Below are 461,373 nucleotides of genomic sequence, written 5' to 3' on the forward strand. Positions count from 1 at the left end.
TTCCGCTGTGGCCGACCTGCACTGTTGTCGCTGACATCGCCACCCGTCGGCGCACCGGTGTCGTCATTGCTGACGCACGATATCTCCAGCGAATGCCCTTTCGCGATCCGACGGACAAGCACTTCTGCTGAGGTTCGTACGGATCGCCGAGAAAGGTCACCAATGCCCAGAACCATCGCGCGCAGTGCCGCATTGGCGCTGGCAGCCGCCTTGGCCTTCACCACGCTCACCGGCTGTGGCGGCGGTCCCAGCGACGTGGTCGGCGGCGGCGGGCGGGCCGAGGCCCACACCACCTTGACCCTGGTGGCCTACGCGGTCCCTGAGCCCGGCTGGAGCAAGGTGATTCCGGCCTTCTACGCCACCGAACAGGGGGCTGACGTCCAGGTCGTCACCTCCTACGGCGCATCAGGGGACCAGTCGCGCGGCGTGGTCAGCGGCAAACCCGCGGACCTGGTGAACTTCTCGGTGGAACCCGACATCACCCGGCTGGTCAAAGCCGGCAAAGTCGCCGAGGACTGGAACGCCGACGTCACCGGGGGCATCCCGTTCGGGTCGGTGGTGACGCTGGTGGTGCGCCAGGGCAACCCCAAGCACATCAAGGACTGGGACGACCTGCTGCGCCCCGAGGTGGAGGTGATCAGCCCCAGTCCGCTGAGCTCCGGGTCGGCGAAGTGGAATCTGTTGGCCCCCTATGCGGTCAAGAGCGAAGGCGGCAAGAACCCGCAGGCCGGCCTCGACTTCGTCGATCAACTGGTCAGCAACCACGTCAAGCTGCGACCCGGCTCGGGGCGCGAGGCTACCGACGTCTTCCTGCAGGGCAGTGGGGACGTACTGATCAGCTACGAGAACGAGGCGATCGCCGTCGAGCGCAAGGGCAAGCCGGTGGAGCACGTCAACCCCCCGCAGACCTTCAAGATCGAGAATCCCCTGGCGGTGGTGAGTTCGAGCAGACATCTGGAAGCCGCCACCGCGTTCAAGAATTTCCAGTACACGCCCGCCGCGCAACGCCTGTGGGCCGAAGCCGGCTTCCGCCCGGCCGACCCGAGCGTCGCCGCGGAGTTCAGCGGCTCGTTCCCGGCTCCCGACAAACTTTGGACCGTCGCCGACCTGGGCGGCTGGAGCGTCGTCGACAGTGCACTGTTCGACAAGGAGAGCGGATCTATCACCAAGATCTACACCCAGGCCACCGGATGAGCGCGGCTGTGGTCGACGAAGAGGCGTCGCCGCCGGCGACGCGGGCGCCCTCGGGGTTGCGGCGCGAGGGCGTCTCCCTGCGGGTGGGCGCCGCGACGGTGTGGCTGTCACTGATCGTGCTGGCGCCGTTGGCGGCCATCACCTGGCAGTCGGCCGGCGGCGGCTGGCGGGCCTTTGAGCAGGCGGTGACCTCACATGCCGCACTGGAGTCGTTCCGGGTGACGTTGACGATCGCGGCCGGGGTCACGGCGGCCAACGTGGTCTTCGGGCTCCTGATCGCCTGGATGCTGGTGCGCGATGACTTCATCGGCAAACGCTTCATCGACGTGCTCATCGACCTGCCGTTCGCCCTGCCGACCATTGTCGCCAGCCTGGTGATGTTGGCACTGTACGGTCCGGCCAGCCCGGTACACGTGCACCTGCAGCACACCGCGGCCGGCGTCGGCCTGGCACTGGCGTTCGTCACGCTGCCGTTCGTGGTGCGGGCCGTGCAGCCGGTGTTGTTGGAGATCGATCGCGAAGTCGAGGAGGCGGCCGCATCCCTGGGGGCCTCCGGATTCACCATCTTCCGCCAGGTGGTGCTGCCGTCCCTGACACCGGCCTTGCTGACCGGGGCGGGACTGGCGTTCTCGCGGGCCATCGGTGAGTTCGGTTCGGTAGTGCTGATCGGTGGCGCGGTGCCCGGGAAGACCGAAGTGTCCTCGCAGTGGATCCGCACCCTGATCGAGAACGACGACCGGACCGGCGCGGCGGCCATTTCGTTGGTGTTGCTGGGGATTTCCTTCCTGGTGCTGCTCGCGCTGCGAGTGCTGGGAGCCCGGGTGACCAAGCGGCAGGAGCGGTCATGACGTCGTCGCCGAAAGTCCGCTATCTGATTCGATGGGTCTCGCTGGCCTATATCGGCCTGTTGTTGATCGTTCCGGTGTCGTTGATCCTGTGGCGCACTTTCGCCCCGGGTTTCGGGCAGTTCTTCGATTACATCTCCACGCCGGCCGCGATCTCGGCGCTGCAGCTGTCGCTGCTGGTGGTGGCGATCGTGGTTCCGCTGAACGTCATCTTCGGGATACCCACTGCGCTGGTATTGGCCCGCAACAAGTTCCGGGGCAAGGGCGTGCTGCAAGCGGTGATCGATCTGCCGTTCGCCGTGTCGCCGGTGATCGTCGGCGTGGCACTTGTCGTGCTGTGGGGATCGGCGGGGCTCCTGGGATTCGTTGAGAACGACTGGGGCTTCAAGATCATCTTCGGTCTGCCCGGCATAGTGTTGGCCAGCATCTTCGTCACGCTGCCGTTTGTGATCCGGGAAGTCGAACCGGTGTTGCACGAGCTGGGAACCGATATGGAAGAGGCCTCGGCGACGCTGGGTTCCAGCGGGTGGCAGACGTTCTGGCGTATCACGTTGCCCTCCATCCGGTGGGGCCTGACATACGGGATCGTGCTGACCGTTGCGCGCACTCTCGGCGAGTACGGCGCGGTGTTGATCGTGTCGTCGAACCTGCCCGGCAAATCCCAGACGCTCACGCTGCTGGTGTCCGACCGCTACAACCGGGGCGCCGAATACGGCGCCTACGCCCTGTCCACACTGCTGATGGCGGTGTCGGTGTTGGTGTTGATCGTTCAGGTGGTGCTCGATATGCGCCGGGCCGGAAAGGTAAACAAATGAGCAACGCAATCACGGTGCAGGGGGCGAACAAGCGCTACGGCGACTTCGTGGCACTGGACAACGTCGACTTCGCGGTTCCGGCCGGTTCGCTCACGGCACTGCTCGGCCCCAGCGGCTCGGGTAAGTCGACGCTGCTGCGGGCGATCGCCGGCCTGGACCACCCGGACAGCGGCACCATCACCATCAACGGAGCCGACGTCACCGGGGTCCCGCCGCAGCGCCGCGGCATCGGGTTCGTCTTTCAGCACTACGCGGCGTTCAAGCACATGACGGTCCGCGAGAATGTGGCGTTCGGGCTCAAGATTCGCAGGCGGCCCAAGGCCGAAGTCAAGAAGAAGGTGGACAACCTACTGGAAGTGGTGGGGCTCAGCGGTTTCCAGAATCGCTATCCCAACCAGCTCTCCGGCGGTCAGCGTCAGCGGATGGCTCTGGCCCGGGCCCTGGCGGTGGACCCGCAGGTGCTGCTGCTCGACGAGCCGTTCGGCGCGCTGGACGCCAAAGTCCGCGAGGACCTGCGGGCCTGGCTGCGCCGCCTGCACGACGAGGTGCACGTCACGACCGTGTTGGTCACCCACGACCAGGCCGAGGCGCTGGATGTCGCAGACCGGATCGCCGTTTTGAACCAGGGGCGCATCGAGCAGCTCGGCACCCCCACTGAAGTCTACGACGCCCCGGCGAACGCGTTCGTCATGTCGTTTCTGGGTGCGGTGTCCTCGCTCAACGGAGCCCTGGTCCGGCCGCACGACATTCGCGTCGGGCGTACTCCGGACATGGCGGTCCCGGCGGCGGGCGTCGACGGGACCGACGGTGTCGGGGTGGTGCGCGCCATCGTCGACCGCGTGGTGGTCCTGGGCTTCGAGGTCCGGGTGGAATTGACCAACGCGGCCACCAACATGCCGTTCACCGCGCAGATCACCCGCGGGGACGCCGAAGCGCTCGCGCTGGCCGAGGGAGACACCGTCTACGCCCGCGCCACCCGCGTGCCTCCGCTCAGTGATGTGGCGGCCGCCGACGCGGCTGTGACGGCAGCGGCGCGCTGAGGTATCCCGGCGGGAACTCGTTACGCAACCGGCTTTTCGGCCAGGTGCTCGCCGGATCAGGCGGCGCAGCGTGCGCTGAGCACACCTTCGACGCGGTCGAGGACGGTGGCGGCCACCAAGCGGTGCGCGCCCAGCGGCTCGGCCATCGGGATGCCGGCGTCGGCTGCATAGGCCGCGACCCGGTCGGTGATCTGGCCGTGGGCCAAGAACCAGGGCGCGATCATCACCGAGGTGGCGCCGCGCTCGCGCAGCCGTTCGACCGCTTCGGGCACCGACGGTTGCGGTCCGCTGGTCGCGAAGGCGACTTCGGCTCCCGCCCACCGTGTTCCGCGAGCCAGCCGGCCAGCGATCGTGGCGGTCTGGGCGTTGGCCGCGGCGTGCGAGGAGCCCACCGCGACCACCACCACACCCAGGCCGGGGTCGAACCGCGACGCGCCGGCGGCGGTGAGGCGTTCCCCGAGTACCTGGACCAGACGGCTGTCCTCGCCCAGTGTCGGCGCAACCCGAACGTCGGCACCGGACTGCGCGATCATCGCCGGAATATCGACGCGGGCATGGTAGGCGCTGGCCAGCAGCAGGGGCACCACGACGGTGTCGGCGCTCTCGGCGGGGCGCTCGCCCAGCACGTCCGGCAGACTCGGGGCGTTGTGCTCGCAGAACGCCACCCGCACGGCGTATTCGGGCGCCACCCGCCGCAAGTGTCCGGCGATCGCGTGGGTGTTGGCCGCCGAGCGCGGATCGCGGCTGCCGTGGGCGGTCAGCACCAGCGTGGTGGTCACGAGACGTGCAGCCCGCATTCGGTTTTGGCCAGGCCGGCCCAGCGCCCGCTGCGCGGGTCGGCGCCGGCTTCGGGCTTCCTGGTGCACGGTGCACAGCCGATCGAGGGATAGCCCTCCTCGATCAACGGGTTGACCAGCACGTTGTTGGCCACGATGTAGGCGTCCATCTCCGCGTCGGTCCACGCCGCCAAGGGGTTGACCTTCACCAGCCCGAACTGGTCGTCGAAACTGATCAGCGGTGCGTTGGCGCGGGTCGGGGCCTCCACCCGCCGCAGCCCGGTCACCCATGCCGAGTAGCCGCGCAGCGTGCGGGCCAGCGGCTCGACCTTGCGCAGCCGGCAACACGTCGCCGGATCGGACGCGAACAGGTCTTTGCCGTGGGCGCTGTCCTGCTCGGCGACGGTCTGCTCCGGGGTGACGTTGACCAGCGCGATGTCATACACCGACTCCACCGCATCGCGGGTGCCGATGGTCTCGGCGAAGTGGTAGCCGGTGTCGAGGAACAGCACCGGCACACCGGTGCGGACCTTGGCCGCCAAGTCCACCAGCACGGCGTCGGCCATGTTCGACGCCACGACGTAGTTGCAGTCGGCGGCCGAACCGCCGGGCCCGCCGAAGTGGGTATCGGTCCACTCCAGCAACTCCCGGGCCGAAGCGCCGTCGAGCTCGGCCGCCCCCTTGGCGGCCAGCTCGCGCAGCTCCGCGTCGCTGTGCGGCCTCACCGCAGCTCGTCTTCCTCGGCGCGCACCGCCCACTGCGCAAAGCGCTCGCCGGGGTTGCGCTGTTTGATGAAGTTGCGCACCACCCGGTCGATGTAGTCACCGAGTTCGTCGCTGTAGACCTTGTGCTGGCGCAGCTTGCGGCCGAACCCGCTGTCGGCGCCCAAGCTGCCGCCCAGGTGCACCTGGAAACCGGGGACCGAGTTGCCCTCGCCGTCGTCGATCATCTGGCCCTTGAACCCGATGTCGGCCACCTGAATCCGGGCACACGAGTTCGGGCACCCGTTGATGTTCACCGTCACCGGCACGTCCAGCAGGGCGTTGAGGTCGTCGAGGCGTTGCTCGAGTTCGGGGACCAGGCTCTGGGCACGCACGCGGGTCTCGACGAACGACAGCTTGCAGAATTCCAGTCCGGTGCACGCCATCAGATTGCGGCGCCACGGCGACGGGTTGGCCGGCAGACCCAGCGCATCCAGTCCGGCCAGCAGTCCGTCGAGCTTCTCGTCGGCGACGTCGAGGATGATCAGCTTCTGGTGTGTGGTGAACCGGGCCCGGTCCGTGCCGACCTGCTCCATCAACTCGGCGACCTTGACCAGTGTCTCGCCGCTGACCCGTCCGGAGATCGGGGCCACCCCGACCGCGTTGAGGCCGTTGCGGGTGCGCTGGACCCCGACGTGGTCGATGGGGGCGGTGGGCTTCGTCGGCGCCGGGCCGTCGATCAGCGGGCGCTTGAGGTACTCGGTTTCGAGAACTTCCCGGAACTTCTCGACGCCCCAGTCCTTGACCAGAAACTTCAGCCGAGCCTTGGAACGCAGCCGGCGGTAACCGTAGTCGCGGTACAGGCTGGTGACGGCTTCCCAGACATCCGGTACCTCATCCAGCGGCACCCAGGCGCCGAGCCGCTGTGCCAGCATCGGGTTGGTGGACAGGCCGCCGCCGACCCACAGGTCCAAGCCGGGGCCGTGTTCGGGGTGGTTGACCCCGATGAAGGAGATGTCGTTGACCTCGTGGGCGACGTCCTGCAGGCCGGAGACGGCGGTCTTGAACTTGCGCGGCAGGTTGGCGAACTCCGGGTTTCCGATGTAGCGCCGAATGATCTCGTCGAGAGCCGACGTGGGGTCGAGCACCTCGTCGAGGGATTCGCCGGCCAGCGGGGACCCCAGCATGGCGCGCGGGCAGTCGCCGCAGGCCTCGATGGTCTGCAGGCCGACTTCAGCCAGCCTGTCCCAGATCTCCGGTACGTTCTCGATCTCGATCCAGTGGTACTGCACGTTCTGGCGGTCGGAGATGTCGGCGGTGTTGCGAGCGAAGTCGACCGAGATCTGACCGAGGGTGCGCATTGCGGCGGCCGAGAGTGCCTTGCCGTCGCAGCGCACCCGCATCATGAAGTACTTGGCCTCGAGCAGATCGGCGTTCTCGTCGCCGGTGAAGGTGCCGTCGTAGCCCTGCTCACGCTGGGTGTAGAGGCCCATCCAGCGGAACCGGCCGCGCAGGTCGTCCTTGGTGATGCTGTCGAACCCCTCTTTGGAGTACACATCGATGATCCGGGCCTGGACGTTGAGCGCCGGGTCTTCCTGCTTGAACTGCTCGTTGTGGTTGACCGGTTCGGTCTCGCCGAGCGCCCACTGGGCCTCGCTGCGCTTCGGCTTGCTCGGCGGAGCGGACGGAGTGGCGGTCATGGTTCTCCTTCGGAAAAGGAGCCGGCGGGATTGAGCGCGGTGCACCGGCGACTGTCTCCGGCGGCGCAGATCCGGCGGCCAGCTGGGCAGTGCAGGTGGGCGGTTCTACGACATCAAGGCAGACAGCGACAGCTGCCTACACGCTTGAGGTCGATATGCCGCCGAGCCACCAGGGCAACTCCGGACGAAGTGCAGTAGGCGGCGGTCACACGGGCGATTATGCCATGGATGCCGAAAATCTTCCTTACCGGCGCAAAGTTGTGATCGGCGTGCGCGAAACTCTTCCTCGGGCTTCGACGCCCCAGGGTGCGGGCCGGGGGAATGGATCGGCACGGCTGACCGGGCGGCACACCGTCGGCGCCGGGCCGGCCGAGAACGCACAGCCGATCGGAAGGCGGGTGGGGCAGATGAGTGTGGACCTCGGGTGGGAGCCGGCGTGGGAGCCGCCTTCCCACGGCGCGGCACCGCGGGAAAGCGGCCACGCCAAGCTGCGGCGCTGGCTGGCGGTGGCCGTGCTGGCTGCCACGCTCGGCTGCGGGGGATGGCTCGCGGTGCTGCACTACCAGACCCACGTCGCCGGCGAGCAGGCGCTGCAGGCCGCGCAGGCCTATGTGTTGCGGCTGAGCAACATCGATGCCGGCAACATCGATCGCCAGTTCGCCGACATCACCGCCGGTTCCACCGGCGAGTTCGAGGTTCTGCAGACCCGCTCCGGGACCCGGCTCCGTCAAGACCTGATCGACAGCAATGCCACGGCCCGCGGCTACGTCGCCGAGGCGGTGCTCAAATCCGCCGACCGTAACCACGCCGTGGTCGTGCTGTTGGTCGATCAGGCGGTGCGCAACGCCGAATACCCCCAACCGGTGATCGAGCACAGCCGCATCCGCATGACGATGGACAGGGTGGACCGGCGCTGGCTGGCCAGCAGGGTGGAGTTGATATGAGGAAACTCACAGCGCTGGCCGCGGGCGTACTGCTGGTGAGTGCCGCGGAGATGCCCGGTGCCGCCAACGCCGAGCCCCTCGACTGGGAAGCCATCGCCCGCTGCGAGTCCGGGGGAGACTGGTCCGCCGACAACGGCCAGGGCGCTTACGGCGGACTGCGCATCAGCCTCGCGGACTGGGGCCGCAACGGCGGGGTGGGGCTGCCGTCGCAGGCGTCGCCCCAGCAACAGATCGCGGTCGCCCAGCGCATCATGGCCAGCCGGGGTCCCGGCGCCTGGGCCGGATGCCTGACGCCCGCAGGCAGTCCTGCCGCTGCCGCGACGGTCGGCTCGCTGACCCACTATCTGACGGCGCTGTCGGCGGGCGGGCCGGCGACCGCCGCGTCCGCCGACTGAGTCGCCGACGCACAGCGGCGCCGGGCACGCCGTGGGATGATCGGACGCCATGACACTGACCCCGACCGCAGTAGCGCTGCCCGAGGTGTCGCCGGCCCGGGGCGGGCCCGACGGGCCGTTCGGGGTCTATGTGCACGTGCCGTTCTGTTTCGCGCGGTGCGGTTACTGCGACTTCAACACCTACACACCGGCGGAGCTCGGCGGGGCGAATCCCGACGCCTGGGTGGCGGCGCTGGACCGCGAACTGGAATTGGCCGCCGAGCGGGCGGGCGGGCGGCCCGCCGACACGGTGTTCGTCGGCGGTGGCACACCGTCGCTGCTGGGCGCGGAGCGGTTGGGGCGCGTGCTCGACCGGGTGCGCGCGCACTTCGGGCTGGCCGCCGACGCCGAGGTCACCACCGAGGCCAACCCGGAGTCGACGTCGCCGCAGTTCTTCGAATCGATCCGGGCCGCCGGCTACACCCGGGTGTCGCTGGGGATGCAGTCGGTGTCTCCGCATGTGCTGGCCACCCTGGACCGGATTCATTCGCCGGGCCGGCCGGTGGCTGCCGCGCGCGAGGCACGCGCTGCGGGCTTTGCGCACCTCAACATCGACCTGATCTACGGCACGCCGGGAGAGACCGACGACGACCTGCTGCGGTCGGTGGACGCCGCGCTGGAGGCCGGCGCGGATCACGTCTCGGCCTACAGCCTGATCGTGGAGCAGGGCACCGCCCTGGCCCGCCGGGTACGGCGCGGTGAGCTGCCCGCGCCCGAGGACGATGTGCTGGCGCACCGCTACGAACTGGTCGACAGCCGCCTGCGGGCGGCCGGGATGGACTGGTACGAGGTGTCCAACTGGAGCCGGCCCGGCGCGGCCTGCCGGCACAACCTGGGTTACTGGGGCGGCGGCCGGTGGTGGGGCGCCGGTCCCGGCGCGCACAGTTACGACGGCGTGCTGCGCTGGTGGAACGTCAAGCATCCCGACGCCTACGCGCAACTGCTGGCGGACGGCGTCTTGCCGGTGGCGGGTTTCGAGGAGCTCTCCGACGCCGACCGGCACACCGAGGACGTGATGTTGCGCCTGCGGATGCGCGACGGGCTGGCGCTGGCGCTGCTCGACGCGCAGGAGCGCGAACGCGCCGCCACCGCGATCGGCGACGGGCTGGTGCTCAGCGACGGTGAGCGGCTGGTGCTGACCGATCGCGGCCGACTGCTGGCCGATGCCGTGGTGCGATCGCTGCTGGGATAGCTGTGCCGGTGGCGGCGGTCCGAGGGGCCGTGGCGCGCAGCCAGGTAGGTTAGGCTACATTTACTAACTGTGACCGAGGTCGGTGTCGAAGCAGTCTCCGAAGCCGCATTGACGGTGCCGTTGCCCCCCGGCGTGGCGCCGGCCGACCTCGCCGCCGCGTTGGCCGCGGCGTTGCCGGAACGCGACGGTCAGGAGTACCTGATCTACGAGCGGGGCGGCAGCTGGACCCTGGCCGCCGGGGTGCGTGCGGCCATCGAGCTCGACAGCGACGAGCTGCGGACGGTCCGCGACGGGGTGGTGCGGCGCGAGCACTGGCGGGGCCGGCCGGCCGCGGTGCTCGGCGAGGCGGTGGACCGGTTGCTGCTGGAGGCCGCCGAGGTGTTCGGCTGGGTCGCTTTTGAATTCGGGGCCTACCGCTTCGGGCTGGGCGAGCGCCTGGCGCCGGGCACTGCGCTGGCGCGGGTGTTCTGGCCGCAGACCCGGATCGTCGTCACCGCCGAGAAGGTCGAGCTGTTCGGCTACGACGACCGCACCGTCACGGCGCTGGAGCGGCTGCTGGCCGAGGGCGTGCCCGGGCTGGCCGAGCCGTCGTCGATCGCGGTGGACACTGGGGGCGCGGGGTATCGCGATCGCGTGGCGGCCGCCGTCGAGGAGATCCGCGGCGGCGATTACCGCAAGGTGATCCTGTCGCGCTGTGTCGACGTGCCGTTCGCGCTGGACTTCTGCTCCACCTATCGGTTGGGCCGGCGGCACAACACTCCGGCGCGGTCGTTCTTGTTGCGGCTGGGCGGCATTCGGGCGCTGGGCTTCAGCCCGGAGTTGGTGGCCGAAGTCCGTGGCGATGGCACGGTGGTCACCGAGCCGCTGGCCGGCACGCGTGCCCGCACCGGCGACCCCGTGATCGACGGGCCGGTTCGGGCCGAGCTGGAATCCGATCCCAAGGAGATCGTGGAGCACGCGATCTCGGTGCGCACGTCGGTGGAGGAGATCACCGAGATCGCCGAGCCCGGCAGCGTTCTCGTCGCCGACTTCATGACCGTGCGCGAACGCGGAAGCGTGCAGCATCTGGGCTCTACCGTGCGCGGACGCCTCGATGCGTCCCGGGACCGGATGGACGCCCTGGAGGCGTTGTTCCCGGCGGTCACCGCGTCGGGCATACCCAAGTCGGCCGGAATCGACGCCATCCTTCGGCTCGACGAGTGCCCGCGGGGTCTGTACTCGGGTGCGGTGGTGATGTTCTCGGCTGATGGCGGGCTGGATGCGGCGTTGACCCTGCGGGCGGCCTACGAGCAGGACGGGCGCTGCTGGCTGCGGGCCGGGGCCGGAGTCATCGCCGAGTCGCGGCCCGAGCGGGAGTTCGTGGAGACCTGCGAGAAGCTCGCCACGTTGGCCCCGTACCTGATCGCCCAGGGCTGAAGCTCGTCGGCACACCCTCCGGTGCGATACCCTGTAGGGTATTACGGACGGATGTGGAGGACCTCACGTGCTGGATGACGAAGACAGCGTCAAGTCGGTGTTGAACCGGCTGCGCCGCGCGCACGGCCAGCTCGCCGGGGTGATCGCCATGATCGAGAGCGGCCGCGACTGTAAAGACGTGGTCACCCAGCTCGCGGCGGTCTCCCGGGCGCTGGACCGGGCGGGCTTCAAGATTGTTGCCAGTGGGCTTCGCGAATGCCTGGCCGGCGAGTCCGCCGGCGGCAAAGCCCCGCTGACCGAAGATGAGCTCGAGAAGCTGTTCCTGGCGCTGGCCTAGCTGCTTCTGGTCGCCCCGGCAGCTCAGCGCAGCAACGACTCGGCCAGCAGGCTGCTGACCATCGACTCGATCGTCGACTCGATCGATGAGGCGAGCGTGGCGGTGATTGACGCGACGGCCTGCGTGCGAAACCGCACCAGCATGCCGATCAGCTCGGCGATCTCGGTGTCGGCCGGCAGGGGTGCGCCGGGCTGAATCCGGGTCAGGACGTGTTCGGCGCCGGCCCGCACCAGCATCTGGCTGATCGCGTCGATGTGCGGCAGGCTCTGCTCGTAGAGGTCGATCAGCTTGTCGATGCCGATCCCGTAGCCGCGGACCTCGTTGAACGCCTCGATCAGCTTCGGTCGGGTGATGGTGGCCTCGGCGCCTTCCAGACGGATCACCCCGAGTTGCACCAGGCGCCGCAGGGCCTGCGGGTCGGCGATCCGTCGCTCGGCCTCCTCGCGTGACATGGTCTCGGGCCGTTCGGTGGTCCAGGCGCCCACGATCGCGCTTTCCAGCCCCAGGATGTCGCCCAGGTCCTTGCCCTGCTCCCAGGCGCCGAGCATCTCCTTGACGTGCGCGATGGTGTAGCCACGGTCGAGCATCGAGGTGATCAGCCGCAGCCGGGTCAGGTGGGTGTCGTTGTACAACGCGATCCGGCCGACCCGGCGCGGCGGCGGCAGCAGATCCCGGTCCCGATACACCCGGACGTTGCGGCTGGTGGTTCCGGCCAGCCGGGCCAGGTCGTCGATTCGGTACTCCCGGGATGCCGCGTTGCCGCCGGGGTGGCGCACCACGATCTCGAAGAGCTGCGTCACCGCCGCCTCGATCACCTCGCGGGACTCGCGCCGGACCCGGCGGGGCACCCGGCGCAGGTTCCCCAGCACGGCGGCGATGGTGTCCGGCCGGCCGGGACGATCCGCCGCGGTCATGCCACCGCGTGGTAGTCGGCGATGCGGAAACTACGCATCTGCCGAAGATACTGCGTTGCGAAGCCGGGGTACATGGACGCGTTGAAGCCGTCCTCGGTCAGGTACCAGCTGCGGCAGCCCGACATCCAGGTGGTCTTGCGCAGCCGTTGCTGGATCTGTTCGTTGTGGCGGCGCTGCACGTCGTCGCGCACGTCGAGGTAGCGCAGCCGCTTGGCGCGGATCGCGCCGATCGCCCGCACCACGTAGTCGATCTGGCCTTCGACGTAGACCAGCAGAGAGTTGTGGCCCGGCCCCGAGTTGGGTCCGGTCATGAAGAACAGGTTGGGGTAACCGTGCGCCTGGATGCTTTTGAAGGCTTGAGCGCCCCCGCTCCAGTCCGCCGACAGCGACCTGCCGCCCATCCCGGTGACCGGAAACGGCGGGCCGGTCAGGTGCACGTCGTAGCCCGTTGCGAACACGATGGCGTCCAGCCGGTGTTCCACGCCGTCGCTGGTGCGGATGCCGTCCGGGCTGATGGTGGCGATCGGCCAGTCGATGAGTTTGCAGTTCTCGCGCTGCAGCGCGGGGTAGTAGTCGCTGGAGACCAGCATGCGTTTGCAGCCGGGCGTGAAATCCGGCGTGAGCTGGCGGCGCAGCCAGGGGTCTTTGACCGTCGCGCGAAGGTGGGCCTTGCCCAGTTGCGCGACCAGGTTGCTGAGCGGGGTGTTCCAGACCAGCGCGGTGGTGCTGGCTTCGTGGCCCCAGAACAGCGCCTGGCGGGCAAGCAGTTGGGCGGCGGGGACCTTGGCGAACAGTTCCTGGACTTTCGGCGGCATCTCCAGGTCCAGGCGGGGCAGCACCCAGCCCGCCGTGCGCTGAAAGACCTTGACGAATCCGGCTTGCTCGACCAGCTCCGGCACGATCTGCACCGCGCTGGCGCCGGTGCCGATGACCGCGACGCTCTTGCCGGTGAAGTCGTAGTCGTGGTCCCAGCGGGCACTGTGGATCTTGTGTCCGGTGTAGCTGTCCAGGCCCCGAATGGCCGGGAAGCTGCAGTCCGGTAGCGGCCCGGAGGCCAGGACCACGGTGCGGGCCCGAAACTGGGCGGCTCGCTTGCGCCCGGCCGCCACCGCGGTGACTGTCCATACCCCGGCGTCGGAGTCGAATTCCAGCCCGGTGACCTCGGTGCCGAACCGGATGTGGCGGCGCAGGTCGAACCTGTCGACCATGTCCTCGATGTGCCCGCAGATCTCGGCGGCCGACGGATACGCCCGTGACCAGCCGGGGTTGGTGACGAAGGAGAAGGAATACAGCAGCGACGGAATGTCGCACGCCGCACCGGGATAGCGGGTGTCGCGCCAGGTGCCGCCGACGCGGTCGCTGCGTTCCAGGATGACCATGTCGTCGGGGCCGGCGCGGCCGGCTTCGGCCAGCTTGATTGCCGTGCCGATACCGGTGAACCCGGCTCCCACGATCAGGGTCTGGTAGAGGCGTGCCGGCGCCATGTCAGGCGGCCGGCTCGTGGGTGAGCTCTTTGAACCAGCTGGGAATGGGCTTGAGCAGGCGCTTGGGGTAGAAGCCGGACAGCCACACCGCGGGGTTGGCCAGCAGGTGGTACGGACTGTCCGGGTTGGCCATCCAGCTCGAGTAGCGCTTGACCACCCGGTAGGCCGGCACCCGCCGGGTGTGTTCGCCACGCTCGCCGAGCTGCGTGAAGCGCATCAAGGCGGTGTAGAGCCGCTGGGGGTCCAATCCCATGCCGATCACCTCGTTGCGCACCCGGTTGAGCAGGGGGATCGAGATCAGCGCGCCGATGATCAGCGACGGCGAGGCCATGGTGCCGACGAACTCGATCGCCAGCCGACGCGCATCGGCGTGGCCGATCATGTCCAGCACCTCGAAATCGACTGCGATATGCCGGGATTCGTCGTTGTTGATCTTCTCGAACACCTGATGGCAGACGGGGTCGTCGACCTCGTCGAGCAGGAATTTGAGCAGGGCGCCGTCAAGGGCGACTTCCAGCATCGGGATCACGGTGCCCAGAACCGACAGCGGCAGGTCGTCGGAGTACTCGTCGAGCCATTGCATCGCCAACCGGATGTTGACGTTGGGTTCGGGCATCTCGCCGTCTTCGAGCATGCCCCAGCGCTTCATCAGTGCCAGTTCGGCGTTGGCGTGGCGTTGCTCCTCGGCGTGGAAGTACCGGTAGATCTCGGCCAGCGTGGCGGTCGGGGCCTTGCGGGCCAGGGCGGCGAACCCGCGGGCGCCGATGTTCTCGATCCAGCACAGGTCAGCCATGAACTTCTTGAGGTTGGGCACCATGTCGGGGCGGATCAGCTCGGCTCCCGGTGCGTCCCAGTCGATATCGGCCAGAGCCCACTGCCGATCCTTGATCTTGGCGAGCATCACGTCCATGTCGAGAGCCATGTGCTTCTCCTTCAGTCAGCCCTTCCCGGCAGTGCCGCACCGGCACGAAACGCCAACCCGATGCTTCGGGTGAAGGTCTGTGGGGCGAAACGTTTGACGTTCCAGCCGATCTTGGCGTCCAGCTGCGGCATGCAGTACAGACCGCCGCGGTCGTGGGTGTCGAGGCAGTCGCGGGCGACCCGCGCCGCCGAGATCCCGGTGAAGCGCATCAGCAGGTTGGCGGCCTCGCCGGACTGCGCCGTGACCCGGCCGGATTCGACGATGTTGGTCTTGACGAAGGTGGGGCACAGCACGGTCACGCCGATGCCGGTGCCGGACAACTCGGCCGCCAGGGTCTCCGACAAGGACAGCACACCGGCCTTGCTGACGTTGTAGGCCGCCATCTCCGGCGCGGCGCCGAAGGATGCGGCCGAGGCGACGTTGATGATGCCGCGGGGCCGGTCGGAACCCGCCGCTCGCAGCATCGGGGTGAACACATGGCAGCCGTGAATCGGGCCCCACAGGTTGACGTTGAGCGTCCAGGTCCAGTCGTCGAGCGCCATGTCGCCGATCTGGCGGCCGCCGGCGCCCACGCCGGCGTTGTTGATCACCAGGGTGGGGGAATGGCCGAACCAGGACTGTGCGGCATCGGCCAGGGCGCTGACCTCGTCGATCGCCGAGACGTCGCAGTGCACCGCGGTCGCTTCGCCGCCGGCGGCTGTGATGGCCTCGGCGGTGCGCCGGGCGCTGTCGTCGTCGATGTCACTGCAGACCACGGCGCTGCCGCGGCGGGCGAGTTCGAGGGCGAAGGCGGCACCGATGCCGCTGCCGGCGCCGGTGACGACGGCCGAAGCCCCATGGCTGCGTTTCGGCGAGCGGCCAAAGATCATGGACTGAGTCAACCGACAATGGTGCCATTAGTCAATGGCAATGTTGTGCGCCGTGCCCGGCCGCAGCGGACCGGGCACGGCTGTCGCACAACAGACGGGCTAGTTGAACAGCCCGGTCAACCAGTCCAGGTCGAACAGGTTGGCGTCCGCCACGGTGATACCCGGGTCGATGTCGACGTCGGCCACCGGAATGGTCGAGGTCAACGCGTTCCCGATCATCTCGGGCAGCTTGTCGAACAGGTAGGCGAAGGTGCCGTTCTCGGTGAGCAGGCCCTGCCACGGCGCCCGCGGCACGCCGCCGTCCTCGTCCCACACGACGTAGCCGTTGAGCAGCGCGTCGAACGGGTCCTGCGGCGGGTTGCCCGGGTTGATGGTCAGGTTCTCGGCCAGCGCGAACTGGAAGCCGAGGAAGGGCTCCCACACCGACTTGGCGGCGCTCTTCCAGAAGTCGAAGTCGTTGAACAGATCCTGCACGTTGGTCCAGACCTGGCTCAGATCGGTGCCGATGCCGAGGATTCCGGTGACCTCTTCGCCTCCGGACACGTGGTTGAACAGCGGCTGGAAGATGTACTGCGCGCCGAAGATCAGGTCCCAGTTGATCAGGTTCCAGGCGTGGGTGACGTCACCGACCTTGAGGAACTCGATGATCTCCGGGAGGGTGTTCTCCAGTCCGCGGATCGGGCCGATGCCTGACCACATGCCCTCGATGCCGTCCCACGAGCCCTGCAGGCTGTCGCGGGCGACGTCGCCGTAGTAGCTGCCGAGCTCCCCGATGGCCGAGAAAAGCGGGTTCGGCCCCGAGAGCAGGTCCGTGAGGTAGTCGAGGTTCTCCGCGGTGGTGGCGGTGAGCTCGACTGCGGGTTGGTGGTGGCCGACCGACACCAGCGGTGCGACCGGGTTCACCGCGATCACGCCGGCGCCGGCGAGCGCGATACCGGCGGCCAGGAGGCCCCCCGTGTGTACCGTGCCGCGTTCTGCGGCGGCAAAGGCGAGTTGCATTGCTATCTCCTAAGTTTCACCTCAGCTGAGGCGAGGCTTGTTCTGTGGGTACTGCGGCGCCAACGTAACCAGACACCTGAGGATTAGGCAAGGCTTCCCTAAGTGTGTTATCTATCACAAAGTAGGGCAAGGCTAACCTTACTTACCTCAATCGTGTAGCGTCGCTCGGCATGAGTTCGTCGCCTTCTGATGCCATCGGTGTCGCGCTGCGCGAGATCCTGCGTGACGACCTGAACGTCGACCTCAACCGGGTGACGCCGGAGTCGCGGCTGGTCGACGACGTCGGCCTGGATTCGGTGGCGTTCGCGATCGGCATGGTGGCCATCGAAGACCGGCTTGGCGTGGCCCTGTCCGAGGAAGACCTGTTGACCTGCGACACGGTCGGGGACCTCGAGGCCGCCATCCGGGCGAAAGCCCCCGCCGACGCGTGAGTGTGCTCGCGCAAGCCCTGACCCGGGCGATGACCGGGTCGGCGCATGACCTGGTGGTCTTCGACACCGACGCCGGCACATGGCAGCGGCACCCCTGGCAGCAGGTGCACGCCCGCGCGGAGAGCATCGCGGCCCAGATCCTCGACGGCGACGAGGACGGGGCGGTCGGGCTGGTCGGAGAACCGACCGCCGACCTGGTCGCCGCCATCCAGGGCGCGTGGCTGGCCGGCCGCAGCGTGTCGATCCTGCCCGGGCCGGTCCGCGGCGCCGACCCGGGGCAGTGGGCGCACGCGACACTGGATCGCTTCCAGGGTGTCGGTGTCCGGACGGTGCTCAGCCACGGCCAGGTGTTGGACCTGTTGCGGGCAGCCGAGTCCGTCCCTCTGGCGGTGGCTGACGTCGCCGTGGCTGCCGCAGCCGGCCGCACCGTCACGCCGGTCGCCGCGAACGCCGACACCCCCGCGGTGTTGCAGGGCACTGCCGGGTCCACCGGTACCCCGCGTACCGCCCAGCTCTCGCCGGCCGCCGTGCTGGCCAATGTCTCCGGGCTGAGCAGCCACGTCGCTGTCGATCCGGCGAACGACGTGGGTTGCAGTTGGCTGCCGCTCTATCACGACATGGGGCTGACCTTCCTGCTCAGCGCGGCGCTGACCGGCTCGGAACAGTGGTTGGCGCCCACCGCCGCGTTCGCCGCCTCGCCGTTTCGATGGTTGTCGTGGCTGCATGACAGCCGCGCCACCATGACCGCGGCCCCCAACTTCGCCTACAGCGTGATCGGTAAATACGCCCGACGCGTCCCGGAGGTGGATCTGGGCCGGCTGAGGGTCGCCATCAACGGCGGCGAACCGGTCGACTGCGAAGGGCTGCAGCGATTCGTCACCGAACTCGCCAAGTTCGGCCTGGACCCCGGTGCGCTCATGCCGTCCTATGGCCTGGCCGAGGCCACCTGCGCGGTGACGGCGCCGCGGCCCGGCACCGGTCTGCAGTACGACGAACTGACCGGCCCCCTCGGCGAGGGTGCAGCGAATGCCCGCCGGCATGCGGTGCTGGGAGAGCCGATCGCCGGGATGCAGGTCCGGATCCGCCCGGTGGCGCAGCACCACGAGGAAGTTTCGCAGCGCGACGTCGGCGAGGTCGAGATCCGCGGAACGTCGATGATGTCGGGCTACCTCGGCCAGGCCGCACTGGCCCCGGGTGAGTGGTTTCCCACCGGGGACCTCGGCTACCTCACCGACGCGGGTCTGGTGGTCTGCGGCCGGGCCAAGGAGATCATCTCGATCGCCGGGCGCAACGTGTTCCCGACCGAGATCGAGCGGGTGGCGGCGGAAGTGCGTGGGGTCCGTGAGGGTGCGGTGGTGGCGATCGGTACCGACGGAATCCGCCCGGGACTGGTGATCGCCGCGGAGTTCCGCGGCCGCGATGAAGCCGGTGCGCGTGCCGACCTGATCTCCCGGGTGGCATCGCAGTGCGGGGTGGTGCCCGCCGACGTGGTGTTCCTGGCGCCGGGATCGCTACCCCGGACGTCGTCGGGGAAGCTGCGGCGCCTGGACGTCAAAGCGAACCTGGAGGCGATGAAGTGACCGCTGCTGTCGACAGCTACCGCGCTCTGCTGGACGAGGTGTTCGACCAGCGGGTGGTTGACTGGACGGCGCAAGCCGAAGCCACCGAGCGTTTTCCGCGCGCGTTGATCGAGCACTTGGGACGTACCGGGGTGTTCGCGCAGAAGTGGAGCAACGGCCAGCATCCCGATGTCTCCAAGCTGGTGGCCCTGGCATTCAAACTGGGCCACCTGCGGTCGGCCGGCATCGGGGTCGGGGTGAGTCTGCACGACTCGGCCATCGCGATCCTGCGCCGATTCGGGCGATCGGAGTATCTGCAGAACATCTGCGCGCAGGCCATCGCCGGACAGGCGGTGCTCTGTATCGGCGCCTCGGAGGAGTCCGGCGGTTCGGACCTGCAGATCGTCGAGACCGAAGTGCGTTCCGTCCGTGACGGTTACGAGGTACGCGGCCGCAAGAAGTTCGTGTCTTTGTCGCCGATCGCCGACCACATCATCGTGGTGGCTCGCGGTGTGGACCACGACGAGAACAGCCGGCACGGCAATGTCCTGGTGATCGCGGTCCCGATTTCCCAAGTGCACGTCAACGAGCCCTATCGCAAGGTGGGGGCCGGGCCGCTGGACACCGCCGCGGTCGATATCGACACCTGGGTGCCCGCCGATGCCCTGATCGCCCGCCCGGGCACCGGTTTGGCCGCCATTTCCTGGGGCCTGGCGCATGAGCGCATGTCGATCGCGGGGCAGGTCGCGGCGTCGTGCCAGCTGGTGCTCGGTCTGACCCATGCGCGGATGATGCGCCGCCGGCAGTTCGGTGCAACCCTGTTCGAACATCAGGCGCTGCGGATGCGGGTGGCTGACCTGCAGGCCCGCGTGGACATGGTTCGCCACGCGCTCAACGGCATTGCCGCCGAAGGAAAGCTCGATCTGCGTGCCGCCGCGGCCATGAAAGTCACCGCGGCCCGCCTCGGCGAAGAGGTGTTCTCCGAATGCATGCACATCTTCGGGGGGTCGGGCTACCTGGTCGATGAGACACCGATCGGGCGCTGGTGGCGCGACATGAAGCTGGCCCGGGTGGGTGGCGGAACCGATGAGGTGCTCTGGGAACTGGTCGCGGCCGGAATGCGCCCCGACTACGACGGCTACGCCGAGTTGTTCGAGAGCGGGTCGTCGTCGGGGTAGCGCAGTACGGCGTAGAGCGCCATCCGGCGATAGCCCATGTCGTGTTCACCGAGGAAGGTGCCGCCGACATACTCGGCCAACCGGCGCATGGCCGTGTTGCGGTACTCGGGTTCGAACATCATTCGTCGGCACTGTGGTTCGAGGTCGAACACGCTTTTCATCACCCGCGGCAACAGGATCGCCGCGAATCCCCGATTGACCGCTGCGAGGTCGGCCACCGCCCCGTGCATGCCCAGATCGTAGGGGTGGGCGGAGTAGTATTTTGCGATGGAATCCTTTGACGCTCGGTACAATTCGATGTAGCCGCTGTCTTGTCCGTGCCGGCTGACGATCAAGGGGCGGGTGAAGCTGCCGGCGACGAGGGCGCTCAGGTAGGCGTGCCAGCGCTCCGGTGGCCAGGCGGACTCCCATGTCTGCGCCAGATGTGGCCGGTTCATCCACTCGGAGACCATCTCGGCGTCGGCGTCGGGGTCGGCTACCCGGATGGAGTAGGGGGCGGCCAGAACCGGAATCGGCGGTGCCGGAACGCGGCGAACCTCGTCGGGGATGTCCGTGAGTTCACGGGGCACAATGTTGGCGGCGTCAGTCATAACGAACGGTCAGCCTACCCCGAGCACCCGTCCGCAAAAGTGAGGCTAGGGTAACCTAGGTTCGAAGTGGCGGCGGGCGCTGCGCCCGGCTCCGCGGGGGTGGGCCACCGTTGGCGAAAGGACCGTGATGGCGCGCGGCGTACAGGGTGCGATTCTGCGGGGTTTCGGCGCCCGCGACCACACCGTAACGGTGCTCGAGACCAGCTGGATCGCCCCGCATTTCCTGCGGATCTGGATGCATTCGCCCACCCTGTTCACCGACGCCGTCGTCGAGCCCTGCGCCTGGCTGCGGTTCTGGTTCCCCGACCCGGACGGTTCGGCCACCGAGTTTCAACGCGCCTACACCATCGCCGAAGGCGACGCCGAGAGCGGACGCTTCGCGGTCGACATGGTGCTGCACGAACCGGACGGCCCGGCCACCCGGTGGGCGCGCACCGCCGAACCCGGGGCCACCCTCACGGCGATGTCGCTGATGGGCTCGACGCGCTTCGAGGTGCCCGACGCCGACACCGGACCCGCCGGCTACCTGCTGCTCGGCGACTCGGCGTCCATCCCGGGCATCAACGCGATCATCGGCACCGTTGGCCCCGACATTCCGATCGAGCTGTATCTCGAACAGCACGACGACAACGACGTCCTGATCCCGCTGCGGCAACACCCGCGGCTGCGGGTGCACTGGGTGCCGCGGCGCGGCCCGCACTCGCTGGCAGAGGCGATCGAGGCCCGGGACTGGTCGAACTGGTATGCCTGGGCCACCCCCGAGGCCGCGACGCTCAAGGCCCTGCGGACCCGGCTGCGCGACGAGTTCGGCTTTCCCAAATCCGAGATCCACGCCCAGGCCTACTGGACCGCCGGCCGCGCGATGGGCACCCAGCGCGACACCGCGGACACCGCGGACTCGGCGTTGACTCTGCCGCCACCAGACAAAAGTGCGAGTGAGGCCCCTGGTGAGCGCAGAGTCAACGGGAAAGGGAGCAAGGGGCAGTGGCGCGCCCAGGCCGCCGGCCGGCTGCTCGGTGCGGTGCGGGTGCCACTGATCGTCTCCGGTGTTCTGCAGGCCCTGATCACGCTGCTGCAGTTGGCTCCGTTTGTGCTGCTGGTGGAGCTGGCCCGGTTGCTGGTCGCCGGCGCCGACGAGTCCCGGCTGTGGACGGTCGGGGTCGCCGCGCTCACGGTGCTGGGGCTGGGCACCCTGCTGGGCGCGGGCCTGACGCTGTGGCTGCATGTGGTCGACGCCCGGTTCGCCAGCTCCCTGCGCACCCGGCTGCTGAGCAAGCTCTCCCGGCTGCCGCTGGGCTGGTTCACCGACCGGGGATCCGGGGCGATCAAACAGCTGGTCGCCGACGACACGTTATCCCTGCACTACCTGGTGACCCACGCCATTCCCGACGCCGTGGCCGCAGTGGTGGCACCGGTGGCGGTACTGGTCTACCTGTTCCTGGTGGACTGGCGGGTCGCGCTGGTGCTGTTCGTGCCCGTGCTGGTCTACCTGGTGCTGATGTCGGTGATGATGACCCAATCCGGTCCCAAGATCAGCCAGGCGCAGCGCTGGGCCGAGCGGATGAACGGCGAAGCCGGCACCTACCTGGAGGGCCAGCCGGTGATCCGGGTGTTCGGCGGCGCCGCCGCCTCCACCTTCCGCAGCCGCCTGGACGAGTACATCGATTTCCTGGTGTCCTGGCAGCGGCCGTTCGTCGGCAAGAAGACACTGATGGACCTGGTCACCCGGCCGTCGACGTTCCTGTGGCTGATCCTGCTGACCGGCACCCCGCTCGTGGTCGCCGGCCGGATGGACCCGGTGAATCTGCTGCCCTTCCTGTTGCTGGGCACCACATTCGGCGCCCGGCTGCTGGGCATCGGGTTGGGTGTCGGCGGTATCCGGGGCGGAATGCTGGCCGCCCGGCGGCTGCAGATCGCCCTGGACGAACCCGAACTCGCCGTCGAGCACGCGCCGCCGGGGCAGGCGGACGCCCCCGCCGGGGTGCGCTTCGATTCGGTCACCTTCGGCTACCGCCCCGGTGTGCCGGTGATCCGGGATGTGTCGCTGACCCTGCGGCCGGGCACGGTGACCGCGCTGGTGGGGCCGTCGGGATCGGGAAAATCCACCCTGGCTGCGCTGCTCGCCCGGTTCCACGACGTCGACTCCGGCTCGATATCGGTTGATGGACAGGACATCCGGACGCTGACCGCCGACGAACTGTATCGGCGGGTGGGATTCGTGCTGCAGGAGACCCAGCTGGTACACGGCAGCGTGCGGGACAATATCGCCTTGGCCGCACCGGAGGCCACCGACGAGCAGGTGCACGCGGCCGCCGTAGACGCCCAGATCCATGACCGGATCCTGCGGCTGCCGCAGGGCTACGACACGGTGCTCGGTGCCGCTTCGGCCCTCTCGGGCGGGGAACGGCAACGACTCACCATCGCCCGAGCCATCCTTGCCGACACACCGGTGTTGATCCTCGACGAGGCCACCGCGTTCGCCGATCCCGAATCGGAATACCTGGTGCAGCAGGCGTTGAACCGGTTGACCCGGGACCGCACCGTGCTGGTCATCGCGCACCGGCTGCACACGATCACCGCCGCCGACCAGATCGTGGTGCTCGACCACGGCGGCGTCGCCGAGCAGGGCCGGCACGAGGAGCTGCTGGCCGCGGGGGGACGTTATCGCCAGCTCTGGGACAGCGGTCGCGCCGCGGTCGCTGCGGAGGCGAGCCGATGATCCGCACCCTGATCCAGCTGATCCCGCAGGATCGCCGCCCCCGGCTACTGGGCTACGCCGTGCTGACCACCGTGTCGGTGGCGGTGCGCGCGGCCGCCACCGTCTTACTGGTCCCTCTCCTGAGCGCGCTGTTCTCCGACACCCCGGGTGCAGCGCTGCTGTGGCTGGGCTGGCTGACGGTGGCCACCGTCGTGGGCTGGCTGGTCGATTACTGGTGCGCCCGAATCGGTTTCGACCTGGGCTTCGCCGTCCTCGACCACACCCAACATGACGTCGCCGACCGCCTGCCTGGCGTACGCCTGGGCTGGTTCACCCAGGCCAACACGGCTACGGCACGCCAGGCGATCGCCAGCACCGGCCCCGAACTGGTCAGTCTGGTGGTCAACCTGGCGACGCCGCTGATCAGCGCGATCCTGCTGCCGCCGGCTATCGCCGTGGCGCTGTTCGGGGTCTCCTGGCAGCTGGGGCTGGCCGCCCTGGGCGGGGTACCGCTGCTGCTGGGCGCGCTGTGGGCGTCCAACCGGCTCAGCGCCCGCGCGGACGCCGCCGCCGGCGACGCCAACACCGCGCTCACCGAACGGATCATCGAATTCGCCCGCACCCAGCAGGCCCTGCGCGCGGCCCGGCGCGTCGAACCCGAACGCAGCACCGTCGGACTGGCCCTCAACGCCCAGCACGGCGCGGCCATGCGGCTGCTGCTCATGCAGATCCCGGGCCAGCTGCTGTTCAGCCTGGCCAGTCAGGGCGCGCTCATCCTGCTCGCCGGTACCACCACCGCGCTGACCGTGACCGGCACGCTGAGCGTCCCGCAGGCCATCGCCCTGATCGTCGTGGCGGCCCGCTACCTCGAACCGTTCACCGTCATCAGCGAGTTGGCGCCGGCGCTGGAGTCCACCCGGGCCTCCCTGGACCGGATCCGTGCGGTGCTCACCGCACCGGAGGTGGCGGTCGGCTGCCGTCGGGTGCCCGGCGACGCGCCCGCGCCCCGCATCGAGTTCGACAACGTCACCTTCGGCTACGACCCGGCGGGCCCTCCGGTGCTCGACGGGGTCAGCTTCGCGCTGGAGCCCGGCACCACCACGGCCATCGTCGGGCCGTCGGGATCGGGCAAGAGCACCATCTTGTCCCTGATCGCCGGCCTGCACGAACCGAGCCGTGGCCGGGTCCTGTTGGACGGGGTCGACGCCGCCGAGCTGGACGCGCCGTCCCGGCGGGCCCTGAGCAGCATGGTGTTCCAGCACCCCTACCTTCTTGACGGCACGGTCGAAGACAACGTGCTGGTGGGAGACCCCGATGCCGACCCGGCCGCGTTCCAGACGGCGACCGGGCTCGCCCGCGTCGATGAGCTGGTGGCCCGGCTGCCCGACGGCGCCGGCACCCGCGTGGGGGAGGCCGGAGCGGCGTTGTCCGGCGGTGAGCGGCAACGGGTCAGCATTGCCCGCGCCCTGCTCAAGCCCGCGCCGGTACTGCTGGTCGATGAGGCGACCAGTGCCCTGGACACCGAGAATGAGGCGGCCATCGTCGCCGCGCTCAGCTCTGAACTGCGCCCGCGCACCCGGGTGATCGTCGCGCACCGGCTGGCCAGCATCGCCCACGCCGACCGCGTGCTGTTCATCGACGGCGGCCGCATCGTCGAAGACGGAACCATCGGCCAATTACGGGCGGCTGGTGGGCGTTTCGACGAGTTCTGGCGACAGCAGCACGTAGCTGCCGGTTGGCAGATTTTCGCCGGTTAGCTGTGCGATCATCACAGGCGTGAGCGCCGACGATGACCCCGAGGCCCGGATCCGGGAGTTGGAGCGGCCACTTGCCGACCTCGCCCGCGCCAAGGAACTGACCGTCGCCTCGGCCGGCGCCGGGGGGTGGGCGCCGGCCCATGGTGGTGCAACCGGCGTGGGCAACCGCCGCAGAGGCGTCGGATTCGGTGCGGTGGGCGCGCTGTTCGTGGCGATCGCGGCGCTCGGGGTGTTCCTCCTCTCCCGCGACCCGGGCGGCACCACCGCGGGAACCCCCGCCATGCCCAGCAGCAGTGCCACCACCGCGCCGTCGTCACCCGAGCCGCTGGCGGCTGCGCCGTTGCCGGCCGTGCCACCGGCGGAAGTTCCGTCGCCGGTCCCCGCACCGGCCGGCACCCCGCTCGCCATCTCCGGGGCGGGGGAGACCAAGACACTGGACTGCGCCGGTCGCTACATCTCGGTGAGCGGGGTCAGCAACACCGTGACGCTCACCGGCCGGTGCGCGGGACTGACGGTGTCGGGAGTCGGCAACGTCATCACCGTCGATGAGTCGCCCACCATCACCGCATCGGGTCTCAACAATCGGGTGACCTACCGCTCCGGGGATCCCGACATCGCCACCTCGGGCTTCGACAACGTCATCCAACGCGGCTGAATCGCCGAAGCCGGTTCAGCCGAGCCGGCGGATCAGCTCTTTCTTGTCGATCTTGCCCACCGCGGTGGTCGGCAGCGCCGGCAGCACCGCCAGCTGGTCCACCCGGATGTGGGTGGCCACCCCGCACTCGCCGAGATGGCGGTTGAGCTCAACCACCGTCAACGAGCTGTCCTCGGAAACCACCGCCGCGCAGACCTTTTCGCCCAGATAGGCATCCGGCAGGCCCACCGCGGCGGCCGAGCGGACCGCGGGGTGGCGCAGCAGCTGCGCCTCGAGCTCGTCGGCGGCGATGTTCTCGCCGCCACGGACGATGACGTCCTTGATCCGCCCGGTCACCTCCAGATAGCCGTGCGCCAGCCGGCGAACCCGGTCCCCGCTGCGGTAGAAGCCGTCCGGGCTGAACGAGCGCGCGTTGGCCTCCGGCGCGTTGTAGTAGCCGTTGATCGTGTACGGCCCGCGCACCAGCAGTTCCCCGTCTGCGCCCACCGGCACTTCGGCGCCGTCCTCGTCGAGGATCCGCAGCTCGTCATCGGGGCACAGCGGCCGGCCCTGGGTGCAGTCGAGCAGCTGCGCGGAATCGCCGAGCCGGGTGTAGCACAGCAGCCCCTCGGCCATCCCGAACACCTGCTGGAGTCCCGGAGTCAGCACGTCCCGGATCTGCGCGGCGTCCTGCGACGCCAATTTGGCCCCGCCGACCTGCAGCAGCCGCAGAGTGGTCGGCTTCTGCGGCTCCCAGTCGCAGGCCTGCGCCCACAGGTTGGCCAGCGCCGGCACCAGCGCGGTGACCGTCACCCGGTGCCGGGCGATGGTGGCGAAAGCCGCCTCGGGGCTGGGGTCGGCGCAAAAGACCGTCGCGGCGCCCACCGACATGGCGCCCAGCAGACCCGGGCAGGCCAACGGGAAGTTGTGGGCCGCCGGCAACGCCACCAGATACACGTCGTCAGAGCGCAACTCGCACAACTGGGCACTGGCGGTGGCGTTGTAGACGTAGTCGTCATGGGTGCGGGGGATCAGCTTGGGCAGCCCGGTGGTCCCGCCGGAGACCAGCAACACCGCCGGCGTGGCCGGGTCGGGATTCGGTCGCGCGGGTGCGGCGCCATCCTGCGCGCACACCGAACTCCAGGCCACGAACGAAGCGCCGCGGCCGCCCACGTCGCCATCGACGACGACGTGCTGCACACCCGGAAGCTCGGCGAGCAGCCCGCGCGCCATGGCGGGGTAGTCGAATCCGGCGTGCACGGCCGGGATCACCAGCGCCCGGGCGGCACTGACCTGCGCCAGATGCCCGATCTCGGCAGCGCGGTGCCCGGGCAGGCACAGCACCGGCACGGCGCCGATCCGCAGCAGCGCGAACAGGGCGACTGGGAACGTGGAACTGTTGGGCAACTGCAGCAGCACTCGGTCACCGGCGCGCAGGCCCAGCCGGTGCAGACCCGCTGCCGCGCGCTCTGCTGCGGCGTCCAGTTGCGCGTACGACAGGGTGCCGGCCGCGTCGATGACCGCCGGCCGATCCGGCCAGCGCGCGGCGGCATCGTCGAGCAGCGTCGCCAGCGGTCGCCCGCGCCAGTACCCGGCCGCGCGGTAGGCCGCGGCACGCTCGGCCGGAAACGGTACGAACACTCTGACCCTCCTGGTCGTCGACGCTGCGGCCCCCGGCAGGGCCGGCATGGGCACCGCCCTCCTCGTGGAGTCAGCGGAGATCCTAGATAGGGTAGCGTCCAACGAGTTAGGGCAGCCTTTACTAATGAAGGGTGGCGCGGTGGGGCCGGACGACATTCGCGCGCAGGTCGCGGAGCTGCTCGGGGCCGACGCCGGCGCCCTCGACCCCGACGCCGACCTGGTCGGACAGGGGCTGGACTCGATCCGGATGATGAGCCTGGCCGGCCGCTGGCGCAAGCAGGGCATCGACGTCGATTTCGCCACGCTGGCCGCCGACCCGCGCATCGCGGCCTGGCAGGCGCTGGTGGGCGATCGCGGGGCACCGGTTGCCGTCGCCGCGCCGGCACCGGCCGAGGACGACGGCGCACCGTTTCCGCTGGCACCCATGCAGCACGCCATGTGGGTGGGCCGCGACGACGACGTGGCCCTCGGCGGAGTTGCCGGGCACCTGTATGTGGAATTCCAATCGGGCACCGGCATCGACCCCGAACGGCTGGCCGCCGCCGCGCAGGCGCTGGCCGCCCGGCATCCGATGCTGCGCGTGCAGTTCTCGCCCGACGGCACCCAGCACATCTCCGACGGCGCCGAACTGCCCGTGGCCGTGCAGGATCTGCGCGAGCTGGACGCCGCCGAAGCGGCCCGGCGGCTGGAGGCGACCCGCGCGGCGAAATCGCATCAGCAACTGCACGGCGCGGTCTTCGAGCTGACGGTCTCGCTCCTGCCGGACGGGACGGCGCGCCTGCACGTGGATCTGGACATGCAGGCCGCCGACGCGATGAGCTACCGCACGTTGATGGCCGACCTGGCCGCGGCCTACCGGGGCGAGGCGTTGCCGGAGCTGGGCTACACCTACCGGCAGTACCGCCAGGCCTTCGCCGACCGCGAACCCGACGACAACCACCGCCAGTGGTGGGCCCAGCGCATCCCGGACCTGCCCGACCCACCCAAGCTGCCGCCGCCGGCAGGCACCCCGGCGAACCCGCGCCGCAGCACCCGGCGCTGGCACTGGCTGGACCCCGCCACCCGCGACGCGCTGTTCGGCCAGGCCCGCGCGCACGGCGTCACCCCGGCCATGGCGCTGGCCGCCTCCTTCTCCCACACCCTGGCCAGCTGGTCAGACACCGCGCGTTTCCTGCTCAACGTGCCGCTGTTCGGACGCGAGCCGCTGCACGCCGACGTGGACCGGCTGGTCGGCGACTTCACCTCGTCGCTGCTGCTGGACGTGGATCTGACCCAGGCTCGCACCGGCGCCCAGCGGGCGCACGCGGTGCAGGACGCCATGCGCACCGCCGCCGCGCACGCCGACTACCCGGGCCTGGCGGTGCTGCGTGACCTGAGTCGGCACCGCGGCACCCAGGTGCTGGCGCCCGTGGTGTTCACCAGCGCCCTGGGCCTGGGGGAGTTGTTCTCCGATGAGGTCACCGCGGCGTTCGGCGGCCCGGTCTGGATCATCTCCCAGGGCCCGCAGGTGCTGCTCGATGCCCAGGTCACCGAGTTCGACGGCGGCGTCCTGGTGAACTGGGACGTGCGCGAGGAGATGTTCGCGCCCGGCGTGATCGACGCCATGTTCGCCCACCACGTCGCCGACCTGACCCGGCTGGCCGGCGGCGACGGCTGGGGGCAGCCGGCGCCGGCGGCATTGCCGGCCGAGCAGGCCCGGGTGCGCGAGCAGGCCAACGCGGGCACCGCCGAACCGAGCGGAGAAGCCCTGCAGGACGGTTTCTTCCGACAGGCGCAGCGCAATCCCGAGGCAGTCGCGGTGCTGCACGGTTCGGCCGAACTGCGCTACGGCCGGCTTCGCGATCAGGCACTGGCGGTGGCCGCCGCGTTGCGCGAGCGCGGGGTGCGGCGCGGCGACACCGTGGCACTGCTGGGGCCCAAGTGCGCCGAGCAGATCCCCGCGCTGCTGGGAATCCTGGCCGCCGGAGCGGTGTACCTGCCGATCGCCGCCGATCAGCCGCCCGAGCGGCGGCAGCGCATCCTGGCGCTGGGTGGCGCCGCACTGGCCCTGGTGGTCGGCGAGACGGTGCCGCAGCTGGAGATCCCGGCGGTGGCGGTGCGCGACGCGCTGGGGCATCCCGGCACCGCGGATCCGGTGCGCACCGACCCGGGCGAGCTGGCCTACGTGGTCTTCACCTCCGGCTCCACCGGCGAGCCCAAGGGCGTGGAGGTCACCCACGACGCCGCGATGAACACCATCGAAACCCTCAGCACGCGTTTCGAATTCGGCCCCCACGACCGCAGCCTGGCGCTGCTGACCCTGGACGCCGACATGTCAGTGCTCGATGTTTTCGCGATGCTGCGCGCCGGCGGGGCCACCGTGATGGTCGACGAAGCCGACCGGCGCAGCCCCGAGGTCTGGTCGCAGCTGGTCGGACAGCACCGGGTCAGCGTGCTCAACCTGATGCCGGGGGCCTGCGAGATGCTGGTGTCGGCCGGCGGCGAGCTCTCCTCGGTGCGCGCAGTGCTGACCGGTGGAGACTGGGTGCGTCCCGAACTGGCGCGGCGGTTTGCCGCGGCGGCACCCGGGGTGCGTTTCGCCGGGCTGGGTGGGGCCACCGAGACCGCGATTCATGCCACCGTCTGCGAGGTCGACGGCGAGCCCCCGGCGAACTGGGCGTCGGTGCCCTACGGCACGCCGCTGCCCAACATGGCCTGCCGGGTGGTCGGTCCCGACGGGGCTGATCGACCCGACTGGGTGGCCGGCGAACTGTGGATCGCCGGGCGCGGTCTCGCCTCGGGCTATCGCGGCCGGCCCGATCTGACCGCCGAGAAGTTCGTCGCCCACGACGGCCGAATCTGGTATCGCACCGGTGATCTGGCCCGTTACCGGCCCGACGGGACATTGGAGTTCGTCGGCCGCGCCGATCACCGGGTCAAGATCAGCGGATATCGCATCGAGCTCGGCGAGGTCGAAGCGGCACTGCGGCGGCTGCCGGGGGTCGCCGAAGCGGTGGTGGTGGCGCTGCCCGAGCCCGGTGGGCGCGAAGTGCTGGCGGCCGCCGTGCGCACCGATGACGCCACCCTGACCGAGGCAGGGGTGCGGGCCGCACTGGCCGAGTCGTTGCCCGAGCACATGGTTCCCCCGCTGGTGCAGGTGGTCTCGGGGATCGCCTACACCGTCTCGGGAAAGATCGACCGGCGGGCGGTGACGGCGCAACTGGCCGCGGCACTGGCCGCCGGCGACGGCTACCGCGAGCCGGCCGGTCCGCTGCAGCGCGCCCTGGCCGCGATCATCGCTGAGGTGCTCGGCGCCACCCGGGTCGGAGCCGACGACGATTTCTTCGCCCTGGGCGGGGATTCGGTGCTGGCCACCGCCGCCGTGTCGCGGATCCGCACCTGGCTCGACGCCCCCCGCGCGGTGGTCGCCGACGTCTTCGCCACCCGGACGGTGGCCAAGCTGGCCGAGCGCCTCCACGCCGCCGAGACCGATCCGGGCCGGTTGGAAGCGGTCGCCGAGATCTACCTGGAAGTGACCCGGCTGGATCCGGCAGAGGTGTCCGACGCGCTGGCCGGGGGACACCGGTCCTGAAAGCAGGTCTGGTGGACCGGGTGTCGATGTGCCAGCATCGATGTCATGAACACCCGCCGGTGGGTCGCCGGGCTCGGGGGTGCGGCGATGGTCCTGGGGGCGCTGCCCGTGATCGCCGGGCCCCCTGCCGCCGCGGCCGAATGCCCGGACGTCGAGGTGACCTTCGCCCGAGGCACCGGTGAGCCCCCGGGTGTCGGCGGGGTCGGGCAGCGGTTCGTCGACGCGCTGCGCTCGCAGACCGGCGGCCGCTCGCTCAGGGTCTATGCGGTCAACTACCCGGCCACCGACGATTGGCCGGCGTCGGCGTCCGCCGGTGCCGGCGATGCCAATGCCCACATCGCAGCGATGGTCGGATCCTGTCCGGCCACCAAGCTGGTGCTCGGGGGCTACTCGCAAGGCGCCATGGTCATCGACCTGGTCACCATCGCGCGGGCCTCGGTGGCCGGCTTCAACGCGGCGACCCTGTCGGCGGACGAGGCCGAACACGTGGCCGCGGTCGCGGTCTTCGGGAACCCGACCGACCGGTATCTGGGCGGGCGGGTCGACCAGCTCAGCGACTGGTACGGGGCCAAGGCGATCGATCTGTGTGCGGACGGCGATCCGATCTGCACCCCGGGTGCCCTGGCGCTGCCCACCACCGACGAGATGCACTCCGCGGCTCATCTGTCCTACGAGCAGTCGGGGATGCCGGCGCAGGCCGCGGCGTTTGTGGCAAGCCGCCTGGGCGCCTAGGGCAGCTCGGCCCGCGGAAAGCTCTGAACAGGGGCGAGTCCGCCGTGGCGTCGGCCGACCCCGCCCGAGTGCTCGGCCCGGCTCCGATGAGGTAACCTTGCCAGCAAAATTAGGGCAGCCTTTACTAATACTTGCGAGGGGACCGGATGGCCGTCGATGACGTCTCGACGCAGGTTCCGGCCTGGATGGGCCGCTTCCCCGGCCCCGGCCCCGCGACCCTGGTGTTCCCGCACGCCGGCGGCACGGCGGTGAACTATCGCCCCCTGGCGCTTGCCCTGGCCGCCGGTGCCGACACCTATGTCATGCAGTATCCGGCGCGCGCCGACCGGTTCCGGGAATCGGCCGCCGAAACCCTGCCGGAGCTGGCCCGCAGCATCTTCGACGCGGCGCCCTGGCACCGGCTCGGGCCGCTGCGCCTGTTCGGGCACAGCATGGGCTCGCTCGTCGCGTTCGAATTCGCCCGGATCGCCGAGGACCGCGGCATCGAGATCCAGCGATTGTGGGCCTCGGCCGCGCCCGCACCGGGCGTGGTGGCCGGGCTGCGCAAAGTGCCCACCGGCGACGCCGACCTGCGGGCCGAGTTGGCCCAGCTGGGTGGCACCGACCCGCGGATCCTGGCCGACGAGGAGTTCCTCACCCTGCTGTTGACCCCGGTCCGCGCGGACTACCTGGCATTCAACCGCTACGCCTGCCCGCCCGAAGCCACCATCGGCGCCGACATCGCCGTGCTGGGGGGCCGCTCCGACGACCGGGTCCGGCCCGATCTGCTGGAACGTTGGGCCCAGCACACCACCGGCACCTGCACGGTGTCGCTTTACGACGGCGGCCACTTCTACCACTACGAGCACATCGAGACCCTGGCGAAGCGGATCATCGCCGATGACTGATCGGCGCCAGGACCCGGTCGTGATCACCGGCCTCGGCGTCGAGGCTCCCGGCGGCATCGACACCGCCGAACAGTACTGGTCACTGCTGGCTGAGGGTCGCGAGGCGCTGAGCACCATCCCCGAGGACCGGGGCTGGGCGGTGCGCGAACTCATCGAGGAATCGCACCGCGACGGCTTCAAACCCATCTGCAACTCGGGCGGATTCCTTTCCGGGGCCGCAGAATTCGATCCCGGGTTCTTCGGAATCGCACCCCGCGAGGCCGTCGCGATGGACCCGCAGCAACGGGTCGCGCTGCGGGTGGCCTGGCGTGCGCTCGAAGACGCCGGCATCAATCCCGACGAACTGCACGGTCACGATGTCGGCGTCTACCTCGGAGCCTCGGTCACCGGCTACGGCCCGGACATGGCGCAGTTCAGCGCGCACAGCGGCCACCTGCTGCCCGGCACCGCGCTGTCGGTGATCTCCGGGCGCATCGCCTACACCCTCGGGCTGGCCGGCCCGGCCATCACCGTCGACACCTCATGCTCGTCGGCGCTGTCGGCGCTGCACCTGGCCGTGCGGGCGCTGCAGGCCGGAGACGCCGACATGGCGCTCGCCGGTGGCGTGTGCGTGATGGGTTCGCCCGGATTTTTCGTCGAGTTCTCCAAACAACACGCGCTGTCCGACGATGGACGCTGCCGGCCCTACTGTGCGGACGCCACCGGCACGGTATGGGCCGAAGGCGCCGCCATCTTTGTGCTGCAACGGAAATCGGCTGCGCTGCGCGACCGGCGGCACATCTACGGGGAGATCCTCGCCAGCCGGCTCAACCAGGACGGCCACACTACCGGCCTGCTGACCCCCAGCGAGCAGGCCCAGCAGCGGCTGTTCCGCGACACCCTGGCCGACGCCGGCCTGCAGCCGGATCAGGTCGGGATGATCGAGGGCCACGGCACCGGAACCCGGGTCGGCGATCCCGTCGAACTGCGCTCGCTGATCAGCGTCTACGGCGCCCAGAGCGCGGCCGGCGCCGGCCCGCGGCTCGGCTCGGTCAAATCCAACATCGGCCACACCCAGGCCGCGGCCGGGGCGCTCGGGTTGACCAAGGTGTTGCTGGCCGCCGAGCACCAGACGATCCCGGCCACCCTGCACGTCGGCGCGGGCCGCCACGACGGCGTCGACTGGGACGGCGGCATCACGCTCGCCGAGACGAGCACGGCCTGGCCTGCGCGCGACGGCCGCCGCATCGGCTCGGTCTCGGCGTTCGGGATGAGCGGCACCAACGCGCACCTGATCGTCGGGGTGGACCAGGCCTGCGAGGCCGCGCCGTGCTGACCAGCCACCCCACCGCGCTGCCCGACGGCCGGATCCCCGTGCTGATTTCGGCGCACGCCCGCGACCTGGTGTCCGCCGAGGCCGGCGCGCTGGCGCGCTGGCTCAACACCCACCCCGTCGGGGTCGCGGCCGTCGCCCAGACCCTGCGGGCCACCCGGCCGGTGCGTCGCTACCGGGCGGTGGTCCGGGCACGCGACGCAGCCGAGCTCATTGCCGGCCTCGACGCCGTCTACCGCGGCGAGGAACACCCGCTGGTGGCCCGGTCGCACCAGCCCGAGACCGCCCGCACCGCCTTCGTCTTCCCCGGCCAGGGAAACCAATGGCCCGGGATGGGAGCCGAACTGCTCGGCGTCGCGGCCTACCGCGCCGAGGCGGACCGCTGCCATGACGCCTTCGTGCGCGCCGGTCACGCCTCGCCGCTGAATTACCTGCGGGGCACCGATGACTCTGACCCGGTGGTTCAGCGAGGCTCGACGCAGGAGAGCCGAAGCTGGGACCGCCGTATGGACCCGGTGGTTCAGCGAGGCTCGACGCAGGAGAGCCGAAGCTGGGACCGCCGTATAGATCCGGTCGTGGTGCAGGCCGCCCAGTTCACCCATGCCGCGGCGCTGGCCGCCACCTGGCGCCATTTCGGGGTGCTGCCCGACATCACCGTGGGACACAGCCTGGGGGAGCTCGCCGCGGCCTACACCGCCGACGTGGTGGAGCTGGACGCCGCGGTGGCGGTGGTGGCCGCCCGGGCGCAGCTGACCGACCTGCTGGCCGCCGACGCGCCGGTCCGCTATGGCATGGCGATGCTCGCCCTGGACGCCGCGGCTGCCGCCGACATGATCGCGGCGACTCCCGGCTGGCTGGAGCTGTCGGTGGTCAACGGACCCGAATCGGTGGTCGTCTCCGGCGAATGGCCGGCGGTACAGCGGATTCTGGAGGTCGCCGCGGGGCGCGGGGTGTTCGCCCGCGAACTGCCGGTGCGCTACCCCGCGCACACCAGCGCGCTGGAGCCGCTTGCCGGCCGCATGGCCGGGCAGCTTCCCGACGCGCAGTTCCACAACACGCCCGTGGAATTCATCGGATCGGTGTACGGCGGCCCGATCCCGCCCGGCGCCACGTTCGGGCAGTACTGGTTCGACAACCTGCGCCGCCAGGTCCGATTCGACCTGGCCGCCGCCGCCGCGGTGGCGCGCGGTGTCACGACGTTCATCGAGATGTCGGCCCACCCGACCCTGCTGGTGGCGCTCGGCGACTCCGTCGGTGCGGCCCAGGTGCTCGGCAGCACCGACCGCGACCGGCCGGCCGGCGAGGCCCTGGCCGCAAACATCGCCGCGGCGGCGATCGCCGACCCCGGTTACCGCTGGCGGGACTTCACCCCGCCGGAACCGCCTGCGCTGCTGCGGAACTTTCCGCACGCACCGATGCACACCACCCGACTGTGGGCTGGTGTCGAAACGCCCTCGGCACGCCGTCGCGGCCCGGTGGTCATGGCCGAACGCTGGCTGCCCGCCGCCGAGCCGCAGCGGCGGCCCACCCCGGTGGCGGTCGTCGACTACACCGGGCGATCCCCGGAGCTGACCGCCCGGGTGGTGTCGGCGCTGGACGGCGTCGGCGCCGAACTGTGCAACCCGGCCGACGCCGAATTCCTGCTGCTGGTGGCCCCGCTCGCCGATGCGGCCGACATCGGCGGCGCCGCCGCCGGGTTCGCCGCAGACGCGGCGCGCCAGAGCGCGGTGCGGCCGGGACCGAACTGCCGCCGGGTGTGGCTGCTGACCCGCGGCGCCGAACACCTCGACGGTGATCCACCGACGCACCCGGGCAGCGCAGCGCTGGCCGCGCTGCACCGCAGCACCGGATTCGACTATCCCGACCACACCTTCGCGCATCTGGATCTGCCGGCGGCGCCCACCGCCGCCGATCTGCGGGCAGCCGCCGCCGCGCTGTGGCTGCCCGACACCGAGGTCGCGGTGCGCGCCGGAGATCTCGCCCGGCGCCGCTTCACCGAGTCGGAGACGCCGGCAACGCTTCCCGCGGTCGCGGAGCGCGTGGTGATCAGCGGCGGTACCGGCGCCATCGGAATGGCCTATGCGGCGTACTGCGCCGACCACGGCGCCCGCGAGATCGTACTGCTCAGCCGCAGCGGCGCCGGCGATGCCACCGCGGCGCAGCTGGAGTCGCTGCGCGCTCGCACCGGCGCGACCATCACCGCGATCCGTTGCGACATCACCGACGACGCCGCAGTGGCGGCGCTGATCGCGCAGTATCGGCCCGCGCCGGCCGGACTGCTGGTCCATACGGCATCGGCCGAAGCCGTCGCCACGTCGGAGGTCACCGAGCAGTCCGTACGGGATGCCCTCGGCGCCAAGGTGATCGGGTTGGACAACCTGGTGCGGCACTGGCCGCTGCGCCCCGACGCGCGGGTGCTGGTCTGCTCGTCGGTGCTGGCGCTGTGGGGCGGATCGGGGCACGGCCCCTACGCGGCTGCCAACCGGATGGCCGACGCCCTGGTGGGCCGGCTGCGCGCGCAGGGCCTGGGTGCCAGCTCCATCCGGTGGGGACTGTGGCGCAGCGTGGCCGTGGTGAGCGGCCAGGAGCGGGACCGGATCGCCAGGACCGGCCTGACCCCGATGGCACCGGAGGCCGCGATCATCGCGGGACTGCTGGCCACGCCCGCCGACCCGGTGATCCTGGCCGCCGACTTCGACCGCCTCGCAGTCTTTTTCGACAGTCAGGGCGTGCCCTGCCCGTTCGAGGCAACACTGATGCCCACCCCGGCCGATCCCGGCACCGAACGCCCGATCGGTGCGGTGGTGGCCGAGGAACTGGTGAGCGTGCTCGGCGTGGAAAGCCCGGACGACATCGACATGCACCGGGCGCTGGTCGACCTCGGCCTGGATTCACTGCTTGCGCTGGACCTGCGCAAACGCCTGGGCCGGGCCACCGGTCGACGGGTGGCACTCGGCCCACTGCTGGCCGGGATGACCGGAGCCCAGCTCACGGCGGCGCTGCGCGACGACGCGGCGCCCGCCGTGGCTACCGAAAGGACCGTATTCACCCATGACTGACGCCGTCGACCAGGCGACGACCGCGGACCTGCGGCTGGAACTGCTGCGGCGCCGGCTCGCCGAACGTGGGCTGGCCGCCCCCGCCCCGGAGTCCGCGCCGGCTTCCGGCCCGGACGGGGTGCCCGGGCCGCCGACGATGAGCGACGGACAGCGCCGGATGTGGTTCGTGCAGGCGCTGGACCCCGACGGCGCGGTGGCCAACATCTCGGTCTCCTACCGTCTCACCGGCCCGCTGGACCCCACCCGGCTCGAGGCCGCGCTGGCCGCCGTCGCCGAGCGCCACCCGGTGCTGCGCACCGTCTATGCCGTCGACGACGCCGGCGAACCGCGCGCGGTGCTCGCCGAGGTGACACCCGGCTTTGCCGCCCACGACCTGTCCGATCTCGCCGAACAGGCCCGCGCGCTACGGCTCGAAGTGCTGGCCCAGCGTGAGTTCGGCACCCCGTTCCGGCTGGAAAGCCAAGCGCCGCTTCGGCTCACCCTGGTCCGGGTGGCCCCGGAAGAGCACATCCTGCTGCTGGTGGCGCACCACATCGCCTGGGACGACGACTCCTGGGCGGTCTTCTTCACCGACCTCACCGCCGCCTACGACGACCCGGCGGGCTACGCCGCCCGACCGCCGGTGGCTGGACCGGTCGCACCGGCGAGCTCCGACCACGGTGCGGACCTGCAGTACTGGCGCAGCCTGCTGGCCGAGCCGCCGGACCCGCTGGAGCTGCCCGGCCCGCACGGCTCGGCGGTGCCCCGCACCCTGCGTGCCGGATTGTGCACCCGCGCACTGCCCCCCGAGCTGATGGCCGGGATCGCCGAGCTGGGCCGTAGCGCCGGAGCCACCCCCTACATGGTGATTGCGGCGGCGCTGTCGGCGCTCATCCACCGCTACACCGCCACCGATGACTTCCTGATCGCCTCCCCGGTGCTCAACCGCGCCGCCGGCACCGAGGGCGTCATCGGCTACTTCGGCAACACGGTGGTGCTGCGTGCCCGCATCAGCGCCGCCGACAGCTTCGCCGACCTGGTGACCCGCACCCGCGACGCCGCAATCGGGGCGTTCGCCCACCAGGGCATCAATCTCGACCGGGTGGTGCGGGAGCTCAACCCGGACCGCCGGCACGGGGGAGTGGAACGGCTCACCCGGCTCAGCTTCGGTTTCCGCACCAGCCATGGGGACGGCTTCACCCCCGACGGGATTGCCTGCACGCGTGCGGACTACCGGGGCAAAGTCGCGCAGCTGCCGCTGGGAATCATGGTGGAGGCCGGCGCCGACGGCGCACTGATCGAAGCCGAGTACCTGCAGGACGTACTCGACGAGGCGCTGGTCGACCAGATGCTGCGCCACCTGGTGCAGCTGTTGACCGCCGCGGTGGCGAGCCCGCAGACGGCGGTGGCCGAACTGGACATGCTCGGCGACCAGGATCGGGCGTGGCTGGACGCGATTTCACGCGGCCCGGATTTCGTTCCGTCCGCCGGCGCCCCGGCCACGCTGGGTTCGCTGGTGGCCGACCGCGCCGCCGCCAGCCCGCATGCCATCGCCGTCGTCGACGACCACGGCACGTACAGCTATGCCGAGATCAACGCGCGCGCCAACCGGGTCGCGCATCATCTGATCGCGGCCGGTGTCGGCACCGAGGACAAGGTCGCGGTGCTGTTCGGCCGCTCGGTGGACCTGGTGGTCACCGCCCTGGGCATCGCCAAATCCGGTGCCGCCTACGTTCCGGTGGATCCCGAATATCCGGCCGACCGCATCGAGTTCATCCTCAGCGACGCCAAGCCGTCGATAGTCCTGGCCGAACCGCTGAGCGCCGAGGAGGTGGCCGGGCGGCCCGACACCGACCCCACCGACGCCGACCGCGTGCGCCCGCTGGGTCCGGAGAACCTGGCCTACCTGATCTACACCTCCGGTTCGACCGGGCTGCCCAAGGGGGTCGAGGTATCCCACGCCCCGATCACCGAATACCTGCTCTGGTTCGGTCAGGAGTACGGCATCGACGACACCGACGTCCTGCTGCAGGTCGCCTCACCGAGCTTCGACGTATCGATCGGTGAACTGTTCGGAACCCTGGGAAACGGTGCCCGCCTGGTTATCCCGCGCCCCGACGGGCTGCGCGACATCGGCTACCTGACCGACCTGCTGCAGCGCGAAGGCGTCACCGCCATGCACTTCGTGCCGTCCCTGCTGGGCTTGTTCCTGTCGTTGCCCGGGGTCACCCAATGGCGCACGCTGCGCCGTATTCCGATCGGCGGCGAGCCGCTTCCCGGCGAACTCGCCGACAAGTTCCACGCCACATTCGATGCGCTGCTGCACAACTTCTACGGCCCCACCGAAACCGTGGTCAACTCCTCCCGCCACAAGGTCGAGGGCCCGCAGGGCAACCGGGTGGTGCCCATCGGCAAACCCAACATCAACACCACCATGTGGCTGCTCGACGACGCCCTGCAGCCGGTTCCGGTCGGGGTGATCGGCGAGATCTACATCGGTGGAACCCATGTGGCCCGCGGCTACTTCGATCGTCCGGGCCTGACCGCCGAGCGCTTCGTGGCCGACCCGTGGACCCCCGGGCAGCGGCTCTACCGCACCGGCGACCTGGCGCGCCGTAACGGCGACGGCGACCTGGAATTCATCGGCCGCGCCGACGACCAGGTCAAGGTCCGCGGCTTCCGGATCGAACTCGGCGAGGTGGCGGCGGCCGTCTCGGTCGATCCCAGCGTCGGCCAGTGCGTCGTGGTGGTGTCGGACCTGCCCGGCCTGGGCCGCAGCCTGGTCGCCTACGTGACCCCGGCGGGACCGGACGCGCAGGCCGACTCCGTCGAGATACCCCGGATCCGGGCGCGGGTGGCCGCGGCACTACCGGAATACATGGCGCCGGCGGCCTACGTGGTGGTCGACGACATCCCCATCACCGCGCACGGCAAGATCGACCGCGCCGCCCTGCCGGACCCGCAGCCGATCGAGAGCACGCCGTACCGGGAACCCCAGACCGCCACCGAATACCTGGTGGCGCAGCTGTTCGCCGAGTTGCTCTCTCGCGACAAGGTGGGCGCCGACGACTCGTTCTTCGACCTGGGCGGCCACTCGCTGCTGGCCACCAAACTGGTCGCGGCGATCCGCGCCCGCTGTGACGTGGAGATCGGCATCCGGGAGATCTTCGAAGCCGGTACCGTGGCCCGCCTGGCCGCCGTGATCGACGCGGCACCGGCCGGCCACGACGGCCAGACCGCCGCGCGGCGTCCGGCGCTGGTCGCCGTGCCGCGGCCCGACAACGTCCCGGTGTCGGCGGCGCAGCTGCGCACCTGGTTCGCCTACCGGCTGGACCCGAGCGCCGCCACCGACAACATCCCGCTGTCGGCCCGGCTCACCGGCCCGTGCGACACCGCTGCCCTGATCGCCGCGCTCGGGGACGTGGTGGCCCGACACGACAGCCTGCGCACCACGTTCCGCGAGATCGACGGCCTGCCGTATCAGGTCATCAATGCCGCCGCACCGGTTCCGGTGACCGAAATGCATTGCCCCCACACCGATCCCGATGCCGTCGCGGCGTGGACCGGCGCCCGGCTGGACGAGCAGCGCGGCGGCGCGTTCGTCCTGGAGCGGGACTGGCCGATCCGGGCGGCGCTGCTGCACCTGCCCGGCGACGAACGGGTGCTGTCGCTGGTGGTGCACCACATCGCCGCCGACCACTGGTCGGTCGAGGTGCTCTTCACCGACCTGCTGATCGCCTACCGGGCCCGGACCGCCGGCGCTGCACCGGACTGGGAGCCGCCGGCCCTGCAGTACGCGGATTTCGCGCACTGGCAGGGCGAACTGCTGCGCGATGAGTCCGGGCTGATCGACGAGCAACGCCGCTACTGGATCGAGCAACTGGCCGGCCTGGCCGACGACACCGGGCCCCGGCCGGACTTCCCCCGTCCCGCCACCGCCAGCGGCTCCGGGGACTCCGTGGCGTTCAGCGTCTCCCCGCAGGTGCGCGCGGGGCTGGCGGCCCTGGCCCGCGAGACGGGCGCCACCGAATTCATGGTGATGCAGGCCGCGGTCGCGGTCCTGCTGCAGCTGGCCGGCAGTGGCGACGACATCCCGCTGGGCGTGCCGCTGGCCGGGCGCACCGACAACGCGCTGGACAACCTGGTCGGGTTCTTCGTCAACATCGTGGTGCTGCGAAACCGGCTGTCGGGCAACCCGACGCTGCGCGAGGTGGTGACTCGCGCGCGGGAGGCCGCGCTGGGCGCCTACGCGCATGCCGACCTGCCGTTCGATCGGCTGGTGGAGGCGCTCAACCCGGTCCGGACGCTGTCGCGCAACCCGCTGTTCCAGGTGGTGGTCCACGTCCGCGAAGCCGCCGAGGTCAGCCACACCGTGGCCACCGGTCCCGATGGCGATCTGGTCTTCCGCACCGTCATGCCGACTTTCGACGTCGCGCACGCCGACCTGTCGGTGAACCTGTTCACCACCGCCGACGGCTATGACGGCCATCTGATCTACCGCACCGATCTCTACGAGCGCGCCACGGTGGTGCGGCTGGCCGACTGGCTGGGCCGGGTCCTGGCGGCGATGGCGGCCGACCCGCAGGCAACGCTGCGCGACATCAGCCTTCTCGACGACGAGCAACGCCGCGAGATCCTGGAACGCAGCCGCGGCGCCGAGGTTCCCGCAGACGACCCGCGCACCATCGCCGACGTGCTCGCCGCCAGTCGCGGGTTCGACGGTGTCGCGGTGCGCTGTGCCGGAGCCGAACTCAGCTACCCGCAGCTTCATCACCGCTCCGACCGGCTCGCTGAGTTGCTGATCGCCGCCGGTGTGCAGCCCGGCACCCTGGTGGGACTGTCGGTGCGCCGTGACGTGGATCTGCCCGTCGCACTGGTCGGCATCATGAAGGCCGGTGCCGGCTACTTCCCCCTGGACCCCAGCTACCCCGCCCAGCGCCTCGAGTTCATGATCGACGACGTCTTCGCCGACGGCGGAGCCAAGGTGATTCTGGTCAGCGCTGATACCCGGGCTGCGATCCCGGCGCCCGACGGCGTGACGCTGCTGTGCGTGGACGATCCGCATGTGCAGGACGAGCTGGCCGAAGGCCTTGCCGGACTGCCGCTTCCGGTGCCGCATCCCGACGACCCGATGTATCTGGTGTTCACCTCCGGCTCAACCGGCGTGCCCAAAGGCGTGCTGGGCACCCACCGTTCGATGAGTGCGCGGCTGAACTGGCAGATCGCCCACTACCCGGTGGCCGGCGACGACATCCGGCTGGCCCAGTCCTCGATGACGTTCCTGGAGGGCGGCATGGAGATGCTGGCCGGGCTGGCCGCCGGGGCAACCCTGATATTGGCCGACGACCACCAGTTCCGTGATCCCGAAGCGCTGGCCCGGCTGATCGTCGACGAGCGGGTTGCCCAGGTGACCGCGGTGGCAAGCCTGATCTCGGTGCTGGCCGATTCCGACGGCGGTTCAGCGAGGCTCGACGAAGGAGAGCCGAAGCTGGGACCGCCGCATCAACCAGGCACCCTGCGCGGCCTGCGGCGGCTGGTATGCAGCGGCGAGCCCGTCTCGGCAGACCTGCTGGCCCGGCTCGGCACGGCGCTCGACGGCAATGCCCAGCTGCTCAACAACTTCGGCGCCACCGAGACCTCCGGTGCGGCGGTGCGCGGCGCACTGGAGCCGCCCACTCCGAAACTGGGCCGTCCCACGCCGGGATCGCAGGCCTATGTGCTCGACGACGCACTGCAACCGGTGCCCCCCGGCGTGGTCGGCGAGGTCTACTACGCGGGACCGCAGATCGTCCGCGGGTACTGGAAGCGGCCGGGGCTGACCGCGACAAGGTTCGTCGCCAATCCCTTCTCCGCGGTGCCGGGCGATCGGCTCTACCGCAGCGGGGACCGCGCACGCTGGACCGCCGACGGAGTGCTCGAGTTCGTCGGCCGCACCGACCACCAGGTCAAGGTGCGCGGCTTCCGGGTGGAGCTGGCCGAGGTGGAGGCCGCCCTGCGCGGCGTGCCCGGGGTGGCGGCGGCTGCCGCCCGCACCTGGGAACAGCGCGGTGTCACCACACTGGCCGGTTATCTGGTGCCCGCCGGCCCGGTGGCCGACACGGCGGAGTTCATTGCCGCGGTGCGCGCGGCGGTGGCCGCGACACTGCCCGGCTACATGGTGCCGTCCTCGCTGACGGTGCTCGAAGCCATGCCGCTCACGGACTCCGGCAAGCTGAACCGACCCGCCCTGCCGCAGCCGGCGGTGGCCACCCGCGGGGAATCGGACCCACCGGTCACCGCCACCGAGAAGACGCTGGTCGGTATCTGCGTCGAGCTGCTCGGCGTCACCGCAATCGGGCGCAGCGACGGCTTCTTCGAACTCGGCGGCGACAGCATCCTTTCGGTGCAGCTGGCCGCCCGGGCCCGTGCGGCGGGACTGGACGTGGACCCGCGGATGATCTTCGAGCACCCGACGTTCGCCGCGCTGGCCGCCGCGATCGACGCTCAGGCCGCCGCCGGTGGCGCCGCCGACCCCGTCGACACGGCATTCGCGCCGATGAGCGTCTCGGGTCTGAGCGGCGACGCGCTGGCCGATCTGACTGCGGCCTGGGGTGATTCGCCGTGACCGAGTCGACCGCAGAGCGCGCCACCGCGCCCGCGGCGGCGGCCATCGAGGACGTGCTGGCACTGTCCCCGCTGCAGCAGGGACTGTTCTCGCTGGCCAAACTGGCCACCGACGACGGAGCCGGGACCGGCGGCGCGGGCGACGGGCTGGACATCTACACCGTGCAGTTCGTCATCGACATCGTCGGGCCCGTCGACGCCGCGCTGCTGCGCCGCAGCGCGCAGACCATGCTCGCCCGGCACGCCAACCTGCGGGCCTCGTTCTGGGATGTCGACCTGCCGCACCCGGTGCAGATCATACCGGCGAAGGTAGTCCTGCCGTGGCGCGAGATCGATTCTGCACCAAGTGAATTCGAAGAGATTGCCCGCGCCGAGCGGACCGCCAACTTCGACCTGGCCCGCGGCCCGCTGCTGCGCTTTGTGCTGGCCCGGTCCGCCCCCGGCCAATACCGGCTGATCCTCACCGTGCACCACCTGCTGCTCGACGGGTGGTCGATGGCGGTGTTCTTCGACGAAATGGTGGCCATCTACCGGGCCGGGGGCACCGATCCGCTGCCACCGCCGCGCCCCTACCGCGATTACATCGGCTGGCTGGCCGGCCAGGACACCGACGCCGCGGCGCAGCGCTGGCGCGAGTACCTGGCCCCGCTGAGCGCCCCGACCATGCTGGCCGGCGGGCGGGCCGCGGTGGGCGGCGCCGCCCCGCAGACCCATCAGGTCAGCCTGGACGACGATGCCACCGCCGGCCTGACCGAGTGGGCGCGGCGGCACGGACTGACCCTGAACACGGTGCTGCAGTTCGCCTGGGCGGTGGTGCTCGGCCGGCTCACCGACCGGACGGACGTGGCGTTCGGATCGGTGGTCTCGGGCCGCCCCCAGCAACTCACCGGCGTCGAGACCATGGTCGGCCTGTTCATCAACACCGTCCCGGTGGCCGTCTCGACGCCGCCACGCGCCCCGGTGATCGCCACCTGCCAAGCGCTGCAGCGCGATACCGCCGCCATGCGCGACCTCGGTTACCTGAGCCTGTCGACGGTGCAGCGGGCCAGCGCCAACGCGGTGTTCGACACGCTGCTGGTGTTCGAGAACGCGCCGATCGGCTCGGCGTCGGCCGGGGTCACCACACCCGACGGGGTGCGCTTCATCCCGGTCACCGTGGAAAGCCTCACCCACTATCCGCTGACCCTGGTCAGCTACCCGCCCCGCGACGGGCGGCTGACCGTGCTGCTCGAGGCCGTCCCCGAGGCGCTGGGGGAGCTGTCGATCCCCGACCTGGGCCAGCGCCTGCTGCAGGTGCTGCGCCAGCTGGCCGACCCGGCACGGTCCCGCGTCGCCGACCTGGATGTGCTGCTGCCCGCCGAACGGTCCCGCCTGGTCGATCCGGCGCCGGCGGAACAGTCCTCGGTGCCCGCATTGTTCGCCGCGGCGGCCGCCGCGCACCCGGACAACACCGCCCTCACCGGCGAGGATCGCAGCCTGACCTACGCCGAACTGGCGGCCGAATCCGGCGCGCTGTCGCGCGCGCTGGCCGGTCGCGGAATCGGCCCCGAGGACCGGGTGGCGATCGCGCTGCCCCGCTCGCTGGACTCGGTCATCGCGATCCTGGCGGTCTTGCGGGCCGGGGCGGCCTACGTTCCGGTGGACATCAGCCTGCCCCCGGCGCGCATCGAATCGATCCTCCGGCAGTCTGATCCGAGAATCGTGCTGACCGCCGACGAGCTGGCGCAGCTGCGTTCACCGGGAGTCGCGGAGCGCCCGGTGCCGGCGGCGATCCACCCCGACTCGGCGGCCTACGTGATCTTCACCTCCGGATCCACCGGGGAGCCCAAGGGTGTGGTCGGCACCCACCGCGCGCTGGCGTCCTACTTCGCCGACCACCAGCAGCGCATGTATGCGCCCGCGGTCGCGCGCCTGGGCCGGCCGCTGCGGGTGGCGCACGCCTGGTCGCTGAGCTTCGACGCGAGCTGGCAACCGCTGGTGGGCCTGCTGGGCGGCCAGAGCGTGCACCTGTTCTCCGCTGAGCAGATGCGTGACGCCGAGGCGATCATCGACGGCATCCGCACCCACCGGCTGGACATGATCGACACGTCGCCGTCGATGTTCACCCAACTGTTCGACGCCGGCCTGCTCGACGACGCATCCGACCACCGCCTCACCGTGCTGGCCCTCGGCGGCGAGGCGATCGCCCCGCACACCTGGGCGCGACTGCGCGCGGCGCCCTCGACGGCGGTGCACAACTGCTACGGGCCCACCGAGACCACGGTGGAAGCCGTGGTGGCCGACGTCGCCGACACCGAGGTGCCGGTGATCGGCGAAGCGGTGCGGGGCATGAGCGCCCACGTGCTGGACTCCGCGCTGCGAGAGGTCCCGGACGGCGTGGCCGGCGAGCTGTACCTGGCCGGCGCGCAGGTCACCCGGGGCTATCTGGGCCGCGCCGGGGCGACCGCGAGCCGCTATGTGGCCGACCCCTTCCGCAACGGCAGCCGGATGTACCGCACGGGCGACCTGGTCCGGCGCCGCCCCGACGGCCGCCTGGTCTACCTCGGGCGCGCTGACGACCAGGTCAAAGTGCGCGGCTACCGGGTCGAGATCGCCGAAGTCGAGGCGGCGCTGGCCGCGGCCACCGGCGTGACCGCCGCGGCGGTTCTGCCGGTGCGGGGGCCGGCCGGAACCCAGCTGGCCGGTTTCGTCACCGGGGCACAGGCCGACTCCGCGCGGATCCGCACCGAGATCGGTGCCCGGCTGCCGGCCTACCTGATTCCGGCCCGGATCACCGTCGTGGATTCGATGCCGTTGACCGCCAACGGCAAACTGGACACCGACACGCTGCTGGAGCTGCTGGCCCAAGCCGGCTTCGGGACCGGCGGCGCCGCGCAGGCGGCCACCGACACCGAACGGGTTTTGGCGGAGGTACTCGCCGAGGTGTTCGGCAGCGCCGGGGATGCGGCAGGTGTCGAGGCTGACCTGCGGGATCTGGGCTTGGACAGCATCGTCGCCCTGTCGTTGGTGCGGGCGGCCCGCCGGCGCGGACTGCCCCTGCGCCCTCGGACCGTGCTGAGCTGCCACACGATCCGCGACCTGGCCGCCGCGGTGGACAACGAGGTGGCCGAAGCCCAAGCAGCGGCGGACCAGCCCGGCGGCATCGCCGAGGACGCGCCGATTCCTTTGTTGCCGGCCGGCCGTTGGCTCTACCAGTACGGCAGCCCGCGCCGGCTGGGACAGGTCGAGGCGGTCCGACTGCCCGAGGGCACCGAGCCCGAGCGGCTGCGGGCGGCATTGGCCGCGATCATCGCCGCGCACCCGGTGTTGCACGCCCGCCTCGAGCCGGTCGAGCTGACGCTGTGCCCCGGCGAGCCCGCCGACGTCCTCACCGAGATCGCCGTCGAGGCCGCCGATCTGGCCGTGGTCACCGAGCACGGCGCCCGGCTGTTGGAACGCCTGGACCCCGAGGCCGGCGTCATGCTGGGTGCGGTGTGGCTGCGCCCGCCCGACGGGGCAGGCGTGCTGGTGCTGGCCGGACACGTGCTGGCCCTGGACCCGGTGTCGTGGCAGGTGGTGCTCGGCGAACTGCACGCCGCACTGGCCGGGGCGGAGCCGTTGCCCGAGCGCAGCGGCTACCGGCGCTGGGCGGCGGCGCTGGCGCAGCGCGCGCAGACATTGGACACGGTCGACTACTGGGCCGCCCAGCTGGCCGGCGACGATCCGGACCTGGGCGCCCGGCGGGTCGACCCGCGACGCGATCGCGCCGGTGACCTCACGGTGTCGGTGACCGTGGCCGATCCGGCGATCACCGCCGCGCTGCTGGCCGCCGCACCGATTCCGATGCATAACCTGCTGGTGGCGGCGACCGCGCGCGCGATCGGGGCCTGGCGGGCCCGCCGCGGGCAGGCCGGTGCGCCGCCGCTGCTGGCCGTGGAGACCCACGGGCGCGCCGAGGACGTGGTGACCGGGGTGGACACCAGCGACATCGCCGGTCTGCTGTCGGCGATCTATCCGCTGCGGATCGCCCAGCCCGACCCGGCTGGCGTGGCGTGCGCCCTGGCCGACATCCCGGGCGGGGGAATCGATTACGGGCTGCTGGCCTACCTGCGGGCCGACACGGCTGAGCGGCTGGCGGCCTACCCGGGGCCGCAGCTGTTGTTGAACTATCTGGGTCGCGTCGATTACGCCGGCGGCGGGCCGGCGGTGGCGCCGGATCTGATCGCCGGCCTGCCGTCGGTTCCCGAACCCGGCCAGGCCGTGCGGCACGAGCTGAGTATCTTCGCCGCGGTGGCCGATCTGGGGGCCGGGGAGGCGCTGATGACCCAGTGGCGCACGCTGCCCGATATCCTCGACGCCGCCGAGATCACACAACTGCAAGGGCTGTTCGCCGACAGTCTCGCCGAACTGGTGGAGGAACTGCGATGAGCACACTAGCGGTGGTAGGTGCGGGGGCCAAAGCCGTCGCGGTGGCCGCCAAGGCCGCGGTCCTGCGGGACATGGGAGTCGCCGCACCGGAGGTGATCGCCGTCGAGCGCACCGAAGTCGCCGCCAACTGGCGTGCCTCCGGCGGCTGGACTGACGGCGCGCACCGGCTGGGCACCAGCCCGGAGAAGGACGTCGGCTTCCCGTACCGCTCGGCACTGGTGGCGGGGCGCAACGCCGAACTCGACGAGCGGATGACCCGATACGGCTGGCAGACCTATCTGATCGCCACCGGGCAGTTCGCCGAATGGGTGGACCGGGGCCGGCCGGCCCCCACCCACCTGCGGTGGAGCCAGTACCTGCGCTGGGTGGCCGATGCGGTGCACCTGAAGGTCATCCCCGGCGAGGTGGAGCGGCTCGGGGTCCAGGGCGCCGGCTGGGTGCTGCGCACCCGCGAGGCCGAGGTCGCCGCCGATGCGGTGATGATCACCGGGCCCGGTCAGGCCGAGAGGTCGATTCTGCCCGGCAACCCGCTGGTGTTGTCCATCGCCCAGTTCTGGCACCGGGCCGCGGCGGACCGGATCAGCGCCGAGCGGGTGGCGGTGATCGGCGGCGGCGAGACAGCCGCGTCGATGCTCAACGAGCTGTTCCGCCATCGTGTCTCGACGATCACGGTGATCTCCCCGCAGGTGACCCTGTTCACCCGGGGCGAGGGCTTCTTCGAGAACACCTTGTTCTCCGATCCCATCGACTGGACTGCGCTGACGCTGGCCGAGCGGCGGGACGCGCTGGCGCGCACCGACCGCGGGGTGTTCTCCGCGCGGGTGCAGGAGGCGTTGCTGGCAGACGACCGCATCCGCCACCTCCGGGGCCGGGTGGCGCACGCGGTGGCCCGCGACGGCCGGATCCGGCTGACGCTGAGCACCAACCGCGGGGGAGAGAACTTCGAGACCGTGCACGGTTTCGATCTGGTCATCGACGGCAGCGGCGCCGACCCGCTGTGGTTCGTGTCGCTGTTCGGCCAAGACACCCTGGACCTGCTCGAATTGGGGCTGGGCGGGCCGCTTTCCGGTGACCGGCTGGCCGAGGCGATCGGGCACGACCTGGCTGTGCGCGACGTCACGCCCAAGCTCTTCCTGCCCAATCTGGCCGGCCTGACCCAGGGTCCCGGTTTTCCGAATTTGAGCTGCCTGGGGCTGCTCTCCGACCGGGTGCTCGGCGCCCATCTGGCCGTCGCGCCTGCCTGTTCCCCCGTCCCTATCGAGGAGATCCGATGAGCACCAATCCCTTTGACGACGAGAGCGGCAGCTTCTACGTGCTGGTCAACGACGAGCAGCAGTACAGTCTGTGGCCGGTTTTCGCCGATGTGCCCGCGGGGTGGCAGGTGGTCTACGGGGGTGAGCAGGGCGCAGCCCGGGCGGCCTGCCTGGACTACGTCGAACAGAACTGGACCGACCTGCGGCCCAAGAGCCTGCGCGACGCCATGGCGGCCGAACGGGGGTAGCGGGACCCGCCTGGTGGATCAGTTGAGGCGGCCGAACATGCCCTTCTGCGCCTTGTAGAGCTTGGGGAACTCCGCGAAAATCCGGTCGTAGACCTCGCGATTGCCGGCCTCGGGTTCGAACACGCCGTCGAGCGGAGTCAGGTGGCGTAGCTCGTCGCGATGCAGTTCGCCCAACCCGATCCCGGCGAACAACGCTGCGCCGCGGAGCTGGGCGTTCAACGGGTCAGCGACTCGTTCGTAGGTGCGGCCCGTCACGTCGGCCATGATCTGGCACCACAGGTCCGACCGCGCCCCTCCGCCGATGATCCGGATCGGCCCGGAGTTGGGTGCGAACCGATTCAGGTACTGCAGCAGCCACCGACTGTTGTAGGCCACCCCTTCGAGCACCGCGCGCACCAGATCGGCACGGGTGGTGGCCAGCGAAAGGTTGTGGAAACCGCCACGGGCCCGACGGTCGTCGACGGGGGAGCGTTCGCCCTTGAGCCACGGGGTGAAGATCACCCCGTTCGAGCCGACCGGAGCGCCGGCCGCCAGCTCCGTCATCCCGTCGTAGTCCAGGCCGTCGAAGACGTTGTCGCGCAACCACTCCAATGCGCGCCCGGCGGTGTCCTGCATGTCGACCAAGAGGTAGGAGGACGGGTCGAGGCCCGGAACCGTGGCCAGTTGATGAAACACATCGGTCTTCTTCGACGGCATCGGGCAACTGATCCACGAGGTGGTGGAGATGGTCAGGTGCAACTCGCCCGGCTGAACCGCACCGGATCCCACGGCGGCGCTGTGCATGTCCGTGCTGCCGGTGACCACCTTCGCCGCAGGCGAAATGCCGAGCTCGGCGGCGACCTCCGGTGCCACCGGGCCGATGATCGATCCAGTGGGCAGCAGCGGTGGCAGCTTCGCGCGGTCGACACCGGCCAGCCGCACCAGGACGTCGTCGTAGTCCAGCACTGCCGGATTTCGGTTGTCGGTGAGCCAGCTGCCTGTCATCGACGCCGGTGATGCGACTGCCCGCCCGGTGAAGCACATGCTCAGGTAGTCCACCGGCTCAAGCAGCCAGCGGGCTTTGGCGAACACCGCCGGGTCGCCGTGCTGCAGGTGCAGCATGTGCCCGACCGGGTCATCGCCGTTAGGGGACGGCACCCCGCCGTTGCGGCGCAGCCAGCTGAGCACCACACGTGGCCGGTAACCGGCCAGCCAGCCGCCGAACGCCTTGCGGCTGTAGGGCTCGCCGCGACTGTCCATCCACATCACGCAGGGCCCCACCGGGCGCCCTTGGGCATCGACGGGCACGGTGCTGGCCCACTGCCCGGTGATCGACACCCCGGTGACCCGCTCGCCGCTTACGCCTCCTTCGGCAAGGCCACGCCGGGTGGCGTCACAGATGATCTCCCACCACAGACCGGCATCCTGGGTGGCTGCTCCGCTCGGGCCGTACTCGGTCGCGACCGCGACATGGTCCGACCACAGCACGGTGCCGTCCAGCGAGACGAAACCCACTTTGGGGCCGCCGGTACCGAGATCGACGGCGAGCACGACACGCTCAGCACGGTTCATACGGCGCTACTCCTGGGCACCGCGGGCCTGTCCACCGGTCACAGGGGCGGCAACGACTGCTGGGTGTCGAGGATGTGCTCCATGAAGCCCTCGATGAATTGCGCTGCCTCAGCGGTCATCCCACCGGGCACTCCGCCGTAGACGGCCGCACTGACCGGCGTCTGCCCGGCAGCGGTCTGTGCCTTGGCGTATTCGACGGCTTCCGCGAGGTCGGCGGCGAACGCCGCGACCACGCCGGGCTGGGTCTGGGGGCGGGTGACGGCCATGTGGATGGCGTTGGGGTACTGCTGGCCGTTGAACCGCCAGCCCTTGGGCTTCATGGCGTCCGCGACGTGGTAGATGTCGAACTCCTCGGAGCGGAAGCTGAAGCAGAATGTGGGCGAACCGATGATCGTCAGTTCCGGATGGCTGCGCACCGCGTCCTGCATCGCCGACGCGGTCTCCAGGATCGCCTTGGCGTAGCGGAGGTACCCCTCGCGGCCCAGCTGCACCATGGACGCCCACGCGGCGGCGATCAGCCCGCCCGAGCGGGAACCCTCGATACCCGGCGACATGTACTTTCCGCCGGTCCAGTCCGGCAGAAAGAAGTACTGCGCGTTGCGGTAGGACTTGTCGCGGAACAGCAGGGTCGAGGCGCCCTTCAGGGCGTAGCCGTACTTGTGGTTGTCCGCCGAGATGCTGGTGACACCGGGAACCCGGAAGTCGAAAAGCGGTACGTCGTAGCCCAACTCGTTGGCGAACGGCAGCACGAAACCGCCCAGGCAGGCGTCGACGTGCAGGCCCACGCCGCGCTCGGCCGCCAGCTGCCCCAGTTCCGGGATCGGGTCGACGGTTCCGTAGCCGTAGTTGCAGGCCGAACCCATGATCGCGATGGTGTTCTCGTCGATGTTGTTCGCCACCCAGTCGATGTCGGCCTGGGCGGTCTGCGGGTCGATGGGCGCCTTGCGCAGTTCGATGCCGAACAGGTGGCAGCCCTTGTCGAAGGCGGGGTGGCCCGTCTCGGGCTTGATGAAGTTCGGCCGGGTGACGCCGCGGTGCTTGGCGGCGTGCTCGCGGTAGGCCAGCAGCGCGTGGATGATGCTGCCGGTCCCGCCGGTGGTGACCATCCCGGCCGGATCCCCGTCGGTGACCGCGTCGGCGTGCATCAGATCGAGCGCCATCGCGATGACCTCGCCCTCGAACTTGGTGGCCGACGGGCAGATGTCGCGCTGCAGCACGTTCACGTGGGCGAACAGGCCGAATGCCTCGTCCAGGAAGCCGTAGTGCTCATGGTCGCCGCAATACATCGTTCCCGACACCTTGCCGGTTTCCCAGGTGGGGTCCTCGGCCTGCGCCATCTCACGCAACTCCGCGAGCACTTCCTCGCGCGGCCGGCCCTGCTCGGGCAGCGTGCGGTTGACGGTGAAGCGGTCCGCATACGGGAAATCGGACATGGCTCTGGCAGACCCTCCATCTCGAGAACCCCCACCGGCCTGGTCAGCCCGGGATTCGTCGTGTCGTTGTGACGCGCGCAATAGCAGAGCTAACCATGGCTGATTCGCGCGGTGTCGCTACCCCACCCGCGCGGTAGCCGGTCCAGCGGCCGTGCCGCGGTGTTTTCCCTGTTCACCTGCGGCCGCGGCCGACGTCGTAGAGTTCGTTCACGTGGCCCGCCCGGTGCCGGACCGCGGCCGCGGCGTCGTCGACGGCATCGAGCACCGGCTGTCGGCGGCTTCACCGTAAAATCGAGGGTGGCCGTAACCGTTCAAGGTTGGAGGTGAGCACCCATGGGCGTGGCCGATGAGCGCCGCTTCGAGGTACTGCGTGCCATCGTCGCCGACTTCGTCGCCACCAAGGAGCCGATCGGCTCGAAAGCCTTGGTCGAAAGACACAACCTGGGAGTGTCCCCGGCCACGGTGCGCAACGACATGGCGGTGCTGGAAGCCGAAGGCTACATCGCCCAACCGCACACCAGCTCGGGACGCATTCCCACCGAGAAGGGCTACCGGGAGTTCGTCGACCGTCTCGACGACGTCAAACCGCTGTCGTCGGCCGAACGCCGGGCCATCCTGTCGTTCCTGGACTCCGGTGTCGACCTCGACGACGTGCTGCGGCGCGCCGTCCGCACCCTGGCGCAGCTGACCCGTCAGGTGGCCGTCGTGCAGTACCCCACGCTGTCGGTGTCGACGGTGCGGCACCTGGAGGTGGTCGCGCTGACCCCTGCGCGGCTGCTGCTGGTGGTCATCACCGACTCCGGCCGGGTCGATCAGCGCATCGTCGAACTCGGTGACCCCATCGACGACCACCAGCTCAGCCAGCTGCGGGAAATGCTCGGCGCGGCGTTGGAGGGCAAGCGGATCTCGGCGGCGTCCACGGCGGTCGCCGACCTCGCCGGCCATCTGGACGGCCGCAGCGGGCTGGCCCCCGGCCTGGCCAACGCGGTCGGGCGCTCGGCGACGGTGCTGCTGGAATCGCTGGTCGAGCACCGCGAGGAGCGGCTGCTGCTGGGCGGTACGGCCAACCTGACCCGCAGTGCCGCCGACTTCGGCAGCTCGCTGCGGTCGGTGCTGGAGGTGCTCGAGGAGCAGGTCGTGGTGTTGCGGCTGCTGGCTGCGCAGCAGGAGGCCGGTAAGGTCACGGTACGCATCGGACACGAGACCGAAGCGCAGGAGATGGCCGGCGCCTCGGTGGTGTCCACCGTTTACGGGTCACAGGGCACCGTGTACGGCGGTATGGGGGTCCTGGGGCCCACCCGGATGGACTATCCGGGAACCATCGCCAGTGTTGCGGCAGTTGCTAAGTACATCGGTGAAGTGCTCGGGGCTCGCTAGCCTCCGGCTGTCAGACGTTGGGAAGGGTCAGGCGTGGCACGCGACTATTACGGATTGCTGGGCGTCGACAGGGACGCCAGTGACACCGAACTCAAGCGCGCCTATCGCAAGCTGGCGCGCACCTACCACCCCGACGTCAACCCCGACGAGGAGGCGCAGGCCAAGTTCAAGGAGATCACCGCGGCCTACGAGGTGCTGTCCGACCCGGAGAAGCGCCGCATCGTCGACCTCGGCGGTGACCCCCTGGAGAGCGGCGCCGGCAACGGTTTCGGCGGCGGCTTCGGCGGTGGGTTCGGCGGCCTCGGGGACGTCTTCGAGGCGTTCTTCGGCGGGGGAGCGGCCTCCCGCGGCCCGACCGGCCGGGTCCGGCCGGGCTCGGACTCGTTGCTGCGCATGCGCCTGGATCTCACCGAGTGCGCGACGGGGGTGACCAAGAGCGTCACCGTCGACACCGCGGTGCTGTGTGACCGCTGCAAAGGCCGCGGCACCAACGGGGATTCGCGCCCGGTGACGTGCGACACCTGCCACGGTCGCGGCGAGGTGCAGAGCGTGCAGCGCTCCCTGCTGGGTCAGGTCATGACCTCGCGGCCGTGCCCCACCTGCCGCGGCGTCGGCGAGGTGATCCCCGACCCGTGCCACCAGTGCGGCGGCGACGGCCGGGTGCGGGCCCGCCGCGAGATCAGCGTGAAGATCCCCGCCGGAGTCGGCGACGGGATGCGCGTCCGGCTGGCCGCCCAAGGGGAGGTCGGTCCGGGCGGGGGCCCCGCCGGCGACCTCTATGTCGAGGTGCACGAGCAGCCCCACGACATCTTCACCCGCGACGGCGACGATCTGCACTGCCACATCAGGGTGCCGATGGTCGATGCGGCGCTGGGCACCACGGTCACCGTCGAGGCGATCCTCGACGGTGCCACCGAAATCACCATCCCGGCCGGCACCCAGCCGGGCGCCACCATCGTGCTGCGCGGCCACGGTATGCCGCAGGTCCGGACCGGGGTGCGCGGCGACCTGCACGCCCACATCGAGGTGGTGGTTCCCGAACGCCTCGACAACCACGACACCGAACTGCTGCGCCAGTTCAAAGAGCACCGCGACCGCGATACCGCCGAAGTCCGCTCGGCGCACGCGCCGCAGAGCGGCGGGCTGTTCAGCCGACTGCGCGAAACCTTCACCGGCCGCTGAGCCCGGAGTGGCCGGCCTGTTCTATGTCGACGCGCTGCCCGAGGTGGGGGCGTTGGCGGCGCTCGACGGCGACGCCGGCTTTCACGCCGCGTCGGTACGCCGGATCCGGCCCGGGGAAGCGCTGACACTGGGCGACGGCGCCGGTGCGCTGGCGCACTGCCAGGTCGAGGAGGCCGACCGCGGCGGGTTGCGGGCTCGAGTGCTCGACCGCCGGCAGGTCGCGCCGCCGGCGCCGCCGGTCACTGTGGTGCAGGCGCTGCCCAAGTCCGAACGCTCCGAACTGGCGATCGAACTGGCCACTGAGGCCGGCGCCGACGCCTTCCTGGCGTGGCAGGCACAGCGGTGCGTGGCCCGCTGGGACGGCCCGCGCGCCGACAAGGGGGTGCGGCGCTGGCAGGCGGTGGCCCGGGCGGCGGCCGGGCAATCCCGCCGCGCCCACGTCCCGCCGGTCCAGGGCGTACTCACCACCGGTGAGCTGGTGTCGTGGGTCGGCGAACAGGTGGCCGCCGGCACCACCGTCCTGGTGTTGCACGACGCCGCCGGAGCCGGGCTGCCCGAGGTGTCCCAGGCCGCGGCACTGGCCCTGGTGGTCGGACCCGAGGGCGGAATCACCGAGCCGGAGCTGGCGGCGCTGACCGGCGCCGGCGCCGTCGCCGCCCGGCTCGGGCCGACCGTGCTGCGCACCTCGACCGCGGCGGCCGTCGCGCTGGGGGCGCTGGGGGTGCTGACCCCACGCTGGGAGACCGGCTAGCGCCAGCCGGGCCGCTTGCCGACCCGGCCGGGCACGCCGCGGCGCGCGGCCCGCCGGCGAAACGCGCCTGGCGGGGTGAAGCGCTGGGAGCCGGCGATGCCCGACGGTAGAATCGCAACAGCCGTGTGACCCGCGGCTACCCGCGAAAACCAAGAAAGCAGGCATCGGACAACCCGTGACGCCCCGCGATACCCCCGCTGCCGGGCCGGCCTCGCAGGTTCGCAGCAGCGTCGAAATTCCATCCGACCTGGTCGTGGGCCTGCTGGGTTCTGCAGATGAGAACCTGCGCGCCATCGAACGACTGCTGACCGCCGACCTGCACGTGCGCGGCAACGCCGTCACCATCTCCGGAGCCCCGGCCGATGTCGCCCTGGCGGAGCGGGTGCTCTCGGAGCTGGTGGCGATCGTGGCCGGCGGCCAGGCCCTGAACCCGGAAGCGGTGCGGCACAGTGTCGGCATGCTGGTGGGCACCGGCAACGAGTCGCCCGCCGAAGTGCTCACGCTCGACATCCTGTCGCGGCGCGGCAAGACCATCCGGCCCAAGACGCTCAACCAGAAGCGCTACGTCGACGCCATCGACGCCCACACCATCGTCTTCGGGATCGGCCCGGCCGGCACCGGCAAGACCTACCTGGCGATGGCGAAGGCCGTCAGTGCGCTGCAGAGCAAGCAGGTGACCCGCATCATCCTGACCCGTCCGGCGGTCGAAGCCGGCGAGCGGCTCGGATTCCTGCCGGGCACCTTGAGCGAGAAGATCGACCCGTATCTGCGCCCGCTCTATGACGCGTTGCACGACATGATGGATCCCGAACTCATACCCAAGCTGATGAGTTCGGGTGTCATCGAGGTGGCGCCGCTGGCCTACATGCGCGGCCGGACCCTCAACGACGCGTTCATCATCCTCGACGAGGCGCAGAACACCACCGCCGAACAGATGAAGATGTTCCTCACCCGGCTGGGTTTCGGGGCCAAGATCGTCGTCACCGGCGACATCACCCAGATCGATCTGCCGGGCGGGGCGAGATCCGGGCTGCGGGCCGCGGTGGACATCCTCGACGACGTCGACGACATCTACGTCGCCGAGCTCACCAGTGTCGACGTAGTGCGCCACCGGCTGGTGTCGGAGATCGTCGACGCCTACGCACGCCACGAATCCGAACAGGTCCAGCCGGGGCTGGCCATGAACCGCGCGCAGCGGCGCGCACCGGGTAGGTCACGCCGATGAGCATCGAGGTCTCCAACGAGTCCGGCCTGGACGTCTCCGAGGTCGAGTTGATCAGCGTCGCCAAGTTCGTGCTGGCCAAGATGGACGTCAATCCCGGTGCCGAACTGTCGATGGTGCTGCTGGACAAAGCCGCGATGGCCGACCTGCACATGCGCTGGATGGACCTGCCCGGGCCCACCGACGTCATGAGCTTCCCGATGGACGAGCTGGAGCCCGGCGGCCGGCCGGATGCGCCCGAGCCCGGCCCGTCGATGCTCGGTGACATCGCGCTGTGCCCGGAGTTCGCCGCCGAGCAGGCCGCGGCGACCGGACATTCGCTCGGCCAGGAACTGGCCCTGCTCACCGTGCACGGCGTGCTGCATCTGCTGGGCTACGACCACGCCGAGCCGGACGAGGAAAAAGAGATGTTCGCGCTGCAGCGCCGCCTGCTCGAAGAGTGGGTCGCCGACCAGGTGGAGGCCTATCGGGCCGAGACCCAGAGCGAGAAGGACCGTCGCCTGCTCGACAAGACGCGGTACTTCGACGAACCGTGACCGAGACACCGCTGCTTTTCGGCGTGATCGCGCTGATCGGCCTGGGGAGTCTGTTCGCGGCGATCGATGCCGCGGTCAGCACCGTTTCCCAGGCGCGCGTCGAGGAGCTGGTGCGCGCGAAGCGGCCCGGTGCCGTCTGGCTGGTCAAGCTGATGGCCGAGCGCCCGCGCTACATCAACCTCGTGGTGTTGTTGCGCATCACCTGCGAGGTCACCGCCACCGCGCTTTTGGTGTTCCTGCTCAGCGCCGTGCTCGGACTGGACTGGGGACTGTTCGCCGCCGCGGCGATCATGGTGGTGGTGAGCTTCGTGGTCATCGGGGTGGGCCCGCGGACCCTGGGCCGCCAGAACGCCTACTCGATCGCGCTGGCCGCCGCGCTTCCCCTGCAGGTCCTGTCGGTGTTGCTCGCCCCCATCAGCCGCCTGCTGGTGGTGCTCGGCAACGCCCTGACGCCCGGGCGCGGGTTCCGCAATGGGCCGTTCGCCTCTGAGATCGAGCTGCGCGAAGTGGTCGACATGGCACAGCAGCGCGGGGTGGTGGCGGCCGACGAGCGGCGGATGATCCAGTCGGTCTTCGAACTCGCCGACACGCCGGCCCGCGAGGTGATGGTGCCGCGCACCGAGATGGTGTGGATCGAGCACGACAAAACCGCTGGTCAGGCCACCGCGCTGGCGGTGCGCAGCGGACATTCCCGCATTCCGGTGATCGGCGAGAACGTCGACGACATTCTCGGTGTGGTCTACCTGAAAGACCTTGTCCAACAAACCTATTACTCCACCAACGGGGGGCGCGACACCACGGTGGCGCAGGTGATGCGCCCGGCGGTCTTCATGCCCGACTCCAAGCCGCTCAATGCGCTGCTGGAAGACATGCAGCGCAGCCGCTATCACATGGCGCTGCTGGTCGACGAATACGGCGCGATCGCCGGACTGGTCACCATCGAGGACGTCTTGGAGGAGATCGTCGGCGAGATCGCCGACGAGTACGACCAGGGTGAAGTCGCCCCGGTGGAGGAGTTGGGCGACAACAGGTTCCGGGTTTCGGCGCGGTTGCCCATCGAAGACGTCGGGGAGCTCTACGGCGTCCAGTTCGATCCCGGCCTCGACGTCGACACGGTCGGCGGGCTGCTCGCCCTGGAGCTGGGGCGGGTTCCGCTGCCCGGCGCCGAGGTGATCTCGCACGGTCTGCGCCTGCGGGCCGAGGGCAGTCGCGACTCCCGCGGGCGGGTGCGGATCAGCACGGTTCTGGTCAGTCAGGTCCAGCCTGCCGGTGAAGAGGCCGCAGTTGAGCGGTGACCGGCCCGCCGTGTGCGCACCGAACGTGTACTCAGTGCGACAATGCACCCGAATTCTCGTGCTGAGAACACGTTCGGCGAAAGGCGGCTCGTGACCGAGTCTGATTCCGGGTTCCATTCGGGCTTCGTGTGTCTGGTCGGCCGGCCCAACACGGGCAAGTCGACGCTCACCAACGCCCTGGTGGGCGCGAAGGTGGCGATCACCTCGAACCGCCCGCAGACCACCCGGCACACCATTCGCGGCATCGTGCACCGCGACGACTTCCAGATCATCCTGGTCGACACGCCCGGCCTGCACCGGCCGCGGACCCTGCTGGGCAAACGGCTCAACGACCTGGTCCGCGACACCTACTCGCAGGTCGACGTGATCTGCCTGTGCATCCCGGCCGACGAACCGATCGGCCCCGGCGACCGCTGGATCGTCGAGCAGATCCGCGCCGTCGCACCCAAGACCACCCTGGTGGTGGTGGTCACCAAGATCGACAAAACCAGTCGCGACAAGGTCGCCGCACAACTGGTCGCGGTCGGCGAGCTGGCGCCCGAAGCCGAGATCGTCCCGGTGTCGGCGGTCAGCGGCGAGCAGGTTGACGTGCTCATTTCCGTGCTGGCAGCCGCGCTGCCCGTCGGTCCGGCCTTCTATCCGGACGGCGAGCTGACCGACGAGCCCGAAGAGACCCTGATGGCGGAGTTCATCCGGGAGGCGGCCCTGGAGGGCGTGCGCGACGAACTACCGCATTCGCTGGCGGTGGTGATCGAGGAAGTGCGCTCGCGGGAGGATCGCGAGGACCTGATCGAGGTCTATGCGGTTCTCTACGTCGAACGCAACAGCCAGAAGGGCATCGTGATCGGCCGGGGTGGATCCCGGCTGCGCGAGGTGGGCACCGCCGCGCGTACGCAGATCGAGAAGTTGTTGGGCACCAAGGTATTTCTCGATCTGCGGGTAAAGGTGGCCAAGAACTGGCAACGCGACCCCAAGCAGCTCGGACGGCTCGGTTTTTAGGCGGACGGGCCGGGGATGCCACCGCCCGCGCCCGCCGAAACGGCATTGGTAGATTCCAGGGATGTCCGTACGCAAGTCGTTGCTCGTGTCCTCGGTCGGCCTGCTGGTGTGTGCGCAAGCACTGGCCGGCTGCGGGGGCGCGCAGAAGCCGATCGATACCACCAAGCTGTTCAACGTCCAGTCGACGTTCGGCTCCGACTTCAAGACCCAGACCAAGGGTCCTAACGACATCGACCCCAAGATTCTCGGCCCGCAGAAGATGCCTCCCGGCGTGACGTTCGACCCCGCCGACTGCGCCGACTACGCCGCCAACACCGGCCGGCCGCCCAAGGGCATCCAGGGCAAGATGTCGATGGTGTCGATCGTCGGCGACGGCAACCAGCTGGTCGCGATCGCCATGCAGTCCGACCAGGACCTGCCCTACGACGACACCGACGCCGAGAAGTGCAGCCACGTCTCGTTCAACGCCGGCAAGCTCACCGGCTACCTCGACGAGGTCGACGCCCCGGAGATCGAGAACGCCAAGACGGTGGGATCGCACTCCGAGATCGAGATCACCGGCAAGGACGGCCAGCAGTCCCGCGAGTCCTACACCTTCACCGCCTACCTGGGCAAGGCACTGGTGCAGGTCACGGCCAACCCGCAGGCGGTCCGCGGCCAGGCCCCGGCGATGGTCGACGCCGACCGGGCGCGGCAGTTGTTGGTCGACGCGGTGGCAGCGCTGCGCGACTAGCGGTGCCGGGGGAGCCGCCACGTGACCGAGCGCGAGCCCCGCGTCCTGGTCGTCGGGGCGGGCATCGCCGGGATCACCACCGCGCACGTCCTGCGTGAACAGGGCTTCACCGACGTCACCGTGCTCGAGAAGGGCTCCGACGTCGGCGGGGTCTGGTACTGGAACCGCTATCCGGGCCTGCGATGCGACGTGCCGTCGCAGATCTACCAGTTCGGGTTCGCCCCCAAACCCGACTGGCAGCACGCCTGGGCGACCGGCGCGGCCATCCAGCGCTACCACCGCGACGTCGTCGACCGGCTGGGGCTGGCGCCGCTGATCCGGCTGGACACCGAGGTGAGCGAGGCGCGCTGGGACGAGCGTCGGCACTGGATCGTCACCACTGCCGCCGGGGAGGAGCTGGACGCCGATTTCCTGATCTGTGCGACCGGCGTCCTGCACCACCCGTTTGTCCCGGAGATCCCCGGACTCGCCGATTTCGCCGGACCGGTGGTCCACACCGCCCGCTGGGACGACGACCTGGACACCGAAGGCAAGCGGATCGCGGTGATCGGCACCGGATCCACCGGAGTGCAGGTGGTCTCCGCGCTGGCGCCGCGGGCCGCGTCGATCGACCACTACGTGCGGTCGGCGCAGTGGATTCTGTGGGCGCCCACGTCGCTGCGGCAGCTGCCCGGCGTCGCCGCGGTGCTGCGGCGGTTCCCGGCGTTGCACCGGGCGCTGCACCGGCTGCTGACGTTCGGCGGCTCCGGGCTGCTGACCGATGTCACCACCCGCCCGACGTGGCGCCGCCGGGCCGTGCAGGCCTACGCCCGGGCGTGCCTGCGGATTCAGGTGCGCGACAAGGCGCTGCGGGCCAAGCTTCGTCCGGACTACGAGCCGCTGTGCAAACGCCAGGTGGTGTCGGGAAGCTACTACCGGGCCATCCGGGCCGGCAATGTCGACGTGGTCACCGAGACCATCACCGAAGTCAACCCGACCGGCATCCGCACCGCTGACGGTACCCGCCGCGACACCGACGTCATCGTGCTGGCGACCGGCTTTCACGCCCACAACTACATGCGACCGATGGGTCTGTGCGGCCGCGACCGGATCAGCATCGACGATGCCTGGGCCAAGGGCCCGCGCGCCTACCGGATGACCGCCATCCCCGGTTTCCCCAACCTGTTCACGGTGTTGGGGCCCAATTCGCCCACCGGGTCGATCTCACTGCAGTACACCTCGGAGCTCACCGCCGGCTACATCGCGCAGTGGTTGACCAAGTTCCGGACCGGTGAGCTGACCACGGTGGAGGTCACCGAGCAGGCCACCACCCGGTTCAACGACGCCGTCGCGGCCGCGATGGTCCCGACGGTGTGGAACACCGGGTGCAACTCCTGGTACCTGACCGGCAGCGGCGCGATCGATCTGTGGCCGTTTGACCGCGCGACGCTGAAGAAGATGTTCGCCAGCCCCGATCCGGCGGATTTCCACCTCGGCTGAGGCGGCCTCAGTGCTCGCCGCGGGCCACCGGCCGGGACGCATCCGAGCTCCACTGTGACCACGATCCCGGGAACATCGCTGCCGAGCGGCCGACGGTGGCCAATGCCGCGACGACCACCGTGGCACTGATCCCCGAACCGCAGTAGGTCCCCACCGTGGCGTCGTCGCCGATGCCGCGCTCGGCCAGCAGTCCGATGATCTCCTCGTCGGGGAGCAGGGTTCCGTCGGCGGTCAGCAGCGCGGTGAACGGCAGGTTTTTCGCGCCGGGGATGTGACCGGCGGCGGCGTCGACGGGCTCCACCTCGGCGCGAAAGCGTTCGGGGGCGCGGGCGTCGAGCAGCGCCAGCGAACCGGTCCGGGCACCGTCGCCGGCCTCGTCGGCGGTCAGCGTGGGCCGCAGGCCCTCATACAGATCCTCCGGCAGCAGGGTGACGTTGCCCGGCTCGGGGCAGACCTCGCCGGTGTGCAACTCGCCACCGGCCTTCGTCCATGCCGCCAGCCCGCCGTCGAGGATGCGCACGTCGGCTACCCCCGAGGTGGTCAGCAACCACCACAATCGCCCCGAACCGGCCCGGTTCCAGTCGTCGTAGACCACCACCGGGACGTGGCGCCGCACCCCCCACCGGCGGGCGGCGGCTTCCAGATCACGGCCGGTCGGCAGCGGGTGCCGGCCCCGGTCGGACACGGTGCGGTCGGACAGCTCGTCCTCGAGCGAGACGTAGACCGCGCCCGGCAGGTGGCCGCCCAGATACGCCGGATGCCCGTCGGGTGCCTCCAGGCTCCAGCGGACGTCGAGGACGGTCACCGGTTCACCGGCACGCAGGAGCGCGATGAGCTCGCCGGCGGTGATCAGAACCTTACTGCGCGGACCCACCGCTTGAGCAGGCTCAGTAGTTGTTGCAGCTGTTGGCGACCTGGACGATCGTGCCCACGTACTGCTGTGCCTCGGGCATACCCTGAACCATGTTGGCCAGCTGCTGGCGCTTGGCGGGCGGAGCGTTCAGGAACATCTGCAGCATGCCCTGCCCGTTGGGGTTGGCATCGAACTCCGCTGCCGCGGCGGGGTTCTCCGCGACCAGCGCCGCGTGCACCTGCGAATAGGTGCAGGTGGTGTTGAGGATCGGGCCGAGGTCGGGGCTGGCGGACGCGATTCCGGACCCGGCGCAGAACGCCAAAGCCAGACTGCCGGCTGCGACAGAGATCCTGGTCAACGACAGAGAGGCCATTTTACGGACGCCTTTCACCAGTGCATCTTTACGGGGATTTGAAGACTTAACTCGAAGACTGGCCTAGCTTAACCGAACTGCGTGCGGCGCGCTGAAGTCGCAGCTGGGGCCGGTAGGCGCGGATCACGAGCCTTGACCGGGCTCGGTGCGCCACCACGGCGTGGGCTGGCGCGCCGCCCACCCGCTGACGCCTTCCAATTCGGCCGCCAGCGACACCAACAGGCCGTCGCTGTTGGCCGGCCCCATCAACTGCACCCCGATCGGGAGTCCGTCGGAGGTGAACCCGGCGGGGACATTGATCGACGGCCAGCCCAAGAGGTTCCACGGCCAGGTCACCGGGCAGGCTGCGATCATCGCGCGGTCGGTCTCCCAGCTGTTGAGGTCGTCGAAGGTGTTGACCAGCGGCGGCGGCTGAGCGGTGGTGGGCGCCAGCACCACGTCGACGATGCGGAAGATCGAGCCCACCCGCCGGTGATCCTTGGCCTCGTGGGCGCGGGCCTTGCGCAGCACGGCCTGCGACAACAGCCGGCCGGTGCGCATGTTGGCCAACGTCCGCGGGTCGAGGTTGACCCCGTTGCCCAGGGCGTTCGCCGCGGTCAGTACGCCGGCGGTGGATCGGGACAGGAAATTCCATGACAGCCGCAGCCCGTAATCGGGGTTTCCCGGGATCACGGTGTGCCCGAGCAACCGCAGTTGTTCGGCCGTGCGCTCCAGGGCGGCCCGGATCTCCGGGTGCAGCCGGGCCCCGAACCCCGTGTAGGGGAAGCGGGTCGACAGCGCGATACGCAGCTGCCCCGGTGCGGTCCGCACGTAGTCCGAGACCGTCATCGGTGGCGGTTTGTGCAGGTCGCCGTCAGCGTTGCCGGAGACCGCGTCGAGCACCAGCGCAGCGTCTTCGACGGTGCGGGCCAGCACCCCGTTGACGGTGAGCCCGTTGAAGGCCTCCGGCAGCGGCCATGTCGAGATGCGGCCGCGCTGTGGCTTGATGCCGACCAGATGCGTCCAGGCCGCAGGAATACGCACACTGCCGGCGCCGTCGGATCCGATGGCCGCGGTCACCAGACCGGCGGCCACCGCGGCGGCACTGCCACCCGAGGATCCGCCGGGGGTGTGCCGGCGCGACCAGGGATTGCGGGTGTGGCCGAAACCGGGGCCGCTGGTGAACGGCCACTGGCCCAATTCGCAGGTGTTGGTCTTGCCGACGATCACCGCGCCGGCGGCCCGCAGCCGGCGTACCACCTCGGAGTCGTGGCCGGCCGGTTCGACGTATCCGGAGGCGCCGAACGAGGTCGCCACGCCCGCGATGTCGGTGTCGTCTTTGACTGCGATCGGGACGCCCAGCAGCGGCGCGCGGTGCCCGGCCGCTCGGCGCCGGTCGGCTTCGGCGGCGCTGACCAGTGCCGACTCGGTGAAGACCACCCGGAAGGCGTTCAGGGTGGACTGACTGGCGTCGATGGCGTGCAGCGACCGGCGCACCAGGTCCACCGAGGTGGCCTCGCCGCTGGCCAGCTGGTAGAGCTGCTCGGTGAGGGTGGGGAAGCGGGTTGCAGAGGTCGCGGACGGGTGGCTCATCGGTGACGAGAGTATCGGCGTGCCACGCCGGTGGGGGTCCTCGAAACGCCCGCATCCGATGCGAAACTGGTCCGATGCGGCTGTACCGGGACCGGGCGGTGGTGCTGCGCCAGCACAAGCTCGGCGAGGCCGACCGGATCGTCACTTTGCTCACCCGCGACCACGGGCTGGTCCGCGCGGTGGCCAAAGGAGTGCGCCGTACCCGCAGCAAGTTCGGGGCCCGGCTGGAACCGTTCGCCCACATCGATGTGCAGCTGCATCCCGGCCGCAACCTCGACATCGTCACCCAGGTGGTGTCGGTCGACGCGTTCGCCACCGACATCGTCAGCGACTACGGCCGCTACACCTGCGCCTGCGTGATTTTGGAGACCGCGGAACGCCTGGCCGGTGCCGAGCGGGCCCCGGCGACGGCACTGCACCGGCTCACCGTCGGTGCGCTGCGCGCGGTGGCCGACGGCCGCCGCCCCCGCGAGCTGGTGCTGGACGCCTACCTGCTGCGGGCCATGTCGGTGGCGGGGTGGGCGCCGGCGCTGACCGAGTGCGCCCGGTGTGCCACCCCCGGCCCGCATCGGGCATTCCACGTCGCGGCCGGTGGCAGCGTCTGCGCGCACTGCCGCCCGGCGGGGGCGACCACCCCGCCGATGGGTGTGCTGGATCTGATGTCGGCGTTGCACGACGGTGACTGGGAAGCCGCTGAGCTGTCCACGACGGCGCATCGCAGCCACGCCAGCGGATTGGTGGCTGCGCACCTGCAGTGGCACCTGGAACGGCGCCTGCGGACCTTGCCCTTGGTGGAGCGGGTCCCCCAGCAGCCGGCGCAGCGCGGCGCCGACGACGCGGATGCGCAGGCCCGGGCTGCCGGCAGCTGACCCCTCGGGGTCCCCGAACCCGAAATCTGTCCGTTTCGGTGGACTGCACGGTGGTCGGCGGTAGGCTGATGCGACTTCACGATCCGCATGTTTCAACCAGGAAGGCAGGCCGAATGTTTCACGACACCGGGTGGGGGCGCTGGGCGCACAGAACGATGCCGGGATACGGAGCCGGTTTCGGTGCGGCGGCCGGAGCGCTACTCGTCGTGGGAATGATGCCGGCCGTGGCTTCCTGCGCGCGGGCCGCCGAGCCCGGCCCGGCCACCGGGATCACGGCACCGCTGCCGGTGAACGGCCCCGGCGCTGACGGGGCGGACGGCGCCGACGGCGCTCCCGGGGCGGACGGCGCTCCCGGAGCCGACGGGGCCCCCGGTGCCGGTGGCCTGGGCGGCCAGGGCGGCAAGGGCGGTCAAGGCGGCAAGGGCGGTGCCGGCGGCCAGGGCGGTAAGGGCGGCCAGGGTGGCCGCGGCGGCGACGGCGGTAACGGCGGTGCCGGTGGGGCCGGTGGCGCCGGTGGCGCTTCGGGATCCGGCGGCCAGCCCGGTGAGGGCGGTGCCGGTGGCCTGGGCGGTGCGCCCGGACCTGGTGGAACCCCGGGTCAGCCCGGCCAGCCCGGTGAGCCCGGGCGGGCCGGCTGACCCTGCCCCACTGACTCGTTCCGGTGCGTCGGACACTCCGTTTGGAGTCGCCTCCGGACGCGCCGGCCCAACAGGCCCCCGCTAAAGTCTGATCCGATCCGGCGGGGGGTTAATTCGACAAGGAGCCACAAAGAAGTGACCGAGAATCCACGTGCAGACGTCGTCTCCCGGCAGTACGAGCGGTGGACCTACCCGCCGCCCATCCATGACCTGCAGGCCTGGACGACCACAAACTGGGAGTGGTTCGACCCCAGCCACGCCTCCCGGGTGCTGTGGCCGGATCGGGAATACCGTCCCGACCTCGACATCCTGATCGCGGGCTGCGGTACCAACCAGGCGGCGGTCTTCGCCTACAACAACCCGCAGGCCAAGGTTGTGGCCGTCGACATCAGTGCATCGTCGTTGGGGCACCAGCAGTACCTCAAGGACAAGCACGGTCTGTGGAACCTGGAGCTGCACCAGCTGCCCATTGAGGAGCTTTCCACGCTCGACCGGGACTTCGACCTGGCGATCTCGACGGGCGTGCTGCACCACATGGCCGACCCCGAGGTGGGCATGAAGGCGATCGCCGAGCGGCTGCGGCCCGACGGCGTCGCCGGCATCATGCTCTACGCGCGCTACGGCCGCATCGGTATCGAAATCCTGGAGTCGGTCTTCCGGGACCTCGGGTTGGAGCAGAACGACGAGTCGATTCAGACCGTCCGCCAGGCCATCCGCGTGCTGTCGCCGGAGCACCCGGTGCAGCCGTACATCAAGATCGCCGGTGACCTGTTCGCGGATGCGGGCCTGGTGGACACGTTCTTGCACGGTCGGGCGAAGAGCTACGACGTCGACGGGTGCATCGAACTGGCCAAGTCGGCCGGCCTGGACTTCCAGGACTGGCTGCTCAAGGCGCCGTACTACGCGCACGATGTGGTGGTGCCATCGGCCGGCTTCTACGACAAGGTGAATGCCTTGCCGGAGGAGAAGATCTGGTCGGTCATGGAGCGCATCCACACCCTCAACGCGCGGCACTTCTTCATCGCCACTCGGCCCGATCGGCCCAAGAGCAGCTACAAGATCGACTTCTCCACGCCGGAGAGCCTCGACTACGTGCCGCTGTTCCGCTGGAAGTGTGGCTTGAACAACGACGAGATCTTCCGTTCGGGCTGGCGTATGCCGCTGAACCCGGCTCAGCTGCCGTTCGTTCAGAGCATCGACGGCCGTCGCAGCATTCGTCAGATCGCCGCGGACCTGGCGCAGGCCGGCGGCCCATCGCGCGGCAGCGCCGCGGACCTGGAGAAGTTCGGCCGCAAGCTGTTCCAGTCGCTGTGGCGGCTGGACTTCGTCGCGGTCGATCTGAGTGCCCGTTCCTGATCGTCGGCATGGTCGGTAAGCCGTCGCGGCGGCCGTATGGTCGCCGCGGGCGGCGCCGGCACGGTCGGGCAGGATAAGGCGCATGGTGTTGAACCGGGCAAATCGGAAGGCGGACTTCCCGCAGCTGCCCGCGGCGCCTGCGGATTATCCGGTGTTCCCGGACAAGTCCACCTGGCCGGTGGTCTTCCCGCAGTTGCCGTCGCCGCCCGGCGGGGGGCCGTGCCGCCCCCCGCAGCACACGTCCAAGGCCGTGGCGCCGCAGATTCCCGCCGAGGCGCTGCCGAACCACGTCGCGGTCGTGATGGACGGCAACGGCCGCTGGGCGACCCAGCGCGGGCTGGGCCGCACCGAGGGGCACAAGATGGGCGAGGCGGTGCTCATCGACATCACCTGCGGCGCCATCGAACTCGGTATCAAGTGGCTGACGGTGTATGCGTTCTCCACCGAGAACTGGAGGCGCTCCCCAGAGGAGGTGCGCTTCCTGATGGGGTTCAACCGCGAGGTGGTGCGCCGGCGGCGGGAGAACCTCAACGCGATGGGCGTGCGGATGCGCTGGGTGGGCTCTCGTCCGAAGATGTGGCGCAGCGTGATCAAGGAATTCGAGATCGCCGAGGCCATGACGGTCGACAACGACGTCATCACGATCAATTACTGCGTCAACTACGGCGGGCGCACCGAGATCGCCGAAGCCGCCAAGGCCATCGCCGAGGAGGCCGTGGCGGGCAAGCTGAACCCGAGCCGGATCAACGAGGCCACCATTGCGCGGCACCTGCACCGGCCGGACATGCCCGACGTCGACCTGCTGATCCGCACCTCCGGCGAGCAGCGGTCGTCCAACTTCATGCTGTGGCAGGCGGCCTACGCCGAATACATCTTCCAGGAGAAGCTGTGGCCGGACTACGACCGCCGCGATCTGTGGGAGGCCTGCGAGCAGTACGCCTCGCGGCAGCGCCGGTTCGGAACGGCCTGATGCCCACGCTGGCCGACCGGCTCGCCGCGGCACTCGCCGAGGTGCTGGCGGTCGACGCCGAACCCGACGGTGCGCTGACCGTCCGGCACGACGGAATGCTGGCGTCGTTGCGGGTCGTGCCGATCTCCGAGGACCTGGAGCTGGTGTCGCTCACCGCGATCCTGGCGTGGGATCTGCCGTTGACCGAGCACCTGCGCACCCGTGCCGCCGAACAGGCCGACCTCAGTCAGCTGGGCACCGTGTCCCTGGTCGGTAGGGACGCGTCCGCGGACGTGATTCTGCGGTACAACTTCCCCGGATCGGGGCTGAGCGATGGCGCGCTGCGCACCCTGGTTCTGATGGTGCTGGCCAAGGGCGTCGACATCCGGGACGCACTGACCGCCTGATGGCGGGCCGGGCTCAGTTCCGGCAGGCGGGGCAGGTGCCGAAGATCTCGATGGTGTGGCCGACGTCGGAGTAGTCGTGCTCGGCGGCGATGCGCGCCGCCCACTCCTCGACTTCGCGGTCGCCCACCTCGACGGTGGCCCCGCAGCCCCGGCACACCAGATGGTGGTGGTGGTGATCCGAGCATCGCCGGTACACCGATTCGCCGGTGTCCGAACGCAGCGTGTCGACCTGTCCGGCCGTGGCCATCGCCTGCAATGTGCGGTAGACGGTGGTCAGCCCGATGTTCTCGCCGCGCTCACGCAGCGCGTCGTGCAGTTCCTGGGCCGACCGGAAATCCTCGACGGTCTCCAACAGTGCCGCGATCGCTGCCCGCTGCCGGGTGGAGCGCACCCCGGGGGCGCTCAACGGTCCTCACCGGCGTGCGCCACCGCGTCAATGGCGATGTGCGCCAGGTGATGGTCGGCCAGTCGGTAGAGCACTTCGCGACCAGACCTTTCCCCGGCGACGACTCCGGCGGACTTGAGGATCTTCAGGTGCTGGCTGACCAGCGGCTGCGGCACGCCGAGCGCGTCGACGAGCTCGTGCACGCAGCGCTGTGACTCCTGCAGTTGCAACACGATCGCGATGCGAACCGGGGCGGCCAGCGCGCGTAGCAGCTCTCCGGCTGCGTCGAGGATCTCCCGCGGCGGTGTCGCGGGAAAGGCTGGGCCGGTGTGTCGGTGGCCCACCAGGCCCGATGCTGAGGAGGTCATGACACCACCTCCGGACACGTTGGAAATCATTTTCAGCTGGCACCCACTGTTCCATGCGTGATGACGCATGTCAAAGAACGCGGACGGTGTCGATACGATGACTGATGTTTTGCGCGTCGGCGTTGCCGGCGCGGTTCCGTCAAGACAGGAGAGCACCCCCTCGTGGCGTCCATCATCGACACTGTTGCCAACCTGGCCAAGCGACGTGGCCTGGTCTTCCAGTCGGGCGAAATCTACGGCGGCACAAAGTCGGCGTGGGACTACGGGCCACTCGGAGTGGAGCTCAAGGAGAACATCAAGCGGCAGTGGTGGCGCTCGGTCGTGACCTCCCGGGACGACGTCGTCGGCCTGGACAGCGCGATCATCCTGCCCCGTCAGGTGTGGGTGGCCTCCGGGCACGTCGCGGTGTTCAACGACCCGCTGGTGGAGTGCCTGAGCTGCCACAAGCGGCACCGGCAGGACCACATGCAGGAAGCGGTGGCACTGAAAAAGGGCGGCAACCCCGATGACGTGCCGATGAGCGAGATCGCCTGCCCGGACTGCGGCACCAAGGGGCAGTGGACCGAGCCCCGGGACTTCAACATGATGCTCAAGACCTACCTGGGTCCCATCGAGTCTGAAGAGGGTCTGCACTACCTGCGGCCCGAGACCGCGCAGGGCATCTTCGTCAACTTCGCCAACGTGGTGACCACGGCGCGCCGCAAGCCGCCGTTCGGGATCGGCCAGATCGGCAAGAGCTTCCGCAACGAGATCACCCCCGGCAACTTCATTTTCCGGACCCGCGAGTTCGAGCAGATGGAGATGGAGTTCTTCGTCGAGCCGTCCACGGCCAAGGAGTGGCACCAGTACTGGATCGACGCGCGCCTGCAGTGGTACGTCGACCTGGGCATCAACCGTGAGAACCTGCGCCTCTACGAACACCCGCTCGAGAAGCTGTCGCACTACTCCGCCGGCACCACCGACATCGAGTACAAGTTCGGTTTCACCGGCAACCCGTGGGGGGAGCTGGAGGGCATCGCCAACCGCACCAACTTCGACCTGACTACGCACTCGGAGCATTCCGGGGTGGACCTGTCGTTCTACGACCAGGCGACCGACACCCGCTACGTGCCGTATGTGATCGAACCGGCAGCCGGCCTGACCCGCTCGCTTATGGCCTTCCTGGTCGACGCCTACCACGAGGACGAGGCGCCCAACGCCAAGGGCGGCGTGGACAAGCGCACCGTGCTGCGGTTGGACCCGCGGCTGGCTCCGGTCAAGGCGGCCGTGCTGCCGCTGTCGCGCAACGCCGACCTATCGCCCAAGGCCCGCGACTTGGCGGCCGAGCTGCGCCAGTCCTGGAACGTGGAATTCGATGACGCCGGGGCGGTCGGCCGGCGGTACCGCCGCCAGGACGAAATCGGCACCCCGTACTGCATCACGGTCGACTTCGACTCCCTGGAAGACCACGCCGTCACCGTCCGCGAGCGCGACACGATGGCTCAGGAACGGGTGGCCATCGACGCGGTCTCCGACTACCTGGCGGTGCGCCTCAAGGGCTGCTGATCGAGGTCAGTCCTCGGCGGCTTCGTCGTCGGCGACATCGGCGGTGTTCGGTCTGGCCGGTGTGAACCAGTCCGCCCGGGTTTGCCACGACTGTGCGGCGGCGTAGGCGAAAGCCAGGCTGGCCGCCCCCGCACAGGTCCAGGTGGGCAGCGTGTAGGTACTTCCGGCGAGCACGCTGATCAGCTGGTAGGACATGGCCGCGGTCTTCAGGGCGATCCAGACCAGATACTGGTCGGCCGAAGCTGTGGAGCGCGGATCGTTGCGCAGGGTCAGCAACAACCGGCCGGTGAACGCGAACAGGTAGAGCGCAGAGACGCAGATCAGCGTCCAGTAGACCGTGAACCACGGGCCGCGGGTTGCGAAGACATCCTGATACTGCGCCTGCCCGCGGTCCGCGATGAAGTACACGACGATCGCCAGCGGCAGAACGAATGTCAGCGGAGTGGTGATGTAGCGGCGTGCCAGCTTCCTGGCTCCAGCCTGATCGCTCAGTCGCGTCACCAGATGCCTGGACATGGTGACCGCCGCGGCGAACATGCAGAGCGCAGCAAGCAGGCCGGAGACGTTCCACACTCCGAGCGCGCCGTGCAGGATCGGATCAAGAAGTCCCCATCCCGCCGGTGACATGAGCACACCCGCGCCAACGATGAAGACCAGGATGCGCGAGGGATTGCTGTCCCAGCGTGAGCCCCAAGTGTCGCGGCGGATCCACAGCGCGTAGCAGCACGCCGCCAGGGCCGCCATCACGGCGATGTTGATGAGTTCGAGCATGGGTTATCGGCGGTCTAGAACCGGCCGCCGCCGCCGAAGAAGCCGCCACCGGACGAGGAGCCGCCGAACGAGGTCGGACTCCACCCGCCCCCACCGCTGCCGCCCCCGCCGAAGCCGCCGCCACCCCCGCTGAGGATGTTGCCGATGATGATGCCGCCCAGCATGGCTCCGGTGTCGTTGCCACCGCCGGGACCGCCGCCGTAGCGCCCGTAGTAGGCGCGCTGGGCCTCCTGCACATCGGCCTTGGCCAGGGACTGCGCCGCGGCGGCCAGGGTGGCCGCGCCGTTGGCCTGGCTGATGGCTCCGGCCACGTCGGTGCCGCGCAGCGCCTCGGCCGCGTCGAGCCGGCGCCGGGCCTCGACCAACCGGGTACGGGCCTCCGGGCCGACGCTGCCGCGACGGGTGTCGATGTAATCCGACACGGCCCGAATCCGCGACGACGCGGTGAACAGCGCCTGCTCGAGGGTGCGGGCCAACCGTTCGGCGGCCGCGCGCTCTTGCGCGACGGTGTCCAGCAGCTGATCCAGGGCGGCGTCGGCTTTGATCAGCGCGCTGAACGCGCCCAGCGGATCTCCGGGGGTGCGGGCGCCGGCGACGGCTTTGACCACGGTGTCGCGCGCGGTGGTCAGTTCGGCCTGGTGCGCGCCCACCCCCCGCGCCAGCTGTGCGGCGGCCTGGGCGATGCCCGCCTCGGCGTCGCCGATGGTCTCCGGCAGCGCGGCGACGGCGTGGCGGATGTCGCTGGCGGCACTGTCCACCGCGTCGAGCAGTGCCCGGCCCTGGGCCAGCGCCGACTCGGCGGCCCGCACCACGTCCACCAGTTCGCTCTGACCCCCGGTCACCGGACGTTCGGCCAGGCTGCGCGCCCGGGTGATGTTGCGCTCGGCGAAGGCCGCCCGGTCCTGGGCGGTCTTGACATTGCCGGAAACCGAGCTGAGCGCGATGGCGTCGAACTCGGAGTGCAACTGCGTCAGATGCTGTTCGGAGGCCGGGATACGCCCGGTCAGCTCGACCAGTTGCTGGGTGAGGGCGTCGAGCCGGTCGGCGGAGTGCAGCACCAGATCGCGTAACTGCTCGAACGCGGCCCGCTGGGCCTCGAGTTCGCGGTCGGCCTTCGAAGCGGTGACGATCACACCGGTCAACAGGTCGCGCTGTTGGGCCGGGGTCTCGGGAATGTCGTCATCGAGCTGCTGGCGCACGGTGAAGGCCTGCTCCATGGCCGCCTTGGCCGAGGCGACGGCCTGCGCGAACGGCTGGGTGCGTTGCTCGCCGAACTCCTCGATGGCCAACTGCAACTCGTTGGCGCTGGTGCGCACCGCGTTGTCGACTTCGACGACCTTCTCCCGGGACAGGGCGTCCAGCGCGAACACCGGCACCTCGGACAGCGCGTTGGGGTCGGTGGAATCGAGCCGCCGGGCGGCCGCCAGCGCCGCCACCCGTCGCCGGCTTCGCAGCCGGCGCACCACCAGCGCCACCATCAGGCCGGCGAGTGCCAGGGCGCCCAGCGCGATCAGGATCGGCGCCCAGCTGACCTCGGCGGGTGCGGCGGCGGCATCGAGTCCGGTGGCGGCCGCGGTGGCCGCCCCCGACCAGTCGCCGCGGCGCAGCGCGGGCTCGATCTGGTTGCGCCGTAACGCGTCGACTTCGCCGCTGCTGATCTCGGGGATGCCCTCGGAGACCAGGAAGGCGTAACTGCGGTCCGCGATCGCGACGGCCAGCACGGCGTCGTTGCTGCCCAGTTCGCTCAGCCGCGCGGTGCTGCGGCCCCAGTTGTCAGCGGTCTGCCCGGAGAACACATCGACATAGACCACCCACAACCGGATGTGCCGGTCGGCGTAGAGCGTGTCGATCGCGCTCTGCACCCGGGCCCGCTCGGGTTGCGACAGCGCCCCGGCGTTGTCGGTGATCGAGCTGGGGAGACGCATCGGAGGTTGCGCCGCGGCGCCCGGAGACACCAGCAGCACTGCGATGAGAAACGCCAGGGCGGCGCTGGCCAGCCGGGTGATGCGCATGCTGGCCAATCTATATGCGATCGGCAGGTGATCCGCGCCGATCCTGCGACCGGGCCGGCCGGTTCCGCCGCACTCGGACGGGCCGCTTCGGCCCGCCGTGTCATCCGCGCGGGCGAGGTCAAAATAGACTGGCGGCGGTGGCCACAAACTTCCCTGACAGCTACGACGCGCACGACCGCGCCCGCATCGTGGCGGAGTCCCCGAAAACGGCCGGCCTGCCCGGAACCGACGGCCAGTACCGTACCGACTTCGCCCGCGACCGGGCCCGGGTGCTGCACTGCGCCGCGCTGCGCCGGCTGGCCGACAAGACTCAGGTGGTGGGCCCGCGCGACGGCGACACCCCGCGCACCCGGTTGACCCACTCGCTGGAGGTGGCGCAGATCGGTCGGGGGATGGCGATCGGTCTGGGCTGTGATCCTGACCTGGTCGACCTGGCCGGGCTGGCCCACGACATCGGCCACCCGCCCTACGGGCACAACGGGGAGATGGCGCTCGACGAAATCGCCTCGACCTGTGGCGGTTTCGAGGGCAATGCGCAGAACTTCCGCATCTTGACCAGCCTGGAGCCCAAGGTGATGGGCCCCGACGGTGCCAGCGCAGGACTGAATCTGAGCCGGGCGGCGCTGGATGCGGTCACCAAGTATCCGTGGTACCGGCGCACGTCAGACGGCGCGCTGCGCACCAAATTCGGTTTCTACGACGACGACCGGGCCGCCGCCGAATGGATGCGCCAGGGGGCGCCGGAAGGGCGGGTCTGTTTGGAGTCGCAGATCATGGACTGGGCCGATGACGTCGCCTACTCGGTACACGATGTGGAGGACGGCGTCATCTCGGGCCGGATCGACCTGCGGGTACTCGCCGATCCGTCCACGGTGGCCGAGCTGACCCGGCTGGGCGACCCCGACGGGGTGCACGATCTGGCCGGGGCGGCGCGCCGGCTCACCGAGCTGCCGGTGGTGGCCGCGGTGGGCGCCTACGGCAGCTTCCCGGGAACCCTGTCGGCGTCGGTGGCGCTCAAGCGGTTGACCAGTGAACTCGTCGGGCGTTTCGCCTCGGCGGCGATCACCGCCACCCAGGAGGCCGCCGGGCCCGGGCCGCTGCGGCGCTACCAAGCCGATCTCAAGGTCCCCGAACTGGTCCGCGCCGAGGTGGCCGTGCTGAAAACCCTTGCGGTCCAGTTCATCATTTCCTCCGAGCAGCACCGCAGGATTCAGGCCGCCCAGCGCGAGCGGGTGCACGAGGTCGCGCATCGGCTGTCGATCACCGCGCCGGAGAGCCTGGACCCCGTGTTCGCCCCGGCGTTCGCCGCCGCGGCCGACGACGGCGCGCGGCTGCGGGTGATCGTCGACCAGATCGCGTCGTGCACCGAGGGGCGGCTGGAGCGGTTGGTCGCAGGCTGAGCGGAACCGCCCGGCGGCGGCTCACCGGGGCAGCTCTGTCCGGTTCGCCGCGCATGAGCGCCGCGGGGGTCCAAGGCGCGCTCTAGACTGACCCGGTGCCCGGCCGTATCTCCGATCGCGACATCGCCGCCATCCGCGAACGTGTCCGCATCGAGGACGTGGTTGGGGACTACGTGCAGCTCAGGCGGGCCGGTGCGGACTCGCTCAAGGGGCTGTGCCCGTTTCACAACGAGAAGTCGCCGTCCTTTCACGTCCGGCCCAACCACGGTCTCTTCCACTGCTTCGGCTGTGGGGAGGGCGGCGACGTCTACGCGTTCGTGCAGAAGATCGAGCACGCCAGCTTCGTCGAGGCGGTGGAGATGCTCGCCGATCGGGTCGGTCACACGATCACCTACACCGGCGCATCGGCGACCAACATCCAGCGCGAGCGTGGCGGCCGCAGCCGGCTGATCGCGGCGAACGCGGCAGCAGCCGAGTTCTATGCCGCGGCGCTGGGCACCCCTGAGGCCGAACCGGCGCGACGCTACCTCACCGAGCGGAACTTCGACGCCGCGGCTGCCGAACGGTTCGGCTGCGGCTTCGCCCCGTCCGGCTGGGACACCTTGACCAAACACCTGCTGCGCAAGGGCTTCGAGTTCAAGGAGCTCGAGGCCGCGGGGCTGTCGCGGGAAGGGCGCCGCGGCCCGATGGACCGATTCCACCGCCGGCTGCTGTGGGCGATCCGTTCGTCGGCGGGGGAGGTGATCGGATTCGGCGCCCGCCGGTTGTTCGACGACGACCCCATGGAGGCCAAGTACGTCAACACCCCCGAGACCACGCTCTACAAGAAGTCCAACGTGCTGTTCGGCCTGGATCTGGCCAAGCGCGACATCGCCCGCGGGCATCAGGCGATCGTCGTGGAGGGCTACACCGACGTGATGGCGATGCATCTGGCCGGTGTGACCACCGCGGTCGCCTCCTGCGGCACCGCGTTCGGTGATGAGCACCTGGCGATGCTGCGGCGACTGATGATGGACGACAAGTTCTTTCGGGGCGAACTGATCTATGTCTTCGACGGCGACGCAGCGGGCCGCGCCGCCGCGGTCAAGGCGCTCGAAGGCGAACAGCACCTTGCCGGACAATCGTTTGTCGCGGTGGCCGCCGACGGCATGGATCCGTGCGATCTGCGCCTGGCGCACGGCGACGAGGCGCTGCGCGACCTGGTGGCACGCCGCACGCCGCTGTTCGAATTCGCGGTGCGCACGGCGCTGAGCGAGATGGACCTGGACACCGCCGAGGGCCGCGTTGCCGCGCTGCGCCGCTGCGTGCCGATGGTCGCCCAGATCAAGGACCCGACGCTGCGGGACGAGTACGCCCGCCAGCTGGCCGGATGGGTGGGCTGGGACGACGTCGCGCAGGTGATCGGCAGGGTGCGCGCCCAGGCCAAGGGTGGGGCCAAGGAGGTCGGTCCGCGCGGTCAGCGTCCGGCGTCCCGGGAGGCCGCCACATCCGCCGAACAACCGGCGGTGGCCCGGCCCAACCCGGCCGACCCGACCCTGTGGCCGCAGCGCGAGGCACTCAAGGCGGCACTGCAGTTCCCGGCGCTGACCGGTCCGGTGTTCGACACGTTGACCGTGGAGAGCTTCACCCACCCGGGCTACGCCGCGGTGCGGTCGGCGATCGACGCCGCCGGGGGAACCGCCGGGGTGGCCGGCGCCGGGGGAGCGCAATGGGTCGAGACGGTGCGTGCGCAGACGGCCTCGCCGCTGACCACGGCGTTGATCCAGGAGCTGAGCGTGGAGGCCGTCCGCGTCGACGACGACAAGCTGCCGCGCTACATCGGCGGGGTGCTGGCCCGGCTGCAAGAGGTGTGGGTGGGCCGCCAGATCGCCGAGGTCAAGTCCAAGCTGCAGCGCATGTCGCCGGTGGAGCACAGTGACGAATATCATGCGCTGTTCGGCGACCTGGTCGCCATGGAGGCCTACCGGCGCAGCCTGCTGGAGCAGGCCAGCGGCGACGACTTGACCGCCTGAAGCCTGATCGCAAGCCCGGCCGGAGGTCGGGTGCGGCGGGTCAGGTGCGGTGGGTGAGCCTGATCGCAAGCCCGGCCGGAGGTCGGGTGCGGCGGGTCAGGTGCGGTGGGTGAGCCTGATCGCAAGCCCGGCCGGAGGTCGGGTGCGGCGGGTCAGGTGCGGTGGGTGAGCCTGATCGCAAGCCCGGCCGGAGGTCGGGTGCGGCGGGTCAGGTGCGGTGGGTGAGCCTGATCGCAAGCCCGGCCGGAGGTCGGGCCGCAACCCCACCCTCACCGCTGCGCGTCGTCGCCCGGCTCCTCCGGGCGCACCACGGTGATGCCCTCTTCCAGCTCCGTCAGCGTCACCATCGTCGGGTCGGGGTGGATGCGGTCGGCGATGCTCCGCCGCGCCTTGTCGATCACCGCTTGGGCGACCGGACTGCTCGTCATCGCGTGATAGGTGCCGACAATCTGCTCGTAGCGGCGGCGGCCGGCCTTGGTGCCCAGCACGTAACCGACCCCCATCACCACGACATACCCGATCAATGTGGCCCCTTAGAACAGTTGATGCAGTAGTTCCATCCTGCCTCACGCGCCGGCACGGGGGCCGGGTGCGACCCCCGTTGCACGGCGGTGATTTCGGTATGCGCTAGAGTCTTGCAAGTCCACGCGGACAGCAGTCCCCTGTAGCTCAATTGGCAGAGCATTCGGCTGTTAACCGGAGGGTTGGTGGTTCGAGTCCACCCGGGGGAGCCACGTTTGGTACCGGCGTCAGTCCAGCCGGGGAATCATCGAAGGACCCGCCTGCGAAGGCGGCTGTTGCTGGGCGAACATCGCCGGCGCTGACTGCGACTGCTGCTGGGCGGCACGAGCCTGGGCCAATGCGCTGACCAGCGGGTTGTTGGCCATCATTTCGCGTCGCTCTTCCTCGGACAGCTCGTAGATGGCCCACGCACCCCAGGCTGCCGGGCGCACGTACACGGTGACCTGCTGGCGGCCGCTGTTGAAGACGGCGGGCACGGCGACAGCCCGGTCGGTGGCCGCGAAGGTGGCCAATTCCTCGGTGATCCGCTCGATGTCAGCGGTTTCGTGCAGCTCGTAGGTCGGTGCTTGCACACCCTTGGTGGGGGTGGCATTCAGGGCGAGGAACCACGCCATAGTGAGGTACTCCTTTGTTCGTCTGAGGTCCAGACAGCCTATAAAGGCGGCTACCTGGGGGGCGCACCGGCGGGCGGTACTGCCAAGTGTTCTGGATGCAGCATCTCGGCGTACCGCAATTGCTCGGGGATGCCGAACCCGTCGATCAGCGTCTGGGCATGCGGACGCAGCTTGCGGCACCGGTCATTGATGGCGCGGGTCACGGCCTTGGCCCGCTCGGTGGACAGATAGCGGTGCTCGATGTACCAGGCTTTGTCGTCCTCGATCACGCTGAGCGCATACAGGTCGCAGACCAGATCCAGCAGCTCGCGGGCGCCGGGATCGAGGCAGGTCGCGATTCCGGCGATGAACGCCTCCAGGATCACCCGGTCGATGTGGGCGGTGGCCGCGTGCAGCATGTGGTCCTGGACGGCGTTGAAGGCGTCGAAGTCGGCCATCTCCTGAGACTTGGCCCTGAGCCGGCGGGCCACCGAGGAAAGCAGGTACTGCTCGCGGTCTTCGAACATGTGCACGTGGGTGCCGCGGTTGAACAGGCTGCCCTCCTCCTCGCTGTCCTGCCGGGCGTCCACGATGGTCTGGATGATGGTCTCGGCCGCGGTACGTTTGAGCACCCGTTCGCCGACCGTCTCGGCGGCGAATCGCACCCATGCGGCCGGGCTCATATCGGCGATGTCATCGGCGTAGGCGGTCAGCAGCTGCTTGGCCACCAGTTGGGTCAGTACGTGGTTGTCGCCCTCGAAGGTGGTGAACACGTCGATGTCGGCCCGCAGGGCGATCAGCCGGTTCTCGGCCATGTACCCGGCGCCGCCGCAGGCCTCTCGGGCCTCCTGGATGGCCCGGGAGGCGTGCCAGGTGTTGGCCGCCTTGAGTCCGGCGGCCCGGGCCTCGAGCTCCCGCTGTTCCTCGGGGTCGGGATCGTCGGCGGTCTGCAGATCATGACAGCGGCCCACCAACTCGTTCTGGGCGAACTGCAGGGCATAGGAGCGGGCAATCAACGGGAGCAGCCGGCGCTGGTGGATCAGGTAATCCATGATCAGCACCTCCTCGCCGTCGCCGTCGCCGTCGTCGCTCGGCGCGCTGAACTGCCTGCGCTGCAGCGCGTATCGGGTGGCGATGTCCAGCGCCACCTGGGCGGCAGCACCCGCGCTCCCGCCGACGGAGACCCGGCCGCGGACCAGGGTGCCGATCATGGTGAAGAACCGGCGACCGTCGCTGTCGATCGCGGACCGATAGCTTCCGTCGGGTTCCACATCGGCGTAGCGGTTCAGCAGGTTCTCCCGGGGCACCCGGACGTGGTCGAAGACGATACGACCGTTGTCCACCCCCGGCAGCCCGCCCTTGTAGTGGCAGTCCGAGGTGGTGACACCGGGCAGATCATTGCCCTGCGCGTCGCGGATGGGCACCAGGAAGCAATGCACGCCGTGGCTGGTGGTCCCGGTGATGAGCTGGGCGAAAACCGCGGCTACCGTGGCTGTTTCGGCTGCGCCGCCGATGTAGTCCTTGCGCGCGGTCTCGGTGGCGGAGTCGATGACGAATTCCCGGGTCGACGGGTCGTAGGTGGCCGTGGTCTCCAGCGACTGCACGTCGCTGCCGTGACCGGTCTCGGTCATCGCAAAACAGCCGAGCAGGTCGAGGTCGATGATCTTCTCCACGTAGGCGCGGTGGTGGCGCTCGGTGCCGAGGTTTTCGACCGCCCCGCCGAACAGGCCCCACTGCACGCCGGCCTTGACCATCAGCGACAGGTCCGACATCGCCAGCATCTCGATCATGGTGACCGCCGCGCCGACGTCTCCGTTGCCGCCGTGTTCCTTGCGGAAACTGTCTGCGGCCGCCCCGGAGCCCGCGAGAATTCTGAGCTGCTCGGTGACCTTGGCCCGGGCGATCACGGTGTTGGGCGTGTAGTGCGGGCGAAACTTCTCGTCGCTCAAGGTGGCCCGGACCCGCTGCTTCACCGGCCGCCAGCGGCCGTCGAGGGTGTCGCGCAGGGCCTCAGAAGTGTCCATCTCGACCACGGTATCCGCGCGGAGCCGCTGCTGAACCGGGTTTACATTACGAAGGTGCGTGGGAAGCCGGGCCGGGCGCCGATGTTGTGCGGTGCACTGCTCGCCGGTGGGGTCGCGCTCTCGGGCTGCGCGCCCTGCGACACCGCACCGCCTGCCGCCGGGCTGCAGTATCTGGGCCAAGCCGTGCTGGCGCCGCACACCGTGGTCGAGGGCGCGGTGGTGGGCGGCCTGTCCGGGATCAGTTACGACGCCGGCCGCGACTGTTACTACGTGATCAGCGACGATCGTTCCGCCAGCGGCCCCGCCCGGTTCTACACGGCCCGGTTGTCGGTGTCCGATCGCGGCGTCACCGGCGCGACGATCAGCGCCGTGCACCCGCTGCTCGACGACGACGGCCGGCCGTTCGGTCCGCGGGACCTCGCCGCGACACCGCCGGTCATCCCACCCGACCCCGAGGGCATCGCCTTCGATGCCGGCCGCCAGCGGCTGTACTGGTCGTCGGAGGGGGAGCGCACCGAGGGCCCACACGGTGCGGTGCTGGCCGACCCGTGGGTCCGGATCGCCGGACTCGACGGCCGTTACCTGGGCCGGTTCTCGATGCCGCCGCAGCTGGCCATGTCGCAACAGCTCACCGGGCCGCGCCGCAACACCACCCTCGAGGGACTGACGGTGACCGGCGACGGGCGGATGCTGTTTGCCGCGATGGAGGGGCCGGGCTATGACGACGGACCCCTGCCGGATGCTGCCCACGGGGCCCTGACGCGCATCACCGCCTACGACCTGACCGGGTCCGCACCGCACGCGCCGGTCGCCCAGTACGCCTACCGGCTGGAGCCGGCTGACCCGGGCGCCGGGCGGGCCGGCACCAACGGGCTCACCGACCTGGCGGCGCTGTCGGACACCGAGTTCCTGGTGACCGAACGCGCCTACGGCGAACGCCCGACGGTGCGACTGTTTCGCGCCGAGATCGCCGACGCCACCGATGTGCTGGCTACCCCGGCGCTGGCCGGCTCCGACGTGACCCCGATGCGCAAGACCCTGTTGGCCGACCTGTCCATGACCCCGGGCCTGCACCCGCTGGACAACATCGAGGGCCTGACGTTGGGTCCGCGGCTGCCCGATGGCCGCCGGACGGTGATACTGGTCAGCGACGACAACTTCTCGGCGAGCCAGGTGACCCAGTTCGTCGCGTTCGCATTGCCCGCCGGGTAGCCGTGGCGTGTCCCCCGCGGGGCGAGCACCGCCGTGTGAGACGGGCGCGAGCAGACCGAATGCAATCCGGCACCGCCGAATTGGCGTTTTCAGAATGGCATCGGAGGTGAATGGCTATTCCAAGTATAGAAATGGGTCAACTTTGCCATCCGACTGATACCGTTATCCCGGTGTGGTACGACTGGGGGACTTCGATGAGGCTGAGCTCGGGCATTGGCTGATTCGACCGACCGGCGTGCCGATGCAACGCGCCAGCAGATCATCCGTGCCGCTGCGCATCAGTTCGCGCAGCGGCCCTTTCACGACGTCGGGCTCGACGATATTCTCGCTGAAGCGGAATTGACCAAGGGCGCGATGTATTTTCATTTTCGTTCTAAGCATGCGCTCGCGCTTGCCGTCATCGACGAACAACTCGCCAAGAGCGGAGCGGCCGTCCGGGCGTTGGTGGACCGCAAGCTTTCCGGCTTGGAAACTCTGTTGGACGTGGGCTACCTGATGGCGGTCGAAGACCTCACAAGTGACGGCGCCCGGGCTTTGCTGCATCTGCTGCCGGTGGTGGGCCGCGCCGAGGGGCTACAGGCATCGGTGCTCAACAACGTGATCGAGGGGCTCAGTGTGGTCGCCGAGCGGGCCATCGCCGAAGGCGATGTGCTTGAGCGTGATCCGCGCGACGTGGTCCGGATGATGGTCGCGCTGTACCTGGGCCTGCGTCAGGCGGGCAATCTCGATGATCCCGAACAGTTTCTACGTGAGCTGGAGCGGGTCTGGTCGATAGTGCTGCCCAGCGTGGTGCCCGCCGACCGCATCGACTATTTCGCTCAGTTCGTTCGGCGTCGCACCGTGCTGGCGATCAAGGCCGCGACCGAGCAACCCGAGCAGGAGCACAAGCCCACCGTGCTCGACGATGAGGCCGGCTGATGGCACGCCAGGTGCGGTCCGAGGCGACTCGGCGCAAGCTGCTGGACGCGGCCATCGACGTGTTCGGCGAGGTCGGTTATGTCGCGGCGGGAAGAACCGCGATCATCGAGCGGGCCGGGGTGACCAAAGGCGCGCTCTACCACCACTTCGACTCGATGGACTCGTTGGTGACGGCCATCATCGAGGGCGGGTTCACCACCGTCTTGACCACTTTCCGCAAGATGTGCCAGCCGTCTTCGCCTGCCCTGGAGGGAATGATCCACGGCATCTTCGCGGTCACGGAGGTGCTGTCGGTCGACAAGGAGGCGCGCGCCGCCGGTCACCTGGTCTTCGCGCTGGCGGAGGACAACGAGTTGGGGGCACGGGTCGGCGGCGAATGGGCTGCTGCGGTCACCGACCAGGTAACGCGCGCGATAGCCGAAGGCGACTTGCGCGAGGATCTCGATGCGCGCCCTGCTGCCGAATCGATCACCTCGGCCATGCTCGGGACGTGGCTGTTGACGCATGCCCCGCAGGACAGTGTCGGCCGCGTGACCCGGATGTGGGAGATGATGCTGCCGGCCATCGTGGCAGCCGATTCGCTGGCGTACTTCCAACAGTTTCTGGCGCGCGATGCCCTGCGGTATCAACGCGGCTAGCGGCGCGATCGCCGCGGCGGCAAGGCGCTAGCTAGCGCTCTTCGAGCCAGAGCTGCTCGGTGAGATCTTGGAAGGTGGCGAGTGCGACGCGGTCGTCGGCGCGTTCGAGTGCTGACTTGCTCATCAGTGCCCGGACCGTTGATCCGTCCCGATGTTCCAGGGAGACAACCAGATTGGCCAGCGAGTGCATGACCGACAGGGCTGACTCCTCGGCCGGGGGCACTTCCCCGAAGATCTGGCGGAATTCCAGGGATAGCACCTCTTCCTGGCTGTAGCCCAGCATGGCGGCGAACCCGCTGTTGGCGAACAAGATGGTGCCGTTGTCGGCGATCGCGAGCACCGGAACGGGGATCCGCTCGAGGGCGACCAGGGCCGGCAGCTGTCGCAGCGTCTCCATCGGTGCCAGGGGGGTTTGCGCGTTGCGCCGTCGCTCCATCGGCTGATTATGACGGGTGCCGAGCGTTTCGACGCGCGGTTCTGGCGCCGGGGCGGCCGGTGTCGGAAATGTGGGCCGCGGTGCCACCCGGGAAGGTGATGTGACACACAGTCTGTTTATGATTGGACACCATTCAAAAGGTATGTACTATTCCGAATTATGCGAGGAACTGGTCTGTACGGATCGGGGGCGCCCACGCGTGTGCCCCGGCCGGTGTCTTCCTCTTCCTCCCGCAGCAACGCCCGGGGCACCTCGAGGGGTCCGCATCGCCGATTGCCGCCGCACGCCGAGCCGCGTTGGTGCACCGCACCGATGGCTGCGCTCGCCGGCAGGCAGCCGGGGGTGCGGTTGCGTGCCGCTTTCCACCGGGCGAGTTACTTGGTCAGATCACCAGGGCCTGGCTGTCTGCCAGGAATGGCATCGCCATCCAGCGCGACGCCAGCATAGCTTCGGCGGCCGGACCCGGAACCGGACGTGAGAACAGGAAACCCTGCGCCCGGTGACAACCGTGCCGCATCAAGGTGAGCGCGGCCGCTGAGGTTTCCACGCCCTCGGCGACCACCTGCAGTCCGAACGCCTCGGCAAGGGCGATGATGGCCCGAACAATCGCGAGATCGCCAGGGTTGACGCCCAATTCACGCACGAACACCGTGTCGATCTTGAGGATGTCGACCGGCAGATCCTTCAGGTGCGACAACACGGCGTAGCCGGTGCCGAAGTCGTCGATGGCGATCTGAACACCCGCTTCGCGCAGTTCGGCCAGCGTGCGACGGGTCGTCTCGATGTTCTGCACCACCGCGCGCTCGGTGATCTCCAGGCACAGCGAGCCGGGCCGCAGACCGAACTCGCCGGCGGTGTCCACCACATTCTGGACAAATCCGCGGGCCGCCAACTGAACCGGCGAGACATTGATGCGCAGGGTGGCGTTGGTCCGAACGCCGTTGGCCTGCCACCGGCTGTACTCCGCGCACGCGCTGCGCATCACCCACCGGCCCAGATCGTCGGCGAGATTGGCCGACTCGGCGATGCCGATGAACGAACTCGGCAGCAGCAACCCGCGGGTTGGATGACGCCAGCGCACCAGCGCCTCCACCGCGACGATGGCGCCACTCCACAGATCGACCTCGGGCTGGTAGTACAGCAGCAGCGACTCGTCGTCGATCTTGCCCTGCATGTGCAGCTCGATGTCTTTGCGGAACAAGCTTTTCAGTGACATGTCGTCGGTGGAGCTGACCGTCTGGTTGCCGCCGCCGCGTTTCGCCGCAAGCACCGCTTCGTCGGCGCGGTGCAGCAGACCCGCGCTGGTGTCCTGGCCGGGCAGTCCCACCGTCACGCCCACACTGACGGTGCTGTTGACCGAGTGGCCCTGGATGTCCACCCGCGCGCGCAGGGCGCTCTGGAGCCGGTCGGCGAAGGTCTCCGCGCTGGCCATCGACATCGGCCAGTCCGGAATGACGACGAATTCGTCACCGCCGATCCGCGCGGCCACGGACCGGTTGCCGGCATAGGCGCGCAGGCGCCGGGCGAAGTCCTGGATGAACCAGTCACCGGCGGCGTGTCCGAGGTAGTCGTTGATCGGTTTGAGCCGGTCGAGGTCGATGTAGAACACGCCGACCGGTCCGGGCTCGCCCGCGACGAGCCGCTCGGACAGGTGCGCGACCAGGGCTCGCCGGTTGTACAGGCCGGTCAAGTCGTCGTGGTCGGCCAGATAGCGCAGCCGCTCCTCGGCGGCGACACGAGCCTGCAGCTGAGCGAACAGCGAAGCGATCGCCTCGATCGAGTTGAGTTCCTCGGTCCGCCACTTGGGCCGCCGGAACTTGACCAGACCCAGCATGCCGATGGTCACCGGGCCGGAGATCAGCGGCGCGGTGGCCACCGACAGCGACTCCACCGAATGCTCCCGCGCCATCTGGCGTACGTAGCCGGACTCCCCGGGGTCCGGGCGCATGACCGCGACCTGCTTGCCGTGGGCGCAGGAGGTGAAGACCGGGTCGGCGGTGGTGAACGAGACCACGGCGAGCGGATCCGGGTCCGGGGGATCGGTACGCGGCGGCCATTCGGCGACCAGTTTCGACGCGCGGATCTCATGATCGTTGTGGCGCAGGAATGCGGCGTCGACGTGCAGTTGCTCGACCAGCGTCTGCAGCACCCGTTCGCTGATCGCAGCTGCGGTCGAAGGCGTGGTGGCCATCAATTGGGCGGCGATCGAGGTGACCAGCGCCAATCTATCCGCCACGATGTCCTTCCCCCGAAGACCGGCCGCCCAGGGGCCCGCCGCAGGAAGCCTGGGATCGCTTCGGGCCGATGCCGCTGTGAGCATATTCCGAAAGGGGCCGGGCTGGAAACAGCTCAGCGGAAACGGTGCGAGGTGCGGCGGTTTGGCCGCGGGGAGTTCGGGGGCCGCGCTGCGGCCCGGGGCCGCAGCGCCGGTTAGCGGGCCGGCCGGCTCGGTGCGGTCTCGGCGAGGAATCGGTGCAACACCTCGACGGCGTCGGAGAGGGTCTGGCGATCCGCTGCCGAGAGCCGGTCGAGCTCGGGGTCGATCGCCGCGGCCCGGTCCTGGCGAACCCGTGCCATGGTCTGGACGCCCTTCTCGGTGATTCGGATCAGGACGGCGCGGGCGTCGAGCGGGTCGGGGGTACGGGTGGTCAGGCCCGCGTCCTCCAGGCGGCGCACCTGGGTGGTCATGGTCGGCTGGGAGCAGTGGTCCACCGCTGCCAAGTCGGAGATCCGGGCTACGTCCAAGTCCTCGATAGTGGACAACAGTCGAGCCTGCGCGCCGGGGATCGGAAGCGCGACGCGCTGGGTGGCAAGCCGGTTGAGGCGGGATACCACGCTGAGCAAATCGGCTCCAAGGCTGGCTTGGGCGGGGGCAACCATCGAGCAAGTATTTCACAACCGTGCACGAAAGTGGACGAGGCCGGTACATGCAGCGAGCGGGGGCCCGACGGCTGGCAGAATCGACGGGTGACGAAGACCGGCCAGGGCGATACCCGCGTCCGGGGGCGGTCGATGCGGCCCGTCGAGACCGCGCAGGCCGCCGTGATGGCGGCGCTGTGCGCGGCGACGGCGATCATCGCGGTGGTGGTTCCGTTCGCCGGCGGGCTGGCGCTGCTCGGGACGGTTCCGATGGGTCTGTTGGCCTACCGCTACCGGATCCGGGTGCTGATCGCCGCCACCGTCGCCGCCGCGACCATCGCGTTTCTGATCGCCGGAATGGGCGGCTTCATGACGGTGGTCAACAGTGCCTACATCGGCGGTCTGACCGGTGTCATCAAGCGTCACCGACGCGGTCTGCCCACCGTGATCGCGGCATCTGCGGTGGCCGGCGGAGTTTTCGGTATCGCCATGGTGCTGGCGCTGACGGTGCTGTCGCGGCTGCGCCGGTTGATCTTCGACACCATCACGGCCAATGTGAACGGTGTCGCGGCGGCCATGGCGCGCGTCCCGCTACCGGAGTTCCAGCGCGCCGCCGCGGACCTGAACGGATTCCTGGGCGTGCTGCTGCGCTACTGGCAGTGGCTCATTCTGGCGCAGATGACCATCAGCATCATGATCGTCTCGCTGCTGGGCTGGTGGGCGCTGTCGCGGGTGCTCGACCGGCTCCGCGGAGTTCCCGACGTGCACAAGCTTGACCTGCCGGACGAGTCCGGCCCGGTGGCGCCGGTCCCGGTCCGGCTGGATCGGGTGCGGTTCCGGTATCCGCAGTCCGACCACGACGCGCTGGGGCCGGTGAGCCTGGAGGTGCGTGCCGGCGAACACGTCGCCGTGACCGGCGCCAACGGTTCGGGCAAGACCACCCTCATGTTGCTGCTGGCCGGGCGGGCGCCGACCGCCGGCACCGTCGAGCGTCCCGGTGCGGTCGGACTCGGCGCGCCCGGTGGCACCGCGGTGGTGATGCAGCACCCGGAGAGCCAGGTGCTGGGCACCCGCGTCGCCGACGACGTGGTGTGGGGGCTGCCGCCGGGGACCACCCCCGACGTCGAGCGGCTGCTGGCGGAGGTCGGCCTGGCCGGATTCGCCGAGCGCGACACCGGTGGGCTGTCCGGCGGGGAACTGCAGCGGTTGGCGGTGGCCGCGGCGCTGGCCCGCGAACCCGCGCTGCTGATCGCCGACGAGGTCACCAGCATGGTCGACCCGCAGGGCCGGGAGGTGCTGTTGGGAGTGCTCTCGGAGCTGGCCGGGTGCTCCGGCCGGCGCTGCACGTCACTGGTGCACATCACCCACTACAACGACGAGGCCGGCAGTGCCGACCGGACCATCGACCTGTCCGGTTCCCGCGACAACACCGTGATGGTCGAGACCGCGCAGGTGCCCACCCCCGCCGGCGGCGCCGCACCGCACCGGTCCGGACCGCCGGTGCTCGAACTGCGCGGCGTGGGACACGAATACGCCAGCGGCACCCCGTGGGCCAAGACCGCGTTGCGCGACATCACCTTCAGCGTCGCCGAGGGCGACGGCCTGTTGATCCATGGCGGCAACGGTTCGGGCAAGTCCACCCTGGCGTGGATCATGGCCGGCCTGACGACCCCGACGACGGGCAGCTCTCTGCTGGGCGGCCGGCCCGCCGACCAGCAGGTGGGCGCGGTCGCGCTGTCCTTCCAGGCGGCGCGGCTGCAGTTGATGCGCGGCTATGTCGGCCTGGAAGTGGCGTCGGCGGCCGGATTCTCCCCCCGCGATCACGACAGGGTCAGCGCCGCACTGGCCGCCGTGGGCCTGGACGCGGCCCTGGCCGGCCGGCGCATCGACCAACTCAGCGGCGGACAGATGCGCCGCCTGGTGCTGGCGGGCCTGCTGGCCCGGTCGCCCCGGGCACTGATTCTCGACGAACCCCTGGCCGGGCTCGACGCCGCCAGCCGGGACGGCTTGCTGCGCCTGCTCGAGGACCTGCGGCGCGAGACCGGGCTGACGGTGGTGGTGATCTCGCACGACTTCGCCGGACTCGGCGATCTGTGCCCGCGAACCCTGCACCTGCGCAACGGCGTCCTGGTGCCGGCCCCGGCGGGTGCGGCGTGACGGGGCAGCCGCGCCCGGTGGTGCTGTTGCGGCCGGTGCCCGGCGACTCCGTGGTGCACCGCCTGTGGGCCGGGACCAAGCTGACGGTGGTCTTCGGTATCTCGGTCCTGCTTACCTTCTACCCCGGCTGGGCGACCATCGGGGCGGTGGCGCTGCTGGTGCTCGGCGCGGCCCGGCTCGCCCACATCCCCCGGGGTGCGATGCCCTCGGTACCGCGCTGGCTGTGGGTGCTGCTGCTGGTGGGCGGCGTGACCGCGGCCATGTCCGGCGGCGATCCGGCGGGCCTGGGCGGGCTGCTGTACTTCCTGCGGATCACGGCACTGTCGATCGTGCTGCTCGGTTTGGGGGCGATGGTGTCGTGGACGACCAATGTCGCCGAGATCGCCCCGGCGGTCGCCACCCTGGGCAAGCCGCTGCGGCTGCTGCGGATCCCCATCGACGACTGGGCGGTGACGCTGGCGCTGGCGTTGCGGGCGTTTCCGATGCTGATCGACGAGTTCCGGGTGCTCTACGCCGCCCGCCGGCTGCGGCCCCGAACGCGGCCGCGTACCCGGCGGCAACGGCGACGGCAGTGGGCGCGCGAGGCCATCGACTTGATCACGGCCGCCATCACCGTCACCTTGCGGCGGGCCGACGAGATGGGGGACGCGATCACCGCCCGCGGTGGTAGCGGCCAGATTTCGGCCGCGCCGGCGCGGCCGGGCGTCAACGACCTGGTTGCCGCGGCGATCGTGGTGCTGATGTGCGGTTCGGCCGTGGCGGTGGAACTGACGGTGCTTGCCACCTCCTGAGGCCCGCGCACAGTCCGTCCGCGTTACCGGCGGGCGGCGGCGTTGGCGGCGTCCTGGGCGTCATGCAGGGCAGTGCCCACGTCGGAGCGGCCGAGGAACATGTCGTCGAAATAGGGTTTGATGGCCTGGTTTCCGGCGGGAAACCCGGCCCCGCCACCGGGCGCGGCGATTCGGGGTCCGTCGAGTACCGCGAAGAACGGCGTGATGTCGACACCGCGCCGGCGCCAATAGTCGAAGTAGACCCGTTGGGCGCTGAGCACCGCCGGTATCGCCGCCCCCTGTCGCCCCAGGTACGCGTTGCCGGCACTGCTGCCGAGCCACGCCAGGACTTCCCGCACCGCTGCCGGGTGCCGGGTGGCGGCGTTGGCCACCGCCGCGATCCCGTTGGTGACGCTGACCCGGCCCACCGGCCCGGCCGGCAACATCGCCACCCCCCAGGGGAACCGGGCCCGCTCGGCGATCGCCGCCAGGCTGTAGGTGCCGGACTGAAACAGCGCCATCCGGCCGGCCAGGAACTGGTTGCGGGAGAAGTCCCCGTTGGTGTTGGTCTCCGATGCCGGCGGCGCCACGTGATCGGTGTTGATGAGGCGCACCAGATAGCTGAAGGCCGCGACGGCAGCCGGGTTGTCGAAGGCGAACGCGTCACCGCGCTGAAAGACTCCGCCGGCTGAGCCGAGGTAATTCAGGTAGATGCCCTGCGGATCGTTGGCGGCGTTGTATCCCCACTGCCGGATACGGCGCTCGTCGAAGCCCGGGGTACCGGCGCTGCGCCCGGCACTGTCCCGGGTGAGCCGGGCCAGCAGCGGGCGCAAGGTGTCGTGCGTGCCCTGCGGGTCCCAGCGCAGCCGCCCCAGCACAGCCGGGTCGACCCCGGCGGCGGCCAGCAGATCCGCGTTGTAGAACACCGCGATCCCGGCGTCGGTCAGTTGCGGAACCCCCCACAGCGTGCCGTCGCGGGTGAACTGCGCGACCACCGAGGGCTCCCAATCCGGGTCCGCCGCATCGATGCTCAGCAGCCGGCCGCTGTCGGCGTACCCGGCCAGATAGGCGTTGGAGAGCCAGAAGATGTCGTCGGCGCCGCCGCCGGCGACGTCGGTGCGCAGCGTGTCGAAGTAGGTCCGGTAGGCGACGACGTTGACGCGCACCTCGATGCCGGGGTGACTGCGGCTGAACGCGGCCAGCGACTGGCGGTAGGCGGCGGCCACCTGCTCGTCCCACAGTCGGACCGTCACCACCGTCGCCCCGGACGCTGCGGGGCTCGCTCCGCGGTCGAGCAGTACCGCCGCCGCGCCGAGCAGCGCCGCCAGTGCCACGATCGCCGCGGCGAACGCGGTGGAGTACCGCGGCCGGCTCACTTGATCCCCGTGACGACGATCGACGCCACGATGCGGCGCTGAAACACCATGAACAGCACGATCAGCGGGATCATGGCCACCGTGGTCGCCGCCATCACCAGCGTCCACTGGGCGTCGTAGCGGGACTGCAGCGCGGCGGTCGCCACGGTGAGCACCCGCCACTTGTCGCCGCTGGTGATCACCAACGGCCACATGAAGTTGTTCCACTGCGAGACCACGGTGATCAGGCCGAGGGTGACCAGAATCGGTCTGCTGGCCGGCATCATCACGTGCACGATCACGTCCAGCGTGTTCGCGCCGTCCAGGCGCGCGGCGTGGATCAGATCGTTGGGCACGGTACGGAAATGCTGGCGCAGCAGGAAGATCGCGTACGGAGAGCCGAATACGAAGGGCAGCACCAGCGCCCAGAAGGTGTTCCGCAGGCCGGTTTGCGCCATCATCAGATACAGCGGCACCACCGTGACGGTGGCGGGCACCATCAGGGTTGCCACATACACCCAGAACAGCTGATCGCGACCCGGAAACTCCAGGCGCGCGAACGCATAGGCGGCCAGCACCGAGCAGGTCAACTGGCCCAGCACGATCACCGCTGTCATCAGCGCCGTGACCGCGGCCGCCCGGCCGAAGCCGGCGCCGGCGAGGTCGGCGTAGTTGTCCAGTGTCGGCGGGTCGGGCCAGGACAGCGGGGTGCCGGTGGCGAACTGGCGGGCCGGAGTGAACGACGTCAGCACTCCCAGCCCGAAGGGCGCCAGGGTGATCAGCGCGCCCAGGGTGAGCAGCGCATACACGGCAGCGTTACGTGAGGTCATAGCTGACCCGCCGGCCGAAGGAGAGCTGCTGGAGCACCGTCACCCCGACCAGCGCGGCGAACAGCACCAGTGCCATCACCGCGGCCCGGCCGATGGTCGCGGACCCGAACGCCTCGTCATAGATGCGGTGCGCGATCAGGTCGGTGCGTCCGCCGGGTCCGCCCCCGGTCAGCGCGTAGACGGTGTCGAAGACCTGCGCTGCGCTGACCACGCCGGTGACCACGACGAAGAACATGGTGGGGCGCAGCATCGGCAACGTGACCCGCCAGAACCGCTGCCATGCGTTGGCCCCGTCGATCCGTGCCGCCGACAGCACCTGGGTGGGGATGGCCAGGATGCCGGCCAGGAAGAACAGCGCGACGTAGCCGACATTGGTCCACACCACCACCGCCGAGGTCACCGGCAGCGCCAGCCCGGGATCGGTCAGCCATTCGATGCGGTGACCCAGCACGGTGCTCACCGCGCCGTCGGTGGGGCTCAGAATCCAGCGCCACAGCACCGCGATCGCCAACGGTGCGCAGATCCAGGGCAGCACGTACACGGTGCGGTACACGCCGCTGCCCGGCAACCCGCGGGCCAGCAGCATCGCCACCGCGAGCCCCAGCACCGTCTGGACCGGCACGACGAACGCAACGAAGAGCACAGTCACCACAAGGGAGTTGCCGAACACCGGATCGGTCAGCACCGACCGCCAGTTGTCGGCCCCCACATAAGTGATCGGCCCCAGCAGATCCCAGCGGTGCAGACTCAGCCACACCACCACCAGCATCGGCAGCAGCAGGAAGGTGACCACGCCGAACAGGCTGGGGGCCAGCAGCGCATAACCCAGCGTCGGACTCATCGGAGCAGCGCGGCGCTGACGTGGACTCAAAAGCGGGCCTTCATCCGCTCAAGCACCCCCGGCACGTGATCGAAGGCGAAACACTCTCCGGCCAAGGATCGCACTGTTCCCCGGTAGGTTCCGCTGAGTTGCCAATAGTCGATGCCGGCGGCCACCAGGTTGGCCTTGACCGCTTTGCGGCCCGCCGGCGTGAACGTCACATCCAGACGATCGTCACGGTCGCGCACCTGCGCGCTCGACAGCGGCTCGTCGGATGCGAAGGCGAACTCGACTCCCGCGAGCGGCTCGACACCGCCGGGAACCCAGTTGCAGGACTCGTCGTCGTCGTCGCTGAGCTCCTGCCGCTCGACGAAGTTGGAACCGACCACACCACCGGCAATGTGCACGGCAAACGTGCCCCACGTCCACGTCGTCGAATACGGGAACTGCGAACGATGTTCATCGAGGATGGCGAAATCGCGGGCCGGGTCGAAGACGTAGCTGCGGTCACCGACCATGAGTGTCCCGCCGGCCGGAAAGGGCTGCTTGAACGTGTAGTAGTCCATCGCCGACGTGAGCCTGGCGCTGAGGCTGAGCGGCGGTGCGGCCCCGGCGAGGTAGAGGGTCAGCGCACCGGTGATCGCCGGCCCACGCCGGTCGGCCGCACAGTCCATCCGCACGGTGATCGTGCCGGCTGGAGCATCGAAGGCGTAGTCGAGTAGATAACGTCGGGTCTTGACCCGGCAGCGGCCGCCGTTCAGCAGGTCGTCGGGCAGGCCCAGGCTGGCGCCCCGGAAGCGAGCGCTTTTCTCCACCAGAACACCGGTGGCCTGATCACGGACGAACAGCTCCGACGACGCCAGGTACTTGACGTCCTGCATGATCATCGCGCCCGACATCTCGGGATGGATCAAGCCGAAACCGATCCACTCCTTGAGCCGAAACTCCCGCCACAGACGCGCGACACCGCGGTGCGCGTCGACGGGATTGACGTCGCGGACTCGCCCGTCGAAGCGGCCGTAGTGGCGAACACCGTCTTGAACCAGTCGCTGCGGCGCAGTCACGCCGTGATCATTATGGACACCTATTCCGAGGTCAACCTCCGGCACGTCGTTACGGTGGACGGGTGAGCGCGAACCGGGGGATCGACACCGAGTTTTTGGACCTGCCCCGCCACGAGTTGGCCGACGCCGCGTTGTCGGCGGCCAAAGCGGCGGGCGCCGAGCACGCCGACCTGCGTATTCACCGGATCGCCACCGAGGTCATCCGGCTGCGCGACGGTGCCCTGGAAACCGCCGTGCTCAACCGCGAACTGGGCTTCGCCGTGCGGGTGATCGTCGACGGCACCTGGGGCTTCGCCTCGCATGCCGAACTGGCGCCCGGCGTGGCCGCCGAGACCGCCCGGCGTGCGGTGCAGGTCGCCAAGACGCTGGCCGTCCTCAACGCCGAACGGGTCGAGCTGGCCGCCGAACCGGTGTACCGCGACGCCAGCTGGGTCTCGGACTACCGGATCGATCCGTTCGAGGTGCCGACGGCCGACAAGATCGCCGTGCTGCAGGACTACTCGGGCCGGTTGCTGGCCGCCGACGGCGTGCACCACGTGACGGCCGCGCTGACCGCGGTCAAGGAGCAGACCTTCTACGCCGACACGTTCGGCTCGTCGATCACCCAGCAGCGGGTGCGGCTGATGCCGGTGTGCGACGCGGTCACCGTCGGTCCGGACGGTTTCGACTCGATGCGCACATGCGCGCCGCCGACCGCACGCGGGTGGGAGGCGGTCGCCGGCGACGAGGTGTGGGACTGGTCGGGCGAGCTGGCGGAGATTCCGGTGCTGCTCGCCGAGAAGGTGAAGTCGCCCAGCGTGGCGGCCGGGCCGACGGACCTGGTGATCGACCCGACCAATTTGTGGCTGACCATCCACGAATCGATCGGCCACGCAACCGAATACGATCGAGCGATCGGCTACGAGGCGGCCTATGCCGGGACGTCGTTCGCCACCCCGGACAAGCTCGGCACGCTGCGCTACGGCTCGCCGGTGATGAACGTGACGGCCGACCGCACGGTGCCCTACGGGCTGGCCAGTGTCGGCTACGACGACGAAGGGGTGGCCGCTCAGAGCTGGGACCTGGTGCGCGACGGGCGGTTCGTGGGCTACCAGCTCGATCGGGTGTTCGCCCCCCGGCTGGGCCAAGCCCGGTCCAACGGCTGCTCCTACGCCGACTCCCCGCATCACGTTCCGATCCAGCGCATGGCCAACGTGTCGCTGCAGCCCGGAACCGATGGCCTGTCCACGGCCGATCTCATCAGTCGGGTGGACGACGGCATCTACATCGTCGGAGACCGGTCCTGGTCGATCGACATGCAGCGCTACAACTTCCAGTTCACCGGGCAGCGTTTCTTCCGGATTCGGGACGGCCGGCTCGACGGGCAGGTGCGCGACGTCGCCTACCAGGCGACCACCACGGAGTTCTGGAACGCGATGGAGGCTGTCGGTGGGCCGCAGACGTGGCGGCTCGGCGGGGCGTTCAACTGCGGAAAGGCTCAGCCCGGTCAAGTGGCCGCGGTCAGCCACGGCTGCCCGTCGGCGCTGTTCCGGGGGATCAACGTGCTCAACACGCGCAGCGAGGGGGGTCGGGAATGATCGGGCCGCAAGACGTCGTCGACACCGCGCTGGCAGCGGCCCGCAGCGACCGGGCCGAGACCATCGTGCTGGTCACCGACCGGACCGAGGCATCGTTGCGCTGGGCCGGCAACTCGATGACCACCAACGGGGTGTCGACCAGCCGGACCACGACGGTGATCTCGATCGTCACCGACGACGAGGGATCGCGCGTCGGTTCGCTGAGCTCGGCCGAGGTGGACCCCGCGCTGATCCCCGAACTGGTCGCGGCGTCGGCGGCGGCGGCCGCGCAGGCACCGCCGGCGCGTGACGCTGCGCCGCTGCTGGGCGGCACCGACGTGCCCCAGGACTGGGACGCGCCGGTGCCCCAGACCGGCGCGGAGGTGTTCACCGAGCTGGCAGCCGGACTGAGTCGCGGCTTCAAGGGCGCCGAGGCGCTCTACGGCTTTGCCCGCCACGAGGTGGCGACCACGTTCTTGGCGTCCTCGAGCGGACTGCGGCGGCGTTTCACCCAGCCCACCGGGACGGTGGAGATCAACGGCAAACGCGACGGCGCCAGTGCCTGGGCCGGGATCAGCACCCCGGACTTCGTCGACGTCCCGACCGATTCCCTCCTGGAGCAGCTGGGGACGCGGTTGGGCTGGGCGGCACGCACCGTCGAGCTGCCGGCCGGGCGCTACGAGACGCTGATGCCGCCTTCGACGGTGGCCGACATGATGATCTATCTCGGCTGGACGATGAGCGGCCGCGGAGCTCAGGAAGGCCGCACCGCGCTGTCGGCGCCCGGCGGCGGTACTCGGGTGGGGGAGCGGCTGACGGAACTGCCGCTGACGTTGTACTCCGACCCGCACGCGTACGGGCTGGAGTGCGCGCCGTTCGTTGCGACCGCCACGTCCTCGGAGACGGCGTCGGTGTTCGACAACGGCCTGGACATCGGGTGTGTGGACTGGATTCGCGGCGGGGTGATCAACGCGCTGGCCTATCCGCGGGCCGCGGCCGCCGAGTTCGGTGCCCCGGTGGCCCTGCCTGCCGACAACCTGTTGATGACGGGCGGTTCGGCCAGCATGGACGAGATGATCGCCTCGACCGAGCGCGGGCTGCTGCTGACCACGCTGTGGTACATCCGTGAGGTCGACCCGACCACGCTGCTGCTGACCGGGCTGACCCGCGACGGTGTCTATCTGGTCGAAGACGGCCAGGTGAGCGCGGCGGTGAACAACTTCCGGTTCAACGAGAGCCCCCTGGACCTGCTGCGCCGGGCCACCCAGGCCGGGATCGCCGAGCCGACGCTGCCGCGCGAGTGGGGTGACTGGGCGACCCGGGCGTCGATGCCGTCGCTGCGCATTCCCGACTTCCACATGTCGTCGGTGAGCCAGGCGCAGTGATGCTGGCCCTCAACTGAAGCTCGTCTTCGGCCCCCTCGGCATCGCGACGAATCCGTCGGTAAAATTCGGCTCTTATGAGCGAACGTGTGGAGCGGCTGGAGTTTCAGGCTGAGGCTCGTCAGCTGCTGGATTTGATGGTCCACTCGGTGTACTCCAACAAGGACGCGTTCTTGCGGGAGCTGATCTCCAACGCCTCCGACGCATTGGACAAGCTGCGGCTCGAGGCCTTCCGCAACAAGGACCTGGAGGTCGACACCTCCGATCTGCACATCGAGATCGACGTGGACAAGGCGGCGCGCACCCTGACGGTCCGCGACAACGGCATCGGCATGTCACGCGACGAGGTGGTGGATCTGATCGGCACCCTGGCCCGCTCCGGCACCGCCGAGCTGCGCCAGCAACTGCGGGAAGCCCGCGACGCCGAGGCGTCCGAGGAACTGATCGGCCAGTTCGGGGTGGGGTTCTACTCGGTGTTCATGGTCGCCGACCGGGTCGAGATGGTCACCCACAAGGCCGGTGAGAGCGAGGCGGTCCGGTGGGAGTCCAGTGGTGATGGCACCTACACCATCGAAGCGGTCGAGGACGCGCCGCAGGGGACGTCGATCACCTTGCATCTCAAGCCCGAAGACGCCGAAGACGCGCTGCACGACTACACCTCCGAGTGGACCATCCGCAGCCTGGTCAAGAAGTATTCCGACTTCATCGCCTGGCCGATCCGGATGCAGGTGGAGCGCCGGACGCCGCCGGCCGAGGAAGGCGGCGAAGAGACGGTCACCGTCGAGACCCAGACGCTGAACTCGATGCAGGCGCTGTGGGCGCGGCCCAAAGACGAAGTCTCCCAAGAGGAATACAACGAGTTCTACAAGCACATTTCGCACGCCTGGGACGATCCGCTCGAGGTCATCGTGATGAAGGCCGAAGGCACGTTCGAATACCAGGCCTTGTTGTTCATCCCGTCGCACGCGCCGGTGGACCTGTTCAACCGGGACGCTCACGTGGGCGTGCAGCTGTATGTCAAGCGCGTGTTCATCATGGGCGACTGCGATCAGCTGATGCCCGAGTACCTGCGCTTCGTCAAGGGTGTCGTCGACGCAGCGGACATGTCGCTGAACGTCTCCCGGGAGATCTTGCAGCAGGACCGGCAGATCAACGCGATCCGCCGGCGGCTGACCAAGAAGGTGCTCTCGACCATCAAGGAGCTGCAGTCGCAGCGGCCCGAGGACTACCGCACCTTCTGGACCGAGTTCGGTCGCGTGGTCAAGGAAGGACTGCTCTCCGACTTCGACAATCAGCAGACCCTGCTGGAGATCAGCTCCTTCGCCTCGACGCACAGCGACTCCGAGTCCACCACCCTGGCCGAATACGTCGAACGGATGAAAGACGGTCAGGAGCAGATCTTCTACGCCACCGGCGAGTCGCGTCAGCTACTGCTGAAGTCGCCGCATCTGGAGGCGTTCAAGGCCAAGGGCTACGAGGTGCTGCTGCTGACCGACCCGGTCGACGAGCTGTGGGTGAACACCGTCGCTGAGTTCGACGGCAAGCCGCTGCAGTCGACGGCCAAGGGCGAGGTGGACCTGGACTCCGAGGAGGACAAGGCCGCGCACGAAGCCGAGCGCAAGGAACAGCAGAAGGATTTCGCCGACCTGATCTCCTGGCTGGAGCAGACCCTGGCCGAGCACGTCAAAGAGGTTCGGCTGTCGACGCGGCTGACCGAGTCCCCGGCCTGCCTGATCACCGACACCTTCGGGATCACTCCGGCATTGGCGCGCATCTACCGCGCCAACGGTCAGGATGTGCCGGTCGGAAAACGCATCCTGGAGATCAACCCGGCCCACCCGCTGATCACCGGTCTACGGCAGGCGCACGCCGAGCGCAGCGAGGATCCCGGCCTGGCCGAGACCGCGGAGTTGCTCTACGGCACAGCGCTGTTGGCGGAGGGCGGCGCACTCGAGGACCCGGCGCGCTTCGCCGAGCTGCTGGCGCACCGGCTGGCGCGCACCGTCTGAGCCGGGCCGGTCAGGGCACCAGCACCACTTTGCCGACGTTTTCGCGGGCCGCCAGAATACGGTGGGCCTCCGGGGCGTCGGCGAACGGCACCGCCGCATGCACCACCGGGGCGGCGATCCCGTCGGCCAGCGCCGCGGTCAGCGGGGTGACCCACGGGCCCAGCGTGCCGCGGTCGTCCCACAGTCGCAGCATGTTCAGGCCGATGACGGTCTTCGACTGCTCCATCTGGGTGATCAGGCTGAATCCGCGCAGCATCGCCGCCGCCTGCGGCGCCGCGCGCAGCAGTGAGCGTTTCTCGCCCTGCTGCAGCGACGAGAGGCCGTAGGCGACAAGGCGTCCGCCGGGACGCAACAGCGCGAACGAGCGCCGCAGCGACGTGCCGCCGAGCCCGTCGAGCACGATGTCGTACGGCGGCAGGCCGCGCCACCAGCCTTTGCGGCGATAGTCGAGCGCCCGGTCGATGCCCAGCGCGGTGAGCTGGGCGTGCTTGCCCGGCGACGCGGTGCCGTGCACGACCGCGCCGGCGGCCTTGGCCAGCTGGATCGCCGCGATGCCGACCCCGCCGGCCGCGGCGTGCACCAGAACCCGCTCACCGGGCTGCAGTGATCCGTAACCGTGCAACGCGGCCCACGCCGTCGAGTAGTTGACCGGAATCGCTGCGCCCTCTTCGAAACTCATCGACGGCGGCAGCGTCACCGTGTCGGCGGCGTTGGCGTTGACGATCTCGGCATAGCCGCCGAAACGGGTGCCGGCCAGAACCCGCTCGCCGACGCGGGCCGGGTCCACACCCTCGCCGACGGCCTCGATGACCCCGGCGACCTCATAGCCGACCACGGCGGGCAACTTCGGCGCATCGGGATACAGCCCGACGCGGGCCAGGTGGTCGGCGAAGTTCACCCCTGCCGCGCGGACCGCGATGCGCACCTGGCCGGCCGCCGGCGGGGGCGGGTCGGGGCGATCCTGTACCTGCAGCACCGACGGGGGACCGTGCTTGGTGATGACGACGACGCGCATGGGCCTCAGCCTATTGCCGGCGGCGCCGGCACGGGGCCCTGAGCGTCTTTCGCGCCAGTGTCAGCCGGAACCGAAGCGGTTGCGCTCAGGAGCCGTGGCGGGCCAGGAACTCCAGGATGGCGTCGGCGAAGACGTCGTTGCGGTCCCCGGCGACCATGTGCCCGGCGCCGGCGACGTCGACGAACTCCACCTGCGGAAAGCGGGCCAAGAACTCCTCGGCGTTGGCGGCGCTGACCAGGTCGCTGAGTTGGCCCCGCACCAGCAGCATCGGAACACCGCCGTCGAGGATGGTGCGCACTGCGGCGTTGAGCCGGTCGACGTCGTGGATCTCCATCGGCCCTTGGTGCTCGGGGCCACGGATGAACTCCGGGTCCCAGTGCCAATACCAGCGGTCGCCGCGCCGACGCAGGTTGGTGGTGAGGCCCTGGAGGTCGGCGGGGCGGGGCCGGTGCGGGTTGTAGGCAGCGATCGCGTCGGCGACCTCGTCAAGGGAGTGGAAACCGGATTCCATGTTCTCGGCCATGAAGGCCTGCACGCGCTGGGCGCCGGAGGCGTCCATATTGGGCACGATGTCGACCAGCACCACCGCGCTGGCGGCCCCCGGCGCCAATTCGCCGGCGAGCAGCATTGCGGTGCACCCGCCCAGCGAGGCACCGACGAGCACCGGGTCTGGCGGCAGCGTGCGCAGCACCTCGTGGACGTCGGTGGCGAAGCTGACCAGGCGGTAATCGCCCTGGTTCGCCCAATCCGACTCGCCGTGGCCGCGCAGGTCGACGGTGACCGCTTGCCAGCCGCGTGCGGCCACCGCCGCGGCGGCCCGGCCCCAGGATCGGCGGGTCTGCCCACCGCCGTGCAGGAACACAACGGCGCGGGCGTCGGGGTCACCGTGGCGGTCGGAGATGATCCGGAGATCGCCGGGCGTGTGGGTGACGAACGTTTCCGCGGTCATCTTGGGATCGTAAGCCGAGGCCGGTCGGTGCCCATCAGACGGCCGGTGGAACCCCTATCGAGCTGCGGATATGCGAGCTAGACTGGCTCATTCCCTAGGAGCGCGCCATGGCCCGTCACCTCGCCCTCGTCTACGGGGTGCTCAACTACCTGGTCTTCCTCGCCGTCTTCGGCTATGCCGTCGGGTTCGTGGGTGATCTCGTGGTGCCGCGCACCGTCGACCACGGGCCGCAGGCGCGCCCGGTCGCGGCGCTGGTCATCGACGTGTTGCTGCTGAGCCTGTTCGCCGTGCAGCACAGCGTGATGGCCCGGCCGGCGTTCAAGCGATGGCTGACCCGAGTGGTGCCGGTGAGTATCGAGCGCAGCACCTACGTGCTGGCCTCGAACGTGGTTCTGGCCCTCTTGTTCTGGCAGTGGCGTCCGATCACGGCGGTGGTCTGGGAGGTGACGGCGCCGGCGGGCCGGACTGCGTTGTGGGTGCTGTTCTGGCTCGGCTGGGGGATAGCCCTGGTGTCGACCTTCCTGATCAGCCATGTCGACCTGTTCGGGCTGCGCCAGGTCTACCTTGCGTGGCGGGGCCAGCCCTACACCACCGCCGGGTTTCGGACGCCGATGCTGTATCGGCTGGTGCGGCATCCGCTGATGCTGGGCTTCCTGATCGCGTTCTGGTCCACGCCCCAGATGACCGCCGGCCACCTGCTGTTCGCCGCGGCGACCACCGGCTACATCGCGATCGCGGTGCGCTTGGAGGAGGGGGACCTGATCCGGTTGCTCGGCGACCAATACCGGCAGTACCGCGGCGAGGTCCCGATGTTCGTTCCGCGGCGGGTGCGCTGACTCCTGCATCAGTGGCAGCGGGAAGCGCCGCACCGCCGTGTCGTCTACGGCCCCGGCGGGCGCTAATGTCATGGTCGCCAGATAGACCAGGGGGCGGTAGCTCAGTCGGTTAGAGCCGCGGACTCATAATCCGTTGGTCGTGGGTTCGAGCCCCACCCGCCCTACCATGAATCGTCCGCGAGGCGTACTTGAGCCGAGTGTCGGGCGCAGTACCCTCATCGGTGCATCACACCGCAAAGAACGAGTTGAACAGCGCTTGGATCAGTTCACCGGTGTCGAGGGTGGGAATATCGTTGAACGTGGTCATCCCGTCGACAGTCGTGGTGGCTGAGTCGATCTGGTCTGCCGTCAAACCGAAGTAGACCTGATGAATCGCCAATCCGTACAGCAGGTCTTGCCAACTCGTGTTTCCCAACAGCAGGTCCCACCAACTTCTGCCCAAGTTGTCTGCGAAGACGTCGCCTTGGATGTTGAATACCTCGGTCGGGTACAGGTCGGTGGGGACAGCAGCGGGGTTGGCGCCGAGCATCACGAAACGTAAAGCGTCGGTGGGGACGCCGGCTTCGGAGAGTTGCTCCTGGGCGTAGGAAGCGATGAGGCTGCTCTGGGAGTAGGTGAAGATGGTCAGCGGGTCGGTGCAGACGCCCGAGACGTCGCAGCCCATCTCCCCGGCGTCGTAGTCGGCGAGGATCGCATCGACGAGGATCGCCTGACCCTGCGGAACGCTGTTCAAGAAGTCCCAGCTGTTGGGCATGGTCAGCGGCAACGTCGACGCCAGGGTGCCGTTGTAACCCAGCGGTTCGAGGTACAGGTCGATCCCGTTGCTGATGTAGTTGGCACTTGGTGTCGGGATTCCGGTCGGGCCCAGGACCAACGCGTCGGTTGAGCCGTAGAGGAATTCGTAATTGTCGTTGGCGGCGGTGGCTGCACCGGCCAGGCCCAGCGCGGCGCCACACAGTACGGCGCCGAAGATGATCTGCTTCATCGATCCCCCCTTGATCGCAAAAATCACTGACGATGTCGCCAAGCTGATTGGACGACAGGTGATCACGCCGTTCGACATGCCCCCGAAGATGTCGAATCGTGCGCTACGCCGTCCGTCGGCAACTGACAGAATTATTGCAAGCAGCGTCAATTTAGTGGGGCGAATCAAGATAGTCGCGGAAAAAAATTGACGAACGTCAGTGCCCTTGGCGTGTTGGGCTCGGGCGCCGCGGGCCCGTCGTACGGGCTCGCCCCTGCGGCGTCGGCGCCCGGTACCGCGGTCCGGCTCGCAGGCCGCATACCGAAAAATCCCCCTTCCCGCGGTTGACCAGCGCAGCAAGTCAGCGTAAGAACCCACCACGCCGGCTCACGCTGCGACGTCCACATTGACGGGGATCTGCTGCGGTTTTACATCGGCGCCGATTTGGTCAAGACCGCAGCGCGGACCAGTCGCGGCGAGGTTAGAAGCCGACGGGCCTTCCGCGCCCGCGAACAGGCCCAATCACTAACCTAGAGTGCCGAGGATCAACCGAAGAAGATCCATCAAGGATCAACCGACGTTGAACAGCCCTACCAGGAAAACTTCGCACGGCTAGGGCGTGTTCAGCACTCGCAGCCGAGGCCGTCGTTGTCGCGGTCCAGCTTCGATTGGTATTTGTCCGAGGTGGCCGGAATGTCGCAGTCACCGTTCTGCCGTGCTTCGGTGCAGTTGCGGTAGGGGACGACCTCCGCGGTGGCCACGGGAGTTACGGGCATGGAGACGATGCCCGCCCCAGCAGCGAGGGCCAGTAAGAGTGCGCGCATGATGCCAACCTCCCTCATAGCGTGATGTACCGGATTCCAGGCGGATCATATTTCGGCGCCGGCCAGGTCGGCAGGAGAACGGCGGGTTTGGTGCGGTCCGCAGTCCGCATGGAGGCGGCAGGCGACCTCCGCCCGGTTCTCGCCATGCAGATTGACCGCCACGCTGCAAAGCCCGGCGCGTTTCTCCTCGCTGACCTGCGTTCCTGGAGTTACCGTAGTGGCTCCAGTCATGAAATGAGTGTTGTGGGATCAGTCAGCCGCCACCCCCGTATCGCCGTCGGCATCGCAGCCCTGGCCGCCGGTGCCCTCGTCATGCCGCCGTCGGTGGCGCCGCCCCCGCCGGCTGTCCTGCGCGCAGTGGAGTTGGTGGCCAACCCGCTGGATCCCTACGTCGACCTGGTCACCAACACGTTCGACAATCTGGTCACCATCGGCGGGCACTGGCTCGAAGACCCGCTGCCCACGGTGGTGCAGCTGGTCACGAACTGGTTCGACTACGCACAGCGGACTTTCGAGGCATTCGGAGCCACCGCCCAGTCGTTTGTCGACGGCCTGATCAACCTGCCTGGCCAGCTCGAAACGCTCTTCGATGCCATCTCATCGAGCGATATCACGGCGGCGTTGGGCCAGGCGATCATCATCGTTATCAGCGCGTTTCCGGTGCTCGGGCTGGTGGACCGCCTGATGGCGATTCCTATCGAGATCGTGGGCAACATCGTCAGCGCGGCTATGGCCACGCTGCATGCGGTGCAGGTGCCGGTCGGGCTGGCGGCGCTGAGCTCGGTGCAGGCGGCGTTCACCGAGGTGGGAACGCTTGCCCGCGACTTCATCGACGATCTGTCCTCCGGGGATATCGCCGGTGCGCTGGTCGGGTTGATCGGTGCGCCGGCCCAACTTCTCGACGCGTTCCTCAACAGTGAAAGTCCCGGCCTGGCAGGGCTTCTCGCCCCGTTTGAAGATATGAACCAGTCGGGTTTCGTCGACGCACTGGTGAACTACCTGCCGCGGGCCGTCGCCGAATCGATCGGCGCCCCCTACTCGCCGCTCGCCGAACCGCTCATTCCGGATATCGCAGACGTAGCGCTCGCCGATCCGCTGCTGCCGGACGTCGCCGACGTCGCGCTCGCCGACCCGGGCGACCTGCTGCCCGAGTTCTGAATCTTCCGCGATGACGCCCGGCGGACCCCTGCTCGGGTAAATCGGAGCCAAGTTAACCCGAAGAACGCATTGCGCTTGTTCTGTGATCGTGTCGTGTTACGGGTGTGATTTTTGTTGCCCATTGTTACGGACGTTGCATGAGTGTTCTGAGAGCGAGTCGGTGTCGTAACCGAATAAGGAGCTTTGGTTCGTGGGTCAAGGGGCAGTTGAGCGATCTCGGCGCCACCTGGGGTGGGCCACCCCGGCGGGGACCATCAAACGCCGACTGCGCCAGATGGCCGTGATCGCCGTTCTCTCAGTGTTGTCCGGCGGAGCGGGCATCGCCTCGGGTGTGCCGGCGGTGCCGTTCGCGTCGAGCGCCCAGGTGCAGAACGTGATGGCCGTGACGACCACCTCCACCCCCGTGACGGCCGGACTGGTGGCCACCCCGGCCAACCCCGCCGCCCAGTTCACGATCGTCACCCCGCCTGCGCACGGCACCGTGACCGTCAGCGACGCCACCTTCACCTACACCCCGGCCACCGGCTATGTCGGCACCGACGCCTTCAGCTACACCACGGCCGATGACGCCTCGTTCTCGAACCCGGCCACCGTGGGCATCCAGGTGGTGTCCGAGTCGTCGGCGCCGCCGTCGCTGGCCACCGCCTGCACCGACCTGGGCCCGGCGTTCAATCCGGTGTGTACGGCGATCGGCGATGTCACCGATCCGCTGGTACAGGCTTGCAGCACAGTCGGTTCGGTTGCGGCCTGCAGCTGGTTCGGCGGCAACAAGCACGGGCTGATCAGCGCCTGCTTCGACGTCGCCACCGGCCAGCTCGCCACGACGTGCAAGGTCCTTGACGCCGCGGCGCAACTGGTGGCCAGCCAATGCCGGGTGATCAACGGCCCGATCAACTACTGCGCCCTGCGCGGCGGCAGCCCCATCGGCGACGCCAGCGTGCAGAAGTACCTTGCCGGGCCGGTGCACCGGGCGCTGGTTCAGCAGTACCGGCTGACCCTGGACCTACCCCTGCGGGAGGCCCAGCTGCCGTCCACCCACAACTCGTACAACTACACCAACGCCAACATCCCGCCGACGCTTTCTGGCATGGACCCCGACCAGCTGTACTCGGTGGTCAACCAGCTCGACATGGACATCCGGGCACTGGAGATCGACGTGCACTGGTTCACCAGCCTGGGCGCGCCCGGCGGTTACGCGCCCATCTTGTGTCACGGCTTCGACAATCACCTGGGCTGCACGTTCGAACGCACCGCGGCGTCGGGCTTCCAGGAGATCCGCCGCTGGCTGGACGCTCATCCCGACCAGGTGATCGTCCTCTACATCGAGAACCGCCTCGACGACCCGGTCGACGACGTCACCAAGTCGCTGCCCGCCGGTGCCGCGGTCATCGAAAGCACGCTGGGTAACACCTCGGCGCGCGACCTGCTGTTCCGGCCCGCTCAGGTCCAGGCCGGCGCCACCTGCGCCACCACCGGGATACCCCTGGACGTGAGCCTGGCCGATATCAAGGCCTCCGGAAAACAGGTCCTGCTCTACACCAGCGGATGCGGCCGCGACCCGGGCTGGGATGCGCTGGGCTTCAACGACAGCAACGTCGTGGAAAAGGGCCAGCCGGTCACCGTGCAGTACCCGGACTGTTACTTCTCCCGGGCGCAGTTCGACACCAACTGGACGCGCTTCTTCGACTCCAACACCCTGGTCGACGTGCTCGCCGGCGGTGGGGCCTTCCAGCCGATGTCGGGGGAGGCCATTCACGAGATGATGCGCTGCGGCACCAATGCACCCGGCCTGAACTTCGTGGACCCGCAGAGCGATCAGCTGGGTGGCTTCGTTTGGAGTTGGTCCTACGGCCAACCGCTCTCCAACGCCACTCAGCAATGCGCGGTGCACAACGGTTCCGGCCGCTTCCAGGCCGAGTCCTGCGGCCAGAACATGCCGTACGCCTGCCAGGGTCCCGACGGCTGGCACGTCAGCTCTGGGTCCGGCCAGTTCGGTGGCGGCACCGTTGGCTGCATCGGTCACGGCTCATTCGCCGTGCCGCGCAACGGGTATCAGAACGAACAACTCAAGGCGGCCAAGGCGCAGGCCGGCGTCGAGCGGGTCTGGCTGGCCTACACCGCCGGCAATGACGGCAACTGGACCGCGGGCACGGCCGCCCCGGCCGCACCGGCGTCCACGCCGGCGCCGACATCGCCGCTGACCCCGACATTGCCGCTGACCCCGATGACCCCGACGGAACTGCTGACCCCGATGTCGCCGGCGTCCCCGCTGACACCGTCGGCTCCGCTGGTACCGCCGGCCCCCGTCCCGCCGGCTCTGCCGCCGATGCTGATGACCCAGCCCGGAGCGCCGCTGACGGGACGGGTGTCGTGAGTACTGCCGGGCGGGGCTTGCCCACCCCGGCCCTCACAGGCCGACGAGGTCGAGCAGGCCGTCGCCCAGCAGTGCAGGGACTCCCAGGAACACCATCGCCGGCAGCATGACCAACAGGTCGTCGACGCCCGCGAATGTGCGATACAGGCTGTCGGCGATGTCGCCTGCGAAGAAACTCTGCACGGCTGCGCTGAGCTCGTAGACGCCCGCTTGGAACAACTCCGTCAGGCTGGGAACCAGCGTCGACCAGTCCGTGAGTGGCGGGTTGACGGCGAAGTCGCCGGCGAAGGTCAGGTAACTTCGGAAATTCTGGCCCAACACACCGCCCACCGCAGCCAGCAGGATGTTCTCCGGGATAGCGGGAAAGAGATTGGCGCCGGCTGAGGCGAAGTTTCCCGCGGCTCCCACAAGGTCGAGTTCGAAAAGGTCCGACAGGCCCTCTTGGACTTGGCTTCCCGCGAGGGCCAGATTGACTCCCAACGCCGGCAAGAGATCTGCGGCCGTCCCCCCGGGATAGGGGAGGATGGTGAAATCGGCTGCGCCGGCGGTCAGCTGGACCACGGCCTGGCTCACCTGCGGGGATGGGGGGCCGGCGGCGAGAAGGCTGGCGCCGGCCACGACAGCGGCTACTGCGGCATGTGCGCGAGGGGCGTGTTCCATGCGGTGGCCTCCTGGCGAAGTTAACGGATAAACTGCCCGCTTTCACGAACGTAGCGTTGGCGATTGCTTATCGCAACATGAAAGCCCCATCGGTTTCAGTTGAGATTCACCTGTGGGCGCTTCCGGCTGTGGGTGACGAAAAGTCATGCCCGGCGCCGGCGCCTGCGCCGGCGGTAGCGGTGGCATCCCAGGGTGAGAAAACCCGGCCTTGATTATCCGAGCGAGCGGGCCGGGATGCCGCGGCCTGGGCGGCGACGCAACAGATACCGGGCTAGAGCTTTCCGGCGACGAAGTCAGCAGCCTGGTTGACCATGCCCGACGAGATGTAGGCGCTGGCCAGGTGCTGCGGCCAGTTCTCCTGCCAGGTGTTGGGGTCGGCGGGATTGCAGACCGGGTCGGCTCCGTGGCACTGCTCGATGGTCCGGTCGTTGTAGATCGGGTTGAAGTTCGTGATGGGGCCGACCCATTGGCTGCCGTTGCCGAACAGTGCGACGGCGGCGATGTGCTCGTCGGCGCCCGGGGGCAGCGGATTGTTGAAGCCGAACGCGGAGAAGGGGACCGCGAGCACCACGTCGGTGACGGCGGCGCCCAGCGAGTATCCGCCCGGCACGATGCGGGTGTTGGGGCAGCCGTTGATCGTGTTCTGAATGTGGGCGCTCATGTCGTTGGCGCCCACGTCGATCTCATTGTCGGCGGGGTATTTCACCGCGTACATGCTGACGTTCTTCGACGTCTTGGCGCGCAGGGCGCTGACGAACGCGTTGCCCACCGCACCGGCTCCGGGCGATTCCAGGCGCCCGCGGGCGAACACCACCTCGACATCGGGGCAGGCCGCGGCGGCCGGGGCAGCCGCCCCGGGCATCCCGGCCGGAATCACGACGGGCGCGGTCAGCAGGGCAGCCGCCAGCACCGTTCCGGAGCCGGCGATTCGCAGTCGGCGGGCCGAGGTATCGCTCACGAAATGGATAGTAGTGCGTTGCATCGTCTCGTCGCCACCGCAGCAGAGCCCGGTCGGCGGGGGCCGTCGGCCGTCGTCGATGAGATCCAGCCGCTATTCGGCGTCGGCGGGTCCCAGCAGGCGCACCTCCTCCAGGTCCATCTCCGCCTGCACCTCGCGTAAGACGATGTCGTCGATCTGATTTCGGTCGCGCAGCTCGGTGACCACTCGGCGCTGGTGCTCGAGGACGCCCAGCTGGAGCTGCCGCATGACGTCGTCACGTTCGGCGACGGCGCTCGCCTGCTCGGACGCCGTCGCCAGCGCAGCCCGATCCTGGTACTCCTGGCGCAGTCCACTCACCAGGTCCGCGCCGGCCTGAAGGTCTTCGGCCACCCGCGGCAACGCATCCAGCGCCGCCTCGGCGGCGCGGGTGCGGGCCAGCCGCAACTCCTCGGCGTGGGCGGTGTCGGCGGGCATGCGGGCCCAGCGCACGACGGCGGGCAACGTGCTGCCCTGCACCAGCACCGTCACCAGGATCACAAACGACACCACATAGATGATCAGGTGGCGATCGGGGAACGGTGTGCCGGCATGGGTGGTCATCGGGACGGCCAGCGCCGCGGCCAGCGAGACCGCACCGCGGAACCCGGCCCAGCTCGACACCATGCGCTGACGCCAATTGACGCGACGGGCGCGCTGTACGGGGCGCCGGTCCACCATGCGGATGAGCATGGTGGTGATCTCCGTCCACGCGATCCGGGTGACGATGACGACAGCGGTGACGGCCAGGCCCAGGATGGTGGCGTGCCGAAGCCCGGCACCGACGTGGTGAATCCCATGGACCGCGCCCGGAATCTGCACCCCCACGAACACCCACAGCGAGCCGTTGATCAGAAACGTCGCCATGTCCCAGAACGCAAAGGCCTGCAGTCGCGAGCGCGCCCCGATCACCCGCGGCCCCACATAGGTGAGTACCAGTGCTGAGACCAGCACCGCCACCACGCCGCTGCAATCAAAGGTCTGGGCCAGCAGGAACGCCGCGAACGGCGTCAGCACGCTCAAGGCGCCTTCCTCCAGGGGCGCGTCGATACGGCGGCGCGCCAGCGTCACCGCCCCGGCCACCAGCAGGCCGGCCGCAATACCGCCGAGGTAGGAGCCCACGAAACGTTCCACCAGATGGAGCGGGCCGATGGCCGGGCTGCCGGTCGCGACGGCGACGGTCACGGCGAACAGCACCAGGGCCGTCCCGTCGTTGATGATGCTCTCGGCGCGCAGCACGGTCAGAGGACGGCGCGGCAGCTTCTTGGCCAGCCCGGCCACCGCGGCGGCGTCGGTGGGCGAGAGCACCGCGCCCAGGACGGAGGCCGCATGCGGCTCCATCCCCAGCGCGCGGGCGGTCCACGACACCGCCACCGCGGTGGCGATCACCAGGCCCACGCTGACCAGCACGATCATGCGCAGGTTTGCGCGGATCTCGCGAAAGCTGGTGTTCATGCTCTCCCAGTACAGGATCGCCGGCAGGAACAGCAGCAACACGATCTCCCCGTCGAGCTGCGCATCGCCGAAGCGGGGGATGAGACCCAGCGCGCCGCCGAGCAGGATCAGCAGTACCGGGGGACCGACCCGATACCGTTTGCCCAGGACCGTGCCCAGGACCACGGTGGCGACGAGGGTGACAACGACGACGAGGCCAAACACCTTCACATCCTCGCCTGGATGTCCGTTATTCGCAGCGGCTCAGCCGTTCCGTGAGGGCTCCAGATAGGCCGCCAGCGCACTGGTCAGCCCGCGGCGGGCCTCGTCGAGATCGGCGTAGGAGCCCAGCTGGCGTTCGGACACCAGGCCGCGCATCGCGCCCGGGATGAGGGCGGCCACTTCACGCACGCGTTGCGGGTCGACGCCCAGATCGGCGAAGGCGGCATGGCAAGTCGTCAGCCAGCTCTTGCCCCAGGAGAACAACTCTGCAGCGGTGCGCGGGTACAGCCGCTCCAGTTCGCGGTGGTCGCGGGGCAGGGCGGCCCGCAGGTTCTCGATCGCCCGGGAGTCCGGCGACGCCAGCCCTTCATAGAGCGTGTCGATGATCGCCGCGACCCGATCCCTCAGCGGCGCAACAGAATTCAGGGTTCCGAAGGCCGAGATGGCCGCGTCGCGCCGCTCGGCGGTGCGGTGCAGGACCGCAGCCCAGAAGCCGTCGACGTCACCGAACTGATACTGCACGGCGCCCCACGTGGCGCCGCACTCCCTGGCGATCCGGCTGGCCGAGACCGCGCCGGGATCACCGGTTGCCAGGGAGCGCACCGCAGCGTCCAGCATGGCCTCGCGGGTTGCCAGCCCCCGCTTGTTGCTGCGCCGCGCCTCCGATTGAGCCATCCCCGGAATCCTAACAAGATTTCCATAGTGCCCACTATGATTCTGTGACGGGGCGCACTATGCTGCGACGATCGGCCCGGTCCAGACCACAGAGAGGACACGTTGACATGGCCAAGCCGCCGTTGTCGATGAACCCGACAGGCTGGTTCCAAGTCGCCTGGTCTGACGAGATCGGCGTCGGCGATGTTCACACCATGAAGTACTTCGGCCGGGAGATGGTCGCCTGGCGGGCCGAGTCGGGCCAGCTCACCGTGATGAACGCCTACTGCGAACACCTGGGCGCCCATCTGGGCTACGGCGGCAAAGTCTGCGGCGAGGTGCTGCAGTGTCCGTTCCACGGTTGGCAGTGGAACTCCCAGGGCCGCAACGTCTGTATTCCCTACCAGGACAAGCCCAACCGCGGCCGGCGCATCTCCACCTACCCGGTCGTCGAACGCAACGAGTCGGTCTACATCTGGAACGACGCGCAGGGCCGGGCGCCCTACTTCGACGCGCCGGACGTGTTCGCCAGCTTCGACGATCGCACGGCCGCCGACTACTACCCGCAGCAGCGCCTGTTTCGGCCGCAACTGGAACTGCACCCGCAGTACGTGCTGGAGAACGGGGTGGACTTCGCCCACTTCAAATACGTGCACCAGACGCCGATCGTGCCGGTCTTCACCCGGCACGACTTCGCCGAACCGGTGTCCTACGTCGACTTCACCATCACCTTCGAGGGTGACGACGGCCAGTCGATCGACGACGTCAACAGCGGTGTCGAAGCCATCAACGGCGGCTTGGGAATCGCGGTGACCAAGAGCTGGGGGATGATCGACAACAGGACCATTTCGGCGATCACGCCGGTCGACGAGTCCACATCCGATGTCCGCTTCATGGTCTACATCGGCCGTACCCCGTCTCGTGACACGGCCAAAGCCGAGGCCAGGGCAGGCGAATTCGGGCGCGAAGTCATCCGCCAATTCGAGCAGGACATCCACATCTGGTCGCACCAGCGGTACTCGGACCCGCCCGCGCTGGCGACTGCCGAGTACGAGGGCTTCACCGCGATCCGCCAGTGGGCCAAACAGTTCTATCCCGACGGCATCGGCGGCAGCGCTGCTGAGGTCGCTGAAATGATTGCCCAGAAAGGTGTCACCGCATGAACGCAGCCGCCGCACCCGTCCGTGTGTTCCAGGTCGCCACCGGCAACGTCGGGACCGAGATGATTCGGCGGTTCGCCGCCCGCGATGACCTCGAACTCGTTGGAGTGCACTGTTATTCGCCGGACAAGGTCGGCAGGGATGCGGGCGAGCTGGCCGGCATCGCGCCCAACGGCGTGATCGCGACCGGCAGCGTCGAGGAGATCATCGCCGCCAAGCCCGACGTCCTGACGTTTCACGGCGTGTTCCCCGACGAGGATCTCTACGTCGCGATCCTGGAAGCGGGCATCAACATCGTGACCACCGCGGACTGGATCACCGGCTGGCACCGCGACACCGACCACCCGCACCCCTCAGGCAAACCGGTGACCCAGCTGCTGGCCGAGGCCTGCGAAAAAGGCGGCGCCACCTTCTACGGGACCGGCATGAACCCGGGGCTCAACCAGATTCTCGGCGTGGTGTGCTCGGCCGACGTCGCCGAGATCGAGAACGTCACCACCATCGAGTCGGTGGACGTGTCCTGCCACCATTCCAAGGACACCTGGATCGAGGTCGGCTACGGCCAGCCGGTGGACGACCCGGAGATCCCGGCCAAGCTGGAGAAGTTCACCAGGGTCTTCGCCGACAGTGTGCTGATGATGGCCGACTGCTTCGACCTGGCCCTCGACGAGGTCACCTTCGACTACGAGCTCGGCGCCTGCACCCGGGATGTCGACCTGGGCTGGTACACCCTGCCCAAGGGCTCCCTGGGCGGTAACTACATCAAGTACCAGGGCATGGTGAACGGCGTGCCGCGCGTTGAAACCCACCTGGAGTGGCAGATGACGCCCTACACCGAGCCGAACTGGAACATCAAGGGCTGCTACATCACCCGGATCACCGGTGACCCGTGCGTCTACAACAAGCACATGATCTTCCCCAAGCCCGGTGTGGACCTGTCCAACCCGGACAACTTCGCCTCGATCGGCATGACCGTGACCGGGCTGCCCGCCCTCAACGCGATCAAGTCCGTGGTGGCGGCACCGCCCGGCCTGCTGACCAGCGCCGACCTGCCGCTGCGCGGATTCGCCGGGCGATTCCGTCCGTGACGACGCGCGCGGGGATCGCCGGCTGACGCCGGCTCGGGGTCAGGACCCGGCGGGCAACGGCGTGCCGGAACTGCCCGCGGGCAGCGGCGTCCCGGCGCTGGCCGGCGGCGGAGACGCCGGGCCCGGGCGCGATGACGGCGGACGGGCCGGCGACGGCGCCTGCTGGCCCTCAGCGCCGGAGGACGCCGGAGCCTGCGGGGCGGCCGGTGCCTGCGGTTGCGGCGCCGGCATCACCCATCGGGCCAGGTCCGCGCCGGCGGTCTGGTAGACGATGCTGCTCGGGGCATCGCCGGTGACGTCGAAGTAGATCTTGCCGCTGGCCCGCTGGCCCTGGGTCAAGGCGGTCGGAACGATGCCATGCGTCGTCGGCACGGTGAACAGCGACTGATAGGACTGGCCGCTCGCCGTCCGGGCGCTGAAGTTGGCGACGATGGGGAAGACGGTGCCCTGGATCGCCTCGTCGGTGGCGGTGGCCTCCCACAGCGTCCCGCGCGGCTGGTAGGGGATGGCGTCCGAGCTGGGCCGCAGGTCGCTCACCGTCCAGCCGTGCACTCCGGGACCTTCGGGCACGGTGCCCTGGGTGCCGATCGGCTGGGTTGCCGGACCCTGCACCGCGACGACGGTGTCGGGCTCGGCGCCGGCGATCCCGGTGCTCAGCGCACCCGCGACAGCCAATGCTCCCGCGGCCACTGCGGTCGATATGGACTTCATGGGTCTCACTCCTCCAGTGCGGCGGCGTCCCGAAGATATTGGTAGTGCAAGTGCTCCGACCGTATCGGGCTCGCAGACAGGGTAGCCGGAGCCGGGCATGGCCCAGACGCGCAGGACGCGCGGGCCGAGCCCGACGGGTGATCGGCGGTGGTCAGCGCGCGGCGGACGAGCCGCTTGCGCGCCGGACGAGTCAGAGCCTCCGGCGGTGCCTTCGGAGCTTGCGGTGCCGGTGGCCTCCGTCGCCGAGGTGCCGGTGGTGTCGGTCAGTGACTCAGAAGCGAAAGTACTAACGGAACCAACGACTGCGTGGGCCCGCATCGAGGCCGATCCGCGATCAGGAATGCGAACTCCACCAGCTGTAGAACTGTTCCAGCGTTGGGGCGTTGCGCTCGGCCCGCAGCGAGCCGATCACCAGGTTGGCGTCGTTGGTCCAGACCAGTACCGCAGACCCGTTGCGCGTACCGCACAGCAGTGTTCCGGCGGTCTTGTCCGGGGTGGCGGTGCGGTGCCAGGCCCCCGGCGACTGAATGCGTCCCGGGCAGGTGACCACGTCGGTGGCCTGCACCGTGTCGTCGAAGCTCACGCGCAGCGCAACGACGTCGCGGAACAGCGTGTAGGTCGCCGTGGGCGGACCGTCGACGTCGACGTTGCGCCCGCACGTCACCTCCGCGATCGCCCCCTTCGACGGCGTGACCGCCTTACAGGTGCCCTGCGGGTAACCCGGCGGCAGCAGCTTGAAAAGGCGGTCCTGCGCCTCCGCCTGCGACGCCGTCGTGGGGGCTTGGCCCGCTGCGGTTGCCGAGCCGGACGTGCTGCCCGCAACGCCGCCGCCGTCGGAAGCCGGCCGGCTCGTCATCCACGTGGTCAACCCCACGACGGCTACGACCAGCGCCGCTGCGAACCACAGCACCAGCGGTCGTGTGGTCAGGCGGCCGGGCAGGCCCGGCCGGCGCGGTGAACGCAACCAATCGTCGCCGGACGCGGTTCGGGGCAGGGCTGTCGGCGCCGCGGCGGGTACCGGTTCGGGAACATCAGCGGCGGGAACATCGACGGCCGGGGCAGGTGGCTCGGCCGCCTCCGCGAGGTCCGGGGACGTGGACGGCTCGGCCGGCGCGGTGGACGACACCGACGATTCGCTCTCAACCGCTTCGCTCGTCGCCGCCACCGGTGTGCCCGGCTCGGGCTGATCGACCAGCGGTGGGGTGGCCTGCTGGCTGGACTCGTAGATCTGCACCGTCTGGTGCTGATCGGGCGTGCTGAGCGCCTGATAGGCGGCGGTCGCGAGCTCGGCGGCGCTGGCATACCGCGCCTGCGGTTCCTTGGCCATGCCTTTGGCTATCACGTCGTCCAAGGCTTCCGGGATCGCCGCCCCGGCCCGGCTCGGGCGCGGAATGGGCTTGGTTTGGTGCGCGTGGGCCAGTGCTGCCGGGTTGTCTGCCCGGTAGGGCGGCGTCCCGGTCAGGCACTGATAGAGCACGCACGTCAGCGCATAGACGTCGGCGGCCGGGCCGAACTCACTGCCGGAGAACAGCTCCGGCGCCGCATACTTCCAGCCGGCGGCGGCATGCTCGACAGCCTCGGCGCCGGGCGCCCCCGCCAGCGCGAAATCCACCAGATAGACGAAGTCGTCGCCGGTCACCAGGATGTTGCTTGGCCGCACGCCCCGGTGAAACACCCCGGCGCTGTGCGCGGCATCCAGCGCCGCGGCCGCCTGCCACACGACGTTGACCGCTCGCGGCAGGGAGAGCACGCCGGTCCGCTTCAACAACGCGGCCAGGTCGGCACCGGCAACCAGCGGCATGTCGAGGTAGACGCGGCCGTCGAGTTCGCCGTAATCACGGACCGGGACCACATGCGGCTCCTGCACCCGCCCGGCAACCAGGGCCTCGCGCTGCAACCACTCGCGCAGCGCGGGCCCGCACAGCGCCGGCGCGAGCAGTTTGAGCGCCGCGGTTCGGTCCCGGCGGGTGTCGAACGCTTCGTAGACCTCACCGGTGCTGCCGCGGCCCAGCAGCCGTTTGAGGAGGTAAGGCCCCAAACGTGACCCGGCCCGCGAACCCGACGCGGTCTCGTCCATCACCGACTCCTCACAGAAACCCACGCCCCCGGCCACCGAACTGTGTGCCTGACGGTATCGCCGCCCATGATTTCATCACCGGACCCGGCGACCGTCAGCCGGTGGCGCAGGTCAGCGGCCGGTGAGGTTGCTGATGGTCAGAATCTCCAGATTGCGATAGGCCCGGCCGGTGGGCTGCACCAGATCGTGGAACCAGACCTGCGGTTCTGCGCTGTAGGGACTGTCCCAGGAGTCCCACGGCAGGTAGGTCTGCGTGCGTCCCGCCACGAAGCCCCAGTTGTAGGCGCCCACGTTATGGCGCTTCATGATCGGCAGAATCCCGTCGATGGTGTTGCCACGGGTGCGGGCCAGATACTCCGTGCACATCAGCGGCCGCCCCAGGGGCGCCAGTTCGGCGATGCGGTCACTGAACGTGGCCGGCTTGTCGTAGGAGTGGAACGTGATGACGTCGGAGCTGTTGAGCTGGGTGTTGACGATCGTGCTGCCCTGGCGGGAGCCCTCCCATATTCCACTGGTCAGCGGCTGACGGGCGTCGACCGACCGTGCCCAGCTGAACACCTGCGGCAGGAGGTCACTGATGAGATCGAGCTTGTCCGATCGTTCGACGGCGCTGTATTCGCGGGCCATGTTGTCCGGCTCGTTCCACAGGTCCCAGGCAAGCACGCGTTCGTCGTAGCGGAACTGGCTCATCACGCCGGTGACGTAGTCATAAAGCGTGCGGTAGTAGTTGCGGTCCCCGAGCCGATCCGCGCCGGGACTTTGCACCCAGCGCGAGTTGTGGATGCCGACCCGCGGCGCCGGCTGGGGCCCGGCTTTGGGGTGCGGGTCCCAGCAGGAGTCGAACAGCACGAACATCGGCTTGATGCGATGGCGCGCGGAGACGGCGACGAACTGGCCCAGCCGGTATTGGAAACCCCGCTGGTCGGCGGCCCACAGTTGATCGTGCAGGAACACCCGCACGGTGTTGAAGCCCGCCGAGCGGGCCCAGCCCAGCTCTGCGTCGATCCGCCGCAGATCGAACGTGCCCGGCTGAAACATCTCGAGCTGATTGACCGCGGAGGAGGTGATGTAGTTGGAGCCCACCGGCCAGCCCTGAGCCTGGTACCAGCGATTAACCCGCTCGATCGACCACCGGCCGGGGTCCGCGCCGGCCCGCGGGAGCCGACTTAACGTGGGGCCGGCCGCCAGCAGCAGTGGCAGCCCCAATGCCGTGCGACGCTTCACGCAGTGACCATAACGTCCGCAGAAGTTAGCGGCCGTCCGGACGCACGGAAAGTCGCCGAGCAAATTGGGGGGCCGCGCCGGGGTCGACCGCGGCCCCCTACACTGCTCGGAACTATTCAGTCCGATTCGTGGTGCCGGAGGCCGACTATGTCGCAGTACCTGCAGGGCAAGGTCGTCGTCGTCACCGGTGCGGGCGGCGGATTCGGCAAACTGATCGCCGAGAAGTGCGCCGCCGCCGGGGCCCGCGTGGTCGGGCTGGACATCGGCGCCGAGGCCCTCGCGGAGGTCTTCGACGGCATCCGCCAGGCGGGACTGACCGGCAGCTACCAGGTCGCCGACGTCACCGACATCGAGCAGATGAAGGCCGCGGTGCAGCATGCGGTGCAGACCTTCGGCGCAGTGGACGTCATCGTCAACAACGCCGGGGTGATGCCGCTCGCCTACTTCGCCGACCACGAGAAGGCCTGGCAGCGCTGGCACCGGGCGATCGACATCAACGTCAAGGGCGTGGTGAACGGCATTTCGGCCGTCTACGACCAGATGATCGCCCAGGGCCGCGGCCACGTGGTCAACATCTCGTCGATCTACGGCAACGCCGGTGTGGCGGGCGCCGGCGTCTACAGCGCGACCAAGGCCGCTGTCACCGCGTTGTCCGACTCGCTGCGTATCGAGGCGAAGGGCAAGATCAAGGTCACCACGGTCAAACCGACCGGTGTCATGGGCACCAACCTCGGCCACGGGATGGTCAACGGCTCGGCGATCATGGAAATGGTCGGAGCCCGCCGCGAGAGCTACCAGCAGTCCGTCGCGGCGTACACCACGGGCACCCTGGCGCCCGAGCAGACCGACATCGACTCGGTGCAGTACTGGCTGATCACTCCCGAGGACCTGGCCGAGGCGGTGGTGCACGTCATCGATCAGCCGTGGGGCATCAGCATCAGCGACATCACGGTGCGGGCCAGCGGCGAGGACTATATCTACTGACGGCGGCCAGAGCCGTTGGATCGGAGGCGGCACGCGACGATGTCTACCGGCCCCGCATGGCGCTCTCCGGCCTACACCGCAGCCGAGATCGCCCACTATCACGCCGTGGGGTGGTGGTCGCCGACGACGCTGTCGGACGCGGTGCGCCGCAACGCCCGCCAGTTCCCGGCCCGCAACGCCTATGTGGACTTTTCCGGGTCCGGGTTGAGCTGGCAGGAGTTCGACACCGCGGCGGACGCGCTGGCGGCGCGGCTGGCGGGAGCCGGCGCGCGTCCCGGTGACCGGATCGCGGTCTGGCATGGCGATTCCGCCGCCATCCACGTGTTGTACGTGGCGATCGAGCGCTGCGGCGCGGTGGTGGTCGGCATCGGCGCACGGGCCGGAACCCGGGAGGTGGCCGCAATCCTGGGCGCCTCGCGGGCCCAGCTGCTGATCAGCGACGCGCAGCGGCGTGCCTCGGCGGCCGGCCTCGGCATCGAAACGTTGAGCATCGACGAGCTGAACTCGGTCGCCGGCAGTGCCGCCGGCCCGCAACTGGGTCCCGACGACGTCTTTCTGATCAATTCCACCTCCGGCACCACCGGGTTGCCCAAATGCGTGGTGCACACCCAGAACCGCTGGCATTACTTTCACCAGCTGGCGGTGTCCAACGGGCAACTGCGCCCCGACGACGTCTTCCTGCCCGTCATTCCGACTCCGTTCGGCTTCGGCATCTGGACCAGCCACACCACCCCGATCCGGCTCGGCGCCCAGACGATCCTGCTGGACCGCTTCAGCGTCGCCGCGGCGTTCGCGGCCATCGAGCGCTACCGGGTCACCGTATTGTGCTGTGTCAGCACCCAATTGACCATGATGATGGCCGATCGCCTCAGCGCTGAATTCGACCTGAGCTCGTTGCGGGTGGTGTTCACCGGCGGGGAGGCGTTGCCCCACCGGCCCGCCGCGCGGTTCGAGGAGGTCACCGGAGCCACCATCCTGCAGTTCTACGGGTCCAACGAGACCGGGGTGCTCAGCGCCACCACCCCCGACGATCCGCTGGAGCGGCGGTTGCGCACCGGTGGGCGCATCGTGCCCGAGATGGCGGTCCGGCTTTTCGGCGGCGAGGACGGCAACGCCGACGTGACTGGTACAGGGCGGGGCCAGCCCGCCTGCCGCGGCCCTGCCACCAGTTTGGGCTATCTGGATGGGGTCGATCACGACAAGCTGTTCACCGCCGACGGGTGGATGCGTATGGGCGATGTCTGCGAGATCGACGCCGACGGCTATCTGAGCGTCACCGGCCGGCTTTCCGATTTCATCCTGCGCGGCGGAAAGAACATCAGCGCTGCCCAGGTCGAAGACGCGGTGCTGACGCATCCGGCGATCGCGGTGGCCGCCGCGGTGCCGATGCGAGACGAGGTGTTCGGCGAAAAGGTCTGCGTCTACGTCGAACTCGCCGAGGAGGCACTCGGGGTGACCGGCACGCTGGAACTGGCCGAGCTCGTCGAGCACCTGCTGGCTCTGGGCGTGTCCAAGGAGCTGCTGCCCGAACGCCTGGTCGTCCTCGACGAGCTGCCGCGATCCTCTGGCGGCAAGATCGCCAAGGGACGGCTCCGCGAGATCAGCGGCCAAGCATAGCCGCCGCAACGCCCCACGGAGGTGTTGTCGCGCAGCGCTACCCGGGATCATCACCACGGTCCAGGAGCTCCATCGGGTGGTGCAGGTGGTTGATCCGCGGCTGGCCCGTTCGGTCGGTCCAGGCCAGGCGGCCACGCTCGGTGAGCTGCGTCTGAAGGTCGCCGCGGGTCGCAGCTCCGTGGTCCTGACCGCAGGCGAAGTAGAGCTGGTCGGCGTCGGTACGCCCGCCGTGAGCCCAGTCGTTCGCGTGGTGCACCTCGCAGTGGTAGCCGGGCTCGGAGCAGTTGGGCCGGGTGCAGCCGCGGTCTCGGGCGTGGCAGATGATCCGGTGATCCAGCGTGGCGATGCGCTTGCTGCGGCCCAGATACAACGGCCGTTCCGAGTGGTCGTCGAAGACTGCCAGATAGTGAATCGCATTGGCCGCCATGCGGATCAGATCGCGCATCGGCAGGCGGCCGCCGCCCCCGGTGCGGGCAGGACCGGGCATCGGGAGGCTCGGGTCGGCGATCGCGCGTCCGGCCTGCTCGAGGTCGGCGAGTGTGGTGGTGGCGATGACCGTGAGCGGAACACCGCGGTGGGTGCCCAGGGCACCGGATGCAATGCCGTGGCGCAGGGCGAGTTTGAGGGCGTCGTGGTTTCGTTGGCCGTTGGAGCGCAGGTCCGGACCGGTGGGTGCGTCGGGGCGCTCGGGCGGCTCGGTGGTGTCGGGTCGGCGGTGGCCGGGCCGCACCGCGGCCATTGCCGCCTCGAGGTAGGCGCGGGTCTCGGGGTCGACGCAGCCGGACAGCCGGCTCATGCCGTCGGGGCCCTGGCGGCCCAACACCAGGTTGCGCCGCCGCGCCCGGTCCGCATCGGTGAAGTTGCCGTCGGGGTTGAGGACGTCGGCGATGGCGTGGCCGAGGGCGGTCACAAAGGCGGCGTCCTGTTCGGTCGCGTGGCGCACCAGGGTGCGCTCGGCGGCTGCCCGATCGGCCGGTGCGACGTTCCCGGGCAGCTGGTCGAGGGCGGTGGTGACGGATTTGATGTGGTCGTCGCCGATTCGGCCGTCCTCGACCGCGGCGGCGAGCACGGGGAACTCCGGTGGGGCAGGGGGACCGGTCAGGTTGCGATGCGGCCGGATGCGGGCGGCGACCCGGAACCGGCGCCGCACCTCGGCGCGGGTGATGCGCAGGCGCGACCACAGCAGGTCGGTGAGCTTGGTGTCGGCGGGTATTCGGGGGTCGTCGGGGCCGTCGGGTGGGTCGGCCAGTTCGCCGAACACGCGGAAGGACAGGCCGCGGTTGACCCGATGCTGGGTTTCGAGGTGCTCGGCGATCTCGACGCGGAACGCATTGCCCACGATGTCGGTGTCGGCTGCCCGCAGCCGCGACTGGGCGTCATCGATCAAGGCCAGCTCCGCCCGGATGGCCGCGCGGGCTGCCGCGGCGGGCGGCAGGACCTGATCGGTGTTGGACACCCCTCCAACGTATCGAACATACGTTCGCATGTGTGCTGCGCCTGGCGCGATCTGTGGATGAACCGGCAATTGTGGATAACAGCTGTCGAGCGGGCTCAGGCAGCTGCTCAACAGCCCGCGTGGGGCGGCATCGTAGCCAGCCTGCGCGCGCCCGATAACCATGCCGTGCCGCACCCGGAACCTGTCCGCGGCGTTCGGTAGGGTCCGTCGGCGTGACAGCGAACGTAACCCTGAAACCGGTAAACGCCCGTCTCGCCGAGGAACTCGCGGTGGCCGAACGACAGGTCGCGGCCGCTGTGGCGCTGCTCGACGAGGGGGCCACGGTGCCGTTCATCGCGCGCTACCGAAAAGAGGCCACCGGCAGCCTCGACGACGGTCAGCTGCGCACCCTCGAAGAACGGCTGCGCTACCTGCGGGAGCTCGACGACCGCCGCGCCGCCGTGCTGTCCTCGATCGAGGAGCAGGGCAAGCTCACCGACGAGCTCAAAGCCGCGCTGCTGTCGGCCGAGACCAAGGCTCGGGTCGAAGACATCTACCTGCCCTACAAGCCCAAGCGCCGCACCAAGGCGCAGATCGCGCGTGAGGCAGGCCTGGAGCCGCTTGCCGACCGGCTGCTCGCCGACCCCACGCTGGACCCCCAGCAGGTTGCCTCGGAGTACACCGGCGAGGAGGTCGCCGACGCCGCGGCAGCACTGGAGGGCGCCCGCGCGATCCTGGTCGAGCGGGCCGCCGAGGACGCCGAGCTGGTGGGCGCGGTGCGGGAGAAGTTCTGGTCGGCGGGCTCGCTGCGAACCATGCCGCGCTCGGAGGATGCTGCGAAAAGTCCCTCGGCGCAGAAGTTTCGGGACTACTTCGAGTTCAGTGAAGCGCTGGAGACCATGCCGTCGCACCGGGTGCTGGCGGTGTTGCGCGGCGAGAAGGAGGACGCCCTGGCGCTGGCCTTCGACGGCGGCGACAACGAGTTCTACCACGCCATGATCGCCCGGTCGCTCGGCGTGGACATGGGCGCAGCCGGGCCGGCCACGCCCTGGCTGGCCGACACGGTGCGGTGGGCGTGGGACACCCGGCTGGCTTTCTCCGCGGCGGTCGATGCCCGGATGCGGCTGCGCCAACGTGCCGAGCAGGACGCGGTGGCGGTGTTCGCCAAGAACCTCAAGGACCTGCTGCTGGCGGCGCCGGCGGGCAACCGCACCACGCTGGGACTCGACCCGGGCTTTCGCACCGGGGTGAAGGTCGCCGTCGTCGACGGCACCGGCAAGGTCGTCGACACCTGCGCGATCTTCCCGCACCAGCCGCAGAAGCAGTGGGATCAGGCCAAGGCGGTGCTGGCCGCGCTGGTCGCCCGCCACGGCGTGGACCTGATTGCCGTCGGCAACGGCACCGCGTCACGCGAGACCGACGCCCTGGCCGCCGAACTGATCGCCGACCTCACCAGCGCCGGCGCCCCCACACCGGTCAAAGCGATGGTCAGCGAGGCCGGGGCGTCGGTGTACTCGGCGTCGGCGTATGCCGCACACGAACTTCCCGATCTGGACGTCACGCTGCGCGGCGCGGTGTCGATCGCGCGGCGCCTGCAGGATCCGCTGGCCGAGCTGGTCAAGATCGAGCCGAAGTCCATCGGTGTCGGCCAGTACCAGCACGACGTGACGCCGGGCATCTTGGCGCGCAGCCTCCACGCCGTGGTCGAAGATGCGGTGAACGCCGTGGGTGTCGACCTCAACACCGCCTCGGCACCGCTGTTGGCCAAGGTGTCGGGGGTGTCGGAATCGCTGGCCGAAGCCATCGTGGGGCACCGCGACCAGAACGGGCCGTTCCGCAGCCGGGCCGCCCTACTCGACGTGCCACGCCTGGGACCCAAGGCCTTCGAACAGTGCGCCGGGTTCCTGCGCATCCGCGACGGTGATGACCCGCTGGACTCCTCCGGCGTGCATCCCGAGGCCTACCCGGTGGTGCGGCGCATCCTGGACCGCTCCGGGGTCTCGCTGGCCGAGATCATCGGCGACGAGCGACTCCTGCGGTCGCTGCAGCCCGGCGATTTCGCCGACGACCGGTTCGGGGTGCCGACCGTCACCGACATCCTGGCCGAACTGGAGAAGCCGGGACGCGATCCGCGGCCGGCGTTCTCCACGGCGACGTTCGCCGCAGGCGTCGAGAAGGTGGCCGACCTCAAGGTGGGCATGATCCTGGAGGGCGTGGTGACCAATGTCGCCGCGTTCGGAGCATTCGTCGACGTCGGTGTGCACCAGGACGGCCTGGTGCACGTCTCGGCCATGGCGGACCGCTTCGTCTCCGATCCGCACGAGGTGGTCCGTTCCGGGCAGGTGGTGAAGGTCAAAGTCGTCGACGTCGATGTCGAACGGCAGCGCATCGGGCTGACCCTGCGGCTGGGGGACAAGGCCGGGGACAAGCCCGCGCGGGGTGGGGCGGCCAAACCGGCTGCGCGCGGCGGCAACGCCAAGCAGAATCGTGGGCGGGGTCCCGGCAACGGGACGGGGTCCCGGGACGCTGCACCGGCAGGCGGGTCGATGGCCCAGGCGCTACGGGACGCCGGATTCGGAAAGTGAGGGGCCGGCATGGGCACCACCCAGGGCGCACCGGACGACATAGCAGCACGCTTCCGCAGGATCGTGGGGGAGGCCGGGCTGCTGACCGGCGACCAGATCGGTCCCGACTACGGCCATGACGAGGCGCTGGTCGGCGCGCCGGTCACGCCGCGCTATGTGGCCCGCCCCGAGACCGCGGAGCACGTCGCCGCCCTGCTGGCCGCGGCGACCGAAGCCAAGGTCGCGGTGACCGCACGCGGGTCCGGCACCGGGTTGTCGGCGGCCGCGCGCCCGTGTCCCGACGGTCTGCTGATCTCCTTTGAGCGGATGAACGCGATTCTGGAGGTCGACACCGAGAATCAGGTCGCGGTGGTACAGCCCGGCGTCACGCTGAGCGATCTCGACGCCGCGACGGCCGATGCGGGTCTGATGTACACCGTCTTCCCCGGGGAGTTGTCCGCCAGTGTCGGGGGCAACGTCGGTACCAACGCCGGGGGCATGCGGGCGGTCAAGTACGGGGTGACCCGGCACAATGTGCTCGGACTGCAGGCCGCCCTGCCCACCGGTGAGCTGATCCGCACCGGTGGCCGAATCAGCAAGCTGTCCACCGGTTATGACCTGACGCAGCTGATCATCGGCTCGGAGGGCACCTGCGCCCTGGCCACCGAGGTCACCGTCCGGCTCTACCCGCGGCTGGGGCACTCCGCAACGTTGCTGGCGCCGTTCGCCGACCTGCCCGCGGTGATGCGCGCGGTGCCGGCGGTGGTGCGCAGCGGTGTGAACCCGGTGATTCTGGAGTACGTCGACAAGCTCACGCTGGCGGCGATCAGCTACTCGCAGAAGCTGAACCTGGGCATCCCCGACGCGGTGCGTGACTCCGCGGAGGCGTACCTGGTCGTGGGGGTGGAGGATCGCGACCGCGACCGCCTCGACGGTGACGTGGCCATGCTGGGCGAGCTGCTGGCCTCGCTCGGGGCCGTTGATGTCTATGTGCTGGAGGGTAATTCGGCGCATGCCCTGATCGAGGCCCGCGAGAAGGCGTTCTGGACAGCCAAGGCCGCCGGTGCCCACGATGTCATCGATACCGTGGTTCCTCGCGCGGCGATGGATCAATTCCTCACCAAAGCACACGAATTGGCCCAGGCGGTGGGTGCCGGCGTGGTGGGCTGCGGGCATGCCGGTGACGGCAACGTGCACCTGGCGGTGTTCTGCGCCGACGACGACGTCCGGCACCGGCTGCTGCACGACATCTTCGCGGCGGCGATGGCACTGGGCGGAGCCATCTCCGGGGAGCATGGTCTGGGACGGGTCAAGACCGAGCATTTCCTGGAACTCGAGGATCCGGTCAAGGTCGCGCTGATGCGCCGAATCAAGGACGCCTTCGACCCCGCCGGGATTCTCAATCCGGGCGTGCTTCTATAGGCAGCGGATCGCGCGCGACACCCATACCCCGGTGCCCGGCAAGAAAGGCAGCCACATGACCAACGGAGCACAGGCCCTGATCGCCACCCTGGTCGACAGCGGAGTTCAGGTCTGCTTCGCCAACCCCGGCACGTCCGAGATGCACTTCGTGGCCGCCCTGGACTCCGTGCCGCAGATGCGGGGGGTGCTGTGCCTGTTCGAAGGCGTGGTGACCGGTGCCGCCGACGGCTACGCCCGGGTGGCCGGCAAGCCGGCCGCCACCTTGCTGCACCTGGGGCCCGGGCTCGGCAACGGCCTGGCCAACCTGCACAACGCCCGCCGCGCGCACGTGCCCGTGGTCAACGTCATCGGGGATCACGCGACCTACCACAAGAAGTACGACGCCCCGCTGGAATCCGACATCGAGCCGCTGACCGACTGGACCCACGGCTGGGTGCGCCGCACCGGCGCCGGCCGTGACGTGGGCCGGGATGCCGCCGAAGCCGTCGCGGCGTCCATGGCCAGTCCGGCGGTAGTGGCCAATCTGATTCTGCCCGCCGACATCTCCTGGGAAGACGGCGCGCAGGCGGCCGGCCCGGTCGACCCCGTCCCGGCCGCCGCCCCCGACGCCCGGGCCGTCGCCGATATCGCCGCCATACTGGGCAGCGGCGAACCGGCGGCCCTGCTCGTCGGCGGCCCGGCCGCCGGCGCGGTGCGCGCCCTGGAGGCCACCGACCGGATCGCCGCCGCCACCGGCGCGCGCGCCCTGGTCGAGACGTTCCCGACCCGGCTCGTCCGTGGCGCCGGGGTCCCGGCGATCGATCGGCTCGGTTACCTGGCCGAGCAGGCCGCCTACCAACTCGACGGCATCAAGCACCTGGTGGTGGCGGGCACCCGGCCGCCGGTGTCGTTCTTCGCCTACCCCGGCAAGCCCAGCGACCTGGTTCCCGAAGGCTGCGTCGTGCACAACCTGGCCGGCCTCGAGACCGACGTGGTTGCCGCACTGGAACAACTGGCCGACGCGGTGGCCGCCGGCGTGCCGTCGCGGCCCGCACCGGCCGCCGTCCCGGACCTGCCGAGCGGACAGCTCACCCCGCAGAACTGGGTGCAGGTGATCGGGGCGCTGCTGCCGGAGAACGCGATCATCTCCGACGAGTCGAACACTTCGGGACTGATGCTGCCCGCGGCCACCGCCGGCTCTCCGCGCCACGACGTGCTCACGCTCACCGGCGGCGCCATCGGGCAGGGACTCCCGGTCGCCGTCGGTGCGGCCGTGGCCGCGCCGGACCGGCCGGTGATCGCGCTCGAAGCCGACGGCAGCGCGGCCTACACCATTTCCGCGTTGTGGACCATGGCGCGCGAGAACCTGAACGTGACCACGGTGCTGATCAACAACAGCGCCTACGCGATCCTGCGCCTGGAACTGGCCCGGGTGGGCGCCGAGGACGAGGGCGGCGGCCACGGTCCCAAGGCGGAGGCGCTGCTGGACCTGTCGCGGCCGAACATGGACTTCGCGAAGATCGCCGAGGGATTCGGGGTGCCGGCGACGGTCGCCACCACCTGCGAGGAACTTGCCGAACAATTCAGCAGGGCAGTGGCCGAACCGGGCCCCCACCTGATCGACGCGCGGGTTCCGACCCTGTTCTGAGGCGGCTGTCGGTGCCGGGACCGGCGGCGCCGCGGCGTCAGTTGACGCTCTGGCCGCCCGTCAACCGATTCGCCGCGAACGTCGCGGCCTCCACGGCCTTGCCGTCCTGGACGTACATCAAGTGCGGGATGACGCTTCCGCTGTCCTCGCAGTAGATGTCGCCGGCCAGGCAGAAGTCGATGGTCTTCGGCTGGTAGGACGAGGCCAGGACCGGCAGCGGACCGCCCCACAGCGACATGGAGTAGGGGCTCGACGGCGGGCCGAACAGCGCCACCGCAACCACCTGGTTGGCGGCCGAAGCAGGCAGGGCGTTGCTGGACATCGCGATGACGCTGGCTCCCTGGGAGTAGCCGCCGAGCACCAGCTTGGTCGTGGGGCAGTTGGCCATCGTGGCCTGAATGTGGGCGGTGGCGTCCGCCTCGCCGAGGGCTGCGCTGTTGCGGTAGTCGGTGCTCGCCGGGTAGTTCACCGGGTACACGTTGACATCCCTATCGGCCAGCTGGTCGCGGAGCGCCCCGACGAACGCGTCGCCGACGTCGCCCAGGCCCACGGGTTGGCCCGAGCCGCGGGCGAACACCACCTCGGTGTCCGGGCACGGCTCTGCGGCGGCCGACGGAATAGCCGCCGGCGCGGCCACAAGGGCTCCGGTCAGCATGGCCGCGGCGGCGAAGGTGCGAACAGCGTCACGCGAAGTCATCCCTAAATGCTGACACGTCTCGGTCGCGCCGGTGGCCCGCGGGTGGGGCACCGACGCCCCACCCGGCCGTCCGCGTGGGGTGAATGCCGTGCTCAGAGCCGGTTTGCGGCGTAGGCCGCGCCCTCGTCTGCGATGCCGTCGTAGGCGCCGGGTGCGTGCGCGGAGAAGTTCAGTCCTTCCGAACAGACCGGGTCTTCGGGCATGCACAGCTGGATCGTCTTAGCGGCATAACCGGGCCCGATGGTCAGGGGCGGCTGGCCCAGGAAACTCATGGCGCGGTCGTTCGGTGTTCCGAAGAGCACCACGGCGGCGACGTGGTCGGCCACCTCCGGGGGCATCGGCTGCGGGACCTCGTTGCCGTCCACCCCATCGGGGATTGCGTTGGCGGTGGCGAAGCCCATCACCGCGGCGCCCTGCGAGAAGCCGCTGAGCACCATCTTGGTCTTGGGGCAGTTCGCCGCAGTGCCCTCGATGTGGGCGGCAGCGTCGCGGATGCCCTGAATGCCTGTCGGCCAGTCATTGGTGGCCGGATAGTCGATCGCGTAGACATCCACCGGCCGATCCGGCAATCGGGTCCGCAGCGCGTTGACGAATGCGTCCCCGGTCGCGCCGAGTCCGGGTAGCTCGCCGGTGCCTCTAGCAAACAAAACTTGGACATCGGGGCACGGGTCGGCGAAGGCGGGTGCAGGGGTGGTGGCGGTGCTGTGCAGCAGCCAGGTGAGGGCCAGAACAACACCGAGGGAGCGAAGGATCCGACGTTGGTTCATCGCTACATGGTGGCATAAGAACCCGTATCTCGCGACGCAGACAGCCAGGCAGGGGCCATTTTCAACGGATGTTAACCGGCCTGCTGGCGGCACGCTGAGTAAGCCATGTTGAGCATCTGAACGGTGGCTGAGATGCGCGGGGAGCTGCTCTGTTACGCGGATATTTCCGAATTGTGTCAGCCAGATGGCCGGGCCAGATGGCTCCCAGAGCAAACTCGCAAGGGCTGGCCGAATGGTCCTGACGGGGCCACGGTCGGCGTCGCTGCGTCGCGCGCCGGCAACGCTGACCCAGCGATCACCCGGACACCCGGGGCGCGGTGCGCACGGTTGGACGCGGCCGGCACCAGTGGGCGCCGGATCATTCGAACCGCCGCCGGGGGCGTTCTCCGGCGCACCAACGGTGCTGCAATGCGAGGTATATCGGATGGTCCTCGATAAAATTGCGCGACCGGCGCGTTCTGATGGCCGGGCAACACCGGGGATGGGACACGATGGCGCAAGAGACAGGCCCAGCGTTGGGGATGTCCGTGGGAGCGACCACATTGGCGGCCGTTACCGCCGATCACGCGATCACCCGCCGGCCCGTGCTGACACTGTTTCGAGACCGCCCGTCCCAGGTCGGTATGCCGTCGGAGAACCCGTCGGCGAGTTCCGAACTTCGCGACCGCGGCCTGGTGGTCAGCGACTTCGTGGATCGCGTCGGCGGCGACGGCCCGGTGGTGGCGAGCGACGGCTCCACCCACCGCCCCGAGCAGTTGCTCGCCGACGCTCTGCACGCCCTGGCCTATGCCGTGACCGAGGGTCGTCCGATACCGCCCGCCGTGGCCGTCACCCACCCCGCGCACTGGTCGCCCGACGCGGTCGCGGCACTGCGCACCGCGCTGGGACGGGTTTCCCAGTTCGCGCAGCATCAGGTGACACTGATGTCGGATGCTGCAGCGGCTCTCATTGCGCTACAAGCGAATCCGGGCTTGCCGGAGCAGGGGATCATCGCGGTGTGCGACTTCGGGGGCAGTGGAACCAACCTCACCCTCGTCGACGCGGGCCGCGATTTCGCGCCGATCAGCGCCACTCGGCGCGTCACCGTCTTCTCCGGCGACGTGACCGATCAGGCACTGCTGGACCATGTGGTGGCCGACCTCGGTGGCAACGGCGACGGTCCACCGACGGTGGGGTCGCTGACCCGGCTGCGCAGTCAGTGTCGGGACGCCAAGGAGCAGCTGTCCGCAGAGACAGTGGCCGAGCTTGCCGGCTTTCACGGCGGCGTGTGGCTGACCCGCGTGGAACTCGACGAGGCCCTGCGTCAACCGCTGGAGGGCATGTTCACGGCGTTGCAGAGCGCCCTGGACGACAACGAGATCAGGCCGGATTCGCTGTCTGCCATCGTGTCGGTCGGCGGTGGGGCGAACATGCCCGCGGTCACGACCGGTCTGGCGCAACGCTTCGGGGTGCCCGTCATCAGCTCGCCGCGACCGCAGTTGACAGCGGCCATCGGCGCTGCGCTGAGCGTCGCCGGCAACGTTGGGGCCCTTCCGAAGAAGACGCCGCCGCCGCAGGCACCGCACCAGTTCCCCGAGCCGGTCCCGCCCCCGGCCCAGGAGCCGCCGCCGGTGGCAGTCGACACGGCCCCGGACCCCGGACCGCAGGCGTGGGCACCGCCACCGCAGCCGCCAACACCGCCGCCGCCTCCTGTGGCACCGGTCCACCCGGCTGCCGTTGCGCCGCGCCCACCTGTGGTGGCCGAGCCCGAGCTGCCGGGCCGGCCCGATGACGCGCAGTGGTATCGGCGGCCGGTCCCGGTGGTGATCCTGGCCGCGCTGGCCGCCATGGTGCTGGGCACGGTTGCGGTGCTGGTCCTGCGGCACGCCGCCGACACCGGACCCGCCCCCAGCGAGCTCAGCACCACGGTGTCGTCCACCGCCACCGCACCCCCGCCGGCATACGAGCCGCCGCCGGCATTCGCGCCCAGCCCCGAAGCCGTCGTGCCGCCCCTGCCGGAGCTACCGCCGCCGCCCGAATCCAGCGAAAGCCCGCTGGTTCCCTAACGCTGCTTGGCCAGGACCACCAGCGCCAACGGAATCTGCACCTGCTGAGGGCTGTTCGCGAGTCGAGCGGCAAGGCAGGCCTGGAGGTGCCGCAGCACATCGGCCGTCGCCGGGTCGCGGGCCCGCCCGGTCACCGCCGCGGCCAGTGCCGGCGCGATCGCAGCGCTGATGAGCGCGGCCCAGCGGGCGCCGAGCGCGGCGGCATTCCCGTCGAGGAGATACTGGTCCCAGAACCGGTCCTCGGCGTCGAAGATCTCCAGGCGCTCGATAGTCAGGGACTCGAACCGACCCGCGGGCGCAAACGGCGCGCGCAGTTCCTTCTCGGTGCGGCCGAGTGCCCGGATCGACACCCGGGCGATCTCGTCGGCAGTCAGCCGGCCCTCGGTCATGTGCTCATCGAGAACCGCGGCAACCGCATCGAGCAGCGGCCGGTATCCCGAGCGGCCCGCGGCGTCGACCGCCGGCGTCAACACCAGCAGCTTGCCGCCCGGACTCAGTTCCCGGCCCCGGAGCGCCACGAAGTCATGCCAATCCTGCGCCGCCTGCCGCACATAGGCGCGCCGCGCGGCGTCGTCGGTGACCTCGGAGAATGGGGGCAGCCCCGCGACAGGCCGGACCAGCCACATCGTCGCCCAGGACGACCAGCCCAGGGTGACGCTCTGCGAGGGCATGATCTGCGCGAAATATGACCGGCCGATCGCCGAGGGGAAGCTGGCGGTGTCCGTGCGGGCATAGCTGTCGGGATCCTCGGCCAGCGTGGTGAACAGTGCGCTGAAGTCGTTGTCCGGCAGGTCCGTATGGGCCACCAGCACGGCATGGTCGGACCGGGTGCGCCGGCGCAACGCCGCGATCGCGGCGCCGATCGGCAGCAGTGAATTGCCGCCGGTGGCAGCGCCGTAATCGGCGATGACGATCGGCCGGGGAGCGGCGGGCAGCGGCACGGTCGACGCGAGCTGCTCGAACACCCCGGTGGCATGGGCCAGCCCGGCCGCCTGCAACTTGCCCGAAGGTGTACCGCTGGGCTCGGGGCGGACGACGATGCGCGACTCTGGCATGGCCACCTCCGCCCCCAGCGAACTGTGTACCAATAACCGTAGCGGCAACCACAATTCGTGGCACACTTCCGACGTGAGCACGAGCGGACGGCTCCGGGCCGGCGCGGCGGCCGGGCTGATGACCATCGGGGTGATCGGTTTTGTGGTCACGCTGCTTCTCACCGTCTTCGTGCTGGACCGTTTCGACGCCTACGGCGAGGTCCCGATCCCAGGAACGGGCAGCCTGCACCTGCCGGCCGGCGAGGTGACGGTGAGCCTGCATACCCAGGTCATTTCCAGCCCCACCGGCGGAGGGCTACCGGTGCCCCCGATCAGCGTGTCGGTGACGCCGCCAGACGGTGTGGCCGATCCGGAGTTCGAGGAAAGCGTCGGGATGACCACCACCGTCAACAACGACACGCGACGCAGGCTGTGGCGGGTGCAGGTGGCCGAAGCCGGCGACTATCAGATCACCACGGACGGGCAGGTCGGCGCGTACATCGCGCCGAGGCTGGCCTTCGGCAAGCCCGCGGGACGCCCGGCGGCGCTCTGGGTGTTCCCGGTGATGTTCGTCCTCGGCCTGGCGAATCTGATCGCATCGCGGATGCTGGCGGGCCGCCGGCGCCGCCCGAAGGTGCAGACGGTCGGCACCGACGCAGACGTGGGCGACCAGCAGTTCGTGCCCGACGGGCAGGCGATCCGGATTCAGCAGCTCAAAACGATTACAGCACTGCGTGATTCCGGAGCGCTGACCGAGGCGGAGTTCGCCGAAGAGAAGCGAAGGATTCTGCGCGGGCACTGAGGGCGTCAGTGGCCGGGTTGTTGGGCCGCTTCCTCCTCACCGCTCGTTCCTCGCGGCGCATCGTCAGTGGCCGGGTTGTTGGGCCGCTTCCTCCTCGCCGCTCGTTCCTCGCGGCGCATCGTCAGTGGCCGCGGGCCACCCACTCGTCGTAATGGACCAGTTCGTCACCGATACGGGTGCTGTCGCCGTGCCCGGTGTAGACCACGGTGTCGGCGGGCAGCTTGCCGAGCCGTCCGGAGATCGATTCCAGAATCGTCGGGAAGTCCGAGAACGAACGGCCGGTCGCGCCCGGTCCGCCGCAGAACAGGGTGTCGCCGCTGAACACCGCACCGGCCTCCGGTGCGTGCCAGCACACCGAGCCCGGCGAGTGCCCGGGGGTGTGCAGGGCCCGCAGCTCCAGTCCTCCGACGGTGAGGGTGTCGCCGTCGGCCACGGGGCGAAATTCGCTGTCCGGGTGGGTCATCTGCCACAGCATGTCGTCGCCGGGGTGCAGCAGCACCGGGGCGTCGAGGAGCCGGCTCAGTTCGGGAGCCACCGTGATGTGGTCATTGTGGCCGTGCGTGCACACCACCGCCACCACGTTGCGCCCGGCGACGGCCTCGACGATCGGGGCCGCGTCGTGGGCGGCGTCAAAGACCACCACATCGGAATCGTCACCGACGATCCAGATGTTGTTGTCGACTTCCCAACTGCCGCCGTCGAGTTCGAAGGTGCCGTGGGTGACCACCCGCTGAATCGGGCTGCCGGCGGTCATAGCACCACGACCGACCGCAGCACCTCGCCGCCGTGCATGCGGTGGAAGGCGCTCTCGACGTCGGCGAGTCCGATGCGCTCCGAGACGAACTTCTCCAGCGGCAGCCGGCCCTGCAGATAGAGGCTGATCAGGGTGGGGAAGTCACGTTCCGGCAGGCAGTCGCCGTACCAGGAGGACTTCAGCGAACCGCCGCGGGAGAAGAAGTCGATCAGCGGCATCTCCAGGGTCATGTCCGGGGTGGGAACGCCTACCAGCACAACGGTTCCGGCCAGATCGCGGGCGTAGAAAGCCTGCTTCCAGGTCTCGGGCCGGCCGACGGCGTCGATCACCACGTCGGCGCCGAAGCCGTCGGTGAGTTCCTGAATGGTCTCGACCGGGTCCTGGGTGCGGGCGTTGATGGTGTGCGTCGCGCCGAACTCACGCGCCCAGGTGAGCTTGGTGTCGTCGGTGTCGACGGCGATGATGCGCCGGGCGCCCACCAGTGCCGCGCCGGCGATAGCCGCGTCGCCCACACCGCCGCAGCCGATCACCGCCACGGTGTCATCGCGGGTGACGCCGCCGGTGTTGACGGCGGCACCCAGGCCGGCCATCACGCCGCAGCCCAGCAGCCCCGCCACCGCGGGGTCGGCGCTGGGATCGACCTTGGTGCACTGCCCCTCGTGGACGAGGGTCTTGTCGGCGAATGCCCCGATGCCCAGCGCCGGCGTGAGCTCAGTGCCGTCGGTCAAGGTCATCGGACGCGAGGCGTTGAACGTGTCGAAGCAAAGATGCGGGCGGCCGCGCTTGCACGCCCGGCACTGTCCACACACCGCACGCCAGTTCAGGATCACGAAGTCGCCGGGGGCCACCGCGGTGACCTCCGATCCGACCGACTCGACGGTGCCGGAGGCCTCGTGGCCCAGCAGGAACGGGTAGCTGTCGTTGATGCCGCCGTCCCGGTAGGTCAGGTCGGTGTGGCACACCCCGCAGGCGGTGATCGCGACGACGACGTCGTGGGCGCCCGGCTCAGGGATGACGATGTCCGTCAGCTCGACCGGCTTGCCCTTTTCACGGGAGATCACCCCGCGCACTGTCTGACTCATGGGCTCAACCTTATGTTGCCGCTTGTGTGCCCGGTGCGCAGGCTTGCGCGGCCTGCGCGCCCGGGGCCGGAGTGCGGGTATCGGCCCGCAGGAAGCTTCCGGTGCGTTGCGTGCCGAGCACGCTGGTGGGCTGACCGTCGAGAACCACTGCGCGGCCGGACACCAGGACGGCGGTGACGGTTTCGTCGTTGCGGTTGACCATCCGCGACATCCCGCCATAGTGGGCGAAGGGCTCCTCGGCGTAGGCGTCGAGGGTGTCGTCCAAATGGGCGGGGTCGATCACCACGATGTCGGCGCGGTCGCCGATGCGCAGGTGGCCGGCGTCGATCCGGTACCAGTCGGCCAGTTCACCGGTCAGCCGGTGCACGGCCTGCTCGACCGACAGGAACGGCTGCCCGGCTTGCTGGGCGTCCAGCGCGTGGCGCAGCAACCGCAGGCCCATGTTGTAGAACGCCATATTGCGCAGGTGCGCGCCGGCATCCGAGAAACCCATCTGGATGCCGGGTTCGGCGGCGAGTTTCTTGAGCACCTCGGGGCGGTGGTTGGAGATCGTGGTGTGCCAGCGCAGCGCGGTTCCGTGCTCGAGCACCAGGTCGAGGAAGGCGTCGACCGGGTGCACGCCACCACGGTCGATGCCGACCTGCCCGAAGGACTTTCCGACCACCGAGGCATCGGGGCATTCGACGATCTCGGCGTCGAAGAAGTCGCGGTGCCAGACCCGCGGCCCGTACTTGCTTTCGTAGTCCTTGCGGAAGCGGCGCCGGTAGGACTCGTCGCGCATCAAGGTGTCCCGCTCGAGCGACTCCCGCAAGTGCAGCGCCTCGGCGCCCGCCCCGAACTCCTCGAAGATCACCAGATCGATGCCGTCGGCGTAGACCTCGAACGGCACCGGCAGGTGCTGCCAGCGGAAATCGGCGCCCAGCTTCTTCAGCATGCGCGATGTCTTGATGATGGTCGGAATTGCCAGGCGGTTGCTCTTGACGTCGGCCGCGGCCAGCAGAGTGGTCTTGAGCGGCCGGCGGAAGATCCCCAGGGACTGGGCCAGCTGCGACGCCACGTCGAACGGGTTCTTGACGTCCGGGCCGGCCTGCAGAATGCGCCCCGCGCGGCGCAGCTTCGCCTTGAGCCGGCGCAGTTCCTTGGGCTTGGCGTAGGTCGAGGGCAGCGTGCGCGAGCGGCAGACGTCGCCGTCCATCTTGTCGAAAAGCAACTGCTGGGAAGACATCCCGACGAATCCCGCCTGCAACGCCTCGTCGAGCATCTGTTCCATGCGGGCCTGCTCGGAGGCCGTAGGCCGAGCGTCCGAGCGGGTGGCGCGGTCCAGTCCCATGGTCGCGGCGCGCATGTCGGAATGTCCGATGAACGCCGTCACATTGGGGCCGAGCGGCAGCTTCTCGAGGCTGGCAATGTAGTCCTCACAACTCGACCAGGTCTTGTGCGCATCGATGGTGTCGACCACGTACTGGCGCGGGATGGCCTCCACCCGGCCGAACAGGTCCCCGGCGTCGGGGCCGTCGACATGGATGGTCGACAGCGAGCACGATCCGACCAGCACGGTGGTGACGCCGTGCCGTACCGACTCCGACAGCGAGGGGCTCAGCAGTAATTCGACGTCGTAGTGGGTGTGGATGTCGAGCAGCCCGGGCAGCACCCATTTGCCGGCCGCGTCGATCACCTGGTCGCAGCCCGCCTCGTCGAGTGGTTCGGCGGAGATGGCGGCGACGTGCCCGTCGCGGAGTCCGATATTGCGGATCGCCGACGGTGCGCCGGTGCCGTCGAACCACCGGCCTCCCCGGATCACGATGTCAAAACTCACAGGTGTTTCCTTTCCGACCGATACCGCTCCCAGCATGGCCTGCAACGCCGGCGAAGTCTCGACATCTGCCGACATTTCTGCGCCGGCCCGGCTGCGTCGCCGCCGCGGAGTCGCCCGGCCTCGCCGCTGTGCCTAGGCTGACTGCCGATGCCCGCCGCACACGATCCCCTCGCCGCCCTTGCCGACTGGCCGGTCGGCCATGCGGCCGCCGCCGTCATCGCCCCCTCGGGGGTGCTGGCCACCCACGGGGACATCGCCCGGCCGTTCTACCTCGCCTCGGTGACCAAGCCCCTGGTGGCGCGGGCGGTGCAGGTCGCAGTGGAGGAGGGGGCGGTGGAACTGGACACCCCGGCCGGGCCGCCGGGCGCCACCGTGCGGCATCTGCTGGCGCACGCCTCGGGGCTGGCGCCGGACTCCGACCGGGTCCTGGCCAAGCCCGGCGCCCGGCGGGTGTACTCCAATCACGGGTTCGCGGTGCTGGCCGGCGCCGTGGAGCGGGCGGCCGGAATCGAGTTCGGCCGCTATCTGAGCGAGGCGGTGTTCGAACCGCTGGGCATGACGGCCAGCCGGTTGGACGGGGGAGCGGCGGCCGCCGGCTACGGGGGCACGTCCACCGTCGCCGACCTGGCAGCCTTTGCCGGCGACCTGCTGAGGCCGATCACCGTGTCGCCGCAAATGCACGCCGAGGCCACCGGCGTGCAGTTCCCCGGCCTGGACGGCGTGCTGCCGGGCTACGGGCCGCAGCGGCCGAACGACTGGGGGTTGGGCTTCGAGATCCGCGACGGCAAGACACCGCACTGGACCGGGGTCGCCAACTCGCCGCGCACCTTCGGTCACTTCGGGCAGTCCGGCACCCTGATCTGGGTCGATCCGGCGATTGAGCGGGCGCTGGTGGTGCTCACCGACCGCGACTTCGGGGACTGGGTCACCGGGCGCTGGCCGGCGGTGTCCGACGCCGTGGTGGCCACCTACGGCCGGGACTAGCCAACAGGCGTCACACAAGGCACAATAGACACATACAACACTAAATACTCAGCTGCATCACCGCTCGGTTCGGTCCGCCAGGTCGTTGGGGAAGACGTCCCTCGTGGAGCCGAAGGAGCAATTGATGCGCGCGACGAATCAATTCGCCGACGTGACCAGCGGCGTGGTGTACATCCACGCCTCGCCCGCGGCGGTGTGCCCGCATGTCGAGTGGGCGTTGACCTCGGCGTTGGGTGCTCGCAACGGTCAGGCGAAGCTCAACTGGACGCCGCAGCCGGCCATGCCCGGACAACTGCGTGCCGTGGTCAACTGGGTCGGCCCGGTGGGCACCGGCGCTGCCCTGGCCAGCGCCCTGCGCTCCTGGTCGGTGTTGCGTTTCGAGGTCACCGAAGACCCCAGTGCCGGAGTGGACGGCCAGCGCTTCAGCCACACCCCGCAGCTTGGTCTGTGGAGCGGCACGATGAGCGCCAACGGTGACGTGATGGTCGGGGAGAACCGGCTGCGCGCACTGATGGCCGGCGGCGCCGACGCGCTGGCAGCGGATCTGGAAACGGTGCTGGGCACCGCCTGGGACGAGGCCCTGGAGCCCTACCGGCACGGCGGCGATGCCGCGGAGGTCTCCTGGCTCAGCCGCGGCGTCGGCTGAGCGAGGATCCTCGGCAGGCTAGGGGCCCGGGCGGCAGGTTAGGGGGGCCGGGCGCAGAATCGCCAACGCAGCCGGCACCGCCGACACCGTCACCGGCAGCGGGCCCACATAGTCGCCGTCGGCGTAGGCGTTGATACCGGGGCACTCCACGCGCACCGATGCCGCCCGCCGGGTGCTCACCTCATCGAGATCCACGTGGGTGCCCTTGAACACGGTGGGGAACAGCCGGATCAGCTTGGTCCGCGAGCCGGAGTGCACCATGGTGACGTCCAGCAGACCGTCGGCGTGGTCGGCGCCCGGGCAGATCAGCATCCCGCCGCCGTAGCTGCGCGTGTTGCCGAACGCCGCCAGGGTCAGCGCCACGTCCACGGGATCGTCGTCGTCGAACGTCAACCGGAACGGCAGCAGGCGCAGCTGCGAGATCTCCGCCACCATGGCGAGGTTGTAACGCATGCGCCCGTGCGGCCAGCGCATCCGGTTGACGCGGTCGCTCACCAGCGAGTCGAAACCGGCCGCCATCACCGTGCCGAACCAGGTCACCGAACCGTCGTCGTGGGCGACGCGGCCCAAGTCGACGGTGTCGGCCCAGCCCTGGGCCACCACGTCCGCGGCCGCCTCGGGATCGCCGGTGGGCAGGCGGTACTCGCGCGCGTGATCGTTGCCGGTGCCGGCGGGGATGATCCCCAACGGCACGTCGCCGCCGGCCAGCGCCTGCAGCGCCAGCGAGATCACGCCGTCACCGCCGGCAACCACCACGGCGTCGGTGCCGCCGGCCAGCGCATCGTCGAGCAACTGCCGCGCGTGGGCGGGGTCGGTCCCGACGAGGTGCGCCACGTCGATGCCGCGCCGCTGGAACTGCGCCAGCGCCCGCTCGGCGGCATGCCGGGCGTTGCCGTGTCCGGCTGCCGGGTTGGTCAGCAGCGTGATCCGGTGGATCTCGCGGTTCATCGGGCCCCGCACCTCCTCGTCGCTGCGCATCGCATCGTCGCGGCGCGCATCACGGAATGAGTTTGCCCGGGTTGAGGATTCCGGCCGGATCCAAGGTGGCCTTGACGGCCCGCAGCACCTGCACCCCCAGCTCGCCCACTTCGTCGCGCATCCACGGCCGATGATCGGCGCCGACGGCGTGGTGATGGGTGATGGTTCCTCCGGTACGCATGATCGCCTCTGCCGCAGTGGCTTTCGCGGCGCTCCACTGTTCGATGGGGTTGCCGCGCTGACCGGCGACCACCGTGAAGTACAGCGACGCGCCGGTCGGGTAGACGTGCGAGATGTGGCAGAGCACCAGCGCGGGTGTCCCGCTGTCGCCCAGTGCGGTGGTCAGCGCCTCGGTCACCGCTTCCTTGAGGGCGGGCACACCCGCCCAGTCGGTGGCGGTCTCCAGGGTTTCGCAGAGCGCGCCGGCGGCCAGCAGGGCGTCGCGCAGGTAGGGCGCGGAGAACCGCCCGTGCTCCCAGGCGCGTGCCGGTTCTTCGCCCAGTGACGTGCCACCGTGCGCGGCCAGCAGGGCCCGGGTTTCGGAGTGCCGGCTTTCGGTGTGCTCGGCGGTTCCCTCGAACAGCGTGATCGCCAGGCAGCCGCCGGTGATCTGCTGCCCGCCGATCTGCTCGGTGGTGGCCAGGTTCACCCCCGTCTCGGCTTCGTCGGACAACCGGATGACGGTCGGGCCGGTACCGGTCTGGGTGACCGCGCGCAGGGCCGCGGCACCGGTGGCGAAGTCCGGAAACGACCACGCCTCATAGCGGGTGGTCGCGGGCACCGGATGAACCCGCACCCGCACCCGGGTGATGAGCCCGAACGTGCCCTCGGATCCCAGCAGCAGTTGACGCAGGTCCGGGCCGGCGGCCGAGGCAGGGGCGCGGCCCAGGTCCAGCACTCCGGCCGGGGTGATCATGCGCAGCCCGCGCACCATGTCGTCGAAACGGCCGTACCCGGCCGAGTCCTGGCCCGAGGAACGGGTCGCGGCGAAACCGCCGAGGGTGGCGAACTGAAAGCTCTGGGGGAAGTGGCCCAGCGAGAATCCGCGTGCCCCGAGCAGTCGTTCGGCGTCCGGACCGGTGACGCCGGCGCCGAACTCCGCCTCGCCGGACACCTCGTCGAGGTGCAGCAGCTCATCGAAGCGGCGCAGGTCCACGCAGACCACGGCCGCGAAGTCGCCGCGAATGGGGTCCAGGCCCCCGACCACGCTGGTTCCGCCGCCGAAGGGGACGACGGCGATGCCGCGCCTGCTGCACAGGTCCAAGATGGCCGCGAGTTGGTCTTCGCCGTCGGGGCCGCCGGGCAGCAGCACCGCGTCGGGTGCATCTTGGGGTCCGGAACCGTTGCGCCGCAGCAGGTCCAGGGTGGACTTGCCGCCGGCGTGCAGCAGCCGGGCGGTGTGGTCGGTGCGGCAGAACTCGGCTCCGACGATCGCCGCCAGGTCCGCGTTGTCGGCGTCGGACAATGCCGACGGTGTCAGCGGCACCTGCGCGGGATCGGCTTCCGGTGCGCTGGTGCCCTCGACGCCGAGCGTCGCCTTGAGCAGGTTGCGGATGCCGTCGGACAGCGGTTTGGCCGCGCCGGGATCGCCCCAGGCGTTCCATTTCATCGGCGGGGTCAGGGCGTCCTGGGCATCGGCCGGCGTCATGCGTTACAGTATTACATATGCTGTCAACCAGTAATGACGAGCAGGGGGAAGTCGGGGAGCGGATCCTGCACGCCGCCGCGGACTGCCTCCTGGCGCTCGGTGTCGAGCGGGTCACGCTGGCGGCCATTGCGCGTCGGGCCGGGGTGAGCCGTCCCACCGTCTACCGGCGCTGGCCGGACAGCCGCTCGGTGATCGCCGCCCTGCTGACAACGCGGGTCACCGCGGCCTGGACGGAACTGGCCGCCGCGCAACCGGGAACCGGGCGCGAGGCGCTGGTCGGCCGGATCGTGGCGACCGCCGACCGGCTGCGCCACGACGAGGTGGTGATGCAGGTGCTGCACCACGCACCCGATCTGGCGATGGTCTACATCGCCCAGCGGATGGGGGCCAGCCAGCGGCGGCTGATCGACCTGGTGGCCGCAGAGCTGAGCGCCGCGCAGAGCGCCGGCAGCGTACGCGCCGGTGACCCGCGCCGGCTCGCCGCGATGTGTCTGCTGATCACCCAGTCGGCCATCCAGTCCGCGCAGCTCGTCGCGCCGATCCTGGACGAGGCCGCACTCTCCGCCGAACTGGCCTACACCCTGAACAGGTACCTCTCGTGATATTTTCCACCGCCGCACTCAACGCCGCCCGGCGCACCGCCGAACTCAACGCACTGGCCGACGGCCCGCCGGTCGACGTCGTCGTGATCGGCGGGGGCATCACCGGTGCCGGCATCGCCCTGGACGCAGCTGCCCGGGGACTGCGGGTGGTGTGCGTGGACAAGCACGACCTGGCGTTCGGCACCAGCAGGTGGAGCTCCAAGCTGGTGCACGGCGGACTGCGCTACCTGGCCACCGGCAACGTGGGCATCGCGCGGCGCAGTGCCATCGAACGCGGCATCCTGATGACCCGCATCGCGCCCCACCTGGTCCGGGCGATGCCGCAACTGGTGCCCCTGCTGGGAGCCATGCGCCCGCGCGACCGGGCCCTGGTCCGCACCGGGTTCCTCGCCGGGGACGCCCTGCGCCGCCTGGCCGGCACCCCGGCCACGGTGTTGCCCCGTTCGCGGCGGATCTCGCCGGCGCAGGTCGCCGAACTGGCGCCCACGGTGCGCCGCGACGGCCTCGACGGCGGCCTGCTGGCCTACGACGGACAACTGATCGACGACGCACGGCTGGTCGCGGCGGTGGCCCGCACCGCGGCCCAGCACGGCGCGGCCATCCTGACCTATGTGGCGGCGTCGCACGCCACCGGCGACACCGTCACGCTGACCGACCAGTTCTCCGGGGAGTCATTGCAGGTGTCCGCGCGGGCCGTCATCAACGCCACCGGAGTGTGGGCCGCCGACATCGACCCCGCCTTGCGGCTGCGGCCCAGTCGCGGCACCCACCTGGTGTTCGACGCGGCGGCGTTCGGCAACCCGGCTGCCGCGCTGACGGTACCGATCCCCGGGGAACTCAACCGGTTCGTGTTCGCCATGCCCGAGCAGCTCGGCCGGGTGTACCTCGGTCTCACCGACGAGGAAGCTCCCGGGCCCATCCCCGACGTCCCGCAGCCGACTGCGGCCGAAGTCGCTTTCCTGCTGGACACGGTCAACACCGCGCTGGGGACCGCCCTGGACGCCAGTGACGTGCGCGGCGCCTACGCCGGGCTGCGGCCGCTGATCGACACCGGATCAGGGCATACCGCCGACGTCTCGCGCAACCACGCCGTGGTGGAATCCGGCAGCGGGGTGTTCAGCGTGATCGGCGGCAAGCTCACCGAATACCGGCACATGGCGCAAGACGTGCTGGACCGCGCCGTGCGGCAGCGGGCATTGGCCGCCGCGCCGTGCCGCACGCGCGACCTGCCGTTGATCGGCGCGCCGCGCAACCCCGGATCGCCGGTGCCGCCGGCCGGCCTGCCCGCGTCGCTGGTCTTGCGTTACGGCGCCGAGGCGGCCAATGTGCTGGCAGCCGCCACCTGCCGGCGGCCGGACGAACCGGTGGCCGAGGGGATCGACGTGCTCCGTGCGGAATTCGAATACGCGGTCAGTCACGAGGGCGCGCTGACCGCGGCCGACATCGTGGACCGCCGCACCCGGATCGGGCTGGTGGCCCAAGACCGGGATCGGGTGCTCGACGTCGCCCGGGAATTCGTGAGCGACTAGAGCGGGATGTTCTTGTGGCGGCCGCGGCGGGCGGGCGCCTCGGCCAGCGCCTGAGTGATCTTGCCGCGGGTGTGGGACGGGTCGATCTTCTCGTCGACCACGCCGATGTCGATGGCGCTGTCCACTCCGCCGGCGATCCGCTCGTGCTCGGCGGCCAGCTCTTCGTGCAGCGCCTCGCGCTCGTCGTCGGGCGCGGCGGCCAGCTTCTTCTTGTGCAGGATGCCCACGGCGGCCTTGGCGCCCATCACCGCGACCTCGGCGTCCGGCCAGGCGAAGACCTTGGTGGCGCCCAACGACCGCGAGTTCATCGCGATGTAGGCCCCGCCGTAGGTCTTGCGGGTGACCAGCGTGACGCGGGGGACGGTGGCCTCGCCGAACGCGTGCAACAGCTTGGCGCCGCGGCGCACCACGCCGCCCCATTCCTGCCCGACCCCGGGCAGGTAGCCCGGCACGTCGACGATCACGATCAGCGGAATGCCGAACGCGTCGCACAGCCGCACGAAACGTGCCGCCTTCTCCGCGCTTTCGGAGTTCAGGCAGCCGCCCAGCCGCAGCGGGTTGTTGGCCAGCACGCCGACCGTGCGGCCCGAGAGCCGGCCCAACCCGACCACCATCGACGGCGCCCACTTGGCCTGGAACTCATCGAAGGGGGCGTCGGAGTCGAGCAGCCCGAGCACCAGCGGGTGCACGTCATAGGCGCGGCGCGCGGACTCCGGCAGCAGCGCGTGCAGGTCGATCTCGCCCGCCTCGGCCTTATTGCGGTCGAAATGACCCTGCTGGCAGAACAACCCGACCAGGCGGCGGCCACGCGCGTAGGCGTCCAGCTCGTCGTCGGCGACGATGTGGCACACCCCGGACTTCTTGTGGTGGGTGTCGGGGCCGCCGAGGGCGGCCATGTCGACGTCCTCACCGGTGACGCTGCGCACCACATCGGGGCCGGTGACGAACACCCGGCCCTCCGGCGCCATCACGATGACATCGGTCAGCGCCGGACCGTAGGCGGCGCCGCCGGCGGCGAAACCGACCACCACCGAGATCTGCGGGACGAACCCCGAGGCCCGGATCATGGCCTCGAAAACCCGCCCCACCGCGTGCAGGGCTCGCACGCCCTCGGCCAGCCGGGCGCCGCCGGAGTGCCACAGCCCCACGATGGGGCTCTGTTCGGCGATCGCGGTGTCGTAGGCGTTGACGATGTGGTCGCAGCCCTCGATGCCCATCGCACCGCCCATCACGGTGCCGTCGGTGCAGAACGCGATGGTGCGCACCCCGTTGACGGTGCCTCCGGCGGCCAGCACCCCGGAGCGGTCACGCTCGTGCAGCAACTCCACGGTGCCGTCGTCGAAGAACGTCGACAGACGCAACAGGGGATCGCGCGGGTCGAGCGATTCGCCCACCGTATCGGGAGCCATGGTCGTCATCGCGCCTCTCCTTGCATTATTTGATCGCGGGTGTGTCTGCGGCTGGTCAGTACCGGCCGAAGACGATTGCGACGTTGTGTCCGCCGAACCCGAACGAGTTGTTGATCGCGTACTCGTAGTTGCCCGGCCGCGGTTCCCCGGACACCACGTCCAGGTCGATCTCCGGGTCGAGATTCTCCAAGTTACGCGTCGGCGGGATGACCTGGTCACGCAAGGCCATCACCGTCAGGATGGATTCGACCGCGCCCACCGCGCCCACCGAGTGGCCCAGTGCCGCTTTGGGCGCGTACACCGCGGCGTTGCCGCCGTGCGGCCCCAAGGCGAGGTTGATGGCGTGGCCTTCTGCCACGTCGCCCGCCGTGGTTCCGGTGGCATGGGCGTTGACGTGGCTGATGTCGCCAGGAGTCAGGCCGCCGATCTGGATGGCCCGCGTCATCGCCCGGCCGGCGGACTGGCCGTCGGGGTCCGGCGCGACGATGTGGTAGCCGTCCGAGGTGATCGACGCACCCATGATCCGGGCGATGATATTGGCGCCGCGCGCCTTGGCGTGCTCCTCGGTCTCGATCACCATCAGCGCGCCGCCCTCGCCGAACACGAAACCGTTGCGGTCGCGGTCGAAGGGACGACAGGCCCCCTCCGGGTCGTCGTTGCTGGTGGACAGCACGATGCGCATCTGGGCGAACCCGGCGATCGGCACCGCTTCGATCCGGGTCTCCACGCCGCCGCAGATCGCCATGTCGGCTTCGCCGAGCACGATCTGCTGCCAGGCGTGCGCAATACCTTCGGAACCGGATGCACAGGCCGAGACCGGGGTGATCACCCCGGCCTTGGCCTGCCGGTCCAGTCCGACGGTCGCGGCCGCACCGTTGGGCATGTACTTCTGCACGACCAGCGGTGAGACCGCCTTGAGGCCGCGCTCACGCATCCCGTCATAGGACCAGACGAGTTCCTCGCTGGAGCCCATCCCGGTGCCGATCGACACCATGAGGCGCCGGGTGTCGACTTCGGGTGAGCCGGCGTGCTCCCAGGCACGCCGGCTCAGCGCCAAAGCCATCTTCTGCAGGTAGGAAAGCCGACGCAGCTCGGTCCGACTCAACCCTTCGTCGAAGGACTCCGGGGTCTCGATGAGATGCCCGCCGATACGAACCGGCAGGTCATACTCCTCGACGAACGAGTCGGTGAGCTTGCGAATGCCGCTCTGGCCGTCCAGCAGCTTCTTCCAGGTGTCCTCCCCGTCCGCGGCCAATGCCGTCGTCATGGCGAAGCCGGTGACGACGACGTTGGGGAGACCCTTTCCCGTTGCCAGCGTTGACATGGCTGTTGCGAACTTCCCTCTCTTGGTACTGCTCTAGTACCGCCCGAAGGCGAGCGCGACGTTGTGCCCACCGAAACCGAATGAGTTGTTGATGGCGTAGGAGTACTCGCCGTAACGAGGTGCTCCGGCCACGACGTCCAGGTTGATCTCCGGATCCGGCGTCTCGTAGTTCAGCGTCGGCGGGATGACCCCGTCACGCAGCGTGAGCACCGTGAGCACGGACTCCAGCGCACCGACCGCTCCGATGGAGTGGCCCAGCGCCGACTTGGGTGCGTAGACCGCGGCGTGCTCGCATCCGGCTACCCGGATGGCGTTCGCCTCGGCGGTGTCACCGATCGGGGTGGCTGTTCCGTGCGCGTTGATGTGGTCGACGTCCTTGGGGGACAGACCCGCCAACTCCAGCGCCCGGGTCATCGCACGGCCGGCCCGCTTGCCGTCGGGACCGGGAGCCACCATGTGGTAGGCGTCGGAGGTGATCCCGGCGCCCATCAGCCTGGCCAGCGGCTTGGCGCCACGTGCCTTGGCGTGCTCTTCGGTCTCGATGATCATCAGCGCACCGGCTTCACCGAACACGAAGCCGTCCCGGTCCTTGTCGAAGGGCCGCGACGCACCCTCGGGGTTGTCGTTACGGGTCGACATCGCGCGCATCATCGAGAACGTCGCGATCGGCAACGCCTCGATGCCGCCTTCGACACCGCCGCAGACCGCGAAGTCCGCGTCTCCCATGACGATCTGGCGCCACGCGTGCGCGATCGCCTCCGAACCCGAGGAGCAGGCCGACACCGGGGTGATGACCCCGGCGCGAGCGCCGAGCTGAAGGCCGACCACGGCCGCCGCACCGTTGGGCATGATCATCTGAACGGCCAGCGGCGACACCTTGCGGGGGCCGCCCTCGTTCATCAGGTCATAGGTCTCGACGATCTTCTCGCCGCCGCCCAGTCCGGTACCGACGACGACCGTGAATCGGTCGGGGTCGACCTCCGGGGATCCGGCGTTCTCCCACAACCGCCCGGAGAGCAGCTTGGCCATCCGCTGGACGTACGACATCCGTCGCAGGTCCAGCCGGCCCATGTGTTCGTCGACCGGGTCCTTGAGGTGTCCGCCGATCTTGACCGGCAAGTCCCACTTGGTGACGAAGTCGTCCTCAAGCACATGGATGCCGCTCTCACCGGCGAGCAGACCCTTCCACGTGCTCTCGATGTCCCCGCTGATTGAAGTGGTGGCCTCAACGGCGGTTACCACGACATTCGGGTAACCGCCGTTGGCCGTAGAAGGCTGCGAGGACACGATTAGCTCTCGGAACCGAACTTCTCGCGCAGCGCGGCGGCAGCCTCGGGGTTCTCGGCCTCGAGCTTCTGGATGTACGCCACCACGTCACCGACGGTGCGCAGACCGGCGAGGTCCTCGTCCGGGATCTTCACGCCGTACTTGTCTTCGGTCTGCACCGCGATCTCCACCATCGACAGCGAGTCGATGTCCAGGTCGTCGACGAAGGACTTCTCGACGGTGACCTCGCTCGGCTCGATACCGGTCACCTCTTCGATGATCTCGGCGAGACCGGCGATGATTTCATCCTGGCTGGCAGCCACTGTGATTCCCTTCGGTTGGATCCGCACGGGGGTGTGCGGGTTGATTTACTGCGTATCTGGTTGTGCAGCTTTTGGAGCGGGCGTCAGAACTCGGGCAGCCCGTCCAGATCTGCGGGGGCCTTGACAGCGTGCGTCGGCGTCCCCCGAAGTTCGCGCTTCGCGATACCGGCCAGCGTGCCGGCGGGCGGAAACTCCACGATTGCCGTGACCTCACGGGCGCGGAGCGTCTCGGTGCACAGGTCCCAGCGCACCGGGCGGGTCAACTGGGCGACCAGGTACTCCATCGCCTGGGCCGCGGACGTCACCGGTTGCCCGTCGCGGTTGGAGAGCAGGGTGGCGGTCGGCTCGGAGGTGCTCACCTGCTCGGCGGCGGCGGCGTAGGCCTCCAGGGCCGGCGCCATGTACTGGGTGTGGAACGCCCCCGCGGTGGCCAGCTTGCGGACCCGGGCCTTGGCGGGCGGGTCTTCGGCGAGCTTGTCCAGCGCGGTCAGCGGCCCGGCCGCCACGATCTGCCCGACGGCGTTGCGGTTGGCCGGGGTCAGGTCGAGTTGTTCGAGGCGGGTCAGCACCTCGGCCTCGTCGCCGCCGAGCACCGCGGCCATGCCGGTGGGCTCCAGGGCGCAGGCCTTGGCCATTTCGCGGCCGCGGGTGGCCGCCAGCATGACGGCATCGTCGGCGGAGATGACGCCGGCGATGGCGTAGGCGGCGATCTCACCGACCGAGTGGCCGGCCACGATGACATCGCTGCCGGCGGCCCGACTCTTGGTCAGCTCGGCGTAGGCCAGCAGCGTTGCCGCCACCACCAGCGGTTGGGTGACCGCCGTGTCGGTGATCTCCTCGGCGGTTGCGGTGGTGCCGAGTGCGACCAAGTCGAGGTCGCTGATCTGCGACCAGGCGGCCAACTGCTCGCGGGCAGCGTCAGCACCGGGCCCCTCGAGCCACGGCGACAGCATGCCGGGGGTCTGAGATCCCTGTCCGGGAGCGAGCAACGCAATCACATCTTTAAGAGAACATTGTGAAGCGCTGTTTGCAGGATGTCCTAGATTATGAACATTGTCTTATGTTTTTGTGGAGACCCTACAAAACTGCCGGTTGCTGCGATGTCATCGATACCGAAATGCGACAACGGTGCCCGCGATGGCGCCCCTGCCGGTGCCCTGGGCGACCGGATCACGCCTGCAGGCCGGTCTCGGCGGGGTCGGCGGGGACGGTGCCGGACGGCTGATCGGGGGAGTAAGGCGTGGCGGCGCTGCTGAAGCTGGCATGCTGCGCCTGATTGGCCAGCCGCCCGACGGTGGCGGCGACCCGCAGCACGTAGGCATCGCGCGGTACGGCCGGGTCGCGCCCGGTGAAGTCCGCGATTCGCTTGAGCCGGTAGCGGACCGTGTTTGGATGAACGAACAACTTGCGGGCGCAGGCCTCGACCGCGCCGCCACAGTCCAAAAAGGCGTCCAGCGTCTCGCTGAGCGTCGGTCCGGCCTCGGCCAGCGGCCGCATCACATCGGTGTGCAGCGCCGCGATCGCCGAGGCGTCGCCGATCAGGGCGCGCTCGGGAAGCAGTTCGCGCGCCAGCACCGGCCGGGGTGCCCCGGTCCAGCCCACGACGGCGTTCATCCCCGAAATCGCCTCACTGGCGCTGTGGTAGGCGGCGGTCAGGGACGGTGCGGTGGGTCCGATCACCACCGGGCCGTCGGAGAAGGCGCCCAGCAGGTCGGCGAAGAACTTCTGGGTGGGCGACAGCGGACCCGACACGATGGCCACCAGCCAGGTGCCGTGCACATCGGTCAGCGCGGCGCGGCCATGGCGGCCGGCGATGTCGCGGATGTCCTGGCTGGCCTTCTGTCCGGCGAACTCGTCTGGGCCGGGCGGTGCGGTGCCCACCACGACCGTGGCCGGAGCGGTGGTGTCCCAGTTCAGCGCGGCGGCGCGGCTCAACAACTCCGGGCCGGTGTCGCCGCGGACGACGGCGTCCACCACGCTGGCCTCCATCCGGGAATCCCAGGTGCCTCGGGCCTCGGCGGCGTCGGCGTAGGCGGAGGCCGCCGTGAAGGCCAGGTCGCGGCTGTACTTGAGGATGCCCACGGTCAGTGCGGTCACCTGTTCCTCGGAGCGGGCCAACAGCGGCACGACCTCTTCGAAGAACTCCATGGTGACCCGCACCATGTCCACGGTGTGCCGCAGGGCGATATGGCGGGTCAGGTCCTGGGGCACCAACTCGAACGCCTGCGCGGTATGGCTGACGTTGCCGTGCGGGTCGCGCATCCACTCGGCGAAGTTGACCACCGCGGTCTGCACCACCAGGGCCACACTGGCCCGCTGAGAGGCCTCCAGATCCGCGAAGAACGGCAGCCGCTCGCCCATCATCGACACCGCCTCGGTGGCCAGCCGGCCCGAGTAGTGCTTGAGGCGGCGCAGCAGCGTGTCCGGGACGGTGCTCAGCAGGCCCAGGGTGGAGCCCGGCAGGGCCGCAGCGCCCGGACTGGCCGCAGTGGCCGCAGTGGCGTTGTCAACCATCCCTAAAAGCTACGCCAGTTTTCTGGCTACTTTCGACAACACGTGTCAGGCGACCCCGGGATCCGACGTCTGCTCCGGGGCGGCCAGCACGTTGTCGATCTGATAGCGCGCGGCCGCGGTGACCGCAACGGAGGCGTCGATGGCGCCGTCGCGGGCCAGCGCAGCCAGCACCGCCACCACCACCGACTCAGCGTCGGTGTTGAAGTAGCGCCGTGCGGCCGGACGGGTGTCGGAGAACCCGAATCCGTCGGTGCCCAGGGTGACGTAGGTGCCCGGCACCCACGGCCGAATCTGTTCGGGCACCGCACGCATCCAGTCCGACACCGCCACCACCGGACCGGTGGCCTCGCCCAGGGCCTGCGTCACGTAGGCGACGCCGGCCGGGCGATCCGGGTGACGCAGCCGCTCGCGTTCGATCGCCACACCGTCGCGGTTGAGTTCGCCCCAGCTGGTCACCGACCAGACATCGGCGGCCACGTCCCAGTCGGCGGCCAGCATGTCGGCGGCGCGCAGCGCCTCGGGCACCGCCACCCCCGATGCCAGGATCTGCGCGGTGTTCGACCGCGGTTCGGCGGCCGCCCGGAAGCGGTAGATGCCGCGCAGCAGGCCTTCGGGGTCAAAACCCTCGGGCTCTGAGGGTTGCACGTAGGGCTCGTTGTAGAGCGTCACGTAGAAATACACGTTCTCCGGGTTCTCCCCGTACATCCGCTGCAGGCCGCTTTCGATGATGTGGGCGACCTCGTAGGCGAATGCCGGATCGTAGGAGACCACCGCCGGGTTTGTGCTGGCCAGCAACAGCGAATGGCCGTCGGCGTGCTGCAGTCCCTCGCCGGTCAGCGTGGTGCGCCCCGCGGTGGCCCCCAGGACGAAACCGCGCGCCATCTGGTCGGCCGCTGCCCACAGCCCGTCACCGGTGCGCTGGAAGCCGAACATCGAATAGAAGATGTAGATCGGCACCATCGGCTCGCCGTGGGTGGCGTAGGAGGTTCCGACCGCGGTGAACGACGCCGTCGAACCGGCCTCATTGATGCCCTCGTGCAGGATCTGGCCGATTTCGCTTTCCTTGTAGGCCAGCATCAGGTCGGCGTCCACCGAGGTGTACAGCTGGCCGTTGCGGTTGTAGATCTTCAGGCTGGGGAACCACGAGTCCATCCCGAACGTGCGCGCCTCGTCGGGGATGATCGGCACCAGCCGCGGGCCTAACTGCTTGTCCCGCAACAACTCTTTGAACACCCGCACCGCCGCCATGGTGGTGGCGACCTCCTGGTTGCCCGAGCCCTTCTTGACCGCGGCATAGGTCTTCGATTCCGGCAGCGGCAACGGCCGGGATTCGGTGCGGCGGTGCGGCAGGAAGCCGCCCAGCGCGCGCCGGCGCTCCACCATGTAGCGGATCTCGGGTGCCTGCTCGCCCGGGTTGTAGTACGGCGGCAGGTACGGGTCCGACTCCAGTTCGGAGTCCGGGATCGGAATCCGCATCTCGTCGCGGAAGTCCTTGAGGTCCTGGAGCCGGAACTTCTTCATCTGGTGGGTGGCATTACGGCCGGCGAAGTAGCTGCCCAGGCTGTAGCCCTTGATGGTCTTGGCCAGGATGACCGTCGGCTGACCCTTGTGTTCGATGGCCGCGCGGTAGGCGGCGTGCACTTTGCGGTAGTCGTGCCCGCCCCGCTTGAGATGCCAGATGTCCTGATCGGACAGGTTCTCGACCAGTGCCTTGGTCCGGGGGTCGCGGCCGAAGAAGTGTTCGCGCACATAGCCGCCGTCGTTGGCCTTGTAGGTCTGATAGTCGCCGTCGGGCGTGACATTCATCAGATTCACCAGGGCCCCGTCCCGGTCGGCGTGCAGCAGGGCATCCCATTCGCGGCCCCACACCACCTTGATGACGTTCCAGCCCGCGCCGCGGAAGAACGACTCCAGCTCCTGGATGATCTTGCCGTTGCCGCGCACCGGGCCGTCCAGGCGCTGCAGGTTGCAGTTCACCACGAACGTCAGGTTGTCCAGGCCTTCCAGGGCCCCGACGTGCAGCAGCCCACGGCTTTCCGGCTCGTCCATTTCGCCGTCGCCCAAAAAGCACCACACGTGCTGGTCGGAGGTGTCGCGGATCCCGCGGTCGTGAAGGTAGTGGTTGAACCGGGCCTGGTAGATGGCGTTCATCGGGCCCAGGCCCATCGACACCGTGGGGAACTCCCAGAAGTCCGGCATCAGCCGCGGGTGCGGGTAGGACGGCAGGCCGCCGCCCGGATGGCTGTGCTCCTGGCGGAAACCGTCGAGGTCATGCGTGCTCAGCCGGCCTTCCAGGAAGGCGCGTGCGTAGATGCCGGGGGAGGCGTGGCCCTGGATGAACACCTGATCGCCACCGCCGGGGTGGTTCTTGCCGCGGAAGAAGTGGTTGAACCCGACCTCATAGAGCGTCGAGGACGACGCGTACGTCGAGATATGCCCGCCGACTCCCACCCCGGGGCGCTGGGCGCGGTGCACCATCACCGCGGCGTTCCAGCGGATCCAGCTGCGGTAGCGGCGCTCGGTCTCCTCGTCGCCGGGGAACCAGGGTTCCAGCTCGGTCGGGATGGTGTTGACGTAGTCGGTGGAGGTGAGCGCAGGGATGGCCACCCGCTGCTCGCCGGCGCGTTCGAGCAACCGCAACATCAGGTAGCGGGCGCGGGCCGGGCCGGAGCGGGCCAGCAGCTCGTCGAAGGACTCCAGCCATTCGGAGGTCTCGTCGGGGTCGATGTCGGGAAGGTAGGAGGCCACCCCTTCGCGGATCACCCGGACCCGGTCGGATTCTCCTGTGTTGCTTGGCTTTTTGGCCAGATCCTGATGTTGGGCCTCAGTGGTCAACGCGTTGCTCCTTGGTTCGGAGGTCAAGATGTGCCTCCCGGCTTGTGGCCAGGACGGGCACCGACCGATCGAATTGCCGGTCCGGTCTTTTCTATCCTGCCCCACTTGGCGCGCGGGCGGCGGTGGGTGAGTGCCCGCTGGGTGGGCTGATCTCGGCTTGATTGCGGCTACGCGGTAACGTTTGAAGTTGTGCTTACCCGATGGCGGACTGCCTCGCGCGCCCAGGCGCGGCGACACGCTCGGATGGGCGCGTCCGTCGCCGGTTTCGCCGCCGCGTTGGCTATGGGCGTCGTGGGCTGTACCAACATCATCGGAGGCAGCCCGGAGGCGGACACCGCCGAGGCTCCGGCCTACCGCTCCTCGGTGTCGGCGTCGGTTTCGGCCTCGGAAGCCACCTCCAGCCTGCGGGAGACCCAGCGTCAGCAGTCGATGACCACCCAGGCGGTCCGCGGCGCATGCGGCCGGTTCGCCTCCAGCAGCACTGACGCTGTCGACGTGGTGAATAAGTACGTGGAGGCGTTCAACAAGGGCGGCGACATCTCCGGGACCGCCGGGCCGGCGGTGGAGGCCCTCAATCGCAGTGCCGACGAAGTCGCTGCGGCCATCAACGAGAAGCTGTCGAAGGAGCTGACCGACGCCTTCACCACTTATGCCCAGGCGGCTCGCGGAGTCGCCACCGCGATTTCGTCAAAGGCGCCGGTTGCGGTTTACAACGCCCGCAAAGATGAACTCAACCGGGCCCGGGACAGGGGTATGCAGCTGTGCAAAGCCTTCTGACTCATCCGGTCCCGGATAACCGGGGGATTCGCCCCCAATTAACCCACACAACTGTGCAACGATGATTCACAATTCATGGCGCGCTGACGATGGAAGGAGGTCGCACGGTGGTCGCGGCGGATAACGCCCCGAACTTCGCCCGCAAATTGGGCGTTGAGAGCGAGCAGTTGGTCCAGGAGTTCGGCTGGGATGAGGACGCCGACGACGACATCCGTGTCGACGTCGAAGAGGCCTGCGGTAGCGAACTGCTCGACGAAGACACCGACGAGGTGGTCGACGTGGTGCTGCTGTGGTGGCGCGACGGTGACGGCGATCTGGTGGACACCCTGATGGATGCCATCACGGCGCTGGCCGATGACGGCGTGATCTGGGTGCTGACACCCAAGACCGGCCGGTCAGGCCATGTGCAGCCCGCGGAGATCGCCGAAGCGGCGCCCACGGCCGGGCTGATGCCCACGTCGTCGGTCAATCTGGGGGACTGGAGCGCCAGTCGCCTGGTCCAGCCCAAGTCCCGCGCAGGCAAGCGCTGATGCTGTCCGTCGGTGCGCAGGCCCCGGACTTCACCCTCAAGGATCAGAATCAGCAGCAGGTGAGCCTGAGCGGATTCCGGGGCGAGAAGAACGTCCTGGTGGTGTTCTTCCCGCTGGCGTTCACCGGTATCTGCCAGGGCGAGCTCGATGAGCTGCGCGATCACCTGCCCAGCTATGTCAACGACGACAGCGTGGCGCTGGCGATCTCGGTCGGCCCGCCGCCCACCCACAAGATCTGGGCGACCCAGAGCGGGTTTCTGTTCCCGGTGCTGTCGGATTTCTGGCCGCACGGCGCCGTCAGCCAGGCCTACGGGGTGTTCAACGCCGACACCGGCTTTCCCAACCGCGGCACCTTCGTCATCGACAAGGCCGGCATCATCCGGTTCGCCGAGATGAAGCAGCCCGGGGAGGCGCGCGACCAGCAACTGTGGCTCGACGCCCTGGGGGCGCTCAAGTCCTAGCCCGCACCGCTCGTCGCCGGTCGGGGGGCGTTTTGGGTCTGCGGTACCGATCCGGGTAACCTGCCCGAGGCAGGGGCGCGTAGCTCAGTGGTAGAGCTCTGGTTTTACACACCAGCGGTCGGCGGTTCGATACCGTCCGCGCCCACCAAGAAACCACCGGTTCGGACTGGTGCGAATGCGTGCCGACGGTGCACAAGGCCGACGCGTTGGCTACCAAGCCTGCAAGCGCCAGACGCAAGAGCGGGATCGGATCAACGCCTAATCAGGGGCTGCAGCCGCCTTGACGCAAGCGGCGGCATCGCTACCTGCACGTCGCCCGCTGAATATGCAGTCAGAGATCGATAGGCCGCTGACGTAGCTGTTCGAACACACTCCGACTGCGTTGCGGCCGGCGGCGTAGAGGCCCGGCACGGTGCCGCCGTCGCGGTGCGCCACTCGCCCGGTCCCCTCGTCGACGACCAGACCGCCCAGGGTCAGGCCGGGGATCGGATAGAAGGGTGAGGAGTCGGCGGAGATGTTGATCGAATAGAACGGACCGTTGATCAAGGGCCGGCACAGCGCGGTGTCCTTGTGCGCGGGATCGCCTGTGCCACTGGCTAGGCCGGCGTTGTATTGATCGACAGTCTGGCGCAGCCCGTGGGGATCGATCCCGTTCTTGCGTGCGATCCCCTCAAGTGACGGGGCCTTCTTGTGTCCGAGGGTGAACAGATATATCAGTTGCAGGCGTTGGAAGAGCTGGGTCTGCTCCCGTATCTGCTCGCGGACCTTCTGCCAGGTCGCGGCGTCGTAGATGGCCCAGCCAACACCGTCGAACTCTCGCATCAGCACGTTGCCGTGTGTCGCGCCGTAGAGGTCTTCGTTCGCGATGCGCCGACCGTCCGCGCCGACGGTGAGACCTTCGAGGAATGCGCTTGGCGGTGCGAGGAAGCGCCACGCGGTGACGTTCCCCATTTTGTCCGTGGTTCCGCCCGCGTCCAGTCCGAGCGCGATGCCGCCGCCGTCGTCGCCGGGGGTGCCCAGCGGCGAGATCTTCAGGAACGCCGGTGCGTATTCGGCCATCCACGAACGGTTGTAGATGAAGCCGCCGGCGGTGAGGATCACTGCGCCAGCACGGGCCTCACCGCCGACCGCGCCCGCTGCCCAAATAGCCTCTGCCGCAGCTACGATGCCCTTGACAAGGCCTGGTATCCACGTGGCGACCTTTCCGGTCGACGTGGTCAACAGTGCGTACTTGCGTGCGTTGGGGTGGGTGAGCGCCAGTGCCCGGTAACGCACTCCGAGGACCCGTCCGCTCTCGTCCTTGATCAGGGACTGCACCCGCGCGAGGGGGAGGAAGACGACTCCTTTGGACAGCGCGGAGCGCTTGAGCTTTTCGAACAACACCTTTCCAGAGCTCATACCGGGTGCTACCACGCGGTGCCCGCGCGGTGCTGGCCGCGCATGTTCGAGGTAGGGGTGGGCCTTTTCGTTCCCGGAGTAATACAAGTAGTAGTCGTCGGTGGGGTAGGAGGTCTTGTAGGACGATACGGTGCCGCCCTTGAACTGGAGCCCCTGCGCTTTCAGCCACTCGATCATGTGCGGGCTCTCGCGGCAGAATCGATCGAGCGTATCGCTGCTGACCGCGTCGCCGACCTCTTGCTGCAGGTAGGCCCGCATGTTCTCGACACTGTCTTCGTACCCGCCGGCGTCTTGTTCGGCGGTTCCGCCTCCGGCGTAGACGATTCCGCCGGAGAGCGCCGTTGCTCCGCCCCCATACCCGCGGTCGAGAACAAGGACTCGAGCGCCGTTGTCGGCCGCCTCGATGGCCGCGGCAGCACCGGCGGCTCCAAAGCCGACCACGATGACGTCATAGTCAGATGTCGGTGACATATTCACTCCCGCAAGAGCATCGGTGGCAATCAAAGGACAGATTTGATCTGCTTGGCAACAAGCCGTGTAGTGCGTTTCGCTGATATGCGCGACAGGATGTCGAGGACTCGTGCGTCGGTGCCGATCAGGACTCGGAAACGATCGTTCGCTATGCCGTCGACGATCTTGGCCGCGGCGGCTTCCGGAGTGACCGAGCGGACTTTCCGCCCGCCGGCATCCAGCATCTCGACACCGGAGTTGCCGGTCAGATTCGTCGACACATTGCCGGGAAAGACGGTCACCACATGAACTTTGGTGTCACACAACTCGGCGTACAGTCCTTCGCTGAACTGCTTCACCGCGCCCTTGCTGGCGCTGTAGAGGGTCTGGCTGGCGAACGGCAGGAGGGCCGACAGACTCGACATATTGGTCACGTTGGCTTCAGGCCGGGCCAACAGGACCGGTAAGAATGTCCGGCACATGGTCACCATGCCGGTGAAGTTCACAGCCATGATTCGATCGAGATCCGTGACCGACAGATCGGTGAACGGCGCAAACCGGTGAATCACACCCGCGATGTTGACCAGCCCGTCGATGCTGTTGTGCACCTTCAACACGTCGGCGGGCAAGGCGGCAACTGCATCTGCGTTCGTGATGTCCACCGGGTGGGTGGACACCGAGGCTCGTGCACTGGTGATGAGATCAGCAGTGCGGACCAAGCCTGCTTCATCTACATCGACCGCAGCTATCCGTGCCCCGCGCTGGGCCAGCGCGAGCGCGACTTGCCGGCCCATCCCGTTGCCGGCACCGCTGACGACAAAGACCTTGTCGGATATCTGCACCAGGGCTCCTCGGGCGGTACGTGCGTTACGCGGCCGGTAAAAGGATTCGAGCGGCCTTCAGCGACGTAGTCTGCGACACCGGACTGCATACGCGAAGGCCGCTTCCCGGCCAGCGGTCAGCCCGGCGGCGGGCTGCACGGCCCGGGATGCGCGGGATGTCGGTATTGAACCCCGCAGCTGACACTTACCGGCCGCACCGGCAAGCCGACCGGTGTCCGTGCGGTGCTGTGGCTGAGCCTGCTGGTGCTGATCGGGGCCATCGCGCTGCTCATCGTGTTCGCCGCCTGAGGGCACCGTCTCGTCACGGCTTCGCGGGCGGGCGTGGCCCGACGGCGCGGCTCAGTGCGAATGCGCGTGACCGGCGTGTTCCAGGCCGGCCTGATGGGTGTGCGGATGGCTGTGCACGGTCCCGTCGTCGTGCGTGTGCTCGTGCGTGTGCTCGATGTGGGCGTGCTCGTGCGCGTCGTGCACGTGGGTGTGTGTCAGGTCGCCGTGGGTGTGCTCGTGCGCGTGCGGCGCGTCGTGGACGTGGTCTTGGTCGTGAGCATGGTGCGACATGGGGCTATCTCCCTTGTTCGATGGCGGGCTGCCGCAACTCCGGCAGTGTCTCTCCGGCAGCAGCCGGCAGCTTCTGCGCGGCACGGTGATGCGGAGGGACCCCTGGGCCGGCGTGCTCGGCGTTGAAGACCGCGTCGGTCACCAGTTGGCAGACGTGCTCGTTCTCCATGCTGTAGAAGATCGTGGTGCCCTCGCGGCGGGTGCGCACCAGCCGGGCCATCCGCAGTTTCGCCAGGTGTTGCGACACCGACGGCGCCGGCTTGCCGACGTGCTCGGCGAGTTCATTGACCGACATCTCCCGGCTGGTCAACGCCCACAGCACCTGCACGCGGGTGGCGTCGGCCAGCATCCGGAACACCTCCACGATCAGGCCCACCTGATCGTCGGGCAACCGGTCCGCTGGACCATTATCTGCATGCATACGCAAATAATAAGTCTTGGGACGTGACGGGTGTCAACCCTCGGCTCCCCCCAGGGGCATGTGGGGCGGTCGGTAGTGTCCTGCGGGCAAGCTGTCAGCGCTCTAGCGGAGGTAACTCGATGTCGACGCAGTCCATGCGCCAGCCCATTCACTCCGGACATCTCACCGTGGGAGCCCTCAAGCGCAACAGGGACCGCCCGGTGCTGTTCTTGGGCGACACCACGCTGACCGGTGGGCAGCTTGCCGAGCGCATCAGCCAGTACATCCAGGCCTTCGACGCGCTCGGAGCTGACGCAACCGGCCTGTTGTCGCTGAACCGCCCTGAGGTGCTGATGATCATCGGCGCCGGGCAGATCCGGGGCTACCGGCGTACCGCGCTGCACCCGCTGGGGTCACTCGACGACCACGCCTACGTGCTGGCCGACGCCGAGGTCGCCACGCTGATCATCGATCCCACCCCGGCGTTCGTGGAGCGCGCCCTGGGCCTGCTCGAGAAGGTGCCGACGCTGCGGCAGGTGCTGACCATCGGGCCGGTGCCCGCGGCGCTCGAGGGCAAGGCCGTGGACCTGGCTGCCGAGGCGGCCAAGTACGAGCCGCAGCCGCTGGTGCCCGCCGATCTGCCCGCCGACCACATCGGCGGCCTCACTTACACCGGCGGGACCACCGGCAAGCCCAAGGGCGTCATGGGCACCGTGTCTTCCATCACCGCGATGACTACCACGCAGCTCGCCGAGTGGGAGTGGCCGGAGCACCCCAAGTTCCTGATGTGCACCCCGCTGTCGCATGCCGGCGCAGCGTTCTTCGTGCCGACCATCGTCAAGGGCGGCGAGCTGGTGGTGCTGACCAAATTCGACCCCGCCGAGGTGCTGCGGGTGATCGAGGAGCAGAAGATCACCGCCACCATGCTGGTGCCGTCGATGATCTACGCGCTGCTGGATCACCCGGACTCGCACACCCGCGACCTGTCGTCGCTGGAGACGGTGTACTACGGCGCCTCGGCGATGAACCCGGTCCGGCTCCAGGAGGCCATCGACCGGTTCGGCCCGATCTTCGCCCAGTACTACGGCCAGTCCGAGGCGCCGATGGTGATCACCTACCTGGCCAAGGGCGACCACGACCAGAAGCGGCTGACCTCCTGCGGCCGCCCGACACTGTTCGCCCGGGTGGCGCTGCTGGGCGACGACGGAAAGCCGGTGAAACAGGGCGAGGTCGGCGAGATCTGCGTGTCCGGGCCGCTGCTGTCGGGTGGCTACTGGAAGCTTCCGGAGGCCACCGCCGAGACGTTCAAGGACGGCTGGATGCACACCGGTGACCTGGCCCGCGAAGACGAAGACGGCTTCTACTTCATCGTGGACCGCACCAAGGACATGATCGTGACCGGCGGCTTCAACGTCTTCCCCCGCGAGGTCGAGGACGTCATCGCCGAGCACCCGTCGGTGGCGCAGGTGTGCGTGATCGGAACACCCGACGAGAAGTGGGGCGAGGCGGTCACCGCTGTGGTGGTGCTGCGCCCCGGCGCCGACAGCGACGCCGAGGCGATCGCCACGATGACCGCCGAGATCCAGTCCGCGGTCAAAGAACGCAAGGGTTCGGTGCAGGCGCCCAAGCAGGTGATCGTCGCCGACTCCGTGCCGGTGACCGCGCTGGGCAAGCCGGACAAGAAAGCCGTACGCGCCCAGTTCTGGTCCGGCGCCGCACGTTCCGTCGGCTGAGGTCAGCCCAGCGCCGCGGCCAATGTCCGCCACTGCTCCCGCGGGAAGGCGCGCGGGTCGGCGTCGAGCAGCTGCACGCAGATGTGGTCCGCGCCGGCGGCCCGGTGCTCGGCGATCCGATCGGTCACCGCATCCACGCTGCCCCAGGCGATGATCGCGTCGAACAGCCGATCGCTCACTGAGGCGATGTCGTCGTCGGTGAATCCCGACCGCAGCAGGTTGTTGGCGTAGTTGGGCAGGGCCAGATACGACCTCAGCCACCCGACGCCGATTTCGCGGGCCTGCTCGCGGCTGTCGCACAGAATGGCGGTCTGCTCGGGCGCCAGCAGTGGGCCCTCGCCGAGCTGCTCGCGGGCGAACCGGGTGTGCTCGGGGGTGGTCAGGTAGGGGTGGGCGCCGCGACTGCGGGTGGCGGCCAGGTCCAGCATCTTCGGTCCCAGCGCGGCAAGGACACGGGCATCGGCCGGGACGGGTGTCTCGGCGGCGTCGAGACCGTCGAGGAACGTGGTCATGGCCCGCAACGGCCGGCGGTAGCGCCCCGGGTCGCGGGAATCGATCAGCGGGGCATGGCTGACACCGATACCGAGCAGGAACCGGTCACCATGTGCCGCCGTCAGCGACGTGTAGGACGCCGCCACGTCGGAGGGGGCGTGCATCCACAGGTTCAAGATGCCGGTGGCGATGACCGCACGGCTGGTGGCCGCGAGCAGGTTGGCCACCGAGTCGAACACCGGACCGCCGACGTCGGGGATCCACAGCACACCGAAACCCAGTTCTTCCAGTTCGGCGGCCGCTTCGGCGGCCTCGACCTGATCGCCGTAGCGCAGCGGCGCACTCCAGATACCGACACCCGAGATGTTCACCATCGCCCCAGGATGGCACAACCCGCCCGGCGGTCTACCGCCGCCGGCCGTACCGGTCGGCGAGCTTCTGTTCGACGGTCATCGGTGGCGCCGGCTCGTCGGCGCCGTCCTTCCCGGAAGGCTCGGACCGTTCGGCGCGCCGTGCCCGGATCTCGGCGAACGCGAAGTAACCCAGTCCCAGCGGAGCCAGGATGCCGAACGCGATCCACTGGATTCCGTAGGACAGGAACGGCCCGGCGTCCCGGCGGGGCAGGGCGATCAGCCCCAATCCGCCGGGCTGGCCGTCCACCAGCTGCAGATAGGAACCGGTCAGCGGAACTCCGGTCACCGCCGACACCTGCTCGGTGTTGATCGAGTACACCTGACGAAAACCGTTCTCGGTGACCGGGTTCTTGCCCGGAATGGCTGCCTGCGAATCACGCAACCGGGCGGTGATGGTGACCGTGTTCTGCGGCGGCGGCGGAATCGGCGGCAGCCGAGACCCACCGTCCTCGGTTCGCACGTAGCCGCGGTTCACCAGTACCGTCGGCCCGCCGTCGACCGCGAACGGCGTCAGCACCTCCACCGCCGGCACCCCGTCGATCACCCGGAGCCGCACCAGCACCTGGGCCTCGGCGCGGTAGTGGCCGGTGGCGGTCACCGGACGCCACTGCTCGTCCGGCACCGACGAATCCTGCTGCGGCAGCAGCGTTGTCACCGGTACCGGTTCGGCGGTCAGCGCACGTTCGAGCTGACTGTTCGCGCGCGACGTCGTGGTGTTCTTGCCCAGCTGCCAGGGCGCCAGCACGGTGAAACACAGGTAGGCGAAGCCCAGCACCACCGCCGCCAGAGCCAGCCAGCTCGGGCGCAGCAGGAAGGCCAGCCGGCGCATCAGCCGTTCTCACCCCACGCCAGCTGCCCGTCGACCCAGTCGTGCAGGCCCGGCAGCGACGCCGCGATGACGGTGAACGCCCGCACGAAGTCGTCATGGTCGCCGTAGTAGGGGTCGTCGACATCCGGCACGGCCGCCCCCGAACGCGGGTCGAAGGACCGCAGCATCCGGATCCGCTCGGCCGGAATGCCCAGGCCCTTCAACAGCCCGACGTGGTTGCGTCCCAGCGCCACCACCAGATCCGCCGCCTCATGCTCGGGTCCGACCTGGGCGGCGCAATGCTCCACCGGATAGCCGTTGTCGCGCAACACCCGGTTGGTGCGCTCGTCGGCGCCTTTGCCCACGTGCCAGCCTGCGGTTCCGGCGCTGCTCACCCGTACCGCATCGGCCAGTCCGCGCTGCGCCAGCTGGTGGGCGAACATCTTCTCGGCCATCGGGGAGCGGCAGATGTTGCCGGTGCAGACGAACGTGACATGCAGCAGTGCCTCAGACACCGAGCACCTCCCGCAGTTCGGCGACGGTCTGCACCCGGGCAACCGGTCCGCGACCGGCGTCCTCGGTGTCGCGGTAGTCCGACCGGCCGTAGCCCCAGCCGACCAACACTGTGTCGATGCCGTGCGCGGCCGCACCGTCGACATCGTGGCGCCGGTCGCCCACCATCAGCACCCGCTCCGGCAGCGGCGCCAACTGCGCCAGGGCGTGCGCCACCACGTCGGACTTCGCGGCCCGCAGCCCGTCCACACTGGCGCCGGCAACCACGTCGAAGTAACCGTCGAGCCCGAAATGCGCGAGGATCCTGCGCGCCGTCGGCTCCACCTTGGAGGTGGCCACCGCCAGCCGTACCCCGGCGTCGCGCAGGTCGCTCAGCAACTCCGCAACACCGTCGAACAGCGTGTTCATCTGCCACCCGCGACTGGTGTAGTCGGCGCGGTAGGCGGCCACCGCCGCCTCGGTCTGCTCGCCGAGCCCCATGGCGGCCAGCGTGTGATGCATCGGCGGGCCGACCAGCCGAGCAGCCAGGTCGCCCTCGGGCAGCGGCGCCCCGATCCGGTCCAGGGCGTGCCGGAAGCTGGCGACAATTCCGGCAGCGGAGTCGGTCAGGGTGCCGTCGAGGTCGAAGATCACCAATTCGGCGGTGGCGGTGGTCGTGCGCATCACGACCCCATTGTCCCCGACGTGCGCGGCGGGCTCGCCGGGTGGCGCACTACTGTCTTGCAGTGTGACCGCCCGGCTGGCTGACGTGATCGGTGTCCTGGATGCGGCCTACCCGCCCGGGCTGGCCCACTCCTGGGACTCGGTCGGTCTGGTCTGCGGTGACCCCGACGCCGCGGTGACCTCGGTGACGGTCGCGGTGGACGCCACCGCGGCGGTGGTCGAGCAGCTGCCCGACGGGGCCCTGCTGCTGGCCCACCATCCGCTGCTGCTGCGTGGGGTGGACACCGTGGCCGCCAGCACCCCCAAGGGCGCGCTGATTCACCGGCTGATCAGTCGTGGTTGCGCCCTGTTCACCGCCCACACCAACGCCGACGCGGCGTCGCCGGGCGTCTCCGATGCACTGGCCGCAGCGCTCGGGCTCACGGTGGAGTCCGTGCTGGAACCGGCCGCCGCCCGCGCGGAGACCGACAAATGGGTGATCTACACCCCGGCCGAGCACGCCGAGGCGGTGCGGGCCGCGGTGTTCGCGGCCGGGGCCGGCCGTATCGGCGACTACACCCAGTGCAGCTGGAGCGTCGGCGGCACCGGTCAGTTTCTGCCCGGCGACAGTGCGACGCCGGTGATCGGACAAGTCGGCGCGGTGGAGCACGTCGCGGAGGACCGCGTCGAGGTGGTGGCGCCGGCGCGGGCGCGGGGCACGATCCACGCCGCGCTGCGGGCCGCCCATCCCTACGAGGAGCCGGCGTTCGACGTCATCGCGCTGCAGCCGCTGCCGGCCGGGGTGGGAATCGGACGGGTCTGCAGCCTGGCCGCCCCGGAGCCGCTGCGTGACTTGGTCGCGCGCGCCGCCGCGGGCCTGCCGGCCACGACGTGGGGGGTCCGGGCCTCAGGCGACCCGGACCTTGAGGTCTCGAAGGTCGCGGTCTGCGGCGGCGCGGGAGATTCCCTGCTCGACGCCGCGGCGGCCGCCGACGCGCAGGTCTACCTCACCGCGGACCTGCGGCACCATCCGGCTGACGAGCATTCCCGCCGGTCGGCGATGGCGCTGGTCGACGTGGCCCATTGGGCCAGTGAATACCCATGGTGCGCGCAGGCCGCCGACATACTCCGCTCGCACTTCGGTGCGACGCTGCCGGTGCGTGTCAGCACGCTGCGCACCGACCCCTGGAATCTCGCGTTCGAAGGAGACCGGTCATGAAGGCCGCCGTAGCACAACAACGTTCGCTGCTGGAACTCTCGGAGCTCGATGCCGAGCTGGCCCGGATCTCCCACCGTGCCAAGAACCTGCCCGAGCAGGCCGACCGGGACCGCATCCAGACCGAGCACACCGCGTCGGCTGACCGGCTGGCTGCGCTGGAGCTGGCCTTGGAGGATCTGGACGCCCAAGCCGGCCGCTTCGAGTCGGAGATCGACGCGGTGCGCCAGCGCGAGGACCGCGACCGTGCCCTGCTGGACTCGGGGCAGACCAACGCCAAGCAGGTCGTGGATCTGCAGCACGAGCTGGAGACGCTGCAGAAGCGCCAGTCCAGCCTGGAGGACTCGCTGTTGGAGCTGCTGGAGCAGCGGGAGCAGCTGCAAGGTCAGGCCAACGCCGAAGCGGCGGTGCTCGAGGGCCTGGCCGCCGATCTGGCCGGGGTGCAGGAGGCGGTGGCCACCGCCCTGGCCGAGATCGAGGCCACCCGCGAGCAGCGAGCGGCCAGGCGCGCGGAGTTGGCGGCCACCATCGACGCCGAACTGCTGGCGCTCTATGAGCGCCAGCGCAGCTCCGCCGGGGTGGGTGCCGCACCGCTGCGCGGCGGCCAGTGCGGCGCCTGCCGGATCGAGATCGACCGCGGCCAGCTGGCGCGGATCTCCGCGGCTGCTCCCGAAGAGGTGCTGCGCTGCCCGGAATGCAGCGCCATCCTGTTGCGGGTCAAGGACTTCGGGTAAGCCCAACGCCGATGAAGGTGATCGTTGAAGCCGACGGCGGGTCGCGTGGCAACCCGGGGCCGGCCGGATATGGCGCGGTGGTGTGGTCGGCCGACCGCGGCGAGGTGCTCGCCGAGGCCAAAGAGGCCATCGGGGTGGCCACCAACAATGTCGCCGAATACCGCGGCCTGGTGGCCGCCCTGACCCAGGCGGCCGGGCTGGGAGCCGCCGAGGTGGCGGTTTTCATGGACTCCAAGCTGGTGGTCGAACAGATGGCCGGCCGCTGGAAGGTCAAGCATCCGGACCTGATCCCGCTGCACCGCAAGGCCCGTGAGCTGGCGGCGACCTTCGACCACGTTCGCTATTCGTGGATACCGCGGGCCAAGAACTCCTACGCCGACCGGCTGGCCAACGAGGCCATGGATGCCGCCCAGAAGGGTGTCGTGATCGAGGCGCCCGCACCCAAGCCGCCGGCCGCGGCTGCGCCCGCGGCTCCCGGCTGGACCGGTGCGACCGGCACCGCGACCCGGCTGCTGCTGCTGCGCCACGGGCAGACCGAGCTGTCGGTGCACCGGCGCTACTCCGGGCGCGGCAATCCGCCGCTGACCGAGACCGGCCGGCGCCAGGCCGGGGAAGCGGCGCGCTACCTGGCGGGCCGCGGCGGTATCTCGGCGGTCATCAGCTCGCCGTTGCAGCGCTGTCGTGAGACGGCCGAGGCGGCAGCCAGAATGCTGCGTCTGGATGTGGCCGTCGACGACGACCTGACCGAAACCGACTTCGGTGCCTGGGAGGGCCTGACTTTCGCAGAGGCCGCCGCGCGCGATCCCGAGTTGCACCGGCGCTGGCTCAACGACACATCCACCGAGCCCCCTGGCGGGGAGAGCTTCGACGCCGTGCAACAGCGGGTGCTGGCCGCGCGTGACCGGATCGTCGCCGAACACGGTGGCACCACCGTGCTGGTGGTGTCGCACGTGACGCCGATCAAGACCGTGCTGCGTCTGGCGCTGGACGCCGGACCGGGCATCTTGTACCGGCTGCACCTGGACCTGGCCTCGCTGAGCATCGCCGAGTTCTACGGCGACGGCCCGTCCTCGGTGCGTCTGGTCAATCAGACGGCTTACCCGTAGGCGACCGCCGGGTAACGAGCGCCACGCCGCGCGGGCTTCGCGGCCGGGGTGTTTGTGCCGACGGTGATTGCAACCCTGTCGTGGCCTGCCGGCAGTGTCATAGCGTTGCTCCCGACCAGCGCATGGGAGGCGGCAGATGAAGAGGTTGGGTACCGACGGGTGGGCGAACCTGGTGGTCGGTGTGCTCGTCGTGCTGGCGCTGGCCGATTCGCTTCCGAAGACTCCGTGGTGAGCATGACCACGACGCACCCGGATTCGGACCGGCCCGCCGCGGACGCGGTCTTCACCGGCCGCCGGCTGCTGGACTATCTGCCCGGCGTCGCTTTGCTGCTCACCGTGGGCCTGTTGGGTAAATACGCCCAGCGCTGGTGGCTGGCGCTGGGGCACCAGCTGCACGCGACGCTGCCCGACATCGAGTATGTGCTGTGGGCCATCGTCATCGGGCTGGTGATCAGGAATACCGGCGGGCTGCACCGGATCTTTGTGCCCGGCGTGCTGACCTACGAGTTCTGGCTCAAGGTCGGCATCGTTGCCCTGGGCTCTCGCTTCGTGCTCGGCGACATCGCCAAACTGGGCGGCGTCAGCTTGGTTCAGATCCTGCTGGACATGACCATCGCCGGAGCGATAATCCTGGGCGCAGCACGTGTTTTCGGCCTGTCGGGAAAGCTTGGATCTCTGCTGGCCATCGGAACCTCGATCTGCGGGGTTTCGGCCATCATCGCCTCCAAAGGGGCCATCCGCGCCAAGAACTCCGAAGTCAGCTATGCGATCGCGGCCATCCTCGCACTGGGGGCGGTGGCCCTGTTCGTGTTGCCGCCGCTGGGCCACCTGATCGGGCTCAGCGACCACGAGTTCGGACTGTGGGCCGGGCTGTCGGTCGACAACACCGCCGAGACGACCGCCACCGGCTACCTGTTCTCCGACGAGGCCGGCAAGATCGCGGTGCTGGTGAAATCCGTCCGCAACGCCCTGATCGGGTTCGTCGTCCTCGGTTTCGCCCTGTACTGGGCGGCCCGCGGACAGGCCGACCAGGTGGCGGGCGGCTACCGGGCCAAGGCCATGTTCATCTGGCGCCAGTTCCCGAAATTCGTTGTGGGGTTCCTGGTGGTGTCGGCCGTGGCGACGGCCGGTTGGCTGGACAAGGCGCAGCTGGCCAGCCTGGGCAACGTGTCGCGGTGGGCCTTCCTGCTCACTTTCGCCGGCGTCGGACTGTCCACGGACTTCCGGCAGATCGCCCGCGCGGGCTGGCGGCCCTTGCTGGTGGCCGTCATCGGCCTGGTGGCGGTGGCTACGGTGTCGTTAGGGCTGGTGTTGGTGACGTCCCGATGGCTGGGCTGGGGCGTGGCCGCCTCCTGAGGGCAGCGACGCCGGAGCGCGGCGTTGCCGCGCGGTACCCCGACCGAAAGGGAACAGGACCGATGACCGACGAAGCGCCCGACCCGCGCGAGTTCTGGGACGAGTTCTACGGCGACGACGACCCGGTGTGGAGCGGACGGGTCAACGCGCAGCTCGCCGAGATCGTCGCGGGTCTGCCGCCGGGCCGGGCGCTGGACCTCGGTTGCGGGGAGGGCGCCGACGCCATCTGGCTCGCCGCCCAGGGCTGGCAGGTGGTGGCGGTCGACATCTCGGAGAACGCGCTGCGTCGCGCCCGCGCAGCCGCACAGGCGCGGGATGTCGCGGACCATATCCGCTTCGAGCTTCACGACCTGTCCACCGGCTTCCCCCCGGGCCGATTCGACCTGGTCTCGGCGCAGTTCCTGCACTCGCCGGTGCCACTGGACCGGGTGTCGGTGCTGCGCAGGGCCGCCGAAGCCGTCGCAGCAGGCGGCACCCTGCTGATCGTCGACCATGCCGCCGCGCCGCCCTGGGCCGGTGAGCATGCGCGCGAGCACCACTTCCCGACCGCGCAGGAGGTGCTGGCCGGACTGGACCCTCAAGCTGCGCAATGGGAGTTGCTGCGGTGCGGCACCGCCGAGCGCGATGCGCTCGGACCCGACGGTCAGTCCGCGGTGCTCACCGACAACGTGATCGTGCTGCGCCGCATCGCGGGGTAGCGTTCACGCGGCGTCATGAAAGATCAGTCCCAGGGTGTAGCGCTCACCCGAACGGATCGGTGAAACGCCGTGGCGCACCGGCGCCCTCGACCAGCCGCGGGTAGAGCGCACCGGGCGCTCCCGGGTGGTGAACACATAGCCGTGGCCCTGCGGCAACTGCACGGCTGAGCCCCGCGACTGCGCGCGAGGACGCTGCTCGACAAGCAGAAACTCGCCACCGGTGTAATCGGTGGCCGGGTCGCTGAGGTTGATCACCACCTGCAGCGGAAACACCAACTCGCCGTAGAGGTCCCGATGCAGCGCATTCCAGTCGCCGGGGCCGTAGCGCAACATCAGCGCGGTCGGCTTGGTCTGGCCGGCCCGGTGACAGTGGCCCAGCCAGTCGTCGAAGTCGTCGGGCCACGGCGCCTCCCGGCCCAACCGATCGGCCCAGGCCCGGGCGATCGGCAACAGGCGCGGATACAGTGCCCGCTTGAGCGCATCCACGGGATCGGGCGCCGGTGCCGCGAAGTATCGGTACTGCCCGGACCCGTAGCGGTGACGCTGCATTTCGACGGTGGCCCGGAAGCGCTCGTCGTCGGGGTAGCAATCCCGCAGCCGCGCGGTCTCGGTGACGGTCAGCAGTGGCGGCAGCAGCGCACCGCCGTACTCGTCGAGTTCGGCGGCGACGGCATCCCAGTCGCCGGCGTCCACCCGCTGCTCCCAGCGCGTCGGGGCCATTGCGGGCTCCTTCCGATCGGGGTCTCACCGAGTGTGCGCCACCGCACCGAGATGCGGCTGCGGCATCACAGGAGTGTCGCCACTTCGGTCGGTCCGATTAAATCGCCGTGCGCCAAACATCCGGCCACTGGCAACCAGCAGGTTCCGTGAACACCGCGGTAGCAGGGCATTTTCTGGCGTTGACAGCTAACTGCGGCGCTCCTACTGTTCCGGCCTACTGAGGAGGGCAACGGTCGATGGGCGGGAGATCAGCAATGACATGCGGACCTGGCGGGGCGGCATCGCGGCCGTCGCCGGCGGGCCGGCTCGTTCGCGCGCGAACGGGCTGACGCGTTGCTGCGAACCAGAGGCAGGCAGCGATGAGCGGGCCCTCCTGGACCAAGCCCGCGATCGCGGTAGGCGATTTCGTCGTGCTTGCCGGCGAGACGTTCGCTGCTATGGCGCGACCCCCGTGGGCTTGGCGTGAGCTGATCAACCAGATCTGGTTTGTGGCCCGGGTCTCGATCGTCCCGACGATCATGCTGTCCATTCCCTACACCGTGCTCATCGTCTTCACGCTCAACATCGTGCTGCTGGAGATCGGCGCCGCTGACCTCTCCGGCGCCGGCGCGGCGCTGGCGGCGGTCACCCAGGTCGGCCCGGTGGTCACCGCCATCGTCGTGTCGGGGGCGGGCGCCACCGCCATGTGCGCTGATCTGGGTGCCCGCACCATCCGCGAGGAGATCGACGCGATGAAGGTGATCGGCGTCAATCCCGTCGAGGCACTCGTCGTTCCCCGCGTGATCGCGGCGACATTCGTTGCGGTGATGCTCTACTCGGTGGTCGCGGTGGTGGGCCTGACCGGAAGCTATGCCTTTGTGGTGTTCGTCCAACACGTCACGCCGGGCGCCTTCGTCGCCGGGATGACGCTGCTGACCGGACTGCCGCAGGTGGTGGTTTCGCTGGTCAAGGCGCTGCTGTTCGGCCTGTCGGCCGGGCTGATCGCCTGCTACAAGGGGCTGTCGGTGGGCGGCGGCCCGACCGCGGTGGGCAATGCGGTCAACGAGACCGTGGTGTTCGCGTTCATGGCGCTGTTTCTGATCAACATCCTGGCCACCGCCTTCGGCGTGAAGGTCGCGCCGTGACGGCCGCGGAGCGCACCGCGCCCGCCGGCGCGGGGCTGGCCGACGCCGCCCGGCGTATCGGCGAACAGACCGCCTTCTACGGTCGTGCGCTGGCGGCTGTCGGAGACGCCGTACGCCGCTACCCCGGCGAAGTGCTGCGGTTGATCGCGGTGATGGGAATGGGCTCCGGAGCGCTGGCGGTCATCGGTGGCACCGTGGTCATCGTCGGTTTCCTCACCTTGTCGACCGGCGCCCTGATCGCCGTGCAGGGCTACAACACCTTGTCCAACGTCGGGATCGAAGCACTGACCGGGTTCCTCGGTGCCTTCCTCAACGTCCGTTTCATCGCGCCCGCCACCGCGGGGGTGGCCCTGGCCGCCACGATCGGTGCCGGTGCCACCGCGCAGATCGGCTCGATGCGCATCAGCGAAGAGATCGATGCGCTTGAGGCGATGGGAATTCGGTCGATCACCTACCTGGCCGCCACCCGGATCGTGGCCGGCGTGCTGGTGGTGATACCGCTGTACACCGTCGCTGTCCTGATGGCGTTCTTGGCGACGCGCTTCGGCACCACCGTGATCTACGGGCAGTCACGAGGTGTCTATGACCACTACTTCTCCACCTTCTTAGAACCCACCGATCTGCTGTGGTCGTTTCTGGCCGCGCTGTCGATGGCTACCGCGGTCATGGTGGTGCATACCTACTACGGGTTCACGGCGACCGGTGGCCCGGCGGGGGTCGGCGAGGCCGTCGGCCGCGCCGTGCGAACCTCGGTCACCGCGACGGTGTTTGTGCTGCTGACCATCACACTGTCCGTCTACGGACAGTCCGGCAACTTCCACCTGTCGGGGTGAGTCGATGAGCGCCGGCACGCCTAACCGATCCCGCCCCGGCGGGATCGACCCGATTTGGTGGTCACCCGTCCTGGTGGCGGTGATCGTGGCCCTGTCCGCCATGACCGCCGTGCTGTTCTCCGGAACATTCCGGCGTTACGTCCCGCTGACGCTGGTGTCCGATCGAGCCGGTCTGGTCATGGAGGACGGCGCGAAGGTGAAACTGCGCGGCATCCAAATCGGTGAGGTGAAATCCATTGGCACCCAGCCGGGATCGGATCACTCCCGACTGTCCACCCTGAGCCTGAAGATGTATCCGCGGCCGTTCGAATACCTCCCGAGCAACGTCGAAGCCGAGATCAAGTCCAGCACCGCGTTCGGGGCCAAGTACGTCGACCTGGTCATTCCCTCCGACGGCCCCAGTGGCCAGCGGCTCAAGCCGGGTGCGGTGCTGCGTTCACGCAACGTGACGGTGGAAGTCAACACCATGTTCGAGAACCTGCAGGCGGTGGTGCACGCCATCGACCCGGCCAAGCTCAACTCGGTGCTCTCGGCAGTGGCCGAATCGGTTCGGGGCCGCGGAGACGCCATGGGGCGGGCGATCTCGGGCGCCAACACCATGCTGGCGGTGGTGAATCCACGCATGCCCACCGTGCAGCGCGACTGGCAACTGTTCGGACAGACCACCCAGGTGTATTCCAATGCGGCGCAGAACATTCTGAACATCCTGGACTCCGCCTCCACCACCAGCACCACCGTGACCGGCCAGGCCGGCGAACTCGACGCGCTGCTGCTCGCCGCGGTCGGCTTCTCCGCGACCGGGGTGGACACCATCGGGCCGAACCAGCCCGCACTGGTCCAAGCGCTGAACCTGATGGCACCGACCACCGATCTGCTCGAGGAGTACTCGCCCACCTATACCTGCCTGTTCCAGGGGGCGCAATGGTTCCTGGAGAACGGCGGACGAGACGCCATGGGCGGCAACGGTAGATCGGTCATCATGGACGCCGCGATGCTCGCCGGCGACGACCCGTATCGCTACCCGGACAACCTGCCGTTGATCAACGCCCGGGGCGGCCCGGGTGGCAGGCCCAGCTGTGGCTCGCTGCCCGACGTGAGCAAGAACTTCCCGGTGAAGTACTTGGTGACCGACACCGGATTCGGTACCGGACTCGACGTCCGGCCCAACCCGGGCATCGGTTTCCCCGGTTTCGCCAACTACTTCCCGGTCACCAAGGCCGAGCCGGAACCGCCACGAATCCGCTATTACGGACCGCCTGCACCCGGACCGGAGTCGCCATGAGAGGCAATATCGGCAGGACCCTCACCTGGGTCGTGCTGTTCACGGTGACCTGCCTGGTGTTCATCTTCATCCTGGTCACGGTGTTCGGCCAGTTCCGGTTCGATTCCCGGGTCGGCTATCGGGCCGAATTCACCAATGTGTCGGGTCTCAAGGGCGGCAACTTCGTTCGCATCGCCGGCGTCGAGATCGGCAAGGTCACCAAGATGGCGCTGCACCCCGACGGCACCGTCACGGTCGACTTCTCCATCGACCGCGGGCTGACCCTCACCGAGGGCACCCGCGCGGCGGTGCGCTACGAAAATCTCATCGGTGACCGCTACCTGTCCCTGGAGCAGGGGGCGGGGTCGGTCCGCACCCTGCAACCGGGTCAAGCCATTCCGCTGGCGCGGACCGAACCCGCCCTCGACGTGGATGCCCTCATCGGGGGCTTCCGGCCGCTGTTTCGTGCGTTGGACCCCGATCAGGTGAATGTGCTCAGCGGCGAACTGCTCAAGGTGTTCCAAGGCCAGGGCGGCACCATCGCCTCGGTGTTGTCGCAGACGTCGGCATTGACCACGACGCTGGCCGGCCGCGACGAGCTGATCGGCCAGGTGATCACCAACCTCAACACCGTGCTGGGCACCTTCAGCTCCCGTGATCGCGAGTTCGGCCACGGACTGGATTCACTGACCCAGATGGTCCAGGGACTCGCCGAGCGCCGAGACGACCTCACCAAGGGGGTGGCCTACATCAATGCCGCGGCCGGCTCCGTCGCCGACCTGCTGGCCGTGGCTCGCGAACCCATTCGCGATGTGGTGGTGCAGACCGATCGGGCCGCCGGCCAGGTGCTGGCCGACGGTGACTATGTCGACGATCTGGTCAAGACGCTGCCCGACGCCTACCAGGTTCTGGCGCGCAACGGGCTTTACGGCGACTACTTCGGCTTCTACATGTGTGACCTGGTGATCAAGGTGAACGGCAAAGGCGGCCAACCGCTCTACGGCAAGATCATGAACCAGACGACCGGACGGTGCGCGCCGAAATGACGAGACCGAAACTGCCGCGGATCACCGTCAAGCCGCTGGCCGAACGTAACCGGCCCGCGGTCGGCGTCGCCGGAATACTCTTCGTGGTCGCCCTGGTGGTCGCGGTCTTCAGCTACGACAGGCTGCCGTTCATCAAGGGCACGTCCGACTACGCCGCCTACTTCACCGAGGCCGGTGGCATCAAGTCCAACAGCGACGTACGCGTGTCAGGACTCGATGTCGGCCGGGTGGTCGGTCTACGGCTGGAGGGCGACCGAGTCCGGGTGACGTTCACCGTCCGCAGGGGAGTCGAGCTGGGCGAGCGGACCGAAGCCGCGATCAAGACCGAGACGGTGCTGGGCAACAAATTCCTGGAACTGACACCGCGCGGCGACGGCCGGCTCACGGGTCCGATACCGGTGGAACGCACGACTTCCCCCTACGACCTGCCGGATGCCTTGGGAGATCTGACCGCGGTCATCAGCGGCTTGGACACCACGCAGTTGTCCTCGGCGCTGACCACTTTGGCGGAGACCTTCAAAGACACGCCACCGGACCTCAGGATGGCGCTGCAGGGCGTGGCTCGCTTTTCGGACACCCTCGACAAACGCGACGCCACCCTGCGTCAGTTGCTGGCCGACGCCAACAAGGTCACCGGGGTGCTGGCGCAACGCAGTGAGCAGATCGCCGGCTTGGTCGCAAACAGCAATGCCCTGCTGAGCGAGCTGTTGTCACAACGCAATTCCGTCGACGCGTTGATGACCAACCTTACTGCGGTATCGCGACAGGTGTCGGCCGTGGTCGACGACAACCGACAGCAACTCAAACCCGCGGTGGACAAACTCAACGGCGTCCTGGAGGTTCTCGACAACCGCCGAGCCGAACTGCAACGCACCCTCTACCTGTTTCGCCGCTACGCCATGTCGTTCGGCGAGGTGCTGGGTTCGGGACCGTTCTTCAAGGCGTCAGTGGTGAACCTGATTCCGGGCCAGTTGGCCCAGCCGGCCATCGAAGCCGCCTTCTCCGACCTGGGCCTGGATCCCAACGTGCTGTTGCCCTCCCAGCTGAACGATCCGCCCGTCGGCCAGCCGGGCACGCCGCCACTGCCGATGCCGTTTCCCCGCACCGGGCAGGGCGGCGAGCCCAATCTGACGTTGCCGGACGCCATCACCGGCAATCCCGGAGACCCGCGCTATCCCTACCGGGAGCCGTTGCCGGCGCCGCCACCGGGCGGGCCACCCCCGGGCCCGCCGGCGCTCGGCCCGGCGGCGGACGGGGGGAGCTGACATGAGCACCCAATTCGTGGCCGGTGCGCACCTGCCGGCCAATCGCGTGCGACTGCTGCGGCTGGGCATCGCAACTGTGCTGGTGTCGAGCCTTGTCCTCGCGCTGTTCCTGGTGTTCGGGCCGCCCCGCAAACACGTCTACACCGCCTACTTCGCCAACACCAACGGGCTCTACACCGGAGACGAAGTCCGCATCCTGGGGGTTGCCGTCGGCACCGTCGAGCGCATCGAACCGCTCCCGGACACCGCCAAGGTGACCTTCTCCGTCGACGCCCAGTACCAGGTGCCCGCCGATGTCCAAGCGGCGATCCTGTCGCCGTCGCTGGTCAGCGCCAGGGCGATTCAGCTCGTCCCGGCTTACACCGGTGGTCCCGAGCTGGCCGACGGTGCCAGCATCGGACCGGATCGCACAGCGGTTCCGGTCGAGTGGGACGACCTGCGTGAGCAGTTGGAGAAGCTCACCGATTCCCTGCAGCCGTCCGACGCCGAGGGCCGCAGTGCCGTCGGCGCCTTCGTCAACACCGCGGCGGCCAACCTTCGGGGGCAGGGCGATACCGCGCGCGAGACGGTGATCAAACTGTCGCAGGCGATGTCGGCGCTGGGGGATCACAGCACCGACATCTTCAGCACGGTCCGCAACATGCAACTGCTGGTCTCGGCGCTGACCTCCAGCAGCGACCTGCTGGCGTCGTTCAACGTCAACCTCGCCGATATCACCAGCCTGCTGAGCAATTCGCCCCGCGAGTTCGCCGACGCCATGACGGGTCTCGACGGTGCGGTCAAAGACCTGCGCGGCTTCATCGGTGAGAACCGGGAGGGCTTCGGCGTGACGGTCGACCACCTGGCGGCGATCACCAGCGCCCTCGACGAAAGCCGCGGCGACCTCAAACAGGTTCTGCACATCGCGCCATCGGTGTTCCAGAACTTCGTGAACATCTATCAACCGGCCCAGAGCGCGATCACCGGTGTGATGGCGCTCGGGAACTTCGCCAACACCGTCCAATTCATCTGCAGCGGAATCGAAGCCCTGGCACGGGCCAACTCGCTGCAGGCATCGAAGCTGTGCGTGCAGTACCTGGCGCCGATCATCAAGAACCGCCAGTACAACTTTCTGCCGATCGGCGGAAACCCGTTCGTGGGCACCGCGGCCCGGCCCAACGAAATCACCTACAGCGAAGACCGGCTCCGGCCCGATGCTGCGCAACAGCCGGCCGAGCCACCCCGGCAACCCATCGACCCCGAGCTGGGTCTGCCCGGCCTGCTGCTGCCCGCGTCACCCGAGGGCACCCCGTGAAGCGGCTCGCGATCATCGCGCTGGGCGTCGCCGTTGCCTGTGGGGCAAGCGGCTGCGAGTGGCGGGGGCTGAACTCGCTGAGCCTGCCGGGCACCGCAGGCACCGACGGCACCTACACGATCTCGGCCGAATTGCCTGACGTCGTGGTGATTCAGCAGAACTCCCGGGTTCGAGTCGCCGACGTCAACGTGGGCAACGTGACCAAGATCGAGGTCCAGGACTGGCATGCGCTGGTGACCATGCGCATCGACAACAGCGTGCACCTGCCGGCGAACAGCACCGCCAAGGTAGGTCAGACCAGCCTGCTCGGCTCCATGCATATCGAGTTGGCACCGCCGACCGACGAGCCGCCACGCGGTGAACTGCACGACGGTGCAGTCATCCCACTGTCGAGGGCCGCCACCTATCCGAGCACCGAGCAGACCCTGGCGTCGGTCTCACTGCTGCTCAACGGCGGCGGACTGGCTCAGCTGCAGGAGATCAACCAAAGCTTCGCTCGCGCCCTGGCGGGGCGCGAGAACGACATGCGCAGCCTGCTCACGCAGTTGGACACCTTTATCGCCGCGCTCAACGACCAGACCGATGACATCATCTCGGCCACCGAGAAGCTCAACGGTCTGGTCGGCCAGTTCGCCCAGCAGAACCCCACCGTCGAGCGGGCACTGACGACGATCCCGCAGGCATTGGGGGTGCTGGCCGAGGAACGCGCGAAGATCGCCGATGCCGCCGACGCACTCGGAAAGTTCAGTGCCATCGCCGTCTCCACCGTCAACCAGAGCAGGGAGGCCCTGGTGGCCAACCTGCGCAACATCGCCCCGGTGTTGCGCTCGCTGGCCGACGCCGGTCCGGCGCTGACGCAGGGGCTCGACTTCCTGTCCACCTATCCCTGGGTCAAGAGCAACATCCCCAATTGGTTTCGCGGCGACTTCGCCAACATCAGTCTGGTCGTGGACCTGACGTTGAGCCGGATCGACAGCGGTCTGTTCACCGGCACCCGCTGGGAAGGCGACCTCACCGAGTTGGAAATGCAGTGGGGCAGAACCGTCGGTCAGATGCCCAGCCCGTACACCGCAGGCAACCCGCTGGTCGCCCCCTACCACTTCGGGGGGTACTGAGGTGTTTCGGCTGTCTCGCACCGTGTGGACCCAGCTGGCGATCCTGGCGGCGGTCACCGTGATCGCCGGCGGGGTGATGGCGTTCGGCTTTGTCAAAGTTCCGGCGCTGTTCGGTATCGGTCGCTACACGGTGACCGTCGAACTTCCGGCGTCCGGCGGGCTGTACCCGACGTCGGTGGTGACCTACCGTGGCACCGAGATCGGCCGGGTCAGCACCATCGACGTCGACGCCGACGGGGTACGTGCGGTACTGAAACTCAATTCCTCGATCAAAGTTCCGGCACTGGTGACCGCCGCGGTGCACAGCCGCTCCGCGATCGGTGAACAGTTCCTCGAACTCACCCCCACCGGCGACGCCGCCGAGCACCGGATGCTGCGCGCCGGTGATGTGATCCCGGCGGACAGGGTACGGATTCCGGCCGACATCGCCAACCTGCTCGATGCCACCAACCGTGCGCTGCTGGCGATCCCGCCCGACGATCTGCGCACCGTCATCGACGAGGCGGACAAAGCGGTGGGCGGTCTGGGCGCGGAACTGGCACGCATCGTCGCCGGATCGACCTCACTGGCCATCGAAGGCGGCGAGGCCGCCCAGGCCTTCGCCCAGTTGATCGACCAGACCCCACCGGTACTGGATTCCCAGGTGCGAACCGGAGATTCGATCGCGACGTGGGCTCAGCGGCTGGCCGCGATCACCGGCCAGCTCAGCGCCGAAGACCGAGCGTTCGCGGGCCTGATCGGTGTGGGCGCTCCAGCGCTGGATGAAGCCAATGCGCTGCTGAGCCGGGTGGGTCCGGCGCTGCCGGTGTTGCTGGCCAACATGGTCAGCCTCGGTCAGATCGCGGTGACGTTCCACCAGGGCATCGAGCAGCTGCTGGTGCTGTTTCCGCAGGGAACCGCGGTCATGTCGGCGATCACGCTGGCCGACTCGGGCCTCGACACGCCATATCGCGGCATCTACCTCGACTTCAACCTCAATATGAACTACCCGCCGCCGTGCAACACCGGATTCCTCCCGGCCCGGCAACAGCGGGCACCGAGCTTGGAGGACTACCCGGACCGGCCCGCCGGCGAGCTGTACTGCCGGGTTCCGCAGGACTCGGCCCTCAATGTGCGTGGCGCACGCAATATCCCGTGCGAGAACAATCCCGCCAAACGTGCGCCCACGGTCGAGATGTGCGAGAGCGACGAGTGGTATGTCCCGCTCAACGACGGCTACAACTGGAAGGGCGATCCCAACGCCACCCTGTCCGGTCAGGCTGTGCCGCAGGACCCGCCACGTCCCCCTGCGCAGCCACCACCGGTCGCCTACGTTCCCTACGATCCGCAGACCGGCAGTTTCATCGGCCCGGACGGCAAGCGGCAGACCCGAGCCGACCTGGCTCCCCAGCGGAAGGAGCAGACATGGCAGACCCTGCTGCTGCCCCCGAACGCGTAGGACGGCGCGTGACCGCAGCCGCGAGCCTGGCCGTGGCGGCGCTGACCGGTGCGGTCGGCTGGCTCGGCTACCGCGACCATCAGATCCACCAGGCGCAGGAGCAGCGTGAAAGCTACGTCCAGGTGGCGCGTCAGGCGGCGATCAACCTGACGACGATCAGCTACGCCCAAGCCGACGCCGACGTGCAGCGCATCATCGATTCGACGACCGGGGAGTTCCGGGAAGACTTCACACAGCGCTCACGGCCCTTCCTCGACGTGGTCAGGCAGGCTCAGTCGGAGTCGGAGGGCACCGTCACCGAGGCCGGCCTGGAATCGGTGGACGGCGACCGGGCCGACGTGTTGCTGGCGGTCTCGGTGCGCACCACGATCGCCGGCACAGTCCAGCCAGAGCCGCGGCATTGGCGGATGCGAATCAGCCTGCAACGCACCGACGACGGCCCCAAGGTGTCCAACATCGGGTTCGTCCAGTGAGCGGGGGTGCAGCCGTGACAGCGACTCCCAGCAGCGATGCGCCCGAGGGCGATGCGCCCGAGAGCGCAGCCGCCGAGGTCGCCGACAACACCGATTCACCGAGCCCGGCCCGGGGGCCGGGGTTGCGGCGTCTGCTGCTGGTCGCCCTGCTGCCCGCGCTGGCAACGGTTCTGACGTTGGCGGCCGGATACCTCCGCTGGCAGGACGCCTCGGCGCGGGTCGCGCAGGAAGCGGCCGCACAGTCGGTACAGACCGCGACCGAGGCCACCATCGCGATGCTGTCGTACCGCCCCGAGACCGTCGACAGTGCCTCGGCGGCCGCCGCCGACGGCATGACCGGAGCCTTTCGCGACGAGTACACCCAACTGATCAAGGAGGTCGTGGCCCCCGGCGCCAAACAGCAGCACATTTCGACCGTGGTCACGGTGCCCGCGGCGGCGTCGGTGACCGCCAGCGCTCGCCATGCGGTGGTCCTGCTCTTTGTCGATCAGGCGACCACGATCGGAAACGGTCCGCCCACCATGAGCGCATCGAGCGTGCGGGTCACTTTGGACAAAGTCGGCGGCCGGTGGCTGGTCTCGCAGTTCGACCCGGTGTAGGGCGGTTGGCAGATGGGCATTGATGCACGTCGCGCGGCGGTGCTGGCGATCCTGATCGTCGGTGCTGGGACGTCCCCGTGCGCCGCCGCCGACAACTCGCGCCTCAACGACGGTGTCGTGACCAACGTCTACACCATTCACCACCAGGCCGGCTGCGCCGAGAAGGTGATGGTCGACCCCCGGCTGGTCCTTGCTGCTGAATGGCATGCCAAAGACCTTCTCGGACATCGCGACCTGGACGGCAATCTCGGTTCCGACGGGTCCACGCCACAGACCCGCGCACAGGCTGCGGGCTTTCCGGGCACGGTGGCCGAAACCGTCGCGATCAACCCCGCTTTGGCCATCAGCGGCATCGAGATCCTCAACCGCTGGTACTACAACCCGGTGGATTTCGCCATCATGTCCGACTGCGCCAACACCGCGATCGGCGTGTGGTCGGAGAACAGCCCGGACCGATCCGTGGTGGTCGCCGTTTACGGTGCGGCGTCAGCGGGTCCGGCGTAGTACGGTGATCAGCGCGGACGAGTTGGCCGGGCGGCCGCGGCTCGCGTAAAGCGGGTCGAGGAAAGTCCGGACTTCACAGAGCAGGGTGATTGCTAACAGCAATCCGAGGTGACTCGCGGGACAGTGCCACAGAAAACAGACCGCCACCGACAGGTGGTAAGGGTGAAACGGTGCGGTAAGAGCGCACCAGCGTTCCGGGTGACCGGGACGGCTTGGTAAACCCCACCCGAAGCAAGGCCAAGAAGGCCGCATTCCGGTGCGGCTGCGCAGGTGTTTGAGGGCTGCTCGCCCGAGCCTGCGGGTGGGCCGCTTGAGGTACCCGGCGACGGTGTGCCCAGATGGATGGTCGCCGCCGCACCGCTTCGGCGGTGCGGGACAGAATCCGGCTTACAGGCCAACTCGTCCGCCCTGCCCATTTACCAGGCAATTTATCGTATAAGGCCCTGTCGCTACGCAGAGCAGCGGTCGACCCGGCTATGAAACGCTACGGTTGTTCGACGTTCCGTATGGGCTGGCGTAGAAAATCAATGGCACCGAGCGCCCTGGACGACGGAGACGGGGATACGAGCCGCCGCAGGTCAGGTCGACATCTCGCCCCATTTCGGGCAGCAGACCCATCTATCGCAGCGCACCAGCAATGTCAGTGCCGGTCGATACCATGCCGCACATGGCCCCGGTCCTCGTCGCCCTGATAATCGCCTACGTCATGGTGAAGCGGTGGGCAGACAAGCCCACACCGGTTGGGACACCCGAACAAGAACAGGCCAGAGCCAACCTCAAGAAGTTGGGCGATGAACTCAACTCCGTCTTATTGGCCTGGTTAACCCTCCTAACGGGGTTCGTAATTCTCGGCTTGGCGTTAAACGGCGCGCTTGTGCCGCTACTTGTCTACGGTGTTCTTCCTATGGTCGCCGCAGTGTGCGCAGTGAGGCTGGGCCTACGTGCGGCCCACGAGCGCGCAACAGAGCGGAACAGGCTAATCGCCGACGCCACCAAGCAGCACAATCAAGTGATGGCTGGTGATGACTCAGGTATCTACGGCCGCTACCCGCCAGCCGCCTGCTAGCTCCATAAGACCCGTTAGCTGCATCGCAAAGTGGGGCATTTTCAACTGGGATACCGAACTAGTCAGTTCCGGAAATCAAGCATTCCGTAATTACGCGGGAACCGTCGGCCCTCAGGCGACATTCCGGCAGGGGTGCCCAGCGCGGCGGACGACCTGCGCAGACAGTCCGCAGCAGATTAGGCGGCAGCAGTCATTGGCCGTCATGGTTACGGCGCAGCACCTGAAAACGTGGCCCGCCTGGTGTGATCACCGCCGCGCCGCGGCGCACTCGCGGCAAACGGGGGTTAATTTAGCGTCCATGACGAACGAAGAACGCCTCCGGCAGATCGCCAGGGACGTGTTCCCTGACTGGTCGCGCCCGCCCCGGATCGTGGTGGAGCAGATCGGCCAGCTGGTGCGGCGATGGCCGGTTGACGGCTTCGCCCGCGAGAACCTGCCGGATCAGCAGTGCCGTCTGGTGTGGATCGACAAGCACGCGATCGGGCAACTGGACTACATCGCAGACGCCGCCGAGGAGCAGGATCTGGCCGCGGTGATCCGGCCGCTGAGCCAGGTCACCGCGGTACAGGTCAACGCCTATGGTTCGGCGGACGCTTTCGGGGAGCGGACCTACCGTCGTGCCGTGGTGGTGTGCTTCGCATCGGGGAATCCGATCGCGGTCGACACCACCCAGCACGCGAACGACGGCCTTCGGAGCCACGCCGACCGGTTCATCGATCGGTTACTGGACGCACTGGCGGGCACCTCCGCCGCTGATTAGCCGGCCGAAACCAAACCGCCCAGCTTCGGCTACATCGCCTTGTCGAGCTTGCGCAGGGCGGGCTGCAGCTGCGCCCGGCACCGCGCGGCGAGATCGGCCTCGCGGGCATACAGCAGCCCGTAGGTGAAGGTGTCCTCACCGGCAGCCGCCGCCGCATCGGCCTGCGCAATCAGGTGTTCGCGGCTGACAACGCTGTCCTGGTGGTCACCCAGCAGCGTCTGAATCGTCTTCGCCCGCCGGGCGATCTTGGTCTTGCCCGCTGCCGCGGCGGCGTAGCGCAGTCGCTTGGCGGCCTTGCGGATCCGGTGCAGTGCCGCGTCGCGGTCCGCGGCCGTCTTGGCTGCCTTCACCGCCTTGCGCAGCCGCCGGTAGGCGATGTCCACCGAGGCCGACCGGCTGGCGGTCGGCGCGTTGATCAGATCATCGAGCCCGTCGAGCAGCCGGAAGTATCGCGAGGAGCGCATCGCGGTCAAGCTGCGCCGTCGCCCCGTCTGATAGCGGCGCTGCGAACCGCCGACCAGCCGTTCGCGCACGGGTCCGCGGACCAGTTCCGGTGCCAGCTCATCGAGCTCCTGCTGGTAGCGCTGGGCCAGGACCTCGGCATCGCGCGCGACACCGAGCACCGCCCCGAGTTCCCGCAACTCGTCGAGCAGCGGGGCGTGGGTCTTCTCCTCGCCGTGCAACAGGCTGCGGATCCGCCGGACCGTCACCCGCATCTGATGAACGGCGTCGTCGGCGTCGGCGCGCACCCCACGATCCCATCCCAGCAGCAGCTCGACCTGCTCGGCCAGTGCCCGCTGCAGGCGATCGGTGGGGTGTGCGGGCGGCGCGGGTGCGCCGAGCACCCGGGCCAGTTTCGAGCCGTAGCCGGCCGGCCCGGCGCCGGTGTCGAGCAGCCGGTTGCTCAGCCGGTCCAGCAGCTCGATGTCGCCGCAGCCCAGTTCCAGTTCCCATTCCCGCCAGAGCTGTTCGGCTTCTTCGCGGTCGGTGCCGGTGGCCGACGCGGTGACCTGATCGTCGCAGAACTCGGCCAGCACCTCGTCGCGCTCGTCGCGCAGTACCACCACGCGGCGGGCGGTGCGGATCTGCGCCACCGGCGCCAGCGCCCGGTCCCGCACCAACGCCCGCACCACGTCGAGCAGTTCGTCCGGAACCTCGGGGCCCAAGGGGGCACGTACCTCGGTGCGGGTGTCCGGCCCGGCGGGAAGCTTCAGGTGCCAGCCGGCGTCGGGACCGCCGGTGCGCCGGCGCAGAGTGACCCGCCGGGCCGCCAGGTCATGGCCGGCAGTGTCGTAGTACACGGCCGCCAGGGCCTGCGCCGGCAGGTGTTCGACGCGGGCGACTCCGGCGATGCCGTCGAAGGACGGCGAGATGGCCGACGCATCGACGTCGAACTTGCGTTCCACCTCGCGATAGGAGGTGGTGGGGTCGGCTGGGGACACGACATCCAGCCTGTCACACCCGGGCCGACCGGATACCTCTTTCTAGAAGCAGTGCTCCTCGGCCGGGAAGGTTCCCGCCGCCACCTCGTGGGCGTACTGCTCTGCGGCGCGGCGCAATTCAGCTCCGACGTCGCCGAAACGCTTGACGAACCGGGCGGTCTTGCCGGTGGTCATCCCGGCCATGTCCTGCCACACCAGAACCTGGGCGTCGCAGTTGGGCCCGGCGCCGATACCGACGGTGGGAATGGTCAGCTTCCCGGTGATCTGGGTGGCCAGCTCGGCGGGCACCATCTCCATCACCACCGCGAAGGCCCCCGCTTCGGCGACCGCGATCGCGTCGGCGATGGTCTGCTCGGCGGCGTCGCCGCGTCCCTGGACCCGGTAGCCGCCCAGGGTGTTCACGCTCTGCGGAGTGAACCCGATATGGGCCATCACCGGGATGCCGGCTGCGGACAGCATGGCGATCTGGTCGGCCACCCGCTCGCCGCCCTCCAGCTTGACGGCGTGCGCGCCGCCCTCCTTCATGAACCGGGTGGCGGTGGCCAGGGCCGCAGCCGGTCCGCCTTCGTAGGAGCCGAACGGCAGGTCGGCCACCACCAATGCGTGCGGGGCGCCGCGCACCACCGCCCGTACCAGCGGGATCAGCTCGTCGACAGTGACCGCAACCGTGCTGTCGTAGCCGTAGACAACGTTGGCCGCGGAGTCCCCGACCAGCAGCACCGGGATGCCGGCGTCGTCGAAGATCCGGGCCGAGGAGTAGTCGTAGGCCGTCAGCATCGACCATTTGCGTCCCTCGCCCTTCATCTCCTGCAGATGATGGACGCGGGTCTTCGGTGCGATGCGGACCGGATTGGGCGCAGCGTCATTGCCGGCGCCGTAAATGTGCTCAGACATCGTTGTCCCTTGAATCGGTCGGGTCGATCCTCGAAGCCCGTGCAGCGGGTCCCCGGGTCGTCTGACATGTCCAGTCTGCCACTCGGGGGAGCACAGCTGAACCACAAGGTGAAGTGGATTTCCTCACATCGGCACGCGCTGAGCCCACCGGGTGCCCGGGCTTGCCCGCGCGTGCATGGCAGCATGTGGTGTCATGAGCTCGCCGACGCGCCGCGACAGGATCACGCGCACCGTTTTGACCTGCCTCGCGATCGCGACAGTGATGATCACCGTCGGCAGCTGCACCCGGCTGACGCCGGGCCACGCGGTGCTGGCCGTGCCGAAGGTCGGCCAGCCGGTCCAGTGGGACAAGTGCCGGTTCACCGCCGACACCAACATCAAGGTCCCCGCCGACGCCCAGTGCGGGTTCATCGCGGTGCCGGTCGACTACTCCGCGCCGCAGGGCGACGTCGCCCGGCTGGCCATGATCCGTTTCCCGGCCACCAAGGACAAGATCGGTTCGCTGGTGATCAACCCGGGCGGCCCGGGGGAGTCCGGCATCGAGACCGCGGTGGGCCTGGTCAGCTCCCTGCCGCGTCAGGTCCGCGAGAGCTTCGACCTGGTCGGGTTCGACCCGCGCGGGGTGGCCTCGTCGCGGCCCGCGGTGTGGTGCAACTCCGACGAGGAGAACGACCGGCTGCGTGCTCTGAACCAGGTCGACTACAGCCCCGAGGGCGTGGCGCGTATCGAGAACGAGACCAAGGAGTTCGTCGCGCGCTGCCTGGAGAAGACCGGCAAGGAATTTCTGGCCAACGTCGGCACCGTGAACGTCGCCCGCGACCTGGATGCGATTCGCGCCGGACTGGGCGACGACAAGCTGACCTACCTGGGCTACTCCTACGGCACCCGGATCGGCTCGGCCTACGCCGAGGCCTACCCGCAGAACGTGCGGGCGATGATCCTCGACGGCGCGGTGGACCCCAACGCCGATCCGATCGAGGAGGACCTGCGGCAGGCGGAGGCCTTCCAGGGCGCGTTCGACGACTTCGCGGCCGACTGCGCCAAGGAGACCGACTGCCCGTTGGGCGACGATCCCGCCAAGGCCGTCGACGTCTACCACAGCCTGGTCGACCCGCTGGTGGACAAGCCGGCAAAGACCAAGGACCCGCGCGGACTGAGCTACAGCGACGCCATCGTGGGCACCATCATGGCGCTGTATTCGCCGACGTTCTGGACGCACCTCAACGACGGCCTGTCCGATCTGGCCGAGGGCCGCGGCGACATCATGCTGAGCCTGGCCGACCTGTACATGCGCCGGGACGCCAGCGGCCACTACACCAACGCCACCGATGCCCGCGTCGCGGTCAACTGCGTCGACCAGCCGCCGATCACCGACCGCGCCAAGGTGATCGAGGAGGACCGGCGTTCCCGTGAGGTCGCGCCGTTCATGAGCTACGGAAAATTCACCGGCGACGCCCCGCTGGGCACCTGCGCCTTCTGGCCGGTGCCGCCCACCACGGAGCCGCATACCCTCTCGGTGCCCGACCTGCCCCCGACGATGGTGGTCTCCACCACCCGCGACCCGGCCACGCCGTACCAGGCCGGTGTGGACCTGGCCAAGCAGCTGGGCGGCTCGTTGGTGACGTTCAACGGAACTCAGCACACCGTGGTGTTTCAGGGCAACGAATGCGTGGACCGGTACGCCGCGCGATACCTGGTTGACGGCACGCTGCCGCCACCCGATGCAAAATGCTGAGCGCTGATACGCTTCGCGGTATGGACCGTCAGAAGGAGTTTGTGCTCCGCACGCTGGAGGAACGCGACATCCGTTTCGTCCGGCTCTGGTTCACCGATGTGCTCGGTTACCTCAAGTCCGTGGCGATCGCCCCGGCGGAGCTCGAGGGCGCCTTCGACGAGGGCGTCGGCTTCGACGGCTCGGCGATAGAGGGTTTCGCCCGGGTCTCCGAATCCGACATGGTCGCCCATCCCGACCCGTCGACATTCCAGCTGCTGCCGTGGACCTCGGATTCGGGCAAGCAGTACTCGGCGCGGATGTTCTGCGACATCACCATGCCGGACGGATCGCCGGCCTGGGCGTCCTCGCGCCACGTGCTGCGCCGGCAACTGGCCAAGGCGGGGGAGCTGGGGTTCGCCTGCTACGTGCACCCCGAGATCGAGTTCTTCCTGCTCGAGCCCGGCCCCTATGACGGGAGCACGCCGGTTCCGGCCGACGACGCGGGCTACTTCGACCAGTCGATCCACGGCTCGGCCGCCAACTTCCGCCGGCATGCGATCGACGCCCTGGAGTCGATGGGCATCTCGGTGGAGTACAGCCACCACGAAAACGCCCCGGGGCAACAGGAGATCGACCTGCGCTACGCCGACGCGCTGTCGATGGCCGACAACGTGATGACGTTCCGCTACCTGATCAAAGAGATCGCGCTCAAGGAGGGTGTCCGGGCGTCGTTCATGCCCAAGCCTTTCCGGGAGCACGCCGGATCGGCCATGCACACGCACATGAGCCTGTTCGAGGGCGAGGTCAACGCGTTCCACAGCCCTGACGACCCGCTGCAGCTGTCGGCCACCGCGAAATCGTTCATCGCCGGAATCCTCGAGCACGCCAACGAGATCAGCGCCGTCACCAACCAGTGGGTCAACTCCTACAAGCGGCTGATCCACGGCGGCGAGGCGCCCACCGCGGCGTCCTGGGGCGCGTCCAACCGCTCCGCGCTGGTGCGGGTGCCGATGTACAGCCCGCACAAGACGTCCTCGCGGCGTATCGAGGTGCGCAGCCCGGACTCGGCGTGCAATCCCTACCTGACGTTCGCGGTGCTGTTGGCCGCCGGGCTGCGCGGGGTGGAGCAGGGCTACGAGCTGGGCCCCGAGGCCGAGGACAACGTCTGGGCGTTGACTCCCGAGGAACGCCAGGCGATGGGCTACCGCGAGTTGCCCGGCACCTTGGAGCGGGCGCTGACCGAGATGGAGAACTCCGAGCTGGTCGCCGAGGCGCTGGGGGAGCAGGTCTTCGACTTCTTTCTGCGTAACAAGCGCCAGGAGTGGGCGAACTACCGCAGCCATGTGACGCCCTACGAGCTGCAGAACTACCTGGCGCTCTAGAGGCCCCGTACGGTCGTGGCCTACCCCGGAGCTCAGCGTCGCAAGCTGCCCAGCGTCGGGCGTCTGGGATTGGTCGACCGGTACGCCGCGGCCGACCTGACCGCGCTGGGCTGGTACAGCACCTACACCCAACCGCACGTCGACGTGCTCTGGGCGCTGTCGCGCGCCCCCGACGCCGACCTGGCCCTGCGCACCCTGGTCCGGCTGTCCGAGGCGCCGGATATCGACTGGGCCGAATTGAGCGCCGCTCTCATGGCCGACCGCGGCCTGCGCGGGCGGCTGTTCAGCGTGCTGGGATCCTCACTGGCACTGGGCGATCACCTGATAGCCCAACCCGAGTCGTGGAAGTTGCTGGCCAGTCCCGCCGACACCGAGGACTACTCGCTGGCGCTGCCGTCGGTATCCGAGCTGCGCACGATATTCGCCGACTGTATCGCCGCCACCACCGACGGCGCCTACGTCCAGCGGCTGCGGTCGCTCTACCGCGACAGGCTGCTGGTACTGGCCGCCATCGACCTGGCTGCCACCGTGGAGAACCTGCCGGTGCTGCCCTACGTGACCGTCGGCGAGCACCTGGCGGACTTGGCCGACGCCGCGCTGGCCGCCGCCCTTCGGGTGGCCGAGATCCGGGCGTGCGCCGACGCCGCGCCGCCCCGGCTTGCCGTGATCGCCATGGGCAAATGCGGTGCGCGGGAACTGAATTACGTCAGCGATGTGGACGTCATATTCGTCGCCGAAGAAGCCGATGCCCTCACCATGAGGGTGGCCGGTGAACTGATGCGGGTGGCCGGCGAGGCGTTCTTCGAAGTGGACGCCAATCTGCGGCCGGAGGGACGCCACGGCACGCTGGTGCGCACCCTGGACTCCCATATCGCCTACTACCAGCGGTGGGCCAAGACCTGGGAGTTTCAGGCACTGCTCAAGGCGCGCCCGGCGGCCGGCGACGCCGAACTGGGCCGCGCCTACGTCGATGCGCTGCTGCCCATGGTGTGGACCGCCTGCGAGCGTGAGGATTTCGTCGCCGACGTGCAGGCCATGCGGCGCCGGGTGGCGCAGCTGGTACCCGCTGAGATCCGGTCCCGCGAGATCAAGCTGGGCTCGGGAGGACTGCGCGACGTGGAGTTCGCTGTGCAGCTGCTGCAGCTGGTGCACGGACGCAGCGACGAGTCACTGCACGTGGCGTCCACGGTCGATGCGCTGGCAGCCCTGGGTTCCGGCGGCTACATCGGCCGGGATGATGCGGCCAACCTGACCGCCTCGTATGAGTTCCTGCGGCTGCTCGAACACCGGCTGCAGCTGCAGCGGCTCAAGCGCACTCACATGCTCCCGCCGCCCGAGGACGACGAGGCGATGCGCTGGCTGGCCCGCGCCGCCCATATCCGGCCCGACGGCCGCCATGACGCCCTGGGCGTACTGCGTGAAGAACTCAAGGCCCAAAGCCTCCGGGTCTCCAGGCTGCACGCCAAGCTCTTCTACCAACCGCTGTTGGAGGCAGTCGGACCGGCGGGGCTGGAGCTGGCCGGGGGGCTGACACCCGGTGCCGCGGAACGCCAGCTGGCGGCGCTGGGATACGAGGCGCCGCACAATGCTCTGACCCATCTGGCGGCGCTGACCAACCAGAGCGGTCGCCGGGGCCGGGTCCAGGCGGTCCTGCTGCCCACGTTGCTGTACTGGCTGTCCAACACCCCCAATCCGGACGCGGGGCTGCTGGCCTACCGGCGTCTCAGCGAGTCGATGGCGCAGCAGCGCTGGTATCTGAGGACCCTGCGCGACAGCAGCGCCGTGGCCAAGCGGCTGATGCGGGTATTGGGCACCTCGGCCTACATTCCGGACCTGCTGATGCGCTCGCCCGACGTCATCCAGGCCTACGGCGACGGACCTTCCGGGCCGAAGCTGCTCGACAGCGATCCCGACGCGGTGTCGCGGGCGCTGATCGCATCGGCGGCACGCCACCCCGACCCGGAGCGCGCGATCGCCTCGGCGCGCAGCCTGCGCCGCCACGAGCTGGCCCGCATCGCCTCCGCGGACCTGCTGGGCATGCTCGAGGTGGTCGACGTCTGCCGGGCGCTGACTGCGGTGTGGGTGGCGGTGCTACAGGCCGCGCTGGACGCGATCGTCCGGGTCAATCTGCCCGGAGAAGGCCAGGAGCCGCCGGCGCGGATCGCGGTGATAGGCATGGGCCGGCTGGGCGGGGGCGAGCTGGGCTACGGCTCGGACGCCGACGTCATGTTCGTGTGCGAGACCAACGAACAGGCGCCCGGCGTCGGCGACGGCGACGCGGTGCGTTGGGCCACGTCGATCGTCGAACAGGTCCGGGCGCTGCTGGGCACCACCAGCGTCGACCCGCCGCTGCAGGTCGATATCAACCTTCGCCCCGAGGGCCGCAACGGTCCTCCGGTCCGCACGCTGGCCTCGTACGCGGCCTACTACGAGCAGTGGGCCCAGCCGTGGGAGATTCAGGCGCTCCTGCGGGCGCATTGCGTCGCCGGTGATGTGGATCTGGGTCTTCGGTTCCTGCGCATGGTCGACGCCACCCGGTATCCGCCCGGCGGGGTGTCGGCCGAGGCGGTGCGCGAGATCCGCCGGGTGAAGGCGCGGGTCGACGCCGAGCGGCTGCCCCGCGGGGCGGACCCCAACACGCACACCAAGCTGGGCAGGGGCGGGCTGGCCGATGTCGAGTGGACAGTCCAGCTTTTGCAGCTGCGCCACGCCCACCGTGTTCCGGCCCTGCACAACACCTCTACGCTGGAGACCCTGGACGTCATCGCCGATGCCGGGCTGTTGGAGGCCGACGACGTGGACAGGCTCCGGCAGGCGTGGCTGCTGGCAACCCGTGCTCGCAACGCCCTGGTGCTGGTGCGCGGCAAGCCCACCGACCAGCTGCCCGGACCGGGCCGCGCCCTCAACGCGGTGGCGGTGGCCGCCGGATGGCCCGGCGGTGACGGCGGTGAATTCCTGGATCACTACCTGCGGGTGACACGGCGCGCGAAAGCCGTGGTACGCAAGGTATTCGGGGACTAGAGGAGGATCTCAGTGGTGGATTTCGGGGCTGGCGCGGCGGTGCCCACAATCAGCGCGCAGGAGAGCGCGCGACTGTTGGAGCGCTACGGGCCGCTCGCCCAGGCGGTCCGTGAGTTGATCGACGTCACCATTCGCACCCAGGCCGACGCCGGCACCGTCGATGAGGCGACCAGCCAGGTTCGCCAGCTCACCGAGCGGCTTCGGGCCAGCAACCTCAGCGACTCGCCGGGACTGCGTTACGTCGTTGACGGCCGGCCGCTGGCGTGGGGGAATGCCGTGGTCGGGCTGCGCAACCCGATTGCTCCGCCGCTGGTGATCCAGCACGGGGGCAACGGCCACTGCTGGACCGACTTTCACCTGGGCGCGGCCTATGAGGGGCCGCCGACGCTGGTCCACGGCGGGGTCAGTGCCCTGATCCTCGACCATGTGCTCGGCGAGGCGGCCAGCGACGGCCTGACCAAGCCGAACTACACCGGCACCATCACCGTGAAGTACCTCCGGGGAACACCCTTGGGGCCGCTGCACGCCGAGGCCTCGGTGTACCGCAAAGACGGGGTGAAAACCTACGCGCGGGGCCATATCTCGGACGCCGCCGGGGTGACCGTGGAGGCCGACGGCGTCTTCATCACGCCGTCCTGGGCCCGCGACACGGTGGAGTGAGCCGCTCGCCGTTGCCGCCGGAGCCGTTGCAGCGTCGCTCAGCAGTCGTAGTACAGCGAGAACTCGTAGGGGTGCGGGCGCAGGTTCACCGGCGCGATCTCGTTGTCGCGCTTGAAGTTGATCCAGTTCTCGACCAGGTCCGGGGTGAACACGCCGCCCTCGGTGAGGTATTCGTGGTCGGCTTCCAGATTGTCGATCACCTGGGCCAGTGAGGTGGGGGCCTGGGGGATGTTGGCGGCCTCGTCGGGGGGCAGTTCGTAGAGGTCTTTGTCGACCGGGGCCGCCGGTTCGATCTTGTTCTTGATGCCGTCGATGCAGGCCATCAGCATGGCGGCGAAGGCCAGGTAGGGGTTGCCCGAGGAGTCCGGGCAGCGGAACTCCAGGCGCTTGGCCTTGGGGTTGGTGCCGGTGATCGGGATGCGCACGCAGGCCGAGCGGTTGCGCTGGCTGTAGACCAGGTTGATCGGGGCCTCGTAGCCGGGAACCAGGCGCTTGTAGGAGTTGATGGTGGGGTTGGTGAACGCCAGCAGCGACGGGGCGTGATGCAAGATCCCGCCGATGCAGTGGCGTGCGGTGTCCGACAGCCCGGCATAGCCGGACTCGTCGTAGAACAGCGGCTCGCCGTCCTTCCACAACGACAGGTGCACGTGCATGCCCGAGCCGTTGTCGCCGAACAGGGGCTTGGGCATGAAGGTGACGGTCTTGCCGTGGGCCCAGGCGGTGTTCTTGATGAGGTACTTGAACAGCATCAGGTCGTCGGCGGCGTGCAGCAGGGTGTTGAACTTGTAGTTGATCTCGGTCTGCCCGCCGGTGCCGACCTCGTGGTGGCCGCGTTCGACGGTGAAGCCGGCGTTGGCGAGGTTGGTCGACATGGCGTCGCGCAGGTCGACGAACCGGTCCGTCGGGGCGACGGGGAAGTAGCCGCCCTTCGGGCGGACCTTGTAGCCGAGGTTGGGGCTGCCGTCGGCTTCGGTGGTGCGGCCGGTGTTCCACCAGCCGGCAGCCGAGTCCACCTCGAAGAACGAGCCGTTGATCTGGGAGTCGAAGCGCACCGAGTCGAAGATGTAGAACTCGGCTTCGGCGCCGAAGTAGGCGGTGTCGGCGATGCCGGTGCTGGCGAGGTAGTTCTCGGCTTTGCGGGCGACATTGCGCGGGTCACGCGAGTAGGGCTCGCGGGTGAACGGGTCGTGGACGAAGAAGTTCAGGTTCAGTGTCTTGGCCGCCCGGAACGGGTCGATGCGGGCGGTCTCGAAGTCGGGCAGCAGCATCATGTCCGACTCGTGGATGGACTGGAATCCGCGGATCGACGAGCCGTCGAAGGCCAGCCCGTCCTCGAAGACGCTCGCATCCAGCGCGGCGGCCGGGATGGTCAGATGCTGCATCTGGCCGGGCAAGTCGCAGAACCGGATGTCGACGTACTCCACGTTCTCATCGGCGACGAGCTTGAGAATGTCGTCGGCCGTCTTGTCGGTCACAGAACTGTTCTCCTCCGCTGGTAGCCCCCGAACCGGGGTGTCCGGCGCTGACGTTACGCAACCTCGGGTTGCCCCGCCGACCCCGGGTCGCCATTACGGTCCGCCTATCGTAGGGGCCATGAGCCGCACGTTCTCCTCGTGGTTGTCGGGGCCGGAGTCTGCCGGTCCCGGCGGCCCCGACACCGCCCCCGGCCAGCGCCTGGGCCTGCCCGCCAGCGGCCCCGGCTCGCTGGCTCCGACGGGGCGGCGCCTGGCGGCGCTGGGGCTTGACTGGCTGGTCGGCTATGGGCTGGCCGGTCTGGGCGTGGCAGCAGGTGTGGTGACCCCGGAGTTCCTGGCGACGGTGGTGCTCGGGATCTGGCTGGTGCTCGGCGTGGCCGCCGTGCGGCTGTTCGGATTCACCCCGGGGCAATACGCCTGCGGGTTACGGGTGGTCCCGGTGGACGGGCCCGGCCTGGGCATCGGGTTGGGCCGGGCAGCGGTGCGCGGACTGCTGATCGCCCTGGTGGTGCCGGCGCTGTTCACCGACGCCGACGGGCGCGGGCTGCAGGACCGGGCCACCTCGACCGCGGTGGTGCGCAGCCGCTGAACGCTGGAGTCAGCGCCGGCGCACTGCACGCTGAACGCCGCGCACCTTCGCGCCGCCGGGCAGCGGTCCCTTGGGCATGGCCGCGGGCCCGCTGCGCGAACTGAGCGCGGCCAGCCGCGACTCCAGCGAGTCCATCTGCTTGGTCGAGATGTTGGCCGGCAACTTGGTCAGGAACCGCTCCAGCTTGGCCAGCGGCACCTCGCCCTCGCCGTTGCCCACCACCACGTCGTAGATCGGCACGTCGCCGACCAGCCGGGCGGTGCGCTTCTTCTCCTGGGCGAGCAGTGGCTTGAGCCGGCTGGGTGACCCTTCGGCGACGAAGATGACGCCCGGGCGTCCGATCACCCGATGCACGGCGTCGAGCTGGCCGGTGGCGGCCACGCCGGGAGTGACGCGCCATTTGCCGCGCAGGTTCTCCAGCGCCCACGCCGCCGCCCCGGCCTGCCCCTCGGCCTTGCGGTAAACCGACCGTTGCGCGCGCCGACCGAAGATCACGAAGGCCACCAGGGCACCCAGCACCAGGCCCAGCGGGATGGTCGTCACCTTGGCGAAGGTGCCGCCGTTGAGCGCCAGCGCGGTTGTCACCCCAACGACCAGCACGAAGGCGCCGGCCATGTAGGGCACCAGCCGCTTGTCCTCTTTGCGCTGGAGCTGGAACGCCTGCCACAGCTGGGCACGGCGCTGCCTGCTGGCGTTCTTGCGGGCGGCTTTCGCCTCCGCCCGGGCAGCCTTGTTCTCGGCGGTGTTGCGCGGTCTGGGCATAGCTACCAAGGATACGCAGCCGGGCCCGCCGCCCCCCGGGGCGTCAGCCCGCCGAGGTGCACCGGCCGCGGTTAGCCCGGTTCTCCAGCGCCTGCTGGTAGAGCCGCCCGGCGCGATACGACGAGCGCACCAGCGGCCCGGACATCACCCCGGCAAAGCCCAGCTGCTCGGCGTAGCGGGCGTGCTCGACGAACTCCTCGGGCTTGACCCAGCGCTCGATCGGATGATGCCGAGCGGTGGGACGCAGGTACTGGGTGATGGTGACCAGCTCGGCGCCCGCCTCGTACAGGTCCGACAGGGCGGCCCGGATCTCTTCGGGGGTCTCGCCCATGCCGAGGATGAGGTTGCTCTTGGCCACCAGCCCGGCGTCGCGGGCCTGCGTCAACACGTTCAGGCTGCGCTCGTAGGAGAATCCCGGCCGGATCAACTTGAAGATGCGCGGCACGGTTTCGACGTTGTGTGCCAGCACTTCGGGACGGGAGTCGAAGACTTCACCGAGCAACTCGGGCCGTCCGCCGAAATCGGGGATCAACAGCTCCACACCCGTCGACGGGTTGAGTGCCTTGATGGCGCGCACCGTCTCGGCATACAACCAGGAGCCCTGATCGGGCAGATCGTCACGGGCGACGCCGGTGACCGTCGAATACCGCAACCCCATCGACTGCACGCTCTCGGCGACCCGGCGCGGCTCGTCGCGGTCCAGCTCGGGCGGCTTGCCGGATTTGATGAGGCAGAACGAGCAGTTCCGGGTGCAGACCTCGCCGCCGATCAGGAAGGTGGCCTCGCGGTCCTCCCAGCACTCGTAGATGTTGGGGCAGCCGGCTTCCTCGCAGACCGTGTGCAGTTTGTCCTTCTTCACCAAGACCTTCAGGTCGGTGTAGTTAGGCCCCATTCGCGCACGGGTTTTGATCCACGATGGCTTGCGTTCGATCGGCGTCTCGGCGTTGCGTGCTTCGGCACGGCTTAACCTACGGCCTTCTCCGACGGCGCTCACGTGGTCGATGTTACGCGCGGAGCCGAATGGTCGCGCACCGGCAGGACACCGTCGAGAGCGTCGACGACTGCGCTTGCCACCGCCTGCCGCACATCCTCGACGCCGATGTCACAACCCAACTCCGCCGACAGCGAAGTCACTCCGGCGTCGGTGATCCCGCACGGCACGATCGAGCCGAACGCACTGAGATCGCAGTCACAATTGAGCGCGAATCCGTGCAGCGTGGTGGCGCGGGCCACCCGCACACCTATCGCGGCGATCTTGCGGGCCGGCCGGTCGCTCCCGGCGGGCAGCCACACCCCGGATCTTCCCTGGACCCGAGTTGTGTTCAGGCCCAGGTTGTTACACACCTCGATGAGTGATTCTTCAAGACGCCGAACGTAATTCACCACGTCCAGCGGCTCGGCCAGGCCGATCACCGGGTAGCCGACCAGCTGTCCCGGGCCGTGCCAGGTGATCTTTCCGCCCCGGTCGGTGTCGACCACCGGGGTACCGTCCACCGGGCGTTCCTGCGGTTCGGTGCGGCGCCCGGCGGTATAGACGGGGGGATGCTCCAGCAGCAGCAGTGTGTCGCGGCCCCCGGCTGCCCTGGCCTCGGCCAGGTCGCGTTGCAGTTGCCAGGCGGCGCTGTAGTCCAGGGTGCCCAGCTGGCGCACCTCGATCGGCTCGGCGCTGGATCGGATGGACACCATGCTCGCAGGCTACCCGCCGCGCTGCCGCTACAGCGGGGTCGGCCGGGAAGTGGCGTAGGCCAGGGCCTCGCCGACGGTGGGGTGCTCGAAACGGAAACCCGCCTGTTCCAGCACGGCGGGGATGGCCCGCTGCCCGGTGAGCAGGCTTTCGGCGAACTCGCCGAGCCCGGCCCGGACCGCGAAACCGGGTAGCAGCATCGGGGCACGGCGGCCCACCGCCCGCCCCAGCGCGGCGGTGAACTCGGCGTTGGTCACCGGGGCCGGACCGGTCAGATTCACCGGGCCCGACACCGTGTCGTGGGAAATCGCGAACAGCAGTGCGCGCACCTCGTCGACCATGCTGATCCACGACATGTACTGCCGGCCGTTGCCGATCCGGGCGCCCAGTCCCCAGGAGAACAACGGCTGCAGGCGCCCCACCACGCCGCCCGCGGGCGAGAGCACGATGCCCGTACGAGCCAGCACCACGCGAACCCCGGACTGCTGTGCGGTCGCGGTCGCCGCCTCCCAGTCTTGGGCGAGCTGGGCCAGGAAATCCGTTCCCCCCGGTGCGGATTCGTCTACGGTCCGGCTGCCGGTGTCGCCGTAGTAGCCGACGCCGCTGGCATTGACCAGCACCGGGACGCCGGCCTCGGCAACCGCTGCCGACAGCACTTCGGTCGGGGCGATCCGGCTGTCGCGCAGGCTCTGCTTGAACGCACCCGACCAGCGCCGGTCGCCCACGCCCACGCCGCAGAGGTTCACCACGGCGTCGACGCCGGCGAGCGCACCGACATCGATGTCGCCGGCGGCCGGATCCCACTGCAGCTCACCGGAGCCGGCCGGGGCGCGCCGCACGATCCGCAGCACCTGATGACCGTCGGCGCGCAACGCCGACACCAGCGCCGAGCCGATCAGTCCGGATGACCCGGCGATCGCGACGACAGGGTTACCCACAGCTCAATCCTCTTGCAGCGCTTCTCGCCCGGGGCCGTCAGAGACCCAGGTCCGCCTCGAAAGCCGCTTCTTCGAGCCGGTTCTTGATCGTGGTCACGAACCGACCCGCGTCGGCGCCGTCGATCAGGCGGTGGTCATAGGTCAGCGGCAGGTAGCAGACCGAGCGTACCCCGATCGACTCGTTGCCGGCGTCGTCGACGATGACCCTGGGCCGCTTGACGATGGCACCGGTTCCGAGCATGGCGGCCTGCGGCGGCACCAGGATCGGGGTGTCGAACAGCGCGCCCTGGCTGCCGATGTTGGTGATCGTGAAGGTGCCCCCGGACAACTCGTCCGGCTTGAGGTTCCCGGAGCGGGCCCGCGCGGCGATGTCGGCGATGGCCCGCGCCAGTCCGGCCAGCGAAAGGTCACCGGCGTTGTGCACCACCGGGGACAGCAGTCCCTGCTCGGTGTCCACCGCGAAGCCCAGGTGCTCGGCGTCGTAGTAGGTGATCTCGCCGGCGTCCTCGTTGTAGCTGGCGTTGACGTTCGGGTGCGCCTTGAGGGCGTCGATCACCGCCCGGGCGATGAACGGAAGGTAGGTCAGGTTCACGCCCTCGCGCTCGGCGAAGGCGGCCTTGGCCCGGGCCCGCAACGCCACGATCTTGGTCATGTCGACCTCGTGGGTCTGGGTGAGCTGGGCGGTGGCCTGCAGCGATTCCCGGGTCTTCTTGGCGGTGATCTGGCGAATCCGGTTGGCCTTGGCGGTGGTGCCACGTAGGTGCGCCAGCGCGGAGGCGGGGGCCGCGGCTGCCGGGCGCGAAGCGGCCGGTGCCGCCGCTGCCGACGCAGCGGCCGGTTCCTTGCGCTGCTGGGCCTGCTTCTCGGCGAAGGCCAGCACGTCCTGCTTGCGGATGCGACCGCCGACCCCGGTGCCGGTGACCAGGCTCAGGTCCACGTTGTTGTCCGCGGCGAGCTTGCGCACCAGCGGGGTCACGTAGCGCGCCGCCTCGCCGTCCTGGGCCGGCGCGGCAGCGGGCTGCGCAGCTGCGGGTTCGGGCTTGGCCTGGGGTGCCGGTGCGGGCGCCGGCTCGGGCTTGGCCTGGGGTGCCGGTGCGGGCTCGGGCTCGGGCTGGGCCTGGGGTTCGGGGGCCGCAGGTGCGGGGGCCGCCGGCTCGGGCGTGGGCTCGGGTGCGGCAGCCGGGCTGCCCGAACCGATTCGGGCCAGCTCTCCGCCGACCTCGACGGTGGTGTCCTCGCCCGCGGTGATCGACAGCAAGGTTCCGGCCACCGGCGACGGGATCTCGGTGTCGACCTTGTCGGTGGAGACCTCCACCAGCGGCTCGTCGACCTCGATGCTGTCGCCCACCTGCTTGAGCCAGCGCGTCACGGTGCCCTCGGTGACCGATTCGCCCAACTCCGGCATCAGCACCGGGGTGCCGTCTCCGGCGGGGGCCGACGATGCGGCGGATGCGGGAGCGGCCGGTGCTTCGGCAGCCGGTGCCGGCTCCTCGGCAGCGGGAGCCGGTGCTTCGGCGGCGGGAGCCGGCGCCTGAGCCTCCGGTTCAGCCGGCGCCGAGGTGTTCTCACCGGCCTCGCTGATCACCGCCAGCTCGCCGCCGACCTCGACCGTGGTGTCCTCACCGGCGACGATCTTGGTCAGCACACCCGATGCCGGCGACGGGATCTCGGTGTCGACCTTGTCGGTGGAGACTTCCAGCAGCGGCTCGTCGACCTCGACGGTGTCGCCTTCCTGCTTGAGCCAGCGGGTCACGGTCCCTTCCGTGACGCTCTCACCGAGGGCGGGCATCTGGACTGAGAAGGCCATCGTTGTTGACTCCTTGCTCGATCGATCGCTGCACGTCGTCCTCTGGATACCACAGAGTGGCGGGGCGAGGGCGGTGCCCAGGTGGACTGTTGAAACCATCCTGTCATTGCGGGCCTTGCCCGCACGCACCGAGGTGGCGGTGCAACGCCTTGCGCTGCCGTGCGCTACGGCACGGCGAGCGCTGCGCCACAAGCCCGTCTGTCGGGCTCGGCCGCCGTCACCCGTTCGCGGCGATGTCTTCCAGCACCGCGAACATGGTGCGCGTCGGCACCCCGGTGCCGCCCTTTCCGGTGTACCCCCACGGGCCGCCGGAGTTGTACGCCGGCCCGGCGACGTCGATGTGCACCCATTCGACGCCGTCGGCCACGAACTCACGCAGGTACACCCCGGCGACCAGCATGCCCGCGAAACGCTGGCCGCTGACGTTGGCCAAGTCGGCCACCGTCGACTTCAGGTCGTCCTTGAGTTCGTCCGGCAGCGGCATCGGCCAGCCGTTCTCGCCGACGGCCTGCGAGATCGCCGCCACCCGGTCGCGGAAATCCTCCGAGCCCATCACCCCGGGGATACGCGCGCCGAGCGCCACCGTCTGCGCGCCGGTCAGCGTCGAGGTCTCGATGAGATAGTCCGGGTCGTCCTCGCACGCCCGCACGATCGCATCGGCCAGGATCAGGCGGCCCTCGGCGTCGGTGTTGAGCACCTCGACGGTAGTGCCGCCGTACTGCGTCAGCACGTCGCCCGGGCGCTGGGCGGTCGACGACGGCATGTTCTCGGCCATCGGCACCGTTGCCGTCACATCGAGCGGAAGGCCGCGGCGGGCGGCCAGCACCACCGTGGCGATCACGGCGGCCGCCCCGCCCATGTCGGAGGTCATGTGGTGCATCGAGGCAGCCGGCTTGATCGAGATACCGCCGGTGTCGAACGTGATGCCCTTGCCGACCAGCGCCACCTTCTTGGCGCCGTCCGGATTGGGCACCAGGCGCGACCCGCGGTGAATCAACCGCACCAGTCGCGGCGGGCGTGCCGAACCCTGGCCCACGCCGATCACGCCGCCGAATCCGGCGTCGGCCAGCGCCGCCTCGTCGAGCACCTCGACCTCCAGCCCGGCGGCCTCGCCCAGCGCCCGGGCGCGCTCGGCGAACTCGGCCGGATACAGGTGGCTCGGCGGGGTGTTGACCAGATCGCGGGCGGTGGTCACCGCCGCGGCGATGACGGCTCCCCGGGCGGCGCTCGCTTCGGCCCCGGCCGCCGACGTCAGCACCGTGAGGCTCTGCAGGCCGGGATCCTTCGGGGCCGTCTTCTCGGTGCGGAAGGCGGTGAACCGGTAGGCCCCCAGCAGTATTCCCTCGACGCCGGCGGCCACCAGGTCGTCCTCGCCCTGGCCGGGCAACCCGCTCAGCGCGCTGATCGCCGCGGTCGTGCCGTTCAGCGAGCGGGCTGCGGTTCCGGCGGCGCGGCGGACCACGTCGGCCGGCCAGGATTCCCGGGCCTTGCCCAGGCCCACGGTCAGCACGCTGGCCACCGGAAGCGACGTCACGACCAGTCGGTTGACCTGCTCGCTGCCGCCCTTGGCGCCCAGGGCGCTCAGCGCGGCCTCGATCTCGGCGACCGCCTCGGCGGGCAGCGCGGGCTCGGTGGCGACGACGACGGCGCCGCGCTCACCGGACTGCGCGCCCGGCTCGGATTCGTCGCCGGCCGAGACCACCGGCACGATCAGCACCGCCTGGTCGGCGTTGGCGGGCAGCGAGTCGGCGACGGTGACGGAGGGGGCAGGGGAGTGGTGTTCGGTGCTCACAAGGACTCACCCTAACGATCGGCGTGCGGGTGCAGCTGGTACGCCGGGACGGGTTCGTCGAACCCCTTGAGCGTCAAGGGATCCTGAACTATGACCGGCCAGTTCGGCAGTTCGGCGCGCACGCAGGACGAGGCGAGCACCTGTCCGGGTGCGGCGACGTCCACCAGGCGAGCGGCCAGATTGACCGGGGTGCCGAAGTAGTCGCCGTTGATCGCGACGATCTCGCCATAGCCCAGCCCGGCGCGCACCTGCAGGCCGGCAGCGCGGGCCTCGGGGTGATTGACCAGGTCGATCGCCGCTCTGGCCAGCAGTTCCCCGGTCGCGCTCACCCACATCACCGCGTCGCCGATGAACTTGACCACCCGCCCGCCGTCGCGGTGCACCACGTCGGCGACGGTGGCGGTGAAATCGGTGAGCAGCGTGGCCAGTTCGGTGGCGGTGAGCACCCTGGTCAGGGCGGTGAACCCGGTCAGGTCGGCGAACCCCACGCCGCACATCAGCCCCATCGTCGGCCCGCCGGCCAGGGCCTCCAGGAAGGTCCGGAGAGTGACCTGGTGCTGGCGGTGAACGGTGTCGATCATGGCGCCTATGCGCGGGATGTACTCCGCGACCGCGCGCCACGACCGGGCGGTACGCAGCTCGTCGCGGGTGTGGCCGAGCCACATGTCGGGCTCGCTGAGCCGGATCATCGACGACTCGGCCTCGGCCAGCCGCGCCATCGTCGCTCCCAATACCCGCAGGAAGCCGTCCACGGGCTCGCCGAGAAAGGACCGCATCTGACGCCAGGTGGCCAAGGCGTCGACGTCGGCCTGGCTCAGCGCGGCGGTGTCCGGGCTGGGGACGGTGAGCCCGAGCATCCGCCAGGCCTGGGCCACCTCGGCCACCGGCACGTCGAGGGCCTCGGCGGCCGTCCGCAGGGTGAAGATCGGGGGACCCGAGCGGCCCACGGCGTCACCGGCCAGGCCGAACAGCCTGCCCTGGCGCTCGGCCTGCACCATCTCCTCGGCGGTGAACCCCAGACCGTCGAGGTATTCGATGAGGCCGGCGCGGGCCCTCGCATCGGCGATGCCGGCGGCTTCGAGCGCATCCCAATCCACCATTTACATAAGTGTGCCCACTAGGCTGGCTCGTCGTGAGCGAACTGCAACACGGACCCCTGGAAGACCGGCACCGCGCCCTGGGCGCCAGCTTCGCCGAGTTCGGCGGCTGGCTGATGCCGGTGTCCTACGCCGGTACCGTCGCCGAGCACAACGCGACCCGCAACACCGTGGGGCTTTTCGATGTCAGCCACCTCGGCAAGGCGACCGTGCGGGGTGCGGGCGCGGCCGGGTTCGTCAACGCCACGCTGACCAACGACCTCGGCCGGATCTCCCCGGGGCAGGCGCAGTACACCTTGTGCTGCAACGAATCCGGTGGCGTCATCGACGACCTGATCGCCTACTACGTCGCCGACGACGAGATCTTCCTGGTGCCCAACGCCGCCAACACCGCGGCGGTGGTCTCGGTTCTGCAGGAGGTGGCGCCGGCCGGGGTGACGGTCACCGACGAACACCGCTCGCGGGCGGTGCTGGCGGTGCAGGGTCCGCGATCGACCGAGGTGGTGGCCGGGCTCGGGCTGCCCACCGAGATGGACTACATGGCGTTCGCCGACGCGGACTTCGCCGGGGTGTCGGTCCGGGTCTGTCGGTCCGGCTACACCGGCGAACACGGCTTCGAGCTGCTGCCGGAGTGGGATTCCGCGGAGGTGGTGTTCGACGCGCTGGTGGCCGCCGTGACGGAGGCCGGCGGTGAGCTGGCGGGCCTGGGAGCCCGCGACACGCTGCGCACCGAGATGGGTTACCCGCTGCACGGTCACGAACTGTCGCCGACCATTTCGCCGCTGCAGGCCCGCTGCGGCTGGGCGATCGGCTGGAAGAAGGAATCCTTCCTGGGCCGCGACGCGCTGCTGGCCGAGAAGGCAGCCGGTCCCGCGCGGCTGTTGCGCGGGCTGCGTGCCACCGGCCGCGGGGTGCTGCGTGCCGACTTGGCGGTACTCGACGGCGACCGCCGGGTGGGGGTCACCACCTCGGGCACATTCTCGCCGACGCTCAAGACCGGCATCGCGCTGGCGCTGATCGACGTCGAGGCGGGCGTGCAGGACGGCGCCCAGCTCACCGTCGACGTGCGGGGCCGTGCGGTCGAGTGCGAGGTGGTGACCCCGCCGTTCGTCACGGCAAAAACCCGCTAGCGCACCGGTTATACAATCGCTGCATGACGAGTAGCCTCCTCGACTTCCACGTGTCGGTCACCACCAACCCGACGCCCGACGAGGTGCGCGAATCCATTTTGGCTGAGCCGGGTTTCGGCAAGTACCACACCGATCACATGGTTTCGATCGACTACACCGTGGACGCGGGTTGGCACAATGCGCGGGTCATTCCCTACGGGCCCATCGAATTGGACCCGTCGGCCATCGTTTTGCACTACGCACAGGAAGTGTTCGAAGGGCTCAAGGCCTACCGGTGGACCGACGGATCGATCGTCTCGTTCCGGCCCGAGGCCAACGCCGCCCGGATGCGGGCGTCGTCGCGGCGGCTGGCGATCCCGGAGCTGCCCGACGAGCTGTTCATCGAGTCGCTGCGGCAGCTGATCGCCGTGGACGCGGCCTGGGTGCCGACCGCCGGCGGTGAGGAGTCGCTGTACCTGCGCCCATTCGTCTTCGCCACCGAGCCGGGGCTGGGGGTGCGCCCGTCCAACGAGTACCGCTGCCTGGTGATGGGCTCGCCGGCCGGCGCGTACTTCAAGGGCGGGATCAAGCCGGTCAGCGTGTGGCTGTCGACAGAGTATGTGCGGGCCTGCCCGGGTGGGACCGGCGCCGCCAAGTTCGGCGGCAACTACGCGGCGTCGCTGGTCGCCCAGGCACAGGCCGCCGAACATGGCTGCGACCAGGTGGTGTGGCTGGACGCCGCCGAGCGGCGCTACGTCGAAGAGATGGGTGGCATGAACCTGTTCTTCGTGTTCGGCACCGGTGGCTCGGCGCGGCTGGTGACGCCCGAGCTGTCCGGCTCGCTGCTGCCCGGCATCACCCGCGACTCCTTGCTGCAGTTGGCGACCGATGCCGGTTTCAGCGTCGAAGAGCGCAAGATCGACGTCAGCGAATGGCAGAAGAAGGCCGCATCGGGGGAGATCACCGAGGTGTTCGCCTGCGGGACGGCCGCGGTCATCACGCCCGTGTCGCACGTCAAGTCCGCGGACGGCGAGTTCACCATCGCCGACGGTCAGCCCGGTGAGGTCACCATGGCGTTGCGCGACACCCTGACCGGAATCCAGCGCGGCACCTTCGCCGACACCCACGGGTGGATGGCCCGGCTGGACTAACCCGTAACGCCCGGTGTGCCGGGCGTTCCGTCGGGGCTGCCCGGACCACCGTTACCGCCGGAGGCACCGGCGCCGTCGGTGGTGCTGCCGCCGGCACCGCCCACACCGCCGGCACCGCTGGCGCCCGGATGAGCGACACCACCGGCCCCGCCGGTTCCACCCCAGCCGCCCGTGGCGGTGCCCTGGACCGCGGTGGCCGCGTTGCCGCCGGCGCCGCCGTCGCCGCCCACACCGCCGATGTCATCGTTGTAGCCGTCGGCTCCTCCGTCGACGAAGCCGTCGGCAATGCCGCCGACGCCGCCGGTCCCGCCACCGCCGCCGATCGCGCCTTGCCCGATCACGGTGGTACTACCACCCGTGCCGTGGCCGCCCGTGCCGCCGACGCCGCCATTTCCACCGGTTCCGAGATTGAAGGCCATACCCCCGGTGCCGCCGGTCCCGCCCCGCCCGCCCTGGCCGTAGCCGCCGCCGACGCCACGGATTCCCGTGCCGTCCCCGCCGACGCCACCGGCCCCACCGACCCCGCCCGTGCTGCCGACTCCGATGCCGCGGCCGCCCTCGCCGCCAGTCCCGCCGGAGCCGCCCACTCCCGCGACCTGGCCGAAAATGTCGAGACCGCTACCGGTGCCACCGCTACTACCTGCACCGCCCGCACCACCGGTGCCGCCGGCACTGCCGGTGCCGCCCCCGCCGCCGCCACCACCACCAGCGGTGGTCCCCAAGGCGGCGGCTGCCCCCATGCCGCCCACGCCGCCCACGCCGCCGCTGTCAGCGCCGCCGTGACCGCCGTTGCCGCCGGCACCGGTGCCGGCGACGCCGAATCCGGATGTCCCACCGGCGCCGCCGGCGGCACCGATCGCGCCGCCGCTGCCGTTTCCGCCCGTGCCCCCGTCGCCACCTGCTCCGCCGAATTCACCTGAGCCGCCCGCCCCACCGCCGTTGCCGCGACCCGCGGAGTAGCCGACGCCGCTGGCGTCTCCACCGTCACCGCCGCGGCCCCCGGCGCCGCCGGTTCCGGAGTACCTGCCGCCGGGGCCGGTCCCGCTGTTCCCGCCGTGCCAGCCGACTCCGCCAGAGCCGCCTTGTCCGGAGGTGGTTCCGCCGTTTCCCCCGTTGCCGCCGTTGCCCCCGGCCCCGCCGCCGCCCACCCCGGTGACGGTGTTACCGCCGTTGCCACCGAGACCGCCGTAGCCGCCGCCACCTCCGTTGCCCACGGCGCCCGCGGCCCCCCCGCCGTTGCCGCCGTTGCCGCCGGCTCCGCCGATGCCGCCGTCACCGAAGAGGGCGAAGGTACTTCCTCCTTGGCCGCCGTACCAGCCGTCACCGCCCACTACGCCGGCGGCGCCGTTGCCGCCGTCCCCGCCGTGCCCGCCGGTTCCGCCGTTGCCGAATAGCCAGCTCGCCGCGTCGCCGCCGTCGCCGCCATAGGCGCCGTTGAAGCCGTTGGCGCCGTCGCCGCCGTCGCCACCATCGCCGCCGTGGCCCATGAAGGTCCCGCCGTTGCCGCCGTCGCCGCCGTCGCCGGGATAGTCGCCGGAGCCGAATCCGCCTCCGTGGCCGCCGTCGCCGCCGTTGCCGAAGAATCCGGCGTCGCCGCCGGCGCCGCCCCAGCCGCCGACAGCGGTCCCGCCGTCGCCGCCGTCGCCGAACCACAGCCCGCCGGCGCCGCCCATGGCCTGCTCGTTGGTGCCGCCGTCGATGCCGTCGGCGCCGTTGCCGATCAGCAGTTGGTCGTTGCCGAAGGTGTCGTTGATCCAGTCGCTGATCGCGTTACCGGAGGGGGTGGCCAGCCATTCCTGGCCGGCTTGGTACAGCGGGGCATAGACCCAGGTCTCGAACAGCTCTGCCATGGTGGGGTCGCCCGCGGCAGCCGGGCCGAGCGCGCTGTCGGGGCCGCTGAAGCTGCTCAAAAAGCTGCCCCAGTCTGCTGTTTCGAGCCCGGCGGTGTCCTCCCCGGCCAGCCACGACCAGGAGGCCGGGTCGACTATGTCGGCGATCCAATCGATCAGCGGGTCCGCCTGGGCCGGTGCGCCGGCCAGTGGGCACATGCCGAACGCCATGAAGGCGCCGACCGTGCCGCCCAGCCCCAGCAGCCTGGTCGCGCGACGGGGGTGGTTGAAGAGGGTGGGTGGGTTGGTGCGCCGCCGATGAAGTCGCTGAAGGTCCATGATCCGCTCCTCATGATTCTGACCGTCTGATCAGCGCCGACGCTATGGTCGTTCACAGGATGCGGATGCAGTAGTGCACTACTGCAGTTTCGGCTGGATCACCAGCGCGGGAAGCACGAGGTGGCCTCTGGCGCGCTCCGGTGCCGCGAGCGCCAGCATCGTGGCGGGAAACGTGGGGTGATCAGCGGCGCAGATCGGGGGACCCGCCGACGCGATCGGCCAGCGGGCGCAGATCCTCGGCCATCTCGTACCAATAGGTGGTGTCATCCCGATCCTCGAAGGTGCCGTCGATCATCGCCTTACGTGATTCGCGGCTTCGCTTGCTGTAGTTGTGGTGACGCCCCATCTGATATCCCCCTTTTTGTTAACGTTGCATGTTAACGTTCGTTCCACGATACATGCAATAGCGGGGCGAGGAACCACCCAATCGGAGAATAATCCGCCAGGCCGGACAGTTTCGGAAATTGCAGCAGGCTGGGCCGGGGCGCTCAGAGCGCGGCCATTGTCACCGCAGCTACCGCGGTGGCCCCCTCGACGACCGCGCCCAGCACATCGCCGGTGATCCCGCCGAAACGGCGCACGCAGTGTCGGACCAGGGTGATCGAGCAGCCCAGGGCCAGGGCCACGGCTACCGGCCCATGCCACGGCTGCGCACCGGCGGGGACCGCCGCCGCGATCAGCGCCGCAACCCAGGCTGCCGCCACCGGCAACGGCTGGCTGCCGGCCACCGTCGCGCCGAGCACGCTGCCCTCGGCCGCGGGCACCGAACGCCGGCAGGCCAGCACGGCGGCCACCCGGCCCGCACACACCGCGAGCACGATCTGCCCGGCGCCCAGCAGCGGGAACGCCGTCGCCTGCAATCCGATCACCATGACCACCGCAACCACCCCGAACGGGCCGGTCGCGCCTTCGCGCATCACCTGCAGCGCCTGGGCGGCAGGCCGGTAGCAACCCAAACCGTCGGCGGTGTCGGCCACCCCGTCGATGTGCAGGCCCCGGGTGGCGGCCAGCAGCGCCGCCACCGCCAGCAGCCCCGTCACCGGGCTGCCCGGTCCGAAGGCCAGCCCGCCGGCCCACACCACGCCCGCCGCCAGCGCCCCCAGCGCGGCGCCGATCACCGGCAACGCCGTCAGCGCGCCACGGCCCGGGGGGCCGGTCATGGCTCCGGGGAGCCGCAGCGCCGTGCCGAATCCCGCCGCGGCGGCCAGCGACCGGATCACCCGGACGCCCCGTCGGCCGGCCCGGACACCCCCGCCTCGGCGAAAGTGGCCATCGACGACAACGCCGAAACCGCGGCGCGCAGCACCGGGAGGGCAACCGCGGCGCCGGTACCCTCGCCCAGCCGCATCTGCAGGTCGAGGATCGGTTCGGTGCCCAGTGCGGCGCACGCCAGCGCGTGAGCCGGCTCGGGGGAGCGGTGACCGGCCTGCCACCAGGCCCGGGCGCCGGGGGCCAGCCGATCGGCCGCCAGGGCAGCGGCCGTGGAAGCCAGGCCGTCGAGCAGCACCGGGGTGCGGCGCACCGCTGCCTGGGCGCAGAAGCCCGCCAGCGCCGCCACGTCGGCGCCGCCGCAGCAGCGCAGCAGTCCGATCGGGTCCGCGTGCTGCGGGCGGGACCGGAACAGCGCGTCGCGCACCGCCGCGGTCTTGCGGGCCCAGCCGGCATCATCGATCCCGGTCCCGTGCCCGACCGCCTCAGCGGGTTCGGCGCCGGTCAGTGCGGCGACCAATGTCGTTGCGACGGTGGTGTTTCCGATTCCCATGTCGCCGGGTATCAGCAGGTCGGCCCCGCTGTCGACCTCCTCGTCGGCGATCCGCCGGCCCGCCTCGAGCGCGGCCAGCACCTCGTCGTGGGTCAGAGCGTCCTCGCAGGTGATGTCGCCGCTGCCGCGGCGCACCCGGTAGGTGCTGAGTGTCCCGCCCGGGTCACCGGGGATCGGCCCCGCGACGGCCATGTCCACCACGCGCACCCCGGCCCCGCCGACGGCGGCCAGCGCGTTGACAGCCGCCCCGCCACGGTCGATGTTGGCGACCATCTGTGCCGTCACCTCCGGGGGATAGGCCGACACGCGTCCGCGGGTCACGCCGTGATCGCCGGCGAACACCACGATGCGGACGCGTTCGAACTGTCGCGGCGGGCACTGCCCCTGGCAGGCCGCCACCCAGACCGACAGCGTCTCCAGGCGCCCCAGGGAACCCGGTGGCTTGGTCAGCGAGTTCTGCCGGGCGCGGGCGGCGGTCGCCGCCGCGGCGTCGGGCGGGCTGACCGGGGGGAAATCCATCGCTGTCGGCGGCCGGGCAGCGCTTTAGTTGAGGCCTTCGCCACGCCGCACCTGCGGGCGCGGCGCCCGCATGCGGCGCACCGTCGACGCACGGCCTGCGGCGTAGAGCCCCAGCCGCCAACGGCTTTCGGTGTTGTCCGGGAACTTTTCGTCGACCAGGCGGCCGACCTTGCGGGCCACCAGCACACCGTCGAGCGCCATCAGGAGCATCAACAGCATCATCGCCGGCGAGATGTAGTACTGCACCTGCGGCAGGGCCATCATGATGAACATCAGCCCCAGCGCCACCGGCATGAACAGGCCGAGCAGGTTGCGGCGGGAGTCGACGATGTCGCGAGCGTAGCGGCGCACCGGGCCCCGGTCGCGTTCCAGCAGCGCCGACTCGTCGCCGGCCAGCATCCGCTCCCGCCGTTCGGCCATGCGCTCCCGGCGCTGTGCCTTGGCGATCCGGCGTTCCTCTTTGCTCAGCTTCGGGCCGGCCAGCGACTTGCGCCGGGCCCGGGCCTCCGCGGCGGTCATCGGAGCCGGTGCCACCGGACCGCGCCGCCTTGCGGCGCTGCGCTTGGGGGTGGGCCGGCCCTTGGGGGCGGTGCCGCCGCCACGGGCGGAGTCCGCCGTCCCGGCGCCGTCGAGAGAGACGGCGGAGACTGCGGACTCAGCGGACTGACCCTCGTCTTTTCTGCGCCCCGGCACTTTCACGCCCGCCAGATTACTTGTCCGGCCCGCCCGGCCTGCGCCGCCGTCCGTCCGGCTCGATAGCCTGCGCAGATGGGTGATCGCCCGGATCCCGGCGGCGCGGCCGGTGGGAAGTCGCTGCGGGTCCTGATCGCACCGGACTGCTACGGCGACAGCCTGACGGCACGGCAGGCCGCCGCCGCCATCGCGACCGGCTGGCGTCGCAGCCGCCCCCGGGACCGGCTGGTGATCGCGCCGCAGTCCGACGGCGGCCCCGGCTTCGTCGAGGTGCTGGCCGCCGCGGTGGGCACGGTGCGCCGGTCGCGGGTCAGCGGGCCGCTGGCCGAGGGCCTCGACGCGGAATGGGTCTGGGCCGCCGAAACCGGCACCGCCTACCTGGAGTGTGCTCAGGCCTGCGGCCTCGCCCGGCTGGGCGAGCCCGCGTCGCCGCAGACAGCGCTGGCGGCCCACAGCCGCGGAGTCGGGCAGCTCGTCGCCGCGGCGCTGGCCGCCGGGGCGCAGCGGATCGTGGTCGGCCTCGGCGGGAGTGCCTGCACCGACGGCGGTCGCGGCATGGTCGAGGAGCTGGGCGGCCTGAGCGCCGGTCGACGGCGGCTGGCCGGGATCGAGCTGGTCGCCGCCTGCGACGTCGAGCACCCGCTGCTGGGTCCCCGGGGTGCTGGGTCCCCGGGGTTGCGCCCGGGTGTTCGGGCCGCAGAAGGGCGCCGACCCGGCCACCGTGGCCGTCCTGGAGCGCCGGCTCGCCGCCTGGGCATCCGAGCTGGACGCCGCGGCCGGGTGGCCGGTCAGCGCGGCGCCGGGTGCCGGTGCGGCCGGGGGGATCGGCGCGGCACTGCTCGCGCTGGGCAGCACCGTCGAATCCGGTGCGGAGATCGTGGCGCGGCACACCGGCCTGGCGGCCGCGCTCGCCGACACCGACGTCCTGGTGACCGGCGAGGGGCGCCTCGACGAGTCGTCGCTGCACGGAAAGGTGGTCGGCGCCCTGGCGGCCGCGGCGCGAGCGCGGGGCATTGCGGTGCTGGTGCTGGCCGGGCAGGTCGCCCTGGACGAACCCGCGTGGCGGCGCGCCGGCGTGGTGACGGCCCGGGCTATCGCCGAGCACGCCGGTTCGGTGCCACTGGCGCTGGCCGACGCGGCGAATCAGCTGATCGGTCTGAGTGCGGCCACCGCAGCCCAGTTCGGCGATCGTGGGCAGAGTCCGCCCGGCTCGCCGCGTCGGTAGGGAACACGTTGGCGCAGGGTATCGTTGCTGAAGTGGGCTTGAACTCCGGGCGTCGGGGTGGGGCCCGCCCCATGACAATCGCAGTAGGGAGACGCAATGACTGTTCAGGATCAGTCGACCACCGAGTCTCACGGCGTCGTTTTGACCGATGAGGCCGCGGCCAAGGTCAAGGCGCTGCTGGAACAGGAGGGCCGTGACGACCTGACCCTGCGGATCTCGGTCCAGCCGGGCGGCTGCGCGGGCCTGCGCTACAACCTGTTCTTCGACGACCGCACCCTCGACGGTGACTTGGTCGTGGAGTTCAACGGCGTGACGCTGACCGTCGACCGGATGAGCGCGCCGTACCTGCAGGGCGCCGAGATCGGCTACGCCGACCAGATCGACAAGCAGGGCTTCACCATCGAGAACCCCAACGCCGGCGGCTCCTGCTCGTGCGGCGACTCGTTCAACTGAGCACCTGACGGGCGATCACAGCCGGGTGCGGCGGTTCGCCGCAATCGGCTGTCAGCACCCCAGCGTCGGCGGCCCGTAGCTGCCCGGCGGCGAGCCGGTGACACCGGACCGCTACCGTGGGTACCCACATCCAGGCCCATGGTGACGAAACGAGGGGGATAGTTCAGTGACGATTGCGGTGACCGGTTCGATCGCGACCGACCATCTGATGCGCTTTCCGGGTCGGTTCTCCGAACAACTGCTGGCCGATCACCTGCAGAAGGTCTCGCTGAGCTTCCTGGTCGATGACCTGGTGGTGCATCGCGGCGGCGTGGCCGGCAACATCGCCTTCGCCATCGGTGTGCTCGGCGGCGACGCCGCGCTGGTGGGCGCCGCGGGCGCCGACTTCGCCGACTACCGGCAGTGGCTGGTGTCGCACGGCGTCAACTGCGACCACGTGCTGACCTCGACGACCGCGCACACCGCCCGGTTCGTGTGCACCACCGACGTCGACATGGCCCAGATCGCGTCGTTCTACCCGGGCGCGATGTCGGAGGCCCGTAACATCTCGCTGGCCGAGCTGGTCGAGGCCGCCGGGAAGCCGGAGCTGGTGATCGTCGGGGCCAATGACCCCGAGGCGATGTTCTTGCACACCGAGGAGTGCCGCAACCTGGGCCTGGCGTTCGCCGCCGACCCGTCGCAGCAGTTGGCCCGGCTGACCGGCGAGGAGATCCGCAAGCTCATCGACGGCGCCACCTACCTGTTCACCAACGACTACGAGTGGGACCTGCTGCTGTCCAAGACCGGCTGGACCGAGGCCGACGTCGCCAAGCAGGTCGGCCTGCGGGTGACCACCCTGGGTGGTGACGGTGTCGACATCGTCTCCCCGGACGGCTCGCGCGTTCACGTCGGTGTGGTGCCGGAGAAGTCCCAGACCGACCCGACCGGGGTCGGCGACGCCTTCCGCGCCGGTTTCCTGACCGGTCGCAGCGCCGGATTGAGCCTGGAGCGGTCGGCGCAGCTCGGTTCGCTGGTGGCGGTGCTGGTGCTGGAGTCCACCGGGACCCAGGAGTGGACGTGGGACCGCGCCACCGCGGTGAGCCGGCTGGCCGACGCCTACGGCGACGCCGCCGCGGCCGAGATCGACGCCGCGCTGCGGTAAATGATCCGCTGACTCTGCGCTCACCAGGCACAAGTGCGAGTAGGTGCCCTGGTGGGCGCAGAGTGAACGGGCGCCCGGCCAGCCGCTAGCTAGAGCCGCACCGGGTATTCCGGCTCCTTGATGTCGGGCATCACGCTGTGCTCGACGAAGATGGCGTGCCAGAGCATGAAGATCAGCACGGTCCACAACCGGCGGCTGTGATCGGCGGCGCCGGTGCGGTGCTCGTCGAGCATCGAACGCACCGCGGCCACATCGACCAGGTGATCGGCGCCGGTGGCGTCCACCATCGCGTAGGCCCACTCCACCAGCTCACCGGCCCGCAGCCAGTGCCGCAACGGCACTGGGAAGCCCAGCTTGGGCCGGTGCAGCACATGCGCGGGAATGATCGGCTCCAGCGCACGCCGCAGCGCGTACTTGGTGGTGGTGCGGGTGATCTTGGCCGACACCGGAAGCCGGGAGGCCACCGCGAACACCTCGGGGTCCAGGAACGGCACCCGCAGCTCCAGGGAGTTGGCCATCGTCATCTTGTCGGCTTTGACCAGGATGTCGCCGCGCAGCCAGGTGAACAGGTCGAGGTGCTGCATGCGGGCCACCGGGTCCCAGCCGACCGATTCGGCGTACACCGGCGCGGTCACGTCGGTATGGGTCCAGTCGGGGCAGAAGCCCGGCAGTACTGCCCGCAGTTGCTCGTCGGAGAAACTGCGCGCGTTGCCGTAGTAGCGCTCCTCAAGCGTCAGCGAGCCGCGGTGCAGCAGGCTCTTACCGCGCATTCCCTCGGGCAGCGGTCGCGACGCCCGGCCCAGCGACCGGCGCACCGGTGCGGGCAGGTAGTCGAACGGGCGCAGGGACAGCGGCTCGCGGTAGATCGTGTACCCGCCGAACAACTCGTCGGCGCCCTCGCCGGAGAGCACCACCTTGACGTGCTTGCGGGCCTCGGCGGCGATGAAGTACAGCGGCACCAGCGCCGGGTCGGCGACCGGGTCGTCGAGGTACCACACGATCTCGGGCAGCGCGGCCACGAACTCGGCCGGGCTGACCACCTTGACCACGTGGCGGGCGCCGATCGCCTCGGCCGACGCCGCGGCCACGTCGATCTCGGAGAACCCTTCTCGCTCGAACCCGGTGGTGAAGGTGATCAGCTTGGGGTTGTGCCGCATCGCCAGCGCGGCGATCGCGGTCGAGTCGATGCCGCCGGACAGGAACGCGCCCACGGTGACGTCGGCGCGCATGTGCTTGGCCACCGAGTCCTCGAGCACCGCGGTGATCTCGTCGTAGCGCGCCTGCTCGGTGTCGCGGGTGATCGGAGTGGCGTCGAACCGGGGCCGAAAATAGCGGGTGGTCTGCGGCGCGTCGCCGGGCCGAATACGGGCGTAGCAGCCCGACTCCAGCCGCCGGATCCCGCGGTGCAGCGTCTCGGGCTCCGGCACGTACTGCAACACCGTGTAGTGCTGGACGGCGCGGGTGTCGATGGCGGTGTCGAAACCGACCACCTCGGCCAGGTCCAACAGGCACTTCTTCTCGCTGCCCACCACCGTGCCGCCCGGCCCGGACGCCATGAACAGCGGTTTGATCCCGAACGGGTCGCGGGCGCAGAACAGCTCGCCGGCCACGGTGTCCCACACCGCGAAGGCGAACATGCCGCGCAGGCGGGTCAGCACACCCGTGCCCCAGTAGTGGTATCCCGCGACGATCGCCTCGCCGTCGCCGTCGGTCGCGAACACCGCGCCGTGCTCGGCGGCCAGCTCGTCGCGCAGCTCCAGGTAGTTGTAGATCTCGCCGTTGAACACCAGCTCGTAGCGCTCGGGTGCCTCCGGCGGGCCCCACCGCATGGGCTGGTGGGAGTGGGCGATGTCGATGAACGACAGCCGGTTGAAGCCGAACACCACGCGATCGCCGGCCCAGATGCCGCCCGGCTCGTCGGGTCCGCGGTGGCGCATCAGGTGGGTCGCACGCGCTACCGCGCCGGCGACTTCGGCCACGTCGGGGCCGGGTGTCGTGCCGGCCGGGGCACACACGAAGGCCAGCAGACCACACATGGGGTCTCAGTATGCCGCACCGGAATCGGCCGCCGGCTGCGTAGGCCTGCGCGGGGCCGCCGCAGTTCCGGGGGAGGCGGCGGCCGCCGGTCAACACACCGGAGCGGCCAACCGGCAGGTACGTCGAGACTCGGTGATCCGGGTGGTCTACGCTGCGTAGTATTCGACTGCTCCGCCAGGTCAGTCGGCCCGTTCTGTGACTCGAGGAGGCACCAAGGTGACACGTCGCGGGCAGGGCGTTGCGCATCGCCGTCTGCGTCGACCGCTGGCTGCGGCCGGCGTGCTCGGACTGCTGGCGGTAACGCTCAGCGGATGCAGCGTCGACTGGACCGACATCGTCGGTTTCGGCTGGCCGAAGGGCATCACCCCTCAGGCCGAAGCCAACTACCAGCTGTGGATCGGCATGGTCATCGCCTCGGTGGTGATCGGTGGGCTCGTGTGGGGAATGATCTTCTGGTCGATGATCTTCCACCGCAAGAAGGCGACCGACACCGAATTGCCGCGCCAGTTCGGCTACAACATGCCGCTGGAGCTGGGGCTGACCGTCCTGCCGTTCCTGGCCGTTGCGGTGATCTTCTACTTCACCGTGGTGGTGCAGGAGGAGATGCTGCATCAGGAGCCGGACCCCGAGGTGGTCGTCGACGTCACCGCCTTCCAGTGGAACTGGAAGTTCGGTTACCAGAAGGTCGATTTCCACGACCACACGCTCACCTACGACGGCGCCGACCCGGCCCGCAAGGAAGCCATGACGTCCAAGCCCGAGGGTGTCGACCACCACGGCGAGGAACTGGTGGGACCGGTGCGCGGTCTCAACGTCGAGGACCGGACCTACCTGAACTTCGACAAGATCGAGACGGTGGGCACCACCAACGAGGTTCCGGTTCTGGTGCTGCCGAGCGGCAAGCGGATCGAGTTCGTGCTGAACTCGGCCGACGTCATCCACTCGTTCTGGGTGCCGGAGTTCCTGTTCAAGCGTGACGTCATCGCCTGGCCCGAGCGCAACAACCAGGTGAACACCTTCCAGGTCTCCGAGATCACCAAGGAAGGCGCGTTCGTCGGCCACTGCGCCGAGATGTGCGGCACCTACCACGCGATGATGAACTTCGAGGTCCGGGTGGTCTCGCCCAACGACTTCAAGGCCTATCTGGATCAGCGCATCGCCGGGAAGACCAACGCCGAGGCGCTGGAGGCGATCAACCAGGACCCCCTGGCGACATCGACCTTCCCGTTCGACAGCCGTCGTGGCCTGCTAGCCCCCCAAGCCAGCAACAAGTAGGGACAACCTCATGCGCATCGAATCCAGGCTGTTCGAGTTCGTCGCCACCTTCTTCCTGGTGGTCGGGGTGATCTATGCGGTGCTGACCGCGAAGTTCGCCACCGGTGGCGTGGAGTGGGCCGGCACCACCGCGTTGTTCCTGACCGGCACGATGGCCATGATCGTGGCCACCTTCTTCCGGTTCGTGGCGCGTCGGCTCGACACCCGTCCCGAGGACTACGAAGCGGCCGAGATCAGTGACGGCGCCGGCGAACTGGGCTTCTTCAGCCCGCACAGCTGGTGGCCGATTCTGGTCGCACTGTCCGGGTCGGTGGCGGCCGTCGGAATCGCCCTGTGGCTTCCGTGGCTGATCGCCGCCGGCGTGGTGTTCGTGCTCTCGAGCGTGGCCGGGCTGGTCTTCGAGTACTACATCGGTCCCGAAAAGCACTGACCACACACCTGCGTCTCGGCCACCGTGTCGACCCGTTTGGGTAGGGTTGCCGATGCACAATGACCAACGGTGGTTGATGTAGACCGCAACCGGCCACGGCATGGCGCCGTGGCCGCGGCGGTGTGAAGAGGATAGGCGGGAATGAGCGGGCCGAATCCCCCAGCGGCGGGCTCTGGAGAAGAGGGCTCCGGCAGCGGTCAGCCGGCCTCCGACGGCGCACCCGAGGCGGGCGCCGGCGGGGACATCCAGCCCCTTGACGACCTCGCGGCGACGCCCACGGCACCGGCACCGGACAGCACGGCCTACTCGCAGGCCTACTCGGCTCCCGAATCCGAGCAGTTCCTGAGCGGTCCCTACGTCCCGGTGGATCCGCGGCTCTACGACTACGACACCTACGACGTCCCCGACGAACCGGATCCGGACGCCAAGACCCCGCGTTGGCCATGGGTGGTCGGTGTCACCGTGATCATCGCCGCGATCTCGCTGGTGGTGTCGGTGGCCCTGCTGTTCGCCCGCACCGAGACGCAGGATCTGGCGACGCCGGCCACGACGACGAGCACCGCCCCGGTGCCGCCGGTACAGGACGAGATCACCCGAACCACTCCCAGCAGCACCGTGCCGCCGCCGCCCCCGCCGAGCAGCGAGGAGCCGCCGCCGCCCCCGCCGAGCAGCGAGGAGCCGCCGCCGCCCCCGCCGCCTCCGGCGCCGAGCGAGGAGCCGACGTCGGAGCCACCGACCACGACGCAGGAGACCACCACGACCACGCCGCCCAAGCCGCTGCAGGTGACGTATTCGGTGACGGGCACCAAGGCCCCGTTCGACCAGATCACCATCACCTACGTCGATGCCTCCGGGCAGCGTCGCACCCAGCGCAACGCCTACATTCCGTGGTCGCTGACGCTGACTCCCATCTCCCAGTCGGAGATCGGGGCCGTGGAGGCCACCAGCATGCTGCGGCTGAGCAAGCTGAACTGCTCGATCACCAGCAGTGACGGTAGGGTGTTGTTCTCCAACAGCAACGATGCACCAGTGACAAGCTGCGGATGACCGGCGGAACCATGACAGATCGATTCTTTGGACCGGGACGCTCCCCGGAAGTCACAGACCGCGTCCTGCTGGGCGCCTGCGCGGCGATCTGGCTGACGCTGCTGGGCATGAGCGTGGCGGCCACGGTGGCCCTGGTGGACCTCGGGCGGGGCTTTCACCAGCCCGCGAAGAGCTCGCACGGACTGCTCTACGTCGTGATCGGCGTGTCGGCGCTGGTGATACTGGCCGCCGTCCCGGTGCTGCTGCGGGCCCGCCAGCCCGAACCGCCGCGACCCGCCGGCTTCCCGCCCCAGCCGCCTTCCAAGCCGCTGCGGCCGGGCGCCCCGCTGCCGCAGCGCGGTTTCGATGTCCCCGGCCGGCGGGCGGCCGGCACCAGGTCCCTGCTGCCCAACCAGGATCAAGTGGACCGGGTGCTGTTGCGTGGCATCACCGCGATGGCCAGCGCTACCGGCGCGGCGTTGACCCTGGTGGCGCTGGCGACCTATCTGATGGCCGTCGGCAAGGACACCGGTTCGTGGGTCTGCTACGGCTTGGCCGGGGCCGGTGCAGTGGCCATGCCGGTGATTCCCTGGCTGTACCTGCGCCAGCTCGGTGAGGCTGCGGACCTGCCGTCTCGGTTCGGCTGAGCGGTACAGCGGGGACGCCGCGGGCTAAGGCCAGAGCAGCGTCGTTGACCAGCGGGCGCCATCACACTCATAACGGAGCCTGCGGTGCCGGCGCTGGGTGTCGGACTGCCAGAATTCCACCGAGTCAGCGCGTACCGCATACGAAACCCACTCGACCGGGACCAGGGTGGGGGAGCGCTCGAGCTCCAGATGTGCCTTCGCCAGCGCTTCGTCGATCTCAGCGGGGTCGGAGTACGGCTCACTTTGCCGTCCGGTCAGCACCATCGCCCGGGCGCCTTCGGAGCGGGCCTGGAAGTCCTCAGCGGTCACTGCCGGCGGGTCGGGCAGCGCGACGCCTTCGATGCGGACCTGGCGGCCCAGCGCGGCCCAGTAGAACGTCAGCGCGACAGCCGGATTGCGGGCGAGTTCCCCGCCCTTGCGGCTGGCCGAGCTGACGGCGAAGTGCCAGCCGGCGGCATCGACGTCTTTGAGGATCAGCACCCGCGCGCCGGGCCGCGCCCGGTCGCCGTCGGCGGTCACCGTCGACAACGTCATCGCATGCGGCTCCGCGACGCCGCTGTCGACAGCGTGCAGCAACCACCCGACGAACAGGTCGACGGGATCGTCCGGGGCCTGCGCCGGATCGAACTCCGGGGCCGCACCAACCAAAACGGGCAGCCCACGCAACACAGTGCGCAGGCTGCCCGCTGGCTGGGACCCCTGGGTCCCGATGGGCCTAGTGATGGCCGTTGGTTTCTTCGCCCTGGTACTCGGCCAACGCGGTCAGCGCACGCCGCTCGCTGGCGTGAGCGGCCTCGGTGAGCGCTGCGTCCTCGTCGGCCGGGTCGGCCGTCAGGAAGCTGCCGTGGCCGGTGGCGCCACCGGAACCGAGCTTGTTCATCTTCTTGGGCAGCGGGGTACCGGCGTACTCCAGCGGAATCGGGTGGCCGTGCTCGTCGACCGGGCCCAAGGGCTGGTGCAGCTCGATGTAGGCGCCCTGCGGCAGCCGCTTGATGATGCCGGTCTCGATGCCGTGCTCGAGCACCGCGCGGTCGCTGCGCTGCAGACCGATGCACCACCGGTAGGTGATGAAGAAGATCAGCGGCGGCAGCACCACCATTCCGATGCGGCCGATCCAGGTGGTCGCATTCAGGGAGATGTGGAACTTCCACGCGATGATGTCGTTCATCGCGGCCAGGGTCAGCACCATGTAGAAGGTGATCGCCATGGCTCCGATGGCGGTGCGGACCGGAACGTCCCGGGGCCGCTGGAGAAGGTTGTGGTGCGCGGTGTCACCGGTGAACTTCTTCTCCAGGAAGGGGTAGATGATCAGCAGGATGAACACCGCGCCCATGATCAGCGCCACGCCGACCGCTCCCGGAATGGTGTGGCCGAACGGGTAGAACTCCCACGCCGGCCACAGACGGGCCATGCCTTCCGTCCACATCATGTAGAAGTCCGGCTGGCTACCCGCCGACACCTGAGAAGGCCGGTAGGGGCCCAGGTTCCAGATCGCGTTGATCTGCAGCAGCCCGCCCATCAGGCCGAGGATGCCGGTGATCATCGCGAAGAATGCGCCCGACTTGATCGCGAAGACCGGCAGCACCCGCACGCCCACGACGTTGGTCTCGGTGCGGCCCGGGCCGGGGAACTGGGTGTGCTTCTGGAACCACACCAGCGCCATGTGCACGCCGATGAGGGCCAGGATGATGCCCGGGATCAGCAGGATGTGCAGCGCGTAGAGCCGGGGGATCAAGATGGTGCCCGGGAAGTCGCCGCCGAACAGCGCCCAGTGCAGCCAGGTGCCGATCACCGGCATGCCCAGCGTGATCGAGGACAGTGCGGCGCGCAGACCGATACCGGACAGCAGGTCGTCGGGCAGGGAGTAGCCGAAGTAGCCCTCGAACATGGCCAGGATCAGCAGCAGCGACCCGATCACCCAGTTGGCTTCACGCGGTCGGCGGAACGCGCCGGTGAAGAAGATGCGCGCCAGGTGCACCATGATCGACGCTGCGAACATCAGCGCCGCCCAGTGGTGGAGCTGGCGGACGAACAGGCCGCCGCGGACCTCGAAGGAGATGTCCAGCGCCGACTCGTAGGCCCGGGACATCTGCACGCCGTTGAGTGGCTGGTAGACGCCGTGGTAGATGACCTCGGCCATCGACGGGTCGAAGAACAACGTCAGGTAGACGCCGGACAGCAGCAAGATGATGAAGCTGTACAGCGCGATCTCACCGAGCAGGAACGACCAGTGCGTCGGGAAGACCTTGTTGAACTGCCGGCGCAGGGCGGCCGACGGGTGGTAACGGGTGTCGATCTCGTCAGCTTGGCGGGCGAGCAAGTCGCCGATTGCAGGACTCATGAGGTGCGCTCCCAGAAAGCCGGTCCGACAGGTTCGACGAAGTCGCCGTTGGCGACCAGATATCCATTGGCGTCAATGGTGATCGGCAGCTGTGCCAGCGCGCGGGCCGCCGGGCCGAAGACCGGCTTGGCGTAGTGCAGCGCGTCGAACTGCGACTGGTGGCACGGGCACAGGATCCGATAGGTCTGCTGCTCGAACAGCGATGAGGGGCAGCCCAGGTGCGAGCAGATCTTCGTGTAGGCGAAGAAGTCGCCGTAGTTGAAGCTTTCCTGGCCCTGGCGCTTGACCACCTTGTCCCGGTCGTCGGGCCGGATGCGGATCAGCATGACCGGGTTGCGGACGCCCATCATGATGTGGGTGAGCTTCTCCCGCGACTCTTCGGTGGTGCCGTCACCGTCGGACTCCCGCCAGGGGAACACCGTCTCCATACCGCCGGCGTCGAGGTCTTCGGGCCGCATCTTGATGAACGGCGAATTGGTGCTCTGGCCGGTGGAGCGGGCCAGGTAGATGGTTTCGCCGTGGTAGCGCGGCGTCCAGCCGGACGTCCACAGCATGGCCTTCTTGCCCTCGGCGGTCTCGACGACCGGCTTCCACGGGTTCTTGATCAGCCCGCCGGCGCCGGCGACCAGGGTGCCCAGCCCGAACGCTCCGAATCCGACGCCCAGGGACGCACCGAGCAGCTTGCGCCGCCGGATGGTGGAGCCTTCGAAGGCGTCGGTGAGCTGCGCGCCCACGGTCCTGCGGTCGAGCTCGCTGGAGCTGCCGTCGTGACGCTCCTGGATGGTGATCTCTTCGGGAATGAACTTCTTGACGAACAGCACCGCGCCGATGGCGATGCAGAGCACCGACATCCCGAACGTCAAGCCGTACAACGGCGTTGCCAGCGAGTAGGCCAGGCCGTCGGGGGACTCCAGCGGCGCGTACTCCCAGGGCCAGAACAAGAAGACCAGCAGCAGCGCCAAGCCGAAGCCGCCGCCGGCCAGGAACCAGGCGGCAACCCGGCGCTCGGCGCGCTTCTCCGCCCGGGTGCCCTCGACGGGCCAGCGGGTCTCCTTGAAGACGGTGTCGACTCCGTCGATCTTGCCGCCGAGAGCCAACAGCTCGTCAGTGGTCATCGTCGCGAGTGCGGCGTCGTCGGGGAGTTCGGTCTTGTCGTAGCTGCTCATGAGCGTGCCCCGATCCACATTGCCGCGGCGATGGCGGCGACCATGCCGATAATCCACATCACCATGCCCTCAGGAGCCGGGCCGAACCCGCCGAGCCCGTAGCCGCCCGGATCACGTTCCTCGGTAACGGATTTGACGTAGGCGATGATGTCCTTCTTCTCCTCCATGGAGATCTGCCGGTCGGAGAAGCGCGGCATGTTCTGCGGGCCGGTCAGCATCGCGGTCAGGATCTGCTGCTCGCTGGCGGGTGCCAGGTCGGGCGCGTACTTACCGGAGGACAGTGCGCCGCCGCGGCCGGTGAAGTTGTGGCACGACGCGCAGTTCAGGCGGAAGAGGTCGCCGCCGCGGCCGAGGTCTTCGCCGCGCAGCGAGGCCTGGGCGATGCTGCCGTCGGCGTTGCGGACCACGGTGGGGCCGCCGCCGTTGGCCTGCACGTAGGCACCGATGGCGTCGATCTGGGCGTCGTCGAACATCGGGTACTTGCGGGGCGCCTGGGCCTCACCGCGGGCCGCGGGCATCCGTCCGCTGGAGACCTGAAAGTAGACGGCGGCCTCGCCGACACCGATCAGGCTCGGTCCACGGCCGGGCTCACCTTGCAGGTTCACGCCGTGGCAGCTCACGCACGAGGTGTCGAAGAGTTGCTTACCGGTCCGCAGCAGGGCTGAGGTGGACTCGTCGGCGACCGCGACCTGTGGGGTCGGGGTCAGCAGTGCGGCCGTGCCGCCGGCCAGGGCCAGGGCGACCAGCAGCAGCAGCCCGCCGGAGAGCCGGCGGCGCAGGCGGCGCCGGGCGACGGTGTCGTTGCTGCCAGGCCGGGCCCACTTCTTCAGTGTCTTCAACCGGACACTCCTGTTCATCGGGCGGTTGCTCATCGGATGAAGTAGATCGTGGCGAACAGTGCGATCCACACGATGTCGACGAAGTGCCAGTAGTAGGACACGACAATCGATGCGGTGGCCTGAGCCGGGGTGAACTTGCTCATGGTGGTGCGCAGCATCAGGAAGACGAAGGCCACCAAGCCGCCGATAACGTGCAGGCCGTGGAAGCCGGTGGTCAGGTAGAACACCGTGCCGTAGGCGCTCGAGGGAATGGTGGTGCCGTGCGCGACCAGGTGTGAGTACTCGTAGGCCTGACCGCAGACGAAGAACAGCCCCATGAGGAAGGTCAGCAGGTACCACCGGCGCAGCCCGAACACGTCACCGCGCTCGGCGGCGAACACGCCCATCTGGCAGGTGAACGAGGACGCGATCAGCACCAGCGTCACCGGGACCGCCAGTGCGAGGTTCAACTCGGTTGGCGGCGGCGGCCAGGCGCCTCCGGACTGTGCCCGCGCGGTGAAGTACATCGCGAACAGACCGGCAAAGAACATCAATTCACTGGACAGCCACACGATGGTGCCGACGCTGACCATGTTCGGACGGTTCAGCGAATGCACACGAGAAGTAATGGCAGTACCCGAGGACCCCACAGCGCTCGTCACATCCGCAAGTATGACGCTATGTAGTTGTAGAACTCCACCCGGGGCTGGCATTTCGTGTGAACCAGTCTTGTCCTGGTCGTTACCGGCCCGTTTCCCCTTGACTTTGGCGCCACGAACCCCGCATGCGACGATCGGGCGCGTGGTCGAGCCAGGGAGTGCGGCGCAGCCGAAGGCGCAGATAGGGCAGTGGCGACAGGTACTGGGCGCACTGACGTCCGGTGCGGATCTGCCACCGGGCGAAGCAGCCTGGGCGATGGAGCAGATCATGGCCGGCAGCGCCACCTCCGCGCAGATCGCGGCGTTCGGGGTGGCAATGCAGATGAAGGGCCCGACCGCGGCCGAAGTCGGCGCGCTGGCCGAGGTCATGCTGGCGCACGGCCGCAAGGTGCCCACCGACAAGATCGGCACCGACACCGTCGACGTCGTCGGTACCGGCGGTGACGGCGCCAACACGGTGAACCTGTCCACGATGGCGGCGATCGTGGTGGCCGCCGCGGGGGTGCCGGTGGTCAAGCACGGCAATCGATCCGCGGGCTCGCTGTCGGGCGGCGCCGACACCCTGGAGGCGCTGGGGGTGCGCATCGACATGGGGCCCGACGACGTGGCCCGCAGTGTCGCCGAGGTCGGCATCGGTTTCTGCTTCGCTCCGCAGTTCCAGCCGTCATATCGCAACGCGTCGGTGGCTCGCCGCGAGATCGGTGTGCCGACGGTGTTCAACCTGCTGGGGCCGCTGACCAACCCGGCGCGCCCGCGGGCCGGGCTGATCGGGTGCGCCTTCGGCAATCTGGCCGAGGTGATGGCCGGGGTGTTCGCGGCGCGCAACTCCAGCGTGCTGGTGGTGCACGGCGATGACGGCCTCGACGAACTGACCACCACCACCACGAGCACGATCTGGCGGGTGCAGGCCGGCACCGTCGATCGGCTGACCTTCGACCCGGCCGCGTTCGGGTTTCCCCGCGCCGAGGTGCACGAACTGCTCGGCGGTGACGCGCAGGCCAACGCTGAGGAGGCGCGCTCGGTGCTCGGCGGAGCCAAAGGCGCGGTGCGCGACGCCGTGGTGCTCAACGCCGCCGGGGCACTGGTCGCCCATGCCGGGCTATCCAGCAGCGCTGAGTGGCTGCCGGCCTGGGAAGACGGGCTTGCGCGTGCCGTCGAGGCGATTGACAGCGGCGCGGCGGAACGGTTGCTCGCCCGTTGGGTCCGCTTCGGCGCCCAGCGCTGACGCCAGCCGCGCCGAGCGGGCCAGAGCCGCCCACGACGCCCACGGCCCGGCGGAGGCCAGCGGCTCGGACCAGCCGTTCGACTCGTCGTCCGCGGAATGCACCCGCACGATGCGCACCCCGGGAGCGGCCAGCCACCGGGCGATCAGGGTGGTCTCCTCGACCAGAGCGCCGGCCAGGGGCGCCGGCTCCGGCAGCACCGCCTCGGCGCCCAGCGTGATCGCATCGACGACGGGCATCGGGGGCACCCCGCGGGCCGCACACCCGGCGGCAGCCAGCCGACCGTGGCGAATCACCGCCAGGTGCCACCCGCCGGTGCCATCCGGCGAGGCGGCCACCAGCTCGGGCAGCGACGCCAGGGCGCGAGCGCGCTGACTGCGCCACAGCACGTCGATGGCGGCTGCGACCCTGTCCCGCAACCGGGCCGCGCTCTCGTAATGGCCGCGATCGGCCACCGCCCGCACCTGGTCCACCGCTGCGGCCAGGGCGGTGTTGTCGGCGCCGTCGATCAGATCGGCCACCCGGCGGACCGTGTCGGCGTAGTCGCCGACGGTGATGTCCGCCGCGGCCGGGCACGGGCCCACTTGCTGCGGCGGGCACAAGTGCCGGGCGGTTGCCGAAAGCCGCGTGGTGCAGGTGCGCAGACCGGAAAAACGCGCCAGCAGAACGGCGGTGTCGGCGGCGTCGGCCCGTGACCGGAACGGGCCGACAACCCGGTCGTGCCCGGGGCTGCGCACCACGACAAGACGGGGAAACGGCTCCTTGGACAGCGTGATCCACCACCACCGGCGGGGAAACTTCGACCGGCGGTTGTAGGGGGGAGCGTGGGCGGCCAGCAGGCGCAGTTCGCGCACCCCCGCTTCGAGGGCATGCGCGCATTCGACGTGATCGACGCGGGTCGCCAGGGCCACCATCTCGGCGATCCGGCGACGACGCTCCGAGCCGTTGAAGTACTGGGAGACCCGGCGGCGCAGGTCGGTGGAGGTGCCGATGTAGAGCACCTCGTCGGACGGGCCGCGGAACAGATACACCCCGGGCCGATGCGGCAGGCCCACTGCGAGGCCGCGCTTGCCGCGCTGGGCCGGTGTCGCATGCGAAAGGTAGGCGCGCAGATCCACGAAGGTGTTCACCCGCTGGTTGCCCAGCCGCTCGAGCAGGGCGTGCAGGACGTCTACGGTGGCGCGGGCGTCGTCGAGCGCCCGGTGGCTGGGCGTGGTGCTGACCGCGAACAGCCGGGCCAGCTCGGCGAGCCGGACGCTGGGCGCCTCTTCACGGCTGAGCGCCCGGCGGGCCAGCCGCACCGTGCACAGCACCGGCGGACGCGGCCAGGCCAGATCGCAGCGTCGCGCGGCGGCGGTCAGGAACCCGACGTCGAAGCCGGCGTTATGGGCGACCAGCACCGAACCCCGGTCGAATCCGGCGAACTCGAGAAACGACGGCAGCACGGAGTCGATGGTGGGCGCCTCGTACACCATGGCGGTGGTGATGCCGGTCAGCCGAACGATCTGCGGGGGGATGCCGCGCTGCGGGTTGATCAAGGTGGCGAACTCGCCCTCGACGACGCCACCGCGCACCTTGACCGCGCCGATCTCGGTGATGGCGTCCGGTTCGCCGTCCCCACGGGGCGCCGCCCGGGCGCCGGTGGTCTCCAGGTCCACCACCACGAACGTGGTTTCGCGCAGGGTGGCCGGGGAGGCGCCGAGTTCGGCTTCGAGATCCGCCAAGCTCAGCTGGCCTGCGTCCGTACCGGAGGTCATAGGCCGCACCCTAGGCGGCCGCACCGACACCGGCGTTTCGCGAGGCTCGCCGGAGGTGAGGTGAAGCGGGGACGCCGTATGGGCGCCGGCGTTTCGCGAGGCTCGTCCTAGTGGACACCGCCCGTGTCGGTGGCCGGCGTTAGCGTGCGGGCAACCGATCGAGAGGAAGCCTCATGGGACAGATCGAACCCTCGGATGACGGCGGCATGCGCCGGCCGGAAGCCGATCCGATGGTGATCGACTGCGATGCCTGCGCCGTGCGCGGACCGGCCTGTCGGGACTGTGTGGTCAGTGTGCTGCTGGGAGTGCCCAACGAGCTGCTCGACGACGAGCGGGCGGCACTCGACGTGCTTGCCGAGGCCGGGATGGCTCCCCGGCTGCGGTTGGTGCCGATTCGCGGTGGGCGGGCACCCGTGCGCCGATCCGGCGTGGCCTGAGCGGCGGCTGGCCCCCGCGAGCCGCCCGGGTCGGGCCATGGCGGGGCTGTAGAGTGAGCCACTCGACATAGACAACGCCGTTGCCGTTCCGTAACCTAATCGAGACCTTACGTACTTTCGGCGGAGGCACGTCCCCCTCGTGTCTTCCTGGGCAGTGTTAAGGATGCAATCTTGGAGCTCGAACGTGTGCAGGGGAACCTGCGTGCTTTGACGCGCCCCATTCTCGGGGCCGCAGCCGGCCTGGTGGCCGCTGTCATGGTTCTGAGCAGCGTCGTCGCCGGGAATGTGCACGCCGATCCCGCCGACGACGCCCTGGCCAAGCTCAGCGAACTGTCCCGGCAGGCCGAGCAGACCACCGAGGCCATGCACACCGCGCAGCTCAATCTCGACGAGAAGCTCGCCGCGCAGCAGGCCGCAGAGGCCGCGCATTCCGCCGATCAGGCCGCCGTGGATGAGGCTGCCGAGAAGCTCACCACCTACCGGTCGGCCGTCAACCGCTTCGCCGCCACCACCTACATGGGTGGCCGGGTCGGCGGCGCGGACGCGATCTTGACCGCCGAGTCTCCGCAGCAACTCATCGACAAGCTCGGTGTGCAGCGGGTGGTGGCCGGCGACATGGCAGTGCAGTTGGACCGTTTCCGGGCCGCCAGCGATCAGGCCGCCCAGGCTGAGGAGGCCTCGGCCAAGTCGGCTGAGGAGGCGCGGACCGCCGCCGAGCAGGCCGCCGCCGTGCGGGCCGACTTGCAGGCGCGCCAGAGTCGGTTGCAGCTGCAGATCTCGTTGGTCAAGTCGCAGTACTACGCGCTCAGTCCCGAGCAGCGCACCGCGATGGCCCAGCCCGGACCGGTGCCCGAGGCCGCACCCGCGGAGCCGGCCCCCGAGGGTGCGCCGCCGGCGCCCGGATTCCAGTTGCCCGGCTTCGACGCGCCGTCTCCGCTGGGTGCGGTCCCCGGCGGGTCCGGCGGCGGAGCCGCCGCGACCGCCGTGCAGGCCGCGTTGACACAGATCGGCACGCCGTATGTCTGGGGTGGCGCCGCGCCGGGCGGCTTCGACTGCTCCGGGCTGGTGATGTGGGCGTTCAACCAGGCCGGGATCAACCTGCCGCATTCCAGCCAGGCGCAGGCCAACGGCGGGCAGCCGGTGGCGTTGTCAGATCTGCAGCCCGGTGACGTGCTGACCTTCTATTCGGACGCCTCGCACTCGGGTATCTACGTGGGCGACGGCATGATGGTTCACTCGCCCACCTTCGGTCAGCCGGTTCGGGTGGTGCCGATGACGTCGTCGGGCCCGATCCACAACGCCCGCCGTTACTGAGCGTCGCGGAGTCCGCCGCGTCCTGTCGCTGCTGCTGGCCGTCGAGCTGGTCGGGGCGGTAGCGCTCCTGATCGCCGCGCCCGGCGAGCCGGCGGCGGTGCCGCTGATCGTGGGGGACGGCCGGACCGTCGTGCTGGACAATCAGGGCGGCCCGGCCGGCGCGGCGTTGCTGAGCCGGGTTGCCGAGAACATCGCGGAAGCGGTCGAGGCGGTCGAGGACTTCTGGGGCACCGACTGGTCCCATCGCATCCCGGTGACGGCCACCGGCTCGGATCGCCAGTTCGCCGAGCTGGCCGGCAACGACAGCGCCGATGTGGCGCAGTGGGCCGACATCGCCGCAGTCGCGGTCGCCGACCGGGTGGATCCGGAGCGCCGGACAGCACAGGGGCAGCGGATTGTCTTCGCGCCCGGTGCGGTCGCGATGAGCACCCCCGCGTTGCGAATCGTGTTGACCCATGAGCTGTTTCACTTCGCCGCGCGCATCGACACCGCGCTGGACGCGCCGCGCTGGCTCATCGAGGGTGTGGCGGACTTCGTCGCTCGGCCTGCCTGGGATCGATCCGGCGCTTCGCCGGGACCGGTGACGCTGCCCTCGGATGCCGAGCTGGATGCCGGCGGCGCGGGCCGTGCCCAGGCCTACGAGCGGGCGTGGGAGTTCGCGCGGTACGTCGCCGACCGCTTCGGGGCGGCAAAACTGCGCGAGCTCTACCTGTCCGCATGCGGGCCCGGGCATGTCCCATTCGCCGTAGCGGTGCCACTGGTGCTCGGGGTCGACCTGCCCGAATTGCTCGCCGGGTGGCAGCGGTGGCGCGGTTGACCACGCGCTAGCATCCACGGGTGAGCCGGGTCCTGCTGGTAACCAACGATTTTCCGCCGCGTCCCGGCGGCATCCAGTGCTACCTGGAAGAACTGGTGCGCCGCATCGCCGCGGCGGGGCGTCACGAAATCACGGTGTATGCGCCCAAGTGGAAGGGCGCGCGGGCCTTCGATGAATCCGCGAAAGCCGCCGGCTATCAGGTGGTAAGGCATCCCGGCACGCTGATGTTGCCGGGCCCGGCGGTCGATGCACGGATGCGTCGGCTCGTCGCCGACTCGGGCGCCGAGACGGTGTGGTTCGGCGCGGCCGCCCCGCTGGCCCTGCTGGCGCAGCGGGCGCGCGGCGCCGGCGCCGTTCGGGTGCTGGCCAGCACGCACGGCCATGAGGTCGGCTGGTCGATGCTGCCGGGGGCCCGCTCGGTGCTGCGCCGGATCGGCGACACCTGCGACACCGTCACCTTCGTCAGCCACTACACCCGCGGCCGGTTCGCCTCGGCGTTCGGTCCCGACGCCGCACTGGAGCACCTGCCTCCCGGCGTGGACACCGACCGGTTCCGCCCCGACCCCGCGGCCCGCGCCGAACTGCGCGCCCGGCACGGGTTGGGTGAGCGTCCCACCGTGGTGTGCGTTTCGCGGCTCGTGCCCCGCAAGGGTCAGGACATGCTGATCCGGGCGCTTCCGGCCATACGGCAACGGGTGAACGGGGCCGCGCTGGTCATCGTCGGCGGGGGGCCGTACGCCGAGAGGCTGCACACGTTGGCCCGCGAGTGCGGGGTCGCCGACGCGGTGACGTTCACCGGCGGCGTACCGGCCGCCGAGCTACCGGCCTACTACCTGCTCGGGGACGTGTTCGCGATGCCCTGCCGCACCCGCGGCGCCGGACTGGACGTCGAAGGGCTGGGCATCGTGTTCCTGGAGGCCTCGGCCGCCGGGGTGCCGGTGGTCGCCGGCGACTCCGGCGGTGCCCCCGAGACCGTGGTGCACAACCGAACCGGCCTGGTGGTCGACGGCCGGGCGGTGGACCAGATCGCCGACGCGGTCGCCGGCCTGCTCGCCGACCCCGCCCGTGCCGCGGCGATGGGTGCCGCCGGGCGGGAATGGGCCACCGGCCATTGGCGCTGGGACTCGCTGGCCGGGCGCATGGCCGAGCTGTTGCAGGCCTGAGCGGGGCTCAGCCCTGGCCCTGAGGGTGCCTCAGCCCTTGACGTAGATCGCCTCGATCGCTTCGGCGAACTTCTCCGCGACGATGTTGCGCTTGACCTTCATGGTCGGGGTCAGCTCGCCGGTGGCCTCGGTGAAGTCGACCGGCAGGATCTGGAACTTGCGGATCGACTCGGCGTGGGAGACCGACAGATTGGCCTGTTTGACCGCCCCGTCGACCTCGGCGAGCAGATCCGGGTCGGTCGCGAGGTCGCCGGGCGTGTCGGTGCTGGACTTGCCGTTGCGTTGCTTCCAGCCGTCGAAGGCTTCCGGGTCGATGGTGATCAGCGCGCCGATGAACGGCTTGGCGTCTCCGACGACCATCGCCTGACTGATCAGCGGGTGCGAGCGAAGCTGGTCTTCCAGGACCGCCGGGGCGACATTCTTGCCGCCGGCGGTGACGATGATCTCCTTCTTGCGGCCGGTGATCTTCAGGTAGCCGTCGGCGTCGATGGCGGCCAGATCCCCGGTGCGGAACCAGCCGTCGACGAACGCGTCGGCGGTGGCCGCCTCATTGCGCCAGTAGCCGTTGAACACCACCCCGCCGCGCACCAGCAGCTCGCCGTCCTCGGCGACCCGCATGCTGTTGCCGGGCACCAGCTTTCCGACGGTCCCCACCTTCATTCCTCCGACCGGGTTGACGGTGATGGCAGCCGTGGTCTCGGTCAGGCCGTAGCCCTCGTAGATGGACAGGCCGACGCCACGGTAGAAGTGGCCCAGCCGTTCGCCCAGCGGGGCCCCGCCGGAGACGGAGGCGCGGCAGTTGCCGCCCAGCGCCGCGCGCAGCTTGTGATAGACCAGCTTGTCGAACAGGGCGTGCTTGGCACGCAGCAACAGGCCCGGACCGCCGCGGTCGAGAGACTCGCTCCAGTCCACCGCGGTCTGGGCGGCGATCTCGAAGATGCGGCCCTTGCCGTCGTTGGCGGCGTTCTGCGCGGCGGTGTTGTACACCTTCTCGAAGACCCGCGGCACCGAAACCACCACGGTCGGCTTGAACACCCCGAACATCGGTACCAGGTTCTTGATGTCGCTGGTGAAGCCGACGGTGACCTTGTTGGCGAAGCCGGCGATGCTCAGCGCGCGGGCCAGCACGTGGGCCAGCGGCAGAAAGACCAGCAGGCGCTGTCCGGCAGTCAGCAGGGTCGGCAGCGCAGCCTGGGTGCCGCGCACCTCGTGGATGAGGTTGGAGTGGGTGAGCTCGCAGCCCTTGGGGCGCCCCGTGGTGCCCGAGGTGTAGATCAGCGTCGCCGGGTCGGTGGCCCGCAGCGCGTCAAGGCGTGCGGTGAGCTGCGCCGGGTCCTGACCGGCACCGGCTTCGGCAAGCTCGTCGAGCGCGGCCGGGCCGGAACCGTCGATGGTGTGCACCCGCCGCAGTGCGGGCAGGTCGGCGGCGAGTTCGTTGATGATCTGGGCGTGCTCGTCGGTCTCGGCGAAGGCCAGTACCGCGCTGGAGTCCTGCATCACCCAGCGGACCTGCTCGGCCGAGGAGGTTTCGTAGATCGGCACGGTGACCGCGCCGATGGACAGGATCGCGTAGTCGAGCAGGGCCCACTCGTAACGGGTTGCCGAGAAGATGACCACCCGGTCGCCGGGGGCCACGCCCTGACCGATCAGTCCCAATGCGGCCGACCGGATCTGCGCGGCGGCTTCTGCGCACGTGACATCGGTCCAGGCCCCGTCGACCAACCGCTGGTAGATCACGAAATCGGGACTGTTGCGCTCGTGCTCGAAAACGACCGCGGCGACGTTGTCGTGCTCCTCGACGGTGAACGACGCGGGAACACTGAACTCACGCATTGCGATGACCTCTCTTGCCAGCCGGGGTAGACCCGCTCAGCCTAGTCGGCACCGGTCCGCGAGCGTGACGGTGTTCACGATTGCGGGCGGGGCCACGGGCGCGGGCGGGCTCGCGGCGAAAACGTGCGGGACCGTTCCGGGCGGGAGGGCCCACGGCCGGAGCGTCGGGTGCGCGGCATCGGCGGGCAGGGGAGGTTGGCTGCGCAAACGTCTTCGATACGCTTGCGGGCCATGAACAGTATCCAGGTTGCCGACGAGACTTTCGTCGCCGCATCCGGCGAGCAGGTCGGCGCGGCGGTCGCCGATCGCTTGAGTTGGCAGCGGTGGTGGCCCGACCTGCAACTCCAGGTGGTTGAGGACCGGGCCGACAAGGGCATCCGGTGGACGGTGAGCGGGCCGCTGACCGGCACCATGGAGATCTGGCTGGAGCCGATGCTCGACGGTGTGCTGCTGCACTACTTCCTGCATGCCGAGCCGACCGGGGTGACCGGCCGGCAGCTGGCCAAGCTGAACCTGGCGAAGCTGAACCACCGCCGCCGGGTGGCCGGCAAGCGGATGGCTTTCGAGATCAAGGACCGCCTGGAGAGTTCCCGGCCGGTGGGGGTCTCTCCGAACGCCGTACGTTGAACCGCCCCGGCCCGGGACGGCGGGGTACCGTCTTTGCCGTGGGGTCGTGCCAGGCGCGAGCGAGTTAGGGAAGTAGTACGTGGCCGATAAGACAGCTCAGACGATCTACATCGCGGCGGATCCGGACACGGTGATGAAGGTGATCGCCGACATTGGCGCCTATCCCGACTGGGTCTCGGAGTACACCGAGGCCGAGGTGCTCGAAACCGACGCCGACGGGTACCCGAAGGTGGCCCGGCTGGTGCTCGACGCGGCCGTGCTCAAAGACACCATGGTGCTGGACTACGACTGGTCGCCCGATCACCGCTCGGTGCGCTGGTCGCTGGCGTCGAGTTCGCTGCTGAAAGCCCTCAACGGCGAATATCGCTTGACGCCCAAGAGATCTGGCACCGAGGTCGTCTACGAGTTGTCGGTGGATCTGATGATTCCGATGATCGGCCTGCTCAAGCGCAAGGCGGAACGGCGACTGACCGACACCGCTCTGAAGGACCTGAAGAAGCGAGCCGAGGCTGAGTGAGGCCGCCGCAGGCAGCGACGCCGGCTGCAGCCCAGCTGAGTCTGTTCGTCGGTAAGGGCGGCGTAGGCAAGTCCACGTGTGCGGCGGCGACCGCTGTCACGCAGGCATGCGCCGGCGACCGGGTGCTGCTGGTCTCCACCGATCAGGCCCATTCGGTGGGCGATGTGCTCGGCGTGCAGCTGGCTCCCAGCGGTGCCCGGGATCCCAGCCCGGTGGCCCTCGACGGCGCCGGCCCGGGCCGGCTGGACGTGCTCGCGCTGGACACCCTGTCCGTACTTGAGCGGCACTGGGCCGGCGTGGTCGGGGTGCTCGCTGCGCGGTTCCCCGAATCGGATCTGGGTAGCCTTGCCCCCGAAGAACTTTCGGCTTTTCCGGGGGTTCAGGAGGTGTTGGGCCTGCACGAGGTCGGCGAGCTCGCGGACAGCGGGCAGTGGGACCGCGTCATCGTCGACTGCGCATCGACTGCCGATGCGATGCGGATGCTGACCCTGCCGGCGACCGTGGCGCTGTATGCCGAACGGTCCTGGCCGCGGCACCGCCGGCTCAGCGGGACCGAGGAGCCCCGTTCGACCGCCCTGGTGGAGGCGATCGAGCGGATCAGCCGCGCCGCCGAGCGGCTTGCCGAGCGCCTCGCAGATGAGACGACGGTGGCAGCGCATCTGGTGCTGACCGCCGAGCGCGTGGTGGCCGCCGAAGCCGTCCGGACCCTGGGAGTGCTGTCGCTGACCGGGGTGCGGGTGGCGGAACTGATCGTCAATCAGATTTTGGTGCAGGACGATTCATACGTCTACACCGACCTGCCGGTCCATCCCGCGTTCGACTGGTACGCCGAGCGGATCAGCGAACAGCGCACCGTCCTGGCCGAGATCGACCACGCGATAGGCGACGTGGCGATGGTGCTGGTCCCGCATCTGGCGGGTGAGCCGATCGGCCCCAAAGCCCTGGGCGACCTGCTCGCCGGCAGCCGCCGCCGGGACGGATCGGCACCGCCCGGTCCGGTGCGGCCCGTGGTCGACCGGGAGTCCGGTTCCGGGCTGGGGGCGGTGTATCGCCTGCGGCTAGAGTTACCCCAGGTCGATTCCGGTGCGCTGAGCCTGGGGCGGTCCGGAGACGATCTGATCATCGGGGCAGGCGCCACCAGACGCCGCGTGCGGCTGGCGTCGGTGCTGCGACGGTGCACGGTTGTCGACGCGACGCTGCGTGGCACTGAACTGACGGTGCGCTTCCGGCCGGACCCGGACGTGTGGCCGACGACTGGCGATGAGGAGGGGCGACGTTGACCCCTGGCGCGCACCCCGACCTCGGTGAGCTCGGACCCGAGCTGCGCAAGCTCGCCCAGGCCCTGCTGGATCGCCTCGATCCGGCGGTGCGTGCCGCGGCGCTGCTGGCGGCCTCCGGCGACGGACCGGGCAAATGTCAACAGGTGTGGTGCCCCGTATGCGCGCTGGCGGCACTGGTGACCGGCGAAGAGCATCCGCTGCTGACCGTGGTTGCTGAGCACAGCGTCGCGCTCTACGAGGTGGTCCGCGCCGTGGTCGGGGAGACCGCCGGCGCCGGCGGGCCGCCGGATCCGCCTGAACCGGGCCCGGCCGCACCCGGCGGCGACGGTGACGCGCCGGTCCGGCCCAGTTATCAACACATTCCGGTAAACGTCGAAACCGAATCCTCAGACGGCGAAAGCTGAGGAATTCCAGCGAATTCGCGCTGTGACGAATCACCGTGTGGCCCTAGCCACGGCCGCTCGGTAAAGTTAGCGCGAACACGACCAGGAGGGAGGGGCCATGTGGTATTGGCTGGTCAAGTACGTGTTCTTCGGTCCGCTGCTGGCCGTGATCGGCCGGCCGAAAGTCGAGGGCCTGGAGCACATCCCCGCTGACGGGGCGGCGATTCTGGCCAGCAATCATTTGGCCGTCATGGACAGTTTTTTCCTGCCCCTGGTGGTGCGCCGTCGGATCACTTTCCTGGCCAAGGCGGAATACTTCACCGGAACCGGGGTCAAAGGCTGGTTGACCCGTTCTTTCTACACCGCCGTCGGGCAGGTTCCCATCGACCGTAACGACGCGGACGCCGCGCGGGCCGCGCTCAACACCGCCCGGCGGATCCTGGATCAGGGCAAGCTGCTCGGGATCTACCCCGAGGGCACCCGCTCACCGGACGGCCGGCTCTACAAGGGCAAGACCGGGCTGGCCCGGCTGGCGCTGCACACCGGTGTCCCGGTGATCCCCGTCGCGATGGTCGGCACCGACGTCGTCAACCCGCCGGGCACCTCGATGCTGCGGTTCGGCCGCGTCACCGTCCGCTTCGGCAAGCCGATGGACTTCTCGCGTTTCGACGGGATGGCCGACAACCGCTTCATCGAGCGCGGCGTCACCGACGAGGTGATGTATGAGTTGATGCGGCTGTCCGGGCAGGAGTACGTCGACGTCTACGCGGCAAATCTCAAAAACGGTGCGGCGCAGGCGGAAGGGGAAACGACTCAGCCGGTCGCCCGGTTTCCGGAGACCGCGGCGGGCTGATCCGGATTCGTCCGGGGGGACGGCCGCAGCGTCGCGCCGGCCGTGACGACCATCGCCAGCGCCCACCACACGTAGGACGTTCCGGCCAATTGGCGCCACCACGCGGCGCCGGTCTCATGATGTTCGGGCAGCAACTCGATCGGACTGCGCATCATCAGCGCCACCCCGATCACGCTGAGTGCTCCCAGCACCGGCGCCCGGTGCCGGGACGCCACCACCGCGGTCACCACCACCGCGGGAAGCATCCACACCCAGTGATGCGACCAGGACACCGGTGACACCACCAGGCCGAACAGTGCCACGCAGACCAGCGCCAAGATCGGTTCACCCGCGCTGAGCACGCGGCGGGCCGCCCACACGGTCACCGCAAGCACCACCAGGCACCCGGCCAGCCACAGCAGCGAGCGCAGCTGCTCGCCCAGCGGCAGCCGGGCCAGCGCCCCGGCCAGGTTCTGGTTGGTGTTCAGCGTCGCTCCGCCGATGCGGTCGGTGTCGGTGACGGTGCGCGTCCAGTACTGCCAGGAGTCGCTCCAGGCCATTGCGAAGCCCAGCAGGGTCGCGCCCAGAAACGACACCACCGTGGTGACCGCGGCGCGCCGGTCGCCGCGCAACAGGAAATAGAGCACGAACACGGCCGGGGTCAGCTTCAGCGCCACCGCCACACCCAGCAGGGTGCCGCGCGGCCAGTAGGTGCGCCGCGGCGCACAGTCGGCGATCACCAGGGTCATCAACACCGCATTGACCTGGCCGAAGTCGAAGTTGGCCCAGATCGGTTCGGCGTCTAACCAGATGGCCGCCGCCACGATCGCCGCGGCCACCACAGCGCGGCGCCACCAGGCCGGGCCGCAACCCGGACTCGTCTCGACACTCACCCCCAGGCCGGTCAGCACGATCGTGATCGACACCACCAGCAGCAACGTCGAGACGATGGTCAACACGACGGTGGCGGTGCCCAGCGAAACCCAGGTGAGTGGGGCGAACAACACCGCGGCGATCGGGGGATAGGTGAACGGCAGGACGGTGCCGTCGATCTGGGTTTGGAACCAGTTCTGGCCGTAGAGCGGCTGGCCGTCACGCCAGGCCTGGGCCGCCATCCGGTAGACGTCGACGTCGATGTGATACGGCGTGCTGCCCAATGCCCGCCACGTCATGTAGCCCAGAGCTGCCATCGTCAGCGCCGTGAAGATCCACCAAACGGCCCTACCGTTGATGCCCCCGTGCCGACGGCCCGGCTCGGCCGGCCGCGATGTAGTCATGTCGCAGCACAGCCTATCCGGTGGCTACCTCAGACCGCGCCATACCGGTGGCGATCCGGGCGTGGTGTGCGGTGAGGGCGTACGTTTCATTAGATGCTCGAATGGTTCCGCGACGACATTGTGGGGCGTGGCCGACTGCCGCTGCTGTGCTGTCTGCTGGCCTTTTTGGCGACGTTCCTGGTGACTCGTGCCGTGGTGCGCTACATCCGCAGCCAGGCCGACAACCCCCGGCCGCCGCGGTGGTGGCAGCCGCGCAACGTCCACATCGGGACCAAACACATCCACCACGTGGTGTTCGGGGTGGTGCTGGTGATGGTGTCCGGGGTGACGCTGGTGACCGTCGGATCCAGCGGGCATGAGCCGGCGTTCAGCCTGGCCGCGATCGCGTTCGGGATCGGGGCGGCGCTGGTGCTAGACGAGTACGCGCTGATCCTGCACCTGTCCGACGTGTACTGGGAGGAGGACGGCCGCGCGTCGGTCGACGCGGTGTTCGCCGCCACGGCGGTCGCCGGGCTGCTGGTGCTGGGCTTTCACCCGCTGACGTTTCTGGCCGGAACATGGCACGATACGTCGTCGCCGTTGATTCGCACCGGGGTGTTCATCGGTTTGGCGACGGCATTGCCGCTGGGCGTGATGGTGTTGTTGAAGGGCAAGGTGTGGACCGGGTTGATCGGGATGTTTTTCTTTCCCCTGCTGGTGATCGGCGCGGTGCGGCTGTCCCGGCCGCACGCGCCCTGGGCCCGTTGGCGTTATCTGAACAGCCGTGAGCGAATGCACCGCGCGCTGGAGCGCGAGCGCCGGCTGCGCCGTCCGGTGATTGCCGCCAAGCTCTGGTTGCAGGATGCGATCGCCGGCCGGCCCCAGGTGCCCGACGAGCGGGCGGTCGACGCCGAGCTCGACCGCGAGGTGCGCGCCGCGTCGGCGCCGACGGTGAAATTCATGGCTCCCCGGCCGCCGGCAGCCCGGCCGCCGGCCCCCGCCGCCCGCCCGCCCGCCCGGCCGGCTCCGCCCCCGTGGCCCCCGAGCCGGCCCGGTCCGGCGTCGGAGGCGTCGGCGCCCACCCGGCCATTCGTGGTCCCGCGGATGCCCCGGCAGGGCGGACCGTGGTGACGAGGTATTTCTACGACACCGAGTTCATCGAGGACGGCCGCACCATCGAGTTGATCTCGATCGGCGTGGTCGCCGAGGACGGGCGCGAGTACTACGCGGTCTCCACCGAGTTCGACCCGGGCCGTGCGGGGCCGTGGGTGCGCTCGCACGTGTTGCCGAAGCTGCCGTCGCCGGCCTCGAAGGCGTGGCGCTCGCGCAGCCGGATTCGCGCGGACTTAGAGGAGTTCCTGGGCGTCGAGCGGGGGGACCCTATCGAGTTGTGGGCCTGGGTCGGCGCCTATGACCATGTGGTGCTCTGCCAGCTGTGGGGCACCATGCCTGAGCTGCCGGCGCCGATTCCGCGTTTCACCCACGAGCTGCGCCAGCTGTGGGAGGACCGGGGCCGGCCGCGGCTGCCACCGCGGTCGGCGGGCAGTCACGACGCGCTGGTGGACGCCCGCGATCAGCTGCGCCGTTTCCAGGTCATTACCGGCAGCGAACTGGCCTGATCAGGGCGGTTCGGCACCCGGCTACCATGGTCGGGTGAACTGGACTGTTGACGTACCCATCGACCAGCTGCCGGCGTTGCCGCCGCTGCCCGCGGATCTGCGCGAGCGCCTCGACGCCGCGCTGGCCCGGCCGGCCGTCCAACAACCGAGCTGGCCCGCCGACCAGGCCAAGGCCATGCGCACGGTGTTGGAGAGCGTTCCGCCCATCACGGTGGCCTCCGAGATCGAGCGCCTCAAGGCGTTGCTGGCCCAGGTCGCCCGCGGGGAGGCCTTCCTGCTGCAGGGCGGCGACTGCGCCGAGACCTTCACCGACAACACCGAGCCGCACATCAAGGCGAACATCCGCACCCTGCTGCAGATGGCCGTGGTGCTCACCTACGGGGCCAGCATGCCGGTGGTCAAGGTGGCCCGGATCGCCGGTCAGTACGCCAAGCCGCGGTCGGCCGACATCGACGCGCTGGGCCTGAAGTCCTACCGCGGCGACATGGTCAACGGACTGGCCGCCGATGCCGAGGTACGTGAGCACGACCCGTCTCGGCTGGTGCGGGCCTACGCCAATGCCAGCGCCGCGATGAACCTGGTGCGGGCGCTGACGTCGTCGGGCCTGGCGTCACTGGAGTTGGTGCACGACTGGAACCGCGAGTTCGTCCGCACGTCGCCGGCGGGTGCTCGTTACGAGGCGCTGGCGGGGGAGATCGACCGCGGGCTGAAGTTCATGTCGGCGTGCGGGGTGGCCGACCGGGAGCTGCAGACCGCGGAGATCTACGCCAGCCACGAGGCCCTGGTGCTCGACTACGAGCGGGCCATGCTGCGGATGGGCCCGGGCGGCGCTGACGGCTCCGGTGCCCCCAAGCTCTACGACCTGTCGGCGCACTACCTGTGGATCGGGGAGCGGACTCGTCAGCTCGACGGCGCGCACGTCGGTCTGGCCGAGGTGATCGCCAACCCGATCGGCATCAAGCTGGGGCCGACGACCTCGCCGGAACTGGCGGTGGAGTACGTCGAGCGGCTCGACCCGCACAACGAGCCGGGCCGCCTGACCCTGGTCAGCCGGATGGGCAACAGCAAGGTGCGCGATCTGCTTCCCGGCATCATCGAAAAGGTCCAGGCCACCGGTCACCAGGTGATCTGGCAGTGCGACCCGATGCACGGCAACACCCATGAGGCGTCGACCGGCCACAAGACCCGCCACTTCGACCGGATCGTCGACGAGGTGCAGGGCTTCTTCGAGGTGCATCATGCGCTGGGCACTCACCCGGGCGGCATCCACCTGGAGTTCACCGGGGAAGACGTCACGGAGTGCCTCGGTGGCGCCCAAGACATTTCGGACTCGGATCTGGGCGGTCGCTACGAGACGGCGTGTGACCCGCGGCTCAACACCCAGCAGTCGCTGGAGTTGTCCTTCCTGGTCGCGGAGATGCTGCGGGGCTGAGACGTCGGCAGGCCGCGGTTTACAGCAGCGCGCCGACGTTGTTGCCCAGCGTCCACGCCACCGCCGCGACCACGGCGTCCAGCGCGAACACCACGGCCAGCCAGATCAGCACCATCCGGCGTGCGTGCTGGCGCTCCAGCACGAATCGGCTCAGTTCGACGCCGCCGAATTGCCCTGTCACGAGCTGAGATTGACCGGTTTCCTCCGGCCAGTCCTGCGGACCCCGGGTCATGTGCAGGGTCTGGTGGCGTGGCGGCGCCGGCTGCTGCGGCGTGCGCCCGGGTGCGGCCGCGACGTGCTGGGCGGAGTTGCGGGGGGCGGGCACCCGAAACGCCGGCAGCGCCAGCGCTTCGGTGAGCAGGTCTACCGCGCGAGCCATCTGCAGACCATCGGGGTAGCGGTCCTGCGGCTCCCGGGCGGTGGCCCGGGCGACCAGGTCGTCGAATTCGCCGGGAACGCCGTCGATGGCCGAACTGGGCAGCGGGACATCGTGATCCAGGCGCTGGTAGGCCACCGTCAACGCGGAGTCGCCGGCGAACGGCGTGTGGCCGGTCAACAGCTCATAGGTGAGTACGCCGGCGCTGTAGACGTCGCTGGCGGGGCCGGCGTTTCCGTCCCGCACCTGCTCGGGGGACAGATAGGCCGCGGTACCCAGAATCACGTTGGTGGACGTGATTCCCGCCGCTGCGATGGCGCGCACCAGTCCGAAGTCGACGATCTTCACGTCGCCGTCATCGGAGATCAGGATGTTTTCCGGCTTGACGTCACGGTGCACCAGCCCGGCCTGGTGCGCGATCCCCAGTGCCGAAAGCACCGGGCGCAGTACCGCGGCGACGGCGTGCGGCGGCATCGGGCCGCGTTCATTGAGCAGTTCGCGTAGCGTGCCGCCCTCGACGAGCTCCATCACCAGAAACGGCTGGCCGGGATCGTGAATCGTGCCGAAGCCCTGGTCGTAGACCGCCACCAGCCCCGGATCCTTGAGCCGGGCGACCGCCCGGGCCTCGAGCTGGAACCGGGCCAGGAACTGCTGGTCGCCGGCGTAGCGCAGATCCATCACCTTCACCGCGACCGGGCGGTCGAGGCGTTCGTCCATGCCGCGGTACACCGTGGAGGTGCCGCCGGTGGCGATCCGGGCGCCCACCCGGTACCGCCCGTCGAGCAGGGTGCCCTCCAAGCTGTCGCCGCCCCAGGTGGAAGTCACCTGGCAATGGTATGTGTGCGTCGGCGGCCGGTCCGGCGGTTCTAAACTCGTGTCGTGAGCAGTATTCCGGCCTCAGATGACGTCCTCGATCCCGACGAACCGACTTTCGACCTGCCGACGGTGGCCGAGATGCTCGGGGTGCCCGTCACCAAAGTGCACCAGTACCTGCGTGACAACCATCTGGCCGCGGTGCGGCGAAACGGTGTGCTGCTGGTTCCGCAGGTGTTCTTCACCGCCGACGGCGACGTGATCAAGAGTCTGCCCGGGCTGTTGGCGCTGCTGCACGACGGCGGCTACCAGCGGACCGAGATTCTGCGGTGGCTGTTCACCCCGGATGCGTCGTTGTCGTTGACCCGCGACGGCGTGCGGGAACCGGTGGCCAACGCCCGCCCCATCGATGCGCTGCACGCCCACCAGGCCCGCGAGGTGATGCGGCGGGCCCAGGCCATGGCCTACTGAGCTGCGCCGCCCTCAGGCGGTTTCGGCCGGCGCTTTGGACAGCCGGTACCAGGCGTAGACGGCGCAGCCCGTCGCGCCGATCACGTGCAGCCAGGTGTACATGCCATGGGAGCCGTCGGGTTTGAAGATCACCATGATCCAGGTCGAGGCCGCCGCGATCGCGGCGATGGCGGTCGGGGAACGCACCAGGGTGGCGGCCACCGCCAGCGGCCAGGTGTAGTACCAGGGCAGAGCTGCCGGCACGAACAGCACGACGACCAGCATGGCCCAGGCGATGCCGGCGATCGCGCTGCGATCGTCGCGCCGCGCTCGCCACCACAGCACCGGCAGGACCAGCGCGATCACCACGACCCCGCTGATCCGGGTGATGTGCAAGACCGCGTAGAAGTTGACCGGGGCGACCAGTCCGCCGATGGCGTGGATCAGGTTGGCGGCCGCCGTGGGCACGGTCAGCCAGTTGATGATCTTGACGTTGCCGGCCAGCAGTGCGGTCAGCCAGCCCAAACCGACTCCGGCCAGGGCCGACAGCACGGTGAACACGGCGACAACGCTGACCGTCGAGGCTGCCGCTGCGGTGGCGAATGCCGGGACCGTCGGGTAGCCGCGCTGTTCGCGCAGGCGGCGCATCCAGACCCACACCAGAAATGGCAGGGCGATCGCGGCGGTGGCCTTCACCGCCGCGGCCAGTGCCACCACCGTTATCCCCGCCAGGTGCCGGCGTTCCAGTGTCAGCGCGATGCCCGCCATCACCAGGCCGACCATCAGCATCTCGTTGTGCACCCCACCCATCAGGTGGATGATCACCAGCGGGTTGAGCACGGCCAGATACAGCGCCGCGGGGGCGCTGCCGCCGACCCGGGCGGCCACCCGGGGCGCGGCCCAGATCAGCAGCGCCAGTCCGGGCAGCATGCACAGTCGCAGCACCATGGTGCCGGCCACCACGTTGTTGCCCACCAGCATCGTGACGAGCTTGGCGATCAAGATGAACGCGGGCCCGTAGGGCGCCGTCGTCGCCGCCCAGATCGGGCTGACGTCGTCGAGCAGCGGGTTGGGATTTTCCACCGGCCCGACTTGGTACGGGTCGAATCCATCGCGCAGCAGGGCGCCTTGGGCCAGGTAGGAGTAGGTGTCGCGGCTGAACACCGGCACCGACAGCAGCAGGGGAGCCAGCCAGAAGCCGGTGGTGGCGATCAATGTGTAGGTGCTGACGGCGCCGTCGATCACCCGCCGGCCCAAGCCGAGCCAGGCCGCGAGCATCACCGCGACCCCGGCCCACAACAGCACCGACGACAGCACCAGGCCGTGCCCGAACCGCAGCCACGACAGGTGCAGGGAGTCGAGCAGGGGGTCCTGGATCCGGGTGCTGCCGGCGCCCAGCCCGCCCAGGGTGATCAACAGTGCACCCAGGCATCCGGTCCACGCGGCGCCTGCCTGCTGGCCGGCGGCGAACTGCCGCAGGCCCGCAAGACCGCGCGCGGTGTCGCTGGGCGCGCTGGGGACCGGTGAGGTGGTGGGATTGGGCATCGGTGCTCCGGGATCTTCAGGCGGACCGGTCGGCTACGCGGCGAGCCAGGTCGGTGAGTCCGGCTTTGGCGACCTCGTCGATGGGTGCTGCCGCCAGCGCGGTCAGGGCACGGCGGATCAGCAGGTCGATGCGGTCTTCGACGGCGGCAAGGGCGCCCACCGCCTCGATGGTGTCGCACAGTTCGCGGACCTGCGCCTCGGTCAGTGCGGTGCCGATCGCGCTGCGCAACCGGTTGGCCGCCGCCGGGTCCGACTTGTCGGCCAGGTCCACGGCCTCGGCCAGCAGGACGGTGCGCTTGCCCGAGCGCAGGTCGTCGCCGGAGGGCTTGCCGGTCACCGCCGGATCGCCGAACACCCCCAGCACGTCGTCGCGCAGCTGGAACGCCACGCCCAGGTCGGTGCCGATCTCGCCGAACAGTGCCTGGATATCGGGCCGGTCGGCTGCCGCGGCGGCGCCCAGTTGCAAGGGGCGCACCACCGTGTAGGAGGCGGTCTTGTAGGTGTTGACGCGCATCGCCGAGGCGATCGAGTCCACGCCACTGGACTCGGCGGCGATGTCGAGGTACTGGCCGCCCAGCACCTCGGTGCGGATATCCGACCAGACCCGCCGCACGCGGCGCCGGGCATCGTCGGGCAGATCGGCGTCGGCGACGATGTCGTCGGCCCACACCAGGGCCAGGTCGCCGAGCAGGATGGCCGCCGATATCCCGAACTGGTCGGCCGAGCCGCGCCAGCCGCGGGCGCGATGCAACTCGGCGAACTTGCGGTGCGTGGTCGGATTGCCACGGCGGGTCGCCGAGGCGTCGATCACGTCGTCGTGCACCAGCGCGCAGGCGTGCAGCAGTTCCAGTGCCGAGAACAGCAGCAGTTCGCGGTCGCCGGCGTCGCGGCCGGTGATGGCGCGCCAGCCCCAGTAGGCGAAGGCCGGACGCAGCCGTTTGCCGCCGTCGAGCACGAAGTCCTCGAGGCCGGTGATCAGATCCTGGTAGTCGTCACCGATATAAGCTGTCTCGGTACGCCGCGTGCGCAGGTGGGAGCGCAGCTGTTCGGTCACGGCGCCGGCCAGCGCTGCGGCCGACGGTGTAGTCGTTGCCTTGGATGTCAGCTCGGCGTCCCTTTCTGCGCTGCCCCGGGCGGGAACCCCCAGCCTGGGTCCAGCGTAGAGTGTGCCACCACGCCCGGGGGGGACTCAGGCCGGTGGCGGCCGACGGCGGCCAAGGCCGTCGGGCCGCGCCCTGTGGCACTGTTGACGTCTGCGGACCGTCTTTCATGAGGAGCTACCACGTGACCTTGAACACCGTCGCACTCGAGCTTGTCCCACCGAACGTGGAACGGGGTCCCGAGCAGACGATCGAGGAGGCGCACAAGGTCGTGCGGTTCGCCGCCGAAACCGGCCTGCAGGGCAAGATCCGCCACATCTTGATGCCGGGGATGATCGCCGAGGAGGACGACCGCCCCATCGAGATGAAGCCCAAGCTCGACGTGCTGGACTTCTGGCAGGCGATCCGGCCCGAGCTGCCGGGCATGGCCGGGTTGTGCACCCAGGTCACTTCGTTTTCCGACGAGGCCGGCCTGCGCAGCCGGCTGCATGAGCTCACCACGGCGGGGATCGAGGGCGTGGTGTTCGTGGGCGTGCCCCGCACCATGGCCGACGGCGAGGGCTCGGGCGTGCCGCCGACCGATGCGCTGGCGATGTTCCGCGACGACGTGTCCAACCGCGGCGCGATCCTGATTCCGACCCGGGCCGAGGAGCTCGGCCGGTTCCGTTTCAAGTGCGAACGCGGGGCGACCTTCGCGCTGACTCAGCTGCTGTACTCCGACGCGATCGTGTCGTTCCTCACCGAGTTCGCCAAGCACAGCGATGCCCGGCCGGAGATCCTGCTGTCGTTCGGCTTTGTCCCCACGGTCGAGAACCGGGTCGGTCTGATCAACTGGCTGATTCAAGATCCGGGCAACCCGGCGGTGGCCGCCGAACAGGCGTTCGTCAAGACGCTGGCCGACAGCGAACCCGAACAGCGGCGCAAGCTGATGCTGGACCTGTACAAGCGGGTGATCGACGGTGTCGCGGATCTGGGCTTCCCGTTGAGCATCCATCTGGAGGCGACGTACGGGGTGTCGGCGGCGGCATTCCGGACCTTTGCGCAGATGCTCGACTACTGGTCGCCCGGGCCGAGCTGAGCGGCGCCGCTTCAGACGCCGGCGTCGTCGGGCGAACGGAACCGCGGTGAGCGGTCCCGGCCCTGCCACGCCATCAGCGCGACCAGGCCTGCCGCGGCGAACGTCGACAGGGTCAGCCACAGGGCGGCGTGGGCGAACGAGCGCGTGCTGGGGTCGGTGTAGCGGGCCTGGGCGCTCATGGTGCTCACCACACCCGGCTTGAGTTTCCAACGCACCATGTCGCCGCCGAGGCGGTCGCCGTTGGTGGAGGTCACCTCGCCGGGGAACGCCACGCTCAGCTCGACGTCGGCCTCGGGGTCTTCGAGGGTGGTCAGATCGACGCGGCCCTCCAGGATCACCAGATTGCCGGCGCGACGCAGCGACAGGTCCACCCCGGCGGCGTCGCGGTGCATACCGGCCAGCTGCGGCAGTTCGGCGAAGGTCAGATCGGAGAACACCGCCTGGGAGCCGACGTAGCCGTCCCGGTTGTAGTTGGAGATCGCGACTTTTTGGGGGAACGGCACGTCGGCGCTGAGCTTGGGACCGGTGTCGTTGTCGTTGCGCGGCTTGGCCGCCACGATCAGCTGGCCGGAGACCTGGTCGTCGGGCGAGACGGTGATGCTGGCGCGGATGCGGACGCATCCGGCCAGTGGAACCGTGATCAGCAGCAGCGCCACCAGGGCTGTCAGCCGGCGGTAGGTGCCGAACCGTCGGGCCCGGCCTGGAACGCGGACCCGCCAAAGCGATCGCCGAAGATGCACGAGGTCATCGTGCCAGACCGGGGGACCGGTGCGGTGATGACGCGGCAGGTAGGGCCGCTATAACGGCAGCGGCCGGCCCAGGATGGCGAAGGGCCGGGGATCGCCGGCGAAGTGGTGCCCGCGCATGATGTCGGTGAAGCCCAGCCGGCGGTACAACCGCCAGGCGCGATTGCTCTCACCGCTTGTCTCCGGGGTGGACAGCAGCACGTTGGCCTCGGGTCGTCCGGTCAGCAGGCGCCGCAGCAAGGACTCTCCCAGACCGCCACCCTGGGCCCGCGGCGTCACGTGCAGTTCGGTCAGCTCGAAGTAACTGGTCATCAGGCGGATGATCTCCGACCGGGGCAGGCCGCGGCGCTGCAGACCCAGCACCACCTGCTGCTGCCACCACTGGTCGGGGGCGCCGCAGTAGCCATACGCCACCCCCAGCAGTTCGGCTCCGTGCGACGCCGACGCCGACGCCGACGCCGGCGAGCCGGGGTGTCCGTTCCCGGCGGCTGCGGGGTTGGCTTCGCCCTGGTCGCCGTCGTCGAAGGCCGCCACCGCACGCCATCCCGTGCGGCGAGTGTGGTCGAGCCACATGGCAGCCCGTTGCCCCTCGGTGCCCGGCGGGTAGCCCATCGCGGTGACATAGACGCGCAGTGCCTCGCCGAGGTGATCTGCCATCTCTCGCGGCGACATGTCGACCAGGAAGGTGACCACAGGGCAGGTTCCTTTCCCGTGTCGGCGAGGTTGCGTTCCTATTATCCGGTTTCGTCCTGCGGCGACGGCGGTTGTGGATCGACAACTTCGGACCGGGGCTACAATCGGCTGGTGAAGCCTGTGGTACGGCACAGGCACACCTCGTATCATCAGTGTTATGCCCGCACCAGGCGGGGCAGTGATGTGAGCGGCCGTCGGCAAGGAGGGACGAATGCCACTCTCCGACCATGAGCAGCGCATGCTCGATGAGATCGAGAGCGCTCTCTACGCCGAGGACCCCAAATTCGCGTCCAGTGTTCGCGGCGCCGCCCTGCGTACCCCCACCACCCGTCGGCGGGTGCAGGGCATGGCGCTGTTCGTGACCGGTCTGGTGCTGCTGGTCTCCGGCATCCCGATTTACGCGACCACGGTCAATCCCGGATTCCTGATCCTGAGCGTGCTGGGATTCGTGGTCATGTTCGGCGGGGCGGTGTTCGCCATCACCGGCAACCACGCGGCCCCCGGGTTGGACACCGTCAAGACGGGCGGCACCGCACAGCGGCGGGTCAAGGGCTCCAGCGGCACGTTCGCCAGCCGGATGGAAGATCGTTTCCGTCGCCGGTTCGAACCCTAGGCCGGGCTTTTAGACAAACCGAAGAACTCACAGGGCAGCCGATCGGCTGCCCTTTCTTCGTTGGGTCGCACGCGCCCCTGTCGGCGACTCGGTGGGGCGCGGTGGGGAGCGCACCCCACCATGCCCCACTTTGCCTCCATCCACTGTGAGCTGGCCTTTTCCTGCCTGATTGGGCCTGAATGGGCCGGTATGGGCGGTATGGGGGGCGGCTGGTGGGGCAGAGGGGGGAATCTGCCCCCTCAAATGGTGCATAGTGGGGGAATGTGGGGTATCGTGGGCTGACGAAGACGACGACCGGGCGGGAGGTAGCCGATGTTCCTCGGCACCTACACGCCCAAGCTCGACGACAAGGGGCGGCTGACACTGCCCGCGAAGTTTCGTGATGCGCTGGCAGGAGGGTTGATGGTCACCAAGAGTCAGGACCACAGCCTGGCCGTGTATCCCCGTGCGGAGTTCGAGCAGTTGGCCCGCCGGGCAGCGAAGGCTTCGCGCAGCAACCCGGACGCGCGGGCTTTCCTGCGCAACCTGGCTGCCGCCACCGACGAGCAGCACCCCGACGCCCAGGGCCGGATCACCTTGTCGCCCGACCACCGCCGCTACGCGAACCTTTCCAAGGAGTGCGTGGTCATCGGCTCGGTCGACTACCTGGAGATCTGGGACGCCCGAGCCTGGAGCGACTACCAGCAGTTGCACGAAGAGAACTTCTCCGCGGCCAGCGATGAAGCACTCAGCGACATCATCTGAGGTGCACGCCCGTGCCTCGTGGCCTCTGTCCGAACCGACCCTGACGTACTTCCCCAACGTCAGGTTCGCGCCGTCGGGCAGGGACCTCGAGGCAAGGGCTGCCGACCGCGCATTTCACGGGGCGCAACGGGGAGGTGCTGCTGTGGCCGAGCAGGGCGAATTCGGACACGTGCCGGTTCTGCTGGAGCGCAGCGTGCAGCTGCTGGCGCCGGCCTTGACCAGGCAGTCGGCCGACGGCGACGGCGCCACCCTGGTCGACGCCACGCTGGGAGCCGGCGGGCACACCGAGCGGTTTCTCACCGAGTTCCCCGGCCTGCGCGTCATCGGGCTCGACCGTGACACCACCGCACTGTCCATCGCGGGCGCGCGGCTGGCCAGGTTCTCCGATCGCCTCACCATGGTGCACACCCGCTACGACGGAATCGCCGCCGCGCTGGCCGAATCGGGACTGGCCCCCACCGGATCGGTGGACGCGGTGTTGTTCGACCTCGGGGTGTCCTCGATGCAGCTCGACCGGGCGGAGCGCGGATTCTCCTACGCCCAGGACGCGCCGTTGGACATGCGGATGGACCCGGACGGCGAACTGACCGCCGCCGACATCGTGAACACCTATGACGCCGCGGCGCTCACCGACATTCTGCGCCGCTACGGCGAGGAGCGGTTTGCGGCGCGGATCGCCTCCCACATCGTGCGTCGCCGGGCCCAGACGCCGTTCACCTCGACCGGGCAGCTGACGGAGCTGCTCTACGAGGCGATCCCGGCACCGGCGCGGCGAACCGGCGGGCATCCGGCCAAGCGCACGTTTCAGGCGTTGCGGATCGCGGTCAACGGCGAGTTGGACTCGCTGCGGGCCGCGCTGCCGGCGGCGCTGGACGCGCTGACGGTGGGGGGACGGGTGGCGGTGATGGCCTACCAGTCGTTGGAGGACCGCATCGTCAAACAGCTGTTCGCCGCGGCGACGGCGTCGCGCACGCCGGTCGGTCTGCCGGTCGAATTGCCGGGTGACGAACCGAAATTCATCAGTCTGACCAGAGGTGCCGAGCGGGCTGAGGCCGATGAGGTCGAGCGCAACCCGCGAGCGGGGTCGGTGCGGCTACGTGCCGTCGAGCGCGTGCAGGCCGGGCCGATCGTGGCATCGAGGGGGAAGTGATGGCGACCAAGCGCACCGCGGGGGCACGGCAGGGCGACCGCGGTCCCGGGCCCGAGGGCATGCCCCGCACCGGCTCACGCCGGGGTGGCGACGCTGCGCAGTCCCGGGGCCCGCGCCGGCAGCGCGGGACCGCGCCCGCACCGGGCCGGGAGCCGCGACCGCGCACCGGACCGCAGCGGGCGGCATCGCCTCGCCCCGATGCCCGGGCGGTTCCGCCGAAGAGCACCAAGCAGGCGAAGGCCCGTGCCAAGGCGCGAAAGGCCAAAGCCCCCAAGGTGGTCCGCGTACCGCTGCGGGAACGGCTCATCGCCCGGTTGGCCTCGGTCGACCTGCGGCCACGCACCCTGGCGGCCAAGGTTCCGTTCGTGGTGCTGGTCATCGGTGCGCTGGGCATCGGGCTGGGAATCACGCTGTGGCTCTCGACAGACGCCGCCGAGCGCTCCTACGAGTTGGGCAACATCCGGGAGCGCAACCGGGTGCTGTTGCAGCAGAAGGAAGCACTCGAACGCGACGTCCTCACGGCCGAGTCGGCGCCCGCGCTGGCCGAGGCCGCGCGCGAACTGGGCATGATCCCCAGCCGCGACACCGCGCATCTGGTTCAGGACCCGGTCGGCAACTGGGTGGTCGTCGGCGTGCCGAAGCCTGCTGAGGGGGCACCGCCGCCGCCGCTGAACATCAAGTTGCCCGACGACTCGGCGCCGCCGGCCGAGGTGCCGGTGCGGCTGCCGTTCACCGAGCCCAAGCCGGACAGTCGCCATCTGCGCGGCGGTTTCCCGCCTGCCGCGGTGACACCCGGTGCGCCGCTGACTATTCCGGGCCTGCCCGGCGCGCCCGGTACGCCGGTCCGCGGACCGTTGCCCGGGCCCAGCGCGCAGGAGATTCCGCACCTGCCGACACCGGCCGTCCCGACCGCCGGTGTCCCGCCTGTGCTGCTGCCGTCCGGGACGGCGGTGCCGCCCGAGACGGTGGTCCCGCTGGAGCGGCCGGTCGCGCCGACAGTGGCGCTGCCACCGGTGAGCACCGGAGTCGTGCGATGAGACGGGCCGCGCGGGGGAGCGGCCCGACACGTCGTGACGAAGGTCCGGCCGCGGCCGGCAAGCGAAAAACCCGCCGCGCGGCCACCGCCAAAGCAGGCAAGGCCGCCAAGGCCGGCAAGGAGACGAAAGTGGCTCCGGCGACCGAGCATTCGGCTCGCGAACGCCGGACCCGCCCGGTCGCCGAACTGGGCGTGCGCAGTGCGTCGTTCGTCTTCCGGCACCGCGTCGGCAACGCGGTCATCTTCCTGGTGCTGGCGTTGTCGGCGGCCCAGCTGTTCTCCCTGCAGGTTCCTCGTGCCTCCGGGCTGCGGGCCGAGGCCGCCGGGCAACTCAAGGTCACCGACGTTCAGCAGGCGTTGCGCGGCGACATCATCGACCGCACCGGGGACAAGCTCGCGTTCACCATCGAGGCCCGCGCGTTGTCCTTCCAGCCGGCCAAGATCCGCAAGCAACTCGCCGAAGCCAAGAAGAAGGACCCGTCGGCCCCCGATCCCGAGCTGCGGCTGCAGGAGATCGCCAAAGAGGTCTCCCAGCGACTCGGCAACAAGCCCGACGCCGCCGCGTTGCTCAAGAAGCTGCGCAGCGACGAGACCTTCGTGTACCTGGCTCGGGCCGTCGACCCCGCGGTGGCCGAGGTGATCACCGAGAAATGCCCCGAGGTCGGCAGCGAGCGCCAGGATCTGCGGCAGTATCCGGGCGGTTCGCTGGCGGCCAACATCATCGGCGGCATCGACTGGGACGGCCACGGCCTGCTGGGCCTGGAGGACTCGATGGACGCCGTGCTGGCCGGCACCGACGGGTCGATCACCTACGACCGGGGTTCGGACGGTGTGGTGATCCCGGGCAGTTACCGCAACCGCCATCGGGCGGTCAACGGGTCGACGGTCCAGCTCACCATCGACGACGACATCCAGTTCTACGTCCAGCAGCAGGTGCAGCAGGCCAAGAACCTCTCCGGCGCCCACGACGTCACGGCGGTGGTGCTCGACGCGCACTCCGGTGAGGTGCTGGCCATGGCCGGCGACAACACCTTCGACCCGTCCCAAGACATCGGGCGCCAGGAGGATCGCGAACTCGGCAACCGGGCGGTGTCGTCGCCGTTCGAGCCGGGCTCGGTCAACAAGATCGTCACGGCCGCCTCGGTCCTCGAATACGGGCTCGGTCACCCCGACGAGGTCCTGCAGGTACCCGGCTCGATCAACATCGCCGACGTCACCGTCCGGGATGCCTGGGAACACGGCGTCGTGCCCTACACCATGACCGGAATCTTCGGGAAGTCCTCCAACGTCGGCACTCTGATGCTGGCGCAACGGGTGGGCCCCGAGCGCTGGTTCGACATGGTGGAGAAGTTCGGCCTGGGTCAGCGCACCGGGGTGGCCCTGCCCGGTGAGAGCGCCGGTCTGGTCCCGCCGGTGGACCAATGGTCGGGCAGCTCCTTTGCCAACCTGCCGATCGGCCAGGGTCTGTCGATGACGCTGCTGCAGATGGCCGGGATGTACCAGGCGATCGCCAACGACGGCCTGCGCATCCCGCCACGCATCATCAAGGCCACCATCGGCCCCGACGGCGCGCGCGCCGAAGAGCCGCGGCCCGAGGGCATCCGGGTGGTCTCGGAGCAGACCGCGGCGACGGTGCGCAACATGCTGCGCTCGGTGGTGCAGCGCGATCCCACCGGCGTGCAGCAGGGCACCGGTTGGCAGGCCGCGGTCGACGGCTATCAGATCGCCGGAAAGACCGGTACCGCACAGCAGATCAACCCGGCCTGCGGCTGCTACTACGACGACGTCTACTGGATCACCTTTGCCGGGATAGCCCCGGCGGACAATCCGCGCTACGTCATCGGGCTGATGATGAACAACCCCCACCGTGCCGCGGACGGCTCGCCCGGCACCTCGGCGGCGCCGCTGTTCCACAACATCGCCGGCTGGCTGCTGCAGCGCCACAACGTCCCGCTGTCGCCCGATCCCGGCCCGCCCCTGGTCCTGCAGGCGATGTAGTCCACTGGGCTCTGCAAAAGACAGACCCGAGCGGCCCAAGCCCGATCGCCTGCGCTGCGGACACCGCCCGCCTAGGTAGTCTCAGGGCCGATCCGGACGACCCGGCCGGCAGCACAGGGAGGTGATGGCTGGTGCCTGCTCTGCGCCCCGATGCCGGTGCCGGCTCATCGCTGCGCGCACTCGCCGCCCAGATCGGGGCGGTCGCGGTCACCGGCGACGTGGTGCCGGAGCTGCCGATCACCGGGCTGACCCTGCGCGCCCAGGGCGTCCGGCCCGGCGACCTGTTCGCAGCGCTCCCGGGCGCGAGCACCCACGGTGCGCGGTTTGCGCCCGACGCGCTCGCGCGGGGTGCGGTGGCGGTGCTCTCCGACGGGGCCGGGGCCGCCCTGATCGCCGAGCACGCTGTTGCGTCCGGGGTCCCGGTGTTGGTGCATCCGGCGCCTCGTGCCGTGCTCGGCGAGCTGGCGGCGCAGGTCTACGGGCATCCCTGCGAGCGGGTCACCGTCATCGGCATCACCGGGACATCGGGCAAGACCACCACCACCTATCTGGTGGAAGCCGGACTGCGGGCCGCGGGCCGCATCGCCGGTCTGATCGGCACGGTCGGTGTCCGCATCGACGGCGCCGACCTGCCCAGCGCCCTGACCACCCCCGAGGCGCCCGCGCTGCAGGCCCTGCTGGCCGCGATGGCCCAGCGCGGCGTGGACACCGCCGTCATGGAGGTCTCCAGCCATGCCCTGACGTTGGGCCGGGTCGACGGCACCCGTTTCGCGGTGGGCGCCTTCACCAATCTGTCGCGTGATCATCTGGACTTCCACCCGAGCATGGCGGACTACTTCGAGGCCAAGGCCCGGCTGTTCGACCCGGCGTCGCCCCTGCATGCCGCCCGGTCGGTGGTCTGCGTGGACGACGACGCCGGCGCGGCGATGGCGGCACGCGCGAACGCGCCGGTCACCGTCAGCGCCACGGGCCGTCCGGCGGACTGGAGTGTGGAGCAGGTGCGTTCCGGCGGATCGCGCGGGCGCGAGTTCGTGGCCGTCGATCCCGCCGGGGTGCACCATCGGATCGGCATCGGATTGCCCGGGGACTACAACATCGCCAACACCCTTGTGGCACTGGCTGTTCTCGACGCGGTGGGGGTGTCGCCGGAACAGGCCGCGCCCGGTCTGCGGGCCGCGCGGGTGCCGGGACGCATGGAGCCCATCGACCGGGGCCAGGACTTTTTGGCGCTGGTCGACTACGCGCACAAACCCGGGGCGCTGGCGGCGGTGCTGGCGACGCTGCGCCACGAGCTGCGCGACACCTCCGGACGGCTGGCCGTGGTGTTCGGCGCGGGCGGCGACCGCGACGCCGGCAAACGAGCGCCGATGGGCCGCATCGCCGCAGACACCGCCGATCTGGTGGTCGTCACCGACGACAATCCGCGCGGGGAGGATCCCGGCGAGATCCGGCGCGCGGTTCTGGCCGGGGCCGCGCAGGGCAGCGCCGAGGTGGTCGAGATCGGCGACCGGCGGGCGGCGATCGAGCACGCGGTGGCGTGGGCGCGGCCCGGCGACGTGGTGCTGGTCGCGGGCAAGGGACACGAGACCGGGCAGACCGCCGGCGGGCACACCGCAACGTTCGACGACCGCGTGGAGCTGGCCCAGGCGCTGGAAGCGCGCGAGCAGCACCGATGATCGCGCTGACCGTCGCGCAGGTCGCCGAGATCGTCGGCGGACGGCTGGCCGACATCACCCCCGAGAAGGCCGAGCGCACCATCGTCACCGGCACGGTGGAGTTCGATTCCCGCCGGATCACCCCGGGCGCGCTGTTCCTGGCCCTGCCCGGTGCCCGCTCCGACGGTCACGACCACGCGGCGTCGGCGGTCGAGGCCGGCGCGGTGGCGGTGTTGGCGGCGCGCCCGGTCGGCGTGCCGGCCATCGTGGTCAGTCCCGGAGATGCGGCCTCCGACAGCCGATCCGGTGCCCTCGAACACGACGACCCGGCGGGATCCGGTGCCGCGGTGCTGGCCGCGCTGGCCAAACTGGCCGCCGCGGTCTCGGCCACCCTGGTCGCCGGCGGGCTGAAGATCATCGGCGTGACCGGCTCCTCGGGCAAGACCTCGACCAAGGATCTGATCGCCGCGGTGCTTGCGCCGCTGGGCGAGGTGGTCGCGCCGCCCGGGTCGTTCAACAACGAGCTGGGGCATCCCTGGACGGTGCTGCGGGCCGACGAGAGCACCGACTTCCTGGTGCTGGAGCTCTCGGCGCGTCATCGCGGCAACATCGCGGCGCTCGCGGCGATCGCCCCGCCGCAGATCGCGGTGGTACTCAACGTCGGGACCGCGCACCTGGGTGAGTTCGGTTCGCGCGAAGCGATAGCCCAGACCAAAGCCGAACTGGTCCAAGCTGTTCCAGAGTCCGGTGTGGCGATCCTCAACGTCGACGACTCCGCGGTTGCGGCGATGGCCGACCAGACTGTGGCCCGGGTGGTGCGGGTCAGCCGTTCGGCTCCGGCCGATGTCTGGGCCGGACCGGTGGTGCTCGACGAGCTGGCTCGTCCGCGGTTCACCCTGCACTACGGGCCCCAGGGTGCGAACGGCGTCGCCGTTGCGCTCGGGGTCTCCGGCGATCACCAGGTGAGCAACGCGCTGTGTGCCGCGGCGGTCGCCCGCGAATGCGGCGCCACGCCGCAACAGGTGGCCGACGCCCTGGCCGGGGCCGGACCGGCCTCGCGACACCGGATGCAGGTCAGCACCCGCGCGGACGGCGTGATCGTGATCGACGACTCCTACAACGCCAACCCGGATTCCATGCGGGTGGCGCTGCAGGCGCTGGCCTGGATCGCCCGCACGGAGCCGGCGCCCGGTTCACCCACGCCCGCCGGCAGGCGGCGCAGCTGGGCGGTGCTCGGCGAGATGGCCGAGCTGGGCGAGGACGCGATATCTGAGCATGACCGCATCGGACGGCTCGCGGTGCGCTTAGATGTGTCTCGTCTCATTGTCGTCGGAGTTGGGAGATCGATGGGCGCGATGCTGCACGGCGCGGTCATGGAGGGTTCGTGGGGCGCCGAGGCCACTGCGGTCCCCGACGTCGATGCCGCCCTGGCCCTGTTGCGCGCCGAACTACAGGCCGGAGACGTGGTGCTGGTCAAGGCGTCGAACTCCGCCGGGCTGACTGCGCTGGCGCAGGCACTGGCCGCCGATGACGCAGGAGAGCGCCGATGATCATGATCCTGATCGCGGCCGGTGTCGCGCTGCTGGTCGCGATCCTGCTGACCCCGGTGCTGATCCGGGTGTTCACCAAGCAGGGATTCGGTCAGGAGATCCGCGAGGACGGCCCGGCCAGCCACCACAGTAAGCGCGGGACTCCGTCGATGGGCGGTGTGGCCATCGTGGCGGGGATCTGGGCGGGCTACCTGACCGCCGAACTGGCCGGCCTGGTGTTCTACGGCACCGGGCCGACGGCCTCAGGGCTGCTGGTGCTCGGGCTGGCGACCGCGCTGGGCGGAGTCGGCTTCGTCGACGACATGATCAAGATCCGCCGCTCCCGCAACCTCGGGTTGAATAAGACCGCCAAGACCATCGGGCAGGTCACCGCGGCCACGCTGTTCGGTCTGCTGGTGCTGTGCTTCCGCAACAGCTCCGGGCTGACCCCGGGCAGTCTGCAACTGTCCTATGTCCGCGACATCGCCACGGTCACATTGCCCCCCGCATTGTTCGTGCTGTTCGTCATCGTGATCGTCAGCGCCTGGTCGAACGCGGTCAACTTCACCGACGGCCTGGACGGGCTGGCCGCCGGATCGATGGCGATGGTCAGCGCCGCCTATGTGTTGATCACCGTCATGCAGCACCGCAACGCCTGTGCGATCGCGCCCGGCCTGGGCTGCTACAACGTGCGCGACCCGCTGGACCTGGCGCTGATCGCCGCCGCCACCGCGGGTGCCTGCATCGGCTTCCTGTGGTGGAACGCCGCGCCGGCGAAGATCTTCATGGGCGACACCGGGTCGCTGGCGCTGGGCGGGGTGATCGCCGGCATGTCGATCACCACCCGCACCGAGATCCTGGCGGTGGTGCTCGGCGGGCTGTTCGTCGCCGAGATCACCTCGGTGGTCATCCAGATCGTGGCGTTTCGCAGCACCGGCCGCCGGGTGTTCCGGATGGCCCCGTTCCATCACCACTTTGAGCTGGCCGGCTGGGCCGAGACCACCGTGATCATCCGGTTCTGGCTGCTCACCGCCATTGCCTGCGGCTTGGGCGTCTCCATGTTCTATGGCGAGTGGTTCACCGTCGTAGGTGGCTGAGGTGTCACCCGAACCGGGCCCGGACGGGCTGAGCGTGCTGTCTCCCGGCGCGCGGGTGCTGGTCGCCGGGGCCGGGGTGACCGGCCGGGCAGTCCTGACCGCGTTGGCGCCTTTGGGTCTGGAGCTGACCCTGTGCGACGACAACGTCGCCGCGCTGGGCGACCACCAGGTCAGCGGCTGCAGCCCGGCGGCGGCTGCGGCGCAGATCGGCGACTATGCGCTGGTGGTCACCAGCCCCGGATTCGACCCGGCCACTCCGCTGCTCGCCGCCGCCGTGGCAGCCGGGGTGCCGATCTGGGGGGACGTGGAGCTGGCGTGGCGACTCGACGCCGCCGGCCGTTACGGGCCGCCGCGGCGCTGGCTGGTGGTCACGGGCACCAACGGCAAAACCACCACCACCTCGATGCTGTACGCCATGTTGACTGCCGCGGGCATGCCTGCTCAGTTGTGCGGCAACATCGGCAACCCGGTCCTGGACGTCTTGTCGTCGGCACCCGAGCGCGCGGATGAGGTGCTGGCTGTCGAGCTGTCCAGTTTCCAGCTGCACTGGGCCCCGTCGCTGCGTCCAGAGGCGGGTGTGGTGCTCAACATCGCCGAGGACCACCTGGACTGGCACGGCAGCATGGCCGCCTACACCGCTGCCAAGGCGCGTGCGCTGAGTGGCCGGGTGGCGGTGGCCGGTATGGACGACGCCCGTGCCGCGGCCGTGCTGCAGACGTCGGAGGCGCCGGTCAAGGTGGGCTTTCGGCTCGGCGAACCCGCATCGGGGGAGCTCGGGGTCCGCGACGGCATGCTGGTCGACCGGGCCTTCGCCGCCGGGGACGTGGTGCTGGCGCCGGTGGCGACGCTGCCGGTGTCCGGGCCGGTGGGGATTCTCGATGCGTTGGCGGCGGCGGCGCTGGCGCGCAGTGTCGGCGTGCCGCCGCAGGCGATCGCCGACGCGCTGGCGTCCTTCCAGGTCGGTCGGCATCGCGCCGAACTCGTCGTCGTCGACGGCGGTGTTCGCTACGTCGACGACTCCAAGGCCACCAATCCGCACGCCGCCGAGGCGTCGGTGCTGGCTCACCCCCGGGTGGTCTGGGTCGCCGGTGGGCTGCTCAAGGGCGCCGCGATCGAGCCGACGGTCGCCCGGATCGCCGATCGCCTGGCCGGGGCCATCCTGATCGGCCGGGATCGCGCCGAGGTTGCCAAGGCGTTATCACGACACGCACCGGATGTTCCGGTCGTCCACGTTGTGACAGGCGAGGATGGTGGTATGGCTGATGCTGCTGTGTCTCCAGTTACTCGTGTGGTTCAAGTGGCGGATGGGCTCCAGGAGTCGCTCGGCTCCCGGGTGATGACAGCGGTGGTGGCCGCCGCCCGCGGCTTGGCCCGCCCCGGCGACACGGTGCTGCTGGCACCGGCGGGGGCATCCTTCGACCAGTTCGCCGGCTACGGCGCCCGGGGCGACGCCTTCGCGGCCGCCGCCCGGGCAGCGGCGGGATCGGTGTGATCGGGCTGCTGGCCCGGCTGCGGCGCGGTGCCGGGCCCGCAGACGCAGCTTCGGCAGACGCGGCGACCGAAGACATTGCGCCGGCAGAGCCCCGCACCCGCTTCGGCGCCTGGCTGGGCCGGCCGATGACATCGTTTCACCTGATCGTGGCCGTTGCCGCGCTGCTGACCACCCTCGGGCTGATCATGGTGCTGTCGGCCTCGGGGGTGGAGTCTTACGGCGTCGACGGGTCGGCGTGGCTGATCTTCGGCAAGCAGGTGCTGTGGACGGTGATCGGGCTCTTCGGCTGCTACGTGGCGTTGCGCATGCCGGTCCGCTTCATGCGCCGCATGGCGTTTCCCGGCTTCGCCTTCACCATCGTGCTGCTGGTGCTGGTGCTGATCCCGGGCATCGGGACGCTGTCCAACGGCTCTCGCGGCTGGTTCGTCATCGCCGGCTTCTCGATGCAGCCCTCCGAACTGGCCAAGATCGCCTTCGCCATCTGGGGCGCGCACCTGCTGGCCAGCCGCCGCATGGAGCGCGCGACGCTGCGCGAAATGCTGGTTCCGCTGGTGCCGGCCGCGGTGGTGGCGCTGGTGCTCATCGTCGCCCAGCCCGACCTGGGGCAGACGGTCTCGCTGGGCATCATCCTGCTGGCGCTGCTGTGGTACGCCGGTCTGCCGCTGAAGGTGTTCACCAGCTCGCTGTTGTCCGTGGTGTCCGCCGCCGTGATCCTGGCCCTCTCGGAGGGCTACCGCTCCGACCGGGTGCGGTCCTGGCTCGACCCCGACGCGGACCCGCAGAACGCCGGCTACCAGGCGCGTCAGGCGAAATTCGCCCTGGCCAACGGTGGCATCTTCGGCGACGGCCTGGGCCAGGGCACCGCGAAGTGGAATTACCTGCCCAACGCCCACAACGACTTCATCTTCGCCATCATCGGCGAGGAACTCGGCTTCATCGGCGGGTTCGGGCTGCTGGCGCTGTTCGGGCTGTTCGCCTACACCGGCATGCGGATCGCCAAACGGTCCGCCGATCCCTTCCTGCGGCTGTTGACCGCCGCCACCACCATGTGGGTGATCGGTCAGTCGTTCATCAACGTCGGCTACGTGATCGGCCTGCTGCCCGTCACCGGGATCCAGCTGCCCCTGATTTCCGCGGGCGGAACCTCCACGGCGACAACCCTGTTCATGATCGGAATCATGGCCAATGCAGCGCGCCACGAACCGGAGGCGGTGGCCGCGCTGCGCGCCGGCCAGGACGACCGGATGAACCGGATACTGCGCCTGCCGCTGCCGGAGCCGTACTCGCCGACCCGCATCGAGGCCCTGCGCGACCGGCTGCGGTCACGCCCGGAGCAGCCGGCCCGGCCCCGGGCGGCGGCACGGACGTCGACCCGCCAGCGTCCCGCCCCGCAGGCGCAAGCCCGGGCGGCGAGCCGGGGCACTCGGCGCACAGGGCAAAATGGAGGCGGCCGGCGTCACGCCGGGCCGCGTCCGACCGGCGGACGCGCGCGAGCATTGGAAGGTCAGCGATAGGCGGTGAACGACTCGGTCAGCAAGCCGGACCGCGGCACCCCGTTATCGGTGGTCCTGGCCGGCGGCGGCACCGCTGGCCACGTCGAGCCCGCGATGGCCGTCGCCGACGCGCTGCGCGCCCTGGATGCCGACGTCCGGATCACCGCGCTGGGCACCGCCCGCGGTCTGGAGACCCGGCTGGTGCCCGCCCGCGGCTACGACCTGCAGTTGATCACCCCGGTGCCGTTGCCCCGCAAACTCAACGCCGACCTGGCCCGGCTGCCGCTGCGGGTGCTGCGTGCCGTGCGGGAGACCCGGGCGGTGCTGCGCGCCGTGGAGGCCGATGTGGTGATCGGTTTCGGCGGCTATGTGGCGCTGCCGGCGTACCTGGCCGCCGGCGGCCGGGGCGCCAAGCGGGTGCCGGTGGTGATCCACGAGGCCAACGCCCGCGCCGGCCTGGCCAACCGGGTCGGGGCCCGCGGGGCGCAGCGCGTGCTGTCGGCGGTCGCCGACTGCGGGCTGGCCCACTGCGAGGTGGTCGGGGTTCCGGTGCGCCCGGCGATCACCACCTTGGACCGGGCCGGGTTGCGGGCGGCGGCCCGCGCCGAGTTCGGCTTCGCCGAAGACGCCAAGGTGCTGCTGGTCTTCGGCGGCTCGCAGGGCGCCCGCTCGATCAACCAGGCAGTCGCAGGGGCGGCTAAACATCTTGCTGCTGAGGGTATTTCGGTGTTGCACGCACACGGGCCGAAGAACACCCTGGACCTGCCGGAACCCGCACCGGGCGACCCGCCGTATGTCGCGGTGCCCTATCTGGACCGGATGGACTTGGCTTATGCCGCCGCCGACCTGGCAATCTGCCGTTCCGGGGCGATGACGGTCGCCGAAGTCTCGGCGGTCGGCCTGCCGGCCATCTATGTGCCGCTGCCCATCGGCAACGGCGAACAACGTCTCAACGCCCTCCCGGTGGTCGATGCCGGCGGCGGGATGCTGGTCGACGACGCCGAGCTGACGCCGGAGTTCGTGGCCGACACCGTCGCCGCCCTGCTCACCGACGACGCGCGGCTGGCCGCGATGACCAGCGCCGCGGTTCTCGCCGGGCACCCCGAGGCGGCGCAACGGGTGGCTTCCGTTGCGCTCGAGGTCGCCGCGGCCCGGCGGTCGGGGAGCCGACGTGGGCGCTGAGCAGCTGCCTGCGGAACTGAGCCGCGTGCACATGGTCGGTATCGGAGGAGCCGGCATGTCCGGCATCGCCCGGATCCTGCTGGACCGCGGGGGACTCGTCTCGGGCTCGGATGCCAAGGAGTCCCGCGGACTTCATGCGCTGCGCGCCCGTGGCGCCCAGGTGCGGATCGGTCACGATGCGTCGGCGCTGGATCTGCTGCCCGGCGGGGTGACCGCGGTGGTCACCACCCACGCGGCCATTCCCAAGACCAATCCCGAACTGGTCGAAGCCCGCCGCCGGGGCATTCCGGTGGTGCTGCGACCGGCGGTGCTGGCAAAGCTGATGGCCGGGCGCACCACCCTGATGGTCACCGGCACCCACGGCAAGACGACGACGACGTCGATGCTCGTGGTCGCGTTGCAGCGCTGCGGGCTGGATCCATCGTTCGCGGTGGGCGGCGAATTGGGTTCGGCCGGTTCGGAAGCCGGAACCAACGCCCATCACGGCAGCGGACCGCTGTTCGTCGCCGAGGCCGACGAGAGCGACGGCTCGCTGCTGGAGTACGCGCCCAACGTCGCGGTGGTCACCAACATCGAGGCCGACCACCTGGACTTCTTCGGCAGCGCCCAGGCCTACACCGAAGTCTTCGACGCATTCGTCGAGCGGATCGCCCCGGGCGGGGCGGCGGTGGTGTGCGTCGATGACCCCGGCTCCGCCGAGTTGGCCGATCGCACTGCGGCGCAGGGCATCCGGGTGCTGCGGTACGGCAGTCACGGCACGGGTTCGGTGCCGCTCGACGGCACGTTGCTGCGCTGGGAGCAGCAGGGCACCGGTGCGCTCGCCGAGGTCGCGCTGGCCGGGACCGGGCAGCGCGCGACGATGCGGCTGTCGGTGCCCGGCCGCCACATGGCCCTCAATGCGCTGGGCGCCCTGCTGGCCGCGGTGGAGGTCGGCGCGCCGCTGGACGGGGTGCTCGAGGGCCTGGCCGGGTTCGACGGGGTGCGCCGCCGGTTCGAGCTGGTGGGTTCCGCCGGAACCGTCGGCGCGGTGCGGGTCTTCGACGACTACGCGCACCATCCCACCGAGATCGCCGCGACGCTGACCGCGGTGCGGGCGTTGCTCGACGAGCAGGGTTTTGGGCGCAGCCTGGTGGTGTTCCAACCGCATCTGTACTCACGCACCAAGGAGTTCGCCACCGAGTTCGGCCAGTCGCTGGACGGCGCGGACGAGGTGTTCGTCCTCGATGTCTACGGGGCGCGTGAGACGCCGCTGCCCGGGGTGAGTGGGGCCACCGTCGCCGAACACGTCGGCGTCGACGTGCACTACCTGCCGGACTTCTCGGCGGTGCCCGAGGCGGTCGCGGCGGCGGCCGGTCCCGGTGACGTCATCCTCACCATGGGCGCCGGTGATGTGACCATGCTGGGCCCCGAGATCGTGACCGCGCTGCGGGCGCGGGCCGACCAGACCCCACCCCCGGGTGTGGCGTGAGCGTGCCGCCCGAGATGCCGGCCGTTCCCCCCGACGAGCCGGACTTCGCCGACGAGCAGGGGAACGTGCCGGCCGCCGCGGACCGGGAAGGCGACGAGCCCGCCCAGCAGGCCGCCCAGGACGTTCCTGCCCAGGGCGAGCCCGCCGAGGGCGACCCGGGCCAGGACGACCCCGCCCAGGGTGAGACCGCCCAGGGCGATCAGGAGGCCGGCGGTGCCGAGGAACCCGCCGAGGAGGAGGGCCCGCGGCGCCGGGCCCGGCGGGAGCGCGCGGAGCGCCGTGCCGCTCAGGCGCGCGCCGAGGCGATCGAACAGGCCCGCCGGGAGGCCAAGCGGCGTGCCCGCGCCGGTTCCGCCGAACCCGCCAGGGGCCTTCCCCGCGGCACCATCCGGGGCCTGAAGATGGTGCTGGCGGCCCTGCTGACCGCGGTGCTGGTGGTGGGGCTCGGCCTCATCCTGTATTTCACGCCGCTGATGTCGGTGCGCGAGATCGAGGTCACCGGCATCACCGCGGTGACCCGCGAGGAAGTGCTGGACATGGCCCGCGTGCGCCCCGGTACGCCGCTGCTGCAGGTTGACACCGGCCGGGTGGCCGATCGGGTCGCGACCATCCGGCGGGTGGCAAGCACGCGGGTGCAGCGGCAGTACCCGTCGGTGCTGGGGATCTCGGTGGTCGAACGAGTCCCGGTGGTGTACAAGGACTTTCCGGACGGCCCGCATCTGTTCGACCGGGACGGGGTGGATTTCGCGACGGCGCCCCCACCGACGATGCTGCCGTTTTTCGACGTGGAGAACCCCGGCCCGGCCGATCCGTCGACGCTGGCCGCCTTGCAGGTGATGACCTCGCTGGCGCCCGAGGTGGCCGGCCAGATCAGCCGGGTTGCCGCCCCGTCGGTGGCCTCGATCACGCTGACGCTCGGCGATGGCCGGGTGGTGGTCTGGGGCAATACCGACCGCACCGCGGAGAAGGCACAGAAACTCGCGGCGCTGCTGACCCAGCCCGGGCAGACCTATGACGTGTCGAGCCCGGATCTGCCCACCGTGCGCTAGTTCGGTCAGGGAACATTCATGACCGGCCAGGAAAATTCGCAGGGTGTGTCTCGGCGCGTCGGCACGGATGGGGGTCGCGGCGGCCCTACTGTGGCGATTGCGCGAAACAACTTGACATAACTCTAAGCCTATGGTTGAGGTTGAGGGTTGAGAATGTCGGATCTTGGAGTTTCGCGTTGAGCCCGCCCCAGAGAGGAATCCAATCCCACCAGGGAGGAAGACGAACGATGACCCCACCGCACAACTATCTGGCCGTCATCAAAGTCGTGGGTATCGGTGGTGGCGGCGTCAACGCCGTCAACCGGATGATCGAGCAGGGCCTCAAGGGCGTTGAGTTCATCGCGATCAACACCGACGCACAGGCATTGTTGATGAGCGACGCCGACGTCAAGCTTGACGTCGGTCGTGAATCCACCCGCGGCCTCGGCGCCGGTGCCGACCCCGAAGTGGGTCGCCGCGCCGCCGAAGACGCCAAGGACGAGATCGAGGAACTGCTGCGCGGCGCCGACATGGTGTTCGTCACCGCCGGCGAAGGCGGCGGCACGGGCACCGGCGGCGCACCGGTGGTGGCCACCATCGCCCGCAAGCTCGGCGCGCTGACCGTCGGTGTGGTCACCCGCCCGTTCTCGTTCGAGGGCAAGCGGCGTGGCAATCAGGCGGAACTGGGCATCGCTGCCCTGCGCGAGAGCTGCGACACCCTGATCGTGATCCCCAACGACCGCCTGCTGCAGATGGGCGACGCCCAGGTCTCGCTGATGGACGCGTTCCGCAGCGCCGACGAGGTGCTGCTCAACGGTGTCCAGGGCATCACCGACCTGATCACCACGCCCGGTCTGATCAACGTGGACTTCGCCGATGTCAAGGGCATCATGAGCGGGGCGGGCACCGCCCTGATGGGCATCGGTTCGGCCCGCGGCGACGGCCGTGCGCTCAAGGCCGCCGAGATCGCGATCAACTCGCCGCTGCTGGAAGCCTCGATGGAGGGCGCCCAGGGCGTGCTGATGTCGGTTGCCGGCGGCAGCGACTTGGGATTGTTCGAGATCAACGAGGCGGCGTCGCTGGTGCAGGACGCCGCGCATCCCGAGGCCAACATCATCTTCGGCACCGTGATCGACGACTCGCTCGGCGACGAGGTGCGGGTGACGGTGATCGCGGCAGGCTTCGACTCGGCGGGCTCCGGCCGCAAGCCGGTGACCGGCAACCCCGGTCAGGCCCGGCACGCGATGGCGCCGGGGCAGGCCGGCAAGGTCACCTCGTCGTTGTTCGACCCGGTGGACGCCGTCAGCGTGCCTGCCCCCACCAACGGGGCCACGGTCAGCGTCGGCGGACGCAACGGTGATGACGGATGCGACGACGACGACGTCGACGTCCCGCCGTTCATGCGGCACTGAGTCGATGACCGCTCGTCCGCCGCACTCGCGGGGTACTTCCCGGACATGAGTTTTCGTGTCCGCCGGGTGACGACCACTCGCTCCGGCGGTGTGTCGGGGGCCCCGTTCGACAGCTTCAACTTGGGCGATCACGTCGGCGACGACCCGGCGGCGGTGGCCAGAAACCGGGCGCGGCTGGCCAAGGCCACGGGTTTGGGCCCGGATCGGCTGGTGTGGATGAACCAGGTTCACGGCGATCATGTGGTGCGCGTTGACGGGCCACGCGCGACTCCGGTCGAGGCGACCGATGCGTTGGTCACCACCGTGCCGCGCCTGGCGATGGTGGTGGTGACCGCCGACTGTGTCCCGGTGCTGCTGGCCGATACGCGTGCGGGGGTGGTGGCTGCGGTGCACGCCGGCCGGGTCGGCGCGCAGCGCGGCGTGGTGGTTCGCGCGGTGGAGGAGATGCTGGCGGCCGGCGCGAGTGCCGGCGACATCTCGGTTTTGCTGGGGCCCGCGGTCAGTGGCTTGCACTATGAGGTGCCCGCGCAGATGGCCGATGAGGTCGAACAAGCGTTGCCGGGCAGTCGAACGGTCACCTCGGCGGGCACTGTCGGGCTGGACTTGCGGGCTGGAATCGCTCGTCAGCTACGGGGATTGGGCATCGAGGCCATCGACGCCGATCCGCGCTGCACGGCCGCGGACCCCAAGCTGTTCAGTCACCGCCGCGACGGTCTCACCGGTCGGCTGGCGTCGTTGGTGTGGTTGGAATGAGTCCGCGCTAGATGTCGCTGGAGGGGGCGGGTGAAACCGGTGGGAACTGTCCGCGTGTCGGTACAGCGCCAACGCGCTCGCTGCCGTTACCGTCACCGTTATTAGTCACTTCAGTCACACCTTCATCACAGTCATCAGCCTAGAAGGGTCCAGGGATGAGCACACTCCACAAGGTCAAGGCCTACTTCGGGATGGCTCCGATGGAGGACTATGACGACGACTACTACGACGACGGTGACCACCGCACCGGTGCGCGTGACTACACGCCGCGGGGGGAGCGGTTCGGCGAGGACGTTTTCGACCGGGTCGCCGGGCGTTCGGAGACCCGCTACGACGACCGTTTCGAGGACCGTGACTACGACGACGCCCCCGCCGGCTACCGGGGCGGGTACGACGACGAGCCGCGCTACCGCGGGCGTGAATTCGACCGCCCCCGTGACTTCGAGCGCCGGTTTGCCTCGTTGCGTGGCTCGACCCGCGGCGCCCTGGCCATGGAGCCGCGCCGGATGGCCCAGGTGTTCGACGAGAGCAGCCCGCTGTCCAAGATCACCACGCTGCGGCCCAAGGACTACAGCGAAGCCCGCACCATCGGCGAGCGCTTCCGCGACGGCACCCCGGTCATCATGGACCTGGTGTCGATGGACAACGCCGACGCCAAGCGGTTGGTCGACTTCGCAGCAGGGCTGGCCTTCGCCCTGCGCGGCTCCTTCGACAAGGTGGCGACCAAGGTGTTTCTGCTGTCGCCGGCCGATGTCGACGTAACGCCGGAGGAGCGTCGCCGCATCGCCGAGACCGGCTACTACGCGTATCGGTAGGCTGGAACGGCAGTCGAGCCGGTCAGCAATGCTGATGCGGGCCCACCCTCGTCAGTAAGGTCGCATTCCGTTGGCGCTGTTCTTCACGATTCTCGGTATCGCGCTATTTGTATTCTGGCTGTTGCTGATCGCCCGAATCGTCATCGAGTTCATCCGCTCGTTCAGCCGTGATTGGCACCCGCGGGGAACCACGGTGGTGATTCTGGAGCTGATCATGAGCATCACCGATCCACCGGTGAAGCTGCTGCGACGCCTCATTCCGCAGCTGACCATCGGGGCGGTGCGTATCGACCTGTCGATCATGGTGCTGCTGCTGATCACCTTCGTCGGCATGGAGCTGGCCCTGCAGCACGCCGCCTGACCGGGGCGGTATCGCGCATCGGCGCTCGACACGCCGAGGCCGCCCGGTAGCGAAAAAGATCACATTCACCCGCACCGGGCCCTTGTGCGGTGCGTGGCCGTCGGCGGTGGTCGGCCGCTCTGGCGCTGTTCGCCCCCGCTGTGATCAGCCGGGGCGCGCGGTCCCAGAGCCAGGCGGCCGGATCGCCGCTCGCCGATCGGTGGCGCTTTGCTGCCGTGCGGTATCTCGGTCCGCAATTTGAAATTCGCTCTTAATATCATTCACATTGCCGAGCGCAGCGGCAGATGTGACAGGATGGACGGCAGTTACACACGGCGAGCGTTTCCCGGTCGACCCAACCATGCCCGATCGGCGCTACCTACTACCTGACTCGAGGGGGCAGACGATGCCACTAACACCGGCCGACGTACATAACGTCGCGTTCAGCAAACCGCCTATCGGCAAGCGTGGGTACAACGAGGACGAGGTCGACGCCTTCCTCGACCTGGTGGAGGCCGAACTGACCCGGCTCATCGAGGAGAACGCCGACCTGCGTCAGCGGGTCAGCGAGCTCGACCAGGACCTGGCCGCGGCCCGTGCCGGTGGTGGCGCGCAGCCGGTTCCCTCGATCCCCGCCTACGAGCCCGCTCCCGAGCCGGTGGCACCGCCCCAGCCGGTGGTCGCCGCGCCGGCGGCTGCCGAGACCGCCCCCGAAGAGTCGCACCTCAAGGCAGCGCGCGTGCTCAGCCTGGCCCAGGACACCGCGGACCGGTTGACCAACACCGCCCGGGCCGAGTCGGAGAAGCTGATGGCCGACGCCCGCGCCAACGCCGACCAGATCCTCAGCGAGGCCCGCCAGACCGCCGAGACCACGGTCGCCGAGGCCCGTCAGCGCGCGGACGCGCTGCTGGCGGACGCCCAGACGCGGTCGGAGACCCAGCTGCGCCAGGCACAGGAGAAGGCCGACGCGCTGCAGGCCGACGCCGAGCGTAAGCACTCCGAGATCATGGGCACCATCAACCAGCAGCGCACCGTGCTGGAGGGTCGCCTCGAGCAGCTGCGCACCTTCGAGCGCGAGTACCGCACCCGACTCAAGACCTATCTGGAATCTCAGCTCGAGGAGCTGGGCCAGCGCGGATCGGCGGCTCCGGTCGACAGCAGTGCCTCCGGTGACGGCGGCGGCTTCAACAACTTCAGTCGCGGCGCCAACTGACCGTCGACCCGAGGTGGCCGCGCCCGCGGCGGATTCGAGTAGTTCGCCCGTCGGACTGGAGGTGATTCGATGCTGGTCATCGCGTTGGTATTGGCGGTAATCGGCCTTGCGGCATTGGTGTTCGCGGTCGTCACCAGCAACGCGCTGGTGGCGTGGGTCTGCATCGGTGCCAGCCTGCTGGGTGTGCTGCTGCTGATCGTGGATGCGCTGCGGGAGCGGCGCGCACACACCGCGACGAGTGCAGCGCCCACCGACGCCGACGATGCCGGGGAACCGGCCGACGACGGTGCAGACGAGGCTGCCGAGGGGGAGCGCCCCGAGGCGGCCGCCGAGTCAGACGTCGCCGAGTCAGACGCCCCCGAGTCATACGATGTGGCGGACTTCGACGCCGAGGCGACCGATGAGTCCGCCGAGGATCCGGCCCCGCATCGCGCGGACTAACCCGCCGTTCGGGTAGTCGGCGCGGCCAGCAGGTCGCGGACCTCGTCGTCGCTGACCTGGTGAAAGTCGCGATAGGCCTGGCCCACCGCGTCGAAATCCTCCGGTGTGCTCACGCACACCACATCGTCGGCCTCTTGGGCGACCTTTCGGCACGCCGCCCGGGCAGCCACCGGCACGCCCACCACGATCGACGCCGGTTCGGCAGCCTGTATCGCCCGCACCGCCGCCAGCACACTGGCGCCGGTTGCGATGCCGTCGTCGACCACGATCACCACCCGGCCCCGAAGCTTCGCCGGTGGGCGGTTGCCGCGGTAGGCGCGTTCGCGCCGCTGCAGTTCGGTCCGCTCGCGCTCGATCACCGCCTGCAGCACCTCCTCACTGATGCCAAGGCTGCGAATCACCCGGTCGTTGATCACCACCCGCCCGCCGGCCAGGGCGCCCATCGCCAGTTCGGGCTGCTGGGGCACACCGAGCTTGCGGACCACGAACACGTCCAGCGGCGCCCCCAGCGCGGCGGCGACCTCCCAGGCCACCGGTACACCGCCGCGGGCCAGTCCCAGCACCACCAGTGCCCCCGGCGCGCGGTCGTTCAGATCACCCGACAGCAGCTCGGCCAGCGCGCGCCCGGCGTCATGGCGGTCGGCGAAGGTGCACGGTGCCGGCCGGCGGCTGAACGCACGCGGACGAGTCATCTCCCCATCGAGCCTACGACTTCCGCCCGGCGATCGCGTCGTCGAAGCCCACCGGTTCGGGCGCGGCGGTCGGCGCCGAGACGACCGCGGTCCGGGCACTGCGGTCCACGGTCAGGGTGAAGACGTCTGGTCGCGCATAGTGGCCGGTGACGTCGAGGTCGTATTTGCCGCGGATCTGATCGTCGAGGTCGAGGTCGGCCACCAGCAGGGTTTCCGCCCCGTAGACCGGTCCCGCGAGTACCTCGCCGAGCGGAGAGACGATGACGCTGCCGCCGCGAATCAGGTCCGTCGGCGCCTGCTGCGAGTCGTCGCGCGCGTAGTTCTCGGGCAGGTCGGCGGTGTTGAGGTACTGGCAGGCGCTGAGCACGAAGCACCGGCCCTCGTACGCGATGTGCCGCATGGTGGACTGCCAGATGTCGCGGTCGTCGACCGTCGGTGCGCACCACAGCTGTACGCCCTGCTGGTAGGTGGCGAGGCGGAACTGGGGCATGTAGTTCTCCCAGCAGATGGTCGCGGCGAACCGGCCGGCGGGACTGTCGAACACCTCGATCGTCGACCCGTCACCCTGACCCCAGATCAGCCGTTCGCTCGCCGTCGGCATCAGCTTGCGGTGCTTGCCCAGCAACTGTCCGTCGGCGCCGAAATAGACAGCGGTGCAATACAGGGTTCCGCCGTCGCGCTCGATCACCCCCACCACCATCGTGATTCTCGACTGGCGTGCGAGCTCACCGATCCGGTTCGTCTCCGGTCCGGGCACCGTCACCGCCGACGAGTGGTACCGCACGTACTCGTCTCGACCGGCCGGGGTGCGGGACCCGACGACCGCACCGAACGACAGCCCCTTCGGATACCCGCCCACGAATGCCTCCGGGAAAACCAGGAATTCCACCCCTGCCGCCTGCGCCCGCTCGACGAACTCCTGCAACTTGGCGAGCGTCCCCGCGGTGTCGAACAAGACCGACCCGACTTGCGCAACCCCGACTTTGGGCATGGTGTTCCTCCCGATCACGTGTCACACCGATCGTAGGAAGCGCCGCACGGGGCACCAACAGAAAAACCCCGGCAGGAGCCGGGGCGATCTGTAAAACGATGACGCGGGTTGAGGTCTGATTCATGACCCGACTTGTCACAGGGTGTCCGAGGGGGGACTTGAACCCCCACGCCCGTTAATAGGGCACTAGCACCTCAAGCTAGCGCGTCTGCCATTCCGCCACTCGGACTTACCCGGCTCGGCCGGGCAGCTAAGGCTAACGGATGGCCATCCTCGGACCCAAACCCAGCCCTGGCAACACCATCCGAAGGGCCGCGGAGGTGGCCGGAAGTGGTAGTAAAGGTAGCTGTGACCGAATTCCCGGATCCTGCCGGTGACGCCGTGGGCGAGGTGGTCGAACTCGTCAGCGCCCTCATTCGCTTCGACACCTCCAACACCGGCGAACTGGCCACCACCAAGGGCGAGGCGGACTGCGCCCGCTGGGTGGCCGCCCAGCTCGAGGAAGTGGGTTATAAGACCGAATACCTCGAATCGGGTGCGCCGGGGCGCGGCAACGTGTTCGCCCGCCTGGCGGGCAGTGACCCGTCCCGCGGGGCGCTGCTGATTCACGGCCACCTCGATGTGGTGCCGGCCGAGGCGAGCGACTGGAGTGTGCACCCGTTCTCCGGTGCGATCGAGGACGGCTATGTCTGGGGCCGCGGCGCGGTCGACATGAAGGACATGGTCGGGATGATGATCGCGGTGGCCCGCCACCTGGCCCGGTCCGGTATCACCCCGCCGCGGGATCTGGTGTTCGCTTTCGTCGCCGACGAGGAGGCCGGCGGCAAGTACGGCGCGCATTGGCTCGTCGAGCACCGTCCCGACCTGTTTGCCGGGGTCACCGAGGCGATCGGGGAGGTCGGGGGCTTCTCGCTGACGGTGCCGCGGCGCGACGGCGGCGAGCGTCGGCTCTACCTGATCGAGACCGCGGAGAAGGGCCTGTGCTGGATGCGGCTGCGGGCCCACGGCCGGGCCGGGCACGGGTCCATGATCAACGACGACAACGCCGTCACCGCGCTGGCCGAGGCGGTGGCCCGACTCGGCCGGCACCGCTTCCCGCTGGTGCTCACCGAGGCGGTGGAGCAGTTCCTGACCGCGGTGAGCGAGGAGACCGGACTGGTCATCGACGTCGACTCCCCGGACCTGGAGGGGATGATCGAGAAACTGGGGCCCATCGCCCGCATCGTCAACGCCACCCTGCGCGACACCGCGACACCGACCATGCTGCAGGCCGGCTACAAGGCCAACGTGATCCCGGCGACGGCCGAGGCGGTGCTGGACTGCCGGGTGCTGCCCGGGCGTCAGGCAGCGTTCGAGGCCGAGGTCGACGCCCTGATCGGTCCCGACGTGACCCGGGAATGGGTCGCCCTGCAGCCGCCCGTCGAGACGACCTTCGACGGCGACCTGGTCGAGGCGATGAACGCCGCGCTGCTGGCCTGCGATCCCGACGCCCGGGCGGTGCCCTACATGCTGTCCGGAGGAACGGACGCAAAAGCCTTCGCCAAGTTGGGTATTCGCTGCTTCGGGTTCGCGCCGCTGCGCCTTCCGCCCGAGCTTGACTTCGCCGCGCTGTTCCACGGGGTCGACGAGCGGGTTCCGGTCGACGCGCTGAAGTTCGGCACCCGAGTCCTGCACCACTTCCTGACACACTGTTGACCACAACGAGAGGACCACACATGAGCTCTGTCCACGACCCCTACGCCGCGCTGCCCAAGCTGCCGACCTTCACCCTCACCTCGACATCGCTCACCGACGGCGCGCAGCTTGCCAAGCCGCAGGTCAGCGGAATCATGGGCGCCGGCGGTGAAGACGCCAGCCCGCAGCTGAGCTGGTCGGGCTTCCCCGAGGAGACCCGCAGCTTCGCAGTCACCTGCTACGACCCGGAAGCTCCCACCGCCTCGGGATTCTGGCACTGGGCGGTGGCCAACCTGCCGGCCACCTGCACTGAGCTGCCCGAAGGCGTCGGTGACGGCAGCCTGCTGCCCGGGGATGCCCTGACGTTGGTCAACGACGCCGGGATGCGCCGCTACGTGGGTGCGGCACCGCCTCCTGGCCACGGCACGCACCGCTACTACTTCGCGGTACACGCCGTCGACGTCGAGAAGCTCGACCTCGCCGAGGACGCCAGCCCGGCCTACCTCGGCTTCAACCTGTTCATGCACGCCATCGCGCGCGCGGTGATCGTCGGCACCTACGAGCGCAACTAGCTGCGGCCCGCTGAGCAGACACAGAATCGCATGATCCCGCTTCGCGGGATGCGATTCTGTGTCTGCTCGCGCCCGGGGGCCAGGGCGCTAGGTGGCTAGTCGCTAAGTGGCCGCGGAGCCCACCGCCTCGGCCAGCGAGGCGTAGCCGCCGTCGCGGAGCCGCTGGGCCAGGCCGTCGTGAATGTTTCTGGCCCACAGGCCGCCGCCGTAGATGAAGCCTGTGTAGCCCTGCAGCAGCGCGGCACCGGCGGTGATGCGCTCCCACGCGTCGTCGGCGGTTTCGATCCCGCCGACGCTGATCAGCACCAGTCGGTCGCCCACCCGGGCGTGCAGCCGGCGCAGCACTTCCAGTGCCCGGCGGGCCACCGGAGGGCCGGAGATTCCGCCGGGCCCCAGCTCGGCGACTCCCGGGGTGCTCAGGCCGTCGCGGGACACCGTGGTGTTGGTGGCCACGATGCCGGCCAGGTCCAGCTCCACGCACAGGTCGGCGATGGCGTCGATGTCGGTGTCGGCCAGGTCCGGTGCGATCTTCACCAGCACCGGTTTGGTGGTCTCGGCGCGCACCGCCGTCAGGATGGGTCGCAGCGCGTCGATGGCCTGCAGGTCGCGCAGGCCGGGAGTGTTCGGCGAGCTGACGTTGACCACCAGGTAGGCGGCCAGCGGGGCCAGCAGCCGGGCGCTGGCGCGGTAATCCTCGACCGCGCCCTCGGGCGGCGTGACTTTGGTCTTGCCGATGTTGACCCCGATCGGCACATCGGGTTGATGGCCCGCCAGCTTCGCCGCCAGGGCGTGGGCGCCGTGGTTGTTGAAGCCCATCCGGTTCAGCAGCGCACGGTCTTTCGGCAGCCGGAACAGTCGCGGCGCAGGATTTCCCGGCTGCGGCGCCGCCGTCACGGTGCCCACTTCGGCATAACCGAAACCCAGTGCGCCCCAGGTCTTGAGCCCGATGCCGTCCTTGTCGAATCCGGCTGCCAGTCCGAGCGGTCCGGGGAAGTGCACCCCGAACACCGTGCTGGCCAGGATCGGGTCGTGCGGGGCGAGCCGGCGCCGCAGCGCCCGGCGAGTCGGTGCCGTTGCGGTGGCACCGCGTAACGCGCCGAACGCCAGGGTGTGCACCCGCTCCGGCGGCAGCAGGAACATTGCCCGGCGCAGCGCGCCGTAGAGACCCATGTGCCTACAGTCCCGGCTGGTCGACGCAGCGGCCGGCGCTGACCGGGTCGGTGGCTGACTTCTTGCGGCGTAACAGCACTCGCCTGCTCCCGTCGGTGTACAGCCGCACTCGAGTCAGCTCCCAACCTCGGTATTCGGCCTCGATGGACAATCGGGTGGACGCCCCGATCCGGCTGACCTCCGGGGGCAGTCGCAGCGGAATCCATTCGTAATCGTCGGACAGCCCGGTCTCCCACCCGGGCGGCAGTCGACGTGGGCGCAGCGCGGTCAACGTGGCCTCGTGGCGTGCTCGATGATCTGCACCCCGGCCCCCGAACCGGACACCACGTACAAGGTGTCCGCGGTGTCGTCCAGTGCCAGGGTGTTGGGTTGCTGCACAGTCGGATAACGAACCTTTTCCACGGGGATTCCGGTGGTCAGATCGTAGCCGACCACGGTGTTCGTCCCGGTCTGCGACACCCACGCGAAGCCGCCCGCCCCGGCCAGCCCGTAGGGGGCGTGCGGCACCGGGTAGTCCTGATGCAGCATCAGCGGATCGACGCCGTAGACCAGCAGGCGCCCGCCGCGGGTGTCGGCGGCCAGTACCGGGCCGTGCGCGGCGGCGGCCAGGGTGGTGGCGCCCTGGCCGGCGCGCAGCGCGAATTGGGGTTTGCCGTTGGAGCCGATGGTCGTCACCGAGGTCTGGCCACGGTCGAGCACCACCGCGATGTCTCCCTGGGTCACGATCTGGTCGACCCGGGCGAAGATCTTCGACCGCTCCGCGACCTGCGCCCCGTCGGACGCCAGGGTGTAGACGGTGCCGTCGGAGCTGCCCAGCACCATGACGCCGTCGCTGCGCCGGCCGATCGCGGTGAACTCGACGTCGGCGGCGTCGGCGACATCGACGCGCGTGGCGGTGCGGGCGGTCAGGTCCACGGTGTAGTAGCCGCCGCGGCCGGCCAGGTAGACCCGGCCTTGGCCGTCGCCGGCCAGCGAGCTCGCCGGCCCCGGCAGCGCCACCACGCCCGGTGGGCGGCCGGCATCGCCGACCAGGCTGACGGAGGCGCCGCCGTGGTCCTGCGATCCGGGGGACAGCACCGCCAGCAGCCCGGTCGCGGCATCGAACACCGCGCCGGTTGCCGGCTCGCCCAGGGGTTGCACGGTGCCCGCCGGGCGCACCGTGGCGGCCGGGGACACGGCGGGCTGCGCCGGCGCGATGGTGGGCGGCGGTGCGGTGATCGGATTGGACGAGCACGCCGTGAGCAGCAACAACGGCAGCAACAGGGCTCGAAGGGACCGGCGGGGCCGGCGGGGGGAGCACTTGGGCACGGGCAGCTCTTCCAGCTCGTCGCGGTGGGCGGGTTGGTGCGAACACCGATTCTAAGGAAGGCGGTGCGGTGCGGCCCGCCTGTCCGGCGCAACTATAAGTTCGCTTAGGTGTAACCTCGCGGCCATGACTGTGGCGCAAGACTGGCAGCCGACGTGTGCACAGTTCGGGATCGAGGAGATCTGGACGGGCGCGTTCGCCAGCGGTTTCGGCGAGGTCGGCGACGGGCGTAGCTTCTCGTTCCGCATTGAGCACTACAAGCTGGTGGTCGACGTCTATCGGCCCCGGTTGACCGGTCCCGTCCCGCACGCCGAGGACGTGGTGGCCACCGCCAGCCGGCAGCTGTTCGGGATCGATGTCGCCGACGAGCGCAGCCTGGGCGCCGCGGTGCGTGACGTGGTGTCCGGTCTGATTCGCTGACACCGGCCCGGTACCGTCATCCTCGTGTCTGAGGTGGTGGCGGTTGCCGAGGCGGCCGCGATGTCGTGGCCGCAGGTGGTGGTGCTGGCCATCGTGCAGGGCCTCACGGAGTTTCTGCCGATATCGTCCTCGGGGCACCTGGCGGTGGTGTCGCGGCTGTTCTTCGCCGGTGACGCCGGCGCCTCGTTCACCGCGGTCACCCAACTGGGCACCGAGGTCGCCGTGCTGGTCTACTTCGCCCGCGACATCGCGCGCATCGCCACGGCCTGGTTGTCCGGGGTGGCCTCCAAATTGGCCAAGACACCGTTGCCCGCCGACCGGGAGACCGACTACCGGCTGGGCTGGTACGTCATCATCGGCACCATCCCGATCTGCGTGCTGGGCGTGGTGTTCACCGACCAGATCCGGTCCGGGGTACGAAACCTGTGGGTGGTTGCCACCGCGCTGGTTGTGTTCTCGGCGGTGATCGCCGCGGCCGAATACCTCGGCCGCCAGGCCCGCCACGCCAAGGAACTGACCTGGCGGGACGCCGTGCTGGTGGGCTCGGCGCAGACCCTGGCGCTGGTGCCTGGGGTGTCGCGGTCCGGGGCCACCATCAGTGCCGGACTGTTCGCCGGCCTGGACCGGGAACTGGCCGCCCGGTTCGGGTTCCTGCTGGCGATTCCGGCGGTGTTCGCCTCGGGACTGTTCTCGCTGCCGGATGCGTTCCACCCCGGGGGCGCGGGCATGAGCGCCAGCGGACCGCAGCTGCTGATAGCCACCCTGATCGCCTTCGCGGTGGGCTGGGCCGCCATCTCCTGGTTCCTGAAATTCCTGGTGACGCACAGCATGTACTGGTTCGTCGGATACCGGGTCGTCGTCGGCACGACGATCCTGATCCTGCTGGCCACCGGAGTGTTGGCGGCCTCGCCATGACCGTGATCCTGCTGCGGCACGGCCGGTCCACCTCGAACACCTCCGGGGTGCTCGCGGGGCGCTCCGAGGGCGTCGACCTCGACGACCTGGGCCGGGAGCAGGCGGCGCAGCTCGTCGGCCGATTCGACGGCCTGCCGATCCAAGCGGTGGTGCGCTCGCCGCTGCTGCGGTGCCGCAGCACCGTCGAACCGCTGGCGGCTGCGCTCGGGCTCGAGCCGCTGGTCGACGACCGGCTCGCCGAGGTCGACTACGGAACCTGGACCGGGCGCAAGATCAGCGAGCTGGTGGCCGAGCCGCTGTGGCGGGTGGTTCAGGCCCAGCCCAGCGCGGCGATCTTCCCCGAGGGCGAAGGGCTGGCGCAGGTGCAGGCCCGGGCCGTCGCCGCGGTCCGCGACCACGACCGGCAGCTCGCTGAGCAGCGCGGCGCCGACGTGCTGTGGGTGGCGTGCACCCACGGCGACGTCATCAAGGCCGTCATCGCCGATGCGCTCGGCGTGCATCTCGACGGATTTCAGCGGATCACCGCCGACCCGGCATCGGCCAGCGTCATCCGTTACACCCCGTTGCGCCCATTCGTCATCCATCTCAACCACACCGGAGCCTCCTTGGCCGCGGCGGTACGCAGTTCCCCGGCCCCCTCCGGCCACGAGAGCGACGCCGTCGTCGGCGGCTCCACCACTTAGTCCAAGCCGGATACCGGCAGGCGCCGCAACTGCCGGTATTTTGGAGGTGCCATGTCCCGAGCAATCCACGTCTTCCGCACTCCCGACCGCTTCGTGGCCGGGACCGTCGGCCAGCCCGGAAACCGCACCTTCTACCTGCAGGCGGTTCACGACGACCGGGTGGTCTCGGTGGTGCTGGAAAAGCAGCAGGTCGCGGTCCTCGCCGAGCGGATCGGTGCGCTGCTGATCGAGGTCAACCGCCGATTCGGCACGCCGGTGCCGCCCGAGCCCACCGAAATCGACGACTTGAACCCGCTGGTCACACCGGTGGACGCCGAGTTCCGGGTGGGAACCATGGGGCTGGGCTGGGATTCCGAGGCGCAGACGGTGGTGGTGGAACTGCTCGCCGTCAGCGACGCCGAATTCGACGCCTCGGTGGTGCTCGACGACACCGACGAGGGGCCGGATGCGGTGCGGGTGTTCCTCACCCCGGAGTCCGCGCGCCAATTCGCCACGCGCTCCAACCGGGTCATCTCGGCGGGCCGCCCGCCGTGTCCGCTGTGCGACGAGCCGCTGGACCCGGCCGGCCATATGTGCGTGCGCACCAACGGCTATCGGCGGGGTGCTTTCGGGCCCGACGATGAGCCCGATGACTCCGAAATCTGACGACCGGGAGGCGTTGCACTCCGGGGAGCTGGAGATCCTGGGCCGTATCCGCTCGGCGAGCAACGCCACGTTCCTGTGTGAGGCGGCGCTGGGGGAGCACCGTGTGCACTGCGTCTACAAGCCGGTCGCCGGCGAACAGCCGCTCTGGGACTTCCCCGACGGCACCCTGGCCGGCCGGGAGCTGGCCGCACACCTGATCTCGGTAGCGTTGGGCTGGGATCTGGTGCCCTACACGATCATTCGCGACGGCCCCGCCGGACCGGGCATGGTGCAGCGCTGGGTGGATCAACCCGGAGACGCCGCCGAAGACGACGACGCGCCGCCGGCGCTGGTCGACGTGGTGCCGGCCGGCCCCGTCCCGGCCGGCTACCTGCCGGTGTTGCAGGCCTACGGCCCCGCCGGCGATCCGGTCACCCTGGTGCATGCCGACGACGCCCGCCTGCGCCGACTGGCCATCTTCGACGTGGTGATCAACAACGCCGACCGCAAGGGCGGCCACGTCCTGTGCGGCACCGACGGCCGCGTCTACGGGGTCGACCACGGTGTGAGCCTGCACACCGACGACAAGCTGCGGACCGTGCTGTGGGGTTGGGCGGGCAAGGTCCTGGCCGACCTCGACGACCAGGCGCTGCCGGACCTGGCGCGGCTGTTGGCGGCGTTGGACGGCCCGCTGGAGCGCGCGCTGCAACCCCACCTGACCTCCAATGAGATCGCGGCGCTGCGCCGACGCGTCGCCGACCTGCTGGACCATCCGGTGATGCCCTGCCCGAACCGTCACCGCCCCATACCCTGGCCGGCATTTTGACACTGCGGCCGCCGCCCTCGAGCCGTGGTCCGGAAATCCGTCGCGCCCGGCGTCGGGGATACTGCCAGACGTGACGCTGACCGACGCGGCGCTGGCCGCCGAACTGGCGGTCGACGCCGGAAAGCTCTTGCTGACAGTGCGGGACACGGTGGGCTTCGCCCAACCGTGGCACCTCGGCGACACCGGCGACGGCCGGGCCAACCAGCTGATCATCCGCAGACTGCGCGACGCGCGTCCCGGCGATGCGGTGCTCAGTGAGGAATCCCCGGACACCCTGGCCCGGCTGCGGGCCGACCGGGTCTGGATCATCGACCCCCTCGACGGCACCCGGGAGTTCACCACCCCGGGCCGAGACGACTGGGCGGTGCACATCGCGCTGTGGCAACGCGGGGGAGTCGACGGCTACGGCGCCATCACCGACGCCGCGGTGTCGCTGCCGGCCTACGACAACCGCAGCAACGTGGTCTTCCGCTCCGACACCGTCGCGGGCCCGGCCGCGCGCACCGAACCGGCGCAGACCATTCGGGTCGCCGTCAGCGCCTCCCGGATGCCCGGTCTGGTGCGGCTCCTGCGCGAGGTGCTGCCCGTCGAGCCGGTGCTGATGGGGTCGGCGGGCGCCAAGGCGATGGCCGTGGTGCGCGGCGACGTGGACGCCTACCTGCACGCCGGCGGGCAGTGGGAATGGGATTCGGCCGCCCCCGCCGGTGTGGTGCAGGCGGCGGGACTGCACGCCTCGCGCATCGACGGGTCGCCGTTGCGCTACAACCGGCCCGACCCCTACCTGCCCGACCTGCTCATGTGCCGGCCCGACGTCGCGCCCATCCTGCTGGATGCCATCCGGCGCACGGTGCTCTAGGGGCCCACCTCGCCTCCGGCGAGTCTCGCTGAACCGCCGGGCCTTACAGTCGTGGGCATGCAATCGTGGTCCGCGCCGGCCGTTCCAGTCCTGCCCGGGCGCGGCCCGGCGCTGCGTCTCTACGACACCGCCGACCGGCAGGTGCGACCGGTGTCGCCGGGCCCGACGGCCGGCATGTACGTCTGCGGCATCACCCCCTATGACGCCACGCACCTCGGTCATGCCGCCACGTACCTGGTGTTCGACCTCATCCACCGGCTCTGGCTCGACGCCGGCCATCGGGTCAACTACGTGCAGAACGTCACCGACGTCGACGACCCGTTGCTCGAGCGGGCCGAACGCGACGGGGTGCCGTGGGAGGCGCTGGCCGCCAGCCAGGTGGAGTTGTTCCGCACCGACATGACCGCGTTGCGGGTACTGCCGCCCCGCGACTACGTGGCGGCCACCGAGGCCATCGCCGAGGTGGTCGAGGTCGTCGAGAAGATGCTGGCCGCCGGATCGGCCTACGCCGTCGACGGCGAGTATCCCGACATCTACTTCCGCGCCGACGCCACCGAGCAGTTCGGCTACGAATCGGGGTTCGACCGCGCCGCCATGCTGGAACTGTTCGCCGAGCGCGGCGGCGACCCGGACCGGGCCGGCAAAGCCGATCCGCTCGACGCCCTGCTGTGGCGGGCCGCCCGGCCCGGCGAGCCCAGCTGGCCCGCCTCGTTCGGAGCCGGCCGGCCGGGCTGGCATGTGGAGTGCACGGCGATCGCGCTCAGCCGCATCGGCTCCGGAATCGATATTCAAGGCGGCGGATCCGACCTGGTCTTCCCGCACCACGAGTTCTCCGCGGCTCACGCCGAATCCCTCACCGGGGAACGGCGTTTCGCCCGGCACTACGTGCACGCCGGGATGATCGGCTGGGAGGGGCACAAGATGTCCAAGAGCCGCGGCAACCTGGTGCTGGTGTCCAAGTTGCGGGCCCAGGGCGTCGAGCCCGCCGCGATCCGGCTGGGTCTGCTGGCCGAGCACTACCGCAGCGACAGGTCCTGGGACGAGCAGACCCTTGCCGCGGCCGAGGCGCGGCTCGAGCGCTGGCGGGCGGCTACCAGCCTGCCCGCCGGGCCGGACGCCCAGGACGTGGTGGCACGGGTCCGCCGCTACCTGGCCGACGACCTCAACACCGGCGCCGCGCTGGCCGCGCTGGACGGCTGGACCACCGATGCGCTCGCGTACGGCGGGCACGACGGCGAGGCGCCGCGGCTGGTGGCCACCGCGGTCGATGCCCTACTGGGAGTATCGCTTTAAGGCTGCGACTTAGGCCCGCGACGGGAGTAGGTTGTGCGCATGCCTTCCATTCACTCTCAGGTCGTGTTCATCACCGGCGGCGCGCACGGTATCGGTGCCGAGGCGGCCCGCCGGCTGCACAACAAGGGCGCCAAGCTGGTCCTGACCGACCTGGACAAAGAAGCGCTGGACTCCTTCGCCGCTCAGCTCGGCGGGGACCGGGTGCTGACGGTCGTCGCCGATGTACGTGACCTCGACGCCATGCAGGCGGCCGCCGCCCAGGCTGTCGAGCGGTTCGGCCGGATCGACACCGTGGTGGCCAACGCGGGCATCGCCAGTTACGGGTCGGTGCTCGGTGTCGACCCCGCGGCGTTTCGCAGGGTCATCGACGTCAACCTGGTGGGGGTGTTCAACACCGTGCGTGCCACCCTGCCCGCCGTGATCGACCGCCGCGGGTACGTGCTGGTGGTGTCGTCCCTGGCGGCGTTCACCGCCGCGCCGGGAATGCTGCCCTATGACGCGTCCAAGGCCGGGGTGGAGCACCTGGCCAACGCGTTGCGCCTCGAGGTCGAACGCCTGGGGGTGACGGTCGGATCGGCCCACATGTCCTGGATCGACACCGCCCTGGTTCGCGACACCAAAAAGGACCTGTCGACCGCGGCCGAGATGCTGGCCAAGCTGCCCTGGCCGCTGAACAAGACCACGTCGGTGGACCAGTGTGCCGAGGCGTTCGTCGACGGGATCGAGCACCGCCGCGTCCGGGTCTACTGCCCGCGCTGGGTGGGGCTGTTCCGGTGGCTCAAGCCGCTGCTGTCCAGCCCGATCGGTGAGCGGCCGATCGCCAAGACCTCCGGCGACCTGATGGCCCGGATGGATGCCGAGGTGGCCGCCCTGGGCCGTTCCACCAGCGCCTACAACGAGGGCATCGAACAGTAGGCTCAGCGCCGCCGGCGCCGCAGATACTTCTCGAACTCGGCAGCCAGGGCGTCGCCGTCGACCTTGCTCAGCGTCTCGGTCATGTCGACCTCGGCGTCGCGCTCTTCCAGCGCGGTCACATAGTCGGCGATCTCGTCGTCCTCGCTGGCCATCTCGCTGACCGCCCGTTCCCACTCCTCGGCCTGCGCCGGCAGGTCGCCCAACGGAACCTCCACGTCCAGGGCGTCCTCCACCCGTCGTAGCAGGGCGACGGTGGCTTTGGGGTTGGGCGGCTGTGACACGTAGTGCGGCACCGCCGCCCAGAAGGTGACCGCGGGAATCCCGGCGGCCACGCAGGCGTCCTGGAACACCCCGGTGATGCCGGTCGGCCCCTCGTAGCGGGTCTCGGTCAGCCCGAACCGGGCGGCCGACTCCGCCGAATACGCCGCCCCGGACACCGGCACCGGGCGGGTGTGCGGTGTGTCGGCCAGCAACGCCCCCAGGATCACCACGGTGTCCACGTCGAGGTGGTCGATGATCCCGAGCAGCTCCGCGCAGAACGACCGCCAGCGCATGTTGGGCTCGACGCCGTGCATCAGCACGATGTCGCGGTCGCTGCCCGGCGGCCGGCAGTGCGAGATCCGCATCGAGGGCCACACCAGCTCGCGGGTGACGCCGTCGAGTTGGCGGATCACCGGTCGATTCACCTGGTAGTCGTAGTAGTCCTCGTCGTCGATTTCGACGATCAGCCGCGCGCCCCAGATCTCCTGGAGATGCTGGACGGCGTCGCTGGCGGCGTCGCCGGCGTCATTCCAGCCCTCGAACGCCGCCACCACGATGGTGTCGTGCAGTTCGGGAAGAACGGTGCCGTCATCCGGTCGGGTCACGGAATCAGCCTACGACGTGCGCTTGGCACAAGGCTTGTACTCCTACCGGCCGCGTCGGCGCCTTGGTCGGACCCTTTGTCCCGGCGCCCGGATGACGACGTAGACTTTCGGGCGTCGAGAGGCGTTGCAACGGTTCGCCGGTTATCTGCCGGTGGCCGCCACGCTCGGCAGAGTTAAGGACGCCTTCCGCCAAGGAAGGAGCCCGCGTGACTGCCTTTGAGCCCAACATCCGGCCTGACTGCACCGACGAGCTGACTGCTGCTCTAAACCGGCGCATCATGGTGATCGACGGCGCGATGGGCACGGCGATTCAGCGTGACCGCCCCGATGAGGCGGGCTACCGCGGCGACCGATTCACCGAGTGGCCGACTGCGCTGCAGGGCAACAACGATCTGCTCACCCTGACGCAGCCGGAGATCATCGAGGGCATTCATCGCGAATACCTCGAGGCGGGCGCCGACATCCTGGAGACCAACACCTTCAACGCCAACGCGGTCTCGCTCGCCGACTACGACATGGTCGACTTGAGCTACGAGCTGAATTACGCGGGCGCCGCCCTGGCGCGCAAGGCGGCCGATGAGTTCAGCACACCGGACAAGCCCCGGTACGTCGCCGGCGCCATCGGGCCCACGACGCGCACGGCGTCGATCTCGCCCGACGTCAACGACCCCGGGGCCCGCAACGTCTCCTACGACCAGCTGGTGGCCGCTTATCTTGAGGCCGCCAACGGCCTCGTCGACGGTGGTGCCGACATCCTCATCATCGAGACGATCTTCGACTCGCTCAACGCCAAGGCCGCGGTGTTCGCCGTCGAGACGCTGTTCGAGGACCGCGGGCGCCGCTGGCCGGTCATCATCTCCGGCACCATCACCGATGCGTCCGGTCGCACGTTGTCGGGTCAGGTCACCGAGGCGTTCTGGAACTCGATCCGGCATGCGAAGCCGATCGCGGTGGGCCTCAACTGTGCCTTGGGTGCACCGGAGATGCGGCCCTACATCGCCGAGATGGCGCGGATCGCGGACACCTATGTCTCCTGCTATCCGAACGCCGGTCTGCCCAATGCCTTCGGCGAGTACGAGGAGACCCCGGAGCGACAGGCCGGCTACATCGCCGACTTCGCCGACGCCGGCCTGGTCAACCTCGTGGGGGGGTGTTGCGGCACGGCGCCGCCGCACATCGCCGCCATCGCCCAGGTCGTCGAGGGCAAGCCGCCGCGTGAGCTGCCCACGATCGAGGTGGCCACCCGACTCGCGGGCCTGGAACCGCTCAACATCACCGACGAGTCGCTGTTCGTCAACATCGGTGAACGCACCAACATCACCGGTTCCGCCCGGTTCCGCAACCTGATCAAGGCCGGGGACTACGACACCGCCCTGTCGGTGGCGTTGCAGCAGGTCGAGGTCGGTGCGCAGGTGATCGACATCAACATGGACGAAGGCATGATCGACGGCGTCGCCGCCATGGACCGGTTCACCAAACTGATCGCGACCGAGCCGGACATCAGCCGCGTCCCGGTGATGATCGACTCCTCCAAGTGGGAGGTCATCGAGGCGGGCCTGAAGAACGTACAGGGCAAGCCGATCGTCAACTCGATCTCCATGAAGGAGGGCGAGGAGAAGTTCATCCGCGAGGCACGGCTGTGCCGCAAGTACGGCTCCGCCGTGGTCGTGATGGCTTTCGACGAGCAGGGGCAGGCCGACAACCTGGAGCGCCGCAAGGAGATCTGCGGACGCGCCTACCGCATCCTGACCGAGCAGGTCGGCTTCCCGGCCGAGGACATCATCTTCGACCCGAACTGTTTCGCGCTGGCGACCGGCATCGAGGAGCACGCGACCTACGGGATCGACTTCATCGAGGCCTGCGCGTGGATCAAGAAAAACCTTCCCGGGGTGCACATCTCCGGCGGTATCTCGAACGTGTCGTTCTCGTTCCGGGGCAACAACCCGGTTCGTGAGGCGATCCACGCGGTGTTCCTGTTCCACGCCATCAAGGCCGGTTTGGACATGGGCATCGTCAACGCCGGCGCGCTGGTGCCCTACGACTCGATCGACCCCGAACTGCGGGACCGGATCGAAGACGTCGTCCTGAACCGTCGCGAGGATGCAGCCGAGCGGCTGCTGGAGATCGCCGAACGGTTCAACACCTCCGAGAAGGCCGAAGATCCCGCCGCCGCCGAGTGGCGCAGCCTTCCGGTGCGTGAGCGCATCACCCATGCCCTGGTCAAGGGCATCGACGCGCACGTCGACGCCGACACCGAGGAACTGCGGGCCGAGATCGCCGCCGCGGGCGGCCGGCCGATCGAGGTGATCGAGGGCCCGCTGATGGACGGCATGAACGTGGTCGGCGACCTGTTCGGCGCGGGCAAGATGTTTCTGCCCCAGGTGGTCAAGTCGGCCCGCGTGATGAAGAAGGCCGTGGCCTACCTGCTGCCCTACATCGAGGCGGAGAAGGAAGCGGCCGGCACCACCGAGGACAAGGACACCAACGGCACGATCGTCATGGCGACCGTGAAGGGCGACGTCCACGACATCGGCAAGAACATCGTCGGAGTCGTCTTGCAGTGCAACAACTACGAGGTGATCGACCTCGGGGTGATGGTGCCCGCCCAGAAGATCCTGGACGCGGCGAAGGAACACGACGCCGACATCATCGGTCTGTCCGGCCTGATCACGCCGTCCTTGGACGAGATGGTCAACTTCGCTGTCGAGATGGAACGCGAAGGCATGAAGATCCCGCTGCTGATCGGCGGGGCGACCACCTCGCGGGCCCACACCGCGGTCAAGATTTCGCCGCGCCGCAGCGGCCCGGTGGTCTGGGTCAAGGATGCGTCCCGCTCGGTGCCCGTCGCCGCCGCGCTGCTCGACGACAAGCAGCGGCCGGCGCTGCTGGAGGCCACCGAGGCCGACTACGCGTCCCTGCGGGAACGGCACGCCCAGAAGAACGAGCGGCCGATGGTGACGCTGGAGAAGGCCCGCGCGAACCGGACGCCCATCGAATGGGACGGCTACACGCCGCCGGTGCCGGCCCAGGGGCTGGGGGTGCGGGAGTTCCACAACTACGACCTCGCCGAACTGCGCGAATACATCGACTGGCAGCCGTTCTTCAATGCCTGGGAGATGAAGGGCCGCTTCCCCGACATCCTCAACAATCCGGCCTCGGGCGAGGCTGCCCGCAAGCTCTACGACGACGCCCAGGAAATGCTGGACACCCTGATCAAAGAGAAGTGGCTGACCGCCAACGGCGTGATCGGGTTCTTCCCGGCCAACGCGGTCGGCGACGACATCGAGCTCTACACCGATGAGACCCGCACCCAGGTGCTGGCCACGCTGCACAACCTGCGCCAGCAGGGCGAGCACCGCCAAGGCGTCCCGAACCGGTCGTTGGGCGACTACATCGCCCCCAAAGAAACGGGCCTCCGGGACTACGTCGGCGCCTTCGCCGTCACCGCGGGCCTGGGCAGCGGCGAGAAGATCGCGGAGTTCAAAGCCGCCCTCGACGACTACAGCGCCATCCTGCTGGAGTCGATCGCCGACCGGCTGGCGGAGGCGTTCGCCGAGCGGATGCACCAGCGGGTTCGCACGGAGTTCTGGGGATTTGTGCCCAGCGAGCACCTGGACAACGAGGCGCTGATCGCCGAGAAGTACCAGGGCATCCGCCCCGCGCCCGGCTACCCGGCCTGCCCGGAGCACACCGAGAAGGCGACGCTGTGGAAGCTGATGGACGTGCAGGCGCGCACCGGCATCGAACTGACCGAGTCGATGGCGATGTGGCCCGGCGCCGCGGTCAGCGGCTGGTATTTCGCGCACCCGCAGTCGCAGTACTTCGTGGTCGGCCGGTTGGCCCAGGACCAGGTCGCCGACTACGCCAGGCGCAAAGGCTGGACTCTGACCGAGGCCGAGCGCTGGCTGGCGCCCAACCTCGGTTACAACCCGGAGGACTGAGCCCTACCGGGCCGGGGGACACGATTCTGCAATGACTGTGCTGCGCGCGGTGCTCTGCGACATGGACGGCACCCTTGTCGACTCCGAAAAGCTGTGGGATGTCGCCATGGAAGCGCTCTATGACCGCCTCGGCGGGGTCTTGACGCCGGAGGTCCGGGCCGCGACGGTCGGTGGCTGCGCCGAGAACACCATGCGGATCGTCTACGACGACCTCGGCCTGCCGCCCGACCCGGCAGCCATGGCGGCATCGGCGCGCTGGCTGCACGACTACACCGGAGAGCTGTTCGACGCGGGCCTGCCCTGGTGCGACGGCGCACAGGACCTGCTCGAGGCGCTGGCCGCCGCGGCGGTGCCGACGGCGCTGGTGACCAACACGCCGCGCATGCTGGCCGAGCGGGCGCTGGGCAGCATCGGCCGGCACTACTTCTCGGCCGTGGTCTGCGGCGACGAGGTGCCCGCGGGCAAGCCGGCGCCGGACCCCTACCTGCGTGCCGCGCAGCTGCTGGAGCTGGACCCGCGCTGGTGTCTGGCCGTGGAGGACTCGCCGACGGGGGCCGCCGCGGCCGAGGCAGCGGGTTGCCCGGTACTGGTGGTGCCCAATGCGCTGCCGGTGCCGGGCGGTGCCCGGCGCCACCAGGTGACGTCGCTGCGTGGGCTCGGACTGGCAGACCTGCACCAGATCTGCGTCCGGCTGGCCGACTCGCAACCGGCCTCCGCCGGAAACCCACGTGACCCCTCCTGAGGTCGCATGAAACAATCGCTGCTCGTGAAGACCTTCGAGGAGCTGTTCGCCGAGCTCGGCGAGCGCGCCGCCACCCGCCCGGCCGGCAGCGCCACCGTGGCAGCCCTGGACGCCGGGGTGCACACCGTCGGCAAGAAGATCCTGGAGGAGGCCGGCGAGGTGTGGCTGGCCGCCGAGCACGAGTCCGACGACGCGCTGGCCGGTGAGATCAGTCAGCTGTTGTATTGGACCCAGGTGCTGATGATCTCGCGCGGGCTGACGCTGTCCGACGTGTACAGAAAGCTGTGAGCATGTTGCGTGTCGCGGTGCCCAACAAGGGCGCGCTCAGTGAAGCTGCCGCGGAAATGCTGTCGGAGGCCGGCTACCGCAGCCGCACCGACGCCAAGGACCTGACGGTCCTCGATCCGGTCAACAAGGTCGAGTTCTTCTTCTTGCGACCGAAGGACATCGCGATCTACGTCGGCTCCGGCGAACTCGACTTCGGGATCACCGGTCGCGACCTGGCGGCCGAGTCGGGGGCCCCGGTGGCCGAACGGCTGGCGCTGGGATTCGGATCCTCACGGTTCCGCTACGCCGCCCCGGCCGGGCGCGACTGGGTCGCCGCGGACCTGGCCGGCAAGCGCATCGCCACCGCCTATCCGAACCTGGTTCGCCGCGACCTGGCCGCCAAGGGCATCGAGGCCACCGTCATCCGGCTCGACGGGGCGGTGGAGATCTCGATCCAGCTGGGGGTCGCCGACGCGATCGCCGACGTGGTCGGCTCCGGGCGCACGCTGCGCCAGCACGGCCTGGTGGCCTTCGGTGAGTCCCTGTGCGACTCCGAGGCGGTGTTGATCGAGGGTGCCCAGCCCAACGGCCGCAGCTCCGAAACCGCCGCCGCCCGCGATCAGCTGGCCGCCCGGGTGCAGGGCGTGGTGTTCGGCCAGCAGTATCTGATGCTGGACTACGACTGCCCGCGTGTGGTGCTCGACCAGGCCACGGCGATCACCCCGGGCCTGGAATCACCGACCATCGCCCCACTCGCCGACCCGGACTGGGCGGCGGTGCGCGCCCTGGTGCCGCGGCGCGGGGTCAACGCGATCATGGACGAGCTGGCCGCGATCGGCGCGAAAGCCATCCTGGCCTCGGATATCAGGTTCTGCCGATTTTGAGCAGTCCCGGTAGCTGACGCGCCACCCGTGTTAGCGTCCGGTGGTCGGCTCGACTGGCCCGGGAGGTAGTGGTGACGCATTTCATCGTGCTGGTACTCGCGCTGTTCATCGGCGCCGTTGCCGGGCTGCGCGCGTTCACTGCGCCGGCCGTCATGGCCTGGGCCGCCGTGCTGCACTGGATCAATTTGAACGGGTCGTGGGCCGAGTGGCTGACCCATCCGGTGACCGTCACCATCCTGACGCTGCTGGCGGTCGGTGAACTCATCACCGACCAGCTGCCCAGCACGCCGGCGCGCACGGTGCCCGTGCAGTTCGGCGCGCGGCTGGTCCTGGGTGGATTCGCCGGCGCGGTGCTCGGCACGGCCTGGAATTACACCTGGACGGCACTCGGTGCGGGCATCATCGGTGCGGTGATCGGCACCCTGGTCGGTTTCCGGGTACGCCAGCGCCTTGTTGCCGCCAACGGCGGCCGCGATCTGCCGATCGCATTGGCGGAGGACGCCATCGCGGTGCTGGGCGGTTTCGCGATCGCCGCGTTGACCGCGGTGGTCTGAGAGGTCAGCGCCGCTGCACCAACAACGCCTGCGCGGATGTCCCGACGAATCCGTCATGGTCGAACAGCTCCGCGGTGGTGACCCCCACCCCGTCCGGCCCGATGGAGGCGCGGGCCCGCAGGCCGAATTCCGTCCCGGTCGGCAACCGGTGCAGGTGTACCACGGTGTCGGTGTTCATGAACAGGTACTCGTCGACGTCCAGTGCGGCGCCAACGCCGTTCGCGGAGTCCACCACCATCGCCAGCCGCTGCAGCGCGGTGGTCGGCTCGTCGTCCACCAGGGACACCTGCGGGCTCAGCCAGGCGATCGCCGAGCCGTCGGGCGCGTCGGGCTGCACGCGCCACGTCACCGACTCGGCGTACCCGCTGGCCTGGGCGAACCAGTCCGGCAGTGGCAGCGGCGGCACGCTGGCAAGGGGCGCGTGCCGGTCGCTGGTCACCGCGGCGGTGTCGGAGGTGGCCAGCGCCCAGGCGCTCAGCCGCGCCACCGGCCGGTCGTCGTCACAGCTGAGCATCTCGGCCTCCAGCAGCCGGATCCGCCGGCCCGGCCGCTGCACCCGCGCCGCCACCCGTACCGGGGCCAGCGGGACGGCCCCCAGGATGTCCAGGCTCAGCCGGGCCACCCGCTGATCCGATCCGGCGAGCAGGTGCTCGATCTCGCGGGTGAGCAGGGCCAGCGGCGGTGAACCGTGCTGGAGCAGGCCCCAGTTGCTGCGGGTCAGGTCAGTAGGCCGGTAGACCACGTCGTCTGGGCCCGCACCGCTTGCCCGGTGGTAGTAGCTGCCGGTCACGCCGCGCTGTCCGCCGGCCAGCCGGGGTAGGGGGGCGGTGTCCCGCCGAAGGCCGGACACAGCGCACGGTGTGCGCACCAGTCGCACAGGCGTGACGGCTGTGGCCGGAAATCTCCGGTGGCACCGGCGGTTTGGATGGCACGCCAGATCGCGACCAAGATCTTCTCGAACCGCAGCAGCTCGCCGTGATCTGGCGCGTAGTCCAGCAGTTGCCCGTCGGCCAGGTAGATCAGCCGCAGCCGTGCGGGCAGCACGCCGCGGGAGCGCAACAGCGCCACGGCGTAGAACTTCATCTGAAACAGCGCCTTCGACTCGGCGCCGGGAAGCCTCCCCGCCGCCGCCGGAGCCCTACCGGTCTTGTAGTCGACCACCCGCAGTTCGCCGCTCGCCGCGACGTCGATGCGGTCGACGAATCCGCGCAGCAGGGTGCCGTCGGCCAGCTCGACCTCCACCCGCTGCTCGCAGCTCTGCGGGTCGAAGCGGCGGGGATCCTCCAGCCGGTAGTAGCCGGCCAGCAGCTTGCGTGCCTCGGCCATGAGCTGCTCGGCATCGAGGCCGGCGGCGCAGTCCGGCGCGGCGTCGAGCAGCTGTTCCCAGGCCGGGGCCACCAGGCCCTGGGCGGTCTCGGGGCCGCGCTGGGCCGCCGGCAGGGCGTACAGGCGCTCCAACGCGCCGTGCACCACCGAGCCGCGCAGCTGGGCGGTCGAGGGTGGTTCCGGCAGCCGATCGATGGCCCGGAAGCGGTACAGCAGCGGACACTGCTTGAAGTCGGCCGCCCGGGACGGGGACAGTGCCGGCCTGCTCATACCCGGGAACACTACGGGCAGGCGCCGACAACCCGCCGCGAACACGCTGCGTAGGGTGGACGGCTGTGTCCGAATCCGGGATCTTTCAGGCGGGCGATCGGGCCCAGTTCACCGACGCCAAGGGGCGGCGCTACACCACCGTGCTGGTGCCCGGCGGTGACTTCCACACCCATCGCGGGGCCATTCCCCACGACGCGGTGATCGGGTTGCCCGACGGCAGCGTGGTCAAGTCCGCCAACGGCGACGCGTTCCTGGTGCTGCGGCCGCTGCTGGTCGACTACGTGATGTCGATGCCGCGCGGCGCCCAGGTCATCTACCCCAAGGATGCCGCGCAGATCATCCACGAGGGCGACATCTTCCCGGGCGCGCGGGTGCTCGAGGCCGGGGCGGGTTCGGGAGCCCTGACGCTGTCGCTGCTGCGGGCGGTCGGGCCGGCGGGCAAGGTGATCTCCTACGAGCTGCGCGACGACCATGCCGTGCATGCCCGTGCCAACGTCGAGACCTTCCTCGGGGGCCAGCCCGACAACTGGCAGCTGGTGATGGGCGACGTGGCCGACGCCGACCTGCCCGATGGATCGATCGATCGGGTGGTGCTGGACATGCTGGCGCCCTGGGAAGTCCTCGACACCGTGGCGCGGCTGCTGATCCCCGGCGGGGTGCTGGTGATCTACGTCGCCACCGTCACCCAGCTCTCCCAGGTGAACGAGGCGCTGCGCGAACAGCAGTGCTGGACCGAGCCGCGGTCCTGGGAGACCATGCAGCGCGGCTGGAACGTGGTCGGCCTGGCGGTGCGCCCGCAGCACGCGATGCGCGGCCACACCGCGTTCCTGGTCTGCGCTCGCCGACTGGCTCCGGGCACCGTCACCCCGACTCGGTTGGGGCGCAAGCGCGGCCGTCCGTAGCGTTCGGGGACCGTCAGTCGTCGCTGCGGCTCAGTCCGCGGCGCACCGAGAGCAGCTCGATCTCCGGGCGGGCCGCCACCAGCCGCTCGGCCGCGTCCAGGATCTGCACCAGGTGGCCGTGGTCGCCGGAGACCGCCGACACGCCGATTCCGCTGCGCCGGTACAGATCCGGCGATCCCGTCTCGGCCGCCGCCACGTCGAGCTTGCGGCGTAACTCCGCGACTATGGGGCGCACCACCGAGCGCTTCTGCTTGAGCGAACGCACGTCACCGAGCAACAGGTCGAATTCCAGCCAGCCGATCCACATCGTCAGGGCGGCGGCGCCGGTTCGGTGCTGCCGGTGCGGGCGTTGCCGAACGCCAGCAGGGATTTGGCGGTGGCCTGCGACAGCTGCCAGTCGCCGTGGTTCGGGGTGAACTCCATGGGGAAGAAGAACGTGCCGGTGTCGGGGTTGGCCGTTTCGACGGTGACGTCGGCGGTCACGTGGCCCGGGGAGCGGTCCGACCAGCCGATGCCGTCGGCCTGCAGGCTCAACGGCAGATATCCGCCGTCCTTGAGCACGGTGGCGAACTTGTCGATGGTCGCGGCGTCGGCGGGTTTGGCGCCCTCGACGAGCACCAGCTTGTCGGTGCCGGGCACCTCGGGGTCCGCCAGCCGGTAGAGCACATCGGTCAGTGCCTCGGGGGCCGGCAGCGCCGACTCGGCCGCCGGCACGGGCACCGTCGTCGACGTCACCGGAACCGGTGCAGACTCGGCCTCGGGCTGCGGCCCCGGCTTCTGGCCGCAGCCCGCCAGCACCAGCACCGCCGCGAGCGCGGCGGAAACGGCGAGGCGGTGCCGGTGCATCGGGCCTGCGGTCAGCTCGATGTCAGCTGGGACAGCGACAGCAGCGACGCCCGGGACAGCTTCCAGCCGCCCTGGTCGACGAAGGTGAGATTGACCGTGTGCGGCTCCAGCTTCGGCGACGACGCAGTGACGTCGGCACTGGCCGCGCCCGGGCCCGCCGGTGCGACATTGGCCACACTGATCGACAGCGGGAGGGCGCCGTTCTGCGCGGCCTTCTTGAGCCGGCGGTCCAGAATCGACGACTCCGGTCCGCCGAGGCCACCTTCAACGAGGTGCGACTTCCCGACGGCGGGGAGGTTGGGGTCGGCCAGCGTGTTGAGCACCCCCGCCAGTTCCTCGGCGGCGGGCACTGCGGCGGCAGGGTTCAGCGGCAATGGGGCGAAGAACACCGTCGTCGGGGCCTGCGCGGCGGCCGGTGCCGGTGTTGCCAGAGAGTTCACAGCCGCGGCCGCCGCGCCGATGGCCGCGATCGCCGCCAGACGTGTGGCTAGGGATTTCGTCTTCACTGGGATCCTTTCTTCGTCGTTCTTGATCACCCGATTTGAGAGCGAGGCTAGCAGCGCAGACGGAGTGTCGGATTGCCGCTCGCCCCGCGAATGCACAATGGCCGGTAGCGTTGAGGTACCCGTCGCTTCAACTTCCAGTTCGGGAAAGGAGCGCACCATGAGCAACATGGGAGAAGAGTCGCCGCGGCCGGAGGCCTTCGACGCGCCCGGGGGACCGGGCACAGCGGGCGACGACTTCGCCGAGTTGGAAGAGCTCCGCCGCGAGGCCGCGATGCTGCGCGCACAGGTCGAGAGCTCGCCCCGGGAAACCGCCCGCGTGGGCCGCGACGTCCGTCAGCTCGAAGCGCACATCGACGCCCTGACCACGCGAAACAGCAAGCTGATGGACACCCTCAAGGAAGCGCGTCAGCAGCTGTTGGCGCTGCGCGAGGAGGTCGACCGGCTCGGCCAGCCGCCCAGCGGCTACGGCGTGCTGCTGGGCAGCCACGACGACGACACCGTCGACGTGTTCACCTCGGGCCGGCGGATGCGGCTGAACATCTCGCCCAATATCGACCTGTCGACGTTGAAGAAGGGCCAGACGGTCCGGCTCAACGAAGCGCTGACGGTCGTCGAGGCCGGGAATTTCGAATCGGTCGGCGAAATATCCACGCTGCGCGAAATCCTCTCCGACGGGCACCGCGCACTGGTTGTCGGCCACGCCGACGAGGAGCGCATCGTCTGGCTCGCCGAACCCCTGGTGGCCGCGGACCTTCCGGACAGCAACCCGGATGGGATGTCCGATGATCGGCGCCCCCGCAAGCTGCGCCCCGGTGACTCGCTGCTGGTGGACACCAAGGCCGGCTACGCCTTCGAGCGCATTCCCAAGGCCGAGGTCGAAGATCTTGTGCTCGAAGAGGTTCCCGATGTCAGCTACGGCGACATCGGTGGGCTGACGCGCCAGATCGAGCAGATCCGCGACGCGGTGGAACTGCCGTTCCTGCACAAGGATCTCTACCGCGAGTACGCGCTGCGTCCGCCCAAAGGGGTGCTGCTCTACGGGCCGCCCGGCTGCGGTAAGACACTGATCGCCAAGGCGGTGGCCAACTCGCTGGCCAAGAAGATGGCCGAGGTGCGCGGCGACGACGCCCACGAGGCGAAGTCGTACTTCCTCAACATCAAAGGCCCTGAGCTGCTGAACAAGTTCGTCGGAGAGACCGAACGCCACATCCGGCTGATCTTCCAGCGGGCCCGCGAGAAGGCTTCGGAGGGCACGCCGGTCATCGTGTTCTTCGACGAGATGGACTCGATCTTCCGCACCCGCGGCACCGGTGTCTCCTCGGACGTGGAGACCACGGTGGTGCCGCAGCTGCTCAGCGAGATCGACGGTGTGGAGGGGCTGGAGAACGTCATCGTGATCGGCGCCTCCAACCGTGAGGACATGATCGACCCGGCGATCCTGCGGCCCGGCCGCCTCGACGTGAAGATCAAGATCGAGCGCCCGGATGCCGAAGCCGCGCAAGACATCTTCTCGAAGTACCTGGTCGAGACCCTGCCGGTGCACGCCGATGACCTCGCCGAGTTCGGCGGGGACCGCGGGGCCTGCATCAAGGCGATGATCGAGAAGGTCGTCGACCGGATGTACGCCGAGATCGACGACAACCGGTTCCTGGAGGTCACCTACGCCAACGGTGACAAAGAGGTCATGTACTTCAAGGACTTCAACTCCGGGGCCATGATCCAGAACGTCGTGGACCGAGCCAAGAAGAACGCCATCAAGGCGGTGCTGGAGACCGGTCAGCCCGGTCTGCGCATCCAGCACCTGCTGGACTCGATCGTCGATGAGTTCGCCGAGAACGAGGATCTGCCCAACACCACCAATCCCGATGACTGGGCGCGGATCTCGGGCAAGAAGGGGGAGCGGATCGTCTACATCCGCACCCTGGTCACCGGCAAGAGCTCCAGCGCCAGCCGGGCGATCGACACCGAGTCCAACCTGGGCCAGTACCTGTAGCTGCTAACCGCTGTGCAGCGAGTAGCTGTTGGTCAGGTCGTCCTGTAGCACCCGGGCGGCTTGGGCTGCGGTGTCCACGCGCAGTGGGCTGGTCAACACGCGCGTTTGGTAACTCCAGCCGGGTGGCAGGTTGAGCCGGCCGGCCAGGCCGGCGAGGTCCTCTCGCGAGAGGGTGGGGTCGGCCACCTGGCTCCAGGTCTGCATCACCCAGCGGCGCCCGTCGGGGTCGATCAGCTCGTAGATCTGTTCGCCGGCATCGAAGACGAACACCGCATGCCGGTCCACCTCATTGACGGTGTAGGGCCCCGGATTCATCGACGACAGCGCCACCTCGGCCTGCCGGATCATGTCGATGCCGCCGAAGGTGGCGGTGTCCGGCGGGCCCTGCGGCGCCTTTTCGATGGTGTTCATCAGCCAGTAGCGCGGGCCGTTGAGCAGCACCATGGCCGCACCGTGCTCGGCCGCGATGACCTGCGGGTCCAGCGCGGACCACAGCTGGGCGGGGCAGTCGTTGAGCGGGAAAGTGTTGTAGACGGTGGCGCGCGGACCGGACTCGCCTACCTCGACGAGCAGCACCTCGCCGTAACGTCTGCCGGATACGTCGGTGGTTATTCGGCGGGCATCGAGTGAAATTAGCCACCGGCCCAAGCCAGCGTCAACACCTGTACCGGTCTCGTTCCTCGAGCACTCGCGCACCCCTTTAGGCTGAACCGTATGCAGCGGATCATCGGGACCGAGGTCGAGTACGGCATCGCTTCGCCGTCGGACCCGACAGCCAACCCGATTCTCACGTCCACTCAGGCGGTCCTGGCCTACGCGGCCGCCGCGGGAATACCGCGTGCCAAGCGCACCCGCTGGGACTACGAGGTGGAATCGCCGCTGCGAGACGCCCGTGGCTTCGACCTGAGCCGCTCGAGCGGGCCGCCGCCGATCATCGACGCCGACGAGGTCGGCGCGGCCAACATGATCCTCACCAACGGCGCGCGGCTCTATGTCGACCACGCGCATCCCGAATACTCCGCGCCCGAGGTCACCGACCCGCTGGACGCGGTCATCTGGGACAAGGCCGGTGAGCGTGTCATGGAGGCCGCCGCCCGCTATGTGGCCAGCGTTCCGGGCGCGGCCAAGCTGCAGCTGTACAAGAACAACATCGACAACAAGGGCGCCTCCTACGGCACCCACGAGAACTACTTGATGAGCCGGCAGACGCCCTTCTCGGCGATCATCTCCGGCCTGACCCCCTTCCTGGTGTCGCGGCAGGTGGTCACCGGTTCCGGGCGCGTCGGGCTGGGCCCGGCCGGCGACGAGCCGGGCTTTCAGCTCTCCCAGCGCGCCGACTACATCGAGGTCGAGGTGGGCCTGGAGACCACGCTCAAGCGCGGCATCATCAACACCCGCGACGAACCGCACGCCGACGCCGACAAATACCGCCGGCTGCACGTCATCATCGGCGACGCCAACCTCGCCGAGACGTCGACCTACCTCAAGGTGGGCACCACCGCGCTGGTCCTGGACCTGATCGAGGAGGGGGCCGAGCACGGGATCGATCTCAGCGATCTGGTGTTGGCCCGGCCGGTGCGGGCGGTGCATGTGATCAGCCGGGACCCGACGCTGCGGGCGACCGTCGCGCTGGCGGACGGCCGTGAGATGACTGGCCTTGCGCTGCAACGGATCTACCTGGAGCGAGTGGCCAAGCTGGTCGAGACCCGCGATCCGGATCCGCGCGCCACCGACATCATCGAGACCTGGGCCAGGGTGCTCGATCAGCTGGAGCGCGATCCGATGGAGTGTGCGGATCTGCTGGACTGGCCGGCGAAGCTGCGTCTGCTGGAGGGCTTCCGGCAACGCGAGAACCTGAGCTGGTCGGCGCCCCGGCTGCACCTGATCGACCTGCAGTACTCCGATGTGCGGCTGGACAAGGGCCTGTACAACCGCCTGGTCGCGCGGGGCTCGATGCGGCGCCTGATCACCGAGCAACAGGTGCTGGCGGCGGTCGACAACCCTCCGACTGACACTCGCGCTTATTTCCGGGGCGAGTGCCTGCGCCGGTTCGGGGCCGACATCGCCGCCGCGAGCTGGGACTCGGTGATCTTCGACCTGGGCGGGGATTCGCTGGTCCGGATCCCGACGCTGGAGCCGCTGCGTGGCAGTAAGGCGCACGTCGGGGCACTGCTGGACTCGGTGGACAGTGCGGCCGAACTGGTCCAGCAACTCACTACCTAGACCCCGGCAACGTCGGCGCTGACCGGTAGGGTGGAGAAACTGGAAGCGGTGATGCGCGGCCGACGAGATTCAGGAGGCAGCAATGGCTCAGGAGCAGACCAAGCGCGGCGGCGGCGGAGACGACGACGATCTCACCGGAAGCACTGCGGCGGGCCAGGAACGCCGGGAGAAGCTCACCGAGGACACCGATGACCTGCTGGATGAGATCGACGACGTGCTGGAGGAGAACGCCGAGGACTTCGTGCGCGCCTACGTCCAAAAGGGCGGCCAGTGACCTGGCTGTCGCGTGATCGTCTGCCCCTCAATTCAGCACTTCCCGCACTTTCGCTCACCGGTGTAGGGCTGTCCTCGTTCTCGGAGTTCCTGCGGCTGCAGGCTCCGGAGCTGCTGCCGACCGGCGCCGCCATCCCCGGCGGTGCCGGTGAGCAGCTGCCGCACGGCACCACCATCGTGGCGCTGACGTATCCGGGCGGGGTCGTCATCGCCGGCGACCGGCGTTCCACGCAGGGCAACATGATCGCCGGCCGCGATGTGCAGAAGGTGTACGTCACCGACGAGTACACCGCCACAGGTATCGCCGGAACCGCGGCGATCGCCGTCGAGTTCGCCCGGCTCTACGCGGTCGAACTCGAGCACTACGAGAAGCTCGAAGGCGTCCCGCTGACATTCGCCGGCAAGGTCAACCGGTTGTCGACCATGGTGCGCGGCAACCTCGGCGCCGCGCTGCAGGGCTTGGTGGCTCTGCCGCTGCTGGCCGGTTATGACATCGATGCCGAAGACCCGCAGGCTGCGGGGCGCATCGTGTCGTTCGACGCCGCCGGCGGCTGGAACGTCGAGAGCGAGGGCTACCAGGCGGTGGGCTCGGGCGCGCTGTTCGCCAAGTCGTCCATCAAGAAGCTCTACAACCAGATCACCGATTCGGACTCCGCGCTGCGGGTCGCCATCGAGGCGCTCTACGACGCCGCCGACGACGACTCGGCCACCGGCGGGCCGGACCTGGTGCGTGGCATCTACCCGACGGCGGTCGCCATCGACGCCCACGGCGCCGTCGAGATCCCCGAGGATCGGATCGCCGAACTGGCCCGTGCGGTGGTCGAGAGCCGCACGCGCGGAGGCGATCCGGTACCGGCGACCAAGCGGGGTAAGAAATGAGCTTCCCGTACTTCATCTCGCCCGAACAGGCGATGCGCGAGCGCAGCGAGCTCGCGCGCAAAGGTATCGCCCGCGGCCGGAGCGTGGTGGCCCTGGCCTACGCCGACGGCGTGTTGTTCGTGGCCGAAAACCCTTCGCGCTCACTGCAGAAGATCAGCGAACTCTACGACAGGGTGGGTTTCGCGGCGGCTGGCCGGATCAACGAGTTCGAGAATCTGCGGCGCGGCGGCATCCAGTTCGCCGACACCCGCGGATACGCCTACGACCGGCGCGATGTCACCGCCCGTCAGCTGGCCAACGTCTACGCGCAGACGCTGGGCACCATCTTCACCGAGCAGGCCAAGCCGTATGAGGTGGAGTTGTGCGTTGCCGGCGTCGCCTACCCGGGCCAGACGAAAGCGCCTGAGCTGTACCGCATCACCTACGACGGGTCGATCACCGACGAACCGCACTTCGTGGTGATGGGCGGCACCACCGAGCCGGTCGCCAGCGCGCTCAAGGAGTCGTACGCCGAGAACGCGGAACTGGCGGATGCGCTGCACATCGCGGTCAACGCACTCAAACAGACCGACACCGGCAATGGTTCCGAGCCGCGCGAGCTGGGTCCGGGCACCCTGGAGGTGGCCATTCTGGACGCCAACCGGCCCAAGCGTGCGTTTCGGCGGATCACCCGCGCGGCGCTGGAATCGATGCTGCCGCAAGCCGAAGCCAGTTCCTAGCGCGAGCGCCTAACGCTCGATCCGGAAACGCTTGACTCGCGCTCCCGCGCCGGACGCCAGTTCCACCCGGCTGCGCGGGACCCCGAAATGCTCGGCCAGCACCCGGATGGCGGCGGCGTTGGCCTTGCCGTCCACGGCGGGTTCGCGCACGTAGACGGTCAGCTGGCCGTCGTCATCGGTCTCGACCAGGGGGCCTTTGCGGCTGCCCGGTTTGACCTTGACGACGACGGTTTCGGTCATCGGACCGAGGGCTAGCGGGCGACGATCACCGACGAGCCGTGACCGAACAGTCCCTGGTTGGCCGTCACGCCCACGGTGGCGCCCTCGACCTGCCGGCCGGTGGCCTGACCGCGCAACTGCCATGTCAGCTCGCACACCTGGGCGATCGCCTGCGCCGGGATCGCCTCACCGAAGCAGGCCAGCCCGCCCGACGGGTTCACCGGCACCCGGCCACCCAGCGTGGTGGCGCCGCTGCGCAGCAGCTGCTCGCCTTCACCCTTGGCGCACAGGCCCAGGTGCTCGTACCAGTCGATCTCCAGCGCGGTGGACAGGTCGTAGACCTCGGCCAGGCTGACGTCCTCGGGGCCGATCCCGGCCTCGGCGTAGGCGGCGTCCAGGATTTGGTCCTTGAACACCCGCTCCGGTGCCGCCACCACCGCGGTGGAATCGGTTGCGATGTCCGGCAATTCAGGCAGGTGCTGCGGGTAGCGGGGGGTCACGGTGGACACCGCGCGCACCGACGGCACACCCTCGAGCGAACCCAGGTGCTTACGGGCGAATTCCGCGCTGGCCACGATCAGCGCCGCGGCACCGTCGGAGGTGGCGCAGATGTCGAGCTGGCGCAGCGGGTCGGAGACCACCGGGCTGGCCAGCACGTCGTCGACCGCGGCTTCCTTGCGGTAGCGGGCGTTCGGGTTGGACAAGCCGTGCCGCGAATTCTTGACCTTGACCTGGGCGAAGTCCTCGGAGGTGGCGCCGTAGAGGTCCATCCGGCGGCGCGCCAGCAATGCGAAGTAGACCGGGTTCATCGCACCGATCAGGTGGAAACGCTGCCAGTCCGGGTCGTTCTTGCGCTCACCGCCGACCGGGGCGAACGCGCCCTTGGGGGTGGTGTCGGCGCCGATCACCAGCGCCACGTCGCAGAAGCCGGCCAGGATCTGGGCACGGGCGCTCTGCAGGGCCTGCGAACCGGAGGCGCAGGCCGCGTAGCTCGACGACACCGGAACCCCGTTCCAGCCCAGCTTCTGGGCGAACGTCGAACCGGCGATGAAGCCCGGGTAGCCGTTGCGGATGGTGTCCGCGCCGGCGATGAACTGGATCTGCTGGGCGTTCAGGCCGGCGTCGGCCAGCGCGGCCCGGGCGGCGACCACGCCGTACTCGGTGAAGTCGCGGCCCCACTTGCCCCACGGGTGCATGCCCGCACCGAGGATGTACAGCGGTTCAGCCATTGGAGTCCACCTTCTTCCACGCGTAAACCGTGCGCGTGACGCCGTCGTCGTCGGTGTAGAGCGGCATGGTGGTCAGTTCCATCTCCATGCCCACCTTCAGGTCCGCGGCCAGCGTGCCCTCGACCACCTTGCCCAGCACGATCAGGCCTTCGGCGGCCAGTTCCACCGCGGCGATCGCGAACGGCTCGAACGGGTCGCTCGGCGGGTAGGGGGCCGGCGGGAGGTACCGGTTCTCGGTGTAGCTCCAGATGGTGCCGCGCCGGGACAGTGCGACGGGCTCCAGGGTGTCGCCGTCGCAGGCCGGGTTCGGGCAGTTGTTCTCACGCGGCGGGAACACGTAGGTGCCGCACTGCGGACACTTGGCGCCGATCAGGTGGGGGAGGCCGGCGTCGTCGGTGGCGTACCACCCGTCGATCGCGGGCTGCGAGGCTACATCTGGCACCCGGTCAGCGTACCGAACACCGGCGGCGTAACTGAAACGTGTTCCAGTCACCGGGCCGACGGGTGCTCCGGCCTATGGTGGCGAGGTCAGAGACATAAACGGAGGGTTTCGGCAATGGTGATCGTCGCAGGACATCTGACGGTGGATGCCGGTCAGCGGGACGGCTATCTGCAACAGTGCCGCGACGTCGTGCTCCGGGCTCGCAGCGCACCGGGATGCCTGGACTTTGCGATCACCGCCGATCTTCTCGACCCGAGCCGCGTCGACATCTTCGAACGGTGGGAATCGCGGGCCGCGGTGGAAGCGTTCCGCGGCAGCGGGCCCGGCGACGAGCAGGCCGCCGCGATCCTCTCGGCCGCGGTCGCCGAGTACGACGTCACCGAGGAGCGACCGCTGACCTGACGTCGGCGGCAGTGCCTAGAGTTGTCTGCGTGAGCCCAGCCCAGACCGCCCCCACCGCTGCTGCGCAAGACACCCAGACCAAGCCGACGCTGCTGCTTCTCGACGGAAATTCGCTGGCGTACCGCGCCTTCTACGCACTTCCCGCGGAGAACTTCAAGACGCGCAGCGGACTGACCACCAACGCCGTCTACGGGTTCACCGCGATGTTGATCAATCTGCTGCGCGACGAGGCGCCCTCCCATGTGGCCGCGGCGTTCGACGTCTCCCGGCAGACCTTCCGCTCCGAGCGCTTCCCGGAGTACAAGGCCACCCGCTCGAGCACTCCTGATGAGTTCCGCGGCCAGATCGACATCACCAAAGAGGTGTTGGCCGCGCTGGGCATCACCAGCTTGTCCGAGCCCGGCTACGAGGCCGACGACCTGATCGCCACCCTGGCCACCCAGGCCGACGCCGAGGGCTACCGGGTGCTGGTGGTCACCGGCGACCGCGACGCGCTGCAGCTGGTCAACGAGAACATCACCGTGCTCTACCCCCGTAAGGGCGTCAGCGACCTGACCCGCTTCACCCCGGACGCGGTCGTGGAGAAATACGGTTTGACGCCGACGCAGTACCCGGACTTCGCGGCGCTGCGCGGCGACCCCAGCGACAATCTGCCGGGTATCCCCGGGGTGGGGGAGAAGACGGCGTCGAAGTGGATCGTGGAGTACGGGTCCCTGCAGGGGCTGGTGGACCACGTCGACACCGTCAAGGGCAAGGTCGGAGATGCGTTGCGCGCCAACCTTTCCAGCGTGATCCTCAATCGTGAGCTGACCGACCTGGTGCGCAACGTGCCGCTGGCCCAGACCCCGGACACCCTGCGGCTGGTGCCCTGGGACCGCGAGCAGATCCATCAGCTCTTCGACGACCTCGAGTTCCGGGTGCTGCGCGACCGGCTGTTCGAGACGTTGTCCACCGCCGGCGGCACGGTGGCCGAGGCCGAGGAGGGTTTCGAGGTGCGCGGTGGCGCCCTGGAACCCGGGACGGTGGCGTCCTGGCTGGCCCAGCACGCCGCCGACGGTCGCCGCACCGGGCTGGCCGTCGTCGGCACCCACCGCAGCTTCGACAGCGACGCCACCGCCCTGGCCCTGTCCTCGGCGGACGGCGAGGGCGGCTACATCGACACCGCGACGCTGACCGCCGAAGACGACGCCGCGCTGGCCGCTTGGCTGGCCGACCCGGCCCACCCCAAGGCGCTGCACGAGGCCAAGCTGGCCATCCACGACCTGGCCGGGCGCGGCTGGAGGTTGGACGGCGTCACCGCCGACACCGCCCTGGCCGCCTACCTGGTGCGGCCCGGCCAGCGCAGTTTCAGCCTCGATGACCTCTCGGTGCGCTACCTGCGCCGGGAGCTGCGCGCTGAAACCGATGAGCAGCAGCAGCTTTCGCTGCTCGACGACACCGACGGCGTCGATGATCAGGCCGTGCAGACCGCTATTCTGCGGGCCCGGGCGGTCACCGACCTGGCCGACGCGCTCGACACCGAACTGGCTCGCATCGATTCGGCCGGCCTGCTCGCCGACATCGAGCTGCCCCTGCAGCAGGTGCTGGCCGAGCTGGAGCACGCCGGTATCGGCGTCGACCTCGATCATCTGAGCCAGCTGCAGAGCCGGTTCGGTGACCAGATTCGCGATGCCGCCGAGGCCGCCTACGCGGTGATCGGCAAGCAGATCAACCTGGGCTCGCCCAAACAACTGCAGGTGGTGCTCTTCGACGAGCTGGGCATGCCCAAGACCAAGAAGACCAAGACGGGCTACACGACCGACGCCGACGCGCTGGCGTCGTTGTTCGACAAGACCGGCCACCCGTTCCTCGAGCACCTGCTGACCCACCGCGATGTCACCCGGCTGAAGGTGACCGTCGACGGGTTGCTCAAATCGGTTGCCTCCGATGGCCGGATCCACACCACCTTGAATCAGACGATCGCGGCGACCGGGCGGTTGTCGTCCACTGAACCCAACCTGCAGAACATCCCGATCCGGACCGACGCCGGCCGGCAGATCCGTGACGGGTTCGTGGTCGGCGAGGGTTACGCCGAGCTGATGACCGTCGACTACAGCCAGATCGAGATGCGCATCATGGCGCACCTGTCGGGGGACGCCGGCCTCATCGAGGCGTTCAACACCGGTGAGGACCTGCACTCGTTCGTCGGGTCGCGCGCCTTCTCGGTGCCCATCGACGAGGTGACCCCGGACATGCGTCGGCGGGTCAAGGCGATGTCCTACGGCTTGGCGTACGGGCTGAGCGCCTACGGGCTGGCCGCCCAGCTCAAGATCTCCACCGAAGAGGCCAAAGAGCAGATGGACGCCTACTTCGACCGCTTCGGCCGGGTGCGCGACTACCTGCACGAGGTGGTCGAGCAGGCCCGCAAGGACGGCTACACCTCGACGGTGCTGGGCCGGCGCCGGTACCTGCCGGAGCTGGACAGCAGCAACCGCCAGGTGCGGGAGTCCGCGGAGCGGGCGGCGCTCAACGCGCCGATCCAGGGCAGCGCCGCCGACATCATCAAGGTGGCGATGATCAACGTCGACCGGGCGCTGAAGAGTTCGGGCCTGCGGTCGCGGATGCTGCTGCAGGTGCATGACGAGTTGCTGTTCGAGGTGGCCGACGGCGAACGCGAGGCCCTGGAAGCCCTGGTGCGCGACAAGATGGGCAGCGCCTATCCGCTCAGCGTGCCGCTGGAGGTCGCGGTCGGCTATGGGCGCAGTTGGGACGCTGCCGCGCACTGATCCGCGGAACGCCGGCGGAGCGTTGTTGTCGGACCCCGTCGCTACAATCGAACGCATGTTCGACAAATCCGGGTTGACGGTTCCCACCGGGGAGTCGATCGCCCGGCTCAACGAGCGGTTCCGGCGGCGCTATCCGGCCAAGACGCCGGAATCGGCTGCCCTGGTGGAACACATCTGTGCCACGGCGCGGGCGGAGAATCGGGCCGCCGCGGCGCACCTGGCCGCAATCGGCGAGTTGTTCGCGCTGAGGTTGAGCCAGTGCGGCGAGACCGCGCAGTGGGCCGTGGACACCGAGGCGGCGGTGGCCGCCGAGATTGCCGCGGGCCTGCGGATCAGCCAGGGGCTGGCGGCGAGCCGTCTGCGGTACGCGCGGGCGATGCGCGAACAGTTGCCCAAGGTGGCGCAGGTGTTCAAGGCCGGCGATATCGACATCCGACTGTTCCAGACGATCGTGTACCGCACCGGTCTGATCACCGACACTGACGTGCTGGCGGCGGTGGACGGTCAGCTCGCGGCCCAGGTGGCTCGCTGGCCGTCGTTGACCCTGAGCCGGCTGGCGGGGCGCATCGACAAGATCGTCGCCAAGGCCGACAAGGATGCGGTGCGGCGCCGCCGAGAGCGGCAGGCCGAACGCGAGATCGTCATCGAAGACTTTGCCGAGGGCGGTATGTCGGAGATCCGCGGCAGCCTGTTCACCCCCGATGCCCGCGCTGTGGACAAGGCGCTGGATGCGTTGGCCGCCACGGTGTGCGAGCACGATCCTCGCGACCTTGGCCAGCGGCGTGCCGACGCGATGGGCGCGCTGGCGGCGCGGGCGGACCGGCTGGGCTGTCGCTGCGGTCGCCCGGACTGTTCGGCGCGGGGCCGTCCGGGAGCGTCGCCGGTCGTCATTCATGTGATCGCCGGGCAGGCCACCGTCGACGGTGTGGGTGAGGAGCCGGGATCACTGGTGGAGGCCGACGGCCTGCTTCCGCCGGAGCTGATCGCAGAGCTGGCCAAGTCGGCTCGGTCGGTGCCGCTGGTGCACCCTGCCGATGCTCCGGCCGAGTCCGGTTACGTGCCATCGAAGGCGCTCGCGGATTTTGTGCGTTGCCGGGACCTGACGTGTCGTTGGCCGGGGTGCGATCGGCCGGCGGCCGACTGCGACGTCGACCACACGATCGCTTTCGGCGACGGTGGGCCGACCCATGCGTCGAATCTGAAGTGTTATTGCCGCACACACCATCTGATTTCTATAGTACGTTTCTAGTTATGACTGAAGCTGCCGTCTACCTGCGGCAATCCCTTGACCGCACCGGAGAAGCCCTCGCCGTTGCTCGCCAACGCGTCGACTGTCTGGGACTGTGCGAAGAACGCGGCTGGACGCCGATCGAATACGTCGACAACGACACGAGCGCGTCGACGAATAAGCGCAGGCCCGCGTACGAGCGGATGCTGACCGATATCCGTGACGGCCGGGTCGGCTCCGTCGTGTGCTGGCATCTAGACCGGCTGCATCGGCGACCGATGGAGCTTGAACGCTTCATGGAACTCGCCGACAAGCACAGCTTGCAGCTGGCGACAGTGACCGGCGATGTCGACTTGTCGACAGACGATGGGCAATTCATGGCGCGCATCATGGGCGCAGTCGCTCGCAAAGAGATCGACCGTAAGCGCGCCCGGCAGCTGAGCGCCGCGAAACAGAAAGCGACGCAAGGTCGCCCGCAGTGGAAGCGCGCGTTCGGGTATCTCGATGACACGCGCGAGCCTGACCCGTTCATCGCGCCGCTCGTCGCTCAGGCGTACGCATCGATCATCGCGGGCGCATCGCTCAGCGACATCTGTCGACTGTGGAACGACGCAGGCGCGCTCACACAGCGTCACGTGAAGCGCCGCGACGAGAAGGGCAATCTCATCTACGACCCGGCGACGAATCAGCCGATCGTTGACGTCGAGCGCCGACTGTGGACACACTCACAAGTGTCGAACTTTCTGCGGAAGCCCCGTAACGCAGCGTTGCGCGGCTACAACGGTGAGATCGTTCTCGACGACGATCACAACCCGGTGAAATGCACCTGGGCACCGATCGTCGACGAAAGCACTTGGCGTGCAGCACAATCAGTGTTGAACGCGCCGGGCCGTGCACCCGGAAAGAAATCAGTGCAACGTCATCTGCTGACTCGCGTTCTCGGCTGCGGCAAATGCGGCGGCTATCTCTCAGGCATGCAGACACGCGACAAGCGAATTGTGTACCAATGTAAGACATGCCACGGCTGCTCGGTTCGCGCTGACTACGTCGAGCCGATGCTGATCGAAGCTGTCGGACAACGCCTTTCGCGCGCCGACGCGATTGATCTCGTGCGCGCTGAACAGCTCGACGCGACAGAAGCTGAAGCGATGCGCACCGAAACGAACACGCTGCTCACGCGTTTAGACGAGATCGCTGACGAGCGCGCGGACGGTCTACTCACCGGCGCGCAAGCGAAACGCGCGACAGACCGCATACAGGCGAAGCTCGACGCGATCGAACACAAGCAGCGAGATCAGACGACGATGCGTGTGCTCGACGACATACGTATCGGCACTGACGAAGCAGTCGACGACGTCGCAGAGCTGTCGCCCGATCGTCTGCGTGCTGTCATGGAGCTACTCGGCACGGTCACTGTCGCGCCGGTCGGCAAGGGGCATCGCGCGAACGGGGTACGTTTCGATCCTGATCGTGTGACTTTCGACTGGCGCTGAACAATCGTCCACACGCTGTCTGTGCCGAACGAGTCGCAGGCTGTTTGTGCCAAAAAAATACTTTCGTGACGCGTGATGAGACGCGCGCCGTGACGCGTAGGTAAAACGCTGCGACGCATACATCGAGCTAGGTCAGCATTACTTGTTACCTGTGATTGACCGATTGCGTCACGTCACGCGTCCCATTCGAAGTTATGAATATAGTTGTTGCGCTTGATATTCCAAAAACTAGAGCGCAACGTTGCTGAAATGAGCAGTAAGGCGGCACCCGGCAGCGCACCGGACATGTCGATCAAAGACGTCGCCGAGTATGTCGGCGTCACCCCGCGCACCGTGTACACGATGATCGCCGACGGTCGCCTGCGCGCATACAAGCTCGGCGACCACATCATCCGGTTCCGTCGCGACGAAGTCGATGCCGCGCTGACGCCGATCGACACTGCGACCCCATAAGCGAATGCCCATGTCCTGCAACAGTGATCGTCTCAGCGACGAACAGAAAGCATGGGTGAAGCGCACTGTCGACGCTGCGCCGCCTTTGACGTTCGAGCAGCGCGCAAAACTCGCTGAACTGCTGAAGCCGATACGCGTTGAGCGTGCACGTCGCGCTGCTGCCGCACTGAAAGCAGGCGAATGCGCGTCGTCGTCGGCACCCAGACGCTTGGAGGCGCGGCAGTGACTCATGTGCAACACGTCAGAGTGTGAACACAGCCGGTTGATCGACCCGCGACGCTCGATGTGCCTCTGCGACGTCGGCGCTCCCGACTACATCGTCGCTGTCGTCATCGACGCGAACGGCGACCAGACACTGTGGCTCGCACGCGCAGATCTTGTCGGCTGCGACAACGTCGATCACGGTGACGAGCAGCCGGCTCACGAGAAGCTCGGGCGACTACCCCGCGCTATACGCGAACGCATCTGGGGTGACGAGCTGCGCTGCGGGCGCCCCCGATCGAACGGGAAGCTGTGCAAGCACCGTGTGAAAGAGCCGGGCCAGTCATGCGGCACGCACTGTGACGACGGGGTGTCAACGTGAACCGGGAACAGCGCCGCGACTGGCGTCGACACGTTCTCGGCTGCACCGAGCTGACGGCGACCCAGAGACTTGTGCTGCTCGCGCTCGAAACATTCGCCGACTACCCGGCAGGCACCAACGCCCGACCGGGGGTCGCGAACCTGGCTGACATGTGTCGGTTCGGGGAGCGCGTCGTGAAGTCCGCTCTAGAGCGCGGTCGACGGCTGAAGCTGATCGAGCAGACCGCACGAGCAAACCCAAAACTGGGCCTAGCAGCGGTCTACTCGCTGCTTCCCGCACCAACTTCAAAGTGCACCAGCGTGCACCTTGAAACTGATTTCAAGGTGCACGACAGGACATTTCAAGGTGCACGAAACGACGTTTCAAGGTGCACCACCGTGCCCCCCACCAATCCATACCAATCCAGTAACACCAAGGAGAGGGGGTCACCCCAGCCGGGAACGTCACCAGACGAGCCGCGACAGCTCACAGATCTCTCCCCCCAGAAACTCAGCAACAGCAACACCAGCGAACGATGCCCCGCGCACGCGCATATCGATTACGACGACGACGTGCCGCCGTGCCGCGCGTGCAAGGCACTGCGACTGGCAGCCGAAAAACTCACAGCTGCCACAGCTGCCGATGTCGAGCAGAGCCGTGCCGCAGAATCGCGAGCACGTCGCGACGCAATCAACAGTTGCCCGCACTGCGACGACAACGGGCTCATCAACATCGACGACGACAGCACGATCGTCAAACGCTGCACTCACGAAGAAGCGACGCCGTGAAGATCAACATCGCCGCGTACGCAGACGCTGTCATGCACCTCGAATGCCCCGCGTGCGGCGCGCCACCCCACGCATGGTGCCAACGCCCAGACAAGCACACCCGCCGCACACCGTGCATCAAACGCTTACGACAGAACACGAAGACCGCATGATGCCAACACAACGCAGACACGCGCTGGCACACGCTCAGCTCGACGCTAAGGGGTCAGCACCCGCCCCTGCGATAGATGACACTCGCCACCCCGTAGGGGGGCTGGAATCGCTGCGTACGCGCCTCTTGCGACGCGCTGCGGTGCGCTTGCTTTCCAGCGCAGCACTGCAACCGTGTTTTCGCACAACCCGAAGGGATCTGATGGAGGCTACCGGCAAGAGGCGAACGGAACGAAGCTGTCGCGCACAGTTCGCAGAGCAGTATCCGACTGAACGCGAGGTCTTCACGGCCCTGAAGACTCTCAGATCGTGTACTCAGGTCAAGCAGAACCTGTCGAAGTCACGACAGCCGTCGAAGCGTAAGTCGAAGTCGTCGTGGTCGGTGCCGAGCCGCAACAAGGAGGCTGACGAGATCACCGCGCTCGCAGAGCAGGGCTGCACTCGATCTGAGATCGCAAAGAAGACGACCCGCGAAGGGATCTGAGCAGATGACTGATGCTGTGATCGTTCCGAAGCATCGTGATCGTGCGCGTGCGCTGCGTGTCGTGCTCGCGATGCTCAACCACGACTTCGACGGTGTCGTGCGCGTCGCTGCTGAAGCGCGCAACGCTGCTGATGTCGATCGTTTCTTCGTCGCTGCTGTCGCTGTGTTCGTGACTGCGTTGACGCAGCTGCATCGCGAGCCTGTTCGGTACGTCGAGCAGTGGGTCGCGTACGAGCTTGATCAGCGTGACGATGTTGTGCGCGTCGAGCAGTCGATTGTGCCGTCACACTGTGATCGTGCGCGTGCGATGCGCATAGTGCTCGCAGCGCTGACAGATGATTTCGACGCTGTGACTGCGGCTGCTGTCGAAGCGACGACTGAACGCAGCATCGATCGTTTGTTGCTCGCGCTGTGTGACTGTCTCGGCATTTTTCTGACGTCGCACACGCGTGATGCTGTCGTGTACTGCACTGGCTGGCTGGCGGTCGAGCTTGAGCGCGCTGACGCTGAAGACGCGAATACGTGATCGCGACTGCAATGTCACGCACTGCAACGTGTCGACAGGCGCGCGCGCAATGGCAACCGCGATGGTGCTGATCGCTGATGACCCCGAGCGTCGCGAGAATGGCCGGTGGCGGCGCGGCACCGGCGCTATTTCTACTGATAGAAATAGCGAATCTGGTTGGCGACAGCGCTCGTACTGCAAGCAGATGGGCGACGCGAAGACGGACGCTGGAAGCGTGGCAGTGTGCAGACTGGTGCTAATGACGAATCCGTCATTAGCACGTGGGCGCAGCGACTCAAAGAGTGCGGCATTGTGCTCGACTACCTACCCGAACTTGCAGACGCTGTCGTCAGCGGCGCAACAACACTCAACGATGCGTCTACGTGCGCAGTGCTGGCTCGTCGCTCACAGCGCGATCCAGAGCGCAAGAATCGTGATGCCAAGCGTCGTACCGCGTTACGATGATCGCAGGAGCGTCGCCAGCACGTGCAGCCAGACCCGAATTTGCGTCCCGCAAGCACAGCCCGCGAACGATCCGAGCCTGCTAGATCTAGCAGGCTGATGTACGAGACCCGCCAGCACAGACGTGCGGCCAGTGTTCTCGTCGTCGATAACTCCCGCTACCTGCACCCCGCGATGAGGGGACTCTTCATGCATCACAAGCAAGTGTCGCTGTCGATCAAGTGCGTTGACGACGACGCAGGCACGTTCACCGGGTTGGCATCCGTTTTCGATAATCTCGACTTGCACGGCGACATCGTTCGTCGTGGCGCATTCAGTAAGTCGCTCGCAGCAGCGCAGCCGATCCCGCTGCTGTGGATGCACAAGTCAGATGACCCCCGTAACTGGGTCGGTGACGTCATCTCTGCTGTCGAGACGGCTGAAGGTTTGCAGATCGTCGGCAAGTTCGACATGTCCACAGAGCACGGCCAAGCGTCGTATCGCAACGTGAAAGGCCGCCGCATCGCAGGTCTGTCGATCGGCTACGCGATCCGCAGCGCCGTCAAAACCGCAGAGGGTAACGAGCTGCGCGATCTCGAACTCGTCGAGATCTCGATCGTCGCGCGCGGCGCAAACCCCGCAGCGCTCGTCACCGCAGTCAAATCGGTTGGCGATGACGTCACTGAACATCTCCGTACAGCGGTGGCGCGTGCGCGCGTCGCAGCACGAGCGAAGGACAACACAATGCACGACAACACGAGTGACGTCACAGAACGCCATCTGAAAGGCCGCGACGAACAGCTTGTGCTCGCGAAGACGATCGTCGAAACAGCGACCGAGCTGGAACGCGATCTCACCGGCGACGAAGCGGATCAGGTTCAGAAGCATCTCGACGAAGCTCAGCGCATCGAGCAGACGGTTGCAGCGCATCGCAAGTCGGCGTCGCTGCTCGCGCAGCTCGACAGCATGGCAGCAAGCACGACGACGTACCGAGACGGCGAGCCGATCAACTCGTCGAATCCGGGTGCCCCAGGTGAAGGGCAACGCGTCGTGTTCGGCAAGAAGATGGCGCAAGCACTCGCAGACAAGATCCTGCCAGTCGGCGGCGCAAAAGCGTTGGCACCCAGCGGAGCCGCGACAGTCGGACAAGAATTCGAGCCGTCGCCGATCGCGCTCGGAAAACCAGCGAACTCACTCGTTAGCGTGCTTCCGATCAAGCAGCACAGCACACCCGAGTTCAGTTATCTTCAAGCGAATCAACGCCAAAACAACGCAAGTGTCGTCGCCGAGGGGGCGACCAAGCCCGAGAGTGTGCATTCACTTGTTCGCGTCGAGGATTCGCTGAAGATCATCGCTCACTTGTCTCAGGGAATTCCGCGGTACTGGCTGATCGACAACCCATCGGTAAAGGACTGGCTTTCAACAGAATTAACGTTCGGTCTTGAGACCGCCCTGGAAGCTGTCGCGCTTGCAATAATCAACGCCACCAGCGGTGCTCAAACATGCGCGTACAGCGTGAGCGTGTTGCAGACCTTGCGGAAGTCGCTCACAAAGCTCGAACTCACCGGCTACGAAGCAGGATTCCTGCTGCTACACCCGACAGACTGGGAGAGCGTCGAGCTTGCGTTGTCGTCAACTGCTGCCGTCGAGCATCTGTCACTTCCGTACGACCCTGCGTCGCGTCGCCTGTTTGGGGTTCCAGTCGTAACGAGTGTTGCTCAGGCTGTGGGTGTTTCACACGCAATCGCGAAAGACAGTTGCGCGCTCGATCTCGACACGTACGGCGTATCGCTTCAGTACAGCGAAACATCGGGCACAGATTTCGCGACCAACACCGTCAGGGCCCGGTGCGAGATGAGAGCGTCAGCGTCGATCTACTCGCCGCTCGGTGTCGTCATCGCGGATCTGACAACATGAGCCTTGCTGCGCGATGCAGAGTGACATCGCGCAGCAAGGGGGCCGGGTGCGGCGCGCGGCGACAGATGAATCCTGAGCGCCCGCCGCGCCCGCCACCACAAGTGTCTAACGCGTTAGACACTTCGCGAACTGAGAGGAGCACGCTGTGCCTGCACCACTGCCGCCGAAGATCCGACTTCTGCACGGCCGCGGCAACGGCAAAGACTCCGCCGGATACGTTGTACCGACACCGCCGTCGTTCGAACGTGTCGCACCCGAGCCACCCGACTGGCTCGATGACGAAGGACGCGACGAATGGCAACGCGTCATCGACGATCTCGCGCCGCTCAATCTGCTGAAGAACAGTGATCGTGCTGTGCTCGTCGCACACTGCGAAGCATGGAGCAGACTCGTCGCAGCTGTAAAGCACTACCACGCTGACGGACTCACGAAAACAAACCCCGACAGCGGTCGCGTCGCGAAGCACCCGTCAGTGACGACAGCGACAGAAGCAGCTGCGCAACTCATGAAGACAGCAAATCAGCTCGGGTTGACGCCGGTGAGCGAGCGCGGGCTCGGCACGATCACAGTGCGCGACGATGACGACGACCCATTCGCCGCCAGCTGAACGTCGCGACCGTGTTGTGACTCTTGAATCCCACATCGTGGGCGAATCGTTTCAGTGACACCCTGTCAGATCTGACAGGGTTACTACTGGCACTGTTCCCGTTGTCGACCGCGACGTTGCGGGCGATCCGCAGGCCGACTTCCCAGTCGCCGCCGCGCAGCATCGCGAAGCGCACAGAACCGCAACGGCGTGTGTATCCATCGCGCGCACGCGTTCTGATCGCTCACAGCGCGCCTGACACGGCAGTAATCACAGCCGGTGCGCGACGAGCCGCACGCGCTTGACGTCGCTGCTGCGACTCGCCGCATCTCCCAGGGCGCGCCAACGGCTGCTACATCTGAGCGGGTGAGCGACAACGAACACGCAGCAGTCGACACGCGCCATCGCAGCTGCAACGGTGTCAGCAAAGACAGCGTCAGTCGCGATCTAGCAACTGTCTCAAATGAGACAGTTGACGCGCCGGTGCCGATCAGCGCGCAGCGCGTGCTCATGTCGTAGAACACTGATCGCTGCCGCGCCGACGCGACAACATGAACCACACGGCACGTCGAGCGTGGGAGAATTTGCAGCATGAGCGAATTTGAACTCTCGAAGGACCCGATCTTCGCCGAGATCAAAGCCACGACCTACCCACCCGACGCGGTGGTGAGTCAGCAGCTTCGGGAGTTCCTCGTCGAACTCGACAAGCACCCCAACGACACGCAGCGGAGCTTGGGTCTGATGGCCAGCATGGCCCCGATGGCCGCTTGGGCAATCACAGAGCTGGAGAAGCAGCTCATCGCGTTACGTCGCGAAGTGCGGGGCGTGTAGGGGACTCGGCCCGCTGCCAGCAGCGACAACGAACACACAATAAATCTGTCTTCAGCGTGTCGCGCGTGCTCGCGTCGCAGACACAGATCGCTGCCAGCGCGTCGCGACCCAGTGCACACGATCAGCACGAGCAGAAGCTTTCGTCACTGTCTCCCCGCACAGACCGCACGCACACGCGCCCTGATGCGTTCGCAGCTGCTCGATCACACGCTCGATCACACTCATCGTGACTGGCTGCTGACTGCGCTCACACTGCCGGAAGATCTCGACAGCAACACGCTCGACAGCGTCAACGGCACGCACGACGGCTAGTGTCGCACCGGGCGCAGCGCAGCGCGCGTGTGTCGTTGCTCAACGACGTCAGCCCGACGCTGGTTCAATCAATGCGTGGCACGTTCCTCGAAGCGAAGCAGACGTGACCGGCGCAAACCCGACGTCACCATCACAAAGCACGATCTCGACGCAGCAGCGATACGACGTGCAGAGCAGCAGATGCAACGCGCACGCGACGCGATACTGCGTGGCGACACCTACCGCAACGGCGGCCGCGACGACGCACCGACCGACCGTGCGAGCGACGTCGAACGTCAGCAGTCACGCGAGTACATCGAACGCAAACGGCGAGGCTGATCTACAGAGAATTGGGCTCATACTGCGACGACAAGCAGAGTTTCCGCAGCTCAGAGAAACGTACTTTAGCAATCAGCATGCATCATCTCGTCAAGACGTTCTGGGGCTGGCGAGACAAGCAGCTGCCGGACGGGACGCTGATCCTGACCTCGCCGTCGGGACAGACCTACGTCACCACCCCGGGCGGCGCCCTGGTGTTCCCGCAGCTGTGCGCACCGACGGGGGAGCTGGCGCCGCTACGGCAGGCACCGGATACGGCCCGTGGCGAGCGCACCGCACTGATGCCGCGGCGCCGGCGCACCCGCGCCCAGCACCGCGCCGCCCGCATTGCCGCCGAACGCAGTCACAACCGCAAGGCCCGGCAAGCCCGGCGGCGCGTGGATCGGATCCCCGGTACCGGGGTCTCGCCACCGGACCCCGACGACGACCCGCCGCCCTTTTAAAAGCGCGCGTTAAAGCGGAGCCCTGCCGCTCGGGTCTGTCAGCGCCGAACCAGAACCGGCGACCGGTAACCGGCCATGGTGTAGAGCACCGGGGCGGCGGCTCGGGCGGCCATCACTCCGTAGGCGTCCTCGTACTGGGCCGCGAAAACCTGGGGGTCGCCGAAGCCACGGTCGATGCGGTCGCGGATGAACGCCAGCTGGACCACCTGGGTTGCGAAGCGCTTGACGGCCCGGCCGGCGGGCCGACCGCCGATGCGGGTGGCCTCGCGGATCGCCCTCCTGCGGTGGCGGATCGATCCCAGCCACGTCGCCTCGTTGGGGCTGATCAGCCCACTTGCCACCATGCCGGGCAGCTTGCTGGCCACCAGGTGCTGTTCGTGGCGGCGGCTCAACATGCCCAGCAGCACCATCAACAGGAACACCGGAGCCAGCCAGAACACGTAGGTCGCCAGGAACAGCTGCCCGCCGCCCATTGCCAGCGAGGCGTTCCACGAGGCGTGCATGGTCACCGCCGCCAGGTAGCCGAGCAGGATCAGGATGGCTTTCGGCCAGAAGCCGTGCCGGCGCAGCGCGAAGAACACCCCGATCCCGGTCATGGTGGTGAACAGCGGGTGCGCGAACGGGCCGAAGATCAGCCGGGCGATGGCCACCGCGGCCAGCTGGGCGGGGGAGTCGGCCGGCGCGATGTAGACGATGTCCTCCATCCAGGCGAAACCCACCGCGGTGACACCGGCGTAGACCATGCAGTCGGTCATCGAGTTCAGCGCCAGACGGCGGCGCCCGGTCAGCATGATCAGCAGGAACAGTCCCTTAGCCGCCTCCTCGATGAACGGTGCCTGGATGGCGGCCATGTCGAAGGTCTTCGACACCAGCGGCCGAACCGTCGCCACCGAAGATCCGAAGGTCTCCAGGCCCACGGCGAGCACCACCGCGACCGAGGCACCCCACAAGAACGCCAGCTGCAGCAGGCGGCGCGGCTCAGGCTCCCAGCGGTCCAGCCACCGGTAGCACAACAGCACCGCCAGCATCGACATGCTCGACAGCACCAGAGCGGTCAGAGTCCCGCCCGGGTTTGCGGCAGTGAACAGCAGCAACAGGAAGATCGTCAGGATGGTGAGCAGGACGAGGACGATGAGCGGCGCTCCGACCTTCCGCCGGTTCCGCATCTGAGGCATAGCGACGGAGCGTAGCCACCGGTTTGTCCAGCGTGCAACGCGTCGAGTAGCCTCAACAGGTAGGCCTCGACCAGTTCTAGACCAAGATCGTGGCCACCGCATGCCCAGCATGCGTGACAACACCCGTCCCTACTACGCCACAATGTCCGGAGCAACCCCACACATGCCAAGTCCCACCGTCACCTCGCCGCAAGTAGCCGTCAACGACATCGGCTCGGCCGAGGACTTTCTCGCCGCCATCGACAAAACGATCAAGTACTTCAACGATGGCGACATCGTCGAAGGGACCATCGTCAAGGTTGACCGGGACGAGGTCCTGCTCGACATCGGTTACAAGACCGAAGGGGTCATCCCCTCCCGCGAACTGTCCATCAAGCACGACGTCGACCCCCACGAGGTGGTGTCCGTCGGTGATGAGATCGAGGCCCTGGTCCTTACCAAAGAGGACAAAGAAGGCCGCCTGATCCTGTCCAAGAAGCGCGCCCAGTACGAGCGCGCCTGGGGCACCATCGAGGAGCTCAAGGAGAAGGACGAGGCCGTCAAGGGCACCGTCATCGAGGTCGTCAAGGGCGGCCTGATCCTCGACATCGGCCTGCGCGGCTTCCTGCCGGCCTCGCTGGTGGAGATGCGCCGGGTCCGCGACCTGCAGCCCTACATCGGCAAAGAGATCGAAGCCAAGATCATCGAGCTGGACAAGAACCGCAACAACGTGGTGCTGTCGCGTCGCGCCTGGCTGGAGCAGACCCAGTCCGAGGTGCGCAGCGAGTTCCTCAACCAGCTGCAGAAGGGCGCCGTCCGCAAGGGCGTCGTGTCCTCGATCGTCAACTTCGGCGCCTTCGTCGACCTGGGCGGCGTGGACGGCCTGGTGCACGTCTCCGAGCTGTCCTGGAAGCACATCGACCACCCGTCCGAGGTCGTTCAGGTGGGCGACGAGGTCACCGTCGAGGTGCTCGACGTCGACATGGACCGCGAGCGGGTTTCGCTGTCGCTCAAGGCCACTCAGGAAGACCCGTGGCGTCACTTCGCCCGCACCCACGCGATCGGTCAGATCGTCCCGGGCAAGGTCACCAAGTTGGTGCCGTTCGGTGCGTTCGTCCGCGTCGAGGAGGGCATCGAGGGCTTGGTGCACATCTCCGAGCTGGCTGAGCACCACGTCGAGGTGCCGGACCAGGTGGTCGCCGTCGGCGACGACGCCATGGTCAAGGTCATCGACATCGACCTGGACCGCCGCCGGATCTCGCTGAGCCTCAAGCAGGCCAACGAGGACTACAGCGAGGAGTTCGACCCCTCGAAGTACGGCATGGCCGACAGCTACGACGAGCAGGGCAACTACATCTTCCCCGAGGGCTTCGACGCCGAGACCAACGAGTGGATCGACGGTTTCGACAAGCAGCGCACCGAGTGGGAGGCCCGCTACGCCGAGGCCGAGCGCCGGCACAAGATGCACACCGCGCAGATGGAGAAGTTCGCCGCTGCCGAGCACGCCGAGTCCCGCTCGGGCGCTAACGGCTCGCACCGCGACGAGGCTCCGGCCGGCGGTTCGCTGGCCAGCGACGAGCAGCTCGCCGCGCTGCGGGAGAAGCTCGCCGGCAACAGCGCATAGCGCGCGCCCAACCGAAGGGGCGCAGATGCTGCGTATCGGTCTGACCGGCGGTATCGGCGCCGGGAAGTCGACAGTGTCGGCTACCTTCAGCCGGTGCGGTGGCGTCATCGTCGACGGTGACGTCATCGCCCGTGAGGTCGTTGAACCCGGCACCGAAGGCCTGGCCAAATTGGTCGAGGCCTTCGGGCCGGGGATCTTGCTGCCGGACGGCGCCCTGGATCGTCCGGCGCTGGCAGCGATCGCCTTCAGTGACGACGACAAGCGGGCCACGCTCAACGGCATCGTGCACCCATTGGTGGCGCACCGCCGCGCGGAGCTGATCGAGGCCGCCGGCCGCGATGCGGTGATCATCGAGGACATCCCGCTGCTGGTCGAGTCGCAGATGGCCCCGCTATTCCCGCTGGTTGTTGTGGTGCACGCCGACGTCGAGACCCGCCTGGCCCGGCTGACCGAGATCCGCGGGATGTCCGAGGCCGACGCGCGGGCCCGGATCGCCGCGCAGGCCACCGAACCCCAGCGGCGCGACGTCGCCGACGTCTGGCTGGACAACTCCGGCAGCCCGGAAGACCTGGCCGCCCAGGCGCTCGAGCTGTGGGAGCAGCGCATCCTGCCGTTCGCGCACAACCTGAGCAGCCGCACGACCGTGCCGTCACCGACACGGCTGATGCCGGCCGATCCCACCTGGGCCGATCAGGCGCAACGAATCCTGGCACGGGTGCGCACCGCCTGCGGGCACCGGGCGACCCGCGTCGACCACATCGGCTCGACCGCGGTGCGGGGGCCGGAGGCCCTGGAAGCCCGAGACGTCATCGATGTGCAGGTCACGGTGCAATCCCTGGCGGTGGCCGATGAACTGGCCGAATCCCTGCTGAACGCCGGCTATCCCCGGCTGGCGGACATCACCGCCGACAACGGCAAGCCGGATGCCCGCAGCACGGTCCCCGAGTTCGATCACGCCGAGGATCCGGCCTTGTGGCGCAAGCGCATTCACGCCTCTGCCGACCCGGGGCGAGCCACCAACGTCCATATCCGGGTGCAGGGCTGGCCCAATCAGCAGTTCGCCCTGTTGTTTCCGGCCTGGCTGTCGGCCGACGCCGACGCCCGCGCCGAGTACCTGGCCGTCAAGCGCGAGGCCGAACAGGCCGGGATCGACGGCGGCATACCGGCATACGCCAAGGCCAAGGAAGCCTGGTTCGACACCGCCTACCGGCAGGCGTGGGCCTGGGCCGACGACACCGGATGGCGCCCGTAAGCCCTCGGCGTTCGCTACCTGCGTCCTCCGGTCAGGCCATGCTGCTGATCAGGGCCCCGCACAGCATCGCACCGGTGTGGGGGTCATTGGTGTTACCCCAGGTGTTGATGAAGCGGGAGCTCTTGACCGTGGTGATCTCGTCGACCTTGATCTCGCAGTGCACCGTTGCGGTGGTCGGGAAGCGCAGCCGGATCACCATCCCCGCCTTGCTGGGGTCGGTCATCACGGTGTTGGCCTCGAACGGGGTGCCGAACGCGTCGAGGTCCGCGCTGGCGGTCTCGTAGTCGTTGCGCATGAAGGTGACCACGTTGCCACTGGACCAGGCGTCGACTTTGGCGATGTAGGTCACGTTGTGCAGTTCGTCGGCGGCTGCCGCGGGTACCGGGATCAGCTGACCGCACCCGAACAGGGCCGCGATCGTCGCGGCGGCGACACCGATTCGCAGTTTGGCGTTCATATCAGCGGATTTTAGCGTGGTCTGGCCGCAACCCCGGATCTCATCGGTCTGTCGCGCTGCCGGCCTCGGAACTTCCGCGCCAGGTCACCGGCATGCCCAGGCTGCCCAGCCAGCGCTGCAGGTCGTAGCCGTTGCTGGCCAGGCCGTCCACCGCGGCCACCGCCCGCAGCACCGCCCGCTCGGCGTCGTGCCGGCTCAACAGGCCCTCGCCCACGGCGGCCATCAGCTCGTCGGTGTCGGTGAGCTCGACTCCGGCCCCGGTGCGGACCACCAGGTCCAGATAGTGGTCCCGGGAGTGCCAGCTCGCGGGGCCGGCGGTGTATTCGCCGATGTCGAGGTAGAAGTCCTGCTCGCGCTCGTGTCCGGCATTGAAGTGGAAGACGCTGGCCCGCAGGCCCAGGCCGGGAAGCAGCCAGGACTCCAGGTAGTGGAATTGGGCCCGGCCGGGGGTGGGGCGCGCCAGGTAGAGACCCCACGGATGCACCGTGTAGACGTCGACCGCGCGCACCACTCCCTTGGGGTCGGTGTTGGTGTAGTCGCGCAGGTCGAAGGTCTCTTCCTTGGGTGGATGCACTGCTGGCCGCCTCTCGCTGTCGGAGGTCCGGCCTACTCTGGTCTCCGTGGCCTTCGCAACCGAACACCCTATCGTCGCGCATTCGGAGTACCGGCCCCCCGCAGACGCCGTGGAGGGCATCGTCCGCGCCGGCAACCGGTTCGAGGTCGTCAGCGAATACCAGCCGGCCGGTGACCAGCCGGCCGCCATCGCCGAACTGGAACGTCGCATCACCTCCGGGGAGAAGGACGTGGTGCTGCTGGGCGCCACCGGTACCGGTAAGTCAGCCACCGCGGCCTGGCTGATCGAGCGTCTGCAGCGGCCCACCCTGGTGATGGCTCCGAACAAGACGCTGGCCGCGCAGTTGGCCAATGAGCTGCGAGAGATGTTCCCGCACAACGCGGTCGAATACTTCGTCTCCTACTACGACTACTACCAGCCGGAAGCCTATATCGCGCAGACCGACACCTACATCGAGAAGGACAGCTCGATCAACGACGACGTGGAGCGGCTGCGTCACTCGGCGACGTCGAGCCTGCTGTCCCGGCGCGACGTCGTGGTGGTGGCCTCGGTGTCGTGCATCTACGGCCTGGGCACCCCGCAGTCCTACCTGGATCGCTCCGTGGAACTGCAGGTCGGCGCGGAGGTGCCGCGTGACGGTCTGCTACGGCTGCTGGTGGACGTGCAGTACACCCGCAACGATATGGCGTTCACCCGCGGCTCCTTCCGGGTGCGCGGCGACACCGTCGAGATCATCCCCTCCTATGAGGAGCTGGCCGTTCGCATCGAGTACTTCGGCGACGAGATCGAGGCGCTGTACTACCTGCACCCGCTCACCGGCGACGTGGTCCGCAAAGTCGACTCGCTGCGCATCTTCCCGGCCACCCACTACGTCGCCGGCCCGGAGCGGATGTCGCAGGCCATCTCGACCATCGAGCAGGAGCTGGCCGTCCGGCTCGAGGAGCTGGAGGGTCAGGGCAAGCTGCTGGAGGCCCAGCGGTTGCGCATGCGCACCAGCTACGACATCGAGATGATGCGGCAGGTCGGCTTCTGTTCGGGCATCGAGAACTACTCGCGCCATATCGACGGGCGCGGAGCCGGCACGCCGCCGGCCACCCTGCTGGACTACTTCCCGGAGGATTTCCTGCTCATCATCGACGAGTCGCACGTCACCGTGCCGCAGATCGGCGGGATGTACGAGGGCGACATGTCGCGGAAGCGCAACCTGGTGGAGTTCGGTTTCCGGTTGCCCTCGGCTTGCGACAACCGGCCGCTGACCTGGGAGGAGTTCGCCGACCGGATCGGGCAGACCGTCTACATGTCGGCCACCCCGGGGCCCTACGAGCTGGGCCAGAGCGCCGGCGAGTTCGTCGAGCAGGTGATCCGCCCGACCGGCCTGGTGGACCCCAAAGTCGTGGTGAAGCCCACCAAGGGCCAGATCGACGACCTGATCGCCGAGATCCGGCAGCGCACCGAGGCCGACGAGCGGGTGCTGGTGACCACCCTGACCAAGAAGATGGCCGAGGACCTCACCGACTACCTGCTCGAGATGGGGATCCGGGTGCGTTACCTGCACTCCGAGGTCGACACCCTGCGCCGGGTGGAGTTGCTGCGCCAGCTGCGGCTCGGCGACTACGACGTGCTGGTCGGCATCAACCTGTTGCGCGAGGGTCTGGACCTGCCCGAGGTGTCGCTGGTGGCGATCCTCGACGCCGACAAGGAGGGTTTCCTGCGCTCCACCCGCAGCCTGATCCAGACCATCGGCCGTGCCGCCCGCAACGTCTCCGGCGAGGTGCACATGTATGCCGACAAGATCACCGACTCGATGCGGGAGGCCATCGACGAAACCGAACGCCGTCGGGCCAAGCAGGTCGCCTACAACGAAGAGCACGGCATCGACCCGCAGCCGTTGCGCAAGAAGATCGCCGACATCCTCGACCAGGTGTACCGGGAGGTCGAAGACACCGAGGCCGTCGAGGTCGCCGGCTCGGGCCGCAACGCCTCGCGGGGGCGGCGCGCCCAGGGCGAGCCCGGCCGGGCGGTCAGCGCCGGGATCATCGAGGGCCGCGACACCACCAACATGCCGCGGGCCGAGCTGGCGGACCTGGTCGCCGACCTCACCGAGCAGATGATGAACGCGGCGCGTGACCTGCAGTTCGAGCTGGCCGCCCGGATTCGCGACGAGATCGCCGACCTCAAGAAAGAGTTGCGGGGCATGGACGCGGCCGGCATCAAGTGACGGCAGCGCCGGCCCGCGGCCTTTTCGCGTGGCCCGGCGATCCGTGATTGACTGCAAGCGGTGGTGGGGGAACTGACTGAAGCGGTGATGCGTGACTCCGCGGTCAGCACTGGTAGCTGGCGGGAGTTGCTCGGTCGGCGCTATCTGGGCACGTCGGCGGTGCTGGCCGGCGGCGTCGCGCTGTACGCCACCAACGAGTTTCTGACCATCAGCCTGCTGCCCAGCACCATCAAGGACATCGGCGGCGAGCGGTTCTACGCCTGGGTGACCACCCTGTATCTGGTCGGCTCGGTGATCGCCGCGGCCGCGGCCAACGCGGTGCTGGTCCGGCTGGGCTCCCGCACGTCCTACCTGATGGGCCTGCTCGCCTTCGGCCTGGGCACCGTGGTGTGTGCACTGGCGCCCCACATGGAAGTCCTGTTGATCGGCCGCACCCTGCAGGGCATGGGCGGCGGCTTCCTGGCCGGCCTCGGCTACGCGCTGATCAACGCTGTGCTGCCCAGCTGGCTGTGGACCCGGGCCTCCGGTCTGGTGTCGGCCATGTGGGGGGTGGGCACCCTGGTCGGCCCGGCGGCCGGCGGCTTGTTCGCCCAGTTCGGGGTGTGGCGCTGGGCGTTCGGGGTGATGGCGATGCTGACCGTGGCGATGGCGGTGGGCGTCGGCATGGTGCTGACCACCGGCAATAGCGGCCACCGCGGCGAACCCGCGAAGATCCCGGTCCGGTCATTGGTGTTGCTGGGCGGGGCGGCGCTGGCGGTCAGTGTCGCGCAGCTGCCGCACAGCCTGCGGGCTGCGGCGGGGCTGTTGCTGGTCGGCGCCGTTCTGCTGGTGGTGTTCCTGGTCGTGGACCGGCGCTCCCCGGCGGCGGTGCTGCCGCCCAGCGCGTTCCATCCCGGCCGGGAGAAGTGGATCTATCTGACCCTGGGCCTGCTGATGGCCACCACCAAGGCCAACCTGTACATCCCGCTGCTGGGCCAGCGGCTGGCTCATCTGCCCCCGGTGATGGCCGGCTTCCTGGGGGCGGCCCTGTCGACCGGATGGACGTTCAGTGAGATCGCCAGCGCATCGGTGAGCCGGGCGCGGGTGGTGATCGGCTTGGTGATCAGCGCGCCGCTGGTGATGGCGGCGGGCCTGACGGTGGTCGCGTTCGCCCGGATGAACCACTACGACCCGACCGCCGTCGCTGCGATCTGGGCGCTGGCACTGCTGGTGGTCGGGATCGGGGTGGGGGCCGGCTGGCCGCATCTGTCGGCGTGGGCGATGAGTTGCGTCGACGATCCGGCCGAGGGCGGTACCGCCGCCGCGGCCATCAACACCGTCCAGTTGATCGGTGGGGCGTTCGGGGCCGGATTCGCCGGCCTGGTGGTCAACACCGCGATGAGTACCGGCCAGCCCGCGGCGCGCTGGCTTTTCGCGATCTTCGCCGTGCTCGCCGCCCTGGGGTGCGTGGCCGCTGTGCGGGCCAGCCGGGGCGTCGCGTGAGGCTCACCGACTGGACTTGATCACCTGGGAGTAGGTGAACTGCCAGCGTTCGACGACCCGGAATCCCAGCGAATGCAACATCTGCCCGTCGGGGGTGCGGGCGAACCGGCGGCCTGCCGGCAGGGCCACCGCCGCTTGATGGGCCGGCAGGGCGCGATCGTGGTCGGTGATCGTCCAGATGACCGGGCACCGGTCGAGTTGGTCGTGTAAGGCCCCCACGCCCAGGTGCCCGTCCCACAGGCGGCCCAACGTCTGGCGGTGCGGTCCCAGGCCGGGGTCGGTCAGCTTCGCGAACGACTCTGGACGGCCCGCCGGCAACGCCCGGATCGGCCCGGGCAACCATCGGGTGGTGTTGTCGATCAGCAGACAATCCCCGGGCCGGGCGTGCTCGACGATCACGTCGGCCACCGCGCTGTAGTCCCAGCCTTCTTTGGTGTAGCGATCACGTTGATTGACAACGTAATTGGGGGCCGCCGTGATAACGAGCAGGGTGACAAGTTCGATGACCGTGCGGCGTGAGGTGGCGATCGTGGTGACGGCGATGGCCAGCGCGATCGCCATCGCCGGCGCTGTGCTGATCAGATATCGCGGGTAGTAAATGGGTTTCACCGCCGCCGAATAGACCACCGCCGCCGCAGTCGGTATCAGCATCCAGGCCACGCACAGCACCGCCAGCCGACGGGTGTCCTCGGCGGGCGCCCGACGCGCACCGGTGGCAACGGCCACCACGGCGGCGGCCAGCAGCAGCCACGCCGCGATGGCGAACGGCACACTCTTGTCGAAGTATTGCTGCCCAACGATGTCGGCCACCGTGTGCGGGCTCAGCGGACTGATCCAGGCAACCTGCCGGATCTGCCCGTGGCTGAACCACAGGAAGGGGGCCGCCGCGGCCAGCGCGCCGCCGGTCGTCATCGCCCAGCGGCGCTTCGCCGCACCGTCGGCCCCCAACGCCGGCAGCGTCGCCGCGTGCACCGCCGCCATGAGCACGGTGAACGTGTTGAGCAGCGTCGCCCCCACCAGGGCCAGCCCGTAACCCACCCACAGCGGCCCGCTGTTGCGCCGGATCGCCCGCACCCACAGCACGGTGAGCCAGACCGCGGCCATCGCCGAGAACGCGTACGGACGGGCCTCGACCCCGGCCCACGTCAGCCGGGGCAGTATCGCGTAAAGCGCACCGGCGCACAGCGATACCGGCCGGTCCGCGAACCGGCGCGTCAGCACCACTGCACCGGCGGCGCCGGCGCCCACCGCCAGGCTGCTGGGCAGCCGGGCCCAGAATTCGGTTGCGGGGAAGACCGCGAACCAGCCGTGCATGAACAGGTAGTACAGCCCGTGCACCGCGTCGATATGGGTCAGCAGCCGCCACAGTTCGGGAAGCGTTCGGTGGGTGGCCGCCGAGATGGTCGCGGCCTCGTCGAACCACATGGACGGTCGGCCGGCCCCGGCGGCGCTGATCACCGTTGCGGCAACAGCGATCAGGGCCGCATCCGCCGAACGCGGCGGCTGCGGCGACGGGCCCGGTTCGGTACCCACCGGCGCCGGGGTCAGGACCTGGCTCAACGGCGTGCGCTGTCGGTAGCGGTGACGGTTACGCCGTCCACGCTACCTGTTTCGCGCGCCGTGTCAGCTACGTCACGGGGCCGTCTGGCCGTTCTTCCGGGCAGGTCAGCGGCCTGTGTGACCCGCGGCGCAGGCGACATGTGACGCCAATCGCCCCCAATCGGGGCATCGACGGGTTAGTGTCGCCATGGCTTCTTAAGCGAACTAAGGCGACTATGCACCGGGAGGGTTACCCATGAGCGGCTACAAGACCGTGGTGGTCGGTACGGACGGCTCGGACTCGTCGCTGCGCGCCGTCGACCGCGCGGCCCACTTGGCGTCCGGCGAGGGCGCGAAGGTGATCATCGCCACCGCCTACCTGCCGCACGCCGACGACCCCCGCGCCGCAGACGCGCTCAAGGACGAGGGCTACAAGGCCTCCGGCAACGCTCCCATCTACGCGATCCTCAAAGAGGCCAAGGAGCGGGCCATCGCCGCCGGCGCCTATGAGGTGGAGGAGCGGGCCGTGGTCGGCGCTCCGGTCGACGCGCTGGTGGAGCTGGCCGAGGACGTCAAGGCCGACCTGCTGGTGGTCGGCAACGTCGGGTTGAGCACCATCGCCGGCCGGCTGCTCGGTTCGGTGCCGGCCAACGTGTCGCGCCGCTCCAAGATCGACGTGCTGATCGTCCACACCACCGGCTAGCTGCTGGCCGGCGGGGCCAATACGGCGGTCCAGCTCACCAGCCCCGTTCTCGCCACTCCGCCAGGTGCGGACGCTCTGCGCCCAGCGTCGTGTCATCGCCGTGTCCGGGATACACCACGGTGTCGTCGCCGTACCGGTCGAACACCTTGCGGCTCACGTCGCCGAGCAGGCGCTCGAAATCCCCGGGCTGCCACGTCTTTCCGACGCCGCCCGGAAATAGGCAGTCGCCGGTGAACAGCTGCGTCACGCCGCCGCTGGCGGCGCCGTCGAACGCGAGCGCCACCGACCCCTCGGTGTGCCCCTGCAGATGGATCACGTCGAACTTCAGGTTCCCGACGGTCACGGTGTCACCGTCGGCCAGAATGCGGTCCGGGGTCACCGGCAGCGGGTCGGCGTCCAGGGCGTGGGCGGCGGTGGGGGCGCCGGTCGCCTCGACCACCGCGGTCAGGGCCTGCCAGTGGTCGAAGTGCTGGTGGCTGGTGACGATCAGCGCCACGTCCGGGGCCTGCTCGCGTACCAGCGCCACCAGCTGCTCGGCGTCGTTGGCCGCGTCGATCAGCAGTGTCTTGCCGGTGTGGGTGCAGGTCACCAGGTAGACGTTGTTGTCCATCGGCCCCACCGAGGCTTTGACGATGGTTGCTCCGGGCAGGGTTCGGCGGGCGGCGGTTCCGGGTTCGACGTGTCCGGTGTAGGTGTCGGTGACCGAGATCTCAGACGTCATGACCGTCACGGTACTGGCCCTGAGCTGGGTGTCGGTAGAGCCACCTAGCATGGACCCGTGGCTGACCGGCTGATCGTCAAGGGCGCGCGTGAACACAACCTGCGCGGTGTGGACCTCGACCTGCCGCGTGACGCGCTGATCGTGTTCACCGGGCTGTCGGGATCGGGCAAGTCCTCGCTGGCCTTCGACACCATCTTCGCCGAGGGCCAGCGCCGCTACGTCGAGTCGTTGTCGGCGTATGCCCGCCAGTTCCTGGGCCAGATGGACAAGCCCGACGTCGACTTCATCGAGGGTCTGTCGCCGGCGGTGTCCATCGACCAGAAGTCCACCAACCGCAACCCGCGCTCGACGGTCGGCACCATCACCGAGGTTTACGACTACCTGCGGCTGCTGTACGCGCGGGCCGGCACCCCGCACTGCCCGGTCTGTGGCGAGCGGATCGCCCGCCAGACCCCGCAGCAGATCGTCGACCAGGTGCTGGCCATGGACGAGGGGCTGCGGTTCCAGGTGCTGGCGCCGGTGGTGCGCACCCGTAAGGGGGAGTTCGCCGACCTCTTCGACAAGCTGAACACCCAGGGTTACAGCCGGGTGCGGGTGGACGGGGTGGTGCACTCGCTGACCGACCCGCCCAAGCTCAAGAAGCAGGAGAAGCACGACGTCGACGTCGTCGTGGACCGGCTCACCGTCAAAGAGTCGGCCAAGCAGCGGCTCACCGATTCGGTGGAGACCGCGCTGGGCCTGGCCGACGGCATCGTCGTCCTGGAGTTCGTCGACCGCGAAGACGACCATCCCCACCGCGAGCAGCGGTTCTCCGAGAAGCTGGCCTGCCCCAACGGGCACGCGCTGTCCGTCGACGACTTGGAGCCCCGGTCGTTCTCCTTCAACTCGCCCTACGGCGCCTGCCCGGAATGCGCCGGCCTGGGCATCCGCAAGGAGGTCGACGCCGACCTGGTGGTGCCCGACCCGGAGCGCACCCTGGCCGAGGGGGCGGTGGTCCCGTGGTCGATGGGCCCCACCAGCGAGTACTTCACCCGGATGATGGCCAGCCTCGGTGAGGCGATGGGCTTCGACGTCGACACCCCGTGGCGCAAACTGCCGGCCAAGGCCCGCAAAGCCATCTTGGAGGGGTCCGATGAGCAGGTGCACGTGCGCTACCGCAACCGCTACGGCCGCACCCGCTCCTACTACACCGATTTCGAAGGTGTGATGGCGTTCCTGCAGCGCAAGCTGGAGCAGACCGAATCCGAGCAGATGAAGGACCGCTACGCGGGATTCATGCGGGATGTGCCCTGCCCGGAATGTGCCGGCACCCGGCTCAAGCCGGAGATTCTGGCGGTGACGCTGGCCGCCGGAGACTACGGCAGCAAATCCATTGCGCAGGTGTGTGATCTGTCCATCGCGGACTGCGCGGACTTCCTCAACGCGCTGACGCTGGGTCCGCGGGAGCAGGCCATCGCCGGGCAGGTCCTCAAAGAGATCCAGTCCCGGCTGAGCTTCCTGCTCGACGTCGGACTGGAGTATCTGACCCTGTCCCGGGCCGCCGGAACGTTGTCGGGTGGTGAGGCGCAACGCATTCGGTTGGCCACCCAGATCGGTTCGGGCCTGGTCGGGGTGCTCTACGTGCTCGACGAGCCGTCCATCGGGCTGCATCAGCGCGACAACCGCCGGCTGATCGAGACCCTGGTCCGGCTCCGCGACCTGGGCAACACCCTGATCGTCGTCGAACACGACCTGGACACCATCGCGCACGCCGACTGGATCGTCGACATCGGTCCGGCCGCCGGAGAGCACGGCGGCAGGATCGTGCACAGCGGGCCCTACCGCGACCTGTTGACCAACCCCGACTCCATCACCGGGGCGTACCTGTCCGGGGCGAAAAGCATTGCGGTGCCGCAGGCGCGCCGCAAAGTCGATCCCAAACGGCAGCTCGGCGTGGTCGGTGCGCGCGAGCACAACCTGTCCGGCGTCGACGTGGCGTTTCCGCTCGGCGTGCTCACCGCGGTCACCGGAGTGTCGGGCTCAGGCAAGTCGACCCTGGTCAACGACATTCTGGCCACGGTGCTGGCCAACAAGCTCAACGGCGCCCGGCTGGTGCCGGGCCGCCACACCCGGATCACCGGTCTCGATCACCTGGACAAGCTGGTCCGGGTGGACCAGTCGCCGATCGGGCGCACACCGCGCTCCAACCCGGCCACTTACACCGGGGTGTTCGACAAGATCCGCACCCTGTTCGCCGCCACCACCGAGGCCAAGGTCCGCGGCTACCAGCCCGGCCGGTTCTCCTTCAACGTCAAGGGTGGTCGCTGCGAGGCGTGCACCGGCGACGGCACCATCAAGATCGAGATGAACTTCCTGCCGGATGTCTATGTGCCCTGCGAGGTCTGCCACGGCGCCCGCTACAACCGGGAAACCCTGGAGGTGCACTACAAGGGCAAGACCATCGCCGAGGTGCTGGACATGTCCATTGAAGAGGCGGCGGAGTTCTTCGAGCCCATCACCGGCATCCACCGCTATCTGCGCACCCTGGTCGACGTCGGTCTGGGGTACGTGCGGCTGGGCCAGCCGGCGCCCACGCTGTCCGGCGGTGAGGCGCAGCGCGTCAAGCTGGCCTCGGAACTGCAGAAGCGCTCCACCGGCCGCACCATCTACATCCTCGACGAGCCCACCACCGGGCTGCATTTCGAGGACATCGCCAAGCTGCTGGGTGTCATCAACGGCCTGGTGGACAAGGGCAACACGGTGATCGTCATCGAGCACAACCTGGACGTCATCAAGACCGCCGACTGGATCATCGACATGGGTCCCGAGGGGGGCGCCGGGGGAGGGACCGTGGTGGCCACCGGCACACCGGAGGACGTGATGGCGGTGCCGGAGAGCTACACCGGCAAGTTCCTCGCCGAAATCCTGGGTGCGCCGGCCAAACCCGCCAAGGTCGTCAAGCGGCGGCGTAAGGCCAGCGCCTAGGGTCTGTGCTCGCTAAGCCGGCGCAGCGCCGAGGCTGACTCGCAGGTGCCGCACGACAGCGTCGGCAACTGCCTCTATCGGCTCCGTCTTGCCCGCAGAGACCCAGTCGGTGAGCCAAATCTGCAAGGCCGAGATGACCAGTGCCGCAGCGATTCGCGGAGGCAGGTGGGTGATCTGACCAGCTTCCACCGCGATCTCGGCTGCTCGGGTGATCATGTCCATCCCTGTTCGCCACGCTGCTCGTTGACCCCCTCGGCCCAGTTCGGCCGAGGCCGATGCCCAGCTCAGTCCCTCATTGATATGCAGCTGCAGAAAGTGCGGGTGCGCTGCGAAGAACTCAACCTCGGCACGCGCTCCGACCAGGATCGCCTCTAGCGGGGAGTCGATTTCGTCCGTGCGTAAGCGCACGGCGGCGACGAACTCCTGCATGCGCGCGGCATTGAGGGCATCCCAGATCTCGTCTTTGCCGCCGAAGTGCTTGTAGACCGTCGCCAAGGACACTCCAGCGGTCTTGGCGATGTCGCTCATCCGTGCGTCGGCGAAGCCGGCGCGACTGAACTCGTACTCGGCCGCGGCCACGATCTGCTGTTGGTACATGGCCCTGCGGGCGTCGGCCATGTCGGCGACCGGTGGCGTGGATCGGTTCGTCTCCATGGCCGCCCCCTGCTCTCGATCGACCGTTGGCTGCGTGTCCACGAGGTGCTACCGTGCCACAGTAATCATCATTCTGGTTAACAGAGTCATCATTACTCCATAGCTCGATCGGGAATTGGGGAAGGTGCGCCGATGGCGACCACTGAGCTGAGCCGGGAACCATCGCAGCGGAGTTCGATGACACTTCCGCGGTCACGCGGACTGCGCATCATATGGACCGTGGCGTTCGGCTCGCTGGCCCTCGCGTTTCCGGTGTACAGCTACTTGGCATTTCACAGCGGCGTGGACCGTCCCTTCATCGCCGATGCCATGGTCGTGCAGGTGACCGCTGCCTACTTCCTAGGCATCTTTGCGGCGTTCCTGCCGATACCGTCGCTTCGGACGTGGACCCGATTTCAACGCCTCCAGGCGGTAGTTCTCCCGTTCGTGATCTGCTCCTACACAACGCATCTCAGCTGGGAGCTCGGCTGGCTGATTCTGCACAAGGCCATCGCCGGGGCGCGCGATGCGGTGTGGGCGTATCCCTGGTGGAACTACATCGACGGTGGTGACCTGCGCTATCTGCACGCCGAACCCAACTTCTTGATGATCGAAGTGCTGTCGGTGATCAACGCCTGCGTGGGCGTCACCGGACTCGTCCTGCTGTTTCGGTCCACGTTCAACGACTACCGGGGAACCCTGCTGGTGATGTCGACGGCCGTCACGCATACCGTCCTGACCTGGTATTACTACGGCACCGAGATCATCGCCGGCTTCCCATCGATCAATACCGACAGCGTCATGGATCTGGGTGTCAAGTTTATTCTGCTGAACGGTCCGTGGTTGATCGCGCCCTGGCTGGTACTGGGCTGGGGATACGCGATGCTCAAGAAGCAGTTCGCCGCTTCGTGAAAGTACCTCTCACCGCCATGCCGCCTTCACCAGCGGCGAGGGGAACCGCGGGGGCACCCGGACCCCGTCCAGCCAGGTGGTGAGTTCGCGGGCCCGCTTCTGCAGCACGGAGCGGGCCGCCCGGCCCGGATCCTCCAGTAGCTGCAGCTGTACCTCGGCGGCCGGATTCTGATACCAGCCGCCGATGATTCGGCCGTTCCACCACACCGTGGGCCCGGCGTTGCCGTTGTTGTCGAAGAGCTGGCCGCGGTGCTCGCCCAGGTACCACTCGCGGTGGTACCAGCCCATCGTGGTGACGTCGAGGCCCGGCAGCAGTGCGCCCCAGGGTGCGGGATCAGGTTCGGGTTCCAGGTCGTCGGCCAGCGCATAGCCGGGCGTCCCGTGCAGGTCGACATCGACGGCGCCGATCTCGCCCAATGCCCGGCGGACCACCGTCTTGGTGGTGCCGAACCACCACTTGATGTCTTCAGCGGTGGCCGGGCCGAACGCGCGTAGCCAGGTTCGGATCAGCTGGGCATGAGCGGGTTCGGCGGGCAGCGGGGCGCCGGAAGCGCCGAGCCGGCTGGCCGCGGTCGCCCACCGCGGTCGTGACGAGGTCCAGCCGCCGTCGTTGGGCCCGCGCACGATATGGCCCTGCGCGCCCAGCACCGTCAGAACGCGCGGCGCCAGATGGGTCTGGCCGCCGTAGGACTTTCCCGGGGCGGGATCGTAGGTGCCGGCCAGTTCGGGCAGGGCCGCGCGCAGCTCGGCGCTGCTGGCGTGGCCGTGCTGCTCGAGGTGCTCCAGGACAGCGGCGGTGGCCCTGGTCAGCCACTCCGCGCCGTCCTCGGCGACGCCCGCCTTGGCCACATCGGCGATCAGCCGGCGCCGTTCGGCATCGGCCACCCGATCGCTGGCCGCCGCCTGCACGGCGGGCAGATCAGCGGGATCGAGCACCCACAGTGTGCGGCGCATCGCCAGATGCTTCACCAGGGAAAGCTTTTCGTACAGGGCGTTGTTCAGGTCCGCCACGGTGAATTCCAGATTCCGCGCCCACAGCGACAGGTAGGGGGTCGCGGGATCGGTGGCATGCAGCCCGACCAGCGTTGCGGTGATCCGGTCTATCGGTTCGTCAGCGGTACCGGGGGCAAGAAAATGTCTGCGTGCCAAACGGTTTCGCCGTTCGGCGACGGTGAAGCTCCGCACCGGTCAGTGCTCACCCTCGTGCATCGATCTGCGGATCTGCTCCAGCTTCTCGGCGGCCGCGCGCTGGCGGTCCTCGAACTGTTTCTCGACGGTGCGGCCCTCGGGTGTCTCGGAGTCCAGCTCCTGGGCGCCGATCGAGGTCTCGTAGCGGCGTTCGATCTTCTCGCGCACGGAGTCGAACGTCGGCACGCCGCTGGCGTCGTAGCCGGTCTCGGGCTGCGGGTCGCTCGGATCGTCACCCATGGTGGCCACGTTACCGCCGGCGACGGGCACCCACCATTGCCGCCGCGGTCGCGACTCCGCCGGCCAGATCCACCGGGTTCAGCGCAAACCACCCCGAGATCCATGCCGCATCCCGCCAGGACCGCCGCCACACCGGCACCAGGATCAGCGGCGTCGTTGCCCAGCGTGTCCAGGCGCTCCACGGGTGGGCATGACGGGCGAATATCGCACGGCGAATGCGCGTTACGGCGGACATGACACGGTCACCTGCCTCCCGGCTCGACGTGGCGGGCCGGCGTCGGCCCCGTGTCGGTGGTCGAAGTGGGGAACGGAATCGGCGCCACCCCCGGCGTGCCCAGCCGGCCGGCCAGCCAGGGCAGGGCGTGGCCGAACACCCGTCCGGCGAACGGCCAGTCATGCTGGCCCGGTTCGGCGATCACCGCGCAGTCCATGCCGTTGGCCCGTCCCAGCGTGCACAGCGACGTCGCGGCGGCCAGCTGACCGCCGGTATCGGACTTGGTGGCGCTGCTGTCGACGGCGAACCACCCCGAGACCCCGTCATAGTGACCGTGGTCGGCGATCACCGTCGAGGGATCGAACGCCGCCCAGGAAGCGGCGCTTCCGCCGAACAGCCGGCTGATGGTCTGGGCGCGGGTTCCCGCGTTGGGGCCGAGATCGCCGGCGATGTCGACAAAGGCGCTGAACTTCTCGGGGTGCATCGCGGTCAGGTTTACCGCGCAGGTGCCGCCCATGGACCAGCCGACCACACCCCAGTGCGACGGCCGCACCCCGAAGTGCGAGACCAGATACGGCACCACGTCTTCGGTCAGATGGTCGGCGGCGTTGCCGCGCGGGCCGTTGACGCATTCGGTGTCGTTGTTGAAGGAGCCGCCGGAGTCGACGAACACCAGCACCGGTGCATTGCCGTGGTGGGCGGCGGCGAAGTCGTCGGCGGCGGTAATCGCACCCCCGGAGCGCAGCCAGTCCGAGGCGGTGTTGAACTCGCCGCCGATCATCATCACCGCGGGCAGCGCCGGCGGTAATCGCCACCTGCAGGACCCGGCTCCGCGCCGGCATCGCGCCCGAGCCGGCTATCGCATGCACCGTGGCCAGGTCACTCTGGTCGGGTAGCGGCCCGGCTGTCAGATCGCTCCAGGCGGCGGCGCCGGTCAGCGCGATCCACATCCACAGGGTCGCCGCTCACGGGCAGCCGCCACAGCCAGCTCCGGGGCCGGCGGCCCAGGGCCAGCACCAGCGTCGCCACCGCAGCCGCCTGCACTGTGACCGGGACCCAGCCGTGCATCAGCGAGGTGTGTTCGCCACTGGACAGGATCACCCCATCCATGATGGACCGCGGTATGGCTAGCGGGGTTTGGCCAGCGGGAACGGCAGCGTATCGCGGATGCTGTGCCCGGTGATGAGCATGACGACGCGGTCCACGCCCATGCCCAGCCCGCCGGTCGGCGGCATCGCGTACTCCATGGCCGCCAGGAAGTCCTCGTCGAGTTCCATCGCCTCCGGGTCGCCGCCGGCCGCCAGCAGCGACTGCTGGTGCAACCGGCGCCGCTGCTCCACCGGGTCGGTGAGTTCGCTGTAGGCGGTGCCCAGTTCCACGCCCCACGCCACCAGGTCCCACCGCTCGGCAACGCCCCGCTTGCTGCGGTGCGGCCGGGTCAGCGGCGAGACCGAGGTGGGGAAGTCGATGTAGAAGGTGGGCTTCTCGGTGCGGGCCTCGACCAGGTGTTCGTAGAGTTCGAGTACCACGGCGCCGGCATCCCACTGCCGCAGGTAGTGCACGCCGGCGCGGTCGCACAACCGGCGCAGCGCAGGCAGCTCGGTGCCGGCGTCGATCTGCTCGCCGAGCGCGGCCGACACCGCGTCGTGCACGCTGACCACCGGCCAGAGCCCGGAGATGTCGACCGGTTCGAGCCGGCCGCCGGGTTCCGGTCGCATCACCACCGGCGCGCCGTTGGCCGCCACCGCGGCGTTCTGGATCAGCTCACGCGCCCCGTCGATCCAGGCCAGGTAGTCGCCGTGGGCCGCGTAAGCCTCCAACAGGGTGAACTCCGGGTTGTGGCTGTAGTCGACGCCCTCGTTGCGAAACGCCCGGCCCAGCTCGAACACCCGCTCCACGCCGCCCACGCACAGTCGCTTGAGGTAGAGCTCCGGGGCGATCCGCAGATACAGGTCCAGGTCGTAGGCGTTGATGTGGGTGACGAAGGGGCGGGCGTTGGCCCCGCCGTGCAGTTGCTGCAGGATCGGGGTCTCGACCTCCAGGAATCCCTTGGCGAACAAGGTGTCCCGAATGGAGCGCAGCACGTTGCTGCGCGCTGTGATCAGCTCGCGCGCCTGGGCGTTGACGGCCAGGTCCACGTAGCGGGCCCGCAGCCGCGCCTCGGGGTCGGTCAGGCCCTTCCATTTGTCGGGCAGCGGGTGCAGGCATTTGCCGATCAGCCGCCAGTGCGTCACCAGCAGCGAAGGCGTCCCGTTGCGGCTCTGGCCCATCCGGCCGGCCGCCTCGACGAGGTCGCCCAGGTCCACGCCGGCACTGAAGTCGGCGGCACGGGCGTCGCCGGCCTCGGCGAGCACCGCGTCGTCGAGCAGCAACTGCACCTCGCCCGACCAGTCGCGCAGCTGCGCGAACAGCACACCGCCGTAGTCGCGCATCCGCAGCACCCGCCCGGCCACCGACACGGTCTGCCCGGCGGCGCCGGCCAGCGCCTGCGTCACGCTGTGGCTGGGCGGTTGCCCCACCGGGTAGGCGTCGACGCCGCTGCCCTGCAACGACTTCAGCTTGGCCATCCGGACCCGGACCTGCTCGGGCACCCGGGGCAGGGGCTGGCCGGGCTCGGCGAACCCCGGGCAGTCGGGCGCCGTCCCGTCGTCGTGCAGCCGCCCGGAGGCGGCCAGCGGTTCCGGCACGGCCGGGTGTTGTCCGGTGTGCTGCTCGTTGCGCCGCGAGAAGGGCAGCACCAGAAAGCCTTCGGCGATCACCGAGGCGACGCCGACCCGGGGGATCAGCCGGGCGTCTTCGTAGCAGGCGTAGCGCGGCACCCACTGCGGCCGGTACTTCATGTTCGAGCGGTACAGCGTCTCCAGTTGCCACCAGCGCGAGAAGAACATCAGCAATCGGCGCCACAGGCGCAGCACCGGGCCGGCGCCCAACTGCGCGCCCTGTTCGAACGCGGACCGGAACATCGCGAAGTTCAGGGAGATCCGGTTCACGCCGACGGTGCCGGCCTGCAGCGCCAATTCGCTGACCATCAGTTCGATGGTGCCGTTGGGGGACTGCGGACTGCGGCGCATCAGATCCAGGGACGCCCCGCTGTGCCCCCACGGCACCAGCGACAGCATCGCCACCACCTCGCCGCCGTGCGCACCGCGCTGTTCGCCCCGGACCGCCTCGACCAGCAGGCACTCGGCGTCGGCGGGGTCGCCGAGGCGGCCCAGCGCCATGGAGAAGCCGCGCTCGGACTCGGTGTCGCGCCAGGCGTCGGCGTGTGCGATGACGCGGGCCATCTCCTCGGGGCCGATGTCGCCGTGCCGGCGTATCCGCACCGTCAGGCCCGACCGGCGGGCCCGGGTGACGGCCTGGCGCACCCCGCGCATGTCCGGGCCGGACAGCTTGAATTCCGCGGGCCGCAGGATCGCCTCGTCGCCCAGTTCCAGGGCGCTCAGTCCGGCGTCCCGGAACGCCTGGGCGCCCGCGGCACTGGCGCCCATCACCCCGGGCGCCCAGCCGTAGTCCCGGCACACCCGCAGCCAGGCGTTGATGGCCTGCGGCCAGGCCCTGGGGTCGCCCACCGGGTCGCCGCTGGCCAGGCAGACCCCCACCTCCACCCGGTAGGTGATGGCGGCGCGCCCGTTGGGGGCGAACACCACCGACTTGTCGCGGCGGGTGGCGAAGTACCCCAGCGAGTCGTTCTGCCCGTACTGCTTGAGCAGTCCGCGGATCGCCGACTCGTCCTGGCCGGTCAGCGCGTTGTCCGAGCGCTGGGACAAAAACAGCACGATGGCCGCGGCGACCAGGGCCAGCGCCCCGAGCAGCCCGCACAGCGCGCGCAGCCCCAGGTCGGGCTTGCCGGGGAACAGGTCCGGTTCGAGCAGCCCGAAACCGACCACCCGATTCACCACGTAGGGCAGCCGCAACGGCCGTTCCACCGTCCCGGGGAACAGTTCGATGAGCCCCCAGCACAGCAATATCGCCACCGCCCAGCCGGCCGCCAGCGTCGCGGCGGACTTCAGCAGCGCGCCGCGGCGCACCTTGGCCCAGAATTCGTTGCGGGCCGCCACCAGCACCGCAATCGCGGCGACATGCAGCACCAGGCCCGCGGCGCCGCCGATGACCTGGACGCGGTCGGAGGTGCCGGTGAGCAGCCGGCTGGCATTCCAGCCGCCGGCGATCACCAGGTTCGCGATCAGCAGCCACCAGGCGATGCGCTTGTGCGCGCTGAGCGCGGCTGCCAGCAGCGCTAGGACGAAAGCCCAGGCCAGGCTGGTGTCGGGGAAGTTGAACAGGTATTTGTCGATGAACTCGCGCGGCACCCGGATGGCCCACCGGATGACCGGCGACATGCTCGCCAGCAGCGATAAACCTGCGGCGATACCGACCGCCCAGGCAGCCGCGGTGGGCACCCAGTGGAGCCGGGACGGCGCCCGGTTGCGCGAGCGCGGCACCGGCGGCACAGTCAAGGTCATAGCCAGCGAGAATAGGCAGACAAACCGCAAATATGGTGTGAGGCGCGACCGGTCTGCGGGATCGGTGGGCACAACCCGTGCTGAACTGCTGCTAGACTCTCCTGTGCGACCGTCCCGGCGTAAGCCAGGACAGCAAGTGGAGTTCCCTCCCACCACGGGCCGAAGAGGTCTTGTGGTCCGGTCGCAGGCGGTGCGAACCGCTTGCTCTGCGCACAGCGCGGGCGGCTTGATGCTTTTCAGGCCGTGATCGGTCGGTATGGGCCCTGCTTCGTGCAGGGCTTTTTTGCTGGTGGGTGGGGTCAGCGCCGCTGCGTCCGGACGAGCACTGCGGCGGCCGCGACCGAAGACTACCCAAGGAGGCCCCATCAGCACTGAGATCCGCGTCAACGAGCGCATTCGTGTACCTGAGGTTCGATTGATCGGCCCGGGCGGGGAACAGGTAGGCATAGTGCGCATCGAAGATGCGCTTCGCGTCGCCGCGGATGCCGATCTCGACCTTGTCGAAGTCGCACCGACCGCCAAACCGCCGGTCTGCAAAATCATGGACTACGGCAAGTACAAATACGAGGCGGCTCAAAAGGAGCGCGAGTCTCGCAAGAACCAGCAGCAGACCGTCGTCAAGGAACAGAAGCTGCGTCCCAAGATCGACGACCACGACTATGCGACGAAGAAGGGCCACGTGGTCCGCTTCCTCGAAGCCGGGGCCAAGGTCAAGGTGACCATCATGTTCCGCGGCCGCGAGCAGTCCCGGCCCGAACTCGGCTACCGCCTGCTGCAGCGGCTGGGCGCCGACGTCGCCGAGTACGGCTTCGTCGAGACCTCCGCCAAGCAGGACGGACGCAACATGACGATGGTGCTGGCACCGCACCGCGGCGCGAAGACCCGCGCCAAGGCGGCAGAGGACGCCGGCGGAGGCACGCACCCGGCACCCGCATCCGCCCCCGCGGCGGAGGCGGCCGAGCAACAGCCCGAGAACTGAAAACCCCGACACCAGAACTGAGGAAACATGCCCAAGGCGAAAACCCACAGCGGCGCTTCGAAGCGGTTCCGTCGCACCGGAACCGGCAAGATCGTCCGGCAGAAGGCGAACGCCCGCCACCTGCTTGAGCACAAGCCGAGCTCGCGCATGCGCCGCCTGGCCGGCCGTACCGACGTGGCCGCCAGCGACACCAAGCGCGTCAACGCGATGCTCAACGGCTGACCGCCGTTCTCGCACCGTTTTTCCCTTACGCACAACGAGAGTAGGAACATCCCATGGCACGCGTGAAGCGCGCAGTCAACGCCCAGAAGAAGCGGCGTACAGTCCTCAAGGCTTCCAAGGGCTACCGGGGCCAGCGGTCGCGGCTGTACCGCAAGGCCAAAGAGCAGCAGCTGCACTCGATGACCTACGCCTACGCCCACCGTCGCGCCCGCAAGGGTGACTTCCGCAAGCTGTGGATCACCCGCATCAACGCGGCGGCCCGCGCCAACGACATCACTTACAACCGCCTGATCCAGGGCCTCAAGGCCGCCGGTGTCGAGGTGGACCGTAAGAACCTGGCCGAGATCGCCGTCAGCGACGCGGCTGCCTTCACCGCACTGGTCGAGGTCGCCCGGGCCGCGCTGCCCGAGGACGTGAACGCGCCTTCCGGCGAGGCTGCCTGACTCGAACCGAGCCGATGCTGACCGAACGTTCGGCCCGGGTGGCCGCCGCGGTCAAACTGCATCGGCACGCGGCCAGGAAGCGCGAACAGCGCTTCCTGGCCGAGGGTCCCAATCTGATCGAGGCCGCGATCTCCCGCGGCTTGGCCCTGGAGGTCTTCGCCACCGAGTCGGCGGCGCAGCGTCACAGGGATCTGCTGGCCGCCGCACAGGTGCCGGTCCACCTGGTGACCGAACGCGCGGCAAAAGCACTGTCGGACACCGTCACCCCGGCCGGATTGGTCGCGGTGTGCACGAATTTCGATGCCGATCTGCCCGAGTCGCTGGCGCAATCGCCGCAGCTGGTGGCTGTCGCGGTGGGTATCGGCGAACCCGGTAACGTCGGCACCCTGATCCGCATCGCCGACGCCACCGGCGCTGACCTGGTGGTGCTGACCGGTAACAGCGTCGATCCCTACAACGGCAAGTGCCTGCGTTCCTCGGCGGGCAGCATCTTCCACGTTCCGGTCGCAGTGGCCGCCGACACCGATGGCGTGCTCGCGGCGTTGCGCGGGGCGGGGCTGCAGGTGGTGGCCACCGCGCTGGACGGCGAGCTGAGCCTGGACGACGCCGATCCGGTGCTGACCGCGCCCACCGCGTGGCTGTTCGGTCCGGAGGCCCAGGGGTTGCCGGCCGACGCCGCCGCAGCCGCCGACCACCGGGTGCGCATCCCGATGTCGGGAGGCGCCGAGAGCCTGAACGTTGCTGCGGCAGCGGCGATCTGCCTTTATCAGAGCGCGCGGGTGCAGCGCCGCGCGTAGCGCGGCGGCTCCGCCCGCCTCAGGCGGCCTTGCGGGGGCGCGGTGGCCGAGGGGTCAGCCCGGCGCCGGCCGCCAGCGAGAAGGTGCTGTGCATCAACGCCCCGGCGCGCTCCACCAGTTTCATTCCGCGGCTGACCGGCGGCACGTAGTGCATGCCGGTGCGGCGCCGCTCCTTGGGCGGTGAGCTGAACCACGGCGCTTCGACCACGGGGGTGTCGCCGGCGATCTTGCCCTGCTCGCGCCGGTAGCCGGCCAAAGCGCGCGGGTGCAGCCGGATCTCGTCGGGCACCACGCTGAACGCCAGGTGGCTGACCTTGCCCAGCAGTCGCAGCAGCACCTCGTCGCTCTCCGACCAGCGCAGACCGGCCTTCTCCCGCACCACCGGCTCGAAAAGCCCGGTCGCCACCCAGCGTTGGGCGGCCAGCGCCGGCTTGAACATCTGGTGCCACACCGCGTCGGGCATCGGCACGAACCACGGCTTGGGAATCTTGATGTTCAAGATGTCGACGGCGGCCGGAGTCAGCTCCAGCTCTTCCTCGCAGACGCGGTCCCAGTACTCGCAGAACTCTTCCCAGGACGTCGGCACCGGGCGCATGCTCATGCCGTACATCCGGTACCACTGCACATGCTCGTCGAAGAGCTGCCGCTTTTCGGCCAGGGTCAGTCCGCCGTCGAAGTATTCGGCCAGCTTGATGATGAGCATGAAGAACGTGGCGTGCGCCCAGTAGAACGTGTCGGGGTCCAGTGCGTGGTAGCGGCGGCCCTGTTCGTCGACTCCCTTGATGTCGCGGTGGTAGTCGCGGATCGAGGAGCCGGTGTGCTGGGCGCGTGCGCCGTCATAGACCACGCCCATGATCGGGTAGACCGACCGCATGACGCGCTGCATCGGCTCGCTCAAGATGGTGGAGTGGTCGGTGACGCCCGCGCCCAGGCCGGGGTACATGTTCTCGATCGCACCGATCCAGACGCCCATGATGCCGGTGCGCAGGTCGCCGAAGTACTTCCACGTCAGGGAGTCGGAGGTCAACGGCTCCACCGCCGGGGCCGGCTTGGGAGCGGCTGGAGCAGTGCTCGGGGTGCTGCTGTCGGCGGCGGCCTGTGCGGGCCGCTCGATGGACGCGGTCGGCGTAACGGTCATCACGTCTCCTGTCTGAGAACCTGAAACCACGATAATTGTGACAACAGTCGTTGTCTACATTAGATGTGGCGCGTCGCAACAAAATAGCCGATCGTGGCGTGCGCCACTGCCCGGTGCCGTTGCCGGGGTCGAGGATGGCCACTTACGCTGAACCGCATGGACCTCGAGCGGGCCCGCGGGGAGGCCGATGGGCTCGGGGAAGCGGCGGAGATCCCCGCCCAGCAGAGCCCCAATCCTCGCCCGCAGTTCTCGCTCGACGAGGCCGCGGCGTGGCTGAACCGCACCACCAACGACATCCGGATCGTGGACCTCGTCCGCCGGGTGCGCCAGGTGTTGCCCGGTGATCCGGAGTTCGGCGATCCGCTGTCCACCGCCGGCGAGGGGGGGCCGGAATCGGCCGCGCGGGCGGCCGGCCGCCTGATCGGGGACCGATCCGCGGCGTCGCGGGAAGTCAGCCTGGGTGCCCTGCAGGTATGGCAGGCGCTGACCAAGCGGATATCGCGGGTACCGGGGGACGCGGAGGCGACGCTGGTCTTCACCGATCTGGTCGGCTTCTCGGCCTGGTCGCTGCAGTCCGGCGACGACGCCACCCTCACCCTGCTGCGGCGGGTGTCCCGGGCGATCGAGCCGCCGGTGCTGGACGCCGGTGGCCGGATCGTCAAGCGGATGGGGGACGGGATGATGGCGGTGTTCCGCGACCCCTTGGTGGCCGTGGCGGCGGCGTTGGTGGCCCAAGAGGCACTGAGCGAGGTCGAGGTCAACGGCCACACCCCGCGAATGCGGGTCGGCATTCACACCGGCCGGCCCCAGCGGTTGGCCGACGACTGGCTCGGGGTGGACGTGAATATCGCCGCCCGGGTCATGGAGCGCGCCATCAAGGGCGGCATCGTGGTGTCCGGGCCCACCCTGAAACGCATTGAACCGGCCGCTCTGGCCGAGTTGGGCGTGGTTGCCAAGCGGGCGCGGCGCCAGGTGCTTGCGGCCAAGACCAGCGGTGTCCCGGCAGATCTGGTGATGTACCGGCTCAAGGCAGTTCGCCAGAGCCCCCCGGACGCGGACTGATCACGCCTCGTTGCGGTAGCGCAACCGCTCCGGCGGCGGCGCTTTCGAGTGGATGAACCCTGTTCCTTGGAATACCCTGCGGTGAGCAACATAACTATTGACCGGTTTTCCACAGGTCGCCTTAATGCAGGAGCGGGGAGTCATGTCACGTCGGGAGCAGCGTCGCAACCACGGCCGTAAGAAGAATCGGCTGGTAGGCGCCAGTGGCACGGCGGCGGCGTTCCTGTCGTTCGGCGTGGCTCCGCTGGCTTCCCCGCCCGCGGCGCAGGCCGATTGGGACTTCGATTGGCTGACCGATCTTTTCGCCGTCACAGATTCGGCGGCCGGTTGGGACAGCACGGCCTGGGACGTCTCCTCGTGGTTCACCGGGTGGTCGGATCCGGGCGTCGCGGACGCCAACCCGTTCGACCTGACCTCGCTGTTCAACGTGCTGGTCTACCAGCCGATGTACACGTTTGTGGACTCCTGGATCGACAACCCGGCCAACGCCTGGCTCATCGACACGGTCAACGGCTGGGCGCCGGAAGGTCAGTTCTACATCGGCGACGGCATCGACGGCACGGCTGCGAGCCCCGACGGCGGGACCGGCGGGCTCTGGTTCGGTGACGGCGGCGCCGGCTACTCCGCGGGCGAGGACGGCCTCGTCGGCGGCGGCAACGGCGGCGATGCGGGGTGGTTCGGCAACGGCGGTGTCGGCGGCGCCGGGGTGGCCGGTCAGGACGGCGGCGACGGCGGGGCCGGCGGCTGGTTCATGGGCATCGGCGGGGCCGGTGGCGCCGGTGGTGAGGGCGGCAACGGCGGCGACGGCGGCGACGGTGTGGGCTGGCTGTTCGGCATCGGCGGTGCCGGTGGCGCCGGCGGAGTCGGTCTGACCGGCGAGACCGGACTGGCCGGTACCTGGCTGGACGGCGCCAACGGCGTGGGCGGCATCGGCGCCACCGGCGGCGAGGGCGGCCGGGGCGGCAACGGCGGCGCCGCGAGCGACTCCATGTTCGGCAGCGGCGGTGCGGGCGGCAAGGGCGGCGCCGGCGGTGCCGGCGGCCAGGGCGGCACCGGCGCGGCCGGTGACGCCGACACCCTCCACGGCGGCACGGGCGGCGAAGGCGGCGGCGGCGGTGCCGGCGGCCAGGGCGGTACCGGCGGCGCGGGCAGCGCGCTGGGCAGCACCGGCGCCGACGGCGCGGACAGCACGACCAATGGCGACGGCGGCCAGGGCGGTACCGGCGGCGCCGGGGTGGACGCCACCGCCGACCACGCGGCGGGCAACGGCGGTGCCGGGGGCGCCGGCGGCGACGCTGGTGAGAGTGGCAACGGCGGTCAGGGCGGTACCGGCGGTGCCGGGGGCGCCGGGGGTGATGACGACGCGCGCAGCGCCGGTAATGGCGGCCAGGGCGGCACCGGCGGTGACGGCGGCCAGATCGGCAACGGCGGCCGCGGCGGCGACGGTGGTGCCGGTGGCATCAGCGGCACCTATGACGGCGCCACCGGCGGCACCGGCGGTGTCGGCGGCACGGGCGGTATCAGCGGCGTCGAGGCGGGCAACGGCGGCAACGGCGGCATCGGCGGTGTCGGCGGCGCCGGCCACGCAGGCATCAAGGGCACCAACGGAAGCGACGGAGTCACCGGGGTCAACGACGGTGCCGGCGAGGACGGCGGCCAAGGTACCAACGGCTTCCACGGCGGCACGGGCGGCAAGGGCGGCGTAGGCGGAGCCCGACATGAAGACAATGACGTCGGCAAGGCCGGCACGGCGGGTAGCGGCGGCCGCGGCGGCAACGGCGGTGCCGTGGGCGCGGGTGGTGACGGCGGCGCCGGTGCGGCCGGTGTCTGGGGCGCGAACGGCTCCGGCGGCCTCGACGGTGCCGGCGGTGACGGCGGCCAGGCCGGCGCCAACGGCACGGTGGGCGGCAATGCCGGCGAGGGCGGCCTAGGCGGCGACGAGGATGCCGCCAAGGGTCTAGCCGGGGAGGCCGGCAGTCAGCAGCCGGTCGAGGCCGCCCACGGCGGCGCCGGTGGCGCCGGGGCGGATGCCTACGGCAGCTTCGACTACGGCGGCAATGGCGGCCACGGCGGCGCCGGCAACGGCGGCGGCCACGGCGGGGCCGGGGGCGCCGGCGGCGCCGGAACCACCGGTGACGGCGGCAACGGCGGCAACGGCGGCAACGGCGGCAACGGTTCGGTCAGCAACGGCGGGAACGGCGGCGCCGGCGGTGCCGGTGGTGCCTCGGAGTCCGGTGACGGCGGTACCGGCGGCGCCGGCGGCAAGGGCGGCAACGGCGATCACGGCGTGACCGGCTCGCTGGGCATCGAAGGCGAAAAGGGCGTCAACAACGGCGCCGGCGGCAAGGGCGGCAACGGCGGCACGGGCTTTGACGGCGGCAAGGGCGGCGCGGGCGGTGCCGGCGGCGCCTCGGAGTCCGGCAACAGCGGCGCCAACGGCGACGGCGGCAACGGCGGAACGGGCGGTGCCGGCGGTGCGGGCGGCAACGGCGGCAACGGCGAGGCGGGCGACTGGGACCACCGGGGCCAGTACGGCTTCGGGTCGGGCGGCATCGGCGGCAACGCCGGCAACGCCGGGGCCGCGGGCAAGGGCGGAGCCGCCGGCGAGGCAGGCACCGGCGGCGCCGAGGGCACCGGCGAAGCCGGCACGGCGGGCGCCGACGGCGTAGGCGTCAACGGCATCGCCAAGGGCGGCGACGGCGGCGCCGGCGCCGCGGGCAGCAAGATCTACCACAACGGCGGCGCCGGCGGCGACGGCGGCAGCGGCGGCACGCACGGCGACGGCGGCAAGGGCGGCAACGGCGGCAACGCTGAACAGGAAGACACCGGCAACGCCCTGACCGGCGGCAATGGTGGCGCCGGCGGTAAAGGCGGGGCCGGCGGCACGGCCCAAGGTAACGGCGGTGACGGCGGCAACGGCGGCAAGGCCACGGCCGAGCTGACCGAAGACAGCAGCGCCGTCGCCACCCGCGGCGGCAACGGCGGGGCCGGCGGTAAAGGCGGCGCCGCCGTCGACGGCAACGGCGGCAAGGGCGGCGCCGGTGGTGACGCCGGCTCCGGCAGCCAGTACGGCGGTGTCGGGGGTAAAGGCGGCGACGGTGGCGCCGTCACCGGCAAGGGCACGGGCGGTGCCGGTGGCGACGGTGGCAATGGTGCCGTGGCGACCGGCTGGAAGTCCGACGGCACCTGGGGCATCGACGGGTTCGCCAACAAGTTCGGGGCCGGCACCATCCTGGGCGTCTCCGGCGCGGGCGGTGCCGGGGGCGCTGGCGGCGCCGGGACGACCGGTGGCGGCGGTAACGGCGGCGAGGGTGGCGACGGTGGCGGCGAGACCGGATCGGACGGCAGCACCCGGGTCATCTGGGGCGGCAACGGCGGCGCGGGTGGCGCCGGTGGTGCTGCCACCAACAGCTCCAAGGACGCCACCGACAGCGGCAACGGCGGTAACGGTGGCGACGGTGGCGAAGCTGGTCAGGGCACTGTCGCCGGTGGCAGCGGCGGCTCCGGTGGTGCCGGCGGCACCAGCGCCAACAACCAGGGCGGCAAGGGCGGTGACGGCGGTGACGGCGCCAAGGGCACCGGCTGGAGTGACGTCAACGGCAGCGTGACCGGCAAGGGCCAGATCCTGAGCTTCGGCGGCAACGGCGGCCGCGGTGGCGCCGGTGGCAACGGCGAGAGCGGCGGCGACGGCGGCAGCGGCGGCTCGGGCATCGCGGGCATCGTCGGCGGCAACAAGTTCAGCTCCGGCGGTGCCGGCGGTGCCGGTGGTGCCGGCGGCACCGGAACCACCGGCGACGGCGGTGACGGCGGCAAGGGCGGCGACAGCGGGGACGCCAGCTGGCGGGCCACCAACGGTGGCGCCGGCGGTGCCGGCGGCAACAGCACCAGCGGAGACGGCGGCAAGGGCGGCGACGGCGGGGCCGGCGGCAGCCTGCTTCTCCCGGGTGGCGCCGCGCCGACCAACGGCCGGGCCGTCACGGTGGGCGCCGGCGGCAACGGCGGTGCCGGCGGCAGCAGCACCGCCGCCGACACCACCGGCACAGGCGGCGACGGTGGTAGCGGCGGTAAGGGCGGCGACGGCCTCGGCAACATCAGGGGCGGTGTCGGCGGCACCGGCGGCACCGGCGGCAAGGCGGGCAACGTGGCCGGTGAGGCCGGCGTCAAGCCCAGTGCGCCGACCACCACCACCGGTGGCACGGGCGGTGCCGGCGGCGCGGGCGCCGAGCCCAAGGCGCCCAGCAGCTGACCCGCAGGCCGAAAGCCCCGCACACCGCGTGCGGGGCTTTCGTCATGATGTCGATAAGATCGACGCTTGCGTCTCAGCCGAAACCACAGCCAGTAAGGGGAGTCTCGTCGCGTGGGCCAACAACCAGTCGACCCGTCCGTCATCGCCGACGCGACCCTGACCTCCGCGCTGCAGGCAGCGCAGGCCGCGTTCGCCGCGGCAGCCGACTTGGACGCGCTGGCGCACGCCAAAACCGAGCACCTCGGTGACCGCTCGCCCCTGGCGCTGGCCCGCCAGGCCCTGGCCACACTGGACAAGGCCGACCGAGCCGACGCCGGCCGCCGGGTCAACGCCGCCCGCGCCCAAGCCCAGAGTGCCTACGACGAGCGCCTGGCGGCGCTGCGCGCCGAACGTGACGCCGCCGTGCTGGCCGCCGAGAGCATCGACGTCACCCTGCCCTCGGCACGCAGACCCGTCGGCGCCCGGCACCCCATCACCATGCTGGCCGAACACGTCGCCGACACCTTCATCGCCATGGGCTGGGAGCTGGCCGAAGGGCCGGAGGTCGAAGCTGAGCACTTCAACTTCGACGCGCTGAATTTCCCGGTCGACCATCCGGCGCGCAGCGACTCCGACACCTTCCACATCGCCCCGCCCGGTTCACGGCAACTGCTGCGCACCCACACCTCACCGGTGCAGATCCGCGCCCTGTTGGCCCGCGAACTGCCGGTCTACGTGGTCTCGATCGGGCGCACCTTCCGCACCGACGAGCTCGACGCCACCCACACCCCGGTGTTCCACCAGGTCGAGGGGCTGGCGGTCGACCGCGGGCTGACCATGGCGCACCTACGCGGGACGCTGGACGCCTTCGCCCGGTCCGAGTTCGGGCCGGCCGCCAAGACCCGTATCCGGCCGCACTTCTTCCCGTTCACCGAGCCGTCGGCCGAGGTCGACATCTGGTTCGAGGGCAAGAAGGGCGGACCGGGCTGGGTGGAATGGGGCGGCTGCGGCATGGTGCACCCCAACGTGCTGCGCGCCGTGGGCATCGACCCGGAGGAATACTCCGGTTTCGCATTCGGCATGGGATTGGAGCGAACCCTGCAGTTCCGCAACGGAATTCCGGACATGCGTGACATGGTCGAAGGCGATGTCCGGTTCTCCCTGCCGTTCGGGGCGGGTGCCTGATGCGCATTCCCTACAGCTGGTTGAAAGAAGCCCTGGTCGCCGGTGCGCCGGAGTGCGCAGATATCACCGCCGACGAACTCGAGCAGGCGCTGCTGCGGATCGGCCACGAGGTCGAAGGCGTCCACACCCTGGGCCCGGTCACCGGGCCGCTGAAGGTCGGCCGGGTCGCCGAGATCGAAGAGCTCACCGAGTTCAAAAAACCCATCCGGGCCTGTCGGGTGGACGTCGGCGAAGCCGAACTGCGCGACATCGTCTGCGGCGCCAGCAATTTCACGGTCGGCGACCTGGTGGTGGTGGCATTGCCCGGCGCGGTGCTGCCCGGCGACTTCACCATCGCGACCCGTAAGACCTACGGACGGACCTCCGACGGCATGATCTGCTCGGCCGCCGAGATCCGGCTGGGCACCGACCACGCGGGAATTCTGGTGCTGCCGGCCGGCACCGCCGAACCGGGCGCGGACGCGAGCGCGGTGCTGGGTCTCGACGACGTGGTCTACGAACTGGCCATCACGCCCGACCGCGGCTACTGCATGTCGGTGCGCGGGCTGGCGCGTGACCTGGCCTGCGCCCTGGACCTGGACTACCTCGACCCGGCCTCCGCGGATGTGGTGACCCCGCTGCCCGCCGAGGGGCAGGCCTGGCCGCTGAGCGTGCAGCCGGGCACCGGGGTGCGCCGCTTCGCGCTGCGCAGCGTCACCGGTATCGACCCCGCGGCGGTATCGCCGTGGTGGCTGCAACGGCGACTGGCGCTCTGCGGCATCCGGGCGATCTCCCCGGCCGTCGACGCCACCAACTACGTGATGGTCGAACTCGGGCACCCGATGCACGCCCACGACCGCGCCCGCATCACCGGCGGATTCGACGTCCGTTTCGCCCTCCCCGGCGAGACCGTCACCACGCTGGACGACATCGAACGCAAGCTGGAACCGGTGGACGTGCTGATCGTCGACGACGTCGCCACCGCCGCGATCGGCGGCGTGATGGGTTCGGGCAGCACCGAAATGCGCGACGACTCAACCGATGTGCTGCTGGAGGCCGCGATCTGGGACCCCGCGGCGGTGTCGCGGACCGCGCGGCGGCTGCACCTGCCCAGCGAGGCCGCCCGGCGCTACGAACGCAGCGTCGACCCCGCCATCTCGGTGGCCGTGCTGGACCGCTGTGCGCAGTTGCTGGCCGAGATCGCCGGGGGAGTCATCGAACCGGGCCTGACCGACTGGCGCGGTGAACCCCCGGTTGACAACTGGAGCCCGCCCGCCGTGGAGATCGCGGCCGACCTGCCCGACCGGGTTGCCGGGGTCGGCTACCCGGAGGGCACCACCGCCCGGCGGCTCGCCCAGATCGGCTGCGAGGTGGTCCGCAGCGGCGACGTGCTGAGCGTCACCCCGCCGAGCTGGCGTCCGGACCTGCGGCAACCCGCCGACCTGGTCGAGGAGGTGCTGCGGCTGGAGGGTCTGGAGACCATCCCCTCGGTGCTGCCCACGGCGCCGGCGGGACGCGGACTGACCGACACCCAGCGCCGGCGCCGCGCGATCGGCAAATCGCTGGCCCTGGCCGGCTACGTCGAGGTGCTCACCTCGCCGTTTCTGCCCGCCGGAGTCTTCGACACCTGGGGTCTGGCGGACGATGACCCCCGCCGCGCCACCGTGTCGGTGCTCAACCCGCTGGAAGCCGACCGGCCGCAGCTGGCCGGCACGTTGCTGCCCGGGCTGCTGGAAGCGTTGAACCGCAATGTCTCCCGGGGCATGGGCGACGTCGCCCTGTTCACCATCGCCCAGGTGGTGCAGCCGGCCGAGGCGGCCGAGTTCCCGGCCGTCACGGCCGCCCGTCGTCCCAGCGACGCCGAGATCGCCGGTATCGACGCGGCTCTGCCGCGCCAGCCGCAGCACGTCGCGGTCGCGCTGACCGGCTTGGCCGAACCGCGCGGGCCGTGGGGTCCGGGCCGGCCCGTGGAAGCCGCCGACGCCATCGAGGCGGCCCGGGTGATCGCCCGGGCCAGCGGGGTCGAGGTCACGCTGCGCTCCGGGGCGTATCTGCCCTGGCACCCGGGCCGCTGCGCGCAGGTACTGGTCGGCGAGACCCTGATCGGTCATGCGGGGCAGCTGCATCCGGCCGTCATCGAACGAGCCGGGCTGCCCAAGGGCACCTGCGCGGTGGAGCTGAACCTGGACGCCATCGCGGTGACGCCCTCGTTGCCGGCGCCCCGGGTGTCGCCGTTCCCGGCGGTGTTCCAGGATCTGGCGCTGGTGGTCGACGAGAAGGTGACCGCGCAGTCGGTGGCCGACGCGGTGCGCGAGGGCGCCGGTGAACTGCTGGAGGACATCGCGCTGTTCGACGTCTACACCGGCCCGCAGGTCGGGGAGGGCCGCAAGTCGCTCGCCTTTGCACTGCGCTTCCGGGCCGCCGACCGGACGCTGACCGAGGACGAGGCCAGCGCGGCCCGCGACGCCGCCGTCGCCCGTGCCGGAGAGGCCGTGGGCGCCGCCCTGCGCTGACACCTGCGCGTTCGCGGGCTGTTGCGAAACCCCCTGCTCGGGCATGCTGGGAGTCGCCCGTCCTGCCGCGTGACTTCGAGGGGGTCCGCCCGATGAACGAAGCCGAAACCTACGACGTGATCGTGCTGGGCGCCGGACCGGTCGGGGAGAACGTCGCCGACCGCGCCCGGGCCGCCGGGCTGACGGTCGCGGTGGTCGAGCGCGAACTCATCGGCGGCGAGTGCTCGTACTGGGCCTGCGTGCCCAGTAAGGCACTGCTGAGGCCGGTGCTGGCCCTCGACGACGTGCGCCGGGTGGCCGGCGCACGCCAGGCCGTCGGTTCGGCGATCGACACCGCTGCGGTGTTCGGGCGGCGCAACCACTACGTGGGGGACTGGCACGACGACGGGCAGGCTGACTGGATCGCCGGAATCGGCGCGACGCTGGTGCGCGGCGACGGCCGCCTGGACGGGCCGCGGCGCGTGGTGGTCACCACGCCCGGCGGCGAGGTGAGGCTGATCGCCCGCCAGGCGGTGGTGATCTGCACCGGAACCCGTGCGGCGCTTCCGGATCTGCCCGGCATGGCCGAGGTGCGCCCGTGGACCAATCGGGAGGCCACCGAAGCGACCTCGGTGCCGCGGCGTCTGGCCGTCGTCGGCGCCGGGGGCGTCGGGGTGGAAATGGCCACTGCCTGGCAGGGTTTGGGATCGGCGGTGACGCTGCTGGTGCGCGGGAAGGGGCTGCTGCCGCGGATGGAGCCGTTCGTCGGGGAGTACGTGGCCCGCGGGCTGACCGACGCCGGAGTCGATGTGCGCTTCGGCGTCTCGGTCGCCCGGTTGCAGCGCCGCGAGGCGGACGGGCCGGTGCAGGTGGAACTGACCGACGGCAGCACGCTCGACGTCGACGAGATCCTCTTCGCCACCGGCCGCCGGCCGGCGACCGCCGACATCGGGCTGGAAACCGTCGGACTGACCCCGGGTGACTGGCTGGAGGTCGACGACACCTGCCGGGTGCGCGTCGTCGAGGACGGCTGGCTGTATGCGTGCGGCGACGCCAACCACCGGGCCCTGCTGACCCACCAGGGCAAATACCAGGCCCGCATCGCCGGCGACGTGATCGGCGCCCGGGCGGCCGGCAGGCCGCTGGACCCCGCGCCGTGGGGCTGGCACACCGCGACAGCGGACACCCACGCGGTGCCGCAGGTGTTCTTCACCGACCCCGAAGCGGCCGCGGTGGGGATCACCGCCGAACAGGCCCAACGCACCGGCCACCGGGTGCACGTGGTGGACGTGGAGATCGGCGAGGCCGTGGTGGGTGCCCAACTGCACGCCGACGGCTACCGAGGGCGGGCGCGCATGGTGGTCGACGCCGACAACGAGTACCTGCTCGGCGTCGCGTTCGTCGGCCCGGGGGTGGCCGAGTTGCTGCATTCGGCCACCGTGGCCGTCGCGGGCCGGGTGCCGATCAGCCGGTTGTGGCATGCCGTGCCGTGCTTTCCGACCATCAGCGAGGTGTGGCTGCGGCTGCTGGAGGCCTACCGCGACGCCGCGGTGACCCAGACCCCGGCCGGCGTGACGTGACACCATTCCGGCGGCGCGCCCGTAGCGTAATTAGTTTGCATATGGCCGCATAGTCATGCAGAATCGCCCGGTGACTACAGCGATCAACGTGGCGGTGGCCGGGGCCAGCGGCTACGCCGGCGGGGAAATCCTGCGGCTGCTGCTCGGGCATCCCGCCTACGCCGACGGCCGGCTGCGCATCGGCGCGCTGACCGCCGCCGGTAACGCCGGCAGTACCCTGGGCGAACAGCATTCGCACCTGGTGCCGCTGGCCGACCGGGTCCTGGAACCCACCGACGTGGGTGTTCTCGCCGGCCACGACGTGGTGTTCCTCGGCCTGCCGCACGGACATTCGGCGGAGCTGGCCGAACAGCTCGGCGACGACACCGTGGTCATCGACTGCGGAGCCGACTTCCGGTTGGGCGACCCGGGCGACTGGGAACGCTTCTACGGCTCGCCGCACGCCGGGACCTGGCCCTACGGGCTGCCCGAACTGCCCGGCGGGCGCGACAAACTCAAAGACGCCCGGCGGATCGCGGTCCCCGGGTGTTATCCGACCGCGGCGTTGCTGGCGCTGTTCCCGGCCGTCGCCGCGGGCCTGGTGGAGCCCGACGTCACCGTGGTGGCCGTCAGCGGCACCTCCGGTGCGGGCAAGGCCGCCAAGGTCGACCTGCTGGGCTCGGAGGTGATCGGATCGGCGCGGGCCTACAACATCGGCGGCGTGCACCGGCACACCCCGGAGATCGGCCAGGGCCTGCGCGCGGTCACCCAGCGCGACGTCAGGGTCGCGTTCATCCCGGTGCTGATCCCGGCCTCGCGGGGAATCCTGGCGACCTGCACCGCGAAAACCACCGCGCCGCTGTCCGAACTGCGTGCGGCCTACGAAAAGGCCTACGCCGACGAGCCGTTCGTGCACCTGCTGCCCCAAGGCCAGCTGCCCAAGACCGGATCGGTGATCGGCAGCAACGCCGCGCATCTCGCGGTGGACGTCGACGCGGACGCCTCGACGTTCATCGCGATCGCCGCGATCGACAACCTGGTCAAAGGCACCGGCGGAGCAGCGGTGCAGGCGATGAACCTGGCGCTGGGCTGGCCGGAGACCGAGGGCCTGTCCGTGGTGGGAGTGGCACCGTGACCGCCGGCCACACCCTGGTACGCGAGCAGGGCGTCACCGCGCCCGAAGGCTTCCGGGCCGCCGGAATCGCGGCCGGCATCAAGGCTTCGGGCAAGCCGGACCTGGCCCTGGTGTTCAACGAGGGGCCGGACTACGCCGCCGCGGGGGTGTTCACCAGCAACCAGGTCAAGGCCGCGCCGGTGCAATGGAGCCGCCAAGTGCTCACGTCCGGCCGGCTGCGGGCGGTGATCCTCAACTCCGGCGGCGCCAACGCCTGCACCGGCCCGGGCGGCTTCGGAGACACCCACGCCACCGCCGAGGCGGTCGCGGCCGCGTTGTCGGCCTGGGGCACCGAGACCGGAGCGATCGAGGTGGCGGTCTGCTCCACCGGCCTGATCGGCGACCGGCTGCCCATGGACAAGCTGCTGTCCGGGGTAACCGAGGTGGTGCAGGCGATGGCCGGCGGCCTGGCCGGCGGAGAAGACGCCGCCCGCGCCATCATGACCACCGACACCGTCCCCAAACAGGTTGCGCTGCACCACAAGGACAGTTGGACGCTCGGCGGCATGGCCAAAGGCGCCGGGATGATGGCGCCGTCCCTGGCCACCATGCTGGTGGTTCTGACCACCGACGCCAAGGTCGACGCCGCGGCGCTCGAGGGCGCGCTGCGCCGGGCCGCCGCGTTGACGTTCGACCGGCTGGACGTCGACGGCAGCTGCTCCACCAACGACACGGTGCTGCTGCTGTCCTCGGGAGCCAGCGAGTTCACCCCCAGCCGCGACGAGCTCGACGCCGCCGTCCTGGCGGTCTGCGACGACCTGTGCGCCCAGCTGCAGGCCGACGCCGAGGGCGTCACCAAGCGGGTGGCCATCACCGTCACCGGCGCGCCCGACGACAGCGACGCCCTGGTCGCGGCCCGGATCGTGGCCCGCGACAGCCTGGTCAAAACCGCGCTGTTCGGCTCGGACCCCAACTGGGGCCGGGTGCTGGCCGCCATCGGGATGGTGCCGTTCACCATCGAACCGGACCGGATCACGGTGTCGTTCAACGGCTCCCCGGTCTTCAGTGCGGGCATGCCGATGCCGGGCGCCCGCGAGGTCGACCTGTCCGCGGCCGATATCGAGGTCACGGTGGAACTGGACATCGGCGTCGGGCAGGCCACCGTGCGCACCACCGACCTGTCCCACGCCTACGTCGAAGAGAATTCCGCGTATTCCTCATGACCCTCGAACCGACCACACACGTCAAGGCCCGGGTGCTGGCCGAAGCCCTGCCCTGGCTCAAGCAGCTGCACGGCAAGATCGTCGTCGTCAAGTACGGCGGCAACGCCATGACCGACGACACCCTCAAGCACGCGTTCGCCGCCGACATGGCCTTCCTGCGCAACTGCGGCATCCACCCGGTGGTGGTGCACGGCGGCGGCCCGCAGATCAGCGCCATGCTCCGGCGCCTGGGCATCGAAGGCGACTTCAAGGGCGGCTTCCGGGTCACCACACCCGAAGTGCTCGACGTGGCGCGCATGGTGCTGTTCGGTCAGGTCGGTCGCGAACTGGTGGGCCTGATCAACGTCCACGGCCCGTACGCGGTCGGCATCACCGGCGAGGACGCCGCACTGTTCACCGCGATCCGGCGCAGCGTCACCGTCGACGGGGTCGCCACCGACATCGGCCTGGTCGGCGACGTCGACCAGGTCAACACCGATGCGGTGCTGGATCTGATTGCTGCAGGCCGGATCCCGGTGGTCTCCACCCTGGCTCCCGACCCCGACGGGGTGGTGCACAACATCAACGCCGACACCGCCGCGGCCGCGCTGGCCGAAGCCCTGCAGGCCGAGAAACTGCTGATGCTCACCGATGTCGACGGCCTCTACACCGACTGGCCCAACACCGATTCGCTGGTCAGCGAGATCGACACCGCGACCCTGGAGACCCTGCTGCCCACGCTGGAGTCCGGCATGATCCCCAAGGTCGAAGCCTGCCTGCGCGCCGTTCGCGGCGGGGTGCCCAGCGCCCACATCATCGACGGCCGGGTCCAACACTGCGTCCTGGTCGAGCTGTTCACCGATGCCGGCACCGGAACCAAGGTGGTGAACCCCTGATGACTCGCGTCCACGACGATGCAGAGCGGAGCCTGCGGAGCGATGAGGAGGAGTGGCGCCCATGACTCGCGTCCACGACGATGCAGAGCGGAGCCTGCGGAGCGATGAGGAGGAGTGGCGCCAATGACTCTGCAGGACCGCTGGTCTGCGGTGATGATGAACAACTACGGCACCCCGCCGCTGGCACTGACCAGCGGCGACGGTGCGGTGGTGACCGATGAGGCCGGCAACAGCTACCTCGACCTGCTCGGCGGGATCGCCGTCAACGTGCTCGGTCACCGGCACCCGGCGGTGATCGAGGCCGTCACCCGCCAGCTGAACACGTTGGGCCACACCTCCAACCTGTATGCGACCGAACCGGGCATCGCCCTGGCCGAGGGCCTGGTCGGACATCTGGGCGTTGCGGCCCGGGTGTTCTTCTGCAACTCGGGAGCCGAGGCCAACGAAGTGGCCTTCAAGATGACCCGGCTCACCGGCAGGACGAAAATCGTTGCCGCCCAAGGTGCGTTTCACGGCCGGACCATGGGTTCGCTGGCCCTGACCGGACAGCCCGACAAGCAGGCGCCGTTCGAGCCGCTGCCCGGCGACGTCGTCCACGTGCCCTACGGCGACGCCAAGGCGCTTGCCGCCGAGGTCGATTCGGCCACTGCGGCGGTGTTCCTGGAACCGATCATGGGGGAGGGCGGCGTCGTCACACCGCCCGCCGGCTACCTGGCGCAGGCGCGCGGCATCACCGCCGCCCACGGTGCGCTGCTGGTGCTCGACGAAGTCCAGACCGGGATCGGGCGCACCGGCGCCTTCTACGCCCACCAGCACGACGGCATCGTCCCCGACATCGTCACGCTGGCCAAGGGCCTGGGCGGCGGGCTGCCGATCGGCGCCTGCCTGGCCGTGGGGGCGGCCGGCAACCTGTTGACCCCGGGCAGCCACGGCAGCACCTTCGGCGGCAACCCGGTGTGCACCGCGGCCGCACTGGCGGTGCTGGAGGCCCTGGCCGAAGGCGACCTGATCGCCAGGGCGGGCACGCTCGGCAAGACGCTGAGCCACGGCATCGAGGAGCTGGGCCATCCGCTGATCGACCATGTCCGGGGCAAGGGCCTGCTGCAGGGCGTGGTGCTGCGCGAGCCGAAGGCCAAGGCCGTCGAGCTCGCCGCCCGCCAGGCCGGCTTTTTGGTCAACGCCGCCGCGCCCGGCGTGGTCCGGCTCGCGCCGCCGCTGATCATCACCGAAGAGCAGATCGACAGCTTCATCACTGCCCTGCCGGCAGTGCTCGACACCGCGAACGAGGCTCAGTCATGATTCGGCATTTCCTGCGCGACGACGACGTCACCCCGGCCGAGCAGGCCGAAATCCTGGCCCTGGCAGCGGAACTGAAAGCCAAGCCGTTCAGCGCCCGGCCGCTCGAAGGCCCCCGCGGGGTCGCGGTGATCTTCGACAAGAACTCCACCCGCACCCGGTTCTCCTTCGAGCTGGGCATCGCCCAGCTCGGCGGGCACGCCGTCGTCGTCGACGGCCGCTCCACCCAGCTGGGCCGCGACGAAACCCTGGAAGACACCGGTCAGGTGCTCTCGCGCTACGTCGACGCCATCGTGTGGCGCACCTTCGCCCAGGACCGCCTGACGGCGATGGCCTCGACGGCAGGCGTGCCGATCGTCAACGCGCTCTCCGACGAGTTCCACCCGTGTCAGGTCCTGGCCGACCTGCAGACCATCGCCGAGCGCAAGGGCGACCTCAAGGGCCTCAAACTGACCTACCTGGGCGACGGCGCCAACAACATGGCGCACTCGCTGATGCTGGGCGGCGTCACCGCCGGACTGCACGTCACCGTCGCCGCCCCGGACGGCTTCACCCCCGACCCCGCCGTGGTGGCCGCCGCGCAGGCCCGCGCCGCCGACACCGGCGCCTCGGTCACCCTCACCGCCGATGCCGCCAAGGCCGCCACCGGCGCCGACGTACTGGTCACCGACACCTGGACCTCCATGGGCCAGGAAGACGACGGACTGGACCGGGTGGCACCGTTTCGGCCCTTCCAGATCAACGACGAACTGGTGGCGCTGGCCGACTCGGACGTCACCGTGCTGCACTGCCTGCCGGCGCACCGCGGCGACGAGATCACCGATGCGGTGATCGACGGGCCGCACAGTGCGGTGTGGGACGAAGCCGAGAACCGACTGCACGCGCAGAAGGCGCTGTTGGTGTGGTTGCTGGACCGGTCGCGATGAGCCGAGCCGACAGCAGCGTCACCCGAGTGGGCCGCCAGGCCCGCATCGTGGAGGTGCTGTCCTCGGCAGCGGTGCGCAGCCAGACCGAACTGGCCGCGATCCTGGCCGCCGACGGCATCGAGGTCACGCAGGCCACCTTGTCGCGGGACCTCGAAGAACTGGGCGCGGTGAAACTGCGGGGCCCCGATGGAGGAGTCGGGGGATACGTCATTCCCGAGGACGGCAACCCGCTGCGCCTGTCCGGCGGGACCGACCGGCTGTGCCGGCTGCTGGGGGAGCTGCTGGTGTCCACCGACGCCACCGGTAATCTCGCCGTGCTGCGCACCCCACCCGGCGCGGCGGACTACCTGGCCAGTGCCATCGATCGGGCCGCGCTACCGTACGTGGTCGGCACCATCGCCGGGGATGACACCATCTTCGTAGCGGCCCGCGAGCCGATGACCGGCGCCGAACTGGCCGCCACCCTCAACGACCTGCAGTAAAACCCGTAGCACTGAGTAAGACACAGCAAGGAGAACTCGATGTCCGAACGCGTCATCCTGGCGTATTCCGGTGGCCTGGACACCTCGGTGGCGATCAGCTGGATCGGCAAGGAGACCGGCCGCGAAGTGGTCGCGGTCGCCATCGACCTCGGCCAGGGCGGCGAGGACATGGAGGTGGTGCGGCAGCGGGCACTGGACTGCGGCGCCGTGGAAGCCGTCGTGGTGGACGCCCGCGACGAGTTCGCCGACGAGTACTGCCTGCCCACCATCAAGGCCAACGCGCTCTACATGGACCGCTACCCGCTGGTGTCGGCCATCAGCCGGCCGCTGATCGTCAAGCACCTGGTGGATGCCGCGCGCAGCCACGGCGGCACCATCGTCGCGCACGGCTGCACCGGCAAGGGCAACGACCAGGTCCGCTTCGAAGTCGGCTTCGCCTCGCTGGCGCCCGAACTCGACGTGATCGCCCCGGTCCGCGACTACGCCTGGACCCGGGAGAAGGCGATCGCCTTCGCCGAGCAGAACGACATCCCGATCAACGTCACCAAGCGTTCGCCGTTCTCCATCGACCAGAACGTCTGGGGCCGCGCGGTGGAGACCGGATTCCTCGAAGACCTGTGGAACGCCCCCACCAAGGACGTCTACGACTACACCGAGGACCCGACGGTCAACTTCAACGCCCCCGACGAGCTGATCATCAGCTTCGACAAGGGCCGCCCGGTGGCCATCGACGGCCGCCCGCTCAGCGTCCTGGCGATCATCCAGGAGCTCAACACCCGTGCCGGCGCGCAGGGTGTGGGCCGGCTCGACGTGGTCGAGGACCGGCTGGTGGGCATCAAGAGCCGCGAGATCTACGAGGCGCCCGGCGCCATGGTGCTGATCACCGCGCACACCGAACTCGAGCACGTCACCCTGGAGCGGGAGTTGGGCCGCTACAAGCGCGGCGTGGACCGCAAGTGGGGCGAGCTGACCTACGACGGCCTGTGGTTCAGCCCGCTCAAGCGGTCGCTGGAGGTGTTCGTCGAGGACACCCAGCAGCACGTGTCCGGCGATATCCGCCTGGTCCTGCACGGCGGCAGCATCATCGTCAACGGCCGGCGCAGCGCCGAGTCGCTGTACGACTTCAACCTGGCCACCTATGACGAGGGCGACACCTTCGACCAGAGCGCCGCGCGTGGCTTCGTCCAGATCCACGGCCTGAGCTCGAAGATCTCCGCCCGCCGGGACCTGAGCTGATCAGTTTCCATCGCGAGCAGACGCAGAATCGCACGCAGATGCCTCTGCGGGTGCGATTCTGCGTCTGGTGGCCGGGCAGGCCCGGCGAACACTGCTGGAGGATGACCATATGAGCACCAACGAGGGATCATTGTGGGGCGGCCGGTTCGCGCAGGGGCCGTCGGCCGCGCTGACCGCACTGAGCAAATCGACGCACTTCGACTGGGTGCTGGCTCCCTACGACATCGCCGCGTCCAAGGCGCATGCGAAGGTGCTCTACGACGCCGGTCTGCTCACCGCCGAGCAGCGTGACGGGCTGCTGGTCGGCCTGGACAGCCTCGGCGAGGACGTCGCCGACGGCAGCTTCGGGCCCCTGGTCACCGACGAGGACGTGCACGGCGCGCTGGAACGCGGTCTGATCGACCGGGTGGGTCCGGAGCTGGGCGGCAGGTTGCGCGCCGGGCGGTCCCGCAACGACCAGGTGGCCACCCTGTTTCGGCTGTGGCTGCGCGACGCGGTGCGCCAGGTGGCCGCCGGGGTACTCGACGTGGTCGAGGCGCTGGCGCAGCAGGCCGCCGCCCACCCCGCCGCGATCATGCCGGGCAAGACGCACCTGCAGTCCGCGCAGCCGGTGCTACTGGCGCACCACCTGCTGGCCCACGCCCACCCGCTGCTGCGCGACGTGGACCGCATCGCCGACTTCGACGCCCGCGCAGCGGTGTCCCCGTACGGCTCGGGTGCGCTGGCCGGCTCGTCGCTGGGCCTGAACCCGGACGCCATCGCCGCCGAACTCGGCTTCACCGCGGCCGCGGACAACTCGATCGACGCCACCGCCGCGCGCGATTTCGCCGCGGAGGCCGCCTTCGTGTTCGCGATGATCGCCGTCGACCTGTCCCGGCTGGCCGAAGACATCATCTTGTGGAGCTCCACCGAATTCGGCTACGCCGTGCTGCACGACTCCTGGTCGACCGGCAGCTCGATCATGCCGCAGAAGAAGAACCCCGACATCGCCGAACTGGCCCGCGGCAAGTCCGGCCGGCTGATCGGCAACCTCACCGGTCTGCTGGCCACCCTCAAGGCCCAGCCGCTGGCCTACAACCGGGACCTGCAGGAGGACAAGGAGCCGGTGTTCGACTCGGTGGCGCAGCTGGAGCTGCTGCTGCCCGCGATGGCCGGCCTGGTGGGCACCTTGCGGTTCGACACCGAGCGGATGGCCGCACTGGCTCCGGCCGGCTACACGTTGGCCACCGACATCGCCGAATGGCTGGTGCGCCAAGGCGTCCCGTTCCGCGTCGCACATGAGGCGGCGGGCGCCGCGGTGCAGGCGGCGGAGCAGCGCGGCGTCGGCCTGGACGAACTGACCGATGCGGAGCTGGCTGCCATCAGCGCCGACCTCACTCCGCAGGTGCGCGAGGTGCTGACCGTCGAGGGCTCGGTGGCCTCCCGCGATGCCCGCGGCGGGACCGCGCCGGTACGGGTGGCCGAGCAGTTGGCGGGCCTGCGGGAGCGTGCCGCCGACCAGCGTCGCTGGCTCAACGGCTGACGTCTCAGCGCCGATACGCCGCCAGGTTCCCGGCCAGCTCGTCGAACAGATCCTGGTTCAGCCCGAACGCGAACCTGACCTCATCGACCACCCCGTCGATCTCGTCGGGTGTCAGACCGAGATTGTCGAGGCGGGCACGGTAGGCGTCCTTGTACGGTTTCGCCCGCACCGGGAACTCATAGAACGCCAGGCCGGCGCCGCCGAGGGAGAACGTGCGGTCCAGCACGCGCCCGACTGCCTGGCCGCCGGATAGATCCCCGAGATAGCGCGTGTAGTGGTGGGCCAGCAACGCGCTGTTCGAAGCGGCGCCGATCCGGTCGCAGTAGGCCTGGACGGCGGGCGAATCGACCTCCGGAACGGCTCCACCGGTCCAGAACTGCAGGTCGGCCTCGATCGCCGAAAGCCGTTCCAGCGCGGGGTCATACACCGACGCGACGAGTGCGTCCTCGCGATTCGCGCGCACCGCGGCCTCCAACGCGGCATAGACCATCCGTAACCGCGACAAATAGTCGACGTAGCCCTGTTCGTTGACCCTGCCGCCCATCAGCTCTGACACAAACGGTGAGGCCTCGGCAGCGTCGTGGGCCGCCTGCGATCCCTCCCGCATCGCGTTGGACAACGAACGGACGGCATCGGGGTCCACCGGGGCCTGCAGCGACATTTCCCATCCATTCCCTGGTCGATCCGAGCGCGCCGCTCATCAGCGTAATGAACCCGCCCCCGCCGACACCGATCCCGGTGCGTCATCCGGTGCGTCGCGTTGGGCTAGCGTGAGCGGATCAACGGCAGCCGGACCTTGTGCACCCTGAGGCGCGCCGCGACCGCGGGCGCGGCCTGCCTGGTGCTGGCGCAGTGCGGCGCCGCGCCGTCGCCGGGCACCGCGCCGGCCACCGCACCGCCGCCGGGCGGACAAGCCGGCATCGAGCCCGTCATCGAGGCCGTCACGGCCGCCGACCTCGGCGCCACCTGGCGACCGGGCTGCCCGGTCGGCCCGGAGCAACTGCGGCGCGTCACGCTGACCCACCTCGGGTTCGACGCCCAGCCGCACCGCGGCGAGCTGATCGTGCACCAGGAGCTGGTCGGGGCCGTGATCGCGGTGTTCGAGCGGCTCTACCGGCTGGACTTCCCGATCGAGAAGATGCGGCCGGCGGTGGCCTACCGGGGCGGCGACGACGAACTGTCGATGGAGGACAACAACACCTCGGCGTTCAACTGCCGGCGCATCCCGGGCTCCGGCAACTGGGCGCTGCACGCCTATGGCCGCGCCATCGACGTCAACCCGCTGCTGAACCCGTCGGTCGATCGCGACGGGTTCGAGCCGCACACCGCCGCGACCTATCTGGATCGCGCCAGTAGCGCACCGGGACTGCTGCATGCCGGTGACGCCGCGGTCCGCGCCTTCACCGACGCGGGCTGGACCTGGGGCGGAAATTGGCGCTCGCCGGTGGACTACCAGCATTTCGAGCAGCGCTGAGCACCGCGGCGGTCATTCGACCAGGTCCGAGAGTTCCAGCCAGCGGCTTTCCTGCTCGGTGACCTCGGCTTCCAGCGTCCGCAGTTCGCGGGTGAGTTCGGCCAGGCCCACGTGGTCGGACTGGTCGTGGTCGGCCAGCTGGTGATGCTTGGCGTCGATCTGCTCGGCCAGTTTCGCCAGCCGGCGGTCGACGGCGGCCAGGTCCTTCTGCGCGGTACGCAGCTGGGCCCCCGACAGCGGGCCGCCGGCGGCGGCGGGCGCGGCGGGGCGCGCGGCCGGTGCCCGGCGCATCTCGGCGGCCAGCTGCAGATACTCGTCCACACCGCCCGGCAGGTGCCGCAGCCGCCCATCCAGGATCGCGTACTGCTGGTCGGTGACCCGCTCCAGCAGATACCGGTCGTGGGAGACCACGATCAGGGTGCCCGGCCAGGAATCCAGCAGGTCCTCGGTGGCGGTCAGCATGTCGGTGTCGACGTCGTTGGTGGGCTCGTCGAGCACCAGCACATTGGGCTCGGCGAGCAGGGTGAGCATCAGCTGCAGCCGCCGGTGCTGGCCGCCGGAGAGCTCACCGACCCGGGCCGAGAGCTGTGCGCTGCCGAACCCGAGACGCTCCAGCAGCTGCGCCGGACTCATCTCTTTGCCGTCGACCTGGTAATCGTTGCGCAGCCGGCCCAGCACGTCGGCCACCCGATCCCCGGCGAGTGACGCCAGCTCCGCCGACTGCTGGTCCAACATGCCCAGGCGCACGGTCTTACCGCGCTTGACCCGGCCGCTGTCGGGCACCACCGTCCCGGCGATCAGACCCAGCAGGGTGGACTTCCCGGCGCCGTTGGCCCCGACGATCCCGGTGCGCTCACCGGGGCCGATCCGCCACTCGATGTCACGCAGCACCGGCTGGGCGTCCACGGACGCCCCAAAAGACACAGTCACGTCCAGCAGGTCGATCACGTCCTTGCCCAGCCGTGCGGTCGCCAGTTTCATCAGCTCGACGTCGTTGCGCAGCGGCGGGACGTCGGCGATCAGCGCGTTGGCGGCTTCGATGCGGAACTTCGGCTTGGAGGTGCGGGCCGGGGCCCCGCGGCGCAACCAGGCCAGCTCCTTGCGTAACACATTCTGGCGCCTGGCCTCGCTCGCCGCGGCCATCCGGTCGCGCTCCACCCGCTGCAGCACGTAGGCCGCGTAGCCGCCCTGGAACGGCTCCACGATGCGGTCGTGCACCTCCCAGGTGGTGGTGGCCACCTCGTCGAGGAACCACCGGTCGTGGGTGACCACCAGCAGGCCGCCGCTGTTGCGGGCCCAGCGCTGCTGCAGGTGCCGCGCCAGCCAGGTGATGCCCTCCACATCGAGATGGTTGGTCGGCTCGTCGAGGCAGATCACATCCCACTCGTCGATCAGCAGCGCCGCCAGCTGGGCTCGCCGGCGCTGCCCGCCGGACAGCTCCGAGATGGTTGCGTCCCACGCGATGTCGGCCACCAGCCCGTCGACCACGTCCCGGATCCGCGGGTTGGACGCCCATTCGTGGTCGGCCTGCTCACCGACCAGCGACGCTCCCAGCGTGCGGGCGGGGTCGAGGGTGTCGGCCTGGTCCAGCAGCCCGACGCGCAGGCCGCTGCGCCGGGTGACTCGGCCCGAGTCCGGGGTCACCGCCCCGGCCAGCAGCCGCAGCAGCGACGACTTGCCATCCCCGTTGCGGCCGACGATCCCGATCCGGGCGCCGTCGTTGACCCCCAGGGTCACTGAGTCCAACACCACACCGGTGGGGTAGCGCAGGTGAAGGGCCTCAGCTCCGAGCAGGTGTGCCACCGCAGGAACGGTACTGCCTGCCCGTTGCCGAATGGTGAACCAGCCGGACCGGCGGGACTGATGTGCCAGAATGTGCACGTCATTTGATCGGGCGCGAAGTGTAGGGGAGCAGCGGTGGATCTGAACTTCTCGGCCGTCAGCCGGCCGGTCGAATGGCTGATGGCCACCGCGCAGAACGGCCTGGAGGTGCTGCGCTGGGGCGGTCTGGAGACCGGCACCGTCCCCTCGCCGTTCCAGATCGTCGAGAGCACCCCGATGTACAAGCTGCGGCGGTACTTCCCCCCGGACAGCCGGCCGGGACAGCCGCAGCCCGGACCGCCGGTGCTGCTGGTGCACCCGATGATGATGTCGGCGAACATGTGGGACGTCACCCAGGAGGAGGGCGCGGTCGGGATCCTGCACGACGCCGGCCTCGACCCCTGGGTGATCGACTTCGGCTCGCCGGATCAGATCGAAGGCGGCATGCGCCGCAACCTGGCCGACCACATCGTCGGGCTCAGTCAGGCCATCGACACCGTCGCCGAGACGACCGGGCGCGACGTGCACCTGGCGGGCTACTCCCAGGGCGGCATGTTCGCCTATCAGACCGGTGCGTACCGGCATTCGAAGAGCATCGCCAGCATCATCGCGTTCGGTTCGCCGGTGGACACCCTGGCCGCCCTGCCGATGGGCGTCCCGCCTAACATCGCCGCCAACGTGGCCGGCTTCATGGCCGACCACGTCTTCAACCGGCTGGACATCTCGGGCTGGCAGGCCCGGGTGGGCTTCCAGATGATGGACCCGCTCAAGACCGCCAAGGCCCGCATCGACTTCATGCGCCAACTGCACGACCGGGAGGCGCTGCTGCCGCGGGAGGCCCAGCGGCGCTTCCTGGAGTCCGAGGGCTGGATCGCCTGGTCGGGTCCGGCGATCTCCGAGCTGCTCAAGCAGTTCATCGCCCACAACCGGATGATGACCGGTGGTTTCGCCATCAACGGGCAACTGGTCACGCTGACCGACATCACCTGTCCGGTGCTGGCGTTCGTCGGCGAGGTCGACGACATCGGGCAGCCGGCGGCCGTGCGCGGCATCCGCCGCGCCGCACCGGATGCCAAGGTCTTCGAATACCTGCTGCGGGCGGGGCATTTCGGTTTGGTGGTGGGCTCCAAGGCCGCCGAGCAGACCTGGCCGACGGTGGCGCGCTGGGTGTTGTGGCAGTCCGGGCAGGGTCCGCAGCCGGCCGGGGTGGCGCTGATGTCCGAGCAGCCCGCCGAGGGAGCCAAGAGCGGCGGCGTCGCGATGACCTCGCGGATCGCGCACGGCCTGGGCGAGGCCTCCGAGGTGGCCCTGACGCTGGCCCGCGGCGCCGCCGACGCCCTGGTGGCGGCGCAGAAGTCGGTGCGCACCATAGCGGTGGAGACCGCCCGGACCCTGCCGCGGCTGGCCCGGCTGGGGCAGATCAACGACCACACCCGAATCTCGCTGGGCCGCATCATCGATGAACAGGCCGCCGACTCACCCGACGGCGAATTCCTGCTCTTCGACGGGCGGGTGCACACCTACGAGGCGGTCAACAAGCGCATCGACAACGTGGTCCGCGGCCTGATCGAGGTCGGGGTGCGCCAGGGCGACGATGTGGGCGTGCTGATGGCCACCCGGCCCAGCGCCCTGGTGGCGATCGCAGCACTGTCCCGGCTGGGCGCGGTGGCCGTGCTCATGCCGACCGACGGGGATCTGCTGCCCGCGGCCCGGCTGGCCGGCTTCTCCGACATCATCGTCGACCCCGACACCCTGGACCTGGCCGGCGACGCCGCCCGCGAACTGGGCTGCCAGGTGCTGGTGCTCGGCGGCGGTGAAGCCCGCGACCTCGACCTGCCGACTGACCTCAACGTCGTCGACATGGAGCAGATCGACCCCGACGCGGTGGAACTCCCCGGTTGGTACCGCCCCAACCCGGGCTTCGCCCGCGACCTGGCGTTCGTGGCCTTCGGCAATGCCGGCGGCGAGCTGGTGGCCAAGCAGATCACCAACTTCCGGTGGGCGCTCTCGGCTCTCGGCACCGCCTCGGCGGCGGCGCTGGGGCCGAACGACACGGTGTACTGCCTGACGCCGCTGCATCACGAGTCCGGGCTGTTGGTCAGCCTCGGCGGCGCGGTGGTCGGCGGGGCGCGCATCGCGCTGTCGCGGGGGCTCAATCCGGACCGGTTCGTCGCCGAGGTGCGCCGGTACGGGGTCAGCGTGGTGTCCTACACCTGGGCGATGCTGCGCGAGGTCATCGACGACCCGAACTTTGTCCTGCAGGGCAACCACCCGGTGCGCCTGTTCATCGGCTCCGGTATGCCCATCGGCCTGTGGAACCGGGTCACCGAGGTGTTCGCGCCGGCCAACGTGGTGGAGTTCTTCGCCACCAAGGACGGTCAGGCCGTGCTGGCCAACGTCTCCGGCGCCAAGGTCGGCAGCAAGGGCCGCCCGCTGCCCGGCGCGGTGGAGGTGGAGCTGGCCGCCTATGACTCCGAGCTCGACCTGATCCTGGAAGACGACCGGGGCTTCGTGCGTGTCGCCGAGACCGACGAAGTCGGGGTGCTGCTGGCCAAACCGCGTGGGCCGATCGACCCGGCGGCGTCGGTCAAGCGCGGCGTGTTCGCCCCGGCCGACACCTGGATCTCCACGGAGTTTCTGTTCCGGCGCGACGCCGACGGCGACTACTGGCTGGTGGGCGGGCGTTCGTCGCGCATCGCCACCGACCGGGGGATCGCGTTCCCGGTCGTCATCACCGATGCGCTCAGTGCGGTCACCGGCGTCGACCTGGGGGTGACCTACCGGGTGCCCACCGAGGGCCGCGACCTGGTGGTGTCGGCGGTCACGGTGCAGGCGGGCGCCACGATCACCGCCGCCGACCTCACCGAGGCGATGGCGGCCATTCCCGCCGGTAACGGGCCCGACCTGATCCACGTGGTGCCCAACCTTGCGCTGAGCACCGTCTACCGTCCGGTGGTCGGCGGCCTGCGGGAGGCCGGGCTGCCCAAGGCCGGACGCAACGCCTGGTATTACGACGCCACCAGCCGGCAGTTCAAACGCCTGACCGCCGCGGTGCGCGCCGAACTGGCCGGCGGCCGCCCGTGATCCCGCAAGATCTGCTCGACATCCTGGTGTGCCCGGCCGACCGCGGCCCCCTGCTGTTGGTGCAGCGCTCCGGTGGCTCCGTCGAACAGGCGCTTTATAACCCACGGCTGCGCCGGGCTTACCGGATCGACGACGACATCCCGGTGTTGTTGATCGACGAGTCCGAACCCATCGGCGACGAGGAGCACGCCGCGCTCATCGCCCAAGCGGGTCCGGCAGCTCCCCAGTGAGATAACGCTGCAGGGTCGGGCCGATCATCGCCACGATCTCGCGCGCCGGAAGCGAGGCGATGGGCTCCAGCCCGACGATGTAGCGGGCAACCACGACCCCCATCAGCTGGCTGGCGGCGAACTCGGCGCGCAGTACGCCGGTCCCGGCCGGTTCGTCGACGCGCGGGGCGAGTTCGGCCACCACGATGTCGCGGAAGAACGACCGCGCCAGCGGTACCTCCGCCCCGGTGAGCAGCGAGCGCAGCGCGGCGATCAGCCCGGTTCCGGTCTGCGAATCCCACAGCGGCAGAAGCAGTTCCGGCAGTGCGTGCCCGAGGTCTTCCACCGGGGTCTGCCGCAGCGGCCCCAGCACCATCATCGGATCGACCGGCAGTTCGACTGCGGCGGCGAACAGCTGCTGCTTGGTGCCGAAGTAGTGGTGTACCAGCGCCGCATCCACGCCGGCCCGGGCCGCCACCGCCCGGATCGCGGTGTTGGCGAAGCCGTTGGCGGCGAACAGCTCCCGGGCGGCGGTCAAGATCCTCTCGCGGGTGTCCGAGGCGCCCGACGGGCGCCCCGGCCGGCGCCCGGGCGATGCGGCGGGCGTCACGGTGTCTGCCGCCGCAGGGTGACCGCGGCCAGGCCCAGTGCGGCGACGGCGAACGCCAGCACGATGGCGATGTCGCGCACCGCGGTTCCGGTCAGATCCGGGTGTGCCGCCACCTGCTGAAGCGCGTCGAGGGCGTAGCTGGCCGGCAGCGCGTTGCTCACCCAGTGCAGCCAGTCCGGCATCGCCGCCCGCGGCACGATGATTCCGGCCAGCAGCAGTTGCGGCACCATCACCAGCGGGATGAACTGGACGGCCTGAAACTCGGTGCGTGCGAACGCGCTGCACAGCAGGCCCAGGCCGACTCCGAGCACCGCGTTGATGATGGCGATGCCGAACACCCAGGCCGGGCTGCCCGCGGTGTGGAAATCCAGCAGCCAGAACGCGACGACGCACGCCAGGGTGGCCTGGGCGGCCGCCGCGACCGAGAACGCCGTCCCGTAGGCGGCAAGGAGGTCACCCCGGCGCAGCGGGGTGGTCAAGATGCGCTCCAGGGTTCCCGACGCACGTTCGCGCTGCATGGTGATCGCGGTGATGACAAACATCAGGAACAGCGGAAACAGGCCCAGCAGGATCAGGCAGGCGGCGTTGAACGGCGACGGCGTGCCCGGCGGATGGACGGCGTCGGTGAGCATGAAATACATCAGGGCGATGACCAGGCTGGGGACCAGCAGGATCATCGCGACGCTGCGGTGGTCGCCGGCGAGCTGTCGCAGGATTCGCAGCGTGGTGGCCACGAAGGGCCGCGGTGCCAGCAGCGCGCTCAGCCTGCCCGGAGCGCGGTGGTGCGCCGGATGACGCACAGGAACGCCTCCTCCATCGACGTACATCCGGTCTCCTCTCGCAGTCGTAGCGGTGTGGTGCGCGCCAGCAGCCTGCCTTCGCGCATCAGCAGCAGATCGCCGCAGTGGTCGGCCTCGTCCATCACATGGCTGGACACCAGCAGCGTCGTGCCGCGCCGGGCCAGCGCGCCGAACTGCTGCCAGAGTTCGGCGCGCAGCACCGGGTCCAGGCCGATGGTCGGTTCGTCGAGCACCAGCACGTCCGGCCGGCCGACCAGCGCGCAGGCCAGCGAGACCCGGGCGCGCTGCCCGCCGGACAGGTTGGCGCAGTAGTCGCTGCGGTGTTCCTGCAGATCCACGGCGGCGATCGCCTCGTCCGCCTCGCGGGAGTCCGCTCCGGCCAGGGCCGCGAAGTACCGCACGTTGTCGAGCACCCGCAGGTCGTCGTAGATGGTGGCATCCTGCGGCATGTAGCCGACCCGGCGGCGCAGCTCCCGCGAGCCGGCCGGGCTGCCCAGCACGTCCACCCGGCCGCCGGTGATGCGCTGGGTGCCGACGATGCAGCGGATCAGGGTGGTCTTCCCGCAGCCGGACGGCCCGAGCAGACCGGTGATGGTGCCCGGTGCGATCTGGACCGAGAGGTCCTGCAGCACGGGGCGCTTGCCGCGGATCACGCGCAGGTGATCGACGGAGATGGCCGGAGCGTCCCCCGAGAATTCACCACGCGATGAAATCATCATGTGATGAATAATCGGCCCGGCCCGGCGCCCTGTCAAGGGCCGGGACCAGGCAGAATTCCCCGCGTGAACGCTGTGCGGCTGGCCGTGGATCCGCTCACGGCCGCCCAGCGCCTGCTCGGCGCCACCATCAGCTGCCGCGGCGTGGACGCGACGATCGTCGAGGTGGAGGCCTACGGCGGCGTGCCGCACGGCCCCTGGCCGGACCCGGCGGCGCATTCCTACGGGGGGCCCACGGCGCGCAACGCGGTGATGTTCGGTCCGCCCGGGCGCCTGTACACCTACCGCAGCTACGGCATGCACGTGTGCGCCAACGTGGTCTGCGGCCCGGACGGAACGGCCGCCGCGGTGCTGCTGCGGGCGGCGGTGGTCGCCGCGGGTGAGCCGGTGGCTCGCGGCCGGCGCGGCGAGGTGTTACCGCGGGAGGCGCTGGCCCGCGGGCCCGGCAACCTGTGTTCGGCGTTGGGAATCACCATGGCGGACAACGGAATCGACTTGTTCGACCCGCGCAGTCCGGTGCGGCTGCGGCTTGGCGCGCCGCTGGCCGCGCAGGCCGGACCGCGGGTGGGCGTCAGCCGCGCCGCCGACCGGCCCTGGCGGCTGTGGGCAGCCGGAACGCCCGAAGTCTCGGCCTACCGACGCAGCCCGCGGGCACCGGCGCCGGGCGCCTCGGACTGATCCGGGAAAATCAATCCATGCCGATGACGATTCTCGACGAGCTGAGCTGGCGCGGGCTGATCGCCCAGTCGACCGACCTGGACGCACTGACCGCCGAGGTGACCCGCGGGCCGATCACGGTCTACGCGGGCTTCGACCCGACTGCCCCGAGCCTGCACGCCGGGAATCTGGTGCCACTGCTGGCGCTGCGCCGCTTCCAGCGGGCCGGGCACCGGCCCATCGTGCTGGCCGGCGGCGCCACCGGGCTGATCGGCGACCCCCGCGACAGCGGCGAGCGCACCCTCAACACCGCGGACACCGTGGCGCAGTGGTCCGAGCGGATCCGCGGACAGCTGGAGCGCTTCGTCGACTTCGACACCGGGCCGACCGGCGCGGTGGTGGTGAACAACCTGGACTGGACTGCGCCGTTGTCAGCGGTGGAGTTCCTGCGCGATGTCGGCAAGCACTTCTCGGTCAACGTGATGCTCGACCGCGACACCATCCGGCGCCGCCTCGAGGAGGGCATCTCCTACACCGAGTTCAGCTACATGTTGTTGCAGGCCAACGACTACGTGCAGCTGCACCAGCGCTACGGCTGCGCGCTGCAGATCGGTGGCTCCGATCAGTGGGGCAACATCATCGCCGGCGTCCGGCTGGTGCGCCAGAAACTGGGCGCGACCGTGCACGCACTGACCGTGCCCCTGGTCACCGCCGCGGACGGCACCAAGTTCGGCAAGTCCACCGGCGGCGGCAGCCTGTGGCTGGATCCGGAGATGACCAGTCCCTATGCCTGGTACCAGTACTTCTTCAACACCGCCGACGCCGACGTGATCCGGTATCTGCGCTGGTTCACCTTCTTGGCGGCCGAGGACCTGGCCGAACTCGAGGAGGCGACCGCGGCCCGCCCGCACGAGCGGGCCGCCCAACGCACCCTGGCGCGCGAGTTCACCACGCTGGTGCACGGGCAGGCGGCCACCGAGGCGGTCGAGCTGGCCAGCCAGGCGCTGTTCGGCAGGGGAGAGCTGTCCCGGCTCGACGAGGCCACCCTGACGGCCGCCCTGCAGGAGACGCAGGTGGCCCGCCTGGAACCCGGCGGCGCCGACGGCATTGTGGACCTGCTGGTCGCCACCGGATTGTCGCCCAGTCGCGGGGCCGCGCGGCGCACCATCGCCGAGGGCGGTGTGTCGGTGAACAATGTGCGCGTCGACAGCGAGGAATGGACGCCTGAGGCCGAGAATTTCCTGCATGGGCGCTGGCTGGTGTTGCGCCGCGGCAAGCGCAACGTGGCCGGGGTGGAGAAGGCCTAGATCAGGGGCCGGCTGGCCCTGCAGCGACCACCGGAGTTGATCTTGAAACGAGCGAAAAAAGCCTCTGACCAGCGGATTTGACTCCCTGTTTCACCTCGCGTAACTTTATCCACGTCGCAGAGACCCGGCCAAGCCGGGGGGAGCGACAAGCCCGCGGAGTCAAGCAAGATTCAAAGTGCGATTCCGGGGGTTTTCATCTGCCCGCACTGCCATTTAGCGGCTTTTAGCCGCGGGATGACTGCGCGTTCAGATGGGCGTGTTGTTTGAGAACTCAATAGTGTGTTTGGTGGTTTTTGTTTGTTGTTGTTTTTTGCCATGCCTTCGGCGCCCCGTGTTGGGGGTGTGGCGTTTTTTGATGTCAGTTTTTGACTGATGTTTTGGGATTGTTTCCAAATGGTTTTTGTTTGGAGAGTTTGATCCTGGCTCAGGACGAACGCTGGCGGCGTGCTTAACACATGCAAGTCGAACGGAAAGGCCCCTTCGGGGGTACTCGAGTGGCGAACGGGTGAGTAACACGTGGGTGATCTGCCCTGCACTCTGGGATAAGCCTGGGAAACTGGGTCTAATACCGGATAGGACCGCGCGCTTCATGGTGTGTGGTGGAAAGCTTTTGCGGTGTGGGATGGGCCCGCGGCCTATCAGCTTGTTGGTGGGGTAATGGCCTACCAAGGCGACGACGGGTAGCCGGCCTGAGAGGGTGTCCGGCCACACTGGGACTGAGATACGGCCCAGACTCCTACGGGAGGCAGCAGTGGGGAATATTGCACAATGGGCGCAAGCCTGATGCAGCGACGCCGCGTGGGGGATGACGGCCTTCGGGTTGTAAACCTCTTTCAGTATCGGCGAAGCTCCGTGGTTTTCTGCGGGGTGACGGTAGGTACAGAAGAAGCACCGGCCAACTACGTGCCAGCAGCCGCGGTAATACGTAGGGTGCGAGCGTTGTCCGGAATTACTGGGCGTAAAGAGCTCGTAGGTGGTTTGTCGCGTTGTCCGTGAAAACTCACAGCTTAACTGTGGGCGTGCGGGCGATACGGGCAGACTAGAGTACTGTAGGGGAGACTGGAATTCCTGGTGTAGCGGTGGAATGCGCAGATATCAGGAGGAACACCGGTGGCGAAGGCGGGTCTCTGGGCAGTAACTGACGCTGAGGAGCGAAAGCGTGGGGAGCGAACAGGATTAGATACCCTGGTAGTCCACGCCGTAAACGGTGGGTACTAGGTGTGGGTTTCCTTCCTTTAGGGATCCGTGCCGTAGCTAACGCATTAAGTACCCCGCCTGGGGAGTACGGCCGCAAGGCTAAAACTCAAAGGAATTGACGGGGGCCCGCACAAGCGGCGGAGCATGTGGATTAATTCGATGCAACGCGAAGAACCTTACCTGGGTTTGACATGCACAGGACGCCGGTAGAGATATCGGTTCCCTTGTGGCCTGTGTGCAGGTGGTGCATGGCTGTCGTCAGCTCGTGTCGTGAGATGTTGGGTTAAGTCCCGCAACGAGCGCAACCCTTGTCTCATGTTGCCAGCACGTAATGGTGGGGACTCGTGAGAGACTGCCGGGGTCAACTCGGAGGAAGGTGGGGATGACGTCAAGTCATCATGCCCCTTATGTCCAGGGCTTCACACATGCTACAATGGCCGGTACAAAGGGCTGCGATCCCGTGAGGGTTAGCGAATCCTTTAAAGCCGGTCTCAGTTCGGATTGGGGTCTGCAACTCGACCCCATGAAGTCGGAGTCGCTAGTAATCGCAGATCAGCAACGCTGCGGTGAATACGTTCCCGGGCCTTGTACACACCGCCCGTCACGTCATGAAAGTCGGTAACACCCGAAGCCGGTGGCCTAACCCTTGTGGAGGGAGCCGTCGAAGGTGGGATCGGCGATTGGGACGAAGTCGTAACAAGGTAGCCGTACCGGAAGGTGCGGCTGGATCACCTCCTTTCTAAGGAGCACCATGTTCCCCCGTCCCCACACCTGTGGGATGAGTGCGGTTGGGATATTTTTCGCCGGCGCCTGTAGTGGGTGGCCGGTGGTGCAGATTATTTTGACAACAGCAGCAGCTTTGATCACCGACCGCCAGGAACGCTTGTTTCTGGTGGCCGGCCCCGTTTTCGGGGCTGGGCACACTGTTGGGTCCTGAGACAACAGGCCCGTTTTTCGCCTCCGTGTGGGGTGGGTGTGTTGTCGCTCCATCTTGGTGGTGGGGTGTGGTGTTTGTTTTGTGGATAGTGGTTGCGAGCATCTAGCAAGCAAGACTTTTGGTCTTGTTTGTTTTTGCAATTTTTGTTTCTTGGTTTTTGTGTTTGTAAGTGTTTAAGGGCGCATGGTGGATGCCTTGGCATCGAGAGCCGATGAAGGACGTGGGAGGCTGCGATATGCCTCGGGAGCTGCCAACCGAGCGTGGATCCGAGGATGTCCGAATGGGGAAACCCGGCACGAGTGATGTCGTGTCACTCACTGGTGAATATATAGCCAGTGTGGAGGTAACGCGGGGAAGTGAAACATCTCAGTACCCGTAGGAAGAGAAAACAAAATGTGATTCCGTGAGTAGTGGCGAGCGAAAGCGGAGGATGGCTAAACCGTATGCATGTGATACCGGGTAGGGGTTGTGTGTGCGGGGTTGTGGGAGTGTCATGTCTGGTTCTACCTGACCGGAGGGCAGTGACAAAGTGTTGTGGTTAGCGGAAGTGGCCTGGGATGGTCTGCCGTAGACGGTGAGAGCCCGGTACGTGAAAACCCGACACCTGCCTTGTGATGTTTCCCGAGTAGCAGCGGGCCCGTGGAATCTGCTGTGAATCTGCCGGGACCACCCGGTAAGCCTGAATACTACTCGATGACCGATAGCGGATTAGTACCGTGAGGGAATGGTGAAAAGTACCCGGGAGGGAGTGAAATAGTACCTGAAACCATGTGCCTACAATCCGTCAGAGCCCTCCCTTGTGGTGGGGTGATGGCGTGCCTTTTGAAGAATGAGCCTGCGAGTCACCGGCACGTCGCGAGGTTAACCCGTGTGGGGTAGCCGCAGCGAAAGCGAGTCTGAATAGGGCGTATCACATCCGTTGGGGTGTGTGTAGTGGCGTGTTGTGGACCCGAAGCGGAGTGATCTACCCATGGCCAGGGTGAAGCGCGGGTAAGACCGCGTGGAGGCCCGAACCCACTTAGGTTGAAGACTGAGGGGATGAGTTGTGGGTAGGGGTGAAAGGCCAATCAAACTCCGTGATAGCTGGTTCTCCCCGAAATGCATTTAGGTGCAGCGTTGCGTGTTTCTCACCGGAGGTAGAGCTACTGGATGGCCGATGGGCCCTACTAGGTTACTGACGTCAGCCAAACTCCGAATGCCGGTGAGTATAAGCGTGGCAGTGAGACGGCGGGGGATAAGCTCCGTGCGTCGAGAGGAAACAGCCCAGATCGCCGGCTAAGGCCCCAAAGCGTGTGCTAAGTGGAAAAGGATGTGCAGTCGCTTAGACAACCAGGAGGTTGGCTTAGAAGCAGCCACCCTTGAAAGAGTGCGTAATAGCTCACTGGTCAAGTGATTGTGCGCCGATAATGTAGCGGGGCTCAAGCACACCGCCGAAGCCGCGGCAATCCGTAAGGATTGGGTAGGGGAGCGTCCTGCATCCGGTGAAGCCACAGAGTGATCTAGTGGTGGAGGGTGTGGGAGTGAGAATGCAGGCATGAGTAGCGATGAGGCAAGTGAGAACCTTGCCCGCCGAAAGACCAAGGGTTCCTGGGCCAGGCCAGTCCTCCCAGGGTGAGTCGGGACCTAAGGCGAGGCCGACAGGCGTAGTCGATGGACAACGGGTTGATATTCCCGTACCCGTGCGTGGGCGTCCCTGATGAATCCATTCTGCTAACCACCCAAAGGGTGGTCGATCAATCCCTTCGGGGAGCGACGATCACCGGCTGCGTGGGACCCGGGTGGGTAGTAGTCAAGCGATGGGGTGACGCAGGAAGGTAGCCGTACCAGTCAGTGGTAATACTGGGGCAAGCCCGTAGGAAGTCAGATAGGCAAATCCGTCTGACATATATTCCGAGAGGTGATGCATAGCCGTTTGCGGCGAATTCGGTGATCCTATGCTGCCAAGAAAAGCCTCTAGCGAGCACACACACGGCCCGTACCCCAAACCAACACAGGTGGTCAGGTAGAGAATACCAAGGCGTACGAGTGAACTATGGTTAAGGAACTCGGCAAAATACCCCCCGTAACTTCGGGAGAAGGGGGACCCTCATACCGTCATGGCCCTTGCGGCCGGCAGCGGGAGGGGGTCGCAGAAACCAGTGAGAAGCGACTGTTTACTAAAAAACACAGGTCCGTGCGAAGTCGCAAGACGATGTATACGGACTGACGCCTGCCCGGTGCTGGAAGGTTAAGAGGACCGGTTAACCCTTCGGGGTGAAGCTGAGAATTTAAGCCCCAGTAAACGGCGGTGGTAACTATAACCATCCTAAGGTAGCGAAATTCCTTGTCGGGTAAGTTCCGACCTGCACGAATGGCGTAACGACTTCTCAACTGTCTCAACCATAGACTCGGCGAAATTGCATTACGAGTAAAGATGCTCGTTACGCGCGGCAGGACGAAAAGACCCCGGGACCTTCACTATAGCTTGGTATTGATGTTCGATGCGGTTTGTGTAGGATAGGTGGGAGACTGTGAAACCCGCACGCCAGTGTGGGTGGAGTCGTTGTTGAAATACCACTCTGATCGTATTGGACCTCTAACTTCGAACCATGAAACTGGTTCAGGGACAGTGCCTGGTGGGTAGTTTAACTGGGGCGGTTGCCTCCTAAAATGTAACGGAGGCGCCCAAAGGTTCCCTCAACCTGGACGGCAATCAGGTGTTGAGTGTAAGTGCACAAGGGAGCTTGACTGTAAGACTGACACGTCAAACAGGGACGAAAGTCGGGACTAGTGATCCGGCACCCCCGAGTGGAAGGGTGTCGCTCAACGGATAAAAGGTACCCCGGGGATAACAGGCTGATCTTCCCCAAGAGTCCATATCGACGGGATGGTTTGGCACCTCGATGTCGGCTCGTCGCATCCTGGGGCTGGAGCAGGTCCCAAGGGTTGGGCTGTTCGCCCATTAAAGCGGCACGCGAGCTGGGTTTAGAACGTCGTGAGACAGTTCGGTCTCTATCCGCCGCGCGCGTCAGAATCTTGAGGAGACCTGTCCCTAGTACGAGAGGACCGGGACGGACGAACCTCTGGTATACCAGTTGTTCCACCAGGAGCACGGCTGGATAGCTACGTTCGGACAGGATAACCGCTGAAAGCATCTAAGCGGGAAACCTACTCCAAGACCAGGATTCTCACCCTTTAGAGGGATAAGGCCCCCGCAGACTACGGGATCGATAGACCAGACCTGGAAGCACCGCAAGGTGTGCAGGGAACTGGCACTAACCGGCCGAAAACTTACCAACACAAAGAAACAACGTGTTGCCCGCAACCACACCACAAACATGTGCAAACCCACACCCCACCACCAAACACACCCGGTGGCACGGTGAACGCAATCCCGCACCACCCAACAAAAAAATAGAGTTACGGCGGACATAGCGACAGGGAAACGCCCGGTCCCATCCCGAACCCGGAAGCTAAGCCTGTCAGCGCCGATGATACTGCCCACACGGGTGGAAAAGTAGGACACCGCCGAACACAACATAAAGCCCTGTGCCCCCCAAGAAATTGGGGGGCACAGGCATTTGTCCATAACTTCTCAGTGGTGCGCGAATCGATCGCGCGAATGCGACCGTGTCAAGAGGTCGGCGATGGCCGCCGTATCCTTTTCGGTAGCACTGATACGACCGGAGGGCACGAGGTGGCCGAACACGGCAATGGCGGCAACGGGCCGCGGGGCGGCAGAGGCGCCGGAGATGCCGGGCGAGGTAGCCGGCCCGCACAGTCCGGCGGCGGCTCCTTCCGCGGCACCGGCGATCAGCGCCGCACCCCCCGCAGCGCCGGGGGAGCAGGAGCACCAGACCGTGACCGCCGCCCGCGCCGCGACCACGACGGCAGCCCACGCCCGCCGCGGGACCGCGACGCCGGCCGCCCCCGTCGGGACAGTGACGCCGGCCGCCCCCGTCGGGACAGCGACCACACGCCGCGGCCGCCCCGGCCGGCCGGCGACGAGGCCGCGCACCGCTACGACGACCCGCCGCTGCCCGAAGGCGTGGAGCCCAAGCAGCTCGCGCCGGAAGTGCGCCGCGAGCTGAGCACGCTCAACCGGTCGACCGCTGATGCGGTGGCCTGCCATCTGGTGGCAGCCGGAATGCTCCTCGACGACGATCCCGAGGCCGCGCTGCGGCACGCCAAAGCGGCCCGGTCGCGCTCCACGCGGATCACCGCCGTGCGCGAAGCCGTCGGTATCGCCGCCTACCAGTGCGGCGACTGGTCGCAGGCCCTGGGCGAACTACGCGCCGCGCGGCGGATGGGCAGCAAATCCGCGCTGTTGCCGCTGATCGCCGACTGCGAACGCGGCCTGGGCCGTCCGCAGCGGGCCATCGAGCTGGCCACCGGCCCGGAGGCCGAGGAACTCGAGGGCGACGACGCCGACGAGCTGCGGATCGTCGCCGCCGGCGCACGTGCTGACCTGGGACAGCTGGAGCAGGCCCTGACCGTGTTGTCGGCGGCTCCCACCGATCCCGACCGGACCGGCTCCACGGTGGCCCGGCTGCACTACGCGCACGCCGAGACGCTGGTGGCGCTCGGGCGCGAGGCCGAGGCGCTGGAGTGGTACCTGCGGGCCGCGGCCGCCGACACCGAGGGCGTCACCGACGTCGAGGACCGAATCGCCGAACTCGGCGGCGGTGCGACCCTGGCCGAGGAATACGACTGCCTGCTGCTCGACCTGGACGGCACGGTGTTCCGCGGCGGCGAGCCGACGCCGGGCGCCGTCGACACCGTGGCCGGCCTGACCAGCCGGGCGCTGTACATCACCAACAATTCGTCCCGCGGTGCCGACGAGGTTGCGGCCCACCTGAACCGGCTGGGCTTTGCCGCCGCCGCCGAGGACGTGGCCACCAGCGGTCAGATCGCGGCCGGTCTGCTGGCCGGCCAGCTGCCACCCGGAGCGCGGGTGCTGGTCCTGGGCGCGCCGTCGCTGGCCGCGGAGATCGCCGCCGTCGGATTGGAGCCGGTGCGTCTGGCCGTCGACGAACCGGCCGCTGTGATCCAGGGGCTGTCCACCGAGACAGGCTGGGCCGAGCTGGCCGAGGCGGCCCTGGCGATTCGCGCCGGTGCGCTGTGGATGACGACCAACGTGGACAAGACGCTGCCCTCTGAACGCGGCCTGCTGCCCGGCAACGGCTCGATGGTGGCGGCGCTGCGGGCCGCCACCGACGCCGAGCCGCAGGTGGCCGGAAAGCCGGGACCGGCGCTGCTGACGGCCGCGCTGGCCCGCGGCGACTTCTACGCCCCGCTGGTGGTCGGCGACCGGCTCGACACCGACATCGCCGCGGCCAACGCCGCCGCGCTGCCCAGCCTGATGGTGCTCACCGGCGTCAACTCCGCGCGCGACGCGGTGGCCGCGGTCGCCGAGCAACGGCCCACCTACCTCGGCCACGACCTGCGGGCACTGAATATCGGCGCCGGCCGGCTGGCCATCGGCCCGCAGCCCTGCTGGGACGTCACGGTGGACGGCGCCACGCTCACCGTCAGCGCCGCCCAGCCCGAGGACGACGACGCCGACGGACTGTCGGTGGTCCGCGCGCTGGCCGCCGCGGTGGCCGACGCCGGGCTGGCCCGGCGGCCGTTCAGCGTCACGGCCGGAGACGACACCGCGGCTGCGGCCCTGCAGAAATGGTCCCTGCTCGGCACGTGGAACGACGTGGCCGCACCGGCCATGGACTAGCGTGAGTGACACCCATGAACAACGAGATTGAGGACGTGCGGTCCCGTGTCGCCGCGATGCTGGCCGAGTTGCCCGGCGAAGCCGAGCTGGCCGAACTGCCGGCGCACAGCGATCTCAACGCCCTGGCCCAGCGGCTCGAGGAAGCCCACCAGGTTCTGGTGCGGGCACTGGAGTCGGTAGAGAAGGGCTGAGGCTGGAAATGTCGCGGCGTGCGCGCGTCGACGCCGAACTGGTCCGGCGCGGATTGGCGCGGTCTCGCCAGCAGGCCGCCGAACTGATCGATGCCGGCCTGGTCACCATCGACGGTATCCGGGCGGTCAAGCCCGCCACCGCCGTGCCGGTGACCGCTGCGCTTGCGGTGATCGACGGCGAACGCACCTGGGTATCGCGCGGGGCGCACAAGTTGATCGGTGCGCTGGACCATTTCGGCATCGCGGTCGCCGGGCGCAACTGTTTGGATGCCGGCGCGTCCACGGGCGGCTTCACCGAGGTGCTGCTGGACCGGGGCGCGGCGCGGGTGGTCGCCGTGGACGTCGGCTACGGACAGCTGGCCTGGTCGCTGCGCACCGATGAGCGGGTGGTGGTGATCGAACGGACCAACGTCCGGGGCCTGACCCCCGAGATCATCGGCGGGCATGCCGAGCTGATCGTGGCCGACCTGTCGTTCATCTCGCTGGCGACCGTGTTGCCGGCGCTGGTTGGCTGCGCGTCACCGGACGCCGATATCGTTCCGATGGTGAAGCCGCAGTTCGAAGTCGGACGACAACTGGTGGGTTCCGGTGGGGTGGTCTCGGACCCGGCCCTGCGGGCCGACGCGGTCCTGTCGGTGGCACGGCGCGCCGGCGAACTGGGGTGGGGCACCGTGGCCGTCACCGCCAGCCCGTTGCCCGGGCCATCGGGCAACGTCGAATACTTTCTGCATCTGCGTGCGGCCACTGCGCAGCTCACCGGTGAGGCGTTGCAGGCGGCCGTGCACGACGCCGTCGCGAGGGGCCCGCAATGACCGATCGTCAACGGACCGTGCTGCTGGTGGTGCACAGTGGGCGCGAAGAGGCCACCGACACCGCCCGCCGCGTCGAGAAGGTGCTCGACGAACACGGCATCGCCCTGCGCGTGCTGACCGCTGAAGCCGTCGACAAGGGCGCGCTGCACACCGGCTCCGACGACGGCCGCGAATTCGGTGTCCAGATCGACCTGGTGGACCCCGACACCGGCGCCGCCGAGGGCTGCGAGCTGGTGTTGGTGCTCGGCGGCGACGGCACCTTCCTGCGCGCCGCCGAACTCGCCCGCAGCGCCGATATCCCGGTACTGGGCGTCAATCTGGGCCGGATCGGCTTCCTGGCCGAGGCCGAGGCCGACACCATCGACCGGGTCCTGGACCACATCGTCGCCCGCGACTACCGGGTCGAGGACCGCATGACGCTCGACGTGGTGGTGCGCGCCGACGGGGAGATCCTCGACAGCGGCTGGGCGCTCAACGAGGCCAGCCTGGAAAAGGGCCCGCGGTTGGGCGTGCTGGGCGTCGTCGTCGAGGTCGACGGGCGGCCGGTGTCGACGTTCGGCTGCGACGGGGTGCTGGTGTCGACCCCCACCGGCTCCACCGCCTATGCGTTCTCCGCCGGCGGGCCGGTGCTCTGGCCCGACCTGGACGCCATCCTGGTGGTGCCCAACAACGCCCACGCGCTGTTCGCCCGGCCCATGGTGACCAGTCCCGAGTCCACCATCGCGATCGAAGTCGAAAGCGACGGCCACAACGCGCTGGTGTTCTGCGACGGCCGCCGCAAGATGCTGGTGCCGGCCGGTGGGCGCCTGGAGGTGCAGCGCGGCGTGACACCGGTCAAATGGGCGCGGCTGGGCCGCTCGCCGTTCACCGACCGCCTGGTGCGTAAGTTCCGGCTGCCCGTCACCGGTTGGCGCGGACAGTAGGGGTTGGCGAGGGGTGCTGACTGAGATCCGGATCGAGTCCCTGGGGGCCATCAGCGCGGCCACCGCTGAATTCGATCGCGGCCTGACCGTGCTGACCGGCGAGACCGGCACCGGCAAAACCATGGTCGTCACGGGACTGCACCTGCTCGGCGGTGCGCGCGCCGACGCCAACCGGGTACGGTCCGGGGCCGCCCGTGCAGTGGTGGAGGGCAGGTTCTGCACCGCGGACCTGGCGCCGGAAGCCGCCGAGCAGATCGACGGCCTGCTGGAGGCGGCCGGGGCGGAGCGCGACGAGGACGGCACGGTGATCGCGGCCCGTTCGGTCAGCCGCGACGGCCCGTCGCGGGCCTACCTGGGCGGGCGGGGGGTCCCCGCCAAATCCCTGACGGGCTTCACCGGCAGCCTGCTGGCCCTGCACGGCCAGAACGACCAGCTGCGGTTGATGCGCCCCGAGGAGCAACGTGCGGCGCTGGATCGCTACGCCGCGGTCGGTGCCCGGCTGCAGCGCTACCGGACCGCGCGGGCGGCCTGGCAGTCGGCACGCGCTGAGCTCGTCGACCGCCGCGACCGGGCTCGGGAGCTGGCGCAGGAAGCCGACCGGCTGAGCTTCGCGCTGCGCGAGATCGATGCCGTGGACCCGCGGGCCGGGGAAGACGACGCACTGACCGCTGAAATCCGGCGACTGTCCGAACTCGACGCCCTGCGCGCCGCCGCCGCCGGTGCGCGGGCGGCCCTGGCGGGCGGTGCCGACGATGCGCTCGACGAGGCGGACGCACCGAATTCGGCCACCGACCGGCTGGGGCAGGCGCGGACGGCGCTGGCCGCCACCGACGACACCGACCTGCAGGCCCTCGGCGATCAGCTGGCCGAGGCGCTCACGGTGGTCGGTGACGTGGCCCGCGAACTCGGCGGCTACCTGCAGGATCTGCCAACGGGCACCGAAGCGCTGGACGCCAAGCTGGCCCGGCAGGCGGAGCTGCGCAATCTGACCCGCAAGTACGCCGCCGATATCGACGGCGTGCTGGCGTGGGCGGCGCAGTCCCGGGAGCGCCTGACCCAGCTCGACGTGTCCGAAGAAGCACTCGCCGAATTGGCCCGCCGTGTCGACGAACTCGGCGAACGGGTGGTCAAGGCGGCCACCGATCTCAGCGCCGCGCGGGCCAAGGCGGCCGGCGGCCTCGCCAAGGCGGTCAGCGCCGAGTTGTCGGGGCTGGCGATGGCCGATGCGGAGTTCAGCGTCGCGGTGCGCACCAGCCCGGCCGCCGCCGAAGACCCGGCCGCGTTGCGGTTGCCATCGGGCCAGACCGTGCACGCCGGCGCCGACGGTATCGACGAGGTCGAGTTCGGCCTGGCCCCGCACCGCGGCATGATGGTGCTGCCACTGGCCAAGAGCGCCTCGGGCGGGGAGCTGTCCCGGGTGATGCTGGCGTTGGAGGTGGTGCTGGCCACCTCGTCGTTGTCGGCGGCGGCGCGGCAGTCCGCGGGCACCACCATGGTGTTCGACGAGGTGGATGCCGGGGTGGGGGGCCGTGCCGCGGTGCAGATCGGCCGGCGGTTGGCGCGCTTGGCCCGCACCCACCAGGTGATCGTGGTGACGCACCTGCCGCAGGTGGCGGCCTACGCCGATGTGCACCTGATGGTGGAGCCCAGCGGGCGCGACGGCGCCAGCGGGGTGCGGCGGCTGGAGGCCGACGACCGGGTCGGCGAGCTGGCCCGGATGCTGGCCGGGCTGGGCGAGACCGACACCGCGCGGGCCCACGCCCGAGAGCTGCTGGACGCCGCTCAACAGGATCGGGGCGCAGGCTCGGACGCCTAGCGCGGCAACGGTTCAGCTCTTGCTGAGTTGGTGATTTCGGGCCGTATTGCACCCATCCCACTGCTGTGACTGATGTGACGTGATGTAACTTCTGAGGCTAGTGTTACGGCGCGCCTCCTGGGATTGCGCCGCGTTCGGGGCCAGAATCGCGCCCATGAAGATGCCTGCGCTGCTGTCTCGTAACACCGCCCGGCCCGGTCTTGTCGGCACCGCACGGGTCGATCACGACATCGACCGGCTGCTGCGCAGAGTGGGCCCCGGCGACATCGTGGTCCTCGACATCCTCGACCTGGACCGGATCACCGCCGACGCCCTGGTGGAAGCCCAGATCGCCGGGGTGGTCAATGCCTCGGCGTCGATCTCCGGGCGCTACCCCAACCTGGGTCCCGAAGTGCTGGTCGCCAACGGCGTCACGCTGATCGACGAAGCCGGGCCCACGGTGTTCAAGAAGATCCGGGACGGCGCCAAGGTGCGCCTCTACAACGGCGCCGTGTACTCCGGCGACCGTCGGCTGGCCCGCGGCGTCGAGCGCAGCGACGTCGAGATCGCCGACATGATGATCGAGGCCAAGACCGGCCTGGTGGCCCACCTGGAGTCCTTCGCCGGAAACACCATCGAATTCATTCGCAGCGAGAGCCCGCTGCTGATCGACGGCATCGGGATCCCCGAGATCGACGTGGACCTGCGGCGCCGCCACGTGGTGCTGGTCGGGGACGAAGACAGCGCCGCCGACGACCTCAAGTGCCTCAAGCCGTTCATCAAGGAGTACCAGCCGGTGCTGGTGGGCGTAGGCACCGGCGCCGACGTGCTGCGCAAGGCCGGGTACCGCCCGCAGCTGATCGTCGGCGACCCCGACCAGATGAGCGCCGAAGTGCTGCGCTGCGGCTCACAGGTGGTGCTGCCCGCCGACGCCGACGGTCACGCGCCCGGTCTGGAGCGCATCCAGGACCTCGGGGTCGGCGCCATGACCTTCCCCGCCGCCGGGTCCGCGATGGACCTGGCGCTGCTGCTGGCCGACCACCACGGCGCGGTGCTGCTGGTGACGGCCGGGCACACGGCCAACATCGAGACGTTCTTCGACCGAAGCCGCCAGTTGACCAACCCGTCGATGTTCATGACCCGACTCAAGGTCGGCGAGAAGCTGGTGGACGCCCGCGCGGTGGCCACTCTGTACCACAGCCGGATCTCGGCCGGCGCCATCTCGCTGCTGGTGCTGAGCATGCTGATGGCGATCATCGTCGCGCTGTGGGTCTCGCAGACCGACGCCGTGGTGCTCGAATGGCTCGGCAACTACTGGCACCAGCTGTCGCAGTGGCTGCGGCACTGGGTGACCTAGCAAATCGGAGGCGGCACCGCGATGATCACCCCTCGCTACCACGCGATGTCGCTGACGGCAGTGCTGCTGGCACTGGTGTTCGGCGTCGTGCTGGGTTCTGGACTGCTGTCGGGTCCCTTGATGGCCGGGCTGCAGGCGGACAAGCAGGACTTGCGGGACCAGATCGGTGCGCTGCAGCAACAGCACGACGACCTGGCTGACCGGCTGCGCGACGCCAACGATTTCGATACTCAGATGGCGCCCCGGATCGTGCGCGACGCACTGACCGGCAAATCGACGGTGATCTTCCGGGCGCCGGACGCCGCCGACGGCGACGTCGAGGCCGTCGCGCGGATCATCGGACAGGCCGGGGGAACGGTCACGGCCACCGTCACGCTGACCGACCAGTTCGTCGCCGGCGACGCCGAGGAGAAGCTGCGCGCCGTGCTGGAGTCCGGGATCGTGCCGGCGGGCGCTCAACTGAGCACCAACCTGACCGACCAGGACGCCCAGGCCGGCGATCTGCTCGGGATCGCGCTGTTGATCAACCGCAACCCCACCATCGCGCCCGCCGACGACGCCGCGCGGGAGACGGTGCTGGCCGCCCTGCGCGACACCGGCTTCGTCACCTACCCGCAGGAGCACATCCCGGCCGCCAACGCTGCGGTGGTGATCACCGGAGGCGCGCTGCCCGACGACGCCGGCACCCGTGGGCAGAGCGTGGCCCGGTTCGCCGCCGCCCTGGCCCCGCACGGCGCCGCCACGGTCCTGGCCGGCCGGGACGGGTCGGCCTCGGGCACCTCGGCGGTGGCGATGGCCCGCACCGATCCCGCAGTGGCCGCAGCGATCAGCACCGTCGACGACGTCGACATCGAAGCGGGCCGGATCACCACCGTGATGGCGCTGAGCAGCCTGATCGGCGGGGGCCGGCCGGGGCAGTACGGCATCGGCGAGGGCGCCGGGTCGGTGACGCTGGCGCAATAGCACGCCCGTCGCGCGGGCGTGACCGGGCGTGTCTGGAGCCCAGACGCCGGGTCGATGTTAGGGTGAGATTCCGTGGGTCGGCAGGCCCTAAATATCCTGCGCCGTCGTCACGGAGGTTGGTGTTGCCACCACTGCGAAAGCATCCGCAAACCGAGCCGAAGCATCTCTTCGTCACCGGTGGAGTTGCGTCCTCACTAGGTAAGGGCTTGACGGCGAGTAGCCTCGGCCAGCTGCTGATTGCCCGGGGACTTCAAGTCACCATGCAGAAGCTGGACCCGTATCTCAACGTCGATCCCGGGACGATGAACCCGTTCCAGCACGGGGAGGTGTTCGTCACCGAGGACGGCGCCGAGACCGACCTCGACGTCGGCCACTACGAGCGGTTCCTGGACCGCGACCTGTCCGGTTCGGCGAATGTGACCACCGGACAGGTGTATTCGACGGTCATCGCCAAGGAACGTCGCGGCGAGTACCTCGGCGACACCGTCCAGGTGATCCCGCACATCACCGACGAGATCAAGCGGCGCATCCTGGCGATGTCGGAGCCCGACGCCGACGGCGTGCGCCCCGACGTGGTGATCACCGAGATCGGCGGCACCGTCGGCGACATCGAGTCGCAGCCGTTCCTCGAAGCCGCCCGGCAGATCCGCCACGACGTCGGCCGCGACAACGTGTTCTTCCTGCACGTGTCGCTGGTGCCGTATCTGGCGCCGTCCGGAGAGCTCAAGACCAAGCCCACCCAGCACTCGGTGGCCGCGCTGCGCAGCATCGGTATCACGCCCGACGCGCTGATCCTGCGCTGCGACCGCGACGTGCCCGAGGCGCTGAAGAACAAGATCGCGCTGATGTGCGACGTCGACATCGACGGGGTGATCTCCACTCCGGACGCGGCCTCGATCTATGACATCCCGAAGGTGCTGCACCGCGAGGAGCTGGACGCCTACGTGGTGCGGCGGCTGAACCTGCCGTTCAAGGACGTGGACTGGACCGAGTGGGACGAGCTGCTGCGGCGTGTCCACGAACCCCACGAGACCGTCCGAATTGCCTTGGTGGGCAAGTACATCGACCTGTCAGACGCCTACCTGTCGGTGACCGAGGCGCTGCGGGCCGGCGGTTTCAGCCACTACGCGAAGGTTGAGATCAACTGGGTGGCCTCCGACGCCTGCGAGACCCCGGCGGGCGCCGCCGCCGCGCTGGGTGACATGCACGGCGTGCTGATCCCCGGTGGGTTCGGGATTCGGGGCATCGAGGGCAAGATCGGCGCGATCGCCTACGCCCGCACCCACGGGCTGCCCGTACTGGGTCTGTGCCTGGGCCTGCAGTGCATCGTGATCGACGCGGCCCGCACGGCCGGGATCACGCAGGCCAGTTCGGCGGAGTTCGACCCCGAGACCCCCGACCCCGTGATCGCGACCATGGCCGACCAGCAGGACGCGGTCGCCGGTACGGCCGATCTCGGCGGCACCATGCGGCTGGGCGCCTACCCGGCCGTCCTGGAGCCGGATTCGATTGTGGCCGAGGCATATCAGGCCACCGAAGTGTCCGAACGGCACCGGCATCGCTTCGAGGTCAACAACGCCTACCGGGACCGGATCGCCGAGAGCGGGCTGCGCTTCTCCGGCACCTCCCCGGACGGCAAGCTGGTCGAGTTCGTGGAATACCCCCGCGAGGTCCACCCGTTCCTGGTGGGCACGCAGGCGCACCCCGAGCTCAAGAGCCGACCCACCCGGGCACACCCGCTGTTCGCCGCGTTCGTCGGTGCGGCGATGGACTACAAGGCCGCCGAGCGGCTGCCGGTCGAGATCCCCGAGCACGCCCACGAGCCGCACAACGCCGAGCACGACGCTGCCGGACACGATGACGCCCAGAACGGTGCCGGAGGGCACGGCGGCAGCGCCCGCCCGCTGGCCGAGCCCCTGCACGAAACGCAGCCGGAACACGTCACCCGTGGCTGACCACGTCTTCGAGACGACCTCGTCGCGGCTGCTGCACAGCGGCAAGATCTTCGCCCTGCGCCGCGACGAGGTGGTCATGCCGGGCGGCGCGACCGCCACCCGGGACGTGGTGGAGCACTTCGGTGCCGTCGCAGTCGTGGCCCTGGACACCGAGGGCCGGATTCCGTTGATCTACCAGTACCGCCACGCGCTGGGCCGCCGGTTGTGGGAACTGCCCGCCGGCCTGCTCGACGTCGGGGGAGAGCCGGCGCAGCAGACCGCCGCCCGCGAACTGGTCGAGGAAGCCGGGCTGACGGCGACCACCTGGCAGGTCCTGGTGGACCTGGACTCCACACCGGGCTTCTCCGACGAGTCGGTCCGGGTGTACCTGGCCACCGGCCTGACCGAGGTGGATCGCCCGCAGGCCCACGACGAAGAGGCCGACCTCAAGCTCGCCTGGTATCCGATCGCCGACGCCGTCCAGATGGTGTTTGCCGGCGAGATCGTCAATGCGATGGCGGTGGCGGGGATTCTGGCCGCCTATACGCACCGCCAGGGCGTCGGCACCCTGCGCGACCCGGACGCCGAGTGGGTCGACCGGCCCACCGCGTTCGCCGCAAGGCAGAGCCGGCCATGACCGCGGCGGCCCGGCCGGTGTGTCCGCTGAACGGGCAGTTGCAGGGCTATCTGGACCACCTGACCATCGAGCGCGGGGTCGCCGCCAACACGTTGAGCTCCTACCGGCGCGATCTGCGCCGCTACCGCGACCATCTGCTGTCGCGGGGAATCGAGGATCTGGCCGCCGTCGGCGAAACCGATGTCACCGACTTCCTGGTGGCGCTGCGCCGCGGGGACCCGGACAACGGCGTGCCCGCGCTGTCGGCCGTCTCGGCGGGGCGGGCGCTGATCGCGGTGCGCGGCCTGCACCGATTCGCCGCCGCGGAAGGACTGGCGGCCGCCGACGTGGCGCGTTCGGTCAAGCCACCGACACCGGGCCGGCGACTGCCCAAGAGCCTGACGGTGGACGAGGTGGCGGCGCTGCTGGCCGGCGCCGGCGGCGACAGCGCCACGGACGGGCCGTTGACGCTGCGCAACCGCGCACTGCTGGAACTGTTGTACTCCACCGGATCCCGCATCTCGGAGGCCGTGGGCCTCGATCTCGACGACATCGACGTCGCGGACCGCTCGGTGCTGTTGCACGGCAAGGGCGGCAAACAGCGGCTGGTGCCGGTGGGCCGGCCGGCGATCGCGGCGCTGGACGCCTACCTGGTGCGGGGCCGCCCGGACCTGGCCGGCCGGGGACGGGGCAACGCGGCGGTGTTCCTCAACGCCCGGGGCGGGCGGCTGTCGCGCCAAAGCGCCTGGCAGGTGCTGCAGGACGCCGCCGAGCGGGCCGGGATCACCGCGAAGGTGTCACCCCACACGCTGCGGCATTCCTTCGCCACCCATCTGCTCGACGGCGGCGCCGACGTGCGGGTGGTGCAGGAGCTGCTCGGTCACGCCTCGGTGACCACCACCCAGATCTACACCTTGGTGACCGTCAACGCCCTGCGTGAGGTGTGGGCCGGGGCGCATCCGCGCGCCCGCTAGCCGCCGGGCCTGATGCGGCGGTCCAGCGTCGCCTCTCCTTCGTCGAGCCTCGCTAACCGCCGGGCCTGCCCAGGTAGGTCGACTCCAGCACCAGGTCCTCCAGCAGGCTCTGGTATTCCACATGCGTTTTGTGCTCGACGGTGTCCCACCGTGAGCCCTGCTGGGCCTGCATGTACTCCCGGTAGCGCGGCGCCCCGGGCAGCTTGACGTTGTCGGCCACCACCACCGACCCCGGATGCAGCCAGCCCCGGTCGAGGATGGCCTGCAGGTCGGGCAGATAGGCGTTCTTGTCGTGGTCGATGAACAAAAAGTCCAGTCCGCCCGCGGTGAACCCGTGCTGAGTGGTCAGGGCGTCCAGCGTGCGCCCGCCGTCGCCGATGGTGCCCACCACGCAGGTGATGCGGTCGGCCACCCCCGCGTGCTCCCAGATCCGGCGGGCGTTGACGGCGTTGGCCTCGGCCAGCTCGACAGAGTAGATCCGTGCGGCCGGCGCGGCGCGGGCGATCCGCAGCGCGCTGTAACCGCAGTAGGTGCCCAGCTCGAGGACCAGGGTCGGGTTGACCCGCTTGACCGCGGCGTCGAGCAGCAGGCCCTTCTCGTCACCGATGTTGATCAGCAACGACTTGGAGTAGGCGAACTCGTCGAGGCGAGCAAGCACGTCGTCGATGTCGCCGGGCCGGGCCTTGGCCAGCACGAACTCGACCGCAGCAGCTTCGCGGCCGTCGCCGATCTGACCCGTGGTGACTACGTTGCGCGCACCGGTTGCCATCCGCAGGAACGACCACCGCAGGAAGGGGAGACGTCGTTTGAGGCTCATGGAAACGATCTTATGGCCGTCGGCGCGGGCAATCACTGCTCATGGCCACTGTCGGCGGCGGTCACCTATTAGACTTCTGCGGATGTCCGCAACCACAGCCCCGGTCCGGTCATGAGCGACGACGACAGTACGGTCGTCGGTTTGACCGGGCGTCCGCCGCGGAATATCCCCGAGCCGCAGCCCCGTTCGGCGCATGGGCCGGCCAAGGTCATCGCGATGTGCAATCAGAAGGGCGGCGTCGGCAAGACAACCTCCACCATCAACCTCGGTGCCGCGCTGGCCGAGTACGGCCGCCGTGTGCTGCTGGTGGACCTCGATCCGCAGGGCGCGCTGTCGGCGGGGCTGGGTGTACCGCACTACGAGCTGGCGCACACCGTGCACAACCTGCTGGTCGAACCGCGGGTCGGCATCAACGACGTACTGGTGCGCACCGGAGTGGAGAACCTGGACCTGGTGCCGTCCAACATCGACCTGTCCGCGGCCGAGATCCAGCTCGTCAACGAGGTGGGGCGCGAGCATTCCCTGGCGCGGGCGCTGACTCCGGTGCTGGACCGCTACGACTATCTGCTGATCGATTGCCAGCCCTCGCTGGGGCTGCTCACCGTCAACGGTCTGGCCTGCGCCGACGGCGTGTTGATCCCGACCGAATGCGAGTATTTTTCGCTGCGCGGCCTGGCGTTGCTGACCGACACCGTCGACAAGGTGCGCGACCGGCTCAATCCGAAGCTGGAGATCAGCGGAATCCTGCTGACCCGCTACGACCCGCGCACCGTCAACTCGCGTGAAGTCATGGCGCGGGTGGTGGAACGTTTCGGCGATCTGGTGTTCGACACCGTCATCACCCGTACCGTGCGGTTCCCCGAGACCACCGTGGCCGGTGAGCCCATCACCACCTGGGCGCCGAAATCCTCGGGAGCCCAGGCCTATCGCGCGTTGGCCCGCGAAGTCATCCACCGATTCGGCGCGTGAACGCCGACACCGATGCGTCCGAGGCCCCCGGCGACGCGCAGGGCTTTCAGGTCCGCCTGACCAACTTCGAGGGTCCGTTCGACCTGCTGCTGCAGCTGATCTTTGCGCATCGCCTCGACGTGACCGAGGTGGCGTTGCACCAGGTCACCGACGACTTCATCGCCTACACCCGCCACGTTGGCGTGCGGCTCGAGCTCGAAGAGACGACCGCCTTTCTGGTGATCGCCGCGACCCTGCTCGACCTCAAGGCGGCGCGGTTGCTGCCGGCCGGCCAAGTCGACGACGAAGAGGACCTGGCGCTGCTGGAGGTTCGCGACCTGTTGTTCGCCCGGTTGCTGCAGTACCGGGCCTTCAAGCACGTCGCGCAGATGTTCGCCGAGCTCGAGGCGGCCGCGCTGCGCAGCTACCCGCGCGCGGTCTCCCTGGAAGACGGGTTCGCCAACCTGCTGCCCGAGGTGATGCTCGGCGTCGACGCCGAGTCTTTCGCCCAGATCGCGGCGGCGGCCTTCACGCCCCGCCCGGTCCCGGTGGTGGGCATCGAGCACCTGCATCGGGTGATGGTGTCGGTTCCCGAGCAGGCCGGGGTGGTGCTGGGACTGTTGGAGTCGCGCGGCCAGGGGCAGTGGGCGTCGTTTGCCGAACTGGTCGCCGACTGCCAGGCGCCGATCGAGATCGTCGGGCGTTTCCTGGCGCTGCTCGAACTGTATCGGGCCAGGGCGGTAGCATTTGAGCAGTCAGAACCACTTGGTGTGCTCCAGGTGTCGTGGACCGGGGAACGTCCCACCAATGAAGACCTGGTGAAAGCAGAATCGGCCGAGTAGTGCGAGACGAATTGATGACTGACCACATGCCCGACTCCGATGCGCCGGAGGAGGCGGAGGTGGCGGAAGCCTCCGACGCTGCGGTGGATGGGGGGGCTGCGGAGGAGTCCGCGGGCCCGACGGGTTCCGGCCTGGGGATCGACGTCGCGCTGGCCCCCGAACTCGAGGATTCCGAGCTGGGGTCTGTGCTGGAGGCGCTGCTGCTGGTGGTGGACACCCCGGTGACCGTGGAGGCGCTGGCGGCCGCCACCGATCAGCCGGTCTACCGGATCACGGCCAAACTGCGAACGATGGCCGAGGAGTTCGCCGGCCGCGACAGCGGGATCGACCTGCGCGAGGCCGGCGGCGGCTGGCGGTTGTACACCCGTGCGCGGTTCGCGCCGTATGTGGAGCGACTGCTGCTCGACGGCGCACGCTCGAAGCTGACCCGGGCCGCACTGGAGACCCTGGCCGTGGTCGCCTACCGCCAGCCGGTGACGCGGGCCCGCGTCAGCGCGGTGCGTGGCGTCAACGTCGACGCGGTGATCCGGACCCTGGTGGCCCGCGGGTTGATCACCGAGGCCGGCGCCGACCCCGACACCGGAGCGGTGACGTTCGCCACCACCGAGCTTTTCCTGGAGCGCCTCGGCCTGTCGTCGCTGACTGATCTGCCCGACATCGCCCCGCTGCTGCCGGATGTCGATGTGATCGATGAAATGAGCGAAACCTTGGACAGCGAACCGCGTTTCATGAAACTCGGCGGTGCGCCCGCGGCCAGCCAGCCGCTGACTTTCGATGTGGACCAACTCTGATGGCCTTCAATGATTTCGAGCCGGACAACGACGGGGTGCGCCTGCAGAAGGTGCTGTCGCAGGCCGGGGTGGCCTCGCGCCGGGTCGCCGAGCGGATGATCCGCGACGGACGCGTCGAGGTGGACGGTCAGGTGGTGACCGAACTGGGCACTCGCGTTGACCCCACCGCCTCGGTGATCCGGGTCGACGGGGCACGGGTGACCCTCGACGACACCCGCGTCTACCTGGCGCTGAACAAGCCGCGCGGGGTGCATTCGACGATGTCGGACGACCGCGGCCGGCCGTGCGTCGGCGACTATGTCGAACACCGGGTCCGGGGCGACGCCAAGCTTTTTCACGTCGGGCGCCTGGACGCCGACACCGAAGGCCTGATGCTGCTGACCAACGACGGCGAACTGGCCCACCGGCTGATGCACCCGTCGTATCAGGTACCGAAAACCTATGTGGCCACCGTGCTCGGGTCGATCCCGCGCGGGCTGGGCAAGAAGCTGCGCGAGGGCGTCGAACTCGACGACGGGCCGGCGAAAGTCGACGACTTCGCGGTGGTCGACGCGGTGCCCGGCAAGTCGCTGGTGCGGGTGACACTGCACGAAGGGCGCAAGCGGATCGTGCGGCGGATGCTGGCGGCGGTCGGCTTTCCGGTCCAGGAGCTGGTCCGCACCGACATCGGTGCGGTTGCGCTGGGGGAGCAGCGCCCCGGCAGCATCCGGGCCTTGAGCCGCAAGGAGATCAGCGAGCTCTACAAGGCAGTCGGCCTGTGAGCGCCGGCAGTGGGGCCGTGGTGGCGATCGACGGGCCGGCCGGAACCGGCAAGTCCACGGTCGCGCGGGGACTGGCCAAGGCGTTGGGTTCGCGCTACGTCGACACCGGCGCGATGTACCGCGTGGTCACCCTGGCGGTGCTGCGTTCCGGCGTCGCCCTCGACGATGCCGACGGCGTGGCCGCGGTGGCGCAGCGCGCCGAGATCAGGGTGGACTCGCAACCCGATGGCGACCGCGCTTACCTTGGCGGCGAAGACGTTTCGCGAGAGATCCGTGGCGACCAGGTGACCCGGGCGGTGTCGGCGGTAGCGGCGATTCCCGCCGTGCGCGCCAGGCTGGTCGCCGCCCAGCAGCAGTTGGCCGCCCAAGGCGGTGGGGTGGTGGTGGAAGGTCGCGATGTGGGCACGGTGGTGCTGCCCGACGCGGACGTGAAGATCTTTTTGACCGCGTCGCCGCAGATCCGCGCGCAACGGCGCAACGCCCAGAACATCGCCGCGGGGCTGCCCGACGACTACGCCGGTGTGCTGGCCGACGTGCTGCGCCGCGACGAGCTGGACTCCACGCGGGCGGTGTCGCCGCTGCGGCCCGCCGACGACGCGGTGATCGTGGACACCGGAGACATGACCCAGGCGCAGGTGGTCGATCATCTGCGTGACTTAGTTGAGCGGCATTGCGGGGCGATCCGATGAGTGATGGAACCTGGGTCGACGAAAGCGACTGGGAGATCGGCGAGGACGGCGGGTTCGAGGACCTTGCCGAGGACTCCGGTCCGCCTCCCGTGGTGGCGGTGGTGGGCCGGCCCAACGTCGGCAAGTCGACGCTGGTCAACCGGATACTGGGCCGCCGTGAAGCGGTGGTGCAGGACCTGCCCGGGGTGACGCGCGACCGAGTTTCCTACGACGCGTTGTGGACCGGACGCCGGTTCGTCGTGCAAGACACCGGCGGTTGGGAGCCCGACGCCAAGGGCCTGCAGCAGCTGGTGGCCGACCAGGCCGCGGTCGCGATGCGCACCGCGGACGCGGTGATCCTGGTGGTGGACGCGGTGGTGGGCGCCACCGCCGGCGATGAGGCCGCCGCTCGGATTCTGCGCCGGTCCGGTAAGCCGGTGTTCTTGGCCGCCAACAAGGTTGACGGCGAGCGCGGCGAGGCTGACGCGGCAGCATTGTGGTCGCTGGGACTGGGCGAGCCGCATGCCGTGAGCGCCCTGCACGGGCGCGGCGTGGCCGACCTGCTCGATGAGGTGGTCGCCAAGCTGCCCGAGGTTGCCGAATCCGCCGGCGGCGGGGGCGGGCCGCGCCGGGTGGCGTTGGTCGGCAAGCCCAACGTGGGCAAGAGCTCGTTGCTCAACCGGCTCTCCGGCGACGAGCGCTCGGTTGTCCATGATGTCGCGGGAACCACCGTGGACCCGGTCGACTCGTTGATCGAAATGGACGGCAAGGTCTGGCGTTTCGTCGACACCGCCGGCCTGCGCCGCAAGGTAGGTCAGGTCAGCGGACACGAGTTCTACGCCTCGGTGCGCACCCACGGCGCTATCGACGCCGCGGAAGTGGTGATCATCCTGGTGGACGCGTCGCAGCCGTTGACCGAGCAGGACCAGCGGGTGCTGGCGATGGTGATCGAAGCGGGCCGCGCCCTGGTGCTGGCGTTCAACAAGTGGGACCTGGTCGACGAGGACCGTCGTTACCTGCTGGACAAGGAGATCGACCGCGACCTGGCCCGGGTGGCGTGGGCGCCGCGGGTCAACATCTCGGCGAAGACCGGACGCGCCGTGCAGAAGCTGGTTCCGGCGCTGGAGACCTCGCTGGAGTCGTGGGACAAGCGGATCTCCACCGGGCAGCTCAACACCTGGCTCAAAGAGGTTGTGGCGGCGACACCCCCGCCGGCGCGCGGCGGCCGTGCCCCGCGCATCCTGTTCGCGACCCAGGCGACGTCGCGTCCTCCGACGTTCGTGCTGTTCACGTCGGGCTTTCTGGAGGCCGGCTATCGCCGGTTCCTGGAGCGGCGGCTGCGCGAGGAGTTCGGCTTCGAGGGCAGCCCGATCCGCATCAACGTGCGGGTTCGGGAAAAGCGCGGCCCCAAGCGTTCTCGCTGACCCGGCGGTCCAGCGAGGCTCGACGTAGGAGAGGTGAAGCTGGGACCGCCGTATGAGCCGGGCGGCTTCGCGCGGCGAGACTTCTGCGTGCGGCTGGGGTGGCCCGCGGGTTCATCCGATCCTGGTCAGCTGGAAATCCCATTGCCCCACCACGCCGCCGGCCGGGCCACGACCGCACTGCTCGAGAGTGGCGGTGGTCCATTGGCCGGCCAGGGTCACCGCGTCGAAGCTGGCGGTTTTCGACACCGGGAGCGGCGTGTGATCCACCGGGCAGTCCATGCTGCCCTGCCCGCTGTACTCCCAGCGATCGCCGTTGAGGTGAAACTCCGCGTTCTGCAGCCAGCGCTCCCCGTCGACGCGGGTGCACGTCGCGCCGCAGGGGGTGAACGTCCACGTCGCCGCCCGCTGCGACGGCCCGTGCTGGGCGGTGAAGGCGTAGGTGCCCGAGGGCACCTCGGGGTCGGCCTGGGCCGCTGGGGCCGCTCCGAGGGTGACCAGCACCGCACCGGCGACGCCGACGGCTCGCTTTGCCCTACTGCCGATCATCGTTTCACCTCTTAGCTGCGCTCATCGTCTGCACGACCAGCGTAGGGTGCTGCAAATGCCGGTGACGCAGATGGTGCTGATCATCTTGGCCGGCGTGGGCGCTGGGGCGATCAACGCGGTGGTCGGCTCCGGCACCCTGGTCACCTTCCCGACCTTGGTGACGCTGGGTTTTGCGCCCCTGACTGCAACGATCTCCAATTCGATCGGCCTGGTGGCCGGCGGGCTGTCGGGCACCCTGGCGTACCGGCGGGAGCTGCGCGGGCAGTGGGGGCGGCTGCGCTGGCAGGTCCCCGGCTCGCTGCTCGGTGCGCTGCTGGGTGCCTATCTGCTGTTGCACCTGCCCGAGAGCGTGTTCAACCGGGTGGTTCCGGTGCTGCTGGTGCTGGCGCTGGTCCTGGTGGTGGTCGGCCCGAAGATTCAGGCCATCGCCCAGCGGCATGCCGAGCAGGCGGGGCGTTCGGTCGCCCAGCTGAGCCGCCGCCGGACCGTGGCCCTGACGCTCGGCACGTTCGCCGTCGCCGTCTACGGCGGCTATTTCTCAGCGGCGCAAGGCATTCTGCTGATCGGTGTCATGGGGGTGCTGCTGCCGGAATCCATGCAGCGGATGAATGCCGCCAAGGTGCTGCTGACGACGGTGGTCAACGTGGTGGCCGCATTGGCCTACATCACCACCGCATTCGATCGGATCAGTTGGCCCGCAGTCGGATTGATCGCGATCGGATCGCTGATCGGCGGATACCTGGGCGGCCACTACGGGCGCCGGCTGTCTCCGAACGCCCTGCGCGCGATGATCCTGGTGGTCGGCTTGATCGGGCTGTACCGGCTGCTGACGGTGTAGGCGTCCTCAGGCCGGGCTCTGCCTGCGCCACCGATCCCAGCGGCGGCCGCGCGGCGGCTGGGTCGAGGCCATCACCGAGTCCATGGCCGCCGCGTGCGGGTGCTCCGGCTGGATGGGCTGCGTGGGCGTTCCCACCGCGGGCTGGGTGCCCTCCCACCAGACCGGCTCCAGCAGCGTGGAGACCACCGGGATGGCGTGATCGACGCTCTTGCGTCCCCACTGGCAGGCCCGGTCGATGGTGGCCGCCGACGGCGCCAGGTTCACCGGTGACAGCGTCGGGGAGAACCGGACCAGGTGGTCGGCGTAGGGGGCGTTGCGCACCATCTGCAGCTGGATCGCCTGGGTGATCGGAACCAGCCACAGGTGCTTGGGGTCCCACTGCGGGTGGAAGCAGTCGAAGGCCAGATAGCAGGCGTTGCGCGAGCCCAACCGGCCCGCGCGGACCCGCTTCCAGGCCAGCTCAAGCGGGACATTGCTGGCTGCGCCACCGTCCACCAGGGAGTCGAAGTCGTTGTCGGCCAGCAGCGCGTCGAACAGCGGCTCCATGGCGGGATCCTTGGGCTCGTGGTGCAGCACACCGGGAATGGCCGAGGAGAACGACGCGGCGTCCACGACGTTGACGTCACGATCCGGGTTGTCACCGCCCAGGACGATGGGGGTCACCACCCGCGGGTCGATGAATGCCGCCGTCTGCCATAGACGCGTGGCCACCTGCGGGCCCAGCCCCACCGACAGGTACGGAAACGACCGCAGCTGCAGGGTGGACAGGCGCTGTCTGCGGTAGTGCGAGGGCAGGGCCGAAATCGACTGCCGGCGTACCCCAGCCACCACCGCGTCGAACGGAATGGCCAGGTCCGACATCTTCATCGGCGCGCCGTCTTCGCGACGGAACATCGCGTCGGCGAACTTGTCGAAGCTCAGGGCGAACACACCGGGCCGGCCGTGTCGGCGGCGTTGCCGTTCGGGACCCAAGATGGCGCGGAACGACACCGTCTTGGCCCACTGGATGTACTCGTCAATAGGCACCGGCAGCGTCCGGCTGACCACTGAACCCAGGATGGATCCGATCGACGAGCCGATCAGGTAGTCGGGCACCGCCCCGGACTCCAGCAGGGCCTCCATGCCGCCGATGTAGACGAACCCGGCGCCGCCCCCGCCGCCGAGCACGGTGACCAGCTTCTTGTAGCCCACCTCGGCGTCGAGTTCGGCCAGGGAGAAGTCGTTGCCGTGCCGCTCGGCCACGTAGCGGCGCTGGTCGTCCTGATCGGCGGCCAGCCCGCCCAGCGCGTCGCGGGCCGCGGTCAGCGCGATCACCGGATCGCGTTCCTCGCGCAGCGGTCCGCGCATCGTGTCGGCCACCCGGGCCTGCCACTGGGCCAGCTCGGGGCCCACCGAGACGTCGCCGCGGCCCCGCGTGCCGCCGGGTCCGGCCGCGCCGGGCTCGAAGTCGTCGAGCCGGGCAAAGTTGAGCAGATAGCGCAGCCGGCGCAGCTGCTCGGCGCTGAGCACATCGGGCCGCCGCAGCGTGTGCCGGATGAGGCGGTTCTCCATCTTCTGCAGCAGCAACACCGTGTCGGCGCTGTCGGCGACGTCGACGACTTCGGCGGTGTTGGCGGGATCGTTGCCGGTGTCCAACGGTTCGGGCGGGTCGGGCATGGCCGACCACGGCTGCGAGGGGGGAAGCTGCATGAGTGGTGGTTCCTGGGGTCGTGGCGCTGCCGAGGGGCAGTCTCGATAACTGAGCTTACGTGGTCGAGGCGTCGTCACGCGGATTCGGGACACTGACGGGCGTACGGTAGGCTTTCGACTCGCTGCCGGAGATGCTTCGGCGGCGGCGGGCTGTGGCGCAGTTTGGTAGCGCACTTGACTGGGGGTCAAGTGGTCGCAGGTTCAAATCCTGTCAGCCCGACACAGGTCAGAGGCACTTTCCGGAGATTCCGGAAGGTGCCTTTTTCGTTCGGTACCCCAACGCGTACCCCAACCCGCGGACGTTCGTCACTGTCCGCTCGCGTCCACTAACCCCAACCGCCCGGCCAACGCGTCAACCGCGGCCCGCGCAGTGTCATCCGACGTGTGGCCGTAGACGTCGCCGGTGATTGCGATCGACGAGTGCCCGAGCAGGTCGGCCACTGCCTTGATGTGCACCCCCGACTCCAACCACGCCACCGCCGCGGAATGCCGCAACGTGTGCACGCCGACACTATCGACCTTTGCCGCCCGCGACGCCACCTCGATCACGCGCAGTAGGTTCCGCGGGTCGACCGGTCCGCCGAGTTCGGTGGTGAACACCAGCCCGGAGTTCTGCCATTGGTTCGCCGACCGCAACCGCTCCGCCGTCTGGTTCGTTCGGTGTCGTCGCAGCATCGCCACTACAGCGGCGTTCAGCGGCACCGTGCGTCGCGACCGCACCGTCTTCGGCTCGGTGATGACCAACCGGCCACCAACCCGGCTGATCGTCGCCGACACCCGCAGCACACCGGCGTCGAGGTCGACCTGGTCCCACGCCAGCGCCAACGCCTCGCCCTTGCGCATCCCGGTCGACGCGATCAGCACCAGTGCCGGGTGATAACGCGACGTTTCTGCGGCCCGCAGGACCGCGGTCACGGCATCGGCGTCCAGGTGCCGCGCCTCGGTGCGCTCGACGCCCGGACGCCGAACCTGGGCCGCCGGATTGCGGGCGAGCAGCCCGTCGCGGACCGCACCGTCGAGCGCCGACCGGAGAACGGTGTAGGTGCTGCGGATCGTGGAGTCAGATAGTGCGCGCACCGGATCGCCTGGGCTGCCATCGGCGTCTTTCAGGCCGGGCTTGGTCTTGGCGCGCAACCGGAGGATTAGCGCTTCGACGTCCGACGGCCGCAACTTGTCGAGCGGGATGGTGCCGAACGGTGCGGGGTCGAGGTGCTGTCGGGACAGCGTCGTGTAAAGCGCACGGGTCGACTCCTTGCGGTCCGATACGGCGAGGGTGGTCGCGCGCCAGTGCGCTAGCCAGTCGCCGACGGTGGTGCTCGCATCCTTGACCGGTGCACCGGCTTCGAGGCGGTCGCGCGCCTTCTTCATCTCGGCGCGAACGGCCTTCGCGGTCGCACCGTAGAACGACACGCGCTTGGTTTCGCCGGTCTCGTCGTCGACGTAGGTGAGTCGCGCCTCCCACCGACCGTTAGCTCGCTGCCGGACCGTGCCCTCACCGTTTGCGCGCTTACCCATACCGATCGTGCTCCCTTCGACGTCTACATCGACCGCTCGACATCGGGGGTGCACCGACACCGAACCTGAACTGCGCGACACGGTCGAACACGGTGCCTAATCCCCGTATCGCCTGTTCAGAACCGCTTTCACAACCTGGCGAATGCGCCCGGTTGGCTACGAACAGTCCTCGCCTACCCGGAAATGTACCCGGTGATTGACACGCGACGGGCGGATTGCAGTCGGGAGGCGGCGCAATGATTCAACTACCACAACCACGGGCGGACGCCCGAAAACAGCTCAGCGCCAAGGAGAACGGCCAATGGACGACGCACAGACCGAACAGCTTCTGGTCCCCATCAACGCCACCCGCACCCGCCTCGGCGGCATCGGGCGAACCATGCTCTACGAACTCGTTGCCCGCGGCGAACTGACCAAAGTCAACATCGGAACGCGGGGGTTTATCACGGCGGAATCCATTGCGGCATACGTTGATCGGCTCAAGGCCGTCGCAAAGGCATCGTGACGGGCGGCGGCCGGAACCGGCGCGACGCCGATGCCGAGCCGGGTGCGTCATGAGCGGGCCGACATTTATCGCCGTAGTACCTGCGGAGGTTGACCGCTACGGCGCGGCCGCCGCGATCCTGTTGGCGCATATCCGATACCGCACCGTGAGCGACGGGCCGGGGCGCATCGAGCGCGGAGGCTGCCGGTGGTGGCGGGTGCCGCTTCGGGCGTTGGCCGCCGAGACTGGGCTATCGGTCAAGGCCGTCCGAACGGGATTAAAGGCGTTAGACGGGGTGGTCCTAGCAAAGCAATTCCCGCCGCTATCCGATCAATCGTTGGCCTACCGCATGGCGTCCGTCGACGACGCGCTGACCGGCCAGTTGCCCGCTGGGGCACGGCCTGACCTGCCAGTTGCCCCAGCGGGCAACCCAGTTGCCGCAGCGGGCACGGACCGTGCCCCAGCGGGCACGACCCCGTGCCCCAGCGGGCATCTGTACCTATCTTCGGAGACCTTTGGAGAAGGGGGAGAAGGCGGCCGCCGCGATACGTCGCCGCGCCCGGTCAACGGAGACCGTCCGGCAGCTAACAGCGAACCGGCAACAGCCGACCCAGATCAGTTCGGCGACGATTCCCCCGAGGATCAACCTGTCGCTGATGCGGCACCGGCTACCGCCGAGCCGCCGTCAACGCCCGACGAGATCGCGGCCGCCGCCAAACTGCCGCCGCCACCAATGAACGGGCCGCAGTCATTCACCGAACCCGAACCGTCGCGGTACTGCCCAAAGCATCCGGGCGGCACGAGCGGTTCGTGCCCGGACTGTAGGGACGCCCGGAGATGTCGCGAGGTCTGGGACCAACGGCGACGAGGGTTCAACGCCGCGTTGCGTGCGGCACGTGATGCGTGGATCGCCGCCTGCCGCGAATGCGAGGACAACGATGCCGACGGCCGCTGCGGCGGATGGGTGTTGGACCCGTGGGACGAGTTGCCCGACCCGATCCGATGCGGGCACCCGCGCCTTTTGCAGGCATACGCGGCAAGGCATCCCGACTTCACGATCCCATCGCGGGCGGCGTCATGAGGGACGACGGGCAGTTGCCGATGATCGACGTTTGCGCGATTTGCGGCGGCCTTGGGTTCATCACGCAGCCGGTGCCAACGGTCGAGCCGCCCACGCCGCATGGCGCGTGTTTCGATGCGGCCGCCCGCTGGTTGGATCGGGTGCCGTCGCCGCCGCCGTCCCCGGATGCCCGGTTGCGGAGGCGTTCGCGCCGAGGGTGGCGGGTGCCCCGTGGCGATGTCCCGGGCTTGCGGGTGGTGTCGTGACCCGGCGTAGTGCGGCGGAGCAGGCGGCCCGTGCGGCACGGGCGACGGCGATCCGGGCATGTCCCCGATGCGACCCGTGCGGGTGGCGACTCGGTCCCGACGGGGCACCGGTGGACCCGGCGACCCGATGCGACCACGGCACGCGCCCAACACCGCCACTAGCGGGCCGTGACGTCACCGAACCGATCCACGAACCGCCGGGGCGTGCGTCGTGAGGCCACACGCCGGTTGGCTGACCGCCCGAATCATCAAGGAACGCAGAGGAGAACAACCGTGAGCAACCACACCGGCGGCGAGGCACGGCCGAACCGTGACGACTACGCCGACGAGGCCGCGTACATCGAGGCGTTCGCGCAATGGTGGGAGGCGCGGGCCGGTTTGCCGCCCGGTGGACGTGACCCCGCGCTGGTGCGTCTTGACCTGATCGACGACCGCGACGCGGCCATGATCGCCGTAGCGGTGTTGCGGCGCGACGGTGCCGGTTTCAACGTGCCGGACGCGATCGAGGCGGCCACCGCCGGGTTCGGCCCGGAGGTGTTCGACGTGATGCCGCACGCCGTCGCCGTCGCGATCCGGGACCGGCTGCCCGCCAATCACCGGCCCGCGGTGATCGCCGCCGTCGACGAGGTGCTCCAACGGTTCGAGAACAGCCCCGGCGGCTGGGAGCACGCGCAGTTGTGTGTGCACCACCTCGCCGACGCCGTGCGCGCCGGGATCACCGCCTCCATTGCCGCCGGGCTGGCCGGTGCAGTCGACCACGACGGCCACTCCGTCGCCGACGACCAGATCGCGTCCGCGGCCGCCTTCGCCGCCGGGATCGTCTACGCCGACATCATCGCCCGCCTCCAAGACGATCTGATCGCGTTGGCGGCGCTGCCGTGACGATCACCGCGCAGCGTGGGGTGTTCATCACCGCCGACGACGCGACCTACATTGCCTCGGCCCTCGACTTGGTGGGCCGCCTGCTTGCCGAGCAACGCGACGAGCACGGCCACCCAACGCCGTCGCAGCCGTCGCCTCGGTTGGCCGCCACGACGGCGAAGCTGCACCGGACTGTCGCTTCGCTGGCGATACGCGATCCGGCCGGTGACCACGCACAAGGATCTGAACCGCCAGAGCAAATCGCCAGTGTGCGTGCACCGCAACGGGATTCCGTGGACGCTGGGCCGCATGTCATTGGGACCGGCGACGCCGCACGACGACTCGGCATCACGCCGAACGCCGTCCGCGACCTCGCCCGCCGAGGACGCCTCCCCGATGTCACCCGTACCGGCACCCGATGGCAATTCGACGCCCACGCCGTCACCGCCCTCGCCGAACAGCGGGCATCCCAGCGGCGGTAGCCGTGCCTAACCTCCGGACGATTCGCGGCGTCGAACTGGTGCGCGTCGGCACGTGGGAGATCAGTTCGGGCGAGTGGACCGTGTCCACCGACGATCTGCGGTCGGCCGTGGCCGCGCACGCCGCCGGTGTCCTGCCGCGGCCGCGGTTGAAGATCGGGCACACTGATCCCCGCTTCGACGGCGGCCCAGCCTTGGGCCGCGTCGACAACCTCCGACTCGCCGACGGCGGCAACACACTGGTCGGCGACTTCGTGGACGTGCCCGCCGCGGTCGCCACGCTGCTGCCGCACTCGTACCCGTCGCGGTCGGTGGAGGCGCTACTCGACTACACCGCGCCCGACGGCACCGTGTGGCCGCTGGTGATCCAGGCCGTGGCGCTACTAGGCAGCACCGCGCCGGGCATCGAAACGTTGGCGGACATCACCAACCTCTACGGCGTGGCCGCATCATCCGCCCGCCGCGTCGTGGTCGCCGCGGTACCACCGCGTGGTGGAAGGCCGGCTACCCATGTCCGTGCCATCGCCGTGGCGCGCGCCCGACGGACCCGCAACACCCGAACCGTCTCACCAGAGAGGACACCCACATGAGCACCACAATCACCAACCCGTACAGCTACGCACCGGGCGAGAACATCACCGGCGAGGCGACCGGTGCCGTCACCGCGCGCCGGTTCGTGAAGATCTCCGGCAACCGCACGGCTGCGGGCAATCTCGCCGTCACCGCGGCCGCGGCAGGTGACCGCGCCTTCGGCGTCGCCGCCAACGACGCCGCCGCAGGCCAGTTAGTGAGGGTCGCCCGCGGCGGGGTCGTGAAGGTCATCGCCGCCGGTGCCATCGCCGCGGGTGCCGAGGTCCAGGTGGGTGCCGGTGGCGCAGCGTCTACTGCGGCCGCCGGGTTGGTCGTCGGGTTCGCCGTGACCGGTGCCGCCGACGGTGCCGTTGCCGAGATTGCTTTCCCGGCCTAACACCCGACACGACCGAAAGGAACACGACCATGCCCAATGCGTTGATCCCCGAACTCAACGGCCGCCAACTGACCGTTGACGTCGCCCTCCGCCAGCCGACGATCCTCAAGGCGCGGATCGCCCAGCTCGCCGACGCGGACCTACTGCTGCCCAAATTCTTCCGCCAACTCGGCGCGCCCGTGCAGGGTGGCGGCCTGCTTTATTCGGTCATTGCCGCGTCCGACTACTACGCGTCCGACGTCGAGATGCGCACGCCCGGTGCGGAGTACCGCGTAGTCGAGGGAGTCGATCCGACGCCGCAGATCGCGGCGGTGGAGGATTGGGGTGGCCGGTTCCAGGTGACCGATGAGCAGATCACCCGCAACGCCGTCAACTACCTCGACCAACAGACGACGCAGCTCGCGAACACCATCGCCCGAAAGTTGGACACGCGCGCCGTGGCGGCGTTGCAGGCGGCCAACATCGGCACCTACGCACCCCCGAACGGGTGGGGTGATCTCACGTTCGTCGGACCTTTAACCGACCTCACCCCGTCGGCCGACCGACCCACGGCACACGCCGCAGAGGTGCAGGAAATGGCCGACCTCGAAGAACTTGGCGTGCACCACGACATCCTCGTCGTGCACCCTGAGCAGGCGAAACAGCTGCGCGTTGCTTATGCCGAGGGGTTGGACGACATGCTCGCCTCGGCCGGGTTTACGGAGGGCATGTTCGCGAACCCGCGCGTACCCGTCGGCGTGGCGTTCGTCGCCCAAAAGGGCATGGTCGGCACCGTCGGGTTTGAATCCGCGGGCCTGGTGGTCGAGGTGTACGACGACCGCTCGACTCGATCCAAGTGGGTGCAGGCCTACGCCGTGCCCGCTATCGCCGTGGACCGGCCGTACGCCGCCAAGAAGATCACCGCGCTCAGCTAGAAAGGAACCGGCACAATGGAATTCACACCGGAACAAATCGCTGCGCTACTCGGCGCGTTGGGGTTGCCCGCCGACACCGACGACGCCGACCTGGTGGTGGCAACCGCCGTGGACCTTGCCGCGCAGGCCGCGGGCATGGACACGGCCAAGCCCAGTACGGTTGCGGCCGCGGCGCGCCAGCACGGCATGGACCTGATCGACCACGACACCCACGAAGCCCTCAAGCGCGACGCGGCGGCCGGACGCCGGATCGCAGCATCGGCAGCACGCGCGAAGGTTGAGGCCGTCGTCGATGACGCAATTAGCACCGGCCGCATCATGGCCAGAAGCAAGAAGCATTGGGTCACGTTGTGCGAGAACGACGACACGATGGTCCAACATCTCGCGTCGATCGCGCCGGGCACCGCGGTCCCGCTCGATGAGGTGGGCCACTCCGCGGACACCACCGGCGAACTCGCCGAACCTGCGCCCTGGTTTTACGCGTAGGCCACTAGACCCCCTGGGATCACGCGCGGTTATGCGGGCCGCGTACCCAGGCCGCCGTGCCCGGTTGTCACATCCCCGGGCTCGGTGCGCGGCACTCCCGGCCGGTCTCCTTCGTACGTGCGGGCCGGGAGTGACCGAACTCGTCCAGAGACACGGGCGGGGGCATACGCGGGGGGAGACGTCCGTCCGCCCTAGAGTGGAGCCTTCGGCCATACGAAGGGACAATGTGTGACGACTCCACTCACTACCTGGATCTGCGATACCTGCGGCGACGACATAACGGACGCCGGAAAGGCGCTGGTCACCTGGCGATCCGAAGAGCGGCGCGGTTATGACTTTCGGATCGTGCACAAGAACCTCGACGATCGCCGATGCGACCCCGAAGCTGCCGAGGGGTTCGTGCTCCACACCGAGCTGAGCAGCTTCCTGGGTGCGGATGGGTTGGCGTACGCCTTATCTCTTTTGAGCCCAGGACCGATCCTTGGATATGACGACCTACGGGTGAAGGACTTCAATGGCTTCGTCGACCTAGTCCGCCGTACGCAGACTCCGTGGTATGAGGAAGCTCGCCGCAATTGGGGCACGGAGGAAACGCAACACTGGTTCTCGGACTCGAACGAAATTCACCCCTACACGCCAACGGTGTTGGAAGATATCGCCAAGCAGACCCGTGATGAATAGGCGCGACCAGAATATCTGACCAGCCCCCTGCGTGACTTCCGCCGCGGTAGTCGACGTTTTTGTTTGCGCGACCTTGAAAAAAACGGGCCTCAGGCCGCGGGCGACGAGTGCGCGCCGGATGCTAAGGGTCGGATATGGTTGCCGCACAATTGTTTTGGGCGAGTTGTCGGGTGATGACCCGCCGGTTGCCGGTGCGATCGACGGCGGATCGGGTGCGCGCCGGGTAGGCGATCGCCCCGAGACACCTACCGCAGTGGCGTGTCCATCTCGATGATGCCGCCGAAGCCGAGGTCGTCGAGTGCGCGGACCACCTCGCCGGACGGGATGCCGCGATAGAACGGTGCTGCGCCTGGTCCGGCGTTGGTCGACGTCGATTCTGCGGAGTCCTCGACGACGAGGCCGATCACGCGCCCATCCTGCGCCACGATCGGCCCGCCGCTATTGCCTGGCCGTGCAATCGCCGAATACAGGAACACCTTGTTGCGGTCGGGGATCGTCTCGGCGGCTGGGTTGACCACCTCGCCGCGCTGCACCGTGATCGCCATGTCGGCCGTCATCGGCACCCGCGGATAGCCGAACACGTAAACTTCGTCGGCCCAGTCGGGGTCGCGGAACGCCATGCCGGGAACGCGCGGAATGTACTTGCCCTCGGGCAGGTCGAACTTGATCACGGCGACGTCGAGCGTGGGGTGCGCAACAGCGATGCCCGAGCAGTCCACCCGTTCCGCCGCCGTCTGCGTGCGTGACGGGTAGATGGACAGACCCGTGCTGGTGCCCGCGAGTCCGGTCACGACGTGCTTGTTGGTGATGACGTGGTGGTGATCGATGACGAGGCCGGTGCCCCAGCTGTCGACCGGGTTGCCGTCGTCGTCGTGCCCGGCAAGTTGGATGGTGACCGCGTTGTAAGTCGGGATGATCAGCTCGGCTCCGAATATCTCGGCGAGCCACAGGTTGCCACCCAATTGTCCCTTCGATGCGCCACCCTGCGCGATGTACTGCTGGCCCATGATCGGCAGTTGGGGGTTCCATCCGAGGGGCAGCAGCAGCCCGGCACGTTCCATCGCGCTGACGATGCGGTGGAGGGTGATCGCCTCGCCCGCACCGGGCAGGCCGAGGGTGTTTAGGTACTTCGAGAAGTCGGCGACCGACCACGGTTCAAACGGCACCGTCTTCGGTGCACTGCCGTCCGGGTTGGCCGGTGGCGGATCAGGCTTACCAATCGCCGCCGCGATCTCCGGGTCGTGAATGAGCCCGAAGAATTGGTGGGCGCACATCGCGACGTTGACGCGCCACGCAGGCGTCCCCGGCTTGAGGTCGGCGGGCGTGATCTGGCGCGGCGAGGTTCCTTCGGTGTTCACGATTGCCCCTCGGTCAGCATCAGCGTGAAGAACGGCTTTGAGGTACGGGTCCGGCCGCCGCTTGTCACCGTGGCGACCACGCGCTGCGGTCGGCGACCGCCGACCACTTCACCCGCCGCCACCAGGAAGCGGACGCGGTCGAGCTTTGTGAAGAGGGTCGTCTCGCCGCCAGGCGGAACGGTGCACGGAAGGTGTGGGCATCCGGGGTCGGCGGGCGGTTGGAACTCCGCGCCCGAGGGTTCGGAGCGGAACGACCAGCGAGTTATAACAAGGTCGGCGCGCCCCTTGTTCACAACGGTGACGCCTAAGACTCGGTCGCGGGGATCGGAATCGAGTTGCGTTTCGAGCTGTCCCAGGTTTGGCCTGACATCGGTCGTGGCCTCAAACGGCACCGTGGAGCCGCCGTAGTCGGTCCCGACGATCGGTCGCAGTTTCGGTCGCGCACCGGATAGCAGGTACTGCGCGACGTTCCACCCCAGCGACGCGGCTGCGAGTACGGTGCCGATGATGCCCAGGACTAACGCCGCGACCGTCACGGCGCGGTCCATTTGTCGAACCGGTCCAGGATGGACGCGACAAGCGCAATCGCACCGGGTAGTTCACGGGCGCTGATCTCAGTCTCATCGTTCGCGCGGAAGCCGAACAATAACTCGGGCGGATCGGGCCTTTCGAAGTGAAGCCCGTATTCCCACCGATACATGTCGTTGGGATGCGGCGCGTAATCGGGCTTTACCAACGTCTGCGACACAGCCACCTTGTGCCCGAGAGCGGGCAGCAACGGGCCGGGCAGGTAGAGCCGGATCTCGAGGCGGTCGTGCTCGCCCAGCTCCGGGCCGATCGCGCTCTGCGACCACGCGCCGGTGGCAAACAGCGCGAGGTTGCGGTGCTTGTCGGTGCCGCCCAACTTCGCCAACCGGGATAGGAGCGGTTCGACCGGCGGCAGTGGTGATGGCGGGTCTTTTGGCGGCGGCGCGAACTGCTGCACCGCTCGTAGTTCGGCCACCGCGGCGGGCCATGCGTTGCTCACTCTTCCCTTGACCGTGGCCTCCCACTTGGCTGGGTCGGTCACGATCGGAAATTGCACTGTGTGCGCCTTTTCGCCGTCGGGCGTGCCACCGCCTGCCGTGTAGATCTGGAACGCGGTGTAGTCGAGCGCGGTGCGCAGCGCGTGCAGGACCTCGCCCGCGCGCATCTGCAGATTGATCGACGGCGCGGCGTTCACCTTGGCGTAGCCGGTGTAGCAGATGAACTCGTGAGACGGCCGCACTTGCGCTTCCACTCCGCCGCTGCTCTGCCATGCGACCAGTGCCTCGCTGAGCTGGGCGTGCAGTTCTATCGCGCGGTCGAGCTTCGCGCGGGCATCGGTGAGGTCGAGTCGGCCGGTGGCCATGACCATCGACGCTACTTGCGGCCGGGCCGGGTGCCGCGCTGCGACATGCCGTGCACGTCAGCGAGGAATGAACGAACATCGCGGCCCGTACCCCAACGCGTACCCCAACCGGCCGAGTTTCGGGCCGATACGTGGGTGTTCGCCGGTGTCGTCGAATCGCGTTGACCTGCGCAGACCGTACTCGAGTGGACGTCAGCAAACGCCGTTCGGCTACCTGGGGGTCAAGTGGTCGCAGGTTCAAATCCTGTCAGCCCGACAGAGTTTTAGCAGGTGAGAGGCAGCTTTGAGTTTTTCCAAAGCTGCCTCTTTTGTGCAGAAACAGGCCTGGATAGCAACGCGGATAGCAACGCGGTCTCAGAGGTTCGGTAATCCGAGCTGATCGGCCAGGCGGGTCTGCTGCACGATCAGGTGACAGTTTGACCTGCCCCACCTGTTGGGTTCCAGTGCCGGTGGCTAACTGACGGCGGTGAGGGTGTCGTTGGTGAAGGATAGTTCGTACTCGATCGGGGTGCGGTAGTTCAGCGCCGAGTGGCGGCGTTGGCGGTTGTGGAATATCTCGATGTAGTCGAAGATCGCGTTGGCCAACTCGACGCGGGTTTTCCATTTCTGGCGGTCGAGTAGCTCGATCTGCATGGACGACCAAAAGCTATCCATCATGGCGTTGTCCAGGCGGTCGCCAACTGAACCGAAGGACGGAACCAGTCCAGCGGAGCGGATCTTCTCGCCAAAAACCCATGAGGTGAACTGAGTTCCGTGGTCAGCGTGGACGACTCCGCCGGCTTTGGGCCTTCGGTTGCGGATGGCCATATCCAACGCATTGACCACCAACGCGGCGTCGGCCTTCGAGTCCATCGACCAGCCCACGATCCGGCGGCTGAACGAATCGAGCACAGCACAGCAGTACAGCCATCCTTCCGCGTGCGGTGTTGGGTGATATCAGTGACCCACAGTTCATTTGGTGCAAGTCGGTGGAACTTGCGGTTGACCAGATCGTCGGCGGTGGCCACGCCACGGAGTCGCTTGACCCGTACCGGTCCGGGCAGGCCGTAGATGCCGGCCAGGGTCATCAGGACCGACACGGTGCGCGAGCAGACGGTGATTCCCATACCGAGGGTGAGTTCAGCGTGGACGCGGCGATAGCCGTAGGTACCGCGTGAGGCGACGTGGATCTCCCGGATCAGTCCGGTCAACCATTGCCGGCGCAGCTGGGTGGCGGTGGTCGGCCTTCGCTTGTGCTTGTAGTAGTTCTGGCGTGTCACGCCAAGAATGACGCAGCAGCGGTCTACGGGCGCTCCGGCGCCGACCAGTTGGTCGATCACCGGATAGATCCTTTTGGGCGGGGTTTGTCCTCCCCTAGGAACGTGGCAGCCTGGCGCACGATGGCCAGCTCGGTTTCCAGTTCCCGAATCCTTCGCCGCGCGGCGCGCAGCTCGGTTGATTCGCTGGTCGGGACACCGGGACGCATCCCGCGGTCGATGTCGTCCTGTTTGATCCACTTCGACAACGTCACCGGATGGATGCCGAGATCGTCGGCGGTCTGCTTCTGCGGCTTGCCAGCGCGTACGAGCGCGATCGCGCGGGGTTCGGAACTCAGCCGGGTAGGGGCGGGGCATGACGGTCAGCCTTTCGTACAGGCCGTCACTTAGTCACCAAATCTGGAACCCGAACGGTGGGTCAGGTCAAGATGTCACCTATTCGTGCGGCAGACCCATTCGTTTCACTTGCCCGGTGTGGTCTGCTTGATGACGCTCGGCGCAGGGATGTCGTTGCGCACCAGATCGCCTGGGAGACATGGCGAGGAAACGATCAGGGTTGGCGGATAGCCGGGTCTGCCCGGCCCCTTGATCTGTAGCCGGTAAGAGTCGGGTGGGTAGCCAAACCGATTCGGCTTCCGGAAGTCGTCGCGTTCCACCACGGTCAGACCCCAACTGCGCCACGTCTCTCCGACTGCGGTCACAAGGTCATCTGGGTTGGTCCCCGCCGGACCGTTGACGTGTGTCCAGTATTCGTACTCGGTCGGTGGCTTGCCGGGGCCGGTGAAGTTGTCGTCGCAAGCCAGATTGCCACCACCGCGGAAGTCGGTGCTGTCGAGGACCGTGCCGGACGGTAGCCCATCGACGGTTCTCTGCAGGTAGCGCAGAACGGTGTCTTGCGCTTCCTGTTGGGAGCTCGGAACCTTCGGCGGCGGCGGCACCGCGTGGGCGCACCCCACCGGTACGACGAGGGTCAGCGTGGCGGCGGCAATCGTCGCCGAGGCGGATGTCTTTGCAGCCATCCAGATCATTCTCCCCGCAGCACCTTTGGGAACGGTGTGCGTTCTTTGGGTACATCTCCAGGGAAGCAGGGTGACACGCCGCTGAGAACCGGTGCCTGATCCGGTCGAGCGCTCGCCATGATCTGGAGGCGGTAGCCGTCGGGCGCGTAGCCGAAGCGGTTGGGCTTATAAAAGCCGTCCCGTTCGATGACGTGCCAACCCCAGCTCTTCCAGATCTCACCGGTTTGCACGACGAGGCTCGCGGTGTCGACACCTGAAGGTGGGGTGAGGTCGCCGACTGTGTCGAGGTTCTTGGGTGCCGTGGGGCTGCTGTCGTTGTCGTCGCACCCGGCTGTGCTGGTCGCGCCTCCGAAACGGGTGGCGTCTAGCGTGGTTCCGGCTGGCAGTGCTGCCAGGGTTTTCGTCAGGTAGCCCAGGATGGTGTCCTGGGCCTGCTGCTGACTGGTGGGGATGACGGGGTTCTGTTTCCAGCCAGGCGGCGGTGGTGGGTCGGTGATGTCTGGTCCGCCGATCATGGTTGCTCCTTGCGGGATGGGTGGCCCGAGCGGGTTGTGGTGACCGCACCCCGCTGCTACGGCGATCAGCCAGAGCGCTGTTGCGGGGGAGAGTGCCCACGAGATGGGTCGGTTCATCACGGCACCACCACATACGGCGGTTGGACACCGGCGATGACGGCGCCGAAGTCAAGCAGGGCTCGATTGCCCTGATCCCAATAGCTGCTGTGGGCGGCGATGCTGGTGCCGGGAATGCCGAAGATGCCCGGTGGTCCGGGATCAGCAGCGAGGCGAATGGCCCCGAAGTCCACCGTTGTGGGGTCGGGTCCCAATGTGAATCCGGTAGCCATGGTGATGATGTCGTTGTCCGCCCTGGAGGCGAAGACCTGGGCGGCGGGGTTCAGGTCGAGTCCGCTCGCACAGTCGGCGAACATGCCGGGGCTGCCCACGGCGATGACGTTGTCGGCGGCAAGGTGATGCCCGTCGGTGGACGCGGCGCCGACCAAGGTCGAGCCGTAGCTGTGCCCGATCACGGTGTCCAGTGACGGTGCCCCGAGATGGGACGCGCGCATCCCGGCTTCGAAGCTATCCAGTCCCGCTGCGCCATTGTGGGCGTAGCTGGTGTGCGCCGCCTGAAGTACGTCCATGGGACGGTCATACGCCATCCACGTCGTCACCGCCACATCGCCGGCAAGCAGATTGGGGTCAGCAGTGTGCGCGGCTCGGAACATGCGCAGTGATTTATCGGCGGCGCCGCTCATGGTGGTGAGATCCTGGCCGGTGCCGGGGACGAGGACGGCGTTGCGCCTGGCCGTGTCGGGATTACCGATGGAGACCGCGGCGCGTCCGTGGTCGTCAAGGTAGCCAAGGTAGCGCGACGGGCCGTCGGGGTCGGCGTGCATGGCTTGCTGCACACCTTGATACTCCGCCAGAGAGTGCTTGGCCGCCTGCAGTTTCGGCCCAAGTTCTGCCATTTCGCTGCCGGTTGCTGTGCTGTGGTCGCCCATGTACACCTGGCGGGCAAGTTGGCCAAAGCGTGCTTGCATCGTATCGGCGTTGGACTGGGCGTTGGCCATCAGCTCGGGCAGATGCCGGTCCATGTTGTAGTGGGTCTTGTCTTCGAACGGCATCCCCGGGTGGTTGCCGATGAAGTGGTCGCGGTCGTAGACGGCGTCTTTCTCTGCTTGCGTCAATCGGTTCCACCACTGCGCGAACTGCTTCGGGTCCTGCGGCGGTGGTCTCGGTGTGTGGTTATCGACGGCACCGGCGCCGCCGTCGGTGCCCTCGTCCGGGAGCGTGAACCCCTGTAGGCCTGCGGTGGTGGTGGTGAGGTTGCGGGCGATTGCGTCTTCGTTGTTGGCCAGGGTGTGGACTCGGCAGGTGATGAAGTCGGCGTGGCGTTGGGCTTCGTTTTCACGCTCGGCCTGTTCGGCGGCGGAGGTGTAGTAGGTCCAGGTGTCGGTGACGGAGAAGAATTCGCCGACATGGAAGTCTTCGCGCTCGGCGGCGTTGACGGCGTCGAGCACGGATTGCTTGTTCCCGTCTTGGGTGTCGGCGCCGCGGCTGGCGATACCTGCGGCCTTCACCAGTAGGTCGGCGGCGCCGCGGACCTTCACCACGTCGGCGGCGGCGCGCTGCTGGAACGCTTCGGCGCCGGCGCCGGTCCACTGCGTGCCGCCCGGGCTGGCCGAGGCGTCGCGGATTTCGGTGAACGCGGCTTCCCATGTGTGGGCGAGGCTGCTCCAGGCGGTGGCGTTGGCCCGCAGGAAATCCCAGCGCGCGCCCTCGACCTGCGACAGCGTCGGAAAAGCCATCGCGGTCTACCTCGGTGTCCCGAGTCCGCCGGCCGCGCCGCCGTCGACACCGGTGCCGCGCGGGACCAGCGGGGTGAACCTCCCGCCGCCCTGGGGAACTGCGGCCAGGGCAGCGGCGCCGTTGTTGTCCATTGTTTCGTACTCATGTGCGGCGGTGGCGAGTTTTGCCGAGCTGGCCGTCATCCGGCTACGCAGGGCCGTCGCCGCCATGCTGGTGGCGACATTTGTGGTCCTCGCCGCCGCGCCGCTGGACTGCCATGCGGATCCGCTAGCTGCGGGAAGTGCCGGCGCGACCTGACCCGACAGTGCCGCGCAGCGCTGCGCCAGCGTGCGCAGGCTGACCGGGGTAACCCGCAGGGCGGGGGAGGTCATGGGTGAACTGTATAAGTGAATTGCTGCTTGCGGAACTGGCCTGGCAGGTGATCGGGCGATGGGCGGGCGGAAATCCTCGCTCTAGCGGCGAATCGTCCGAGCTGTTGACCTCGTCCTCAGAACGGGAGGCGGTGGTCGGTTCGGACGTGATCGATCCCCAGATCGTGGTGCAGGATCCCCGGCGCGCTGGCACGCACCGGGGCGATGGCAGCCAGGATGCCCCAGCAAGTGAGGTGGACAGCAGGATGCACGGCGTCGGGTGTATCGCCGGCGTGGAACGTGAACCGCGTGTTGCCGCGGGCGTCGCCGGACTCGGTTCGCAGGCGCCACTGTAGGGGAGCGTCAGTGTCTGGGCTGTCTGTGCCGAGCACAGCGCGCGCGTCGGGGCCTCCGGTCCGGAAGACGGCGTCGCTCAGGAGTGCCTGAGCGAGCTCCAGCGACGGCTCGTCGGCCGGATGCGCGGTGACCGCCTGGGACAGCGTTACCGACTGCGTGCCGCGACTGATCCCGGAGAGGGCCCGCATGACGTAGCCCGGCAGGGCAGCGGCATGTCCTCCCGTGGCGTGGAACGTGGAGCCGCCGGTGCGACAGGCGGCCAGCACGGCCGCGGCATCGGGAACTGGGGAGACGCTGATGACGTCCGCGCCGGACGCGAGTGCCTCGAGCACCGCCTGGGAGTCCGGCGGCCCGTCGGTGGCGAACACGACCAGATCCGCCGCAGCACCGTCAGTGACGAGTTCGACGAAGTTCGCGCGCTCGGTGATCCGGCGGGTCAGGTGTTTGGCGACAGCCCCGTCTCCCACCACGGCGACGGTGACGGCGGGCGTCGCGGCATCGAGGGGCGTGGTGGCACTCATGCAGGCTCCAGTCGGTAGCGAGGTGCGAGATCGGGGATGACGACGCCGGGCGGGGCCGCGATGACCGCGGGCGCCGCGGACAGCATGGCGTTGACGGAGATGTCAGTGACGGCGTACCAGTCGGCGTTGAACGCTTCGTCGTCGGGCTCGCTGCGCATCTCGACCCTGCCGGGCCTCCCCTCCAGGGTGATGAGGTGGCCGCCGGCGAGGCTGTTCGGATGATCGGGCCCCAGGTGCGCGTTGCCGCCGCCTACGTGCCAGCACTCCTCGTTGGTCATGAAGAGCCGGTCACCGATATAGCCGCGGTAGGTCATGTGGATCGCCCCGACGGTGCCGGGCCGGATCACCGTGCCACCGGCAGCCACCTCGACCCGCGCGGGGACGGGGTAGACGTGCCGTTCGACGCGCACCTGTTCCGGGGGCACGCCCCACAGCTCCCAAGCGACGTTGCCGAGCACGGCGTCGAAGTAGAAGTGCTGCATCCAGGCGATCGCGTGGTCGTTGTCGACCGCGCTGAGCGGCTCTCCGAAGCCCAGGCTGGAGAGGCCGCCCCACATGCCGTCGGGGGCCGCGGAGAGGTCTCCGACTTCGAGGAACCGCACCTCCTCGACCTCCTCCATCAGAAGGGCGAGCCGGAGCAGCACCTGCTCGACCATCAGACCGGGGTGCAGGCCCGTTCCGTGCAGGGAGACGCCACCTTTCAGGCAGGCCTTCTGCAGGCGGACGCCATCGGCGCGCTGGTGGATCGCGCGGCCGACGACGCCCCGCGCGAGCAGTTCGGCTCCGGGCCGCAGCGCGAAGCCAACGGGGGAGTTGACGGCCCGCATGGTGGCGGCCAATCCCTTGAGCGCTCGCTTCTCGGCTGGGCCGAAGACGTTGCCGGTGACCTTGAGGCGGGCCAGCGAGCGGAGTATCGACAGCGGCGAATGCGACTCTGAGAGCCAAGTCGGCTGGGCTGGATTGTGGAAGGCCGCGGCCGAGACGACGTTCTTGCCTGATTCCAGCAGTTCGATCACGTCTTCGTCCGCGCCCTGCAGGAGGGCAGGCGTGGTGGGAGTGTGGATCACGAGGTCGGCGTCCAGCGCGAGGATCGCCTCTTTCGAGGTGGTGGCGCGGATACCCACCGGGTCGCGGCCGGCGAGTACGCCGATGTCCACTCCGTTCTTGTGCGGGCTGAACACCTTCACGCCGACCACGTCGTAGTCGGGAGAATCCAAGGTGGTTTGAAGGGCCCGTCCGCCCATATCGCCGGGACCCCAGATCACGACCCGGATCGGTTGCTGCGCTGCCATGCACGAAATGTAGACGCCGCCGTCTGAAATAAGAAAAACGGCCCACTGTCACCGGCAAACTCGGTGGCTGGAGCCGATACATCTCAGCGAAAAAACTGGGACCGTGTTGGGATCACGCGCTGCGCACGATCAGGCCGGACCTACCGGGGACCCGCTCCTATCGGGGCGGGTACGACGTAGAGAATCAAATCCGAGAACCTTACGCAGCATTCAACGAAAGCAGGCATGCCCCAGGACAATCAACACTTCGTCGCCGGGGCCGGCCAGGTCAGCGGCACGCCGGTGCCGATCGTCATCGGTACCGCCGCAGCCAGCAGCTGTTGCGGCGGCGATCCCACCTGGGTGCTCTGTCGTCGCCGACGACGCGAGGCACCCGTTCCAGTCGCCCCATTCGAGCTGGAAACCGTCGCCGACGAACATCACCGCCCGCATCCCGCGTCGGCGGGCCGAAGCGGTGGCCGCGTGGAACACACTGCGTAACATCGCCGAATCCCAGGGCGCGTCGACACCGACCACCACGCGGTCGGCCTGCGGCCATGCCTTCGGCACGCGGGAGAGAAGCTGTCGTGGATTGCGACCCGTGTAGGTCTTGAACTCGGTCAGCAGACCGCTGACAGCGGCGTCGGGTGAGCGCAGACCGGCGAGGTGTCGCGTCGGCAGAGCAATCACGTTGTGACCCTGGCGGGCTAGAAGGCGGGCGATCCACCACTCGTGCTCGTCGAAGGTTGCTACGGATTCGTCGACGTCGCCCGTGTGCCGACCCGCCCACGAGTCGGTCTCGTGCATGGCCAATGCTGACGTGAACGCCGTCTGATCGCCGCCGTCGACCCACAGTTCGACGTCATGCGCGTAGGCGCTGCGGGCGATGGGCAACAACACGGTCGAATAGTTGCAGCGGGGTACGACAGAGGCATGCGGCGAAGCATCGCTAACCGGTTCGCGTCTTGAACTCCGGAGGGTCCGGCGACGGTTCGGTGTCGCCGTCCTCGTCCCAATCGCGGCAATACGGGCACCACGGTCGGGGCCGGTGATGTAGCCAGGTGCTGTACAGCGAGGTGAAGACCAAGACATCCAGCGGGATTCGGGCGACGGGGTGAACCTCCGGGCTCCCGAAGTGGTCACCGATGACGGCGATCGCAAAAGCGGGGACGAGCAAGCCGCATATCCCGATTCCGGTGGCTAGCTGATGCGAGAACCACAGCACTCGCTTGCGGCGCTCCGCCTGGACGGGCGCGTCGGCGGGGACCTCGTCCATGCACCGCGCACACAAGTGTGATGACCGCAGGTGAGCCATGGTTGCGAACTGGCAGCCGAGAATTACCACTGCGATGGCCAGGTCGAGCGACGTCAACCATCCAAACCAGGAGGCGACGCGTGTCGCCAAGCCCGCGGCCAGGATCCACGGAAGGGCATGGGTCAGCGTCGTCACCGCTCGCGACCATTCGGATTCACCCGGATACGCCGCCGGGATCATTCGTGGCTCGCGAACGCTGCGGTGGCGGTGGCGGGTTGCGCGGCGTTGGCCATGGTCATCGTCACGGCGCGGAGGCTAGCGGGGAGGGGTGACACGTCCCGGGGGCGGAATAGCCCCGTCAACGCCGGACGGCGCCTACTTTCATCGCATGGCGCTGCGCCAGGTGTACAAGATCACCTACCCGTCGCAGGTCCAAATCCTGTCAGCCCGACAGAGATCAGCGGGTGTTTTTCGAGCAATCGGAGACACCCCTTTCCCGTTTTGACCACCACGGGCATGATCTTGGGGCTAGCCGGCGCATCGCAAGAACATCAGGGGAGACATGGCAAACGAGGCACTGGACATCGCCGTCACTGAGTTCGTCGCGGCGGTCGAGGAGCGAAACCGCCTCAGCAAGGCCCTCAAGAGGGAGCGACAGTCTGTGGCGAAACCTGTCACGCGCGACACTGATGCGGTCAAGCAGTACATCGCCGCCCTCATTGCGGTGTACGAGAAGGTGCGCACCGAGCTTGAGGCGAGTTACACCAACATCGCGTCGAGCGGTGCGGCGGTCATTGAACTGACGGACAATCCGAACATCGTCAACCCGACCCAGGCGCTGATGGACGACGCCGTAGCGGAGCGCGCCGAGTCGAACAAGATGCAGACCCGGTTGCAGAGGTTGGAAGGCACGGGAGCTGGGAGGCTGGTCCTCTTCTTGAGCCTGCTGCCGACACTGCTGCGCGCCTTGCCTCGTGAACAGCAGATACAGAAGAACCTCACCGACCTCACCTCCTACTACCTGCTGGAGATGATGCTGGACGACGACACCGGCGGCGGCAACGGCGGCAACTAGGTCAGGTACCAAGCCCGGTGCGCCGGATCAGGATCCCGGCGCGGTCCGCGCGGGTTCATCCAGCGCTACGGGCTCTGACGGCCGGTAGCTTCGCCAGCAGCGGGAGGTCGAACCGCGCGACGCGCCGGCCCAACCGGTGCGCCGGCCCGCGGGTACGGAGCTGCTCGGCGGCGCTCTGCACGGGTTCGCTGTAGAACACCAACTTGGTGGCATCGACCAGCGCCAGGTAGCCGACCGTCAACGCGACCATCGCGGCGAAGAACACCCACGGCAGGGCGGTGAACCCGAACTCGGCCCCAACGGGGGAGAACGTCAGCACGAGTCCCAACACCAGCACGGCGGCGGTGGAGGCGACCAGCGCGCCGCCGGGCCGGCTGGTGAAGAACGGAACCTTCTTCGTACGCACCACATAGATGACCAGTACCTGCGTGGCAAGTGATTCGACGAACCAACCCGTGCGGAACTCGGCTTCCCCGGCGTGCAGGACCCCGAGCATCAGTCCGAAGGTCAGGAAGTCGAACAGCGAACTCACCGGCCCGAACGTCAGCATGAAGCGGTGGATAGACCCCACGTCCCAGTGCGAGGGCGTCTGCAACTGGTCCGCGTCAACCCGGTCGGCCGGAATCGCCAGCTGCGAGGTGTCGTAGAGCAGGTTGTTCAGCAGGATCTGGCTGGGCAGCATCGGCAGGAACGGCAGCACTGCCGATGCGGCGGCCGCGCTGAACATCGTCCCGAAGTTGCTCGACGTCCCCATCAGTACGTACTTGATCGTGTTGGCGAAGATCCGCCGTCCCTCCGCAACCCCGGAGGCCAGCACGCCGAGGTCTTTCTCCAAGAGAATGACATCCGCGGCGTCCTTGGCGACATCGGTGGCGGAGTCGACCGAAATGCCGACGTCGGCCGAATGCAGTGCCAGCGCGTCGTTGACGCCGTCACCGAGGAAACCCACCGAACGGCCGGTGCGCCGCAGCGAGGAGACGATGCGCTCCTTCTGGGTCGGTGAGATCCGCGCGAAGATCGTCCGCTCGTGCAGGACCTTGTCCAAATCGGCGTCATCGATCTGCTCGAGCTCCGCCCCGGTCAGGGTGCCCTTTGACGCCAAACCCAGGTCAGCACACACGTTTTCGGCGACCTGGGGATTGTCACCGGTGGCGATCTTGACGTCGATGCCCAGCGCCGCCAGCTGCGCCAGCGATTCCCGGGCCTCCGCTTTGGGGGTGTCGGCGAAGACGAGGAAACCCTGCAGCATCAGACCCGTCTCGTCGGAGGCAGTCACGGTCTTGAGTTCATCAGCGGCACGGGTGGCCACCGCGACGACGCGCTGCCCGTCGGCGAACAACGCCGACAGCGTCCCGTGTGCCTCGGGCGCGACGGCCTCGCAGCGCTCCAGCATCTGCTCGGGTGCGCCTTTGACCACCAGGGTCCGGCGGCCGCCCTCGTCGATGAGCGCCGAACTGGCCCGCCGAGTGTGATCGAAGGGCAGGAAACCGACCCGCGCCACGCCACCGCCGAGCGGTTGCCGACCCGACCACAGCGCCGCGTCCAGCTCGTTGGCACTGGCGCCGCCGGTGGCCGGGTCGACATCGGTGGCCATCAACCCGTAACGCAGCAGCGGATCCGAGTGCTCCCCGGACGCGGTAACCGCATCGATGAAGGCGACCTGGCCATGGGTGAGCGTCCCGGTCTTGTCCGTGATGAGGATGTCGATGTCGCCGAGGTCCTCGATGCAGACCAGGCGTTTGACCAGCACCTTCTTTTCGGCCAGCTTGCGTGAGCCGGTTGCCAGGCTGGTGCTGACGATCGCCGGCAGCAGCTGCGGGGTGATCCCGACCGCGATCGCGAGGGCGAACAGGGCCGCATCGATCACCGGCCGGCCCAGCAGCATGTTGATCACGACGATGACCACCGTCAGCGTCAACGCCACCCGCAGCAGCAGATAGGAGAAGTGGCGCAGACCGGTCTGGAATGTCGTCTCGGGCTGGTGCTCGCCCAGACCGACGGCGATCCGGCCGAACTGGGCCTGCGCGCCGGTGGCGAACACGACCCCGGTCGCCGCGCCGGAGTTGACCACGGTCCCCATGAACGCCACGTTGTGCATGTCGGCCAGCGACGTGCCTGGCGGGCACGGCGCGCTGGACTTCTCCGATTGGCTGGATTCACCGGTGAGGATGCTTTCGTTGCACTCCAGCCCGGTGACCTCGATGAGGCGCACGTCGGCGGGAACCAACTCGCCGATACTGAGCCGGATCACATCGCCGGGCACGAGTTCGCTGACGTCGACGCGCTGGAACCGGCCGTCTCGCCGCGCCACCGCCTGGTGCCGGATCGCGGTGTGCAGCGCGGCGGAGGCCTTCTCTGCGCGGTACTCGTTGAAAAAGCCCAGGCCGACGCTGACGGCGAGGATGATGCCGATGATGACGGCCTGGGTGCGGTCACCGAGCGCATAGGACAGGGCGGCTGTCACGGCGAGAAGCCCGAGGATTGCGTTCGAGAGCTGACGGCGCAGCACCGCGAGCGCACTCACCCGGTGCGTGCCCACGACGTTGCCGCCGAACCGTTGTATCCGGGCCCGGGCTTCCTCGGCAGACAACCCGTCGGCCGAGGTGCCCAGATGGGTCAAGACATCGGTCACCGTGGCGTCGGCAACCCGCTCGAGGTGGGCCGCCGCAGGCGCGTCGGCCGATGTGACGGCCATGGCGCCAGTGTCCACCTAAGTGGTCCGGATTTCGAGAGCAATCATCGCCGGCCAGCCAGCGCAGCTGTGGTCACCGAGTCGGCCTTCGTCTCGACGGGAAGCGCTATTGCCGCCGAGCACAACAGGATCACGGTCAACGAGATCACGTTCAGAGCGGCGTCCAGCGGGCCGTACATGTGCAACATCGCGACGTGATAGCTCAGATGCAGCAGGTTGAACGTCGACAGCGTCAAGGCTGTGGCGAGCATCAATGCGCGGTTGCCCAGGTAGCCGAACGCTATGCCGGCCAGCACGGCAGTCGCCAGATACATCGCGCCGACATCCTTGGCGAAGTGCTCATTGTAGGGCCCGAGCACCGGCAGCCATCGAAGGCCGAAACCCGGAAACGTGTTGTACCAGTGCAGTGGCGCACAGTAGGCCCAGCCTCCGACGAAAACTCCTGAGAGTGCCAGTGCGGTCAGGCAACAGCGGTGCAGTAGAGGGTTCATTCCCTAAAGACGAGACAGTGCCCGAAATTGTGACAGCACTGGTGACGTGTGCCACACCCGATGAGGCGACGTCACATTCCTGGGCTTGCCGGTGTCCTAGGGGTGTCCGCACACAACAGGAGGATTCAGATGTCTGCCAACAACGCACGACTGAGCTCATTGCGAAATCCCCATGTGGTCGTGATCGGTGGCGGCTACGCCGGAGCCCTGGCGGCGAATCGGCTGCAGCAGAACCCCGATCTCCACATCACGATCATCAATCCGCGCCCCGTCTTCGTCGAACGGGTGCGCCTGCACGAGTTCGTCGCCGGAAGTGGCGACGCCACAGTCGACCTGGCCGCCCTCTTGGGGGACCGGGTCAACCTCATCGTCGATACGGCCACCAGAATCGACGCGGCTGCCCGTACCGTCGAGCTGGCCTCCGGTTCGCTCGTCTCCTACGACTATCTGCTCTACGCGGTGGGCAGCACGGGGACGGTGCCCGAAGGTGTTGCGGGTGCACGTGCCCACGCCTATCCCATCGGCGAGCTCGAACAGGCCGAGCGTCTGCGCGCCGCGGTCGATCTGCTGCCGGATGACGCGCCGATCTGCGTGGTGGGTGGCGGACTGACCGGAATCGAAGCCGCCTCCGAACTGGCCGAGCAGCGCCCCCACGCCAAGGTGTCGCTGCTGTGTGGCGGCATCCTGGCTGCCGCGGTGGGGGAGAAAGCCCGAGCATCGGTGCGCAGACAACTCACCAAGCTCGGCGTGAGCGTCGAGGACGAAGCGCTGGTCGAAGAAGTCCTCGCAGACCGTGTCCGCTTGTCCGACGGTCGTAGTCTCCCCAGCGGCGTCACCGTGTGGACCGCCGGCTTCGGCGTCCCTGACTTGGCCACTCGCAGTGGGCTGACCACCGACAGCATCGGCCGGCTGGTCACCGATGAAAGCCTCACCAGCATTGACGATCCCTGGATCTTCGGGGCTGGAGACGCATCGGCACCGGCAGGTCCGCCGCTGCGGATGAGCTGCCAGGCGGCGATGCCGCTGGCTGCTCGGGCCACCAGTACCGTGCTCGCGCGCATCGCGGGCAGTGAGGTGAAGGTTCTCAATCAGTCCTTCGTGGGCTCGAACATCAGCATTGGGCGCCGGCACGGCACCATCGCCGTCGCACACCACGATGATTCGCCACGCAGCCTCTACATCGGCGGAAGACTCGCGGCCTTCATCAAAGAGATGGTCTGCACCACTGTCGTCAAGCAGATCGCCAAAGAGAGTCGCAAGCCCGGCAGTTACCGGTGGCCAGGAGCCAACAAGGCGCCGGTGCCGGTGAAGTCGGCGGTCGGATAACCGGTGGGCGGTTCCGTGCGCCACGTGGCGCACGGAACCGCCATCGGTGCCGCGCATGTCAATGACGCAGGAGCGGAGCGCAACTCGTCGGACAGCGTGATCGACAGGCCAGCGATCCGGAAAGTTCGCGTTGCTGCGCGACCCGCTGCCGGTGCAAAGAGCCCATTTGCCCCGGTAACCCGCACCTGATGTGCTTCGATCAGTGCCTATCAGTAGCGACCGGAGCCTGGCTGACCGGAGCGGAGGCGTCTTGCAACGCACGCGCCGGCGAATCACTCTTACCCTCGCACTGCTCTTCGGTATTGGGCTGCCGGTTGCTCCACCCGCTGCGGCGATGGTGATCTTGGGCGGGGGAGCCGTCATCGTGGTTGATGGCGGCAACTACTGCACATTGACCGCGATCGGACATGATCGGTCTGGCGATGTGGTGGGCTTCACCGGAGCACTGTGCGGCGGACCGGGTGCTCCCGTCGCAGTCGGGGGATCAGACGCCACCGTGGGCGCCGTTGTGGCCGTCAACGGCGAACTTCGCTATGCGGTGATCAGATTCGATGTGCCCGATCTGCTCCCGGTGTCGGACTACGCCGGCGTCGTGGTCAACGACATCGGTGCGGATCCGATGTTCGATTCGCTCGTGTGTAAATACGGGCCCGGCACCCCTGGCATCTGCGACCGCATTACGTTCGACGGCTGGCCGCGTATGACGATGTTTGGGCAGTTCGAGGCGGGGGATGTGGGAGCGCCGGTGACTCAGGGCGGCCGGCTGGTCGGCCTGGTCTACGGCGGTGCCGCGACCCTGGGGGGCAAGTACAGGCCCTCGAAGCCGCTGACCTACTTCACGAAATTCAGCGCGATCCTGGCCGACGTCAACGCCGGCGACGGCCCGGGCAGTGGCTTCGTCCCGATCGGAAGCTGACGCGCGACCCGTCGCCCCGGAGCGCTCACATCTGCGGGTCCCCACGGTTCCACGCGCGGGCCACGGCCGGTGAACACGAACGCAAAGCCGCCGAACCACCGGTTCGCGGCGGGCAACCCGGCTAACATCTTCGCGGCCGTCAAGAAACCTCGGAGGTGCCGGTGCGACGTCGTCTGCTGCTCAGCCTGCTCGTTCTCTCGGTCATCGCCGGGCTCGGCGCCGGATGCTCCTCGCGCGCACCGGAGCACGGCGGGCGGGCGGTGGTGATCGTGTCCGGCGGGGCCGCCACCAGCCCGTTCACCACACCCGAGCAGGCGTGCGCGTCGGGGCTGGCGGCCGGCAACACCGACACCGCGTTGCGGCAGGACCTGCTCGACCACGGCTACGCCGTCTACACCTCACCGGCGATGGCCGGCCGCGGCCCCGTGACCGATCAGGACGGTTTCGGCGCCTTCGGGGACTGCCCGATCACCCTGGCGGCGAACATGACGGTCAATTCGACCGGCAGCATCGACACCGCCGGCGAGCACCTGGCCCGGTTCCTGACCTACCTGCGCGACACCCACGGTGTCAGCGAGATCGACGTGGTGGCCCACTCGATGGGCGGACTGTACTCGCGCGCGGCGTTCCGGGTACTGCAGAGCCTGGATTCGCCGATCCGCATCCGCTCGCTGACCACTCTGGGCACCCCGTGGCAGGGCTCCTACCTGTCGGACTACGCCAACGGGATCTCCCCGCTGTCGGGCTGCCAGCAGGATCGATTCTGCGAGAACGCGATGAAGGGCTTCCAGACCGAGGTGCAACGGCTGATGGCCGGCTCGGGCCGTGAGGTCAACAGCGCGTACCTGATGGGGCCCGACGGCTGGAACGAAGACCAGGCCGGCGTGCTGGATCAGGTCCCGGTCACCCTGATCGGCGGCAACCGGTTCGGCGCGCCCGCCCCCGGCGCCGATGCGGCGGTGTGGCCCAACGACGGAATCGTCGCGCTGTCCAGTGCGCTGGCCACAGACATCAGTGACCGTGTCCTGCCGCATCGGCAGTGCTTCACCACCGATGACACCCACAGCATCTACGTCTCCGATCTGGCCGGCTTGCGCTGGGACACGGCACTGACCTGGGATCCTGGCGTCCTCGACGTGGTGCGCGAAGCCATCGACTCCGCGGAGCAGGCAATGACGACACCGAACCGTCGAGACTGCCCGCCGGTCTGAGCAGCGCCGCAAGGGCGCGAGGCTAAGCCTGCGTGGCAGGCGCCGTCGCGACGGCGTTGACGGCGACCCAGGTGTTGTTGACCGCGGCCGTCCCGGTGAACGTGTCCACCCGGCTGGGGTCATGCAGGTCGTTGACGTTGGCGCCGGGCAGGGATTCCGCATGACGCCAGCCCGTGCCGCGGTGGCCCCAGCCATGGGGAATCGAAACGGTGCCGGGCCGCATGTCGTCGCTGAGGTGCAGCGGAACCTCGATCTTGCCCATATCGGAGGTCACCTGGACCAGGTCGCCCTCGTCGAGGCCGCGGGCCTTGGCGTCCTTGGAGTGCATGTGCAGCGTGCATTGGTTGCTGCCGCTGGTCATCGAGGGCACGTTGTGCAGCCATGAGTTGTTGCTGCGCAGCTGGCGTCGCCCGATGAGCTGAAGGTCGTAGCCGCTGGTGGCATCGCCGGGCCCCTCGAGCAGTGCGGTGGCCGCCGCAACGAACTCCTCCGGTGCGAGCGCAACCTTGCGATCGCGCGTGGCGATCACCTTGCGCAGCCGGGGCTGCAGCGCACCCAGGTCCAGTCCGCCCGCGCTCTTGCGCAGTTTTCGCATCGAAATTCCCTTGCGGCCCTTGCGCATCCAGCCATAAGGTCCGGACGCCAGGGTGAAGCGGGCCATGTGCAGCGGATTGATCGCTTTGATCAGCGGCTTACGCAGCGGCGCCACCAGCTGCCGCAGGGGAGTCGGAAGCAGTTCCAGCGCGAGCAGACTGAGGATCTCCCAGTCGTCCTTGGTGTCCGTCGGCGGTTCGAACGTCCGGCGCTGATACCGGACGTTGTTGCGGACACTGAAAACCGTGAGGAGCAGCCCGACGTCTTCGCGCTCCAGCGGCGAGACGGGCGGCAGGATGTAGTCCGCATGCCGGCTCGTCTCGGTGATGTACATATCCACCGCGACATACAGATCCAGCGAGGCCAAAGCCTCGTCCAGCCGGCCCTTGTGCGGGATCGACGACACCGGGTTTCCGGCGCAGGTGATCATCGCCTTGATCTGGCCCTCGCCCTCGGTCAGGATCTCGTCGGCCATGACGACAGAGGGAAGCTCGCTGCGGAAGGACTTGTGACGTCCGGAGCGGTCCGTCCACGCGCCGTAGCCCGCCGGAATGTACTTCGCGAGGCGGGGAACGTCGGCAATCGGCGTGGAGAACATGGTGCCGCCCGGCCGGTCCAGGTTGCCGGTGACCGCGTTGATCACCATCACCAGCCAGCTCACCAGCGTCCCGGTCTCCTGCTGGCAGATGCCGATCCGGCAGTAGAGCGCCGCGGAATCGGCCGCCGCGTGGTCGCGGGCCAAGGCGTAGATGGTCTCCGCGTCGACTCCGGCGCGATCGGCGACCGCCTCGGGGGAGGCGCCGGCCACCAGGCGGCGCAGCTGCGGCATGCCGACCGACTGCTCGGCGATTGCCGCGGTGTCGCAAAGATTCTCGTTGATCAGGACGTGAAGCATGCCCAGCAGCAGATACGCGTCGCCGCCGGGGCGCACCGCGATGTGCTGATCCGCCAGCTTGGCGGTCTCGGTGCGCCGCGGGTCGATCACGACGACGGTCCCGCCGCGATCGCGTACCGCTTTGATGCGACGTTTGGCGCCGGGCATGATCGACAGCGACCCATTGGACACCGCCGGGTTGGCGCCGAGGATCACCAGACGCTGCGTCCGGTCGATGTCGGTGATCGGGATGAGGATGTTGGAGCCGAACACCTTCCAGGCCGCGTACTCGTGCGGCATCTGATCGATGGATGACGCGGAGAAGAAGTTGGGCGTCAGCAGCGCCGCGCGCAGCATCAGGCCGTAGACCGCTCCGGAACTGTGTGCAGCAGGATTGCCCAGGTACATGCCCAGCGCCCGACTGCCGTGCGCCTTACGGACGCGGCGCAGCCGGGTGCCGATGTCGGCGAGGGCCTCTTCCCAGCTGACCGGCTCGAAGTCGTCCCCCACCCGCCGCACGGGCGTGCGCAGCCGGTCGGGGTCCTCGTGCAGTCCGGCCAACGCGGTCGCCTTCGGGCAGATGTAGCCGTGCGAGAAGACGTCGTCGGGGTTGCCCTGGATGCGGCTGACCTTCCCGTCGGTCACCGTGACGGCGATGCCGCAGTGCGCCTCGCACAGCGTGCACTGGGTGTGGGTTGTGCTCGTGCCGTGGGCCGTCGCACTCCGCGCGTCCGGCAGGGGCAGGTCGACCGTTGTCATGGGGAGTCTCCATCCTCGGCAGTCATCGCGTAGGGGCGTCGTCGCAGACCCCCGACCAGCACCTTGGCGGATGCGCGCGTTACTGCGATTCTGGCACCGCCCCGGCCCCGAGCGCTATGCCTGCGGCGATAAACCGGCGATTGACCCGCGTCGGGCGTGCCCCTACACTCCGATACTGATAACGCCTGTTGTCAGATATGGTCAACGATGACTGGGAGTGCGCGTCCGTGACTCAAGACATGTCGGAAACCTGCCCCGCAGCCAGCGAAACGCCGATCGCGGCGGGCTGTCCCGTGAGCAACGGTGGCTACGACGGGCCACCGATTCCCCTCGGTCCCGACTCACTGACCTGGAAGTACTTCGGTCAATGGACGGGTCTGTTCCAGGGGACCTGGGCGGGTTCGATGCAGAACATGCACCCGCAGCTCGGTGCCGCCGTCAAGGAGCACTCCATCTTCTTCATGGAGCGCATCCCGCGTCTGATGCGGTCGATCTACCCGATCGGTGGCGTGGTGTTCGACGGCTACCGCGCCCCCCAGACCGGTGCCGAGGTCCGCGACTACCACATCGGCATCAAAGGCGTGGACGAACAGGGTCGCCGCTACAGCGCGCTGAACCCCGACGTCTTCTACTGGGCGCACGCGACCTTCTTCAAGTCGACCCTGCTGGCCGCCGAGAAATTCGGGGGCGGACTGACCGAGGCCGACAAGCGCCAGCTGTTCGACGAGCACGTCCAGTGGTACCGCATGTACGGCATGAGCATGCGCCCGGTACCCAAGAGCTGGGAAGAGTTCGAAGCGTACTGGGATCACATGTGCCGCAACGTCCTGGAGAACAACTGGGCGGCCCGTGAAGTCATGGACCTGTCGACCATGCCCAAACACCCGTCCATGGACTGGATTCCGGACTGGTTGTGGGCGCTGAACCTCAAAGTCATGCAGCGCTTCCTGACCTTCATGACCGTCGCCCTCTACGACCCGCCGATCCGCGAACTCATGGGCTACACCTGGAGCCCGCGCCAGGAGCGTCTGCACGGCTACTTCTGCAAGGCCGTCACGCTGGTCTCCAAGTACGGTCCGCAGCGTGCCCTGATGCACCCGCGCAAACGTTCGGCGCTGGACCGCGCCTCAGGCCGCCTCCCGGTGGACGCCCCCCTGGTGCAGACACCGGCGCGCCACCTGCCGCCGGTTGCGTACCGCAACGACCCGCACTTCTACTGCCCCAAGACCGACTGACCGGGGCCGACTCAGCTGTTCAGCGACCACACCGAGTAATTCAGTGCGGTCGCGAACAGGATCCAGCCGAAATACGGCAGCAGCAGCACGGCTGCGGTGCGGTGGGCTTTCCAGAACAGGGCGATGGTGATGGCCACGGCGATGTCGAGCACCAGGATGTCGACCAGGGCCAGCCCCCGCCAGCCGAGTCCGAAGAACAGCGGCGACCATGCCAAGTTCAGGGCCAGCTGGACGCCGTACACGGCGATCGCAGGGTTGCTCCACCGCGGATCGGTACGCCAGACGAGCCATGCCGCGACGGCCATCAGGACATACAGGACGGTCCACACCGGGCCGAAAAGGTGGCTCGGTGGCGCCCAGCTGGGTTGGGCGAGCGTTCCGTACTTGGCTGTGGCGCCCGCGGAGCTGATCCCACCGAGCGCAGAGACCGCGCCGACCAGGACAAGCGAAATCACCAGCGCACCCAGGTGCTGAGACCGGGACTGCGGTGCTGTCGACGAGTTGGTTCCCATGGGCGTCACCCTAGACCGGATCGGCTGTGGCGGGGCCCGGATCCCGTAGGGTGCGATCGTGGCGGCAGCGAGCAACACGGTGTTGCTGACCGAGGAGTTCCGAGAAGCGTTGGGGCTGCTGGCGGCAGGCCGAAACCTCTTTTTGACCGGTAAGGCCGGCACCGGTAAGTCCACCCTCATCCGCCACTTCATGGCCGGCACCGACCGCAACGTGGTAGTGGCAGCCCCGACCGGGATCGCCGCACTCAACGTCGACGGGCACACCATCCACCGCCTGTTCGGGTTCCGGCCGACCACGACACTGTCCGATGTCATCGCCGGGGAGTATCGGCCCGGCCGGTTCACCAAGACACTGGGCAACTTGGACACGCTGATCATCGACGAGGCGTCGATGGTGCGCGCCGACACCTTCGACATGATCGCCGGGGCGCTGCAGCGATTCGGCCCGCATCCGGGGACGGCGTTCGGCGGCGTGCAGATCGTGCTGGTGGGCGACCTCTACCAGCTGCCGCCCGTGGTCACCGAAGGCGAACGGCACTATTTTTCGACCACCTACGAAACCCCGTACTTCTTCTCGGCGAACACGTTTCGTCGCGAGGACTTTCCGAGCGTTGCGCTGACGACGGTGTTCCGCCAGCTCGGCGATGACCGGATGACCGCGGTTCTCAATGAGATTCGTGAAGGCGTGCTGCTCGGGCACGCGAGGGCGCACCTGGATGCCCGGGTCGACCCCGACTTCGTGCCCCCCGCCGACGAATTCTGGTTGACGCTGGCGCCGACCAACCGGCTGGTGACCGCCCGCAATCGTCAACATCTCGACCGGTTGCCCGGCGAGGAAATGGTGCACCGGGCCACCGAGTCCGGTGACCTGTCATCGTTCGACAAGCCGCTCGAGGACGAGTTGCGGTTCAAAGTCGGCGCCCAGGTGATGATGCTCAACAATGACCAGTCCGAGCGGTGGGTGAACGGCACGATCGGACGGGTGGTGGGGGTGGGGTACAGCCGCCACGGCGCAGTGGTCGAAGTCGAGTTCCCCGACGGCCAGATCACCGAAGTCGCCCCGTACACCTGGGAGGCCACCCGCCCGATGATCGAGGGCGGGAGTTTGCGTCGCGAAGTCGTCGGCACCTTCACCCAGTTGCCGTTCAAGCTGGCCTGGGCGATCACGATCCACAAGAGCCAGGGCCAGACCCTGGACCGGCTGGTGGTGGACCTGTCCGGCGGCATGTTCTCCACCGGTCAGCTCTACGTGGCATTGAGCCGGTGCACCTCGTTGGCCGGGCTGGTGCTCAAACGCCCTGTGCTGCCCAAGGATCTGAAGGTGGACCGCCGAATCGCCCGGTTCCTGCGCGCCGCGGCCGCAGACGATCGGTCGCGCCGCTTCTGTGCGATCGGACTCCTGACCGTGGGCGCTGAGGGCCGGATGTCCCGGCCGCGCCCGGTGGAACTGGCGGTGGCATTCGATGACGGCACAGCCGTGTCGACACTGGTCAACCCGCAGCGGGATCTGGCCGACGCGCGGCAGGCGTATGGGATCGGGGTGGCCGACGTGCTGCTGGCACCCACACTGCGGGAGGCCTGGGCGGTGATCGCGCCGATGCTGGCCGGCTGCACGCCGGTGGGGGTGAAAGTCGACGAAACGCTCGGCCTGATCGACTTCGAACTCAAGCGACTGGGACAGGTGACGCCGATGCCCCTCGGCATCGAACTGCGGGGCACCCGCATCACCGGCGAAACGGCACTGCAGCGTGCCCGGACCGCGCTCGAGCGTCTCGACGCCGTCGATGTCGATTCGGGATCATCGCCGTTCGAAGAACCCGACGACACGGCCGCCCTGTCGGGAATCCTGCTCAGCCGCGATCCCGGAGTCACAACTCCCACGGCAGAACACCTTCCGGCGCTGTCCGCGCTGCTGCGGGTCAGCCGAAGCCTGGGAGCGATCCTGCTGGGCACCACTTCTGTCGATCAGGTGGCGGGGGAGACCAATTGGGAGCAGGCTGCGCGCCAGACCGCCGCCGACCAGCTGCTGCTCGCGGCCACCCGAACCCGGCTACCGGATGAGGTGTCGGCGCGCCTGCGCGACGCATTGAGTGCGCTGGGCGCCGAGCGTCTGGCGGCGGGCCTGGCGCAGACGCCGTCGATGACCGACGACATCGACGCGGCCCTGGTTTCCGGGGCCCGCGTCTGCTTCACCGGAACCGCGGTGAACGGTCAAGGCCGGGTGCTGGATCGCGACGAAATGGAGCGGCTGGCCGCCTCGGCCGGCCGCCTCGGCCGGGCTGGCGCCGGTGAGTTCGGTGACCAAGACACGCTGTGAGGTACTGGTCATCGCCGAAGCCGGCACACAATCCGGAAAGGCCCGCAAAGCCCAGGACTACGGCAAGCCGGTGTTCACCGTCGAGGAATTCCTGGGTTGGCTCGCACGCCGGTGAACGCGGGCTTCAGTCCAAGTCTGCCAAGGCTTTCCGTGCGGCTTCGAGCTCGGCTTCGAGCGCGGCCACCCGCGCGGCGTGCTGTGAGCGGGCCTGCTCCATCAGCGCCTCGATCGGCGCGAACAGCTCCTCATGCAGTTCCTTGGCGGCCCGCGACACCGCGGCGGCCGCGACCGCGAGGTTGCGCACCAGATAACTGCTGCCCTGCTTGATCTCAGCGCGCCATTCGCCGTCGGCGGTACCGGACACGGTCAGCGTCAACTCGAGTGTCTTGGTCTTCTTCCCGGCCGACTTCTTGACCGGCTCCTTGACCTCGGGATCCTCGCGAGCCTCGGGAGCCTCGGCTACCGGGGCCGGCGTGGCGTCGGCGAACGCAATTGTTTCTAGGTGGTCAGCGGTGGCGGCCGGGGCGTCGGGGGCGAACGTGGGTGCAGTCATAATCGTGGCAACCTCCTTGCTCAGTCGTCGCCCGCGGCGGCGGGCAAGCTCACCAAGGCATTAGAACACATGTTCGACAGGTGGCATGACTGTGGGCATCGGGGCCAGCACTCAATCCGCGGGCGGCGGGCTCATCGAGGTGACGTAGTAGGTCTCCTGCCCGCTTGGATAGCCGCCGCCGTCGGTGGCGATGTGGACATGGTCGTAGTGGTTGGCCGTTTCGTTGCCGTAATCTGAGGTCCAGTTTCCGCCGCCGACGCCCGGGTAAATCTTCTGCCGCCAGATCACGTGGTTGACGCCCCAGCGCGCGGCGTTGGCCAGCGCATACCCGGCGACCTGGTCGCCGAGCAGGATGCCGGCCTCGCTGTGATAGTCCGGAATCATCACGTCGATGGCCAAGCCGTTGGGATGCCACTTCAGCGGGTCCTGACGGTAGCCGTAGATGGTCTTGATCTCCTGAAACAGCACGCCGATGGTGCGGGCCGCCCAAATGGTCTTGACCTGCAGGCCGCTCTCCGGAGCCACCCCCGGTGGTAGCGGGAAGGTGAACTGCTGACCGTCGGTGGGCGCCGGCACGCTGGCCGCCAGGGCCGCGGCCTCCTCGGGGTTGGCGATGCGCATGCCCCCGGTGGGCGGTGGAGCCGGAGTCGCCGACGGCGTGGGCGCCGCCGCGGTGGACTCGGCGGGCGGGGGAGCCGGATCATGGCTGCCCTGGGCGTAGAGGAGGGCTCCAGAGATCGCCAGCGACGTCAGAATGGCCAGGCTGCGACCGCAGAACCTGGCGATCTTTCGTCCGTCCACCACGAGAACTCTAGTGAATAGCGTGCCGATGCGACGGGAACGGTGCTTCGGTGCAGGTCCGCGTCGCCGTGATCGGTGCCGGCGTCAACGTCCGGCGCGATCGATTCGGCGGATCATCCGTGCCGTGGCGGCTTCGGCTGCGAGCCGGCGGTCGGGGTCGGCTCGGCGGCCCTGCGCCCGTTGCAGAGCTGCACGGATGGTGACGCCCTGCTCGTAGGCCCGGACCACCCGGGGGTCGACGTAGGAACCGCGGGCCACCGCCGGGGTGTTGCCCAGTTCCTCGGAGACCGAGCGCATGACCGCAGCGACCTCGCGGCGCAGGACGGTCTTCGACGTCGGCTCCGCGGCGGCGGCGAAGCTCTGCGCGGCCGGCACCCTACCGTGCCATGTCCGCAGGTCCTTGACGCTGAACTGCTCACAGAATTACCCCGACGGCGGCCGGCCGACACCGAGGCGCTAGACGCCGGGGCACAACTCCTGGTGTGCGGCCTGCGCGATCAGGGGGAACTGCGGCCACGCCGGGTAGTACGGCTGCTGGGCCTCGACGGTTCGGCCCACCCGCAGGTTCTCGCAGATCATGTGCCCGAGCGTGCGCACACTGGGCTCCGTTATCGGTTGGTCGTCGGCGTAGCGGGCGGTGTAGCCGTGGGTATTGAGGTAGTCCATGAAACCGGCCTCATCGGCATGCGCCGGTGCGGCCGCGATCGACATCCCCATCGCGAAACCCGCGACGACCGCCGCCGCGCTGAACCGGACCGTCCCACTCATAGCAGGGATGCTACGTCCGACCGCGACGCGCGGGCGCAGCGTGCCCGCCACACCCGGCAAGCTTCCGGGGCGGATGGGGATTGCTGCTAGCGTCAGCGGCGAGGAGAAAGGCGCTCGAGGTGAAACCAACCGCACTCGCGACGGCCCTGGCCGCAGGCGCGCTGGCCGGGCTGATCGGTGCCGCATCCGCTTCGGCAAACCCGCTCAACCCGCGTGACCCCGACTACTGCGGCGACAGCCCGGACATCCTGGTGTGCACCGACCAGTTGTCGACCTATCCCAGCCCCGCAGAGATGGCCTACCTCAACGCCATCCGTGGAAAGTTCCCGCCCGGCAGTGAAGCCCGCCGACTGGCCGCCGGACGGACCGCGTGCCTGGAGTTCCCGAAGCATCCGCGGAGTCTCATCGTCGAGCAGCTCTCGGTTTATCTGCAGGTCGCCAATCCCACTGCCGCTGAGGTGGTCGAGGCCGCCCACCTCAACATCTGCCCGTCGGTCAAGACTCAGGGCTGACCGGTCAGCGACCGTGGCGGCGCAACCCGTCGCGGATCGCGGCCTGGGCTGCGACGTCACACTCGTTGTAGCTCAAACACCACCGCCGGGCGGCTTCGGCCAGTGGACCGCTGCCGCGGGCGTTTTCGACGGCACCCAGCGAGACCAGGCCACCGGGATCGTCGACCTCCCAGTGGAAGCCGAAGGATGCGGCGACCTGTTTGATCGATGAGGATGTGCGGGCGAAAAACGTCGCGTCGAACCACTTCCGCAGGTCAAAGGTGATCCCCGCAAGAGCATGCTGGACATCGGCGAATCTGCGCGTACGAGATGTCTCCGGGTGGTCCCAGTGAAAGACCATGAGCGATTTTCCTTCACGGGCTGCCCGGTCGCGGAGCTGCTGAATCCGGCGGGCGAACTCGGCGGCGAGCTCGGCCTCGGCCGCGTCGTCGAGCGGATCGAACGAGACCACTGGCTCATAGCCGGCGGTGGTGTCGTCCTGGCCTTCGCGAATGCGCAGGCCCCACTGGTAAATCCGGCCCCGGTCATCCCACTCGATGTCGAAGTCGACCTCGATGTCGGCGGCAGGCACCGACGGCGTTCCGGGCTCGTGGGACTCGAAATCAACACCGTCACAGGCCATCCGAGCTCGCCGTACGACCTTTGCCAAACGTTCACCGGGAAGATTCTTGCCGACGGACTGGACTCGGAACGCCTCGAGGTGCGCCTCGGTGTCGACGGCCGCCAGCTGGGCGACGCTCAACCCGGCGCCGTCGCCGCAGTTTCGGTACAGATACTGCCATTCCCGCACCGTGAGGTGGCCGACCTCGATCGCGAACGATGCGTCGAGTTCGCCGGCCACCGAGGCGCAGTGGTCGAACCACGCGCATGTCGCGCAGTCCCGGATGCGATAGGGCCGCACCAGTTCCCGGCCGGCCGCGGCGGCCGTCGCGACATCGAGACGGAACGCGAACTCATGGTCGTAACGCTGCAGGGCCGAGCGGGCCTTGCGATGTGTCGGATCGCTCGACGAGTACGTCACGATGTTCTCGGCGTCCAGGTCATACCAGGTCACGCCCAGGCTCTCGCCGACCAGCGCGGTCAGATCCGAGCTGCCGACGATGCCGCCATGGTTGACCCCGGGGTGAAAACCCAAGTCCTGCAGCATCCGGGTGTAGTGCGCCAGCTGCATGACATCGTCGTGCCACCGTGCGCCGCGATGGCTGTGCCCCGGCACGGTCAGCCGGTGCTGCGGGTCCGACAGCGGCGAGACCTCGGCGTGCGCACGCTTGCCGGCGATCACGGTGCGGTGGTTCTTGATGTCGACGGGCAGATAGCCGTTCTGGTGTCTGACCAGCACGTCGGGCAGGCCCCTGCGACCGCCGACGTCCGGCGGGCGCCCGCCGGCGATCACCTCGACACCGGCCTTCATCGCTGCCACGGTGCGCCGTTGACGTTCCTCGGCGCCGGTTTCGTTCTCGATGAACAGCAGACGTCCGGTATCGCCGAAGCGCGCCCGGAGTTCGTCGACCACGCGGCCCTCGAACGCGATTCCGGCCTCGCGCAGCGACTCCAGTTCAGGACGTGGCGGCGCCGGCTCCGGGACTCCCGGAGCGAATTCGTTGTGGGTGAGGCGGGCACACAGTTTTGCCGGGTAACCGCCCAGCGTGACCGGTGCCATGACGCCCGCCTTACCTACGGCGCCTGCCGCCGGGCGCCCACCGCGAACTCACCGATCAGCGCTGCGACGACTCCGAACGCGAAGTACAACGGCACCAGCCACGGTGCCACCCCGAACAACTGGTCGGAGCCGGGGGCGTAACGGAACTGCCCAGCGGCAGCGATCCCGATCTCGGCGAGCGGTCCGATGACGGCGACCAGCACACCGCAGGCGATCGCCGGCCGATCTCCGAGCGCGCAGAAGGTGATCGCGGCGAACGCACAGATCAACGTCGTCAGGGGCACCACCGGTGCGGAGTGCAGCATCGCGGTGACGACATAGCTGCCCAGAACGGCGGCCAGACCGGCCACCCCTTGGCGCAGCGTGACCGTACCGCGGGGCGCGGGCAGATGCAGCCGAAGCTCCGCGAGCAAGGCGGTGGCCGATCCGACCAGGATCGGGAAGTAGAGCGGACTGCTCCAGATGAACGGGATGGCCTGCGAGGGGGGCAGGTACTCGGTGGTCCCGGTGATCACATGCGAGTGGTCACCGATCAGACCGGCTGCTGCGCCCAGGAGGAACAGCAACGCAGCGATCGAGGGGCGTAATTTCACCACCGCAGTATCGTCCATCGGATGAGCGCCGAGGATCGCACCCGCTGGGACGCGAGGTATGCCGGGCGCTCGGTTGCGGGCGCGATCGGTCCGGCGGAGGAGTTTGCGGCGTTCGCCGACGTATTTCCGGTGTCAGGTCGCGCGGTGGACATCGCCTGCGGTCAGGGCACCGGGGCGGTCTGGCTGGCCCGGCGGGGACTGTCGGTGACCGGGTACGACATCTCCCCGGTTGCCGTCGCGCAGGCCCGTGACGTGGCCGAGCGGCACGGGGTCGGGGACCGGTGCCGGTTCGACGTCGTCGACCTCGACGACGGCCTGCCGGACGGACCGCCTGCCGACGTCGTCTACTGCGCGCGGTTTCGCGACCGGCGGCTCGACGCACCGATGGTGCGCCGCCTGGCGCCGGGGGGACTGCTGGCGGTCACCGCCCTGAGCCAGGTCGGCAGCACCCCCGGACGGTTCCGGGCGGCGCCCGGTGAGCTGCGCGCGGCGTTCCCCGGTGTCGAGGTGATCGCCGATGGCGAAGCCGACGGCTGGGCGTGGCTGTTGGCGCGCCGGCACGGTGCCGTGGCGCCGCCGGGCTAAAGCTAAACCGGTGCCGGTGCCGGGAAGTCGCCGGGCTCCGGACCGGGCTCGGCCGGTACCTCGTCGAGCGGCAGGGCATCCATCGGCGGCGCCTCGCCGGCCGGGAACTCAAACGGCAACTCGACGGGCGGCGCGGGCGGCGCCTCCATCGCGGGCGGCGCCTCCAGCGGAGGTGCGTCCAGCGGAGGTGCGTCCAGCGGCGCCGCCATCAGCTCGATGGGCTCGCCCATCGGCTCTGCGGGCGGCGGCGGGGCCGGCTCGTTCATGGGGGCGAACTCCATGAACGGGGCGTCCATCGGTGCGGGCGCTTCGGCCGGCGGCTCGACGTCCATCGGGAGATACATGTGGTGGGTGAACTGCGGCTGGTAGGCGCCGCCGCCGCCGATGTTCACACCGCCGCGTTCGCCGCTGGCCACCGGTGTGCCATCAGGCAGGGTCACCGCGGTGTGCTGGCTGTTCCAGCCCACCACCAGGGCGCCCGGCGCGGTGCCGTGCTTAAAGCCCCGGGCCAGCAGTGCTGCCTCCTCGTTGGCGGTGTGGAACCGGCTGCCGAAGGCCGGCCGGCCGGTGGCGATGTTGGACACCCACGAGGCCAAACCGGAGCAGTCCGTGCCGGCGGGGGAGTCGCCGCCGAGGACGTACGGGGTTCCGGAAACCTCCTGGATGAGCGCCATTATTGCTTCGAGACCAAACATGACCAGGCACAGTAACAACGCTTATCTTGGTCGCCAAAATCTGTGGCACGCCTCACGTTTAGGCTCGATGTCGTCAAACACAACGTGCGAATGAAAAACACCAGGTAGGGCTATGAAAATACCACAGCGGGCGCCAATATATTTGCGTTGGTGCTGGTAGGGGTCCAAAACACATTTGTGTCGGGCGACCGTCGCAGGTCACAATACGGTTTATCGTCGCGAAATTGCCTGGTCAATGGGTGAATTGCACACCCGCTTTGCCGCTGAAATCGCTGGAAAATGCGCCGCTCGCGGTGCGTCATATTCCGCGCCGAAAGTGATGCTGCTTACAGTGAGTGTCTTGCGTTCTTGACCAGGTTCGAGCCGATGATCAGGCGCTGGATCTCACTGGTGCCCTCGTAGAGCCGCAGCAGACGGACGTCGCGGTAGATGCGCTCGACCGGCACGCCCCGGATGTAGCCGCTGCCGCCGTGAATCTGTACCGCCAGGTCCGCGACCTTGCCGGCCATCTCGGTGCAGAAAACCTTGGCCACCGACGGCGCGATCCGCCGGTCCTCGTCGTTGACCCACTTGCGCGCGGCGTCACGGACCAGAGCCTGGCCTGCCATCACCCCCGTCTGCTGATCGGCGAGCATCGCCTGCACCAGCTGGAAGTCGCCGATGATGCTGCCGCCCTGCGTGGCGGTGGCGGCGTAGTTCACCGATTCGTCGAGGGCGCGCTGCGCGGCGCCCACCGCCAGCGCCGCGATGTGGATCCGGCCGCGGGCCAGCGACGTCATCGCGGCACGGTAACCGATGTCCTCGCTGCCCCCGACCAGGGCGGCGTCAGTCAACCGCACGCCGGAGAAGGTGACATCGGCCGTGGCGGCGCCTTCCTGGCCCATCTTGGCGTCCTTGGCCCCCACCTGCACCCCGGCGGTATCGGCCGGCACCAGGAACACCGCGATCCCGGCGCCGCGCTCGTCAGCGGGCCGGGTGCGCGCGAACACCACGAACAGATCGGCCATCGGAGCGTTGGTGATGAACCGCTTCTGGCCGTCGAGCACCCACTCCTTCCCGTCGCGGACCGCCTTGGTCCGCAGGCCCGAGGGGTTGGACCCGGCGCCGGGTTCGGTGAGCGCGAATGAGGCGACGGCGCCGGACGCGATGGGCTCCAGCCAACGCTTCTTCTGCTCGTCGGTGCCGAACCCGACCAGCACCTGGCCGGCGATGCCGTTGTTGGTGCCGAACATCGAGCGCACCGACGGGCAGGTATAGCCCAGCTCCATGGCCAGTTCGACGTCCTGGGCGAGGTTCAGGCCCAACCCGCCCCATTCCTGGGGGATCGCATAGCCGAACAGGCCCAGATCCTTGGCCGCCTGCCGCAGGTCGTCGGGGACCCGATCGGTGTCGAGAATCTCCTGCTCCCGCGGCAGCACGACCGTCCGGACGAATCGGCGGGTCTGGGACAGGATGTCGGCGAAGACGTCGTCGTCGACGGATGCGGTCGTCATGACACGGCCCCTTTCGGCACTGGCCCGCAAATCATATATGAAATATGATGTGGCCCGACCGCGGGTGGGCAGACAGGCAGAGGACGGAAAACGTGGCATTACTCAACGGCCGGACAGCGGTGATCACCGGTGGAGCACAAGGGCTGGGCTTCGCGATCGCGCAGCGCTTCGTCGCAGAAGGCGCCCGGGTGGTGCTGGGCGATCTGAACCTGGAGGCGACCGAGGCCGCGGCGGCCCGGCTCGGCCCGGACGCGGCGGTGGCGGTGCGCACCGACGTCACCGACTCCGCTGAGGTCGACGCGCTGGTGGCAACCGCCGTCGAGCGGTTCGGCGGCCTGGACATCATGGTGAACAACGCCGGCATCACCCGCGACGCCACCATGCGCAAGATGACCGAAGACGACTTCGACCAGGTGATCGCGGTCCACCTGAAGGGCACCTGGAACGGACTGCGTGCGGCCGCGGCGATCATGCGGGAACGCAAGCGCGGCGCGATCGTGAACATGTCCTCTATATCGGGCAAGGTGGGCATGATCGGGCAGACCAACTATTCCGCCGCCAAGGCCGGCATCGTCGGCATGACCAAGGCCGCCAGCAAGGAGCTGGCCTACCTCGGGGTCCGGGTCAACGCGATCCAACCGGGGCTGATCCGCTCGGCGATGACAGAGGCGATGCCGCAGCGGATCTGGGATTCGAAGGTCGCCGAGGTGCCGATGGGCCGGGCCGGCGAGCCCGACGAGGTAGCCGGTGTCGCGTTGTTCCTGGCCTCGGACATGTCCTCTTATATGACCGGCACCGTGCTCGAGGTGACCGGCGGTCGGCACCTATGACCCTGCGCGAGGTGGTGATCTGCGAACCCGTTCGCACGCCGATCGGCCGTTACGGCGGGATGTTCAAGGCGCTGACGGCTGTCGACCTCGGCGTCGCCGCGCTGACGGGGCTGCTCGAACGCACCGGCCTGCCCGCCGATGCCGTCGACGACGTGGTGCTGGGGCACTGCTACCCCAACAGCGAGGCGCCGGCGATCGGCCGGGTGATCGCTTTGGATGCCGGGCTGCCGGTGACCGTGCCGGGCATGCAGGTGGACCGGCGATGCGGCTCGGGTCTTCAAGCGGTGATCCAAGCCGGCCTGCAGGTCGGCAGCGGCGTCCACGAGGTGGTGATCGCCGGCGGCGCGGAGAGCATGAGCAATGTGGCGTTCTACTCCACCGACATGCGCTGGGGCGGCGCCCGCCACGGCGTCCGGGTGCACGACGGCCTGGCCCGCGGCCGGACCACCGCGGGCGGGCGGCACCATCCGGTACCCGGCGGGATGCTGGAGACCGCGGAGAACCTGCGCCGGCAGTATCAGATATCGCGCGCCGAGCAGGACGAACTCGCGGTCACCTCGCACCAGCGCGCGGTGGCGGCGCAGCGCAGTGGGGTGCTCGCCGAGGAGATCATCGCGGTGACGGTGCCCTCCCGCAACGGCGACGAACGCATCGACACCGATGAGCACCCCCGGGCCGACACCTCGATGGAGACGCTGGCGAAGCTGAAACCCGTTCTGGGCAAAAGCGATCCCGACGCCACCGTCACGGCCGGCAACTCCAGCGGCCAGAACGACGCCGCCTCGATGTGTGTGGTGACCACCCGGGACAAGGCCGCGCAGCTGGGACTGACCCCGCTGGTGCGGCTGGTCTCCTGGGGCCTGGCCGGGGTGAAGCCCGACGTCATGGGAATCGGGCCGGTGCCCGCCACCGACGTGGCACTGGCCAAGGCCGGTCTCTCGCTGGCCGACATCGACCTGATCGAGCTGAACGAGGCGTTCGCCGCCCAGGCGCTGGCAGTCATGGCGGAGTGGAAGTTCGGCGTCGCGGACCGGGAGCGGACCAACGTGCACGGTTCCGGGATCTCGCTGGGCCATCCGGTGAGCGCCACCGGCGGCCGGATGCTGGCGACGCTGGCGCGCGAACTGCACCGCCGTCAGGCACGCTACGGCCTGGAGACGATGTGCATCGGGGGAGGCCAGGGACTGGCCGCGGTGTTCGAGAGGATCGATGCATGAGCAGAATCTGCCAAACGCTGGGCCTGACCGAAAGCCAGACCGAGATCATCGCCGCGGTACGGGCTTTCGTGGACAAAGAGGTGATACCGCACGCGGCCGAACTCGAACGCGCCGACGCCTACCCGCAGCAGATCGTCGACGGGATGCGGCATCTGGGCCTGTTCGGCCTGATGATCCCCGAAGCCTACGGCGGGCTGGGCGAGTCGCTGCTGACCTATGCGCTGTGCGTCGAGGAGCTCGCACGCGGCTGGATGAGCATCTCCGGGGTGATCAACACCCACTTCATCGTCGCCTACATGCTGCGCCAGCACGGCACCGACGAGCAGAAGCAGCGCTATCTGCCGGCGATGGCGACCGGCGACGTGCGCGGGGCGTTCTCGATGTCCGAGCCCGAACTCGGGTCCGACGTGGCCGCCATCCGCACCCGGGCGACCCGCACCCCCGAGGGCGACTACCTGATCAACGGCCAGAAGATGTGGCTGACCAACGGAGCAACGTCGAGCCTGGTCGCGGTGCTGGTGCACACCGACGAGGGGGCCGACACCCCACACCGCAACATGACGGCGTTCCTGGTTGAAAAGCCAACCGGTTTCGGCGAAGTCGTGCCGGGGCTGACCATCCCCGGCAAGCTCGACAAGCTCGGGTACAAGGGCATCGACACCACCGAGATGATCTTCGACGACTACCGGGCCAGTGCCGCAGACATCCTGGGCGGCACGACCGGCCGCGGTTTCTACCAGATGATGGACGGCATCGAGGTCGGCCGGGTCAACGTGGCGGCCCGCGCCTGCGGGGTCGGGATTCGCGCCTTCGAGCTCGCCGCCCGTTACGCCCAGCAGCGCAGCACGTTCGGCAAGCCGATCGCCGAACACCAGGCCGTCGCGTTCGGGCTCGCCGAAATGGCCACCAAGGTGGAGGCCGCGCACCTGATGGTCGTCAACGCCGCCCGACTGAAGGACTCCGGCGAGCGCAACGACCTCGCCGCGGGAATGGCGAAGTACCTGGCCAGCGAGTACTGCAACGAGGTGACTCAGCAGAGCTTCCGGATCCACGGCGGCTACGGCTACTCGAAGGAATACGAGATCGAGCGCCTGATGCGCGACGCGCCGTTCCTGCTGATCGGCGAGGGAACCAGCGAAATCCAGAAACAGATCATCAGTAAACGGCTGCTCGCCGACTACCGCATCTAAGACATGTCCGCCCCCGACTTCAGCACTCGGCCGCAGCTGTCGGAGGCCGTCGCCCGGCTGGTGCGTCAGCGCATCTTCGACGGCGGCTATGCCGCGGGAGCGTACGTCCGGTTAGACCAGCTGGCAACGGAATTGGGCATCAGCGTCACTCCGGTGCGCGAGGCGCTGTTCGAGTTGCGCGCCGAAGGCCTGCTCGACCAGCAGCCGCACCGCGGGTTCGTGGTGTTGCCGGTGACCAGGCGGGACCTGGCCGACGTCGCCGATGTCCAGGCGTTCGTGGGCGGTGAGCTGGCGGCGCGGGCTGCGGCCGGTGTCACCGGGGAGCAGCTGCGCGAGCTCAACGAGATCCAGGACCGGCTGGAGCAGGCCTATGCCGGCGACGACGAAGAGCGGATCGTGCGGCTCAACCACGATTTCCACCGGGCGATCAACGTGGCGGCCGACTCGCCCAAGCTGGCCCAGATCATGTCGCAGGTCACCCGGTACGCCCCGGAGGCGGTCTTCCCGGGCATCGCCGGATGGCCGGAGCGCTCCATGCAGGACCACCGCAAGGTGCTCGCCGCCCTGGCGGCGCGCGACCAGACGCTGGCCCGCTCGGCGATGGCCGAGCACCTGGCAGCGGGCGTGATGCCGCTCATCGAGCACCTGGCCGGCCGCGGCGTGGTGGAGCGCCAAGACGGCGACGCGCACACCGATCAACTCCCGCCGGCGCCGGGGACGTGAGACCGTATCAACACTATGCAGAACCACAATTTCGTGACCTACGAAGAGTTCGGCCGGAAGTTCTTCGAGGTCGCGGTCACCGAAGAACGAGTGGCAGCTGCGTTCGCCGACATCGCCGGCGACGAGTTCGCCATGCCGTCGATGCGGCAGGGACCGGGCGGCATCGCCAAGGTCAGCGCGACGGTGCGGGTCCAACAGCCGCAGGTGACACGAACCCTCGGCGAGTTGCTCACCTTCGCGATCCACATTCCGCTGGAGATCGACCTGCTCATCGACCTGCGTCTGGACAAGCAACGGTTCACCGTGTCCGGCGACATCGCGTTGCGTGCCACCGCGCGCGCCGCCGAGCCGCTGCTGCTGATCATCGACGTCCCCAAACCGCGGCCCTCCGACATCACCGTCGAGGTGTCCTCGACTTCGATCCGCGGCGAGCTGCTGCGGATCTTCGCCGGCGTCGACGGGGAGATCCGGCGTTTCGTCGCCAGCTACGTGGCAGCTGAGATCGACAGCCCCCAGTCTCAGCGAGCGCAGATCATCGACGTGGCCGAACAGCTCGACACCGCCTGGACCGGCATCTGAGTCCTCCGCGCTGCGGTCGCTGCGGGTAGGGCCGCACCGGTGGCGCCGGGCGCGTCGGATCAGTGCGCCCCGGGCCGGCCAGGAGCCGCAGATGCGGTACGCCCTGGCCGCCGCTGCCTGGCAGCCTGCGAGCTCAGATCGTCTGGTGACGGCCGAAGAACTTGTGGTCTTCGCTGTAGCCGCCGTGGCCGCTGCCGATCTCTTTGTAGCTCGCCACGAACTCGATGCCCTTAATCCACTTGACCAACTTGTAGCCGTGCTGCAGCTCATTGCGCAGCCGCAGCGGCCGGCCATGCATGTAGGGCAGCGGCTGGTCGTTCATGTTGTAGGCCAGCATCGACATGTGGTGCCACATCTGGTCGACCGGGTGAGCGTTGTAGAAGATCCCGCCGGTGGCGCCCAGACCCATCGAGTAGAAGATCGCCCACCTGGCCTCGGGCAGCGGTTTGACGATGTTCATGATCGTCGACATCTGCACGCCACCCCACTTGGCCACGCCCGACCAGGCCTGCACGCACATGTGCTGGGTGATCTGGTCGTGGTACGGCAGGGCCTTGAGATCCTCCAGCGAGAATTCCATCGGGTTCTCGACCAGGCCGTAGACCTTCAGGCGCCAATCCCGGAAATCTCCGGCCTCCAACTCCTTGTACTCGACGGTGTCGGGCAACCGGCCGTTGCGCCAGTGGAACGGCGAGATGTCCGCCTCGGTGAAGGTGCCGGGCTTGGGGTCGAGCCTCTCCAGCGCCCGCTGGAACGGCCCGATCAGGGCGTAGCCGACCTTCTGCACAACCCGCGGGTAGCGCAGGGTGAGCGGGGTGGCCGCGATCCAGGCGATGGCGCAGACCACGAACGCCGCCGCGAAGACGCCGAAACCGACCCAGCTGTGGTCGTCGCGGGCGGCGAACATGTGGTTGAGGTTCACCAGGGCTTCGGTGGCGAACACCATCGTGACGTGCACGAGGACGAACACCAAGAAGTAGACCAGCACCGCGAAGTGCAACGAGCGCGCGATCTGCAGGTTCAGGTGCATCCGCTTGCTGACCAGCCCCAACCGCTGAGACAGCGCGGGGGACATGCCCAGTGCGGTGATCAGTGCCGCCGGAGCGGCGATGAACACCGTGACGAAATAGGACAGCATCTGCAGCGAGTTGTAGTTCGACCAGGTGTGGTCGGTCGGCCAGTCCAGCGAGGCGTATTGGATCGCGACCGAGGCGGCGTTCGGCACCACGTCGAAGCTGGTGGGAACGATGCGGTGCCACTGGCCGGTGGTGAACAGCAGGATATAAAAAACCGCCCCGTTGAGCAGCCACAACGTGCCGACGCCCATGTGCCACCAGCGGGCCAGTCCGATCGAGTGCCGGAAGCCCGGCAGGCCGAACTGGGCGGGCAGTGCGACGGTGTCGGAGTTGGCCGTCCAGTACGGATCGTCGGGGACCGGCGGGCCGACCCGTAGCCACTCGTCTTTGCCGGGGGTGGAGTTGCGGCTGAAGTACAGCCGGGGATGGTCGCAGAGAATCTGGATGCCGGCGCGGATGATGAAGATCATCATGAACAGGTTGAAAAAGTGCGTCCAGCCCGCCCAGGCCGGGATTCCGCCGGGGAATTCCGACGAGGCGGCGCTGCCCGGGTAGCGTGTGATGAATTCCTCAACGGCTGGGATGTTGCGAATGCCTTTGCCGATCGCGATGGTTGCCACCAGCCCGGCGAATCCGATCGGAATCAGCCAGAGCAGGTTGAACCAGCGGTCCCGGCCGATACGCAGATGCGGGGCGACCGCACGCCGGCTGAGGTCGAAGCCGCCACCGTAGGTCTCGACGTCGACGGTCTCGTTGTGGTTCTGGTGTATCTCGGCCCGGTAGCCCTGGTCGGCCTGCGGTCCGGCGTCGCCGGGGCGGCCGTCTGTCGTAGTCACCCTGCCGACGGTAGCGCAAGAAACATCGTGTCACGATATTCTGACACGAGATCCGCAGGGGTCTGGCAGGAAATCCCGATACCGCAGGTGCGGATTTTTCACCCAACCGCCACACGTACGCGCCTCCCGGCCGCGGCCGTGTGCGCCGCTGGCGCCCGGGGTGAACGCGGGTCGGAATTTACGTGCAGGCACCATCGCTTTCCGCCGCGTAACACGCCGATCAACTCATGCGAATCTCGCGTTTAACAGATCGTTCATCTAGCGCAGTCATAATTCAGCCAAGAACGGGCGAACCGAGTTTCGCCGTCGCCGTCAGATGCAATCTGCACGGCGGGCAGTCGTAGCGCGACACAGCTAGCATGCGCAGTGTAGAAACTTGTGACCAGGCAGGGGTACATGACGACAAACAGGGGACCGGCGGTGCGCCGTTATCCGTCAGCGCGGCAGGTGTGGATGGGAGCCCACCGTGACTGACGAACAGCGGGGATCCGGCTACGGCCTGGGGTTGTCGACGCGTACCCAGATGACCGGGTACCAATTCCTGGCGCGCCGCACCGCGATGGCGTTGACCCGCTGGCAAGTCCGGATGGAAGTCGAGCCGGGTCGGCGGCAGTCGCTGGCGGTGGTGGCCTCGGTCTCGGCGGCCGCGGTGGTCTGCCTGGGCGCGCTGCTGTGGTCGTTCCTGAGCCCCTCGGGCCAGATGAACGAATCGCCCATCATCGCCGACCGCGATTCCGGCGCCTTGTACGTGCGGGTGGGCGGCACCCTATATCCGGCATTGAATTTGGCCTCGGCCCGCCTGATCGCCGGGCGGGCGGACAACCCGCACAAGGTGCGATCGAGTCAGATCGCCGAGCAGCCGCACGGTCCGCTGGTCGGAATTCCGGGTGCGCCGTCGGACATCCGGCCGACCTCGCCCCTGACGTCGTCCTGGTTGATCTGCGACACCGTGGCCAACGTCCAAGGCGTCGGCGCCCCGTCGCCGGTGACGGTGACCGTGATCGACGGCGCCCCCGAACTCAACTCGCGCCGCCGGGTGCTCGACGGTCCGGACGCGGTGGTGCTGCGCTACGACAACGAGTCCTGGGTGGTTCGCCAGGGCCGCCGCTCGCTGATCGACGCCGCCGACCGGGCGGTGCTGCTGCCGCTGGGGCTGACTCCCGAGCAGGTGGACCACGCCCGCCCCATGAGCCAGGCGCTGTTCGACGCCCTGCCGGTGGGCCCGGAACTGGCCGTGCCGTTCGTGCCCGACGCCGGCAAACCGCCGGCGTTCCCGGATGCCCCCGGCCCGGTGGGCACGGTCTTCACCACCCCGCAGCTGGCTGGGCCGCAACAGTATTCGGTCGTACTCATGAACGGCATCCAGACCGTGTCGCCGGTGGTGGCCCGCATCCTGCAGAACGCCGGAGCCACCGGGGGCGGTGCGCCGGCGGTGGTGACACCGCAGGACCTGGCCAAGATGCCGGTGGTCACCGGTTTGGACCTCTCGGCCTACCCCGAAGGGCCGCTTCAGGTGGTCGACATCAAGGAGAACCCCTCCACCTGCTGGTGGTGGGAGCGGTCCACCGGTGACAGCCGGGCCCGCGTGCAGGTGGTCTCTGGACCGACGATTCCGGTGCCCCAGAAGGAGATGGGCCGGGTGGTCTCCCTGGTGAAGACCAACGATCCCGCCGTGCCGGAGGCCGACCGGGTCTACTTCGGTCCGGGCTACGGCAACTTCGTCGCGGTGACCGGCAACGACCCCGACGCCTCCACCCGGGAATCGTTGTGGTGGCTCTCGGCGTCCGGCGTGCGATTCGGGATTCCCGGTGACGACGAGCGCAAGGCGCTGGGACTGGTCGGAGAACCGGCACCGGCCCCGTCGGTGGCGTTGCGCCTGCTGGCGCACGGCCCGACCCTGTCCCGGCAGGATGCGCTGGTGCGTCACGACACCCTGCCAACCGATATGAGCCCAGCAGAATTGGCGGTGCCCAGATGAAACGTGGATACGCCCGGCCGACGCCGGAACGCGCGCCGGTGGTCAAGCCGGAGAACATCGTATTGCCGACGCCGCTGAGCGTCCCGCCGCCGGAAGGCAAGCCCTGGTGGCTGGTGGTGGTCGGGGTGCTCGTGGTCGGCCTGCTGGTGGGCATGGTGGCCATGACCGTGGCCAACGGCTCCCGGATGTTCCTGGGTGCCGGCTCGATCTTCCCGATCTTCATGATCGGCGGCGTCGCGATGATGATGTTCGGCGGCCGTTTCGGCGGCGGCGCCCAGCAACTGAGCCGGCCGAAGCTCGACGCGATGCGCGCCCAGTTCATGCTGATGCTGGACCGCCTGCGGGAGTCGGCGGCCGACTCCGCGGACAGCATGGACGCCAACTACCGCTGGTACCACCCGGCGCCGGTCACGCTGACCGCCTCGGTGGGATCGTCGCGCATGTGGGAACGTCAGCCCAACGGCAAGGACCTCAACTTCGGCCTGGCCCGGGTCGGGGTCGGCATGACACGGCCCGAGGTCACCTGGGGTGAACCCCAGAACATGCCGACCGACATCGAACTCGAACCGGTGACCGGTAAGGCGCTGCAGGAGTTCGGTCGCTACCAGAGCGTGGTCTACAACCTGCCGAAGATGATCTCGCTGCTGGTCGAACCGTGGTACTCGCTGGTGGGCGACCGGGAGAAGGTGCTCGGGCTCATGCGGGCGATCATCTGCCAGCTGGCCTTCTCGCACGGCCCCGACCACCTGCGCATGATCGTCGTCACTTCCGATGTGTCGCAGTGGGACTGGGTGAAGTGGATGCCGCACTTCGGCGACCCGCGCCGCCAGGACGCCGCGGGCAACGCCCGCATGGTCTACGGATCGGTGCAGGACTTCGCCACCGAACACGCCGAATTGTTCTCCGGACGTGGATCGTTCATGCCGCGCCACGCCAGTTCGTCGGCCGAGACGCCGACTCCGCACCATCTGATCATCGTCGACGGCCTGGACCCGCAGTGGGAGTACGTCAACACCACCGAGGGCATCGACGGGGTGACGTTCTTCGATCTGACCGGGGAACCGGAATGGCGGGGAGTTTCGCAGCGGGTGTTGCGCGTCGACGACAAGGGCATCATCAACACCCTGCCCCGTGACCGCGACACCTGGATGGTGATCGACGACAACGAGTGGTTCTTCGCCCTGGCCGACCAGGTCAGCCAGACGGACGCCGAACTGTTCGCCCAGCGCATGTCGCACTGGCGGCTCGCGGCGGCCTATGAGGAGATCGGCCAGAAGGTGACGCACCACATCGGTGCGCGCGACATCTTGTCCTACTACGGCATCGAAGACGCCGGGCGCATCGACTTCGGCGAACTGTGGGCGAGCCGACGCAGCGGGGGCAGCCGGGGCCGGCTGCGGATTCCGTTCGGCACCCGCTCCGACAACGGCGAATTGCTGTTCCTGGACATGAAGTCCCTCGATGAGGGCGGCGACGGCCCGCACGGCGTCATGTCCGGCACCACCGGTTCCGGTAAGTCGACCCTGGTGCGCACGGTGATCGAGTCGCTGCTGCTGGCGCACTCGCCCGAAGACCTGCAGTTCGTGCTGGCCGACCTCAAGGGTGGATCGGCCGTCAAGCCGTTCGCCGGGGTGCCGCACGTATCGCGGATCATCACCGACCTCGAAGACGACCAGGCCCTCATGGAGCGATTCCTGGAGGCCATGTGGGGTGAGATCGCCCGGCGAAAGTCCATGTGCGACAACGCCGGTGTCGACGGCGCCAAGGAATACAACGAGATCCGGTCTCGGATGCGCGCGCGGGGCGACGACAGCCTGCCGCCGCTGCCGATGCTGGTGGTCGTCATCGACGAGTTCTACGAGTGGTTCCGCATCATGCCCACCGCGGTCGAGGTGCTGGACTCGATCGGCCGGCAGGGCCGTGCCTACTGGGTGCACCTGATGATGGCTTCGCAGACCATCGAGAGCCGCGCCGAGAAGCTCATGGAGAACATGGGTTACCGGCTGGTGCTCAAGGCGCAGACCGCCGGCGCCGCTCAGGCAGCCGGCGTGCCCAACGCCGTCAATCTGCCGTCCAAGGCAGGCCTGGGCTACTTCCGCAAGAGCGGGGAAGAGGTCATCCGTTTCCAGGCCGAGTTCCTGTGGCGCGACTACCACCGGGGCGGGTTGCTCGACGACGAGCAGATGCCGTTGACGCATGCGGTCGACTACATCCGGCCGCAGCTGTTCACCACCGCGTTCACTCCGCTCGAGGTGAGCGTCAGCACCCCCGAGATCGAGGCGGCCGACGAGCTCGCCGCGATCGACTCCAAACCCGCAGCAGCGGCCGGGGAGCCCGCCGAGGAGGAGGACTTCATCCGGACCCCCAAGGTCGGCACGGTCATCATCGACCAGTTGCGCCAGATGGACTTCGAGCCCTACCGGCTCTGGCAGCCACCGCTGGACGTCCCGGTGTCTATCGAGGAGCTGGTGAATCGCTACCTGGGCCACCCGTGGCAGCAGGACTACGGCACCCGGCGCGACCTGGTGTTCCCCATCGGCGTGATCGACCGGCCCTTCAAGCACGACCAGCCGCCGCTGACGGTGGACACCGCCGGTCCTGGCGCCAACGTGTTGATCCTGGGTGCCGGTGGCGCGGGTAAGACGACGGCACTGCAGACGCTGATCTGCTCGGCGGCCCTGACCCACACCCCCGAGCAGGTCCAGTTCTACTGCCTGGCCTACAGCGGTACCTCGCTGACCACGGTCGCGGGCCTGCCGCACGTGGGCAGCGTCTGCGGGCCGACCGACCCGGACGGCGTGCGCCGCACCGTGGCCGAACTGCTCGCGCTGGTTCGGACCCGCAAGCGCAGCTTCCTGGAATGCGACGTCGCGTCGATGGACGTTTTCCGCCGGCGGAAGTTCGAGGGCTTGCCGGGGGCGGTGCCCAACGACGGTTTCGGCGACGTGTACCTGGTCCTCGACAACTACCGGGCGCTCTCGGAAGAGAACGAGGTGCTCGTCGAACAGGTCAACCAGATCATCAACCAGGGCCCCTCGTTCGGCGTGCACGTCATCGTGACCGCCGACCGCGAATCGGAACTGCGGCCGCCGGTGCGCAGCGGCTTCGGATCCCGGGTGGAGCTGCGTCTGGCAGCGGTCGAGGACGCCAAGCTGGTTCGCTCGCGGTTCGCCAAGGATGTCCCGGTCAAACCGGGGCGGGGCATGGTCGCGGTCAACTACGTGCGCCTCGACAGCGATCCCCAGTCCGGTCTGCACACCCTGATCGCGCGACCCGCGATGGCCGACACCGAAGCCCGGATATTCGAGTCCGACAGCGTCGCCGCGGCCGTCAGCCAGGTGGCGGTGGGCCGGGTGCGCCCGGTTCGGCGCCTGCCGGCGCGGCGCCTGCCGGCGCGGTTCGGGCTCGACGAGGTGCGCGCGGTCGCGGCCAACGACCACCGCGAAGGCGTGGGTGCCGGCGGTATCGCCTGGGCGATCTCCGAGCTGGACCTGCAGCCGGTCTACCTCAACTTCGCCGAGAACGGCCACCTGATGGTGACCGGGCGCCGCGAATGTGGGCGTACCACCACCCTGGCCACCATCATGAGTGAGATCGAACGGCTCTACGCACCAGGGGCCAGCAGCGCCCCGGCGCCCAGCCCGGACGGCCGGCCGTCCGCGCAGGTGTGGCTGATCGACCCGCGCCGCCAATTGCTGACCACGCTCGGTCCGGACTACGTGGAGAAGTTCGCCTACAACCTGGACGGCACCATCGAGTTGGTCAACGAACTGGCCGCCACCTTGGCCCGGCGCGAACCGCCGCCGGGGCTGTCGGCCGAGGAGTTGCTGTCGCGGACGTGGTGGAGCGGTCCGGAGATCTTCTTGATCATCGACGACATCCAGCAGTTCCCGCCCGGCTTCGACTCGCCGTTCCAAAAGGCAGCACCCTGGGTCACGCGGTCGGCGGACGTGGGCCTGCATGTGATCGCCACCCGGACGTTCGGTGGTTGGTCGTCCGCCGGGGCAGATCCGCTGCTGCGGGCCCTGCACCAGGCCAATGCGCCGCTGCTGGTGATGGACGCCGACCCCGACGAGGGCTTCATTCGCGGCAAGATGAAGGGCGGCCCGCTGCCCCGCGGCCGGGGCCTGTTGATGGCCGAGGACACCGGGGTGTTCGTCCAGGTCGCAGCCACCGAGCTGCGCCGGGCGCCGGCGCAGGAGCGGGCAACCACCCCGACCGGGTGAGGTGTGTGAACCAGCAACCACTGTGACGCCGACAACAGCGTCACGGTGGTTGCTGGCGTTTTCGCGCCATAGTGTCGAGCGGCCAATTAGCCGCGGCATGATTTAAACCGGGGCGGCGGGGCCGCACGTGTCGTAGTCGTTAACCGGGGGGCGTCCCCCCGGAAATGTCAGCTCTGTGTTTCGCCTGCCTGACGCCATTTTGCGAGCAAAAACGCCGTGGAAACGCGTCCGCATTGTTACCCCAGGTGAACACTTGTTATCTGCAGATGAACACTCGGCGTCACGGGTTCACCAGGGCCGTTGCAGGCCTTACGATCGACACCAGAGAGATTGCTGAGGGCAATCCGGAGGAGGTACCTGCCAATGTCGTTTGTGAATGCGCAGCCCGAAGCGCTGTCAGCCGCGGCCGCCAACCTGGGCGGACTGGGTGCGGCGCTCAGCGCGCAGAACGCCGCTGCCGCGGCCCCCACCACCGGCGTCATCCCGGCGGCGGCCGACGAGGTCTCGGCGCTGACCGCGGCGCAGTTCGCCGCCCACGCCACCATGTACCAGCAGGTCAGTGCGCAGGCCGCGGCGATTCACGAGATGTTCGTCGCCACCCTCAACAGCAGTGCAACCTCCTACGCCGCCACCGAGGCCGCCAACGCGGCTGCGGCGGGGTAAATCGAACTACCCGCATTCCCCGGCTACCGACGTCGCCTAGCCGGGCGCAATAACCCGTCAACCGACAATCAACGAAGAACGAGAAACTTCAGAAGAGGAGAAAACTGTGGCTACACGTTTTATGACCGACCCGGACGCGATGCGTTCGATGGCTGGCCGGTTCGATGTGCACGCGCAGACCGTTGAGGACGAGGCTCGCCGCATGTGGGCGTCGTCGACCAACATCTCGGGTGCCGGCTGGGGTGGTCTGGCGGAGCGGACGTCGATGGACACCATGGGTCAGATGCAGACCGCGTTTCGCAACATCGTGAACATGTTGCACAGCGTGCGCGACGGCTTGATCCGCGACGCCAACCACTACGAGCAGCAGGAAGCTGCGTCGCAGCAGATCCTGTCGGGCAGCTAGAGCGAGCTAGAGCGAAAAGGAGACCACGCAGATGTCGATTAACTACCAGTTCGGTGATGTGGATGCCCACGGTGCGTTGATTCGTGCCCAGGCGGCGTCGTTGGAAGCGGAGCACCAGGCGATCGTGCACGACGTGCTGGCTGCCGGGGACTTCTGGGGCGGCGCCGGTTCGGTGGCCTGCCAGGAGTTTGTGGCGCAGTTGGGCCGCAACTTCGCGGTCATCTACCAGCAGGCCAACTCCCACGGTCAGAAGGTGCAGACCGCCGGGAACAACATGGCCAACACCGACGCGTCGGTCGGCTCCAGCTGGGCCTGAGCGCCCCGCAATTTCGCAGCGCGCGGCAGCACACCCGATCCACGGGTGTGCTGTCGCGTGCTGCAATTGGCGGGTGGTGCCGAGCGGTCGCGCCCATTCGCGTGATCCAATAGCCAAGTACATCGACCAACCCGTAGAGGAGGGTAGTGATGGACCCGAGCACTCGCACCGACATCACCGTCAACGTCGAGGGTTTCTGGATGTTGCAGGCACTGCTGGACATCCGTCATGTTGCTCCCGAGCTGCGTTGCCGGCCTTATGTTTCCACCGATTCGAACGACTGGATCACCGAGCACCCCGGCATGGCCGTGATGCGCGAGCAGGGCATCGTCGTCGACGACCAGGTCAACGAGACGGTGGCGGCACGCATGCGGGTGCTCGCCGCACCCGACCTCGAGGTGGTCGCGCTGCTGTCGCTGGGCAAGCTGCGCTACGGGGTGCCCGACGGCGATGACCAGGAACCGGGCTCCCGCGACATCCCCGACAACGAGTTCCGGGTGCTGTTGGCCCGGCGCGGTGAGCACTGGGTGTCGGCAGTACGTGTCGGCACCGACATCACCGTCGACGACGTCGCGGTGACCGACGCCGCGTCGATCGCGGCGCTGGTGCTCGACGGCATGGAGTCCATCCACCACGCCGACCCGGCACAGATCACCGCGGTCAACGTACCGATGGAGGAAATGCTCGAGGCGACCCAGAGTTGGCAGGACTCCGGCTTCAACATTTTCACCGGGGGAGACCTGCGCCGGATGGGCATCAGCGCCGCCACCGTGGCGGCGCTGGGACAGGCATTGTCAGAACCGGCCGCCGAGGCCGCGGTGTACGCGCGGCAATATCGCGATGACGCGAAGGGCCCCAGCGCTTCGGTGCTTTCCCTCAAAGACGGCTCGGGCGGCCGGATCGCGTTGTACCAGCAGGCGCGCACCGCAGGCTCGGGCGAAGCATGGCTGGCGATCTGCCCCGCCACCCCGCAGCTTGTCCAGGTCGGAGTCAAGACCGTCTTGGACACCCTGCCCTACGGCGCCTGGAAAACACATCGGCGGGTCTAGCGGCCCGGGCGGCGCCGAATGCCAACTGACGCGACAAAAAACCGCGGGTTAACGCGATCGTGCCAATGGTATGAAGTGCCTTTAGAATTGGATTGATTTGACAATGACACATTGCGAGGCGGCACTTATGGGTACTAGTTCATTATCCGATCTGGTGGTGAAACCATGACCGCGGCGATCGAATCCGGTCAGGTAGGTGACCTCGCGCCCACGGGGCCCCGGTCCGTGGTGGTCGGAGTGATGGCCGGCGACGGCGTCCAGATCGGCACGCTGCTCGACGCCGACGCCCCGGTGTCGGTGATGCTGGACCCGCTGCTGAAGGTCATCAACGGGCGGCTTGCGGAGCTCGAGGAACCTGTCCTGGCGGCCGAGGGCCGTGGCCGTTGGGTGCTCAGCCTGGTCGACGGCACGGTGCTGCGGCCCAACCAGTCGCTGACCGAGCAAGAGGTCTACGACGGCGACCGGCTGTGGCTGCGCTTCATCGAAGACGTGGAGCGGCGATCACCGGTCATCGAGCACATCTCGACTGCGGTGGCGGTCAATCTGGCGAAGCGCTTCGCCCCGGTCGATACGTCGACGGCAGTGGGCGTCGGGGTCGCGACGCTGTCCACCGGTGTGCTGCTGGCGACCGGGCTGCTCGCCGGTTGGCGGGTGCAGCACAACTCCTGGCTGACCGCCGGATTCAGCGCGGGCATGGCCTTCTTGGTGTTGATCGCCGCCGGCCTGATCCTGATGCAGGCGCGCAACGCCTCCGACCGTCGGGTGGGCGACATCCTGCTGGCCACCGGCCTGGTCCCCTTGGTGGTGGCGGCCGCGGCGGCGGTGCCCGGGGACGTGGGCGCCGCGCAGGCGGCACTGGGCTTCGGCGTGGCCGGTATCGCCGCACTGGCGGTCATCCGGCTCACCGGACGGCAGCTGGCCGTCTATTCGGCCGTCGCCGTCATCAGCGTGGCCGCAACGTTCGCCGGCATCCTGCGGATGCTGTTCCTGACCGGCGCGGTGACCCTTCTGGCCTGCATCTACCTGGCCTGCGTGCTGGCTTACCAGAGTTCGCCGTCGCTGTCGCGGTGGCTGGCAGGGCTGCGGCTGCCGGTCTTTCCCTCGGCCACCAGCCGCTGGGTTTTCGAGGCCCGCCCGGACCTGCCCACCACCGTGGTGACCTCGCCCGACGCTCCGCCCTCGCTGGAGGGGCCGGAGTCGGTACGCGAAGTGGTCCTGCGAGCGGAGCGGGCGCGGTCGATCCTGACCGGCCTGCTGTCCGGGCTCGGTGTGCTGATGGTGGTCTGCATCACCGGCCTGTGCGACCCGCACTCCGACCGGTCGTGGCTGCCGCTGCTGCTGGCCGCCCTGACTGCGGGCTTCCTGGTGCTGCGCGGCCGTTCCTTCCGGGATCGCCTGCAGGCGGTCACGGTGACCCTGACCGGCCTGGTGATGGTCGCGGCCGTGGCGGTGCGCTTCGTGGTGGAGCAGTGGACAGCGACGACCGTGGTGGTCGGCGTGGCCGTGCTGGTGCTCGTGCCGATGTTCGGGCTGCTCTCGGCGGTGATCGTGCCGAACCGGATTTACAGCCCGCTGTTCCGCAAGTTCGTCGAGTGGATCGAGTACCTGTGCCTCATGCCCTTGTTCCCGCTGGCGCTGTGGTTGATGAATACCTATGAAGCGATCCGGTACCGGTAGGGGCGTGCGCCGGCTGCAGCGCACCGCGGCAGCCGCCGCCGCGATGATCATGGCGGCCAGCGGCTCGCTGGCGGGCCTGCCCGCCGCCGGCGCGATCGAGCGGCCGGGGATCGACCCGGGCGCGTTGCCGCCCGACGGCACACCGGGACCGCCGCAGACCATGCGGCAGACCGCGTACTGCACCGAGGTCGGGGTGTTGCCGAACACCGACTTCCGCGTCCAGCCGGCCTATATGGACATGCTGAACCTGCCGGAGGCCTGGAAGTTCGGTCGCGGCGGCGGGGTCACCGTCGCCGTCATCGACACCGGGGTGACCCCACATCCGCGGCTGCCGAACCTGATCCCCGGCGGCGACTACGTGATGGCCGGCGGTGACGGGCTGTCGGACTGCGATGCGCACGGAACGTTGGTGGCGTCGTTGATCGCCGCCATGCCCGACAACGGGGTCACCCCGTTGCCGCCGCCACGGCAGACGCGCCGTCCGCCGTCGGTGCCCACCAACGAGCCGCCGCCACCGACCCCGTCGCCGGCGACGACGATCCTGGTGCTCCCGCCGCCCGAAGCGCCCCCGCAGCCGCCGCCCACGGAGGGCGAGGGGCCGGCTCAAGGTCCATTTCCGCCGCCCCCACCGGGTCCGGCGCTGCCCGTACCCGGGCCGCCGCCCGGTCCGGCTCCGGGACCCGGCGCGGCAAATTCGTCGGCTCACATCCCGCGTGACGGCAGTGCCGGCGCGGCGCGGTCGGCGAGTTTCTCCGGTGAGGCGCGGACCGCGCCGGTCGATTTCCACGCGCCGAGCGCACCGCCGCCGGGCGGGGGACCGGATGCCTTCAGCGGGATCGCTCCGGACGTGCAGCTGATCTCGATTCGCCAGTACAGTGCGGCCTTCGGCCCCAAAGAGCCGTTCGGGGCCGGACAGGACCCGCAGTTGCGGGAGAAGAACGATGGACTGCGGACCATGGCCCGGGCGATCGTCCACGCCGCCAACATGGGTGCGCAGGTCATCAACCTGTCCCAGGCGATCTGTATGAACGTCCGGACCATGCTCGACCAGGCCGATCTGGGCGCCGCGGTGCGCTACGCCGCGGTGGAGAAGAACGTGGTGATCGTGGCCGCGGCCGGTGACGTCAGCTGGCGGGACTGCAAGCAGAACCCCACCTACAACGCGATGCGCCCCGACGACCCGCGCGACTGGAACGGGGTCAACACCGTGGTGACGCCCGCCTGGTTCGACGAGTACGTGTTGACCGTCGGTGCAGTCGACTCGGCGGGTGCCCCGCTGAGCAAGACGAGCGTCGCCGGCCCGTGGGTGTCGATCGCCGCTCCGGGGACCGACATCGAAGGGCTCTCGCCGCGCGACGACGGGTTGATGAACGCGGTCGACGGCCCGGAGAACTCGCTGCTGGTCCCGTCGGGCACCAGTTTCTCCACGGCAATCGTCTCCGGCGTGGCGGCCCTGGTGCGGGCAAAGTACCCCGAGCTGTCGGCGCACCAGGTGATCAACCGGCTGATCCGTACCGCACGACCACCGGCACGGGGGGTCGACAACGTGGTCGGGTACGGCATCGTCGACCCGGTGGCGGCACTGACCTGGGATGTTCCCGACGTCGCGCCGCAGCCGCCGGAGCGGCTTTCGGCGCCGCTTGAGGTACCGCCGATGCCCCCCGAACGGGATATGACACCGGCCTGGGTCGCCGGCGCCGGGTTGTTGGCGGCGATCGCGGCGGCAGGCGTAGCACTTGGAGTGGCAGCATTGCGACGATCGGCAAGGAACCGATGAAGGCACAGCACGCATTAGGTCTGAACCTGTCTTGGCTGCGGCTCACCGTGGTCTTCCTCATCGATGTGGGGATATTGGTCCTTGCCGGCCGATGGCCCGGCGACCCCACCGTTGCCGACTACGTCTGGTGGTCGGGGGTCGGTGTGGCCGTGCTCGTGGCGGTCATCGCGCTGCTCACCTACCGGAACGTGCCGATCAGCACAATGTGGGGAGCCTGGCTGGCGGATCAGTTCATCGACCCCGAGCGGGCGCTGCACCGCGGGCGGACCGCTGCGTTCGATCACCAACGGCGTTTCGGGCGGGAGTCGGTCGGGGTGCGCGAGCACCAGGGGCGGCTGGTGACGATGATCGCCGTGGGCGGGCGGGCGTCCTCGACGACCGGCCGGCACGGGCGGGTTTCGGAGGCGACTCTGCCCGTGGAGCGCCTGGCCGCCGGCCTGCGCCAGTTCGACGTGCGACTGGACAGCATCGACATCATCTCGGTAGGGACCCGCACGGATCCCCGTGACCCCGAAGACCCCGACGTCGAAGAGAACCCGTCGATGCCCGACCGTCGCCGCACCTGGGTCGTGTTGCGCATGGACCCTGCACACAACGTCAACGCGATCGCGGCACGGGACTCCCTGGCCGCCACGTTGGCCGCAGCCACCGAGCGGCTGGCCACCGAGATCGACGGACGGCAGCTCAGCGCCCAGGTTCTGCGCGCCGACGAGTTCGACGCCGTCGACGAAGCGGTGCTGGCGGACCTTCAGGCCAGCCAATTGCGGCACCGGTTGTTCCGGGCCAAGCCCGAGGGCCGGGTCACCAACTTCTGGGTCACGCCCAGTGACATCAATCCGGAGAACCTCGAGCACCTGTGGTACCCGGAGGCCGCTGCGACGGTGGTCACGGTGCGGCTGTGCCGCAGCGGCGGCCGAAGCACACAGATCTGCGTGCTGGCGCGGTATCACACGGCAGACAAGCCGGGCCGCAGTGTGCGGTCGGCGCTGAACCGCTTCGTGGGCCGGCGCCAGATCGAGGCCGTCTGGGCCAGCCTGCCGGTCCCGAACGCGCACCGGCGGATCTCGGTACCGGGGCGGGAGCTGCAGGACGGCGAGCAGTTGCCGGTGTCGGTGGACGTGATCGAGGAGTACACCCCGGCGGCGGCAGGGGCGCGCGGGTGACCAGTCCGGCCTCGGCCGACGCCCGCAACGCAATGGTTGCGGGCATGCTGGCTTCCGGTATCTCGGTGAACGGGCTGCAGCCCAGCCACAACCCACAGGTGGCGCTGCAGATGTTCACCACCGCGACCACGATCGACCCGAGCATGTGCGATGCCTGGCTGGCCCGGTTGTTGGCCGGCGACTCCGACATCGAGGTGCTGGCCAACGCGTGGTCCACAGTCCGCACCTTCGGGTGGGAGACCCGCCGGCTCGGGCTGTCCGACCTGGAATTCCGTCCGGAGGTCTCCGACGGGATGTTCCTGCGGCTGTTGATCACCAGCGTGGAGACGCTGGCCGCCGCCTATGCCGCGAAGCTGGCCGAGGCCAAGCGCTACGCCGAAGCGGCGGACCTGCTCGACAGCATCGAGCCGCGCAACCCCTTCGAGGCCGAGCTGATCAAGTACGTGCGGGGTCTGCTGTACTTCCGGACCGGACGTTGGCCGGACGTCCTCAAGCAGTTTCCGGCCGGCGCCCAGTGGCGCCAGCCCGAACTCAAAGCGGCGGCGGCCGCGATGGCCACCACCGCGCTGGCGTCGCTGGGGGTGTTCGAAGAGGCGACCCGGCGGGCGCAGGAAGCCATCGAGGGCGACCGGGTGCCGGCCGCCGCCAACGTCGCGCTCTACACCCAGGGCATGTGCCTGCGGCATCTGGGCCGCGAGGACGAGGCCGCCGAGTTGCTGCGGCGGGTGTATTCGAGGGACTCGAAGTTCGCACCAGCCCGCGAGGCGCTGGACAACACCGACTACCGGCTGGTGCTGACCGATCCGGAGACCATCGAAGCCCGTACCGACCCGTGGGACCCCGACAGCGCACCCACCCGGGAACAGGCCGAAGCCGATCGGCATGCCGAGGAGGCCGCGCGTTACCTGGCCGAGGGCGACGCCGAGCTGGCCGCCATGCTCGGCATGGAGCAGGCCAAGCGGGAGATCAAGCTGATCAAGGCGACCACCAAGGTGAATCTGGCGCGGGCCAAGATGGGGCTGCCCGTTCCGGTGACATCGCGGCACACCCTGTTGCTCGGTCCGCCCGGCACCGGCAAGACCTCGGTGGCGCGTGCCTTCACCAAACAGCTGTGCGGTCTGACCGTGCTGCGCAAGCCGCTGGTGGTGGAGACCAACCGCTCCAAGCTGCTGGGCCGCTACATGGCCGACGCCGAGAAGAACACCGAAGAGCTGCTCGAGGGGGCGCTCGGCGGTGCCGTGTTCTTCGACGAGATGCACACGCTGCATGAGCGCGGTTACAGCCAGGGCGACGCCTATGGCAACGCGATCATCAACACGCTGCTGCTCTACATGGAGAACCACCGCGATGAGCTGGTGGTGTTCGGCGCCGGCTACGCCAACGCCATGGAGAAGATGCTCGAAGTCAACCAGGGCCTGCGGCGCAGGTTCTCCACGGTGATCGAGTTCTACAGCTACACGCCGCCGGAACTGCTGCAACTGACCAAGATGATGGCGGCCGAGAACGAGGATGTGGTCAGCGACGAGGCGGTCGAGGGACTGCTGCCGTCCTACACCCGGTTCTATGCCGACGAGAACTACTCCGAAGACGGTGACCTGATCCGCGGCATCGACGTGTTGGGCAACGCCGGGTTTGTCCGCAATGTGGTGGAGAAGGCGCGCGACCACCGCAGCTTCCGGCTCGACGATTCCGAACTGGACGCCGTGCTGTCCGGCGAAGTCACCGAGTTCAGCGAGGAATGGCTGCACAAGTTCAAGGAACTGACCCGTGAGGACCTTGCCGAGGGGCTCAGCGCGGCGGTCGCCGAGAAGAAGCCGACCTGAGCCGGCAGTAGTCCCACAGCCGATTCACAGCGTGGCGACCACCTGCGCGGGTTGACGCCCACTGGTACCGATGCCACCATGGCGCAGAGAGGGTGGCCGGTGCATCGCTTCGGCCCAACTGGTTTTCGGTCGGTGTCAGGAGGTGAGGACGAGACTTGTGTCCCGGCGATAGTGCCTGTTGTGGATCGGCGACTGTTGGGTCCCGAACCCGCTCCGGCATCGTTTCTGTCATCTGACGCCATGTCGCGTTGAGCGCGCTTCGGGTAGGACGTCGTACCCGGTGGGCGCATGTTCGGCGCGTCGGCAATTGTCGGTCGGCTGACCGGCTTTTCCTGGAGGAGATTTCCATGAGCTTTGTGAACACCCAACCCGAGGCGCTGACGGCGGCCGCGGGCAACCTGGCAGCCATCGGCTCGGCGCTCAGCGCGCAGAACGCCGCGGCGGCAGCGCCGACCACCGGGGTGGTTCCGGCCGCCGCCGATGAGGTCTCGGCGTTGACCGCGGCGCAGTTCGCTGCGCACGCCAGCATGTACCAGGCCATCAGCGCTCAGGCCGAGGCCATCCACCAGGCCTTCGTCGCCACGCTGAACTCCAGCGCCAACTCCTACGCGGCGACCGAGGCGGCCAACGCCGCATCGGCCGGCTGATCGCCGAAAGGCGCTGGGCAGCAACAACTTTTTAGCATTCGGAGGGAAATCATGACTTCACGTTTTATGACCGACCCGGACGCGATGCGTGCGATGGCCGGCCGGTTCGATGTGCACGCGCAGACCGTTGAGGACGAGGCTCGCCGGATGTGGGCGTCCTCGACCAACATCTCCGGTGCCGGCTGGGGTGGTCTGGCGGAGCGGACGTCGTTGGACACCATGGGTCAGATGCAGACCGCGTTCCGCAACATCGTGACCATGTTGCACAGCGTGCGCGACGGCTTGATCCGCGACGCCAACCACTACGAGCAGCAGGAAGCTGCGTCGCAGCAGATCCTGTCCAGCTAGTAAGGAGACCACGCAGATGTCGATTAACTACCAGTTCGGTGATGTGGATGCCCACGGTGCGTTGATTCGTGCCCAGGCGGCGTCGTTGGAGGCCGAGCACCAGGCGATCGTGCACGACGTGCTGGCTGCCGGGGACTTCTGGGGCGGCGCCGGTTCGGTGGCCTGCCAGGAGTTCGTGACGCAGTTGGGCCGCAACTTCGCGGTCATCTACCAGCAGGCCAACTCCCACGGTCAGAAGGTGCAGACCGCCGGGAACAACATGGCCAACACCGACGCGTCGGTCGGCTCCAGCTGGGCCTGAGCGCCCGAGTTTCGCAGCGCGCGGCAGCACACCCGATCCACGGGTGTGCTGTCGCGCTTCTTTATGGGCGGTCCCGATTTCGGTTGGGACGCCAGTATTTTCCGGGCCCCGGCGCGGCCGCTCACAGCAGATCGGCAGCGACTCGGGGGCGCCGATTGACCCTATTGCGGCGCTGGTGCACTATGATGGGACAAGCACCTCGTTAGGTGAGGCGTCTACATGGATATAGGCCACTGACCCCGAACGTCGAAAGACGCCCCGGGTCAGGACAGCTCCTCCCGGATTAAGGGTTGAGCCCAAGTGGCTTCCGGCTCGCGCGTTTACGCGGGCGCGGACACGCCGTGTGGTGCCGAAGCTCTGACGAGAGGGGTGCGGAGTCCGGCCGTCGGCCGGAAGACTTCACCTCGTCGTGCTTACGTGCAGGCACCCGCGCGTGCCCAGGCCGAGAGGAGGTGAGAGCGACATTGAGTCCGAGTGATAGTTCCTATCCGAGATCGATGTTCGTTTCCCTCGATCTCGGTACCACTTTCACCGTGTGATTCCCTACCGGCGCTGATCTCGTCGACCGGCGTGCCGTCCTACGGGCGGGGCCAGTCTTCGGCATGTCCTGAAATCGCTTGAAAGCTCGATCTTTACGTCGAGCCGGCGATGACTTCGGCGTGCCCGGCTCCGGCATGTCGCCATGACCGGCTGTCCCGATTCCTTCGCCGCCCCAGGGGCGGACGCAACGTCCTTCGGCCAGACCGTGCCTGCACGCCCAGACCACTCGCTTGTGGCAAAAACCACCGATCACTAAGGAGCACTCCCATGGACTTCGGAGCCTTTCCGCCGGAATTCAACTCAGCCCGCATCTACACCGGCCCCGGTTCGGGGCCGATGATGGCCGCCGCGGCGGCCTGGGACAAGTTGGCCGCCGAGCTCATCACCGCCGAGGCCACCTACCAGGCCGTCATCAACGGCCTGGTAGGCGAAGGCTGGATGGGGCCGGCGTCGGCCGCGATGGCCGCTGCGGTAGCGCCCTACGTGGCGTGGATGGGAGCGACCGCGGTGCGGGCCGAGCAGGCGGCCGTTCAGGCCAGGGCGGCCGCTGCGTCGTTCGAGGCGGCGCGCGGCATGACGGTGCCGCCGCCTATGGTCGCCGCCAACCGGTCGCAGCTCACTGCGTTGGTGGCCACCAATGTCATCGGCCAGAATGCCGGGGCTATCGCCGCCACCGAAGCGCACTACAGCCAGATGTGGGCGCAGGACGCCACCGCTATGTACAGCTATGCCGCAGCATCGGCGTCGGCGACGAAGGTCACACCGTTCACTGCGCCGCATGAGGTCGCGGACCCGACGGCGCAGGCTACCCAGCAGGCAGCGGTCAGCCAGGCTGCGGGCAACGCGGCCGTGTCTCAGGCGGAGTCCTCTGCGAGTCAGGCGATGTCACAGCTGCCGGCAACCCTGCAGGGAATGGCGTCGCCAGCACCGACCGCAGGGCTCGATGGGTTCTTCGTCGAGCCCGGCGATACCTTGGCCAACGCCGTGACCAACTTGATGAGCAGCTCGTTCAGCCCGATGGGCGCAGCCGCGGTCACCAACTTCGCCGCCGACATGGCGGTGGTGCGTGGCGCCGCCATCGCCGCCGGTGACCCCCTGGGCCTGGGCGCGATCGACCCGTTCACCCCGACCATCCAAGGGCTTGGCGCCGGACTCGGAAACGGAGCGAGCGGGTTGAGCCCTCTCAATATCGCCTCCGGTTCCATGGGTAACGCTCCCAAGGTCGGTGCAATGTCGGTACCGTCGGCGTGGGCTGCCGCCGTGCCGGCCAGCGGACCTGTCGGCGGTGTTGCGGCGACCGGATATGCCGTGTCAGCCCCCGCCGCCCAGGCCGGCGCGGCCGGCATGCCGGGCGTGCCGCTGGCGGCCCCGGGCCAGCGCAGCTACGGGTTCGCCGCGCCGCGCTACGGCTTCAAGCCCACGGTGATGGCTCGGCCGGTGGCAGCCGGCTAGGCATGTGACATCGTTGGGGTCATGCAGACGCTGAGCGTCGCCGAGTTCACACTGCGACTGGCGGTGGGGCTGGGCTGCGGTGCGCTGATCGGGCTGGAACGGCAGTGGCGTGCGCGGATGGCGGGCCTGCGTACCAACGCGCTGGTGGCCGCCGGCGCCACGCTGTTCGTGCTGTACGCGGTTGCCGCCGAGGGCCCCAACTCCACCCGGGTCGCGTCCTACGTCGTCTCCGGGGTGGGATTCCTCGGCGGCGGCGTGATTCTGCGCGAGGGTTTCAACGTCCGCGGCCTCAACACCGCGGCCACCCTGTGGTGCTCGGCGGCGGTGGGCGTGCTGGCCGCGGCCGGGGAACTGGCCTTCGCCCTGATCGGCACCAGCGCGATCGTCGGGACCCACCTGCTGCTGCGGCCGCTGGGCCGGCTCATCGACCGCGACCAGCACGAGGAGGAGGACGAACCGCTGGCGCCCTACCAGGTGCAGGTGGTCTGCCGGCCCAAGGCCGAGAAGTATCTGCGCGCCCAGATCGTGCAGCACACGGCCGGCAATGACCTGATGCTGCGGGGCGTGCACACCGGTCACGCGGGGGAGGACAACATCACGCTCACCGCATCCATGCTGTCGGACAGCCGGGCGCCGGACCGCCTCGAGCGACTGGTCGGCGAACTGTCTCTGCAACCGGGCGTCTACGCGGTGCACTGGCACGCGGGCGACCAGGCCGCCCTGTCGGCAGACTGAAAGCGCGGCCGGCGTTCTAGGCTGGATAACTCGGAGGTGACGACGGTGGATGCGATCGCGAGTGTCTGGTCGGTGCTGCCCGGGCCGATGCGCGACCCGGTGGTGTTCGCGGTGCCCTTCTTCCTGCTGCTGTTGTCGCTGGAATGGTTCGCGGCTCGCAAGCTCGAACAGACCGAGGCGCAGTCGGTGCCGGTCGGTGGCTACCGCACGCCGGACGCCTGGGCGAGCATCTCGATGGGCCTGGTCTCGATGGTCACCACCGCCGGGTGGAAATTCATCGCCCTGATCGGCTACGCGGCGATCTACACCTACCTGGCGCCGTGGCATCTGTCGCCGACACGGTGGTACACCGTGGTGATCGCCCTCGTCGGTGTGGACCTGCTCTACTACTGCTATCACCGGATGGCGCACCGGGTCCGGTTCTTCTGGGCGACGCATCAGGCGCACCACTCCAGCCGTTACTTCAACTTCGCCACCGCGCTACGCCAGAAATGGAACAACAGCGGCGAGATCCTGATGTGGATTCCGCTGCCGCTGCTGGGCATTCCGCCCTGGATGGTGTTCGCCAGCTTCTCGGTGAGCCTGGTCTACCAGTTCTGGGTGCACACCGAACGCATCGACAAGCTGCCGCGGCCCTTCGAGTTCATCTTCAACACGCCCTCGCACCACCGGGTGCACCACGGGATGGACCCCGAATACCTGGACCGCAACTACGGCGGAATCCTCATCATCTGGGACCGCCTGTTCGGCACCTTCGCCCCGGAACGGTTCCGCCCGCACTACGGGCTGACCAAGCCGGTGGACACCTTCAACATCTTGACCCTGCAGTTCCACGAGTACCGCGCGATCATCGCCGATCTGCGCAGGGCGACACGGTGGCGCGACCGGTTGGGTTACCTGTTCGGGCCGCCCGGTTGGAAGCCCGCCGCGGCCACGGCGGCCAGCACTGCGGTGTAGCGATCGTCCTGACGTAATGGGGGGCGCACCGGCCGGTGTTCGCCTAGGCTGGCAAGCGTCGCAACGGAGCGACAGCGCCGGCCGAGGTCAGGTCGAGGCGTGCCGACATGAAGGGGAGATTGTGGCACAGAGCTTGGGAGACACCCTCACTGCGGGGAAGAAGCTCGTCAAGGGCGAGTCGCTTACCTCCAACAACGGGGCTTACACCCTGACGTTGCAGGACGACGGCAATCTGGTGTTGGCGGCACGGGGGAAGGCCATCTGGGCGACGGGCACCAACGGCAAGGACGCAGTGCGCGCCGAGGTGCAGACCGACGGCAATTTCGTGCTGTACACCGCCGACAAGCCGATCTGGCACACCGACACCAAGGGCAAGAAGGACGTCAAGCTGGTTTTGCAGGACGACCGCAACCTGGTGCTCTACGCCGCCGACGGCGCGGCCTGGTCCACGAAGACCGAGACCGACGCCCCGCCGCCGGAGGAGCCCAAGGCGCAAGAGCCCGAGGCGCCCGCCGAGCAGGCCGCACCTGCTGCACCTGCTGAACCTGCCGCCCGCAAGTACACCGTGGTGGCCGGTGACACCCTGTGGGCGATCGCCGAGCGGTTCTACGGCGACGGCAACAAGTACCCGCAGATCGCGCAGGCAAGCGGTATCGCCAACCCGGATCTGATCCATCCAGGTCAGGAGCTGACGATTCCCTGATCGCCGCGCGACGCTGACGCGGCGGCCCGGATCCCCTGAGGGCCGGGCCGCCGCGCTATGCCATGGTGTCCTGGTCTGGCCGGACCGATGCCGGTCCTCAAACGATAGGAGTCGACGCTTGCACGGGCTCGTTGCGCGGATGCTGGCGGTGCTGCTGGGGATCGGTGCGGCAGCTGCCGGCCCGGCGGTGGGCCCGGCCCGCGCCGATCGGGTGCTGGTCTATCCGGGGATGGAGATCCGCCAGGACAGCCACGTGTGCACCCTCGGCTACGTCGACCCGGTGCTGCGAGTGGCCTTCAGCGCCGGTCACTGCCGGGGCAGCGGGCACATCACCGACCGGGGCGGAACGGTGATCGGCACCCTGGCCACCTTCCGCGACAACACTCCCAACGGCTCCACGGTCAACACCGACCAGGTCATCGACGACTACGAGGCGATCGTGCTGGTCGACGACGTCGACGTCAACGACTTCCTGCCCGGCGGGGTGCAGCTACAGGGCGGTGCCGACAGCCTGGTCAACCCCGGCGACCCGGTGTGTCACTTCGGCATTGCCACCGGCGAGACCTGCGGCACCGTCGAACGGGTCAACAACGGTTGGTTCACCATGAGCCGCGGTGTCCGCAGCCAGCAGGGCGACTCCGGGGGACCGGTGTATGTGATGCACGATTCCGGTACGGCCCGGCTGGTGGGCCTGTTCAACAGCGTCTGGGGCGAATTCCCCGCCGCGGTCTCGTGGCCGGCGATCGCCCAGCAAGTCCGTGATGACGTCGGCGTCCCGGCGCCGCAGCCGTGACCCCGACGCCGCGCCCGCCCGTCCAAATCGCCTGGGTCACCCGTGATCTGGAGGCCACCGAATCGACTCTGAGCGCACTGCTCGGGGTGCGGAA

Annotated in this window: 407 protein-coding genes, 5 tRNA genes, 3 rRNA genes, 1 other RNA gene, 10 pseudogenes and 1 riboswitch (2 of these 427 cut by a window edge); of the genes and pseudogenes, 270 read left to right on the forward strand and 156 right to left on the reverse strand. The window is 69.0% G+C overall.

The features are described 5' to 3' along the window. The 5 genes from G6N14_RS21430 to G6N14_RS04855 all read left to right on the forward strand — a co-directional run. On the forward strand, positions 1 to 34 hold the 3' portion of the coding sequence (locus G6N14_RS21430) for an Ms4533A family Cys-rich leader peptide (RefSeq protein WP_407663070.1). Its footprint begins 65 nt before the window's first position; 34 of the gene's 99 nt are visible here — the last part of the coding sequence; its start codon lies off the left edge, out of view; the stop codon is at positions 32 to 34. Between the two features lie 128 nt (positions 35 to 162). Beyond that, positions 163 to 1,194: a sulfate ABC transporter substrate-binding protein gene (locus tag G6N14_RS04840; protein WP_085134775.1), complete on the forward strand. Its 1,032-nt coding sequence runs from the start codon at positions 163 to 165 to the stop codon at positions 1,192 to 1,194. Next, positions 1,191 to 2,042, forward strand: a complete 852-nt coding sequence (cysT, locus tag G6N14_RS04845) for a sulfate ABC transporter permease subunit CysT (protein WP_085134776.1) — start codon at positions 1,191 to 1,193, stop codon at positions 2,040 to 2,042. The genes G6N14_RS04840 and cysT overlap by 4 nt, the downstream gene beginning before the upstream one ends. Then, positions 2,039 to 2,854 (forward strand): sulfate ABC transporter permease subunit CysW, encoded by an 816-nt coding sequence (gene cysW / locus G6N14_RS04850; protein ID WP_085134777.1) that lies wholly within the window; start codon positions 2,039 to 2,041, stop codon positions 2,852 to 2,854. Before cysT ends, cysW begins: the two co-directional genes overlap by 4 nt. After that, positions 2,851 to 3,894 (forward strand): sulfate/molybdate ABC transporter ATP-binding protein, encoded by a 1,044-nt coding sequence (locus G6N14_RS04855; protein WP_085134778.1) that lies wholly within the window; start codon positions 2,851 to 2,853, stop codon positions 3,892 to 3,894. The genes cysW and G6N14_RS04855 overlap by 4 nt, the downstream gene beginning before the upstream one ends. A gap of 56 nt (positions 3,895 to 3,950) precedes the next feature. Here G6N14_RS04855 and G6N14_RS04860 read toward each other — a convergent pair whose 3' ends face one another. Genes G6N14_RS04860 through G6N14_RS04870 form a run of 3 tightly spaced genes read right to left on the reverse strand, consistent with a single transcriptional unit; the run spans position 3,951 to position 7,071 of the window. Next, positions 3,951 to 4,691, reverse strand: a complete 741-nt coding sequence (locus G6N14_RS04860) for a sirohydrochlorin chelatase (protein WP_085134779.1) — start codon at positions 4,689 to 4,691, stop codon at positions 3,951 to 3,953. Beyond that, positions 4,670 to 5,395 (reverse strand): phosphoadenylyl-sulfate reductase, encoded by a 726-nt coding sequence (locus G6N14_RS04865; RefSeq protein WP_085134780.1) that lies wholly within the window; start codon positions 5,393 to 5,395, stop codon positions 4,670 to 4,672. Before G6N14_RS04865 ends, G6N14_RS04860 begins: the two co-directional genes overlap by 22 nt. Beyond that, positions 5,392 to 7,071 (reverse strand): nitrite/sulfite reductase, encoded by a 1,680-nt coding sequence (locus tag G6N14_RS04870; protein ID WP_085134781.1) that lies wholly within the window; start codon positions 7,069 to 7,071, stop codon positions 5,392 to 5,394. The genes G6N14_RS04865 and G6N14_RS04870 overlap by 4 nt, the downstream gene beginning before the upstream one ends. Before the next feature lie 407 nt (positions 7,072 to 7,478). Between G6N14_RS04870 and G6N14_RS04875 the strand changes: the two genes are divergently transcribed. From G6N14_RS04875 to G6N14_RS04895, 5 genes are all read left to right on the forward strand, one after another. After that, the gene (locus tag G6N14_RS04875) at positions 7,479 to 8,015 is read left to right on the forward strand and encodes a hypothetical protein (protein ID WP_234808835.1); all 537 of its coding nucleotides are present in this window, start codon (positions 7,479 to 7,481) and stop codon (positions 8,013 to 8,015) included. Continuing rightward, positions 8,012 to 8,410: a transglycosylase family protein gene (locus tag G6N14_RS04880; protein WP_085134782.1), complete on the forward strand. Its 399-nt coding sequence runs from the start codon at positions 8,012 to 8,014 to the stop codon at positions 8,408 to 8,410. Before G6N14_RS04875 ends, G6N14_RS04880 begins: the two co-directional genes overlap by 4 nt. 49 nt (positions 8,411 to 8,459) lie before the next feature. Then, positions 8,460 to 9,641, forward strand: a complete 1,182-nt coding sequence (gene hemW / locus G6N14_RS04885; RefSeq protein WP_085134783.1) for a radical SAM family heme chaperone HemW — start codon at positions 8,460 to 8,462, stop codon at positions 9,639 to 9,641. A 69-nt stretch (positions 9,642 to 9,710) separates the two neighbouring features. After that, positions 9,711 to 11,057 (forward strand): salicylate synthase, encoded by a 1,347-nt coding sequence (locus G6N14_RS04890; protein ID WP_085134784.1) that lies wholly within the window; start codon positions 9,711 to 9,713, stop codon positions 11,055 to 11,057. A gap of 67 nt (positions 11,058 to 11,124) precedes the next feature. Beyond that, on the forward strand, positions 11,125 to 11,394 hold the full coding sequence (locus G6N14_RS04895) for a metal-sensitive transcriptional regulator (RefSeq protein ID WP_085134785.1): 270 nt from the start codon (positions 11,125 to 11,127) through the stop codon (positions 11,392 to 11,394). A gap of 23 nt (positions 11,395 to 11,417) precedes the next feature. Here G6N14_RS04895 and G6N14_RS04900 read toward each other — a convergent pair whose 3' ends face one another. The 5 genes from G6N14_RS04900 to G6N14_RS04920 all read right to left on the reverse strand — a co-directional run bounded on the left by G6N14_RS04900 (position 11,418) and on the right by G6N14_RS04920 (position 16,582). Then, on the reverse strand, positions 11,418 to 12,308 hold the full coding sequence (locus G6N14_RS04900; protein WP_085134786.1) for a MerR family transcriptional regulator: 891 nt from the start codon (positions 12,306 to 12,308) through the stop codon (positions 11,418 to 11,420). Next, positions 12,305 to 13,792: a flavin-containing monooxygenase gene (locus G6N14_RS04905; RefSeq protein WP_085134787.1), complete on the reverse strand. Its 1,488-nt coding sequence runs from the start codon at positions 13,790 to 13,792 to the stop codon at positions 12,305 to 12,307. The genes G6N14_RS04900 and G6N14_RS04905 overlap by 4 nt, the downstream gene beginning before the upstream one ends. Before the next feature lies 1 nt (position 13,793). Next, complete coding sequence (locus G6N14_RS04910; protein ID WP_085134788.1) at positions 13,794 to 14,714, reverse strand: reductase; 921 nt, start codon at positions 14,712 to 14,714, stop codon at positions 13,794 to 13,796. Between the two features lie 11 nt (positions 14,715 to 14,725). After that, positions 14,726 to 15,583, reverse strand: coding sequence for an SDR family NAD(P)-dependent oxidoreductase (locus tag G6N14_RS04915; protein ID WP_165756873.1), 858 nt, complete (start codon positions 15,581 to 15,583; stop codon positions 14,726 to 14,728). 99 nt (positions 15,584 to 15,682) lie between these two features. After that, entirely contained in the window at positions 15,683 to 16,582 is a 900-nt protein-coding gene (locus G6N14_RS04920) for a hypothetical protein (RefSeq protein WP_085134789.1), read from the reverse strand. A gap of 167 nt (positions 16,583 to 16,749) precedes the next feature. On the opposite strand from G6N14_RS04920, the pseudogene G6N14_RS04925 reads away from it, so the two are divergent. From G6N14_RS04925 to mbtN, 3 genes and pseudogenes are all read left to right on the forward strand, one after another. After that, positions 16,750 to 17,013, forward strand: a pseudogene (locus G6N14_RS04925) (acyl carrier protein); the annotation flags it as partial. Continuing rightward, complete coding sequence (mbtM, locus tag G6N14_RS04930) at positions 17,010 to 18,593, forward strand: long-chain-fatty acid--ACP ligase MbtM (RefSeq protein WP_085134791.1); 1,584 nt, start codon at positions 17,010 to 17,012, stop codon at positions 18,591 to 18,593. The pseudogene G6N14_RS04925 and the gene mbtM, both read left to right, overlap by 4 nt. Then, positions 18,590 to 19,750 carry a mycobactin biosynthesis acyl-ACP dehydrogenase MbtN gene (gene mbtN, locus G6N14_RS04935; protein WP_085134792.1) on the forward strand — a complete coding sequence of 387 codons (1,161 nt, stop codon included), beginning with the start codon at positions 18,590 to 18,592 and terminating at the stop codon, positions 19,748 to 19,750. Before mbtM ends, mbtN begins: the two co-directional genes overlap by 4 nt. Here mbtN and G6N14_RS04940 read toward each other — a convergent pair. Next, on the reverse strand, positions 19,711 to 20,340 hold the full coding sequence (locus tag G6N14_RS04940; RefSeq protein WP_085134793.1) for a GNAT family N-acetyltransferase: 630 nt from the start codon (positions 20,338 to 20,340) through the stop codon (positions 19,711 to 19,713). The two genes, mbtN and G6N14_RS04940, sit on opposite strands and share 40 nt — an antisense overlap. A gap of 127 nt (positions 20,341 to 20,467) precedes the next feature. Here G6N14_RS04940 and G6N14_RS04945 point away from each other — a divergent pair, with 127 nt between their 5' ends. Genes G6N14_RS04945 through G6N14_RS04955 form a run of 3 tightly spaced genes read left to right on the forward strand, consistent with a single transcriptional unit; the run spans position 20,468 to position 25,450 of the window. Further along, entirely contained in the window at positions 20,468 to 23,059 is a 2,592-nt protein-coding gene (locus G6N14_RS04945) for an ABC transporter ATP-binding protein/permease (protein WP_085134794.1), read from the forward strand. Next, on the forward strand, positions 23,056 to 24,795 hold the full coding sequence (locus G6N14_RS04950; RefSeq protein WP_085134795.1) for an ABC transporter ATP-binding protein: 1,740 nt from the start codon (positions 23,056 to 23,058) through the stop codon (positions 24,793 to 24,795). Before G6N14_RS04945 ends, G6N14_RS04950 begins: the two co-directional genes overlap by 4 nt. Before the next feature lie 19 nt (positions 24,796 to 24,814). After that, complete coding sequence (locus G6N14_RS04955) at positions 24,815 to 25,450, forward strand: DUF3060 domain-containing protein (protein ID WP_085134796.1); 636 nt, start codon at positions 24,815 to 24,817, stop codon at positions 25,448 to 25,450. 15 nt (positions 25,451 to 25,465) lie between these two features. On the opposite strand, the gene G6N14_RS04960 is transcribed toward G6N14_RS04955, so the two are convergent. Next, the gene (locus G6N14_RS04960; protein ID WP_407663071.1) at positions 25,466 to 27,124 is read right to left on the reverse strand and encodes a (2,3-dihydroxybenzoyl)adenylate synthase; all 1,659 of its coding nucleotides are present in this window, start codon (positions 27,122 to 27,124) and stop codon (positions 25,466 to 25,468) included. Positions 27,125 to 27,194: 70 nt separating this feature from the next. On the opposite strand from G6N14_RS04960, the gene G6N14_RS04965 reads away from it, so the two are divergent. The 9 genes and pseudogenes from G6N14_RS04965 to G6N14_RS05005 all read left to right on the forward strand — a co-directional run bounded on the left by G6N14_RS04965 (position 27,195) and on the right by G6N14_RS05005 (position 49,121). Further along, positions 27,195 to 30,641, forward strand: coding sequence for a non-ribosomal peptide synthetase (locus G6N14_RS04965; protein ID WP_085134798.1), 3,447 nt, complete (start codon positions 27,195 to 27,197; stop codon positions 30,639 to 30,641). A gap of 45 nt (positions 30,642 to 30,686) precedes the next feature. Continuing rightward, on the forward strand, positions 30,687 to 31,373 hold the full coding sequence (locus tag G6N14_RS04970) for a cutinase family protein (protein ID WP_109559731.1): 687 nt from the start codon (positions 30,687 to 30,689) through the stop codon (positions 31,371 to 31,373). A gap of 146 nt (positions 31,374 to 31,519) precedes the next feature. Further along, on the forward strand, positions 31,520 to 32,260 hold the full coding sequence (locus tag G6N14_RS04975) for a thioesterase II family protein (protein ID WP_085134799.1): 741 nt from the start codon (positions 31,520 to 31,522) through the stop codon (positions 32,258 to 32,260). Beyond that, positions 32,253 to 33,575 (forward strand): beta-ketoacyl [acyl carrier protein] synthase domain-containing protein, encoded by a 1,323-nt coding sequence (locus G6N14_RS04980; protein ID WP_085134800.1) that lies wholly within the window; start codon positions 32,253 to 32,255, stop codon positions 33,573 to 33,575. Before G6N14_RS04975 ends, G6N14_RS04980 begins: the two co-directional genes overlap by 8 nt. Further along, positions 33,569 to 36,631, forward strand: coding sequence for an SDR family NAD(P)-dependent oxidoreductase (locus G6N14_RS04985; protein ID WP_085134801.1), 3,063 nt, complete (start codon positions 33,569 to 33,571; stop codon positions 36,629 to 36,631). The genes G6N14_RS04980 and G6N14_RS04985 overlap by 7 nt, the downstream gene beginning before the upstream one ends. Next, the gene (locus G6N14_RS04990) at positions 36,624 to 43,214 is read left to right on the forward strand and encodes a non-ribosomal peptide synthetase (protein WP_085134802.1); all 6,591 of its coding nucleotides are present in this window, start codon (positions 36,624 to 36,626) and stop codon (positions 43,212 to 43,214) included. The genes G6N14_RS04985 and G6N14_RS04990 overlap by 8 nt, the downstream gene beginning before the upstream one ends. Beyond that, positions 43,211 to 47,620 (forward strand): non-ribosomal peptide synthetase, encoded by a 4,410-nt coding sequence (locus tag G6N14_RS04995; RefSeq protein ID WP_085134803.1) that lies wholly within the window; start codon positions 43,211 to 43,213, stop codon positions 47,618 to 47,620. The genes G6N14_RS04990 and G6N14_RS04995 overlap by 4 nt, the downstream gene beginning before the upstream one ends. Continuing rightward, positions 47,617 to 48,910 (forward strand): annotated as a pseudogene (gene mbtG / locus G6N14_RS05000) (NADPH-dependent L-lysine N(6)-monooxygenase MbtG). Before G6N14_RS04995 ends, mbtG begins: the two are co-directional and overlap by 4 nt. Continuing rightward, positions 48,891 to 49,121, forward strand: a complete 231-nt coding sequence (locus G6N14_RS05005) for an MbtH family protein (RefSeq protein WP_085134805.1) — start codon at positions 48,891 to 48,893, stop codon at positions 49,119 to 49,121. Before mbtG ends, G6N14_RS05005 begins: the two are co-directional and overlap by 20 nt. 18 nt (positions 49,122 to 49,139) lie before the next feature. On the opposite strand, the gene G6N14_RS05010 is transcribed toward G6N14_RS05005, so the two are convergent. Both G6N14_RS05010 and G6N14_RS05015 read right to left on the reverse strand, forming a co-directional pair. Continuing rightward, positions 49,140 to 50,672, reverse strand: coding sequence for a xylulokinase (locus G6N14_RS05010; protein ID WP_085134806.1), 1,533 nt, complete (start codon positions 50,670 to 50,672; stop codon positions 49,140 to 49,142). 38 nt (positions 50,673 to 50,710) lie between these two features. Next, on the reverse strand, positions 50,711 to 52,105 hold the full coding sequence (locus G6N14_RS05015) for a pyridoxal phosphate-dependent decarboxylase family protein (protein ID WP_085134807.1): 1,395 nt from the start codon (positions 52,103 to 52,105) through the stop codon (positions 50,711 to 50,713). A 333-nt stretch (positions 52,106 to 52,438) separates the two neighbouring features. Here G6N14_RS05015 and hrcA point away from each other — a divergent pair, with 333 nt between their 5' ends. The 9 genes from hrcA to G6N14_RS05060 all read left to right on the forward strand — a co-directional run bounded on the left by hrcA (position 52,439) and on the right by G6N14_RS05060 (position 61,679). Beyond that, positions 52,439 to 53,482 (forward strand): heat-inducible transcriptional repressor HrcA, encoded by a 1,044-nt coding sequence (gene hrcA / locus G6N14_RS05020; protein WP_085134808.1) that lies wholly within the window; start codon positions 52,439 to 52,441, stop codon positions 53,480 to 53,482. 33 nt (positions 53,483 to 53,515) lie between these two features. Continuing rightward, positions 53,516 to 54,664, forward strand: a complete 1,149-nt coding sequence (gene dnaJ, locus G6N14_RS05025; protein ID WP_085134809.1) for a molecular chaperone DnaJ — start codon at positions 53,516 to 53,518, stop codon at positions 54,662 to 54,664. A 7-nt stretch (positions 54,665 to 54,671) separates the two neighbouring features. Then, positions 54,672 to 55,415 carry a 16S rRNA (uracil(1498)-N(3))-methyltransferase gene (locus G6N14_RS05030; protein WP_085134810.1) on the forward strand — a complete coding sequence of 248 codons (744 nt, stop codon included), beginning with the start codon at positions 54,672 to 54,674 and terminating at the stop codon, positions 55,413 to 55,415. Positions 55,416 to 55,590: 175 nt separating this feature from the next. Further along, entirely contained in the window at positions 55,591 to 56,640 is a 1,050-nt protein-coding gene (locus G6N14_RS05035; protein ID WP_085134811.1) for a PhoH family protein, read from the forward strand. Then, positions 56,637 to 57,173, forward strand: coding sequence for an rRNA maturation RNase YbeY (ybeY, locus tag G6N14_RS05040; RefSeq protein WP_085134812.1), 537 nt, complete (start codon positions 56,637 to 56,639; stop codon positions 57,171 to 57,173). The genes G6N14_RS05035 and ybeY overlap by 4 nt, the downstream gene beginning before the upstream one ends. Continuing rightward, positions 57,170 to 58,468, forward strand: a complete 1,299-nt coding sequence (locus G6N14_RS05045) for a hemolysin family protein (RefSeq protein WP_085134813.1) — start codon at positions 57,170 to 57,172, stop codon at positions 58,466 to 58,468. Before ybeY ends, G6N14_RS05045 begins: the two co-directional genes overlap by 4 nt. A gap of 90 nt (positions 58,469 to 58,558) precedes the next feature. Further along, on the forward strand, positions 58,559 to 59,467 hold the full coding sequence (gene era / locus G6N14_RS05050) for a GTPase Era (RefSeq protein ID WP_085134814.1): 909 nt from the start codon (positions 58,559 to 58,561) through the stop codon (positions 59,465 to 59,467). Between the two features lie 61 nt (positions 59,468 to 59,528). Beyond that, positions 59,529 to 60,200 (forward strand): DUF5642 family protein, encoded by a 672-nt coding sequence (locus G6N14_RS05055; protein WP_085134815.1) that lies wholly within the window; start codon positions 59,529 to 59,531, stop codon positions 60,198 to 60,200. Between the two features lie 21 nt (positions 60,201 to 60,221). Next, entirely contained in the window at positions 60,222 to 61,679 is a 1,458-nt protein-coding gene (locus G6N14_RS05060; RefSeq protein WP_085134816.1) for a flavin-containing monooxygenase, read from the forward strand. 7 nt (positions 61,680 to 61,686) lie between these two features. Here the strand turns inward: G6N14_RS05060 and G6N14_RS05065 are convergent, their stop codons facing one another. From G6N14_RS05065 to G6N14_RS05075, 3 genes are all read right to left on the reverse strand, one after another. Further along, the gene (locus tag G6N14_RS05065) at positions 61,687 to 62,553 is read right to left on the reverse strand and encodes a sulfurtransferase (RefSeq protein WP_085134817.1); all 867 of its coding nucleotides are present in this window, start codon (positions 62,551 to 62,553) and stop codon (positions 61,687 to 61,689) included. A 13-nt stretch (positions 62,554 to 62,566) separates the two neighbouring features. Beyond that, positions 62,567 to 62,905 (reverse strand): hemophore-related protein, encoded by a 339-nt coding sequence (locus tag G6N14_RS05070; protein ID WP_085134818.1) that lies wholly within the window; start codon positions 62,903 to 62,905, stop codon positions 62,567 to 62,569. A gap of 123 nt (positions 62,906 to 63,028) precedes the next feature. After that, positions 63,029 to 64,477 carry an amidase gene (locus G6N14_RS05075; RefSeq protein ID WP_085134819.1) on the reverse strand — a complete coding sequence of 483 codons (1,449 nt, stop codon included), beginning with the start codon at positions 64,475 to 64,477 and terminating at the stop codon, positions 63,029 to 63,031. Between the two features lie 74 nt (positions 64,478 to 64,551). On the opposite strand from G6N14_RS05075, the gene recO reads away from it, so the two are divergent. The 5 genes from recO to G6N14_RS05100 all read left to right on the forward strand — a co-directional run bounded on the left by recO (position 64,552) and on the right by G6N14_RS05100 (position 68,696). Next, positions 64,552 to 65,346 carry a DNA repair protein RecO gene (gene recO, locus G6N14_RS05080; RefSeq protein WP_085134820.1) on the forward strand — a complete coding sequence of 265 codons (795 nt, stop codon included), beginning with the start codon at positions 64,552 to 64,554 and terminating at the stop codon, positions 65,344 to 65,346. Positions 65,347 to 65,501: 155 nt separating this feature from the next. After that, complete coding sequence (locus tag G6N14_RS20635) at positions 65,502 to 65,984, forward strand: hypothetical protein (RefSeq protein WP_179960806.1); 483 nt, start codon at positions 65,502 to 65,504, stop codon at positions 65,982 to 65,984. Between the two features lie 135 nt (positions 65,985 to 66,119). Beyond that, positions 66,120 to 67,340 (forward strand): class I SAM-dependent methyltransferase, encoded by a 1,221-nt coding sequence (locus G6N14_RS05090; protein ID WP_085134821.1) that lies wholly within the window; start codon positions 66,120 to 66,122, stop codon positions 67,338 to 67,340. 82 nt (positions 67,341 to 67,422) lie between these two features. Further along, a complete protein-coding gene (locus G6N14_RS05095) occupies positions 67,423 to 68,310 on the forward strand; it encodes a decaprenyl diphosphate synthase (protein WP_085134822.1) in 888 nt (295 codons plus the stop codon). Further along, positions 68,310 to 68,696, forward strand: a complete 387-nt coding sequence (locus G6N14_RS05100; RefSeq protein WP_085134823.1) for a hypothetical protein — start codon at positions 68,310 to 68,312, stop codon at positions 68,694 to 68,696. The genes G6N14_RS05095 and G6N14_RS05100 overlap by 1 nt, the downstream gene beginning before the upstream one ends. A gap of 13 nt (positions 68,697 to 68,709) precedes the next feature. Here the strand turns inward: G6N14_RS05100 and G6N14_RS05105 are convergent, their stop codons facing one another. Together G6N14_RS05105 and G6N14_RS05110 are read right to left on the reverse strand one after the other, a co-directional pair. Beyond that, on the reverse strand, positions 68,710 to 69,102 hold the full coding sequence (locus G6N14_RS05105; RefSeq protein ID WP_085129746.1) for a Fur family transcriptional regulator: 393 nt from the start codon (positions 69,100 to 69,102) through the stop codon (positions 68,710 to 68,712). Beyond that, positions 69,099 to 69,449 carry an ArsR/SmtB family transcription factor gene (locus G6N14_RS05110; RefSeq protein ID WP_085134861.1) on the reverse strand — a complete coding sequence of 117 codons (351 nt, stop codon included), beginning with the start codon at positions 69,447 to 69,449 and terminating at the stop codon, positions 69,099 to 69,101. The genes G6N14_RS05105 and G6N14_RS05110 overlap by 4 nt, the downstream gene beginning before the upstream one ends. Before the next feature lie 162 nt (positions 69,450 to 69,611). On the opposite strand from G6N14_RS05110, the gene G6N14_RS05115 reads away from it, so the two are divergent. Next, positions 69,612 to 70,994, forward strand: coding sequence for a glycine--tRNA ligase (locus G6N14_RS05115; protein ID WP_085134824.1), 1,383 nt, complete (start codon positions 69,612 to 69,614; stop codon positions 70,992 to 70,994). A gap of 6 nt (positions 70,995 to 71,000) precedes the next feature. Here G6N14_RS05115 and G6N14_RS05120 read toward each other — a convergent pair whose 3' ends face one another. After that, positions 71,001 to 71,765 (reverse strand): hypothetical protein, encoded by a 765-nt coding sequence (locus G6N14_RS05120; RefSeq protein WP_085134825.1) that lies wholly within the window; start codon positions 71,763 to 71,765, stop codon positions 71,001 to 71,003. A gap of 14 nt (positions 71,766 to 71,779) precedes the next feature. Continuing rightward, a complete protein-coding gene (locus tag G6N14_RS05125; protein ID WP_163787059.1) occupies positions 71,780 to 73,777 on the reverse strand; it encodes a TPM domain-containing protein in 1,998 nt (665 codons plus the stop codon). Between the two features lie 137 nt (positions 73,778 to 73,914). Here G6N14_RS05125 and G6N14_RS05130 point away from each other — a divergent pair, with 137 nt between their 5' ends. Both G6N14_RS05130 and dnaG read left to right on the forward strand, forming a co-directional pair. Then, the gene (locus G6N14_RS05130; RefSeq protein WP_234808931.1) at positions 73,915 to 75,177 is read left to right on the forward strand and encodes a deoxyguanosinetriphosphate triphosphohydrolase; all 1,263 of its coding nucleotides are present in this window, start codon (positions 73,915 to 73,917) and stop codon (positions 75,175 to 75,177) included. Between the two features lie 95 nt (positions 75,178 to 75,272). Further along, positions 75,273 to 77,189: a DNA primase gene (gene dnaG, locus G6N14_RS05135; protein ID WP_085135912.1), complete on the forward strand. Its 1,917-nt coding sequence runs from the start codon at positions 75,273 to 75,275 to the stop codon at positions 77,187 to 77,189. Between the two features lie 269 nt (positions 77,190 to 77,458). Here the strand turns inward: dnaG and G6N14_RS05140 are convergent, their stop codons facing one another. Next, the gene (locus tag G6N14_RS05140; RefSeq protein ID WP_046319673.1) at positions 77,459 to 77,713 is read right to left on the reverse strand and encodes a hypothetical protein; all 255 of its coding nucleotides are present in this window, start codon (positions 77,711 to 77,713) and stop codon (positions 77,459 to 77,461) included. A gap of 134 nt (positions 77,714 to 77,847) precedes the next feature. Here G6N14_RS05140 and G6N14_RS05145 point away from each other — a divergent pair. After that, a tRNA-Asn gene (locus tag G6N14_RS05145) sits at positions 77,848 to 77,923 on the forward strand. Between the two features lie 15 nt (positions 77,924 to 77,938). Here the strand turns inward: G6N14_RS05145 and G6N14_RS05150 are convergent. Together G6N14_RS05150 and G6N14_RS05155 are read right to left on the reverse strand one after the other, a co-directional pair. Further along, a complete protein-coding gene (locus G6N14_RS05150; protein ID WP_085135911.1) occupies positions 77,939 to 78,325 on the reverse strand; it encodes a hypothetical protein in 387 nt (128 codons plus the stop codon). Between the two features lie 50 nt (positions 78,326 to 78,375). Beyond that, the gene (locus tag G6N14_RS05155) at positions 78,376 to 80,328 is read right to left on the reverse strand and encodes an acyl-CoA dehydrogenase family protein (RefSeq protein ID WP_085135932.1); all 1,953 of its coding nucleotides are present in this window, start codon (positions 80,326 to 80,328) and stop codon (positions 78,376 to 78,378) included. A 54-nt stretch (positions 80,329 to 80,382) separates the two neighbouring features. Here G6N14_RS05155 and G6N14_RS05160 point away from each other — a divergent pair, with 54 nt between their 5' ends. The 3 genes from G6N14_RS05160 to G6N14_RS05170 all read left to right on the forward strand — a co-directional run bounded on the left by G6N14_RS05160 (position 80,383) and on the right by G6N14_RS05170 (position 83,096). After that, a complete protein-coding gene (locus tag G6N14_RS05160; RefSeq protein WP_308214862.1) occupies positions 80,383 to 81,540 on the forward strand; it encodes an esterase-like activity of phytase family protein in 1,158 nt (385 codons plus the stop codon). A 213-nt stretch (positions 81,541 to 81,753) separates the two neighbouring features. Continuing rightward, positions 81,754 to 82,458, forward strand: a complete 705-nt coding sequence (locus tag G6N14_RS05165) for a TetR family transcriptional regulator (RefSeq protein ID WP_085135909.1) — start codon at positions 81,754 to 81,756, stop codon at positions 82,456 to 82,458. Next, entirely contained in the window at positions 82,458 to 83,096 is a 639-nt protein-coding gene (locus G6N14_RS05170) for a TetR family transcriptional regulator (protein WP_085135908.1), read from the forward strand. The genes G6N14_RS05165 and G6N14_RS05170 overlap by 1 nt, the downstream gene beginning before the upstream one ends. 31 nt (positions 83,097 to 83,127) lie before the next feature. Here G6N14_RS05170 and G6N14_RS05175 read toward each other — a convergent pair whose 3' ends face one another. The 3 genes from G6N14_RS05175 to G6N14_RS05185 form a co-directional block, all read right to left on the reverse strand. Beyond that, positions 83,128 to 83,493 (reverse strand): PAS domain S-box protein, encoded by a 366-nt coding sequence (locus G6N14_RS05175; protein ID WP_109559820.1) that lies wholly within the window; start codon positions 83,491 to 83,493, stop codon positions 83,128 to 83,130. Positions 83,494 to 83,914: 421 nt separating this feature from the next. Then, a complete protein-coding gene (locus G6N14_RS05180; RefSeq protein ID WP_085135931.1) occupies positions 83,915 to 85,723 on the reverse strand; it encodes a putative bifunctional diguanylate cyclase/phosphodiesterase in 1,809 nt (602 codons plus the stop codon). A gap of 239 nt (positions 85,724 to 85,962) precedes the next feature. Beyond that, positions 85,963 to 86,412, reverse strand: coding sequence for a MarR family winged helix-turn-helix transcriptional regulator (locus G6N14_RS05185; RefSeq protein WP_085135906.1), 450 nt, complete (start codon positions 86,410 to 86,412; stop codon positions 85,963 to 85,965). A gap of 132 nt (positions 86,413 to 86,544) precedes the next feature. Between G6N14_RS05185 and G6N14_RS05190 the strand changes: the two genes are divergently transcribed. Both G6N14_RS05190 and G6N14_RS05195 read left to right on the forward strand, forming a co-directional pair. Beyond that, positions 86,545 to 88,548: an ATP-binding cassette domain-containing protein gene (locus G6N14_RS05190; protein WP_085135929.1), complete on the forward strand. Its 2,004-nt coding sequence runs from the start codon at positions 86,545 to 86,547 to the stop codon at positions 88,546 to 88,548. Further along, entirely contained in the window at positions 88,545 to 89,339 is a 795-nt protein-coding gene (locus G6N14_RS05195) for a CbiQ family ECF transporter T component (RefSeq protein ID WP_234808930.1), read from the forward strand. The genes G6N14_RS05190 and G6N14_RS05195 overlap by 4 nt, the downstream gene beginning before the upstream one ends. A gap of 23 nt (positions 89,340 to 89,362) precedes the next feature. Here the strand turns inward: G6N14_RS05195 and G6N14_RS05200 are convergent, their stop codons facing one another. From G6N14_RS05200 to G6N14_RS05215, 4 genes are read right to left on the reverse strand one after another with little or no spacing between them, the layout of a single operon-like run. Then, positions 89,363 to 90,694 carry an ABC transporter substrate-binding protein gene (locus tag G6N14_RS05200; protein ID WP_085135905.1) on the reverse strand — a complete coding sequence of 444 codons (1,332 nt, stop codon included), beginning with the start codon at positions 90,692 to 90,694 and terminating at the stop codon, positions 89,363 to 89,365. Further along, positions 90,691 to 91,503, reverse strand: coding sequence for a carbohydrate ABC transporter permease (locus tag G6N14_RS05205; protein WP_085135904.1), 813 nt, complete (start codon positions 91,501 to 91,503; stop codon positions 90,691 to 90,693). Before G6N14_RS05205 ends, G6N14_RS05200 begins: the two co-directional genes overlap by 4 nt. Further along, positions 91,490 to 92,344, reverse strand: a complete 855-nt coding sequence (locus G6N14_RS05210; RefSeq protein WP_109559818.1) for a carbohydrate ABC transporter permease — start codon at positions 92,342 to 92,344, stop codon at positions 91,490 to 91,492. Before G6N14_RS05210 ends, G6N14_RS05205 begins: the two co-directional genes overlap by 14 nt. A gap of 26 nt (positions 92,345 to 92,370) precedes the next feature. Next, positions 92,371 to 93,387 carry a DUF2804 family protein gene (locus tag G6N14_RS05215; RefSeq protein ID WP_163787062.1) on the reverse strand — a complete coding sequence of 339 codons (1,017 nt, stop codon included), beginning with the start codon at positions 93,385 to 93,387 and terminating at the stop codon, positions 92,371 to 92,373. Positions 93,388 to 93,449: 62 nt separating this feature from the next. Here G6N14_RS05215 and G6N14_RS05220 point away from each other — a divergent pair, with 62 nt between their 5' ends. The 3 genes from G6N14_RS05220 (at position 93,450) to htpG (ending at position 98,334) form a co-directional block, all read left to right on the forward strand. Beyond that, positions 93,450 to 94,964 (forward strand): TldD/PmbA family protein, encoded by a 1,515-nt coding sequence (locus tag G6N14_RS05220; protein ID WP_085135901.1) that lies wholly within the window; start codon positions 93,450 to 93,452, stop codon positions 94,962 to 94,964. After that, on the forward strand, positions 94,961 to 96,328 hold the full coding sequence (locus G6N14_RS05225) for a metallopeptidase TldD-related protein (RefSeq protein WP_085135900.1): 1,368 nt from the start codon (positions 94,961 to 94,963) through the stop codon (positions 96,326 to 96,328). The genes G6N14_RS05220 and G6N14_RS05225 overlap by 4 nt, the downstream gene beginning before the upstream one ends. Before the next feature lie 74 nt (positions 96,329 to 96,402). Further along, positions 96,403 to 98,334, forward strand: a complete 1,932-nt coding sequence (gene htpG / locus G6N14_RS05230; RefSeq protein WP_085135899.1) for a molecular chaperone HtpG — start codon at positions 96,403 to 96,405, stop codon at positions 98,332 to 98,334. Between the two features lie 10 nt (positions 98,335 to 98,344). On the opposite strand, the gene G6N14_RS05235 is transcribed toward htpG, so the two are convergent. After that, positions 98,345 to 99,349, reverse strand: coding sequence for a zinc-binding dehydrogenase (locus tag G6N14_RS05235; RefSeq protein WP_085135898.1), 1,005 nt, complete (start codon positions 99,347 to 99,349; stop codon positions 98,345 to 98,347). An 85-nt stretch (positions 99,350 to 99,434) separates the two neighbouring features. Then, on the reverse strand, positions 99,435 to 100,298 hold the full coding sequence (locus G6N14_RS05240) for an alpha/beta fold hydrolase (protein ID WP_085135897.1): 864 nt from the start codon (positions 100,296 to 100,298) through the stop codon (positions 99,435 to 99,437). Between the two features lie 107 nt (positions 100,299 to 100,405). Between G6N14_RS05240 and mddA the strand changes: the two genes are divergently transcribed. Beyond that, on the forward strand, positions 100,406 to 101,134 hold the full coding sequence (mddA, locus tag G6N14_RS05245) for a methanethiol S-methyltransferase (protein ID WP_085135896.1): 729 nt from the start codon (positions 100,406 to 100,408) through the stop codon (positions 101,132 to 101,134). 90 nt (positions 101,135 to 101,224) lie between these two features. After that, a tRNA-Ile gene (locus tag G6N14_RS05250) sits at positions 101,225 to 101,301 on the forward strand. A 59-nt stretch (positions 101,302 to 101,360) separates the two neighbouring features. Here G6N14_RS05250 and G6N14_RS05255 read toward each other — a convergent pair. Beyond that, a complete protein-coding gene (locus G6N14_RS05255; RefSeq protein ID WP_085135928.1) occupies positions 101,361 to 102,119 on the reverse strand; it encodes a PE-PPE domain-containing protein in 759 nt (252 codons plus the stop codon). On the opposite strand from G6N14_RS05255, the gene G6N14_RS05260 reads away from it, so the two are divergent. Continuing rightward, entirely contained in the window at positions 102,106 to 102,309 is a 204-nt protein-coding gene (locus tag G6N14_RS05260) for a hypothetical protein (RefSeq protein ID WP_133054916.1), read from the forward strand. The genes G6N14_RS05255 and G6N14_RS05260 overlap by 14 nt on opposite strands. Positions 102,310 to 102,452: 143 nt before the next feature. Beyond that, a pseudogene (locus tag G6N14_RS05265) lies at positions 102,453 to 102,632 on the forward strand (IS481 family transposase); the annotation flags it as partial. An 89-nt stretch (positions 102,633 to 102,721) separates the two neighbouring features. Here the strand turns inward: G6N14_RS05265 and G6N14_RS05270 are convergent. Continuing rightward, positions 102,722 to 102,922 (reverse strand): excalibur calcium-binding domain-containing protein, encoded by a 201-nt coding sequence (locus G6N14_RS05270; RefSeq protein WP_085135895.1) that lies wholly within the window; start codon positions 102,920 to 102,922, stop codon positions 102,722 to 102,724. 243 nt (positions 102,923 to 103,165) lie between these two features. On the opposite strand from G6N14_RS05270, the gene G6N14_RS05275 reads away from it, so the two are divergent. Together G6N14_RS05275 and G6N14_RS05280 are read left to right on the forward strand one after the other, a co-directional pair. Beyond that, the gene (locus G6N14_RS05275; RefSeq protein ID WP_085135894.1) at positions 103,166 to 104,080 is read left to right on the forward strand and encodes a hypothetical protein; all 915 of its coding nucleotides are present in this window, start codon (positions 103,166 to 103,168) and stop codon (positions 104,078 to 104,080) included. A 190-nt stretch (positions 104,081 to 104,270) separates the two neighbouring features. Further along, a complete protein-coding gene (locus tag G6N14_RS05280; protein ID WP_133054915.1) occupies positions 104,271 to 106,454 on the forward strand; it encodes a phosphoinositide-specific phospholipase C-related protein in 2,184 nt (727 codons plus the stop codon). Positions 106,455 to 106,487: 33 nt separating this feature from the next. On the opposite strand, the gene G6N14_RS05285 is transcribed toward G6N14_RS05280, so the two are convergent. The 4 genes from G6N14_RS05285 to G6N14_RS05300 all read right to left on the reverse strand — a co-directional run bounded on the left by G6N14_RS05285 (position 106,488) and on the right by G6N14_RS05300 (position 110,421). Continuing rightward, entirely contained in the window at positions 106,488 to 107,114 is a 627-nt protein-coding gene (locus G6N14_RS05285; RefSeq protein ID WP_133054914.1) for a hypothetical protein, read from the reverse strand. A gap of 271 nt (positions 107,115 to 107,385) precedes the next feature. Beyond that, entirely contained in the window at positions 107,386 to 108,096 is a 711-nt protein-coding gene (locus tag G6N14_RS05290; protein WP_179960807.1) for a cutinase family protein, read from the reverse strand. Between the two features lie 69 nt (positions 108,097 to 108,165). Next, a complete protein-coding gene (locus tag G6N14_RS05295; RefSeq protein ID WP_085135927.1) occupies positions 108,166 to 109,749 on the reverse strand; it encodes a Na+/H+ antiporter in 1,584 nt (527 codons plus the stop codon). A gap of 39 nt (positions 109,750 to 109,788) precedes the next feature. Then, complete coding sequence (locus G6N14_RS05300) at positions 109,789 to 110,421, reverse strand: TetR/AcrR family transcriptional regulator (RefSeq protein WP_085135890.1); 633 nt, start codon at positions 110,419 to 110,421, stop codon at positions 109,789 to 109,791. 107 nt (positions 110,422 to 110,528) lie between these two features. On the opposite strand from G6N14_RS05300, the gene G6N14_RS05305 reads away from it, so the two are divergent. Beyond that, positions 110,529 to 111,563: a Rieske 2Fe-2S domain-containing protein gene (locus G6N14_RS05305; RefSeq protein WP_085135889.1), complete on the forward strand. Its 1,035-nt coding sequence runs from the start codon at positions 110,529 to 110,531 to the stop codon at positions 111,561 to 111,563. Beyond that, positions 111,560 to 112,648 carry an NAD(P)H-dependent amine dehydrogenase family protein gene (locus tag G6N14_RS05310; protein ID WP_085135888.1) on the forward strand — a complete coding sequence of 363 codons (1,089 nt, stop codon included), beginning with the start codon at positions 111,560 to 111,562 and terminating at the stop codon, positions 112,646 to 112,648. The genes G6N14_RS05305 and G6N14_RS05310 overlap by 4 nt, the downstream gene beginning before the upstream one ends. A gap of 39 nt (positions 112,649 to 112,687) precedes the next feature. Here the strand turns inward: G6N14_RS05310 and G6N14_RS05315 are convergent, their stop codons facing one another. The 3 genes from G6N14_RS05315 to G6N14_RS05325 all read right to left on the reverse strand — a co-directional run bounded on the left by G6N14_RS05315 (position 112,688) and on the right by G6N14_RS05325 (position 116,660). Continuing rightward, complete coding sequence (locus G6N14_RS05315; protein WP_085135887.1) at positions 112,688 to 113,359, reverse strand: MPT63 family protein; 672 nt, start codon at positions 113,357 to 113,359, stop codon at positions 112,688 to 112,690. A 334-nt stretch (positions 113,360 to 113,693) separates the two neighbouring features. Continuing rightward, positions 113,694 to 115,436: a serine/threonine-protein kinase gene (locus tag G6N14_RS05320; protein ID WP_133054913.1), complete on the reverse strand. Its 1,743-nt coding sequence runs from the start codon at positions 115,434 to 115,436 to the stop codon at positions 113,694 to 113,696. 111 nt (positions 115,437 to 115,547) lie between these two features. Continuing rightward, complete coding sequence (locus G6N14_RS05325) at positions 115,548 to 116,660, reverse strand: glycoside hydrolase 5 family protein (RefSeq protein ID WP_085135885.1); 1,113 nt, start codon at positions 116,658 to 116,660, stop codon at positions 115,548 to 115,550. Between the two features lie 147 nt (positions 116,661 to 116,807). On the opposite strand from G6N14_RS05325, the gene G6N14_RS05330 reads away from it, so the two are divergent. Next, positions 116,808 to 117,644: an SDR family oxidoreductase gene (locus G6N14_RS05330; protein ID WP_085135884.1), complete on the forward strand. Its 837-nt coding sequence runs from the start codon at positions 116,808 to 116,810 to the stop codon at positions 117,642 to 117,644. Positions 117,645 to 117,683: 39 nt separating this feature from the next. After that, positions 117,684 to 119,261: a class I adenylate-forming enzyme family protein gene (locus G6N14_RS05335; protein WP_085135883.1), complete on the forward strand. Its 1,578-nt coding sequence runs from the start codon at positions 117,684 to 117,686 to the stop codon at positions 119,259 to 119,261. A 37-nt stretch (positions 119,262 to 119,298) separates the two neighbouring features. Here the strand turns inward: G6N14_RS05335 and G6N14_RS05340 are convergent, their stop codons facing one another. Further along, positions 119,299 to 120,717, reverse strand: a complete 1,419-nt coding sequence (locus G6N14_RS05340; protein ID WP_085135882.1) for an HNH endonuclease signature motif containing protein — start codon at positions 120,715 to 120,717, stop codon at positions 119,299 to 119,301. Positions 120,718 to 120,929: 212 nt separating this feature from the next. Here G6N14_RS05340 and G6N14_RS05345 point away from each other — a divergent pair, with 212 nt between their 5' ends. The 3 genes from G6N14_RS05345 to G6N14_RS05355 are packed head-to-tail and all read left to right on the forward strand — an operon-like array spanning position 120,930 to position 126,309. Further along, on the forward strand, positions 120,930 to 123,281 hold the full coding sequence (locus G6N14_RS05345; protein ID WP_085135881.1) for a Tex family protein: 2,352 nt from the start codon (positions 120,930 to 120,932) through the stop codon (positions 123,279 to 123,281). 9 nt (positions 123,282 to 123,290) lie between these two features. Next, positions 123,291 to 124,682: an FAD-binding oxidoreductase gene (locus tag G6N14_RS05350; RefSeq protein WP_085135880.1), complete on the forward strand. Its 1,392-nt coding sequence runs from the start codon at positions 123,291 to 123,293 to the stop codon at positions 124,680 to 124,682. A gap of 55 nt (positions 124,683 to 124,737) precedes the next feature. Further along, entirely contained in the window at positions 124,738 to 126,309 is a 1,572-nt protein-coding gene (locus G6N14_RS05355; RefSeq protein WP_085135926.1) for an acetolactate synthase large subunit, read from the forward strand. A 37-nt stretch (positions 126,310 to 126,346) separates the two neighbouring features. On the opposite strand, the gene G6N14_RS05360 is transcribed toward G6N14_RS05355, so the two are convergent. Beyond that, positions 126,347 to 127,006, reverse strand: a complete 660-nt coding sequence (locus G6N14_RS05360) for a cutinase family protein (RefSeq protein ID WP_109559817.1) — start codon at positions 127,004 to 127,006, stop codon at positions 126,347 to 126,349. Between the two features lie 92 nt (positions 127,007 to 127,098). Next, a complete protein-coding gene (locus tag G6N14_RS05365; RefSeq protein ID WP_085135879.1) occupies positions 127,099 to 127,773 on the reverse strand; it encodes a cutinase family protein in 675 nt (224 codons plus the stop codon). 527 nt (positions 127,774 to 128,300) lie between these two features. Between G6N14_RS05365 and G6N14_RS05370 the strand changes: the two genes are divergently transcribed. Beyond that, complete coding sequence (locus tag G6N14_RS05370; RefSeq protein WP_163787064.1) at positions 128,301 to 129,818, forward strand: Hsp70 family protein; 1,518 nt, start codon at positions 128,301 to 128,303, stop codon at positions 129,816 to 129,818. Here G6N14_RS05370 and G6N14_RS05375 read toward each other — a convergent pair. After that, positions 129,815 to 130,873: a class I SAM-dependent methyltransferase gene (locus G6N14_RS05375; RefSeq protein WP_085135924.1), complete on the reverse strand. Its 1,059-nt coding sequence runs from the start codon at positions 130,871 to 130,873 to the stop codon at positions 129,815 to 129,817. The genes G6N14_RS05370 and G6N14_RS05375 overlap by 4 nt on opposite strands. Positions 130,874 to 130,946: 73 nt before the next feature. Between G6N14_RS05375 and G6N14_RS05380 the strand changes: the two genes are divergently transcribed. Then, entirely contained in the window at positions 130,947 to 131,654 is a 708-nt protein-coding gene (locus tag G6N14_RS05380) for an SHOCT domain-containing protein (protein ID WP_308214863.1), read from the forward strand. A 121-nt stretch (positions 131,655 to 131,775) separates the two neighbouring features. Here G6N14_RS05380 and G6N14_RS05385 read toward each other — a convergent pair whose 3' ends face one another. Genes G6N14_RS05385 through G6N14_RS05395 form a run of 3 tightly spaced genes read right to left on the reverse strand, consistent with a single transcriptional unit; the run spans position 131,776 to position 135,342 of the window. Beyond that, the gene (locus tag G6N14_RS05385; RefSeq protein WP_085135877.1) at positions 131,776 to 132,408 is read right to left on the reverse strand and encodes an MBL fold metallo-hydrolase; all 633 of its coding nucleotides are present in this window, start codon (positions 132,406 to 132,408) and stop codon (positions 131,776 to 131,778) included. Continuing rightward, positions 132,405 to 133,490 (reverse strand): S-(hydroxymethyl)mycothiol dehydrogenase, encoded by a 1,086-nt coding sequence (locus G6N14_RS05390; protein ID WP_085135876.1) that lies wholly within the window; start codon positions 133,488 to 133,490, stop codon positions 132,405 to 132,407. The genes G6N14_RS05385 and G6N14_RS05390 overlap by 4 nt, the downstream gene beginning before the upstream one ends. Positions 133,491 to 133,500: 10 nt before the next feature. After that, positions 133,501 to 135,342, reverse strand: coding sequence for an N-acyl-D-amino-acid deacylase family protein (locus tag G6N14_RS05395; protein ID WP_085135922.1), 1,842 nt, complete (start codon positions 135,340 to 135,342; stop codon positions 133,501 to 133,503). 111 nt (positions 135,343 to 135,453) lie between these two features. Between G6N14_RS05395 and G6N14_RS05400 the strand changes: the two genes are divergently transcribed. Then, positions 135,454 to 136,290 carry a serine hydrolase domain-containing protein gene (locus tag G6N14_RS05400; protein WP_085135875.1) on the forward strand — a complete coding sequence of 279 codons (837 nt, stop codon included), beginning with the start codon at positions 135,454 to 135,456 and terminating at the stop codon, positions 136,288 to 136,290. Between the two features lie 124 nt (positions 136,291 to 136,414). Continuing rightward, positions 136,415 to 136,936, forward strand: coding sequence for a DUF3145 domain-containing protein (locus G6N14_RS05405; protein ID WP_085135920.1), 522 nt, complete (start codon positions 136,415 to 136,417; stop codon positions 136,934 to 136,936). An 18-nt stretch (positions 136,937 to 136,954) separates the two neighbouring features. On the opposite strand, the gene G6N14_RS05410 is transcribed toward G6N14_RS05405, so the two are convergent. Both G6N14_RS05410 and G6N14_RS05415 read right to left on the reverse strand, forming a co-directional pair. After that, on the reverse strand, positions 136,955 to 137,884 hold the full coding sequence (locus G6N14_RS05410; RefSeq protein WP_085135921.1) for a diacylglycerol kinase: 930 nt from the start codon (positions 137,882 to 137,884) through the stop codon (positions 136,955 to 136,957). A 49-nt stretch (positions 137,885 to 137,933) separates the two neighbouring features. Then, the gene (locus G6N14_RS05415; RefSeq protein ID WP_109559819.1) at positions 137,934 to 139,523 is read right to left on the reverse strand and encodes an FAD-binding oxidoreductase; all 1,590 of its coding nucleotides are present in this window, start codon (positions 139,521 to 139,523) and stop codon (positions 137,934 to 137,936) included. A gap of 56 nt (positions 139,524 to 139,579) precedes the next feature. On the opposite strand from G6N14_RS05415, the gene G6N14_RS05420 reads away from it, so the two are divergent. Both G6N14_RS05420 and G6N14_RS05425 read left to right on the forward strand, forming a co-directional pair. Then, positions 139,580 to 140,164, forward strand: a complete 585-nt coding sequence (locus G6N14_RS05420; protein ID WP_085135873.1) for a TetR/AcrR family transcriptional regulator — start codon at positions 139,580 to 139,582, stop codon at positions 140,162 to 140,164. Further along, on the forward strand, positions 140,161 to 141,693 hold the full coding sequence (locus tag G6N14_RS05425) for a glycerol-3-phosphate dehydrogenase/oxidase (protein ID WP_407663072.1): 1,533 nt from the start codon (positions 140,161 to 140,163) through the stop codon (positions 141,691 to 141,693). The genes G6N14_RS05420 and G6N14_RS05425 overlap by 4 nt, the downstream gene beginning before the upstream one ends. Here the strand turns inward: G6N14_RS05425 and G6N14_RS05430 are convergent. From G6N14_RS05430 to aceE, 7 genes are all read right to left on the reverse strand, one after another. Beyond that, positions 141,690 to 143,111, reverse strand: a complete 1,422-nt coding sequence (locus G6N14_RS05430) for an acyl-CoA carboxylase subunit beta (protein WP_085135872.1) — start codon at positions 143,109 to 143,111, stop codon at positions 141,690 to 141,692. The genes G6N14_RS05425 and G6N14_RS05430 overlap by 4 nt on opposite strands. Positions 143,112 to 143,157: 46 nt before the next feature. Then, complete coding sequence (gene kasB, locus G6N14_RS05435) at positions 143,158 to 144,426, reverse strand: 3-oxoacyl-ACP synthase KasB (protein ID WP_085135871.1); 1,269 nt, start codon at positions 144,424 to 144,426, stop codon at positions 143,158 to 143,160. 33 nt (positions 144,427 to 144,459) lie between these two features. Further along, positions 144,460 to 145,713 carry a 3-oxoacyl-ACP synthase KasA gene (kasA, locus tag G6N14_RS05440; RefSeq protein ID WP_085135870.1) on the reverse strand — a complete coding sequence of 418 codons (1,254 nt, stop codon included), beginning with the start codon at positions 145,711 to 145,713 and terminating at the stop codon, positions 144,460 to 144,462. A gap of 2 nt (positions 145,714 to 145,715) precedes the next feature. Continuing rightward, positions 145,716 to 146,015 (reverse strand): meromycolate extension acyl carrier protein AcpM, encoded by a 300-nt coding sequence (gene acpM / locus G6N14_RS05445; RefSeq protein WP_085135918.1) that lies wholly within the window; start codon positions 146,013 to 146,015, stop codon positions 145,716 to 145,718. An 83-nt stretch (positions 146,016 to 146,098) separates the two neighbouring features. Then, the gene (locus tag G6N14_RS05450; RefSeq protein ID WP_085135869.1) at positions 146,099 to 147,013 is read right to left on the reverse strand and encodes an ACP S-malonyltransferase; all 915 of its coding nucleotides are present in this window, start codon (positions 147,011 to 147,013) and stop codon (positions 146,099 to 146,101) included. Positions 147,014 to 147,185: 172 nt separating this feature from the next. Continuing rightward, a complete protein-coding gene (locus G6N14_RS05455) occupies positions 147,186 to 148,529 on the reverse strand; it encodes a PucR family transcriptional regulator (RefSeq protein ID WP_085135868.1) in 1,344 nt (447 codons plus the stop codon). Between the two features lie 45 nt (positions 148,530 to 148,574). Beyond that, a complete protein-coding gene (aceE, locus tag G6N14_RS05460; RefSeq protein WP_085135867.1) occupies positions 148,575 to 151,364 on the reverse strand; it encodes a pyruvate dehydrogenase (acetyl-transferring), homodimeric type in 2,790 nt (929 codons plus the stop codon). 243 nt (positions 151,365 to 151,607) lie between these two features. On the opposite strand from aceE, the gene G6N14_RS05465 reads away from it, so the two are divergent. From G6N14_RS05465 to G6N14_RS05480, 4 genes are all read left to right on the forward strand, one after another. After that, entirely contained in the window at positions 151,608 to 152,141 is a 534-nt protein-coding gene (locus tag G6N14_RS05465) for an Rv2240c family protein (protein ID WP_085135866.1), read from the forward strand. A gap of 107 nt (positions 152,142 to 152,248) precedes the next feature. Continuing rightward, the gene (locus tag G6N14_RS05470; RefSeq protein WP_085135917.1) at positions 152,249 to 152,671 is read left to right on the forward strand and encodes a DUF3052 domain-containing protein; all 423 of its coding nucleotides are present in this window, start codon (positions 152,249 to 152,251) and stop codon (positions 152,669 to 152,671) included. Next, positions 152,671 to 153,132, forward strand: a complete 462-nt coding sequence (locus G6N14_RS05475; protein WP_085135865.1) for a peroxiredoxin — start codon at positions 152,671 to 152,673, stop codon at positions 153,130 to 153,132. The genes G6N14_RS05470 and G6N14_RS05475 overlap by 1 nt, the downstream gene beginning before the upstream one ends. A 73-nt stretch (positions 153,133 to 153,205) precedes the next feature. Next, a tRNA-Val gene (locus G6N14_RS05480) sits at positions 153,206 to 153,280 on the forward strand. Positions 153,281 to 153,390: 110 nt separating this feature from the next. Here the strand turns inward: G6N14_RS05480 and G6N14_RS05485 are convergent. From G6N14_RS05485 to G6N14_RS05500, 4 genes are all read right to left on the reverse strand, one after another. After that, positions 153,391 to 155,001 (reverse strand): FAD-binding protein, encoded by a 1,611-nt coding sequence (locus G6N14_RS05485; protein WP_085135864.1) that lies wholly within the window; start codon positions 154,999 to 155,001, stop codon positions 153,391 to 153,393. 29 nt (positions 155,002 to 155,030) lie between these two features. After that, positions 155,031 to 155,822 carry an SDR family NAD(P)-dependent oxidoreductase gene (locus tag G6N14_RS05490; RefSeq protein WP_085135863.1) on the reverse strand — a complete coding sequence of 264 codons (792 nt, stop codon included), beginning with the start codon at positions 155,820 to 155,822 and terminating at the stop codon, positions 155,031 to 155,033. Between the two features lie 339 nt (positions 155,823 to 156,161). Then, positions 156,162 to 156,380 carry a zinc transporter Slc39a7 gene (locus tag G6N14_RS05495; protein WP_085135862.1) on the reverse strand — a complete coding sequence of 73 codons (219 nt, stop codon included), beginning with the start codon at positions 156,378 to 156,380 and terminating at the stop codon, positions 156,162 to 156,164. A 4-nt stretch (positions 156,381 to 156,384) separates the two neighbouring features. After that, on the reverse strand, positions 156,385 to 156,801 hold the full coding sequence (locus G6N14_RS05500) for an ArsR/SmtB family transcription factor (protein ID WP_085135861.1): 417 nt from the start codon (positions 156,799 to 156,801) through the stop codon (positions 156,385 to 156,387). A 119-nt stretch (positions 156,802 to 156,920) separates the two neighbouring features. On the opposite strand from G6N14_RS05500, the gene fadD8 reads away from it, so the two are divergent. Then, positions 156,921 to 158,513, forward strand: coding sequence for a fatty-acid--CoA ligase FadD8 (gene fadD8 / locus G6N14_RS05505; RefSeq protein WP_085135860.1), 1,593 nt, complete (start codon positions 156,921 to 156,923; stop codon positions 158,511 to 158,513). A 2-nt stretch (positions 158,514 to 158,515) separates the two neighbouring features. Here fadD8 and G6N14_RS05510 read toward each other — a convergent pair whose 3' ends face one another. The 4 genes from G6N14_RS05510 to G6N14_RS05525 are packed head-to-tail and all read right to left on the reverse strand — an operon-like array spanning position 158,516 to position 161,402. Next, on the reverse strand, positions 158,516 to 159,376 hold the full coding sequence (locus tag G6N14_RS05510) for an LLM class F420-dependent oxidoreductase (protein WP_085135916.1): 861 nt from the start codon (positions 159,374 to 159,376) through the stop codon (positions 158,516 to 158,518). Between the two features lie 34 nt (positions 159,377 to 159,410). After that, on the reverse strand, positions 159,411 to 160,247 hold the full coding sequence (locus tag G6N14_RS05515) for an SURF1 family cytochrome oxidase biogenesis protein (RefSeq protein ID WP_085135859.1): 837 nt from the start codon (positions 160,245 to 160,247) through the stop codon (positions 159,411 to 159,413). Next, entirely contained in the window at positions 160,247 to 160,741 is a 495-nt protein-coding gene (locus G6N14_RS05520; RefSeq protein ID WP_085135858.1) for a low molecular weight protein-tyrosine-phosphatase, read from the reverse strand. The genes G6N14_RS05515 and G6N14_RS05520 overlap by 1 nt, the downstream gene beginning before the upstream one ends. Beyond that, positions 160,734 to 161,402 (reverse strand): HAD-IA family hydrolase, encoded by a 669-nt coding sequence (locus tag G6N14_RS05525; RefSeq protein ID WP_085135857.1) that lies wholly within the window; start codon positions 161,400 to 161,402, stop codon positions 160,734 to 160,736. The genes G6N14_RS05520 and G6N14_RS05525 overlap by 8 nt, the downstream gene beginning before the upstream one ends. Positions 161,403 to 161,466: 64 nt before the next feature. Between G6N14_RS05525 and G6N14_RS05530 the strand changes: the two genes are divergently transcribed. The 5 genes from G6N14_RS05530 to G6N14_RS05550 all read left to right on the forward strand — a co-directional run bounded on the left by G6N14_RS05530 (position 161,467) and on the right by G6N14_RS05550 (position 166,491). Beyond that, a complete protein-coding gene (locus G6N14_RS05530) occupies positions 161,467 to 162,600 on the forward strand; it encodes a Nif3-like dinuclear metal center hexameric protein (RefSeq protein WP_085135856.1) in 1,134 nt (377 codons plus the stop codon). Continuing rightward, the gene (locus G6N14_RS05535) at positions 162,597 to 163,331 is read left to right on the forward strand and encodes a zinc ribbon domain-containing protein (protein WP_085135855.1); all 735 of its coding nucleotides are present in this window, start codon (positions 162,597 to 162,599) and stop codon (positions 163,329 to 163,331) included. Before G6N14_RS05530 ends, G6N14_RS05535 begins: the two co-directional genes overlap by 4 nt. A gap of 11 nt (positions 163,332 to 163,342) precedes the next feature. Next, positions 163,343 to 164,437 carry a bifunctional RNase H/acid phosphatase gene (locus G6N14_RS05540; protein ID WP_085135854.1) on the forward strand — a complete coding sequence of 365 codons (1,095 nt, stop codon included), beginning with the start codon at positions 163,343 to 163,345 and terminating at the stop codon, positions 164,435 to 164,437. A 234-nt stretch (positions 164,438 to 164,671) separates the two neighbouring features. Next, on the forward strand, positions 164,672 to 165,793 hold the full coding sequence (locus G6N14_RS05545; RefSeq protein ID WP_085135853.1) for a YeiH family protein: 1,122 nt from the start codon (positions 164,672 to 164,674) through the stop codon (positions 165,791 to 165,793). 62 nt (positions 165,794 to 165,855) lie between these two features. Continuing rightward, positions 165,856 to 166,491: a class I SAM-dependent methyltransferase gene (locus tag G6N14_RS05550; protein ID WP_085135852.1), complete on the forward strand. Its 636-nt coding sequence runs from the start codon at positions 165,856 to 165,858 to the stop codon at positions 166,489 to 166,491. A 3-nt stretch (positions 166,492 to 166,494) separates the two neighbouring features. On the opposite strand, the gene G6N14_RS05555 is transcribed toward G6N14_RS05550, so the two are convergent. After that, the gene (locus tag G6N14_RS05555; RefSeq protein ID WP_085135851.1) at positions 166,495 to 167,211 is read right to left on the reverse strand and encodes a 2OG-Fe(II) oxygenase; all 717 of its coding nucleotides are present in this window, start codon (positions 167,209 to 167,211) and stop codon (positions 166,495 to 166,497) included. A 359-nt stretch (positions 167,212 to 167,570) separates the two neighbouring features. Between G6N14_RS05555 and G6N14_RS05560 the strand changes: the two genes are divergently transcribed. The 14 genes and pseudogenes from G6N14_RS05560 (at position 167,571) to G6N14_RS05625 (ending at position 179,989) form a co-directional block, all read left to right on the forward strand. Further along, a complete protein-coding gene (locus G6N14_RS05560; RefSeq protein ID WP_085135850.1) occupies positions 167,571 to 168,335 on the forward strand; it encodes an MlaE family ABC transporter permease in 765 nt (254 codons plus the stop codon). After that, on the forward strand, positions 168,332 to 169,168 hold the full coding sequence (locus G6N14_RS05565; RefSeq protein WP_085135849.1) for an ABC transporter permease: 837 nt from the start codon (positions 168,332 to 168,334) through the stop codon (positions 169,166 to 169,168). The genes G6N14_RS05560 and G6N14_RS05565 overlap by 4 nt, the downstream gene beginning before the upstream one ends. Positions 169,169 to 169,172: 4 nt before the next feature. Then, on the forward strand, positions 169,173 to 170,450 hold the full coding sequence (locus G6N14_RS05570; RefSeq protein ID WP_085135848.1) for an MCE family protein: 1,278 nt from the start codon (positions 169,173 to 169,175) through the stop codon (positions 170,448 to 170,450). Continuing rightward, a complete protein-coding gene (locus tag G6N14_RS05575) occupies positions 170,447 to 171,475 on the forward strand; it encodes an MCE family protein (RefSeq protein WP_085135847.1) in 1,029 nt (342 codons plus the stop codon). Before G6N14_RS05570 ends, G6N14_RS05575 begins: the two co-directional genes overlap by 4 nt. After that, positions 171,472 to 172,740 carry an MCE family protein gene (locus tag G6N14_RS05580; protein WP_085135915.1) on the forward strand — a complete coding sequence of 423 codons (1,269 nt, stop codon included), beginning with the start codon at positions 171,472 to 171,474 and terminating at the stop codon, positions 172,738 to 172,740. Before G6N14_RS05575 ends, G6N14_RS05580 begins: the two co-directional genes overlap by 4 nt. A gap of 1 nt (position 172,741) precedes the next feature. Further along, entirely contained in the window at positions 172,742 to 174,034 is a 1,293-nt protein-coding gene (locus G6N14_RS05585) for an MCE family protein (protein WP_085135846.1), read from the forward strand. Then, the gene (locus tag G6N14_RS05590) at positions 174,031 to 175,149 is read left to right on the forward strand and encodes a virulence factor Mce family protein (protein ID WP_085135845.1); all 1,119 of its coding nucleotides are present in this window, start codon (positions 174,031 to 174,033) and stop codon (positions 175,147 to 175,149) included. The genes G6N14_RS05585 and G6N14_RS05590 overlap by 4 nt, the downstream gene beginning before the upstream one ends. 1 nt (position 175,150) lies before the next feature. Beyond that, on the forward strand, positions 175,151 to 176,587 hold the full coding sequence (locus G6N14_RS05595) for an MCE family protein (RefSeq protein ID WP_085135844.1): 1,437 nt from the start codon (positions 175,151 to 175,153) through the stop codon (positions 176,585 to 176,587). A gap of 8 nt (positions 176,588 to 176,595) precedes the next feature. Beyond that, the gene (locus G6N14_RS05600; protein ID WP_179960808.1) at positions 176,596 to 177,060 is read left to right on the forward strand and encodes an Rv1363c family protein; all 465 of its coding nucleotides are present in this window, start codon (positions 176,596 to 176,598) and stop codon (positions 177,058 to 177,060) included. 14 nt (positions 177,061 to 177,074) lie between these two features. Continuing rightward, positions 177,075 to 177,659 carry an Rv1363c family protein gene (locus tag G6N14_RS05605; protein WP_109559814.1) on the forward strand — a complete coding sequence of 195 codons (585 nt, stop codon included), beginning with the start codon at positions 177,075 to 177,077 and terminating at the stop codon, positions 177,657 to 177,659. Positions 177,660 to 177,671: 12 nt separating this feature from the next. Then, positions 177,672 to 178,139: pseudogene (locus G6N14_RS05610) on the forward strand (CAP domain-containing protein); the annotation flags it as partial. A 42-nt stretch (positions 178,140 to 178,181) separates the two neighbouring features. Next, positions 178,182 to 178,569: RNase P RNA component class A (gene rnpB / locus G6N14_RS05615), an RNA gene on the forward strand. Positions 178,570 to 178,830: 261 nt separating this feature from the next. Continuing rightward, positions 178,831 to 179,229, forward strand: a complete 399-nt coding sequence (locus G6N14_RS05620; RefSeq protein WP_133054911.1) for a hypothetical protein — start codon at positions 178,831 to 178,833, stop codon at positions 179,227 to 179,229. 298 nt (positions 179,230 to 179,527) lie between these two features. Beyond that, on the forward strand, positions 179,528 to 179,989 hold the full coding sequence (locus G6N14_RS05625) for a hypothetical protein (protein ID WP_085135840.1): 462 nt from the start codon (positions 179,528 to 179,530) through the stop codon (positions 179,987 to 179,989). A 29-nt stretch (positions 179,990 to 180,018) separates the two neighbouring features. On the opposite strand, the gene G6N14_RS05630 is transcribed toward G6N14_RS05625, so the two are convergent. After that, positions 180,019 to 181,431 carry a CYTH and CHAD domain-containing protein gene (locus tag G6N14_RS05630; RefSeq protein ID WP_085135839.1) on the reverse strand — a complete coding sequence of 471 codons (1,413 nt, stop codon included), beginning with the start codon at positions 181,429 to 181,431 and terminating at the stop codon, positions 180,019 to 180,021. Between the two features lie 42 nt (positions 181,432 to 181,473). Further along, a complete protein-coding gene (panB, locus tag G6N14_RS05635) occupies positions 181,474 to 182,325 on the reverse strand; it encodes a 3-methyl-2-oxobutanoate hydroxymethyltransferase (protein WP_085135838.1) in 852 nt (283 codons plus the stop codon). A gap of 193 nt (positions 182,326 to 182,518) precedes the next feature. On the opposite strand from panB, the gene G6N14_RS05640 reads away from it, so the two are divergent. The 4 genes from G6N14_RS05640 to G6N14_RS05655 are packed head-to-tail and all read left to right on the forward strand — an operon-like array spanning position 182,519 to position 189,102. Then, positions 182,519 to 184,060, forward strand: coding sequence for an alpha/beta hydrolase (locus G6N14_RS05640; protein WP_085135837.1), 1,542 nt, complete (start codon positions 182,519 to 182,521; stop codon positions 184,058 to 184,060). 20 nt (positions 184,061 to 184,080) lie between these two features. Beyond that, complete coding sequence (gene glnA / locus G6N14_RS05645) at positions 184,081 to 185,421, forward strand: type I glutamate--ammonia ligase (RefSeq protein ID WP_085127873.1); 1,341 nt, start codon at positions 184,081 to 184,083, stop codon at positions 185,419 to 185,421. A gap of 15 nt (positions 185,422 to 185,436) precedes the next feature. After that, a complete protein-coding gene (locus tag G6N14_RS05650) occupies positions 185,437 to 188,442 on the forward strand; it encodes a bifunctional [glutamine synthetase] adenylyltransferase/[glutamine synthetase]-adenylyl-L-tyrosine phosphorylase (protein WP_085135836.1) in 3,006 nt (1,001 codons plus the stop codon). A gap of 15 nt (positions 188,443 to 188,457) precedes the next feature. After that, positions 188,458 to 189,102 carry a PaaI family thioesterase gene (locus tag G6N14_RS05655; RefSeq protein WP_407663073.1) on the forward strand — a complete coding sequence of 215 codons (645 nt, stop codon included), beginning with the start codon at positions 188,458 to 188,460 and terminating at the stop codon, positions 189,100 to 189,102. 38 nt (positions 189,103 to 189,140) lie between these two features. On the opposite strand, the gene glnA (G6N14_RS05660) is transcribed toward G6N14_RS05655, so the two are convergent. Continuing rightward, positions 189,141 to 190,577, reverse strand: coding sequence for a type I glutamate--ammonia ligase (gene glnA / locus G6N14_RS05660; protein WP_163787067.1), 1,437 nt, complete (start codon positions 190,575 to 190,577; stop codon positions 189,141 to 189,143). Between the two features lie 118 nt (positions 190,578 to 190,695). Here glnA (G6N14_RS05660) and G6N14_RS05665 point away from each other — a divergent pair, with 118 nt between their 5' ends. Then, positions 190,696 to 191,166 carry an RDD family protein gene (locus G6N14_RS05665; protein ID WP_085136292.1) on the forward strand — a complete coding sequence of 157 codons (471 nt, stop codon included), beginning with the start codon at positions 190,696 to 190,698 and terminating at the stop codon, positions 191,164 to 191,166. A 9-nt stretch (positions 191,167 to 191,175) separates the two neighbouring features. Here G6N14_RS05665 and G6N14_RS05670 read toward each other — a convergent pair whose 3' ends face one another. From G6N14_RS05670 to G6N14_RS05700, 7 genes are all read right to left on the reverse strand, one after another. Further along, entirely contained in the window at positions 191,176 to 191,928 is a 753-nt protein-coding gene (locus G6N14_RS05670; protein WP_085127198.1) for a DUF4191 domain-containing protein, read from the reverse strand. A 43-nt stretch (positions 191,929 to 191,971) separates the two neighbouring features. Beyond that, positions 191,972 to 192,922: a lipoyl synthase gene (locus G6N14_RS05675; protein ID WP_085136291.1), complete on the reverse strand. Its 951-nt coding sequence runs from the start codon at positions 192,920 to 192,922 to the stop codon at positions 191,972 to 191,974. After that, a complete protein-coding gene (lipB, locus tag G6N14_RS05680; RefSeq protein ID WP_085136290.1) occupies positions 192,919 to 193,614 on the reverse strand; it encodes a lipoyl(octanoyl) transferase LipB in 696 nt (231 codons plus the stop codon). Before lipB ends, G6N14_RS05675 begins: the two co-directional genes overlap by 4 nt. A 27-nt stretch (positions 193,615 to 193,641) precedes the next feature. Beyond that, positions 193,642 to 194,550: a TIGR01777 family oxidoreductase gene (locus tag G6N14_RS05685; RefSeq protein WP_085136289.1), complete on the reverse strand. Its 909-nt coding sequence runs from the start codon at positions 194,548 to 194,550 to the stop codon at positions 193,642 to 193,644. Positions 194,551 to 194,587: 37 nt separating this feature from the next. After that, the gene (gene sucB / locus G6N14_RS05690; RefSeq protein ID WP_085136288.1) at positions 194,588 to 196,357 is read right to left on the reverse strand and encodes a 2-oxoglutarate dehydrogenase, E2 component, dihydrolipoamide succinyltransferase; all 1,770 of its coding nucleotides are present in this window, start codon (positions 196,355 to 196,357) and stop codon (positions 194,588 to 194,590) included. Positions 196,358 to 196,574: 217 nt separating this feature from the next. After that, entirely contained in the window at positions 196,575 to 198,149 is a 1,575-nt protein-coding gene (locus tag G6N14_RS05695; protein ID WP_085136287.1) for a leucyl aminopeptidase, read from the reverse strand. Between the two features lie 11 nt (positions 198,150 to 198,160). Further along, on the reverse strand, positions 198,161 to 199,249 hold the full coding sequence (locus G6N14_RS05700; protein WP_085136286.1) for an adenylate/guanylate cyclase domain-containing protein: 1,089 nt from the start codon (positions 199,247 to 199,249) through the stop codon (positions 198,161 to 198,163). A gap of 32 nt (positions 199,250 to 199,281) precedes the next feature. Between G6N14_RS05700 and gcvT the strand changes: the two genes are divergently transcribed. Continuing rightward, positions 199,282 to 200,376 (forward strand): glycine cleavage system aminomethyltransferase GcvT, encoded by a 1,095-nt coding sequence (gcvT, locus tag G6N14_RS05705; RefSeq protein WP_085136285.1) that lies wholly within the window; start codon positions 199,282 to 199,284, stop codon positions 200,374 to 200,376. Positions 200,377 to 200,399: 23 nt separating this feature from the next. Continuing rightward, positions 200,400 to 201,506 carry a branched-chain amino acid aminotransferase gene (locus G6N14_RS05710; protein WP_085136284.1) on the forward strand — a complete coding sequence of 369 codons (1,107 nt, stop codon included), beginning with the start codon at positions 200,400 to 200,402 and terminating at the stop codon, positions 201,504 to 201,506. Here the strand turns inward: G6N14_RS05710 and G6N14_RS21190 are convergent. From G6N14_RS21190 to G6N14_RS05735, 5 genes are all read right to left on the reverse strand, one after another. Continuing rightward, positions 201,503 to 203,674: a PE family protein gene (locus tag G6N14_RS21190; protein WP_163787069.1), complete on the reverse strand. Its 2,172-nt coding sequence runs from the start codon at positions 203,672 to 203,674 to the stop codon at positions 201,503 to 201,505. The two genes, G6N14_RS05710 and G6N14_RS21190, sit on opposite strands and share 4 nt — an antisense overlap. 181 nt (positions 203,675 to 203,855) lie before the next feature. Next, a complete protein-coding gene (locus G6N14_RS05720) occupies positions 203,856 to 204,020 on the reverse strand; it encodes a hypothetical protein (RefSeq protein ID WP_163787071.1) in 165 nt (54 codons plus the stop codon). A gap of 142 nt (positions 204,021 to 204,162) precedes the next feature. Next, a complete protein-coding gene (locus G6N14_RS05725; RefSeq protein ID WP_085133894.1) occupies positions 204,163 to 204,894 on the reverse strand; it encodes an adenosylcobinamide-GDP ribazoletransferase in 732 nt (243 codons plus the stop codon). Then, positions 204,891 to 205,955 carry a nicotinate-nucleotide--dimethylbenzimidazole phosphoribosyltransferase gene (cobT, locus tag G6N14_RS05730; protein ID WP_085133893.1) on the reverse strand — a complete coding sequence of 355 codons (1,065 nt, stop codon included), beginning with the start codon at positions 205,953 to 205,955 and terminating at the stop codon, positions 204,891 to 204,893. The genes G6N14_RS05725 and cobT overlap by 4 nt, the downstream gene beginning before the upstream one ends. Before the next feature lie 24 nt (positions 205,956 to 205,979). After that, complete coding sequence (locus tag G6N14_RS05735; RefSeq protein WP_085133892.1) at positions 205,980 to 206,654, reverse strand: DUF3043 domain-containing protein; 675 nt, start codon at positions 206,652 to 206,654, stop codon at positions 205,980 to 205,982. Positions 206,655 to 206,723: 69 nt separating this feature from the next. Between G6N14_RS05735 and G6N14_RS21435 the strand changes: the two are divergent. The 4 genes and pseudogenes from G6N14_RS21435 to G6N14_RS05750 form a co-directional block, all read left to right on the forward strand. Further along, positions 206,724 to 207,161 (forward strand): annotated as a pseudogene (locus G6N14_RS21435) (glycerate kinase); the annotation flags it as partial. A 172-nt stretch (positions 207,162 to 207,333) separates the two neighbouring features. Next, a complete protein-coding gene (locus G6N14_RS21440) occupies positions 207,334 to 207,873 on the forward strand; it encodes a glycerate kinase (protein WP_407663074.1) in 540 nt (179 codons plus the stop codon). 96 nt (positions 207,874 to 207,969) lie between these two features. Further along, entirely contained in the window at positions 207,970 to 208,326 is a 357-nt protein-coding gene (gene erpA / locus G6N14_RS05745) for an iron-sulfur cluster insertion protein ErpA (protein ID WP_085133890.1), read from the forward strand. 166 nt (positions 208,327 to 208,492) lie between these two features. Further along, positions 208,493 to 209,467: a carbohydrate kinase family protein gene (locus G6N14_RS05750; protein WP_085133889.1), complete on the forward strand. Its 975-nt coding sequence runs from the start codon at positions 208,493 to 208,495 to the stop codon at positions 209,465 to 209,467. A gap of 89 nt (positions 209,468 to 209,556) precedes the next feature. Here the strand turns inward: G6N14_RS05750 and asnB are convergent, their stop codons facing one another. Beyond that, positions 209,557 to 211,503 (reverse strand): asparagine synthase (glutamine-hydrolyzing), encoded by a 1,947-nt coding sequence (asnB, locus tag G6N14_RS05755; protein WP_085133888.1) that lies wholly within the window; start codon positions 211,501 to 211,503, stop codon positions 209,557 to 209,559. Between asnB and G6N14_RS05760 the strand changes: the two genes are divergently transcribed. The 5 genes from G6N14_RS05760 (at position 211,502) to G6N14_RS05780 (ending at position 214,882) form a co-directional block, all read left to right on the forward strand. Beyond that, positions 211,502 to 211,663: a hypothetical protein gene (locus tag G6N14_RS05760; protein ID WP_163787073.1), complete on the forward strand. Its 162-nt coding sequence runs from the start codon at positions 211,502 to 211,504 to the stop codon at positions 211,661 to 211,663. The genes asnB and G6N14_RS05760 overlap by 2 nt on opposite strands. 57 nt (positions 211,664 to 211,720) lie before the next feature. Continuing rightward, positions 211,721 to 212,779: an aa3-type cytochrome oxidase subunit II gene (gene ctaC, locus G6N14_RS05765; RefSeq protein ID WP_407663076.1), complete on the forward strand. Its 1,059-nt coding sequence runs from the start codon at positions 211,721 to 211,723 to the stop codon at positions 212,777 to 212,779. Positions 212,780 to 212,789: 10 nt separating this feature from the next. Beyond that, the gene (locus G6N14_RS05770; RefSeq protein ID WP_085133886.1) at positions 212,790 to 213,209 is read left to right on the forward strand and encodes a cytochrome c oxidase subunit 4; all 420 of its coding nucleotides are present in this window, start codon (positions 212,790 to 212,792) and stop codon (positions 213,207 to 213,209) included. Positions 213,210 to 213,350: 141 nt separating this feature from the next. Continuing rightward, a complete protein-coding gene (locus G6N14_RS05775; RefSeq protein WP_163787074.1) occupies positions 213,351 to 214,256 on the forward strand; it encodes an MmpS family transport accessory protein in 906 nt (301 codons plus the stop codon). An 11-nt stretch (positions 214,257 to 214,267) separates the two neighbouring features. Further along, positions 214,268 to 214,882, forward strand: coding sequence for a DUF2561 family protein (locus G6N14_RS05780; protein WP_234808771.1), 615 nt, complete (start codon positions 214,268 to 214,270; stop codon positions 214,880 to 214,882). A gap of 24 nt (positions 214,883 to 214,906) precedes the next feature. Here the strand turns inward: G6N14_RS05780 and G6N14_RS05785 are convergent, their stop codons facing one another. Genes G6N14_RS05785 through ctaE form a run of 5 tightly spaced genes read right to left on the reverse strand, consistent with a single transcriptional unit; the run spans position 214,907 to position 219,869 of the window. Next, positions 214,907 to 215,560: a pyridoxine/pyridoxamine 5'-phosphate oxidase gene (locus G6N14_RS05785; RefSeq protein WP_308214864.1), complete on the reverse strand. Its 654-nt coding sequence runs from the start codon at positions 215,558 to 215,560 to the stop codon at positions 214,907 to 214,909. Between the two features lie 37 nt (positions 215,561 to 215,597). Further along, positions 215,598 to 217,223, reverse strand: coding sequence for a cytochrome bc1 complex cytochrome b subunit (gene qcrB, locus G6N14_RS05790; RefSeq protein WP_085133882.1), 1,626 nt, complete (start codon positions 217,221 to 217,223; stop codon positions 215,598 to 215,600). After that, positions 217,220 to 218,389, reverse strand: a complete 1,170-nt coding sequence (gene qcrA, locus G6N14_RS05795; RefSeq protein WP_085133881.1) for a cytochrome bc1 complex Rieske iron-sulfur subunit — start codon at positions 218,387 to 218,389, stop codon at positions 217,220 to 217,222. Before qcrA ends, qcrB begins: the two co-directional genes overlap by 4 nt. Beyond that, positions 218,386 to 219,261: a cytochrome bc1 complex diheme cytochrome c subunit gene (qcrC, locus tag G6N14_RS05800; RefSeq protein ID WP_234808769.1), complete on the reverse strand. Its 876-nt coding sequence runs from the start codon at positions 219,259 to 219,261 to the stop codon at positions 218,386 to 218,388. The genes qcrA and qcrC overlap by 4 nt, the downstream gene beginning before the upstream one ends. After that, a complete protein-coding gene (ctaE, locus tag G6N14_RS05805; RefSeq protein WP_046316503.1) occupies positions 219,258 to 219,869 on the reverse strand; it encodes an aa3-type cytochrome oxidase subunit III in 612 nt (203 codons plus the stop codon). The genes qcrC and ctaE overlap by 4 nt, the downstream gene beginning before the upstream one ends. A gap of 139 nt (positions 219,870 to 220,008) precedes the next feature. On the opposite strand from ctaE, the gene trpD reads away from it, so the two are divergent. Next, a complete protein-coding gene (gene trpD / locus G6N14_RS05810) occupies positions 220,009 to 221,091 on the forward strand; it encodes an anthranilate phosphoribosyltransferase (RefSeq protein WP_234808768.1) in 1,083 nt (360 codons plus the stop codon). A 30-nt stretch (positions 221,092 to 221,121) separates the two neighbouring features. Here the strand turns inward: trpD and G6N14_RS05815 are convergent. After that, a pseudogene (locus G6N14_RS05815) lies at positions 221,122 to 222,846 on the reverse strand (DEDD exonuclease domain-containing protein); the annotation flags it as partial. 173 nt (positions 222,847 to 223,019) lie between these two features. On the opposite strand from G6N14_RS05815, the gene G6N14_RS05820 reads away from it, so the two are divergent. The 4 genes from G6N14_RS05820 (at position 223,020) to G6N14_RS05835 (ending at position 226,577) form a co-directional block, all read left to right on the forward strand. Continuing rightward, the gene (locus G6N14_RS05820) at positions 223,020 to 223,283 is read left to right on the forward strand and encodes a hypothetical protein (RefSeq protein ID WP_109559649.1); all 264 of its coding nucleotides are present in this window, start codon (positions 223,020 to 223,022) and stop codon (positions 223,281 to 223,283) included. 171 nt (positions 223,284 to 223,454) lie between these two features. Then, positions 223,455 to 224,597, forward strand: coding sequence for a peptidoglycan hydrolase RipC (ripC, locus tag G6N14_RS05825; protein ID WP_407663078.1), 1,143 nt, complete (start codon positions 223,455 to 223,457; stop codon positions 224,595 to 224,597). A 22-nt stretch (positions 224,598 to 224,619) separates the two neighbouring features. Then, positions 224,620 to 225,414 carry an eCIS core domain-containing protein gene (locus G6N14_RS05830; protein WP_085133878.1) on the forward strand — a complete coding sequence of 265 codons (795 nt, stop codon included), beginning with the start codon at positions 224,620 to 224,622 and terminating at the stop codon, positions 225,412 to 225,414. 20 nt (positions 225,415 to 225,434) lie between these two features. After that, the gene (locus G6N14_RS05835) at positions 225,435 to 226,577 is read left to right on the forward strand and encodes a glycosyltransferase family 4 protein (RefSeq protein WP_085133877.1); all 1,143 of its coding nucleotides are present in this window, start codon (positions 225,435 to 225,437) and stop codon (positions 226,575 to 226,577) included. A gap of 30 nt (positions 226,578 to 226,607) precedes the next feature. Here the strand turns inward: G6N14_RS05835 and G6N14_RS05840 are convergent, their stop codons facing one another. After that, positions 226,608 to 228,410: an AMP-dependent synthetase/ligase gene (locus G6N14_RS05840; RefSeq protein ID WP_085133876.1), complete on the reverse strand. Its 1,803-nt coding sequence runs from the start codon at positions 228,408 to 228,410 to the stop codon at positions 226,608 to 226,610. A 231-nt stretch (positions 228,411 to 228,641) separates the two neighbouring features. Between G6N14_RS05840 and G6N14_RS05845 the strand changes: the two genes are divergently transcribed. From G6N14_RS05845 to G6N14_RS05865, 5 genes are all read left to right on the forward strand, one after another. Then, the gene (locus G6N14_RS05845) at positions 228,642 to 229,037 is read left to right on the forward strand and encodes a polyketide cyclase / dehydrase and lipid transport (protein WP_085133875.1); all 396 of its coding nucleotides are present in this window, start codon (positions 228,642 to 228,644) and stop codon (positions 229,035 to 229,037) included. Positions 229,038 to 229,116: 79 nt separating this feature from the next. Then, positions 229,117 to 229,554: an SRPBCC family protein gene (locus G6N14_RS05850; RefSeq protein WP_085133874.1), complete on the forward strand. Its 438-nt coding sequence runs from the start codon at positions 229,117 to 229,119 to the stop codon at positions 229,552 to 229,554. After that, positions 229,551 to 230,834: an ArsA family ATPase gene (locus tag G6N14_RS05855; RefSeq protein ID WP_085133873.1), complete on the forward strand. Its 1,284-nt coding sequence runs from the start codon at positions 229,551 to 229,553 to the stop codon at positions 230,832 to 230,834. Before G6N14_RS05850 ends, G6N14_RS05855 begins: the two co-directional genes overlap by 4 nt. After that, positions 230,831 to 231,238, forward strand: a complete 408-nt coding sequence (locus tag G6N14_RS05860) for a hypothetical protein (RefSeq protein ID WP_085133872.1) — start codon at positions 230,831 to 230,833, stop codon at positions 231,236 to 231,238. The genes G6N14_RS05855 and G6N14_RS05860 overlap by 4 nt, the downstream gene beginning before the upstream one ends. Positions 231,239 to 231,335: 97 nt before the next feature. Beyond that, positions 231,336 to 232,070: a lysophospholipid acyltransferase family protein gene (locus G6N14_RS05865; RefSeq protein WP_085133871.1), complete on the forward strand. Its 735-nt coding sequence runs from the start codon at positions 231,336 to 231,338 to the stop codon at positions 232,068 to 232,070. Here G6N14_RS05865 and G6N14_RS05870 read toward each other — a convergent pair. Beyond that, a complete protein-coding gene (locus G6N14_RS05870) occupies positions 232,031 to 233,326 on the reverse strand; it encodes a glycosyltransferase 87 family protein (protein ID WP_085133870.1) in 1,296 nt (431 codons plus the stop codon). The genes G6N14_RS05865 and G6N14_RS05870 overlap by 40 nt on opposite strands. A gap of 93 nt (positions 233,327 to 233,419) precedes the next feature. Here G6N14_RS05870 and G6N14_RS05875 point away from each other — a divergent pair, with 93 nt between their 5' ends. Genes G6N14_RS05875 through G6N14_RS05885 form a run of 3 tightly spaced genes read left to right on the forward strand, consistent with a single transcriptional unit; the run spans position 233,420 to position 236,356 of the window. Next, the gene (locus G6N14_RS05875) at positions 233,420 to 234,436 is read left to right on the forward strand and encodes a hypothetical protein (protein WP_163787077.1); all 1,017 of its coding nucleotides are present in this window, start codon (positions 233,420 to 233,422) and stop codon (positions 234,434 to 234,436) included. After that, positions 234,433 to 234,924, forward strand: a complete 492-nt coding sequence (locus G6N14_RS05880; protein ID WP_085135695.1) for a polyadenylate-specific 3'-exoribonuclease AS — start codon at positions 234,433 to 234,435, stop codon at positions 234,922 to 234,924. Before G6N14_RS05875 ends, G6N14_RS05880 begins: the two co-directional genes overlap by 4 nt. 34 nt (positions 234,925 to 234,958) lie before the next feature. Then, positions 234,959 to 236,356: a class II 3-deoxy-7-phosphoheptulonate synthase gene (locus G6N14_RS05885; RefSeq protein WP_085128680.1), complete on the forward strand. Its 1,398-nt coding sequence runs from the start codon at positions 234,959 to 234,961 to the stop codon at positions 236,354 to 236,356. Between the two features lie 19 nt (positions 236,357 to 236,375). Here the strand turns inward: G6N14_RS05885 and G6N14_RS05890 are convergent, their stop codons facing one another. Then, positions 236,376 to 237,557, reverse strand: coding sequence for a protein kinase domain-containing protein (locus G6N14_RS05890; protein WP_407663079.1), 1,182 nt, complete (start codon positions 237,555 to 237,557; stop codon positions 236,376 to 236,378). Positions 237,558 to 237,611: 54 nt separating this feature from the next. Here G6N14_RS05890 and G6N14_RS05895 point away from each other — a divergent pair, with 54 nt between their 5' ends. Further along, the gene (locus tag G6N14_RS05895) at positions 237,612 to 238,016 is read left to right on the forward strand and encodes an Rv2175c family DNA-binding protein (RefSeq protein ID WP_085135682.1); all 405 of its coding nucleotides are present in this window, start codon (positions 237,612 to 237,614) and stop codon (positions 238,014 to 238,016) included. Positions 238,017 to 238,028: 12 nt separating this feature from the next. Here G6N14_RS05895 and G6N14_RS05900 read toward each other — a convergent pair whose 3' ends face one another. Continuing rightward, the gene (locus G6N14_RS05900; RefSeq protein WP_085135681.1) at positions 238,029 to 239,540 is read right to left on the reverse strand and encodes an alpha-(1->6)-mannopyranosyltransferase A; all 1,512 of its coding nucleotides are present in this window, start codon (positions 239,538 to 239,540) and stop codon (positions 238,029 to 238,031) included. Between the two features lie 16 nt (positions 239,541 to 239,556). Further along, positions 239,557 to 240,606: a bifunctional (2E,6E)-farnesyl/geranyl diphosphate synthase gene (gene idsA2 / locus G6N14_RS05905; RefSeq protein ID WP_179960872.1), complete on the reverse strand. Its 1,050-nt coding sequence runs from the start codon at positions 240,604 to 240,606 to the stop codon at positions 239,557 to 239,559. A 218-nt stretch (positions 240,607 to 240,824) separates the two neighbouring features. Here idsA2 and G6N14_RS05910 point away from each other — a divergent pair, with 218 nt between their 5' ends. Further along, on the forward strand, positions 240,825 to 241,718 hold the full coding sequence (locus G6N14_RS05910) for a mycobacterial-type methylenetetrahydrofolate reductase (RefSeq protein WP_085135679.1): 894 nt from the start codon (positions 240,825 to 240,827) through the stop codon (positions 241,716 to 241,718). Positions 241,719 to 241,729: 11 nt separating this feature from the next. Here the strand turns inward: G6N14_RS05910 and G6N14_RS05915 are convergent, their stop codons facing one another. Further along, positions 241,730 to 242,386: an LppM family (lipo)protein gene (locus tag G6N14_RS05915; protein WP_163787298.1), complete on the reverse strand. Its 657-nt coding sequence runs from the start codon at positions 242,384 to 242,386 to the stop codon at positions 241,730 to 241,732. A 129-nt stretch (positions 242,387 to 242,515) separates the two neighbouring features. Further along, complete coding sequence (locus G6N14_RS05920; RefSeq protein ID WP_275986385.1) at positions 242,516 to 243,136, reverse strand: GNAT family N-acetyltransferase; 621 nt, start codon at positions 243,134 to 243,136, stop codon at positions 242,516 to 242,518. Between the two features lie 232 nt (positions 243,137 to 243,368). Between G6N14_RS05920 and G6N14_RS05925 the strand changes: the two genes are divergently transcribed. From G6N14_RS05925 to G6N14_RS06015, 19 genes are all read left to right on the forward strand, one after another. Continuing rightward, entirely contained in the window at positions 243,369 to 243,770 is a 402-nt protein-coding gene (locus tag G6N14_RS05925; protein ID WP_085135676.1) for an SCO2097 family morphological protein, read from the forward strand. Positions 243,771 to 244,082: 312 nt separating this feature from the next. Then, the gene (mraZ, locus tag G6N14_RS05930; RefSeq protein ID WP_085135675.1) at positions 244,083 to 244,514 is read left to right on the forward strand and encodes a division/cell wall cluster transcriptional repressor MraZ; all 432 of its coding nucleotides are present in this window, start codon (positions 244,083 to 244,085) and stop codon (positions 244,512 to 244,514) included. A gap of 1 nt (position 244,515) precedes the next feature. Beyond that, entirely contained in the window at positions 244,516 to 245,664 is a 1,149-nt protein-coding gene (rsmH, locus tag G6N14_RS05935) for a 16S rRNA (cytosine(1402)-N(4))-methyltransferase RsmH (protein WP_234808916.1), read from the forward strand. Then, the gene (locus tag G6N14_RS05940) at positions 245,664 to 246,701 is read left to right on the forward strand and encodes a cell division protein FtsL (RefSeq protein WP_085135673.1); all 1,038 of its coding nucleotides are present in this window, start codon (positions 245,664 to 245,666) and stop codon (positions 246,699 to 246,701) included. The genes rsmH and G6N14_RS05940 overlap by 1 nt, the downstream gene beginning before the upstream one ends. Continuing rightward, a complete protein-coding gene (locus G6N14_RS05945; RefSeq protein WP_085135672.1) occupies positions 246,698 to 248,698 on the forward strand; it encodes a peptidoglycan D,D-transpeptidase FtsI family protein in 2,001 nt (666 codons plus the stop codon). Before G6N14_RS05940 ends, G6N14_RS05945 begins: the two co-directional genes overlap by 4 nt. A 128-nt stretch (positions 248,699 to 248,826) precedes the next feature. Continuing rightward, positions 248,827 to 250,374, forward strand: coding sequence for a UDP-N-acetylmuramoyl-L-alanyl-D-glutamate--2,6-diaminopimelate ligase (locus tag G6N14_RS05950; RefSeq protein WP_109559799.1), 1,548 nt, complete (start codon positions 248,827 to 248,829; stop codon positions 250,372 to 250,374). Next, entirely contained in the window at positions 250,371 to 251,903 is a 1,533-nt protein-coding gene (locus G6N14_RS05955; protein WP_085135670.1) for a UDP-N-acetylmuramoyl-tripeptide--D-alanyl-D-alanine ligase, read from the forward strand. The genes G6N14_RS05950 and G6N14_RS05955 overlap by 4 nt, the downstream gene beginning before the upstream one ends. Next, positions 251,900 to 252,979, forward strand: coding sequence for a phospho-N-acetylmuramoyl-pentapeptide-transferase (mraY, locus tag G6N14_RS05960; RefSeq protein ID WP_085135669.1), 1,080 nt, complete (start codon positions 251,900 to 251,902; stop codon positions 252,977 to 252,979). Before G6N14_RS05955 ends, mraY begins: the two co-directional genes overlap by 4 nt. Before the next feature lie 76 nt (positions 252,980 to 253,055). Continuing rightward, entirely contained in the window at positions 253,056 to 254,471 is a 1,416-nt protein-coding gene (gene murD, locus G6N14_RS05965) for a UDP-N-acetylmuramoyl-L-alanine--D-glutamate ligase (RefSeq protein ID WP_407663159.1), read from the forward strand. After that, on the forward strand, positions 254,468 to 255,985 hold the full coding sequence (gene ftsW, locus G6N14_RS05970) for a putative lipid II flippase FtsW (protein WP_085135668.1): 1,518 nt from the start codon (positions 254,468 to 254,470) through the stop codon (positions 255,983 to 255,985). Before murD ends, ftsW begins: the two co-directional genes overlap by 4 nt. Before the next feature lie 3 nt (positions 255,986 to 255,988). Then, the gene (gene murG, locus G6N14_RS05975; protein WP_085135667.1) at positions 255,989 to 257,146 is read left to right on the forward strand and encodes an undecaprenyldiphospho-muramoylpentapeptide beta-N-acetylglucosaminyltransferase; all 1,158 of its coding nucleotides are present in this window, start codon (positions 255,989 to 255,991) and stop codon (positions 257,144 to 257,146) included. Then, the gene (murC, locus tag G6N14_RS05980; protein WP_085135666.1) at positions 257,136 to 258,614 is read left to right on the forward strand and encodes a UDP-N-acetylmuramate--L-alanine ligase; all 1,479 of its coding nucleotides are present in this window, start codon (positions 257,136 to 257,138) and stop codon (positions 258,612 to 258,614) included. The genes murG and murC overlap by 11 nt, the downstream gene beginning before the upstream one ends. A 14-nt stretch (positions 258,615 to 258,628) precedes the next feature. Continuing rightward, on the forward strand, positions 258,629 to 259,663 hold the full coding sequence (locus G6N14_RS05985; protein WP_275986389.1) for a cell division protein FtsQ/DivIB: 1,035 nt from the start codon (positions 258,629 to 258,631) through the stop codon (positions 259,661 to 259,663). Between the two features lie 227 nt (positions 259,664 to 259,890). Further along, positions 259,891 to 261,054 carry a cell division protein FtsZ gene (ftsZ, locus tag G6N14_RS05990; protein ID WP_085135665.1) on the forward strand — a complete coding sequence of 388 codons (1,164 nt, stop codon included), beginning with the start codon at positions 259,891 to 259,893 and terminating at the stop codon, positions 261,052 to 261,054. Positions 261,055 to 261,099: 45 nt separating this feature from the next. Then, entirely contained in the window at positions 261,100 to 261,807 is a 708-nt protein-coding gene (gene pgeF / locus G6N14_RS05995) for a peptidoglycan editing factor PgeF (protein WP_085135664.1), read from the forward strand. A 155-nt stretch (positions 261,808 to 261,962) separates the two neighbouring features. Beyond that, a complete protein-coding gene (locus G6N14_RS06000; protein WP_085135663.1) occupies positions 261,963 to 262,622 on the forward strand; it encodes a cell division protein SepF in 660 nt (219 codons plus the stop codon). A 70-nt stretch (positions 262,623 to 262,692) separates the two neighbouring features. After that, entirely contained in the window at positions 262,693 to 262,983 is a 291-nt protein-coding gene (locus G6N14_RS06005) for a YggT family protein (RefSeq protein ID WP_046321695.1), read from the forward strand. Between the two features lie 385 nt (positions 262,984 to 263,368). Further along, on the forward strand, positions 263,369 to 264,175 hold the full coding sequence (wag31, locus tag G6N14_RS06010) for a DivIVA-like cell division protein Wag31 (protein WP_085135662.1): 807 nt from the start codon (positions 263,369 to 263,371) through the stop codon (positions 264,173 to 264,175). Positions 264,176 to 264,244: 69 nt separating this feature from the next. Continuing rightward, entirely contained in the window at positions 264,245 to 264,616 is a 372-nt protein-coding gene (locus G6N14_RS06015) for a hypothetical protein (RefSeq protein WP_085135661.1), read from the forward strand. Here G6N14_RS06015 and G6N14_RS06020 read toward each other — a convergent pair. The 3 genes from G6N14_RS06020 to G6N14_RS06030 all read right to left on the reverse strand — a co-directional run bounded on the left by G6N14_RS06020 (position 264,613) and on the right by G6N14_RS06030 (position 266,528). Then, positions 264,613 to 265,308, reverse strand: a complete 696-nt coding sequence (locus tag G6N14_RS06020; RefSeq protein WP_085135660.1) for a phosphoribosyltransferase — start codon at positions 265,306 to 265,308, stop codon at positions 264,613 to 264,615. The two genes, G6N14_RS06015 and G6N14_RS06020, sit on opposite strands and share 4 nt — an antisense overlap. 13 nt (positions 265,309 to 265,321) lie before the next feature. Further along, entirely contained in the window at positions 265,322 to 266,299 is a 978-nt protein-coding gene (locus G6N14_RS06025; RefSeq protein WP_085135659.1) for a carbon-nitrogen hydrolase family protein, read from the reverse strand. A 143-nt stretch (positions 266,300 to 266,442) separates the two neighbouring features. Continuing rightward, a tRNA-Leu gene (locus G6N14_RS06030) sits at positions 266,443 to 266,528 on the reverse strand. 119 nt (positions 266,529 to 266,647) lie between these two features. Between G6N14_RS06030 and G6N14_RS06035 the strand changes: the two genes are divergently transcribed. Both G6N14_RS06035 and G6N14_RS06040 read left to right on the forward strand, forming a co-directional pair. Beyond that, positions 266,648 to 267,994, forward strand: a complete 1,347-nt coding sequence (locus G6N14_RS06035; RefSeq protein ID WP_109559798.1) for a M20/M25/M40 family metallo-hydrolase — start codon at positions 266,648 to 266,650, stop codon at positions 267,992 to 267,994. 20 nt (positions 267,995 to 268,014) lie between these two features. Further along, complete coding sequence (locus G6N14_RS06040; RefSeq protein WP_085135657.1) at positions 268,015 to 268,545, forward strand: YbhB/YbcL family Raf kinase inhibitor-like protein; 531 nt, start codon at positions 268,015 to 268,017, stop codon at positions 268,543 to 268,545. 102 nt (positions 268,546 to 268,647) lie between these two features. Here the strand turns inward: G6N14_RS06040 and G6N14_RS06045 are convergent, their stop codons facing one another. The 3 genes from G6N14_RS06045 to G6N14_RS06055 are packed head-to-tail and all read right to left on the reverse strand — an operon-like array spanning position 268,648 to position 271,023. Further along, positions 268,648 to 269,715, reverse strand: a complete 1,068-nt coding sequence (locus tag G6N14_RS06045) for a quinone-dependent dihydroorotate dehydrogenase (protein ID WP_085135656.1) — start codon at positions 269,713 to 269,715, stop codon at positions 268,648 to 268,650. A gap of 4 nt (positions 269,716 to 269,719) precedes the next feature. Then, a complete protein-coding gene (locus G6N14_RS06050) occupies positions 269,720 to 269,986 on the reverse strand; it encodes a DUF5703 family protein (RefSeq protein ID WP_085135655.1) in 267 nt (88 codons plus the stop codon). Further along, positions 269,983 to 271,023, reverse strand: coding sequence for a YncE family protein (locus tag G6N14_RS06055; RefSeq protein WP_179960809.1), 1,041 nt, complete (start codon positions 271,021 to 271,023; stop codon positions 269,983 to 269,985). Before G6N14_RS06055 ends, G6N14_RS06050 begins: the two co-directional genes overlap by 4 nt. A 124-nt stretch (positions 271,024 to 271,147) precedes the next feature. Between G6N14_RS06055 and G6N14_RS06060 the strand changes: the two genes are divergently transcribed. The 8 genes from G6N14_RS06060 to G6N14_RS06095 all read left to right on the forward strand — a co-directional run bounded on the left by G6N14_RS06060 (position 271,148) and on the right by G6N14_RS06095 (position 277,553). Continuing rightward, complete coding sequence (locus tag G6N14_RS06060; protein ID WP_085135654.1) at positions 271,148 to 271,441, forward strand: hypothetical protein; 294 nt, start codon at positions 271,148 to 271,150, stop codon at positions 271,439 to 271,441. 60 nt (positions 271,442 to 271,501) lie between these two features. Then, positions 271,502 to 272,356: an undecaprenyl-diphosphate phosphatase gene (locus G6N14_RS06065; RefSeq protein ID WP_085135690.1), complete on the forward strand. Its 855-nt coding sequence runs from the start codon at positions 271,502 to 271,504 to the stop codon at positions 272,354 to 272,356. Next, positions 272,353 to 273,039 (forward strand): histidine phosphatase family protein, encoded by a 687-nt coding sequence (locus G6N14_RS06070; protein ID WP_085135653.1) that lies wholly within the window; start codon positions 272,353 to 272,355, stop codon positions 273,037 to 273,039. The genes G6N14_RS06065 and G6N14_RS06070 overlap by 4 nt, the downstream gene beginning before the upstream one ends. 51 nt (positions 273,040 to 273,090) lie before the next feature. Continuing rightward, entirely contained in the window at positions 273,091 to 273,684 is a 594-nt protein-coding gene (locus tag G6N14_RS06075; protein WP_085135652.1) for an Rv2134c family protein, read from the forward strand. After that, entirely contained in the window at positions 273,668 to 274,489 is an 822-nt protein-coding gene (locus G6N14_RS06080) for an Rv2133c family protein (RefSeq protein ID WP_085135651.1), read from the forward strand. Before G6N14_RS06075 ends, G6N14_RS06080 begins: the two co-directional genes overlap by 17 nt. 70 nt (positions 274,490 to 274,559) lie before the next feature. Beyond that, positions 274,560 to 275,345, forward strand: coding sequence for a 3'(2'),5'-bisphosphate nucleotidase CysQ (locus G6N14_RS06085; protein WP_085135650.1), 786 nt, complete (start codon positions 274,560 to 274,562; stop codon positions 275,343 to 275,345). A 57-nt stretch (positions 275,346 to 275,402) separates the two neighbouring features. Next, positions 275,403 to 276,638, forward strand: a complete 1,236-nt coding sequence (gene mshC / locus G6N14_RS06090) for a cysteine--1-D-myo-inosityl 2-amino-2-deoxy-alpha-D-glucopyranoside ligase (protein ID WP_085135649.1) — start codon at positions 275,403 to 275,405, stop codon at positions 276,636 to 276,638. A 39-nt stretch (positions 276,639 to 276,677) separates the two neighbouring features. Then, the gene (locus G6N14_RS06095) at positions 276,678 to 277,553 is read left to right on the forward strand and encodes an SDR family oxidoreductase (RefSeq protein ID WP_085135648.1); all 876 of its coding nucleotides are present in this window, start codon (positions 276,678 to 276,680) and stop codon (positions 277,551 to 277,553) included. A 2-nt stretch (positions 277,554 to 277,555) separates the two neighbouring features. Here the strand turns inward: G6N14_RS06095 and G6N14_RS06100 are convergent, their stop codons facing one another. Then, positions 277,556 to 278,419 (reverse strand): PAC2 family protein, encoded by an 864-nt coding sequence (locus G6N14_RS06100; RefSeq protein WP_085135647.1) that lies wholly within the window; start codon positions 278,417 to 278,419, stop codon positions 277,556 to 277,558. A gap of 278 nt (positions 278,420 to 278,697) precedes the next feature. Here G6N14_RS06100 and metH point away from each other — a divergent pair, with 278 nt between their 5' ends. The 5 genes from metH (at position 278,698) to G6N14_RS06125 (ending at position 284,807) form a co-directional block, all read left to right on the forward strand. Further along, complete coding sequence (gene metH, locus G6N14_RS06105) at positions 278,698 to 282,360, forward strand: methionine synthase (protein ID WP_234808918.1); 3,663 nt, start codon at positions 278,698 to 278,700, stop codon at positions 282,358 to 282,360. A gap of 31 nt (positions 282,361 to 282,391) precedes the next feature. Continuing rightward, positions 282,392 to 283,102, forward strand: coding sequence for an HAD family hydrolase (locus G6N14_RS06110; RefSeq protein WP_407663081.1), 711 nt, complete (start codon positions 282,392 to 282,394; stop codon positions 283,100 to 283,102). A 6-nt stretch (positions 283,103 to 283,108) separates the two neighbouring features. Continuing rightward, complete coding sequence (locus G6N14_RS06115) at positions 283,109 to 283,390, forward strand: phosphoribosyl-ATP diphosphatase (RefSeq protein WP_085130150.1); 282 nt, start codon at positions 283,109 to 283,111, stop codon at positions 283,388 to 283,390. A gap of 2 nt (positions 283,391 to 283,392) precedes the next feature. Next, positions 283,393 to 284,253, forward strand: a complete 861-nt coding sequence (hisG, locus tag G6N14_RS06120) for an ATP phosphoribosyltransferase (RefSeq protein WP_085135645.1) — start codon at positions 283,393 to 283,395, stop codon at positions 284,251 to 284,253. A 71-nt stretch (positions 284,254 to 284,324) separates the two neighbouring features. After that, positions 284,325 to 284,807 carry a DUF4126 family protein gene (locus tag G6N14_RS06125; RefSeq protein ID WP_085135688.1) on the forward strand — a complete coding sequence of 161 codons (483 nt, stop codon included), beginning with the start codon at positions 284,325 to 284,327 and terminating at the stop codon, positions 284,805 to 284,807. Between the two features lie 4 nt (positions 284,808 to 284,811). Here G6N14_RS06125 and G6N14_RS06130 read toward each other — a convergent pair whose 3' ends face one another. Both G6N14_RS06130 and G6N14_RS06135 read right to left on the reverse strand, forming a co-directional pair. Then, positions 284,812 to 285,597, reverse strand: coding sequence for a thioesterase family protein (locus G6N14_RS06130; RefSeq protein ID WP_085135687.1), 786 nt, complete (start codon positions 285,595 to 285,597; stop codon positions 284,812 to 284,814). Further along, positions 285,594 to 286,403 carry a RecB family exonuclease gene (locus G6N14_RS06135; RefSeq protein WP_085135644.1) on the reverse strand — a complete coding sequence of 270 codons (810 nt, stop codon included), beginning with the start codon at positions 286,401 to 286,403 and terminating at the stop codon, positions 285,594 to 285,596. The genes G6N14_RS06130 and G6N14_RS06135 overlap by 4 nt, the downstream gene beginning before the upstream one ends. A 65-nt stretch (positions 286,404 to 286,468) precedes the next feature. Between G6N14_RS06135 and G6N14_RS06140 the strand changes: the two genes are divergently transcribed. Next, the gene (locus tag G6N14_RS06140; RefSeq protein ID WP_085135643.1) at positions 286,469 to 287,305 is read left to right on the forward strand and encodes a tRNA (adenine-N1)-methyltransferase; all 837 of its coding nucleotides are present in this window, start codon (positions 286,469 to 286,471) and stop codon (positions 287,303 to 287,305) included. A 13-nt stretch (positions 287,306 to 287,318) separates the two neighbouring features. Here the strand turns inward: G6N14_RS06140 and G6N14_RS06145 are convergent, their stop codons facing one another. The 3 genes from G6N14_RS06145 to G6N14_RS06155 are packed head-to-tail and all read right to left on the reverse strand — an operon-like array spanning position 287,319 to position 288,657. After that, positions 287,319 to 287,612: a DUF503 domain-containing protein gene (locus G6N14_RS06145; RefSeq protein ID WP_046317799.1), complete on the reverse strand. Its 294-nt coding sequence runs from the start codon at positions 287,610 to 287,612 to the stop codon at positions 287,319 to 287,321. A gap of 2 nt (positions 287,613 to 287,614) precedes the next feature. Then, positions 287,615 to 288,151 carry a lipoprotein LppK gene (locus G6N14_RS06150; RefSeq protein ID WP_085135642.1) on the reverse strand — a complete coding sequence of 179 codons (537 nt, stop codon included), beginning with the start codon at positions 288,149 to 288,151 and terminating at the stop codon, positions 287,615 to 287,617. An 11-nt stretch (positions 288,152 to 288,162) separates the two neighbouring features. Then, the gene (locus tag G6N14_RS06155) at positions 288,163 to 288,657 is read right to left on the reverse strand and encodes an MTB12 family secreted protein (protein ID WP_085135686.1); all 495 of its coding nucleotides are present in this window, start codon (positions 288,655 to 288,657) and stop codon (positions 288,163 to 288,165) included. A gap of 166 nt (positions 288,658 to 288,823) precedes the next feature. Here G6N14_RS06155 and arc point away from each other — a divergent pair, with 166 nt between their 5' ends. Then, complete coding sequence (gene arc / locus G6N14_RS06160) at positions 288,824 to 290,650, forward strand: proteasome ATPase (protein ID WP_085135685.1); 1,827 nt, start codon at positions 288,824 to 288,826, stop codon at positions 290,648 to 290,650. Between the two features lie 3 nt (positions 290,651 to 290,653). On the opposite strand, the gene G6N14_RS06165 is transcribed toward arc, so the two are convergent. After that, the gene (locus G6N14_RS06165) at positions 290,654 to 291,262 is read right to left on the reverse strand and encodes a hypothetical protein (RefSeq protein ID WP_109559801.1); all 609 of its coding nucleotides are present in this window, start codon (positions 291,260 to 291,262) and stop codon (positions 290,654 to 290,656) included. 102 nt (positions 291,263 to 291,364) lie between these two features. On the opposite strand from G6N14_RS06165, the gene dop reads away from it, so the two are divergent. The 4 genes from dop to prcA all read left to right on the forward strand — a co-directional run bounded on the left by dop (position 291,365) and on the right by prcA (position 294,744). Then, complete coding sequence (gene dop / locus G6N14_RS06170; RefSeq protein WP_085135641.1) at positions 291,365 to 292,873, forward strand: depupylase/deamidase Dop; 1,509 nt, start codon at positions 291,365 to 291,367, stop codon at positions 292,871 to 292,873. A gap of 82 nt (positions 292,874 to 292,955) precedes the next feature. Beyond that, entirely contained in the window at positions 292,956 to 293,147 is a 192-nt protein-coding gene (locus G6N14_RS06175) for a ubiquitin-like protein Pup (protein ID WP_085135640.1), read from the forward strand. Beyond that, positions 293,144 to 294,025, forward strand: a complete 882-nt coding sequence (gene prcB, locus G6N14_RS06180) for a proteasome subunit beta (RefSeq protein ID WP_085135639.1) — start codon at positions 293,144 to 293,146, stop codon at positions 294,023 to 294,025. The genes G6N14_RS06175 and prcB overlap by 4 nt, the downstream gene beginning before the upstream one ends. Continuing rightward, entirely contained in the window at positions 294,022 to 294,744 is a 723-nt protein-coding gene (prcA, locus tag G6N14_RS06185; RefSeq protein WP_085135638.1) for a proteasome subunit alpha, read from the forward strand. The genes prcB and prcA overlap by 4 nt, the downstream gene beginning before the upstream one ends. A gap of 9 nt (positions 294,745 to 294,753) precedes the next feature. Here the strand turns inward: prcA and G6N14_RS06190 are convergent, their stop codons facing one another. The 3 genes from G6N14_RS06190 to G6N14_RS06200 are packed head-to-tail and all read right to left on the reverse strand — an operon-like array spanning position 294,754 to position 296,634. After that, positions 294,754 to 294,984 carry a DUF167 domain-containing protein gene (locus G6N14_RS06190; protein ID WP_085135637.1) on the reverse strand — a complete coding sequence of 77 codons (231 nt, stop codon included), beginning with the start codon at positions 294,982 to 294,984 and terminating at the stop codon, positions 294,754 to 294,756. Positions 294,985 to 294,995: 11 nt separating this feature from the next. Next, positions 294,996 to 296,192: a lipid-transfer protein gene (locus G6N14_RS06195; RefSeq protein ID WP_085135636.1), complete on the reverse strand. Its 1,197-nt coding sequence runs from the start codon at positions 296,190 to 296,192 to the stop codon at positions 294,996 to 294,998. Further along, positions 296,185 to 296,634, reverse strand: a complete 450-nt coding sequence (locus tag G6N14_RS06200) for a Zn-ribbon domain-containing OB-fold protein (protein WP_085135635.1) — start codon at positions 296,632 to 296,634, stop codon at positions 296,185 to 296,187. The genes G6N14_RS06195 and G6N14_RS06200 overlap by 8 nt, the downstream gene beginning before the upstream one ends. A gap of 114 nt (positions 296,635 to 296,748) precedes the next feature. On the opposite strand from G6N14_RS06200, the gene G6N14_RS06205 reads away from it, so the two are divergent. The 13 genes and pseudogenes from G6N14_RS06205 to G6N14_RS06260 form a co-directional block, all read left to right on the forward strand. After that, on the forward strand, positions 296,749 to 297,036 hold the full coding sequence (locus G6N14_RS06205) for a putative quinol monooxygenase (RefSeq protein ID WP_085135634.1): 288 nt from the start codon (positions 296,749 to 296,751) through the stop codon (positions 297,034 to 297,036). Between the two features lie 29 nt (positions 297,037 to 297,065). After that, on the forward strand, positions 297,066 to 299,801 hold the full coding sequence (gene polA / locus G6N14_RS06210) for a DNA polymerase I (protein WP_109559797.1): 2,736 nt from the start codon (positions 297,066 to 297,068) through the stop codon (positions 299,799 to 299,801). A 55-nt stretch (positions 299,802 to 299,856) separates the two neighbouring features. Next, on the forward strand, positions 299,857 to 301,050 hold the full coding sequence (locus G6N14_RS06215) for an HNH endonuclease signature motif containing protein (RefSeq protein WP_163787079.1): 1,194 nt from the start codon (positions 299,857 to 299,859) through the stop codon (positions 301,048 to 301,050). 2 nt (positions 301,051 to 301,052) lie between these two features. Then, positions 301,053 to 302,522: a recombinase family protein gene (locus G6N14_RS06220; protein ID WP_085133651.1), complete on the forward strand. Its 1,470-nt coding sequence runs from the start codon at positions 301,053 to 301,055 to the stop codon at positions 302,520 to 302,522. A 249-nt stretch (positions 302,523 to 302,771) separates the two neighbouring features. Beyond that, positions 302,772 to 302,975, forward strand: a complete 204-nt coding sequence (locus G6N14_RS06225; RefSeq protein ID WP_085133653.1) for a helix-turn-helix domain-containing protein — start codon at positions 302,772 to 302,774, stop codon at positions 302,973 to 302,975. Between the two features lie 579 nt (positions 302,976 to 303,554). Next, positions 303,555 to 304,325, forward strand: a complete 771-nt coding sequence (locus G6N14_RS06230) for a helix-turn-helix domain-containing protein (protein WP_133054875.1) — start codon at positions 303,555 to 303,557, stop codon at positions 304,323 to 304,325. Between the two features lie 638 nt (positions 304,326 to 304,963). Then, entirely contained in the window at positions 304,964 to 305,485 is a 522-nt protein-coding gene (locus G6N14_RS06235; protein WP_133054876.1) for a hypothetical protein, read from the forward strand. Positions 305,486 to 306,025: 540 nt separating this feature from the next. Beyond that, on the forward strand, positions 306,026 to 307,822 hold the full coding sequence (locus G6N14_RS06240) for an HK97 family phage prohead protease (RefSeq protein ID WP_085133661.1): 1,797 nt from the start codon (positions 306,026 to 306,028) through the stop codon (positions 307,820 to 307,822). Positions 307,823 to 307,967: 145 nt separating this feature from the next. Further along, entirely contained in the window at positions 307,968 to 308,429 is a 462-nt protein-coding gene (locus tag G6N14_RS06245) for a phage terminase small subunit P27 family (protein WP_085133663.1), read from the forward strand. A gap of 570 nt (positions 308,430 to 308,999) precedes the next feature. Then, positions 309,000 to 309,239, forward strand: a complete 240-nt coding sequence (locus G6N14_RS06250) for a hypothetical protein (RefSeq protein WP_085133665.1) — start codon at positions 309,000 to 309,002, stop codon at positions 309,237 to 309,239. 183 nt (positions 309,240 to 309,422) lie between these two features. Next, positions 309,423 to 309,551, forward strand: coding sequence for a hypothetical protein (locus tag G6N14_RS21195; protein ID WP_264079939.1), 129 nt, complete (start codon positions 309,423 to 309,425; stop codon positions 309,549 to 309,551). 75 nt (positions 309,552 to 309,626) lie between these two features. Then, positions 309,627 to 309,869 (forward strand): hypothetical protein, encoded by a 243-nt coding sequence (locus G6N14_RS06255; RefSeq protein ID WP_133054877.1) that lies wholly within the window; start codon positions 309,627 to 309,629, stop codon positions 309,867 to 309,869. Between the two features lie 80 nt (positions 309,870 to 309,949). After that, positions 309,950 to 310,312: pseudogene (locus G6N14_RS06260) on the forward strand (hypothetical protein); the annotation flags it as partial. Between the two features lie 38 nt (positions 310,313 to 310,350). Here the strand turns inward: G6N14_RS06260 and G6N14_RS06265 are convergent. After that, positions 310,351 to 311,487, reverse strand: coding sequence for a PrsW family intramembrane metalloprotease (locus tag G6N14_RS06265; protein ID WP_407663082.1), 1,137 nt, complete (start codon positions 311,485 to 311,487; stop codon positions 310,351 to 310,353). A 163-nt stretch (positions 311,488 to 311,650) separates the two neighbouring features. Between G6N14_RS06265 and rpsA the strand changes: the two genes are divergently transcribed. Together rpsA and coaE are read left to right on the forward strand one after the other, a co-directional pair. Then, positions 311,651 to 313,090, forward strand: a complete 1,440-nt coding sequence (rpsA, locus tag G6N14_RS06270) for a 30S ribosomal protein S1 (protein ID WP_085133671.1) — start codon at positions 311,651 to 311,653, stop codon at positions 313,088 to 313,090. 25 nt (positions 313,091 to 313,115) lie between these two features. Further along, the gene (gene coaE / locus G6N14_RS06275) at positions 313,116 to 314,342 is read left to right on the forward strand and encodes a dephospho-CoA kinase (protein ID WP_085133673.1); all 1,227 of its coding nucleotides are present in this window, start codon (positions 313,116 to 313,118) and stop codon (positions 314,340 to 314,342) included. Between the two features lie 31 nt (positions 314,343 to 314,373). Here coaE and G6N14_RS06280 read toward each other — a convergent pair whose 3' ends face one another. Beyond that, a complete protein-coding gene (locus G6N14_RS06280; protein ID WP_085133675.1) occupies positions 314,374 to 314,799 on the reverse strand; it encodes a hypothetical protein in 426 nt (141 codons plus the stop codon). A gap of 40 nt (positions 314,800 to 314,839) precedes the next feature. Next, a complete protein-coding gene (locus tag G6N14_RS06285; RefSeq protein WP_179960810.1) occupies positions 314,840 to 315,373 on the reverse strand; it encodes a ribonuclease FAU-1 family protein in 534 nt (177 codons plus the stop codon). 46 nt (positions 315,374 to 315,419) lie between these two features. Between G6N14_RS06285 and uvrB the strand changes: the two genes are divergently transcribed. Together uvrB and G6N14_RS06295 are read left to right on the forward strand one after the other, a co-directional pair. Next, positions 315,420 to 317,591: an excinuclease ABC subunit UvrB gene (uvrB, locus tag G6N14_RS06290; RefSeq protein WP_085133677.1), complete on the forward strand. Its 2,172-nt coding sequence runs from the start codon at positions 315,420 to 315,422 to the stop codon at positions 317,589 to 317,591. An 87-nt stretch (positions 317,592 to 317,678) separates the two neighbouring features. Further along, on the forward strand, positions 317,679 to 319,073 hold the full coding sequence (locus G6N14_RS06295) for an MFS transporter (RefSeq protein WP_085133725.1): 1,395 nt from the start codon (positions 317,679 to 317,681) through the stop codon (positions 319,071 to 319,073). A gap of 3 nt (positions 319,074 to 319,076) precedes the next feature. Here G6N14_RS06295 and G6N14_RS06300 read toward each other — a convergent pair whose 3' ends face one another. Further along, on the reverse strand, positions 319,077 to 320,606 hold the full coding sequence (locus G6N14_RS06300; protein WP_235674198.1) for a glycosyltransferase family 39 protein: 1,530 nt from the start codon (positions 320,604 to 320,606) through the stop codon (positions 319,077 to 319,079). A gap of 262 nt (positions 320,607 to 320,868) precedes the next feature. Here G6N14_RS06300 and G6N14_RS06305 point away from each other — a divergent pair, with 262 nt between their 5' ends. Then, positions 320,869 to 321,315, forward strand: a complete 447-nt coding sequence (locus tag G6N14_RS06305; RefSeq protein WP_046318176.1) for a universal stress protein — start codon at positions 320,869 to 320,871, stop codon at positions 321,313 to 321,315. A gap of 34 nt (positions 321,316 to 321,349) precedes the next feature. On the opposite strand, the gene G6N14_RS06310 is transcribed toward G6N14_RS06305, so the two are convergent. Next, complete coding sequence (locus tag G6N14_RS06310) at positions 321,350 to 322,036, reverse strand: MBL fold metallo-hydrolase (RefSeq protein WP_085133727.1); 687 nt, start codon at positions 322,034 to 322,036, stop codon at positions 321,350 to 321,352. 57 nt (positions 322,037 to 322,093) lie between these two features. Here G6N14_RS06310 and uvrA point away from each other — a divergent pair, with 57 nt between their 5' ends. Next, positions 322,094 to 325,000: an excinuclease ABC subunit UvrA gene (gene uvrA, locus G6N14_RS06315; protein ID WP_085133679.1), complete on the forward strand. Its 2,907-nt coding sequence runs from the start codon at positions 322,094 to 322,096 to the stop codon at positions 324,998 to 325,000. Positions 325,001 to 325,012: 12 nt separating this feature from the next. Here the strand turns inward: uvrA and G6N14_RS06320 are convergent, their stop codons facing one another. After that, positions 325,013 to 325,696 carry a TetR/AcrR family transcriptional regulator gene (locus tag G6N14_RS06320; RefSeq protein ID WP_234808749.1) on the reverse strand — a complete coding sequence of 228 codons (684 nt, stop codon included), beginning with the start codon at positions 325,694 to 325,696 and terminating at the stop codon, positions 325,013 to 325,015. 90 nt (positions 325,697 to 325,786) lie between these two features. Between G6N14_RS06320 and G6N14_RS06325 the strand changes: the two genes are divergently transcribed. Next, positions 325,787 to 326,545: a hypothetical protein gene (locus tag G6N14_RS06325; protein ID WP_085133681.1), complete on the forward strand. Its 759-nt coding sequence runs from the start codon at positions 325,787 to 325,789 to the stop codon at positions 326,543 to 326,545. Between the two features lie 9 nt (positions 326,546 to 326,554). Here the strand turns inward: G6N14_RS06325 and G6N14_RS06330 are convergent, their stop codons facing one another. From G6N14_RS06330 to lysX, 5 genes and pseudogenes are all read right to left on the reverse strand, one after another. Next, positions 326,555 to 327,730, reverse strand: coding sequence for a winged helix DNA-binding domain-containing protein (locus tag G6N14_RS06330; protein ID WP_085133683.1), 1,176 nt, complete (start codon positions 327,728 to 327,730; stop codon positions 326,555 to 326,557). Between the two features lie 3 nt (positions 327,731 to 327,733). After that, complete coding sequence (locus G6N14_RS06335) at positions 327,734 to 327,973, reverse strand: hypothetical protein (RefSeq protein WP_085133729.1); 240 nt, start codon at positions 327,971 to 327,973, stop codon at positions 327,734 to 327,736. 10 nt (positions 327,974 to 327,983) lie between these two features. Further along, the gene (locus G6N14_RS06340; RefSeq protein ID WP_234808750.1) at positions 327,984 to 328,208 is read right to left on the reverse strand and encodes a hypothetical protein; all 225 of its coding nucleotides are present in this window, start codon (positions 328,206 to 328,208) and stop codon (positions 327,984 to 327,986) included. A gap of 7 nt (positions 328,209 to 328,215) precedes the next feature. Then, positions 328,216 to 329,297, reverse strand: a pseudogene (locus G6N14_RS06345) (alpha/beta hydrolase). Between the two features lie 17 nt (positions 329,298 to 329,314). After that, the gene (lysX, locus tag G6N14_RS06350; RefSeq protein ID WP_085133685.1) at positions 329,315 to 332,650 is read right to left on the reverse strand and encodes a bifunctional lysylphosphatidylglycerol synthetase/lysine--tRNA ligase LysX; all 3,336 of its coding nucleotides are present in this window, start codon (positions 332,648 to 332,650) and stop codon (positions 329,315 to 329,317) included. 325 nt (positions 332,651 to 332,975) lie between these two features. Between lysX and infC the strand changes: the two genes are divergently transcribed. The 4 genes from infC to G6N14_RS06370 are packed head-to-tail and all read left to right on the forward strand — an operon-like array spanning position 332,976 to position 335,091. Next, positions 332,976 to 333,629, forward strand: a complete 654-nt coding sequence (gene infC, locus G6N14_RS06355) for a translation initiation factor IF-3 (RefSeq protein WP_085133730.1) — start codon at positions 332,976 to 332,978, stop codon at positions 333,627 to 333,629. Positions 333,630 to 333,656: 27 nt separating this feature from the next. Beyond that, positions 333,657 to 333,851, forward strand: a complete 195-nt coding sequence (rpmI, locus tag G6N14_RS06360) for a 50S ribosomal protein L35 (RefSeq protein ID WP_085133687.1) — start codon at positions 333,657 to 333,659, stop codon at positions 333,849 to 333,851. 53 nt (positions 333,852 to 333,904) lie between these two features. Next, positions 333,905 to 334,294, forward strand: a complete 390-nt coding sequence (gene rplT, locus G6N14_RS06365; protein ID WP_085133689.1) for a 50S ribosomal protein L20 — start codon at positions 333,905 to 333,907, stop codon at positions 334,292 to 334,294. Positions 334,295 to 334,308: 14 nt separating this feature from the next. Next, positions 334,309 to 335,091 carry a TrmH family RNA methyltransferase gene (locus G6N14_RS06370; protein ID WP_085133691.1) on the forward strand — a complete coding sequence of 261 codons (783 nt, stop codon included), beginning with the start codon at positions 334,309 to 334,311 and terminating at the stop codon, positions 335,089 to 335,091. A 19-nt stretch (positions 335,092 to 335,110) separates the two neighbouring features. Here the strand turns inward: G6N14_RS06370 and G6N14_RS06375 are convergent, their stop codons facing one another. Further along, positions 335,111 to 336,229, reverse strand: a complete 1,119-nt coding sequence (locus G6N14_RS06375; protein WP_085133693.1) for an oxygenase MpaB family protein — start codon at positions 336,227 to 336,229, stop codon at positions 335,111 to 335,113. A 156-nt stretch (positions 336,230 to 336,385) separates the two neighbouring features. Between G6N14_RS06375 and G6N14_RS06380 the strand changes: the two genes are divergently transcribed. From G6N14_RS06380 to argH, 13 genes are all read left to right on the forward strand, one after another. Then, the gene (locus tag G6N14_RS06380; protein WP_085133695.1) at positions 336,386 to 337,291 is read left to right on the forward strand and encodes an adenylate/guanylate cyclase domain-containing protein; all 906 of its coding nucleotides are present in this window, start codon (positions 336,386 to 336,388) and stop codon (positions 337,289 to 337,291) included. Positions 337,292 to 337,433: 142 nt separating this feature from the next. Further along, positions 337,434 to 341,537 (forward strand): PGRS repeat-containing protein, encoded by a 4,104-nt coding sequence (locus tag G6N14_RS06385; protein ID WP_163787081.1) that lies wholly within the window; start codon positions 337,434 to 337,436, stop codon positions 341,535 to 341,537. 111 nt (positions 341,538 to 341,648) lie between these two features. Beyond that, the gene (pheS, locus tag G6N14_RS06390; protein ID WP_085133697.1) at positions 341,649 to 342,701 is read left to right on the forward strand and encodes a phenylalanine--tRNA ligase subunit alpha; all 1,053 of its coding nucleotides are present in this window, start codon (positions 341,649 to 341,651) and stop codon (positions 342,699 to 342,701) included. Continuing rightward, positions 342,701 to 345,193: a phenylalanine--tRNA ligase subunit beta gene (gene pheT, locus G6N14_RS06395; protein WP_085133699.1), complete on the forward strand. Its 2,493-nt coding sequence runs from the start codon at positions 342,701 to 342,703 to the stop codon at positions 345,191 to 345,193. Before pheS ends, pheT begins: the two co-directional genes overlap by 1 nt. Positions 345,194 to 345,285: 92 nt before the next feature. After that, positions 345,286 to 346,752 (forward strand): dihydrolipoyl dehydrogenase family protein, encoded by a 1,467-nt coding sequence (locus tag G6N14_RS06400; RefSeq protein WP_085133701.1) that lies wholly within the window; start codon positions 345,286 to 345,288, stop codon positions 346,750 to 346,752. A gap of 55 nt (positions 346,753 to 346,807) precedes the next feature. After that, on the forward strand, positions 346,808 to 347,866 hold the full coding sequence (gene argC, locus G6N14_RS06405; RefSeq protein ID WP_085133703.1) for an N-acetyl-gamma-glutamyl-phosphate reductase: 1,059 nt from the start codon (positions 346,808 to 346,810) through the stop codon (positions 347,864 to 347,866). After that, complete coding sequence (argJ, locus tag G6N14_RS06410; protein WP_275986406.1) at positions 347,821 to 349,068, forward strand: bifunctional glutamate N-acetyltransferase/amino-acid acetyltransferase ArgJ; 1,248 nt, start codon at positions 347,821 to 347,823, stop codon at positions 349,066 to 349,068. The genes argC and argJ overlap by 46 nt, the downstream gene beginning before the upstream one ends. After that, positions 349,065 to 349,943 carry an acetylglutamate kinase gene (gene argB, locus G6N14_RS06415; RefSeq protein ID WP_085133707.1) on the forward strand — a complete coding sequence of 293 codons (879 nt, stop codon included), beginning with the start codon at positions 349,065 to 349,067 and terminating at the stop codon, positions 349,941 to 349,943. The genes argJ and argB overlap by 4 nt, the downstream gene beginning before the upstream one ends. Positions 349,944 to 350,066: 123 nt before the next feature. Then, on the forward strand, positions 350,067 to 351,242 hold the full coding sequence (locus G6N14_RS06420) for an acetylornithine transaminase (RefSeq protein ID WP_085133709.1): 1,176 nt from the start codon (positions 350,067 to 350,069) through the stop codon (positions 351,240 to 351,242). Then, positions 351,239 to 352,165 carry an ornithine carbamoyltransferase gene (gene argF / locus G6N14_RS06425; protein ID WP_085133711.1) on the forward strand — a complete coding sequence of 309 codons (927 nt, stop codon included), beginning with the start codon at positions 351,239 to 351,241 and terminating at the stop codon, positions 352,163 to 352,165. Before G6N14_RS06420 ends, argF begins: the two co-directional genes overlap by 4 nt. Further along, complete coding sequence (locus tag G6N14_RS06430; protein WP_085133713.1) at positions 352,162 to 352,647, forward strand: arginine repressor; 486 nt, start codon at positions 352,162 to 352,164, stop codon at positions 352,645 to 352,647. The genes argF and G6N14_RS06430 overlap by 4 nt, the downstream gene beginning before the upstream one ends. A 39-nt stretch (positions 352,648 to 352,686) precedes the next feature. Then, positions 352,687 to 353,883: an argininosuccinate synthase gene (locus tag G6N14_RS06435; protein ID WP_085133715.1), complete on the forward strand. Its 1,197-nt coding sequence runs from the start codon at positions 352,687 to 352,689 to the stop codon at positions 353,881 to 353,883. Positions 353,884 to 353,992: 109 nt separating this feature from the next. Then, a complete protein-coding gene (gene argH, locus G6N14_RS06440) occupies positions 353,993 to 355,405 on the forward strand; it encodes an argininosuccinate lyase (protein WP_085133731.1) in 1,413 nt (470 codons plus the stop codon). Between the two features lie 4 nt (positions 355,406 to 355,409). Here the strand turns inward: argH and G6N14_RS06445 are convergent, their stop codons facing one another. Then, positions 355,410 to 356,066, reverse strand: a complete 657-nt coding sequence (locus G6N14_RS06445) for a biliverdin-producing heme oxygenase (protein WP_085133717.1) — start codon at positions 356,064 to 356,066, stop codon at positions 355,410 to 355,412. Between the two features lie 144 nt (positions 356,067 to 356,210). On the opposite strand from G6N14_RS06445, the gene G6N14_RS06450 reads away from it, so the two are divergent. Beyond that, positions 356,211 to 356,879, forward strand: a complete 669-nt coding sequence (locus tag G6N14_RS06450; protein ID WP_085133732.1) for a M15 family metallopeptidase — start codon at positions 356,211 to 356,213, stop codon at positions 356,877 to 356,879. 12 nt (positions 356,880 to 356,891) lie between these two features. On the opposite strand, the gene G6N14_RS06455 is transcribed toward G6N14_RS06450, so the two are convergent. Continuing rightward, positions 356,892 to 358,682, reverse strand: a complete 1,791-nt coding sequence (locus G6N14_RS06455) for an ABC-F family ATP-binding cassette domain-containing protein (RefSeq protein ID WP_085133733.1) — start codon at positions 358,680 to 358,682, stop codon at positions 356,892 to 356,894. Positions 358,683 to 358,796: 114 nt separating this feature from the next. Between G6N14_RS06455 and G6N14_RS06460 the strand changes: the two genes are divergently transcribed. Together G6N14_RS06460 and G6N14_RS06465 are read left to right on the forward strand one after the other, a co-directional pair. Next, entirely contained in the window at positions 358,797 to 361,784 is a 2,988-nt protein-coding gene (locus G6N14_RS06460) for an acyl-CoA synthetase (RefSeq protein ID WP_085133718.1), read from the forward strand. Next, positions 361,781 to 362,014, forward strand: coding sequence for a Trm112 family protein (locus G6N14_RS06465; RefSeq protein WP_085133719.1), 234 nt, complete (start codon positions 361,781 to 361,783; stop codon positions 362,012 to 362,014). The genes G6N14_RS06460 and G6N14_RS06465 overlap by 4 nt, the downstream gene beginning before the upstream one ends. Here the strand turns inward: G6N14_RS06465 and G6N14_RS06470 are convergent. The 3 genes from G6N14_RS06470 to G6N14_RS06480 are packed head-to-tail and all read right to left on the reverse strand — an operon-like array spanning position 361,980 to position 364,122. Beyond that, positions 361,980 to 362,603 carry a TetR/AcrR family transcriptional regulator gene (locus G6N14_RS06470; RefSeq protein WP_085133720.1) on the reverse strand — a complete coding sequence of 208 codons (624 nt, stop codon included), beginning with the start codon at positions 362,601 to 362,603 and terminating at the stop codon, positions 361,980 to 361,982. The genes G6N14_RS06465 and G6N14_RS06470 overlap by 35 nt on opposite strands. After that, positions 362,600 to 363,430, reverse strand: a complete 831-nt coding sequence (locus G6N14_RS06475) for an ABC transporter permease (protein WP_085133721.1) — start codon at positions 363,428 to 363,430, stop codon at positions 362,600 to 362,602. Before G6N14_RS06475 ends, G6N14_RS06470 begins: the two co-directional genes overlap by 4 nt. Beyond that, positions 363,364 to 364,122 carry an ABC transporter ATP-binding protein gene (locus G6N14_RS06480; RefSeq protein ID WP_085133722.1) on the reverse strand — a complete coding sequence of 253 codons (759 nt, stop codon included), beginning with the start codon at positions 364,120 to 364,122 and terminating at the stop codon, positions 363,364 to 363,366. The genes G6N14_RS06475 and G6N14_RS06480 overlap by 67 nt, the downstream gene beginning before the upstream one ends. 63 nt (positions 364,123 to 364,185) lie before the next feature. On the opposite strand from G6N14_RS06480, the gene G6N14_RS06485 reads away from it, so the two are divergent. From G6N14_RS06485 to xerD, 16 genes and pseudogenes are all read left to right on the forward strand, one after another. After that, complete coding sequence (locus G6N14_RS06485) at positions 364,186 to 364,797, forward strand: DNA-3-methyladenine glycosylase (RefSeq protein WP_109559632.1); 612 nt, start codon at positions 364,186 to 364,188, stop codon at positions 364,795 to 364,797. Positions 364,798 to 364,814: 17 nt separating this feature from the next. Then, positions 364,815 to 366,083 (forward strand): tyrosine--tRNA ligase, encoded by a 1,269-nt coding sequence (gene tyrS / locus G6N14_RS06490; RefSeq protein WP_085133723.1) that lies wholly within the window; start codon positions 364,815 to 364,817, stop codon positions 366,081 to 366,083. 401 nt (positions 366,084 to 366,484) lie between these two features. After that, positions 366,485 to 368,019: ribosomal RNA gene (locus G6N14_RS06495) — 16S ribosomal RNA — on the forward strand. 361 nt (positions 368,020 to 368,380) lie between these two features. Continuing rightward, positions 368,381 to 371,495, forward strand: a 23S ribosomal RNA gene (locus G6N14_RS06500). A 122-nt stretch (positions 371,496 to 371,617) separates the two neighbouring features. Next, positions 371,618 to 371,730 (forward strand): 5S ribosomal RNA (gene rrf, locus G6N14_RS06505). Together the 16S, 23S and 5S rRNA genes form the textbook arrangement of a ribosomal RNA operon. A 448-nt stretch (positions 371,731 to 372,178) precedes the next feature. Continuing rightward, positions 372,179 to 372,877, forward strand: a pseudogene (locus G6N14_RS20640) (tetratricopeptide repeat protein); the annotation flags it as partial. A 36-nt stretch (positions 372,878 to 372,913) separates the two neighbouring features. Beyond that, positions 372,914 to 373,924, forward strand: coding sequence for an HAD hydrolase-like protein (locus G6N14_RS06510; RefSeq protein WP_337333755.1), 1,011 nt, complete (start codon positions 372,914 to 372,916; stop codon positions 373,922 to 373,924). A gap of 14 nt (positions 373,925 to 373,938) precedes the next feature. After that, entirely contained in the window at positions 373,939 to 374,115 is a 177-nt protein-coding gene (locus G6N14_RS20520; protein ID WP_165756899.1) for a hypothetical protein, read from the forward strand. 8 nt (positions 374,116 to 374,123) lie between these two features. Next, complete coding sequence (locus G6N14_RS06515) at positions 374,124 to 374,927, forward strand: TlyA family RNA methyltransferase (protein ID WP_085136861.1); 804 nt, start codon at positions 374,124 to 374,126, stop codon at positions 374,925 to 374,927. Next, positions 374,924 to 375,850: an NAD kinase gene (locus G6N14_RS06520; RefSeq protein WP_085136862.1), complete on the forward strand. Its 927-nt coding sequence runs from the start codon at positions 374,924 to 374,926 to the stop codon at positions 375,848 to 375,850. Before G6N14_RS06515 ends, G6N14_RS06520 begins: the two co-directional genes overlap by 4 nt. A gap of 13 nt (positions 375,851 to 375,863) precedes the next feature. After that, positions 375,864 to 377,666 carry a DNA repair protein RecN gene (gene recN, locus G6N14_RS06525; RefSeq protein ID WP_085136863.1) on the forward strand — a complete coding sequence of 601 codons (1,803 nt, stop codon included), beginning with the start codon at positions 375,864 to 375,866 and terminating at the stop codon, positions 377,664 to 377,666. Between the two features lie 154 nt (positions 377,667 to 377,820). After that, positions 377,821 to 379,002 (forward strand): putative cytokinetic ring protein SteA, encoded by a 1,182-nt coding sequence (steA, locus tag G6N14_RS06530; RefSeq protein WP_046320129.1) that lies wholly within the window; start codon positions 377,821 to 377,823, stop codon positions 379,000 to 379,002. Positions 379,003 to 379,023: 21 nt separating this feature from the next. After that, the gene (locus tag G6N14_RS06535; RefSeq protein ID WP_085136864.1) at positions 379,024 to 379,965 is read left to right on the forward strand and encodes a copper transporter; all 942 of its coding nucleotides are present in this window, start codon (positions 379,024 to 379,026) and stop codon (positions 379,963 to 379,965) included. Positions 379,966 to 380,096: 131 nt separating this feature from the next. Then, positions 380,097 to 381,920, forward strand: coding sequence for a CTP synthase (locus G6N14_RS06540; RefSeq protein WP_234809008.1), 1,824 nt, complete (start codon positions 380,097 to 380,099; stop codon positions 381,918 to 381,920). Continuing rightward, positions 381,913 to 382,536: an NUDIX domain-containing protein gene (locus tag G6N14_RS06545; protein ID WP_085136866.1), complete on the forward strand. Its 624-nt coding sequence runs from the start codon at positions 381,913 to 381,915 to the stop codon at positions 382,534 to 382,536. The genes G6N14_RS06540 and G6N14_RS06545 overlap by 8 nt, the downstream gene beginning before the upstream one ends. Next, complete coding sequence (xerD, locus tag G6N14_RS06550) at positions 382,533 to 383,489, forward strand: site-specific tyrosine recombinase XerD (protein WP_085136867.1); 957 nt, start codon at positions 382,533 to 382,535, stop codon at positions 383,487 to 383,489. The genes G6N14_RS06545 and xerD overlap by 4 nt, the downstream gene beginning before the upstream one ends. Before the next feature lie 52 nt (positions 383,490 to 383,541). Here xerD and G6N14_RS06555 read toward each other — a convergent pair whose 3' ends face one another. Beyond that, positions 383,542 to 384,306: an O-methyltransferase gene (locus G6N14_RS06555; RefSeq protein WP_085136868.1), complete on the reverse strand. Its 765-nt coding sequence runs from the start codon at positions 384,304 to 384,306 to the stop codon at positions 383,542 to 383,544. Between the two features lie 111 nt (positions 384,307 to 384,417). Here G6N14_RS06555 and G6N14_RS06560 point away from each other — a divergent pair, with 111 nt between their 5' ends. Genes G6N14_RS06560 through der form a run of 6 tightly spaced genes read left to right on the forward strand, consistent with a single transcriptional unit; the run spans position 384,418 to position 389,740 of the window. Further along, positions 384,418 to 385,275 (forward strand): ParA family protein, encoded by an 858-nt coding sequence (locus tag G6N14_RS06560; protein WP_085136869.1) that lies wholly within the window; start codon positions 384,418 to 384,420, stop codon positions 385,273 to 385,275. Next, positions 385,272 to 386,096, forward strand: coding sequence for a segregation/condensation protein A (locus tag G6N14_RS06565; RefSeq protein WP_085136870.1), 825 nt, complete (start codon positions 385,272 to 385,274; stop codon positions 386,094 to 386,096). The genes G6N14_RS06560 and G6N14_RS06565 overlap by 4 nt, the downstream gene beginning before the upstream one ends. A 14-nt stretch (positions 386,097 to 386,110) precedes the next feature. Beyond that, the gene (scpB, locus tag G6N14_RS06570) at positions 386,111 to 386,887 is read left to right on the forward strand and encodes an SMC-Scp complex subunit ScpB (protein ID WP_085136950.1); all 777 of its coding nucleotides are present in this window, start codon (positions 386,111 to 386,113) and stop codon (positions 386,885 to 386,887) included. Further along, positions 386,887 to 387,648 (forward strand): pseudouridine synthase, encoded by a 762-nt coding sequence (locus tag G6N14_RS06575; RefSeq protein WP_085136871.1) that lies wholly within the window; start codon positions 386,887 to 386,889, stop codon positions 387,646 to 387,648. The genes scpB and G6N14_RS06575 overlap by 1 nt, the downstream gene beginning before the upstream one ends. After that, positions 387,645 to 388,337 (forward strand): (d)CMP kinase, encoded by a 693-nt coding sequence (gene cmk, locus G6N14_RS06580; RefSeq protein ID WP_085136872.1) that lies wholly within the window; start codon positions 387,645 to 387,647, stop codon positions 388,335 to 388,337. The genes G6N14_RS06575 and cmk overlap by 4 nt, the downstream gene beginning before the upstream one ends. Beyond that, on the forward strand, positions 388,334 to 389,740 hold the full coding sequence (gene der, locus G6N14_RS06585) for a ribosome biogenesis GTPase Der (RefSeq protein ID WP_085136952.1): 1,407 nt from the start codon (positions 388,334 to 388,336) through the stop codon (positions 389,738 to 389,740). The genes cmk and der overlap by 4 nt, the downstream gene beginning before the upstream one ends. 111 nt (positions 389,741 to 389,851) lie before the next feature. Here the strand turns inward: der and G6N14_RS06590 are convergent, their stop codons facing one another. Beyond that, complete coding sequence (locus G6N14_RS06590) at positions 389,852 to 390,286, reverse strand: hypothetical protein (RefSeq protein WP_085136873.1); 435 nt, start codon at positions 390,284 to 390,286, stop codon at positions 389,852 to 389,854. Between the two features lie 55 nt (positions 390,287 to 390,341). Between G6N14_RS06590 and G6N14_RS06595 the strand changes: the two genes are divergently transcribed. After that, positions 390,342 to 391,124, forward strand: coding sequence for a sulfite exporter TauE/SafE family protein (locus G6N14_RS06595; protein WP_085136874.1), 783 nt, complete (start codon positions 390,342 to 390,344; stop codon positions 391,122 to 391,124). A 6-nt stretch (positions 391,125 to 391,130) separates the two neighbouring features. On the opposite strand, the gene G6N14_RS06600 is transcribed toward G6N14_RS06595, so the two are convergent. Continuing rightward, complete coding sequence (locus tag G6N14_RS06600) at positions 391,131 to 392,780, reverse strand: patatin-like phospholipase family protein (protein WP_407663161.1); 1,650 nt, start codon at positions 392,778 to 392,780, stop codon at positions 391,131 to 391,133. A gap of 179 nt (positions 392,781 to 392,959) precedes the next feature. Here G6N14_RS06600 and G6N14_RS06605 point away from each other — a divergent pair. Continuing rightward, positions 392,960 to 393,033, forward strand: a tRNA-Pro gene (locus G6N14_RS06605). 86 nt (positions 393,034 to 393,119) lie between these two features. Here the strand turns inward: G6N14_RS06605 and G6N14_RS06610 are convergent. Further along, positions 393,120 to 394,328, reverse strand: coding sequence for a tyrosine-type recombinase/integrase (locus G6N14_RS06610; protein ID WP_085136876.1), 1,209 nt, complete (start codon positions 394,326 to 394,328; stop codon positions 393,120 to 393,122). A 301-nt stretch (positions 394,329 to 394,629) separates the two neighbouring features. Here G6N14_RS06610 and G6N14_RS06615 point away from each other — a divergent pair, with 301 nt between their 5' ends. The 8 genes from G6N14_RS06615 to G6N14_RS06650 all read left to right on the forward strand — a co-directional run bounded on the left by G6N14_RS06615 (position 394,630) and on the right by G6N14_RS06650 (position 400,526). Next, complete coding sequence (locus G6N14_RS06615) at positions 394,630 to 394,833, forward strand: helix-turn-helix domain-containing protein (protein WP_085136877.1); 204 nt, start codon at positions 394,630 to 394,632, stop codon at positions 394,831 to 394,833. 1,578 nt (positions 394,834 to 396,411) lie between these two features. Beyond that, positions 396,412 to 397,020 carry a hypothetical protein gene (locus tag G6N14_RS06620; protein WP_085136878.1) on the forward strand — a complete coding sequence of 203 codons (609 nt, stop codon included), beginning with the start codon at positions 396,412 to 396,414 and terminating at the stop codon, positions 397,018 to 397,020. Then, positions 397,017 to 397,481 (forward strand): helix-turn-helix domain-containing protein, encoded by a 465-nt coding sequence (locus G6N14_RS06625; RefSeq protein ID WP_085136879.1) that lies wholly within the window; start codon positions 397,017 to 397,019, stop codon positions 397,479 to 397,481. The genes G6N14_RS06620 and G6N14_RS06625 overlap by 4 nt, the downstream gene beginning before the upstream one ends. 2 nt (positions 397,482 to 397,483) lie before the next feature. Then, positions 397,484 to 398,068 carry a hypothetical protein gene (locus G6N14_RS06630; RefSeq protein WP_085136880.1) on the forward strand — a complete coding sequence of 195 codons (585 nt, stop codon included), beginning with the start codon at positions 397,484 to 397,486 and terminating at the stop codon, positions 398,066 to 398,068. Further along, the gene (locus G6N14_RS06635) at positions 398,065 to 398,445 is read left to right on the forward strand and encodes a capsid cement protein (RefSeq protein WP_085136881.1); all 381 of its coding nucleotides are present in this window, start codon (positions 398,065 to 398,067) and stop codon (positions 398,443 to 398,445) included. The genes G6N14_RS06630 and G6N14_RS06635 overlap by 4 nt, the downstream gene beginning before the upstream one ends. Before the next feature lie 29 nt (positions 398,446 to 398,474). After that, positions 398,475 to 399,359, forward strand: coding sequence for a major capsid protein (locus G6N14_RS06640; RefSeq protein ID WP_085136882.1), 885 nt, complete (start codon positions 398,475 to 398,477; stop codon positions 399,357 to 399,359). Between the two features lie 15 nt (positions 399,360 to 399,374). Then, on the forward strand, positions 399,375 to 399,845 hold the full coding sequence (locus tag G6N14_RS06645) for a phage protease (protein WP_085136883.1): 471 nt from the start codon (positions 399,375 to 399,377) through the stop codon (positions 399,843 to 399,845). Between the two features lie 228 nt (positions 399,846 to 400,073). Further along, positions 400,074 to 400,526, forward strand: coding sequence for a hypothetical protein (locus G6N14_RS06650; protein WP_085136885.1), 453 nt, complete (start codon positions 400,074 to 400,076; stop codon positions 400,524 to 400,526). Between the two features lie 245 nt (positions 400,527 to 400,771). Here the strand turns inward: G6N14_RS06650 and G6N14_RS06655 are convergent, their stop codons facing one another. The 12 genes and pseudogenes from G6N14_RS06655 to G6N14_RS06710 all read right to left on the reverse strand — a co-directional run bounded on the left by G6N14_RS06655 (position 400,772) and on the right by G6N14_RS06710 (position 411,633). After that, the gene (locus G6N14_RS06655) at positions 400,772 to 401,800 is read right to left on the reverse strand and encodes a S1 family peptidase (protein WP_085136954.1); all 1,029 of its coding nucleotides are present in this window, start codon (positions 401,798 to 401,800) and stop codon (positions 400,772 to 400,774) included. An 80-nt stretch (positions 401,801 to 401,880) separates the two neighbouring features. Then, a complete protein-coding gene (locus G6N14_RS06660; protein WP_085136887.1) occupies positions 401,881 to 402,432 on the reverse strand; it encodes a hypothetical protein in 552 nt (183 codons plus the stop codon). Further along, positions 402,417 to 403,274: a hypothetical protein gene (locus G6N14_RS06665; RefSeq protein WP_085136889.1), complete on the reverse strand. Its 858-nt coding sequence runs from the start codon at positions 403,272 to 403,274 to the stop codon at positions 402,417 to 402,419. The genes G6N14_RS06660 and G6N14_RS06665 overlap by 16 nt, the downstream gene beginning before the upstream one ends. 453 nt (positions 403,275 to 403,727) lie before the next feature. Further along, positions 403,728 to 404,887, reverse strand: a pseudogene (locus G6N14_RS06670) (IS3 family transposase). A 104-nt stretch (positions 404,888 to 404,991) separates the two neighbouring features. Beyond that, positions 404,992 to 405,549: a hypothetical protein gene (locus G6N14_RS06675; protein WP_234809003.1), complete on the reverse strand. Its 558-nt coding sequence runs from the start codon at positions 405,547 to 405,549 to the stop codon at positions 404,992 to 404,994. Positions 405,550 to 405,554: 5 nt separating this feature from the next. Next, positions 405,555 to 406,064, reverse strand: coding sequence for a hypothetical protein (locus G6N14_RS06680; RefSeq protein ID WP_234809004.1), 510 nt, complete (start codon positions 406,062 to 406,064; stop codon positions 405,555 to 405,557). 116 nt (positions 406,065 to 406,180) lie between these two features. Beyond that, the gene (locus G6N14_RS06685; RefSeq protein WP_085136893.1) at positions 406,181 to 407,857 is read right to left on the reverse strand and encodes an alpha/beta hydrolase; all 1,677 of its coding nucleotides are present in this window, start codon (positions 407,855 to 407,857) and stop codon (positions 406,181 to 406,183) included. Between the two features lie 6 nt (positions 407,858 to 407,863). Continuing rightward, a complete protein-coding gene (locus G6N14_RS06690; RefSeq protein WP_085136895.1) occupies positions 407,864 to 408,229 on the reverse strand; it encodes a type VII secretion target in 366 nt (121 codons plus the stop codon). A gap of 116 nt (positions 408,230 to 408,345) precedes the next feature. Further along, complete coding sequence (locus G6N14_RS06695; RefSeq protein WP_085136897.1) at positions 408,346 to 409,086, reverse strand: hypothetical protein; 741 nt, start codon at positions 409,084 to 409,086, stop codon at positions 408,346 to 408,348. After that, positions 409,083 to 410,378 carry a hypothetical protein gene (locus G6N14_RS06700; protein ID WP_085136899.1) on the reverse strand — a complete coding sequence of 432 codons (1,296 nt, stop codon included), beginning with the start codon at positions 410,376 to 410,378 and terminating at the stop codon, positions 409,083 to 409,085. Before G6N14_RS06700 ends, G6N14_RS06695 begins: the two co-directional genes overlap by 4 nt. A 210-nt stretch (positions 410,379 to 410,588) precedes the next feature. Beyond that, complete coding sequence (locus G6N14_RS06705) at positions 410,589 to 411,254, reverse strand: hypothetical protein (RefSeq protein ID WP_133054947.1); 666 nt, start codon at positions 411,252 to 411,254, stop codon at positions 410,589 to 410,591. 52 nt (positions 411,255 to 411,306) lie between these two features. Beyond that, positions 411,307 to 411,633: a hypothetical protein gene (locus G6N14_RS06710; RefSeq protein WP_133054948.1), complete on the reverse strand. Its 327-nt coding sequence runs from the start codon at positions 411,631 to 411,633 to the stop codon at positions 411,307 to 411,309. 541 nt (positions 411,634 to 412,174) lie between these two features. Here G6N14_RS06710 and G6N14_RS06715 point away from each other — a divergent pair. Then, positions 412,175 to 412,687, forward strand: a complete 513-nt coding sequence (locus G6N14_RS06715) for a hypothetical protein (RefSeq protein ID WP_085136905.1) — start codon at positions 412,175 to 412,177, stop codon at positions 412,685 to 412,687. A gap of 55 nt (positions 412,688 to 412,742) precedes the next feature. Here the strand turns inward: G6N14_RS06715 and mgtA are convergent, their stop codons facing one another. Next, positions 412,743 to 415,382, reverse strand: a complete 2,640-nt coding sequence (gene mgtA, locus G6N14_RS06720; RefSeq protein ID WP_085136958.1) for a magnesium-translocating P-type ATPase — start codon at positions 415,380 to 415,382, stop codon at positions 412,743 to 412,745. Positions 415,383 to 415,423: 41 nt separating this feature from the next. After that, a complete protein-coding gene (locus G6N14_RS06725; RefSeq protein ID WP_085136908.1) occupies positions 415,424 to 415,870 on the reverse strand; it encodes a hypothetical protein in 447 nt (148 codons plus the stop codon). Between the two features lie 129 nt (positions 415,871 to 415,999). Here G6N14_RS06725 and G6N14_RS06730 point away from each other — a divergent pair, with 129 nt between their 5' ends. The 3 genes from G6N14_RS06730 to G6N14_RS06740 all read left to right on the forward strand — a co-directional run bounded on the left by G6N14_RS06730 (position 416,000) and on the right by G6N14_RS06740 (position 419,323). Further along, positions 416,000 to 417,196 (forward strand): NAD(P)/FAD-dependent oxidoreductase, encoded by a 1,197-nt coding sequence (locus G6N14_RS06730; protein WP_085136910.1) that lies wholly within the window; start codon positions 416,000 to 416,002, stop codon positions 417,194 to 417,196. Between the two features lie 334 nt (positions 417,197 to 417,530). Next, positions 417,531 to 418,112 carry a chymotrypsin family serine protease gene (locus tag G6N14_RS06735; RefSeq protein ID WP_085136912.1) on the forward strand — a complete coding sequence of 194 codons (582 nt, stop codon included), beginning with the start codon at positions 417,531 to 417,533 and terminating at the stop codon, positions 418,110 to 418,112. Between the two features lie 161 nt (positions 418,113 to 418,273). Then, positions 418,274 to 419,323 carry an esterase/lipase family protein gene (locus G6N14_RS06740; protein WP_085136960.1) on the forward strand — a complete coding sequence of 350 codons (1,050 nt, stop codon included), beginning with the start codon at positions 418,274 to 418,276 and terminating at the stop codon, positions 419,321 to 419,323. A 22-nt stretch (positions 419,324 to 419,345) separates the two neighbouring features. On the opposite strand, the gene G6N14_RS06745 is transcribed toward G6N14_RS06740, so the two are convergent. After that, on the reverse strand, positions 419,346 to 421,550 hold the full coding sequence (locus tag G6N14_RS06745; protein WP_085136914.1) for a molybdopterin-dependent oxidoreductase: 2,205 nt from the start codon (positions 421,548 to 421,550) through the stop codon (positions 419,346 to 419,348). 227 nt (positions 421,551 to 421,777) lie between these two features. Here G6N14_RS06745 and G6N14_RS06750 point away from each other — a divergent pair, with 227 nt between their 5' ends. Next, positions 421,778 to 422,785 (forward strand): oxygenase MpaB family protein, encoded by a 1,008-nt coding sequence (locus G6N14_RS06750; RefSeq protein ID WP_085136962.1) that lies wholly within the window; start codon positions 421,778 to 421,780, stop codon positions 422,783 to 422,785. Between the two features lie 11 nt (positions 422,786 to 422,796). Here the strand turns inward: G6N14_RS06750 and G6N14_RS06755 are convergent, their stop codons facing one another. Next, positions 422,797 to 423,297, reverse strand: coding sequence for a TspO/MBR family protein (locus tag G6N14_RS06755; RefSeq protein WP_085136915.1), 501 nt, complete (start codon positions 423,295 to 423,297; stop codon positions 422,797 to 422,799). A gap of 58 nt (positions 423,298 to 423,355) precedes the next feature. On the opposite strand from G6N14_RS06755, the gene G6N14_RS21355 reads away from it, so the two are divergent. After that, a complete protein-coding gene (locus tag G6N14_RS21355; RefSeq protein ID WP_407663084.1) occupies positions 423,356 to 425,614 on the forward strand; it encodes a DEAD/DEAH box helicase in 2,259 nt (752 codons plus the stop codon). After that, positions 425,595 to 425,729 (forward strand): hypothetical protein, encoded by a 135-nt coding sequence (locus tag G6N14_RS21445; RefSeq protein WP_268967482.1) that lies wholly within the window; start codon positions 425,595 to 425,597, stop codon positions 425,727 to 425,729. The genes G6N14_RS21355 and G6N14_RS21445 overlap by 20 nt, the downstream gene beginning before the upstream one ends. A 9-nt stretch (positions 425,730 to 425,738) precedes the next feature. Here G6N14_RS21445 and G6N14_RS06765 read toward each other — a convergent pair whose 3' ends face one another. From G6N14_RS06765 to G6N14_RS06780, 4 genes are all read right to left on the reverse strand, one after another. Beyond that, positions 425,739 to 426,167: a DUF6319 family protein gene (locus G6N14_RS06765; protein WP_085136917.1), complete on the reverse strand. Its 429-nt coding sequence runs from the start codon at positions 426,165 to 426,167 to the stop codon at positions 425,739 to 425,741. Between the two features lie 111 nt (positions 426,168 to 426,278). Further along, positions 426,279 to 426,998: a VldE C-terminal domain-containing protein gene (locus G6N14_RS06770; RefSeq protein WP_407663162.1), complete on the reverse strand. Its 720-nt coding sequence runs from the start codon at positions 426,996 to 426,998 to the stop codon at positions 426,279 to 426,281. Between the two features lie 54 nt (positions 426,999 to 427,052). Further along, positions 427,053 to 427,343: a hypothetical protein gene (locus G6N14_RS06775; RefSeq protein ID WP_234809006.1), complete on the reverse strand. Its 291-nt coding sequence runs from the start codon at positions 427,341 to 427,343 to the stop codon at positions 427,053 to 427,055. Positions 427,344 to 427,424: 81 nt separating this feature from the next. Next, positions 427,425 to 427,736 carry a DUF732 domain-containing protein gene (locus tag G6N14_RS06780; protein WP_085136919.1) on the reverse strand — a complete coding sequence of 104 codons (312 nt, stop codon included), beginning with the start codon at positions 427,734 to 427,736 and terminating at the stop codon, positions 427,425 to 427,427. Between the two features lie 119 nt (positions 427,737 to 427,855). On the opposite strand from G6N14_RS06780, the gene G6N14_RS06785 reads away from it, so the two are divergent. Next, positions 427,856 to 428,248, forward strand: coding sequence for a hypothetical protein (locus tag G6N14_RS06785; RefSeq protein WP_085136921.1), 393 nt, complete (start codon positions 427,856 to 427,858; stop codon positions 428,246 to 428,248). A gap of 4 nt (positions 428,249 to 428,252) precedes the next feature. Here the strand turns inward: G6N14_RS06785 and G6N14_RS06790 are convergent, their stop codons facing one another. Then, positions 428,253 to 429,908 (reverse strand): ribonuclease H-like domain-containing protein, encoded by a 1,656-nt coding sequence (locus G6N14_RS06790; protein WP_085136922.1) that lies wholly within the window; start codon positions 429,906 to 429,908, stop codon positions 428,253 to 428,255. A 14-nt stretch (positions 429,909 to 429,922) separates the two neighbouring features. After that, positions 429,923 to 430,501 (reverse strand): diacylglycerol-binding protein, encoded by a 579-nt coding sequence (locus tag G6N14_RS06795; RefSeq protein ID WP_308214855.1) that lies wholly within the window; start codon positions 430,499 to 430,501, stop codon positions 429,923 to 429,925. 21 nt (positions 430,502 to 430,522) lie between these two features. On the opposite strand from G6N14_RS06795, the gene G6N14_RS06800 reads away from it, so the two are divergent. Continuing rightward, positions 430,523 to 431,086, forward strand: coding sequence for a class I SAM-dependent methyltransferase (locus tag G6N14_RS06800; protein WP_085136926.1), 564 nt, complete (start codon positions 430,523 to 430,525; stop codon positions 431,084 to 431,086). 2 nt (positions 431,087 to 431,088) lie between these two features. Here G6N14_RS06800 and G6N14_RS21450 read toward each other — a convergent pair whose 3' ends face one another. Together G6N14_RS21450 and G6N14_RS06810 are read right to left on the reverse strand one after the other, a co-directional pair. After that, positions 431,089 to 431,781, reverse strand: coding sequence for a glycoside hydrolase (locus G6N14_RS21450; protein ID WP_085136928.1), 693 nt, complete (start codon positions 431,779 to 431,781; stop codon positions 431,089 to 431,091). Positions 431,782 to 432,107: 326 nt separating this feature from the next. Further along, positions 432,108 to 433,274 carry an acyl-CoA dehydrogenase family protein gene (locus tag G6N14_RS06810; protein WP_085136930.1) on the reverse strand — a complete coding sequence of 389 codons (1,167 nt, stop codon included), beginning with the start codon at positions 433,272 to 433,274 and terminating at the stop codon, positions 432,108 to 432,110. A gap of 47 nt (positions 433,275 to 433,321) precedes the next feature. On the opposite strand from G6N14_RS06810, the gene fabG reads away from it, so the two are divergent. Genes fabG through G6N14_RS06835 form a run of 5 tightly spaced genes read left to right on the forward strand, consistent with a single transcriptional unit; the run spans position 433,322 to position 437,813 of the window. Further along, on the forward strand, positions 433,322 to 434,104 hold the full coding sequence (gene fabG / locus G6N14_RS06815; RefSeq protein WP_085136968.1) for a 3-oxoacyl-ACP reductase FabG: 783 nt from the start codon (positions 433,322 to 433,324) through the stop codon (positions 434,102 to 434,104). Further along, a complete protein-coding gene (locus tag G6N14_RS06820) occupies positions 434,101 to 435,321 on the forward strand; it encodes an acetyl-CoA C-acetyltransferase (protein WP_085136932.1) in 1,221 nt (406 codons plus the stop codon). The genes fabG and G6N14_RS06820 overlap by 4 nt, the downstream gene beginning before the upstream one ends. Further along, complete coding sequence (locus G6N14_RS06825; RefSeq protein WP_085136934.1) at positions 435,318 to 436,511, forward strand: acyl-CoA dehydrogenase family protein; 1,194 nt, start codon at positions 435,318 to 435,320, stop codon at positions 436,509 to 436,511. Before G6N14_RS06820 ends, G6N14_RS06825 begins: the two co-directional genes overlap by 4 nt. A 3-nt stretch (positions 436,512 to 436,514) precedes the next feature. Beyond that, positions 436,515 to 437,234, forward strand: coding sequence for a GntR family transcriptional regulator (locus G6N14_RS06830; RefSeq protein ID WP_085136936.1), 720 nt, complete (start codon positions 436,515 to 436,517; stop codon positions 437,232 to 437,234). A gap of 15 nt (positions 437,235 to 437,249) precedes the next feature. Continuing rightward, a complete protein-coding gene (locus G6N14_RS06835; protein ID WP_085136938.1) occupies positions 437,250 to 437,813 on the forward strand; it encodes a hypothetical protein in 564 nt (187 codons plus the stop codon). A 133-nt stretch (positions 437,814 to 437,946) separates the two neighbouring features. Here the strand turns inward: G6N14_RS06835 and G6N14_RS06840 are convergent, their stop codons facing one another. Further along, entirely contained in the window at positions 437,947 to 439,725 is a 1,779-nt protein-coding gene (locus tag G6N14_RS06840; RefSeq protein ID WP_085136940.1) for a molybdopterin-dependent oxidoreductase, read from the reverse strand. Between the two features lie 466 nt (positions 439,726 to 440,191). On the opposite strand from G6N14_RS06840, the gene eccB reads away from it, so the two are divergent. From eccB to G6N14_RS06935, 19 genes are all read left to right on the forward strand, one after another. Further along, on the forward strand, positions 440,192 to 441,703 hold the full coding sequence (eccB, locus tag G6N14_RS06845; RefSeq protein WP_085136942.1) for a type VII secretion protein EccB: 1,512 nt from the start codon (positions 440,192 to 440,194) through the stop codon (positions 441,701 to 441,703). Further along, the gene (eccCa, locus tag G6N14_RS06850) at positions 441,700 to 445,929 is read left to right on the forward strand and encodes a type VII secretion protein EccCa (protein ID WP_163787083.1); all 4,230 of its coding nucleotides are present in this window, start codon (positions 441,700 to 441,702) and stop codon (positions 445,927 to 445,929) included. The genes eccB and eccCa overlap by 4 nt, the downstream gene beginning before the upstream one ends. A gap of 363 nt (positions 445,930 to 446,292) precedes the next feature. Continuing rightward, positions 446,293 to 446,592, forward strand: coding sequence for a PE family protein (locus G6N14_RS06855; RefSeq protein WP_085136946.1), 300 nt, complete (start codon positions 446,293 to 446,295; stop codon positions 446,590 to 446,592). Between the two features lie 106 nt (positions 446,593 to 446,698). Beyond that, complete coding sequence (locus G6N14_RS06860; protein ID WP_163787085.1) at positions 446,699 to 446,998, forward strand: WXG100 family type VII secretion target; 300 nt, start codon at positions 446,699 to 446,701, stop codon at positions 446,996 to 446,998. 31 nt (positions 446,999 to 447,029) lie between these two features. After that, complete coding sequence (locus G6N14_RS06865; protein WP_163787087.1) at positions 447,030 to 447,314, forward strand: WXG100 family type VII secretion target; 285 nt, start codon at positions 447,030 to 447,032, stop codon at positions 447,312 to 447,314. A gap of 149 nt (positions 447,315 to 447,463) precedes the next feature. Then, positions 447,464 to 448,363, forward strand: a complete 900-nt coding sequence (locus G6N14_RS06870) for an ESX secretion-associated protein EspG (RefSeq protein ID WP_085136851.1) — start codon at positions 447,464 to 447,466, stop codon at positions 448,361 to 448,363. A gap of 165 nt (positions 448,364 to 448,528) precedes the next feature. Further along, positions 448,529 to 450,040 carry a type VII secretion integral membrane protein EccD gene (eccD, locus tag G6N14_RS06875; protein WP_085136850.1) on the forward strand — a complete coding sequence of 504 codons (1,512 nt, stop codon included), beginning with the start codon at positions 448,529 to 448,531 and terminating at the stop codon, positions 450,038 to 450,040. Then, positions 450,018 to 451,817: a S8 family serine peptidase gene (locus G6N14_RS06880; protein ID WP_085136849.1), complete on the forward strand. Its 1,800-nt coding sequence runs from the start codon at positions 450,018 to 450,020 to the stop codon at positions 451,815 to 451,817. Before eccD ends, G6N14_RS06880 begins: the two co-directional genes overlap by 23 nt. Next, positions 451,814 to 452,980, forward strand: a complete 1,167-nt coding sequence (gene eccE / locus G6N14_RS06885) for a type VII secretion protein EccE (RefSeq protein ID WP_085136848.1) — start codon at positions 451,814 to 451,816, stop codon at positions 452,978 to 452,980. The genes G6N14_RS06880 and eccE overlap by 4 nt, the downstream gene beginning before the upstream one ends. 32 nt (positions 452,981 to 453,012) lie before the next feature. Continuing rightward, positions 453,013 to 454,803, forward strand: coding sequence for a type VII secretion AAA-ATPase EccA (gene eccA, locus G6N14_RS06890; RefSeq protein WP_275986144.1), 1,791 nt, complete (start codon positions 453,013 to 453,015; stop codon positions 454,801 to 454,803). Between the two features lie 347 nt (positions 454,804 to 455,150). Then, positions 455,151 to 455,450, forward strand: coding sequence for a PE family protein (locus G6N14_RS06895; RefSeq protein ID WP_085130299.1), 300 nt, complete (start codon positions 455,151 to 455,153; stop codon positions 455,448 to 455,450). A gap of 51 nt (positions 455,451 to 455,501) precedes the next feature. Continuing rightward, positions 455,502 to 455,798: a WXG100 family type VII secretion target gene (locus G6N14_RS06900; RefSeq protein WP_085136846.1), complete on the forward strand. Its 297-nt coding sequence runs from the start codon at positions 455,502 to 455,504 to the stop codon at positions 455,796 to 455,798. 16 nt (positions 455,799 to 455,814) lie between these two features. Then, the gene (locus G6N14_RS06905) at positions 455,815 to 456,099 is read left to right on the forward strand and encodes a WXG100 family type VII secretion target (protein ID WP_085136845.1); all 285 of its coding nucleotides are present in this window, start codon (positions 455,815 to 455,817) and stop codon (positions 456,097 to 456,099) included. Positions 456,100 to 456,290: 191 nt separating this feature from the next. Then, a riboswitch (M-box (ykoK) riboswitch) is annotated at positions 456,291 to 456,475 on the forward strand. A gap of 431 nt (positions 456,476 to 456,906) precedes the next feature. Continuing rightward, complete coding sequence (locus tag G6N14_RS06910) at positions 456,907 to 458,091, forward strand: PPE family protein (RefSeq protein ID WP_085136844.1); 1,185 nt, start codon at positions 456,907 to 456,909, stop codon at positions 458,089 to 458,091. Positions 458,092 to 458,112: 21 nt separating this feature from the next. Further along, complete coding sequence (locus tag G6N14_RS06915) at positions 458,113 to 458,826, forward strand: MgtC/SapB family protein (RefSeq protein WP_085129246.1); 714 nt, start codon at positions 458,113 to 458,115, stop codon at positions 458,824 to 458,826. A 45-nt stretch (positions 458,827 to 458,871) separates the two neighbouring features. Beyond that, a complete protein-coding gene (locus G6N14_RS06920; protein WP_085136858.1) occupies positions 458,872 to 459,783 on the forward strand; it encodes a sterol desaturase family protein in 912 nt (303 codons plus the stop codon). 133 nt (positions 459,784 to 459,916) lie between these two features. Beyond that, the gene (locus G6N14_RS06925) at positions 459,917 to 460,486 is read left to right on the forward strand and encodes a LysM peptidoglycan-binding domain-containing protein (protein WP_109559902.1); all 570 of its coding nucleotides are present in this window, start codon (positions 459,917 to 459,919) and stop codon (positions 460,484 to 460,486) included. Between the two features lie 139 nt (positions 460,487 to 460,625). Next, positions 460,626 to 461,279, forward strand: a complete 654-nt coding sequence (locus tag G6N14_RS06930) for an Rv1815 family serine proteinase (protein ID WP_085136842.1) — start codon at positions 460,626 to 460,628, stop codon at positions 461,277 to 461,279. Then, positions 461,276 to 461,373, forward strand: the start of a protein-coding gene (locus G6N14_RS06935; RefSeq protein WP_085136841.1) for a VOC family protein. 406 nt of this gene lie beyond the right edge of the window; only the first 98 of its 504 coding nucleotides appear in the window; it begins with the start codon at positions 461,276 to 461,278; its stop codon lies off the right edge, out of view. The genes G6N14_RS06930 and G6N14_RS06935 overlap by 4 nt, the downstream gene beginning before the upstream one ends.

This window comes from Mycolicibacter hiberniae (assembly GCF_010729485.1).
Taxonomy (GTDB): Bacteria; Actinomycetota; Actinomycetes; order Mycobacteriales; family Mycobacteriaceae; genus Mycobacterium; species Mycobacterium hiberniae.

Coding starts and splice junctions, on each gene's coding strand:
- G6N14_RS04840 (WP_085134775.1), top strand. CDS start 163: ATGCCCAGAACCATCGCGCGCAGTGCCGCATTGGCGCTGGCAGCCGCC.
- cysT (WP_085134776.1), top strand. CDS start 1,191: ATGAGCGCGGCTGTGGTCGACGAAGAGGCGTCGCCGCCGGCGACGCGG.
- cysW (WP_085134777.1), top strand. CDS start 2,039: ATGACGTCGTCGCCGAAAGTCCGCTATCTGATTCGATGGGTCTCGCTG.
- G6N14_RS04855 (WP_085134778.1), top strand. CDS start 2,851: ATGAGCAACGCAATCACGGTGCAGGGGGCGAACAAGCGCTACGGCGAC.
- G6N14_RS04860 (WP_085134779.1), bottom strand. CDS start 4,691: ATGCGGGCTGCACGTCTCGTGACCACCACGCTGGTGCTGACCGCCCAC.
- G6N14_RS04870 (WP_085134781.1), bottom strand. CDS start 7,071: ATGACCGCCACTCCGTCCGCTCCGCCGAGCAAGCCGAAGCGCAGCGAG.
- G6N14_RS04875 (WP_234808835.1), top strand. CDS start 7,479: ATGAGTGTGGACCTCGGGTGGGAGCCGGCGTGGGAGCCGCCTTCCCAC.
- G6N14_RS04880 (WP_085134782.1), top strand. CDS start 8,012: ATGAGGAAACTCACAGCGCTGGCCGCGGGCGTACTGCTGGTGAGTGCC.
- hemW (WP_085134783.1), top strand. CDS start 8,460: ATGACACTGACCCCGACCGCAGTAGCGCTGCCCGAGGTGTCGCCGGCC.
- G6N14_RS04900 (WP_085134786.1), bottom strand. CDS start 12,308: ATGACCGCGGCGGATCGTCCCGGCCGGCCGGACACCATCGCCGCCGTG.
- G6N14_RS04905 (WP_085134787.1), bottom strand. CDS start 13,792: ATGGCGCCGGCACGCCTCTACCAGACCCTGATCGTGGGAGCCGGGTTC.
- G6N14_RS04910 (WP_085134788.1), bottom strand. CDS start 14,714: ATGGCTCTCGACATGGACGTGATGCTCGCCAAGATCAAGGATCGGCAG.
- G6N14_RS04915 (WP_165756873.1), bottom strand. CDS start 15,583: ATGATCTTTGGCCGCTCGCCGAAACGCAGCCATGGGGCTTCGGCCGTC.
- G6N14_RS04920 (WP_085134789.1), bottom strand. CDS start 16,582: ATGCAACTCGCCTTTGCCGCCGCAGAACGCGGCACGGTACACACGGGG.
- G6N14_RS04940 (WP_085134793.1), bottom strand. CDS start 20,340: ATGACTGACGCCGCCAACATTGTGCCCCGTGAACTCACGGACATCCCC.
- G6N14_RS04945 (WP_085134794.1), top strand. CDS start 20,468: ATGGCGCGCGGCGTACAGGGTGCGATTCTGCGGGGTTTCGGCGCCCGC.
- G6N14_RS04950 (WP_085134795.1), top strand. CDS start 23,056: ATGATCCGCACCCTGATCCAGCTGATCCCGCAGGATCGCCGCCCCCGG.
- G6N14_RS04965 (WP_085134798.1), top strand. CDS start 27,195: ATGAAGGGTGGCGCGGTGGGGCCGGACGACATTCGCGCGCAGGTCGCG.
- G6N14_RS04970 (WP_109559731.1), top strand. CDS start 30,687: ATGAACACCCGCCGGTGGGTCGCCGGGCTCGGGGGTGCGGCGATGGTC.
- G6N14_RS04975 (WP_085134799.1), top strand. CDS start 31,520: ATGGCCGTCGATGACGTCTCGACGCAGGTTCCGGCCTGGATGGGCCGC.
- G6N14_RS04980 (WP_085134800.1), top strand. CDS start 32,253: ATGACTGATCGGCGCCAGGACCCGGTCGTGATCACCGGCCTCGGCGTC.
- G6N14_RS04990 (WP_085134802.1), top strand. CDS start 36,624: ATGACTGACGCCGTCGACCAGGCGACGACCGCGGACCTGCGGCTGGAA.
- G6N14_RS05005 (WP_085134805.1), top strand. CDS start 48,891: ATGAGCACCAATCCCTTTGACGACGAGAGCGGCAGCTTCTACGTGCTG.
- G6N14_RS05010 (WP_085134806.1), bottom strand. CDS start 50,672: ATGAACCGTGCTGAGCGTGTCGTGCTCGCCGTCGATCTCGGTACCGGC.
- G6N14_RS05015 (WP_085134807.1), bottom strand. CDS start 52,105: ATGTCCGATTTCCCGTATGCGGACCGCTTCACCGTCAACCGCACGCTG.
- hrcA (WP_085134808.1), top strand. CDS start 52,439: ATGGGCGTGGCCGATGAGCGCCGCTTCGAGGTACTGCGTGCCATCGTC.
- ybeY (WP_085134812.1), top strand. CDS start 56,637: ATGAGCATCGAGGTCTCCAACGAGTCCGGCCTGGACGTCTCCGAGGTC.
- G6N14_RS05055 (WP_085134815.1), top strand. CDS start 59,529: ATGTCCGTACGCAAGTCGTTGCTCGTGTCCTCGGTCGGCCTGCTGGTG.
- G6N14_RS05070 (WP_085134818.1), bottom strand. CDS start 62,905: ATGGCCTCTCTGTCGTTGACCAGGATCTCTGTCGCAGCCGGCAGTCTG.
- G6N14_RS05075 (WP_085134819.1), bottom strand. CDS start 64,477: ATGAGCCACCCGTCCGCGACCTCTGCAACCCGCTTCCCCACCCTCACC.
- recO (WP_085134820.1), top strand. CDS start 64,552: ATGCGGCTGTACCGGGACCGGGCGGTGGTGCTGCGCCAGCACAAGCTC.
- G6N14_RS20635 (WP_179960806.1), top strand. CDS start 65,502: ATGCCGGGATACGGAGCCGGTTTCGGTGCGGCGGCCGGAGCGCTACTC.
- G6N14_RS05095 (WP_085134822.1), top strand. CDS start 67,423: ATGGTGTTGAACCGGGCAAATCGGAAGGCGGACTTCCCGCAGCTGCCC.
- G6N14_RS05100 (WP_085134823.1), top strand. CDS start 68,310: ATGCCCACGCTGGCCGACCGGCTCGCCGCGGCACTCGCCGAGGTGCTG.
- G6N14_RS05110 (WP_085134861.1), bottom strand. CDS start 69,449: ATGACCTCCTCAGCATCGGGCCTGGTGGGCCACCGACACACCGGCCCA.
- G6N14_RS05120 (WP_085134825.1), bottom strand. CDS start 71,765: ATGCTCGAACTCATCAACATCGCCGTGATGGCGGCCCTGGCGGCGTGC.
- G6N14_RS05125 (WP_163787059.1), bottom strand. CDS start 73,777: ATGCGCATCACCCGGCTGGCCAGCGCCGCCCTGGCGTTTCTCATCGCA.
- G6N14_RS05150 (WP_085135911.1), bottom strand. CDS start 78,325: ATGGCGTGGTTCCTCGCCCTGAATGCCACCCCCACCAAGGGTGTGCAA.
- G6N14_RS05155 (WP_085135932.1), bottom strand. CDS start 80,328: ATGGACACTTCTGAGGCCCTGCGCGACACCCTCGACGGCCGCTGGCGG.
- G6N14_RS05170 (WP_085135908.1), top strand. CDS start 82,458: ATGGCACGCCAGGTGCGGTCCGAGGCGACTCGGCGCAAGCTGCTGGAC.
- G6N14_RS05175 (WP_109559820.1), bottom strand. CDS start 83,493: ATGGAGACGCTGCGACAGCTGCCGGCCCTGGTCGCCCTCGAGCGGATC.
- G6N14_RS05180 (WP_085135931.1), bottom strand. CDS start 85,723: ATGGCCACCACGCCTTCGACCGCAGCTGCGATCAGCGAACGGGTGCTG.
- G6N14_RS05185 (WP_085135906.1), bottom strand. CDS start 86,412: ATGGTTGCCCCCGCCCAAGCCAGCCTTGGAGCCGATTTGCTCAGCGTG.
- G6N14_RS05190 (WP_085135929.1), top strand. CDS start 86,545: ATGCGGCCCGTCGAGACCGCGCAGGCCGCCGTGATGGCGGCGCTGTGC.
- G6N14_RS05205 (WP_085135904.1), bottom strand. CDS start 91,503: ATGACCTCACGTAACGCTGCCGTGTATGCGCTGCTCACCCTGGGCGCG.
- G6N14_RS05210 (WP_109559818.1), bottom strand. CDS start 92,344: ATGAGTCCGACGCTGGGTTATGCGCTGCTGGCCCCCAGCCTGTTCGGC.
- G6N14_RS05225 (WP_085135900.1), top strand. CDS start 94,961: ATGATCGGGCCGCAAGACGTCGTCGACACCGCGCTGGCAGCGGCCCGC.
- htpG (WP_085135899.1), top strand. CDS start 96,403: ATGAGCGAACGTGTGGAGCGGCTGGAGTTTCAGGCTGAGGCTCGTCAG.
- G6N14_RS05235 (WP_085135898.1), bottom strand. CDS start 99,349: ATGCGCGTCGTCGTCATCACCAAGCACGGTCCCCCGTCGGTGCTGCAG.
- G6N14_RS05240 (WP_085135897.1), bottom strand. CDS start 100,298: ATGACCGCGGAAACGTTCGTCACCCACACGCCCGGCGATCTCCGGATC.
- mddA (WP_085135896.1), top strand. CDS start 100,406: ATGGCCCGTCACCTCGCCCTCGTCTACGGGGTGCTCAACTACCTGGTC.
- G6N14_RS05260 (WP_133054916.1), top strand. CDS start 102,106: ATGATCTGCTTCATCGATCCCCCCTTGATCGCAAAAATCACTGACGAT.
- G6N14_RS05255 (WP_085135928.1), bottom strand. CDS start 102,119: ATGAAGCAGATCATCTTCGGCGCCGTACTGTGTGGCGCCGCGCTGGGC.
- G6N14_RS05270 (WP_085135895.1), bottom strand. CDS start 102,922: ATGCGCGCACTCTTACTGGCCCTCGCTGCTGGGGCGGGCATCGTCTCC.
- G6N14_RS05285 (WP_133054914.1), bottom strand. CDS start 107,114: ATGGAACACGCCCCTCGCGCACATGCCGCAGTAGCCGCTGTCGTGGCC.
- G6N14_RS05290 (WP_179960807.1), bottom strand. CDS start 108,096: ATGCAACGCACTACTATCCATTTCGTGAGCGATACCTCGGCCCGCCGA.
- G6N14_RS05300 (WP_085135890.1), bottom strand. CDS start 110,421: ATGGCTCAATCGGAGGCGCGGCGCAGCAACAAGCGGGGGCTGGCAACC.
- G6N14_RS05305 (WP_085135889.1), top strand. CDS start 110,529: ATGGCCAAGCCGCCGTTGTCGATGAACCCGACAGGCTGGTTCCAAGTC.
- G6N14_RS05310 (WP_085135888.1), top strand. CDS start 111,560: ATGAACGCAGCCGCCGCACCCGTCCGTGTGTTCCAGGTCGCCACCGGC.
- G6N14_RS05315 (WP_085135887.1), bottom strand. CDS start 113,359: ATGAAGTCCATATCGACCGCAGTGGCCGCGGGAGCATTGGCTGTCGCG.
- G6N14_RS05320 (WP_133054913.1), bottom strand. CDS start 115,436: ATGGACGAGACCGCGTCGGGTTCGCGGGCCGGGTCACGTTTGGGGCCT.
- G6N14_RS05330 (WP_085135884.1), top strand. CDS start 116,808: ATGTCGCAGTACCTGCAGGGCAAGGTCGTCGTCGTCACCGGTGCGGGC.
- G6N14_RS05335 (WP_085135883.1), top strand. CDS start 117,684: ATGTCTACCGGCCCCGCATGGCGCTCTCCGGCCTACACCGCAGCCGAG.
- G6N14_RS05350 (WP_085135880.1), top strand. CDS start 123,291: ATGGGCACCACCCAGGGCGCACCGGACGACATAGCAGCACGCTTCCGC.
- G6N14_RS05355 (WP_085135926.1), top strand. CDS start 124,738: ATGACCAACGGAGCACAGGCCCTGATCGCCACCCTGGTCGACAGCGGA.
- G6N14_RS05360 (WP_109559817.1), bottom strand. CDS start 127,006: ATGACTTCGCGTGACGCTGTTCGCACCTTCGCCGCCGCGGCCATGCTG.
- G6N14_RS05365 (WP_085135879.1), bottom strand. CDS start 127,773: ATGAACCAACGTCGGATCCTTCGCTCCCTCGGTGTTGTTCTGGCCCTC.
- G6N14_RS05375 (WP_085135924.1), bottom strand. CDS start 130,873: ATGCCAGAGTCGCGCATCGTCGTCCGCCCCGAGCCCAGCGGTACACCT.
- G6N14_RS05385 (WP_085135877.1), bottom strand. CDS start 132,408: ATGACCGCCGGCAGCCCGATTCAGCGGGTGGTCACCCACGGCACCTTC.
- G6N14_RS05390 (WP_085135876.1), bottom strand. CDS start 133,490: ATGAGTCAGACAGTGCGCGGGGTGATCTCCCGTGAAAAGGGCAAGCCG.
- G6N14_RS05395 (WP_085135922.1), bottom strand. CDS start 135,342: ATGCTGGGAGCGGTATCGGTCGGAAAGGAAACACCTGTGAGTTTTGAC.
- G6N14_RS05400 (WP_085135875.1), top strand. CDS start 135,454: ATGCCCGCCGCACACGATCCCCTCGCCGCCCTTGCCGACTGGCCGGTC.
- G6N14_RS05405 (WP_085135920.1), top strand. CDS start 136,415: ATGCGCGCGACGAATCAATTCGCCGACGTGACCAGCGGCGTGGTGTAC.
- G6N14_RS05410 (WP_085135921.1), bottom strand. CDS start 137,884: ATGAACCGCGAGATCCACCGGATCACGCTGCTGACCAACCCGGCAGCC.
- G6N14_RS05415 (WP_109559819.1), bottom strand. CDS start 139,523: ATGAAATGGAACGCCTGGGGCGATCCCGGCGCGGCCAAACCGCTGTCC.
- G6N14_RS05420 (WP_085135873.1), top strand. CDS start 139,580: ATGCTGTCAACCAGTAATGACGAGCAGGGGGAAGTCGGGGAGCGGATC.
- G6N14_RS05430 (WP_085135872.1), bottom strand. CDS start 143,111: ATGACGACCATGGCTCCCGATACGGTGGGCGAATCGCTCGACCCGCGC.
- kasB (WP_085135871.1), bottom strand. CDS start 144,426: ATGTCAACGCTGGCAACGGGAAAGGGTCTCCCCAACGTCGTCGTCACC.
- G6N14_RS05455 (WP_085135868.1), bottom strand. CDS start 148,529: ATGGTTGACAACGCCACTGCGGCCACTGCGGCCAGTCCGGGCGCTGCG.
- G6N14_RS05465 (WP_085135866.1), top strand. CDS start 151,608: ATGGGCGCGTCCGTCGCCGGTTTCGCCGCCGCGTTGGCTATGGGCGTC.
- G6N14_RS05475 (WP_085135865.1), top strand. CDS start 152,671: ATGCTGTCCGTCGGTGCGCAGGCCCCGGACTTCACCCTCAAGGATCAG.
- G6N14_RS05485 (WP_085135864.1), bottom strand. CDS start 155,001: ATGTCACCGACATCTGACTATGACGTCATCGTGGTCGGCTTTGGAGCC.
- G6N14_RS05495 (WP_085135862.1), bottom strand. CDS start 156,380: ATGTCGCACCATGCTCACGACCAAGACCACGTCCACGACGCGCCGCAC.
- G6N14_RS05500 (WP_085135861.1), bottom strand. CDS start 156,801: ATGCATGCAGATAATGGTCCAGCGGACCGGTTGCCCGACGATCAGGTG.
- fadD8 (WP_085135860.1), top strand. CDS start 156,921: ATGTCGACGCAGTCCATGCGCCAGCCCATTCACTCCGGACATCTCACC.
- G6N14_RS05515 (WP_085135859.1), bottom strand. CDS start 160,247: ATGCGCCGGCTGGCCTTCCTGCTGCGCCCGAGCTGGCTGGCTCTGGCG.
- G6N14_RS05525 (WP_085135857.1), bottom strand. CDS start 161,402: ATGCGCACGACCACCGCCACCGCCGAATTGGTGATCTTCGACCTCGAC.
- G6N14_RS05535 (WP_085135855.1), top strand. CDS start 162,597: ATGAAGGCCGCCGTAGCACAACAACGTTCGCTGCTGGAACTCTCGGAG.
- G6N14_RS05540 (WP_085135854.1), top strand. CDS start 163,343: ATGAAGGTGATCGTTGAAGCCGACGGCGGGTCGCGTGGCAACCCGGGG.
- G6N14_RS05545 (WP_085135853.1), top strand. CDS start 164,672: ATGACCACGACGCACCCGGATTCGGACCGGCCCGCCGCGGACGCGGTC.
- G6N14_RS05550 (WP_085135852.1), top strand. CDS start 165,856: ATGACCGACGAAGCGCCCGACCCGCGCGAGTTCTGGGACGAGTTCTAC.
- G6N14_RS05555 (WP_085135851.1), bottom strand. CDS start 167,211: ATGGCCCCGACGCGCTGGGAGCAGCGGGTGGACGCCGGCGACTGGGAT.
- G6N14_RS05560 (WP_085135850.1), top strand. CDS start 167,571: ATGAGCGGGCCCTCCTGGACCAAGCCCGCGATCGCGGTAGGCGATTTC.
- G6N14_RS05570 (WP_085135848.1), top strand. CDS start 169,173: ATGAGCGCCGGCACGCCTAACCGATCCCGCCCCGGCGGGATCGACCCG.
- G6N14_RS05575 (WP_085135847.1), top strand. CDS start 170,447: ATGAGAGGCAATATCGGCAGGACCCTCACCTGGGTCGTGCTGTTCACG.
- G6N14_RS05580 (WP_085135915.1), top strand. CDS start 171,472: ATGACGAGACCGAAACTGCCGCGGATCACCGTCAAGCCGCTGGCCGAA.
- G6N14_RS05585 (WP_085135846.1), top strand. CDS start 172,742: ATGAGCACCCAATTCGTGGCCGGTGCGCACCTGCCGGCCAATCGCGTG.
- G6N14_RS05620 (WP_133054911.1), top strand. CDS start 178,831: ATGGCCCCGGTCCTCGTCGCCCTGATAATCGCCTACGTCATGGTGAAG.
- G6N14_RS05625 (WP_085135840.1), top strand. CDS start 179,528: ATGACGAACGAAGAACGCCTCCGGCAGATCGCCAGGGACGTGTTCCCT.
- panB (WP_085135838.1), bottom strand. CDS start 182,325: ATGTCTGAGCACATTTACGGCGCCGGCAATGACGCTGCGCCCAATCCG.
- G6N14_RS05640 (WP_085135837.1), top strand. CDS start 182,519: ATGAGCTCGCCGACGCGCCGCGACAGGATCACGCGCACCGTTTTGACC.
- glnA (WP_085127873.1), top strand. CDS start 184,081: ATGGACCGTCAGAAGGAGTTTGTGCTCCGCACGCTGGAGGAACGCGAC.
- G6N14_RS05665 (WP_085136292.1), top strand. CDS start 190,696: ATGAGCCGCACGTTCTCCTCGTGGTTGTCGGGGCCGGAGTCTGCCGGT.
- G6N14_RS05670 (WP_085127198.1), bottom strand. CDS start 191,928: ATGCCCAGACCGCGCAACACCGCCGAGAACAAGGCTGCCCGGGCGGAG.
- lipB (WP_085136290.1), bottom strand. CDS start 193,614: ATGGTGTCCATCCGATCCAGCGCCGAGCCGATCGAGGTGCGCCAGCTG.
- sucB (WP_085136288.1), bottom strand. CDS start 196,357: ATGGCCTTCTCAGTCCAGATGCCCGCCCTCGGTGAGAGCGTCACGGAA.
- G6N14_RS05700 (WP_085136286.1), bottom strand. CDS start 199,249: ATGGTGGATTGGGATGCGCTCGAAGCCGCCGGCATCGCCGATGCGAGG.
- G6N14_RS05710 (WP_085136284.1), top strand. CDS start 200,400: ATGACGAGTAGCCTCCTCGACTTCCACGTGTCGGTCACCACCAACCCG.
- G6N14_RS21190 (WP_163787069.1), bottom strand. CDS start 203,674: ATGGACCTTCAGCGACTTCATCGGCGGCGCACCAACCCACCCACCCTC.
- G6N14_RS05720 (WP_163787071.1), bottom strand. CDS start 204,020: ATGGGGCGTCACCACAACTACAGCAAGCGAAGCCGCGAATCACGTAAG.
- cobT (WP_085133893.1), bottom strand. CDS start 205,955: ATGGATTTCCCCCCGGTCAGCCCGCCCGACGCCGCGGCGGCGACCGCC.
- erpA (WP_085133890.1), top strand. CDS start 207,970: ATGACTGTTCAGGATCAGTCGACCACCGAGTCTCACGGCGTCGTTTTG.
- G6N14_RS05760 (WP_163787073.1), top strand. CDS start 211,502: ATGGGGTCTCAGTATGCCGCACCGGAATCGGCCGCCGGCTGCGTAGGC.
- asnB (WP_085133888.1), bottom strand. CDS start 211,503: ATGTGTGGTCTGCTGGCCTTCGTGTGTGCCCCGGCCGGCACGACACCC.
- G6N14_RS05770 (WP_085133886.1), top strand. CDS start 212,790: ATGCGCATCGAATCCAGGCTGTTCGAGTTCGTCGCCACCTTCTTCCTG.
- G6N14_RS05775 (WP_163787074.1), top strand. CDS start 213,351: ATGAGCGGGCCGAATCCCCCAGCGGCGGGCTCTGGAGAAGAGGGCTCC.
- G6N14_RS05780 (WP_234808771.1), top strand. CDS start 214,268: ATGACAGATCGATTCTTTGGACCGGGACGCTCCCCGGAAGTCACAGAC.
- qcrB (WP_085133882.1), bottom strand. CDS start 217,223: ATGAGTCCTGCAATCGGCGACTTGCTCGCCCGCCAAGCTGACGAGATC.
- qcrA (WP_085133881.1), bottom strand. CDS start 218,389: ATGAGCAGCTACGACAAGACCGAACTCCCCGACGACGCCGCACTCGCG.
- qcrC (WP_234808769.1), bottom strand. CDS start 219,261: ATGAGCAACCGCCCGATGAACAGGAGTGTCCGGTTGAAGACACTGAAG.
- G6N14_RS05820 (WP_109559649.1), top strand. CDS start 223,020: ATGGGACAGATCGAACCCTCGGATGACGGCGGCATGCGCCGGCCGGAA.
- G6N14_RS05840 (WP_085133876.1), bottom strand. CDS start 228,410: ATGCGTGAGTTCAGTGTTCCCGCGTCGTTCACCGTCGAGGAGCACGAC.
- G6N14_RS05845 (WP_085133875.1), top strand. CDS start 228,642: ATGAACAGTATCCAGGTTGCCGACGAGACTTTCGTCGCCGCATCCGGC.
- G6N14_RS05865 (WP_085133871.1), top strand. CDS start 231,336: ATGTGGTATTGGCTGGTCAAGTACGTGTTCTTCGGTCCGCTGCTGGCC.
- G6N14_RS05870 (WP_085133870.1), bottom strand. CDS start 233,326: ATGACTACATCGCGGCCGGCCGAGCCGGGCCGTCGGCACGGGGGCATC.
- G6N14_RS05875 (WP_163787077.1), top strand. CDS start 233,420: ATGCTCGAATGGTTCCGCGACGACATTGTGGGGCGTGGCCGACTGCCG.
- G6N14_RS05900 (WP_085135681.1), bottom strand. CDS start 239,540: ATGCCCAATCCCACCACCTCACCGGTCCCCAGCGCGCCCAGCGACACC.
- G6N14_RS05920 (WP_275986385.1), bottom strand. CDS start 243,136: ATGTCGCCGCGAGAGATGGCAGATCACCTCGGCGAGGCACTGCGCGTC.
- G6N14_RS05925 (WP_085135676.1), top strand. CDS start 243,369: ATGCCACTCTCCGACCATGAGCAGCGCATGCTCGATGAGATCGAGAGC.
- mraZ (WP_085135675.1), top strand. CDS start 244,083: ATGTTCCTCGGCACCTACACGCCCAAGCTCGACGACAAGGGGCGGCTG.
- G6N14_RS05940 (WP_085135673.1), top strand. CDS start 245,664: ATGGCGACCAAGCGCACCGCGGGGGCACGGCAGGGCGACCGCGGTCCC.
- G6N14_RS05945 (WP_085135672.1), top strand. CDS start 246,698: ATGAGACGGGCCGCGCGGGGGAGCGGCCCGACACGTCGTGACGAAGGT.
- G6N14_RS05955 (WP_085135670.1), top strand. CDS start 250,371: ATGATCGCGCTGACCGTCGCGCAGGTCGCCGAGATCGTCGGCGGACGG.
- mraY (WP_085135669.1), top strand. CDS start 251,900: ATGATCATGATCCTGATCGCGGCCGGTGTCGCGCTGCTGGTCGCGATC.
- G6N14_RS05985 (WP_275986389.1), top strand. CDS start 258,629: ATGCCGGCCGTTCCCCCCGACGAGCCGGACTTCGCCGACGAGCAGGGG.
- ftsZ (WP_085135665.1), top strand. CDS start 259,891: ATGACCCCACCGCACAACTATCTGGCCGTCATCAAAGTCGTGGGTATC.
- pgeF (WP_085135664.1), top strand. CDS start 261,100: ATGAGTTTTCGTGTCCGCCGGGTGACGACCACTCGCTCCGGCGGTGTG.
- G6N14_RS06000 (WP_085135663.1), top strand. CDS start 261,963: ATGAGCACACTCCACAAGGTCAAGGCCTACTTCGGGATGGCTCCGATG.
- wag31 (WP_085135662.1), top strand. CDS start 263,369: ATGCCACTAACACCGGCCGACGTACATAACGTCGCGTTCAGCAAACCG.
- G6N14_RS06015 (WP_085135661.1), top strand. CDS start 264,245: ATGCTGGTCATCGCGTTGGTATTGGCGGTAATCGGCCTTGCGGCATTG.
- G6N14_RS06020 (WP_085135660.1), bottom strand. CDS start 265,308: ATGACTCGTCCGCGTGCGTTCAGCCGCCGGCCGGCACCGTGCACCTTC.
- G6N14_RS06025 (WP_085135659.1), bottom strand. CDS start 266,299: ATGCCCAAAGTCGGGGTTGCGCAAGTCGGGTCGGTCTTGTTCGACACC.
- G6N14_RS06040 (WP_085135657.1), top strand. CDS start 268,015: ATGAGCTCTGTCCACGACCCCTACGCCGCGCTGCCCAAGCTGCCGACC.
- G6N14_RS06045 (WP_085135656.1), bottom strand. CDS start 269,715: ATGGGTCTCTACGGCGCGCTGCGCCGGGCAATGTTCCTGCTGCCGCCG.
- G6N14_RS06060 (WP_085135654.1), top strand. CDS start 271,148: ATGACTGTGGCGCAAGACTGGCAGCCGACGTGTGCACAGTTCGGGATC.
- G6N14_RS06065 (WP_085135690.1), top strand. CDS start 271,502: ATGTCGTGGCCGCAGGTGGTGGTGCTGGCCATCGTGCAGGGCCTCACG.
- G6N14_RS06070 (WP_085135653.1), top strand. CDS start 272,353: ATGACCGTGATCCTGCTGCGGCACGGCCGGTCCACCTCGAACACCTCC.
- G6N14_RS06075 (WP_085135652.1), top strand. CDS start 273,091: ATGTCCCGAGCAATCCACGTCTTCCGCACTCCCGACCGCTTCGTGGCC.
- G6N14_RS06080 (WP_085135651.1), top strand. CDS start 273,668: ATGACTCCGAAATCTGACGACCGGGAGGCGTTGCACTCCGGGGAGCTG.
- mshC (WP_085135649.1), top strand. CDS start 275,403: ATGCAATCGTGGTCCGCGCCGGCCGTTCCAGTCCTGCCCGGGCGCGGC.
- G6N14_RS06095 (WP_085135648.1), top strand. CDS start 276,678: ATGCCTTCCATTCACTCTCAGGTCGTGTTCATCACCGGCGGCGCGCAC.
- metH (WP_234808918.1), top strand. CDS start 278,698: ATGGTGATCGACGGCGCGATGGGCACGGCGATTCAGCGTGACCGCCCC.
- G6N14_RS06110 (WP_407663081.1), top strand. CDS start 282,392: ATGACTGTGCTGCGCGCGGTGCTCTGCGACATGGACGGCACCCTTGTC.
- G6N14_RS06115 (WP_085130150.1), top strand. CDS start 283,109: ATGAAACAATCGCTGCTCGTGAAGACCTTCGAGGAGCTGTTCGCCGAG.
- hisG (WP_085135645.1), top strand. CDS start 283,393: ATGTTGCGTGTCGCGGTGCCCAACAAGGGCGCGCTCAGTGAAGCTGCC.
- G6N14_RS06135 (WP_085135644.1), bottom strand. CDS start 286,403: ATGAGCAGGCCGGCACTGTCCCCGTCCCGGGCGGCCGACTTCAAGCAG.
- G6N14_RS06145 (WP_046317799.1), bottom strand. CDS start 287,612: ATGTGGATCGGCTGGCTGGAATTCGACCTGTTGCTCGGTGACGTGCGT.
- G6N14_RS06150 (WP_085135642.1), bottom strand. CDS start 288,151: ATGCACCGGCACCGCCTCGCCGTTTCCGCCGCGCTCGCGGCGGTGCTG.
- arc (WP_085135685.1), top strand. CDS start 288,824: ATGGGAGAAGAGTCGCCGCGGCCGGAGGCCTTCGACGCGCCCGGGGGA.
- dop (WP_085135641.1), top strand. CDS start 291,365: ATGCAGCGGATCATCGGGACCGAGGTCGAGTACGGCATCGCTTCGCCG.
- G6N14_RS06175 (WP_085135640.1), top strand. CDS start 292,956: ATGGCTCAGGAGCAGACCAAGCGCGGCGGCGGCGGAGACGACGACGAT.
- prcA (WP_085135638.1), top strand. CDS start 294,022: ATGAGCTTCCCGTACTTCATCTCGCCCGAACAGGCGATGCGCGAGCGC.
- G6N14_RS06190 (WP_085135637.1), bottom strand. CDS start 294,984: ATGACCGAAACCGTCGTCGTCAAGGTCAAACCGGGCAGCCGCAAAGGC.
- G6N14_RS06195 (WP_085135636.1), bottom strand. CDS start 296,192: ATGGCTGAACCGCTGTACATCCTCGGTGCGGGCATGCACCCGTGGGGC.
- G6N14_RS06205 (WP_085135634.1), top strand. CDS start 296,749: ATGGTGATCGTCGCAGGACATCTGACGGTGGATGCCGGTCAGCGGGAC.
- G6N14_RS06215 (WP_163787079.1), top strand. CDS start 299,857: ATGTTCGACAAATCCGGGTTGACGGTTCCCACCGGGGAGTCGATCGCC.
- G6N14_RS06220 (WP_085133651.1), top strand. CDS start 301,053: ATGACTGAAGCTGCCGTCTACCTGCGGCAATCCCTTGACCGCACCGGA.
- G6N14_RS06225 (WP_085133653.1), top strand. CDS start 302,772: ATGAGCAGTAAGGCGGCACCCGGCAGCGCACCGGACATGTCGATCAAA.
- G6N14_RS06235 (WP_133054876.1), top strand. CDS start 304,964: ATGACTGATGCTGTGATCGTTCCGAAGCATCGTGATCGTGCGCGTGCG.
- G6N14_RS06240 (WP_085133661.1), top strand. CDS start 306,026: ATGTACGAGACCCGCCAGCACAGACGTGCGGCCAGTGTTCTCGTCGTC.
- G6N14_RS06250 (WP_085133665.1), top strand. CDS start 309,000: ATGAGCGAATTTGAACTCTCGAAGGACCCGATCTTCGCCGAGATCAAA.
- G6N14_RS21195 (WP_264079939.1), top strand. CDS start 309,423: ATGCGTTCGCAGCTGCTCGATCACACGCTCGATCACACTCATCGTGAC.
- G6N14_RS06265 (WP_407663082.1), bottom strand. CDS start 311,487: ATGCCTCAGATGCGGAACCGGCGGAAGGTCGGAGCGCCGCTCATCGTC.
- rpsA (WP_085133671.1), top strand. CDS start 311,651: ATGCCAAGTCCCACCGTCACCTCGCCGCAAGTAGCCGTCAACGACATC.
- coaE (WP_085133673.1), top strand. CDS start 313,116: ATGCTGCGTATCGGTCTGACCGGCGGTATCGGCGCCGGGAAGTCGACA.
- G6N14_RS06280 (WP_085133675.1), bottom strand. CDS start 314,799: ATGAACGCCAAACTGCGAATCGGTGTCGCCGCCGCGACGATCGCGGCC.
- G6N14_RS06295 (WP_085133725.1), top strand. CDS start 317,679: ATGCGTGACTCCGCGGTCAGCACTGGTAGCTGGCGGGAGTTGCTCGGT.
- G6N14_RS06305 (WP_046318176.1), top strand. CDS start 320,869: ATGAGCGGCTACAAGACCGTGGTGGTCGGTACGGACGGCTCGGACTCG.
- G6N14_RS06310 (WP_085133727.1), bottom strand. CDS start 322,036: ATGACGTCTGAGATCTCGGTCACCGACACCTACACCGGACACGTCGAA.
- G6N14_RS06325 (WP_085133681.1), top strand. CDS start 325,787: ATGGCGACCACTGAGCTGAGCCGGGAACCATCGCAGCGGAGTTCGATG.
- G6N14_RS06335 (WP_085133729.1), bottom strand. CDS start 327,973: ATGGGTGACGATCCGAGCGACCCGCAGCCCGAGACCGGCTACGACGCC.
- G6N14_RS06340 (WP_234808750.1), bottom strand. CDS start 328,208: ATGTCCGCCGTAACGCGCATTCGCCGTGCGATATTCGCCCGTCATGCC.
- lysX (WP_085133685.1), bottom strand. CDS start 332,650: ATGACCTTGACTGTGCCGCCGGTGCCGCGCTCGCGCAACCGGGCGCCG.
- rpmI (WP_085133687.1), top strand. CDS start 333,657: ATGCCCAAGGCGAAAACCCACAGCGGCGCTTCGAAGCGGTTCCGTCGC.
- rplT (WP_085133689.1), top strand. CDS start 333,905: ATGGCACGCGTGAAGCGCGCAGTCAACGCCCAGAAGAAGCGGCGTACA.
- G6N14_RS06370 (WP_085133691.1), top strand. CDS start 334,309: ATGCTGACCGAACGTTCGGCCCGGGTGGCCGCCGCGGTCAAACTGCAT.
- G6N14_RS06375 (WP_085133693.1), bottom strand. CDS start 336,229: ATGACCGTTACGCCGACCGCGTCCATCGAGCGGCCCGCACAGGCCGCC.
- G6N14_RS06380 (WP_085133695.1), top strand. CDS start 336,386: ATGGACCTCGAGCGGGCCCGCGGGGAGGCCGATGGGCTCGGGGAAGCG.
- G6N14_RS06385 (WP_163787081.1), top strand. CDS start 337,434: ATGTCACGTCGGGAGCAGCGTCGCAACCACGGCCGTAAGAAGAATCGG.
- pheT (WP_085133699.1), top strand. CDS start 342,701: ATGCGCATTCCCTACAGCTGGTTGAAAGAAGCCCTGGTCGCCGGTGCG.
- G6N14_RS06400 (WP_085133701.1), top strand. CDS start 345,286: ATGAACGAAGCCGAAACCTACGACGTGATCGTGCTGGGCGCCGGACCG.
- argC (WP_085133703.1), top strand. CDS start 346,808: ATGCAGAATCGCCCGGTGACTACAGCGATCAACGTGGCGGTGGCCGGG.
- argB (WP_085133707.1), top strand. CDS start 349,065: ATGACCCTCGAACCGACCACACACGTCAAGGCCCGGGTGCTGGCCGAA.
- G6N14_RS06420 (WP_085133709.1), top strand. CDS start 350,067: ATGACTCTGCAGGACCGCTGGTCTGCGGTGATGATGAACAACTACGGC.
- argF (WP_085133711.1), top strand. CDS start 351,239: ATGATTCGGCATTTCCTGCGCGACGACGACGTCACCCCGGCCGAGCAG.
- G6N14_RS06430 (WP_085133713.1), top strand. CDS start 352,162: ATGAGCCGAGCCGACAGCAGCGTCACCCGAGTGGGCCGCCAGGCCCGC.
- G6N14_RS06435 (WP_085133715.1), top strand. CDS start 352,687: ATGTCCGAACGCGTCATCCTGGCGTATTCCGGTGGCCTGGACACCTCG.
- argH (WP_085133731.1), top strand. CDS start 353,993: ATGAGCACCAACGAGGGATCATTGTGGGGCGGCCGGTTCGCGCAGGGG.
- G6N14_RS06445 (WP_085133717.1), bottom strand. CDS start 356,066: ATGTCGCTGCAGGCCCCGGTGGACCCCGATGCCGTCCGTTCGTTGTCC.
- G6N14_RS06475 (WP_085133721.1), bottom strand. CDS start 363,430: ATGTACGTCGATGGAGGAGGCGTTCCTGTGCGTCATCCGGCGCACCAC.
- G6N14_RS06480 (WP_085133722.1), bottom strand. CDS start 364,122: ATGATGATTTCATCGCGTGGTGAATTCTCGGGGGACGCTCCGGCCATC.
- tyrS (WP_085133723.1), top strand. CDS start 364,815: ATGCCGATGACGATTCTCGACGAGCTGAGCTGGCGCGGGCTGATCGCC.
- G6N14_RS20520 (WP_165756899.1), top strand. CDS start 373,939: ATGAACAACGAGATTGAGGACGTGCGGTCCCGTGTCGCCGCGATGCTG.
- G6N14_RS06515 (WP_085136861.1), top strand. CDS start 374,124: ATGTCGCGGCGTGCGCGCGTCGACGCCGAACTGGTCCGGCGCGGATTG.
- G6N14_RS06520 (WP_085136862.1), top strand. CDS start 374,924: ATGACCGATCGTCAACGGACCGTGCTGCTGGTGGTGCACAGTGGGCGC.
- steA (WP_046320129.1), top strand. CDS start 377,821: ATGAAGATGCCTGCGCTGCTGTCTCGTAACACCGCCCGGCCCGGTCTT.
- G6N14_RS06535 (WP_085136864.1), top strand. CDS start 379,024: ATGATCACCCCTCGCTACCACGCGATGTCGCTGACGGCAGTGCTGCTG.
- xerD (WP_085136867.1), top strand. CDS start 382,533: ATGACCGCGGCGGCCCGGCCGGTGTGTCCGCTGAACGGGCAGTTGCAG.
- G6N14_RS06555 (WP_085136868.1), bottom strand. CDS start 384,306: ATGAGCCTCAAACGACGTCTCCCCTTCCTGCGGTGGTCGTTCCTGCGG.
- G6N14_RS06560 (WP_085136869.1), top strand. CDS start 384,418: ATGAGCGACGACGACAGTACGGTCGTCGGTTTGACCGGGCGTCCGCCG.
- scpB (WP_085136950.1), top strand. CDS start 386,111: ATGACTGACCACATGCCCGACTCCGATGCGCCGGAGGAGGCGGAGGTG.
- G6N14_RS06575 (WP_085136871.1), top strand. CDS start 386,887: ATGGCCTTCAATGATTTCGAGCCGGACAACGACGGGGTGCGCCTGCAG.
- der (WP_085136952.1), top strand. CDS start 388,334: ATGAGTGATGGAACCTGGGTCGACGAAAGCGACTGGGAGATCGGCGAG.
- G6N14_RS06590 (WP_085136873.1), bottom strand. CDS start 390,286: ATGATCGGCAGTAGGGCAAAGCGAGCCGTCGGCGTCGCCGGTGCGGTG.
- G6N14_RS06595 (WP_085136874.1), top strand. CDS start 390,342: ATGCCGGTGACGCAGATGGTGCTGATCATCTTGGCCGGCGTGGGCGCT.
- G6N14_RS06600 (WP_407663161.1), bottom strand. CDS start 392,780: ATGCCCGACCCGCCCGAACCGTTGGACACCGGCAACGATCCCGCCAAC.
- G6N14_RS06610 (WP_085136876.1), bottom strand. CDS start 394,328: ATGGGTAAGCGCGCAAACGGTGAGGGCACGGTCCGGCAGCGAGCTAAC.
- G6N14_RS06615 (WP_085136877.1), top strand. CDS start 394,630: ATGGACGACGCACAGACCGAACAGCTTCTGGTCCCCATCAACGCCACC.
- G6N14_RS06635 (WP_085136881.1), top strand. CDS start 398,065: ATGAGCACCACAATCACCAACCCGTACAGCTACGCACCGGGCGAGAAC.
- G6N14_RS06640 (WP_085136882.1), top strand. CDS start 398,475: ATGCCCAATGCGTTGATCCCCGAACTCAACGGCCGCCAACTGACCGTT.
- G6N14_RS06645 (WP_085136883.1), top strand. CDS start 399,375: ATGGAATTCACACCGGAACAAATCGCTGCGCTACTCGGCGCGTTGGGG.
- G6N14_RS06655 (WP_085136954.1), bottom strand. CDS start 401,800: ATGTGCGCCCACCAATTCTTCGGGCTCATTCACGACCCGGAGATCGCG.
- G6N14_RS06660 (WP_085136887.1), bottom strand. CDS start 402,432: ATGGACCGCGCCGTGACGGTCGCGGCGTTAGTCCTGGGCATCATCGGC.
- G6N14_RS06665 (WP_085136889.1), bottom strand. CDS start 403,274: ATGGCCACCGGCCGACTCGACCTCACCGATGCCCGCGCGAAGCTCGAC.
- G6N14_RS06675 (WP_234809003.1), bottom strand. CDS start 405,549: ATGGCTGCAAAGACATCCGCCTCGGCGACGATTGCCGCCGCCACGCTG.
- G6N14_RS06680 (WP_234809004.1), bottom strand. CDS start 406,064: ATGATCGGCGGACCAGACATCACCGACCCACCACCGCCGCCTGGCTGG.
- G6N14_RS06685 (WP_085136893.1), bottom strand. CDS start 407,857: ATGGCTTTTCCGACGCTGTCGCAGGTCGAGGGCGCGCGCTGGGATTTC.
- G6N14_RS06690 (WP_085136895.1), bottom strand. CDS start 408,229: ATGACCTCCCCCGCCCTGCGGGTTACCCCGGTCAGCCTGCGCACGCTG.
- G6N14_RS06695 (WP_085136897.1), bottom strand. CDS start 409,086: ATGAGTGCCACCACGCCCCTCGATGCCGCGACGCCCGCCGTCACCGTC.
- G6N14_RS06700 (WP_085136899.1), bottom strand. CDS start 410,378: ATGGCAGCGCAGCAACCGATCCGGGTCGTGATCTGGGGTCCCGGCGAT.
- G6N14_RS06710 (WP_133054948.1), bottom strand. CDS start 411,633: ATGGACGAGGTCCCCGCCGACGCGCCCGTCCAGGCGGAGCGCCGCAAG.
- G6N14_RS06715 (WP_085136905.1), top strand. CDS start 412,175: ATGGCAAACGAGGCACTGGACATCGCCGTCACTGAGTTCGTCGCGGCG.
- mgtA (WP_085136958.1), bottom strand. CDS start 415,382: ATGGCCGTCACATCGGCCGACGCGCCTGCGGCGGCCCACCTCGAGCGG.
- G6N14_RS06725 (WP_085136908.1), bottom strand. CDS start 415,870: ATGAACCCTCTACTGCACCGCTGTTGCCTGACCGCACTGGCACTCTCA.
- G6N14_RS06730 (WP_085136910.1), top strand. CDS start 416,000: ATGTCTGCCAACAACGCACGACTGAGCTCATTGCGAAATCCCCATGTG.
- G6N14_RS06735 (WP_085136912.1), top strand. CDS start 417,531: ATGGTGATCTTGGGCGGGGGAGCCGTCATCGTGGTTGATGGCGGCAAC.
- G6N14_RS06745 (WP_085136914.1), bottom strand. CDS start 421,550: ATGACAACGGTCGACCTGCCCCTGCCGGACGCGCGGAGTGCGACGGCC.
- G6N14_RS06755 (WP_085136915.1), bottom strand. CDS start 423,297: ATGGGAACCAACTCGTCGACAGCACCGCAGTCCCGGTCTCAGCACCTG.
- G6N14_RS06765 (WP_085136917.1), bottom strand. CDS start 426,167: ATGACTGCACCCACGTTCGCCCCCGACGCCCCGGCCGCCACCGCTGAC.
- G6N14_RS06780 (WP_085136919.1), bottom strand. CDS start 427,736: ATGAGTGGGACGGTCCGGTTCAGCGCGGCGGCGGTCGTCGCGGGTTTC.
- G6N14_RS06790 (WP_085136922.1), bottom strand. CDS start 429,908: ATGGCACCGGTCACGCTGGGCGGTTACCCGGCAAAACTGTGTGCCCGC.
- G6N14_RS06800 (WP_085136926.1), top strand. CDS start 430,523: ATGAGCGCCGAGGATCGCACCCGCTGGGACGCGAGGTATGCCGGGCGC.
- G6N14_RS21450 (WP_085136928.1), bottom strand. CDS start 431,781: ATGTTTGGTCTCGAAGCAATAATGGCGCTCATCCAGGAGGTTTCCGGA.
- G6N14_RS06810 (WP_085136930.1), bottom strand. CDS start 433,274: ATGACGACCGCATCCGTCGACGACGACGTCTTCGCCGACATCCTGTCC.
- fabG (WP_085136968.1), top strand. CDS start 433,322: ATGTGGCCCGACCGCGGGTGGGCAGACAGGCAGAGGACGGAAAACGTG.
- G6N14_RS06820 (WP_085136932.1), top strand. CDS start 434,101: ATGACCCTGCGCGAGGTGGTGATCTGCGAACCCGTTCGCACGCCGATC.
- G6N14_RS06825 (WP_085136934.1), top strand. CDS start 435,318: ATGAGCAGAATCTGCCAAACGCTGGGCCTGACCGAAAGCCAGACCGAG.
- G6N14_RS06830 (WP_085136936.1), top strand. CDS start 436,515: ATGTCCGCCCCCGACTTCAGCACTCGGCCGCAGCTGTCGGAGGCCGTC.
- G6N14_RS06835 (WP_085136938.1), top strand. CDS start 437,250: ATGCAGAACCACAATTTCGTGACCTACGAAGAGTTCGGCCGGAAGTTC.
- eccCa (WP_163787083.1), top strand. CDS start 441,700: ATGAAACGTGGATACGCCCGGCCGACGCCGGAACGCGCGCCGGTGGTC.
- G6N14_RS06855 (WP_085136946.1), top strand. CDS start 446,293: ATGTCGTTTGTGAATGCGCAGCCCGAAGCGCTGTCAGCCGCGGCCGCC.
- G6N14_RS06865 (WP_163787087.1), top strand. CDS start 447,030: ATGTCGATTAACTACCAGTTCGGTGATGTGGATGCCCACGGTGCGTTG.
- G6N14_RS06870 (WP_085136851.1), top strand. CDS start 447,464: ATGGACCCGAGCACTCGCACCGACATCACCGTCAACGTCGAGGGTTTC.
- eccD (WP_085136850.1), top strand. CDS start 448,529: ATGACCGCGGCGATCGAATCCGGTCAGGTAGGTGACCTCGCGCCCACG.
- G6N14_RS06880 (WP_085136849.1), top strand. CDS start 450,018: ATGAAGCGATCCGGTACCGGTAGGGGCGTGCGCCGGCTGCAGCGCACC.
- eccE (WP_085136848.1), top strand. CDS start 451,814: ATGAAGGCACAGCACGCATTAGGTCTGAACCTGTCTTGGCTGCGGCTC.
- eccA (WP_275986144.1), top strand. CDS start 453,013: ATGGTTGCGGGCATGCTGGCTTCCGGTATCTCGGTGAACGGGCTGCAG.
- G6N14_RS06895 (WP_085130299.1), top strand. CDS start 455,151: ATGAGCTTTGTGAACACCCAACCCGAGGCGCTGACGGCGGCCGCGGGC.
- G6N14_RS06900 (WP_085136846.1), top strand. CDS start 455,502: ATGACTTCACGTTTTATGACCGACCCGGACGCGATGCGTGCGATGGCC.
- G6N14_RS06905 (WP_085136845.1), top strand. CDS start 455,815: ATGTCGATTAACTACCAGTTCGGTGATGTGGATGCCCACGGTGCGTTG.
- G6N14_RS06910 (WP_085136844.1), top strand. CDS start 456,907: ATGGACTTCGGAGCCTTTCCGCCGGAATTCAACTCAGCCCGCATCTAC.
- G6N14_RS06915 (WP_085129246.1), top strand. CDS start 458,113: ATGCAGACGCTGAGCGTCGCCGAGTTCACACTGCGACTGGCGGTGGGG.
- G6N14_RS06930 (WP_085136842.1), top strand. CDS start 460,626: ATGCTGGCGGTGCTGCTGGGGATCGGTGCGGCAGCTGCCGGCCCGGCG.